Annotated in this window: 325 protein-coding genes, 4 tRNA genes and 2 pseudogenes; 189 read left to right on the forward strand and 142 right to left on the reverse strand. The window is 33.0% G+C overall.

All coding sequences use genetic code 11. The features are described 5' to 3' along the window. Positions 1-3,985 (reverse strand): hypothetical protein (locus tag ACHRVZ_RS17360; RefSeq protein ID WP_395424153.1); only part of this gene is annotated, 3,985 nt, incomplete at its 3' end. A gap of 604 nt (positions 3,986-4,589) precedes the next feature. Between ACHRVZ_RS17360 and ACHRVZ_RS17365 the strand changes: the two genes are divergently transcribed. The 3 genes from ACHRVZ_RS17365 (at position 4,590) to ACHRVZ_RS17375 (ending at position 5,814) form a co-directional block, all read left to right on the forward strand. Beyond that, positions 4,590-4,931: a hypothetical protein gene (locus ACHRVZ_RS17365; protein WP_395424154.1), complete on the forward strand. Its 342-nt coding sequence runs from the start codon at positions 4,590-4,592 to the stop codon at positions 4,929-4,931. A 284-nt stretch (positions 4,932-5,215) separates the two neighbouring features. Further along, positions 5,216-5,527 carry a DDE-type integrase/transposase/recombinase gene (locus ACHRVZ_RS17370; protein WP_395424155.1) on the forward strand — a complete coding sequence of 104 codons (312 nt, stop codon included), beginning with the start codon at positions 5,216-5,218 and terminating at the stop codon, positions 5,525-5,527. Between the two features lie 17 nt (positions 5,528-5,544). Next, positions 5,545-5,814 carry an integrase core domain-containing protein gene (locus ACHRVZ_RS17375; protein ID WP_395424457.1) on the forward strand — a complete coding sequence of 90 codons (270 nt, stop codon included), beginning with the start codon at positions 5,545-5,547 and terminating at the stop codon, positions 5,812-5,814. 287 nt (positions 5,815-6,101) lie between these two features. On the opposite strand, the gene ACHRVZ_RS17380 is transcribed toward ACHRVZ_RS17375, so the two are convergent. Further along, positions 6,102-6,449 (reverse strand): hypothetical protein, encoded by a 348-nt coding sequence (locus ACHRVZ_RS17380; RefSeq protein WP_395424156.1) that lies wholly within the window; start codon positions 6,447-6,449, stop codon positions 6,102-6,104. A 1,558-nt stretch (positions 6,450-8,007) separates the two neighbouring features. Between ACHRVZ_RS17380 and ACHRVZ_RS17385 the strand changes: the two genes are divergently transcribed. Together ACHRVZ_RS17385 and ACHRVZ_RS17390 are read left to right on the forward strand one after the other, a co-directional pair. Further along, complete coding sequence (locus tag ACHRVZ_RS17385; protein ID WP_395424157.1) at positions 8,008-10,242, forward strand: chitinase; 2,235 nt, start codon at positions 8,008-8,010, stop codon at positions 10,240-10,242. A gap of 1,088 nt (positions 10,243-11,330) precedes the next feature. Continuing rightward, positions 11,331-11,834, forward strand: a complete 504-nt coding sequence (locus tag ACHRVZ_RS17390; RefSeq protein WP_395424158.1) for a CAP domain-containing protein — start codon at positions 11,331-11,333, stop codon at positions 11,832-11,834. A gap of 711 nt (positions 11,835-12,545) precedes the next feature. Here ACHRVZ_RS17390 and ACHRVZ_RS17395 read toward each other — a convergent pair. Together ACHRVZ_RS17395 and ACHRVZ_RS17400 are read right to left on the reverse strand one after the other, a co-directional pair. Then, positions 12,546-12,956: a hypothetical protein gene (locus ACHRVZ_RS17395; RefSeq protein ID WP_395424159.1), complete on the reverse strand. Its 411-nt coding sequence runs from the start codon at positions 12,954-12,956 to the stop codon at positions 12,546-12,548. A gap of 327 nt (positions 12,957-13,283) precedes the next feature. Next, positions 13,284-13,922: a nucleotidyl transferase AbiEii/AbiGii toxin family protein gene (locus ACHRVZ_RS17400; RefSeq protein ID WP_395424160.1), complete on the reverse strand. Its 639-nt coding sequence runs from the start codon at positions 13,920-13,922 to the stop codon at positions 13,284-13,286. A gap of 942 nt (positions 13,923-14,864) precedes the next feature. Here ACHRVZ_RS17400 and ACHRVZ_RS17405 point away from each other — a divergent pair. The 5 genes from ACHRVZ_RS17405 (at position 14,865) to ACHRVZ_RS17425 (ending at position 18,439) form a co-directional block, all read left to right on the forward strand. Continuing rightward, positions 14,865-15,398, forward strand: a complete 534-nt coding sequence (locus tag ACHRVZ_RS17405) for a hypothetical protein (RefSeq protein WP_395424161.1) — start codon at positions 14,865-14,867, stop codon at positions 15,396-15,398. Positions 15,399-15,416: 18 nt separating this feature from the next. After that, on the forward strand, positions 15,417-15,791 hold the full coding sequence (locus ACHRVZ_RS17410) for a carboxypeptidase-like regulatory domain-containing protein (protein ID WP_395424162.1): 375 nt from the start codon (positions 15,417-15,419) through the stop codon (positions 15,789-15,791). Between the two features lie 1,111 nt (positions 15,792-16,902). Further along, positions 16,903-17,250, forward strand: coding sequence for a hypothetical protein (locus ACHRVZ_RS17415; protein WP_395424163.1), 348 nt, complete (start codon positions 16,903-16,905; stop codon positions 17,248-17,250). A 50-nt stretch (positions 17,251-17,300) separates the two neighbouring features. Next, positions 17,301-18,026, forward strand: coding sequence for an ATP-binding protein (locus ACHRVZ_RS17420; RefSeq protein ID WP_395424164.1), 726 nt, complete (start codon positions 17,301-17,303; stop codon positions 18,024-18,026). Next, a complete protein-coding gene (locus tag ACHRVZ_RS17425) occupies positions 18,023-18,439 on the forward strand; it encodes a response regulator (protein WP_395424165.1) in 417 nt (138 codons plus the stop codon). Before ACHRVZ_RS17420 ends, ACHRVZ_RS17425 begins: the two co-directional genes overlap by 4 nt. A gap of 1,209 nt (positions 18,440-19,648) precedes the next feature. Here the strand turns inward: ACHRVZ_RS17425 and ACHRVZ_RS17430 are convergent. Continuing rightward, positions 19,649-22,252, reverse strand: a complete 2,604-nt coding sequence (locus tag ACHRVZ_RS17430) for a T9SS type B sorting domain-containing protein (RefSeq protein ID WP_395424166.1) — start codon at positions 22,250-22,252, stop codon at positions 19,649-19,651. A gap of 1,351 nt (positions 22,253-23,603) precedes the next feature. Here ACHRVZ_RS17430 and ACHRVZ_RS17435 point away from each other — a divergent pair. The 4 genes and pseudogenes from ACHRVZ_RS17435 (at position 23,604) to ACHRVZ_RS17450 (ending at position 29,100) form a co-directional block, all read left to right on the forward strand. Next, a pseudogene (locus tag ACHRVZ_RS17435) lies at positions 23,604-24,104 on the forward strand (transposase). Positions 24,105-26,393: 2,289 nt separating this feature from the next. Continuing rightward, entirely contained in the window at positions 26,394-27,008 is a 615-nt protein-coding gene (locus ACHRVZ_RS17440) for a nucleotidyl transferase AbiEii/AbiGii toxin family protein (protein ID WP_395424167.1), read from the forward strand. 262 nt (positions 27,009-27,270) lie between these two features. Next, positions 27,271-28,056, forward strand: coding sequence for a DNA-binding response regulator (locus ACHRVZ_RS17445; RefSeq protein WP_395424168.1), 786 nt, complete (start codon positions 27,271-27,273; stop codon positions 28,054-28,056). Between the two features lie 765 nt (positions 28,057-28,821). Next, on the forward strand, positions 28,822-29,100 hold the full coding sequence (locus ACHRVZ_RS17450; protein ID WP_395424169.1) for a hypothetical protein: 279 nt from the start codon (positions 28,822-28,824) through the stop codon (positions 29,098-29,100). A gap of 273 nt (positions 29,101-29,373) precedes the next feature. On the opposite strand, the pseudogene ACHRVZ_RS17455 reads toward ACHRVZ_RS17450, so the two are convergent. Together ACHRVZ_RS17455 and ACHRVZ_RS17460 are read right to left on the reverse strand one after the other, a co-directional pair. Continuing rightward, positions 29,374-29,571 (reverse strand): annotated as a pseudogene (locus ACHRVZ_RS17455) (DDE-type integrase/transposase/recombinase); the annotation flags it as partial. 28 nt (positions 29,572-29,599) lie between these two features. Continuing rightward, entirely contained in the window at positions 29,600-29,686 is an 87-nt protein-coding gene (locus tag ACHRVZ_RS17460; protein WP_395424458.1) for a DDE-type integrase/transposase/recombinase, read from the reverse strand. Positions 29,687-30,689: 1,003 nt separating this feature from the next. Between ACHRVZ_RS17460 and ACHRVZ_RS17465 the strand changes: the two genes are divergently transcribed. The 4 genes from ACHRVZ_RS17465 to ACHRVZ_RS17480 all read left to right on the forward strand — a co-directional run bounded on the left by ACHRVZ_RS17465 (position 30,690) and on the right by ACHRVZ_RS17480 (position 33,085). Further along, complete coding sequence (locus ACHRVZ_RS17465; RefSeq protein ID WP_395424170.1) at positions 30,690-31,196, forward strand: hypothetical protein; 507 nt, start codon at positions 30,690-30,692, stop codon at positions 31,194-31,196. A gap of 86 nt (positions 31,197-31,282) precedes the next feature. Next, positions 31,283-31,654 (forward strand): hypothetical protein, encoded by a 372-nt coding sequence (locus tag ACHRVZ_RS17470; RefSeq protein WP_395424171.1) that lies wholly within the window; start codon positions 31,283-31,285, stop codon positions 31,652-31,654. Beyond that, entirely contained in the window at positions 31,651-31,962 is a 312-nt protein-coding gene (locus ACHRVZ_RS17475; RefSeq protein ID WP_395424172.1) for a hypothetical protein, read from the forward strand. Before ACHRVZ_RS17470 ends, ACHRVZ_RS17475 begins: the two co-directional genes overlap by 4 nt. 616 nt (positions 31,963-32,578) lie before the next feature. Further along, on the forward strand, positions 32,579-33,085 hold the full coding sequence (locus tag ACHRVZ_RS17480) for a GNAT family N-acetyltransferase (protein ID WP_395424173.1): 507 nt from the start codon (positions 32,579-32,581) through the stop codon (positions 33,083-33,085). Between the two features lie 271 nt (positions 33,086-33,356). Here ACHRVZ_RS17480 and ACHRVZ_RS17485 read toward each other — a convergent pair whose 3' ends face one another. The 15 genes from ACHRVZ_RS17485 to ACHRVZ_RS17555 form a co-directional block, all read right to left on the reverse strand. Then, positions 33,357-33,998 (reverse strand): porin family protein, encoded by a 642-nt coding sequence (locus tag ACHRVZ_RS17485; RefSeq protein WP_395424174.1) that lies wholly within the window; start codon positions 33,996-33,998, stop codon positions 33,357-33,359. A gap of 68 nt (positions 33,999-34,066) precedes the next feature. Then, positions 34,067-34,783: a T9SS type A sorting domain-containing protein gene (locus tag ACHRVZ_RS17490; RefSeq protein WP_395424175.1), complete on the reverse strand. Its 717-nt coding sequence runs from the start codon at positions 34,781-34,783 to the stop codon at positions 34,067-34,069. A gap of 8 nt (positions 34,784-34,791) precedes the next feature. After that, positions 34,792-40,209 (reverse strand): M4 family metallopeptidase, encoded by a 5,418-nt coding sequence (locus ACHRVZ_RS17495; RefSeq protein WP_395424176.1) that lies wholly within the window; start codon positions 40,207-40,209, stop codon positions 34,792-34,794. A gap of 405 nt (positions 40,210-40,614) precedes the next feature. Then, on the reverse strand, positions 40,615-42,228 hold the full coding sequence (locus ACHRVZ_RS17500) for a hypothetical protein (RefSeq protein WP_395424177.1): 1,614 nt from the start codon (positions 42,226-42,228) through the stop codon (positions 40,615-40,617). Between the two features lie 191 nt (positions 42,229-42,419). Beyond that, positions 42,420-43,523, reverse strand: a complete 1,104-nt coding sequence (locus ACHRVZ_RS17505) for an acyltransferase family protein (RefSeq protein ID WP_395424178.1) — start codon at positions 43,521-43,523, stop codon at positions 42,420-42,422. Between the two features lie 53 nt (positions 43,524-43,576). Next, on the reverse strand, positions 43,577-44,983 hold the full coding sequence (locus ACHRVZ_RS17510) for an MFS transporter (RefSeq protein ID WP_395424179.1): 1,407 nt from the start codon (positions 44,981-44,983) through the stop codon (positions 43,577-43,579). Positions 44,984-45,341: 358 nt separating this feature from the next. Then, positions 45,342-46,484: an exo-beta-N-acetylmuramidase NamZ domain-containing protein gene (locus tag ACHRVZ_RS17515; protein WP_395424180.1), complete on the reverse strand. Its 1,143-nt coding sequence runs from the start codon at positions 46,482-46,484 to the stop codon at positions 45,342-45,344. 285 nt (positions 46,485-46,769) lie between these two features. Beyond that, entirely contained in the window at positions 46,770-48,074 is a 1,305-nt protein-coding gene (locus ACHRVZ_RS17520) for a serine hydrolase domain-containing protein (protein ID WP_395424181.1), read from the reverse strand. A gap of 4 nt (positions 48,075-48,078) precedes the next feature. Beyond that, the gene (locus ACHRVZ_RS17525; protein WP_395424182.1) at positions 48,079-50,583 is read right to left on the reverse strand and encodes a beta-N-acetylhexosaminidase; all 2,505 of its coding nucleotides are present in this window, start codon (positions 50,581-50,583) and stop codon (positions 48,079-48,081) included. 5 nt (positions 50,584-50,588) lie between these two features. Continuing rightward, on the reverse strand, positions 50,589-52,070 hold the full coding sequence (locus ACHRVZ_RS17530) for a glycoside hydrolase family 10 protein (protein WP_395424183.1): 1,482 nt from the start codon (positions 52,068-52,070) through the stop codon (positions 50,589-50,591). Between the two features lie 182 nt (positions 52,071-52,252). Continuing rightward, positions 52,253-54,088: a PQQ-binding-like beta-propeller repeat protein gene (locus ACHRVZ_RS17535; protein WP_395424184.1), complete on the reverse strand. Its 1,836-nt coding sequence runs from the start codon at positions 54,086-54,088 to the stop codon at positions 52,253-52,255. Between the two features lie 309 nt (positions 54,089-54,397). Further along, positions 54,398-55,231, reverse strand: coding sequence for an alpha/beta hydrolase (locus tag ACHRVZ_RS17540; protein WP_395424185.1), 834 nt, complete (start codon positions 55,229-55,231; stop codon positions 54,398-54,400). 26 nt (positions 55,232-55,257) lie between these two features. Continuing rightward, positions 55,258-58,173 (reverse strand): FAD-binding and (Fe-S)-binding domain-containing protein, encoded by a 2,916-nt coding sequence (locus ACHRVZ_RS17545; protein ID WP_395424186.1) that lies wholly within the window; start codon positions 58,171-58,173, stop codon positions 55,258-55,260. 109 nt (positions 58,174-58,282) lie between these two features. Continuing rightward, complete coding sequence (gene nagB / locus ACHRVZ_RS17550) at positions 58,283-60,208, reverse strand: glucosamine-6-phosphate deaminase (protein WP_395424187.1); 1,926 nt, start codon at positions 60,206-60,208, stop codon at positions 58,283-58,285. 136 nt (positions 60,209-60,344) lie between these two features. Then, a complete protein-coding gene (locus ACHRVZ_RS17555) occupies positions 60,345-61,094 on the reverse strand; it encodes a DeoR/GlpR family DNA-binding transcription regulator (protein WP_395424188.1) in 750 nt (249 codons plus the stop codon). Between the two features lie 245 nt (positions 61,095-61,339). Between ACHRVZ_RS17555 and ACHRVZ_RS17560 the strand changes: the two genes are divergently transcribed. The 7 genes from ACHRVZ_RS17560 to ACHRVZ_RS17590 all read left to right on the forward strand — a co-directional run bounded on the left by ACHRVZ_RS17560 (position 61,340) and on the right by ACHRVZ_RS17590 (position 74,997). Beyond that, a complete protein-coding gene (locus ACHRVZ_RS17560; RefSeq protein ID WP_395424189.1) occupies positions 61,340-64,639 on the forward strand; it encodes a SusC/RagA family TonB-linked outer membrane protein in 3,300 nt (1,099 codons plus the stop codon). A 24-nt stretch (positions 64,640-64,663) separates the two neighbouring features. Beyond that, positions 64,664-66,397: a RagB/SusD family nutrient uptake outer membrane protein gene (locus ACHRVZ_RS17565; protein WP_395424190.1), complete on the forward strand. Its 1,734-nt coding sequence runs from the start codon at positions 64,664-64,666 to the stop codon at positions 66,395-66,397. 267 nt (positions 66,398-66,664) lie between these two features. Further along, positions 66,665-67,864, forward strand: coding sequence for an exo-beta-N-acetylmuramidase NamZ domain-containing protein (locus tag ACHRVZ_RS17570; protein WP_395424191.1), 1,200 nt, complete (start codon positions 66,665-66,667; stop codon positions 67,862-67,864). Positions 67,865-67,915: 51 nt separating this feature from the next. Further along, a complete protein-coding gene (murQ, locus tag ACHRVZ_RS17575; RefSeq protein WP_395424192.1) occupies positions 67,916-68,743 on the forward strand; it encodes an N-acetylmuramic acid 6-phosphate etherase in 828 nt (275 codons plus the stop codon). A gap of 183 nt (positions 68,744-68,926) precedes the next feature. Further along, positions 68,927-70,432, forward strand: coding sequence for a sodium:solute symporter (locus ACHRVZ_RS17580; protein WP_395424193.1), 1,506 nt, complete (start codon positions 68,927-68,929; stop codon positions 70,430-70,432). A gap of 274 nt (positions 70,433-70,706) precedes the next feature. Further along, positions 70,707-73,703: a glycoside hydrolase family 3 N-terminal domain-containing protein gene (locus ACHRVZ_RS17585; protein ID WP_395424194.1), complete on the forward strand. Its 2,997-nt coding sequence runs from the start codon at positions 70,707-70,709 to the stop codon at positions 73,701-73,703. 22 nt (positions 73,704-73,725) lie between these two features. Beyond that, a complete protein-coding gene (locus ACHRVZ_RS17590; protein WP_395424195.1) occupies positions 73,726-74,997 on the forward strand; it encodes an acyltransferase family protein in 1,272 nt (423 codons plus the stop codon). Positions 74,998-75,104: 107 nt separating this feature from the next. On the opposite strand, the gene arsB is transcribed toward ACHRVZ_RS17590, so the two are convergent. From arsB to ACHRVZ_RS17615, 5 genes are all read right to left on the reverse strand, one after another. Then, entirely contained in the window at positions 75,105-76,175 is a 1,071-nt protein-coding gene (gene arsB, locus ACHRVZ_RS17595) for an ACR3 family arsenite efflux transporter (protein WP_395424196.1), read from the reverse strand. Positions 76,176-76,177: 2 nt separating this feature from the next. Continuing rightward, positions 76,178-76,792, reverse strand: a complete 615-nt coding sequence (locus ACHRVZ_RS17600) for a low molecular weight phosphatase family protein (protein WP_395424197.1) — start codon at positions 76,790-76,792, stop codon at positions 76,178-76,180. 30 nt (positions 76,793-76,822) lie between these two features. Continuing rightward, the gene (locus ACHRVZ_RS17605; RefSeq protein ID WP_395424198.1) at positions 76,823-77,293 is read right to left on the reverse strand and encodes a DUF6428 family protein; all 471 of its coding nucleotides are present in this window, start codon (positions 77,291-77,293) and stop codon (positions 76,823-76,825) included. 18 nt (positions 77,294-77,311) lie between these two features. After that, positions 77,312-77,644 carry an ArsR/SmtB family transcription factor gene (locus tag ACHRVZ_RS17610; RefSeq protein ID WP_395424199.1) on the reverse strand — a complete coding sequence of 111 codons (333 nt, stop codon included), beginning with the start codon at positions 77,642-77,644 and terminating at the stop codon, positions 77,312-77,314. Positions 77,645-78,283: 639 nt separating this feature from the next. Continuing rightward, entirely contained in the window at positions 78,284-78,523 is a 240-nt protein-coding gene (locus ACHRVZ_RS17615) for a hypothetical protein (protein ID WP_395424200.1), read from the reverse strand. 233 nt (positions 78,524-78,756) lie between these two features. Here ACHRVZ_RS17615 and ACHRVZ_RS17620 point away from each other — a divergent pair, with 233 nt between their 5' ends. The 3 genes from ACHRVZ_RS17620 to ACHRVZ_RS17630 all read left to right on the forward strand — a co-directional run bounded on the left by ACHRVZ_RS17620 (position 78,757) and on the right by ACHRVZ_RS17630 (position 80,931). Beyond that, the gene (locus tag ACHRVZ_RS17620) at positions 78,757-79,635 is read left to right on the forward strand and encodes a helix-turn-helix domain-containing protein (RefSeq protein ID WP_395424201.1); all 879 of its coding nucleotides are present in this window, start codon (positions 78,757-78,759) and stop codon (positions 79,633-79,635) included. Between the two features lie 71 nt (positions 79,636-79,706). After that, positions 79,707-80,534, forward strand: a complete 828-nt coding sequence (locus tag ACHRVZ_RS17625) for an NmrA family transcriptional regulator (RefSeq protein ID WP_395424202.1) — start codon at positions 79,707-79,709, stop codon at positions 80,532-80,534. A 10-nt stretch (positions 80,535-80,544) separates the two neighbouring features. Further along, on the forward strand, positions 80,545-80,931 hold the full coding sequence (locus ACHRVZ_RS17630; protein WP_395424203.1) for a DUF5367 family protein: 387 nt from the start codon (positions 80,545-80,547) through the stop codon (positions 80,929-80,931). Positions 80,932-81,193: 262 nt separating this feature from the next. On the opposite strand, the gene ACHRVZ_RS17635 is transcribed toward ACHRVZ_RS17630, so the two are convergent. The 3 genes from ACHRVZ_RS17635 to ACHRVZ_RS17645 are packed head-to-tail and all read right to left on the reverse strand — an operon-like array spanning position 81,194 to position 83,303. Continuing rightward, on the reverse strand, positions 81,194-82,450 hold the full coding sequence (locus ACHRVZ_RS17635; protein WP_395424204.1) for an MFS transporter: 1,257 nt from the start codon (positions 82,448-82,450) through the stop codon (positions 81,194-81,196). A 22-nt stretch (positions 82,451-82,472) separates the two neighbouring features. Then, complete coding sequence (locus tag ACHRVZ_RS17640; RefSeq protein WP_395424205.1) at positions 82,473-82,700, reverse strand: hypothetical protein; 228 nt, start codon at positions 82,698-82,700, stop codon at positions 82,473-82,475. A gap of 6 nt (positions 82,701-82,706) precedes the next feature. Then, positions 82,707-83,303, reverse strand: coding sequence for a TetR/AcrR family transcriptional regulator (locus ACHRVZ_RS17645; protein WP_395424206.1), 597 nt, complete (start codon positions 83,301-83,303; stop codon positions 82,707-82,709). Positions 83,304-83,760: 457 nt separating this feature from the next. Between ACHRVZ_RS17645 and ACHRVZ_RS17650 the strand changes: the two genes are divergently transcribed. From ACHRVZ_RS17650 to ACHRVZ_RS17710, 13 genes are all read left to right on the forward strand, one after another. After that, positions 83,761-84,993 carry an ROK family protein gene (locus tag ACHRVZ_RS17650; RefSeq protein ID WP_395424207.1) on the forward strand — a complete coding sequence of 411 codons (1,233 nt, stop codon included), beginning with the start codon at positions 83,761-83,763 and terminating at the stop codon, positions 84,991-84,993. A 531-nt stretch (positions 84,994-85,524) separates the two neighbouring features. Next, a complete protein-coding gene (locus tag ACHRVZ_RS17655; RefSeq protein ID WP_395424208.1) occupies positions 85,525-88,959 on the forward strand; it encodes a SusC/RagA family TonB-linked outer membrane protein in 3,435 nt (1,144 codons plus the stop codon). 17 nt (positions 88,960-88,976) lie between these two features. Beyond that, complete coding sequence (locus ACHRVZ_RS17660) at positions 88,977-90,431, forward strand: RagB/SusD family nutrient uptake outer membrane protein (RefSeq protein WP_395424209.1); 1,455 nt, start codon at positions 88,977-88,979, stop codon at positions 90,429-90,431. Between the two features lie 97 nt (positions 90,432-90,528). Further along, positions 90,529-91,449 carry a dihydrodipicolinate synthase family protein gene (locus tag ACHRVZ_RS17665; protein WP_395424210.1) on the forward strand — a complete coding sequence of 307 codons (921 nt, stop codon included), beginning with the start codon at positions 90,529-90,531 and terminating at the stop codon, positions 91,447-91,449. 28 nt (positions 91,450-91,477) lie between these two features. Then, complete coding sequence (locus tag ACHRVZ_RS17670; protein WP_395424211.1) at positions 91,478-92,638, forward strand: galactose oxidase; 1,161 nt, start codon at positions 91,478-91,480, stop codon at positions 92,636-92,638. Between the two features lie 267 nt (positions 92,639-92,905). After that, positions 92,906-94,147, forward strand: a complete 1,242-nt coding sequence (locus ACHRVZ_RS17675) for an MFS transporter (protein WP_395424212.1) — start codon at positions 92,906-92,908, stop codon at positions 94,145-94,147. Positions 94,148-94,280: 133 nt separating this feature from the next. Further along, entirely contained in the window at positions 94,281-96,386 is a 2,106-nt protein-coding gene (locus ACHRVZ_RS17680) for a GDSL-type esterase/lipase family protein (RefSeq protein WP_395424213.1), read from the forward strand. Positions 96,387-96,608: 222 nt separating this feature from the next. Further along, complete coding sequence (locus ACHRVZ_RS17685) at positions 96,609-97,799, forward strand: AGE family epimerase/isomerase (RefSeq protein WP_395424214.1); 1,191 nt, start codon at positions 96,609-96,611, stop codon at positions 97,797-97,799. A 278-nt stretch (positions 97,800-98,077) separates the two neighbouring features. Beyond that, complete coding sequence (locus ACHRVZ_RS17690) at positions 98,078-101,281, forward strand: LamG-like jellyroll fold domain-containing protein (RefSeq protein WP_395424215.1); 3,204 nt, start codon at positions 98,078-98,080, stop codon at positions 101,279-101,281. A 9-nt stretch (positions 101,282-101,290) separates the two neighbouring features. Beyond that, positions 101,291-102,430 carry an N-acetylglucosamine-6-phosphate deacetylase gene (gene nagA, locus ACHRVZ_RS17695; protein ID WP_395424216.1) on the forward strand — a complete coding sequence of 380 codons (1,140 nt, stop codon included), beginning with the start codon at positions 101,291-101,293 and terminating at the stop codon, positions 102,428-102,430. A gap of 1 nt (position 102,431) precedes the next feature. Beyond that, a complete protein-coding gene (locus ACHRVZ_RS17700; RefSeq protein WP_395424217.1) occupies positions 102,432-103,349 on the forward strand; it encodes a DMT family transporter in 918 nt (305 codons plus the stop codon). A 241-nt stretch (positions 103,350-103,590) separates the two neighbouring features. Continuing rightward, positions 103,591-104,829 (forward strand): hypothetical protein, encoded by a 1,239-nt coding sequence (locus ACHRVZ_RS17705; RefSeq protein WP_395424218.1) that lies wholly within the window; start codon positions 103,591-103,593, stop codon positions 104,827-104,829. Further along, on the forward strand, positions 104,820-105,848 hold the full coding sequence (locus tag ACHRVZ_RS17710; protein WP_395424219.1) for a hypothetical protein: 1,029 nt from the start codon (positions 104,820-104,822) through the stop codon (positions 105,846-105,848). The genes ACHRVZ_RS17705 and ACHRVZ_RS17710 overlap by 10 nt, the downstream gene beginning before the upstream one ends. A 443-nt stretch (positions 105,849-106,291) precedes the next feature. On the opposite strand, the gene ACHRVZ_RS17715 is transcribed toward ACHRVZ_RS17710, so the two are convergent. After that, positions 106,292-107,746 (reverse strand): glycosyltransferase, encoded by a 1,455-nt coding sequence (locus ACHRVZ_RS17715; protein WP_395424220.1) that lies wholly within the window; start codon positions 107,744-107,746, stop codon positions 106,292-106,294. Positions 107,747-108,405: 659 nt separating this feature from the next. Between ACHRVZ_RS17715 and hsdR the strand changes: the two genes are divergently transcribed. The 7 genes from hsdR (at position 108,406) to ACHRVZ_RS17750 (ending at position 121,079) form a co-directional block, all read left to right on the forward strand. Further along, positions 108,406-111,624 (forward strand): type I restriction-modification system endonuclease, encoded by a 3,219-nt coding sequence (hsdR, locus tag ACHRVZ_RS17720; RefSeq protein WP_395424221.1) that lies wholly within the window; start codon positions 108,406-108,408, stop codon positions 111,622-111,624. Between the two features lie 85 nt (positions 111,625-111,709). Then, positions 111,710-113,170 carry an N-6 DNA methylase gene (locus tag ACHRVZ_RS17725; protein WP_395424222.1) on the forward strand — a complete coding sequence of 487 codons (1,461 nt, stop codon included), beginning with the start codon at positions 111,710-111,712 and terminating at the stop codon, positions 113,168-113,170. Beyond that, a complete protein-coding gene (locus ACHRVZ_RS17730) occupies positions 113,170-114,846 on the forward strand; it encodes a restriction endonuclease subunit S (RefSeq protein ID WP_395424223.1) in 1,677 nt (558 codons plus the stop codon). Before ACHRVZ_RS17725 ends, ACHRVZ_RS17730 begins: the two co-directional genes overlap by 1 nt. Next, positions 114,843-116,333 carry an AAA family ATPase gene (locus ACHRVZ_RS17735; RefSeq protein ID WP_395424224.1) on the forward strand — a complete coding sequence of 497 codons (1,491 nt, stop codon included), beginning with the start codon at positions 114,843-114,845 and terminating at the stop codon, positions 116,331-116,333. Before ACHRVZ_RS17730 ends, ACHRVZ_RS17735 begins: the two co-directional genes overlap by 4 nt. Before the next feature lie 3 nt (positions 116,334-116,336). Next, on the forward strand, positions 116,337-117,413 hold the full coding sequence (locus ACHRVZ_RS17740; protein ID WP_395424225.1) for a hypothetical protein: 1,077 nt from the start codon (positions 116,337-116,339) through the stop codon (positions 117,411-117,413). Between the two features lie 13 nt (positions 117,414-117,426). After that, positions 117,427-119,853, forward strand: a complete 2,427-nt coding sequence (locus tag ACHRVZ_RS17745; protein ID WP_395424226.1) for an McrB family protein — start codon at positions 117,427-117,429, stop codon at positions 119,851-119,853. A 2-nt stretch (positions 119,854-119,855) separates the two neighbouring features. Next, entirely contained in the window at positions 119,856-121,079 is a 1,224-nt protein-coding gene (locus ACHRVZ_RS17750) for an McrC family protein (protein ID WP_395424227.1), read from the forward strand. Positions 121,080-121,096: 17 nt separating this feature from the next. Here ACHRVZ_RS17750 and ACHRVZ_RS17755 read toward each other — a convergent pair whose 3' ends face one another. Next, positions 121,097-122,698 (reverse strand): Na+/H+ antiporter, encoded by a 1,602-nt coding sequence (locus ACHRVZ_RS17755; protein ID WP_395424228.1) that lies wholly within the window; start codon positions 122,696-122,698, stop codon positions 121,097-121,099. 331 nt (positions 122,699-123,029) lie between these two features. On the opposite strand from ACHRVZ_RS17755, the gene ACHRVZ_RS17760 reads away from it, so the two are divergent. Then, positions 123,030-125,378: a mechanosensitive ion channel family protein gene (locus ACHRVZ_RS17760; protein WP_395424229.1), complete on the forward strand. Its 2,349-nt coding sequence runs from the start codon at positions 123,030-123,032 to the stop codon at positions 125,376-125,378. A gap of 119 nt (positions 125,379-125,497) precedes the next feature. On the opposite strand, the gene ACHRVZ_RS17765 is transcribed toward ACHRVZ_RS17760, so the two are convergent. Beyond that, on the reverse strand, positions 125,498-125,914 hold the full coding sequence (locus tag ACHRVZ_RS17765; protein WP_395424230.1) for a lipocalin family protein: 417 nt from the start codon (positions 125,912-125,914) through the stop codon (positions 125,498-125,500). 163 nt (positions 125,915-126,077) lie between these two features. Further along, positions 126,078-127,085: a hypothetical protein gene (locus ACHRVZ_RS17770; protein ID WP_395424231.1), complete on the reverse strand. Its 1,008-nt coding sequence runs from the start codon at positions 127,083-127,085 to the stop codon at positions 126,078-126,080. A gap of 346 nt (positions 127,086-127,431) precedes the next feature. On the opposite strand from ACHRVZ_RS17770, the gene ACHRVZ_RS17775 reads away from it, so the two are divergent. The 14 genes from ACHRVZ_RS17775 to ACHRVZ_RS17840 all read left to right on the forward strand — a co-directional run bounded on the left by ACHRVZ_RS17775 (position 127,432) and on the right by ACHRVZ_RS17840 (position 140,618). Continuing rightward, the gene (locus tag ACHRVZ_RS17775; RefSeq protein ID WP_395424232.1) at positions 127,432-127,626 is read left to right on the forward strand and encodes a hypothetical protein; all 195 of its coding nucleotides are present in this window, start codon (positions 127,432-127,434) and stop codon (positions 127,624-127,626) included. 54 nt (positions 127,627-127,680) lie between these two features. Continuing rightward, positions 127,681-129,375 carry an ATP-binding protein gene (locus tag ACHRVZ_RS17780; protein ID WP_395424233.1) on the forward strand — a complete coding sequence of 565 codons (1,695 nt, stop codon included), beginning with the start codon at positions 127,681-127,683 and terminating at the stop codon, positions 129,373-129,375. 6 nt (positions 129,376-129,381) lie between these two features. Continuing rightward, positions 129,382-130,050, forward strand: a complete 669-nt coding sequence (locus ACHRVZ_RS17785; protein ID WP_395424234.1) for a response regulator — start codon at positions 129,382-129,384, stop codon at positions 130,048-130,050. A 610-nt stretch (positions 130,051-130,660) separates the two neighbouring features. After that, on the forward strand, positions 130,661-130,885 hold the full coding sequence (locus ACHRVZ_RS17790; protein ID WP_395424235.1) for a DUF4236 domain-containing protein: 225 nt from the start codon (positions 130,661-130,663) through the stop codon (positions 130,883-130,885). 8 nt (positions 130,886-130,893) lie between these two features. Continuing rightward, positions 130,894-131,145 (forward strand): excalibur calcium-binding domain-containing protein, encoded by a 252-nt coding sequence (locus ACHRVZ_RS17795; protein WP_395424236.1) that lies wholly within the window; start codon positions 130,894-130,896, stop codon positions 131,143-131,145. Positions 131,146-131,159: 14 nt separating this feature from the next. Beyond that, positions 131,160-131,555 carry a hypothetical protein gene (locus ACHRVZ_RS17800; protein ID WP_395424237.1) on the forward strand — a complete coding sequence of 132 codons (396 nt, stop codon included), beginning with the start codon at positions 131,160-131,162 and terminating at the stop codon, positions 131,553-131,555. Positions 131,556-131,558: 3 nt separating this feature from the next. Continuing rightward, on the forward strand, positions 131,559-132,827 hold the full coding sequence (locus ACHRVZ_RS17805) for an ABC transporter permease (RefSeq protein WP_395424238.1): 1,269 nt from the start codon (positions 131,559-131,561) through the stop codon (positions 132,825-132,827). 5 nt (positions 132,828-132,832) lie between these two features. Further along, positions 132,833-133,729, forward strand: a complete 897-nt coding sequence (locus ACHRVZ_RS17810; RefSeq protein ID WP_395424239.1) for a hypothetical protein — start codon at positions 132,833-132,835, stop codon at positions 133,727-133,729. A 158-nt stretch (positions 133,730-133,887) separates the two neighbouring features. After that, on the forward strand, positions 133,888-134,943 hold the full coding sequence (locus ACHRVZ_RS17815) for a type I restriction endonuclease (protein ID WP_395424240.1): 1,056 nt from the start codon (positions 133,888-133,890) through the stop codon (positions 134,941-134,943). A gap of 88 nt (positions 134,944-135,031) precedes the next feature. Beyond that, complete coding sequence (locus ACHRVZ_RS17820; RefSeq protein WP_395424241.1) at positions 135,032-135,442, forward strand: hypothetical protein; 411 nt, start codon at positions 135,032-135,034, stop codon at positions 135,440-135,442. A gap of 23 nt (positions 135,443-135,465) precedes the next feature. Beyond that, positions 135,466-135,681, forward strand: coding sequence for a hypothetical protein (locus ACHRVZ_RS17825; protein ID WP_395424242.1), 216 nt, complete (start codon positions 135,466-135,468; stop codon positions 135,679-135,681). A gap of 215 nt (positions 135,682-135,896) precedes the next feature. Next, a complete protein-coding gene (locus ACHRVZ_RS17830) occupies positions 135,897-137,249 on the forward strand; it encodes a GH1 family beta-glucosidase (protein WP_395424243.1) in 1,353 nt (450 codons plus the stop codon). 1,408 nt (positions 137,250-138,657) lie between these two features. Further along, complete coding sequence (locus ACHRVZ_RS17835; protein ID WP_395424244.1) at positions 138,658-138,855, forward strand: hypothetical protein; 198 nt, start codon at positions 138,658-138,660, stop codon at positions 138,853-138,855. Between the two features lie 53 nt (positions 138,856-138,908). Beyond that, positions 138,909-140,618: an ATP-binding protein gene (locus ACHRVZ_RS17840; protein WP_395424245.1), complete on the forward strand. Its 1,710-nt coding sequence runs from the start codon at positions 138,909-138,911 to the stop codon at positions 140,616-140,618. Positions 140,619-140,682: 64 nt separating this feature from the next. Here the strand turns inward: ACHRVZ_RS17840 and ACHRVZ_RS17845 are convergent, their stop codons facing one another. From ACHRVZ_RS17845 to ACHRVZ_RS17865, 5 genes are all read right to left on the reverse strand, one after another. Beyond that, entirely contained in the window at positions 140,683-142,131 is a 1,449-nt protein-coding gene (locus ACHRVZ_RS17845) for a TolC family protein (protein WP_395424459.1), read from the reverse strand. Further along, positions 142,124-145,291, reverse strand: a complete 3,168-nt coding sequence (locus ACHRVZ_RS17850; RefSeq protein ID WP_395424246.1) for an efflux RND transporter permease subunit — start codon at positions 145,289-145,291, stop codon at positions 142,124-142,126. The genes ACHRVZ_RS17845 and ACHRVZ_RS17850 overlap by 8 nt, the downstream gene beginning before the upstream one ends. Before the next feature lie 25 nt (positions 145,292-145,316). Then, on the reverse strand, positions 145,317-146,399 hold the full coding sequence (locus ACHRVZ_RS17855) for an efflux RND transporter periplasmic adaptor subunit (RefSeq protein WP_395424247.1): 1,083 nt from the start codon (positions 146,397-146,399) through the stop codon (positions 145,317-145,319). A 174-nt stretch (positions 146,400-146,573) separates the two neighbouring features. After that, positions 146,574-146,957 (reverse strand): hypothetical protein, encoded by a 384-nt coding sequence (locus ACHRVZ_RS17860; RefSeq protein ID WP_395424248.1) that lies wholly within the window; start codon positions 146,955-146,957, stop codon positions 146,574-146,576. Between the two features lie 256 nt (positions 146,958-147,213). Further along, positions 147,214-147,621: a GNAT family N-acetyltransferase gene (locus ACHRVZ_RS17865; RefSeq protein ID WP_395424249.1), complete on the reverse strand. Its 408-nt coding sequence runs from the start codon at positions 147,619-147,621 to the stop codon at positions 147,214-147,216. Between the two features lie 176 nt (positions 147,622-147,797). Between ACHRVZ_RS17865 and ACHRVZ_RS17870 the strand changes: the two genes are divergently transcribed. Further along, entirely contained in the window at positions 147,798-148,358 is a 561-nt protein-coding gene (locus ACHRVZ_RS17870) for a hypothetical protein (protein ID WP_395424250.1), read from the forward strand. Between the two features lie 64 nt (positions 148,359-148,422). Here ACHRVZ_RS17870 and ACHRVZ_RS17875 read toward each other — a convergent pair whose 3' ends face one another. The 5 genes from ACHRVZ_RS17875 to ACHRVZ_RS17895 all read right to left on the reverse strand — a co-directional run bounded on the left by ACHRVZ_RS17875 (position 148,423) and on the right by ACHRVZ_RS17895 (position 153,775). Next, positions 148,423-149,040: a hypothetical protein gene (locus tag ACHRVZ_RS17875; protein ID WP_395424251.1), complete on the reverse strand. Its 618-nt coding sequence runs from the start codon at positions 149,038-149,040 to the stop codon at positions 148,423-148,425. Between the two features lie 196 nt (positions 149,041-149,236). After that, positions 149,237-149,629, reverse strand: a complete 393-nt coding sequence (locus ACHRVZ_RS17880) for an ACT domain-containing protein (protein WP_395424252.1) — start codon at positions 149,627-149,629, stop codon at positions 149,237-149,239. 9 nt (positions 149,630-149,638) lie between these two features. Then, positions 149,639-151,507 (reverse strand): M1 family metallopeptidase, encoded by a 1,869-nt coding sequence (locus ACHRVZ_RS17885; RefSeq protein ID WP_395424253.1) that lies wholly within the window; start codon positions 151,505-151,507, stop codon positions 149,639-149,641. Positions 151,508-151,808: 301 nt separating this feature from the next. Beyond that, complete coding sequence (locus ACHRVZ_RS17890; RefSeq protein ID WP_395424254.1) at positions 151,809-153,389, reverse strand: NADP-dependent glyceraldehyde-3-phosphate dehydrogenase; 1,581 nt, start codon at positions 153,387-153,389, stop codon at positions 151,809-151,811. 74 nt (positions 153,390-153,463) lie between these two features. Then, positions 153,464-153,775 carry a rhodanese-like domain-containing protein gene (locus ACHRVZ_RS17895; protein ID WP_395424255.1) on the reverse strand — a complete coding sequence of 104 codons (312 nt, stop codon included), beginning with the start codon at positions 153,773-153,775 and terminating at the stop codon, positions 153,464-153,466. 700 nt (positions 153,776-154,475) lie between these two features. On the opposite strand from ACHRVZ_RS17895, the gene ACHRVZ_RS17900 reads away from it, so the two are divergent. Then, a complete protein-coding gene (locus ACHRVZ_RS17900) occupies positions 154,476-155,102 on the forward strand; it encodes a Crp/Fnr family transcriptional regulator (RefSeq protein ID WP_395424256.1) in 627 nt (208 codons plus the stop codon). Between the two features lie 270 nt (positions 155,103-155,372). Continuing rightward, on the forward strand, positions 155,373-156,158 hold the full coding sequence (locus tag ACHRVZ_RS17905) for a sulfite exporter TauE/SafE family protein (protein ID WP_395424257.1): 786 nt from the start codon (positions 155,373-155,375) through the stop codon (positions 156,156-156,158). Between the two features lie 83 nt (positions 156,159-156,241). On the opposite strand, the gene ACHRVZ_RS17910 is transcribed toward ACHRVZ_RS17905, so the two are convergent. Further along, on the reverse strand, positions 156,242-156,628 hold the full coding sequence (locus tag ACHRVZ_RS17910) for a hypothetical protein (protein ID WP_395424258.1): 387 nt from the start codon (positions 156,626-156,628) through the stop codon (positions 156,242-156,244). A 369-nt stretch (positions 156,629-156,997) separates the two neighbouring features. On the opposite strand from ACHRVZ_RS17910, the gene ACHRVZ_RS17915 reads away from it, so the two are divergent. Beyond that, the gene (locus ACHRVZ_RS17915; RefSeq protein WP_395424259.1) at positions 156,998-157,792 is read left to right on the forward strand and encodes a hypothetical protein; all 795 of its coding nucleotides are present in this window, start codon (positions 156,998-157,000) and stop codon (positions 157,790-157,792) included. 106 nt (positions 157,793-157,898) lie between these two features. Here the strand turns inward: ACHRVZ_RS17915 and ACHRVZ_RS17920 are convergent, their stop codons facing one another. From ACHRVZ_RS17920 to ACHRVZ_RS17935, 4 genes are all read right to left on the reverse strand, one after another. Continuing rightward, positions 157,899-158,603: a DUF1444 family protein gene (locus ACHRVZ_RS17920; protein WP_395424260.1), complete on the reverse strand. Its 705-nt coding sequence runs from the start codon at positions 158,601-158,603 to the stop codon at positions 157,899-157,901. Positions 158,604-158,922: 319 nt separating this feature from the next. Beyond that, a complete protein-coding gene (gene cydB, locus ACHRVZ_RS17925; protein WP_395424261.1) occupies positions 158,923-159,999 on the reverse strand; it encodes a cytochrome d ubiquinol oxidase subunit II in 1,077 nt (358 codons plus the stop codon). A 2-nt stretch (positions 160,000-160,001) separates the two neighbouring features. Next, positions 160,002-161,348: a cytochrome ubiquinol oxidase subunit I gene (locus ACHRVZ_RS17930; RefSeq protein WP_395424262.1), complete on the reverse strand. Its 1,347-nt coding sequence runs from the start codon at positions 161,346-161,348 to the stop codon at positions 160,002-160,004. 251 nt (positions 161,349-161,599) lie between these two features. Further along, entirely contained in the window at positions 161,600-162,193 is a 594-nt protein-coding gene (locus tag ACHRVZ_RS17935; RefSeq protein WP_395424263.1) for an HD family hydrolase, read from the reverse strand. Positions 162,194-162,396: 203 nt separating this feature from the next. Between ACHRVZ_RS17935 and ACHRVZ_RS17940 the strand changes: the two genes are divergently transcribed. The 28 genes from ACHRVZ_RS17940 (at position 162,397) to ACHRVZ_RS18075 (ending at position 188,953) form a co-directional block, all read left to right on the forward strand. Further along, positions 162,397-163,812, forward strand: coding sequence for a rhodanese-like domain-containing protein (locus ACHRVZ_RS17940; RefSeq protein WP_395424264.1), 1,416 nt, complete (start codon positions 162,397-162,399; stop codon positions 163,810-163,812). A 96-nt stretch (positions 163,813-163,908) separates the two neighbouring features. Next, positions 163,909-164,472: a YeeE/YedE family protein gene (locus ACHRVZ_RS17945; protein WP_395424265.1), complete on the forward strand. Its 564-nt coding sequence runs from the start codon at positions 163,909-163,911 to the stop codon at positions 164,470-164,472. Between the two features lie 10 nt (positions 164,473-164,482). After that, positions 164,483-164,962: a DUF6691 family protein gene (locus ACHRVZ_RS17950; RefSeq protein ID WP_395424266.1), complete on the forward strand. Its 480-nt coding sequence runs from the start codon at positions 164,483-164,485 to the stop codon at positions 164,960-164,962. Positions 164,963-165,044: 82 nt separating this feature from the next. Continuing rightward, positions 165,045-165,818, forward strand: coding sequence for an alpha/beta hydrolase family protein (locus ACHRVZ_RS17955; RefSeq protein WP_395424267.1), 774 nt, complete (start codon positions 165,045-165,047; stop codon positions 165,816-165,818). Positions 165,819-165,927: 109 nt separating this feature from the next. After that, positions 165,928-166,449, forward strand: coding sequence for a GNAT family N-acetyltransferase (locus ACHRVZ_RS17960; RefSeq protein WP_395424268.1), 522 nt, complete (start codon positions 165,928-165,930; stop codon positions 166,447-166,449). A 184-nt stretch (positions 166,450-166,633) separates the two neighbouring features. Beyond that, positions 166,634-168,211, forward strand: a complete 1,578-nt coding sequence (locus ACHRVZ_RS17965; RefSeq protein WP_395424269.1) for an FAD-dependent oxidoreductase — start codon at positions 166,634-166,636, stop codon at positions 168,209-168,211. 27 nt (positions 168,212-168,238) lie between these two features. Beyond that, a complete protein-coding gene (glpK, locus tag ACHRVZ_RS17970; RefSeq protein WP_395424270.1) occupies positions 168,239-169,735 on the forward strand; it encodes a glycerol kinase GlpK in 1,497 nt (498 codons plus the stop codon). Positions 169,736-169,757: 22 nt separating this feature from the next. Next, positions 169,758-170,489, forward strand: coding sequence for an MIP/aquaporin family protein (locus ACHRVZ_RS17975; RefSeq protein WP_395424271.1), 732 nt, complete (start codon positions 169,758-169,760; stop codon positions 170,487-170,489). A 311-nt stretch (positions 170,490-170,800) separates the two neighbouring features. After that, positions 170,801-171,262 carry a MarR family winged helix-turn-helix transcriptional regulator gene (locus ACHRVZ_RS17980; RefSeq protein ID WP_395424272.1) on the forward strand — a complete coding sequence of 154 codons (462 nt, stop codon included), beginning with the start codon at positions 170,801-170,803 and terminating at the stop codon, positions 171,260-171,262. Between the two features lie 4 nt (positions 171,263-171,266). After that, complete coding sequence (locus ACHRVZ_RS17985; protein ID WP_395424273.1) at positions 171,267-171,899, forward strand: NAD(P)H-dependent oxidoreductase; 633 nt, start codon at positions 171,267-171,269, stop codon at positions 171,897-171,899. A gap of 31 nt (positions 171,900-171,930) precedes the next feature. Beyond that, positions 171,931-172,497: a YceI family protein gene (locus tag ACHRVZ_RS17990; protein WP_395424274.1), complete on the forward strand. Its 567-nt coding sequence runs from the start codon at positions 171,931-171,933 to the stop codon at positions 172,495-172,497. A 211-nt stretch (positions 172,498-172,708) separates the two neighbouring features. After that, entirely contained in the window at positions 172,709-173,989 is a 1,281-nt protein-coding gene (locus tag ACHRVZ_RS17995; protein WP_395424275.1) for a hypothetical protein, read from the forward strand. 302 nt (positions 173,990-174,291) lie between these two features. Then, on the forward strand, positions 174,292-175,692 hold the full coding sequence (locus ACHRVZ_RS18000) for an anthranilate synthase component I family protein (RefSeq protein ID WP_395424276.1): 1,401 nt from the start codon (positions 174,292-174,294) through the stop codon (positions 175,690-175,692). Between the two features lie 91 nt (positions 175,693-175,783). Further along, positions 175,784-176,233: a hypothetical protein gene (locus ACHRVZ_RS18005; protein ID WP_395424277.1), complete on the forward strand. Its 450-nt coding sequence runs from the start codon at positions 175,784-175,786 to the stop codon at positions 176,231-176,233. A 65-nt stretch (positions 176,234-176,298) separates the two neighbouring features. Then, on the forward strand, positions 176,299-176,865 hold the full coding sequence (locus tag ACHRVZ_RS18010; RefSeq protein WP_395424278.1) for an anthranilate synthase component II: 567 nt from the start codon (positions 176,299-176,301) through the stop codon (positions 176,863-176,865). A 73-nt stretch (positions 176,866-176,938) separates the two neighbouring features. Beyond that, positions 176,939-177,343 carry a GNAT family N-acetyltransferase gene (locus ACHRVZ_RS18015; protein ID WP_395424279.1) on the forward strand — a complete coding sequence of 135 codons (405 nt, stop codon included), beginning with the start codon at positions 176,939-176,941 and terminating at the stop codon, positions 177,341-177,343. A gap of 75 nt (positions 177,344-177,418) precedes the next feature. Continuing rightward, positions 177,419-178,411 carry an anthranilate phosphoribosyltransferase gene (gene trpD / locus ACHRVZ_RS18020; protein WP_395424280.1) on the forward strand — a complete coding sequence of 331 codons (993 nt, stop codon included), beginning with the start codon at positions 177,419-177,421 and terminating at the stop codon, positions 178,409-178,411. Positions 178,412-178,503: 92 nt separating this feature from the next. Then, positions 178,504-179,283: an indole-3-glycerol phosphate synthase TrpC gene (gene trpC / locus ACHRVZ_RS18025; protein WP_395424281.1), complete on the forward strand. Its 780-nt coding sequence runs from the start codon at positions 178,504-178,506 to the stop codon at positions 179,281-179,283. A gap of 101 nt (positions 179,284-179,384) precedes the next feature. Further along, a complete protein-coding gene (locus ACHRVZ_RS18030) occupies positions 179,385-180,017 on the forward strand; it encodes a phosphoribosylanthranilate isomerase (RefSeq protein ID WP_395424282.1) in 633 nt (210 codons plus the stop codon). 12 nt (positions 180,018-180,029) lie between these two features. After that, positions 180,030-181,211 carry a tryptophan synthase subunit beta gene (trpB, locus tag ACHRVZ_RS18035; protein ID WP_395424283.1) on the forward strand — a complete coding sequence of 394 codons (1,182 nt, stop codon included), beginning with the start codon at positions 180,030-180,032 and terminating at the stop codon, positions 181,209-181,211. 14 nt (positions 181,212-181,225) lie between these two features. Further along, complete coding sequence (locus tag ACHRVZ_RS18040; protein WP_395424284.1) at positions 181,226-181,543, forward strand: gamma-glutamylcyclotransferase family protein; 318 nt, start codon at positions 181,226-181,228, stop codon at positions 181,541-181,543. A 65-nt stretch (positions 181,544-181,608) separates the two neighbouring features. Then, positions 181,609-182,244, forward strand: coding sequence for a LysE family translocator (locus ACHRVZ_RS18045; RefSeq protein ID WP_395424285.1), 636 nt, complete (start codon positions 181,609-181,611; stop codon positions 182,242-182,244). A 12-nt stretch (positions 182,245-182,256) separates the two neighbouring features. Continuing rightward, positions 182,257-182,994: a carbon-nitrogen hydrolase family protein gene (locus ACHRVZ_RS18050; protein ID WP_395424286.1), complete on the forward strand. Its 738-nt coding sequence runs from the start codon at positions 182,257-182,259 to the stop codon at positions 182,992-182,994. 250 nt (positions 182,995-183,244) lie between these two features. Beyond that, positions 183,245-184,006, forward strand: a complete 762-nt coding sequence (gene trpA / locus ACHRVZ_RS18055) for a tryptophan synthase subunit alpha (RefSeq protein ID WP_395424460.1) — start codon at positions 183,245-183,247, stop codon at positions 184,004-184,006. 322 nt (positions 184,007-184,328) lie between these two features. Continuing rightward, positions 184,329-184,958 carry a TetR/AcrR family transcriptional regulator gene (locus tag ACHRVZ_RS18060; RefSeq protein ID WP_395424287.1) on the forward strand — a complete coding sequence of 210 codons (630 nt, stop codon included), beginning with the start codon at positions 184,329-184,331 and terminating at the stop codon, positions 184,956-184,958. Further along, positions 184,948-186,267, forward strand: a complete 1,320-nt coding sequence (locus tag ACHRVZ_RS18065) for a TolC family protein (RefSeq protein WP_395424288.1) — start codon at positions 184,948-184,950, stop codon at positions 186,265-186,267. The genes ACHRVZ_RS18060 and ACHRVZ_RS18065 overlap by 11 nt, the downstream gene beginning before the upstream one ends. Before the next feature lie 12 nt (positions 186,268-186,279). Continuing rightward, the gene (locus ACHRVZ_RS18070) at positions 186,280-187,359 is read left to right on the forward strand and encodes an HlyD family secretion protein (RefSeq protein ID WP_041517171.1); all 1,080 of its coding nucleotides are present in this window, start codon (positions 186,280-186,282) and stop codon (positions 187,357-187,359) included. A 4-nt stretch (positions 187,360-187,363) separates the two neighbouring features. Next, positions 187,364-188,953, forward strand: a complete 1,590-nt coding sequence (locus tag ACHRVZ_RS18075; protein WP_395424289.1) for an MDR family MFS transporter — start codon at positions 187,364-187,366, stop codon at positions 188,951-188,953. 317 nt (positions 188,954-189,270) lie between these two features. On the opposite strand, the gene yaaA is transcribed toward ACHRVZ_RS18075, so the two are convergent. Beyond that, complete coding sequence (gene yaaA, locus ACHRVZ_RS18080; protein WP_395424290.1) at positions 189,271-190,029, reverse strand: peroxide stress protein YaaA; 759 nt, start codon at positions 190,027-190,029, stop codon at positions 189,271-189,273. A 411-nt stretch (positions 190,030-190,440) separates the two neighbouring features. Between yaaA and ACHRVZ_RS18085 the strand changes: the two genes are divergently transcribed. The 3 genes from ACHRVZ_RS18085 (at position 190,441) to ACHRVZ_RS18095 (ending at position 193,794) form a co-directional block, all read left to right on the forward strand. Continuing rightward, positions 190,441-191,871 (forward strand): CCA tRNA nucleotidyltransferase, encoded by a 1,431-nt coding sequence (locus ACHRVZ_RS18085; protein ID WP_395424291.1) that lies wholly within the window; start codon positions 190,441-190,443, stop codon positions 191,869-191,871. A 358-nt stretch (positions 191,872-192,229) separates the two neighbouring features. Further along, positions 192,230-193,255 carry a COX15/CtaA family protein gene (locus ACHRVZ_RS18090; RefSeq protein WP_395424292.1) on the forward strand — a complete coding sequence of 342 codons (1,026 nt, stop codon included), beginning with the start codon at positions 192,230-192,232 and terminating at the stop codon, positions 193,253-193,255. A 23-nt stretch (positions 193,256-193,278) separates the two neighbouring features. After that, positions 193,279-193,794, forward strand: coding sequence for a TonB-dependent receptor (locus ACHRVZ_RS18095; protein WP_395424293.1), 516 nt, complete (start codon positions 193,279-193,281; stop codon positions 193,792-193,794). Position 193,795: 1 nt separating this feature from the next. On the opposite strand, the gene ACHRVZ_RS18100 is transcribed toward ACHRVZ_RS18095, so the two are convergent. The 7 genes from ACHRVZ_RS18100 to ACHRVZ_RS18130 form a co-directional block, all read right to left on the reverse strand. Continuing rightward, on the reverse strand, positions 193,796-194,563 hold the full coding sequence (locus ACHRVZ_RS18100; protein WP_395424294.1) for a LytR/AlgR family response regulator transcription factor: 768 nt from the start codon (positions 194,561-194,563) through the stop codon (positions 193,796-193,798). Positions 194,564-194,600: 37 nt separating this feature from the next. Then, positions 194,601-194,969, reverse strand: coding sequence for a 2TM domain-containing protein (locus ACHRVZ_RS18105; RefSeq protein WP_395424295.1), 369 nt, complete (start codon positions 194,967-194,969; stop codon positions 194,601-194,603). 15 nt (positions 194,970-194,984) lie between these two features. Beyond that, entirely contained in the window at positions 194,985-195,290 is a 306-nt protein-coding gene (locus tag ACHRVZ_RS18110) for a 2TM domain-containing protein (protein WP_395424461.1), read from the reverse strand. 2 nt (positions 195,291-195,292) lie between these two features. Next, on the reverse strand, positions 195,293-195,595 hold the full coding sequence (locus ACHRVZ_RS18115; RefSeq protein WP_395424296.1) for a 2TM domain-containing protein: 303 nt from the start codon (positions 195,593-195,595) through the stop codon (positions 195,293-195,295). After that, positions 195,595-196,953 (reverse strand): 2TM domain-containing protein, encoded by a 1,359-nt coding sequence (locus ACHRVZ_RS18120; protein WP_395424297.1) that lies wholly within the window; start codon positions 196,951-196,953, stop codon positions 195,595-195,597. Before ACHRVZ_RS18120 ends, ACHRVZ_RS18115 begins: the two co-directional genes overlap by 1 nt. A gap of 21 nt (positions 196,954-196,974) precedes the next feature. After that, a complete protein-coding gene (locus ACHRVZ_RS18125) occupies positions 196,975-197,598 on the reverse strand; it encodes a hypothetical protein (protein WP_395424298.1) in 624 nt (207 codons plus the stop codon). 342 nt (positions 197,599-197,940) lie between these two features. Further along, positions 197,941-200,106: a TonB-dependent receptor domain-containing protein gene (locus ACHRVZ_RS18130; RefSeq protein WP_395424299.1), complete on the reverse strand. Its 2,166-nt coding sequence runs from the start codon at positions 200,104-200,106 to the stop codon at positions 197,941-197,943. Between the two features lie 155 nt (positions 200,107-200,261). Here ACHRVZ_RS18130 and ACHRVZ_RS18135 point away from each other — a divergent pair, with 155 nt between their 5' ends. The 9 genes from ACHRVZ_RS18135 (at position 200,262) to ACHRVZ_RS18175 (ending at position 206,754) form a co-directional block, all read left to right on the forward strand. Then, a complete protein-coding gene (locus tag ACHRVZ_RS18135; RefSeq protein WP_395424300.1) occupies positions 200,262-200,720 on the forward strand; it encodes a DinB family protein in 459 nt (152 codons plus the stop codon). An 18-nt stretch (positions 200,721-200,738) separates the two neighbouring features. Then, positions 200,739-201,197, forward strand: coding sequence for a YciI family protein (locus ACHRVZ_RS18140; RefSeq protein WP_395424301.1), 459 nt, complete (start codon positions 200,739-200,741; stop codon positions 201,195-201,197). Positions 201,198-201,206: 9 nt separating this feature from the next. After that, on the forward strand, positions 201,207-201,773 hold the full coding sequence (locus ACHRVZ_RS18145; RefSeq protein ID WP_395424302.1) for a sugar O-acetyltransferase: 567 nt from the start codon (positions 201,207-201,209) through the stop codon (positions 201,771-201,773). Positions 201,774-201,780: 7 nt separating this feature from the next. Beyond that, positions 201,781-202,170 carry a VOC family protein gene (locus ACHRVZ_RS18150; protein ID WP_395424303.1) on the forward strand — a complete coding sequence of 130 codons (390 nt, stop codon included), beginning with the start codon at positions 201,781-201,783 and terminating at the stop codon, positions 202,168-202,170. Between the two features lie 355 nt (positions 202,171-202,525). After that, positions 202,526-203,806 (forward strand): chloride channel protein, encoded by a 1,281-nt coding sequence (locus ACHRVZ_RS18155; RefSeq protein WP_395424304.1) that lies wholly within the window; start codon positions 202,526-202,528, stop codon positions 203,804-203,806. Between the two features lie 88 nt (positions 203,807-203,894). Beyond that, a complete protein-coding gene (locus tag ACHRVZ_RS18160; protein ID WP_395424305.1) occupies positions 203,895-204,494 on the forward strand; it encodes an HPP family protein in 600 nt (199 codons plus the stop codon). Between the two features lie 150 nt (positions 204,495-204,644). Then, complete coding sequence (locus tag ACHRVZ_RS18165; protein ID WP_395424306.1) at positions 204,645-205,184, forward strand: hypothetical protein; 540 nt, start codon at positions 204,645-204,647, stop codon at positions 205,182-205,184. A gap of 108 nt (positions 205,185-205,292) precedes the next feature. After that, on the forward strand, positions 205,293-205,652 hold the full coding sequence (locus ACHRVZ_RS18170) for a four helix bundle protein (RefSeq protein ID WP_395424307.1): 360 nt from the start codon (positions 205,293-205,295) through the stop codon (positions 205,650-205,652). A gap of 43 nt (positions 205,653-205,695) precedes the next feature. After that, a complete protein-coding gene (locus ACHRVZ_RS18175; protein WP_395424308.1) occupies positions 205,696-206,754 on the forward strand; it encodes a nucleoid-associated protein in 1,059 nt (352 codons plus the stop codon). 87 nt (positions 206,755-206,841) lie between these two features. Here the strand turns inward: ACHRVZ_RS18175 and ACHRVZ_RS18180 are convergent, their stop codons facing one another. Beyond that, positions 206,842-207,423, reverse strand: a complete 582-nt coding sequence (locus tag ACHRVZ_RS18180; RefSeq protein WP_395424309.1) for a TetR/AcrR family transcriptional regulator — start codon at positions 207,421-207,423, stop codon at positions 206,842-206,844. A 72-nt stretch (positions 207,424-207,495) separates the two neighbouring features. Then, on the reverse strand, positions 207,496-208,248 hold the full coding sequence (locus tag ACHRVZ_RS18185) for a glucose 1-dehydrogenase (protein WP_395424310.1): 753 nt from the start codon (positions 208,246-208,248) through the stop codon (positions 207,496-207,498). A gap of 227 nt (positions 208,249-208,475) precedes the next feature. Between ACHRVZ_RS18185 and ACHRVZ_RS18190 the strand changes: the two genes are divergently transcribed. Beyond that, the gene (locus ACHRVZ_RS18190) at positions 208,476-210,845 is read left to right on the forward strand and encodes a GAF domain-containing protein (RefSeq protein WP_395424311.1); all 2,370 of its coding nucleotides are present in this window, start codon (positions 208,476-208,478) and stop codon (positions 210,843-210,845) included. A 124-nt stretch (positions 210,846-210,969) separates the two neighbouring features. On the opposite strand, the gene ACHRVZ_RS18195 is transcribed toward ACHRVZ_RS18190, so the two are convergent. Next, complete coding sequence (locus ACHRVZ_RS18195) at positions 210,970-212,148, reverse strand: Pycsar system effector family protein (RefSeq protein WP_395424312.1); 1,179 nt, start codon at positions 212,146-212,148, stop codon at positions 210,970-210,972. Positions 212,149-212,174: 26 nt separating this feature from the next. Between ACHRVZ_RS18195 and ACHRVZ_RS18200 the strand changes: the two genes are divergently transcribed. Continuing rightward, a complete protein-coding gene (locus tag ACHRVZ_RS18200; RefSeq protein ID WP_395424313.1) occupies positions 212,175-215,909 on the forward strand; it encodes a metallophosphoesterase in 3,735 nt (1,244 codons plus the stop codon). Positions 215,910-216,087: 178 nt separating this feature from the next. Here ACHRVZ_RS18200 and ACHRVZ_RS18205 read toward each other — a convergent pair whose 3' ends face one another. Continuing rightward, positions 216,088-216,948 (reverse strand): hypothetical protein, encoded by an 861-nt coding sequence (locus tag ACHRVZ_RS18205; protein WP_395424314.1) that lies wholly within the window; start codon positions 216,946-216,948, stop codon positions 216,088-216,090. A 109-nt stretch (positions 216,949-217,057) separates the two neighbouring features. After that, the gene (locus ACHRVZ_RS18210) at positions 217,058-218,110 is read right to left on the reverse strand and encodes a hypothetical protein (protein ID WP_395424315.1); all 1,053 of its coding nucleotides are present in this window, start codon (positions 218,108-218,110) and stop codon (positions 217,058-217,060) included. A 109-nt stretch (positions 218,111-218,219) separates the two neighbouring features. Here ACHRVZ_RS18210 and ACHRVZ_RS18215 point away from each other — a divergent pair, with 109 nt between their 5' ends. From ACHRVZ_RS18215 to ACHRVZ_RS18230, 4 genes are all read left to right on the forward strand, one after another. Continuing rightward, the gene (locus tag ACHRVZ_RS18215) at positions 218,220-219,116 is read left to right on the forward strand and encodes an ABC transporter ATP-binding protein (protein WP_395424316.1); all 897 of its coding nucleotides are present in this window, start codon (positions 218,220-218,222) and stop codon (positions 219,114-219,116) included. Between the two features lie 3 nt (positions 219,117-219,119). Next, positions 219,120-219,956: an ABC transporter permease gene (locus tag ACHRVZ_RS18220; RefSeq protein WP_395424317.1), complete on the forward strand. Its 837-nt coding sequence runs from the start codon at positions 219,120-219,122 to the stop codon at positions 219,954-219,956. A gap of 15 nt (positions 219,957-219,971) precedes the next feature. Continuing rightward, positions 219,972-222,329, forward strand: a complete 2,358-nt coding sequence (locus ACHRVZ_RS18225) for a choice-of-anchor L domain-containing protein (protein ID WP_395424318.1) — start codon at positions 219,972-219,974, stop codon at positions 222,327-222,329. A gap of 160 nt (positions 222,330-222,489) precedes the next feature. Further along, positions 222,490-226,983, forward strand: coding sequence for a T9SS type B sorting domain-containing protein (locus ACHRVZ_RS18230; RefSeq protein WP_395424319.1), 4,494 nt, complete (start codon positions 222,490-222,492; stop codon positions 226,981-226,983). A gap of 111 nt (positions 226,984-227,094) precedes the next feature. Here the strand turns inward: ACHRVZ_RS18230 and typA are convergent, their stop codons facing one another. Beyond that, positions 227,095-228,891, reverse strand: a complete 1,797-nt coding sequence (gene typA, locus ACHRVZ_RS18235) for a translational GTPase TypA (RefSeq protein WP_395424320.1) — start codon at positions 228,889-228,891, stop codon at positions 227,095-227,097. A gap of 222 nt (positions 228,892-229,113) precedes the next feature. On the opposite strand from typA, the gene ACHRVZ_RS18240 reads away from it, so the two are divergent. Both ACHRVZ_RS18240 and ACHRVZ_RS18245 read left to right on the forward strand, forming a co-directional pair. Continuing rightward, positions 229,114-230,769: a PAS domain-containing protein gene (locus ACHRVZ_RS18240; protein ID WP_395424321.1), complete on the forward strand. Its 1,656-nt coding sequence runs from the start codon at positions 229,114-229,116 to the stop codon at positions 230,767-230,769. Positions 230,770-230,774: 5 nt separating this feature from the next. Further along, positions 230,775-231,188, forward strand: a complete 414-nt coding sequence (locus ACHRVZ_RS18245) for a response regulator (protein ID WP_395424322.1) — start codon at positions 230,775-230,777, stop codon at positions 231,186-231,188. A 285-nt stretch (positions 231,189-231,473) separates the two neighbouring features. Here ACHRVZ_RS18245 and rpsT read toward each other — a convergent pair whose 3' ends face one another. The 5 genes from rpsT to proS all read right to left on the reverse strand — a co-directional run bounded on the left by rpsT (position 231,474) and on the right by proS (position 233,743). Then, positions 231,474-231,725 carry a 30S ribosomal protein S20 gene (gene rpsT, locus ACHRVZ_RS18250; protein WP_055095632.1) on the reverse strand — a complete coding sequence of 84 codons (252 nt, stop codon included), beginning with the start codon at positions 231,723-231,725 and terminating at the stop codon, positions 231,474-231,476. A 154-nt stretch (positions 231,726-231,879) separates the two neighbouring features. Beyond that, positions 231,880-231,951: transfer RNA gene (locus tag ACHRVZ_RS18255), tRNA-Glu, on the reverse strand. 45 nt (positions 231,952-231,996) lie between these two features. Beyond that, positions 231,997-232,068, reverse strand: a tRNA-Glu gene (locus ACHRVZ_RS18260). A gap of 47 nt (positions 232,069-232,115) precedes the next feature. After that, a tRNA-Glu gene (locus ACHRVZ_RS18265) sits at positions 232,116-232,187 on the reverse strand. Between the two features lie 77 nt (positions 232,188-232,264). Next, positions 232,265-233,743, reverse strand: a complete 1,479-nt coding sequence (gene proS / locus ACHRVZ_RS18270) for a proline--tRNA ligase (RefSeq protein ID WP_395424323.1) — start codon at positions 233,741-233,743, stop codon at positions 232,265-232,267. A 101-nt stretch (positions 233,744-233,844) separates the two neighbouring features. Between proS and ACHRVZ_RS18275 the strand changes: the two genes are divergently transcribed. From ACHRVZ_RS18275 to ACHRVZ_RS18295, 5 genes are all read left to right on the forward strand, one after another. Beyond that, positions 233,845-234,825 carry a hypothetical protein gene (locus ACHRVZ_RS18275; RefSeq protein WP_395424324.1) on the forward strand — a complete coding sequence of 327 codons (981 nt, stop codon included), beginning with the start codon at positions 233,845-233,847 and terminating at the stop codon, positions 234,823-234,825. Positions 234,826-234,869: 44 nt separating this feature from the next. Further along, positions 234,870-236,375, forward strand: coding sequence for an OmpP1/FadL family transporter (locus ACHRVZ_RS18280; RefSeq protein WP_395424325.1), 1,506 nt, complete (start codon positions 234,870-234,872; stop codon positions 236,373-236,375). 223 nt (positions 236,376-236,598) lie between these two features. Further along, entirely contained in the window at positions 236,599-237,912 is a 1,314-nt protein-coding gene (gene rimO, locus ACHRVZ_RS18285; protein WP_395424326.1) for a 30S ribosomal protein S12 methylthiotransferase RimO, read from the forward strand. Between the two features lie 45 nt (positions 237,913-237,957). Next, positions 237,958-238,533, forward strand: a complete 576-nt coding sequence (locus ACHRVZ_RS18290) for a hypothetical protein (RefSeq protein ID WP_395424327.1) — start codon at positions 237,958-237,960, stop codon at positions 238,531-238,533. A 36-nt stretch (positions 238,534-238,569) separates the two neighbouring features. Continuing rightward, positions 238,570-239,475: an N-acetylmuramoyl-L-alanine amidase gene (locus tag ACHRVZ_RS18295; protein ID WP_395424328.1), complete on the forward strand. Its 906-nt coding sequence runs from the start codon at positions 238,570-238,572 to the stop codon at positions 239,473-239,475. Between the two features lie 405 nt (positions 239,476-239,880). On the opposite strand, the gene ACHRVZ_RS18300 is transcribed toward ACHRVZ_RS18295, so the two are convergent. From ACHRVZ_RS18300 to ACHRVZ_RS18335, 8 genes are all read right to left on the reverse strand, one after another. Further along, positions 239,881-240,954: an outer membrane beta-barrel protein gene (locus ACHRVZ_RS18300; RefSeq protein WP_395424329.1), complete on the reverse strand. Its 1,074-nt coding sequence runs from the start codon at positions 240,952-240,954 to the stop codon at positions 239,881-239,883. 593 nt (positions 240,955-241,547) lie between these two features. Further along, complete coding sequence (locus ACHRVZ_RS18305) at positions 241,548-242,510, reverse strand: glycoside hydrolase family 5 protein (RefSeq protein WP_395424330.1); 963 nt, start codon at positions 242,508-242,510, stop codon at positions 241,548-241,550. Between the two features lie 12 nt (positions 242,511-242,522). Next, positions 242,523-243,758 carry a glycoside hydrolase family 27 protein gene (locus ACHRVZ_RS18310; RefSeq protein ID WP_395424331.1) on the reverse strand — a complete coding sequence of 412 codons (1,236 nt, stop codon included), beginning with the start codon at positions 243,756-243,758 and terminating at the stop codon, positions 242,523-242,525. A gap of 95 nt (positions 243,759-243,853) precedes the next feature. Continuing rightward, a complete protein-coding gene (locus tag ACHRVZ_RS18315; RefSeq protein ID WP_395424332.1) occupies positions 243,854-245,113 on the reverse strand; it encodes a fasciclin domain-containing protein in 1,260 nt (419 codons plus the stop codon). An 82-nt stretch (positions 245,114-245,195) separates the two neighbouring features. Then, complete coding sequence (locus ACHRVZ_RS18320; protein WP_395424333.1) at positions 245,196-246,272, reverse strand: IPT/TIG domain-containing protein; 1,077 nt, start codon at positions 246,270-246,272, stop codon at positions 245,196-245,198. Between the two features lie 20 nt (positions 246,273-246,292). Further along, entirely contained in the window at positions 246,293-247,855 is a 1,563-nt protein-coding gene (locus tag ACHRVZ_RS18325) for a RagB/SusD family nutrient uptake outer membrane protein (RefSeq protein ID WP_395424334.1), read from the reverse strand. 11 nt (positions 247,856-247,866) lie between these two features. Beyond that, positions 247,867-251,034 carry a SusC/RagA family TonB-linked outer membrane protein gene (locus tag ACHRVZ_RS18330; RefSeq protein ID WP_395424335.1) on the reverse strand — a complete coding sequence of 1,056 codons (3,168 nt, stop codon included), beginning with the start codon at positions 251,032-251,034 and terminating at the stop codon, positions 247,867-247,869. Between the two features lie 314 nt (positions 251,035-251,348). Next, complete coding sequence (locus ACHRVZ_RS18335) at positions 251,349-252,227, reverse strand: helix-turn-helix domain-containing protein (protein WP_395424336.1); 879 nt, start codon at positions 252,225-252,227, stop codon at positions 251,349-251,351. A 305-nt stretch (positions 252,228-252,532) separates the two neighbouring features. Here ACHRVZ_RS18335 and ACHRVZ_RS18340 point away from each other — a divergent pair, with 305 nt between their 5' ends. The 7 genes from ACHRVZ_RS18340 to ACHRVZ_RS18370 all read left to right on the forward strand — a co-directional run bounded on the left by ACHRVZ_RS18340 (position 252,533) and on the right by ACHRVZ_RS18370 (position 261,855). Further along, a complete protein-coding gene (locus ACHRVZ_RS18340) occupies positions 252,533-253,669 on the forward strand; it encodes a glycoside hydrolase family 26 protein (protein WP_395424337.1) in 1,137 nt (378 codons plus the stop codon). 36 nt (positions 253,670-253,705) lie between these two features. Continuing rightward, positions 253,706-255,097, forward strand: a complete 1,392-nt coding sequence (locus ACHRVZ_RS18345; protein WP_395424338.1) for an MFS transporter — start codon at positions 253,706-253,708, stop codon at positions 255,095-255,097. Between the two features lie 28 nt (positions 255,098-255,125). Then, positions 255,126-256,316 (forward strand): glycosidase, encoded by a 1,191-nt coding sequence (locus tag ACHRVZ_RS18350; RefSeq protein ID WP_395424339.1) that lies wholly within the window; start codon positions 255,126-255,128, stop codon positions 256,314-256,316. Between the two features lie 6 nt (positions 256,317-256,322). Continuing rightward, positions 256,323-257,513, forward strand: a complete 1,191-nt coding sequence (locus tag ACHRVZ_RS18355; RefSeq protein ID WP_395424340.1) for an AGE family epimerase/isomerase — start codon at positions 256,323-256,325, stop codon at positions 257,511-257,513. Between the two features lie 48 nt (positions 257,514-257,561). Then, entirely contained in the window at positions 257,562-258,110 is a 549-nt protein-coding gene (locus ACHRVZ_RS18360; RefSeq protein ID WP_395424341.1) for a carbohydrate binding domain-containing protein, read from the forward strand. Positions 258,111-258,440: 330 nt separating this feature from the next. Next, positions 258,441-259,727, forward strand: a complete 1,287-nt coding sequence (locus ACHRVZ_RS18365) for a cellulase family glycosylhydrolase (RefSeq protein WP_395424342.1) — start codon at positions 258,441-258,443, stop codon at positions 259,725-259,727. A 148-nt stretch (positions 259,728-259,875) separates the two neighbouring features. Continuing rightward, on the forward strand, positions 259,876-261,855 hold the full coding sequence (locus ACHRVZ_RS18370) for a glycoside hydrolase family 97 protein (RefSeq protein WP_395424343.1): 1,980 nt from the start codon (positions 259,876-259,878) through the stop codon (positions 261,853-261,855). Positions 261,856-262,079: 224 nt separating this feature from the next. On the opposite strand, the gene ACHRVZ_RS18375 is transcribed toward ACHRVZ_RS18370, so the two are convergent. The 5 genes from ACHRVZ_RS18375 to ACHRVZ_RS18395 all read right to left on the reverse strand — a co-directional run bounded on the left by ACHRVZ_RS18375 (position 262,080) and on the right by ACHRVZ_RS18395 (position 269,008). Further along, positions 262,080-263,036, reverse strand: coding sequence for an aldo/keto reductase (locus tag ACHRVZ_RS18375; protein WP_395424344.1), 957 nt, complete (start codon positions 263,034-263,036; stop codon positions 262,080-262,082). Between the two features lie 172 nt (positions 263,037-263,208). Next, complete coding sequence (locus ACHRVZ_RS18380; RefSeq protein ID WP_395424345.1) at positions 263,209-263,775, reverse strand: HdeD family acid-resistance protein; 567 nt, start codon at positions 263,773-263,775, stop codon at positions 263,209-263,211. A 184-nt stretch (positions 263,776-263,959) separates the two neighbouring features. Next, a complete protein-coding gene (gene bglX / locus ACHRVZ_RS18385) occupies positions 263,960-266,254 on the reverse strand; it encodes a beta-glucosidase BglX (RefSeq protein WP_395424346.1) in 2,295 nt (764 codons plus the stop codon). 290 nt (positions 266,255-266,544) lie between these two features. Beyond that, a complete protein-coding gene (locus ACHRVZ_RS18390; RefSeq protein WP_395424347.1) occupies positions 266,545-267,924 on the reverse strand; it encodes a sialate O-acetylesterase in 1,380 nt (459 codons plus the stop codon). Beyond that, entirely contained in the window at positions 267,914-269,008 is a 1,095-nt protein-coding gene (locus ACHRVZ_RS18395; RefSeq protein ID WP_395424348.1) for a GDSL-type esterase/lipase family protein, read from the reverse strand. The genes ACHRVZ_RS18390 and ACHRVZ_RS18395 overlap by 11 nt, the downstream gene beginning before the upstream one ends. A 219-nt stretch (positions 269,009-269,227) precedes the next feature. Between ACHRVZ_RS18395 and ACHRVZ_RS18400 the strand changes: the two genes are divergently transcribed. Further along, positions 269,228-269,737 carry a C40 family peptidase gene (locus ACHRVZ_RS18400; protein WP_395424349.1) on the forward strand — a complete coding sequence of 170 codons (510 nt, stop codon included), beginning with the start codon at positions 269,228-269,230 and terminating at the stop codon, positions 269,735-269,737. 177 nt (positions 269,738-269,914) lie between these two features. On the opposite strand, the gene ACHRVZ_RS18405 is transcribed toward ACHRVZ_RS18400, so the two are convergent. Then, on the reverse strand, positions 269,915-271,495 hold the full coding sequence (locus ACHRVZ_RS18405) for a murein L,D-transpeptidase (RefSeq protein ID WP_395424350.1): 1,581 nt from the start codon (positions 271,493-271,495) through the stop codon (positions 269,915-269,917). A gap of 175 nt (positions 271,496-271,670) precedes the next feature. Next, on the reverse strand, positions 271,671-272,087 hold the full coding sequence (locus ACHRVZ_RS18410) for a DUF1573 domain-containing protein (RefSeq protein WP_395424351.1): 417 nt from the start codon (positions 272,085-272,087) through the stop codon (positions 271,671-271,673). A 164-nt stretch (positions 272,088-272,251) separates the two neighbouring features. Between ACHRVZ_RS18410 and ACHRVZ_RS18415 the strand changes: the two genes are divergently transcribed. From ACHRVZ_RS18415 to ACHRVZ_RS18425, 3 genes are read left to right on the forward strand one after another with little or no spacing between them, the layout of a single operon-like run. Beyond that, positions 272,252-273,514, forward strand: coding sequence for a sensor histidine kinase (locus ACHRVZ_RS18415; protein ID WP_395424352.1), 1,263 nt, complete (start codon positions 272,252-272,254; stop codon positions 273,512-273,514). Next, entirely contained in the window at positions 273,511-274,194 is a 684-nt protein-coding gene (locus ACHRVZ_RS18420; RefSeq protein ID WP_395424353.1) for a response regulator transcription factor, read from the forward strand. Before ACHRVZ_RS18415 ends, ACHRVZ_RS18420 begins: the two co-directional genes overlap by 4 nt. A 57-nt stretch (positions 274,195-274,251) precedes the next feature. Then, positions 274,252-275,016 carry an MBL fold metallo-hydrolase gene (locus tag ACHRVZ_RS18425; protein ID WP_395424354.1) on the forward strand — a complete coding sequence of 255 codons (765 nt, stop codon included), beginning with the start codon at positions 274,252-274,254 and terminating at the stop codon, positions 275,014-275,016. 1 nt (position 275,017) lies between these two features. Here ACHRVZ_RS18425 and ACHRVZ_RS18430 read toward each other — a convergent pair whose 3' ends face one another. Beyond that, a complete protein-coding gene (locus ACHRVZ_RS18430) occupies positions 275,018-277,234 on the reverse strand; it encodes a B12-binding domain-containing radical SAM protein (RefSeq protein WP_395424355.1) in 2,217 nt (738 codons plus the stop codon). Positions 277,235-277,356: 122 nt separating this feature from the next. Between ACHRVZ_RS18430 and ACHRVZ_RS18435 the strand changes: the two genes are divergently transcribed. Next, positions 277,357-283,923, forward strand: a complete 6,567-nt coding sequence (locus ACHRVZ_RS18435) for a T9SS type B sorting domain-containing protein (RefSeq protein WP_395424356.1) — start codon at positions 277,357-277,359, stop codon at positions 283,921-283,923. A gap of 79 nt (positions 283,924-284,002) precedes the next feature. Here the strand turns inward: ACHRVZ_RS18435 and ACHRVZ_RS18440 are convergent, their stop codons facing one another. From ACHRVZ_RS18440 to ACHRVZ_RS18455, 4 genes are all read right to left on the reverse strand, one after another. Continuing rightward, positions 284,003-285,379, reverse strand: a complete 1,377-nt coding sequence (locus ACHRVZ_RS18440) for an alpha/beta hydrolase family protein (RefSeq protein ID WP_395424357.1) — start codon at positions 285,377-285,379, stop codon at positions 284,003-284,005. 35 nt (positions 285,380-285,414) lie between these two features. Continuing rightward, a complete protein-coding gene (locus ACHRVZ_RS18445) occupies positions 285,415-286,083 on the reverse strand; it encodes an SdpI family protein (RefSeq protein ID WP_395424358.1) in 669 nt (222 codons plus the stop codon). A gap of 3 nt (positions 286,084-286,086) precedes the next feature. Next, a complete protein-coding gene (locus ACHRVZ_RS18450) occupies positions 286,087-286,341 on the reverse strand; it encodes an autorepressor SdpR family transcription factor (RefSeq protein ID WP_026984867.1) in 255 nt (84 codons plus the stop codon). Between the two features lie 113 nt (positions 286,342-286,454). After that, complete coding sequence (locus ACHRVZ_RS18455; RefSeq protein ID WP_395424359.1) at positions 286,455-287,732, reverse strand: MFS transporter; 1,278 nt, start codon at positions 287,730-287,732, stop codon at positions 286,455-286,457. Between the two features lie 270 nt (positions 287,733-288,002). Here ACHRVZ_RS18455 and bshC point away from each other — a divergent pair, with 270 nt between their 5' ends. The 3 genes from bshC to ACHRVZ_RS18470 all read left to right on the forward strand — a co-directional run bounded on the left by bshC (position 288,003) and on the right by ACHRVZ_RS18470 (position 291,704). Next, positions 288,003-289,592 carry a bacillithiol biosynthesis cysteine-adding enzyme BshC gene (gene bshC / locus ACHRVZ_RS18460; protein WP_395424360.1) on the forward strand — a complete coding sequence of 530 codons (1,590 nt, stop codon included), beginning with the start codon at positions 288,003-288,005 and terminating at the stop codon, positions 289,590-289,592. 184 nt (positions 289,593-289,776) lie between these two features. Beyond that, positions 289,777-291,048 (forward strand): acyltransferase family protein, encoded by a 1,272-nt coding sequence (locus ACHRVZ_RS18465; RefSeq protein WP_395424361.1) that lies wholly within the window; start codon positions 289,777-289,779, stop codon positions 291,046-291,048. 236 nt (positions 291,049-291,284) lie between these two features. After that, positions 291,285-291,704 (forward strand): nucleoside-diphosphate kinase, encoded by a 420-nt coding sequence (locus ACHRVZ_RS18470; protein WP_035625955.1) that lies wholly within the window; start codon positions 291,285-291,287, stop codon positions 291,702-291,704. A 90-nt stretch (positions 291,705-291,794) separates the two neighbouring features. Here ACHRVZ_RS18470 and ACHRVZ_RS18475 read toward each other — a convergent pair whose 3' ends face one another. The 14 genes from ACHRVZ_RS18475 to ACHRVZ_RS18540 form a co-directional block, all read right to left on the reverse strand. Continuing rightward, positions 291,795-292,268: a hypothetical protein gene (locus ACHRVZ_RS18475; protein WP_395424362.1), complete on the reverse strand. Its 474-nt coding sequence runs from the start codon at positions 292,266-292,268 to the stop codon at positions 291,795-291,797. 33 nt (positions 292,269-292,301) lie between these two features. Beyond that, the gene (locus ACHRVZ_RS18480; RefSeq protein ID WP_395424363.1) at positions 292,302-292,595 is read right to left on the reverse strand and encodes a DUF721 domain-containing protein; all 294 of its coding nucleotides are present in this window, start codon (positions 292,593-292,595) and stop codon (positions 292,302-292,304) included. After that, positions 292,576-293,016, reverse strand: a complete 441-nt coding sequence (locus tag ACHRVZ_RS18485; protein ID WP_395424364.1) for a hypothetical protein — start codon at positions 293,014-293,016, stop codon at positions 292,576-292,578. Before ACHRVZ_RS18485 ends, ACHRVZ_RS18480 begins: the two co-directional genes overlap by 20 nt. 503 nt (positions 293,017-293,519) lie before the next feature. After that, entirely contained in the window at positions 293,520-294,473 is a 954-nt protein-coding gene (ftsY, locus tag ACHRVZ_RS18490; RefSeq protein ID WP_395424365.1) for a signal recognition particle-docking protein FtsY, read from the reverse strand. Between the two features lie 168 nt (positions 294,474-294,641). Continuing rightward, on the reverse strand, positions 294,642-294,794 hold the full coding sequence (locus ACHRVZ_RS18495; RefSeq protein ID WP_072961632.1) for a DUF4295 domain-containing protein: 153 nt from the start codon (positions 294,792-294,794) through the stop codon (positions 294,642-294,644). A 73-nt stretch (positions 294,795-294,867) separates the two neighbouring features. After that, positions 294,868-295,050 (reverse strand): 50S ribosomal protein L33, encoded by a 183-nt coding sequence (gene rpmG / locus ACHRVZ_RS18500; RefSeq protein WP_047778459.1) that lies wholly within the window; start codon positions 295,048-295,050, stop codon positions 294,868-294,870. Positions 295,051-295,077: 27 nt separating this feature from the next. Then, a complete protein-coding gene (gene rpmB, locus ACHRVZ_RS18505; RefSeq protein WP_007805815.1) occupies positions 295,078-295,314 on the reverse strand; it encodes a 50S ribosomal protein L28 in 237 nt (78 codons plus the stop codon). A gap of 71 nt (positions 295,315-295,385) precedes the next feature. Beyond that, the gene (locus ACHRVZ_RS18510; protein WP_395424366.1) at positions 295,386-296,639 is read right to left on the reverse strand and encodes a CinA family nicotinamide mononucleotide deamidase-related protein; all 1,254 of its coding nucleotides are present in this window, start codon (positions 296,637-296,639) and stop codon (positions 295,386-295,388) included. Positions 296,640-296,857: 218 nt separating this feature from the next. Beyond that, positions 296,858-297,202, reverse strand: coding sequence for an Hpt domain-containing protein (locus tag ACHRVZ_RS18515; RefSeq protein WP_012026948.1), 345 nt, complete (start codon positions 297,200-297,202; stop codon positions 296,858-296,860). Continuing rightward, complete coding sequence (locus ACHRVZ_RS18520) at positions 297,202-297,813, reverse strand: fumarylacetoacetate hydrolase family protein (RefSeq protein ID WP_395424367.1); 612 nt, start codon at positions 297,811-297,813, stop codon at positions 297,202-297,204. The genes ACHRVZ_RS18515 and ACHRVZ_RS18520 overlap by 1 nt, the downstream gene beginning before the upstream one ends. Before the next feature lie 94 nt (positions 297,814-297,907). After that, entirely contained in the window at positions 297,908-298,678 is a 771-nt protein-coding gene (locus tag ACHRVZ_RS18525) for an exonuclease domain-containing protein (RefSeq protein ID WP_395424368.1), read from the reverse strand. Positions 298,679-298,893: 215 nt separating this feature from the next. Then, a complete protein-coding gene (locus ACHRVZ_RS18530; protein WP_395424369.1) occupies positions 298,894-300,204 on the reverse strand; it encodes a dihydrolipoamide acetyltransferase family protein in 1,311 nt (436 codons plus the stop codon). A gap of 84 nt (positions 300,205-300,288) precedes the next feature. Next, complete coding sequence (locus ACHRVZ_RS18535; RefSeq protein WP_395424370.1) at positions 300,289-301,452, reverse strand: glycosyltransferase family 2 protein; 1,164 nt, start codon at positions 301,450-301,452, stop codon at positions 300,289-300,291. Positions 301,453-301,482: 30 nt separating this feature from the next. After that, positions 301,483-302,658, reverse strand: a complete 1,176-nt coding sequence (locus ACHRVZ_RS18540) for a BamA/TamA family outer membrane protein (RefSeq protein ID WP_395424371.1) — start codon at positions 302,656-302,658, stop codon at positions 301,483-301,485. A gap of 149 nt (positions 302,659-302,807) precedes the next feature. Here ACHRVZ_RS18540 and ACHRVZ_RS18545 point away from each other — a divergent pair, with 149 nt between their 5' ends. After that, the gene (locus ACHRVZ_RS18545; RefSeq protein ID WP_395424372.1) at positions 302,808-303,404 is read left to right on the forward strand and encodes a hypothetical protein; all 597 of its coding nucleotides are present in this window, start codon (positions 302,808-302,810) and stop codon (positions 303,402-303,404) included. 5 nt (positions 303,405-303,409) lie between these two features. Then, positions 303,410-303,811 carry a hypothetical protein gene (locus ACHRVZ_RS18550; RefSeq protein WP_395424373.1) on the forward strand — a complete coding sequence of 134 codons (402 nt, stop codon included), beginning with the start codon at positions 303,410-303,412 and terminating at the stop codon, positions 303,809-303,811. Positions 303,812-303,860: 49 nt separating this feature from the next. Here ACHRVZ_RS18550 and ACHRVZ_RS18555 read toward each other — a convergent pair whose 3' ends face one another. After that, on the reverse strand, positions 303,861-305,054 hold the full coding sequence (locus ACHRVZ_RS18555) for a DUF5009 domain-containing protein (protein WP_395424374.1): 1,194 nt from the start codon (positions 305,052-305,054) through the stop codon (positions 303,861-303,863). A 115-nt stretch (positions 305,055-305,169) separates the two neighbouring features. On the opposite strand from ACHRVZ_RS18555, the gene ACHRVZ_RS18560 reads away from it, so the two are divergent. Next, a complete protein-coding gene (locus ACHRVZ_RS18560) occupies positions 305,170-305,907 on the forward strand; it encodes a tyrosine-protein phosphatase (RefSeq protein WP_395424375.1) in 738 nt (245 codons plus the stop codon). On the opposite strand, the gene ACHRVZ_RS18565 is transcribed toward ACHRVZ_RS18560, so the two are convergent. Further along, complete coding sequence (locus tag ACHRVZ_RS18565) at positions 305,904-307,322, reverse strand: undecaprenyl-phosphate glucose phosphotransferase (RefSeq protein ID WP_395424376.1); 1,419 nt, start codon at positions 307,320-307,322, stop codon at positions 305,904-305,906. The two genes, ACHRVZ_RS18560 and ACHRVZ_RS18565, sit on opposite strands and share 4 nt — an antisense overlap. Before the next feature lie 146 nt (positions 307,323-307,468). Here ACHRVZ_RS18565 and ACHRVZ_RS18570 point away from each other — a divergent pair, with 146 nt between their 5' ends. The 3 genes from ACHRVZ_RS18570 (at position 307,469) to ACHRVZ_RS18580 (ending at position 310,969) form a co-directional block, all read left to right on the forward strand. Then, complete coding sequence (locus tag ACHRVZ_RS18570; protein WP_395424377.1) at positions 307,469-308,434, forward strand: T9SS C-terminal target domain-containing protein; 966 nt, start codon at positions 307,469-307,471, stop codon at positions 308,432-308,434. A 91-nt stretch (positions 308,435-308,525) separates the two neighbouring features. Beyond that, positions 308,526-310,388, forward strand: a complete 1,863-nt coding sequence (locus ACHRVZ_RS18575; RefSeq protein WP_395424378.1) for an ABC-F family ATP-binding cassette domain-containing protein — start codon at positions 308,526-308,528, stop codon at positions 310,386-310,388. Between the two features lie 104 nt (positions 310,389-310,492). Beyond that, complete coding sequence (locus ACHRVZ_RS18580; RefSeq protein WP_395424379.1) at positions 310,493-310,969, forward strand: FKBP-type peptidyl-prolyl cis-trans isomerase; 477 nt, start codon at positions 310,493-310,495, stop codon at positions 310,967-310,969. 113 nt (positions 310,970-311,082) lie between these two features. On the opposite strand, the gene ACHRVZ_RS18585 is transcribed toward ACHRVZ_RS18580, so the two are convergent. Next, positions 311,083-312,633: an SDR family oxidoreductase gene (locus ACHRVZ_RS18585; RefSeq protein ID WP_395424462.1), complete on the reverse strand. Its 1,551-nt coding sequence runs from the start codon at positions 312,631-312,633 to the stop codon at positions 311,083-311,085. A gap of 157 nt (positions 312,634-312,790) precedes the next feature. Between ACHRVZ_RS18585 and ACHRVZ_RS18590 the strand changes: the two genes are divergently transcribed. After that, the gene (locus ACHRVZ_RS18590) at positions 312,791-313,570 is read left to right on the forward strand and encodes an O-methyltransferase (protein ID WP_395424380.1); all 780 of its coding nucleotides are present in this window, start codon (positions 312,791-312,793) and stop codon (positions 313,568-313,570) included. Between the two features lie 48 nt (positions 313,571-313,618). Further along, a complete protein-coding gene (locus ACHRVZ_RS18595) occupies positions 313,619-314,473 on the forward strand; it encodes an alpha/beta fold hydrolase (protein WP_395424381.1) in 855 nt (284 codons plus the stop codon). 61 nt (positions 314,474-314,534) lie between these two features. Here ACHRVZ_RS18595 and ACHRVZ_RS18600 read toward each other — a convergent pair whose 3' ends face one another. After that, positions 314,535-315,194, reverse strand: a complete 660-nt coding sequence (locus ACHRVZ_RS18600; protein WP_395424382.1) for a DUF6565 domain-containing protein — start codon at positions 315,192-315,194, stop codon at positions 314,535-314,537. Between the two features lie 304 nt (positions 315,195-315,498). Between ACHRVZ_RS18600 and ACHRVZ_RS18605 the strand changes: the two genes are divergently transcribed. The 12 genes from ACHRVZ_RS18605 (at position 315,499) to ACHRVZ_RS18660 (ending at position 329,519) form a co-directional block, all read left to right on the forward strand. Beyond that, a complete protein-coding gene (locus ACHRVZ_RS18605) occupies positions 315,499-316,185 on the forward strand; it encodes an ABC transporter ATP-binding protein (protein WP_395424383.1) in 687 nt (228 codons plus the stop codon). Between the two features lie 62 nt (positions 316,186-316,247). After that, entirely contained in the window at positions 316,248-316,817 is a 570-nt protein-coding gene (locus ACHRVZ_RS18610) for a hypothetical protein (protein ID WP_395424384.1), read from the forward strand. Positions 316,818-316,865: 48 nt separating this feature from the next. Next, complete coding sequence (locus ACHRVZ_RS18615; RefSeq protein ID WP_395424385.1) at positions 316,866-317,435, forward strand: cob(I)yrinic acid a,c-diamide adenosyltransferase; 570 nt, start codon at positions 316,866-316,868, stop codon at positions 317,433-317,435. 218 nt (positions 317,436-317,653) lie between these two features. Further along, positions 317,654-317,875, forward strand: a complete 222-nt coding sequence (locus ACHRVZ_RS18620; protein ID WP_007138072.1) for a DUF2795 domain-containing protein — start codon at positions 317,654-317,656, stop codon at positions 317,873-317,875. A gap of 87 nt (positions 317,876-317,962) precedes the next feature. Next, on the forward strand, positions 317,963-321,307 hold the full coding sequence (gene secA, locus ACHRVZ_RS18625; protein ID WP_395424386.1) for a preprotein translocase subunit SecA: 3,345 nt from the start codon (positions 317,963-317,965) through the stop codon (positions 321,305-321,307). A 397-nt stretch (positions 321,308-321,704) separates the two neighbouring features. After that, a complete protein-coding gene (locus ACHRVZ_RS18630) occupies positions 321,705-321,950 on the forward strand; it encodes a hypothetical protein (protein ID WP_395424387.1) in 246 nt (81 codons plus the stop codon). Positions 321,951-322,062: 112 nt separating this feature from the next. Then, entirely contained in the window at positions 322,063-322,866 is an 804-nt protein-coding gene (locus ACHRVZ_RS18635) for an MbnP family protein (RefSeq protein WP_395424388.1), read from the forward strand. A 133-nt stretch (positions 322,867-322,999) separates the two neighbouring features. After that, positions 323,000-324,040: a cytochrome-c peroxidase gene (locus ACHRVZ_RS18640; protein ID WP_395424389.1), complete on the forward strand. Its 1,041-nt coding sequence runs from the start codon at positions 323,000-323,002 to the stop codon at positions 324,038-324,040. Positions 324,041-324,171: 131 nt separating this feature from the next. Next, positions 324,172-325,131 carry a transporter gene (locus ACHRVZ_RS18645; protein WP_395424390.1) on the forward strand — a complete coding sequence of 320 codons (960 nt, stop codon included), beginning with the start codon at positions 324,172-324,174 and terminating at the stop codon, positions 325,129-325,131. A 35-nt stretch (positions 325,132-325,166) separates the two neighbouring features. Beyond that, entirely contained in the window at positions 325,167-325,544 is a 378-nt protein-coding gene (locus tag ACHRVZ_RS18650; RefSeq protein WP_395424391.1) for a hypothetical protein, read from the forward strand. Positions 325,545-325,640: 96 nt separating this feature from the next. Next, entirely contained in the window at positions 325,641-327,800 is a 2,160-nt protein-coding gene (locus tag ACHRVZ_RS18655; RefSeq protein ID WP_395424392.1) for a TonB-dependent receptor, read from the forward strand. A gap of 120 nt (positions 327,801-327,920) precedes the next feature. Next, complete coding sequence (locus ACHRVZ_RS18660; RefSeq protein WP_395424393.1) at positions 327,921-329,519, forward strand: PepSY domain-containing protein; 1,599 nt, start codon at positions 327,921-327,923, stop codon at positions 329,517-329,519. Positions 329,520-329,597: 78 nt separating this feature from the next. Here ACHRVZ_RS18660 and ACHRVZ_RS18665 read toward each other — a convergent pair whose 3' ends face one another. Further along, on the reverse strand, positions 329,598-330,260 hold the full coding sequence (locus tag ACHRVZ_RS18665) for a TrmH family RNA methyltransferase (RefSeq protein WP_395424394.1): 663 nt from the start codon (positions 330,258-330,260) through the stop codon (positions 329,598-329,600). After that, positions 330,253-330,888 (reverse strand): hypothetical protein, encoded by a 636-nt coding sequence (locus ACHRVZ_RS18670; RefSeq protein ID WP_395424395.1) that lies wholly within the window; start codon positions 330,886-330,888, stop codon positions 330,253-330,255. Before ACHRVZ_RS18670 ends, ACHRVZ_RS18665 begins: the two co-directional genes overlap by 8 nt. A gap of 94 nt (positions 330,889-330,982) precedes the next feature. On the opposite strand from ACHRVZ_RS18670, the gene ACHRVZ_RS18675 reads away from it, so the two are divergent. The 3 genes from ACHRVZ_RS18675 to ACHRVZ_RS18685 all read left to right on the forward strand — a co-directional run bounded on the left by ACHRVZ_RS18675 (position 330,983) and on the right by ACHRVZ_RS18685 (position 335,538). Next, a complete protein-coding gene (locus tag ACHRVZ_RS18675; protein ID WP_395424396.1) occupies positions 330,983-331,681 on the forward strand; it encodes an SIR2 family NAD-dependent protein deacylase in 699 nt (232 codons plus the stop codon). A 78-nt stretch (positions 331,682-331,759) separates the two neighbouring features. After that, positions 331,760-333,106 carry an adenylosuccinate lyase gene (purB, locus tag ACHRVZ_RS18680; RefSeq protein WP_395424397.1) on the forward strand — a complete coding sequence of 449 codons (1,347 nt, stop codon included), beginning with the start codon at positions 331,760-331,762 and terminating at the stop codon, positions 333,104-333,106. Between the two features lie 182 nt (positions 333,107-333,288). Continuing rightward, entirely contained in the window at positions 333,289-335,538 is a 2,250-nt protein-coding gene (locus ACHRVZ_RS18685; RefSeq protein ID WP_395424398.1) for a cation:proton antiporter, read from the forward strand. A 97-nt stretch (positions 335,539-335,635) separates the two neighbouring features. Here the strand turns inward: ACHRVZ_RS18685 and ACHRVZ_RS18690 are convergent, their stop codons facing one another. Continuing rightward, complete coding sequence (locus tag ACHRVZ_RS18690) at positions 335,636-336,274, reverse strand: peroxiredoxin (protein WP_395424399.1); 639 nt, start codon at positions 336,272-336,274, stop codon at positions 335,636-335,638. A 109-nt stretch (positions 336,275-336,383) separates the two neighbouring features. After that, positions 336,384-337,295, reverse strand: coding sequence for an AEC family transporter (locus ACHRVZ_RS18695; RefSeq protein WP_395424400.1), 912 nt, complete (start codon positions 337,293-337,295; stop codon positions 336,384-336,386). Between the two features lie 117 nt (positions 337,296-337,412). Between ACHRVZ_RS18695 and ACHRVZ_RS18700 the strand changes: the two genes are divergently transcribed. The 3 genes from ACHRVZ_RS18700 to meaB all read left to right on the forward strand — a co-directional run bounded on the left by ACHRVZ_RS18700 (position 337,413) and on the right by meaB (position 339,776). Next, positions 337,413-337,820, forward strand: coding sequence for an Rrf2 family transcriptional regulator (locus tag ACHRVZ_RS18700; RefSeq protein ID WP_395424401.1), 408 nt, complete (start codon positions 337,413-337,415; stop codon positions 337,818-337,820). 56 nt (positions 337,821-337,876) lie between these two features. After that, positions 337,877-338,518, forward strand: a complete 642-nt coding sequence (locus ACHRVZ_RS18705) for an NAD(P)-dependent oxidoreductase (RefSeq protein WP_395424402.1) — start codon at positions 337,877-337,879, stop codon at positions 338,516-338,518. A gap of 160 nt (positions 338,519-338,678) precedes the next feature. Next, positions 338,679-339,776 (forward strand): methylmalonyl Co-A mutase-associated GTPase MeaB, encoded by a 1,098-nt coding sequence (meaB, locus tag ACHRVZ_RS18710; RefSeq protein ID WP_395424463.1) that lies wholly within the window; start codon positions 338,679-338,681, stop codon positions 339,774-339,776. Between the two features lie 70 nt (positions 339,777-339,846). Here meaB and ACHRVZ_RS18715 read toward each other — a convergent pair whose 3' ends face one another. From ACHRVZ_RS18715 to ACHRVZ_RS18725, 3 genes are all read right to left on the reverse strand, one after another. After that, the gene (locus tag ACHRVZ_RS18715; RefSeq protein WP_395424403.1) at positions 339,847-341,781 is read right to left on the reverse strand and encodes an LTA synthase family protein; all 1,935 of its coding nucleotides are present in this window, start codon (positions 341,779-341,781) and stop codon (positions 339,847-339,849) included. Positions 341,782-341,831: 50 nt separating this feature from the next. Then, a complete protein-coding gene (locus ACHRVZ_RS18720) occupies positions 341,832-342,059 on the reverse strand; it encodes a hypothetical protein (RefSeq protein ID WP_055095484.1) in 228 nt (75 codons plus the stop codon). Positions 342,060-342,176: 117 nt separating this feature from the next. Next, on the reverse strand, positions 342,177-343,562 hold the full coding sequence (locus ACHRVZ_RS18725; RefSeq protein ID WP_395424404.1) for an MATE family efflux transporter: 1,386 nt from the start codon (positions 343,560-343,562) through the stop codon (positions 342,177-342,179). A 189-nt stretch (positions 343,563-343,751) separates the two neighbouring features. On the opposite strand from ACHRVZ_RS18725, the gene ACHRVZ_RS18730 reads away from it, so the two are divergent. After that, the gene (locus ACHRVZ_RS18730) at positions 343,752-344,267 is read left to right on the forward strand and encodes a hypothetical protein (protein ID WP_395424405.1); all 516 of its coding nucleotides are present in this window, start codon (positions 343,752-343,754) and stop codon (positions 344,265-344,267) included. Positions 344,268-344,436: 169 nt separating this feature from the next. Continuing rightward, entirely contained in the window at positions 344,437-345,372 is a 936-nt protein-coding gene (locus ACHRVZ_RS18735) for a DUF6268 family outer membrane beta-barrel protein (protein WP_395424406.1), read from the forward strand. Positions 345,373-345,374: 2 nt separating this feature from the next. Here the strand turns inward: ACHRVZ_RS18735 and ACHRVZ_RS18740 are convergent, their stop codons facing one another. The 6 genes from ACHRVZ_RS18740 to ACHRVZ_RS18765 all read right to left on the reverse strand — a co-directional run bounded on the left by ACHRVZ_RS18740 (position 345,375) and on the right by ACHRVZ_RS18765 (position 352,737). Next, positions 345,375-346,088 carry a LytR/AlgR family response regulator transcription factor gene (locus tag ACHRVZ_RS18740; RefSeq protein ID WP_395424407.1) on the reverse strand — a complete coding sequence of 238 codons (714 nt, stop codon included), beginning with the start codon at positions 346,086-346,088 and terminating at the stop codon, positions 345,375-345,377. A gap of 169 nt (positions 346,089-346,257) precedes the next feature. Next, the gene (locus ACHRVZ_RS18745; protein WP_395424408.1) at positions 346,258-347,307 is read right to left on the reverse strand and encodes a sensor histidine kinase; all 1,050 of its coding nucleotides are present in this window, start codon (positions 347,305-347,307) and stop codon (positions 346,258-346,260) included. Between the two features lie 128 nt (positions 347,308-347,435). Continuing rightward, on the reverse strand, positions 347,436-348,026 hold the full coding sequence (locus ACHRVZ_RS18750; protein ID WP_395424409.1) for a porin family protein: 591 nt from the start codon (positions 348,024-348,026) through the stop codon (positions 347,436-347,438). Positions 348,027-348,330: 304 nt separating this feature from the next. Further along, positions 348,331-350,112: a cytochrome-c peroxidase gene (locus ACHRVZ_RS18755; RefSeq protein ID WP_395424410.1), complete on the reverse strand. Its 1,782-nt coding sequence runs from the start codon at positions 350,110-350,112 to the stop codon at positions 348,331-348,333. Positions 350,113-350,207: 95 nt separating this feature from the next. After that, positions 350,208-351,659, reverse strand: a complete 1,452-nt coding sequence (locus tag ACHRVZ_RS18760) for a hypothetical protein (RefSeq protein ID WP_395424411.1) — start codon at positions 351,657-351,659, stop codon at positions 350,208-350,210. Positions 351,660-351,855: 196 nt separating this feature from the next. Continuing rightward, positions 351,856-352,737, reverse strand: a complete 882-nt coding sequence (locus tag ACHRVZ_RS18765; RefSeq protein WP_395424412.1) for a PPK2 family polyphosphate kinase — start codon at positions 352,735-352,737, stop codon at positions 351,856-351,858. A gap of 224 nt (positions 352,738-352,961) precedes the next feature. On the opposite strand from ACHRVZ_RS18765, the gene ACHRVZ_RS18770 reads away from it, so the two are divergent. The 8 genes from ACHRVZ_RS18770 (at position 352,962) to ACHRVZ_RS18805 (ending at position 358,958) form a co-directional block, all read left to right on the forward strand. Continuing rightward, positions 352,962-353,564, forward strand: a complete 603-nt coding sequence (locus ACHRVZ_RS18770) for a hypothetical protein (protein WP_395424413.1) — start codon at positions 352,962-352,964, stop codon at positions 353,562-353,564. Positions 353,565-353,571: 7 nt separating this feature from the next. Further along, on the forward strand, positions 353,572-354,408 hold the full coding sequence (locus ACHRVZ_RS18775; protein WP_395424414.1) for a DUF6929 family protein: 837 nt from the start codon (positions 353,572-353,574) through the stop codon (positions 354,406-354,408). A gap of 459 nt (positions 354,409-354,867) precedes the next feature. Further along, complete coding sequence (locus ACHRVZ_RS18780) at positions 354,868-355,368, forward strand: RNA polymerase sigma factor (RefSeq protein WP_395424415.1); 501 nt, start codon at positions 354,868-354,870, stop codon at positions 355,366-355,368. Between the two features lie 2 nt (positions 355,369-355,370). Then, positions 355,371-356,330, forward strand: a complete 960-nt coding sequence (locus ACHRVZ_RS18785; RefSeq protein ID WP_395424416.1) for a hypothetical protein — start codon at positions 355,371-355,373, stop codon at positions 356,328-356,330. Positions 356,331-356,419: 89 nt separating this feature from the next. Continuing rightward, positions 356,420-356,821 (forward strand): TonB-dependent receptor plug domain-containing protein, encoded by a 402-nt coding sequence (locus ACHRVZ_RS18790; RefSeq protein WP_395424417.1) that lies wholly within the window; start codon positions 356,420-356,422, stop codon positions 356,819-356,821. Positions 356,822-356,957: 136 nt separating this feature from the next. Next, entirely contained in the window at positions 356,958-357,545 is a 588-nt protein-coding gene (locus tag ACHRVZ_RS18795; protein WP_395424418.1) for an LURP-one-related/scramblase family protein, read from the forward strand. Positions 357,546-357,657: 112 nt separating this feature from the next. Next, positions 357,658-358,374, forward strand: coding sequence for a 3-ketoacyl-ACP reductase (locus ACHRVZ_RS18800; protein ID WP_395424419.1), 717 nt, complete (start codon positions 357,658-357,660; stop codon positions 358,372-358,374). Between the two features lie 74 nt (positions 358,375-358,448). Continuing rightward, positions 358,449-358,958, forward strand: coding sequence for a hypothetical protein (locus tag ACHRVZ_RS18805; protein ID WP_395424420.1), 510 nt, complete (start codon positions 358,449-358,451; stop codon positions 358,956-358,958). Positions 358,959-359,028: 70 nt separating this feature from the next. On the opposite strand, the gene mtaB is transcribed toward ACHRVZ_RS18805, so the two are convergent. Next, positions 359,029-360,363 carry a tRNA (N(6)-L-threonylcarbamoyladenosine(37)-C(2))-methylthiotransferase MtaB gene (mtaB, locus tag ACHRVZ_RS18810; protein ID WP_395424421.1) on the reverse strand — a complete coding sequence of 445 codons (1,335 nt, stop codon included), beginning with the start codon at positions 360,361-360,363 and terminating at the stop codon, positions 359,029-359,031. A gap of 504 nt (positions 360,364-360,867) precedes the next feature. Here mtaB and ACHRVZ_RS18815 point away from each other — a divergent pair. Continuing rightward, the gene (locus ACHRVZ_RS18815; protein WP_395424422.1) at positions 360,868-361,386 is read left to right on the forward strand and encodes a hypothetical protein; all 519 of its coding nucleotides are present in this window, start codon (positions 360,868-360,870) and stop codon (positions 361,384-361,386) included. Between the two features lie 102 nt (positions 361,387-361,488). Here ACHRVZ_RS18815 and ACHRVZ_RS18820 read toward each other — a convergent pair whose 3' ends face one another. From ACHRVZ_RS18820 to hisS, 12 genes are all read right to left on the reverse strand, one after another. Continuing rightward, positions 361,489-362,016, reverse strand: coding sequence for a GNAT family N-acetyltransferase (locus ACHRVZ_RS18820; RefSeq protein WP_395424423.1), 528 nt, complete (start codon positions 362,014-362,016; stop codon positions 361,489-361,491). 10 nt (positions 362,017-362,026) lie between these two features. Beyond that, entirely contained in the window at positions 362,027-362,830 is an 804-nt protein-coding gene (locus ACHRVZ_RS18825) for a Cof-type HAD-IIB family hydrolase (RefSeq protein ID WP_395424424.1), read from the reverse strand. Between the two features lie 76 nt (positions 362,831-362,906). Continuing rightward, on the reverse strand, positions 362,907-363,125 hold the full coding sequence (locus ACHRVZ_RS18830) for a putative signal transducing protein (RefSeq protein ID WP_395424425.1): 219 nt from the start codon (positions 363,123-363,125) through the stop codon (positions 362,907-362,909). Positions 363,126-363,144: 19 nt separating this feature from the next. Continuing rightward, on the reverse strand, positions 363,145-363,960 hold the full coding sequence (locus ACHRVZ_RS18835) for an alpha/beta hydrolase (RefSeq protein ID WP_395424426.1): 816 nt from the start codon (positions 363,958-363,960) through the stop codon (positions 363,145-363,147). A gap of 75 nt (positions 363,961-364,035) precedes the next feature. Then, positions 364,036-364,701 (reverse strand): DEAD/DEAH box helicase, encoded by a 666-nt coding sequence (locus ACHRVZ_RS18840; protein WP_395424427.1) that lies wholly within the window; start codon positions 364,699-364,701, stop codon positions 364,036-364,038. 103 nt (positions 364,702-364,804) lie between these two features. Next, complete coding sequence (locus ACHRVZ_RS18845) at positions 364,805-365,968, reverse strand: sigma-54-dependent transcriptional regulator (RefSeq protein WP_395424428.1); 1,164 nt, start codon at positions 365,966-365,968, stop codon at positions 364,805-364,807. A gap of 200 nt (positions 365,969-366,168) precedes the next feature. Beyond that, positions 366,169-367,485 (reverse strand): ABC transporter permease, encoded by a 1,317-nt coding sequence (locus ACHRVZ_RS18850; RefSeq protein ID WP_395424429.1) that lies wholly within the window; start codon positions 367,483-367,485, stop codon positions 366,169-366,171. Between the two features lie 99 nt (positions 367,486-367,584). Then, complete coding sequence (locus tag ACHRVZ_RS18855) at positions 367,585-368,505, reverse strand: ABC transporter ATP-binding protein (RefSeq protein WP_395424430.1); 921 nt, start codon at positions 368,503-368,505, stop codon at positions 367,585-367,587. Positions 368,506-368,670: 165 nt separating this feature from the next. Next, entirely contained in the window at positions 368,671-369,786 is a 1,116-nt protein-coding gene (dnaJ, locus tag ACHRVZ_RS18860; RefSeq protein ID WP_395424431.1) for a molecular chaperone DnaJ, read from the reverse strand. Positions 369,787-369,866: 80 nt separating this feature from the next. After that, a complete protein-coding gene (locus ACHRVZ_RS18865; protein ID WP_041517024.1) occupies positions 369,867-370,445 on the reverse strand; it encodes a nucleotide exchange factor GrpE in 579 nt (192 codons plus the stop codon). Between the two features lie 347 nt (positions 370,446-370,792). Then, positions 370,793-370,863: transfer RNA gene (locus ACHRVZ_RS18870), tRNA-Trp, on the reverse strand. 331 nt (positions 370,864-371,194) lie between these two features. Beyond that, positions 371,195-372,622 carry a histidine--tRNA ligase gene (gene hisS, locus ACHRVZ_RS18875; protein ID WP_395424432.1) on the reverse strand — a complete coding sequence of 476 codons (1,428 nt, stop codon included), beginning with the start codon at positions 372,620-372,622 and terminating at the stop codon, positions 371,195-371,197. Positions 372,623-372,850: 228 nt separating this feature from the next. Here hisS and ACHRVZ_RS18880 point away from each other — a divergent pair, with 228 nt between their 5' ends. Then, on the forward strand, positions 372,851-374,095 hold the full coding sequence (locus tag ACHRVZ_RS18880; protein ID WP_395424433.1) for an ABC transporter permease: 1,245 nt from the start codon (positions 372,851-372,853) through the stop codon (positions 374,093-374,095). Between the two features lie 61 nt (positions 374,096-374,156). Here the strand turns inward: ACHRVZ_RS18880 and prmC are convergent, their stop codons facing one another. Beyond that, positions 374,157-375,011 carry a peptide chain release factor N(5)-glutamine methyltransferase gene (prmC, locus tag ACHRVZ_RS18885; RefSeq protein WP_395424434.1) on the reverse strand — a complete coding sequence of 285 codons (855 nt, stop codon included), beginning with the start codon at positions 375,009-375,011 and terminating at the stop codon, positions 374,157-374,159. 85 nt (positions 375,012-375,096) lie between these two features. Then, a complete protein-coding gene (locus tag ACHRVZ_RS18890; protein WP_395424435.1) occupies positions 375,097-375,582 on the reverse strand; it encodes a GNAT family N-acetyltransferase in 486 nt (161 codons plus the stop codon). Between the two features lie 109 nt (positions 375,583-375,691). On the opposite strand from ACHRVZ_RS18890, the gene ribD reads away from it, so the two are divergent. From ribD to ACHRVZ_RS18905, 3 genes are all read left to right on the forward strand, one after another. Next, complete coding sequence (ribD, locus tag ACHRVZ_RS18895; protein ID WP_395424436.1) at positions 375,692-376,741, forward strand: bifunctional diaminohydroxyphosphoribosylaminopyrimidine deaminase/5-amino-6-(5-phosphoribosylamino)uracil reductase RibD; 1,050 nt, start codon at positions 375,692-375,694, stop codon at positions 376,739-376,741. Beyond that, positions 376,734-377,336: an HAD family hydrolase gene (locus tag ACHRVZ_RS18900; RefSeq protein ID WP_395424437.1), complete on the forward strand. Its 603-nt coding sequence runs from the start codon at positions 376,734-376,736 to the stop codon at positions 377,334-377,336. The genes ribD and ACHRVZ_RS18900 overlap by 8 nt, the downstream gene beginning before the upstream one ends. A gap of 146 nt (positions 377,337-377,482) precedes the next feature. Beyond that, a complete protein-coding gene (locus tag ACHRVZ_RS18905; RefSeq protein WP_395424438.1) occupies positions 377,483-378,115 on the forward strand; it encodes an IMPACT family protein in 633 nt (210 codons plus the stop codon). A gap of 31 nt (positions 378,116-378,146) precedes the next feature. On the opposite strand, the gene ACHRVZ_RS18910 is transcribed toward ACHRVZ_RS18905, so the two are convergent. Next, positions 378,147-378,551: an acyl-CoA thioesterase gene (locus ACHRVZ_RS18910; RefSeq protein ID WP_395424439.1), complete on the reverse strand. Its 405-nt coding sequence runs from the start codon at positions 378,549-378,551 to the stop codon at positions 378,147-378,149. 187 nt (positions 378,552-378,738) lie between these two features. On the opposite strand from ACHRVZ_RS18910, the gene dnaA reads away from it, so the two are divergent. From dnaA to scpA, 10 genes are all read left to right on the forward strand, one after another. Next, positions 378,739-380,166 carry a chromosomal replication initiator protein DnaA gene (dnaA, locus tag ACHRVZ_RS18915; RefSeq protein WP_041517015.1) on the forward strand — a complete coding sequence of 476 codons (1,428 nt, stop codon included), beginning with the start codon at positions 378,739-378,741 and terminating at the stop codon, positions 380,164-380,166. A 9-nt stretch (positions 380,167-380,175) separates the two neighbouring features. Beyond that, positions 380,176-380,643, forward strand: coding sequence for a low molecular weight protein-tyrosine-phosphatase (locus ACHRVZ_RS18920; RefSeq protein ID WP_395424440.1), 468 nt, complete (start codon positions 380,176-380,178; stop codon positions 380,641-380,643). A gap of 72 nt (positions 380,644-380,715) precedes the next feature. Next, positions 380,716-381,429: an SAM-dependent methyltransferase gene (locus ACHRVZ_RS18925; RefSeq protein WP_395424441.1), complete on the forward strand. Its 714-nt coding sequence runs from the start codon at positions 380,716-380,718 to the stop codon at positions 381,427-381,429. A 357-nt stretch (positions 381,430-381,786) separates the two neighbouring features. After that, positions 381,787-382,314 carry a hypothetical protein gene (locus ACHRVZ_RS18930; RefSeq protein ID WP_395424442.1) on the forward strand — a complete coding sequence of 176 codons (528 nt, stop codon included), beginning with the start codon at positions 381,787-381,789 and terminating at the stop codon, positions 382,312-382,314. A gap of 144 nt (positions 382,315-382,458) precedes the next feature. After that, positions 382,459-383,586: a methionine aminotransferase gene (locus ACHRVZ_RS18935; RefSeq protein ID WP_395424443.1), complete on the forward strand. Its 1,128-nt coding sequence runs from the start codon at positions 382,459-382,461 to the stop codon at positions 383,584-383,586. Between the two features lie 75 nt (positions 383,587-383,661). Next, on the forward strand, positions 383,662-384,543 hold the full coding sequence (locus ACHRVZ_RS18940) for an SDR family oxidoreductase (RefSeq protein ID WP_395424444.1): 882 nt from the start codon (positions 383,662-383,664) through the stop codon (positions 384,541-384,543). Positions 384,544-384,795: 252 nt separating this feature from the next. Continuing rightward, positions 384,796-385,404 (forward strand): uridine kinase, encoded by a 609-nt coding sequence (udk, locus tag ACHRVZ_RS18945; RefSeq protein WP_041517009.1) that lies wholly within the window; start codon positions 384,796-384,798, stop codon positions 385,402-385,404. Positions 385,405-385,560: 156 nt separating this feature from the next. Continuing rightward, positions 385,561-385,890, forward strand: a complete 330-nt coding sequence (locus ACHRVZ_RS18950) for a septum formation initiator family protein (protein WP_395424445.1) — start codon at positions 385,561-385,563, stop codon at positions 385,888-385,890. 15 nt (positions 385,891-385,905) lie between these two features. Next, positions 385,906-387,270, forward strand: coding sequence for a methylmalonyl-CoA mutase subunit beta (locus tag ACHRVZ_RS18955; protein WP_395424446.1), 1,365 nt, complete (start codon positions 385,906-385,908; stop codon positions 387,268-387,270). Positions 387,271-387,317: 47 nt separating this feature from the next. Continuing rightward, positions 387,318-389,453: a methylmalonyl-CoA mutase gene (scpA, locus tag ACHRVZ_RS18960; protein ID WP_395424447.1), complete on the forward strand. Its 2,136-nt coding sequence runs from the start codon at positions 387,318-387,320 to the stop codon at positions 389,451-389,453. 66 nt (positions 389,454-389,519) lie between these two features. Here scpA and ACHRVZ_RS18965 read toward each other — a convergent pair whose 3' ends face one another. The 5 genes from ACHRVZ_RS18965 to dapF form a co-directional block, all read right to left on the reverse strand. Further along, a complete protein-coding gene (locus tag ACHRVZ_RS18965; protein ID WP_395424448.1) occupies positions 389,520-390,170 on the reverse strand; it encodes a peptidoglycan-binding protein LysM in 651 nt (216 codons plus the stop codon). Between the two features lie 99 nt (positions 390,171-390,269). Then, a complete protein-coding gene (locus ACHRVZ_RS18970; protein WP_395424449.1) occupies positions 390,270-391,133 on the reverse strand; it encodes a DUF2279 domain-containing protein in 864 nt (287 codons plus the stop codon). A 59-nt stretch (positions 391,134-391,192) separates the two neighbouring features. After that, the gene (gene mltG / locus ACHRVZ_RS18975) at positions 391,193-392,233 is read right to left on the reverse strand and encodes an endolytic transglycosylase MltG (protein ID WP_395424450.1); all 1,041 of its coding nucleotides are present in this window, start codon (positions 392,231-392,233) and stop codon (positions 391,193-391,195) included. A gap of 10 nt (positions 392,234-392,243) precedes the next feature. After that, positions 392,244-392,777 (reverse strand): GNAT family N-acetyltransferase, encoded by a 534-nt coding sequence (locus ACHRVZ_RS18980; protein ID WP_395424451.1) that lies wholly within the window; start codon positions 392,775-392,777, stop codon positions 392,244-392,246. Positions 392,778-392,807: 30 nt separating this feature from the next. Further along, positions 392,808-393,590, reverse strand: a complete 783-nt coding sequence (gene dapF / locus ACHRVZ_RS18985) for a diaminopimelate epimerase (RefSeq protein ID WP_395424452.1) — start codon at positions 393,588-393,590, stop codon at positions 392,808-392,810. Between the two features lie 137 nt (positions 393,591-393,727). Between dapF and ACHRVZ_RS18990 the strand changes: the two genes are divergently transcribed. Both ACHRVZ_RS18990 and ACHRVZ_RS18995 read left to right on the forward strand, forming a co-directional pair. Continuing rightward, positions 393,728-395,128 carry a trypsin-like peptidase domain-containing protein gene (locus tag ACHRVZ_RS18990; protein WP_395424453.1) on the forward strand — a complete coding sequence of 467 codons (1,401 nt, stop codon included), beginning with the start codon at positions 393,728-393,730 and terminating at the stop codon, positions 395,126-395,128. Between the two features lie 207 nt (positions 395,129-395,335). Next, positions 395,336-396,784, forward strand: a complete 1,449-nt coding sequence (locus ACHRVZ_RS18995) for a glyceraldehyde-3-phosphate dehydrogenase (RefSeq protein WP_395424454.1) — start codon at positions 395,336-395,338, stop codon at positions 396,782-396,784. Between the two features lie 61 nt (positions 396,785-396,845). Here the strand turns inward: ACHRVZ_RS18995 and ACHRVZ_RS19000 are convergent, their stop codons facing one another. Then, entirely contained in the window at positions 396,846-397,304 is a 459-nt protein-coding gene (locus ACHRVZ_RS19000) for an Lrp/AsnC family transcriptional regulator (RefSeq protein WP_072961962.1), read from the reverse strand. 200 nt (positions 397,305-397,504) lie between these two features. On the opposite strand from ACHRVZ_RS19000, the gene ald reads away from it, so the two are divergent. Then, positions 397,505-398,623, forward strand: coding sequence for an alanine dehydrogenase (gene ald, locus ACHRVZ_RS19005; protein WP_395424455.1), 1,119 nt, complete (start codon positions 397,505-397,507; stop codon positions 398,621-398,623). 134 nt (positions 398,624-398,757) lie between these two features. Here ald and pafA read toward each other — a convergent pair whose 3' ends face one another. Next, positions 398,758-400,374, reverse strand: coding sequence for an alkaline phosphatase PafA (gene pafA / locus ACHRVZ_RS19010; RefSeq protein WP_395424456.1), 1,617 nt, complete (start codon positions 400,372-400,374; stop codon positions 398,758-398,760). Positions 400,375-400,672: the final 298 nt, after the last annotated feature.

The following is a 400,672-nucleotide window of genomic DNA, read 5'->3' on the forward strand; positions in this document are numbered from 1 at the left end:
CTTCAATAGTTTGAGTGTACAGCGCATTAGAATCATAACCCGGTAAAGTTTTCGTTATAAAACTCAATGCTTCTGGCTCTGTAATTGTAAAACTTTGAGTTGTTTGACAAGAATTAGCATCGGTAACCGTACAGGTCCAAGTACCAGCAGTAAGGCCTGTAACACTTACAGTGCCATCTCCTGAAGGATTTCCAGGGGACCAGTCATAAGTATAACCAGCGGTTCCCCCTGTTGCTGGATTAACTGAAGCAGCGCCATTACTGCCTGCATTGTTAGAGACATTAGTTTGTAAATTGGCTGTTAGCTGCACCGATTGAACAGTTACAGTATAGGTTAAAGTGCTCGTTGCACCATTATTATCGGTACTCTCTACTGTAATGTCAGCTGTACCGCTTTGATTCGCTTTTTGGGTAAGGGCAATAACTGCTGCCGAAGCTGTACCGGTATTAACCGCTGTTACCAAAGCAGTGTTACTGCTGGTAACTGTTGTGCTGACCACTGTACCATCATCAGAAACAGTAACAGGTATATCACTAAGGGGCGTATCGGAAGCTGCTAAACACAATGATAAATTAGAAAGCGCAACAGGACTGAACTCTGGTTTGGCATTACAAACGCTATATGAATCATCCATCACTATTGTAAGGATTTTATTACTATATGTATTTGCAACATATACATTGCCAGAAGCATCCACAGCAACGCCGGAAGGACCATTAATGCCGTCTGCAAAACCATCTGTACTTCCAGCAAGGGTAGTTACTTCGCCCGCCGAAGTTATTTTACGGATTTTATGATCACCCTGATCTGCAACATATACAGTACCCGAAGCATCTACAGCAACTCCAGTAGGATAATAAAATTTTGCTGCGGAGCCTGTGCCGTCTGCAAACCCCTGAGTACTTCCCGCAAGGGTAGTAACCACACCCGCGGGAGTTATTTTACGGATTTTTTTATTACTCTTATCCGCAACATATACATTGCCCGAAGCATCTACAGCAACTCCAGTAGGCCCACTAAATTGAGCTGCTGGGCCTGTCCCGTCTGCAAAACCACTTGTACTTCCTGCAAGGGTAGTTACTTCGCCCGCGGGAGTTATTTTACGGATTTTATGATTACTTATATCTGCAACATATACATTGCCAGAAGCATCTACAGTAATTCCTTGAGGGTTACTAAATTTTGCTGTGGTGCCTGTGCCGTCTGCAAAACCCTTAGTACTTCCTGCAAGGGTAGTGACTTCACCCCCTGGAGTTATTTTACGGATTTTATGATTACTCTGATCCGAAACATATACATTGCCAGAAGCATCTACAGCAACACCAATAGGACTATAAAATTGTGCTTGGGTGCCTGTCCCGTCTGCAAAACCCTTAGTACTTCCTGCAAGGGTAGTTACCACACCTGCAGGAGTTATTTTACGGATTTTATGATTATTTGTATCTGCAACATATACATTGCCCGAAGCATCTAGAGCAACACCAATAGGACTATAAAATTGTGCTTGGGCACCTGTGCCGTCTGCAAAACCCTCACTACTGCCCGCTAATGTACTAACTGCTGCAGGGTTTTTAGTACCCACTTCAAGTAAAAAGGATTGGGTTTCCGTGCCGCCTGCTCTAGTAGCGGTAATGGTAATAATTGCAGTTCCAGCTTGCCCTTTTATAGTGGCAATATCCATGGTGCGGTCGGCGCCTGTACCGCTAAAGGTAATACTTGGCGTAATACTGCCATTGCTGCTGGCTGCTGACAATATTGCATCAGTATCTCCGTAAAGCGTTAGCACTACATTGCTAATGGTCTGTCCATCGCAAGCAACAGCTTGGTTGGCGATAGCAGAAAGTGTAGGGTCTGTAATTGTAAAACTTTGAGTTGTTTGATTTGCATTGGCATCCGTAACAGTCACTTGATACGTACCTGCTGATAATCCTGAAGCTGTAGCAGCTGTTCCTCCACTTGGTGCCCAAGAATAAGTATATCCAGGAACTCCTCCAGAAACAGAAACAGTAGCCGAACCATCACTACCTCTAATGGAAGAGACATTGGTTTGTGAACCAATAGCTACTAAAGGAGCAGGTTCTGTAATTGTAAAACTTTGAGTTGTTTGACAAGAATTAGCATCGGTAACCGTACAGGTCCAAGTGCCGGCAGTAAGACCTGTAACACTTACAGTACCATCTCCTGTTGGATTTCCAGGGGACCAGTCATAAGTATAACCAGCCGTTCCTCCTGTTGCTGGATTAACTGAAGCCGCACCATTACTGCCTGCATTTTTAGAGACATTAGTTTGTAAATTGGCTGTCAGCTGTACCGCTTTAACAGTTACAGTATAGGTTATAGTGCTCTTGGCACCGTAATTATCGGTGCTTTCTATTGTGATGTCAGCCGTACCGCTTTGATTGGCTTTTTGTGTAAGGGCTATAACTGCTGCAGAAGCTGTGCCGGTATTGGCCGCTGTTACCAAAGCTGTATTACTACTGGTAACTGTTGTACTTTCCACTGTACCGTCATCTGAAACATTAACAGCTATAGCACTAAGGGCCGTATCTGCAGTTACTAAACACAATGATAAATTAGGAAGCGAAGCAGGACTAAATAAAGGTTTAGCATTACAGCTGCTAAAGGAAGCATCTACTATTTTACGGATTTTATTATTACTTGCATCCGCAACATATACATTACCTGAAGCATCTACAGCAACTCCTTGAGGATCTTTAAATTGTGCTTGGGTGTCTGTGCCGTCCGCAAAACCACTTGTACTTCCAGCGAGGGTAGTGACTTCTCCCGCCGAAGTTATTTTACGTATTTTATTATTACCATAATCTGCAACATATATATTGCCCGAAGCATCTACAGCAACCCCATAGGGATCTTTAAATTGTGCTGCGGTGCCTGCGCCGTCTGCATTACCAAATGTACCTCCAGCAAGGGTAGTTACTGCGCCCCCTGGAGTTATTTTACGGATTGCATAATTGACTACATCCGCTACATATACATTTCCCGAAGCATCTACAGCAACTCCATAAGGAGTATAAAATTGTGCTGTGGTGCCTGTGCCGTCTAAAAAACCACTTGTACTTCCTGCAAGGGTAGTTACCGCACCTGCGGGAGTTATTTTACGGATTTTATGATTATACGCATCCGCAACATATACATTGCCTGAAGCATCTACAGCAACGCTACAAGGCCCCTTAAATTGTGCTGCGGTACCAGCGCCGTCTGCAAAACCATATGTACTTCCTGCAAGAGTAGTTACTGAGCCCGCTGGACTTATTTTACGAATTTTATTATTACCAAAATCCGCAACATATACATTGCCCGAAGCATCTACAGCAACTCCAATAGGACTATCAAATTGTGCTGTTGCGCCAATGCCGTCTGCAAAACCATAGCTGCCATTTCCTGCAAGGGTAGTTACCACACCCTCGGGAGTTATTTTACGAATTCTATTATTAGACGGATCTGCAATATATACAGTACCCGAAGCATCTACAGCAACTCCTCTAGGATTATAAAATCGTGCAGCTGTGCCTGTGCCGTCTGCAAACCCCTGAGTACTCCCCGCTAATGTGCTAACTGTTACAGGGGTTTTATTGCCCACTTCAAGCAAAAAGGTCTGGCTTGCCGTACCATCTGTGCCTGTAGCGGTAATAGTAATGGTTGTAGTGCCGATCTGCATCTTTATGGTGGAAATGCTCATGGTGCGGTTAGCACCTGTGCCGCTAAAGGTAATACTTGGAGTAATACTGCCATTGCTGCTGGTTGCTGACAATGTCGCATTGGTATCTCCGCCAAGGGTTATGGCTATATTGTTAATGGTTTGCCCATCGCAAACAGCTTGGTTGGCAATGCTAGAGAGTGTAGGAGCAGTCACTGCGGGAGCATCAAGCACAGTAACACTAAAAGCATTATCATTAGTATTTGCTGCATATATGTTCGATAACATGGAACATATAAGCAAAATAAAAAAAGTAGTTTTTTTCATTTGTTTAAAATTTATATTTTCATTTTATAGAAAACAATTAGTACTCGCTTTGTATATTTGCCTTATTCCTTGAAAAGGCAAAAAATGGTGTTTGTGTTTCTAGGTCATAAATATTTCTTCACAAATTAACAGGAAATTTATTCTTTTAAAGATCTCTTTAGCTACATCTTTTGGTTCTATTTTAACGTTAAGTTGGAGATTTCGATATCAAAATTAGATGTGTTTTTTTTTGTAAGACAACCTTACTTTTACAAAAATTAACCTTATTCTTAAAAAAAAAGAAAACAGTTAAACAAGTGATGCGATTAATTACTTAAATGAGCGCAATTAATACCTTTTCGATTATAAAAAGCTAATGTAAATTTTAAAGATTATTCACTTCTCTAAAAAAGATATTTTATAAAATAAATTAGAGTGCAAAAATACCCTCCCTAATTTTTGTCTCCAATTTTTGTTAGCACATCCGCAGTGACCGTTTTTGGAAAAGATGCCAATTACTTTTTGTCTTGTCCTAGTATAGCTTGTCACTAAAGCACAACAAATGAAGACAAAGACAGTAAGAAAGACAGAATAAAAAGTTTCAATTAGCAGAAAACCTTCTGGAATGATTGATGAGAAGGGTAAATCGAAAATTGCTGAAGAAGTAAAATCGGGTATAATCAGCTGCCTTGGTGCTAGTCGAAAATACGGGGTTTCAAGAAATAGTATCAAAGCATGGGCAGGCAATATTAATTTGACTATCCTTCTGAGTGCTCATAAATTTTCACAACCTCTTGATATGACCCAAAACCAGGAATCTAAGTTGCTTGTAAAGAAAATACAAGAACTCACCAAAGCTTTAGAGCTATCCAGATTGAAGAATCTTACCCTTGAAACAATGATTGAGGTGGCAGAAAGTGACTTCCATATCAAGATAAGAAAAAAGCGTGGTACCAAACAGTCTTAAGAATGCGGTAAAAGCAACCAGAATATACCCTGGTAGAGTTATGTGCACTGTTTGGAGTAAGCCGACAAGCTTATTATTTAGCTCATCATAAAGCAGCAAGAACAAGTATAGCACATACTGTAGTTTTAAAATTAGTAAGCGAATTTCGTTCTTCGATTCCTATGCTTGGGACAAGAAAGCTGTTGTATTTACTGATTCCTGAAATGGAAAAGCATCAGATAAAGATGGGTAGAGATCAATTGTATGATCTTTTACGTTTCCATGGTTTGTTAATCAGAAGACGAATGGTAAAGACAATAAACTCTCACCATTGGTTAAAGAAGTATCCAAACCAAATAAAGAATTTATCACTTTACGCTCCGGAACAGCTCTGGGTAAGTGATATAACTTATATTAGAACTTTAGAGGGGTTTAGTTATCTGAGCTTAATAACTGATGCATATTCAAGGAAGATTGTTGGTCATGCTTTACATCCTAATCTTGAAGCGTCAGGTTGTATAGAAGCTCTGAAGATGGCCTTAGAGAACAGAAGACGAGTATATTCTTTTATATTAATACATCATTCTGACAGAGGAATACAGTACAAACACTTTTAAATGAGGATAAAATAGCAATAAGTATGACTCAGAGTGGCAGTCCATACGAGAATGCACTGGCTGAGAGGGTTAATGGGATTATCAAAAATGAGTTCTTCCCTAAAAAGATTTATCAGAACCATAAAGAAGCGAAGAAAAATATAATAATTAACATTAATCATTATAACTTAAGACGCCCTCATTCAAGTCTTGATTATCTAACGTCTAACCAAGCTCATCAAATCTCAGGTACAATTAAAAAACGCTGGAAAGAATATCCAAGGCAAAAAAAAAAGGAAAGGAGATAAATCAAGTCGAAGTTATTTAAGATGACATTCTAATGTTCCTAGTAGTTAAATAATAAAAAACAACTTGTAAATTAAAATCAGTACCTGATTTAATTTGATGTAAACTAAATCTAGGATTATAAATCAAAAACGACAAGTAAATTCAGGACAAGACACAATTTACTCCGGAATTAGGTGGTAAAATTGACCGGTTTTTCGACAATAATAGTAAGACAAGTTAAATCGTAACTTTATGATTATTTTAAACATATGGGTTGAGTGTTAAACTTTATCGTTTTTCACTTATTTCATAGAGATATATCGTACTTTTTTTCAATTAGTGACTTAATCGTTTTAGCTTTTATCTTCTTTATTTCTGTTGAGATTGATAAATTTTTAATATGCGAATAGAAAATAAAACTATTGTAATTAAAGTAAAATACTATTGTGTCGCTAAAAAAAGCCTCATCTTTCTTCTTTTGATAAAATTCGATTATTATTGTGTCCTTTATGATCATGTTTGTGAAATACTGAATTCTCGGGTATTCCCAACTATCCAATGGCATACAAATGTCTTCTAATATCGTAATATCAATTAGGTCTGTAATCGCAAGTTCTGCTATTTTTTTCTTTTCTTTTCTATTTGGACAATTCATATTTTACTTTTTTTTAATTCGCTACCATTGATATCAAATTTATTTTTTCTTAGTCTAATCTGATACTTAAAATAATTTATTGTTAGGTTTTAGGTAATAACTAGTATTTTATTTGGAAGTATTTGCTACTAAAAGCAATTAAGTAGATACGAAAAAAGAAATCACATAAATTGATTCAGATATTTTCCGTTACAATATGATGCATGGAATATAAACGAGATTAATACTGAGAGCTGAAAAGGAAATAACTGATTTATTTATTCTAAAGTTAAAAGTTTATGAAGTACTAAAGATTAGTCGATAAGTATAAATTATTCTAAAACACAAGAAATAAAAAAGATACTAGCTCGAGTTTATTCCTCAATAAATTCGAAAGAAACGTTGAAAATTCCTCTTTATTATTTTTTCACTTTTAGAACATAGCTTTAGTTATTCTTCGTGTTCTATCTCCCTACTATGTAAACAAAAAAACTAAAAATTAAGTCACAAAAAAACTTTGATCAGATTCTAAACTTTTGAAATCCAATCCATTTTATATTACCCGTTTAATAAATCGACGCTCCTACCAAACCATAATTATTAATATATTTGCATTATCCAATCTTTATCTTCGAAAACAACGTTTGTTGTAACCTTGTAGTATGCTGGTGTTAGAGCTACTTTTTCCTATTATTACTCCCATGATGTGCAATTATTGTTTATCGTCTTAATTAGAAATGACTAGACAATCATTATCTACCTTCTTACTGGTCACTAAAAAATCGTCAACATACCGGATTTAGAAACCACTCGATGTAAATAACACCAAACAGCATTGGTTTTTATATATGCTTCAGATACTCTCTATCTGGCTCTGACGCTACTCAAAACCTTTTTTATATGTAATTCAATCACTAGGATGTATTAAATACCCACCGTTAAATTGTAACAAGAGTAATTTCCATTCCAAGCATTTACATTATTCTCTCAACATCCATCTAACTCAATGTAAATCTCAATTTAAATAAACTACCTAAGTAATAAAAGCTTTCAAAGAATAATACCTCAGTTTATTTGCTTTTTTAAATCTACAAGATAGTAAATTACAAAAAGATCTATCAAAGTCCTACTAAAAGCATTCCGAAAATTATATTTTCACAATGCTTTTTTTAAATAAGAGAAAACTCTAACAAAATAAAACTTTTATCAATTCTCAAATATTAACCAAAAAGATACTATTATTACAAAAGCAATTCTAAAATAAAAAAAAAATACAATTTTTGAGGACTTTAAAATATCTTTCATAATTGAATTCAGGTTAGTGGGGGCTACTCTGAAAAAAAGCATCGCTTAATTAGCGGTGCTTTTTAATTTAATATTTAGGAGTAAAAATAACCATATGAGCTGAATACTTATTTAAACATTTGTTAAATCTACTTAAATATTAAAAGTAAACAAGAATTCTCTCACCGCATATTATAGGTCTTATCAACTTAAAGAATTTAATCATATGATCTACTAAAAAATCTTTAAAGAACAAATTAATCCAATTTAATGTAATATAAAACATTTCCGTCCCATGTACCAACAATTAAAAATAACTGCATTAATTCTCATGACAGCAGGAATCGCTCTAAATGCATCTAGTCAATCAATACTAAAGGTAGGAGATAATCCTTTTATAATTAATTCAAAAGCTGCGCTCGATGTAGAAAGTGTTACAAAAGGTTTTCTTCCTCCACGTATGACAAAATCACAACGAAATGCTATAATTTCTCCTCCTGCAGGGCTTCAAATATGGTGTACGGACTGCAATGCTTCAACTGAGCCTGTATCCGGGCAGCCCTGCATTTACCTAGGATCAAGATGGGCTCCTCTTAATATAAATTCAACAGCTGTTGTCACTACAGGTAAAAAATCAGATACCAATAAACCAATAAGAACAAACTCCACTACGGCGACAATAAAGGGAATTTTAGTAGAGCCCGCAGGGATTCCTCCTAAAGAAACCGGCATCATATATAAGCCCATAACAGGAGGTGATTTTGAAACACTTCCTTTACTTGACGGCTCAACAGGAGCTGCTACATCACCTGTGAATAAGGCGACAACTTCATCTCCAGTAATAGCTAAAGGAGGTTCTATATCGGTAAATATAGCAGGTCTGGGAGCAAATCCATACTATTTCAGAACGTATGCAAAAAGCGACCTCGGAATTAGCTACGGCAACCCCATAATTTTTAACTGTGCAACTCCTGTTCTCACTACTCCCACAGTTACTGGCAGCACTACATTGTATCCTAAATTTAGCGGAACACTTAATATAAATGCTGGCACTCAGCAGGGAACCATTACCGAATACGGATACTACAGCGGCACATCTGCATCTCCAACAACCAATAAGATAGTCCTATCGAATACACAGTCTCTTAACAATCTGGATACCGTGCTTAATTCAGAAATTTTTAAATCAAATCCTGTGATCAATTTTAATATAAATGACTATGTGATAACCACCTCAGAAACACAATACCTTAGGTTTTACGCAATTGCAAACGGAGCAATAATATACAGTCCCGATGTGTCGTTTGCTCCCAATGCGATTAATGCAATAACGGGTTCGGTGACAAATATCGGTGAAACTTCATTCTTTATAAATGGAAACACTGTCACAAATACTGGAGTTACTATTACAGAAAACGGATTCTGTTGGAGTGCAATATATTCGGAACCAACTATCACAAATTCCACAACAACTTTGGCACCAATTACTAAATCATTCTCCGCAACTATAAATAACCTTACTGCAAGTACTACTTATTACATCCGTGCATTTGCACAAAGCAACAATACTACTACATATGGTAAAACATTAATCGTGACTACTTCAAATAAAAACATCTCAGCAGTAGAACTATTAATGACAAACAATCAATTTAGTCAATTATTTCCTTACAGGGCAAACCTCACACTTAACCAAACTGGCACTGAATTTTATTCATATCAATCACTCATTGATGCCGTAAATGAATTAAAAAATATCAAAATAGAAATCATTAAAAGACAGAATACAGATTTAACATACATCAATTATACGTATAAAATTAAACGCACGGACTTAAAAAAAAATACTGTTGACCAGATTATTGTCGGCCAAGATTATAACGAAAGTTGGAATATATCCAAACCTGAAATCGTAACGTCAGTAATAAACTTTTCCAGTTTCTTGAACTCTGGTAATTCAACAAATGATAAAAAAGAATTATGTGCATTTTTAGCAAATATTTCTCATGAAACAACAGGAGGCGGAAATATTGAACCTACAAAAACTTACGGTCTATATTTCAAAGAAGAAAATGGATGTGAAAGTGGATGCAATAACTATACAGCTGTTAACCAAGATTTCCCAGCAGTTACTGGAAAATTTTATCATGGAAGAGGACCAATCCAACTTTCATGGAATTACAATTATGGCATCTCAAGCTTTTTAATATATGGAGACAAAAATGTATTATTAAGTGCTCCCGAAACTGTTTTAGCAAATGCTAAAAATGCCTTTATGACTGCAATTACCTTTTGGAATATGCCTGAGGGAATAAAACCAAGTCCTCATGATGTTATAAACACAACAAGAGGTTTTGCTAAAACAATTAATATAATTAATGGAGGCATAGAGTGTGGCGTTTCAAACAGTGCGAAAGACCCTCTAGTTGCGGACAGAATTGGGTTCTATAAAAAATATCTTACTGATTTTGGTGTAACGATAACAGAATCTGACACTGAACTCTCTTGCAGAGATTTAGCTACTTATTAAAATCTAGTTACATTTATTTATTTTAAAAAAAAACTTTAAACCTACAATTATTTAAAAAAAAGCACCACATATTACTTTTTAATAATAAGCATCAGTTGAAAACAAATACATTTGGACTATATTTATAATTTTCTTTTAAACAAGAAAAAAAAGTTCACTGGTGGGGACCAGTGAACTTAAAAAAGCATCACTTCTAAAGTGATGCTTTTATATTTGAAGTAGACACCTGTTACACTACAAAAAGCTAGGGCTAATTCTGTTTTAAAAAGCAAAAAAAAAATCGCTATTCGATAAAAAAACGGAGCATTAGCATTTATTAGTTTTATATTATACCACTATGTCTTGTCCTAAAATTACTTTTCGTTTTTGATTTGTAATCCTAAATTTAATTTACATCAAAACTAAATTAGTACTGATTATACTTTACCAGTTATTTTTATTTGACTATTAAAAACATTAGAATGTCATCTTAAACAACTTCGCCTTGATTTAGCTTTCTCATCAATCATTCCGGAAGGTTTTCTACTAATTGAAGAATTTGCTTTTCTCTTTTTTAATGTTTTTACCTCCATTTTTTCCACTTTAGTTACAAGATATACCAGTACAAAATAAGATATAGCACTAACACAATCAACTATTTGACTATTTATTTTGATAGCTATTTTTAAAAATATTCATTTATAGGTAAACTTCTCTTTTTTAAACTATTTAACCGATTCCAATACCTCTCTTTTGTCTATCGGATTATCACACTTATTACTTTCTATCAATCTAAAAAACAGGTTAATAGTAGATTTAAATTAAGTTTAAAAATAACGAATTAAACATCTTCTTTTCTCTAAAATCTCATTATCAGCTAAGCATAAATAATTATTGTTCCTCAAATTATCAACCTTAATAATTTAAATCAATTTAATTAAAGTAAGGATAAAAGATTTAAGAAAACTATAGAATGGTAATTCTATTTGAGGCAATAATTATTTCAGCCATTTTTATTTTCACTAGCGTTCGTAATAGAAAATACATGTTCAAAAAAAAAATTTAAGTATTACAATTTCAAAACCCAAAATTACTAAATCCACATTATTATGAAAATATCTATTCCTCATTTAATTGTTTTGATTGTTTTTTCAACTTTACTATTTTCTTGTTCTTCAGAAGACAATCATCCTGTAATCGAACCTATTCCCCTCAAAATGGAGTACACTTTTAATTCAGAAGAGCTAGAAACAATGGACTTAATAAATGCATACAGACAGAGTATTGGACTTAATCAGTTAGAACCAAACAAGCATATTTCCTATGTAGCCGAACAGCATAACCTTTATATGATAAATAATAATGCAGTCAATCATGCTGGCTTTACCGAACGCTATGATAACATTGTTAAAGTATTAACCGCAATAAAAGTGGGAGAAAATATTGCTTACAACTACAAAAAACCTAAAGAAGCTTTTGAGGCATGGCTCTTGAGTCCTGGTCATAAAACGATAATCGAAGGAGATTATACTCATTTCGGAATTTCTATAAGACAAAGTGATGCAAAAAGGAAGTATTACACTAATATTTTCGCAAAAATACTTAGTAAATAATATATCATAATTTACTTTAAACGTTTTTTAATTGATTGTTACTTTTGGTGATTTAACACTCTACAGTTATCATTCAAATTAGATCATATGTTACTTTAGACAATGCAAAAAAACATGTGTTTTATACTTTTAAACTGATTTTTTTTTAGAAAAAGGGAAATAATATATATTGTGGTGTTTTTTGTATTATTATGACAATCATTTAAAAATAAATCTAATGATTGTTACCTTTTTTCAACACATTAGTATTAATTTCAAATATTAAGCTTTGAAAAAACTGCAAAAAATATTAAGCATCCTCTTTCTCGCAACAGGAATGCTTTATGTTTATACTGATTTATATTCGAGTTTGTTCTTAGTAGCAAGCTGCGTTCTTTTGATCTTAATTTGCTTAATGGAAGTTATGGATTTTATAGAGCTTTCATTCTTTATCATATTGATCGGTATTTTATCTTTTATATATAAATAGTAATGTAAAATCATTAAAAAACGTGCATATTTATCTTATTGGCTTTAAAACACATTTCTGGATCGGCAATTAATTTACCTAAATGATAGTTAATTTCTTCTTTAAAACAAAAAAACAATTTATCTTTAGATAATTTCTCAACAATCTTACTTTTCGGATGTTTTTTGTTTTTTTTGTATAAATACAGAGAGTTCTTCTTTGATTTTTTTTATTATGAGCAAAATTATTCTTAGAAAAATCATTCAAAAGTTTTGATCTATTTGATACTGGCCCTCTCCTAAAGATATACTATCTTCACTTCTTATTAATAACTCATCTGGAATTCTTAACACCTTGATCTCATTATAATTTTCAACTTTATCGAACCAAAAAGATAGATCTTTCCAAAACTTAATAATCGCTACCAAAGCAACCAAGTAAAAGACCATTTTATTACCTCTATTAAATAAATTCTTATCCGAAAATGATATCCATAAAGGCAATGAAATATCTTCCTGAATTACACTTAACTCTTCCAATTCAGAAATAAAAATTGAAAAATATTCCCCTTCAGAATTAAAAAACTTAATTTTTTTTCCACACTTCAAATCAAAAATAATTCTCCCAAAGCCTTTTAAGTTTACTAAAAAATCAACTCGCTGAAACTTCTTCACATTAGTCTTATAAGACGAACATTCAATAGTAAATGGACCATTACCAACATATAAATAAGGTGTCTTATTGCATTCTAATAAATTTTGAAATGATAGTTCTCCATTGGAATTATTTAACTCAGAATTAAATAAAAAACAATTAAGATCTGTTTGGGTAAGTTTACCATTGAGAAAACAAACAGAGAATTCATTATCCGGATTTGTTACTATAACTTTATCCCCTTTTTTAAATTAGAATTAACTATACCTTCTAAGTTAGATTTATTTTTGAAGTTAAAACCCAAGTTTCTCATTTACTTACTACTATAAATATTACTGCTTATAACGCTATTTCAAAAAATCTTTCAATAAAAAAACACTTTCAGGATTAACGCAGGGTATCTTAACAGGAATACCAGGAAATATTTTATCAGGATAATGACTACTTACAAATGATGAGAAACTTTTCATTTTACATGTTTCCAAATGAGACTTAAAATCAATTTTTAATGTAATTTTAGATTTCGTTTTTGATTTGTACTTCACTATACTATCATAATTAATCTCTAGAATAAAGACATTTTCAGCGGAATCATTTTCTCTTAAGGTAATAACAACATTGAGTTCTTTATCTTTAAATTTTTGCTCTAATGAAGGATAAAACTGTTGACTTATATAGTTATATAACCTCTTTTGTATTGTAGCTAATTCTCTCGAAGTTATCGCTCCCTTAAAACCATAAAACGATATATCCAATGATAAATCTATGTCATTAGAAAATTTTTCAATTAAATTCCATGCTTTATTAAATGCTGGTCCTCCTTTTAAAATCAAATGCGTCGAAAGTCTGGTTTGAAAAATGAGATAAACAGCTTCAGTTATCCACCAGTCCTTCTCAACGGTATAAGTTGAAATTCCTTTCTCTGCTGCTATTTTGGAGAAAATTTCCAATTTCTCCCTTTTTGAGATTTGATTCCAATTTTTCATAATTTATTGTGGCACTAAAAATACAAACATCTATTGTAAACTTCTACTTTCAATCTTTAACCATATAAACATAGTAAAAGCTAAAAATAAAAAAATAATACGATTAAAACCTCTACTGATTAAGACTGATAGGCGATATTTAAAATAATAAAAACACATATCTTAATAAAATTATTTTAGAGTTAAATATAGTATCAATTATTAAGTCATTTATTGTTTGAATACATTTTAATTGCAATCATTTATTTCTATCATTTTACTTATTTATAACTATCAAACTGAACTGTATTCTTCAAGAAAAACTACTTTCACTTTGAGCACCAAATATATTTTTTTAGAAATAGGTTCTTTATTTTAAAGTAATAAGTGATAGTTTTTAACTCGTAAAAGGAATGATTTTCACTTCTTTTAAAAACACTTATTTCTTACAAATTAATCAATATCATCACACTAAACATAAAAAAATAAAAAAAACAGATGCTAAATCCAATCAAACTAATAGCTTCAAGTATACCCATTTAACTATAACATTTTAAGATTCGCGAAAAAATACCTACATAAATACCGAATTTTATTTCAAAATAATTAAAATACACTTTTAACATTGAATCATTAAAATTTTCAAAACTAAACCACATTCCATTGCGAAATTATTTTAAGATTTAAATAATACCGATTATCTCTACAAATGCATCACTTATTAACTCCCTTCTTTAATTTTATTAGTATGATCTAATTTTACCTTGCCTTTTTAGGTATTCAGAAATAAAAATCACAATCAAAAAAACTATAGTTTAAACACTCTTAAAATTCACATTTTAAATTAACTATCTCGATGAAAAATAACTGTAAAATGAAAAAAATATTCTTCCTTATTTTGTGCAGTATTCAATTTACTAATGGACAGCAGAGATTAAAACTTAATAAAATAGATTTTTTACCTTGAGTACGTCCGTTGATCCCACTAGTTCATTTAAAGAAAAAGGAATTGATTTTGTTGGAGAAATAGAATATGCAGGTTCTGTATATGTAAAGATAGGTATTGAAAATTTTTCAGCATTACAGGGAGGATATAAAGATCTCCATTGGGCTCTAGGATTAAACTTAACTTCAGGTTTGTCTGAAAAATCTCGGTTTTACGCAGGATTAAGAGCAGCGAGCATATGGAGAGGTGGAGAAGGTGCTTACCGTATTAATTACGGTCTTGAATCGGGTTTTGATTATACCTTATCTAAAAATATTTTTATGGGCTTGCGAGCCACTTTCGACAAAAGAAATGACCAGGAAATATTTAGATGGAAACCGGAAGCAAAATTCAGTGGATTTATAAGAATAGGCTACAAATGGTACTATAAAAAAAAATTTAACGATCAAATAGAGAGACTGTCAAATTATTCTTTTAAATATAACAAACAAAATTATGGCAATTTCCATAAACTGAATTGCACACAGAAAACACAACACATACAATATTAACAAAAAAAATATAATTTTATGACATGTAGCATTTTAAAAAAAAGCAAGATATTATCGTTAAAACTCGTACCTCTTTTTACTTTTTTCATTTTTTCATTTGGAAATAGCAAAGATCATATTGGAGAAGCAAATAATTCATCTCATAAAATTTCACAGATAGAAGATGTCATAATGTTAAAAGGTCTGGTCACCGATGAAAACGGAAATCCATTGCCTAATATCACGGTTTTATATAAAGAGAGAGCAAATTCAAGGAAAACAGATAGTAATGGGAATTTTATAATTGCAATGCATCTTAAAGAAAGTTTAGAGTTTTCATACGATGGTTTTAAAACTCAGACTATAAAAATAAGATCAAAGAAGTTATTGAATGTCAAACTTAAAAAACTCTAATCAATTTATAAATTTTCCCAACCAGCTCCGAGCAATTTAATTTTGAAAGAGATATTTTTGAGAAATTAAAACCTGAATTAACAATAAGAGTATTTTTATTTCGTAGGTTACATTTGTTTAGAATGTTACAAACATGTTTTTTTCTATAATTGAGACGACGCAACCTCAGAACATCATAAGTCATTTTACTTTTATTACTTAAAAAGCATCATATAACTCTTTTACTTTTATTTAAGAGAAAACTGTATATAAATTAGACCTTTCAATTTGGAAAATTAAAAAGAAAAAGGAAGGATAATATGCGTTCCACAGCAATGGTTTATTATCTGACAATCATTAAAAATTAACTTTAATGATTGTCCTCCTTTTTTACAAAAAAAAACTCCATACTTCTAAGCACTCTAAAATAGACAATACTTAGTTGATACCTATATTCATCCCCCCCCCCCCCGATAATTCAATCTTAAATATTTACAAAATGAATTTTATCTCTCAACGCATAAACCTTTCTTTTAATTCTAATTTATTTATTTTTAATTAAGCATAACAGATTAAGACCTAAAAAAGAAAGATAAACAGTAATCGATTTATTCTTACATATATTTCTTAATACTATACACTTATTCCTTGATGCGTTCTTTTTATTTTTTAAAATATGATTTTTGAATTAAAAATAAGCTGTAACCACCACCTTATTATACAATCTTTAAATCAACGATATTAAAACAATATAGTTTGAATCATCTAATTTATACAATGCTAGAAAAGGTAAATTTATTTTTATTTTATAAAAGAAAAATAATTTTGAAAATAATTTACAATTTGGTCAAGATTTTACTTAGCTGTTATCTATTATTTATATGATTTCACCTGAGCCAAGTTCGTTTTATATATTCAAACATCCAAAATGATATTCATTGAACATTACAAAAAAAAGCTCTACATTAAAACTCAACAATACAAATCACTTATTGTAGTTAATCCAAAAACTACACTTATTAAACAAACAACTTCAAATATTACTTTTGAAAAATGAGTTTCTTTCAAAATACATATAATTGTATTTAACGATAAGATTTTAAGAAAAAAAATAATTTAAAGCTAAAATATCATGGATTCAAATAAAGTGCTGGTGTTTGACAATTGCCATTATTTTTCGAGATTTTTAAAATATGAATTTAAAGATATCAAATTTACAACTGGTGGAAAGGAGTCGCTTTTGTATGGAAGTGGAATGAATAAAGACTTTTCATTAATCATTTATGTCTTTTATTCTGAGGAAGATTTAATCGATTTACTACGATTGTATACTTATGGTGTTAAGTTATTAGTTTGCAATCATAGTCCGAAATTTGTAAATAAATTCATAAATATTAAAAATATTGGAGTATTGGACTGTCTTGAAACAAAAAGTGGATTAAGAACAGACCTACGTTTGTATTTTAATCAGGCATTTTAATTACTAAAAAAACAATAGAAATATTTTTTCATATCAATTCAAAATAAAAAATGGGGGTGCACAATAGTAAAATTGAGGATACGATCGAAGAGTTAAATATATTAAATAAAAATCTTAATGATTTTGTATACAGAGTATCTCATGATTTACGATCGCCATTAAATTCAATAAAAGCTTTGGTATCCTTTATAGAGCAGGAAAGTACCGAAAAAAGTACTTTGGAATATCTTAAAATGATTAAAAACAGTATTTACAGATTAGATGAATCAATCAAAAATAATCTTAAGTATTCAAGAAATATTTTCTCAGAGTTGGAATTATGTGAGATTTCCTTAGAGAAATCATTTAAGGACGCTATTGATCTTTTTTACAGTAAAATTAAGATTGCCCGGATCAATATTCAAATTGACATTGATCAGCAGGGAGTTTTTTTTTCCGATAAACTCAGATTGAACAGTCTATTAGAAAATTTAATTGATAATGCAATAAAATATCAAAAGAAAGATGAAATTAATAAAACCATAATAATAAAAGGCATATGTGATGATCAGAAGTTTAGATTTGTTATAACCGATAATGGAATTGGTATTTCCCCCGTTTATCACGATAAAATATTTGAAATGTTTTTTAGACTACCTGGTTTAGTTGAAGGATCTGGTATTGGATTATATATCGTTAAGCAAACTGTTGAAACTTTACAAGGATATATTGAAGTTAAGTCCGAAGAAGAAAATGGGACCAGTGTTATTGTAGAACTAAAAAATTTTAAACAATGAGTATAACTTTACATTCAAGTTTTCACAGAATAATGATTATTGACGATAACCAAATTGATAAATTTATCATAAAACATGTTGTCAGCAAAAACAAATTCAGTGATATTATTTTAGAATATGATAGCGCAAATAAAGCCCTAGAATATCTGACTGAAAATCAAAGTAGTCTTTTTATGTTACCACAAATTATTTTTATTGACATCAACATGCCTGGAATGTCAGGTTTTGAATTTATGAAAGCATATGATAAGCTTTCCTATATTCTAAAAAATACATGTAAAGTATTTATTACTTCCTCAACAGGAGTTAGCGAGACTGAACTCTCAAAACTTGATGATAGAAATATAGTTTCTTTTTTGAACAAACCGGTAACGCAAAGTGACCTTGAAGTTATTCAAAATATTGTTTATTAAATCTTTGCATCTATCCAAGTGAATATTTAACCGACATATGAAAAAGGTTTTCTACAATTTAACAGATAATTATGTAAAATATTAAGCAAATATTAATACTAAACAAAAATAAAATACTTAAAGCTTTTCGACATCTTTAATATTGTAATGGAAAAGCATAAAAGCAGTTTAAAATCCTAACCTTTTTAGTGGATTGTTTTTGTTAATATTTCTTTAAAAAATGTAAAACACTTAAAGTAAACATTATGAAAAAAGATTTGCGAAAAATTCGTCATTTTATTAAAGAACAGACATTTACTTTTATTGGATTTTTCTTATGTGCTTTTTGCATTTTACTTTATGTCACTGTTGTTTTAAAGATATTTTTAGAATAAAATTCCATTTGTTTAAAATTCTAAAAAAAGAAATATTTTCAGAGCAAAAAATTCATATAGAATAAGTTGTTCAATTGTAGTCGATAAAATTTATCGCACCAAGCTTTATAGCAAATAGTAGCGTACTTATTTTCAACAAACGTAAATTTTAATTTTAGTTCAAATTAAACAATACAAATCGAATGTACAACTATCTTTAAATTTAATTTCATCAATACTCCTGTATTGAAATTACTTGTCGCCTTTAATTTTTAATTCTAGATTTAGTTTACATCAATATTAAATAGTACCGTTATTACTTTACAAGTTATTTTATCACTATTAAAAACATTAAAAAGTTGCATTAAGTAACTTCAACTGACCACCCTACCTCTTTTCCTTTTTTCTACTTTAGATATCCTCTTTTCTAATATTAAAAAAAAACTGAGATTTAATGAGTTTAGATAATCAAGACTTGAATGAGGTCATCTTAACTTAAAATGAATCAACTATAATTCATATATTTTTTCTTTACATTTTATATTCTGACAAATCATTTAAGAAAAAAAGCTCGTTTTTGATAATTCTTTAATCCTCTCAGCCGGAGCACTATTATATAGACTCTTAACCGATCATACTTACGTAATTTTATACTCACTTAAAACTGCTGTGTAATCCTGTGAGCAATACTATTCTTGATCAGAATAACATATTAATAAAAAAAAGAGATGATATCCAAAATGAAACGAATATTGTAAGCCTTTCTTAGAACATACAACTGCCGATGAATATTACACCAGCAACTATGATTTATCTCATAAAGAGACATAAGCTAAAATTAATAAAATTGTAAAATTTATCTTTTCAAACTAAAATGCCCCTTTACATTTCTACCGTCTGTAAAAATCAAAGTAAACCAATAATCATCAGAAGGAAGCTGCTGGCCATTATACGATCCATTCCAGCCGGCACTGTTTTTATTCATTTGTTTTATGAGTTTCCCATAACGATCAAAAATGTTTAAGGTATATTCTGGAAGTAAATTAGAATCTTCAATAAGCCATAAATCATTATAACCGTCTTCATTTGGAGTAAAAAATCTAGGATAATCTAAAACATAAATGAAGAATGAGTTTGATAATCCACATCCGTTTTTATCTCTTACAATTGTATTATACATTCCTGTTGCCACCCCGGTAAACAAAGGGCTATCTTGAAAAGTTAATCCATCTAATGAAAACTCGTAGTTTCCAACTCCCGTATAATTGATTAAAATGGAATTATCGCTTCCTGAAAAGTCTTTAACATCTGCATTTGTTATTATGGCAGGTTCAGATAATATTACTTTAAAAGTTTTAGTTTTTTCGCATCCATTTACATCTTTTACAGTTACTGAGTAATTGCCGGGAGCATGAACCAACAAACTATTAGATGTATTCGATGGTGCAGTATTCCATGAATAACTGCTAAAACCAGGATTTACCACCAATAATACATTACTATCCTTACATAAAAACTCAGAGCCGTTTTCAAAATTTGGCGGATCAAAAGTATTTACAACAAGAGCAACAGCTATGACATCATAACAATCTGGGCCATTTACAACTCTGGCATAAATGGTTTGATTATAAGCTTCTGCATTTTTAAAGATACTAGGCAACTGATTTGTTTCTGTTAAAGCATCATTGGCAGTTAAATAATAATTAACATTTAATCCGATCGGTAATCCAGCGGTAATTTTCGGGGTAATCTCTGCATTCAAATTAAATTGATAAAAACCATCTTGTACTTCGTCTCCATCGCAAGTATTTATTGGGGTAGGGTCTGCAATTGATGTAGCTGCTATTTGTAATGTTACCTCAGCAGTTACAAAACAGCCATATTCATTTTCCAAACGAGCATAAACAATTTGATTCTTTACTGTGTTTATATAATTATTTGGTGTTGCAATTTCATTTTTTTTAACATTGGCATCGGCTAATGTTAAGTAATATCCTTGATTTTTAATACTCGAAACATTATTTTTTACAATATTACTTGCCTTGGTTAAGTTGAAAATTGAGATCCCATCTGTATTATCATCACATTGCAGAAGAATTGTATTTGTCGAAAGAATCTCAGAAGTATAATCGATTTTTATTTCTCCTGATAATATACATGTCGTACCTATAGCTGTCGCTTCAACTCTATATGTTCCTGCATTTACAACTTTATAAGTAGAGTTTGTACTCAGAATAACAGCTGGATTCTCTTTTTTAAACCATTTAAAAGTATAAGCAGCGGGGTCAAGATTACTCTTAAGATCGATTTCTTCTCCAAAACAGGCAGGATTGTTTGCCGCAATTGTACGATCTTGACCCAAAAAAATTTTTGACGCAAAACTTCCTGCTTCAAGAAAAATAGCCGAATTTTGGTATGTAACTTCAGCATCTCCAATTACCAGCTTTACGTGATATTTTTTTCCTGCTGTTACTATATCCTGAGCAGTCATAACAATAGTTTGCCCAGCATAATTAATCGGACTGACATTTGTATTAAAACCGTTAAAGTAACTTTCGTTTAATGCAGGACAACCGGGATAAGGGATATTTCCCACGCTTATTCCCGGTTCAACTTTCGGGCGGATATTTACAGAAGAAACAGGGATATTTGCATTAGCTAACACTGCTAAATTTTTATAAGGACCAGTAGTCCCGACTTCTTTGATTAAAAAAGCAAAACCATCAGAATAGAGACATGTATAATTATATTGATATTCATTTGAAGTGAAAATATAATTGAATCTTAAAGAATTGGTATACGCAATAAAATCAAATTCTAAGACTGTTGTATTTATAGAATTGATTCCCAACGTCTGATCAAGATCACTGTCACCCCCCCATTTAGTACTATCATCAATTCCATCGTTAACATTACTAGCAAAAGGTCCGACCGCACTTTGAGCTGTTGATGTTGCCAAAACAATCCCTTCACTAAAAGGAAAATTACTTCCGTCGCTTTTGAAATAAGCAAAACTTTGTTTTCCAGATCTAAAAGTATCACCTGCGCCTGAATAATTAGAAGTAGCAGCACATGAGCTATTAACTAAAACATTCTCAATGAGTTGTTGTGGTGTTTTTGTATTATCAATGCTTATAAATTGCGCATTCATCTTTAAAGATGAAATACATAAAAAAAGAGTAATAAAAATAACTCCTATCTTATTATTTTCTAAAATATTTTTCAGGATTCTATCTATTACTAAACCATATGGTACCTCAATCTGCTCGAAAATATCATTACGAATGTCTCTTTCATCAATGATAATTTTTAATATAGGAATTTCTCCAGATCTGTCATTAATTTTTGAATAAAAAGTACTAAACGGAGAAAAAAAAACGGGCCCTTCTGGCAAATATTTTTGCGGATAAAATCCAATTTTATTTATATCTGTTGAAGTTCTTAATATGTAATATTTCATAATAAATCAATAATTTAGATCAAAATTCACCATTGTCATGTCCTAAAACTCCCTCTTTAGCATCAAAAACATTTTGACAATCAATTTTAAGGTATTTAATCTCCTAACTTTAAAAATAGCATTTAAGCATTACTTGTTTTTTTGAAATTTACAAATGTCTTTTATTACGATTGATTTATCTCTTCATAATCAATAAAAAAACAAAACGTTGAATAAATTTTTATTCCTTAGAATTGAATTTGCTTACTTGATTTTTTCTCCTCCTTACTTCACAAATTCTCTATTCGTCTAGTTTTCAAAACCCTTAGCCATATAATCACTTACGTAGAAAATCCTATTTCGAAATTAGCAGGATTTAAGGTTAAATTGATTGCAGAATCATATTTTACTTAGTTTATTGCACCTTCAAATTCTTCTAATACTACTCTACTTAAAATGTTTTGATTCTATAACTGAAATCTCAATTTGATTCTCCAATGTCCTTTACACGTTTTTTATCATTTAGTAAATTTTGAAAGGAAATATTTTTAGGCGTTTTTTTAGTTTACAAACATATTTTAGGTAGGGGACTGGAATTTAATGCTAATGTATTTTTAGTGAATAAATCAACAACAGTTCTTTCATTATTCTTATTACCAACCTCATGTATGTTTCCAATGAAATAGCTAAGGATAATTTCAGGTTTAAAAAACGGATAATATTCTTTTCTCCCGCTTTTGAAATAATGCCTTTTAAATTCAGTATTTTAAGTAAACAGATAAATTTTAAATAACTCTTTTTAACATGAAGTTTGAAGATGCTAGAGTAAAAAAAAAAACATACAAGTATTGTTAATCCGCTTACTTGCTTGAAAATTTTTCATTTGGTTCAACTCTACTTCATTAATTATTGAATTTTTAAGCAAAAATAGTTTCTATGAAATTACAAATTAATTAAACACTTATCAAATGGTCTGTTTTAAGTAATAAGTGAAGATTTACAACTTAATAAGACAGCTATAAATCTCAATTTATTAAAACTGTCTTATCCATAAATTACTTTTAAACTTAGAGTAAGCCTATATAACTTAGCTGAAAATTGTCCATTTCAAATCCTATTATCCACTCACTCCCATCATTATGATTGATATTTCCAAAGCTCACTCATCATTGGTGAGAGTGATTAAAAAACATTACCAAACCACATATACTTTTCAAGTGGGTGAGGAAACTTTCAGAAGTGATGCAGAATGGAAAAAACGTATAAAAATAATTAATGTATTTAATCCTCATGTATATGAATCATTCTATTTAAAATGGTGATTTTAGTTGAAATGGAACAGGAGATTAGAATAAAATATAGTTGGGAAGCAATGGATGCTGAGAATCAATTGATATTACAAGCGAAAAGAGAGAAAAAAAACTACATACCAGAGCTTTTACCAAATGGAGACTCTGTAAAACAGTTGTTAGCCAGAAGTAGATATGTTCTTTATAAATCCCGCAATAAATGGATCCAGAAACAAAACGAACGAGCCCAATTGTTATTTGGCTTATATCCAGATATTAAAAAAACCTACAGTTTAACCCAACAACTAAGAGGTATTTACAACAATCATAACAATAAACGCATTGCGATGACCAAACTGGCACATTGGTATAGGAATGTAGAGGAGTCAGGCTTTAAAAATTTTTAATATCCTTTAAATACTATAACGGTTAATTAACAGTCAATCTTAAACTATTTTGATAATAAAAGTGCTAATGCCCCTGCAGAATCTTTCAATGCTAAAGTAAAAGCGTTTAGAAGTCAATTTAGAGGAGTGCGTAAAGTAGATTTCTTCTTATTCAGATTATCTAATCTTTTTGGCTAATACCCAAGCTTTGCGCTTGATTCATTACTTCTTTATCAATCTGTATTCGCCTAAATAAAGTGTGAGTAAATTGAATCACCTAAAAAAAAAAAAAATACTTGATCTACAAGATTAATATCTATTTTAATACATTATCAAAATGTTCTATATAAAAAACATATGTAAAAAAGAGGGACAGCCATTAAGAAACCAACTAATCATTAATGACTGCCTTAAATAATTAAAAGAAAATAGTTTAAGCCCCATTTCTTCCTCTTGGTCCAAAATCAGAAACAAATATAATGCTAAGTAGAAGAGAAGTAAACTACCAACGTAATAACCAAATAAAACACAAAGTATTTGACCTTAAATCATCAAATAACTTAATACGATACAGACTTTAAATCTTAGTAAACAACGCAACGTTTCGATCTGATAAATTAACATCTTCTCGAAACATAAACAACCAAAATACAGAGTCGTAGAATTATTTCACCCTAACAACAACATTCAACATGCTGAATAATATCGTAATTCGTTATTGATAAGTATTAATCACCACTTATACTCCAGAGTCACCTCTTTATTTATAATTACTATATTTTTTTAAATCATCATGCTTACTTTTATAAAAATACCTAAAAATCAGTACTAATATTTATTACAATATCCTTTATGCAAATAAAAAAAAATGAAATCGAAGAAATCAAAAGAGACAATAGAGTAGCCAGAATGCTTTGGTTTGTACTTGGGTTTATATTTTCTTATTTTATAACTCATCTTTTTTAACAACAGAATACTCAATTTAAATTTAGAGTCTAGCTTTTCATTCAGAAAAACTTTTGATTAAAATCTTAAAATACATAAAAAATTAATTATTAGTTTTTTATTATTATTTTGCTAAAAAGAAAAATATTAAATAACACTTAACACTACCCTATCTTTAAGTTCGCATTACACATATATTACCCTAAGTTTAAAAACTTTTATTTAAAAAGGATAAACAAATTATATTCTTCTTTAAAGGGCAATCACATCATGTTTCTCAGTTATCCAAAAGTCCCAATAAAAGAGCATCAAAATCTTATATATTTGATTTTACGAAACAAATATTACCTTAAGGTGCATCTTTTCTAACATGAAGCTAAAACAAACACTTAATACAGTATTAATTAGTTCGTTTTCTAAAAAAAAGAATTAAACTTAACGATAAAAAAGATCCAGAAATTAGTAAAACATTTAATTATCAATTCTCATCACAATAAACCCTATAAAAAAGGCATTAATAAACATAAATAATAATTCTGCCAACCTTATAGAATCAGGATAAAAAAATATAACCAATAATCCACAATGATAACTACAACAAATACCGATTTCTCTAAAAAGGACGTCAAATATCTAATTATTTTTTAAAGCTACTAAATAAAGATTAAAGACAAGAATATTCTGACACATAAACAAAAGAATAGTAGTGATAAAAAATTACCTTGCATTAATCAATAATATTTCAGTTGAATTCATCAACCAAAATCCCGTATAGAAAAGAAAATCTTTTCTATACGGGGCGAGAAATAAAAATTTATTTAATGCATCATCTAAATTTAAACCTATATACTATTACATTACAGATGACGTAAAAAATAAAATTACTCCAATAAAACAACTGCAATACCATGAAGCATAATTAACACACATTATACCTAATAAAATTTAATCTCCTTTAATTAAACAAAAGAAGCATCTAGATCATCGAATTTATTCAATAATGACACTGGTTCCTAAAATACACTTAACTACCACCTAATAATTACCACTTAGTACTATCACTTTGAAGCATAAAATATCTTTTTTATTTTAAAGAAACTTTCGTTTATCTGTGAAATTACTTGCTAAAAAATCATCTGATCTCATTTAATAGACTTAATTAATAATTGCCAACTAATAAACCAAGTTATCATTCTTACAAAGCTAACATCAAAAAAACCTAGAAACCTTATAAACAACAAAACCTACCACTTATTACTTTAAAACTACAGAAGTATAAAGTAAAAATTACATTTGAAGTACTAAAAAAAAGTGTGAAAAATTCGCACATATACGATAACACTAATTTATTCATTTACTAAAAAATATAATCGATTTTACACTAGGCTGGAGAAAAAATTATTAAATCGCGTTTTTATACAACAACAACCTACATTATAGAAATTAACTGATGAATTATACAGAAGTAAATAAGTTTTATTTAGGCTATTTATATTAATTAATATAAATAGCCTAAATAAAAAACCTGCATAAAATCAAAACATGAAAAATTGGAATTTAACACCTAAAAAAAACAAAAGCGATATTTTTGCTAAAATCGCAATAAATAAAGAACTAACCTCATATGAAGTAGAAAAAAACTGGTGGATAAATGAAACTATCATAATTATCTTTCAAACAAGATTATCTTCTCACATGATTTTAAAAGGTGGACCAATGTTCCATAAAACCTCTAATCTGATAACAAATTACTCTACTGATATAAACTTATTTTTAGATATATCTTATTATGGATCACAGAAAACAGTAACCTCAAGCGAATTGCAAACTATAAAAAATAGGCTTAACAATTACATAAATGAACAATTCTCCCCTTTTCTCGAACAAAAATTTAAAGAAAAAGAGCTAAATACTCTAATAAAACTAAAAGAGAACAACTCCCTTGAAAACACTCTCTTTCTCGAAATTCAATACAAAAGTTTATTGAATAAAAAGAAACATAAATCCCAGATTTCATTAAAAATTGATTATGCATTTAATCCGGAGACAAATAAATTAAAAATATTTCCTTCCTTAATAGAAAACCATTATCAAGACACAACTTTAGCGAGTAAACCTCTTAAAATACCATGTATAAGTGCGGAACACGTTTTGTAATATATGCTTTATAATTAGTTAAAATAAATTTCTAAAAACAAGATAATGGATTGAATAAACTTTAACCATAAAAAACACCTCATTACTTACACCGATCATGGCATTGAATTTCATAAAGAATCCTTTAAAAAAATTAGGATTAGAAATAATAAATCAATTAACACTACAAATAAAAGCCAAATCAGAAGAAAAAAAACGATCATGTGGAGTTGTAATGTGAAATTTGATCTTAAAAAGACTTCAACAACTGATATTATTCCTAATGAAAAAAAAGCTTATCCTCATTATAGAAGGCGACTTATTAGTAGCCAACTACATTAAAGAAATAGTAGAAGCTGAAGGATTTACAGCTATTGCTAATATAACAGATTACGAAATGGCGATAGAGCTAATTCAAAATTTGAATCCAAACTTAGTTTTTGTAGATATTAACCTTTCCGGAACCAAAGAGGAAGGTATTAAAATAGCTAAATTTCTACATTACATAAATCAAATTCCTTTTATCATTATAACCTCCGCTTATGACAAATTAACCTTAGAAAAAATAAAAGCTACCAGACCTTATGGTTTTATAATAAAACCATTTAGAGACATTGACATAATTGCAAATTCAATATTAGCCATAAATAATTTTAACCACAGAAAAATTGATCCTCAAAGAATCGAAAATGAAATTCAGAATGAGGCGCTTTATAGGATTAGAAATGTTATCGATTATATTAACCAAAACATATATGAAAAAATATACATAGAAGACTTATCCAAAATAACCAAATGGAAAAAGCATCATTTCATTAGAGTTTTCTCAAATATCACAGGAACAACTCCTTATAAATACATACTGGAACGAAAAATGGAAATAGCAAGAACCTTAATAGAAACTACAAATCAACCCATTCAGGAGATCTCTTTTGATTTAAGTTTTCAAAATTATAGTAGTTTCTATTTAGCCTATAAAAAAGTTTTCAATGTTTCTCCGGAAGTATCTAGAAAAAAAGCAGCTAAATTTATATTCAATGACAATTCAAAATTAAAAAGTTTCAATTAGATTATTTTTTAAATATCAGTAAAAACAATAACACGGCAACATTAAAGATTATTCATGAGATTTGCCAATCTATATTTTGAGTCATATTTTTTATTAAATACAAATTTAAATCCTAATGAAGAAACATAATTATTTTGTTTTAAGTAAAATTTATTGTTTGATTTTGAGATTATGAACAACATCTAATACTTTTTCTAAGACAAATGGACAGCCAATGCTACAAGATGCATCAATTTATTATTATATATTTTCGCTTTTTATTGCGGGAGTTTTGTTAACAGGTTATAAATTTGCCAGTGAGAAAAATGCTATTAATAAGTAAAAAAGTTCTGTCACATCTATCAGAATTAAATATAAGATTTTAAGTAATTTAAAACTTAGCCGGCCAATTTACAGAATGATTTAAACATAGATATCTCTGGTTGAATTATCTGATTCTTTCTCAACATATGCACAACTTCAATTCCGATCAATGTTCGTCTTGCCGATTCAAAGCTTTAAAAGCCTAATCCATTTTGTATTCGCCATTTGATAAAGCGATAATTCTGTTCAATAATATTATTGATATATTTACACTGGCGGATCTTAATCTTTGAGAACGAACGATTGTTATAGACTTTGATAGCGGCAGTATTAGAAACACTTTTACCAATGTTTATTACTCTTGGTGTAAAACCAATATCAATTTTATTGTTAATTAAACTATAACTAATAAACTAAAAGAACTTAATGTTCATACATATTATTACTAAACCAAAATCAATTATGGAAAGATCAACCGTTTTTTATGATAAAATACTGAACAGACTTGCTGGTAGTTTCTGCACGTTAGAGGAGATGACAAAATATATGATTCAGGATTCACATCTATCTGTTAAATTCTTTGAACAAATCTCTACTCAAAGAATGAATCAAGCAAAAATATTGGAAGCCCTAATTCTCCTTGATTGCGAGGGATATATTTTTTTAGATCCAGATACTGACGCAATTTATATAACTATAAAAGGTCTTCTAAAAATAAATAGCAAAACACTTCTCAATTAGACTCTTATCTTGCTTAATGAGGAAATTAATTAAATTTATTTGTCAACTTAGGTTTTGTCACATCTGTCAGAATCAAATATAAGAATTTAAGTAATTTAAAAGTTAATCTGCCAATTTACAGAATGATTTAAACATAGTTATCTCTGGTTCAATCATCTGATTCTTTCTCAACATATCCACAACTTAAATTCCGATCAATGTTAGTCTTGCCAATTCAAAACTTTTAAAGCCTAATCCTTTTTAAATGCGCCATTTGATAAAACGATGATCCTGTTAAATAATATTGTTGAGATATTTACACTGTCGGATTTTAATCTTTGAGAACGCACGCTTGTTATATTCTTTGATAGCGACAGTATTAGAACCACTTTTATCAATGTTTATTAATCTTGCCTTGTAGTTATTACTAATTACTTTAATTAGAAATGACTGAGCACTCATTCTCTGTCTTTTTCTGGTCAAAAGAAAGTCTGCTGTATGGCCTTATATCTACTGCCAGCTATAAATAACACCATTGCCCTTTAACCTTAATATAAGTCTCGTCCATTCTCCAACTCGTCCCCTCTCTACTTTTTCTCTTCTTCATCTATAACTCATCTCCAACTCAAGCAAAGCTGTAAACTTATAAACCCACGACTGAATCGTGGCATGATCCACAATCACTCCCCTAATCTTCATTATTTCTTTAACATTTCGGTAACTTAATGTAAATCTTAATTTGAAATATATTGCCTAAAATATCATGTATTTTGGATAACAATGCCCTTTAGTATTCATTTTTTGATTGGTTTAAAATTCTAAAGATAAAAGTTATTTCCAGATATAACAGAACCGGACTTTGAACCATCAATTTAATCCCTTTCTGTTAAACAGATTTTGATGTTTATTTTCCGAAGACACTTGTTTTCTTTCATTAATAATTGTTCATCAGGTTCATTTTCTGTAAAAAACCAATCATTAACATTGTTAAAAAAAAATCCATAATCCTGAAATACAGGTATTTATTCTGACATTTCTTTGAACTAGTTTTATTACTTTTACAGATGTAAAGCAATATTTAGCTTTTGCAAATATATCTTCCTATACACTATTTTGTTCTACAACAATAATACAACCTAAGTTCGAGCACCTTACATCAAATTCTATTATTATCCTTGTTATTAGAATCCTACTATCAAGCTCCTAAAGACATTTTAATAGTAGTAATCCAGAGATAACCATCTTTAAATTACTTTGTTTAGCAGCATAATTTTCTGCTGTTGCATTTTACTATGTTATAACAAAATAGCTGCGAAAGAGTCCATAAAAAAACAACCTCCCTTATTAATAACCTGCTTTACAATAAATTAAAAACCTTAAACACTCTTTCATTTTTCCAAATCTCAAAATAGAAGTTTCTCATATTTCAAATAATTTATAAACAACTAAAAACCAAAAATTATGAAAAAGTCTATTACAACATCAAAGGATAGTATTATTTTAAAAAAATGGGGATTACTACTATGTAAATGGTTCTATTTACCTATTGCGACAAGGACAACCATGATTAAAGTGCGCCTCCACAGACAAAAGATGTAGCTGTTACACTGATGACGAATGTAACTGATCCCATGATAATGTCGATAAAGAACAATAAAGGTACGATGGAATATTATGGTGATCGAAGTGACACAGGTAAGCCTATTGCTATTAAACAAGTAAATTTCACAGATAAGGATGGATTACAAACCCAAGGTTTTTTTGATCCGAGCAAGAAACCAATTGCTTTTATTGCTCCAAATGGTGTTCATTTTTTCATAGAATGGACAAATAATACTGATTTTAATCTTTTGGCGATTTCAGCTGATGGCAATACACAAATCAATACATCCGGTACTACCAAATCTATAAGTAAAAGTTCGGTTGCAGCTAAGAATAAACATTCTATTAGGAGGATTTGTTCGTTAAAACTAAAGCCATTAACTGTAACTTCTTTTAAGAAACAAACTACGCTTCAATTACTGGTAATTATTTCACCATCAATAAATGTGGGCCATTTAATGCATCAACGAATGGGGCTTGGGTTAATCTTCGAGATGGAAATGGTAATTTTGTAAGAAGATTGGATTTAACTATTGTAGATACTGGTAAATTCATATTTAAGGCCCCATCTAATGCTATACCATCGGTTAATATAAAAGATATGATTGAGAATACTAAAAACGCAATTGATGGTTTTTGTGATGTAAGTTCGAATGTTCCAGGGAGTATTACAAATTTAGGTACAGATATGTCTGGCTCATTAACTCTTGCTTTAACATCAACTGTAATTGGTACTGCTGTTTCAGCTCCTTTTTTTGCAGCGTGTGAATCTTCTGTTTTATTACTGAACCACTATTGCACCTACAAAGACATACTTAACCTAACACCACCCGGGTTAATTGATGTGTTTGATGTAAAGGTATATGCAACCCCTAATGTTATTTTAAATGGTGTTGTGGCCGGAATACCGCAAGACAATAAAACAATTGATTATATAGCACCGGCACAAGGACCATTTCCAGATATAACATGAACCTTGATGATAAAATTTCTGTAAAAAGCTTCATATTATCGCCATCTACACCACTTGCGGGTAATGATTATAATGCCGTGGTCGATATTTCTTGCTTAAATGTAGGTACAGTAATTAAAATTTCCATTATTGGTTCAGATGGATATACGGATGAAATAGCCTATACGGTAACCTCAAGTAAAACTTCAGATTCATTTATATTGACTGTCCCTGGGGGTAATGTCGGAGTTAATGATGAGTGTACTCTCGAAGTGTCAACTTTGGGTAATATTGTGGCAACAAAAAAAGCTTATTTAGTATTTAAATAATTTAATTATTAAATACTATCTGAATTTGTTATTTGTCGGGGCTCTTGGGAATTATAAATAAAACTATAATTTTAAAATTCTCAACTTTCAATTGATCATGTCATTACGTTCTTCATGGCATTGACTTTAAAATTGATTCAACAAGAATTTGAATAACTCATTCTAATTACTGCTCTTCTTTTCATTTTCAATTTTTTTGATACAATTTGATATTTTCATATCAATTATATCTTCTTGTGTGTATTCTCTTAGCATAATTTAATTTTTGAGCGCAAAATTATTCCCAAGATTATTTCTGCACAACACCTAGTGCTAAAGCAAAGTCCGTAAGGTGTTCAACTATCGAACATCTTGAGCTGATCATTTTGTCCATTTATAAATAAAAAAGTAAGTGTTTTGAAAAAAAAAGATAAAACATAATTGAGACTTAAAAAAACATCAAAATAATAAAACCCCTTTTATATAAAGGCCTTCAAGGCTTTTTTTCAAGCTTATCAATGAACATTAATATAGGAATTAAGTCTCCGATTGTAATCCCATCAACTCCACAAAAAAGCCTGTAAACTTATTGTTTACAGGCTTTTTTCTTTACTTTTGATATATACAAACCAATAATATGTCACATCTTTATCGTAGTTCAAGAATAATTATACGCCAATTTTTACCACAGGAAAAACAGACATTTTTAAATCTTTTTAAAGATGATCTGGTCATTCAATATTTACCCGCAATTTCACCCGAGAGATATCAGGAAATGTTCTCAGAATTACTAGACAATTATGAGAAAGGCAAACTTAGCCGCTGGGCAATATTTGATGCCGAAAGCAACAACTTTATAGGAATATGTGTTGCTCGCATCTTCATGTACAATAATGACCAACTAGAAATTGGTTATGTTCTTAGCCAAGACTATTGGGGTAAAGGTATCGCTACTGAAGTATGCAAAGCAATCACTCAATATTGCTTTACAAATACTAATAAAGAAGAAGTAGTTGCCATAACTGACGTTAACAATGCCGGATCACAAAATGTATTACAAAAAGCAGGATTTGAACGACTACATAATTTACTAAGAGATAAAGAAGAAATAGCTTATTTTAGAATCAAAAGACCATTAGTTTAATCTGATAAATCCGCGAATTTATAACCTAAAATCTACAAGGATTCTGACCCATACATTAATTCCGATTTTCAATTAATGCATTATCAGCTAAAAAAATGAGATAATTAGCTTCTTCATTTTTAACTCCTCTACTCCACAAAAAAACCTGTAAACAATATGTTTACAGGTTTTTTTCATAAAGTATATTTCTACAACCTCTACAAGTCAAAGCCTACAAGAACTGCATTTTTCTAATAGCATCCTGTCGACTTAAGAAATATAAAAAAACTAATTATTTAAAAAAATAACCAATCGTTATTTGAAAAACTCTATTCTTCATATCATTATTAATAAAATAATTTGCATCGCCATCTTTGAAAACATTAGAATATGAAATGTTGTATCTAACGTCTGTATATAATTTATCTTTAAATTGATAACCCAATCCAAAATTTACAGAAGTATCAAGACCAGTTGAATAATCAGATAAATCAAAACGCTCATGATTTTCATAACCTAAAAAATTATCCTGATATTTATTGTTGGCTTTTAAGAGTATCCCTATCTGTGGCCCGGCTTGTATGCTAAATCCTTTCATTACATAGTATTTTAGCATTACAGGAATATTTAAATAGTTTAACTCAATGCTACCTTTATAATTCGAATTTGTTACATCTTGATCTGAAAAGGAAGTTTTTGTTCCCTGTTGGCTATACAATAGCTCCGGCTGAAGCGAAAAATTTTTCGCCAGAGGAATTTCAACCATAAACCCAGTCGTAAATCCGGTTTTGCTTGATGAGTGTAATTCACTTTCATCAAAAGTAAGGCTCGCAATATTTAACCCTGCTTTTACTCCAAATTTAATTTTTTGAGTTTGAGCCATAGCTGTCACACCTAAAAATAGTGTGCATAAAATTAGCATAGTTTTTTTCATAATACTTATTTGCTTTAAGAAGGACAACTCTCATTTCTGAGAGTTATCCAATTTCTATCTTTATTTTTTTACTTCTTAACAACCTTGGTTGTATACTTTTTGCCCTGAACACTACAGTCTAAAACATAAACTCCAGGAACTAATCCACTTAGATTTATACTTGATGGAATATTTGCATAAGTTTTACTCCACATCACTTTACCATCCATTGCATAAATATTGATTTGTGCCTCTCCTTCAATTTTATCTGTTAAGAATATATTCACATTATCAATCACGGGATTAGGGAATACTCTAAAAGCATTTGTTATTTTTCCGACAAGCATACCTTTTGAATCAAATGGCGCCGAAATACTATTACATCCATTATCATTAATTACCTGAAGGCTATAATTTCCTTCCCAAATTGTAATTATAGATTTTTCAGTTGCATTTGGTATAGGTCTTTCATTTAAAAACCATTGATATGAAGCTGCCTCTACTGAAGATGTTAACTTTTTATCACCTATAACCTGAATTTCCGGTACAATGTTGTTTTCAAGAATTGAAATGGTAGTATTAAAAATTTTCCCAATACCATTTTCATTATAAACAGTTACATAATAATTTCCACCTTCAGTTGTAGTATAAGTTGGTTCTGTTGAGCCATCAAACCACTCGTAAGATTTATAATTCCCTGGAGACAAAGTAACTTCAGGACCACAAACAGCTCCGCTTGGTAAATCAGATTCGAAAGTATCTAATGTGGCAGTTATCTTTTCAGTAAGTGTACATCCATTTTTCATCACTACTGTTACTGTATAGTCTCCCCTGCCTTATTTACTTCAATGCCATGTGAAACATCTCCTGTGCTCCATTTGTATGAAACAACTTCTAATTTAGCAACACTAAAATTAGTTTTAGCATCAATATATAAACTTCTTCCTGCGTATCCATGAATACTTGGGCTGTCAAATATTTTAAAGTCTGATGACACTCCGTGGTAGGTATAGTTTTTTATGTCATTGTTTTGCTGAATAGCATCATTTTCTAGTTTTGCACTAACATTAAACACATGAGAATCACCGCTTACATCAAGTTTAGGCTGTTTTTTGAAAACATATTCTATGCTACCTCCAACCGGAATCCCTGCTGCAACAAATTCCGAAATAGCTTCATTTGTGTTGTCATATACTAAATCTAGTTGAATAGAGTTTGCTGGAATTGCAACTTGTCCTTCGTTGCTCAGCTTAACTTTAAATTCAGATTCGCCACAGATGTCTTTTGGCGACAATATTTGTGTCGATACATCTAAAACAGGTTCACTGATTATTTTTAAATCATCTAATACCATATAAGAATATCCGCCTGCTTTAGCATGTCTAAATCGCAGCATTACAGATTTTCCTGCATATTTACTTAAATTTACGGCTCCTTTTTGCCATTCTTTATCTGAATAAGTTCCTTGTTTAGAGTCTCTCCATATTTCGGTCCATTCACCTCCTACAGTTTTAATATCAATAATAAAGGCATTGAGATAATTACACTGCATTCCATAATAAAATTCTAACGCAGTTGTATTTTCAGACAACTTATACATTGGAGAAACTAATTCTCCGTAAAGAGCATAATTTTCAAGCTGATTGTACAGCATCGTTCCAGAAGTATCCCCTGTATGATCTTTCTTAGGAAGAGTCAAGTTTGTATTATCCGGTTTAGCAACAGCTCTCCATGGATAATTATCATCACTTTGATTTGAAGCATATCCTTTTGATCCAAATATTGACCCCTGCGCTACACTAGAAAAAGTTTCAACATCTAAGTTTGATGTCTTAGCAATAACCTGAAACGATTTTGTAAGACTTGATGCCTCAGCTTTTGGCTGTCCGTTTGTAATTATTTTTACATTAATTTCATAATTGCCTGCTGCTAACTGCGGAATACCATCTATTGTATAAACAATGGTTTGGTATTGCAATATCTGGTCATTTCTTTGTAATACAATTGGTTCACCTACAGCTTTACCATTTTGGGTAATTTGATATTCGATCGTTGCTTTTTCAACTTTATTATAAAAGACATTTCTTGCCGCTATAAAAAATTGATGCGAAGGCGCATCTTCATAAACAGTTTCAGGTACACTTAAATTAGATAACTGTAAATATTCTGATTTATCTGTAATTTTAATATTATCTACTGCAAAACCACTGGCAAACAACCCATTGTCATTGTGCTGAAATGCTACAAGAACACAAGATTTTCCTGCATAAGGACTTAAATCTACATGATATTCTATCCAGTTATTGATATAAGGCATTTGAAATACCGTTTTCCATGTTTCACCGCCATCAATACTTACTTTTACATATCCGTCTGAGTCCCTCGCTCCATCTCCAAAACCATCAAATGTTAAGTGCGCTTGTTTATAATTGCTCAAATCGAATACAGGTGAGATTAACATATCATTTGAAGAGTCACAATTACATTTATCATCGTTACTCGCCATAAAATGAGTATGATCTTTTAAAGGCCATCCCGGAGATTCTAAATCAGTACTTATTCCATATTTCCAACCAGCAGCTCCTTTATTTTCAGATGTTCTCCATCCTTTATATTGGGATACATCTTCAAAATCAATTGTGTATGGAAGCACAGCTATTTTCATATCATCATTGTTCCAGTTATCGTAATTTAAAGTAAAGGAATTATTTCCCGGTTTAAGATCCTGAGTCATATCATCAGGAAAAACAGAAATCAAAATTGTATTATCCCCAATACTTTTTAAATCAATATTTGGAATAGAATACGTGATAGTATCTCTAAACTTAGTAAACGCTAATGCTGCTTTTTCTGTTTTTGAAAAAACTTCTTTTTTGGCGCTATCAAGAATTTTTACAGTAACATTAACCTGCTCAGCCTTTGTCGCAAAATTATTAATGATTCTAGTCGTTATTGTTGCATTACTATTGTCAATCTTACAGCTGCCAGCTTTTATATTTGCTGTTATAAGCTCTAAATCATAAGGTGCATTATCTACATGAATATTGTCTATAAAAGCTCCTAAGAGTCCATCATTATAATCATCAGTAACTACACGGAAGCGAATAGCGGCTTTTTTACCTGCAAGTTCGCTTAAAAGCATTCCAATTGGCTTTTTCTTGAAATCATTGTTGATTCCGGTAAACCATGGTCCCGATAAGACACCTTCGTCATCGTAATGTAAAGCCGAAGGATAATCGATACCCGTAACTTTTTTCCAGTTTTTGTTATCTTCAGAATACTCTACAACTAATCCGTCATATCCGTTATGAAACAAAGAAATAAGATCAAACTCAATATACGGGAAGGTAACATTGGTAAAATCAAATACTGGAGATTGTAATGTAAAATCAGCATTTAAAGCCATTCTTTCAGTAGTATTTGCAAGATTTTCAGTAGCCCATAAATATTTCGAATTTGTATCTCTAAATGTATATGAAGATGCCTGCCATATAAATTTTTGATTGGTTGCTAGTGATTCTGAATACCAGCCTCCAGGTGTTCTTTCAAAATCCTGATTATATGGAAATTGAGTTATAATACCACTGTAAACAGCATTGATACCACTGTTATTACCTGCTACCGGATCCTGGCTATAGGATACAAAAGCTTCGTACGTATGCAAGCCGGCTGCAGATAAATCGATATTACCATCAAAAGGAATTGTCATTTCTGAGTTTGCTTTAAAAACAGTACTTAATGTAACGTCTTTCCAAACCGTTTGATTTCCTGTAAGTGTATTTGCATATCCTACTTTTAATTGTGTCCCTGCAGCAATATCTTGGCAGCCCACATTATAAATCGTAACCGCCAATGCATGATTTGCAGACAACGCTGTTCCTGAATAGGCCGGAAGATTTAATCGTACTACTTTAAGATCGAAATCTTTTTGCGCAGGAGCAACCATAAAACTTGAAACAAAAGAAATTCCGTCTTTTGCACCGAACGCCGCAATAGGTTTAAAATCAAATTTAACTTCTACATAGTTTAATTTAGTATCACTGATCAGATAAGGAAGGTTTTCTTGAATTTTTACAGTAGTTTCTTCACCTACGGCCAAATCTTTGGCAAAACTAATAGTACTGTCGCTAGAATAAAGTGTATTCATTTTGCCCCCAAAACCAGGTACCATTAATCTCAATTTGTAATTCAAGCTCTCTTTTGCTGAAATTACAGTAGATCCTGTATTTTTAATTTTAATGTAAAAAGGTTCGTTTCCTTTTAATGAACCACAAGTGGCAGAAGGTTTTTCAACTGAAACGAGTGCTATTTGTTTATCAGCAAAAGCGCCTCCAACACCAATAGCATACCAGGCATTGCTAACTTGTTTGTACTCTTCAGAACCTAATCCATACAAATCTTCTACAGCCAATAAAGTAGCCTGACGCATATCGCTAAAATTTGAAGAAGGAGATAAATACTCGGTAAGCGTGACATAAGCAATTTTCTCTGCTTTCGCAATACCAATAGCTTTAACATCGTAGCTGTTATTTAGGTCATTGATACCCTGACCGCCTTCACTTAAAAGGTAAAACCAGTAATTTGTAATACCACTATTAATGTGTACACCTCCATTATCGTACTGAAGGTTCAATGGATTTGCCCAATTTTCTCCACCATAGGTATCAGGCTGACTTTGTGCCTTTGGGTTAGACATATTTCTCATACTTCCATGTTGGTACAATTCATTCCCCAGCATCCATATGTTTTCTTTTTTGTCTTTTCCAACATAGAATTCAACAGCAATACCAAAGATATCACTGAAAGATTCATTCATAGCGCCTGACTCTCCCTGATAGATTAATCCGGCTGTAAAACGTGTTACTCCATGAGTCAATTCATGTGCCGTAATGCCCAAACCAACATAAGGCATATTGATACCATCGCCAAATTGTGCCCATCCCCCAGTCCATGAAGCATTTTCAACATTAGTGCCTAAATGCGCCAAACCAATAATAGTCATTCCTTTGTCATCAATACTATTTCGATTAAATTTATCTCCATAATATTCTATGGTTTTCTGCATACCCCAATGGATATCCATGGCAACCTCATCATTATTTTTATTATGTAAATCATTCCATATATTATCCTCATCAATAAAATCAGTGATTACTTCATCTGAAGCATGATCGGCGTGATTCATATTCATAGTATACATAGGGACTTTGTATTTTCCTTGTAAACCCTCTAATCGGTAGCCATCAGCATATTGTTTTGTATTAAAAGTAACATCTCCTGAATATCGGGACTTACCTTTACCCAAATTTTGCTCTGTAAAGTTTACATCGCGATTTAAATCGATAGTAAGAATTATTTTTCCTGTATTCGCATCTACATAAATAGTATGGCTGGATTGCGGATTGGTCGCAAAAACATCATATTTCCATGCCAGGTAATACTCCTTTAATTCCGAAGAAAAGTTAGGCCCAACATACACCAATTCACCTTTTGGTTTTGCGCTTATATTTTTATTTAATAACGATCCTAATTTTTTACTTTCCCAAATATATTCCTTAGCATTTACAGTTTTAAGTGCATTTTCTAAAGCCGTGGCAGCACTTATTTTATAATTGCTGTTTTCAGACAATTTCTTAGCCGTAGAACCAAATGCATCAATCTTAGTTTTACTCTCTCTAACCTTATAAATTGCTCCTTCAATTGGAATTGCATTATGCAATTGCTGATACGTTACCAAAGTCCTGCCATGTTTGTCAGAAGTTGATTTTAATTGCATTTTATCAGACTTGGATAATTCAAAATCTCCCTTTTTAACTTCAAATATATTTTTCGCAGTCAAATTTGAAGTTTTAGCAAAAGATCGAACCTTACTAATCGAGTCCTGTACAGTTGTATTCTCAGTTGTATTCGTTAGCTTTTGCTCAAATAAATTTTGGCTTTGCTGTGCTTGTTTCATCACTGATTCGCTTTCTGCTGCAGAAAGTTCTTGCCCCTTTATTCCCTCTTCCTTTTGAGTAAAAAGATTGTTGTAGTCATTATTCTGACTCAAATTTAGATCAGCAGCTTTTTTATAAACTTGATCTTTTGACTGATTTGCAACCGACGATTCTATCGCGGTTTTTGCATTACCAGTTTGTTTGTTTGGAAAAGGTGACTGAGCCATTCCTACGGAACAGGCAAAGAGACTTAACAAAATAAACAAATACTTGGTTTTTAAGTAAATTTGGTTCATTTCTTTTAAATTTAAATTAATATTATGGTTTTCTTGGTTAATAATTCCCTCTCAATAGTTCATAGCAAAGCCATAAAAGATGTTTCTGAAAATCAATTCGGAGTTTGATTTTCAGGATTTTCCTTTGTTATTTTTTCCAGAATTTTTAAGAGGAATTTCTTTTTTGCTTTTGTTTCTTCTATAAGCTGTTCTAAACTTTTAGAAGGTTCTTTTTTTTTCTTCTCGGCCATTCTAATTTATTTACATCGATTTGGTAAATGTAGAACGGAGGCAGATGCTTTTGAAAAAAAGGACTATTGCAAAAACACTCTTAGCCAAAAAAGTGCCACAAAAAAAACACTCATAAAAACATAATCCAAACTGAATCAATCGATTAGTTTGGATTATATTTTACATTTTCTTAGACTAAAATGTATTGAGATGTGTAGAAAGATTTACTTTTTCATTAGTCAAATCAAATTTTTTACGAAGTCTTGTTCTGGCATTTTCGATCGCCTTAAAGGATTGACCTGTAATCTGAGAAATTTCTTTTGTAGTTAAATCAAGATATAATAGAGCGCATAATCTACGGTCTTTTGGAGTAAGTGAGGGATAATCATTTTTTAATTTATCAAAAAATGATTGATGAACCTGTTCAAAACTTATTTCGAATTCTTTCCAGATATCTGTATTCAAATTCTTTTCAAGACGCTTTAAAACTATATCAATAGCTTGCTGCATTTCTTTGCTAATAGTTTTGAGTTTAATTTGTTTAAGATCAGTCAGGATTTCATTAATACTATCCGTACGATGTATTTCTGACATTGCCTTTCCTATAAGAACCATGTTTTTAGCTTTCAGATTCTCTTTTAAATCCTGCATCTTTGTTTTTAATTTCTCTTGTTCGAGTTGGTTTTTAATATTCTTGTTTCGGTATTTTATCAGTAAAATAATTAAAATCAATATACCTACAACTAATATTAATCCAACGATAGAATACTTAAATAGTTTCTTTTGTTCAGTAAGTGTTTTTATTTGGGTACGAACTTTATAATCCTGTTCAAGCTTTATTCTTTCAAGATTTACAGCCTTTTCTTCGACATTGATACTGTCGTTGATCGCATTATATTGCTGAAAATAATAAACTGCATTTTTATAATCTTCTTTATTTATATAAACTTGATAGAGCATTTTATTCAGGTTTAAACCTGAAAAGCTATAGCTGTTTTCTTTGCATAATTCTAATGCTTTTTTTGCATTTACGATTACATCATCATACTTTTTTTCTTTCAATTTATATTCAGAAAAAGACTCATATACAAAAGCTTTTACTAAATTATCAGCAGGCTTATCTACTAACAAAAAAGCTTGATCATAATAATAATCTGTATTTTTTTTATCCTTTTTTAAAGCATAAGCTCGTGCCAAATTGGTGTTGACATAAATTTTTAAAGCATTGTCATTAATCGTTTTATTTATCAAATGAGCCTTTTTATAGTAATACAATGAAGAGTCTGTATTTTTACCTAAGTAGATGGTACCTATATTGTTTAAAATTTTTACGAGCTTAACGGGATCATTCTTAGTCTTTTGATAGCGATATACATTTAAGAAATATTTTAATGCTTTTTCTTTGTTTTTTCCGAGTGAATAAATAATAGCGAGATTGTTTTCTAGTTTAGCCAATTCCTCAATATTATTTTTCTTTTTGTAAATATCATGTGCTTTTAAATAATATTTTAAAGCAACATCAAAGACTTCCTTTGATGCGTACATCTTACCTGCCGCAACATAAACATGAGCCAAGGTGAGTTCTGAATTTTCTGTTTTTACCGCTTCAGCCTCAGCTAATTCAATGTATTTTATAGCTCTGTCCCAATCAGATTTTTGCAATCTTAACGCGATTTTACTGCAAAGTTCAACTTTTTTCTGATGATCGTTAATACTATTTAAACTATCAATTAGCTCTTTCGTTGAAGGCTGTGAATGAATAGTAATAGCCAGAATAAGAAAAAACAAGGAGAATAATCGTGTCATCATAATATAAAACGCTATTGAAGAATTTCAAATTTAAATAAAATAAACTAGGAATAATATGTCAAATTAAATAAAACGAAGAAATATAAGTTTGCTGTAATTTTGAATACACAGCTATTCTAAATGCTTATTTTTAATTTTAAATAACTGTAATTAAACGTTATGCAAATTTATTTTTATCTGATATTTTACATTTAATTCTTTTGTTTAGCAAGTCTTTCTTTCCATTTATCACTTAAATATTTCCTCACAGGAATATCATAAATTACCATTACCAGATACGCAACTCCAACAAGTAAAATTGTTGCTGTTACAACGATCAAAGTTAATTGCGCTGTATCCGGTTTATGACTGGTGTAGTAATTCCCGAACATCCATAATACTGCATAATGTGTCATATATAGCGGATACGAAATTTGTCCTGAAAATACGCAAACCTTTTTCAAACCGGGTTTTAAAACTGATCCTGCACCTAAAGCTACTAAAAACGGAAAGTAAAATAGTACTACTAAAGGTTCAGACAACCAGTTCCAACCTGAGAATGGCATTACAAAGGCCAATAACAACAGTACCGAAAGACCTGTAAATCCAAGTTTGTTTTTGATAATCCAGTTCGAACGGTAAATAAGTAATCCTGCTAAAAATGAATACGATATTCTGGCGCATCCGTCCCAAAAAGTTGGACCACTCCAGCCACCTAATAAATTACCTGAATTATAACCTACATAACAAATAGCTAAAGCCGAAAGTATTGTCAAGATTACTAAATAGCTTCGACCAATTCGATAAAGTACAAATGCATAAACAATATTGGCCATATATTCCCAAAACAATGACCATGCAGGCGCATTGAAACTGAATAGATTAAAACCACGATCGGATATTATTGGTAACGGAATAAGAAATATGGAACAGATAAAAGTTAAAATAATTTTTCCCGTGCTATACAATTCTAAATGCCCACCAAACGGATCGAACAAAAATGCAAAAAGACCGAATATTGATCCTGCAATAACCAACGGATGTAACCTGATAATCCTTGAAATAAAAAAATTTCGAAGTCCCATTTTTGCAATACGATCATCATAAGCATATCCTATTACAAATCCCGAAAGACAGAAAAAGAAATCGACAGCTAAAAAGCCATGTCCTATAAAATTTTTAGTGGGATCAGTGTAAACCCATTCCATGAAATGGAATATTACAACGGCCAGAGCGGCGACGCCTCTAAGTCCGTCAAGAATTTCGAAATGTTGTTTGGTTTGTAGAATTGAAACTGAGGCATGGTTAGTAGTCATTATAATGTAAATATGGTTTGAATAGGTTAAAATTTATTTATAGTTTTTAAGTTTTAATTGGCGGGCTTTAAATTGTCACCATCTTTAAAATGGAGTCTTCTAAAAATCAACCCGGACAGAATGGTTAAAAAACCAACAATCAAAAAAGTATATCTAAAAGCATTGTGAATTTCGTTATGAATAAGTTTTACATCGCCTTGAAAAACTTTAAGGACTAATAATCCGAAAGCGATACCAAAACCAATAGCCAATTGTTGGTTAACTGATATCAATGAATTTCCGCTGCTGGTATGATATTGTCTTAAATCGGCAATTGAAATTGAATTCATAGAAGTAAATTGTATCGAGTTAAAGAAACCCAATATAGCAATTATTGGAATATACCAGTAAATAGAAGTGTGAATTGATGGAATTGCCAAACAGCAAATTAAAATTCCAATAATAAAAGTATTCACCATTAAGGTTTTTCGGTAGCCAAAGGTGTTTAAAATACTAATTACTACAGATTTTCCAAACATTGCAGTTAGAGCCATAGGTGCAACAATCCATCCTGATACTACCGCCGATTGGCCGTAAGCGATCTGAATCATCATAGGCAGTAACAACGGAATAGAACTAATACCTAAGCGTGTAGCCAAATTACCAACAATGCCAACTCGAAACGTTCGTACCTGAAATAAATTTAAAGGAAAAATAGGATTATTGTCTCTTTCTGCATGACGATAATACCAATACAGCATTAAAAAACCAGACATTAACACCAATAAAACCGGTGACACTCTAACGGTATTTCCAAATAATTCCAGCGATATAGACAACAAAAGTGAGGCCGCCGCAAAAATGAAAAAGCCTTTTAAATCAAAATCGATTATTTTAGAGGTATAATTGGGCATATACTTTAAACTTAAAAGGATTCCGATAAGCCCGAACGGAATATTTATTAAAAAAATCCAATGCCAGGATAAATAATCCACCATATAACCTCCTACCAAAGGCCCCAATACTGGACCAATTAAGGCTGGAATAATGGCGAAATTCATTGCTTTAAGTAATTCTTTTTTAGGAAATGTTTTAATCAAAGCCAGCTTTCCTACCGGTGTCATTAAACTTCCACCGACACCCTGAACGATTCGGGCTAAAACTAAATGCGTTAAATTTTGAGAAAGCGAACAAAACAAAGATCCGAGACTGAATAAAAATAAAGCAAAAATAAAGACTTTCTTAGTACCAAATTTATCCGACAAAAAGCCACTAACAGGCATAAATAGCGCCAAGGTTAGTACATAACTAATAATCGCATTTTGCATGTCCAGAGGAGATTCATTCAGATCTTTAGCAATAGAAGGCAGCGAGGTATTCAATATCGTTGAATCAAGCATCTGCATAAAAATAGAAGTCGCTAAAATAATTGGTAATACCTTTTTTACTGCTTCGTTATTTTGCTCTGTAATTACCGTCATCATTTTTATTTTTAGGCTTGAAGTATATGTATTCCTTTTTCATTCAGGAAAAATTTGATTTACAAACTTTTATTATCTCCCATAAATAAAGGTACAAAAAACATTGCTGCCTAGCGATACTTACAATTTAACCAAATGAACCCAATAGACAAAATTAATTTTAACACATAGTCCCGAAGCTTCGTGATAGATTTTGTATTCTCAAAAAGGCGTTTCACTTATTCTAAATACACGTAGTTAACTATATGCGAGAAATATATTTCTCTTTTCCATTCTTTATTGCGCAAAAAAACTATGTTTCTATGTGTTAACAATTTTTTAAATTACAACTGAATATTTACTTTACAATGTCAAAATTCTAGCGATAAATTAAATACTGCGCTCTCATCTTTTTAAAGTTTTTCAAACCTTCTTGCCAGCTTTTTCTAATTTCCTCTTCAGATACTCCAGTTTCAATTTGCTGTTGCAATTTTTCATTTCCTGCTCTTATAGAAAACTTTCTTTTGTCGAAAAACTTTGATTTATCTGCTGTTGTTTGATAAGCTTTTATAAGCCATTTAATCTCCAGTTTGTTAATTCTCGGAATTGCTGACAAATCTTCTCCATTACATTCAACTCCATTATACAAAGGGTCTTTATCTCCAAAGTTGGGTTCGGGAGTAAATGCAAAATCACTTTTTGGTAAATAAGGAGAACCATAAATTTGAAATTGCTTTTCCGTTCCACGTCCCATACTTACATTTGTTCCTTCAAAAAGACATAAACTAACATATAAATTGACTGATTGGTCGTTAGGTAAATTTGGGGAAGGGCGAACAGGCAAACTATACGTCATTTTTCGATCATAATTCAAACAAGGAACAACTGTCAATTTACATTGAATACCATTTTTTAACCATTTTTCTCCATTAATCATCTTAGCTTCCTCACCCAAAGTCATTCCGTGAAGCAGTGGTGTTCTATGCATCCCGATGCCGCTTTGAAAAGCAATATCCAAAACCGGGCCGTCGACAATCGCAATATTAGGATTTGGACGGTCTAACACAATCAGGGGAATGTTATTCTCTGCGCAAGCTTCCATTATTCTATGCATGGTAGAAACGTAAGTATATAATCTTGTACCAACATCTTGCAGATCAAAAACCATAATGTCAATATTTTTCAATTGTTCCGGAGTTGGTTTATTGTTTTTTCCATAAAGAGAAGTAATCGACAAACCAGTCTTTGCATCAATTTCATCAGATACGTGTTCACCGGCGTCAGCAGTTCCTCTAAATCCATGTTCCGGAGCAAAAATGGTTTTTATCTTGATATTTTTCTGAACTAAAAAATCAACCAAATGAGTTTTCTCATCTATAATTCCTGTTTGGTTCGTTACAATTCCAATACTTTTACCTTTTAGTAAAGGTAAATATGCAGTATAATTCTCGGCTCCTGTTTTTATTTTTTGCGCAAAAGATACTGTTGAAATTAGTACACAAATCGCTAATAGTTTTTTCATAATGTTCATTTATTTTTTTGCCACGACCCGAGCGATAGCGAACAGACGAAGCAATTCACTAATTTTTGTTTCACGCAGATTTTGCAGATTCTGGCAGATTTAATTTAAATTTTATAAGCTGTGATGATCTACTTAAATCTGTAAAATCTGCATGAACAATTTAGCGCCAACAAAATAAAAATCTTTTTTAATCCTTTAGTCTTTGGCCATATTTTACTCTCGCGGATTCTGCAGATTTAGCAGATTTAATTTGTGGAAATTCCTGTAATTCGTGGCAACTCTTTCTTAATTATTAATTTGCCTCCAAATTTTTGGGCAAAAATCATCTTTATACATTAATCTGTTCGTTCTGGTTGGATTTACACGATTGGTTAAAATGATTAGAAATCTATTATTATCCGGATTCATAAAGAAAAAAGTTCCCGTAAAACCAGTATGTCCAAAATCATTTTCCTTATAAAACTCATCCGGTTTTCGTTTATCAAAACCAAGTCCGCGGTAAATTCCTTCTTTTACCAAAGGTGATTTTGTAAATGCTGCGACAACCTTTGCTTTCAATATTTGTTTTCCCTGATACTTTCCTTTATTAAGCAGCATTTGGCAAATAACCGAGATTGATTGTGCATTGGCAAATAATCCTGCGTTTCCGGAAACTCCTCCAAAAATCGCAGCCGCTTCGTCGTGAACATATCCTTTAATAGTATCTTTTCTAAAAAAACTATCAACTTCAGTTGGCATTACATTTTGTTCTGAAGTCCATTTTAAAGGATTGTATCCTATTTTAGAAATCCCTAATTCTGTATATATACCACGTGCTAACTCATCTAGTTTTTTTCCAGTTTTGGCTTCGATCATTTGCTGCACCAAAATTAAATTTAAGTCGCTGTACAAATATTTACCCCTCGGATTGATATTTGCTACCGAAATTTGCTCGTAAACCGTTTTATAAAATTCGGGATTTATCCACATATTTTTATAAATCTGAATATAATTTTCTTTAGGTACAAAAGAGAGATAATTAGAATCGTAAACGATGTTTTTGTTCACGTACATCGTATCGAACAAATCAGGATAAGTATCCGATTTTTGATTGCTTAACAAAGGTGATCCGTCTGGCGTTGAAAGCAGACTTTGATAAAATGTAATACTAGCCTTCAATCCTGACGTATGCGTTAACAATTCAAAAAGAGTTAAATCAGCAATTGGTGTGTTTTTATACACTGCAACCAGGTCACCGACTTTGTCTGTAAGATGTAGTTTATCCTCTCCAACCAAGCGCATTGTAACGATTGTTCCTCCCAAAACTTTAGACATCGAAGCAAGATCAAAAACATCATCAGACTTTACTTTCTGTTTTTTAGAGTAATCATGATAACCATAATTTTTGTCTATAAAAACAGCATCTTTACTTCCTACAATAATTTGCGCTCCAGGAAAAAATCCCTTTTCGAGCGCATTATTCATCATCGAATCGATATAAACTTCATTTAGTTTGACATCAAAAGATTGCTTAGATTTTTTTTGGGAATAACCGTTAATCCCTAAAAAAATCAAGAAAACAAGTACAATTCTAACAGTTATTTTTTTCATCTTTTTATGGATTAATTCTCAAATCTTGTCCTGCCATAAGCGGCTCGTTGTTTGTTCCTGTAATGACAATCTTCACTGCTTTTACAGGTTTCTTTGGATAAATAGAAGCATTTCCATAATCAAAAATATCTCCTTTTTCAAAGTCAACTCCATTATATGAATATTCTACATAACCGTCATTTACAATAAATCTTGGATGGTGCGGAATTCCTGTCAATACATCAATTTTAGAAGAGGTTACAGGATTTGTGAATGTGTACAAAATCCAGTCGCCGTTTGCACACGGAACATCTGTACGCAAGTAAGTTTCTACATTGTAATCTTCTAATTTTAAAATTGGAAATTTTGGATTCTCAGCCATCGATGAAGTAACTTTAACTTCTGGTTCTAAATATGGAGAACAGTTGAAATTTACTTTTGCCGAAGATTCTTTTGCTTCTTTATTATCTACAATAAAATCTAAGCGATATGTGTTTTTTTCATTGTAATTCTCAATTACAAATCTCAAACGAGGTTTTGCTTTTAGTGTTTTTTCTTCTGAAAAAGTTTGTAGCAGTTTATCATTTTCAAAAAGGGAAACTGCTCTAATAACACCATTGGCTTTTTCATCTGCTGTTGGATTAAAAGTCAAATACCAAATACCTTTTTTATCTATATGTTCTGAAATATTCTCTGAAATATTTAAAACTTCAACTTTAGAAGTATTCCAATTTGCAACCGGTAACTTCTCTACTTTTACTGCAGGACTTGCCACATCTTCATTAAAAAAAGTTCGGAACATGTAGTTCTCATAATCCTTTGTCTGAATTGGTTTTGTATATAAAGGCGATTGTCTTGTAGGTTCATTTCCTTGTGCATCATAACGTACAACAGCTCCTTCATAAGGCGGTGTTACAGTGATGCTTCCGTTTTTATAAATGGCTGTTGGAGGGAAATCCCTAAAAGCAATTCCCATGTTTGCCAAACGCTGTAAATGACTATGAGTCAATCTTCCGTAAAAATCATCCCAGTTTTTATCTTCTTTTTTAGACCATCCAATTTCTGACAAGGCACTTATTCTCGGATAACTCTGATATTCTACAAATCGTGTTGGACGATCAAGATATTCACTCCACAAAGCGCCCTGAACTCCTTTTATCTTTTTTTGCTGATCTGGTGTCAAATCATCATTAGGAATTGGCTCAAAAGAATACGCTCTTTTCGTGTCTGTAATAGCGGCCCAGCGATGACCTCGCTCATTTTCAGATTGTGCCATATCAAAATAGGTATATTGACCCGGCATCATTATCGTTTCATATCCTTTTTTTGCCGACTCAATTCCATAACTTATTCCCTGCCATGCGCTAATTAAAGTATTTGGATTTATTTCTCCTCCTTTTAAAATTTCATTCCAGCCTGCCGTTTTTCTATTGTATTTTTCGACAATTTTTTCTACACGTCTAAAGAAATAATTTTGAAGCTGAAAAGTATCTGTATATCCTTCTTTTTCCATCAAAGCTTTACACTTCGGGCAATGTTCCCAATTCGCTCTGTTCACTTCGTCTCCTGCAACATGAATGTATTCGAAAGGAAACATTTCTGAAAATTCTCTTATTATAGAATCTAAAATTTGATAATTTTCTTCGCGACCTACACACCAAACATTTTTTACTTCGCCCTGAACACTTTTGGTTTCCTCAGTAGTGACACATCCAATTTCCGGATAAGCTGCAGTTACGGCGCGAGAATGTCCCGGAATTTCAATTTCCGGCATGATAGCAATTCCACGAGCCGCGGCATAGGCCACAACTTCTTTCATATCTTCCTGCGTGTAAAATCCGCCATAACGTTTATTTCCTGAACCATATGATGGTAATAAAACTTCTCCGGGCCCTCTCCAGGCACCTTTTAGAGTTAAATCCGGCATTGATTTTATTTCGGCTCTCCAACCGTTATCATCTGTAAGATGCCAGTGAAAAACATTCATTTTGTGTGCCGCCAGCCAGTCAATATAATTTTTTACTGTTTGTTTATCAAAAAATTGCCTGGAACAATCCAGCATCATTCCGCGCCATTCAAAACGAGGATAATCCTCAATTTTCACGAATGGAATCGTTCCTTTTTTAACTTCTTTTGCAGAACAAATCTGTAACAAAGTTTGAAAACCGTTTAAAACTCCGTTAGCCGATTTTCCTTTTATAAGAATTCCTTTTTTATTTACAATCAATTTATAACCATCATTAGGAAGGTCCATTTTTTGATCTACCAAAAGTGCTATTGTATTTTTTTTATGTCTTTTCCCAATAGATATAATGGGAATAACACTTGCATTTCTTGCAAAATTACTTCCTATATAGTCTGCACTATTTTTTATCTTTTTGTCTATTACAACTTGTATTGATGAAGGAATTGTAAAGACACCTTCTTGTTGTTCTACTTTTACAGGCTTCGGAATTATATCCAATTTTTGGGCCTGCATTACATTTAACGAACTCAGTAAAATGACAATTAGCAGTATACTTTTTTTCATTTCTTTTATTTTTTTATAAATTCTATTGGAACACTTTCGGTTTGGGTTTGACTTAAAGCAGAAATCGCATAAATGTAATTTTCAAAATTAGTACTTGGCATTTCTAACTGCGTCGCTGTTGTTACGTAATAAATATTCTGAGGATTACCAAAATCAGTTATGTTATTTTTTGGAAATCTATAAATGACGTATTTCTTGTTGTTCAATCCTGCTTTCCAGGTCAACGCTAATTTACTTCCGTTTTTAACAATCAAAGCGTTTGTTGGTGATTGTGGTTTTATTCTCGTAATTCTATTTGCTTCGGGTGTTAACGCGATATATTTATATAATTTTTCAACAAGTGGTTTTCTTAATGTATCTCCTTTTTTCAGAAAATTAGATGCTGTAAAATGCATAGAACCATCAATTAACGGCATGGATCGAATCATTTCTAATTGCTTGACGATTTGATCAGGACTTCTCCATTCTGGGTCAGGCGATTTAGTCGAAAGCTTATACTCGCCATGTCCGATGTAAACATTTGCTCCGTATTTATGGGCTGCCCACCATTTTGCCAAAACTTCAAAATCAGCTCTCTTAAAACCAATATGCCAGTACAATTGCGGTGTTACATAATCGATCCAGTTTTCTTTTTGCCATTTTAAAATATTGGAATACAAATCATCGTAGTTGGATGCTCCGGCTAATGTGTTTGAACCTTCTGAATCTTTGGCTACATTTCGCCAAACGCCAAAGGGCGAAATTCCGAATTCAACTTCTGGTTTGTTGGCAATTATAGTATCTCTAATTTGTTTGATTATCAAATCGACATTATCTCTTCTCCAGTCGTCTTTGTCTTTAAATTGACGCGGCTCTTTTATAAAGGCTTTCTGATCGGGAAACTCCTTTCCTTCTATTCTATACGGATAAAAATAATCGTCCATGTGTATGGCCTGAATATCATAATTCCTCACTATTTCGCCTACTACAGACGAAACAAAATCTCTGGTTTCTTTTAGACCCGGATTAAAATATCTCGATCTTCCGTAGGTAACAAACAACTCAGGTTTCTTAAAATATAAATGTGTTTTAGCAAGAACTGATTTAGCAGTATCTTGTTGTACACGATAAGGATTTAGCCAAACATGTACGTTCATTCCTCTTTTTCCAGCCTCATCGATCATTAATTGTAACGGATCAAAACCGGGAGGAACGCCTTGAGTTCCGGTTATCCAATGTGATGCCGGTTCTTTTGTCGATTTGTAATAAGCATCGGCAGTTGGTCGAATTTGAAAAACGACGGTATTCATATTATAAGATCTCAAATTATCTAAAATGGTAATCATTTCAGATTTCATTTGCTTGTCTGATAATCCAGGTTTTGATGGCCAGTCGATGTTATCTACTGATGAAATCCAAACCGCCCGCATTTCTCTTTTTGGTGATTCCTGACTAAAAATTTTTGTCTGAAGCAGTAGTACTAGAATAAGAATTTTTAAGCTTTTCATAATTACTGTTTTTGGTTAGTTAATTGTAGTTGAAAAATTTAACCGCAAAGAGCGCAAAGGTTTACGCAATGTTCGCAAAGTTTTCTTTTAATCTATATAATCTTTATTTTTTTAAGCAGATTTAATTATTGAATTCGTGGCAAAAAAAATCTTCTTTAATCCCTTAATCTGTGGCAAAAAAGTTATTCCAGCAAATAAATTCCGCCTTCAATCAGCGATGTCCAAACTTTACCTTGATCATCAACTGAAAAACCATTTACACTTGAGCTTCCTAAATTGATTTGTTTTATAATTTCAAATTTTTCGGCATCAACAATAACAACTTCTCCTTTTCGGCTTCCGATATATATTTTTCCTTTATTTTCTACTATTGGCGCAGGATTATGTTCATAATCCAATTTAAGATCTAAAATTTTGCTTTGTGCAATCAGGTTTTCTTCCGTCAATTCGAGATCGTCATTAATAGGTAATCTTAAAAGTTCGCCATTCATTGTTTTGGCATAAAACCATTTTCCGTTCTGACTTTTCCCCATTGATTCACGAACTTTCCATTTCGAAGTTCTTAAAAGTGTTTTACCAGTTTCGATTTCTAAGATTGTCAAAAAGCGTTCTGGAGTAACAAAGTAAAGTCTGTTTTTTGATGAAACTATATTTACATTTCCTGCTGAATATAGAACTTGTTTCGTATTTCCGTTATTCCATTTCCAGATAAGATTTCCTGTATTTTTATTTAAGCAATAAATATTAGTATCCCATGTACCAAAAATAATTTTATCACTTTGTATTAAAGGCGTTCCCTGTGAATAAGACTGTGGTAACTTATTTTGCCAAATTAATTGGCCAGTAACTGCATCGACACAAATAAATGTTGTTGAACTCGCGGTGTAAATTTTATTATTCTCTGCAATTGGCGAACCAACCAAAACTCCACCAACGGGAATATTCCATTTTTGTTTACCGGATTGGGTATCAAATCCCAATAAATTCCCTTCAATTGTGCCTATAACCAGTATATTTTTTACAACTATTGGGGCGAAATAAATTGAATTACCTGTTTCCGTTTTCCAATTCAAACCTTTAGTTTTCAAGTTGACTGATTGTATTTGGCCGATAGAATTAGTAAAATAAAGATTCTTTTTATCAAATGCCGGAACGCTATAAATCGAAGCGACATCCTTTACAAAAGGCGATTTTACTACTGAATCATCTTTAGGAATTTCAATTTTTGAAGGTTTTGCTGGAACTGAAAATTTAAAAACTCCCGGTTTATCAATTTCTTTCTGATAGATACTGATACTGTCTTTACTGACAATTACTTCATTATAACTTTTTGTTTTTCCATCACGCGAAGTTATAGATGCTCCCATTACTCCACTTAAACCGGAGAAATTATATTTTTTTAAAGTATGGCCGTGACCGCAAAAACTGGCTACTGTTGGATATTTTTCTAATACTGAAAGTACTTCTTTATAATTACTAACACTATTATCTAATGGATAATGAGCAAAATTAAGCACTTTTTTGTTACTGTTTTTTAAGCTGTCTTTTAAGGTTTTATCTAGCCAAAGTACATCTTCGTGTTTTACAAAACCATCTCCCATTTTCATATAAGGTCCACACGGAAATCCGATAAAAATGTAGTCTCCTTTTGAAAAAACAAACCTATCTTGTCCAAATATTTTTTTATAAGTTAAACCTGCACTTTCACTCCAATTGGTTTCATGATTTCCGGAAATTACATAATATGGAATTTTTAACTGTGATAGGATCGAATGCACTTGTTCTAATTCGTCATCGGCACCACGATTGGTTAAATCTCCGGTTACAACCACAAATTCATTCTCTGAATTATTGATTTCTTTTATGATACTTTGCAATAAAAAATCATTCTCATTTCCCACAGAAACATGTAAGTCAGTAAGCTGTACAAACTTGAGATTTCCTGATTTATCTCCATTTTGAGAAAATCCGGATGTAATTATAAAAATTGATAGTATTATAGAATAGAAATATTTCATGGTATTTATTTAATCCGTTAAGTGTAATTAGTATTACGTATTTATAAATTACTCCGATATAAAATCATCATAATTCTTTTTTATAGCTATCGGAAGTGACTCAAAAACAGCCTTCTATGTTAAAACCTAACAGATTTTGAAAACCTGTTAGGATAACCAAACAAAATTTATGTACCGCTTTTTATTTTATAAAATCGCAACACATAATTACTTATTGAACTTATAATTTTAAACAAATTATATGGTAGTTACTTTGTGTTAGACGAACTGCTGTGCGTCTCTACGTAAAAATCTTTGTCCCTTAGCGCCTTAGAACCTTATTTCCCCGGAACCTTTTTCAAAATAATTATTAAAAAATAACAATTGAAATTTCAATGAATTTTCCCAATATTCAATATTATGCTGTCCGGGACGTTCGATGTAATCGTGATTAATTTTTGATACCAGCATCTTCTGATGAAGTTCACGGTTAACATCTATAAAAAAATCATCAACTCCGCAATCTATAATCAATTTTAAATTGTTGTCTTTTACCAATTCAAGCATATTGGTAACGGTGTTTTTATCCCAATTATCGGGATATTCAGTTATTGAACCTAAATGTTTTTTAATATCCCACTTTTCCGGAAACGGACGAAAATCTACACCTCCGCTCATACTCCCAGCTGCTCCAAAAATATCCTGATGTTTAAATGACAAATACAATGCGCCGTGCCCGCCCATACTAAGACCTGATATTGCACGACCTTCGCGATTCGCAATTGTTTTATAATTTTTATCTACAAAAGGAACTAATTCATTTACTACATAAGTTTCATACTTGAAAGCAGGATCTATTGGACTATCAAAATACCAACTTGAAAAATTTCCATCAACGCCTATTACTATAAATCCATATTTATCAACTTGCTGTCCAACTTGCTTAAAACTTTTTACCCAAGTGGCATAGTTGCCGCTATAGCCGTGAAGTAAATACACAACCGGAAATTTTTTCTTGCTTTTTTTATAATTATCTGGAACTATTACACAGGTCTTTATATTCTTATTCATCGAAGCGCTAAAAACCTGAATGGTATCAACTTTAGCTGCTTTCGCAGAAAAAAATACAAATGCCAAAAATAAAGTGAAGAATATTTTTTTCATGAAAATTAATCTTAGTTACTTAAAATTTATTTCAAACAATCTCTCAAAATTGTCGACGGATGCATTGCTTTTCTGTTTGTTCCGTCAAAAATCTGGTGACGGCAGCTTGTTCCTGCAGCAGCGATTGCTGTCGTAGCTTCGGTTGCGCGAATTTTTGGAAACAAAGTATCTTCACCCATTTTCATACTGATATCGTAATGCTCTTTTTCATAACCAAATGAACCCGCCATACCGCAACAACCTGAATTGTAAATGGTAACCACGCTATTTTTAGGTAAATTCAACATTGCAAAAGAAGCTTCAACTGTACTTAATGACTTTTGATGACAATGTCCATGAATTTTTATAGTCTTCTCTACATCCGAAAATTGCCCCGAATGAATGTTTCCTTTTGTTATTTCTCTTTTAAAGAATTCTTCAACTGTAAAGGTATTTTTTGATAATTTTTCGGCACTTTCTTTGTCTTTTGCCAATCGAATATATTCGTCTCTAAAAGTTAATATTGCCGATGGTTCAATTCCGATCAAAGGAATATTTTCAGAAATTAAAGATGCGAAAAGATTGACATTCTTATTAGCGATTTCTTGTGCTTCTTCCAGAAATCCTTTAGATATAAAGGCTCTTCCACTTTCTTCGTGATCCACCATTATTACTTCGTAACCCAATGCCGACAATAACTCGTAGGTATCAATTCCTACTGAAACATCATAATAATTAGTAAATTCATCACAAAAAAGATAGACTTTTCCGTTTCTAAAAGAATTAATTTCTGCAGCTTTCCTATTCTTTTCGTACCATTTTCTAAAGGTTGTAGGAGCCAATAGAGGAACTTGTCTTTTGGGTGCAATTCCCATACTTTTTTTAACAAAAGCCAAATTGGCAACAAAATTAGTCATCGATGGAGCAATGCTTCCCAGTTTGTTCAGTTTTGAATTGTACGCGAATATTTTATTTCGAACCGAAAATCCGTTGGCTTTTTGATATTGATATAAAAACTCTGCTTTTAAAGTCGCTACATCTACATTACTTGGGCATTCGCTTGCGCAGGCTTTACAACTTACGCACAACTCAAATACTTTATATAATTCTTCGTGGTCGAACTTATTGTCTTTTTCTGAATGTGTTAGGTATTCTCTCAACGCGTTAGCTCTGGCACGAGTAGTATCTTTTTCATTTCGCGTGGCACGATAACTCGGACACAAAGTACCTCCTGCCGATGGTAATTTTCGGCAATCACCTGAACCGTTGCATTTTTCGGCAGCACGTAAAATCCCCATACTATCAGAAAAATCCTGAATGGTTTTAATATTCGGTTCTTCCCTGCCCGCTTCAAAACGAAGATTTTCATCCATTTTAGAAGTATTTACAATTTTCCCAACGTTTAAAATCGTATTGGGATCAAATGCTTTTTTTATTCTTTTTAGTAGCTCATAATTTTTATCACCAATCATAAAAGGCAGAAACTCTCCTCTTAAAATTCCGTCGCCATGTTCACCGCTTAACGAACCTTTGTATTTTTTTACTAAATGAGCGACTTCGGTTGATATATTTCTAAACTGGTGTAATCCTTCTTTTGTTTTTAAATTTATCTTCGGACGTAAATGCAATTCTCCGGCTCCCGCATGTGCGTAATAAATCGCACTTTGACCATGTCTTTCCATCATGGCAGCAAAATCAGCAATATAATTGGGTAAATCGCTTAGTTCTACCGCTGTATCTTCAATAGAATCGGCTGCTTTATCATCTCCAACAATACTGCCCAAAAGTCCGAGACCTGCTTTTCTTAAATCGTTTATTTTATCAATATCAGCACCATAAATTTTAGGCAAAGCATAACCAAAATTATTCTCCTGAAGATCTTTTATCAAAGCATCGGCTTGCAATTCGGCATCTTCCATGCTAATGTGTGATCCCACTTCGAGCATAATAACAGCTTTTGGTTCGCCTACAATAAAAAACCTGTTTTTGGCTTGTTCCCTATTCGTTTTGGTACAATCCAGAATTGTATCATCCATCATTTCACAAGTGTACAAATGATGTTTCATTGCGGTAACTACAGCTTCTAAACTTTCCTGAATGGTATGAAAATGAGCTACAACCATAACATTATTAGTTGGCGGTAAATCATCTACTTTCAGCGTAATTTCTGTTGTAAATGCAAGAGTACCTTCGCTTCCGCAAAGTAGTTTTCCTAAATTTATTGTATTTTCTGAGCCCGAAAAAAGTTCTGATTTTAATAAAATATCAATTGCATAACCAGTATTTCTTCTGTGAATTTCGGGTTTTGGAAACTCTCTAACAATTTCTTCCTGATTTTCTTTATTTGAAAGTTCCTCGTAGATCGTTTTATAAATTTTATTTTCGAGTGAATCTCCTTTTGTCTTCTCAATAAATTCTTCTGAAGACATATCTTTAAAAACCACAATACTTCCGTCGCTTAAAACGGCTCTGATCTCGATTATTTTATCGCGCGTAACGCCATAACGTATTGATGTGGTTCCTGATGAATTATTACCAACCATTCCGCCAATCATACATCGATTTGTGGTCGAAGTATTTGGACCAAAAAACAAACCGTGTGGTTTTAGAAATATATTCAGTTCATCGCGAATCACTCCCGGCTGTACAGTTATGGTTTTCTTTACAGGATCAAAAGCAACAATTTTGGTAAAATGTTTCGAAACATCTACAATAATTCCGTTACCAACAGTTTGTCCGGCCAATGAAGTTCCGGCTGTTCTGGGCGTTATTGAAATTTTATTTTCTGATGCAAAGCGAATGATTTTGACAATATCTTCTTCAGTTTTTGGAACTGCGACCGCCTCAGGTATAATCCTGTAAGCAGATGCATCAGTGGCGTATAACTTTTTATGAAGTTCATCATAAAAAAGAGTTCCTTCTAATGAATCGGATAGTTGCTGTAATGGAAGAGAATTGGACATTATTTGGTAATTGGTGTTTTTTTTTGGTTAATCTGGAATAATCAGGTTTATTAAAGACCTAACAGGTTGTATCCCTAAAATTCGGGGCTGTTAGGTCTACTTTGAATTACTAATAATCAAAACGTTTAAAAGCTTCAATAGCTTCGTATTCTGCTAATCCTAATTCGTCATATAAAATGGCGGTGTTTTTATTACGGTCTTCGGCTCTGACCCAGAATTCTCTTGAATCATTTCCTTGAAACATTACTCTGTCTTTCTGAGATTGATGGTACAAAATCGCATGACGTTTCAATAATACTTCTGATGGTGAAAGCGGAACGGCCATATCAATTTCATGGATATCCCATTCGTGCCAAGCGCCTCTGTACAACCAAAGCCAGCAATCATCCATGTATTTTTCAGGTTTTAGTTCCTTCATTGCTGCAAAAATGGCATTTAAGCAAACTTCGTGTGTTCCGTGAGGATCAGCAAGATCTCCCGCTGCAAATACCTGATGTGGTTTTATTTTGGCAATAATATCTTTTACTATGGCAATATCTTCAAGTCCTAAAGGTTTTTTCTTCACCTGACCGGTTTCATAAAAAGGAAGATCTAGAAAATGTGTATTCTCATCTTTTAATCCAATATATCTGGTAGCTGCATAAGATTCGCGGCGTCTTATAAGTCCTTTAAGTTTTCTTACTTCCAGTGAATCTATTTGATTTTCTGTTTTATTATTTAAAAAATCAATCACTGACGAGAAATTAACGCCCTCAATATCTTTTCCGATAAAATCATTGCAAACTTCTGCAAATTTTAATGCTTCATCATCTGTAACGGCAATATTTCCTGAGGTTTGGTACACAACATGAACATCGTGACCTTGTTTTATTAATTTAGAAAAAGTGCCACCCATAGAAATCACATCATCATCCGGATGTGGGCTAAAAAGAATTACTCTTTTTTTAGCAGGGTTTGCTCTTTCGGGGCGGTGAGAATCCTCCGTATTTGGTTTTCCACCCGGCCAACCTGTAATGGTATGCTGTAAAACATTGAACATATTAATATTCAAATCGTAAGCTGAACCTTCCTGAGCTAACAGATCCGACATTCCGTTATTATTGTAATCTCTGTCTGTTAATTTTAATATAGATTGTTTGGTTTCTCTACAAAGCCAAACGATAGCTTTACTTTTTAATTCTTGTGTCCAAGTACAACCGCCAACTAACCATGGCGTTTCAAATCGTGTTAATTCTGATGCTGAAAATTGATCTAATACAAAGGTGGCATTAGAATGATTTTGTAAAAAAGTAGCAGGAACTTCAGAAGTTATTTCACCTTGAATTGTTCTTTTGATAATTGCGGCTTTATTTTGCCCCCACGCCATCAAAACAATTCGTTTAGATCTAAGAATCGTAGAGACTCCCATTGTGATTGCTCTTGTAGGAACATTATCAATACCATTAAAGTCTGAAGAAGCATCGACTCTGGTAATATGATCTAATGTTATAATTCTGGTTCCGGAATTAATGTGTGAACCCGGTTCATTGAAACCTACGTGTCCGGTACGACCAATTCCTAATAATTGAAAATCCAGTCCTCCGGCTTCTCTTATTTTTAATTCGTAATCAACGCAGTATTGGTTTAATTCTTCTAATGCAACTGTTCCATCCGGGATATTTACATTTTCAGGTTTTATGTCAATATGATTGAATAAATATTGATGCATAAAATAATGATAACTCTGACGATTCTCTTTGGTCATCGGATAATATTCATCCAGATTAAAAGAGACAACATTATGAAAGCTCAAACCATCTTCCTTATGCATTCGAACCAATTCTTCGTACACTTTTATTGGCGACGACCCTGTAGCCAGACCAAGTACACATGATTTATTCTTAGCTTGTTTTGATCGGATTAATTCGGCTATTTCCTGAGCAACTACTTTTGAAGCTTCAATTGAACTCTCAAAAATGACATTATGATTTTTTTCAAAGCGGGTTTCTTCAAATTTTCCAGGTATGTCGTAAGCCAAAGAAGTAGTGGTTTTCATAATATATTCTATTAGTTAAATTTTTGGTTTAACAAATATATACAAAAAACAAAACTATTTCATTATTTTGCGTTATTTAACAAAATAAAAATTTAAACACGCAAAATAACGCATAAAAGATTAAATAAATATCAAATTACAACACAGAAACGCCTGCTTTTCTATACTCTTCCAGCATTGAATCTTCCGGATCTAAATTTGTGACAATAGTGCTCAACTGATTAAGATCGCAAACTACATGAGGCATTTTTGTATCTAATTTATTTGAAGAAAACATCGAAACCACTCTGTCAGAAGCTTCTATCATCGCTTTTTTTACAATCGAAATTTCATACCCGATCTCTGTCAAACCTTGTTTTATATTAATACTGCTGGCTCCAATAAAACAAATATCAGCTTTAATCTTCGATACAACCTGAATCACATCCATACCGATTGTTACCATTGCGTTTTTCTGCATTTTTCCACCAATAAAGATTAAATCTACATTTGGATGTTGTGATAATTGCATCGCTATTGGCAAACTATAAGTATATATAGTAGCCTTTAAATCTGAAGGAATTAATTTTGCAAACACCAAATTAGTACTTCCTCCACTCATTATAATAACTTGTCCATCATGTAATAAAGACAATGCTTTTGTTGCGATTTGTTTCTTTTCATCTTCGCCGCTTATATCAATATTAAAAACATCGACAGATTTTTCTGTAATTTGAATCGCTCCGCCATAAACCTTCTCAAGTAGCTTCTTACTGTCTAATTCATTCAGATCCCGTCTTATTGTATCTTCTGACAAATCCAGATCTAAAGCCAAATCTGTCGTAACAACCTTTTGTTCCTCAATGAGTTTAGACATTATATATTTATGTCTTTCAGCTTTCAGCATTTTTTAGAAATTAAAAATTCAGGACAAATATATCAAATATTTTAATTGAAAAGGCGAGAATATATTGACAACTGCAATAGTTTGCATATTTTATTATAAACCCTACACCTATAATTGATTCATAAATAATATTTGCGTTATTTTGCGTTATTTTAGTTAATTTTTGAAAAAAAATACAAAATGTTGCATTTATATGCAATAAATAAATATATTTGCTCAACAACCATTAAAAAAACCAAATAATCATGAAAAAATTATTCCTTATTTCATTGTTGGTTTTGTTCATTCAAGTAACATTTGGGCAAACAAAAACAATTACCGGAACTGTAAAAAACAAGGCGGACGGGTTTCCTATTCCTGGAGTTAGTGTCCTTATTCAGGGAACTTCAAATGGCACCACAACCGACTTTGATGGAAACTACAGTATTTCAGCATCACCAGGGCAAAGCTTAGTTTTTAGCTACATGGGATCTGAGACACAAGTGGTAAAAATTGCAGGGCAACAAAAAATCAACATTTCTCTTGCCGAAGCTACTTCAAAATTAGACGAAGTTGTTATTGTGGGATTCTCTTCTCAGAAGAAAACGAATCTAACAGGAGCTGTAGCAAACATTGATGTTGCCAAAACAATAGGCAGCAGGCCTCTAACAGATGTTAGTAAGGCATTGCAAGGTACAACTCCGGGTGTAAACGTAAGTTTTAACTCTGGAAATATGAATCGTCCAGCCACTATTAATATTCGTGGAGCAGGTACTGTAAATACTTCAAACGGCGGTTCAGATGGTCCACTAATATTAGTTGATGGAGTTCCAACAGATTTATCTCTTATTAACCCAAATGATATCGCAACAATGTCTGTACTTAAAGATGCAGCTTCAGCTTCTATCTACGGTGCACGTGCTGCTTTTGGGGTAGTTCTAATCACTACTAAAGGAGGGAAAACAGGAGAAGGCAAAGTGAGATTCTCTTATAGTGCTAACACAGCTTTTACAAACCCTATTTCTACATTAAAATTCTTAGATCCAACTGTAGAAATTCCGGGATTAATTGCAGCAGGAACTCGTACTGATGGCTCTACACCAGAAATTTTTGGCCAAAATTACAACACTTTACTTGCAGGAATTAAAAACTGGAAAGAAAAATACGCTAACAACCGCACTAGTCGTGAAATGGTATATGGTGAAGACTGGGAAATTAAAAATGGTACTCCATATTTCTACAGAGTTTGGGACGCTAATAAAGAATTGTATGCAAGCAATGCGCTTCAAACTACTCACAATCTTTCGGCACAAGGAAACTTAGGAGATAAAAGTTCTTTCTTTGCTTCATTTGCACTTACTAATCAAGATGGTATGTTAAGAGTAAATCAAGAACAAAGACAAAGAACAAATGTTAATTTAGGTTTTACTACAAAATTAGCAGATTGGCTTACTGGAGATTTCAAAGTAATGACAATTAACAGTACTTATGATCAACCATTTAATTACTATGGCGGTACTGGTACTGATGATACTGATTATGGTGGTTATTTTGGATATGCACTTCGTTGGGGACAATATTTCCCAAATTTCGGAACTTACAGAGGATACAATTTCCGTACTGCAGGTGGATATTTATCTAATGCATCAAGAAATGAAAACATTAAACGTAATAATAGACTTAGTGCTAAATTTACAGCAGATATTACAAAAAATTTCAATATTATAGCCGAAGTAAGTAATGTAACTGAAACGTATAACAGAAAACAAAATGGTGGTAAATTCCTTGCTTGGGATAGCTGGTCTGCAATGCCATATGACGCTACAACTATTCAAACTGCTGTTCCTGCAACTCTGGAAGCCGGAAACGATTTTGTAAGTCAATCAAAATCTGAATCAACTACTAATGTTGTAAATATTTATGGTAACTATAAAAAACAGCTTGGTAAGCATAACTTCAAAGTATTAGGTGGTTTCAACTCTGAGTGGCAAAATTTCTCTCGTAATTATGCAAGAAGAAATACACTTTTAGACAAAACAAAACCAGAATTCAATCTTGCTGTTGGAGAACAATTTGTTTCCGGAGCAGCAAATACTAGTCTTAATCCAGCAGAAACAACATATTCGATTGCAGGTTTCTTTGCTCGTGTTAACTACGACTATAACGGAATTTATTTATTAGAAATTAATGGTCGTTACGACGGTTCTTCAAAATTCCCAACAAACGAACAATGGGGGTTCTTCCCTTCTGCTTCTGTGGGATACAAAATTGCTAACGAAAAATTCATGGAAGGTACACGCGGTTGGTTAAACGACCTTAAATTACGTGCTTCTATTGGATCAATCGGAAATCAAAATGTTGGTAACAATGCTTTCTTGTCGATCTTAAACCCTTCAAATCCTTCATGGATAAATAGTGGTTCTACCCTTCCTCCTTCTACTGGTTTACCAACTAACGTTGACCCATCATTAACTTGGGAAAAAGTATATACTAAAGATGTGGGTATTGATGTTAAAATATTTGATATGCTTGGTGCTTCTTTCGACTGGTACCAACGTGATACAAAAGGAATGTTAGCTCCGGGTATAACACTTCCGGGTTCATTTGGTCAAAGTTCTGCACAGACTAACTCAGGAAACATGAGAACAAGAGGTTGGGAATTGTCTTTGAACTTCAATAAACAATTAAGCGAAAATGCTTCTGTATATGTTGATGTAGCTTTATCAGATTATAAATCAGTAATCACAAAATGGAACAACAGCTCTAAATTACTGGCTATAGTTACAAGTACTACTAAACCTTACTATGATGGTTTTGAAATTGGTCAGATTTGGGGTTTAACCAGCGACAGACTTCTTCAGGCTGGTGATGTAATTACAAATAATGGTAAAACCGTAAATGGTGTTGATTACTCTAAAACAATGGGCGGTAACTTTAAATACGGAGCAGGAGATGTTCACTACGTTGATACAAATGGCGATGGTGCGATAACTCGTGGTGCAGGAACTGCAGACGATCATGGTGATTTAAGTAAAATTGGTAACTCTACACCACGTTATAAATACGGTATCACATTAGGTGGAAAGTTCCGCGGATTTGATGCTTCAGCATTCTTTCAAGGAGTTGCAAAACGTGATTACTGGGCTGCTTCTGATGCAGTTTTACCTTTCTATCGTGCACCTCAACAAATGTATGAAAACCAAGCAGATTACTGGACACCAGAAAATACAGGTGCATACTGGCCAAACCCGTATTATGGTAACGAAGCCAATGCTATTGGTTCAGGTACTACAGGTCAAAACAACTTTGTTACGTCAACAAGATATTTATTAAACATGGCTTATGTACGTTTGAAAAATGTTACTCTTGGATATTCTTTACCGGCAAATATTGTAAAAAAAGCAGGATTAGACAAAGTAAGATTATACGCTTCTGGTGAGAACTTATTAACTTGGGCAGATAGCCGTCTTCCTGTTGATCCAGAAATTGATGAAGCAGAAGTTTTCTGGGGAAGAGCTTATCCTTATACTAAAACCGTGTCTTTTGGTGTTGAGCTAGCTTTCTAATACTAACTATTCAAAACTTTTAAAATGAAAAAATCAAATATAAAATCTAGATTTCTGCTGATGTTTGCTGCAAGTATTGTAGCAATGAGCGCAGTTAGTTGTTCAGACTATCTAACAGATGATCCTGCCGATAAATTTACAAACGATAACTTTTGGCAGTCAGAAGACAATGTAAAAACATTTTCATGGCTTAACTACGATACTTTTTATGGTTACGGAAATGGTACCACAATCGGACTTTCTTTTTTCTACTATCATGGTAGTGATTTCAAAGTAGATGATAACTTATCGGCTTTTAGTTTTTATCAAATGCCAATCACAGCGAGTACTACTAATGTTTATTCATGGAATGAATATTACACACTTATTCGTCGTTGTAATTTGATGCTTGAAAAAATACCGACTGTGAGTATGTCACAAGAAAAAAAGAACCATTATATTGGTGTTGCTAAATTTTTTAGAGCTTATACTTATTTCCGTTTAGTACAAAAAATGGGAGATGTACCTTATACTGACAAATTTTTAGCACAGAGTGACCCTCTTGTTTATGCTCCGGCAATGCCAAGAGCGCAAGTTATGGATAAAGTTATTGCTGATTTGGAAGAAGCTGCAAGTTTAATGCTTCCTGTAGATGATAAAAATGCTACCGTAAATAAATATACTGCTTATGCAGCTTTGAGTAATGCTTGTATTTATGAAGGTACTTACAGAAAATACCATTTAAATCAAGATGGAAGTGCATTTTTAAACAAAGCAAAAACAGCTTCTTTAGCAGTAATGAATAACTCTGCTTATAAATTAAATGCTGATTGGAAATCACTTTACAATTCAGTTGAATTACTTGGTAATACTGAAGTGATCCTTACAAAACGTTATTTAACAAACGTATTGATGCACTCACTTCAAAACTATACCAACACTTCGACTATTCAATACGGTTTAACCAAATTTGCAGCTGATAGTTATGTAACTACAAACGGATTACCTATTCAACAAGCAGGAAATGCTCAATACACCGGTGATGACAACGTCACAAAAACTTTTGCGAACAGAGATCCTCGTTTTGGAAAAACTGTAAACAACAGTAATTACGGTTACAAAGGAAAACCTTTCAGTACTGCCGCATTGGTTTCAATGTCAGGATATGTATTTGAATTGTACAACAACCCTGCAACAACCGGTCCTGATGTTACAACCGGCGGACGTAATTATACTGATGCTCCTTTATTTACGTTAAGTGAAGTATATTTAAATTATGCCGAAGCTTGTGCTGAACTTGGTACTGCAAGTAATAACGATCTTAATATTTCTATCAATTTAGTACGTGCCCGCGCAGGTATTGCACCTTTGACTACTGACGGAGTTAATGCTTCTGCAAGCGGTGTACAAATTAATGACCCAAGAAGAACTTCTGCTTTAGAGCAAATTTCAGGAGTTGTAAATCCTTTAATCTGGGAAGTACGTCGTGAGCGCCGAATTGAATTTATGAGCTGGACAACTTTAAGACAAGCTGATATTTACCGTTGGAAAAAAGGTGATTACCTTGATACTAATAAAAATCCTGATGTAAATCTTGGTGCAAGAATTGGAACTCCTGTTGGATCACAAACTGTAGTAGATGCGAACGGATATGTAAAATTATACCCTACAAGCACAAGAACCTTTGAAGCAAAACACTATTTAATGAATATCCCAACAAACGATATTGATTTATACAAAGCTCAGGGTGTAACATTAAAACAAAACCCAGGTTGGTAATTTAAAGTTTTAAAAACTAAAAATACCAATACAATAATAAACTACCTCTGGACATTAATTATTCCAGAGGTAGTATTTAAAAATCACTTTTTCTAATCACAAAATGTGACAGACAAAACGACAGAATAAAATCTTAATCTGAAAAACTCAGATCTCCCTTTCTACATTACCACAACTACAACAATCAAAAAACATCAAATAGCAATCAAATAATAGTCTAATTTTATTTAGTCCATTTTTGTACTCTAACTATTAACTGTAATTAAGATGATAAAATTCATAACAAAAAGTATTCTTATTGTAACTACTTTATTTTTTACGTCCTCCTACTCCAATTCATTTCAATCAGTTACAAAAAGTAAAACAACGATCATAAGTTCTCCAATTAAAACCGGAGCCGATAATTATGAGAAGTATTTACCTTTATTGAAAGATAAAAAAGTAGGAATCGTTACGAATCCAACTGGAATCTTGTCTGATAAAACACATTTGGTAGATTTTTTATTAGAGAAAAAAATTGCGATACAAACCATCTTCGCTCCTGAACACGGATTTAGAGGAACTGCCGATGCAGGTGAACACATAGTTGACGGAAAAGATCCAAAAACAGGATTATCTATTATATCTCTATACGGAGACAATAAAAAACCAAAAGCAGCACAATTAGCAGGAATTGACGTTATGATTTTTGATTTGCAAGATGTTGGCGCACGTTTCTACACCTATATTTCTTCATTACATTATGTTATGGAAGCTTGTGCAGAAAACGGAGTTACGCTAATAGTTCTTGACAGACCAAATCCAAATGGCGGTATTGTTGACGGACCACTTTTAGAAAAAGAATTTACAAGTTTCGTGGGCATGCACCCTATTCCGTTACTTCACGGAATGACTATTGGCGAATATGCTCAAATGATCAATGGTGAGAAGTGGCTCAAAGATGGCGTTCAATGCAAACTTACAGTTATTCCTTGTCTTGATTATAATAGAAAAATGGAATACAGTTTACCTGTTAAACCCTCTCCAAATTTACCCAATGATCAATCTATAAATCTTTATGCAAGTTTGTGTTTGTTTGAAGGTACGAATGTAAGTATGGGACGCGGAACTGAAAAACAATTCCAAATTTATGGCTCTCCTTTTTTAACAAAAACTAATTTTAGTTTTACTCCTAAACCCAATTTTGGAGCCAAAGATCCATTATACAATGGTAAAGAATGTTTTGGCGAAGACCTGACAGCTTATCCAAAACTAAAGCAATTAGAGTTAAAATGGTTACTTAAAGCATACCAAAACACGAGCGATAAAACGAAATTCTTTAATGGCTTTTTTACAAAATTGGCCGGAACAAAAAAATTACAGCAACAAATTGAAAGCGGAACTTCTGAAGAAATAATTAGAAAGAGCTGGAAGAAGGATTTAGAAGCTTTCAAAAAAATGCGCGTAAAATATCTACTTTATAAATAACAGTTATCTGTCTCCAAAAAAAAAAATCAAAATATAAAAAATCAAATAGAAATGGCAAAAGTAAATCCAGACACAGAACGTGAATCTCTTTATTCTAATTTAGATAAAATGAGCACTAATGAATTACTTACAAGTATAAATAATGAAGATAAAAAAGTAGCCGATATAATTGAAAAACAAATTCCAAATATTGAAAAATTAGTAGATGTTATTGTTTCTAAAATGAAACTTGGCGGAAGATTATTTTACATTGGAGCCGGTACATCTGGACGAATTGGTATTCTAGATGCCTCAGAATGTCCTCCAACTTTTGGAGTTCCGGACAACTGGATTATCGGAATCATTGCAGGTGGCGACTCAGCGATTAGAAAAGCGGTAGAAAATGCCGAAGATGATATTAATCAAGCCTGGAGAGATTTATCTGCTTACGACATTTCGAGTTTAGATGTTGTAATTGGTATTGCAGCTTCCGGAAACACTCCATATGTTATTGGCGGATTAAAAAAAGCAAGAGAAAACAATATCGCAACCGGAAGTATTTCATGCAATAGCGCAAGTCTTATTTCAAAACAAGCCGATTATCCTATCGAATTAATTGTTGGCCCAGAGTTCTTAACAGGAAGTACCAGAATGAAAGCCGGAACATCTCAAAAATTGGCTTTAAACATGATCTCAACTTCTGTTATGATTAAGCTTGGCCGAATTTATGGCAACAAAATGATCGACATGCAATTGTCTAATAAAAAGCTGGTACAAAGAGGTGTTGAAATGATTGTTGAAGAACTTAAGATTGACGAAAAACTAGCATCTGAATTACTAAAAAAACACAAAAGTGTAAGAGCAGTTTTATTAGCCGAAAATAAAAACCTGGAAGTTTAGCTCCCAAACTATTTAAAATCTTTTATAAATTTATACGAATCAAGTTTTGCCTCTTTTAACTTCAAAAGGAAACCTAACAGTCCCGAAGCCTCGGGATAAAAACCTGTTAGGTTTGATAAAGAGAATAAAATCTATTTCAACTTGATTTGTATAATTCATTAACCAAACCAATAAAGCCATAAAATGACACCAAGTACAATTCTTATCCTAATCATCATTTATTTCGGAACTTTATTCTATATCTCACACAGAGTAAGCCGAAAAGATAGCGGAAATGACGCTTTCTTTACAGCCAATAAAAACTCAAAATGGTATTTAGTTGCTTTTGGGATGATCGGAACGGCTCTTTCAGGAGTAACTTTTATATCTGTTCCTGGAGAAGTAGGCGCTCCAAGTGGTGAACAATTCAAATATTTTCAATTTGTTTTGGGTAATGCACTTGGATTTCTAGTAATTACAAAATTACTATTGCCATTGTATTATAGAATGAACTTAACCTCTATTTATGGATATATAGAACAACGGATGGGGTTTTACAGTTACAAAACTGCAGCATCTATTTTCTTAATCAGCAGAACGGTAAGTTCTGCATTCAGACTTTATTTGGTCGTAATTGTATTACAGCGTTTTGTATTTGATTTTTATAATATTCCTTTTGCATTTACAGTATTAATTTCCTTGATCCTTATATTTTCTTATACGTATCGAGGCGGATTAAAAACCATTATTATCACAGATACCTTGCAGACATTTTTTCTGGTAACATCGGTTTTTCTTACGATCTATTTTATTTGCGACCGAATGGATTTGAGTGCAGTTGGCGCTTTTGAAGAAGTAAAAAACAGTAATTATTCAAAAATATTTTTCTTTGATGACTTTTTCGGAAGTAAATTTCATTTTGTAAAACAGATCTTAGGCGGGATGTTTGTAACTATTGCCATGACTGGTCTGGATCAGGATTTAATGCAAAAAAACCTAAGTTGTAAAAACATTGGCGAAGCACAAAAGAACATGTTTACCTTTACAGGAATCTTTGTGATCATTAACATCTTCTTTTTGAGTGTTGGTGCATTATTATACATTTATGCTAATAAAAACGGAATCGCTATTCCAACAGATTTAATTACAGGCAAACCAAGAACAGATTTACTTTTTCCTGAAATTGCTCTAAATCATTTAGCGACAATTCCGGCAATTGTATTTTTATTAGGAATTATTGCGGCCACTTTTGCCACAACAGATTCGGCATTGACCGCCTTAACGACTTCTTTTTGTGTTGACTTTTTAGGCATGGATAAAGCCGAAAACAGCAAGAAAAATACAGTTCGAACAAGACATATTGTACATATTAGCTTTTCGGCATTGATTTTCTTTGTAATCATTATTTTCAATACCATCAACGACAGTTCAGTTGTTGGAATGATATTTAAGGTTGCATCGTACACATACGGTCCGTTATTAGGATTATATGCTTTTGGATTGTTCCAAAAATCAAGAAATGTAAGTGATAAACTAGTACCGATAATTTGTTTGTTATCGCCTTTCTTCACGTATTTAATCAATGAAAACTCAAAAGTATTATTTGCAGGATATGTGTTCGATAACGAATTAATACTCCTAAACGGATTAATTACTTATTTAGGATTATTCCTTACCAGTTCACGAAGCAGCGAAAAAATATCTTTTTAAATACCTAAAAGTATTCCTAATTTGCTATAAATAAAAGTATAGTAAACCCGTTGAGGATAATTAACAAAAAAACAATTTAACACATAGAATCATAGCTTTTAAATGTGTAGAAGAACACAAAAAAGAAACTAGTTTCTCACACATAGAGCTATGTTCGTTAATACAAGTGAAACGCCTTTTATAAGTTTACAAAATCTATGATTCTATGTGTTAAAAATAATTACGCCCAAAAGGTAATAGTAAATTAAAATCTATATCGCCAAAAAAAAATACTATGAAAAATCACTTCATAAAAATTAGCCTATACGCCACACTTATACTTTTGATTACCAATTGCGCTACTAAAAAAAACAATACCGTAACTGATGTAAAAAAAGATCCTCTTTTAAATGACACCGTTATTTATGTTGCCAAAGATAAATCAGCGAAAAAAAACTTTTTTAAAGATTCTGACAGAGAAACGGCCTGGGTCGACAGCATTTATAATAAAATGACCGTTCGCGAAAAAATTGGACAATTGTTCATGATTTCAGCTTATTCTAATAAAGATTCTTTACATACAAAAGAAGTCAATACATTAATTCAGGATTATAAAGTGGGCGGATTAATCTTTTTTCAGGGCGGACCAGTTCGTCAGGCGAAATTAACCAACCTGTATCAATCAAAAGCAAAAGTGCCACTATTTATAGCAATTGATGCTGAATGGGGATTAGGTATGCGATTAGATTCGACTTATATCTATCCATGGAACATGACTTTAGGCGCTATTCAGGATTTAAGCTTAATTGAAAATGTTGGAAGAAACATGGCCAACGAAAACAAACGAATCGGAATCCATTTTAATTTTGCTCCAGTTCTGGATATCAACACCAATCCTAAAAATCCTATTATTGGCAACCGTTCTTTTGGTGAAGACAAAGTTAATGTAAGTAACAAAGCCATTGCCTTAATGAAGGGCGTTCAAAGTCAGGGCGTTTTTAGTACAGGAAAACATTTTCCCGGACATGGTGATACTGCTGTAGATTCGCATAAAGCATTGCCTTTAATCAATTTTTCTAAAGACCGTCTTGAACTGGTTGAATTGTATCCGTACAAACAAATATTTGATGAAGGTTTAGTATCAGTAATGGTAGCCCATCTCAATATTCCAAGTTTAGAACCGCAAACTAACATTCCTTCTTCTGCTTCTTATAACATTGTAACTAACCTGCTTCAAAAAGAATTAGGTTTCAATGGTTTGATTTTTACAGATGGTCTGGCAATGAAAGGTGCCGCCGATTTTAAAGGTCCCGGAGATTTAGAAATAGCCATGCTACTTGCCGGAAATGATATTTTTCTTGGGCCTGAAAATGTACCTGCTGCATTTCAAAAATTAGAAACTGCTTATACAGAAGGTGTAATTACCGAAGAACGTTTGTCACACTCCGTAAAAAAAATATTGCATTATAAATTCAAAGCCGGATTAAACAAGTATAAGCCAATTGATATGGCTAACATTTACAATGATCTTAATCCGTTAAAAAATGATGCTTTACACTATAAACTGTATGAAAATGCGATTACCGTTTTAAAGAATGAAAAGGAAATACTGCCAATCAAAAACTTAGATCAGAAAATCGCCTACGTAAAATTAGGAGATGATGTTAACAGTACTTTTGTAACGGCTTTAAAAAAATATACAGAAGTTACAGAAGTGTCCAACACCAACATTGACAGTTTAAACAATGAATTAAAAAAATACGATACTGTAATTATTGGTTTCCATAAATTGAATAAAACTTGGGAAAAACAAAACTTTACAGATACTGAATTACTTTGGCTACAAGAAATTGCAAAGCACAACAAAGTGATTTTAGATATTTTCACAAAACCCTATTCGTTATTGCCAATCACAAATTTTGATGATATTGAAGGTTTAGTCGTTTCTTACCAAAACTCTAGTATAAGTAATATCGTTTCGGCAGAATTGCTATTTGGAGCAATCGGAGCTAAAGGAAAATTGCCTGTATCTGTTAATACAAGCTTTAATGTAAATGATGGTTTATCTACTGAAAAATTAAATCGTCTGGCTTTTACAACTCCAGAAAATGTAGATATGAATTCGGCTATTTTATCTAAAATTGATGCTATAGCCCAAAAAGCAATTGATGGTAAAATGACTCCGGGAATGCAAGTTCTTGTAGCCAGAAAAGGAAGCGTGATTTTTCAGAAATCATACGGTTATCAAACTTATGACAATGCTAAAAAAGTTACAAATTCAGATTTGTATGATGTCGCTTCGATTTCAAAAATGATTTCGACTTTGCCAAATGTGATGCAATTGTACGATAAAAACAAAGTAACTCTGGATACACAACTAAAAGATATGGTGCCTTTTTTTGCAAAAACAAATAAGGAAAACATGACTTTTAAGGATTTACTAACGCATTATGCAGGACTTCAGGCTTGGATTCCGTTTTACAAAGCAACTTTGGACAATAACGGAAAACCTTCACCAAAATACTATCGTAAGATAGCCGAATCTAAATTTTCGACGAAAGTCGCTGATAGTTTATTTATTAGAAATGATTATCACGATACGATCATGAAAATCATTGCTAACAGTCCGTTATCACTTAAAAAAGAATACAAATACAGCGATTTTACTTTTATCATTTTAAAAGAATATCTGGAAAGAAAAACGCATACAAAATTAGAAGATTTGAGCCAGCAGAATTTTTACAGCTCTCTGGGGATGAATAATACACTTTACAATCCGCTGAACAAATTTGACAAAAATAACATTGCTCCTACTGAAATTGATACTTATTTTAGACATCAGCTTATTCAGGGCTACGTGCACGATATGGCAGCAGCAATGGAAGGCGGAGTTGCCGGTCACGCCGGAATTTTCTCCAACAGTATGGATGTTGCCAAAATGATGCAGTTGTATTTACAAAAGGGAAATTACGGTAATAAACAATATTTTTCTGAGCAAACATTTGATGCTTTTAACACTTGCTATTACAAAGACAAAGGCGTTCAAAGAGGTTTAGGTTTTGATAAGAGAATTGACAAAGACGGCCCAACTTGCGCTTGTGTTTCTGAATCAAGTTTTGGACACACCGGTTTTACAGGAAATATCGCATGGGTAGACCCTGAAACTGAAATTGTTTACGTGTTTTTATCAAACAGAACTTATCCTAACGTTGGCGAAGACGGAAACAAACTCGCTAAAGGAAAAATTCGAGAAGACATTCAGAAAATAATTCAGGAAGCCATCATAAAATAACGAACCCAAAACAACCCAACCTATGACAAAAGAACGTTTAACTTCACTAGATGTATTTAGAGGATTTACTATTTTATTAATGACAATAGTGAACAATCCTGGCAGTTGGTCATCGATTTATCCGCCGTTAGAACATGCCGAATGGCACGGCTGTACTCCTACTGACTTGGTTTTTCCATTCTTTGTTTTTATAATGGGAACTGCAATACCATTTGCAATGCCAACAAAACATTTTGATTGGGCAGTTTTTAATAAAATTATGGTTCGTTCACTTCGAATATTCTGTTTGGGATTCTTCCTGAGCTGTTTCAGCAGAATTCATTTATTTGATCTGGAAGGAATCCCTTTATTGGCAATTAGATTAATGATAACTTTTGCGGTAGCTTATGCGCTTTTAGGAAACTTTAGTTTAAAAGTAAAAACGTATCTCGCAGTTGGAATTTTTGTAATACTATTATCTTTAGCATACAGTAACATTGAATCTTTTCAAGATACCAGAATACCCGGAGTTTTACAACGAATTGGAATTGTGTACTTCTTCACTTCGATTTTATATTTAAAAACAAATTTAAAAACACAACTTCTGGTTGCCGCTTCATTATTAGTCGGTTATTGGCTTTTAATGGCTTTTGTTCCCGTTCCCGGATTTGGCGCTGCGAATTTTGAGAAAGGAACAAATCTTGCAGCATGGTTAGACAATTTACTTTTAGAAGGGCATTTATGGAGCTTTTCTAAAACTTGGGATCCGGAAGGAATTTTGAGCACTTTACCAGCTATAGGAACCGGTATTATCGGGATGTTTATCGGACAATTACTAAACTTACCAATTTCTAAAATTGAAATCGCTAAAAAAATTGCTATCGCCGGAATCGTATTGCTAATTTCAGGTTTACTTTGGAGTATTATATTTCCAATAAATAAATCACTTTGGACAAGTTCATATGTATTATACACCGCCGGTATCGCAACAATGTGCCTTACTTTATTGTATTATATAATAGATATTGCCAATTACAAAAAATGGACTAAATTGTTCTTAATCTGGGGTGTAAACCCAATGATTGTATTTTTCTTTTCGGGAATAATTCCAAGAGTTTTAAGTTCAATAAAAGTTCAAAGTCCGGAAATTGCAACAGAAGAAATCAATCTTCAAACATTAATTTACAAATTTGGGATTGCGCCTTGTTTCGAAAATCCATTAAATTCTTCAGTGGCTTATGCTATTTCGTACGCTATATTTTGGTCTGTTATATTATGGATTTTCTATAAAAAGAAGTTAATCTTTAAGGTGTAGTTATATTGTTTTTATTCGATTTAGAAATGCAGTAAAAATTAGATTTTCATAAAAAAAGAGACGAGTGATCGTCTCTTTTTTTATATGAAAATACTAGCCAAAAGACTCTATGTATTTACAGTATAATATTTCTTTCGAAACCAAAAAGAAACGTTTACTAATGCAATAAGAGCAGGAACCTCAACCAAAGGCCCAATGACTCCCGCAAATGCTTCACCGCTATTAATTCCAAAAACACCAATCGCAACTGCAATTGCCAATTCGAAATTATTTCCTGTTGCGGTAAAAGCTATAGCTGTTGCTTTTGAATAATCGGCGCCAAAGTATTTTCCAACAAAAAAACTTATCACAAACATGATGCAAAAATAAATTACCAACGGTATAGCAATACGAATTACATCCATCGGAATTCGAACGATTAACTCTCCTTTTAGACTAAACATAACGATGATCGTAAAGAGTAAAGATATAAGTGTTACTGGCGAAATAAAGGGAACGAATTTGGTTTCGAACCATTCAATTCCTTTCCATGCGATAAGAGCATAACGGCTAACAATTCCTAGTACAAAAGGAATACCTAAATAAATACCAACACTTTCTGCAATCTGACCAATACTAATATTAACCTCAAAACCATCATATCCAAAATATGGAGGAAGAATTGTAATAAATAGATAAGCATATACACTATAAAGCAAAACCTGAAAAATACTATTTAACGCTATAAGTCCAGCCGCATATTCTCTATTTCCATCCGCCAGATCATTCCAAACCACAACCATTGCTATACAACGAGCCATTCCAATAAGAATAACCCCAATCATGTATTCAGGATATCCATTTAAAAAAAGCAACGCCAATAAAAACATTAAAACAGGACCAACGATCCAGTTTAAAAATAGTGATGCTCCTAATATTTTAGTGTTTCTAAAAACCTGTCCCATTTGGTCATACTTCACTTTAGCCAATGGCGGATACATCATAAGTATTAATCCAATTGCTAAGGGAATATTAGTGGTTCCGCTTGAAAAAGAATGAATAAAATCATCGCTCGATGGTATAAAATAACCAATTATTACACCCAGTGCCATGGCCAGGAAAATCCAAAGAGTTAAAAATCGATCAAGGAAACTTAATTTCTTTCGTTCAACCGCGGGCGCACAATTATTTGCTGCCATTTTTATTGTTGGATTTGAGAGAAAACATAGAACATTTCAGTTCCAATTTGAAGACTGCGTTCCTGATAGATTTGCTTTTGCTGTGCTGTTCCATCAGAAACCTTTGGATCTTCAAACGTAATTGGAATACGTTTTTCTGCCCCGGCAATAAAAGGGCAACCTCCATCAGCTTGCGAGCAAGTCATTATAGCAGCAAATTCGCTTTCGGGATTAAAATCATCATCATATGTTTTAGAAAATCCAATAACAGGATGTTGATTTGCCGAAAACTTTATTGAATAAACAGGATTGTTTCCATTTGAAATCGCCTGTACTTTAAATCCTGTTTGTTTTAAGGTTTCAATAACCTCCGAATATAAAGCAGTTGCCTCAGTTCCGCCTGAATAACACACAACATTTTTTACATTATAAAATGCACTGGCGGTTTGCGCCCAAACCTGAGACAAATGACTTCTTCTTGAATTGTGTGTGCAAATTAAATTCAGCCGTATTTCCTGTTTGTTGCTCACTTTATCCTGAATATAATCTACTAAAGGCTGCAACACCTTTTTGCGGTCTTCAGAAATCTGATTGAAATCAAAACTGTCAATTGTATTTTTTATTTTGTTGTATAACATAGATTTTCAAATAACTGTTTTTAATTAAAATTAGCAACAGCTTCCGCCCGGCGTGCAAGAATTAGCTTCATCTGTATTACCCAAAATTTTAAATTTACTTTCCTCTGCCGGAATTCCGCATTGATCCTGTGCCAAACAAGCCGTTTGTTTGTTTAATAAAATGAAGTTTTTACCATTAAAATCCAAATCATATTTACCAATAGTTGTATCCTGATATTCTACCTCAATTTCATGATCTTCAATACCTAAAACCTTTTCTGAAAGTGCTATAATATGAATTAATTTTTGAGGCTTCAATCTGTGTTCATAATCATTGGCATCCCAAAGCTGAAAATTTACTTTTGTTTCATTTCTAACCACTCCACCGCAATCAATAAAGTTTTTACTAATCAAACCTACTTCGGTTACATGAAAATACTCCGGAACAAAAGTTCCATTTGGCAATTCAAAATTTACAGTTTCTACTGTATTTAATATTTTTTTTATTTCTGAAAGTTTCATTTTTTTCTGCTTTAAAAGTTAGCAGCAATCATTTCTCTTTTTCTTAAGATGATTGCTTATATGTTCAAAAAATCCTTTAATTTTTTCTAATCCGGGTTCATTTATACAGTAGCAAATAGAATTACCTTCGATGTTGCCTTTTATCAAACCTGCATTTTTTAATTCTTTAAGATGTTGTGAAACTGTTGGCTGCGAAAGTGGTAATTCATTCACTATATCACCGCAAATACAGGCATCAACTTTTAGAAGATATTCCATAATTGCAATCCGTGCCGGGTGTCCTAAAGCTTTTGCCAAAATCGCAAGTTCGTTTTGGTTTTCTGTAAAATGATCTGTCTTTGTAGCTCCCATTGTTTTATACCTATATTGCAATATTACGATAAACATTGAAGCGGAAAAAACTTTTTAACTTTTTTTTATTTACTGCAAATCGAGATATCACTTAATACTCCCACATAAATATAAGATTTACAAGCAACTACAATCGTTACATGGGAATTTTAAAAATTAATAAAAAAATTATGTAAATACTTCTAAAAACTAAATACCCAAATTGTACGTATGTACGGAAATATAGTAGTCTTGAATGTTTTAAACCAAAATCATAATCAGTTTTGGAGCATCTTGAGCTCGATACACCAACTATAGGATTATTTTTTGGTAAATTTTAAATTAGAATAAAGGATTGGAAAAATTAGACATTCAAAGATTAAAAAGTAGTTTACAGTATTTGAAAAGTAAGCAGAGAGAATTAAAAAAACATCCTGAAAATGATAATCGAAGTTTAGAATCGATCATAAAATATTTAAAAAAGGATATGATCGATCAGTTCAATCTAACAAAGTACGATCTATACATTAAGCAAGATCTTAAAAACACCGAAACATTTATCGACAGTGTGCGAAAAATTATAGAGACAAATTCTTAAAGTAATGCTTTAAAAGTTGGTCTCTATACGCTGTTTATATGATATAAATTTCAGCAAAATCTCTATCCTTTTCGAATCAAATAGATCAAAATTTCATCCTCTAATTCTTTTGATAAGTTTTCATATTCTAATTTATGTTTGAAATTTTTCTCGAATTTCTCCTTAAATTTTTCTGCCTTTAATTTACTCTTACAGTAATCATCGCAGATTAATTTAAAATTATCATCTACTAAATACAAAATCTTAAGCGACTCCATATACTCAATAAATTTGGTGCTATACAACTCTTTTGGGACAGCCATTTTTTGCGTTTTTTTTTAATAGAATTAAATTACAAATAAAAAAGAAGTCGTTGTTTAGAAACAGGTTTCATTTTATAAATTGCAACGACAACAACTTTTTTTGAAACAGCTCTCTGTTTTAAAACTAAGATAATTCAAAAAAAAAACTTGCGTTTGCAACCTCTTAGTTCATTATAAGATTAAAAATAAGTGGTAACTTTTCATGCTTTTTTGAGTCAAATAATTAGAAACCAATGACAACAGATATTATAGAATTGAATGATTTTATTGTTTTAATAGAACAATCCAACACTTCGAAACCATTTGTGCAGAAATGTGAAATTGACGGAGATGCTGTAGGATTTGCATTTTACGGTTCCGGAAATGTCGAATTGGAAATCAAACACAACAATCAAACTAAATATTTGACCAATACAACAGGTTTGGCGATTTGTTTTTTTGGAAATCAAAAAGTAGAATTCTCCCATAAAATAGAACCTGATAAACCGCTGCAATCGATTAGCATTTTTACTAAACTAAAAAACCTAAATGCATTACCGCAGGCAGAAAAAGAGATTTTTGAAAACCAACTTCCGGAGTTACTAAATCCGAAAGAGCATTTTGTAAAAGGGCCGTCATTTTATATGACTTTAGATATGCAGTTGGCGGTTCAAAAAGTCTTCAATACTACCTACACGGGCAACACAAGATTGTTATTTTTAAAAAGCCAGATCAATGAACTACTAGCCCATTTCTTTGCACTTTTAACTACAGACGCCAAAATTGATCTTTCAGAAATAGATAAAAACAAACTTTTTAAAGCAAAAGAGATTGTAACCAACAGCTATTCAAAACCTCCTTCGATCACACAATTATCGCAAATGGTGGGTTTAAATAGTAGTAAACTGAAAAAGAATTTCAAAGAATTATTTGGGATTCCGGTTTTCAAATATGTTCAGGAAGAAAGACTTCATAAAGCTTACGAATTACTTCGTGAAAGCGAAAAAACTGTTCAGGAAGCCGCTTGGGAAGTAGGTTACGACAGTTTAAGTTCGTTTTCAAATGCCTTTTATAAAAAATTCGGAATGCGTCCGAATGAAGTCAGACAACAATTCCTTTCAAACAAATCTTAATTCTTTTCAGACAAATGATTCTTTTTTAATCGCTACAACTTTGTATCAGTATTCATTTAAAAAATATTGATATGAGCAAAGAGAAAATTTTAGTCTTGGGTTCCAACGGGAAAACGGGACGCAGAGTAATTGAAAGATTAGAAAAAGTCCAGAACATTGAAATTCGTCGAGGTTCTCGAAATGAAAAGATACCTTTTGATTGGGAAAAACCAGCAACCTGGAACTCAGTCCTGCAAAATATTGATTCGGTTTATATTACTTTCCAGCCGGATTTAGCCATTCCAATTGCAGTAGATTCTATTCAGAAATTTACAAAGCTAGCTACAGAATTAGGCGTACAAAAAATGGTTTTACTTTCTGGAAGAGGCGAAAAAGAAGCTCAACTTTGCGAAGAAATAGTAAAACAGAATGCCCAAAACTGGACAATTGTTCGCGCAAGCTGGTTCAGTCAAAACTTTAGCGAAAGCTTTTTTCTTGAACCCATATTAGCAGGAATCGTGGCGCTGCCAAGAGCAAAAGCACTCGAACCTTTTACAGATGCAGATGATATTGCCGATGTTGTCACGGCCTCACTTTTAGAAAATAAACACAACGGGCAAACCTATGAATTGACTGGTCCAGGATTATTAACTTTTGAACAAGCCGTAAATGAAATTGCTAAAGCCAGTGGAAAAAACATCACTTTTCAGTCTTTAACACTAGAAGAATACATTCAAATGCTGAGAGAATATCAGGTTCCTGATGATCATATTTGGTTGGTTAATTATCTTTTCGAACAAGTTCTAGATGGCAGAAACGCTCACATTACATCAGATATCGAAAAAGTTTTGGGAAGAAAAGCCAAAGATTTTTCTGCTTACGCGAAAGAAACAGCAAAAACCGGAATTTGGAATCCATAAAATCAATTTTATGAAATACATCAGAGCACTATTTTCAGGATTCCTAGTTTGGCTGAGCATTAGTATTTCTTTTTTTATTTTAGGAAAAATTCCTATTCTAAAAGATTCTTTCTTAACACAAGCGGGAATTGTAATGCTGCTAACTATTTTTTATGCGATTGCAGTGGCCAAATTTTATTATAGAAAAAAGTCTAACATTAAAGGTTTGAAACTTGGAATATTAATGTCTGGAACTGCTTTATTATTAGATACTTTTATAACAGTTCCTTTTGTTGAAATTCCGAATGGGAGAAATTATCAAAGTTTTTTTTATAGTCCGGTTTTATGGTTATTGGTATTTATCAATATAATGTCCGTTTATCTTTATTGGAGAAATACTAAAAATGCATACAAATAAAAAAAGCTTGTCTGTGTGTCACAGACAAGCTTTTCTATTCTTAAAACTTACGTATAATCAAACTTTGGGTGTAATTAGCAAAAAAAATTAACACATAGAATCATAGCTTTTAGATGTGCAAAAGAATACAAAAAAGAAACTAGTTTCTCACACATAGTTCTATGTTTATTAATACAAGTGAAACGCCTTACAAAGGTTCATAAAATCTATCCCGAAGCTTCGGGACTATGTGTTAAAAATAATTACACCCAACGGATTATAATTAAATTTCGATTTCTTTTGCGGCATCCTCTCTCCTTTTCGCCAACTGATTTACTCTCCAAATTAAAAACACAGTAAAAAGCGTAATTACAGAAATTACATATCCTAGAATATCATAATTTTCAAGTGGAGAAGATTTCGTTTCCTGATGCACAATAAACCCTGCACTAACCGCTGCAATTCCCCCTGCAATTTGCTGCATCGAAGAGGTTATTGACATATATGCACCACGATCTTTCATTTCTGGAATAGCAGTATTTAATGTCGTTGCAGGAACCATACGACTCATGATTCCCATAAACATAATCATAGTAAGTACTACAACTTGCCATAATGGTATTGGGCCAAGATTTGTATAAATAATTATCATAATGACAGAAAGTATTGATCCTGCGGTAAACAGTTTGAACTTACTTACTTTATCACTTAATTTTCCAACAATTGGCATAATAAACAATACCGAAAGTCCGGTTAAGAAAAATACCATTGGTAAATCTTCCTGGCTAATATGAATGTTGTTTACTAAGAAGACGCTTCCAAAAGGCTGCATCATAAAACCACCAACCGAAAGTAATGCAATTGCCGCAAAACCAATTTGATAATTTTTATTACTCAACGTATGCCAAAGATGTAAAAACGGACTTTTGTCTGATTGCAATTCTAAGTGTTTAGTAATGGCTGGCATTTGTGTAATGATCGCCAGTAAAATTATTACTCCCAAAACCGCAATCATTAAAAATGAAGAATGCCATCCCCAATGATTAGCGCAATACAATCCAAGCGGCACTCCTAAAATCTGGCTGGCACCATACGCCATTTGAATAAAACCCATAACGCGTCCGCGCTGGTGAATTATAAACAAATCAGTTACAATTGCTAAAGAAACAGAACCAATTACACCGCCAAAAAGTCCGGTAAAGATTCTTGCCAAAAGCAACGTGGTGTAACTTGTAGAAAGTGCGCAGAAAACAGTTCCGATAATGAATCCTGTGTAGAAGAAAAGCAAAAGCTTTTTTCTGTCAAATTTATCTGCGAAACCTGCAGCTAGTAAACCTGAAATTCCCGCACTAAAAGCATATGCAGAAACAGTGAATCCAAAATTTGCTGTTGTCATATCCAGCTTTTTCATTAAAATATCTCCCAAAGGCGAAATAACGATAAAATCAAGTATAACAGTAAACTGTAAAAGTGCTAATATGGCGATTATTATTTTTTGATTGGATGTGAAAGGCGGACTTTCTACAGTATCTTTTTTCATTTATTTTATAAAGTGTATTTGTTTACTCTAACTCTTGACATTCGTGACCGGATTCTGTAATCATATCTATAATGGTTTCCGGCTGAAGCGTTTCTGAAACAACACGAAGAACGCAATCGACATCTTCACAGTCAATACTCCATTGTTGAATATCGGAGTGATTATTAAGTTTTTGACGAACAGGACAATTTGGATCCTGATCTCCAATATTTGTTTTAAAAATATGTATTGTATTTAAATTGGTTTCCATAATTTTTCATGGTTTTAGCGCTTTTATCGTTGCCTTAAAAGCTTCTTGCATCATTTCTTTGGTAAGTGTAAATGGTTTTCCTCCCATACTCTTACCTTCAGTATGCAGGTTTAACAATGTGTATAACGGTCCGTAAGCAACAGACCAAAACACCTCAAATGTTAACGGAATAAGTTCTTTATTGCGTAATCCGTTATCGATAAACTCCTTCATAATCTGTCTAAAGTCAGAGAATTCTTTTATGGAGTCTAATATGGCTTCTCCATGAGGCGAATGTTTGACGATTTCAAAAAAAGCAACTTCTTTAGGATATTTCATCGTGAAATCTGCGCGGTTTTCCCATTGTTTCCACAGCCCTTCCTCAAAAGTCATTTTGGGCGAAAAATTTTTAATGGTACCTGTAAAAAACTTCAGAGCTATGATTGCACCTATTTTTTGTATTAAATCATCTTTGTCTTTATAATAGATGTATAGAGTTCCAACAGAAATAGAGCAGGCTTTTGCCAGCTTATTCATACTGAATCCCTGAAAACCTTCTTCTACAATTTGATCTATTGCAGTTGCGATTACCAGTTTCTCTTTATCAACATCTCTTATTCTCATTTCAATATTTTTTTGCAAAGATAAAATAATAAATGAATGAACATTCTTTTATTTATTGTTTTTTGAGATTTTTAGAAAATGAGTATCATGTTTTGTTACTAAAATCTAAATCTTTGGGGCTAACTAAAAAAACAAACACATAGAATCATAGGTTTTAGATATGTGAAAGAATACCAAAAAGAAACTAGTTTCTCACACATAGAACTATGTTTGTTGCTATTAGTGAAACGCCTTTTATAGATTTACAAACTCTATGTTTCTATGTGTTAAAAATAATTGCACACAATATCTTAGAAACTAAAAAGAATCAGCTCGTAAAGTTTTAGATATATCTTTTTATAAAATTTTAAAATATCAATGCGAATAGAAAAAAAATTTAATATTGAAACTCAAACGCTGTCATTAATTTAAAAATTATGTTAAGTTTGTATGTACAATTTTTGTAATTTATAAAACCATGAGTTTAAAAGACTTATTAGACGTTAGTAAAGACAAAAGCCTCTCTGGGCAAAAATGGCATATGCTAAGACAATCTATTACAAAAAGATTGTTATCAGGCGGTAATGCTACAATTGCAGAATTAAGTACAGAATTACAATCGAGTGTTCCCACTGTAACCAAGGCAGTTAATGAGTTATTAATTGAAGGTTACGTCGTTGATATGGGAAAAATCACCAACAGCGGCGGAAGAAGACCTTCTCTTTACAGTATTAATCCAACTTGTGCTTACTTTTTGGGTGTTGAAGTCGGGATAAGCAGTATGTCTATCGGATTGCAAAATATCAAAAATGAATTGGTTAGTGTCGATTTAGGCACTTCATTCATTCTTGAAAACTCTCAAAAATCATTATTAAAATTTTGCGAACTTATCAACTCTTTTATCGAAGATAGTTCTGTAGAGAAAAAAATGATCGTAGGCGTTTGCATCAACTTTTCGGGCCGAATCAATTCGATGGAAGGTTTTAGCTATAATTACTTCTTTAGCGAAAACAGACCTTTAAACGAAATCATCTCAGAGCAATTAGATCTTCCTGTTCATTTAGAAAATGATACCAGAGCTATGGCTTTTGGAGAATATTGCGAAGGTGTTGTAGACGATGAGCAAAATATAATTTTTGTGAATTACAGCTGGGGAGTCGCTATTGGAATGATTACAGATGGCAAACTATATTACGGAAAATCAGGTTATTCTGGAGAATTTGGACATAGTACTATTTTTAATAATGAGATTATGTGCCAATGCGGAAAATTGGGTTGTTTAGAAACCGAAATTTCCGGCTGGTCATTGATCAATCAATTTAAAGATGCCATAAACGAAGGAAAACTGTCAAAAGTTACTCTTGATGAAAGTTCTTCTACACTACAACATAATGCTATTATTGCGGGTGCCGTAAATCTTGAAGACACACTTTGTGTTGATCTGGTTACACAGCAAAGCGAAAAAATGGGACGTTATTTATCTATTTTATTAAATATCTTCAACCCTGATCTACTGGTAATTGGCGGAGATTTCGCACAACTTGGCGACTATGCACTACTACCAATTCAGTCTGCATTAAAAAAATATTCACTTGGTTTAGTTAACCGTGATATGAAACTTAAAAAGTCTACTTTAGGCCGTCGTGCGGGCGTTATCGGCGCATGTTGCGTTATCAAAGAAAAGATGTTATTTCCGTTAATTAATAACTAATTTTTTTTATCTCTTCCTTATTATTAAAATATTTTAATAACTAAACTTGTTATATTAAAATATTTTATATCTTTACCTCGTAATAAAAAATTAATTTATTCATAAAGTTATCCTAACATTTGCCACGAATACAAAATTTGGCTGTTAAATGATAATCAAATTGATAAATAGATTTACAAAAAACCAACAAATCACAAAAAACATATTATTCAAGGATATAACTAAATATTTACTGAATACAGAATTTAGAAAAAAGTAAGATAATAAAGTCAATCAATAATTAGCGAAAAAAGAAGCTTAGAATTTAAAGCTGGAAAGAGGAAAGAATACAAATTTTATATAAGTAAGAAAAAAAATTAAAGATCACACGCCAATCACAATAAATACAATTGCATACACCATCTGTTTTTAAATCATAAAAAAGCCAGCTAATGCTGGAAACATTGCTGGCCGGTTCCGTTAAGGAACAATGATTGGAAAATAGATATAGACCTTTAACAAAGTTATTATTAACCAAACCATTACAAAAGTATGAAATTATTGCCTAAAAGTAAACCTAAAGATTGTAGGTCTACTCCTAACCACGTAAAAGTTATTAAATTAACCTCAACGTTACTTTTAGTTTTCACCATGCAGTTAACTGCTGCAAAGACAGAAAAAAGTATTGTTTTTACAGATAAAAATGTAAAAAAGAATGATCCGATTCAGAAGAAAGTAACTGGACAAGTTACAAATGAAAAAGGCGAAGCTTTGCCTGGTGTAAATATCGTTGCTAAAGGAACTAATTTTAGCGCTCAAACAGATTTTGATGGAAAATTTTCTATAGAAGTACCTGATAATGCCACTACACTAGTTGTTTCTTATATTGGTCTGCAAGAACAAGAAGTAGCAATTGGTACAGCGCCTCTTAATATTGTTCTTAAAGAAATTGGACAACAAATGAATGAGGTTATTGTGGTAGGATACGGTTCTCAAAACAGAAGAACATTAAGTACTGCAGTTTCTAAACTAGACAAAAAAGTTTTAGAAAACGTACCTTATACAAACGTAACCCAATCATTACAAGGAAGTGTTACTGGTTTGGTGGTTAAAACATCATCTGGACAACCGGGAAAAGCTTCTAACATCTTGGTTCGTGGTGGTACATCGATCGATAATCCGTCTGGAGCTACTCCTTTATATATTGTAGATGGTGTGCTTCGTTCTCAAATTGATGATATTAACTCTTTTGATATTGCTTCGCTTCAGGTTCTTAAAGATGCGGCTGCAACATCAATCTACGGAGCTCGTGCCTCAAATGGTGTAATTATTATTACAACAAATACAGGTAAAGCAGGAAAAATGAAAATTACCTATAATGTTTCAACTCAAAACAGCAGAATTGGTAAAAAATACGATTTCATGGATGGAGGAGATTATATCAAATTCCAACGTCAAGGTTTGTACAATGCTGCCGAACTTGCGGGACTTTCGACTACAACAGGTATCGCAAGATTAGGTCAGTTAACTGGTGCAACTCCAGCTGGTACAGGTAACAACCTGCAAAACAACACGCCATTTGCTACTTTATTAAAATCTAATTTATCAGCAACGACAATTGGTCAATTACAAGCAAAAGGCTGGCAGGAAATGGCTGATCCTTTAAATCCTAATAGTACAATTATGTACAAAAGTACAGATTGGAATGATATTTTATTTCAAAATGCTATTACACAAAATCATAACCTGGGTATTAGCGGTGGTAATGATACTGGCCTTTTTGATTTAAGTTTAGGTTATTTAAAAGGTGATGGTATTACAATCTTTACTGGTTACCAAAGATTTACGGGTAAATTAAATGCTTCTTTAAAAGTAGCAGACAACTTTACAGTTAACAGTCATGTATTATTTTCTAAATCAAGTAATAATCAAGTGGTTGCAAATAGTGTAGTTTTCAACAGATATTTAGGAAACTCACCAACTACAAAATTATACTTAGAAGATGGAACATTGGCTCCGGGTCAAAATAACATCAACGGAAATCCATTATACCAAATGGGAAAAGTTAAAGGAATCAACGAAAACAACAAACTACAAATGAGCGTTGATGGTGAATTAACACTTGCCAAAGATTTCACGTTCATTCCTTCGATGTCTCTTTATAGCGAAAATGAAAATGACAACACATTTCAACAAGCTTTTTTAAGTGGTAGTAGTGGTTTAGTAGATAATACTCGTACAGCAACAAGATTGAGTAATCAAATTTATCAGGTGCAATACGAAGGTGTTTTTGCTTATAAAAAAGGATGGGATAATATTGGAGATTTTGATGCTAAGTTAGGAGTTTCAAAATACGACAGAACTATAAAAGCTTTTAATGCTTCTGGAAAAGGAAGTCCGTCAGATTTAGCACAAACTTTAGACTCGTCTCCAATTCCGGTTTCAGTTTACAGCAACAATACAAAATTGGTTTTAAATAGTGTTTTTGGTCGTGTAAATTATGATTATAAAAACAGATATTTTGCAACAGCATCTTTCCGTTATGATGGATCTTCAAGTTTAGGACCGGATAATAAATACGGTTTCTTCCCTGGAATTTCTGCAGGATGGAACATGCAGGAAGAAAAATTCTGGGAAAAAGTAATGCCAAAATTCTTTTCATCACTTAAACTTCGTGGAAGTTATGGTGTGAATGGTAACTTAGGTACTTTAGGTGATTTCCAGGCTGGAGGATTATATTCTGGTTCAACAAATGGAGTTGCTAACAGTTATAATGGACAATCGGCTATTATAAACTCGCAAATTGCAAATCCAGGTTTAAAATGGGAACAATCTGAAACTGTAAATGCAGGTTTCGATTTAGGTTTCAACGGAGATAAAATCAGAGTTATTGGAGATTTCTACAACAAATTAACTTCTGACTTATTAACGAATCTGACTTTACCATCAAATAGTGGTTTCACTACAGTTTTAACGAATCTTGGAGGATTAAGAAGTAAAGGTTTTGAGTTAGAAGTACAAGCTAATCTTTACAATCAAAACGATTGGAAAATTAATGTTGGAGCAAACGTTTCTCACAATACAAACACAATTGAAAAACTTCCGTTTAACGGAAATAAAAACAATAGAATTGGTGGAACTGAAATTTGGGATGCAAAAAGCGGTACTTATCAATACGTAGGAGGTTTACAAGAAGGACAAAAAATTGGAGATTTCTACGCACACAAACAATTGTACATTCTTTCTACGCAAGCAGAAGCTGATGCTTACAACTTAAAAGTTCATGATACTTATGTAACTAAAACAGCTGCAAACGGAGGAAATCCAGAAGGTAAAAAATTCGCTGGAGACGCAGTTTTTGCAGATACTGATAATAATGGTGTTATCGACAGTAAAGACAGAACTTACATGGGGAATATGTTCCCAACGTTTGTAGGAGGTTTCAACTTTGATGCAGCATACAAAGGATTCTCTGTAACTGTAAGAACAGATTACTCTTTAGGAGCTACAATTTACAACGAAGCAAGAGCTCGTTTCTTAGGTCAATTTCAAGGTAACTACGGATTATTGGCTGAAAGTGCACAATCTTGGCAAAAAGAAGGAGACATTACAGATGTACCTCGTTACCGTTGGGCAGATCAAACCAATCAAAACAACTTGTTTAGATCTGAAGCTAGTGGAGCAGCATACAACACAAATATGTTTCAAGGTAATAGCCGTTATTATGAAAGTGGAGATTATTTATGTATAAGAGAAATTACATTCAGCTATAGCTTCCCAAAAACATGGGTTGAAAAAGCAAGGTTAACATCACTACGTATGTATGTAACCGGAAGCAATTTATACTACTTTACTAAATACAAAGGATTGAGCCCTGAAGTACAAGGTATTGACGGAGGATCTAGTTTAGGATTAACTGCAGCAGGATCTACTGGTACCTACCCTGTTCCTAGAAATATTATCCTTGGTTTAAATATCACTTTGTAAATTTTAATAATAAAATCATGAAAAAGAAATTCCTTTTATATACAATACTATTTGCTAGTCTTTCTCTATTGAACTCATGTCAGGACGATTTAGAACTAACATCTGATAGTGTAATTACATCTGATAGTTTTTGGAAAACTGAAGATGACGCCAAAGCTGGCGTAAACGGTATGTATGTTAACTTTAGAATCCAGACTCAACAAAACTATTATTTGTTGGGTGGTGCAAGAAGTGCCGAAATAACAGGTGGTGTTCAGTCTCCATTAACATTAGCAAATTACTACAACAACAATCTTACGCCACAAAACATGGATGTAGATTGGGGAGGTTTATATACTGTAATTCATCAGGCAAATTTAGTTTTAAAGTACGTTCCGCAAATTCCATTTAGCCCAACTACAGCAGCTGAGCAAAAAAGATATCTTGCACAAGCATATTCAATGCGTGCTTTATGTTACTTTATCATGGCTCGTTCATGGGGCGGAGTGCCAATTGTTACTGAACCAACAGAAAATACCAATCAGTCTCAATATATTATTCCGCGTAATAGTATCGAAGAAACATTTGCTTTCATCAAAAAAGATATTGATTTAGCAATTGCAAACTATCCTGATACAGCTAATAATAAAATACAATTATCACTTCCATCAATATACGCTTTAAAAGCTGATGTAAACTTATGGACAGCGAAACGATTAGGTGGAGGAACAACCGATTTAAATACGGCTTTAACAGCTATCAATACGATCCCGGGAACTCCAAGTTTATTACCAAGCTTTAAAGATGTTTTTGCATATGACAAAAAAGCAAATGCCGAAGTAGTTTTTGCAGTTCGTTATTCTGTTACTGATTTACCATCAAATTTATCAGACAACTGGAATCAGTTTATGTTTGTTGGACCGGCAGATTTTGCACCATTAACATCTGCAGCTGCAACTGCAACTTTTGGAACTCTGGGAACAGGTGCCGGTAATGCAGGTATTTCAAGAGTTCAACCGGATATTACAAGATTTAATTTTGCTGCCACAGATACAAGAAAAGCAGCAACTTACCTAACTTTATACAATGGCGCTGTTCCTGTAGTTACAGGTTTGGTAAAATACAACGGAACTGTTGACGGAACGATCAGACGTTTTGTAAGTGATATCATCATTTACCGTTGGGCAGATATCTTGTTAATGAAAGCGGAGATTAAAAATGCTTTAGGACAAGATCCAACTACAGAAATGAATTTGGTAATGCAAAGAGCAGACGCTTCTTCATCTTTCACAAACAGTACACCAACTGCTAATGATGATGCAATTTTAAAGGAGCGTTTGAAAGAATTGGCTTTTGAAGGAAAAGCCTGGTGGGATTTAGTTCGTTTCAATAGAACAAGTTGGGTACCATCAATGGCTGGAAAACAAATATTGTTTCCTATCTCTCAAAACACAATCAACTTTAATCCAAAAATTACGCAAAATCCAATCTAAAATCCGGATCTAAAAATTACAGTTTAAAATTAGACTGGAAATACAAAAGTTTCCAGTCTAATAAAACAAAAAAACATAAACAATTAAAATTAAACTCATGAAAATTCAACATTTACAAGGTCTGATTTCTGCTCCTTTTACTCCTTTTGACAGCAACGGAAAACTAGATGTAAGCCTTATTCCTTCTTATTACGCTTTCCTAAAAAGAAACGGAGTTACCGGAGCTTTTATTAACGGATCAACAGGCGAAGGAGTTTCAATTACATTAGCAGAAAAAAAAGCTGTTGCACAAGCTTGGGCAGATTGTTCTAATCACGATGCCGATTTTAAAGTAATGGTTTTCCTTGGTGGAACTTGTCTTGCTGACTGCATTGATTTGGCTAAACATGCTTACGAAATTGGTTTATACGCTGTTTCATTAACAGGTGCTTTTTACTTTAAACCTGCAAACGTTGATGTTTTAGCAGAAACTTGTATTAAAGTGGGAGAAAGCGTACCAAACATGCCATTGTATTACTATCATATTCCAGTTTTAACAGGAGTAAACGTTGCAATGTATGACTTGGTAAGAGCTCTAGATGGTAAACTTCCAAACTTTGCCGGAGTAAAATATACGCACGAAGACTTTATGGATTTCCAGAGTTGTATGAGTTACGAAAACGGAAAATTTGATATGCTTTGGGGACGTGACGAAAATATGTTATCAGCTTTAGTATTAGGTGCAAAAGGCGCTGTTGGAAGTACTTTCAATTATGCAGCTCCATTATACTATGATTTAATTGATGCTTTTAATAATAATGATTTGGTTAAGGCTCGCGCACTTCAACAAAAATCAATCGACATGATTCGTTTCCTGGGTAAATATGGCGGAATCTCTGTTGGAAAAGCCTATATGAAATTAGTTGGTCACGATTTAGGAGAATTCAGATTACCGGTTAAAAATATGAGTGCAGCACAATTTGAATTGTTCAAACAAGATGTTGCAGGTTTAAATTTCGATGCTTTTAAATCAAAATAAACAGTTCGTTTTTTTTAAAACAAACACTATGAATAAGTCAATTTCTACCATAATCCTTACTATTTCAATTATGTCAACAACGCTTGGTTTTTCGCAAAAAACAAATATCACAAATGTCGAATGGAAAAAAGCTGCACAATTGCAAAATGCAGATGGAAGTGTTTCATTGGGATTTGCGGGTCCAATTAACGGAGTAACCAATGACGTTTTGATTGTTGCAGGCGGAGCAAATTTTCAGGACAAAATGCCTTGGGAAGGTGGAAAAAAACATTATTCGAATGAAATTCATGTTTTACAAAAAGTTGGCGATCAATACAATTGGAACAAAAAAAACACAAGTACTTTACCGGAACCTATCGCCTATCCGGGAAATACAACTACAAAATTAGGAATTGTTTATGTAGGTGGAGAAAATGAAAACGGCCTTTCGAACAAAGCTTTTATCCTCAATTGGAATGCAGCTAAAAATGAAGTTGAAACAAAATCATTACCTGATTTTCCAATTGCAATTACCAATATCGCGCTAACACATAGTGAGAATGTAGTTTATGCGATTGGTGGAGATGAAGCAAAAAAATCATCAGATCTTCTTTTCAGTATTGATTTGAATGCTGAAAAACCTGAATGGAAATTGTTGACCAAATTGCCTTTTGCTTTAGCAAATTCGGTTTCAGTTATCCAAAATGGTAAAATTTATGTTGTTGGAGGAAGAACTAAAACGCCATCAGGAATAAGCGATTTGCATAACACCACTTTGGTTTTTGATCTAAAAAAGCAAGTTTGGGAAAGCAAAGCTGATATCTCTGATGGAAAAAATACCACCAACTTTTCGGCCGGTGCCGGAGTTGCTGTTGGAAAAGAGTCTATTTTAATAGTTGGTGGAGATAACGGCACTACTTTTCATAAAATCGAAACGTATTTATCTCAAATCGCACAAGCGACTTCTGAAGAAGAAAAATCAAGGCTTATCGCCGAAAAAAACATATTAAATACAACCCACAAAGGTTTTTACAACGACATTTTATTATACAACACACATACAAATAAATGGTCAAAAATTGGTGAACTGCCTTTTCTTGCTCATGTAACAACAACAGCAGTAATCTGGAATGATAAAATTGTTTTATCGAACGGAGAAATAAAACCGGGAATTCGTACGCCTGATGTTATGTTGGGAACTATTAAATAATTAATTCAACAGTTGTTATTTAGACTTGACAGGTTTAACAACAATGAAAATAAAATCTGTTCAATCTGCCTAATCTGCGAGAAAAAAATTAAACACATAGGAATATAGATTCAAATTGAAAAAAAGTTCATTAAAAAAAACACGTTTTCACACATAGTTCTATAAGTTTTATTTGAAGTGAAGCACCTTTTCACACAATACAAACTATGTCTCTATGTGTTAAAATAAAATGCAACCGATTAAATAAAATATAAAGCATATCAAAATATGAAAAACTCTAAATATTATCCTTGGTTAGTAGTCGCGTTACTCTGGATTGTAGCGTTGCTAAACTACATGGATAGGCAAATGCTGGCAACCATGAGACCTTCTATGGAAGCTGACATTCCTGAATTGGTATCAGGCGAGAATTTTGGACGTTTAATGGCAATATTTCTTTGGATCTATGCTTTAATGAGCCCTGTTTCAGGTATTATCGCCGACAAGTTAAACCGAAAATGGTTAATCATTGGTAGTTTGTTTGTGTGGTCAGCCGTTACATATGCGATGGGTTATGCCACAACATACAATCAGATTTATTGGTTAAGAGCCGTTATGGGCGTGAGTGAAGCTTTATACATTCCTGCCGGTTTATCCTTAATTGCCGATTATCACCAGCAAAAAACAAGATCGCTTGCTATTGGTATTCATATGACAGGCCTTTATGTTGGATCAGCTTTGGGAGGATTTGGAGCTACAATCGCAGCAAAATTTTCATGGCATACTACTTTTCATCATTTTGGTATTATTGGAATTGTTTATTCAATCGTTTTGGTTTTCTTTTTAAGTGAGAAAAAATTACTTACCAAAACTTTTGATCCTCAATTTAATAAAACACACGAAAAAGATTCCCTCTTTAAAGGATTGGCATTATTGTTTACCAACATTTCATTTTGGGTAATCTTATTTTATTTCGCGATTATCAGTTTACCGGGCTGGGCTACTAAAAACTGGCTGCCTACCCTATTCTCAGATAATTTAGGAATATCGATGGATCAGGCTGGTCCTATCGCAACAATTACAATCTCATTCTCATCATTAATCGGAGTAATCTTTGGAGGAATTTTATCTGATAAATGGGTACAAAAAAACATAAAGGGAAGAGTTTATACCAGTGCAATTGGACTGAGTTTAACTATTCCCGCATTAATGCTGATTGGTTTTGGGCATTCATTATTTCACGTAGTTGGAGCGGTTTTATGTTTTGGTATAGGATATGGAATGTTTGATGCAAATAATATGCCCATCATCTGTCAATTTGTTTCGTCTAAACACCGGGCAACGGCTTATGGTGTACTAAATATGACTGGAGTTGGTTGTGGCGCGTTGGTCACGTCGTTACTTGGTAAATCAGCTGACACCGGAACTCTAGGTTTTGGTTTTGCCTTAATGGCCGGTGTCGTGTTGATTGCGTTATTCGTTCAAGTTAGTTTTCTGCGTCCAAAAGTAAATGATTTTGCAGATGCCTAGAAACTAGTCGTTCACACCCCCTTTTAAATTTTAAAAATTGTTAGTTGGCTTTTTGTTTTTTATAAGCTAGGGCGGAGCCATGCGTTCTGCCCAGCTAATAAATGCCACATTTTTAATATTAGCTCTAAAAAAAATGAGAACAAAAAAACGGAATATTTTCATCGTCACACTTTTACTTTCAATGATGCTGCATCTTGAAATGACAGCGCAACAAACCCTTACAAAAATAGCTTGTATTGGAGATTCAGTAACTGCGGGTTATCTTTTAACTAATCCCTCGACTGAATCTTATCCTTCGCAGCTTCAAGTTTTAATGGGCAGTCAATATGAAGTCAAAAATTTTGGACACAGCGGAGCCACTCTTTTAAAGAAAGGAAGTACGCCTTATTTTAAAACTGAAAAATGTGCCGAAGCCATTGCATATCGTCCAGATGTTGCCATAATTCATTTGGGATTAAACGATACTGATCCTAGAAATTGGGCGAATTACAGAGAAGATTTTGATGCCGATTATTCCTGGTTAATTGATACTTTAAAGAAACAAAATCCGGCAGTAAAAATCTACATCTGCAGAATGACTCCGATATTCAATGAGCATTCGCGTTTTAAATCAGGAACCCGAGATTGGTTTTGGCAAATTCAGGAACATATTGCCACAATTGCAAAAGCCAATAAAGTTAACTTAATAGACCTTCACGAAAAATTATACAATCGTCCTGATCTTTTTCCGGACGCTTTACATCCGATAAAAGAAGGCGCAACGATTCTGGCTCAAACAGTTTACGGAAATATTACCAAAGATTTTGGAGGATTACAATTAGCGCCAATTTTCACTGATAATATGGTGCTTCAACGCAACCAGCCCATTTTAATTTATGGAAATGCAAATGGTGGCGAGAAAATCGAAATCGTATTTAACAATCAGAAAAAAATTATAACAGCAAACGAATACGGAAAATGGAAAGCTGTTTTTCCTGCAATGAAATCTGGCGGAACGCATCAAATTACGATTTCATCAAATAGAAAAAATATCGTTTTAAAAAACATTCTAATTGGAGATGTTTGGTTTTGTTCCGGACAATCGAATATGGCTTTTGAGTTACAAAAATCAGAAAACGGAATTGCCGAAGTAAAGAAAGCCTTAAATAATACCACACTTCGATTATTCAATTATAGAGCAATTGAAGAAACTGACGACAAGGCCTGGGATTCTATCACATTACAAAAAACAAATCAATTACAATATTTTTCCGGGAAATGGGCCATTAGTGATTCAATAAGTGCCAAAGACTTTTCGGCAATAGCCTATTACTTTGGACAAAATATCGCTCGGGAAGAAAATGTTCCGGTTGGTTTAATACAAGTTGCCGTTGGCGGTTCTCCCATAGAATCCTGGATTGATCGCTATACTTTCGAACACGATGACAAAGTTGTTGACGCATTAACCAACTGGCGAAAATCTGATTTCATCATGCCGTGGGTTAGATCTCGAGCCGATGTTAATTTGAAAGATGCCAAAAACCCAAAACAACGACATCCTTACGCGCCTTGTTACAATTTTGAAGCTGGCGTATCGCATTTTACCGAATTCCCCATAAAAGGAATTATTTGGTACCAAGGCGAAAGCAACGCTCATAATATTGAATTGTACGAACATTTAATGCCCATTTTAGTTGAGAGTTGGCGTAAAGCCTGGGGAACTTCCCTTCCTTTCTATTACGTTCAATTGTCAGGTATCGATCGTCCAACATGGCCTTTGTTTAGAGATGCCCAAAATAGAATACAAAAAGAAATCCCAAATAGCGGTATGGCAGTTAGTATGGATTATGGTGATTCTACTAATGTTCATCCTATCAGAAAAAAACAAGTTGCTGATCGTCTCGCACTTTTGGCATTAAAATACACTTACGGCAAAGCCATAACAGCAAATGGCCCACAAGCAGTAAAAGCAACACAAAAAGGAGATGCAATTCTAATTTCTTTTTCGAATGCAAAACAATTATCCACGGCAAATAAAAAAGAACTTATCGGTTTTGAGTTAGTAACCGAGAAAGGAATTAGGATAGAAAGTAGCGCCACAATTATCGGAAATGAAGTTAGGATTCATATTCCAAAAGACGAAAAAATAAAAACAGTCTTATATGCGTGGAAGCCTTACACAAGGGCAAACTTAACAAACGAAGCCAATTTGCCCTGTTCGACTTTTCAATTCGAAGTAAGCTCCGAAAGTAAAAAATAAAATCTGTGTAAAAAAAATTAAACACATAGAAACATAGATTTTAATACGCAAAAAGAGAATTAAAGAAAATACATTTTCCACACATAGCACTATGAGTTTTATTTGGAATGAAATGCCTTTTTACGCTCCAAAAAACTATGTTTCTATGTGTTTAAAAAATTAAAAAACTTACGAAATCAACACTTAGTAAATATAAAACACTAAGTCTAAAACATATATAAAATGAGTTATTCAAAAACTGATCTAATACACTTAAAAGACTTTTATCAGAACCAATTACTAAATAATACTGTACCATTTTGGTTTCCTCATTCGGTTGATCCCATTCACGGAGGTTATTTATTGATGCGTGATCAAAAAGGAAATTTAATCGATGACGATAAATCGGTTTGGTTTCAAGGACGAGTTTCTTGGTTATTGGCTACACTTTATAATACAGTTGAACCAAAACAACAATGGTTAGACGATGCAAAATCAGGAATCGATTTTATGAATCAGCATTGTTTTGATACGGATGGAAGAATGTTTTTTCACGTAACACGCGACGGAAGTCCAATTCGTAAACGCCGTTATTATTTTTCTGAAACATTTGCCGTTATTGCGATGAGCGCTTACGCAAAAGCCAGCGGAGATGAAAAAATTGCAGAACAGGCACGCTATTTATTTGGTGAATGTATCAAATATTCGACCACTCCGGGATTGTTGGAACCTAAATATACATCAGTTCGTCCGTCAAAAGGAATTGGTTCTCCAATGATTATGATCAATACGGCGCAACAACTCCGAGATACTATTGGTGACCCGCGTTGCGACGACTATATCACGAAATGCATTGCTGAAATCGAAAATGATTTTGTAAAAGACGATATAAAATGTGTTATGGAACAAGTGGCTCCAGATGGTTCTATAATCGATCATATCGACGGCCGTACCTTGAATCCGGGTCATGCTATTGAGGGCGCATGGTTTATATTGCACGAAGCAAAACACAGAAATAATGATCCGCATTTAATTGCATTAGGTTGTAAAATGCTCGATTATATGTGGGAACGTGGTTGGGATAAAGAACACGGCGGAATTTTATATTTCTGCGACGTATACGGTCAACCCGTTCAGGAATACTGGCAAGACATGAAGTTTTGGTGGCCTCATAATGAAGTCATCATTGCAACATTACTGGCTTACACTATGACCGGAGATGAAAAATATGCAAAATGGCATAAAATGATTCACGATTACTCGTACAGTAAATTCCATGATAAAGAAAATGGAGAATGGTTTGGCTATTTACATCGTGACGGAAGTGTAGCGCAAACAGCTAAAGGAAATCTTTTTAAAGGACCTTTTCATTTGCCTCGTCAGGAATGGTATTGTACACAAATACTAAACGAATATCTTGAAAAAAACAATTAATAATCTCTTGAATATAATTTCTAACACATAGAATCATAGTTTTTAGATAGGCAAAAGAAAAAAAGAAACTAGTTTCTCACACATAGTCCCGAAGCCTCGGAATTTGTTAATGCAAGTGAAACGCCTATTATAGATTTGCAAAATCTATGTCTCTATGTGTTAAATAAAATCACAAAGATTATATTCGAATCAGTATTATGATAGTTTAGCAATTACATCAAGTAGTTCATTATTAAATCTTACGCTTATTAACCAATTTTAACCAAATATTAAAAACTATGAAAAAATCATTACTCTTTTTATGTTCGTGTTTTATGTGTTTTTACTGTGCAAGTAGTAATGCACAAAGTGGTAAGGTTTTGAACCTCGATGGAATTTCTACTTTTATGACTGTTCCAGATCATACTGATTTGGACTTTGGCGCTGGCCAAAACAAAACTATTACTTGTTGGATTAAAACGACAACCAATACAGGTACTCCAAGAATTTTTGCAAAAAGAACCGGAGCTTCCGGAAACGGATATGAATTTTGGACTGGAAATGGTACGAATGCCGGAAAATTTGCCATGAATATGAGTGGTACGGGAACTCCAAATAACATTAGTACAGCAGGATATTCAGCAAATTCAATTGCTGACGGAACCTGGCATCATATTGCTTTGGTTATAGATGCTTCAAGTAATCGAACTATGTACGGTTATATTGATGGCGTTCTGGCTAATACAGGTAAAACATTTACCTCGGTTAGTTCAGATTTTTCTAATGCTGTCAATTTTGTAGTTGGAGCAACTTCTGATGCCGCCAATAGTTATAAATGGGCAGGTCAAATTGACAATGTCCGCGTTTGGAATAAAGCGATGACTGCACTTGAATTGCAAGCTGATATGACCGCGGTCGTAAATGCTCCAGCAACTAATCTTCTGGCTGCTTGGAATTTTGATAACATAAGTGGCACTTCAGTTCCTGATGTTTCCGGAAACAATCATCCCGGAACTTTGGTTGGATCACCAACAGTATCAAATGCTTTTCCGAACATTTTATCTTTAGATGGTGTCAATGATTATATGTCAGTGGCTAATCATAGTGATTTTAATATTGCAGCCGGTCAAAATCTAACGGTTACTCTTAAAATCAAAACGTCTGATACTGGAAAACGTATTTTGAGCAAACGCCCAAATGGTGCCGGAATTGGGTATGAATTTATCAATAACACTTCGTCTGGCGGAGGACAATTTGGAGTAAATTTAACGACAAGTATCGGTGCTGCCGGGCCTCCATATGGAACATCAAATATAGCCGATAATACTTGGCACCATTTAGCAATGGTAATTGATGTTGCTTCGACAAGCTGCAAAATTTATGTTGATGGTGTTTTGCAACAAACTAAAACGACATCAAACATTAGCGCAACCAGCACCGTTTCGAACACAGGAGATTTATTGTTTGGAACGCTTAGCAATTTTGCATCTTATATGAATGCACAATTAGACGATATTCGTTTTTGGAATAAAGCGATGTCGGCTGCCGAAATAGTGACCGATAAAACCGCCATTGTAACTGGAACCGAAACCAATTTAATTGCCGCTTGGGATTTTGAAAATATAACCGGTACAAATGTTCCTGACATTTCCGGACACAATCATCCCGGTACATTAAACAACGGAGCAGCTGTAATTGCGCAAACCAACGAAATGCAAATTAACTCAGTTTCATTAGTACAGACTGAATTACCAACTGGTATTGGAGATCTAAACCAACGCATTATTGCCGTGAAAGCTTCTGTAAGCGGAACATTAAATCCGTTAACGATGAGTGCTCTAAAATTTACAATGACTGGAACTACCAATGTTTCTGATGTTACCAATATCAAAGTTTATTCTAACGGAGCTACCGCAATTTTCAATCCTGCAACAGCAACTTTATTTGGAACTGTAACTCCCGCGAGTGGAAATCTTGTTGCAAATGGTTCAAAAGCATTATCAAACGGAGATAATTACTTTTTTATAACTTATGATGTTTCAGCATCTGCAACGGAAGGAAATTTATTAGATGCTACTTGTGAATCTATTGTAGCAAATAGCATTACATACAATACGACAACCAATACAGTTACGGGAAATCGTGTGATTTTATTAACCAATACCCTTTTGTTTACACCGGGAGATGCAGGATCATCAAACTATCGTATTCCTGCAATTATTACTGCTGCCGATGGATCTTTGGTAACTGTAACGGATAAAAGATGGAATGGTGCCGGAGATTTGGCAGCTAAAATTGATCCTGTAGTTCGTCGTAGTACTGACAATGGTAAAACTTGGTCTGCACCTTTAACGATTGCTAATTTTGGAGCTTCAACAGGAGCGGGAGACGCGGCTTTGGTTTTGGATAAAACTACTGGCGAATTAATTTGTTTGGTTTCTGCCGAGAAAGGTTTCTTTGCTTCTACAAATGCTGCACCTGCAAAAATTTTAGTTATTCACAGTACAGACAACGGTATCACTTGGGGAACGCCAGTTGATATTACAAGTCAAATTTATGGTCCAAATCCAAATTGGAAAGGGCTATTTGTAGCTTCAGGAAGAGCGCATCAATTGCGTGACGGAAAAATTGTGGCGGCTATTGCAGTACGCGAAAATGTATCTGGAGTTGAACACATCAATAATTATATGATTACAAGCGCTGATCACGGAATAACCTGGACAGCATCTACAGGAAGAGCAGAATTAGACGGTGACGAATCGAAAGTTGTTGAGTTGAATAATGGTAACATCATGATGAGTATTCGTAATACTGGAACACGCCGATTCAATGTTTCTACAGACAAAGGTGCAACTTGGGGAACCGCTTACAATCAAGCAAGTATAACTGACCCAAATTGTGATGGTGATTTTATTCGCTATACTTCTACCCTTGACGGTTATGATAAAAATCGCTTATTACATTCTATTCCGTTTTCAGGCAGTAGAAAAAATGTAAGCGTTCAAATGAGTACTGATGAAGGAACAACTTGGGGATCACCAAAAACTATTTTTCCGGGAGCATCAGCTTATTCAAGTTTAACGATTTTATCAGATGGAACTATTGGTATTTATTATGAAAATGGAGAAAGTTCAACTTATCAAATGTACTTTGTACGCTTTAGCTTAAACTGGTTGACAAATGGTGCTGATACGTTTGTGCCAGCAGATAGTAATACACTAAGCAAAAAATCGCTACAAAGTGACGCTACTGAAGATCAAACATTTGGTATTGGTATAAACCCAAATCCTACTGAAGATTTAATAAAACTTAGCATTAACAACGCCAAAGGAAAAGTGATCATAACAATATTTGATTTGTCCGGTAAAATGATCTGTACTGAAACCTTAAATTCAAATGAAAAAGAAACTTTCTTTTCATTGGGAAATCAGCCTAAAGGTATTTATATTGTAAATGCAAATGATACAAATACAACTATTAGCAGTAAAATAATAAAGAAATAAAATTAAAAAATGAAACAAGCGATTATCAATACGACCGTGCATACAGGTGATGAAATTATTACCAACGGAGTTATTATCATCGAAAACGGAAAAATCGTATCGGTTCAAAAGGAGATTCCAGATGATATTGAAACGATTGATTTAAAAGGAAAACATATTGCAGCAGGCTTTATCGATATCCAGATTAACGGAGGGGAAAAACTTTATTTTAGTCAGACTCCTACCGAAGAAACGATTCAGGATATTTATGATGCAAGTCTCAAATACGGAACCACTCACGTACTTCCGTGTTTAATATCGTCTTCTCACGAAACCATTCTCCAAGGAATTGAAGCTGTTCGCAATTATAGAAATAAGTATGATAATGGCGTGATCGGAATGCATTTGGAAGGTCCGTTTTTAAATCCGTTAAAACGTGGTGCGCATAGTATTGATCAGGTCCGAAAACCAACGAATGCAGAGCTTGAAGAAATTATCAGACTTGGAAAAGGTGTTATCAAAGTCATCACGATTGCACCGGAATGTTTTACAGACGAGCAACTGAATATGCTGTTAGAAAGTGACATTGTAATCTCAATTGGACATTCGACAGTTACACATAAAGAAGCTCAGGTTTACTTTTCAAAAGGAATCAAACTCGTAACACATTTATTCAATGCAATGACACAATTTGGTCATCGCGAGCCCGGTTTGGTTGGCGCCACTCTTGAAGACGAAAATGTCTTTGCTCCTGTTATTTTAGATGGCGCACATTGCGATTATGCAGCAGCAAAATTGGCGTACAAATTAAAACAGGACAAATTCTTTTTAATTAGTGACGCCACCTTTTTAGGTCGAAAAGTAGCATACTTTAAATGGGATAATTTCGATGCACATTTAGACAATGGCTTTTACAGAAATGATGATGGCAATTTGGCCGGAGCGACAATCTCTATGCTGGAAGCCGTACAAAATGCGTATAACCATTTAGATGTTTCGGCAGACGAAGCGATTAAAATGGCAACTTCGCGCGTTGCAAGTGCAATTGGTCTAGAAAATCAATTCGGAAAAATAAAAGCTGGATTTCCGGCAAGTTTTGTACAATTTAATGATGATTTATCTGAAATAGAAACTTTGAATTTTTCTAAAACCTCATCAACTATTTCATAAAATGATCAAAGAAAAAATGCTCCCGATTACCACTAAAATCAAAGAATTTAAAATCATTTTTGCCGGACTTTTATTTTCCTTTTTATGGGCTTCTGCATCTACTGCAACCAAAATCGGATTACATGCTGCGCAGCCTTTTGTGATTTCAATCTTTAGATTTATAATAGCCGGGAGCATTATGCTTTTCATTTCACATATCGTAATGACAAAACGCTTTCCGCAAAAAAAAGAGTGGATTCAAATCAGTATTTATGGTTTGTTCAATATCACTTTTTATTTGGGATTGTATGTTGTTGCCATGCAAAAAGTATCCGCTGGTTTGGGGAGTTTGGCTGTTGCGACTAATCCTGTTTTTATTGTTTTGATCTCGGCTATTTGGTTATCGCATAAAATCAAATTTAAAAACATTCTGAGTTTAGTTCTTTGTTTTATTGGCGTATTTCTAGCGGCATACCCATTATTACAAAGCAGTTTTGCTACCCCCGGCGGCATACTTATTTTAGTTACAAGCATGATTGCTTACTCATTAGGAACAATATATTATTCAAAACAAAACTGGAACGGATTACACATTCTGACCATAAATGGGTGGCAAACCATTATTGGAGCAGTATTTCTGCTACCAGTTTTATTTATAACCTATCAGGCTGACAAAAATATTTTTGACAGTGATTTTTGGTTTTCTACTTCATGGCTGGCCATTGCCGTTTCTATTGGAGCTGTTCAGTTTTGGTTGTACTTATTAAAAATCAACCCGATAAAAGCTTCCTATTGGCTTTTCCTTTGTCCAATATTCGGGTTTTTAATAGCTCATTTTATGGTCAAAGAACCACTTACCTTATATACCTTTTCCGGAGTTTTCTTCGTAATAATCGGATTGTACACGAGCCTTTCTTCAGACAAGAAAACAAAAGAATGAACCGGAATATATCCTGTACAAAACCAAAATAATTATGATCAAATTTAAAAGTTCTTATTCCTATTGATTTTTACCTTCGCTTTAATAAAAATTTGAAAATTAACAAGTAATTAAACAACATAAAAACCAAATCATACCACAAATTAAAATAGCAATTTTCTGTCAATATCCTTGTTTTATGTATGGATATTGGTAGTTTTGCGGTTTTAAATTTAACCCCCAATTTAACCTACAAATCCCAATGAGAAAACCCATTTCTTGGTTTTTGCCTTTTGTTATTTTCGCCAGCGTACTTATAGGATGCAGCGATGATGACTCAAAAGGAGAAAACTACAAAGCCAATTATTTACCTGGTATTGATGCAACAAATTTACCAATTGGTAATCGCCCAATGACTATGTTTGAAGATGATGAAAACACTTCAAAAATGTATGATAATAAAGACCGTTGGTTTCGCGTAAATCAGCCGCTTCAAATCATTCAAAAAGGAAAAGATTCCGTTCAGGTTTCTCTTTATTCTCCGGTTGGACTTACAGATGTAAAAATCTATGCAAAATTAGCCAACTACGACAAGCGATTTTTAATTTATGAGTTCACAAAAATCCCTGCCTTTCACCGTTCATTTCATCAGATTCCTTTAGTAAACGGAAAACATGATTATAAATTAGAAAATGGCAAAGCGGTTACTATTGATAAAATTGATGGATTTTCTTCTGGTGCCATTCAATTTTCTGTAGAATCCAGTGATCCTTTATTTGCCAAATTCAAAAAAATTAAATCAAATCGACTAGTACAATTCAGCACGCAGTACCACCTTAATAATCCTGCTGATGATCCTAATAAATTTTTACCGATGAATCCTGTTTTGGCCAAAGAAGCCATTACAATGATTATCAATTTCTCGTATGCCATAAGTCATCCTTTGTACTATGACACTTTCATGAATTTTGACCGTTATAAAAAAGAGCAGGCAGCAACGGCAGGAACTGCAATAAATGGTGCACTAAACTGGCACGGAAATGCTGAAGATGTTGATGGCGTTTACGATTATTTAACCAAAGCCCAAATTGAGCAAGCTTACAATACTTACATTGATAGCCGAACTTTGAATATGGCAATGGTAGGCGGTGGTTCGGCCTGGGGAGGCGGAGCTTTGGCTTCGCAATGGGAATCTGGTTATGTAACAGGGCACTGGAACGGCGAAATGTCGGTTTGGTCACACGAATATTCACATCATAGTGGTTATAGCCATAGTAGTAATTTAGCCAATAGTGGTCAAGGCGGTGGTCAGCAGGAAATGTTAACCGATTTTTATAAATACCTGATTTCTTTAAATGATTTGCCTTTTATAGATCCGGATATTTTAAAAGGATACTCTAAAACAGCGTATTTAAAAGGTAATTACAAAAAACCTGTATTTAAAATCAATCCTAAAAATCCATTTTTACTAAAATATAAAGGAGAAGGAAAATGGAACTAACCTACAAAACTATCATGAACAAAATACCGTTTTTACTTTTACTGCTTTGTTTGTTTACTAATTGCAGCAAAGACTCGGCAGATGGAAATCCAACAACATATAATTACTTTTATCCAACGGATGAAGCATCGATAACGGCTGCTCAAATTGGAAACGGAACTGGAACTCTTGATCCAAAAGGAATTACAATTGCTAACGAAAAATTATATGTAGCAAATGGTAATGTACTTGAAGTTTTCAATGCTGTAACACTTGCTCATATTAAAACAATTACCGAATTTAAAAAAGGAACAACTACAACTGCTTTGAGCGAAATTACTTCGGTTGCAGTTGATAATGGCCGAATTTACATTGGAAGCCGTGAGTCCAGACTTTTTGTAATTGACGAAGCTACAAATGCCGGAATCAGTATTATTGGAAACGGTCAATGGTGGCAAACTTTTGTTCACGTTTTTGGCGTTGTGGTAAGAGACGGATTAGTATTTGTGAAAGAAAAAGAAACCTCAATTAAGGTTTTTGAAACTTCTCAAATTACAGAGACGAGTGCTTGGAATTTAAAACCATTTGCTAAACTGAATACTTTAAACGGTTTTGACCAAATCTATTCGATGGATGTCGAAGCAGGAAATTTAGTTGTTGCAGGAAGAGATGCTAAAAGTTATTTGTATTACAACATTGCCGGAATTAAAGCGAATGCTGCCGCTTCTCTTACTGAGCCGTTAAAACCGGTTGTGTCAACTTTTGAAGCTAAACCAATTGCAATAAGTTTTACTAAAGATTGGGCAGTTACTTCAGAAAATGTTGGAAGCGTTAATTACTTACGACTTTATCCTAAATCAGACTTCATGAACCGAAACTATACTGCAAGCGTTAATGTTTCTGATGTTTTAGGACAAAATGCATTTGGAAGTATTGTGGGCGTAGCACAATTAGGTGATCGTTTGTTTTTATCTGATAATACCAATAAAAAAATTCGAGTTTTAAAATTGAATAAATCTACGATCGCAGAACAGAATTAGTTTTTTTTTGACTTAAAAATAATTATCCAAAAGCCTCTAAAGTTCAACTTTAGAGGCTTTTTTATATGCGCTCAGACTGAGTAAATACGATTGTCAAACTGCGGTTCCGAGGTTTCGGGAGAAGTGCTTAAATACCTTCTAGAACAAATCCAACAGGTTTTAATATGCGGTTTAATTTTATATAAGTTACAATACACTAGCAAAAAACTTAACACATAGAAACATAGATTTTATATAAAAAAGGACACTAAAAGAAACATGTTTCTCACACATAGAACTACTAGATGATTTTTAACTAAATGAAATGCCTCTTCCTGAAGTTTACAAACTCTATCCCGAAGCTTCGGGAATATTTGTTAAAACATTTTAGATCTAGTATTTCAAAAAAAAACTCCTATTCAAAACGAACAGAAGTTTTTCAAAAAAAAACAATATACCTATTTTTAAACTAAGCCACGTGTCAACCAACCTCTTTTGTTGGCTGTAACAATAGCATAAGGCGTAATCCAGAATAAACTGAAAGTGTAAAATACACTGTACGAGTACGCCCAAAGTGAATCTTCTAAATTATATCTTTTAGCATAAAACAAAACCGGAAAACTCGATACGATTAAGATTCCTAAAAGTGTTGAACTTAAAAACAATAACGGATGCATTGCGATAAAAACAAACATAAAAATCATAAACGGATATGCCATAACAATTTTTGTGGCTTGGTTTAACCATAAAAGTCGAGAACCAAATTTCGATTCTTTTCTAAAATCGGTGAAAACATATTTAGCCATTGCAATATTCTCACGCACATTACTTCTGCTCCATCTAATGAACATTTTGTATAATCCGGTGTATTCTTCAGGAACATTTGTCAATACATAAGCATTTCTTTGAAACAATACATGTTGACCTTGTTTTAAAATCATATTTGTCATTGCTCGGTCTTCACCAATGTCTGACGGCTGCCCCATAAAAGTTTGGTTGATCCATTCGTCAAGACAAGCAAAAACCGAAGTTTTTCTGTAAGCCGCAGCCGCTCCCGGAGTACAAAGTACAGAACCCAATTTGCTTTCGGCAGAGCGCATGAATTCAAAACTCATTACGAAACTTACATTAAGCATTTTTGGTAAGATTGCTTTTTTGCTGTTCAAAACATGAACATTTCCGGCAACTGCACCACATTTCTCGTCAACCACAAACGGACTTACTAAATTACGTAAAGTATCTTTTTTCACGATTGAATCGCTATCAACAGTTACAAAAATCTCTCCCATTCCCAATTCAAACCCGCGGTGCAATGCGTGACGTTTTCCTGCGTTTTCAGGTTGCTGGAAAATCGTTAAACGATCTCCTAATTTTATTTTGGCTTGTTGCATCCAGTACCAGGTATCATCTTTACTTCCGTCATCAACCGCTAATATTTCTAACTTATGCGCAGGGAAATCACTTTCGGCCAAACTCATCAAAGTATCCCAAACCAGTTTTCCTTCGTTGTACGCAGGAACGATTACGGTAACCGTTGGCAACATTTCATCCGAAACTGATTCGATTGGTTTATAGTTATAAAACAAGTATAAATTATACAGAAAAACTCCTGTTTGAAAGAAAAATAATATTCCGGCAACAATCAGGAACGGCAAACCCCATGAAGAGTTCATTCGGTCAATTTGAAACTGATCGAAATCAGGTTGTAAATGGTAAACTGAATATGATCCAACAAATAGTAAAATAAAGGTACTCACCAAAACGAATAACCCAAACTTACTTTTGGTACGTTCGCTTACTTTTTTTGATGCGACATTGTCATTACTAATACGAAAAATAGAACTTTTTAAGGTTTGTTTGGTATTAAGATCTGGATTTGAAGTATAAAACTGTTCTGATGTTAGGGTTTCACTTTTCATATGGCACTACTTTTTATTGCTTGCTATTGGGCTTTTATTTATTGTTTCCCCTCCGATGCTTTATTTTCAATTATCGAAAAGGATTTTACATTATCCCATTTTGCAAGGCTTGTGCCATTATCAGTTTTTACTGGTTTTAAGCAGTTTAGGTATTTTTAGTTTTTTTGATGTGTGTAATTATTATACGTTTTTAGGATACAGTATACAGTTTTTACTGGGTTTTTGAAGCGTTTTGTGTTGAGATTTTATGGTTTGCGAGTGTGACGAAGTTTAGTGATAACGTTCTTCTGGAGTTTATTATTGTCATCCTGAGCGAAGTCGAAGGTTTTTTTGAATTTGGAATTTCTTTTTTTGAGCTATTTCCAGCCATTCACTATATCTTTTCCTTGCTAAAGGAGCAAGAAAAAGGATGCCGTTTCTGTCTGGGCTAGGGCAATTAGTTGTACAAGAAAATTTTAACTTTCTTCATTTCAACAAACCCGTATAAGTACGCATTGCTTCTTTTTTATTTATTGTTACTATTGTTATAAATATTTTAGTAATACGATTTTCCGTACCTTAGTTTTAAAGCTTTTCAGTATGTTTGTATATTCCTAGCTTTTTATCTTTTAAATAATAAAATCAATACCTATCTGAATCCAAAAAGTATATAAACATAGATGACATCAAAATTTTCATTTTTACAAAGTAACTATCCTGAACTATTCACTATTAGTGAATTATCAGAAAAGTTATATTATGTTGATCCAAATTCGTCTTTAGCTAAATCGCGTTTGTTTTCAGAAAAAATGGCAATTCTAATTTGGCAATTTGAAGATTTACGTTTCTTTGATGGTAATCAAGTAGAACGAATAAACAAATTATTTTATAATAATTGTATACCAGAAGTCGTAAAAGATCTTTTTCATTCTATTCGAAAGTCTGGTAATAGAGCTACTCATGATGGGAATAGTTCAAATCAGGAAGCTTTATTTGTTTTAAAAAAATGCTATCAATTAGCAAGATGGTTTTATGAAACATATGAAAATACCATTTTAACAAAGGAAGATTATCTACTTCCTGAAAATGATCATGAAAAAACAATTGAAACACTTAATAATGAATTAAGTAAGCTTTCAAAAGAAGTTATCGATTATCAATCTAAAATTGAATCATTAAATGCTTCTACAAATATTATATCTAAGCGAAAAGAAAAATCAAATAAAAACGCCAATAATATAAATCTCGATGAAGCAGATACCAGATTATTATTAATTGATAAACAGCTAAGTAGTGCTGGCTGGGAATGCGATTCTATTACCATTAATTATAAAAATAATAAAACACTTCCTGAAAAGGGTAAAAATAAAGCTATTGCAGAATGGCCGTGTAATGGTAAATGGGCTGATTATGCTCTTTTTGTTGGAACAGAATTATATGGAATTGTCGAAGCTAAAAAATATTCAACTGATATTTCAACTGATTTGCATCAATCAAAAATATATGCTGAATGTTTAGATATATCTTCAAATTTCAAAACATTAGGAGAATGGAATTCTTTTAAAGTTCCGTTTTTATTTTCTACAAATGGAAGAACTTATATTGAGCAACTAAAAACTAGAAGTGGAATTTGGTTTTTAGATGTAAGAAAGGAACGTAATAGGGCCTATCCTTTAAGAGGATGGTTTTCACCAGAAGGAATTGTTGAACAATTTTCAAGGGATGTCAAAAAAGCAAACACTCGATTAGAAGAAAGTGATTATGATTATTTACAAAATCCTAACGGATTAGGATTACGCTATTATCAAATTGATGCAATAAAAGCCGTTGAAGATAAGATTATTAATAATCCTGACGATAAGCGCTCGTTGTTAGTAATGGCAACTGGAACTGGCAAAACGAGAACAACTATAGGCTTTGTTTACAGAATGATTAAATCAGATCGTTTTAAGCGAATTTTATTTTTAACTGATCGTAGATTATTAGCTCTTCAGGCTTCAGGCAACTTTAAAGACAATAAAGTCGAAGATATTAATACTTTCTCCAATATATATAAAATGGAGGAAATGAAAAATGTTATTCCTGAAGCTGATACACGTTTGCATTTTGCCACGGTACAAAGTATGGTAAAACGATTATTCTATTCAGAAAATGAGATTTTACCAATAGATACTTATGATTGTATTATTATTGATGAAGCTCACCGCGGTTATAATTTAGATAAGGAAATAAATGAAGAGGATTTGGTCTTTAAAGATGAAAATGATTATGTTGGACAGTATAAAAGAGTAATCGAATATTTTAACGCTTACATTGTTGGCTTAACAGCAACGCCTGCCCTACATACAACTGAAATTTTTGGAAAACCAGTTCATAACTACTCTTATCGTGAAGCGGTTATTGATGGATTTCTAACAGATCACGAACCTCCCTATATTATTAAAACAAAATTAAGTGAAGAAGGAATATTATGGGAAAAAGGAGAAAAACCTAAAATATTAAATTCTGAAACTAATCAAATAGAAGAATTAGCAGAGTTAGAGGATGAATTACACATAGAAATTGAGCAATTCAATAAATTAGTAATTACTGAATCTTTTAATCGTGCCGTAATTAAAGATTTAGTTCAAAGATTAGATCCTGAGGGCGATGAAAAAACATTAATTTTTGCTGTGCGAGATAGCCATGCCGATTTAATTGTGCAATTACTTTTTGAAGAATTTGAGACTATAGGAGTTGAAGTTCCACAAGATTCAATACAAAAGCTTACTGGCAAAGTATACGAAGTAGAAAACTTAACTAAACGTTTTAAAAATGAAAAGTTTCCAAACATTGTCGTTACTGTAGATCTATTAACTACTGGAATTGATGTGCCTCAAATAGTAAATTTAGTCTTTATTCGTAGAGTACGTTCCCGTATTCTTTTTGAACAAATGTTAGGCAGAGCAACAAGATTATGTCCTGAAATTGACAAACAATTCTTTAAAATTTATGATGCCGTTAGAGTATACGAAGCTTTAGAAGATTATACTCAGATGAAAACAGTTTCAAATCCTTCTATTTCCTTCCAAAAACTAATAGAAGAATTAGAATATATTGATACGCCTGAACGTGCTAAAAAACAATTGGAACAAATTGTAGCTAAGTTGCAACGCAAAAAGAAACAAATCAATCAAGGTCAACTCGAGCAGTTCATGTATTTAGCAAAAGGCGATTCACCTGAAGAATTTATTGAAAATTTACTAGAAATTGAAGATAATAATATCAAAAAGGTTTTAGCCAATTATGCCAGTCTTTGGGATTTTCTCGATAAGAAAATATATCAACCAAAAATGCAATTAGTTTCAGAGCATTTAGATGAAGTTACTGGAATAGAGAGAGGTTATGGAAAAGCTGAAAAGCCTGAAGATTACATACAAGGATTTAAAAATTTTATTGAGGAAAATCGAAATCAAATAGTAGCTTTAAAAACTATCTGTACAAAACCATCTGAACTTGATAGAAAATCACTAAAAGAATTAAAACTTTTATTAGATCAAAAAGGTTACAATGAAATTACATTGACCACAGCTTGGAAAACTGTAAAAAATGAAGATCTAGCCGCCGATATTATTTCTTTTATTAGAACTCTGGCATTAGACACGGATTTGGTAAGTCATGAAGACCGTATTAAAAATGCAGTCAATAAAGTAAAAAACAGTCGTTCGTGGAATGCTACGCAAATAAAATGGCTCGATCGTTTTGAAAAACAATTATTAGTAGAAACAGTACTTACAAAAGCAGATTTAGACACAAAACCTTTTAGCGATGAAGGAGGATTTATCCGCTTAAATAAGATATTTGAAAATGACTTAGAAAATATCTTAGTTGTTTTAAATGAAAATTTATATACTGCATAAAATTATTCTCTGTCTCAATGAAAACAAAAAACAATTAATAATACCATAATAAATAATTTGAGGATCTCCTCGCAATAAATAAACAATGAGCGCACAAGAAATAGCCAACAAACTCTGGAATCTTTGTAATGTATTACGTGATGACGGTGTTACCTATCACGAATACCTAAATGAGTTGACCTATATTCTTTTTCTAAAATTAAGTGAAATAAAGGATTTTCAAGATCAAATTCCACAAGAATTTCAATGGCAAAAATTTGTGAACGAACATGACAATAATGAAGCTTTTGCTCTTTATCGTAAATTCTTAGCAACGGTAAGTAATGAAACTAAGAGTCAAAGTATCAAAGAAATATACAGTAATGCTTCTACAAGCTTACGCAAACCAGTAAATTTCCGTTCTCTTGTCACAGCTATAGATAAACTAGATTGGTACGAAGAAAATGATCGTGACGTTATGGGTGATATTTACGAAAGTCTACTGGAAAAAAACGCAGGAGAAAAGAAAAGTGGAGCCGGACAATACTTTACTCCTCGCCCATTAATTAATATAATGGTCGATTTGATGGTGCCTAAGTTAGGTGAAAGATGGACAGATCCAGCTGCTGGAACTTTTGGTTTCATGATTTCTGCAGATCATTATTTAAGAAGTAAGACTGATAGTTATTTTCATTTATCTGAAAAAGATAGACATTTTCAAACAACTCAAGCTTTTTCTGGTGTCGAGTTAGTTCCTGATGCACATAGACTAGCTTTGATGAATGCTCGTTTACATGGGATGGAAAGCACTATATATTTAAATGATACATTAACTGAATTTGGTAAAAACTTGAAAGATTTTGACGGTGTATTAGCCAATCCTCCATTTGGAACGAAACAAGGAGGTGAACGCCCAACACGGGATGATTTTACTTTCCCGACGAGTAACAAACAACTCAACTTTTTACAACATATTTATCGTAGTTTAAAAAAGGACGGAAAAGCAAGAGCTGCGGTCGTTTTACCTGATAATGTTCTGTTTGAAGATGGTGATGGTCAAAAAATACGCCGTGACTTAATGGACAAATGTAATTTGCATACTATTTTGCGTTTGCCAACTGGAATTTTTTATGCTGCTGGTGTAAAAACCAACGTGTTGTTTTTTACCAGAGAAAAAACAGAAACCAACAATACACAAAACGTTTGGTTTTATGATATGCGTACTAATGCACCAAGCTATGGAAAACGCACCCCTTTTACAGAAAAAGCCTTTGAAGATTTTGTTCTGGCTTACACAGGTGGAATACCGTTTGACAAAGTAGAAAAAAACTATGATGGTTTAGTCTCTGACGAAAAAAGAAAAACCATTAAAGACGAAAGATGGCAAAGTATTTCTCGTGTTGAAATTGAAAAAAAGAATTACAGTTTAGATTTAGGCTTAATAACTGATAATTCTTTGGCCAATTCTAATAATTTAGGGGAACCCATTGATATTGCAAAAGAGGCATTCTTTGAATTGCAAATCATTACCGAGCAATTGAATGCTATGATAAAAGAATTGAAATAATGGAAAAGAAATTGCCTAAAAATTGGGTGGAGTGCATTTTAGGAGAATTAGCAATTATTCAAAGTGGAGGAACTCCTTCAAGAGCAGTTAATTATTATTGGAATGGAGATATACCTTGGGTAAAAATCTCTGACATCAAAGATATGTACGTTAATGAAACCGCAGAGTTTATAACAGAAGAAGGACTTAAAAACTCATCGACAAGAATTTTTCCCAAAGGAACAATTTTATTTACCATATTTGCAACATTAGGTAAAATAGGAATTCTAAATATTGATGCATCTACAAATCAGGCTATTGCTGGCATAATACCTTCAAAAGCTATCAATGCTAAATTTTTGACATATTCACTAATTGATTTATCAAATTCGATTTCAGAAAATGGTAAAGGTGTTGCGCAAAAAAACATTAACCAAGCAATTCTTAAAGCTACTTTAATTCCTCTCCCTCCACTTGCGGAACAAAACCGCATTGTAGCTAAATTAGATGCACTTTTTACTCAACTGGAAACTATAAAAACAAGTATGGAAAAGATTCCTGTATTGCTTAAGGATTTTAGACAGCAGGTTTTGACCCAAGCGGTTACTGGAAAGTTGACGGAAAGTTGGAGAAAAAATGTAAAAAGCAAAAGTCCTGATGAAAAAATCATTAGAGATACATTGAAAAAAGAAATTGAGATTTTAAATAAAATCCATTTACAAGAGGGAAGATCAAAAGTAAAGGCTAATCCCATTAGCTTTATTGGTAAAAACGAGATCAATTGGACAGTTTTTACAATTGAATCATTATGTATATCTATAGTTGATTGTTTACATGAAACAGCAAAATTCTCTAATGAAGGTTTTATTGTTTTGGATACAAATAATATAGAAGCTTTTAAAATAAAAAACAATAAATTGAGATATGTAGATCCACAAACTTATAAAAAATGGATTTCTAGATTAAAACCTAAGTATGGCGATATTGCTTTCACAAGAGAGGGATCAATTGGAAATGCTTTAATGATTCCTGAAAATGATAAATACTGTATAGGCCAAAGAACTATGATATTTAGATTTTCAGAGCTGATGAATCAAAAATATTGTGAATTATATATGAATTCAGATTTTTTTAAACAACAAGTCAATCCTCATATTAAGGGCGTAGCCTCCCAACATGTAAATATTAGAGATTTAAGATTATTAAGTTTTCCTATTCCTACAATGGAAGAACAACGAGAAATCGTTAATCGGGTTGAAAGTTTGTTTACAAAAGCTGATGTGATAGAACAGCAATATATATCATTAAAACAGAAAATAGAAACTTTGCCACACACTATTTTACATAAAGCATTTAAGGGAGAATTGAGTAAGCAACTGGATAATGATGGTGACGCAATGGATTTGTTGGAAGAGATTAAAAAATTAAATAATATATCAATAAAAACAAATACTAAAGAAAAAATTACAAAAAAAAAACAAAAAAGTGTCAATAAAACAAATCTAGTAGATGAAATAAAAAAAATACTCCAAGAAAAGACAAATGGTATATCATATAAAGAATTGATAACTTGTTTTTATAATAATTCACAAGAAAATTTGATTGATGATGTCATTCAGGATTTATTAATTAAAAATATTATTAGTCAAGAATTTAATATAGAACAAAAACAAATGTTAATTAAAATTAATCCATGAATCTATTAAGTGTTAATTTAGTAAGTGATAGTTTTAAATCTTTAAAGAAATTTGAAAAACCAATTTTCTTTGATGAGTCCCCTTTAAATACTTTTGACCCTATATGTTTAGTTGGTCTAAATGGAAGTGGTAAATCCCATTTTGTAGAATTAATAGCGGAATGTTTTATGCTGGCTGAATACTATGGGTTAAACAAAAAATTTCCTTCTTTTGAAAATGTCCCGTTGTTATTTGAAATTGAATATTCACTTAATGCAAGTGAGCGACCAATATATATTAAAATCTCTAGACCAAAAGCTAATTTAATAATTAAGTACCGAAAGGATAATATTGATGAAGAATACATCGAAGTTTCATACGATAATAATTTATTGCCAAAAAAAATAATAGGTTATTCTTCTGGATTGAATGAAACATTAAGTTCACCATTTTCACAGTTACTAGATGATTTTTCCTCTAAGATAAGTTCTGCAGCTAATAACGATAATCTTTATCATAATATTGTTGAGCCAATTAGAATGATATATTTAGAATCTAGTACTAATTTACTATTAGTAATTACTAATCTTATCTACTTTCAAAAAGAATCAATATTGACAAAATATACGAAGCTGAAAAGATTAAAAAGTTTCAAAATCGAAATTAATAAAAATATTAAAGTTAAGGTAAAAACAAATGCTCAATTAGATGGAATAATTGAGGATTTAGTTAACTGCTCATTTCTGCCAAAAATAAACACTGAAGAAACTCTTTACACATTAAACTATACCGTTAATGAAACACTTAATGTTGCGGTGAATAATATTTTTGGAAAACCTATGCTTTTTTTTGATAGTTTACTTATGCTAAATCATCTAAATTATCTAGGAATTACAAAAAAGTATAATAATTGGATTAAAAATAAAAGAAAGGAAGGTCATATAATTAGAACACCTACTATTCCGGATGATGATAGGTTTTTTAATATCACAGATATCATTTTCGAAAATATCGATGGAACAGAAATAAATTATGAAGGTCTTAGTGATGGTGAGCATCAATTAATACAGACTCTAGGAACTTTAAATTTAATTGATGAGCCTGATGCTCTTTTTTTATATGATGAACCCGATACTCACTACAATCCAGAATGGAGAAGTCATTTATTTTCTGAGTATAGCAATCTTTGCAAATCTCGTAATCAAGAAATAATGGTTACAACTCATTCTCCATTTATTGTTTCATCAGTAAGAAGCAACATGGTTTACCATTTTGAACGAGATCGAGTTCCATTAATTGACAAACCAACATTTGAAACTTTTGGATGTTCAATTAATGTTATATTAAAAAGACTTTTTAAAAACTCAATATTAATACCACAATTACCATTTGATGAAATGAAAGAACTTGCGCAAAAAGATTTAAGTTCAATTCTAGAATCTATAGATAATTATGGCGAATCTAGTATTAAAGCATTATTATATAAAAAAATTAATGAATTAGAATAATAGATGTTATTTCCAATTACACAAATTAATTCCAATCTTCGTCAGATAGAGGAAATCCCAAATACTTTTTTTCAAAAGATTCAAGCTAATGCCGTCTTTGGTTATGATTTATTTCCAGATTGGTTCCAAGAATTCTACGGAAACAGAACAGATGGTTTATACAATAAAGCTAATATATTATTTGACATTATTAAGAACTCTGGAAATGAGCCAAGGATTGTGGAAGGTTACATAAATTCAATTAATATAGAAAGTCATTGTCTGAATTTAAGTAGTTATTTGTTTTATTGCGAAACCATTAGCCAAGAATTATTTGAAGCCGCCAACGATTTCTTTAGTCATTTATTTGACTCATTTGATAAAAAATGGGTTACAGATAAAACCCAAACCAATGTTTTAAAATATATAAAAGAATTTAAAGAACAAAACAAAGTATTTGTATGCCCAATATGTGGTAATGAAAAAATAAAATCCTCTCAGCATGAAGCTCGTGCAGCACTAGATCATTGGCTTTGTAAAGCCAAATATCCTTTTAGCGCTGTTAACTGGAATAATCTATTTCCTTTAGGGGAAGGATGTAACAGACCACCCGTAAAAGGCCAAAATGAAGTTATTTGGATTGATAATAATCGCCTAGCGAGACATTCGTTTTTTTATCCATTCAATTGGTTGGGAGAAATTGAAATTTCATTGGAATGCATAGAAGAACCTTCAATTGATAGTCTTATAAAAGGCTCTTGGAAATTTAATTTTTTAGGAATCAATGATCTTCACCAAAATCTAATCGACAAGTGGGATATTTTTTTTGGCATAAACAATAGATGGATAGATGAAACTCTAAATGAATTCATAGATACCTGGACTTTTACTTTTGCAAATTATCTAACACAGGAAATTAACTTTGAAGATTTTGAGGTAAGATATGATGAAAAATTAATTTCTTTTCGTAATGCGCGAAATAGTTTTAATGTAAACCCACAAAACAGAGTAGAATGGTTCTTTTTGAATTACTTGATTAACGAGGCCTCTGCTAGCTTTTATAATGGCAGCAAGCAATCGGTGAGAGAACATTTAGAATAAATTAAAAATTATTATGGAAATATTTAAGAATGTAAATTTATATGACTGGTCTGATTTTTTTAAATCGCTCTCTGTTACTATTGACTTAATTGGTCAAAATAAAGAAACTAGAAATCAAAACTTAAAGGAAAAAGCAAAGGAAGTATTTGGTGAAACACATGCTATTTATACATACCCTGAAATAGATCCTTTTTCATTTATTTATACATTAGCTCAGAGAAATACGACTAATCAAAAAAATGTTTTTTTTCAATCATGTATTGATACTTTTGAACTAAAAACCAAACTACCAACTGATTGGTATTTTCCAACCCCTACTCCTCAAACAAAAAGTCTATTTTATAACAAAGGAAAATACGCGGATAGTAGTGGAAATACTTTTTCAGTTGACATACTTTGGGATTTATTTTCAGATGCTGTAAATGATAAAAATCTTGACGAAAACAATTTTAAAAATGTTTTGTCGATAGTAAATGTAGGAGTGGTAAAATTTACGCAAACACTTTTTCTTATAAATGCTAAAAAATTTCTACCAATTGACGAGAGAACTACAGCAATATTACCAAATTCAAGTAGTCCAACTAAGGAAATAAATAAATTAGGCCTCCCTAAATATCAAGAATTTCTCAAGTTCTATAATAAAACATTTCCGGAATGTTACCCATATGAGATTAATCTATTTTTAAGTCAATTTACAGGAAATGGGAAACAAATTCCTCTAAAAAAAAGCTTCTGTCAGGTAAGCACTATGGTAGATGGTCAAAATAAAAAAGATTATTACGATGGTTTTGTTCAAAATAATGCCGTTCGCGCAGGTAGTTCAGGAGAACATAAAACTAGAGGTGGTGAATATCCCTTAGAAAAAGTTTTTGATGGTGACGTAGTTTTAGTTAGAAGAGGAACTAAAAATATGGCTGGCATAGGTGTAATTATAGATAATGAATATTTAGTAGATGGATATGATGATAATAAAGCAATTAAAATTATTTGGATTAATAAGTCACAGAGAAAATTAAATAATGCTTTAGGTGATTGGACAGGATTTAATATTGCTACACCAAATACAATTCAGAAAGTTAAAGAAGTCTATAAAGATACTTTTGATTTAATAGATACTTTAACCAAATCAGATAGTAATACAATATCAAATAAAAATACTCAAGATAATATGGCTAATGATAATTTAAATCAAATTTTATATGGTCCACCAGGAACAGGAAAAACCCATAAACTTCAAAATGAGTTTTTCGAAAAATTCACTATTAAAGTATCATCATTATCCAGAGATCAATTTCTTGAAAATTTAGTTTCTGAATTGAGTTGGTGGCAAGTTATTAGTATTGCCTTATTTGATTTGGAGAATGCAAAAGTTAATGAAATCTATGATCATGAATTAATTAGAATTAAAGAAAAGTTATCTTCTTCAAATACAATAAGACCTACGATATGGGGGCAATTACAAAGACATACAATTTTAAGTTGCTCGTATGTTAATGTGAAAGAAAGATCAGAACCGCTATATTTTAGTAAAGACAAAGACTCAAACTGGACTATTGATATCGATTTATTAAATCAATATTATCCAGAAGCACTAGACATATTAGAATCTATTCAAAATTTTACAGGAAACGAAGGAATAGTCATTAAAAACTATGACTTCGTTACATTTCATCAATCATTTAGTTATGAAGACTTTATTGAAGGAATAAAACCTAAATTAGAGGACGGAGAAACTGAATTAGGTTTTGAAATTAAAGATGGCATTTTCAAAAAAATCTGTCTAAAAGCTGCGGCTGATCCTGATAATAATTACGCTATTTTTATTGATGAAATTAACAGAGGAAACGTTTCTGCAATTTTTGGAGAATTAATTACTCTAATTGAAGAAGATAAAAGACTGGGAGCAAAAAATGAACTTAGAATAAAATTACCTTATTCTAAAAGAGAATTTGGAGTACCGTCTAATCTTTACATAATAGGAACTATGAATACTGCCGACAGAAGTGTTGAAGCTTTAGATACAGCTTTAAGAAGACGTTTTTGCTTTATCGAAATGATGCCAGACACAAAAGTTGTAGCAGATAAGAATTTCAAGGATTACAATAGATTCCAAATTATGGGAAAAATAAATCAACGAATTGAATTATTATTAGATCGTAATTATACTTTGGGTCATTCTTATTTTATAAAAGATCATTTAAAGAATTCTTTTAAAAATGAAATAATTCCGCTATTACAGGAATATTTCTACAATGATTGCGGAAAAATTGGTTTAGTTTTAGGAAAAGGATTTGTAAGAGAAAAACAAATTTCGAATAAGAATAATTCCATATTTGCAGACTTTGATACGAAAAACGAAGTTGATATCATTAAATCATATGAATTAATTCCTTTTGACGAAATCGATTTTGAAACAGCTATAGAAACATTATTAGCTTAAAAATGTTGAAAGAAAATACCATCCAAGTTTTTGAACACAGCTTTCTTCCAATTCGAGGAAAGTTCGAGGAACGTCATTTTGTAGCTCTTTCAAAACTAAATGCATTACATGATTATCAATATTTTGATTTACGGCATAATGGTATAAAATTTAAACAATTTGTTGGGGTTATTCAAGTAGCAGGGTTAACAATAGAAATTTTGCCTAAAATAGATAATCACAATGGTGATGAAGCATTATGGCAAAAAGCTTTAATAGAAATGCTTCACGTTACCAAAAAATTGAAAGTACAAAAAGTAGATCAGGCAAATGTAAACAGCCAAAATATTCATTTGCTGGATCTTTATTTTGAGTGGTTTTTAAATGAAGTCCAATTATTAATTCATCATGGATTAATAAAACAGTATTATAAAGAAACTAATAATGTTAAAGCATTAAAAGGCAAACTTGAATTTGCAGGACATATCAGTAAAAATTTGGTACATAAAGAAAGATTTTACACCACCCACCAAGTTTATGAAAAAGATCATATTGTTCATCAAATTCTATTTAAAGCTTTAGATATTGTAGAAAAATGTACTAAAGGAAATTATTTATACTCAAAATGCAAAACAGTGCAATTAGATTTTCCTGAAGTAAAAAAGATTTCGGTAACGGAAGCTACATTTTCTAAAATTCCTAAAACTAGAAAAACTGCTCCTTATGAAACTGCTTTGGCAATTTCAAAGTTCATCATTTTAAATTTTGCACCAAACATTTCTAGTGGTTCAGAAAATATGTTGGCTTTACTGTTCGATATGAATTCTTTATGGGAACAATACATATTGGCTAGATTAAAACAATCTAATAGAGAGATAACTGTGTATGGTCAGCAATCAAATCAATTTTGGAATGGTATTTCAATACGGCCTGATATTGTTTTAGATAATGGATTAGATAAATTCATTATAGATACAAAATGGAAAAACATTTCCTACAACAATCCTTCAACACATGATTTGCGCCAAATGTATGTATATAATGATTATTGGGTTTCAACAAAAGCCATGCTTTTATATCCATCTAATGAAACAGAAGTACCTGAATTTAAACATTTTGAAAAAAATAGTTCAAGACAAAATCAACATCAATGTGCACTAGGAAAAATTTCTATTTTTGATAAAGATGAAACAACATTAAATAAAAATATCGGAGATTGTATAATAGATTGGTTTATTAAGTCATAATGAAGTTATCACCCCCCCTACTCCTCATACATCTCCATCCACAACCTAGTCTCTTCCAAATCCAGTTCCTTTTCAATCTTCCTGAAAATCTCTTCATTGACGGAACCAAATTTGTGCATTGATTCAAGTTTGTTACGTTCGACATTCAAAAGATCAATTTGAAGTTTAGTAAAATCGTTGAAAATCTCGCCACCTATTAAATTTCCTTTTCCGAAGAAGTTGGCAGGAAGTTCGGTTTTTTGGAGGCGGTTGAATTTTACTTCGTATTTACTTTTGATGTTGTGGAGCAAGTCGTCGTTGAGTAGTGAGAAGTTATCTTCGATATGCGTAATGGTTTGTGAAACGATGGTATTTCGTATTTCATATTCTTCGGCAAGAATGGAATAACGTTCAATTTTTAATTTCTTAATCAACCACGGCAAAGTCAATCCCTGAATAACTAACGTAGAAAGTATTACACAAAAAACCAGATAAATAATAAGGTTTCGCAAAGGGAATTTTTCCGTTTCGTTCATCATTAGCGGAAGCGCCAAAGCGGCCGCCATCGACACCACACCGCGCATTCCGGACCAGCCGAAAACAATCATGTTTCGGAAGTCGAATTCTTCCTGCAATCGGATTTTTTTACTGATGTATCTTGGCAATAAAGTCGCCGGAATCACCCATAAAAAACGCACTAAAATTACGACCAAACTCACCGAAGCACCCCAAATAAACAAAGACCAACCGGAGTAATCTCCAATTCCTTCAATGATTTGTCTCAACTGTAATCCGATTAAGATAAAGATCAATCCGTTTAGAATATTGGTTAAAACACTCCAAATAGTTCCTGTCATGATTCGGCTTTCATGTGTAAAAATCGTTCCTGATCTTGCCGAAAGAAAAAGTCCCGTTGCCACGACGGCCAAAACTCCCGAAGCTTCAAAATGTTCGGCAATTAAATAAGAAGCGAAAGGCGTCAGTAAAGTCAAAGTGGCTTCGATAACCTCATCGCAGACAAACTTTTTATGAATAAAACTCATGACATAACCAACTCCTAAACCAATCCCAATTCCTAAAGCCGACATCACTACAAAGTTCAATCCCGCTTGCCAGAGGACAAAATTTCCGGCAGTAATAGCCGTCAAAGCATATTTGTAAGCGACCAGACCACTGGCGTCATTCACCAGACTTTCTCCTTCGAGGATTGCAATCAGTCTCGGATGCAAGCCCAAACCTTTGGTTATAGAAGTTGCCGAAACCGCATCAGGCGGCGAAACAATCGCGCCCAGCAAAAAAGCCAACGGCCAGGAAATATCATCAATCAACATATGCGCAGCAAAGGCAACAGCAACTGTGGTAAATAAAACCAAACCTACAGCAGCAAGTGTAATTGGTCTTATGGTTTGCTTAAAATCTGACCAACTCGTGTACCAGGCGGCGTGATACAAAAGCGGTGGAAGAAAGACAATAAAAACAACTTCGGGACTTAGCGCTATTACAGGAAGCCCCGGAATAATACTAATAACAACACCGCAAAGTACCAACACAATTGGAATGGGAAAATTGTACTTTTTACTAACAAGACTCAGGAAAGCGACCCCAAATAGTAACATGATAATTACGGTAATATTCTCCATTTTCTAATTATTTTTGGTATTTGTGGTATGAGAGTACGAATATAATATTTTTAAAGTTTTAGATAAAATTATCTTTTTTTGCCACAGATTTAAAGGATTAAAAAGATTTTAGTCCGCGCATAAATCCTAGTAGCTTATATTTTTAAAACTTTGACAAATTTTCTAGACAATTCAAATTCAAATAAAAACGTACTTATTTTTTTTTAATCTTTTTAATCCTTTAAATCTGTGGCAAAAACCAAAATCTCTTTTAACCTAATTTTATTATTTACTCCGTCATATTTATCCTAAAAAAATCTACATTTGACCCTTCAATTTATTGCCATTAATTATGATCCAAAAAAGAAATTATATTTGTTTACTTGCCTTATTTGCAGTCTTTTTCTATACACCACTCACCTATTCTCAAACCGCTCCTGCAAAAGCGGAAACCAAATCTAAACTGTTTGAAGAAACGACTACAGACAGTGATTATTTAATGGCGATTGAAAAAGCCGGAGAGGTTCTGGAATCTGCACATAATGACACTGAATTTGACGGAAACAGCCATCATTTATTTGGAGAAATCAAAAGAACGCAAAGCAAACTTGATCTCATTTTGGAAAGTTTAAAAGGTTCGAATCCTAATGTTCGTAACCAACAAATGTATCGTATTGTCCTGAAAGAAATTGAACAGGAACTTGACGAACAAAATACAGCGATTAATTCCAGAAATCTGGCGCTTGAAAAAATCAAAGGCAGAGTAATCGATTTGCGTAAGGATAAAACCTTAATGGGACTTTTGAAAGATACGATTCGTCGCAAACAATTTAAAAAAGAATTCGCTAATTTAAAAAGCCGATACCTGAGCACTGACAGTTTAATGACCAAAAATCAGGGCATTTTAAATACGAATAAAAGACTAACTGTTGAACGAAAAATTGCTGTTTCGAATGCTTTAATAACTGTCGAAAGTAAACTCGAACAATCCGGAATTAGTATTCTTAAAAAAGAGTATCCTGCTGTATGGAGTACTAGTGATTCTACAGCAAAAAAAATAGTAGGCAAAAATATTAAGGCTAAAATAATCATCGAGCAAAATGTCGCTTCTTATTATTTAAGTTACAGAGCCGGCGGATTAATCTCTTTGGTTTTATTAATGGGGTTATTAGGCTGGTATATTGCACGCAATTTAAAATACCTAAAGAATAACGGACACGCAGAAAATCTTTCTCAATTTAATTTCAAATATTTAAACAAAGGTGTCATTATTCCGGTGGCCGTTATTGGTTTGAACATTGCTGTTGTAAGTAATTTGTACGCTCCGGCTATGTTTATTGAATTGATCCAACTCATTCTTTTAGGTCTTATTACTTTTCTTTTCAAAGAAAATTGGTCAAAAGTTTCCATGCGCAATTGGTTATTACTTTTGGTACTCTTTTTTGTACTTTGTTTCTTAGACTTGTTTATTGCAGTAGGTTTTATACAACGCTGTGCTTTTATTGTAATCAATATTTTAGGGATTCGTTACGGCCTTATGCAAATAAAAAGCATAAAAGATCAACTGTACATCAAAGGATTTTTTAAATGGGCAACCATAATTTTTATTGGTCTGAATGTTTTGGCGATTCTTAATAATGTTTTCGGAAGAGTTTCACTCGCCAATATGTTGAGTCTAACTGCTTTTATTTCGATTACTCAAATTGTGGCCTTAAGTGTACTTTTAAAAATAGTTCTGGAAATTATTCTTTTACAAATTTATACGACCCGAGTAAAACGTGGTATCGAAAAGATTTTTGATTTCGAAAGCTTGTCTGATACTCTCAAGAAACCTTTCATTATCCTTATTACCTATATGTGGATTGTGGTGATCGCAGCCAATTTGAATATTTGGGAATCGTTACGTACAGGACTTGCTTCTTTATTAAGTCACCCCAATACTATAGGAAGTATCACTTTTACTTTAGGAAACATTGTCTTGTTTTTTATCATTATTTGGGTCGCCCACTTACTACAGAATTATGTGGCTTACTTTTTTGGAGAAGTTGATGACGAAAACGAAGAAAACATCAACAAGAAACAACACTCTAAATTATTGATCACAAGACTTGTTGTTTTAATTTGCGGTTATCTTTTGGCCGTTGCAGCATCCGGAATGCCATTAGACAAACTAAGTATTTTACTAGGTGCTCTTGGTGTTGGTGTTGGACTTGGTCTGCAAAGTGTAGTTAATAATTTCGTTTCGGGTATTATTTTAATTTTTGATAAACCAATACAAATTGGAGATGTGATCAATATTAGTTCAGATTCTGGCCGTGTAAAATCGATGGGATTACGAACTACTAAAATCAACTCAGCAAACGGTGCAGAAATTATTATTCCGAATGGTAATTTATTATCACAAAACATTACCAACTGGACGTATACTGACAACTTTAAATTAGTGGAAATAGCGGCAGAGATCAGCGGCGATATTATGCCCGAAGAAATAAATGCGTTAATTTTAGAATCACTCCAAAGCATGGAATTGGTAAACAATACTAAACCACCACAAATTTATTATGCTGCCATTGCTGACGGAAAATTCAAACTACAAATAAAATTTTGGTGCAGCATTTACAGAACTGAAGAAACTGTTAGCAGCGCAAGACAAGTTCTTTTTAGTAATTTTAAAGCTAAAGGTTTAACTTTATCGACCTAAAATTCTAAATAGCTGATATAAAAAAATCCGTCAAATATTAATTTGACGGATTTTTGTTTTTTAAAACCTATAATAAATATTCATCAAAGAATAAATAAAATGAAGGTTTGTAGCTCAAACTATCTTGTATAAACAGTAATTATACCAGTAGTTTTGTCTTTCAATTTCAATTCTTTGTTAGTAAGATTCATAATATCACTTGTGGAGCTTACATTCCCAACACTAATAGTTAAATCATTGTGAGATCTTGCATAAGTCCCAGTAGTTTCAGTTAAAGCACAATTAGAACCATCGTAATCACCTATAACAGCTGCATTACTCAATCTTAGATCTAAATAATCTCTATTGCATCCAGCTGCGTTTTGTGGTGCATCAAAAAGTACTTCTTTGTCCCCAACAATTGATCCTGTTTGGCTAAGGTTGTATTTTCCCTGAATAGGAATGATTGTTTCCCCTTCATTATCATCACTACTACACGACGATGCAAATAAACCGATGCTCAATAATAATCCGAATAATATTCTTTTAGTTTTCATGTTTGATTTCTTTAAAATTATTTATGCTAAATTAATCTCATCATGAAATAAAGTCGTTATACAATATTTGGTTTTACTTACATAATAACCCTTTTAAACAATGTAATTTCTTACTTTAATAAATCTCGTTAAAATCAACGTCTTTAAAAGTTATTTACATCGTTTACTTTTTTACATATTTATCCAAAATATAGCGGGTAACTGGTCTCAAAGGGCTGTTATTCTCAGGATGTCTGCCATGACCGTTAAAAAAGTCAATTCCATTTGCTGTCTTCGCATACCAAATCATAGCTTGTCCGTTATTATCAAAACAAGTTGTGGTATCACAAACATTTACTTTCTTCAAATTTACAAGGCTCTTATCTAGAAGTTCAATACGAGGTGGTATACCAATACCTTCAATTTTCAAATCACAATCAACTATTTCATAATGATCATTTGACCATTGCATACATTGTTTTTCTGGCAATGCTAAAAATACTATTGCAACTAATAATATTAAAACAGCCGCAATTGCAAAATATCTAATTTTTTTCCCTTTCGGTTTATCAACTGACTCTCCAAAAGTTTGTATCGATATTGCTTCAGGTGTTTGCTCTAATTTTGGCTCTTTATTTTTCAAAGTTACTGGTTCTAAATATTGATTTTGTATTGGTGCTGAATCTGTCTCTGCAAAATCGACGTTAGAATCCGTAAAATTTTCTATTGTACTTTCTATTACTAATTCATGAGAAGAAACTTCTTTAGGAGGAACATTAGTATTTCTAAGTTCATCTATCAGTTTCATATCTTCTTCACCAATTTCTTTTTTAAACTTATTAAGAGGTCTTGGATGAAAGTCTACCAAAATTGCCGCTAATTCTACGGTACTAATATTGGCTGGATCTTTATCTCCCTTATAAAATCCTCCTACTTTTTTAAATTTATCTGTGTACTGTGTTGAAGTATTTTCTTCTGGAGTAAAATCGGTTCTAAAAAATTTACGATATGTACTTAAATCATCCGTTTTTGGCTCTGAACTAAAAATTTCCCAGCACAAATCTCTTAATTGTGCCTGTGAAGGATTGCTTAAATAATGCGAATGCTTCCCTTCGACTCTTTCAATTTTAAATTTATTTCTAATTGCTTCTTTGTAATTATTTTCAATCTCTTCTAAAGTAATTTTTCTCATAAGCCTTCAGGATTTTCAGGATTTTATATCGGATTTCTTGGGATTTTTCGGATTAGACAGGAAAGTTAAGACATCCCGGAAATCCGTATAAACATTGGCGAAAAACCGCCTTTACTTTGCCATAACAAAATCAGTTATCGTTTTAAATCGCGGTTAAAGCAAATGTACAAAACTGATTTAATTAAAAGTGCGGAAAACCGTAAAGCGGAGTTTATTCCGGGAAGTATAAATAAAGTTTTATAGTTCTACGCACTTCACTTCCCAAAGCAATTTGGTATTGCCATAACAGAGTTCAGAACCTTTTTGAACAGCAATGCCCTTTAACTAAATTTTAAATCATAAAAAAATGAAAACACTATTTACATTGGGAGCGTGCGCGCTATTGAGTCTTACAATTTTTTCTTGTTCTGCTGACGAATTAGAAACAACAGGTAATAAAACAGAGGTCAAAAAAGATAGTACAAAACCAGATGCAACGCAAGCAACTGGAGAAGATGGACCAGATGACGATCAAGTGAATGTTAAACCACCAAAAAAATAACAAATAAAAATTGTAATATTCAATTAATTACTAAATTCGGGGAAAGTAACACTTATGCTGCGTTCCCTGTTTTTTTTTATATTTATTTTTTTCTCTCTAATTTCCTGTACAGAGAAAACAACAGTGTCGATTAAATCTAATCACTCGAAAAAAGAAGCCAAAATACTGCAAGAAAAGGGATTAAATGAACTTCAAAAAAATAATTATGACAGTGCTTTCTATTGCTTTAATAAATCAAAAATAATATTTGAATCTTCAAAAGACAGTTCAAACATAGTCTTCAACTTATTTCAAATGGCAATCATACAGCAAATAAATGGTGATTATTATGGTAGTAAAGAAACGGCAACTGAAGCATTACCTTTTGTTAAAAATGACAATAATTACATTGTAGCTCTTAATAATCTTTTTGGTATTGCTGATAAAGAGCTTTCCATTTATGACGATGCTGTATCTTATTATAATCAAGCCGTAAAAGAGGCAAAAGACGAAGCATCAAAACAATCACCCTTAAATAATATTGCTGTAATCTATATTAAACAGCAAAAATATGATACAGCTATTACTATATTAGAATCTATTTTAAAGACAAAATCTATTGATGAATTTGTTAAAAGTAAATCGAGAGTAATAGACAATCTTGGTTTTGCCTATTTTAAAAAAGGATTAAATGCTAAAGGCTTTCAGCTTCTTAATGAAGGTTTAAAACTAAGAATAGAGTCCGATGATTCTTATGGAAGTATTGGAAGTTATCTTCATTTAGCCGAGTTTTTCTCTACAACCGATATTAAAAAATCGAATGAATATGCTAAAAAAGCGTATGAAATCGCAACAAAACTCGATAGCGTAGACGAACGCTTGAAAGCATTATCTTTTTTAATTTCTAATGATGCCGGAAGATCATATGGGGAACAATATATTTTTATAAATGACAGTATTATCAAAATTAGGAATAATTTTAAAAACAAATTTGCCAAAATAAAATACGATTCCAAAAAAGAAAAAGACGAAAACCAAAAACTTCGTTTAGAGAAAGTAGAAAATCAAGTTGCGCTGCAAAAATCTGAAATCGAAAAAATCTCATTTCTTTCCGGATTTATTATTCTGGGATTAGTTCTGTTTTTTGTTAATAAAAATCATAAAAACAAAGCCCAAATTATTAAATTGGAAACTGCTTACGATACCGAAACCCGAATCGCTAAAGACATACATGATGAACTAGCTAATGATGTTTTTTATGCCATTACTTTTGCACAAACACAATCTCTAACAAAAGAAGAGGTAAAAGAAACGTTACTACGAAAACTGAATCATATTTATACTCGCGTTCGCGGAATTTCAAGAGAAAACAATAGTATTGATACTGGAATAAATTACTCCATTCACTTAAAAGAAATGCTTTCGACCTATAATAGTAATGACACAAATGTTATCATTAATAGTATAGAGAAAGTAAATTGGGAAAGCATTGATGAAATTAAAAAAGTCACCATTCATAGAGTATTACAGGAATTAATGGTCAATATGAAAAAGCACAGCGATGCTCCGGTAGTTGTTTTAAAATTTGAAAGTACAGCAAATACAATTGTAATCAACTATACAGACAACGGGAAAGGCTGCGAAAAAGATCAAATTATAAAAAATGGTTTGCAAAATATGGAAAACCGTATTTTATCCATAAAAGGAACTATTACTTTTGACTCTGAACCGGAAAAAGGATTCAAAGTAAAAATAACACTGCCTAAATAAAAGCCTATGTTTAAAAAAGTAATAATAGCCGAAGATCTTGATACTATCAGTTTAGGAATTGAACAAGTTTTAAAAGATTTAAATATTGTCGATTTTCAACATTCAAAATATTGCGATGACGCCTTTTTGAAAATACGCGCAGCTATTAAAAAAAATGAACCATATGATTTATTAATTAGTGATCTTTCATTTAAAACGGATCATCGAGAAGTAAAAATTACTAATGGCGACGAACTGGTTCAAAAAGTTAGAGAATTACAGCCCGATATTAAAATTATAGCTTATTCTGTAGAAGATAAAAGTTTCCGAATTAAATCACTTTTTGAAAATGCAAAAATTGATGGCTTTGTTTTAAAAGGTTTGAATAGTATCGAAGAATTAAAAAAAGCAATCCATACAATTTCAACTTCTGAAGTGAAATATATTTCTCCTGAAGTTGCTTCTGCATTACAGGAAAAAACCAACTTTGAAATTGACGATGTCGACATTAAAATCCTTAAGCATTTATCAGCTGGTACTTCACAAGATGAAATAGTAGAAATTTTTAAAAACTCAGATGTTAAAGCCAATAGTAAAAGCGCGCTGGAAAAAAGACTATCAAGATTAAAAGATTTTTTTAAAGCAAATAATACCGTTCATCTGGTTTCTATTACAAAAGATATGGGGATTATTTAATCTCTATTAACGTAATATTATTTCAAGCTCCTTCGGGAGCTTTTTTTTTGCAAAAATATAAAATTTTAACACATTATGGATTTCCGTAAAATACTGGTTTCAAATAGGTTTAAGTTTGAATTATTAAATCAATTTAAAATTAAATTATGAAAAAATTAGTCGTTTTATTTAGTCTTTTTTTCCTCGTCCTAGGAGGTAACATAGAAGCTCAAAGTGGTCATTATAAAAATGGAAAAGGTAGTTCGCATAAAGGAGGAAAATATAAAAACTCAAAAACGAATAATCACTACAAAAAAAGAAAGTAAGGTTTCTAACTTCCTTTGACACGAAAAAAAGAAGAATCAAAAAGAACATTATTCTTTATAAAAAAAACAATTAACAATTAAACCAAAAATCATGAAAAATTACTACGTAAACAACACTGCACAATCAAATAGAGATCATGAAGTTCATAATGATGATTGTGTATATCTTAAAAGTATTGTAAGTAAAAAATACTTAGGCCTCTTTTCTAACTGCAAAGATGCAGTAAATGAGGCAAAAAAGACATATTCAAAATCGAATGGCTGTAAAACTTGTTGTAACGCCTGTCATACATCCTAGACTATAAATGGGCTTTCGATTTCAAAAAAGAATCAGACTTGGTGGGGGATTTGGCTTAAACATAAGTAAATCTGGTATCTCTCCAAGTTTAAGAACAAAAATGGGAACATTTGGCAAAAGCGGCTATTCTGTAAAAACTGGCATATCAGGAGTACGATATCAAAATAGCGGATGCCTGGTGCTATTTATTTTTACAGGATTTGTCACTTTTTTAATTTATCACTTAAAATAATAGAATCAATGAAACATAAAAAAATTACAATAATTTCTATTTCCGCATTAATGCTAGCAGGCATTATAATTTCTTGTTCAGATTCAGGAGATTCATCAGAAATAACCTCCGGTTCTAATTTAGGATCAAACTGTCCAACCAAAACTTGTGGTGATTTTGCAACTAGAGCGCAGGCGCAAGCCGCATATAATAGTAACAAAAGCTGTTACAAAAATTTAGATGCGGATGGAGATGGAATTGCTTGTGAATCTTTAAAATAATAACTAACCAAACAATGATAACACTAGAACTTAAAAGCCATTTTTTGAGATTATATCAAATGGCGTTAGCCGACGATCAATTTGACGTATTAGAGCTTCAAATGCTGTATCATTTTGCAGATGAAAGAGGGATTCCTAAAGAAGAACTTGACAAACTTTTTCTTAACCCAGTTAATACAGAATTTATTATTCCCGAAGCTCTGAATACGAAAATCGAGTATCTGTATGATTTTACGCGAATTATCTGGGCCGATGGAAAAGTTACCGATGATGAGTTAAACATGCTAAGAAAGTATTGCCGAAAATTTGATTTTATGGATGAAAATATTAATGATTTATCAGATTATCTTATTGACTGCGTCCAGAAAAACATTGGAAAAGAAGAAATTATTAGTCAACTAAACTCTTAAATTATGAAATCACTTACACAATTATTTAGTTTAAAAAAGTCTGAGGATATTTCTTCCAAATCTTTAGAAGAAAATGAAGAGGACAGAGAACAAATTAGAATTACATATTACCAAAGTGGCTTTGCCGCATCGATAAAAGCCACTGGAAAACCAATTGTTTTAAAAGCATGTCTACAGAATTTATATATGAGTTTTGAAGATCAGTGCAGAAAACAAAAAATGGAACAAGACAAGTTAAAACAACCCTATCGCGAAGAACAGGAAAAAAACAGAACGGAACTTAAAAAATCTGAGACCGCAATTGGCATTTATGAGAAGAAAGAACAGGATATTAATGAAAACATTGATTTAATAAAAAGTGAGATTATCGAAGTAAAACGCAATCCTGATAAATACGGAATTGAAGATGGTAAAGGCCTAAAAGCACAATTTTACATTGGTTTATTCCTATTGATTCCTATTACACTTTACGTTTTAGTATTCTACATATCAGCTTCTTATTCTGCTTTTTTCAAGGAATTTTCAAATGATAGTTTAACAGCTGCGATTTTTGATGCCGACGCCTTGACAAATTCTTTTAAGGCAAGCTGGCTTGAAGGAGTCTTAGTTATAACAATTCCTTTTGTATTTATGGGATTAGGCTATGTGATTCATATGGTTCAAAAAGGAAAAGGTATTAAAAACATTTTAAGAATGATCGCTCTATTTGTTACTACCTTTTTATTTGATGCTTTATTGGCTTATCAAATCGAAAAAAAGATTTATGAATTTAACAAAACAACCGATTCGGCTCCATATAATTTAGATATTGCATTAGGCGAAGCAGAGTTTTGGATGATCATATTTGCTGGATTTGTGGTATATATTATTTGGGGTCTTGTTTTTGATTTTGTCATGAAAGAATTCGAAAACATTGATAAAATCAGGGCTTTTATACGAGGTAAGAAAGAAAATATGATTGATTTAGAAAAGCTAAAAACAGAATACCTCAATAAGATCAATGATTTCAAACAGCAAATTGTTACCATAACAGGTAAGATTTCTGAACTTCAATCTAAAATTGACGGATTTGTATTTCCTGTAAAAGAATATCTGCATTATCATCATCAATACAAAGAAGGATGGTATCAAGCCATTGGTACAGAAATAGCACTGCCTTACAAAGAGAAAGAAGAACTTTTGCAAAGCTGTGAACTTTTCTCTGAAGAACATTTGAGCAAATTAAACTTAATTGATCCTGATTTTCAGCATTTAGTGTATTCTAAAAATTAATAAAAATGAAAAAAACTTTACTTAAATTCTTAGCTCCACTACTGCTTACTTTGTTTTTCTCATGCAAAGACGATGACAAAAAAGAACAAAAAGAAGCAGTTGTTAAAAGTGTTGTTTCAGAAAATTATAATATCAGTATTCTTGTTGACTTATCAGACCGAATAAGCATTAAAAAAAATCCAAATCCAACGATGGAATATTATCAAAGAGATTTAGGGTATATAAAATCAGTTTCGGAAGCTTTCACACAACATTTAAAGTCAAAAAGAATACGGCAGATTAATGATAAAATGCAATTATTTTTTAACCCAGAACCTTTAGATCCAACTATCAATTCGATTTCACAAAAATTAAAAATAGTTATTGATAAAAATAATGCTTCAAAAGATTTATTGAATTCTATAAACTCTAATTATTCCTCACAAACCTTAAAAATATATGAGTCCGCTATCAAAGATGATAATTATATAGGTTCTGATATATGGCGTTTTTTTGATGCTAAAGTAAAAGATCAATGTATAGAAGATAAGAAACGAAATATTCTTGTTATTTTGACAGACGGTTATATGTTTTACGAAAGCACTATAATGAAAGATGGAAATCGAACATCGTATATTACGCCAGAATTGATTCGGAAAAATGGTTTAAACAACAAAGATTGGGAGAAAAAATTTAAAGATCAGGATTTTGGTTTTATCGAAATTAATGCTGATTTATCAAATCTCGAGGTTCTGATCCTAGGAATTAATCCAAACAAAAACAATCCTTACGAAGAGAAAGTAATTAAGGCATACTGGACCAAATGGCTGACCGAAATGAAAATCGAACATTTTGAAATCAAAAATGCAGATCTGCCCTCGAATATGGATAAAATTATTAAAGATTTTATATCCAAAAATTAGCACTGATCAATAAAATCAAAAAACATTAAAGAGGAGTTTCTACGTCCTCTTTTTTCTATTTAAAATCACTTCCTAAAAAATAACGGCATTACGGATTTCCATAAAATAATGATTTTGATTGCCTTTACATTTGAATAATTAATTAAAACTAAAAACCTATGGAAATTAATATTCAACTTAAATCATTAGCTGAAAAAATAAATCAGCTGAAAAGCAAAATTGAAACTGAAGAATCTACGAAACATGCTTTTGTACTGCCCTTTATAAACATTCTTGGCTATGATGCTTTTAATCCGCTTGAAGTAGTTCCGGAGTTTACAGCTGATATAGGCTTAAAAAAAGGTGAAAAAGTAGATTATGCCATTTTTCAGAACGGAGAACCAATTATGATTGTAGAATGCAAAAGCTGGAAAGAGAAACTTACCGTTCATAATTCGCAGTTATTTCGCTATTTCCATGTTACAAAAACTCGATTTGCTCTTTTAACAAATGGTATTAATTATCAGTTTTTTACTGATCTGGATGATCAGAATAAAATGGATGAAAAACCTTTCTTAGAATTTGACATTACTAATCTAAAAGAAAATACCATTAATGAGATTGCAAAATTTCATAAGGCTAATTTTGACGTCAATAATATCGTTAGCAATGCAAGTTCTTTAAAATACATCAAAGAAATAAAAAAACAAATAAATGCGGAGTTGGAAAACCCTTCTAATGATTTTACAAAACTTTTTGCCAATAAAGTATACGCAGGCAGACTTACTGAAAAAGTTGTTGATGAATTTAAAGACTTAGTTCAAAAATCAGTAAATCAATTTATTAATGATAAAATTAATGATCGACTAAATGCTGCTCTAACCAAAGAAACAATCAAACAGCAGGACGAAGAGATTATAACTGCGGAAGATGAAAATAAAGTTAATACTACTGAAGAAGAATTAGACGCTTATCGTATTGTAGTAGCCATTTTGAGGCGAAAATTACCAACGAATCGAATTGTTCATCGTGATACACAATCTTATTTTGGAATTTTATTGGATGATAATAATCGTAAACCGTTATGCAGACTTCATTTAAATGGAGGAAAAAAATACATAAGCTTATTCAATGAAAATAAAAGTGAAACCAAATTACCTATTTCTACAATTGATGATATCTATCAATTTGAAAAGGAATTATTAGAAACTATAACTCTTTACGACACTGAATAAAATCAAGCATTAATACGCATTTTAAATAACCTAATTCTATTTAGATTTACAACAACTACTCAAACCAAAAACCTTAACCAAAATGCCTATGAAAAAAAAATACTTAATCCTATTTGTAGTATTCCTGACAATTTCCTGTAAAAAAGCTTCTTCTCCCCCTCCAACACAAATAAACTCTTTTTACAAAGAGGTAATTACTGCAGACGATCGAAAAACCATTACGCCTGAAGAAGCTAAAACGTATCACGTAAATGATACCTATCAATATGAGTATCGAACTGGAAATCCAGGACATTATGAGTATAATTATGATGTAAAAGGTGTAAATATTAAAGGAGATTCTGTTTTTGGGAATATTAATATTGAAGGTAAATATGGTGCCGGAATATTAATATCTGACAGTATTCAAGATCTCGAAATTAAAGCTGAATGGGTCGATTATGGAAAATTAAAAGCTACTGATCTAAAAGGAAACGAATATAATTTGATTGCAAAATAGTAAAACGCCCCAAACTTATCTATATGAAATACATTTCAATTTTAATTCTAATCTTCGTTTTCTCAACTTCTTTTAATGCTCCAGAACCCACGGTTTTTATTTGTGGCCCAACTGGAGCAAAAAAATATCATTACAAAGAAAACTGCCGAGGCTTAACTGCTTGTAGACATGAAATAGTAAAAAAAACAATTTCGCAAGCTCAAGGTTTTGGGCTTACACTTTGTGGCTGGGAAGATTGATTGACTTCATCTTAAACATCACATTTAATCATTTGATAACATACACTTTACAGCCAATTCATATTAGTTTTATTAATTTGATTAAAACTAAATATCATGAAATTCTTCAATCTAAATTTTCTGGTTTCATTCAAAGAATGGCTTTTTTTAAGAGCAATGCAATCGTCTTTCCTTCATTAATCAATTAGACTTAAAATAAAGGAAAACTCATTTGAATGAATAAAGCTGAGAACTCATTTTTAAACAAAGACCAATTTGGAGATGATTTCTTGTGGGGTGTTTCAACCGCCGCTTTCCAAATTGAAGGGGCTCATGATGCCGATGGAAAAGGTTCGTCTATTTGGGATGTTTTTACATCGCAAAAAGGAAAAATAAAAAACGGACATCATGCCGCAACTGCCTGCGATTTTTATAATTCTTATCAAACCGATATTGACTTAATTCGCGAATTAAACATTCCTAATTTTAGATTTTCTATTAGTTGGACTCGAATTATGCCTACGGGAATTCATCCTGTAAATCAAGCTGGAATAGATTATTACAACAAAATTATCGATTCATTACTCGCATCAGGAATTGAACCCTGGATTACGCTTTATCACTGGGATTTACCTCATGATTTAGAAGTAAAAGGCGGATGGACGAACCGGGAATCTGTTTCGTGGTTTTCAGAATATGTTGAAGTTTGTGTAGAATATTTTGGTGATCGTGTAAAAAATTGGATGGTCATCAATGAACCTTCGGTTTTTACAGGTGCAGGATATTTTTTGGGAATTCACGCTCCGGGCAAAAAAGGCATTACCAATTATCTCAAAGCCATGCATCATGTAACGCTGGCTACTGCTGCGGGTGCAAAAATAATCCGAAATAAAATTCCAGAAGCTAATATCGGAACTACTTTTTCATGCACACATATTGAACCGGCGACTGAAAGTCAAAAAGATGTCGAAGCAGCAAAACGTGTCGACACTTTACTTAACAGAACTTTTATCGAGCCTATTTTAGGACTGGGATATCCGCAAGCGGATTTGTCTGTACTAAAAAAACTCAACAATTATATTTTAGAAGATGACTTAAATAATTTATCTTTTGATTTTGATTTTATCGGCTTACAATGTTACACGCGTGAAGTTGTAAAATCGTCTATGTTAATCCCCTATATTGGTGCCGAATTGATCAGTGCCGAAAAAAGAAATGTCATTGCAACTGATATGGGATGGGAAGTTTACCCTCCTGCGCTTTATCATGTCCTGAAAAAATTCAACAATTATAAAGGAATTAAAAAGATTATAATCACCGAAAATGGTGCTGCTTTTCCGGACACTCTTAAAAACGGAAAAGTGTATGACATCAAACGCACCCATTATATTCAGGATCATTTAGAACAAATTCTTAAAGCCAAAGAAGACGGTCTAAATGTGGACGGCTATTTTGTCTGGACACTTACTGATAACTTTGAATGGGCAGAAGGTTACAACGCCCGATTTGGGTTAATTCATGTTGATTTCGAAACGCAGCAAAGAACAATCAAACATTCTGGATTATGGTTTAGAGATTTTTTATCTTAAAACTGTTTTTTTACCGCAAAGAGCGCAAAGTTTTTTATATTTAAACTGTTTTATAAAAACGCGAAGTTCGCAAAGCTGTGTATTGAATACTAGCTTTGCGAACTTTGCGTAAATATCATTGCGTGCTTTGCGGTTTAAACCTAAAGTAATTCAAGGTTTTTTCTAAAACTTCAACAGCTTCTTTCCATTTATTTACTCTTAAATGATGTGTCTGATTTATATTAGGAGATTCCTGTGTAATAATTATTTAATTAGACCACCAATTAAAATGATTTTTATTTCACGCAGATTTTACAGATTTAAGCAAATTAAATATAAATAAATCTGCGAGTATCTGCTTAAATTATTTTAAATCTGCGCGAAAAATATACTTTGGAAAAATAATTTTACTACAACCCACTTAACAGAAAAAAGTAAATTTTACGGCTTTCTAAATTAGTAAAAACAGCCGAAAAAACTATGAAAATTTATTCGAAAAAAAAGCAAAAAAAACCACAATTTCTCGTGTATTTACTAGGTTTTTTAATAAGTTTTTCTTATCTTTATAGTGTAAATAACAGTAAATATATGCCGAAAAACAGACTTTTTAAACTCCTTAATTACTTCTCAAAAAATTATTCTTTTTACTCCTTTAAGCATTTAATTTTTCTAAACGCTTCACAATTTCATTTAGAAATTATTCTTTCTAATCACTTTTCTTTACCAAGTATAAACATGCTGAAGACACCAGAGCAATCGCTCCAATTTCAATCATAATTATTTTTCCCTGATATACTTTCTAAGCATTTTTTTTTAGAAAATATATCTCTCAAATTAAAGAAAAGATTTCCCTTCTAGGATCTTCTTTCGACCCTTCATGTTTATTATTCACCAAAATCTATATCTATATGCCATTATTCCAACTTTCAACAATCATCGCAACTTTATTAGCACTTTCAATCTACATCACTTTTTCAATTCTACATTTTTAACTTTTTTTCAATAATCCAATACAACCTTTTTAGGGCTTTTTGCCTCTATTAAATAAAGGTCAAGTTTGGTTTTAAATTCACATAACACGTTCTAACGAGCCTAAATCTGGCGTGCATTATATTTTGTTTTAAGGAATTTTTAGGAATCTCGGGGAAACGCGGGAATTCTGGGAATCTCCTATAAACAATGGGCTGAAAGCGCCTTTTCTTTGCCTCAGAAATTAGTTCAAGTTTTGTCTGCAGACTAAAACGAAAATAAAAAACTAGTTCTAATAACAGTGTAAAAAACCGTAAGACCGGATTTATTCGGGAAGTATAAAAAACGTCTTACTGTTCTACACCGTCTACTTCCCAAAACCAATTTGGTATCGCCACCAAAATTCTCTGGATAAACTCCGGACGGCCATACCTATGTCTAATTTCTAAATTAAATCAAAATGAAAAAACTAATACTATTTGTCGCTTTTGCGTCATTATTCACTATATTTTCTTGTACTCCTGATGAGTATGAAACACAACCAAAAAAGGAAACTGAAAAAGTTATTAATCATCAAAAACCAACTTTTGCTGATGGTCCTGGTGATAGCACTCCTCCTGGGAAACCACCAATTAAAACACCTGGTGGTGATGAATAAATAAATATTTTTAGTGTCTAATTAATTACTATTTTCGGGGAAAGTAAATTTATATGTTACGGTCCCCGTTTTTTTATTTTATTATACTACTTTTTCTCCTTGCATGTAAAGACAAAAAGATCAATCATACTAAAACAGATCCTATACGTGATGAAGCATTTCGTATACGAGATAAAGCAATTGAAGATCACAGCAAACAAAACTTCAATATCGCATTTGACGAATATAATAAATCAAAACTACTTTTCGAAAAATTAAAAGACAGTGCTAATATTGGATACATACTCATCCAAATGGCAACAATTCAGCAAGTCAACGGAGACTACTATGGCAGTAAGGAAACAGTTACCGAAGCATTACTCTATGTAACGAAAAGGAATGAGGATAAAGCAGCTATAAAAAACATATTAGGCATTGCTGACAAAGAACTTTCTCTTTATGATGATGCTATCCACTATTATAAAGAAGCAGCCAATGAATTTAAAGATCCTCTTATTAAGCAATTCCCTTTAAGTAATATTGCAGCTGTTTATATCCAACAAAAAAAATATGACAACGCAATCAATCTTTTAGAATCTCTTTTAAGCAAAAAATTATTAAAAGAGAAAGGTCAGGAAGTTAATGAGTCCAGACTTCGGGACAACTTGGGTTATGCCTATTTTAAGAAAGGAATGGATGAAAAAGGATTCGGCTTAATGAGGGACGCGCTCCAGACTAGAACTGAATTTAAGGATACTTACGGAAGTATTGAAAGTCATCTACATCTTGCCGATTATTACGCTAAAAAAGACATTCAAACATCAGATAAAAATGCTCTCGCAGCGTACAATACAGCCACAAAACTAAATAGCGTTGACGAAAGATTAGAAGCACTGCAAATTTTAATATCTAATAACAACAGTAACCAAACCGGCAAATATGTACAACGATATTTTACCTTAAACGACAGCCTTATTAAAGTTAGAAATAACTTTAAAAACAAGTTTGCTAAAATTAAATACGATGCTAAAAAAGAAAAAGACGAAAATGCAAAACTTCGTTTAGAAAAAGCCGAAAACGAATTATCACTTCAAAAAGCCACTTATCTACGAATTGGGTTTGTTATTGTTTTTATCTTTTTGGTCATTCTAATAGCGATTTTAATACGTTATTATAAAAACAAAAACAAAGCTATAGAATTTAAGACTTCGTACAATACAGAAGCTAGAATTGCTAAAAAAATTCACGATGAGTTGGCAAACGATGTCTATCATGTGATTGCTTTTGCCGAATCTCAAACATTATCTCAGGAAAACACTAAAGAGAATCTGCTTCAAAAATTAGATGATATTTACGGACGTGTACGAGGATTCTCAAAAGAAAACAATAAAATTGATACGGGTATAAATTTTACCTCCAGCATCAAAGAAATGCTTTCGACTTACAACGCCAACGAAAGAAATATCATGGTTACGAACCTGGAAGATGTGAACTGGGAAACTATCGATGACGTAAAAAAGATCACTATTAGTCGAGTTTTACAGGAATTAATGGTGAATATGAAGAAACACAGTAAGGCAACTCTGGTTGTTATAAAATTTGAAAATGATAAAAAATCAATATTAATAAATTATACAGATAACGGTAAAGGTTGCGACAAAACGACGATGGTAAAAAATGGTCTCAAAAACATGGAAAGCCGAATTCAGGCCGTTAAAGGTACTATTAACTTTGAAACAGAACCTGACAAAGGGTTTAAAGCCAAAATATCTATACCTAAATAAACAAAAAAGCCTTTCAAGTATTTAACTCTTGAAAGGCTTTTTTTCTACAAATTAACAGGCAATATTATTTCCAACCACCGCCTAAGTCTCTATAAACATGGACTGCAGCATTCAGTTGTTCTTTTTTAGTATCTACTAATTCTAATTTCGCTTCTAATGCATCACGCTGTGTCATTAAAACTTCAAAATAATCCACTCTAGCCGATTTAAATAAATCGTTAGAAACATCAATTGATGTGTTTAAGGCATCAACTTGTTGCGATTTAAGATCGTAACCTTTTTGTAAGTTTTCAATTTTAGAAAGTTGATTTGATACTTCTAAATAAGCGTTCAAAACCGTACGATCATAATTGTATAACGCCTGAAGTTGTCTTGCATTTGCACTTGCAAATTCGGCTTTAATAGCATTTCTGTTAATAAGAGGTGCAGCCAAATCTCCAGCTAATGAATACAAAAGAGATTCTGGCATTGTGAACAAGTATGAAGGTTTGAAAGCATTTACTCCCACCGCAGCAGAAATATCCAATGAAGGATAAAACTCCGCACGCGCAACTTTCACATCTAATTTTGCTGCTACTAACTCTAATTCTGCTTGTTTCACATCAGGACGATTCGCCAATAATTGAGACGGAATTCCTGAACTTACAGCTGCTGGCAATAAACTCAAGAAATTGTTACTATTCGTTCTCTTAATTTCCTGCGGATATCTACCCAATAAAAAGTTGATTTTATTCTCCGTTTCTTTTATTTGCTGCAGAATATCAAACTCCATACTTTTTGAAGTTAAAACCTCAGCTTCAAATTTCTTCACTCCCAATTCTGTAGCTCTTGCAGCTTGCTTTTGAATTTTTACAATTTCTAACGCGTTTGTCTGCAACTTTATAGTCTGCTTCACAATATCCAATTGGGTATCTAAAGCCAATAATTCATAATAAGAATCAGCAACTTCAGCAATAAGATTTGTAATTACAAAGTTTTTACCTTCAACGGTAGCCAAGTATCTGTTTAATGCTGCTTTTTTAGAATTGCGCAGTTTTTTCCAAATATCAACTTCCCAGTTTGCATAAGCCGAAATCGTAAAATCTCCCAGCGGATCTGGCATTTCTTTACCCGGTTTAATTTCTGTAGAAGCATCACCTGCACCTTGGCTGGTATATCTACCTACTTTTTCAACTCCAGCTCCGGCACGAACACCAACTGTAGGCAACAAAAGTCCTTTTTTTACACGAATATCATTCTTTGCAATTTCAATTTCCTGCAAAGTAATGTTTAATTCCTGATTGTTTTTTAAGGCAACATCAACTAAATCTACCAGGTTTTGATCTTTAAAATAATCTTTCCATGCTAATGTTGATGTATTATTATTTGAATCTCCATTCTGCGTCGCACCAAACGACTCAGGAACAGGAGCACTCGGAGTAATTGCGGCCTCTGGCGCAGGGGCTTTACACCCTGCGACAGCTAAACAAAGCCCTAATGCAATACTATATTGATATGATTTGAATTTATACATGATTGTCATCAATTTCTTCAGTTAATGGATTTTCTTCTTCATTTTTCACCAGTTTGTGTTTCTCTGAAATTTTTCCGAAGATGTAATACAATCCCGGAATTACAAATACACCACAAATAGTTCCGATAAGCATACCTCCCGCGGCTGCAGTACCAATTGTTCTGTTACCAATTTTACCCGGACCTGTAGCAAAAGCCAGAGGCAGTAATCCTGCAATAAAAGCAAATGAAGTCATCAAAATTGGACGGAACCTCGCTTTCGCTCCTTCCATTGCGGCTTCAAGAACTGTTCTTCCTGCTGCATGTCGCTGTATCGCAAACTCTACAATCAGTACGGCATTTTTACCCAATAAACCAATAAGCATTACCATTGCAACCTGAGCATAAATGTTGTTTTCTAATCCTGTTAATTTCAACAGAAGGAAAGCTCCAAAAATACCCGCAGGTAGAGAAAGAATTACTGACAATGGCAAAATAAAACTCTCATATTGAGCTGCCAATACCAAGTAAACAAATCCTAAACAAATCAGAAATACCCAAATTGCCTGATTACCTTGTGCAACCTCATCTGCAGAAATACCTGCCCAATCAATATCATAACCTCTAGGCAATTTTTTTGCAGCAACTTCCTGAATTACTTTAATTGCTGTACCAGAACTATATCCCGGCGCAGCTCCACCACTAATCTCTGTAGAATTGTACATATTATGTCTCGTGATTTCTGAAAGACCGTATACTTTTTCTAATTTCATAAATGCTGAAAAAGGAACCATTTCATCACGATTGTTTTTCACATACAGTTTTAAGATATCATCCGGTTGCGCACGATATTCCGGTGAAGCCTGAACGATTACTTTATAGTTAATTCCGTATTTAATGAAACTAATCTCGTAGTTACTTCCCACAAGAGTTGACAAAGTATTCATCGCATTTTCGATAGAAACTCCTTTTTGCTGTGCCAAATCATTGTCGACTTTCATCATATATTGAGGGAAACTCGCACTGAAGAAACTAAATACGTTCGATAATTCCTGACGTTTGTTCAATTCTTCAACAAAGTCTTTATTGACAGCTTCCATTTTTTTGAAATCTCCTGAACCTGTTTTATCCAACAAACGAAGCTCAAATCCTCCAGCTGCTCCATATCCCGGAACTGCGGGCGGTTGGAAAAATTCAATATTAGCACCCGGAATATCTTTCGATTTTTCCTCTAATTCAGTCATAATTTCCTGAACAGATTCTTTACGATCATTCCAGTCTTTTAAGTTGATCAAACAAGTTCCCGCATTAGATCCCGTACCCTCAGTCAAAATTTCATAACCTGCCAATGACGAAACTGATTTTACTCCGTCTACTGTCTCCGCAATTTTTTGCAATTTCTCAGCAATATTATTTGTTCTTTCTAATGATGAACCTGGAGGTGTTTGTATAATGGCATAAAACATTCCCTGATCCTCATTTGGGATAAACCCGGAAGGAACTGTACTACTAATCAACCAAGTACCGGCACAAAAACCAAGAAGTGCAATAATTGTAACAGCTCTTCTATTTACAATTTTAGCCAGTACATTTTGATATTTACCTTGCGCAAGGTTAAACTTGTTGTTAAAACCATCAATAAAGATGTTTACAGGAGTTTTCTTTTTAGGTGTACTATGATTATTTTTTAACATCATCGCACAAAGCGCTGGTGTTAAAGTCAATGCCACAATACCTGAAAGTATAATTGCTGTTGCCATCGTAATCGAGAACTGTCGGTAGAATACCCCAACTGGTCCTGACATAAACGCAACCGGAATAAATACGGCAGCCATCAAGAATGTAATCGCGACAATCGCTCCAGCAATTTCATGCATCGCTTTTTTAGTCGCTTTAAGTGGCGAAAGATGCTCCTCCTCCATCTTGGCGTGAACGGCTTCAATTACTACAATCGCATCATCGACGACGACTCCAATTGCCAAAACCAAAGCAAATAATGTAATTAAGTTCAACGATATATCGAAGAATTGCATAAATACAAATGTTCCAATCAATGATACAGGTACCGCAATTGCCGGAATAACGGTTGAACGCCAGTCACCTAAGAAAAGAAATACAACTAAACCAACCAAAATAAAGGCTTCGATCAAGGTGTGAATTACTTTTTCGATAGAAGCATCTAAGAATTTAGAAACGTCATATGAGATTTCATAATCCATTCCTTTTGGAAATTTTTGCTTGATTTTTTCCAATTTGGCTTTTACATCTTCAATAACCTGATTGGCATTACTACCAAAAGATTGTTTCAATACAATTGCTGCAGATGGTTTACCATTCAAATTAGAATAAATATCATACATCGAGCTGCCAAACTCAACTTTAGCAACATCTTTTAAACGTAAAAGTTCCCCGTTAGCGTTTGATTTTACTATAATATTCTCGTATTGCTCTTTAGTTGTAAAACGTCCTGAATATTTCAATACATATTCAAATGCCTGAGAACGTTTACCAGAACTTTCTCCTGTTTTACCAGGCGAAGCTTCCAAACTCTGACTTGATAATGCTTCCATTATCTCATCTGCAGATATTTTGTAAGCCAACATACGGTCAGGTTTTAACCAAATACGCATGGCATATTCACGTGTTCCCAAAATATCTCCTGAACCAATACCATTTACCCTTTTTAACTCTGATAATACGTTGATATCAGCATAGTTGTATAAGAATTTCATGTCGGTATTTTTGTCCGTACTATAAAGATTCACATACATCAACATACTCGGAACTTCACGAGTAATTTTCACACCTTCTCTTACTACTAATGGAGGTAATTTATTGGTAACTGAAGCTACACGGTTTTGAACGTTAATTGCAGCCTGATTCGGATCTGTACCTAAGTTAAATACAACCTGAATACTTGCTTCTCCATCATTTCCTGCATCAGAAGTCATGTATTTCATTCCGGGAACTCCATTTAAAGCTCTCTCTAAAGGAATAACTACAGACTTGATCATCAATTCTCCATTCGATCCAGGGTAATCTGCCGTAACGTTTACCATCGGCGGAGAGATGGAAGGAAACTGGGTGATCGGTAAATTCAACACCGACAATACTCCTAAAAAGACAATTATAAGCGATATTACAATCGACAGTACAGGTCTTTGAATAAATTTATTAAACATTTTTATATTTTTTTAATGATTAAACCTATTCTGCTTTTACGCGTAAATGATTAATTACCGTTTGAGGAGATTGGAATTCATATTTAATTTTGTCATTCTCTTTTACTTTCTGAACTCCTTCAAGTAAAATTTTATCATTTTCAGTAAGACCTGTCTTTATCACGTACAAATCAGGAATTTCACCGGTAATAGTGATTTCTCTTGAACTTACCTTATTGTTTTTATCAATTGTAAAAACGTATTTTTTATCCTGAATTTCGTAAGTCGCTTTCTGCGGAATTACAATTGCATTTTTAAGCGGAACAATCATCTGAACTTGTCCAGTTTCACCGTTTCTTAGTAATTTACCTGAATTTGGGAATCTTGCTCTAAAAGCGATATTTCCTGTTTCGTTGTTAAATTCACTTTCGATAACTTCTACATTCCCTTTTTCTTTAAAAATTTCACCATTTGCCAAAACCAAACTAACTTTATTGTCAGCACGATCTTTTACATCTGTTTGATATTGTAGATATTCAGGTTCAGACACGTTGAAGTAAGCAAACATTTGACTGTTGTCAGAAAGACTTGTCAATAATTCGCCTTCGTCAATAAGACTTCCTAATTTTAATGGAATACGGTCGATGGTTCCGTCAAACGGAGCTCTGATCTCGGTAAATGATAAATGAAGTTTTGCCAATGCAACTTCTGCTTTTGCCGATTGTAATTTTGCCTGAGCTACACTTAATTCGTTTTTAGAAACGATATTTTTATCTGCAAGCATTTTAGAATTTTGTAATTCAATTTCAACTGATTTCTGTTCAGCCTGAGCTTTCAATAATTCTGCCTGATACATGTTTGGCATAATTTTGAACAACAGTTGGCCTTTTTTTACAAACTGCCCTTCGTCGACATAAATGTTTTGTAGAAATCCTTTTTCCTGAGCTCGGATCTCAATGTTTCGTACAGATTTAATCTGCGAAACGTATTCTTTGGTAAATGAAGTATCAATTTTTACCGGATTTGTAGCAGTAAATTTTTCTGCTTCTTCTTTCTCTTCTTTTTTAGCTGTACAGCTAGTAAGGCACACTAGGGCAATTAAGCCTGTGAACAAGATAATTCTTTTCATGATTTTGTTTGAAAATTAAGCGATTGGATGCTTGGAATACAGAGATTCCTTTAGATGAAAAAATGCATCAGGTAGCCTTAGTCAGAGCTTAACTTTCATATAAGAAGAAGTACAAAAAATTACATCAACAAGATATGCAGATCACAACTTAGGTAACCGATGTATACTGTTGAATCAAATTCTTAAAACCTGTTGGGTAATGTAGATAGGATTTGAATTGCCACAAAATGGCACGAAGAATTTAAAACGATTATAATCATTTACAATAGTTTGACTCGAAAAGGAAAGATACCAATTGTCAAGTAAACTGTAGTTTGCTGCAAAAAATTTATTCGTAAGTCCATCTTTAAGATCATCGCTTCCAAGATATTCCTCTTCAAGATCAACATCGGCGTCTTCAATGATTGAACTGCCTTGGTCTTGATTGGTAAATTTTACGCGGTGTTTTTTCTCAAGATTATGAAGATGAGGATTTTTAGGTGTACCTGCATTGAGATATTGCCCTCCGCCTAGCAGAAGGAAATTCATGAATACTAAAAATACTACTAACTTTCTCATTTGGGTGCGAAAGTAAGGAAAGTATCGAAAGAAAAAAAGATTTTTTTATAAGCTTTAACATTTAAAAAAGACGAAAACGTTTTCATTATTTTTTTATTTGCAAATTCTGATAAAATATTATGCTATTTTGCCGAAAAATCACAAAAAAATAATTTCGAATCAGAATAAGATTAATAACACTATTGTGAAAGAGATAAAACAACAAAATTCGCAATTATTTGGCATTGTATATTTTATATAATAATTTCAGCTCGATTTACTCCCACAAAACTTCCATTATAGTAAATTCCTGTCCTGCCTTTATGAAATTTTTGTCAGTATCTTTCATTCCAAATTTTTCATAAAATGCTTTTTTTTCGGTTCGTGCATTACACCAGATTTTTTTCAAACCTTTCTCTTTTGCAAGGTTAAAAACATATTTTAACAGTTCAGAAGCAATTCCTTTTCCTTGATATTCATTTAAAGTTGCCAATTTTCTAAACTGCAATTCATCTCCAACAATAAAGCACGAAACTATTGAAATTAATTTTTCCTCTACAAAACAACCAAAATGTAACCCCTCTTTATCTTCTTCGAGTTTCACAAACTCAAAAGGCTGATCTGGCCACATTACTTCATGCCTGATTTGCCAGGTTTCTGAAGCTTCAATTTCTTTGATTTTCATGTTATTATCATTTTCCTCTTCGCCAAATTTACAAGAATTCACAATGACATCTTCTCAACACTCAAAGCAAAAAACAATTCACTTATTATCAAACAAATAACAGTAAATAAATAAGATAAATCTTTCGATTCTAATTAATAATATTTATTTTTATAGCATCTAAAAAAAATCCAGGTATGAAAAAATTCCTTTTAGCAACATTATTATGTATTAGTGTAAATGGTTTTGCACAATTAATACAATTTGGACCTCAATTTTCTTATAATATCACTTCTCCTCTCACAGACGATTTCAGTTCAAAAAGTTCTGGAACAGGCATGGGAGTTGCAGGATTCGCGCGCGTAAACTTATTGCTTTTTTATGGACAGGGTGAATTTGGATATGCAAAATCAAAATTCAGTGTTTCTCAAACCGGAATTGGAGAAACTGAATATGAATTATCAGGAACTGACGCTACATTACTTGTGGGTTTTAAAATAGTTCCACTGGGAAAACTGGGAAATGTTCGCATTTTTGCCGGATATAACTGGAAAAACTACTCCGATATAAAAGCAAACAATAGTTTAAATTATATTGCACTTGAAAAAAACAATAGCAGTATTCTTGGCGGAGTTGGTGTAGATTTATGGAAACTAACTTTAGATTACAGATATCTAGCAGGGGTTTCAGACCTTGATCCATCGAATAGAAGTCTTAAAACTGCCGCTTCTAATATCTCTTTAGGATTTAAATTTTAGTAAAAAGAAATTGACTCTTATCCTATAAAAAAAGGGAATCTAAATATTTAGATTCCCTTTTTTATTATTTTACTTTAACAAAGTAGCGCTCGGCGTTGTTACTTTCAATTTTCGTAACACCATTCTCGTCTTTATTACCAACGTTAATCACACGTAATTCATCCGATTTTTCATTAATCGAACAGTTCCATATTGTACCATCTGACAAAATTATATCTGAAAACAAAGAATCAGATTCGTCTGTATTGTAATACACTAAATTCTCCGATTTGATTAATTTCTTCTCTCGAGTTTTTTTATTTCTCTCATAAAATAAAATCTCATTTTCAGTAATTTCAACAAGTTCATCAAACTCTTTTTCTGCATAATTCTCTGTTTGGCTAACAGCCCAAATTGGCTTGTCTCCAGCCATTTTCCAAATTCCTAATGCATGATTTAAAACAGATTTTCTTAAGATCGTTTTTATTGTATCAATCTTTTTAATCGATTCCTGAGCAATTTCGGCATCAGGTTTCATTTTATATGCAACATGAAATAACTCAAGAGCATTTTTAAAATCTGCTTTTTCGTAGCAGGAAACGGCTAATTCATATCTGCTTTTTTGAAATGCAGTTTTCGAAGCATTCTGGGCAATTGTCCTAGAAACAATCACTAAAAAAATAAAAAGTAGGGCTTTTTTCATTTATATAGTAGGTTTTCAAATTTTTGCAAACCTAGTTTTTTTATTCCATAGTTTTTTCAATTTTCCAAATTTTAACTATTTTACAGATTTTACTTACAAAGTAGTGATTTGACAACCATAAAAAAGGGAATCTAAAAAATATCTAGATTCCCTTTTTTTATCCCTTTATAATAAACCGATCTTTAAAATGCAAACGTTAATTCGAAAATGAATTCAAAATTTGCATTGCTTTTTGTGCCTCATTTTTATTCACAAAAATATGATCGTGATAAAAAGCGGCAACAACATTACAACTAATTTGTTGCTCTGAAAGTGCCTTAGAAAATGCCGTTGTCAAACCCACCGCTTCTAAGGACGAATGTACTGTAAGTGTTATCCAAGACATTACAATTGAATATTCTAATTGCAAAAGGTCTGCAATTTCTCTTTTTAAAATTAAGGTAATTGCCTCTTTCTCTTTAAAAAACATTTCAATCTCATTTAGATTTATGCTTTCTAACTTCTCTACTTTACAAAAAACATAATCACCAGAAACAAGTTCCGGTTTCATACTTTTAAGCAATACTTGTAAATCTTTTTCTCCTGACATTATAAGTTACTACAATTCTAATTTATTATCACTTGGTGTTGCATCCATAAAAATACCTCCGTCAATTATAACTTGCTTGATTTGTTTTTTGCTTTTTAAAGCAATTCTGGTGTGTTTTTGATTTGCTTCCCAAACTGTTGGTGTTTGATGCAAAGTTTCAGTTGTATTATCTGAATAAGTAACAATCACATCAAATGGAATAGCAAAACCTCCAACATTCTGTACAAAAATTATATTCTTCGAAATATTTTTAACTGCAAGATCAATATAATTATTAGTAAAAAACCAGTTGTTAAAAAACCAATTTAGATTTTTCCCTGAAGCGGTGTTTATAGAATTAAAATAATCCCACGGAATTGGATGTTTTCCATTCCAATTGTCCATATAAGCATGTAATGATTTTTTGAACAAATCATCGCCTAATAAAACTTTTAGTGCCAGATATGAAAGTGATGCTTTACCGTATGAATTATTCCCATATCCCGCAGCCGAAACCTGAGTAGACATCGAAATTATGGGCTGATCCTCTTCTGTAGATGTGTCGCTGATGTATTTTTTAACTCTAAACTCTTTATAGAATTTATCTGCTGCTTCTTTTCCGTGTTCTGCAATTCCAATTAAATATTCAAAAGTGGTTGCCCAGCCTTCATCCATAAAAGCATAACGCGTTTCGTTGATTCCCATATAAAAAGGAAAATAAGTATGTGCTACTTCATGATCCTGAACCAATTGAGCAAAAATAGGATCTCCCATCTGTGAGTCGTTGCACATCATAGGGTATTCCATGTCTGCAAAACCCTGAAAAGCGGTCATTTTAGAAAACGGATATGGAACTCCGGGCCAATTGTTCGAGAAGAAATCCAGAGCATATTGATTGTTTTTTACCGAATGTACAAAATCGGTTCCTTTTATATCATAAGCGGCCTGCACACTCGCACGACGATTTGTTTTTTTATCGACCAAAACACTGCTCGCATCCCATAAATAGTGATCGCTTAAACCAAAACATACATCTGAAATATTGTTGGCTTCAAATTTCCAAACATTCCAATCATTTTGTTTCGTTACCAAACCACTTTTCAATTCCTGCTCGTTCGCAACATGCAAAATTTCATCAGTTACGTACGACTTTTTCAAACGAGCCGAAAATTCCGGTTGCAAAACCTCATCAGGATTCAACAAATCTCCCGTTGCGTAAACCACATAATTTTTAGGCGCTTTTACAGAATACGAATAATCATTAAAATCATTATAAAATTCCTGACGATCTGTATGCGGCAATCTGTCCCATTCATTATAATCATCATAAACACTTACACGCGGATAACTATAGGCAACAAAAAAAGTAGTTTCATTAATTTGTCCTTCTCGTCCACTCTCTTTAGACAAAGGATAATTCCAATCAATAGCAATTGTAACTTTAGAATGTGGAAGAATGGGTTTGTTCATTTTTACATTTCCTACTGTCCCCCAGCTTTTAGCATCTTCTTTATAAAAATCTTCACCAATTTTTAAAGAAGTAATCGTTAAACCGTCACTCAAAAAATCTGAACTAACATTCCCACTTCTTGGTGCCGAAGGCTTATGTAAATTATTCACAAATCTAATTACTAAATTTTTTAAGGTATCGTTACTATTATTTTCGTAAACAATAGTTTCTGTTCCCGTTACAAATTTTGTTTTTGGATCTACTGCAATTTCCATTGTATATTTTCCATGGTTCTGCCAATAATTTTTGCCAGGCTTTCCGTCCATTGAACGAGTGCCTTTAGCATAAGCTTCTTTAATATTTCTTGGCATATAAAGCTCTTGGGCAAAGCCGGTTTGAGCTAAAAATATAAAAGCAATAATTACAAATTGGAATGTCTTTTTTTGCATAAAGTGATTCTGTTTTTTGATGATTCAATTTAGATTATAATATTAGTGGATTTTTTTAACTTAAAGTTACATTTCTATTCGAAAAATAATCTGGAAATATAAAGTTTTAGTAGTTTTCTATGAATCTAGACAAAGTAAAAATCTTTAATATCCTCTAATTGTCGAGTTACTTATTGAGATCCCTCGTTCCTCGGGATGACAAAAAAGAAGACTATGAAAAACCTTATCAGCTTTAAAAAGAAAAACCGCCTAATTCTAAAAGAAAAAGACGGTATCTACAATTAATATATAACCTTGATAACTACAAAATATAATCGGTATTAATAAAATTTGATTCTTTGCTGTTTAGCAATTCCTGCAGAATTTCATTGTTATAATCGATATCTTTTGAGGCTACGAACGTACGAATTGAAAATGAACGTAAAGCATCAGGAATACTCAAAGTACCCACAGCAGAATCTTTACGACCTGTAAACGGAAACGCATCAGGACCTCTCTGACAAGAACTGTTTAAGTTTACTCTACAAACTAAATTTACCAAGGCATCAATAAGCGGTGCCAAAGTTTTAATGTCTTTACCAAATAAACTCACTTGTTGCCCGTAGTTTGACTCGGCCATATCGTTTAATGGTTCTTTAATATCTTTAAAAGCAATTACCGGAACGACTGGTCCAAATTGCTCTTCATGATACACACGCATTTCTTTATTTACCGGATATAAAACTGCCGGAAAAATATAGTTATCGCTATGTTTTCCACCTTTTTCATTCAATATTTTTGCGCCCTTATGTTTCGCATCATCAATTAATCCCTGAATATAATGCGGTTTATCGGTTTCAGGAAGCGGCGTTAACGAAACTCCTTTTTCCCACGGATTTCCAAATACTAAAGCATCTACTTTTTCAGAAAAACGTTTATTAAATTCTTCTACAATAGATTCATGTACATACAATACTTTCAAAGCCGTACAACGTTGCCCGTTGAACGATAAAGTTCCTGCAATACATTCCTGAATTGTCAAATCTAAGTCGGCATCTGGTAAAATAATCGCAGGATTCTTCGCTTCTAAACCTAAAATCAAACGCAATCTGTTTTTATTTGGATGTTGATCCTGCAAAGCAATCGCCGATTTACTGTTACCGATTAATGCCAAAACATCAATTTTTCCAGATTTCATAATTGGAGAAGCCACTTCGCGACCACGTCCGTATACGATATTGATAACTCCTTTTGGAAAACTGCTTCTAAATGCTTCTAACAATGGCGAAATACATAAAACACCATGTTTAGCAGGTTTGAAGATTACGGCGTTCCCCATAATTAAAGCCGGAATCAATAACGAAAATGTTTCGTTTAGAGGATAATTGTAAGGTCCAAGGCATAAAACAACACCTAAAGGTCCACGACGAATCATAGCATTTACACCCTGTACTTTTTCAAAATGAGAACTACGCCCGTTTAATTCTTTATAACTGGCAATAGTGTCGTAAATATATTCAACAGTTCTATCAAATTCTTTTTGTGAATCTCCAAGGTTTTTTCCAATTTCCCACATCAAAAGTTTAACCACTTCTTCGCGGGTTTCTTTCATTTGCTTCACGAAATTCTCCATGCATTTAATACGGTCAGCTACTTTCATAGTTGGCCATAAACCTTGTCCCATATCATAGGCAGCACAAGCAGCATCAACAACTTCGTGTGCTTCTTTTTCTCCCATAAACGGAATCGATCCTAATAATGTTGGTGTATATTTTTCTGTAGATGAAATGGTCGAAAACACGGGTGTAGTTTGTCCTGACCAATGTTTTAATTCTCCATTTACAAGATAAGTCTCTTGATTTATAAGGGTTTTAATCTGATACTCTTCGGGTATTAAACTCATAATCTGGTTATTTTTATTTGGTTATTTAATAGCATATTAAAGAAAAAAGAGGCTTTTATGCCTCTTTTTATCTTTTATGGATTTACAGTTTCGCCTTCCCAATCCAGGATACCGCCAAGTAAATTATAGGCATTTTCGATGCCTAATTCATTCATAATCTGGCATGCTTTCGCACTTCTGGCTCCAGAACGGCAATACACGTAATAATTTTTATTTTTATCCAGTTCTTCGATTTCATAAATAAAACCCTGACCTTTATTAATGTCAATATTTACGGCATTTTCAATATAACCGTCATTAAATTCGTCTTCAGTTCTTACGTCAAGTATAACTGCATTCTCGTCAGCAGCTAGTTGAGCAATCCAATCTTCTTGTGATAAATTCATAATAAATGTGTTTTTGTAAAATTACGACGTTTCTATTAATTAAAAACGTGCCAAATGCGATTTCGATTATTATTCTCAGAAAACGTTTTAGAGAAAGTATTATAATCAGTGAAATACAAATTTACTTACTATTTTCAAAAATATAGTCTATAAACTCGATAGAAAATAGGATTTTTTCATTTACATAAAATGCATCTTAAATATAGTTTTCTGACAATTTATACCACATCAATCTGCTATCTTTGTAAAAATTTATAAGTTTTAATCTTATTTTGATAAATTATTCACCACGAATATTTTGTCAAAATAAGATTAAAATGATTAGAGTAATTAAAATTGTTCGCCACGAATTGCACTAATTTCTACAAATTAAATAATGTTGATTTGTGAAAATTGTGGCGAAAAAAAATAAAATTTAAACACATAGAAACATAGATTTATTTTCTAAGTTTAGAGTACAATAAAATAACACATTATTTACACATAGCTATGTGATTTAAGATAAAGTGAAACGTCTTTTTTTGAGCAACAAAAAGCTATGTCACTATGTGTTAAAAAAGAATTATTTATCACAAATTAATTCGTGTTGATTCGTGAAATTGCTTCGCCTGTTCGCTATCGCTCGGGTCGTGGCAAAAAAACCTGTGTGAACCTGTTCAAACCATAAAATCCGTGGGCTATTAATTCCTACCTATTAGCAATGCAAAATTCATTAAAAAATATATTCCCTAATTTCTCGAACGAACTTATTTCGACTATCGAAGAAAACGGAAGCCTGCAAGATTTTGAAGCCGGAACCATTTTAATGCGAACCGGACAATACATAAAAAACACTGTTTTAATTACCAAAGGAAAAATCAAAATCTATCGCGAAGGCGAGGATGGCGGCGAGTTTTTAATGTATTATTTACAACCCGGACAAGCCTGCGCCATCTCGATGATTTGTACCGCCAAAAGCGAAAAAAGTCAAATCATGGCAAAAGTGGTCGAAGATGTGACCGTTATGATGATTCCGTTACAAATGATGGATAAATGGATGATGGAACACAGAACATGGTACGAATTTGTAATCGATACATATCGAAGCCGATTTGAAGAAGTTCTCGAAGTTGTAGATAATATTGCCTTCCGATCAATGGACGAGCGTTTGGAGTTTTACTTAAAAAGACATTCGGACGCTTGCGGATGCAATGAAGTAAATTTATCTCACCAGGAAATTGCATCAGAATTAAACACGTCCAGAGAAGTTGTTTCAAGATTACTCAAAAAAATGGAACAAAGAGGTTTGGTGAAACTAAACCGAAATCAAATCGAACTTTTGAAATAAAAAAATTAAACACATAGCAACATAGTTTTAAAAATTAAATAAAGACGTTTCACTTTCATTAATACATCCCGAAGCTTCGGGACTATGTGTAATAATGTATTATTTATTTCAACCTTCTATTGAGAAAAAAATCTATGTTGCTATGTGTTTAAATTTTTATGCAGCACTAAAATTCTTTTAATCTTTTTAATCAGTAACAAAAAAACCTTCTGTGATAAATGTTACTGTGAATCTCTTTTTAACGGAGCACCTTTGCGTAAAACAAATACAATGGAATACGCAGGTTATTTTGCTTCAATCATTATCGGAATCTCACTTGGCTTAATTGGCGGTGGCGGTTCGATATTGACCATTCCTATTTTAGTGTATTTATTTAAGGTGAATCCTGAGCAAGCTACTTCGTATTCTTTATTTATTGTTGGATTAACTGCCATGTTTGGGAGTTATAGCCATTACAAAATGGGAAATCTAAAATTAAAATCGGCCTTGTATTTTGCGATTCCATCTGTGATTTCTATTCTGATAATTCGCGAAGTTATTTTTCCTCAAATTGCTTCGACATTATTTTCAATTGCTTCATATACCGTTTCTAAGGATTTCTTAATTATGTTCATCTTTTCTATATTGATGATTACGGCGGCAATCTCGATGATTCGAAAAAATAAACCCGAGGTAAAAGCAACTGAAACCAATTACACGCAACTGAGTATAATAGGATTCATAGTCGGAATTATAACCGGATTTCTTGGCGCTGGAGGCGGATTCTTGATTATTCCTGCCTTGTTATTTTTTGCCAATTTACCCATGAAACAAGCCGTTGGAACTTCATTATTGATTATTACAATCAATTCTTCAATAGGTTTTGGAGGCGATTTATATATAGGAACTCCCATAAATTACCCCTTTTTATTAGGCGTTTCCGGAATGGCACTTTTAGGAATGTTAATTGGAAGCCAGCTTTCTAAAAAAATAGACGGAGCAAAACTAAAACCTCTTTTTGGCTGGTTTGTACTCGTAATGGGGTTTTACATTATTACAAAAGAAGTTTTATTTTAATTTGAATTTAGTTTAACTAGTAGAGTAGTCTTTGTCAAGGTGTAAAACTTTGACAAAGATGAAAACGAAAATATATCGCAGATTTATTTTTCCCAAGAATCAAGTATTTCTTTATTATCTAATATAATTTTTTCAGTATTTCTATATACTGTTATAATTGTTTGTCCTTTTTTCTTGACAATTGAATCTCCAATTTTAATTTTCGGCCAGAATTGACCAAAAGGAGAAAATTTAGTTTTATTACTTAAGTATATCATTGCAGCATTATGATTAAATTTTTCAAATCCTTTATCAACTACAATTCCTTGAAAACTTTGTTCTTGAATATTTTTCAGTGCTTTCTTATATCTACTCCTACTTGTATCCATGATAAATGACTTCATAAAAAAAAAAACGGCGAAAATAATTATTCCAATATTTAGAATTATTTTCCATTTTTTATTTGACACATTAAAACTTTCATTTTTCATTTGGAACTATATATTTGGGTAACGGTGATTTTTTAACTCACAGAATATGTAATATAATTTCTTGGCTAAAGCCAAATATACATAACAATTTAGCTAAAGTCACATTGCTTAAAACAAAATAATTGTTGGTTAAAACCAACAGTTATTGATATAATTAATTTGTATAGCTACAATATCTGGATTATCTTTTCTTTGTTTAAGATGCAAGTAAAAGAATACCATTTCAAACAAAGATTACTGAACTCCGGTAAAGTAAAAAAAGTGATCTCTAACATATAATCGAGCAAAAAAAAGAAATCTCCAAAATTGAAACTTTTTTATCGTCGAGATAAACTACTTTTGGTATTACAAAGAATAATCTTATAAAGAATGAAAAAACAAATAATAATACTTTTATTATTCACCTTCTCCGTTTTCGCACAAGAAACAGATAGCTTGAAAACCGAAAAAATTGAAATTGAAAGCGGAGCAATCAATAAAAAATATAACAGTGATGGTAAACTCGAAAATTTTTCGGTTGAAATTTCAGCTGCTTATTATGGTAATTTAATATTTTTTAATAAAGAAAAAGACACAATCGTTATTAAGAATACTATAGAAAATGACGCCGTAATAAAGATATATGTTAAGAATCAAAAAAAGGTTAGTGATTTTTTTTACAAAGGTGTTCTTATTTCCTCTGTAGAACTTTTCGATTTTAAAATGGGTAATTTACCCTCAAATAGCTTCATTTACAGCAAAATATTAGACAACGAAAATTACAGCTATTCATCTAAAAATTATTCACTCAAGCTCCCCGAAGGCGATTATGAAAAAAGCTATAAATTATATCTTTTCCTAAAAACTTCAGAAAACAACGTCACTATTGATTTGCTCTTTAATGAAATCGCAGATTTTTTCTCGCAGGAAGATGCGCTTCTAAGAATTTATTTAAGCAAGTATAGAGATAAAATACAATCTGAATCGGAAGAAAAGATAACTGCCTATTTAACAACTGACGAATTGGGCAAAATTAAAAGTGGCATTTTATGGACCAAAAAATCTCCCAGCAGTGGTCAATATCAAATATACAGCGATGGAAAAATAATCAAATCTGAAAACATCGAATTAACTGCTTTTCAAAAAGCCTTTACTTCTTATATTAATGGAAAAACTAATTTTTAATAAATTAAAGTTTTTATATAATTGACATTTTGGCTAAAGCCGATGTTCTCTAAATTAAAAAACCGTTAGTTAAAACCAACGGCTAGTTATTTTAAATCTATTTTGATTATTTCAAAACCTCAAAAGTTCCATTTATAAACTCGAAAATTTTATTTGAAACGATGTGATCTCCTGTTTCATTTATATCTTGTACCGAATCATAAATACGATGCAAATTCAAAGAATCTTTACTTCCTGTTATTAAGAGTACGTCTCTTGAAGGAATTCCAATAACAATATTACCATCTACCATAAAATTCTCATGATTCCATATATTTAGTAAAATTAAACTTGATTCATAATTTCCTCCGGCTGTCAACATAAAATATCCATTTTCGCCATGACGTTTCATTTCGAAATTATTTGAAAGATTTTCAAGCGCTTTCTCTCTTAAATTTTCAATTGAAAAATTTATTTCTTTTAAATCATCTTTGGCAATATAATGAATTGAATTTTCTCTGTCTTCAACATAAAAAACAACCAATTCCTCATTATAAAATTCATAAATATGATTTTCTCCAAAGTCAGCATTTAACTCTTGTAAACTCTCAATAAATCTTCTGTCCTTAATTACAGGTAAAATTCTTTCTACATCTAAAAGTTCTTTCGGTAAAAACATTGCAGATGCACCGTTCACATATTTTTCAATAATCTCTTTAATAAATTTTGGATCATTTATATATTCAGAATAAGCATTATTTAAAAAGTGCTGATGTTTACCTTCATTAAATTCACTTTTAACCTCAAGCTCATTTATTGAAATAATTTTCAAACCTTTGACTTTTTTAATTAATTGCTTAGCAAATTTTCCAGAAAACTCAGTTTCGGAAATTGGTTTCTTTTTAAAAAACATAAATCTTCAATAGATTAAATTCTTTCTTTTTTCTTGAACGACTGCTTATTTTAACCAAGAAAATTATAGAAATTTTTATCTTGGTTTTTTTTCAAATATATATAACATTTTGATTAAAGTACTATTTCTTAAAACAAAAAAACCGTTGGTTGAAACCAACGGCTAGTTATATAATAATTCGTGAAAATTTGTGAATTGCTTCGCCTGTTCGCTATCGCTCGGGTCGTGGCAAAAAACCTTAATGTTCACCATATCCAACCTCATCCATTTTACCACTAAAAACGCGGTACTGAACAATTAAATAAATAATTACCAGAAACAAAGCGATAAAAAACCAACTCATTCCGGCATTTAAACCATATTCTCCTGCGGCAGTATTATAAATCGTTAAAGACGGATTTACATTATTAGTCGAAGGTAAAACATTCGGGAAAATTGAAACCGCTGTTGAGGCAAATCCGCCAACTAAAAATAAGGTCGAAAATACAAATCCATGCCCGTCTTTTTTAAAAGATCGCACTTTAAACAATCCAGCAATTCCAACGAAAGCCATTAATGGAAAAAACCAAAGTATCGGATTTTCTATAAAATTATGAAACGGTTGAGGTTCAATAAAATGCCAAATTTGAAGCGATATAAAAACCAAAACCAGTAAAACAATATTTAGTTTAAAAACTACATTTTTAAGTTGCGTATTCAAGGACGAATTGGTTTTAAAAATAATCCAATTTGCACCGTGAATCGTTAAGGCAACAACACTTACAATTCCTAAAAAGAGCGTAAACCAATCTATAATTCCCAATTCATTTGCTTGCGGGCTAAAAGTTGGATTCCATAAAGGCAAAAAGAAATAATGTGCTTCTTGGGTCGAAACGCCATTGGTTACCATTCCGAGATTGACACCGCGAACGATATTACCCAAAGCAATCCCAAAGAAAAGAGCCAAAAGTAAACTCGCGATTCCAAAAGCTTTGTCCCAAATGGCTTCCCACATTGGGTGATGCACTTGTCCGCGCATTTCTAAACCAATTGCACGGAAAATTAAAAGCCATAAAATCATAATCAAAGGCAAATAAAATCCGCTGAAAGAAGAAGCATATAAAGTTGGGAAAGCAAAAAATAAAACACCACCGGCAGCAATTATCCAAACTTCGTTAGCATCCCAAAACGGGCCAATTGCGCTTGTAATTGCTTTTTTATCTTTCTCGTTTTTAGCAAAAAATAAATGAATAATTCCTGCGCCAAAATCGTAACCGTCTAATACAATATAAACGGCCAGAATTCCCATTAAAACAACGTACCAAAAAAATTCCATAATTATATTTTTTCTGAGTTCAGTTCAACATGATGAGGTCCTTTATTGATGATTTTTCCAACTAAAAGCAAAAACAACATTCCTAGTAAAAGATACAATCCTATAAATCCTAGCAAGGTAAACAGCGTATTTCCAGATGAAACTGTTGGTGAAGCTCCTGCCGAAGTTCTCATTAAATTATAAACCAGCCAAGGTTGTCTACCTAATTCTGCCGTGTACCAGCCTGTTGTATTGGCGATGTACGGAAATGGCATCATGAACATTAACGACCATAAAATCCATTTGGTTTCGAACAATTTCTTTCTAAAAAGCTGAAAAACGGCAAAACCCATTAAACCTATAAAAAGTGTTCCGAGCCCTACCATAATATGATATGCATAATACAAACCTGAAATATTTGTTGGATGAAGATCTTCTTCAAATTGATCTAAACCTTTAATTTCCTGGTGCCAGCTTCCGTAAGTTAAGAAACTCAGGATATTTGGTACAGCAATTTTATTGTCCAGTTTTTTGTCTTTTACATCGGGCTGACCAATTAAAACAATTTCAGAACCTTTTTTCTCGGTGTGAAAAATTCCTTCCATTGCTGCAAAAGTCACGGGTTGGTATTTCACTACATTTTTTGCCAATAAATCACCCGTAGGAACTGCGACAATTACACAAGAAATCAATCCGAAGATTACGCCTGTTTTAACGAACAATCTCCCAAAAGAAACATTCTTTTTACTTAAAATATAAAAAGCACCAATTCCGGCCACAACAAATGAACTCGTCACTAAAGATGCTGCCTGATTGTGCAAATAAGAAGGCCATAACCACGGATTCAGGAATAAAGCTTTAAAATTCGTGAGCACAAATTTTCCGTTTTCAAGAATTTCGTAACCCACAGGATTTTGCATCCACGAATGTGTGGCGATAATTAAATATCCGCTGGCCCAGGAACCAATACAAATCAATAGTCCGGTTACAAAATGCCATTTATGTCCGAGGATTTTTTCTCCAAACAAAAATATTCCCAAAAAGGAGGATTCTAAGAAAAAGGAAAACATTCCTTCCATTGCTAAAGTCTGACCTATGATTCCGCCAGTTAACTCAGAGAATTTCGCCCAATTGGTTCCAAACTGAAATTCCATCGGAATTCCGGTTACAACGCCCATCGCAAAATTCAATGCGAAGATTTTCATCCAGAAATGCGTTGCGTGATTGTATTGTTCGTTTTTAGTTCGTAGATATTTCCATTTAAAATAAACAATGATCAAAGAAAGACCCATTGTAAGTTGCGGAAAAAGATAATGAAAAGTAATTGTGAAGGCGAATTGCATTCGGTCATAAAAAAGCATTTCTTCCATAGACGTAGTATTTGTTTTATGAAGTCCAACAAATTTACCCATTAAAACCCGAAAACACTGCCTTTAAAAAAAGTTTATCGCCTGATATTTGTTAAACTTTTCAACAATTAGGTAAAAACATTAAACACATAGAAACATAGAGTTTTGTTATTTTAAAAAAGAAACTAGTTTCCACACATAGCTATGTGAATTGATACAAGTGAAACGCCTTTTAAACGCAAACTAAACTATGTCTATATGTGTTTAAAACTTTATTCTTTCTTCAATATTCCTTTTTCGACACTTTCATTTATTAATCCTTCTGCATAATTCCATAAAGTTGTCGAACCTTCTTTTATGACGCTCTTTTTTTCATAGACCTTTTTATAGTCCACGCCAAATTCTTTCCAGGTTCCTCCGTCGTTAGACGTGTTTTGCAATAAAGGCTCTAATCTGTCCATTGATTTTGCAAACTTAGCTTCATTGGTTTCACCAGCTTCGAATTCTTCCCAAATTGAAATTAGTTCATCTGCTTGTTTTTTTGGCAGTAATCCAAAAATGCGACTCGCGGCCAACCTCTCTTCATCAGTATTATCATGATTTTTCTGCGTATCATAAATAAAAACATCTCCAGCGTCAATTTCAACAATATCATGAATTAAAACCATTTTTATGACTTTTAAAACATCAATTGACTCATTTGAATGTTCTGCCAAAACGATTACCATTAAGGCCAAATGCCAACTGTGTTCAGCATCATTTTCATTTCGGTCACTATTAAACAATTTTGTTTTTCGCTGAATATATTTGACCTTATCAATTTCTTTTATAAATGCAATCTGATTCAATAAATCCTCTGTATTCATTTCTATAGCAGTTTAAATGTTTATTAAAATGACATTCGTCATATGCAAAATTATAAGTAAAAGCTTAATTGCTCCACTTTAAATCAAACCAAATGTCAAAAACTATATTTTTTTACACAAAAACCTAATTTCTGTAACATTAGTCACCTATTTTAAAAGAAAACAAAGTTATCTTTGTAACCCATCATTTTTCAATTTATATCATGAAAATAGAACAAATTTACACCGGCTGCCTTGCGCAAGGTGCATACTATATAACTTCAAACGGCGAAGCCGCTATTATTGATCCGCTTAGAGAAATTCAACCCTATTTAGATCGTTTAGAACGCGATCACGTTAAATTGAAATATATTTTTGAAACGCATTTTCACGCTGATTTTGTTTCGGGCCATATTGATTTAAGTAAAGAAACTGGAGCTCCAATTGTTTACGGACCAAATGCAGCTTGCGAATTTGATTGTATTTCTGCCAAAGACGGACAGGAATTCAAAGTTGGAAATATCACGATTAAAGCATTGCATACTCCGGGTCACACCATGGAAAGTACCACTTATTTATTGATCGATGAAAACGGAAAAGATCACGCTATTTTTTCTGGAGACACTTTATTTATTGGCGATGTTGGCCGTCCGGATTTAGCTCAAAAAGCAGCCGGAATGACACAAGATCAATTGGCAGGGATTTTATTCCATTCGCTTAGAGATAAGATCATGACTTTAGCCGATGATGTAATTGTTTATCCTGCTCACGGTGCAGGAAGCGCTTGCGGAAAAAACATGAGTAAAGAAACGGTTTCGACTATCGGAAATCAAAAAGCGACAAATTATGCTTTGCGCGCTAACATGACCGAAGCTGAATTTATCACTGAAGTAACGGACGGATTATTGCCTCCTCCAGCTTATTTTAGTATGAATGTGGCGATGAACAAAGGCGGTTACGAAAGCTTTGAATCGGTTTTGCATAACGGAATGAAGGCAATTAAAGCAGAAGATTTTGAGGCTGTAGCCGAAGAAACCGGAGCTTTGATTTTAGATACCAGAAAAAATGTTGATTTTTATAAAGGATTTATTCCGCAGTCTATAAATATAGGTATCAACGGAGATTTCGCACCGTGGGTTGGAACTTTAATTGCCGACGTAAAACAACCTATTATATTAGTTACAGAAACTGGTCTTGAAGAAGAAACGGTAACTCGTTTAAGCCGCGTAGGTTTTGATTCGATTATCGGACATCTTGAAGGCGGTTTTGAAGCTTGGAAAAATTCAGGTTTTGAAATCGATACGGTAAACCGAATTTCGGCTGAACAGTTTGCGAATCAACTTAATATTAAAGAGGACAAAGTAATCGATATTCGTAAAGAAACAGAATACAGTGCCGAACATATTGAGGAAGCTTACAATAAACCGTTGGCTTTTATTAATGACTGGGTAAAAGATATCGACCCGAACGAGCATTTTTATTTGCATTGCGCAGCCGGATACAGAAGTATGATCGCGTCTTCGATTTTGCAAGCTCGTGGTTTTAGAAACTTCACCGAAATTGAAGGTGGTTTTGGAGCGATTTCAAAAACTAATATTCCAAAATCAGATTTTGTTTGTCAAAGTAAAGTATTAAAATAATAAAGATGCTGAGTTACTAAGATTCTAAGGTTCTAAGATTTTTTTTGACCTTTTCACTTAGCAACTTAGAATCTTAGTAACTTAGAACCTTAAAAAATGTTAGAAATCATAAAAGAACCTTGGCCTTGGTACGTTGCCGGTCCATTAATTGGATTAACCGTTCCTATTTTATTAATTATCGGAAATAAATCCTTTGGGATTAGTTCTTCACTTCGTCATATTTGTGCGGCGTGTATTCCGGCAAATATTTCATTCTTTAAATACGATTGGAAAAAAGAAAGCTGGAATTTATTTTTCGTTTTCGGAATTTTCCTTGGCGGAGTTATCTCAGCTTATTTCTTAGCCAATCCAAATCCGGTTGAAATTGCCCCAGAACTTTCTGCACAATTAGCCACTTACGGAATCACTGATCATTCTGGATTAGTTCCTGCACAACTTTTTTCTTGGGAAAGTTTATTAACGCTTCGTGGATTTATCATGATTGTGGTTGGTGGATTTTTAGTTGGTTTTGGTACGCGTTACGCTGGCGGATGTACAAGTGGTCATGCGATTATGGGAATTTCAAATTTACAATGGCCTTCGTTAGTCGCTACAATCTGTTTTATGATTGGCGGTTTTGTAATGTCGCTTTTGATTTTACCTTATATTCTTTCACTTTAAAATTTCAAAAATGAGTAATTTAGAAAATAAAAATACGGATACTGAAGGAATCAACGGAAGTCAATTGAAAGATTCCGGTTTCTCCAACTTAAAATATCTTGTTGTTGGAATCTTTTTTGGAATCGTATTCGTAAAAGCCGAAATCATTAGCTGGTTTCGTATTCAGGAAATGTTTCACCTGCAATCTTTCTTTATGTATGGCGTAATTGGAAGTGCAGTTGTAGTTGGACTTATATCTGTTCAACTGATTAAAAAATTCAACATTAAAACGCTTCAAGGCGAAAAAATAGAAATTCAGCCAAAAACTTTCAACAAAGGACAAATCTATGGCGGATTAATGTTTGGTTTTGGATGGGCAATTACCGGAGCTTGTCCTGGTCCTCTTTTCGCTCAAATTGGAACTGGGGTTACTGTAATTGTAGTGACTTTAGTAAGTGCCATTTTTGGGACTTGGGTTTATGGTTTGATTAAAGATAAACTGCCTCATTAATATTCTTAATGTTATCATACACATCAAACCCGACAGGTTTTTAAAACCTGTCGGGTTTCATAATTCTACAAAATAAACCAAAATGGCCAAAATATTATCTCAATTTTTAATTTGTTTACTATTAATAAGTTGTTCGAATAGCAAAAAAACAAATTCTCAAATAGCAAATAATACGTATCCCGTTAAGCTTGATACCTTAGAATTATTTGACAAATCGAGAAATCGTAAAATTCCGATTGCCATTTTTTGCCCAAAAACAGATTCAAAAATTAATAATCAGCAGATCATCATTTTTAGTCATGGATACGGAGAGAATAAAGGCGGAGACAATATGATTTATTCTTATTTAACAGAAAACTTAGCTTCAAAAGGATATTTTGTCATTAGTATTCAGCACGAATTACCTACTGACGATCTTTTGGCAATGGAAGGAGATTTTAAAGTTACAAGAAAACCAAATTGGGAAAGAGGCACTGATAACATTCTTTATGTTTTAAATGAGTTTAAAATTATAAAACCTGAATTAGATTTTAAACATTTAATATTAATTGGTCATTCAAATGGAGGCGATATGACTGCTTTATTTGCTACTAAATATCCTAAATTGGTTTACAAAATAATAACGATGGACAATCGCAGAATGCCTCTTCCAAGAGTTAACCAACCAAAAGTATATACGTTACGCTCTAAAAACTATTCTGCAGACGAAGGTGTATTACCAACTGAACAAGAACAAAAAAAATACGGAATGACAGTTCAATTCACTCCTATCAACCACAGTGACATGGATAATGATGCAACAATTGACGAACGAAAAATAATAAATACGTCCATTGAAAAGTATTTAAGCGAATAATAACTTTCGTAAATTAGAAATTTAACCTGACAGTTTTACTGCATCTTAATTTATAGTTTCTTTAAAAACAAATTCATTAATTTTCCTTTAATAGTTTAATACTAAAAAAATGAGCAACATAACAGAAAATTTAATTTTAAGAAAAGCTGATATTTCCGAAGTTCCTCAAATTTGGAGCATCTTACAAGATGCCATCGAACAAAGACGTCTGGACGGTAGTACACAATGGCAAGACGGATATCCGAACGAACTTACAGTAAAAAATGATGTGAAAAATGGTCATGCTTATGTACTTATAGAAAACGAATCTATTTTGTCTTATGCGGCTATTATGTTCGAAAAAGAACCCGCTTACGAAAACATAGAAGGCAAATGGCTTACTAATGATGATTATACTGTTGTACATCGCGTAGCGGTTTCCAAATTAGCAAAAGGCAAAGGTATTGCCACAAAACTTTTTAAAAGTATAGAAGATTTGGCTCTTGCAAATAACATTCACAGTATTAAAGTTGACACGAACTTTGACAATGTTCCAATGCTGAAAATTTTGGATAGGTTAAATTATACCTATTGTGGTGAAGTATTTTTTAGAGGCGCAGCCAGAAAAGCGTATGAAAAAAAGTTAGCTTAAAAATATAAACGTCAAAATTACTATATCAAACCCTATAGTCCCGAAGCCTCGGAACTGTAGGGTTTACTTTTACTCTTCAAATATTACTACTAAATAATCGATTCACTTTGCTTCCAATTCGTTTAGTTTCATTAAGTTTATAATGCAAGATCTAATCTTACAAAAATAAACAAACTGATACCATATGAAACGCTCAGAGCAATTGTCGAAATTAAAAAACACTGAAAAGTGGGATGTAATTATAATTGGTGGTGGCGCAAGCGGTCTTGGAACTGCACTTGATGCCGCAAGCAGAGGTTACAAAACGATCTTGCTTGAAGCTGTAGATTTTGCAAAAGGAACGTCGAGCAGAAGTACCAAGTTAGTTCACGGTGGAGTTCGCTATTTGGAGCAAGGTGATATTCATTTAGTCAGAGAGGCCCTAAAAGAGAGAGGCTTAATGGCAAAAAACGCAGGCCATCTAGTTAAAAATCAATCTTTTGTAATCCCAAATTACAATTGGTGGGGCGGTTACTTTTATACTATCGGATTAAAGATCTATGATTTATTATCGGGACGTTTAAGCTTAGGAGCTTCAAAATATATTTCAAAGAAAAAAACAATTGAAATGCTTCCCACCGTCGAAGAAAAAGGTTTGGTAAGTGGCGTAATTTATCACGACGGACAATTTGACGACTCCCGTATGGCAATAAATATTGCTCAAACAGCGGCAGAAAAAGGAGCTTGCCTTTTAAATTATTCTAAAGTTGTAAACTTATTAAAAGACAATAAAAATCAAATTATTGGTGTTGAAGCAATAGACCATGAAACTGGTCACAAGTATGACATAAAAGGCTCCGCAATTATTAATGCGACCGGAGTTTTTACAAATGCCATTATGAAACTAAATGATATGGTTTACAAGAAATATATTGTTCCGAGTCAGGGAATTCATCTTGTATTTGATAAATCATTTTTACCAAGCGACCAAGCGCTGATGATTCCTAAAACAAGTGATGGACGGGTTTTATTTGCAGTGCCTTGGCACAATAGAATTGTAGTAGGAACAACTGATACCTTAATTAGAAAACACAGTCTGGAACCTATTGCACTCGAAAGTGAAATCGAATTTGTTCTGGAAACTGCTCAACGCTTTTTAGCTAAAAAACCTACGAGAGCCGACGTTCTGTCTGTTTTTGCTGGTTTACGTCCGTTGGCAGCTCCTGAAGAAGAAGGAAAAAGTACCAAAGAAGTTTCGAGAAGTCATAAAATTATAGTTTCGGAAACTGGCTTAATAACGATTACCGGAGGAAAATGGACCACTTACAGAAAAATTGCCGAAGATATTATCGATAAAGCTATCAAAGTAGGCAAATTACCTAAAAAAGTCTGTAACACAGAACATCTTCCCATTCATGGAAACCAAGTCACTACAGCTTTAGACAGAATGAATCATTTGTATATCTATGGTTCAGATATTCCTAAAATACTCGAATTACAACAAAACGAACCTGAGTTAAAAGAAAAACTGCATCCGGATCACGAATTTATCATGGCCGAAGTAGCTTGGGCTATTCGATATGAAATGGCTAGAACTGTTGACGACGTTTTAGCAAGACGTGTTCGGTTACTATTCTTAGATGCCAGAGCTGCAATTCAGTCGTCTGAAAAAGTAGCACGATTACTAGCGAAGGAACTAGGACATGACGAAACCTGGATACATAGAGAGGTTACAAACTTCCACGGAATTGCAAGAGGTTTTCTTTTAAAAGAATTTCAATAGAATTTATTAACTTAACTATAGTAAGTCATGCAAGATAAATTAATTTTAGCACTGGATCAAGGAACGACTTCTTCGAGAGCTATAGTCTTTAATCATGGAGGAGAAATTGTAAGCATCTCGCAAAAAACTTTTAAGCAAATTTTTCCAAAACCGGGATGGGTCGAACATAACCCAAATGAAATCTGGTCTTCTCAAATTAGTGTCGCCGCAGAAGCAATTGCAAAAGTGGGAATCTCTGGTCGTGAAATAGCTGCAATGGGAATAACCAATCAACGAGAAACTACTATTGTCTGGGATCGCGAAACAAGCGAACCTATTTACAATGCTATTGTTTGGCAAGATCGCAGAACAGCAAAATATTGTGACAAACTAAAAGCACAAGGACATGCCGAAATGATTCAGACAAAAACTGGATTAATTCTGGATGCCTATTTTTCCGGAACCAAAGTAAAATGGATTTTAGATAACGTTCCCGGAGCACGAAAAAAAGCGGAACAAGGAAAACTTTGTTTTGGAACTGTAGACACTTGGCTCATTTGGAAACTAACAAGAGGTAAATTATTCATGACCGACGTTTCTAATGCCAGCAGAACTTTATTATTTAATATCAATACCTTAGAGTGGGATGATGAATTATTAGAATTGTTTGATATTCCAAGAGCCATGCTTCCTGAAGTAAAAGAAAGCAGTACCATTTATGGAGAAAGCTCCACTACTCTATTTTCAACAAAAATTCCTATTGCCGGTGTTGCAGGAGATCAACAGGCAGCGCTGTTTGGTCAGTTATGTACAACTCCGGGAATGATAAAGAATACTTACGGAACAGGCTGTTTTGTGCTAATGAATACGGGAGAAAAACCAATTCGTTCAACGAACAATTTATTGACTACCGTAGCCTGGAAAATTAACGGTAAAACGACCTATGCTTTAGAAGGCAGTGTTTTTGTTGGAGGCGCGGCTGTACAATGGTTAAGAGATGGAGCAAAAATGATTAACGCATCCGAGGAAATTGAGACTTTGGCAGCAAGTGTTCCTGATAACGGTGGTGTTTATTTTGTTCCGGCATTAACAGGTTTAGGAGCTCCGCATTGGGATCAATATGCCAGAGGTGCTATTTTTGGAATTACTAGAGGAACTACCAGTGCACATATTGCACGAGCAACTTTAGAAGGAATTGCTTATCAGGTTAATGATTTGCTAAAAGCTATGGAAGCAGATTTTGGCGGAAAAGGAAAAGAATTAAGAGTCGATGGCGGTGCTGCAACCAATAATTTACTGATGCAATTTCAGTCAGACATTTATGGAAAAACAGTTACACGACCAAAAACACTCGAAACAACAGCTTTGGGTGCCGCATATTTGGCAGGACTTGCCGTAGGATACTGGTCAAGCTTAGACGATTTGAAAGAACAATGGTCTATAGATCGTGTATTTTCTCCAAATATGCCAAAACCAGAAGTAAATAAACTGGTTAAAAATTGGAATAAGGCCGTTGGACGCGCATCAGACTGGATCGAAGAATAAACCATTTAAAATACATCAAGACATGACTCCATTTACAGCAGAAATTTTAGGCACCATGGTAATGATTTTATTAGGTAATGGCGTCGTTGCAAACGTTGTACTTAAAAATACAAAAGGAAACAATTCGGGTTGGATGGTTATCACTACAGCTTGGGCATTTGCCGTTTTTGCTGGTGTAACCATTGCGGGACCAGTTAGCGGAGCACATCTAAACCCAACTGTTACACTTGCTTTGGCTCTAATCGGAAAATTCAATTGGAACTTAGTTCCGACCTATATACTGGCTCAAATGATTGGAGCTATGTTAGGTGCTTTTTTTGTATGGTTATCTCACAAAGACCATTTCGCTGCAACTGATGATGAAAATGCCAAGTTCGCTTGTTTCTCAACATCTCCGGCTATCAAAAATAATTTATCAAACATTATCAGTGAGATAATTGCAACTTTTGTCTTGATCTTTTCCATTTTTTATATTGCCGGACCCAGCCTAAAAATAGCCACAGATGCAAATGCAACAATAGGATTAGGAACTATTGGCGCACTTCCTGTGGCGATAGTCGTATGGGCAATTGGTTTATCATTGGGAGGCACGACAGGTTACGCCATTAATCCCGCCAGAGATCTTGGACCAAGAATCATGCATGCAATTCTTCCTATAAAAGGGAGCAGCAATTGGGATTATGCCTGGATTCCGATCGTAGGTCCAATAATTGGAGCTGGCTTAGCGGCATTTTTATACCTGACACTTAATTAACATTTTTATTTTCTAAAATCTAAAATTATATCCGTCCGATAGAAAAAACCCGACAGGTTTTATCCCGAGGCTTCGGGACTGTCAGATTTAATACTTATGTGAACCACAGAGGATTTCATCTTTAAAAAATCATTAAACTTTAGAATATCCATTTTTAAAATAAAAATTACACTATTTTTACATTAATTCTATAGAGTTTATATAACTGTAAAAGGCGTATTATTTCATTTAACGAAAAATTAACACAACGTTTGTATATACAAATATAAAAAGTACATACATTTGTATATACAAATTATACACTTACGACTATGACAATTGAAGAGGTTATAAAAAGTACAGTTAAGATGGATAATGCGAAAAAAGTTATTCTGAATATCATGTACACACAAAATGTGATTCAGGATCATTTCAACGAGTTGATAAAACCGTATGATTTATCCGGAGAACAATACAATGTACTACGTATATTAAGAGGGCAAAAAGGAAATCCTGCTAATATGTGTGTGATACAAGAACGTATGCTTGCTAAAACAAGTAACACAACCCGATTAGTAGATAAATTATTATTGAAGGATTTTGTCACACGAAATGTTTGTCCTGACAATAGACGAAAAATAGAGGTTCTAATTACTCAAAAAGGATTAGACGTACTAAAAGAATTAGATCCTAAAGTAGATGAGCACGAGCGCACATTTGCAGAGAATATAAGTTCTGAGGAATTAGAATTATTAAATCAATTATTAGAAAAATACCGAACTCAACAAAATTAATATTATGAGCACATTATTAGACAATTTAAATTGGAGATATGCAACTAAAAAATTTGATGCAACTAAAAAAATCTCTACTGAAGATTTAAATACATTAAAAGAAGCTGTTAGACTAAGCGCTTCTTCATACGGATTACAACCTTTTAAGGTTATTCTTGTAGAAAATCCAGAAATTAGAGAGCAATTAAAAGCAGCTGCTTGGGGACAAACTCAAATTACTGATGCTTCTCACCTATTTGTTTTTGCAAACGACTTAAATGCCGGAGCAGAATCTGTAGATGCTTATATTAAAAACATTAGCGAAACAAGAGGTGTTCCTACTGAAGCTTTAGCTGGATTCAGTGATATGATGAAAGGTACAATTGCAAATTTATCACAAGAAGCAAAAGACATCTGGACAGCAAAACAAACTTATATTGCTTTAGGAACTTTACTTAGTGCTGCTGCCGAATTAAAAATCGATGCAACTCCAATGGAAGGTTTTAGCCCTGCAAGTTTCAATGAAATCTTAGGTTTAGACAAATTAGGTTTAAACGCAGCTGTTATAGCAACTGTAGGTTACAGACATGATGAGGACGACGCTCAACATTACAAAAAAGTTAGAAAATCTCAAGAAGAATTATTTATCACTATATAATTATTATTAATCTAAAATCAATTTTAACAACATGAAAAATTTAAAAACAATTGCAATAGCATTATTCGTAGCAGTAGCTAGTATCTCAGTTAACGCACAATCTAAAAAAATCGACGTAAAAGCATCTACTATCAAATGGGTAGGTAAAAAAGTAACTGGAGAACACTCTGGAACTGTAAACTTTAAAGATGGAGCTGTAGTTTTCAAAGGAAAAAAACTAGTTGGTGGTTCTTTTACTGTTGATATGACTTCATTAACTGCAACTGATTTAACTGGAGAATACCAAGGGAAATTGAATGGTCACTTAAAAGCTGACGATTTCTTTGGAACTGACAAATTCCCAACTGCAAAATTAGTATTCAAAAAAATCGGTGCTAAAGCAACTGACGTTTATACTGTAACTGCTGATTTAACTATCAAAGGAATTACTAAACCAGTAACTTTTGATATTACTGTAGCTGGAAACACTGCTACAACAGCATTCAAAGTTGACAGAACTAAATACGATATCAAATACAACTCTGGTAACTTCTTCGAAAACTTAGGAGACAAAACTATCAATGATGATTTCGAATTAACTGTAGCTTTAAAATTCTAATATTTTAAAGACTTACTAATTCTTTGATTATAAGAAAAACCCCAATAGTTTAAAACTATTGGGGTTTCTTTTTTTTATTTATTTTCAAAAAGATAACATTCTTAATACTAAAGTAACGCTTTCATAATGACTTTCAACGTTTTGATTAACATTGAGCTTCTAATTTTGGCCTAATTAAAAAAAGCAAAAACTAGAAATCAAAATCATAGTTATGAAAACAAAATTACCTATTGCACTTCTTTGTCTTCTTAGTACCTTTTTGTCACATGCACAACAACTGCCAAAAGGAATTACCGGTAACACAAACTGGATGAATAATTGGACTAATTTTAATCCGGCTAAAACAGAATATAATGAAGCAACAAATATAATTGCAGGAACTATTGATAAAGACACCAAACTTTTTAAACGCAATACGTATCAATTGGTTGGAGTTGTTTATGTAACTAACAATGCCACACTAACAATAGAACCCGGAACAGTAATTCGTGGTGACGATAAAACTTGTGGAACTCTTGTGATTACAAACGGAGCAAAAATCAACGCCGAAGGTTTAGAAACTGATCCTATCGTTTTTACTTCAAACAAAGAAGTTACAGAAAGAAGACCTGGAGACTGGGGCGGAATAATTATTTTAGGAAAAGCGCCAATAAATACTATTGGAGGTATTCATATTTTGCCTTTTGATTTAGAACCTATGTTAAATCATTACGGAGGCCAGGATGCCGAAGATAATTCAGGGATTTTAAAGTATGTTCGAATTGAATACTCTGGCAGAAAATTAAGCGCTGCCAAAGAACTTAACGGACTTTCATTAGCTGGTGTTGGGAGAAAAACGGTTTTAAGTAATATTCAAATCAGTTATTCTAATGATGATTCTTTTGAAAGTTATGGTGGAGATCTGATCATGAACAACTTAATTTCATATCGAACTACAGACGATGATTTCGATTTTACACAAGGTGTTCAATGCAATATAAGCAACAGTATAGCAATTCGTAATCCTTTTTCATCTGACATTTCAGGATCTAGATGTTTTGAAGTTGACTCATATGATAAAATTGCAAATACTGATATGAGCAAAAAACTAACTAAAATAAATGCCAACAATATTACTTTAGTTAATACCGAAGAAAATAATCAAGGATTAGTTCGCGAATCTATTTATGTGAGGGAAAATACTTTTTTCAATTTGACAAATAGTATTGTTTCAGGATTTGCTCCTTTTGTTTTACTAGAAGGAAATATTGGAAATGGAGATGCCAACCTTGCTAAAATTACATTCAAAAACCTGATCGTTAACAATTGTAATGGTGCAATAACGAGCGAAGCCGGAGCTGCAAATACCGCAATTCAACAATATTATAGTAACCCAGCTTTCGATATTAACTTTACCACTATCAAAAACAGTGAATTGTTTACAATGCCTAATATCAAAGGAAATCCGGACTTTAGAATGAACGTAAACAACACAATAGCCATTGGAAATTAAACTCTTAAAGCACTTTTATTTCAACAAAATTTAACAAATTTACAGATTAAGAAAAGTTTTTTTTGAAATTTTATGTCTTTTAATCCAAATTACATTTATATCTTTGCCATATCAAAATAAGATTATGAAAACAATAATGAACAATACTTGGTGGTGGAAGAATTTACGTCAAACGTCGTGAACGAAGCTTCCTATGGTATTTTCAAAACTATAAATATAAAAGGCTTGTCATCACGACAAGCCTTTTTTTTTGGTCATAACTCAAACAGAAAAAATAAATAAAAATTAAAAAACAACATACTTTGAAACCTTTTATACTCAACACACACTACAAACAAATTCTGGCAGACACAATTACGCCGGTAAGTATTTATTTTAAAATAAGAGATAAATTTCCAAATAGCTTATTATTGGAAAGTAGCGATTACCACGGAAATGACAATAGTTTCTCTTACGTTTGCTGTAATCCGATTGCAACAATCAAAATTGAAAACGAAACTATCTCTAAAACATTTCCTGACGGAACAACTGAGCAAATTAATATTGATGCTTCAACTAATATTCCAGAAGTAATTCAAGAATTTTCAAGTCAGTTTAAATCAGAGAAAAACGATTTTAAATTCATCAATAACGGATTATTCGGATACATTTCTTACGATGCTGTTCGTTATTTCGAGAAAGTTTCTATCGCTAAAAAAGACAATGCAACTTCAATTCCGGATGTTTTTTACGCAGTTTATCAAAACATTATTGCGATCAATCACTTTAAAAATGAAGCGTATATTTTTTGCCATAGCGTAGATGGAAGAAACAACATCTCAGAAATTGAACAATTATTACAATCAAGAAATATTGCCTCTTATAAATTTACTAAAGAAGGCGAAGGTTTTTCGAATTTAACTGATGATGAATTCAAACACAATGTAGCTTTGGCTAAGAAGCATTGTTTTAGGGGAGACGTTTTTCAATTGGTTTTATCACGTCGTTTTACACAAGGTTTTAAAGGTGACGAATTCAATGTTTATAGAGCTTTAAGAAGTATTAATCCATCACCTTATTTGTTCTTTTTTGATTATGGCGATTTCAAAATATTTGGATCTTCGCCCGAAGCACAAATTATCGTAAAAAACAGAAAAGCAGAAATTCACCCAATTGCAGGAACTTTCAAAAGAACCGGAAATGACGAACGCGACGCTCTTTTAGCCAAAGAACTTTCTGAAGATAAAAAAGAAAATAGCGAACACGTAATGTTAGTCGATTTGGCAAGAAATGATTTAAGTCGAAACGGTCACGATGTAAACGTAGAAAAATACAGAGAAGTTCAGTTTTTCTCTCACGTAATTCACTTGGTTTCTAAAGTTACTGGTCATTTACATGAAAAAGCCACAACAATGCAGGTCGTTGCTGACACTTTTCCAGCAGGAACTTTAAGCGGTGCACCAAAACACAGAGCAATGCAATTGATTGAAGATTATGAAAAAACAAATCGTAATTTTTACGGAGGCGCAATTGGTTTCATGGATTTTGAAGGGAATTTTAATCACGCGATTATGATTCGAACTTTCCTGAGCAAAAATCATCAATTACACTGTCAGGCCGGAGCTGGAATCGTAGCAAGTTCTGATGAAGAAAGCGAAATGCAGGAAGTTTATAATAAGTTAAGAGCTTTGAATACAGCACTGGAAATGGCGGAAAAAATATAATTTCAAGTTTTTTTAGTTTCAGGTTTCAAGTTGTTGGAATGTGAAACAGAAAACTTGAAACAAAGAAAACTTGAAACAAAAAATATAACCTATGAAAAATTTAATTCCTTTTATTATCGCTTTCGTTCTTTTAGTATCATGTGAATCAAAGAAAGAATCGACAAGTATACCACTAACAGGAACCTGGCGTCTGATATCAGCAGAAACGACAGAAAAAGATTCAACTTTCTCGACTTTCAATCCAAAAACAAAAATGATTAAAATTATAAATGATACTCATTTTGCTTTTTTCAATCACGATTTGAATAATGGGAAAGATTCAACAAATGCAGTATTCTTTGGCGGAGGCGGAAAATATACTTTAAAGGATAGTACATACACAGAGAATTTAGAGTTTTTCAATAACAGACAATGGGAAAACAACAAATTTGAGTTTACCGTAAAAATTAAAAACGATACCTTAATTCAGAAAGGAATCGAAAAAGTAGAAAAATTAGGTATCAATCGTATTATCACTGAAAAATACGTTCGAGAAAAATAAAAATCAGTTTTCAGTCACAGAACTTGAAACTTGAAACAAAGAAAACCTGAAACAAAACAAAAGACATGAAAAAAATATTAGTTATAGACAATTACGATAGTTTCACTTACAATTTAGTGCACTATTTAGAAGATTTAAACTGCGAAGTAACCGTTTATAGAAACGACGAATTTGATATTGACGAAATCGCTTCTTTCGATAAAATATTACTTTCTCCTGGACCAGGAATTCCTGATGAAGCTGGTTTATTAAAAGCAGTAATTCAGAAATATGCTCCAACAAAAAGCATTCTAGGTGTTTGTTTAGGACAACAAGCAATTGGAGAAGTTTTTGGCGGAACACTTTCAAACCTTGATAAAGTATATCACGGCGTTGCAACAAATGTAAAAACAGTAGTTTCAGACGAAATTTTATTTGAAGGTTTAGGCAATGAATTTGAAGTAGGAAGATACCACTCTTGGGTTGTCGACAGTAATTTGCCAGATGTTCTTGAAGCAACTTCAATAGACGAAAACGGACAAATTATGTCGTTAAGACACAAAACTTTTGATGTAAGAGGTGTTCAGTTTCATCCGGAAAGTGTGCTTACACCAAATGGAAAAAGGATTTTAGAGAATTGGATAAAGAGCTAGTATTCAGTCTCAGTCACCGTTTACAAAAAAAACTTAGAACCTTAGAATCTTAGCAACTTAGAGCCTAAAAAAAATGATAACTATTTTAGAAACCGGAGAAATCAATATTGAAGACGTTTTGATTTTATATAAAGCAAATGAATGGAGTTCTGCCAGTAAACCAAACGAATTATATAACGGACTTTTAAATTCGGAAACCTTAATTACAGCTTGGGAAGGAAAAAAATTAATCGGGCTTGGGAATGCAATTTCTGATGGATTTTTAACCGTTTATTATCCACATTTATTGGTGCTTCCTGATTATCAAGGAAAAGGAATTGGAAAATTGATCATGGACAAAATGCAGGAGAAATACAGTCACTTTCATATGCAAATGCTTACAGCAGACGGGCGATCTGTTGACTTTTACAAAAAGAACGGATTTGAACGTGCAGGCAAAACAGAACCTATGTGGATTTATCAGGGAAATGAACATTAGAAAAAGTTTTCAGTATCAGTCGCAGTTTACAGTCTTAGCAACTTAGAGTCTCAGCGACTCAGAACCTTAAAAAAAATGAAAAATATATTAAATAAATTAATCAATCACGAAGTGCTTACAAAAGAAGAAGCCAAAAACGTATTGATTAATATTTCAAGTGGAAGTTACAATCCAAGTCAGATTTCGGCATTTTTGACCGTATTTATGATGCGAAGTATTACGATTGATGAACTTTCGGGATTTCGTGAAGCTTTGTTAGAATTGTGCGTTCGCGTCGATTTATCAGCTTATAATACCATCGATTTATGCGGAACCGGTGGTGACGGAAAAGATACTTTCAACATCTCAACTCTTGCCTCTTTTATTTCGGCCGGAGCCGGAATTAAAGTCGCAAAACATGGCAATTATGGCGTTTCATCCATTTCAGGATCAAGCAACGTGATGGAAAAAATGGGAGTCAAATTTAGCAATGATCTTTCATTTTTAGAAAAATGTATAGACAAAGCCGGAATTTGTGTTTTGCACGCTCCTCTTTTTCATCCAGCGATGAAAAATGTTGGACCAATTCGTAAAGAATTAGCCGTAAAAACATTCTTCAATATGTTGGGACCAATGGTAAATCCGTCGTTTCCACAGAACCAATTGGTTGGTGTTTTCAATTTAGAATTGGCGAGAATGTATGCTTATTTATATCAAAATACGGATATCAATTTCACGATTTTACATTCGCTTGACGGATATGATGAAATCTCCTTAACAGGTCCGACCAAAACAATCACATCGCACATGGAAGGCATGTTGAAACCGGAAGATTTTGGTGTTCGTCTTTTATCACAAAGTGAAATCGAAGGTGGAAAAACTATCGAAGAATCGGCCGATATGTTTATCAATATCATTTCAGGAAAAGGAACTGAAGCACAAAATAATGTGGTTTGCGCAAACGCTGCAATGGCAATCGCAACAGTAACAAAATGTTCTCCACTAGAAGGATTTGAATTAGCAAAAGAAAGCTTGTTTTCTGGAAAAGGGCATCAGGCTCTTAAAAATTTACAAGAACTTAGTAAGTAAAAAAAATAGTTTCAAGTTTTCTTTGTTTCAGGTTTCAAGTTTTTGGAACGAGCCTGAAACCTGAAACCTGAAACCTGAAACAAATAAAAACAATGAACATACTAGATAAAATAATATTTGATAAACAACGAGAAGTAGTTCTAAAAAAATCAATCATTCCTGTTTCGCAATTGGAAAGTTCCGTATTTTTTGGAAGAGAAACGATTTCTTTAAGTCAAAAACTCAGACAAAGTTCAACAGGAATTATTGCTGAACACAAACGTCGTTCTCCTTCAAAATCAGTCATCAATCACAGTTTTACAGTTGAAGAAGTCGTTAAAGGTTATGAAAATGCAGGCGCTTGCGGAATCTCGGTTTTAACCGACGGAAAATATTTTGGAGGTTCTCTAGACGATTTGCTTTTGGCAAGAGCGAGTGTAAATATTCCGTTATTACGAAAAGAATTTATTGTCGATGAATACCAAATTTTAGAAGCAAAAGCTTTTGGTGCCGATTTAATTTTACTAATCGCTGCGGTTTTAACTCGTGAAGAAATCAAATCATTATCAGAATTTGCAAAGAAATTAGGTTTAGAAGTTTTGCTTGAAGTTCACAATCAGGAAGAATTAGAGAAATCGATTATGCCAAGTTTAGATATGATTGGTGTGAACAACCGAAACTTAAAAACGTTTGAAGTGAGTTTAGATTTCAGTAAACAATTGGCTTCTCAAATTCCGAATGATTTTGTAAAAGTATCTGAAAGCGGAATTTCGTCAATCGAAGCCATTTCAGAATTAAGACCTTACGGTTACAGCGGATTTTTAATTGGAGAAAACTTCATGAAAACCGACAACGCCGGAAAAGCAGCAACTGAATTTATTAGTCAGCTGTAAGCAATAAGCTTTAGGCTGTAAGCTTAAAAAAAAAATCAACATTGTGCTAAAAACTTAAAGCCTATTGCTTAAAGCTTTTAGCCAAAAAAAGCATTAAAAAAATGAAACTCAAAATATGCGGCATGAAATATCCCGAAAACATTCTCCAGGTAGGTGCACTCCTACCCGATTATATGGGGTTTATTTTCTGGGAAAAATCCGCTCGATATTTTAACGGAACAATTCCTGAACTTATAGAAACAATTAAAAAAGTAGGTGTTTTTGTAAATCAGAGTCAGGAAGAAATTCTGGAAAAAGTAACAAAATACAATTTACAAGCCGTTCAACTTCACGGAAATGAATCTGTTGAATTTTTATCAGAATTAAAACAACATTTGCCTAAAAAAACCGAAATTATAAAAGTTTTTTCTGCAGATGAAAATTTTGATTTTGAAGTTATAAAACCTTTCGAATCAGTTTGTGATTACTTTCTGTTTGATACAAAAGGAAAATTACCTGGCGGAAACGGAACCACTTTCGACTGGACTATATTAAAAAAATACAATTCAGACAAACCCTTCTTTTTGAGTGGTGGAATCGGAATCAATGAATTAAAAGCTATCGAAGAAATTTCAAAAACCAATCTTCCTATTTATGCAGTCGATATAAATAGTAAATTTGAAATCGAACCGGGGCTAAAAAACAAAAATCTATTTAGCAATTTCAAACGAAAATTTGATGTTGCCAACTTTTAAAATTGGAATAAAATGAATTTTAACGTCAACGAAAAAGGATATTACGGGGAATTTGGAGGAGCTTACATTCCTGAAATGTTGTATCCAAATGTAGAAGAATTACGCCAAAACTATTTAAAAATAACAAGCGAGCCAGATTTTAAAGCAGAGTTTGATCAATTGCTAAAAGATTACGTTGGACGCCCAAGTCCACTATATTTTGCAAAACGTTTATCTGAAAAATACAACACCAAGATTTATTTAAAAAGAGAAGATTTAAATCATACCGGAGCGCATAAAGTCAATAACACAATTGGTCAAATATTAGTTGCAAAACGCTTGGGTAAAAAACGAATTATTGCCGAAACCGGCGCTGGTCAACACGGTGTAGCAACTGCTACGGTTTGCGCACTTATGGGATTGCAATGTATCGTTTACATGGGCGAAATTGACATTGCACGCCAGGCTCCAAACGTAGCGCGTATGAAAATGTTAGGTGCTGAAGTTCGTCCGGCACTTTCGGGTTCAAGAACCTTAAAAGATGCTACAAACGAAGCGATTCGCGATTGGATTAACAATCCTGTAGACACACATTATATTATTGGATCTGCGATTGGACCACATCCTTATCCGGATATGGTAACGCGTTTTCAAAGTGTAATTTCCGAAGAAATAAAATGGCAGTTGAAAGAAAAAGAAGGACGCGAAAATCCTGATTATGTTGTCGCTTGTATTGGCGGCGGAAGCAATGCTGCAGGAACTTATTATCACTTTTTGCACGAGCCAGAAGTTGGAATCATAGCCGTTGAAGCAGCAGGAAAAGGTGTCGATAGTGGTCATAGTGCAGCAACAAGCAAATTAGGTAAAGTAGGCGTTATTCACGGTTGTAAAACCCTTTTAATGCAAACTCCTGACGGACAAATTACGGAACCGTATTCGATTTCGGCAGGTTTAGATTATCCTGGAGTTGGTCCAATGCACGCACATTTGGCGCAAACAGGTCGTGGCGAATTTTTCTCTGTTACTGATGACGATGCTATGAACGCAGGTTTACAGCTTACAAAATTAGAAGGAATTATTCCGGCGATTGAAAGTGCTCATGCTTTTGCAGTTTTAGATCAAAAGAAATTCAAGCCAACTGATATTGTAGTTATAAGCCTTTCTGGTCGCGGCGATAAAGATTTAGACAATTATATTGAGTATTTTAAATTATAATAAAATAACAATTTATGGAACAATTATTCTCCTACGGAACATTAAGATCTAAAGAAATTCAAAGGCAGATTTTTAATAAAGTATTAACCGGAACTCCAGATCAACTTTTGGGTCACAAACTAAAAAGTTTGCAAATCGAAGAAGAATTTGGAATGGCAGATTATGTCGTGGTAGTTCCTAGTCAAGATCCTACAGATATTATACACGGTGTCGTTTTTAACATATCGCCTGCAGATTTAGCTAAAGTAGATTTATTCGAATCCAATGCTTACAAAAGAGTTCAGGTAATATTGAATTCCGGAAATGTTGCTTGGATTTATATGGAAAACTAATTATTATATTACTTAAAAGCAAATGTGTGTAAGGTTTTGAAATCTTGTAAATAAAAAATAAAAAAATGACTGGGATAATTAATTATGAAACGTTTCTTTTAACAGGCCTTTTGCTGAATATCACGCCTGGTAATGATACCATTTTTATATTAAGCAGAAGTATGGCACAAGGAAAAAGAGCTGGAATCATGTCTGTATTGGGTATTGCAACCGGTTCTTTAATTCATACAATACTGGCTGCTTTTGGTCTTTCTATTATTATTGCTAAATCTATATTGGCTTTCAATATTATAAAATATGCGGGTGCAGCTTATTTATTGTATGTTGGATATAAAATGTTGACAGACAAAACCAAACTTAATACGGATACATCTATTTCTGAAAATTTAATTAATTTAAAGAAAATATACCGTGATGGTGTTCTTACAAACGTTCTAAATCCAAAAGTTGCCTTATTTTTTATTTCTTTTCTTCCTCAATTTATTGATCCTCATACAACAAATACAATTGTTCCATTTATTAAACTGGGTGTAACATTTACAATTACGGGAACAATATGGTGTTTAATTTTGGCAAATTGTGCTTCGGTTATTTTCTCAAAATTAAAGCACAATAAAAAACTCTCAAATTATGTCAACAAAACCTGTGGAGGAGTTTTAATTGCGTTAGGAATAAAAATAGCATTGACTACTAAAAAGTAAAAGTAAAACAAAATGATTCTAGCAGCTGCCCAAACAAAACCAACGCGAGGAGATATCGATGCTAATTTATTAGATCATTATCAACTTATAGAATTGGCTGTACAAAATAAAGCTCAATTAATAGCATTTCCTGAAATGTCTATTACAGGTTATGAAAGAGAAAATGCTCAGCAACTGGCTTTCAAAAAAGACGATGCTCGTTTAGATAAGCTGAAAAAACTAGCGGTCGAAAATAACATTGTAATTATTGCCGGTGCGCCTATTCAAATAGAATCAGAATTGTTTATTGGAGAATTTATCATTTCTCCTGATAATTCGGTTGCTGTTTATACGAAACAATTTTTGCATGAAGGCGAAGATGAATTTTTTCAATCTTCGTTTGATTATAATCCGATGTTAACAATAGAGAATAAAAAGATTTCGTTTGCTATTTGTGCCGATATTGATAATCCGTTGCATCCTGAAAATGCATGTAAGTTGGCAACTGATATTTACATAGCAAGTATTTTCTTTACTCCAAACGGGATTCCGAATGCGTATCGAGATTTACAAACTTATGCAGCGAAACATAAAATGAATATTTTGATGTCCAATTTCAGTGGCGAATCCTGGGGATATCCATCAGCTGGACAAAGCGCTTTTTGGAATAACAAAGGAGAATTGGTTGGGCAATTGAATGATTCAGATTCAGGATTACTTTTAGTCGAAAATCAAAATGATAATTGGTCAAGTAAGATTATAAAAAAATAAAAAATAATGCCACAGATTAAAAAGATTCTCTCAGATTTTTTGTTTCACGCAGATTCAGCAGATTAATGCAGATTTAATTTAAAAGCAATTATAATAAATCTGCACAAATCAGCTTAAATCAATTTAAATCTGCGTGAAATAAATTTATAGCTAATCAGTGAAAATCATTTAATCAGTGGCAAAACTTAATAACATACCTAACAGGTTTTGCCCCGAAGCCTCGGGACTGTTAGGATAAAAAATAAAAATGATGAACAGAATAACTCAAAAATTACAAGAAGATAAAAAGATACTTTCTATTTATTTTTCGGCTGGATATCCTAATTTAAATGATACTGTACAAATCATTCAGGACTTAGAAAAAAACGGTGTTGATTTAATCGAAATCGGGCTTCCGTTTAGCGATCCTTTGGCGGATGGACCAACAATTCAGGCAAGTTCTACGCAAGCACTTCATAACGGAATGACGACTCAAATTCTTTTTGATCAGTTGAAAAACATCCGCGAAAGCGTAAAAATTCCGTTGATTATAATGGGATATTTCAACCCTATGTTGCAATATGGTGTTGAAGCTTTTTGTGAAAAATGTGCTGAAATTGGTATCGACGGATTAATTATTCCGGATTTACCGGTTGATGTTTATGCTGATGAATACAAAGCAATTTTCGAAAAATACGGATTAATCAATGTGTTTCTAATTACTCCACAAACTTCAGACGAACGTATTCGTTTTATCGATAGCGTTTCGAACGGATTTATTTATATGGTAAGTTCTGCAAGTGTTACAGGCTCTCAATCTGGTTTTGGAAATGTTCAGGAAGATTATTTCGAAAGAATTTCGAGCATGAATTTAAAAAACCCACAAATTATTGGTTTCGGAATTTCGAATAAAGAAACTTTTAATCAAGCCACTAAATATGCAAAAGGCGCAATTATTGGAAGTGCTTTTATCAAACATTTAAGTGAAAAAGGTTCTGGGAAAATTGCAGAATTTGTTGGAGAGATTCGATAAATATCTTCAATAAAAAATCTAGTTTGTCATTTCGAGGAACGAGAAATCACACTAGAAACTCCACATAGAAAATCACTAATCTTTATCGAATTACGAGTGTGATTTCTCGTTCCTCGAAATGACAAAACAAAGAAAGCAAAAAAGCTATAATAATATTACTCATAATATTATTATAGCTTTTTTGCTTATAAACATTGACTTTAAAGCATAATTTAACATAAAACAACTATACCGTTTTATGTTAATATTATGTTAAAACAAAATTAAACAACTGTTTAATTTAAACACTTGTTTAATTTTGTACCCGATTAGAAAACACACCATGTCAAACATCGAATTAAACGATAAAAAAATTCAGATTCTTGAGGTTGCTGAAAAGCTATTTTCTGAAAAAGGATTTGAAGGAACATCGATACGGGATATCTCAAAACATGCCAAGATTAACATTGCCATGGTTTCGTATTATTTTGGTTCAAAAGAAAGACTACTTGAATCTTTAATTATTTACAAAACTTCTGATTTAAAATTAAAACTCGAAAATTTATTACAGGAAAATCTCGAACCTATTGAAAAAGTCAATAAATTAATCGAAATTTACATTCATAGAATCAGCTGTAACAAAGGGATTTTCAGGGTTTTGCATTTTGAAATTAACGCAAAAAAAAGAGAAAAAAGCTTTATTGCTTTTACCGAACTAAAAAAAGGAAATCTAAAATCTGTTGAGAGTATTATTACTCAAGGTCAGGAAAAAGGTGTCTTTAGAAAAGATGTAATCATTCCCCTTATCACACCAACTATAATAGGAACTTATTTTCACTTTCATATGAATAAACCTTTTTTCGAAGAATTATTAAATTTAAAAACAGAAGAAATGTACGATGAGTACATAAAAACCAGTCTTACAAAGCACATTCAACAAACTATAAAAGCTCTACTTGTTTATGAAAATTAATCAATTAATGCTCTTTGGTATTTTCTTTATTGGAATTTCATCAATTGAAGCACAAGAAAAAACAAGTTTAACCTTAGGCGAAGCCGTTAAAATGGCTTGGGAAAAAAGTAACGAAGTTACACTTGCCAATACTAAGGTAAACACAAAAAAATACGAGTTAAAAACCGTAAAAGACAATCAGTATCCAGATATTAAAGTGTCTGGTCAATATCAGCGTCTTACGAAAGCATCGATTAGCATGCCAAATCAAGGCGAAAATGCTTCTTTAGCATCTCCGGACAGAGCAATGCTTGGAATGGCAAATTTAAGCCTGCCCCTATTTGCAGGATTTAAAATCCAGAATAGTATTGATGCTTACGATAATTTGTACGAAGCGGAAAATGCTAATGCTGCAAAAACAAAAGAAGATGTTGCTTTAAGAGTAATTACTTATTACACTGCTTTGTATAAGGCTCAAAAAACATTGGATGTTTTAAATGAGAACCAGAAAAGCGCGAAACAACGTGTTACTGATTTTACAGAATTAGAGAAAAACGGAATTATTCCTAGAAATGATTTATTAAAATCTCAATTATTAGTTTCAAAAACACAATTATCTATTGATGAAGCTACTAACAATCTTAATAATATCAACTTCTATCTAACTACTTTACTAAAGTTAGATCCTAATACTAAACTTCAGGTTAACGAAGATGATTTCTTTAACTTAAAAACTAGCAACGCGCCAACTTCTGACATTTTGGCTCTTGAAAACAGAAAAGATTTGGAAGCAATTCGTTTGCAGCAAAAAGCTTCTGAATCAAATATCAAAGTAGCAAAAGCAGCTTATTATCCTACATTAGCTTTACTTGGTGGTTATACTGCTCTAGATCTTAAAGACATTATAACGGTAAAATATGCAATGAACTTTGGATTAGGTTTAAGTTATGACTTGTCTGGAATTTACAAAAATAGCGCTCACGTAAAAGTTGCCGAAAGTAAAGCTCTTGAAGTTAAAAATACTGAGGCTGTAATGACGGATCGTATTAAAGTTGAAGTTCAAAAATCTATTGAAGATTATGACTTGGCTATTAATCAAAGTGTCGTTTATGATGAAGCTCTTCAACAAGCAAGCGAAAATTACAGACTTGTAAAAGATAAGTTTGACAATGGTTTATCAGATACTAATGATTTGGTTGAGGCTGATGTTGAACAATTAAGCGCAAAAATCAATACAGCTGTATCTAAAGCTACAATAATTCAAAAATATTACGAATTACTTTCAGTATCAGGACAATTATCACAATCATTCAATCTTTCTAAAATATAATCGATACCTCTCATGGAAAAGAAAAAAACAAATACTAAATTCATCATCATACTAACCGTTTTGGTTTTAGTGGGCGGAACATACGGAATCTCAAAATACTTACACTCACAAGCTCACGAAGAAACGGATGATGCTCAAATCGAGAAAAAAATGAATCCAATTATTCCTAGGGTATCTGGATATATTAGTAAAGTATATGTAAAAGATAACGACTTTGTAAAAAAAGGAGATACTTTATTTACAATTGACAAAAGAGATTACCAATTAAAAATCGACGAAGCAAATGCTGCATTATTAGGTGCGGAAGGTCAATACGAAGCTGCAAAAGCTGATATTGGAAGTGCAAGTGCAAGTATTTCGGTTTCTGATGCTCAAATGAGATCTGCAACTGGTTCTATCGAAAGTGCGAAAATCAGATTAAGACAAATTACAAACGATTACAACCGTTACAATAATTTGTACAAAACACATACAATTACAAAACAACAATACGAGCAGGCTTTATCTGCAAAAGAAGAAGCTGAAAACCAAGTACGTGTTTTACAAGATCAACAAAGAGCAAGTTCTTACCAAAAATCAGTAATTCAATCGAAATCTAAAGTTTCTGATAAGCAAACTGAAGTAGCTTCTGCAAATATTAAAAAAGCAAAAACAATGCTGGATGTAGCACATTTAAATCTTAGCTATACTGTTGTAACTGCGGCAATTGACGGTCAGGTTTCTAAAGTAGATATTCAGCCAGGACAATTGGTACAGCCAGGACAATCTTTGTTTTACATCATTAATAATAATGAAGCTTGGGTTGTTGCTAACTTTAAAGAAACTCAATTAAACAAAATGATTATTGGACAAAAAGTTAGCTTAAAAGTTGATGCTTATCCAAACTACGAATTCAAAGGAACTGTAACTTCATTTTCGCCAGCAACAGGATCTCGTTTCTCATTATTACCTCCTGATAACGCAACAGGTAACTTCGTAAAAACAATTCAGAGATTACCGGTAAAAATTAGTTTAGACGAATCTAACGATCCAGAAAAAGTAAAATTACTAAGACCAGGAATGAATGTTGACGTAGACGTACATTTAAAATAAAAGAATGGCAACAGCAGTACAAGCAGACGACGATTTAGTAGAATACGGTTATAGACGTGTGATCATTACGATTACTGCAGTACTTTGTGCACTGTTAGAAATTGTAGATACCACAATCGTAAACGTAGCTCTAACAGACATGCGAGGTAGCCTTGGTGCTACTTTAACTGATGTGGCTTGGGTAATTACAGCATACGCTATTGCGAATGTAATTGTAATTCCGATGACGAGTTGGCTATCGCAACAATTTGGAAGACGTAATTATTTTGTGGCCTCTATCATTCTATTTACAGTCTGCTCCTTTTTGTGTGGGAACGCCAGTAATATATGGGAACTAGTTGCTTTTAGGTTTGTACAAGGTATGGGTGGAGGAGCTTTATTGGTTACTGCCCAAACTATTATTACCGAAAGTTATCCTGTAGCAAAACGTGGTATGGCGCAAGCTATTTACGGAATGGGTGTAATTGTTGGTCCAACTTTAGGACCGCCTTTGGGAGGATATTTAGTAGACAACTACTCTTGGCCTTATATTTTCTATATCAATATTCCGTTAGGAATTATCGCTACTCTTTTGGCAATTACTTTTGTAAGAAGCCCTAAATACGGAGAAAAATTAAAAGCAAATCAGGTCGATTGGTGGGGAATTATATTATTAGCCGCTTTTATTGGATCATTACAATTTGTTTTAGAACACGGACAACAAGACGATTGGTTTAACGATTCGACAATTGTAACGCTAAGTGTTGTGACTGTTCTTGGATTGGTACTTTTCATTTGGAGAGAGCTAACCTATAAACACCCAATTGTAAACTTGAGCGTTTTAAAAGATGGAAATCTTAGAATTGGAACTATAATGTGTTTCATACTTGGTTTCGGTTTATACGGGTCAACATTAATTATTCCAATTTATACGCAATCTATTTTAGGATGGACAGCAACTGATGCCGGATTATTATTGATTCCGGGTTCGATTACAACTGCGATCATGATGCCATTTGTGGGTAATATGATCCAGAAAGGAGTTCCGCAAGGCTATATGGTTGGAGTTGGATTTTTTGTCTTCTTCTTATTTACCTTTATGATGTACAGTCGTATGACGCCTGATACTGGAGTAGAACATATGTATTGGCCTTTAATTTTAAGAGGAATTGGTTTAGGATTACTTTTTGTACCTATTACAACACTTTCGCTTTCGACTTTAAAAGGGAAACATATTGGTGAAGGAGCTGCTTTTACAGGAATGATGAGACAATTAGGTGGTTCATTTGGTATTGCGATTATTACCACTTTCATCACTCGTTTCAGTCAGGAACACAGAGTTGACTTATTGACCAATTTAGATCCGGCAAAATACGATATTCAACAACGTATTGCAGGAATGCAACATGCATTTATGGCTAAAGGATATAGTGCTGATGTTGCACTGAAAAAAGCATATCAAGCTTTAGAATATTCAGTAATGAAACAAAGCACAGTAATGGCATATATGGATATTTTTATGTATTTAGGAATTATGTTCCTATTATGTATCCCGATTATCCTTTTCATTAAAAAAGGAAAGAACAAAATTAATCCTGCTGATGCAATGCATTAATAATAATTGATTTATAATACGAAAAAAGCCGAGTTCATTCCTGTAACTCGGCTTTTTTATTTGATGTTATTTATATCCTAAATTTTCAGGGATTAATCCCGAAGCCTCGGGACCTGTCTACAATATGTCCCGAGCCTTCGGCTCTCTAACAAGAAAAATCTCAGAATCTTAGTGCCTTAACAACTCAGAACCTTAAAAAAATCTCTGCACCTTAGAAACTTTGAGCCTATGTTCCTTTGAGCCTATGTTCCTTTGAACCTTTGTTCCTTTGAACCTTAGTACCTCAGCACCTTTGAACCTTTGAACCTCAAAAAAACCTATCTCGTAAAAACCAAATGATTTCCTTTAGAAAGATTAGCATCAAACTGATAACCTTCGTAATTAAATCCTTTTAAGTCATCAATCGTTTCGGCATTGGTATCGATGATATAACGCACCATCATACCTCTCGCTTTTTTAGCAAAGAAGCTGATCATTTTTAGCTTTCCATCTTTATAATCTTTAAAATCAGGTGTGATTACAGGAACTTTTAATGCTTTTACATCTACTGCCGAAAAATATTCATTACTGGCCAAATTCACAAACAACTCCCCTTTTGTCAGTTCTTTATTCAAAGCTTTGGTAACAGTTGGTTTCCAGAATTCGTGCAGGTTTTTATATTCTCCAACGGGCATTTTAGTTCCCATTTCTAATCTGTAAGCCTGCATTAAATCAAGTGGTTTTAAAACTCCGTAAAGTCCGGATAGAATTCTTAGCTTACTTTGCAAAACTTCTAATTTTTCAAGCGGAATTGTATAGGCATCTAAACCAGTATAAACATCTCCATCAAAAGTATAAATTGCCGGACGTGCATTTTCTGGTGTAAAAGGCGTTTTCCATTTTTGATTGCGTTCCCAATTTAAATCGGCTAATTTCTCTGAAATTGACATTAACTCTGATAATTCAGATGGCTTTTTTTCTTTTAAAACTTTATGAACCTGACGCGCTTCTTTTAAAAAAGCTGGTTCAGTATATTGAGTAGTTGGTAATTCTTTTTCAAAATTTAAAGACTTCGCTGGCGATATAACAATTTTCATGTGTACGTTTTTGTATGATTCAAAAATACAAATTGAATTTCTAAAAAGATATTATTGCAATTGATTTGTTTTATATCGCTATAAATCTTTTTTTGCCACAGATTAAAATATTAAAAAGATTCTTTTTATCCTTTAAAACTTGACCATATTTTTCGCCACGAATTGCACGAATTAGCACAAATTAAAATCCTTAATAATCTCTTAATCTGTGGCAGAAAAAAATAAATTCGTGGAAATTCGTGAAATTCGTGGCAACACATTCTCAATTCTAAAAAAATTGATGTCTCAAACTGTGAATTTATTCAAAAAAGTGAGCGATAGATTATAAAAGGCATTTTCTATGTTGTAAATTTGCGCACGTTTCTTTTACTTCAAGAAAAGAAATACATTATTTAATAAATTAAGGAATTCGTGGCGATACAAACAAACTATAAAACAGCTTTAGAACATAAAATCTTCGGAGTTATTTCGAAAGCATCTCAGGAACTTAATGTTGACAGTTATGTTATTGGTGGTTTTGTTCGGGATTTACTTTTAAACCGAGGTTCTAAAAAAGATATCGATGTTGTTGCCGTTGGCAGTGGTATCGAATTGGCCTTGAAAGTTTCTGAGCTACTTCCTAAAAAACCTAAAGTACAGGTTTTTAAAACATACGGAACAGCAATGTTACGTTTTGAAGATACTGATATTGAATTTGTTGGTGCCCGAAAAGAATCTTATAATTTTGACAGCAGAAACCCTATTGTTGAAAATGGAACTCTTGAAGACGATCAAAACCGCCGAGATTTTACCATCAATGCTTTGGCTTTATCACTAAACGAAAAAACATTTGGTGATCTTTCTGATCCATTTAATGGTTTAGCAGATTTAGAGAATAAAACAATAAAAACGCCTTTAGATCCAGATATTACCTATTCTGATGATCCTTTGAGAATGTTGCGTGCAATTCGTTTTGCTAATCAATTGAATTTTGAGATTGAAGAAAATTCATTGAATGCAATCACAAAAAATGCGGAGAGAATCAAAATCATTTCCGGAGAACGAATTGTTGATGAATTAAACAAAATTCTTTCGACTAATAAACCTTCAACCGGATTTTTACTTTTATACAAAACTGGTCTTTTAGATATTATATTGCCTGAATTAACTGCTTTGAATCAGGTTGAAGAAATTGAAGGTCATACGCATAAAAACAACTTTTATCACACTCTGGAAGTTGTCGATAATATTTGTCCTAATACAGATGATGTTTGGTTGCGCTGGTCGGCTTTGTTGCATGATATTGGTAAAGCGCCAACAAAACGTTTCACTAAAAAACAAGGCTGGACGTTTCATGGACATGAATTTCTAGGCGGAAAAATGGCGAAGAAAATATTCGAACGCCTTCATATGCCATTAAATCACAAAATGAAATTTGTACAAAAAATGGTTATTATGAGTTCGCGTCCAATTGTTTTGGCTGAAGACATTGTAACTGATAGTGCTGTTCGTCGTTTAGTTTTTGATGCAGGCGAAGATGTAGAGAATTTAATGACTTTATGCGAAGCAGATATTACAACCAAAAATCCGTCGAAATTCAAAAAATATCATAAGAACTTTGAAATCGTTCGCAAGAAAATTGTTGAAGTTGAAGAACGCGATCATGTTCGTAATTTTCAGCCGCCAATTTCAGGCGAAGAAATTATGGAGATGTTCGATTTGAAACCTTCACGTGAAATTGGCGTTTTAAAAGAAGCGGTAAAAGAAGCCATTTTAGAAGGTGATATTCCAAACGAATATCAGGCAGCGTATGAATTTGTAATTAAAAGAGCTAAAAAATTAAATCTAACGCTGAAAAAGTAATGGATGTTTTAAAAATAATTTTTAGAGTTTTACTAATAGTAATAATAGTAGCTCCTAACGTTATTTTTTTTAGAGGATTAAAGAAAATTAGAAAATATCATTTCAAACACATATTATTTTATTTTATAATGTCACTTATTCTTCCTTCATCTATAATCTTTCTGATTGCACTTATAGTATCAAGTCCTGTCTTCATTGAATTTTCAAATCTAAATATTTACGCTTCAAGTTATATTTTCAGAATTATTATTGGATTTATTATATTTCCTTCAAGTATTGTAATAAATATGTATTTCGCGAAGTTCTATTTAAAAAGAATTTCCAAAACAAAAAATGAAATCGAATTAATTGGAAAAGAATGAAAAAAGAGAATAAATCAGTAATCATTTGGTTACTATCAGGTTGTGTTTTATTATTTTTAATGGTTGTTGTAGGCGGAATTACCCGCTTAACCAATTCAGGTTTATCAATGACCGATTGGCATTTAGTAACCGATACCTTCCCTCCATTGACAGATGCAAAATGGAATGAAGCTTTCGAGCAATACAAGAAATTTCCTGAGTATCAAAAAATCAATATTCACAACGATTTTCAATTAGCCGATTATAAATTTATTTATTTCTGGGAATGGTTTCACCGATTCATTGGTCGTATCATTGGGCTAGTTTTCTTTGTTCCTTTTGTTTATTTCTTAATCAGAAAAAAACTAGATAAATCTACCATCAAAAAATGTGTTGTTCTTTTGGCAATGGGAGGTTTTCAAGGTTTCCTTGGTTGGTTTATGGTTCGCAGCGGATTAATTGACAATCCGGATGTAAGTCATTTTAGACTTTCATTACACCTTACTTTTGCCTTTATCACTTTTGCTTATACTTTGTGGGTTGCATTAGATTTAATTTATCCTGAACGCAGCATCACTAAAGTTATTCCGCTTCGCAACATCGCCAGATTTTCGTTGGTAGCTTTGTTAATTCAGATTATTTATGGTGGTTTTGTAGCGGGTTTAAATGCCGGATTAATTCATAATCACTGGCCATTAATGAGCGACGGACAATTTATACACGATTCTGTATTTATCGAACAATCGACTTTGGTTAAAAATTTAATCGAAGGAAAAAGCGGTGTTCAGTTCGTGCACAGAACTTTTGCTTATGTTGTTGTAGCGCTTATTCTTTTTCTATACTACAGAAGCACTAAATTTTCGCTTACCAGAAATCAATCGCACGGAATAAAAACATTAGTAGTTTTTGTTTTTATTCAATTTGCCTTGGGTGTTTTTACACTTTTATATAGCGTTCCGTTGGCGTTAGGATTAATTCACCAAATTATGGCTTTCTTCCTTTTGAGCGCAATGACGTATACATTGCATAGGTTGAGTAAATAAACTAACTTTCGTAAAAAATATTTATGAAAAAAGTTTATTTTTTAGTCGCAGTTCTTTTTACATGCCTTATTTCTGGGCAAAATAAAGAAAATCCGTTGGTTATATTGGATTCAAAAAATATTGGTTTTATGAATGAGGCACAACCTATTCTAGAACCAATAAATCCAAATGATATTTCGACAATGTCCGTTTACAAAGGTGATGCCTCGAAAAAATATGGTTCAGAGAATGGTGTAATTATAATTACTACTAAAAAATATATTTTAGATACTTTTTACAAAAATAATATTGAAAACTCTTCTCTAAAAAAAGAGATTCCAACAACCGAAATTTTAGCTAAAATTGGAGTTTTTGGAAGTAAGGCAGATAGTAAAAACCTGCCTTATGATGAACTTATAAAGTATGTTGATACCAATACAGTTAATGATACTGTACTTAAAATCGCATCAATTACTTTTATAAAACCTTTAGATGCTCAAAAAATAAATCCGGATTGGAAATTTGGAGCGTTAGAAATTAAGCCTTCAGTAACAGAGTAATTTATCCCAACCAAGCTTTAAAATCTTGTACTTTTTCCCGGCTTACAATTACCTCATCTTCTTTGTAAGTTGGTAAAATTACTTTCAGTCGAGAATTGGTATATACCTGAATTTCTTTTATAGCCGTAAGCGGAACAATAAATTTTCTGCTTACGCGAAAGAAATCTTTCATATCCAGTTCTTGCTCCAAGATTTCTAAAGTCGAATCGATTAAATAATTTCGATTATCGAACGTATGAATATAAGTTCCTTTGTTTTCGCTAAAGAAACACTCAATTTCATCTGTTGTAATGACTTTTAAGTGTTGCCCAATTTTTACTGTAAAACGTTTTTTGTAACTCTTTTCGAATGGGTTTGATAACATTTGACGTATTTGCTCAAAATCAAGTTGCAGGTTTGAAGTTTCTGTACTTGCTTTTGGTAATCTTGTTTTAAATTTTGCTACAGCAACTTCAAGGTCATCTTCGTCGATTGGTTTTAAAAGATAATCGATACTGTTTAATTTAAACGCTTTTAAAGCGTATTCATCGTAAGCCGTTGTAAAAATAATGGCGCTTTGAATGTTTATTTTTTCGAAAATTTCAAACGACAAACCATCAGATAATTGAATATCCAGAAATATAAGATCCGGATGATCATTATTTGTAAACCAATGAATCGATTCTTCTACAGAATGTAACATGGTTTCGACAGCAATATCTAACTTCTCTAGTTTTCGCTGCAATAATCTTGCAGCTGGTTTTTCGTCTTCTATTATTAATGTGGTCATTTAAATACGATGCAAAAATTGAAAATTTAATATAAAATTACTCCCATTTATTTTTATTTTGGGCATCTCTATCCATGAATTTTTGGATTTTCTTTTGTTCCCAATCTTTCCCGAAAAAAATATCGGGTCCAAATACTGTAAAAGCATGAATTACTAATGCAATTCCCCAATAAAATGCAGTCGAATAAGTTTCCCAATCTTGAAAACCTCTTAACTCAAAGTGATTTCCAATATAATGTCTATTCAAATTTGATATAATGATAATTACATTAACAATGATATAAACTTTTAAATGCGAATAAAATCCTTTTATTCTTTTTACCTTTTTATATGCCAAATTAAAACTTTCGTCATTACTAAATTCATGTCCGTACTCTTCGTACATCTGTCTTCTATATCGTCCCATCTTCCTTTTCTTTAGTTATTGCCATTTATTTCGGCTTTCTTTCTCTTTGTCCATAAACTCTCTAATCTTTTTTTCTTCCCAGTCTTTTCCCAGAACCGGAAATACTTCAAAAACTTTTAATCCATGAAAAACAACTCCAACGCCCCACCATATTAATGGCCAAAAAAACCATAAATACTCTGGCGATGTATAAAGATTAATAAAAATCAGAATCGCATTTACACCTATATATGAGATTAAATTTCCATAAAACCCCTTAATACTCTCGACTTTCTTTTTTGCCAAATAGTATTTATCCTCTTCATTCAAATTTACTTCCATGATCATTGCCAAGTTGGTTTATTTTTATCTTTCTCTAAAAACTCTTTAATTTTTCGCTCTTCCCATTCTTTATTAAAAAAGGGAGAAATTGCGAAAACCTTCAATCCGTGAAAAACCAATCCTACACCCCAACCCATTATACACCATAAAAACCATAAATATTCTGGTGATGTCATAAGGTTTATTACAATTAAAATTATGGTAACAAGAATAAAAACTATTAAATGCTCATAAAATCCTCTAATTTCTTTTACTCTTTTCTGAGCCTGATAATAGCGTTCTGTTTCGGTAAAATTAGGTTCCATTATTTCCAGGTTTTTTGCTTGTTTTCTTTCTCTAAAATCTCTCTGATTTTTCGTTCTTCCCAATCAGAACTGTAACCAAACACTTTAAACGCATGCATTACAACTCCAAATCCCCATCCTAAAGCCGAAAACCAAAACCATTGAAATCCTGGCGAATACCTTAAGTTAATAAAAATTAAAAACGGTATTACACAACAATATGAAATTACGTTTCCGTAAAATCCTTTTAGTTCTTCTACTCTTTTTTTAGCTCTGAAATAAGCTTTATTTTCGTCACTGTAATCTGCATTTGTTTCCATAACTGAAATTTGTTTGGTCAAAATTGGAATTTTAACGGTAAAATTTTCTTCGTTTTGTTCAATCAATACTTTTCTGTTCGTAATAATTGAGTATCGGTTAACAATATTTTGTAATCCTACTCCTTGCCTGTCCTGCAAAACTTCTTTTTTCTGAAAATCATTTTGTACTGCCAAATAATCCCCATCTACAAAAATCCTGATATGAAGCGGTTTTTGCTCACTTACAACGTTATGTTTTACAGTATTCTCGAGTAAAAGCTGCAGTGATAAAGGAACTACTTTTGCATCTGGATTTACTCCTGTGGTTGGTAATTCGTAAAACAAACTGTTTTCGAATCGCATTTTTAGTAAATTCATATACGTTTTTGCAAACGATAATTCATCTTCAACCGAAACCAGTTCTTTATCCTTTTGTTCTAAAACATATCTGTAAATTTTAGACAATGAAGTGGTAAATCTTTGTGCATTATCGGGATTTTCTTCGATTAAAGAACTAAGAACATTTAAACTATTAAAAAGAAAATGCGGATCGATCTGATTTTTTAAACTTTCAAATTTTGCATTTGCAGTACCGGCAATTATTTTTTGTTGCGTTATTTCAAATTTTGAAGCCTGTTTCCATTTTACCATAAAACTTCTGGCTTGCATAAAAGTCGAAACTCCTAATGAAAGAATAATATAAAAAATATGTATCCAAATCATTTTTGGACCAAAAAAAACGTCTAAAGTAACACCTTGCAGGATCACAAAAATAAAGTAATTTATACCTAGAACTACCGGAATGGTATATAAAACAGTCAGTATGATTCCAAAATAAACCCTAAGATTTGTTTGCTCCAGCCAATCCCATTTTTTATCCAGATAAACACTTATATATCCGTTACCAAAACCCAATCCAAAAGAATAAAGGCAACTTACACCAAATGTAACCAGAACGCTTTTTACACTTAAATCATCTCCCAGAAGCGCTATAAATATTACTGCAAAGACCATAGATATCTTGAAACAGGTAATTGTTCCACTTTTTAAATCCCCAAAAGAGCTTCTATAGTCTTTCATTCTATTCAGTATATATTAAATTTATTTTTTACAGTTCTTTTGAACCTCCAAAGCTCTTTCTAATCCCCATTTTGGAGAAAAAGGAGTTTCCGGTTTAAAAGTAGCAAAAAGTTCGACAGCTTTGTCAACTTGTGCACATAGTGGTTTTGTGTCTACGCCTGACCATTTTGCTCCTCCAATTTGATAATCAGCTTCGCCAAAAACAATTCTTGGATTATTTGGGTCGATTGCTTTTCCTTTTGCATAAGCTTCCATCACTTTAGCCGAATATTTCATTCCGTTTGTCATCGGGTCAGCTACAACCCAAGCCGTATAGATCAAAGCCTGCATTGCATATAATTCAGCATTATTTTGATCTTTAATCAATTCTATATCAAGAGCATCTTGAGCTTTTGTCAACAACAAATCGATTTTAGTTTTATCTTTTTCTGAAAATGCCGATGTAGTATTGATTAAAGCTACATAATAATTTGGCAAATAACTAGTTTTTTCTGCTGCTGCAATTCTTTCGAATAATGCCGATGCTTCAGTATTTTTTCCTTCTTTCCAAAGCCCAAAAGCTTTTCCCATTCCTTGTTCAAACTGTGTTTGTGCAGATAATAAACTGCAAATAAATAATGTGATAATTGTAATAATCTTGGTCATGATTTCTTGTTTTTAAATTGATTAGTTACTAAGGTTTTGATTTTATAATTTTTGATTGATGATTAAAACTTCTTTTTTCAAGGTTCAAAGGTTCAGAGTTGCGAAGGTTTATTTTTTTTAATATTACTACTTATAAAACTCTGAACCTTTGTCGCTTTGCTGCTTTGTCCCTTTTAATTTATACTTCAAAAGTATGTCGCTTTTTATAGTTTAAAAATTAAATAATACTGAGTTGTTGAATTTGGTTACTGAATTGTTTTTTTTTCAAGCTCCTGAGGTTCTGAGTTGCTAAGGCTCTAAGTTTTTTTTTCTTAGTACCTCAAATCCTTAGCAACTTAGAAACTATAAGTTCTTCAATTGATTCTCATTCTTATTCTGACTGATCGTCCAGAAGAAGCCTACAAAGAAAAATCGATCTGCAGTTGGTACAACGGCTTGTCTTTGATAAACTCCGCTTGGATCTGGCAATTTGGCGTAATCGTATCCGTAAACATTCTGAGTTCCTAAAACATTTGAAACGGAGAAGTATAAGATTTTTTGAGTGGTTAATAAATAAGCCCAGTTAAAACTCAAACTATTATACGATTTTGTTTTTCCGTTCATGAATTGTGTTTGATTTGGATCATTATACGGACGTCCTGAACTATAACTATTGGTAAAACCAATTTGCGATTTCCAATCCGTAATAAAATACTTGGTAACAATTGACAAACTGTGAGTGGCAATAAAATTTGGAGTTGCCATAGTTGGAAAATTCTTGTAAAGTCTTTCTGAATCGATATAAGAATAAGAAATCCAGTATTCTAAATTTTTATACAAATTACTATCTCTCCAATACAATTCTAAACCTTTTGCATAACCTGAACCGTTATTATTGAATACTGAATTGTATTGAATATCTCTTGTGTTGTACTGAACCAAATTACTATAATCTTTATAATACAAATCTGCTCTAAAAATTTGGCCTGGTTTTGTAAACTGATAGTTCAATATATAATGTTGTGCTTTTTCACTTTCAAACTGATGATATTTTGAAAATTTAATATAATCAACCACCGGAGTTTGACTAAAATCTCCATAAGCAAATGAAACTTGACTGGTTTTTGAAAACTTATACGCAATTGAGGCTCTTGGCGCGATTTTCGTTTCGTCTAGTAAACTATTGTTCGAAAGTCTAAGTCCCACTTTTGCAGCAAGATTCTTTGAGAACAAAATATCACCTTCTGTATAAAAAGCGGCAATATTAGAATCGTAACCATTTGCAGTTTTTATCGAAATATTATTATCGAAATTCTCATTAAATTTTGTGATAAAATAATCGGCTCCAAAAGACAATTTAAAGTAGTTTGAGATGCTTTTTCTTAACTTCAATTTTAACTGAGCTGCGTTTTCATTACTATCAATATCGTTAATATCATATTTGACTTTATTTTTGCTGTAACCATAACTTATTCCTGATGTAAGCTGCCAGCCTGTTCCAAAATCTCCTTTGTAAGAAGCGTTCAAATAAAAATTATTATTATCTAAATCCGTTCTGATTGGATCATTAAAATTGACATTTTTTTGATTTAAATCGAATTTCTCTGCATCAAAAGCAGCATAAAACTTAAAAATTCCTCTTTCAAAGTTATAACGATAAACTGCTTCTCCTCCCAAAGATTGATACGGATTGTTCCATTCGACATTTTGAGGAATTACAGCCTGATAAGGCGCCAAATTAATATAACTGGTATTGATGCTAAACGAACTTTTCTTCCATTTTTGCGTGTTTCCTACTCCCAAACCAACGGTCATAAAAGAGATATCTGTTTTATTCTGATCTGCTTCATCTTTTGTATTCAAAAGTAAAACACTAGATAAAGCTTCACCGTATTCGGCAGAATAACCTCCTGTAGAAAAAGACATTCCACTAAATAACATAGGCGAAAATCTGCTGCGTGTTGGCAAATTATTGGTTGTCGCTCCGTAAGGTTGCGCTACACGAATTCCATCTACAAAAGTTTGCGTTTCGCTCGCTTCTCCTCCACGAACAAACAAACGCCCGTCTTCACCAACAGTTTGTGTTCCAGGTAATGTTTGCAAAGCAGCAATTATATTTCCGGCAGAACCGGCAGTTGTTAAAACATCTAAAGGTTTTAGTACCGAAACTCTTGCTTTGTCTCCGGAATCTAATGTTCCGGCTGTGATTACAACGGCGTCAAGCGCGTTAACATTTTCTCTAAGTTTTACTGTTTGATCTTTATAATTTGCAACATCAATTTCCTTTTTGAAAGTTTCAAACAATAAAAAACTAATTACCAAAGTTTGGTTTCCTTTTGTTGTAGTTTCAAACGAAAATTCTCCAGTGTCAGAACTTGTCGCTCCATCATAAGTTCCATCTAAATAAATATTGGCACCCGGCACTGGTTTTCCTTTTTGATCAAGTACTTTTCCCGAAATAGTATTTTGAGCAAAAATAAAAGCTGTTACAAATAAAAAGGTAATTGTAAAAAATAACTTGGTTTTCATGGTATTGTTTTTTGGTGGTCTTTGGTTTTGATGAAGCAAATGTATTTTAACATTTTTAGTTAAAAAATATTTAATAACTCAATTGTAGAATTTCGGGGATGAGTTGTAAAATACTTATTTGTATATTAGCTATCAGGTTTTAAAAACTATCCATCATGTCAGAAAACAAAAGAATTTCGAATCTATACCAGTCCATTTACGATGGCGAACCTTGGCTGGAGGTGACTTTAGCAAAGACATTAAAAGATGTAAATGCAGAACAGGCTTACAGGAAAATAAATCCTAAACTAAACACGATTTGGGAAATTGTCAACCATCTAATACAGTGGAGAAGAAATATTTTAAAACGTGTTCAGGGAGAAACAGTCACAACTCCTGACCATAATTATTTTGTACCAGTTTTAGATTCATCTGAAGCTGCATGGGAACAATCACTTCAAAGTCTTGAAAAATCTCAGGAATTATGGAATACATTTTTAATTGATTTTGAAGATGACGGTTTTGAAAAAATATATCCGCATAACAATCATACCTATTACGAACATATTCACGGAATCATTCAGCACGATGTTTATCATTTAGGTCAAATTGTTATTTTGAAGAAGTTACTTTAAGATTCTAAAAACATTCTTATGAAAAAATCAATATTGTTACTAGCATTTTTACTTCTAAATGTTATTGGATTTTCGCAAGAAAAGGAAGTTAAATTTGATGAAAGTCTTGCAAAATCTCTCAATGCTGATGAATACGGAATGAAGAAATATGTATTTTGTCTTTTAAAATCAGGAACAAATACAACCGCATCTAAAGAAGAAACTAAAAAATTGTTTGAAGGCCATATGGCAAATATTGGCAAGTTAGCCAAAGAAGGGAAACTGGTTGTAGCCGGGCCGTTCATGAAAAACGATCGAAATTATAGAGGAATTTACATTTTTAATGTAGAAACAGTTGAAGAGGCACAAAAACTTGTTGCGACTGATCCGGCCATTCAGGCAAAATTACTCGAAGCCGAATTAACGCCTTGGTACGCAACAGCAGCTTTGCAGGAAACATTAAAAATTCACGAAAAAATTGCTAAGAAAAAGATATAAGAATACTGTATGAAAACAGAAAAAGAAAAAATGATTGAGGGAGAATATTACCTTGCTGGTGATCCCACTTTAGTAAAAGACCGCCGAAAAGCAAAGAACTTATTACACCGCTTGAACGTAACTGAATATCGTTTAACTAAAAAAGCAAAAGAAATTTTAAAAGAATTAATTCCCGATGCAGGAAAGAGTTTTTACATAGAACCACCTTTTCATTGTGATTATGGTTACAATATTTCGTGTGGAGACAATGTTTATTTTAATGTAAATTGTGTTGTTTTAGACTGCGCGCCTGTCACTATAGGTTCGAATGTGTTTTTTGCACCAAATGTTCAAATTTATACGGCAACTCATCCGCTTGACGCTGAATTGCGAAAAACGCTCGAAAATGCTTTACCAATTTCTATTGGAGACGATTGCTGGATTGGCGGAAATTCTGTAATTTGCCCAGGTGTCACTATCGGAAAAGGCTGTGTTATTGGCGCCGGATCTGTTGTAACAAAAGATATTCCTGACAACTCGCTAGCCGTTGGAAATCCCGCAAGAATAATTAGAAAGTTAAATCAAGAACCACAATAAAAAAACAATGCTTACCTTAAATAAAGTTCATCATATTGCCATTTTATGCTCCGATTATCAAAAATCTAAAACCTTTTATACGGAAGTTTTAGGTTTGACAATTATTAGAGAAATTTATCGAGAAGAACGTCAATCTTACAAACTCGATTTGGCGTTAAATGGTATTTATGTTGTCGAATTATTCTCATTTCCAAATCCGCCAAAACGTCCTTCAAGACCGGAAGCTGTTGGTTTGCGTCATCTGGCATTTGAAGTAATCAATTTAGAAGAAACAATCGCTTTTTTAGACACAAAAAAAATTGAATCGGAACCAATAAGAATTGACGAAACTACCGAAAAAAGATTCACTTTTATAGCTGATCCGGATGAATTACCAATTGAGTTTTATGAAAGATAAAACTTTACTAAAAAAGTAATAAGACACAAATTTTTTCTCCTTTTATGTCCTTTCATCGAAGGAGAAATCTCCGTAAGCAATTCCGTACGAGGTATCAAATCTTTATAGAACTTCTCGTAGAGATTTCTCCTTCGTCGAAATGACAAATAGCAGCTTTTATCAGGAATTTTAAATTAAACTTTGCGGCTTTCGGACTGATTTATGCACGTTATGTTCGTAAAAACATACTGAAAGAAAATTCCTAATTTAAAAGTTTTAACATAATATACTGAAGCTTTTTCATTAAAAACCCAATCTGATTCTTTAATTTTGTGAAATCGCAAATAAAATCACGCGATCTACAAATTTACTTCTGATGAACAAAACGGCGAAAATCAAAAAAAATCATCAATTCATTGTCCTTCAAAAATTAGTTATAGTTTCTATTTTAATTGGATTTTTATCTGCTTTCTTAGGAATTTCACTTAAAAAAATTACTGAATATTACGAAGAAATCTTCTTTCACCAAGTTACGGTAAACCCTTTATTATACATCTTGTTTCCGGTTTTCGGATTGTCTGTAATTTATTTTTTAAGACATTATCTTTTTAAGAAAAAGGAAAACAAAGGCATTAAAGAAGTTTTTGAAAGCACAAAATCGAATTCAAAAAACTTGCCTTCATATAAGATTCCATCTCACTTTATCAACGGATTATTAACAGTAATTTTTGGAGGTTCTACGGGAATCGAAGTTTCTACTGTTGTCGCTACAGCCACAATTGGATCAGTTGCTCAACAAAAAGAAAACGTATTTCGTAAATACAAAACAGAGCTTATTTGTGCGGGAGTTGCAGCTGGAGTTACGGCTTTATTCAGCAGCCCAATTGCCGGAATTTTATTTGCTCTCGAAGTTATTTCACGAAAAGTAACCCGCGCTTTTATTATTTCAAATGTCATTGCTGTTTCGGTAGCTTTTGGATTGCTCTCTATTTTAAAAGAAGAACCATTGTTTGCGGTTTCCATCACAACCTGGCATTTAAAAGCGATTCCGTATTTTATTCTTTTAGGAATTTTAGCCGGAATGAACTCGGTTTATTTAACGCGTTGTGTTTTATTTTTTAAATCTCAATTTGGAAAAATCGATACACATTATTATAAAATATTAATTGGTTCGGTAGTTTTGAGTGTCTCTTTATTTATTTTCCCTCAATTGTACGGAGAAGGATATCACGCTATAAAAGGAATTTTTGGATCTTCGACCGAAATTCCTTTAACAGTAACTCTGGCACTAACTTTTATCGGAATTTTGATTCTAAAACCTATCGTTACGTCTGTAACCCTTGCTTCTGGTGGTGATGGCGGAGTTTTTGCTCCGAGTCTGTTTATTGGGGCATTTTTAGGGTTATTATTGGCTTCAGTCTTAAATACTTTCTTTCATGTAAATGTAATTCCGGTTAACTTTATGATTATCGGAATGGCTGCTGTATTAAGCGCCAGTATTCATGCGCCTTTTACAGCAATATTTTTAGTTTGCGGTTTAACAAATGACTATACTTTATTCTTACCCATTTTAGTAGTTTGTTTGATCTCTAAATACACTGCCAAAATGATTTATCCCTATACTGTATATACTTATTCTCCCAGTTTAATAAAATAAAAGAAGTCAATGATTTTCAATTTTTAAATCATTAAATCTGAAGTAAAAAGACAAGTTAACACCTCTGTCTCATAAAATAAAACACCACATGCCTGTTCAAAAAATAAAAAGAGGATATCGTAAAACACGTTATATTCTTTACAAAGAAACTCTAGTCGATTACAAAGAACACTTTTGGTCCTTTTTAGGATCGTTTGTCGGAATCGGGATTTTGGCGTATTTGGAATCTATACACTTTTCAGGAAGTGATATGGTGTATTTAATTGGATCTTTTGGGGCATCAAGTGTTTTAATTTATGGTATCATTCAAAGTCCGTTTTCACAGCCTCGAAATTTAATTGGTGGCCATTTAATATCTGCATTCATTGGTGTAACCGTAAATAAATTGGTTCCGGATATTGTTTGGATTGCTGCTCCGTTAGCAGTTTCTCTTTCAATCATATTCATGCAAATTACTAAAACGCTGCATCCACCCGGAGGCGCAACAGCGCTTATTGCCGTTACTGCATCAAGTCAAATAAAAGATTTGGGATACATGTATGTTATATCGCCAGTTTTAGTTGGCGTTTTAATTTTATTTCTAACGGCACTAGTTTTTAATAATATGACTTCGAGCAGAACTTATCCGAGTCATAGTACTTACCACAAACATTATCATAAAATCAGGAAGAGATTGTCTCGGAAATAATTTTTTTTTTTTTTTTGTCATTTCGAGGAACGAGAAATCACAAACTGATCGTGAATTTATCTTTGCAAAATCTTTTCAACAAATCGTAATTCCTAATTCGTATTTCATTTTTTATATTTTACCTTTGACCTTTCAATAAAAACAAAGATTATGGTTTATAAATTTAGAGTAATTCTAGACGCCGAAGAAGATATTTTTAGAGACATTGCAATTCTTGAAGATGATACTCTTGAGGATTTACACAATGCAATCTTCAACGCATTTGGTTTTGACGGAATGGAAGTAGCTTCGTTTTATACTTGCGATGAAACTTGGAATCAAGAAGATGAAATTCCGCTTTTTGACACAGGTGATGTTCCGGGTGAGCAACGAACTATGGGCGATTATAAATTATCCGATCTCTTAGATGAACAAAATACTAAAATCATCTACGTATATGACTTCATTAATATGTGGACTTTCTTAGTTGAATTGGCTGCTATTGAAGATCAAATCGCAGGGGCTCCTTATCCTGAAACTTTATTCTCGCATGGAGAGATGCCTGACGATTCTGGCGAAAAAAGCTTTGAAGCAGATATGCACGACGATATCTACGGCGAATTTGAAGATGACTTAGACGAAGAAGACCTAGACATGTTCGAAGGCGATGACAGTTTTGAAGATTTTGGCTTTGAGGAAAACTGGAATTAATTTTTTGAGGTTCTAAGGTTCTGAGTTGCTAAGGTTCTGAGTTTTTATTTTTGAAGGTTTTTTCTTATTATTTTAATTAATTTTATCAAATTAATCAAAAATTTAAAAATGAGTGATTTTCGAAAACTTCTAATCTGGCAAAAGTCAATGGCTTTGATTACCAAAATCTATTTTTCAACAAACAATTTCCCAAAAGAAGAAATCTTTGGATTAACTTCTCAAATAAGACGCAGTTCAATTTCTATACCAAGCAATATTGCTGAAGGTTATGGACGTGAAAGTGATAAAGATTTTTTACGCTTTTTAAATATTTCAATAGGTTCTTTATTTGAAATGCAAACTCAACTTGAGATTGCTAAAAATATAACCTATCTTAACGAACAAGAATTTAATAATTTATATGAGGACAGTCGCGAAGTAGAGAGAATGTTAGTTTCGTTTATTAAAAAAATAAAAAACAGAAACTAAAACCTCAGAACCTTAGCAACTCAGAACCTCAGCACCTTTAAATATGATCAATCTTTTCAACACCCACATCGAGACGCTTGCGATACACCGCGTAGGAAACAAAAGCAGAAACGAAGCAATTTTTTTATCGGAACAACCTTTTAACTTAAATGATGAAATTGTTCCTTTGATAAAAGAATACTTTTTTAAACCTTTTAGAGAGAAAGAAGAAAACTATTATCAGTTTGCGCACGAAGTCGATTTGGATTACAACGACATGTTTAAATATGCTACAGAGATTTTTGACAATCCAAGCAATCTGCAAGAGATTTCAAAAAGAATCACAACGCATTTATTCGAGCAGTCTAATCATCCGCACATTAAAAACGGAGAGGTTTATATTACGTATTTAACAAATTTAAGTATCGACAATAATGTTGTTGACGCTATCGGAATTTTTAAAAGCGAATTACAAGCCGACTTTTTACAATTTGAAGAGAAAGAAAGTAATCTTGAAATGGTCTTGCAACAAGGTATAAACTTGAGCAAATTAGATAAAGGCTGTTTGATTTTTAACTATAAAAAAGACGAAGGATATAAAATTCTAACTGTTGATAGCAACCGTTACGACGCGCGTTATTGGTTAGAGCACTTTTTATCAGTTGATGCTTTTGAAGATGAAAACTTCATCACTAAAAAATACTTAAAATTCTGTCAGAACTTCGCAAAAGATGTTGTTTTACCTGCAGAAGATAAAAAAGAAGAAGTTATGTTTATGAACCGTTCTGTGAATTATTTTGCGAAGAACGATCAGTTTGAAGAACAAAATTTCTTAAATGAAGTATTAGACAATCCAGACTTAATTCCTGAATTCAAAAACTACAAAGTTGATAAAGGAGAAAAATACAGCATCGAAGATGTAACCTCATTCCCTATTGCTAATGCAGCAGTTTCTGACGCCAGAAAATCGATTAAAAATGTTATCAATCTAGATACTCACATTCAGATTAAAATGGATTTTATCAATCCTGAAAGTGCAGAAAAATTTGTTGAAAAAGGCTGGGATGAAGAAAAACAAATGTATTACTACCTAGTTTACTTCAATAAAGAAGAAAAAAGCTAGAAGTCATTCATTTTCTATTACTTACTTAAAACAAAAAACGGCAACTACATTAGTAATTGCCGTTTTTTATTCTAACTATTCTTTAAATTATAATACAGAAAATAACGCTTTTATAATATCATCATAAACTTGTTTATCCCTTTCGCCAGTACGCGCCAAAACTCGAATTCCAGAGTAATTATTAAAAATGAACCGGGCTAAAACTCTCGCTTCATTACTTTCAGAAATCTGACCTAAATCCTGACCTTTTTGTACTGCATTTGTAAAAACTTCTTCCATTTTCTGGCTGTTGTTTTTTACAATTTTGGCAATTTCTTCATCGTGCATCGCCAATTCTACAGAAGAGTTTACCATAAAACATCCTTTTGTAATTCGGTCTTCAAGACTTTCTATAACGGCTTGTTTAAAAATATCACGTAAAGTCTCTTTTATATTTTCAGATTTTTCAAAAAGCTCAATAATTTGATCTTGCGCGTTTTTTTGATAACGCTGCAAAGATTGAGCAAAAAGTTTTTGTTTGTCTCCAAAAGTATCATACAAACTAGAGCGGCTTAAACCCAGATGCGTCACTAAATCCTGCGCAGAAGTACCGTTGTACCCTTTGTGCCAAAAAATTTCTATTGCTTTATCTAAAGCTTTATCTTCGTTAAACTCTTTTGTTCTAGCCATAACTTCATTCTTAAATTACTTTACAAAGATACAAAATACGGAACAATCGTTCCTGAATTTATGTAAAAAAAATTAAACTACAGCGTTAACAGTAAGTCCGCCATCAACAACAATTTCGGTTCCAGTTATAAATGATGCATCGTCAGAGGCAAGGAATCTAACTGTTTTTGCAATTTCAGAAGCTTGTCCAAAACGTTTCAACAGAATTTTTTCTCCTAACACTGATCCAAAACCTTCTACTTCTTCTTTCTCTAAACCTAATTTTCCATAAAGTGGAGTTTCTATGGGACCAGGAGAAACGGCATTAACTCTAATTTTTCTTGGCGCTAACTCTGTTGCAAATACTCTATTTAATGACAATACAGCTGCTTTGCTTGCGGCATAAACACTTGAATTTGGCATACCAACATGAGCATTTATTGAAGTATTAAAAATAATTGACCCACCGTCATTTAAGATTGGCAGTACTTTTTGAACAGTAAAATAAACCCCTTTTACGTTTACATTCATAATGCTGTCATAGTGCTCTTCTGAAGCTGATTCTACCGGTGCAAAAGAAGCTGTACCTGCGTTCAAAAATAAGATATCGACTTTTCCAAATTGAGCGCTTACCTGCTCCACCAAACTATCAATAGATTTTAAATCAGATTGGTCTGCTACAATTCCTGTCACGTTTAATTCTGTTTCAGCTTTCACTAAAGCTTCTTTGTTTCTGCCAGTTACAATTACTTTTGCTCCGTTTGCAACTAATTCTGCTGCCGCTGCGTACCCAATTCCACTATTTCCACCAGTTACAATTGCTACTTTGTTTTCTAAATTTTTCATTTTATTATTTTTTAAGTTATTGATTATTCAATTATTATAGCACAAAGATATAATAACGGAACGATCGTTCCGTTATTAAAAACGTTAATTTTTAGTTAAAATAAAAAGCTGCCCTGAAAAAGTCCCATTTATAAAGGCTTACGTCTATATTATCATAAGCGAAAGAAATTGGAAAATGCCAAACATTCTTAATTTATGCTTAATTTTGTAATCTAAATCAAATTCAGATGGATATTCATTTGTACAACGAAAGTCCCTTTAAAACCATAATTTCATTTCATAAACTAATTGAATCTTTTGAAGAAATTGCTTTATCAGATGTTGATTATAGAGCGAACTACGCCAAAGCCATACTAAAACAAGTAGAGCCAATTCCGGAATTAAGAACTGGAATTAAAAATTTTTCTACTATTCAAAATAATGAAGCCTTGATTAAAAATCTTTTGGCTGATTTATTCCCAACTGCTCTAACTAATAATGAAATAAAAGCGGTTACAATTCCTTTTCAAAATTTATCCTTTAATTATACAGAACGTTTCAAGAAGATTCTAAGCAATGCCGGAGCTGAATTTGACATGGAAATTCGTGATTTTGATGATCACCAATTTTACATCAATAATTGCTGTTTAATTTTAAGTGCCTATTACAAACAACATATCGATTTTAATAAACCTTTTTTCTATGATATTCCAGACGAAGAGGGAGTAGAAAAACATTATCGAATTTTGTACAATGCTGATTTCATGGAAATTATTCCGACTGAAAATTCTGTGCATTTGAATCAGGATGATATTGATTTGCTGCTTGACAATTATAACGATATTGAACTTTGGAAATCAAAATTCCCAAAAGGAAGCTGGACTTTAAAAGGTTTCGGAATTATTTCACTATTTGATGCCACTACAGAAAGTGCTATTTCTAATCTAAAAAGTAATTTACTAAAACCTGATTCGAAAACTGCTGCAACGGACGAAATTATAGCTAATATTTTTAAATCAATATTTAAAATTCCAGATTTAAGAGTTGGTTTTATTGTTTATAATCCTGAGGAAGAAAAGTTTATCAGACCTATGAAATTCGAAACTCAATTGCAAAGTTTCTTACTTTCAAAGGATCAGGAAGTCGATTGTAAAAATGCTCTTTTTGGATGTTCTTTCGAAAAATTATTAGACAATAAAGAACCTTTGGTAATTTCGAATGTAAAAAAATTCATTGAAGAATCAGAAAATAAAAAGTTAGGTGACCATTTATTAAAACAAGGAATTCAGAGTTGTGTTTTTGCACCAATTATAAAAGACGGGCATTTATTGGGCGTTGTCGAATTGGTTTCTTCAAATCCAAGAGATTTAAATAGTGTAAATGCAACTAAACTCGAATTGGTTTTACCATATTTAACAGATACTATTGATCGCTACAATACAGATATGCAACATCAAATTGAAGCGATTATCCAGCGTGAATATACTACTATTCACCCAAGTGTGTATTGGAAGTTTAAAAGAGAATCCCAAAATTATTTTCAGAATACCAATCATACTAAAGATTATATTTTTAAGGAAATTGTTTTTAAAAATGTATATCCGCTGTATGGTCAAATTGATATTAAGGGCTCATCTGAACATCGAAATGAGACGGTAAAAAAAGATCTAAAAAACCAACTGACAGCTTTATTGAGCATATTCGAATCTCAGGATCCTAATACTAATTTAGTATTATTGGAACAAAGAAAATTTGAATTAGAATCGTTTCTGGATGAATTAGATTCTCCTTTAAAAGCAGATACAGAGCAGCATATTCAACGTTATATCGAAGAAGAAATTCATCCTCTTTTAAAGAATACGAAAGAAACTGAAAAAAGCGAAAAACTGGAACGTTTGTATTTTGAAAGTCTGGACGAAAAAAGTGGATTGTTTTATCAGGAACGCAAGAAATTTGATAATGCAATGTCTATTATCAATAAAAAACTGGCTTCTGTTCTGGACAGAAAACAAATCGAAGCACAACAGATCTATCCGCATTATTACGAACGTTTTAAAACAGATGGTGTAGAGCATAATCTATATATTGGAGCTTCTATTGCTCCTACGAAACCTTTTGATATTATGTATTTGCACAATTTACGTTTGTGGCAATTGCAAACGTTATGCGAAATGGAATTGGAACATCATCAACTAAAAGCATCTTTGCCTTATGAATTGGATGTAACTTCGTTGATTTTAGTTTTTAGCGCTCCGCTTTCGATTCGTTTTAGAATGGATGAAAAACGTTTTGATGTCGACGGAACTTACAATGCCAGATATGAAGTTGTAAAAAAACGCATTGACAAATCGAACATTAAAGGAAGTAAAGACCGAATTACGGAGAAAGAAAAAATTACGATTGTATATTCTCAAAACAGCGAAGAAGCTGAATATTTAAAATACATTAAATACTTACAGCACAAAAAAATCCTGGAACCATCAATCGAACAATTTGAGGTTGAAGATCTTCAGGGTGTTTCTGGTTTAAGAGCAATTCGAGTGAAAGTAATAAACAATAACGCCAATCCTGTGGCGCAAAAAATAACCTATCAGGATTTATTAGATGAGCTTAATTAATCGTTAAATGCGTAGTCATTATATACAATCTTGTCATTCCTCGTTCCTCGGGATGACAAGATTATAGTCAAATCTATGCAAAGATTTTTTACTTTGACAAGGCTTTATTTACCCTACTAAAAGCTTAGATCGATTTGAAAGCGATTACAAAAGCAATTACTGTAATAATGATTCCTATCATGAAAAAGTTATAGGCAACTCTTAGCAATTTGTATTTACGCTGCAAAACTAGTCCCAGATAATATAAATCTTTGATCATGGTTGAATACAAATAATCACGATCTTTCATCATTTCGTTCATTGCCCAATCATACTCCTCAAGTGGCATTTTATAGAAATTTCCAAAAAACAATAAGTTTATTTTCTTTGCCTCAATGTCTTCGCGCGTAAAAACTCCGGTTGTTACTTTTGGTCGTGTCGAAAGAATGGCGAAAATTATAGTAATAACACTAGACATCAACATTATAAAGGTAGGAATCACTAAGTGTGCATTCTTTGGGCTGTCCAATTTTGGGATAATAGAAGAAAGTGCGATCGAAATAATAATGGCATTTACAGATAGTAAAATATTAGCTTTACTATCGGCAATTCCGCTTAAGCGTGTGTGATTTCCTAAAGTAACACGAAACAAAGTATCGACACCACGATCCGGCTTTTCGATTTTGTTATTCTTTTTGTTTTCGGCTTCAACGGCATCTGCGGCTTTTTTTGCTTGTTTCTTGATTTTCTTTTGTACGAGAAGCAGGTTTTTCTCTTTTAATGGTTGCCACTTTCTCTGTGCATAATCAGTGTAAAAGCGGTGTTTATTCATTAAAAAATTCAAATTCTCTTTTGCCCATTCTTCATTAGAAAAATTCAAATTCCAAGTGTTTTTCAACTCGATGCGCAATAATTCACAAGTCGTTGCATATTCAGTTCCCATTAAATGAGCAAAATCTGCATCTTTAATTATTTTTTCTAAATGCGTTTTCGGGATATATTCTTTAACAGTTGCCATAATCAAACTTGAAACTTTGGCAATAAATTCATCAGATTGTTCTTTCTCTTTCAAAAAAGCGGAAGCAATTTTAACACTTTCTTTTTCGTGATTTTCATAACCTGTTATATATCCTGTATCATGAAACCAAGCGGCAATCAAAAGTATTTCTTTTTCATCTGCGCTAACTTCCTCTTTTTTGCAAAGCTCTTTAACCGCATTTACAACTGTTAAAGTATGGTTGAAATTATGGTAAGAATATAGATTAGAAAGTTTATCTTTGAGTAAATTACTGACGAAATCCTCGGATTGTTCTATTAGATTCATAAAGAATATTTTTATACCACTAAATTATGAAATTGTTTTTGGATAATCATTTTATTGCGAAAATTAAAACCTTTTCTTTAACAATAGCATTACTACTGCTCTTTTATTCCTGCGCAACGCACAAGGCACAATACGGAAAAGATGTTAGTGCGATTGATACTGAAAACGCAACTGATACAATAAAAATTGCTCACACTTTTTATTTAGTAGGTGATGCTGGAAATGCAGACGAAAAACAGGCTCAACAAACCTTAGAGTTACTGCACCAAAAACTCAAAAAAGCCAGTAAAAAATCTACTTTATTATTCTTAGGAGATAACATCTATCCTAAAGGTTTCCCTAGTAATGATAATGCAGCCGAGAAATCTTTAGCAGAAACAAAACTTACGAATCAGTTAAAACTAACAAAAGGTTTTAAAGGAAAAACAATCGTTATTCCTGGAAATCACGACTGGTACAATGGTATTAAGGGTTTGGAACTTCAGGCTGATTTCGTGAATAAATATCTTAATGATAAAAAAGCTTTTTTACCTCGAAAAAGCTGTGCAATTGAAGATGTAAAAATTGACAGTACTGCAACGTTGGTCACTATTGATAGTGAATGGTTTTTGGAAGACTGGAACAACCATCCAACAATAAATGATAATTGTGATATTAAAACCAGAGAAGATTTTTTTGATGAACTGGAAAGCATCTTAAATAAAAATCAGGAGAAAACAGTAATTCTGGCTATTCATCATCCTTTAATGAGTAACGGATCTCATGGTGGGCAATATTCATTAGAAAAACAATTATTTCCGTTAGAGCAAAAAATACCACTTCCGATAATTGGTTCTCTAATTAATTTATTGCGAAAAACATCTGGTGCAAGTCCGCAAGACATTCAAAATAAGCAATACACGATTTATGCCAAGCGTATTAAAACACTTTTACAAAAACAGAAAAATGTAATTGTAGTTTCTGGACACGATCATAATTTGCAATATGTCAATAAAGAAAATATCAAACAGATTATTAGCGGTGCAGGATCAAAATCTGAAGCAGCGAGAGCCATAAATTCAACTGAATTCTCTTATGGTGGAAATGGTTATGCAACATTAACTTTGTTTAAAAGCGGAGATGCAAAAGTGACTTTCTTTGGAAATGAAAATAATCACGAAAAGAAGCTTTATGAGCAAGAAATTATTAAAGCTAAAGAAATTAACTGGGCTTCTGATATTCCGAATAATTTCCCTCCAAAAATTACGACTTCTATTTATTCTACAAAAATGACTCAAAAGAGTTTTATTCATAAATTCTTATTCGGGAATCATTACAGAAAATATTATAGTTTGCCAATTGAAGCCAAAATAGCGACTTTAGATACTTTAATGGGCGGTTTAAAACCTATTCGCGAAGGCGGCGGGCATCAATCAATATCATTACGACTATCAGATTCTAAGGGAAGAGAATATGTAATGCGCGCGATGAAAAAAAGTGCTACTCAATTTTTACAATCCGTGGCATTTAAAGATCAGTACATTGTAAACGATTTTGAAGATACTTATGCCGAAAACTTTTTATTAGACTTTTATACTACCAGTCATCCTTATACTCCATTTGCGGTAGGAAATATGGCTGATCAACTAGGGCTTGCGCATACAAATCCCATTTTATACTATATTCCGAAACAAAATGCGTTAAAAGAATTCAATTCGAATTTTGGTGACGGATTGTATATGGTTGAAGAAAGGCCTGCTGATAATCATTTGGATGCTAAAAACTTTGGAAGTCCAAGTGATATTATTAGTACTTCGGACATGATGAAAAATCTTCATAAAGACGAAAAATATACTGTTGACGAAAATGTATATATAAAAGCTCGTTTGTTTGATATGCTTATTGGCGATTGGGACAGACATGATGATCAATGGCGTTGGGGTGAATATAAACAAGGAAATAAAGTTGTTTACAAACCAATTCCCCGCGATCGCGATCAGGCTTTTTCTAAATATGACGGAACGCTGCTTTCGCTATTAATGAACATTCCGGCACTACGCCATATGCGTACTTTTAAGGCTAAAATTGACAATGTAAAATGGCTGAACAGAGAACCTTATCCGCTTGATTTGGCGTTCTTGAAAACATCTGACAAAAAAGACTGGATTGCGCAAGCTAAGTATATTCAGGAGAATTTATCAGATAGTGATATTGATAATGCTTTTAAAAGTTTACCTAAAGAGGTTCAGGACGAAACGATTGAAGACATCAAACAAAAATTAAGAAGCCGAAAAGGTGAACTTCAAAAATACGCATCGGAATATTTTGATGTTTTGAGTCATACTGTAATGATTGCCGGAACGGATAAAAAAGACAAATTCGTTATCAATCATAACGCCAAAAACAGTATCGAAATTCAGGTGTACCGAGTTAAAAAAGAGGGTGATGAATTGGTTTACACAAAAAATATAAACGACGCAAAAACTAAAAACCTTTGGATTTACGGTTTAGACGATAATGATGTTTTTCAGGTTACGGGAGATCATAAATCGAAAACAAAAATTCGTTTGATTGGTGGTCAAAATAATGATACTTATAATATTGAAAACGGAAAAAGAGTAATTGTTTACGATTTTAAATCAAAAGAGAATACTTATAATTTGGACTCAAAAGCGCAAAAACAGCTTACAGATGATTATGATGTAAATTTATACAATTACGAAAAACCAAAATATAATGTTATATCCGGGCTTCCAAATATTGGGTACAATCCTGATGATGGTGTAAAATTTGGTTTTAACTTAAATTATACGGTTAACAATTTCAAACAGAATCCGTATACTCAAAAACACGTTTTGAACGGTTTCTATTACTTTGCAACTGGAGGTTTAGAATTTAATTATGCTGCACATTTTCCGGGATTATTAGGGAAATGGGTTATTGATGTTGAATCACAATATACTACGCCAAGTTTTACTATGAACTATTTTGGTTACGGAAATGAAACTGTAAACAATACCGATACTTTTGGGATGGACTATAATCGTGTTCGTATTCAGAAATTTAATGTTTCCGGAGCAATTCGCCATGTTGGCAGATACGGAAGTGAATTTAGCATTCAGCCTATGTTACAACAATTGAGGGTTGAAGAAACGGACAATAGATTTATAGATACTCCAAATATTATAAATCCGAACGTTTTTGAAAGTCAACTATATGGAGGTGCAAAAATCAAATATCATTTTAAAAATTCCGATTTCGTTGCGAAACCAACTTTAGGAATTGCTTTTATGGCTTCAGCGGCATGGATGACTAATTTAGATGATACCAAACAAAACTTTCCAACAATCGAAAGCTTTTTAGGAATTACACATAAAATTGATCACAACGGAAAATTAGTTTTAGCGACTCTCTTAAAAGGGAAAGCTATTTTGAATAATAATTATGAATTCTACCAAGGTGCTTCTTTGGGTGGAGATACTGATTTACGTGGTTACAGAAATGATCGTTTTTTAGGAAGCTCTTATTTCTCGCAAAGTACTGATTTACGTTTCTCTATCGGAAAAATTCAACGTACAATTGTTCCTTTTACATACGGAATTTTAGGTGGCTTTGACTACGGAAGAATTTGGCTTGACGGTGAGAGTTCGCACAAATGGCATCAGGATTATGGCGGCGGACTTTGGATGAATGCTGTTAATGTTATTACTGCAAGAATCTCTTATTTTAAATCTCCTGACGAAACTGGAAGGGTTATTTTTGGAGCGGCTTATAGCTTCTAGGAGACGTACTGAGTTGCTAAGGTTCTAAGTTTTTTTTGTTACGAATCTCCACTAATTATAATTAAAAAATTAATGGAGATTCGTGTAATTTGTAGCGAACTTATTGTTTTAAATTAACCTTCTAACGTATTAAGCAAGCATCTTAGTGCCTTAGAAACTTAGCGACTCAGAACCTTAGTTACTTCAATATAAACTCGTAAACATTTCCTCCTACTTTGTTTGATTTTTCATCAGCGATAAGCAGCGTGTTATTGTCTTTGAAAACTATGGCTTCTTTTTGTGAAAAATCGTTTAATTTTATTTCGGTTTGAGAACCTGTATGAAATAAATCACCTTTGTAACCTTTAAACAAAACAATTTTATCATGACTCAAAAGCACTACTTTTTTCCCATCAGGGCTAATTGTTGCACTTGTTAAAACACAATGATTGTAATTATTGCAGGTTTTAAATTCGCCAATTTTAGTTGCTTTTTGGGTTCCAACTGCATTTTTTATTTTGTAGATAAAAGCCGTTCCATCAAAGTTTTTACTGCGGTTTTTTGTAAAAAGGTAAAAATAACCTTCGTGCTCAAAAAATCCTTCAACATCAAAAAACATCTCTTTTTTCTTGGGAGGAAACTCTGTTTGCTCCGGATAAGAAAATGAAACTTTATATTCGGCTACAGCCAAATCCTTATCCAGCTGATTTTTATTGACTTTATAAATGCATAAATCTTTTCGCTCATTATCATTATTTCCAAAATCTCCAATGTAAATATTACCGCTTTTATCTTTCGTAATATCTTCCCAATCTACGTTTATCGCATTAGTAATTGTAATGTTTTTGGCCACTTTTCCTTCTGAATTTAAGGCATAAATTGCATTTTTATTTCCACTATCCTCTAGCGTATAAATTAAATTTGTCTCAGGAAAATAAGTAATTCCAGAAACTTCTTTTAGTTTTTTCGGAAGCGAATAAAGCTTTTTTAAATTCGTATTTGATTGTTCTTGACAAGCTAATAAAGCAATTGAAATTCCAAGTAAAAAAAACTTTTTCATAAGATACTTTTTTATTTTTTTAGCTGCAGATTAAATGATTAAAAATGATATTATCAAAGTTAAATTCTAAAAAGAAATCCATTTTATCTGTACAATTTGTAGCTAAAAACTAGATTAAATTCGTGTTTTTAAAATTACGTGTTATAAACTCAAAAGCGGCAAACATAATATGCCCCATCGATTTGGCATTTTTAAATTTCATATCATTGGTATAACGATACAATTCCATTTTTAGTTGATTCAAATGCTCTTCTGTCGAAATGGTATCATGGCACATTATATTCAATAATTTTTTAATTCTATTTTCGGCAGAGTGAATACGTTTTGCCAAAATAGCTCTTTCTTCGTCTTTATACTGAATAATAGATCTGTCTTCTAACTTTTCTTTAATCAATTTAATCATCGGATAGTTTTCTTTAAAAAACTGTGGACGATAAACTTTAAAATTCCCTTCGTAACATTGTTGGTCAAAATCGATTGGGCGAATTTTATAAACTACCTGATCAAAATCATGAATAGGAACAATTACATAATTGTAGGCACGCATATCGCCTAGAAGTCTAATCATGCAGCGTTCATTAAACTTAACAAACTCTTTTGCAATCTGCGATTTTTCCATTTCGGTACAACTATCCAATAATGTATCCATAAAAACATCTCCGGGAATCCCGATAATATGCTCTTCGATCAAAGTATCTTTATAAACCAGAAAGTTAATTTTATCCGGTGAAAGAATGTCTTCAAGTTCTAATCCGTAAATTCTCGAAGCATCTGCTTTTTTTATATAAAAATGAACGTAATTATCGTTCAAAATATTTCGCACTTTTATTCGGAAAGGTTTCGAATTCCCGAAAGTACAATAGTCAATAGCATCGATATTTAAGAACTGGATAATCTCACTATTTCCATCAGAATGTAATAGTGAATAGATTTTTTTTAGATTTAGATCGATTTCATTTCGCTCAAATTCGCTGTAGTAAACCCGAATCCACAAAGTATCGGTATCGTTTTTATCGTACACATTTATCGAACCTGAAAAACGCAATAAATCATCATAGAACACTGATACTTTCGAAATGCGTTCGTATCGTTCTAAATAACTTAAAAGTGACGGCGTTAAAGGATAAGATGGTTTTTTTAAAACCATTAAAGGTTCACTCATTTTTGAATATCTTTAGTACAAATTTACATCAATAGCATTGATATAAATAAATTTAGCGTAACAATATACAAGTTGAATCGTCATACATAAAACTAAAACCGAAATAAATTTGGAAACCATACTTACTATTGAGAATCTTCATAAAAGATACGGGCGCATTCAGGCCTTAAAAAATGTATCTTTTGAAATACAAAAAGGACGTGTTTACGGCATCTTAGGCCCAAACGGAAGTGGAAAATCGACTACTTTAGGAATTGTATTGAATGTTGTAAACAAAACATCGGGCAATTACAGTTGGTTTGGAGGAAAAATACAAACACATGAGGCCTTAAAAAAAGTTGGTGCTATTATAGAAAGGCCAAATTTTTACCCGTATATGACGGCCGAAGAAAATCTGAAATTGGTTTGTAAAATTAAAAGCATCGATTATTCTAAAATTAATGAAAAACTGGATTTAGTAGGTTTGTCTGAAAGAAAAAGCAGCAAATTCAGTACTTTTTCATTAGGAATGAAACAGCGTTTAGCAATTGCTTCTGCCTTATTAAACGATCCGGAAATTTTGATTTTAGACGAACCAACGAATGGTTTAGATCCGCAGGGAATTCATCAAATCAGAGATATTATTAAAAAAATTGCGTCGCAAGGAACTACAATTTTACTGGCTTCTCACCTATTAGATGAAGTCGAAAAAGTATGTTCGCACGTTATTGTTTTAAGAAAAGGCGAAATTCTATATTCGGGTTCTGTTGATGCTATGGCTGCAAACGAAGGATTTTTTGAACTGATGGCCAATGACAACATGGTTTTAAAATCAGTTTTAAAAGATCACCCAAACATTGACAGAATTACTGAGGAAGACGGAAAAATTTTGGTTTACTTAAAATCAGATTTATCAGCCTCTGAACTAAATCTATTTTTATTTTCTAAAAACATTGCTTTGAGTCATTTAGTAAAACGAAAAAATAGTTTAGAAGCACAATTTTTAGAATTAACCAAAAACAACTAACCCATGAACAGACTTCTCTCTATAGAATTACAAAAAATCTGGAAAAACAAAGCCAGTCGTATTCTTACCTTAACTTATTTTGTTTTACTATCATTTATCGCGTTAATTGCTTCGATAAAATTTGACATTGGTCCTTTTAAATTTCAGGCTGCGGAAATGGGCGTTTTTAATTTCCCTTATATTTGGCACTTTAATACTTATGTTGCTGTATGGTTTAAGCTTTTCTTAGCTATTGTCATTGTTTCTATGATGGCGAACGAATATACTTATGGTACTTTAAAACAAAACTTAATTGACGGTTTAAGCAAGAAAGAATTTATCATATCCAAATTCTTAACAGTTATCCTTTTTGCGCTTTGTTCCACTATTTTTGTTTTTATAATGACTTTAATTTTGGGCTTAAGTTTTTCATCTTACACTGAATTTGATATTGTTTTTAGTGATTTAGAATATTTACTTGCCTTTTTTGTAAATCTTTTAGGTTTTTTCTCTTTTTGTTTGTTTATAGGTACCTTAGTTAAGCGCTCTGCTTTTGCATTGGGTTTTCTCTTAGTTTGGTTTTTTATTGAACAAATCATAAAAGGTCTGTTGGCTTTTCAAATTTTCCCTGACAGTAATAAAGATAGATATTTCACTCAATTTCTTCCTTTAGAATCTATATCTAACTTACTTATAGAGCCAGGTTCAAGATTATCTCTAATAAAAAGCATTGGAAATCAAATAGGAGTTCAAAGTGCAAAAGATTATAGTGTACACTATTCTACAATTTTGATCGTTTTAGTCTGGACATTTTTATTCATTTACTTTTCTTACAAACTATTAAAAAATAGAGATTTGTAGTATATTTGTTTTACTATGAATTATACTAAGATTTGTTTGTTTGTTTTGTTTACGTGCTTATTAACTGTAAAGGTGAAAGCGCAAAATGTAACCGTAGATATCTCGAAAACTCCTGAAGAACTAGTAAAAAACATTTTAATAAATAGCTCCTGTATTACGATAGGAACTGTTGATGCATCTGGAAATCCTGTAACAAGCGCTCCAAGCTATGCTTATTTTAATTCAGCAAATGGCAGTTTCCCATTTACCGGAGGAATAGTTTTAAGCACTTCTCAAAGTAAAAATGCAGAAGGTCCTTACATTCAAGCCACTTCTTCAGGACAAAGTAATACAAACTGGAAAGGCGATGCTGATCTCGATAAAGCATTAAATAAAACCAAAAGTACTCAGGCAACAGTTTTAGAATTTGATTTTGTTGCCTTAACCAATTCTATTAGCTTTAATTATATTTTTGCTTCTAACGAATATCAAACGTACTTTCCTTGTGAATTCTCTGATGCATTTGCTTTTTTAATCAAAGAAGCAAATAGCACAGATGAATATAAAAACTTAGCCATTTTACCCAATACATCAACGCCAGTTGCATCTACAACGGTACATCCAAAAATTAATCCTGTTATTATTCAAGGAGAAGTTGTTCCTGGATGTGAAGCTATAAATGAGGAATTTTTTAATGGTTATAACAACGCGAATAGTCCAATTAACTATGCAGGCCAGACTGTTGTAATGAATGCACATACTGATGTGATTCCTAACAAAACATATCATCTAAAATTAGTAATAGCCGATGATGAAACAGGACAATACAATTCGGCAGTTTTTATAGAAGCAGGCAGTTTTGTCTCTAGAGTAAATTTAGGCGAAGACCGAACAACAGCTAATAACAACCCCGTATGCTTTGGTGAAAATTTAATTTTAGACACCAAACTAGACAATACTATTTATAGTTTTAAATGGTATAAACAAGATGCTTCCGGTAACTATATAGAAATTACCTCGGCACAAAATAATAGTACTTATAATGTTACATCGGCAGGAAACTATAAAATAGAAGCCACTGCGATTGGTACAACTTGTACTTCGACAGGAGAAATTAAAATTGAATATACCCCGGAAATATTATCTACAAATACATCATTATTTCAATGTGATGATGACAGCGATGGAATTACTTTTTTTAATTTAAAGAAAGTAGATAATATTGTAAAGAATAACGTTACTGCAATTATTAATAGTGGTTATTACGAAACTTTACCAGATGCTCAGGCAAAAACGAATGTAATTCTAACTCCTGAAAAATACACCAATAAAACCACTAATCAAGTTGTTTTTGCCAGACTTGAAAACCAATATGGGTGTTTTAAAATTGCCGAAGTGACATTGCAAGTTTCAACTACAACTATTACGAATCAAAATCCAATTGCAACTTGTGACGGAGACAATACCCAAGACGGTCTTTATCAATTTGATCTTAATTTAGAAGTTACACCACAAGTTACTTTAGGTTTACCAGCCGGAATTACCATTAATTATTACCTGAATAATAATGATGCAGTGACAGAAACTAATGTATTACCAAATATCTTTAAAAACTCGACACCTTTTACTCAAACTATTTATGCTCGCGCAGTAAATGGAGCCGACTGTTATGACATTACTCCTGTTACTCTTGTTGTAAATACCTTTGATCCTGCAAATTTTGAAGATGAGTCATTGTTTTTATGCAAAGATGATCAAATAACCTTGAGTGTTGCAACAGGCTTTGCAAGCTACTTATGGAGTACAGGAAGTACGGATAACGCTATAATAGTATCGGTCGCCGGCGACTATTCAGTAACGGCAAAAGATGTAAATGGCTGCGAAAAAACTAAAAAATTCAAAGTAACCTTATCTGAAAATGCTTTAATAACTAATGCAATTATAAAAGATTTTTCAGGAAATGACAATTCTGTTTTAATAGAATATACTGGAATTGGCAATTATGAATTTTCATTAGAAGGGGAAGTTTTTCAAGACAACCCATTATTTACTGGAGTAAATCCTGGTATTTATCATGTCGTAGCGAGAGACAAAAACGGTTGCGGATTATCAAATTCTTTTTTACTGTACGTATTAGACTATCCAAGGTTTTTTACTCCAAATGGCGATGGTTATAATGATTTATGGACAATCAATAATCTGGATCAGCTTTCTTCAGACTATAAAATTTTTATTTTTGATCGATATGGTAAATTATTAAAACAAATAAACCCAAACAATCTTGGTTGGAATGGGCAATTTAATGGACAACAATTACCATCAGACGATTATTGGTTTAATTTACTTTTTGATAATGGAAAAACGGTTAAAGGTCATTTTAGTTTAAAAAGATAATTTCTACTCAAAATTATAATTCCACTATCTTTTTGGTAAAATTCAATAAATCCTGATTTTTAAACATTTAATAGAGAAAAAATCATTCTGTTTTTCACAGAGACTAAAATAAATCTTACTTTTGATTTGGCCGACTCTATTCATTACACTAACCAAGCCAATGAAAAAAAAATTACTATTCATGCTGTTTCTGTTCTGCACAATAAATTGTTTTTCACAATTTAGCAAAACACATTATATACCGCCATTGACTTGTTCTACCGTATTACCTGCCGAAGATCAGTATTTATACATCTCAACTCCGAGTCTTGCCAACGTCAATTTTAAAATCATTGCCAATGGAGGAAGCGTCATTAGCGGAACTGTAAATAGTAATAGTCCCTATCGTTATTACATTGGAACAGGCGCTAACACCCAATTATTTACAAACAGCACTGGTATTGTATCTAACCGCGGATATATTATTGAGGCCGAAGACTTAATTTACGTAAGTGCCAGAGTTAATGCCGGACTAAACAAAGATGGCGGCTACAATCACGCCGGAGGAATAGTTTCGAAAGGGAATAGTGCTTTGGGTACTACTTTTAGATTAGGCGCCATGTTAAACCCGCTTTATGATGAAACGTTATTGAACTTTACTTCTATAATGGCTACTGAAAACGGAACCAAAATTACCATTTCAAATATTCAAAATGGCACCCAGCTTCTAAACGGCACAATTATTTCCGGACCAATAAATGTTACGTTAAATAAAAATGAAAGTTATATACTCGCATTAAAAAATTACAATGATTGGGGTTCTATATCTAACAGCTCTAAAATAATTGGGGCATTGGTTACGTCTGATAAACCCGTTGCAGTCAATTCAGGTTCATTTGGAGGAAGTAACAGTACACAAGTATTAGCAATTCCAAATGGTACTCTTACTCCTACAGGAAGAGATGTAGGTTTTGACCAAATTGTTTCGTTAGAAAAAACAGGAACAGAATATATTTTTATTAAAGGTCTGGGAACAGATGAATTGGAACGCGTTTTATTAGTAGCACATTATGATAATACGAAAATATTTCTGAATGGTTCACTAATTCCATATATAACACTTAATAGCGGAGAGCACGTTGCGATTGATGGAAGCCAATTTAGCACTGGAAGTTTATATGTAAAAACCTCTGCAAATGTATTTGCATATCAAAGTATTGGAGGAACGATAAGTCCTGCAAATCAAAACTTATTCTTTGTCCCTCCTATAAATTGTGCTACGCCAAATTCAGTTGACTACATTCCTCAAATTCAATATATTGGAAACAATACTTTTAATGGATTTCTAAACATTGTAACCGAGGCAGGTGCTACAGTTTTACTAAACAACAATCCTATCACTGCTCTTCCTGTTGCAATCGAAGGAACATCAGAATTTGTGCGCTATAACGTGGCTGATTTATCTGGAAATATAGCTGTCAAATCAACTAAGCAAGTATATGTTTCTTATTTTGGAACTAATGGCGCGGCTACCTATGGAGGCTACTATTCAGGTTTTGATTTGAAACCGGAGATTGTAAGTGCTAAAATTGTATCAACCAGTTCATCGTGCATCCCAAATGTATCATTGAAAATTAATTCTTTGTCATCTTATGACACTTTTCAGTGGTATAAAAATGACATCGTTATTCCTGGTGAAACTAAAAGCAATTTCAGTCCCACTCAACCTGGTTTTTATCAAGTAAGAGGAAGTATTTCCGGTTGTGTTAGCAATGTTTTCTCAGATAAAATTCCAGTTAGCGAATGCCCGATTAATCTTGACGGTGATTTAGCCAATGACAATATTGATATCGATTATGACAATGACGGACTAACAAACTGTACGGAATCTTATGGAGATTTGGCACTAGATATCTCAAATTCAAATTCAGGTTTAATTAAAACAGGAACTTACTCCAATTCATTTTTGGGCGCAATTACCAGTACAACACCAGCGGCTACAGTTCCATTTACAGGAAATTCCGATGGTAGCTTTGTTACCGAAGTCATGCCCGGAAAAGGTCTCGCTGTAACCTACGATTTGAATTTTGCAAAACCTGTAAATCTTAGATTAGAATATAGTACCACTGCAAATACATCCGATTTACTAAATTCTGACTCCGAATACATTATCAATTCAGACATTGACAAAACTATCACAGTACTGAATCCAACCAATCAATTATTAATTGACACAAATTATGACGGAATCTACGAAAGCGGTGTTACGCAATTTTCTTCATTCGAAATTCGTTTCAGATTAAACGGAAATACTCCTTTACAGCCAGGAACTGGTACTTTCAAATTCCAGTCTTATCAAACTCAATCACTAAAAATCACACATAAAAACCTGGTGGATACTGCCGGAAACAAATCAACATTCAGACTTGTCGCTACTTGTGTTCCAAAAGATACTGACGGAGATGGAATTCCAGACCAACTAGATTTAGATTCAGATAATGACGGAATTCCAGATGCAATCGAATCACAAGCAAAACCAATAGCTTTGTCTAACACTGATACTAATCTAGACGGATTGGACGAAATTTTTGATATCAATGCCACACCACTTGATACCGATAATGACGGCATTCTAAATTATCTTGATTTAGATAGCGACAATGACGGTATATACGATTTGGTTGAGTCAGGTAGCACTACCCCGGATCTCAATAAAGACGGAATTGTTGATACAATCTCTTTTGGAACAAATGGATTATCCGATTCATTAGAAACAAATCCTGATAATGGTATTCTAAATTATACTGTTTTAGATTCTGATGGGGATGGTATAAAAAATTATACAGAAATTGATAGTGACAACGATGGCTGTAATGATGTAACAGAGGCCGGATTTACAGATCCAGATTTTGACGGTCAATTAGGAAATTTACCTGTTACAGTAAACTCAAACGGAATTGTTTCCAGTAGAATTGATGGCTACACGGCTCCAAATGGCAATTACATTATCGCTACCCCACTTTTAATTACCAAACAACCCGAAAACCAAACAGTTTGTGAATTGCAAAAAGCAACTTTTAGTGTCGAGTCCAATGCAGATACTTTCCAATGGCAAGTTTCCACAGATAGTGGAAATACATGGAATGCATTGAATGACAATACAATTTATTCCGGAACTAAAACTACCTCTGTAACAATACAAAAAGCTAGTTTGACAATGAATAGCTACCAGTATCGCGTTCTATTAAACCGAAATAATAATGCCTGCGGATTGACCTCTGCCAATTCTGTAAAACTAAATCTTTTTGCTTTACCTATTCTAAACTCCCCAATTACTATTGTTCAATGTGACGATGATACTGACGGAATTTCGAACTTTAATATAACAGAGAAAAATAGTTTTATTTCAGCAAATTACGCTAACGAAACATTCACTTATTACTCTACCTTGGATGGGGCAAAGTTAAAAGACACTAGTTTACTAATTTCAAATCCTCTTACATTTTCGAGCAGCAATAAGAGCATTTGGACAAGAGTGGAGAACTCGAACGGATGTTTTTCAACTGCACAATTAAATTTGATGGTTTCGACAACACAAATTAGTTCAGACTTTAAAAGATCCTTTAAAGTTTGTGATGATTTTATCGATGTGACCAATAATGATAAAGACGGAATTACAACATTTGATTTTAGCAGCGTAACAAATGACATTCAGGCTATGCTCCCGTCTGCAAGTAATAATTATTCTATAAAATATTATGCTAATGAAGCTGATGCTTTCGCAGAAATCAATGCAATTACAAATCCTTCAAACTATAGAAACACAACACCAAATCAACAAGACATTTGGGTACGTGTCGATAGTAATCTGGATAATGCCTGTTTTGGATTAGGGGCATACGTTACACTTAGAGTAAATTCAAAACCAGATATTGACACCAACAGTAATCAAAGTGCTGACAAATTAGTATGTTCTAATTTACCAACCTTTTACGTCAAGCTCGATGCCGGAATTTTAGGCAGTACTATTGCCAGTACTTATACATACGTGTGGTCAAAAGACGGAAGTATAATTCCGGGAGAAACAAATGAAACTTTAGATGTAAATGAAGAAGGGAAATATTCTGTCGAAGTTTTTACTAAAGAAGAAAATAGCTGCAGTCGAACCCGCACAATTCTCGTAACAGCCTCTGATATTGCACATCTTGATTCTGTTTCCATTTCAGATTTATCTGACTACAACACTGTTGAAGCAATTGTGTCAGGAACTGGAAATTATGAGTATAGTATTGATGATCCCAAAGGTCCTTTTCAAGAATCAAATTTCTTTGAAAATGTACGTGCGGGAATACATGATCTCTACATTTATGATAAAAATGGCTGCGGAACAATTTCCAAAACCATAGCTGTACTTGGAATTCCAAAATTTTTCACTCCAAATAATGATGGTTATAATGACTACTGGAACATAAAAGGAGCAAGTGACACTTTTAATTCAACTGCAAAAATTCTTATCTTCGATAGATATGGCAAACTGATCCAGCAAATTATTTCATCAACCAACGGTTGGGACGGAACCTATGCAGGTAATCCAATGCCTGCAGATGACTATTGGTATACTATAAAGCTTGATGATGGTCGAGAAGCAAAAGGACATTTTAGCTTGAAAAGGTAAATTAAAAGACAGTTTAAAATTCAAACATTTCAAACTGATACTTTTATAAAAGTAAAAACCCAAATTCCTTTAATTGGAATTTGGGTTTTTTATATTGAAATTTAAATCTAATTAGATTTTAAATCTTTTTCTATCAGTTTCTGTCAAATAGATCTTTCTCAAACGAATAGATTTTGGAGTTACCTCTACATATTCATCTTTTTGAATGTACTCTAAAGCTTCTTCTAATGAGAAAATAATTGGTGGAATAATTCTAGCTTTTTCATCATTTCCAGAAGAACGAACGTTAGATTGTTTTTTCTCTTTAGTTACGTTTACACACATATCATCAGCACGAGAGTTTTCTCCAATTACCTGACCTTCGTAAATTTCGGTATTTGGTTCAACAAAAAACTTACCACGATCTTGCAATTTATCGATAGAATAAGGAATAGCTTTTCCTTTTTCCATAGAAATCAACGAACCTTTGTTACGTCCTGCAATTTCTCCTTTGTAAGGCTCATATCCAATAAAACGGTGTGCCATAATAGCTTCACCAGCTGTTGCAGTAAGCAATTGGTTACGTAATCCAATAATTCCACGAGATGGAATATTAAATTTCACAATCATACGCTCCCCTTTAGTTTCCATGCTTAGCATTTCACCTTTACGCAAAGTAACGAACTCTACTGCTCTACCTGAAAGTGATTCTGGTAAATCGATTGTCAACTCCTCAATTGGCTCACATTTTTTACCATCAATTTCTTTGATGATAACTTGTGGCTGTCCAATTTGTAATTCATAACCTTCTCTTCTCATTGTTTCAATAAGAACAGATAAGTGAAGTACTCCACGACCAAAAACCATGAATTTATCCGCAGAATCAGTTTCACCTAACTTCATCGCTAAGTTTTTCTCTAATTCTTTTGTTAATCTTTCTCTAATATGACGAGAAGTTACAAATTTACCCTCTTTACCAAAGAAAGGAGAGTCATTAATTGTAAACAACATACTCATTGTAGGTTCATCGATATCAATCGTTTTTAGACCTTCAGGATTTTCAAAATCAGCAATAGTATCACCAATTTCAAAACCTTCAACTCCAATGATTGCACAAATATCTCCAGCAATAACCTCTTGTACTTTTTTACGACCAAGTCCTTCAAAAGTATGAAGTTCTTTGATACGAGATTTAGATACAGTACCATCTCTTTTTACTAATGAGATTGGCATACCTTCTTTAAGAACTCCTCTTTCAAGACGACCAATAGCGATACGACCTGTAAATGCAGAGAAATCTAAAGATGTGATCAACATTTGTGGTGTTCCTTCAGAAACTTTAGGAGCTGGTACATTTTCAACAACCATATCCAATAATGCCTCAACATTATCAGTTACGTTTTCCCAATGATCAGACATCCAGTTATTTTTAGCAGAACCATAAACAGTAGGGAAATCCAACTGCCATTCTTCAGCACCTAATTCAAACATTAAGTCAAAAACTTTTTCGTGCACTTCTTCAGGAGTACAGTTTTCTTTATCAACTTTATTGATAACTACACATGGCTTAAGACCTAAGTCAATAGCTTTTTGTAATACAAAACGAGTTTGTGGCATTGGACCTTCAAAAGCATCCACTAGTAAACATACACCATCGGCCATGTTCAATACACGTTCTACTTCACCTCCAAAATCCGCGTGGCCAGGAGTATCGATAATGTTGATTTTTGTTCCTTTATATTGAACAGAAACGTTCTTAGAAGTAATAGTAATACCTCTCTCACGCTCTAAATCGTTATTATCAAGAATTAAATCACCTGTGTTTTCGTTGTCACGAAATAACTGACAGTGATACATAATTTTATCAACCAAAGTGGTTTTACCGTGATCGACGTGGGCAATAATTGCAATATTTCTAATAGATTCCATCTGAGATTTTTAATGGGTGCAAAGGTACACTTTATTTTGATATAAAAAACGTTTCTGCGATAGTTTGCGTCTAGACAAGTAATTAGTTCATTAAAAACAACGTAAATTTAAGTGTAAATTGAACTTTTCTTATTGTTTAATTATACTTAATTTAACTATATTTGAGTAATGAAAAGTAAAACTCTCCAAATTACTCTAGTTTATATTATCATATCGTTATTTATGGCAATAGTCTGTCATAAATTACTTACTACTTACTTTTCTAAGACTGAATACTTTTTAGTTTTTTTCCTAAAGGATATCTTTTTTATTTTAACTACTGCTCTATTTTTCAATTACATACTATCAAAAAATGAGAGAAAAAATATAGCTATTTTCAAAAAACTAAAAGAAACAAACGAAGAAATTAAAGAATCGAACGAAAAATATGACATTGTTGCAAAAGCTACAAGCGACACGATTTGGGACTGGAAAATTCAGGAGGACAGCATAAATTGGAATAAGGGAATCGAAGGAGTTTTTGGCTACAATCCTCTAGAAGTTGGAAAAACATCAAAATGGTGGTTTGACAAAATTCATCCTGAAGACAGCATCAGAATGTCAATAAAATTATACTCATTTATTGAACAAAAAACCGAAAAATGGCAAGATCAATATCGTTTTAGATGCGCAGACGGAAGTTATAAATATGTTTTAGACAGAGGTTTTCTGCTAAAAGATGAAAACGGAAGAGCAATAAGAATGATCGGAGCCATTCAGGATATTACAAAACAAAAAGAAGAAGAGCAACGTCTAAAACTTCTAGAAACCGTAATTACACAATCTAAAGATTCTATCTTAATTACAGAAGCCAACTCGATAGATCGTAAGATTCCTAGAATAGTTTATGTAAATCCGGCGTTTTCGCAAATGTCAGGATATCTTTCCACTGAAATAATCGGAAAATCACCTAATATTTTCCGTGGTCCAAAATCCGATTCAGAAGAATTAAAAAAACTATTAAGAGCCATAAAAAACGAAGAAGAATGCCTCATAGAAACCATTAACTACACCAAGCAAAAAGAAGAATATTGGGTTCGTTTTTCTATGATACCAATTTTCAACAATGAAGGAGTAATTTCGCACTGGATTTCAATACAAAGAAACATTACCGACGAAAAGAAATTAGAAACAGAAAAAGAACATCTAATTAGAGAACTAACTCAAAACAATAAAGATTTAAAGCAATTTTCATACATCACTTCACACAATCTTAGAGCGCCGCTATCAAACTTAATAGGGCTTTTGAACCTTATTGATGACATTCCTGTTGAAAATCTGGAACTAGAAGAAATCTTAGCCGGTTTTACGAAATCTACTCATTTATTAAATGAAACAATAAATGACTTAGTAAAAGTTATTATTATCAAAGACAATCCTTCAATGCAAAAAGAAGAAGTTTCTCTACAAGAGATATTCGAGAATGTATTTAGTCAATTGTCTTTTCAAATCGAATTACACAAACCTATTATTAAGCTCAAATTCGACAAAGTTCCATTGTTAAACACAAACAAAGCTTACATCGAAAGCATCTTACTCAACTTACTTACCAACTCAATAAAATACAAATCAGAAAATAGAAAATTAAAAATATCTATTACCGCAGAACAAATAGATCACAAAGCAATTCTAACCTTTAAGGATAACGGAATAGGAATTGATCTGGAAAGAAATCGCGATAAGGTATTTGGACTATATCAAAGATTTCACAATTATCCTGACAGCAAAGGACTTGGATTATACCTTGTAAAATCACAAGTAGAAACAATGGGAGGAACTATCAGCATCGATAGCGAAGTTAACAAAGGCACCACATTTACAATAACATTTAAAAACTAACAACTATGCTCGAGCAAATTCTTTGCATTGACGATGACCCAATCACGTTAATGTTATGCAAAAAAGTAATTTCAAAATCCGAGTTTTCGAACGAAATTATCACAGCTCAAAACGGAGAAGAAGCACTTCATCACTTCAACACCTTAAAATACACTAACAACAAAAACAAAGTAAACAAAAAACCGGAATTAATTTTTCTAGATCTAAACATGCCTGTCATGGGCGGCTGGGAATTTCTAGACCATTTTACTTCTCCGGATTACGACGAATTCAACAAAGCAAATGTTATCGTACTATCTTCTACTATTGATCCTGAAGACTTAGCTAAAGCAAAAAAATATCCCATTATAATTGATTTCCTTTCAAAACCTATCACCCAACCTATGCTGGAATACCTTAAAAAGAAAATCGACTTTTAAATACAATATCCTAAAAACATACTTTACTCATAATTAATCAAGATTATTCCCAGGAAAAGATTTACCGATATTTACCAGAACCATATTCACTCTTTACCACTCCTAATCTTCATTATCAACTACAGGAAAACAACTTAAAAAAAATCCCAAACTCTACTGCTTACGATATTACTATCACACAGAAACAATAGAGTTTGAGATTTAAAATATAAAATTTTCGTTATTTTTTAAAACAAAAAAAGTCCTCAAAAGAGGACTTTTATATCTTTAGGAAATTGTAATTAATTACAATTTAGCAACATGCTTAGTTAATTTAGACTTCAAGTTAGAAGCTTTATTATCATGAATGATGTTCTTTTTAGCCAATTTATCAATCATAGAAATTACAGTTGATAATTTTGAAGTAGCATCAGCTTTATCAGTAGCTATTCTTAATGCTTTAATAGCATTACGAGTAGTTTTATGCTGATATCTGTTAAGAACTCTTCTTTTTTCGTTACTTCTGATTCTTTTTAATGCTGACTTATGATTTGCCATTTTTTTTAATTTTAGATGTAATAATTATTATAGATACTAGTTAAAAAAGAAAAACCTCCCACAATTGCAAAACAATCACTTTGGTTTTAACTAATAAAACAAAAATCGAGACACCAATCTTTATTTTATAAAACTTATTCACAACTAATTTTAGTAGTCCGTAAGGGAATCGAACCCCTGTTACCAGGACGAAAGCCTGGAGTCCTAACCCCTAGACGAACGGACCATTATCGTTCTAAGTTTTTCTATATCAAATATAGAGGTATTATTGTAGCCCGTAGCGGAATCGAACCGCTCTTACATGGATGAAAACCATGCGTCCTAACCGATAGACGAACGGGCCATTTTAATTCTCAGTATTTTAAGAACAATTTTGCAATAAAAAAGTAGTAGCCCGTAGCGGAATCGAACCGCTCTTACATGGATGAAAACCATGCGTCCTAACCGATAGACGAACGGGCCTGCTTCTCTAATGCGGATGCAAAAATACAACTATTTTTAAGATGTACAATACCTGATGCAAAAAAAATTAAAAAAAATTAATATGCCTTTGCAAACAACACTCTTTTTGAAGAAGGATTCCCCGTAAACACACAGGTTCCCGCCTCTTCTTTACCATCTAAAGGAATACAACGAATTGTCGCTTTTGTCAAGTCTTTTATTTTCTCTTCGGTAGCAGCAGTGCCATCCCAATGAGCCGATACAAATCCTGCTTTACCCTCTAAAACTTCTTTAAATTCCTCAAAACTATTTACTTCCGTAATATGAGTATTACGATAGTCCAACGCCTTATTAAATAGATCAGCCTGAATCTGCTCTAGCAAGTCATTTACATAATTTACGATTCCTTCACTCGAAACAACCTCTTTTGTCAATGTATCACGTCTTGCAACCTCAAAAGTTCCATTTTCAAGATCTTTTGGACCAACAGCAATTCTAACCGGAACTCCTTTCAATTCCCATTCCGCAAACTTGAATCCTGGTTTTTGAGTTGTTCTGTCATCATACTTAACTGAAATTTTTAATTTTTTCAATTTTACCGTTAAGTCATTAACCGCAGCAGTAATTTCAGCCAATTGCTCATCTGTTTTATAAATCGGAACAATAACAACTTGTATAGGCGCTAAATTTGGAGGCAACACTAATCCCTGATCGTCAGAGTGTGTCATAACTAATGCTCCCATTAAACGTGTAGAAACTCCCCATGAAGTTCCCCAAACATGTTCTTGCTTTCCTTCGGCATTTGCAAATTTTACATCAAATGCTTTTGCAAAGTTTTGCCCTAAAAAGTGAGATGTTCCTGCTTGCAATGCTTTCCCATCTTGCATCAAAGCTTCGATACAATAAGTCTCATCAGCACCAGCAAAACGTTCTGTCTCTGTCTTAATACCTTTAACAACAGGAATCGCCATGAAGTTTTCAGCAAAATCAGCATACACGTTCATCATTTTCTCAGATTCCTCCAAAGCTTCAGCTTTCGTTGCGTGTGCTGTATGCCCTTCCTGCCATAAAAACTCAGCAGTTCTTAAAAACAAACGAGTACGCATTTCCCAACGTACAACATTAGCCCATTGATTAATCAATAAAGGCAAATCTCTATAAGACTGCACCCATCCTTTATAAGTAGACCAAATAATCGCCTCACTTGTAGGACGAACAATAAGCTCTTCCTCTAATTTGGCATTTGGATCAACCATTAGTTTTCCGGGTTTATCCGGGTCATTTTTTAATCTATAATGTGTTACAATTGCACATTCTTTTGCAAATCCTTCGGCATTTTTCTCTTCCGCTTCAAACATGCTCTTAGGCACAAATAAAGGGAAATACGCATTCTGATGTCCCGTTTCCTTAAACATTCGATCTAACTCTGCCTGCATTTTTTCCCAAATCGCATATCCGTACGGCTTAATAACCATACATCCTCTAACTCCTGAATTTTCGGCTAGATCTGCTTTTACAACCAGTTCGTTATACCATTTCGAATAATCTTCTGATCTTGTAGTGAGGTTCTTACTCATATTGAATAGTTTGGCACAAATTTTGTTTTATTAATTTTAACTAAATAGTTTGACAAAACTAACTATTTTTGTAATGTGCAACAATAAAAAACACCACAGATATGAAAACTTCTATTTCTCTTCGCCAAAACTCAAGTCATTTTTACGCAATTGGATTATTGAGTTTTCTACTGGCATCGTGTGGTTCTTACCAAAACACTTCGTATCACGATAATGACGGAGTATATGGTGGTTCACCTAGAACGTATGCTCAAACAAATACCACAAACACTAATAATCAATATAAAGATTACTTTAAATCATTACAAGACGACAGTCAACCAACTGAAATTTTTACAGACGTTGACAGTTATGGTAATTATTCAGAGAACGACAGCACTCAAATCGCCAGCACAGCTTATCCAGCCTGGGGAAGCGCAACAACTGACGTTTCGGTAAACGTATATTCTGACCCTTCATGGTCATTAGGCTTTGGACTTGGGTTTGGATACCCATACTACGGTTGGGGTTACGGAGGCTATTGGGGCTACCCTGGCTATTGGGGACCAGGATGGGGATATCCGGGTTGGGGATACCCAGGATACTGGGGACCAGGTTACGGATACAATAATTACTCTTATAATTATGGAAGAAGAGGATCAGCTGCTTATTACGGCGGAAGAAACTATGCTTCTAACAGAAACTACACCTCAAACAGAAACTTTAGTACAAGCAGAAATTACAACAGTAATAGAAACTATACTACAAATAGAGGAAACTATAACACTAATAGACAAAACGGATACACTGATTTTAGAAGAAGCTCTACTGCAAACGGAAGAAACTACAATTCATCTAGCCCTAATTTCACCAACAGAAGAAGCACAACTCAAGGTCAAAACGGCAGTTATGATTATTCAAACAGAAGATCAAGCACTACTACAACCAGAAGTTACGATAACAGCAATTCGTCAAGAAACTACTCTCCTAGCCCAACACGTTCATACAATAGTGGTGGAGGCGGAAGTATGAGATCATCTGGCAGCAGCGGAGGCGGTGGAGGCGGAAGATCTTACGGAGGTGGCGGAGGTGGAAGAAGATAATCTCTTCTTTCACTAATCAACAAATCTTTTTAAAAACTATCCAAATGAAAAAAATATTATTCCTACTTATTACAGGACTAACTGTTAGCGTCTCACATTCGCAAGAAGTATCAGATGCTGTTCGTTATGCGCAAGACAATTTAACAGGAACTGCCAGATTTAGAGCCATGAGCGGTGCCTTTGGAGCCGTGGGCGGAGACTTATCCTCTATGAGTGTAAATCCAGCTGGGTCGGCAATTTTTTCAAACAATCAGACCGGAATAACTTTTAGCAATCAAAGTATTAAAAACAATTCTAATTATTTTGGAACCCAAACCAGCGAAAAAGACAACTCTTTTATATTAAATCAAGCCGGGGCTGTGTTTGTTTTTCATGACCACAATCCGAATAACAATTGGAAAAAAATTGCCATTGGAGCAACTTATGAAAACACAAACAATTTCAACAATAGTGTTGTATCAGTAGGAACTAATCCAACAAATTCTATTGATAAATACTTTCTAACATTTGCAAATGGAATTCCTCTAAATATTATAGACGGTCTTGATTACAGAGATTTATTTTACGACGAACAACAAGCATATATGGGATATTGGGGACACATTATTGATCCTGTCAATGCAAATGATCCAAACAACACCCAGTACATCAGCAATGTTCCTGCAGGCGGTAACTATTATCAAGAAAACGAAGTTTATACCAGCGGATATAATAGTAAATTAAGTTTCAATATTGCTACATCTTACAAAGACAGAATTTATCTTGGAGCCAACTTAAATGTACACATCACAGACTATAGAAGATCCAGCACTTTTTACGAAGACAACAACAATCCGCTTGAAGCCAGAGAAACTATTTCAAGCTTACGTTTCAACAACAACCTATATACTTATGGTAACGGATTCTCTTTTCAACTTGGAGCCATTGCAAAAGTTACAGAATCTTTCAGACTTGGTCTAGCTTACGAATCTAACACTTGGTACGATCTATACGACGAGACTTCACAAAGTCTTTACTCAACAAGAAAAGCTGATGGCGGACCAGACATCAATGCTACCGTTAACCCAAACATTGTGAATGTTTACGATTCATACACCTTACAAACTCCCGGAAAAACCACTTTTAGTGCCGCTTATGTATTTGGTAAATCAGGTTTAATTAGCGTTGATTACGCAATTAAAGACTACGGAAACACAAAATACAAACCAACAAATGACGCTGGCTTTAGAGGAGTAAATAATGACATTAGCAATCAACTAACTAATACAGGAGAACTAAGAGTTGGTGCTGAATACAAAATAAAACAATTAAGTTTACGTGGAGGATACCGTTTTGAAGGAAGTCCGTACAAAAACGGAACTACAATAGGAGATTTAAATAGCTATTCAGGCGGTTTAGGATATAATTTTGGGTCTACTAAAATAGATTTAGCCTACTCTTATCTGGAAAGAAAATCTAATCCAGGATTTTTCGCAACCGGATTTACTGACGGAGCAAACATTTCATCGAAACTAAATAATATTTCTTTGACTTTATTATTTGAATTGTAATTAAGAATAAATAGATGAATGAAGATTTCCGTTAGGTGTTACTTAACGGATTTTTTTTTAGCCCGATAGAAACAACATCCTTTTGTGACGGGCCCGAAGCCTCCGGACATCACAAAAGATATAGCTGAGAGCGAGATTAGCTTCATAAAAAACACCTAAATGAAACGGAAACAGGCGGTGTTTGAATAAAAAAGTGTAATTTTGCACTCCAATTTATAAAAGTATGAGAACCAAGTCTTTAAAAAAGAACAAAATTAACGTAATCACTCTTGGGTGTTCGAAGAATGTATATGATAGTGAAGTGTTGATGGGACAACTTCGTGCAAACGGAAAAGAAGTAACACACGAAGCGCCTGCAGCTGAAGAAGGAAACATTATCGTAATTAACACTTGTGGTTTTATTGACAATGCTAAAGCGGAGTCTGTAAACATGATTTTGGAATATGCTGATAAAAAAGACAGAGGCTTAGTTGATAAAGTTTTCGTTACCGGATGTTTATCTGAAAGATACAGACCTGATTTAGAAAAAGAAATTCCTAATGTTGATCAATATTTTGGTACAACTGAATTACCACAACTATTAAAAGCTTTAGGAGCTGACTACAAACATGAATTATTAGGAGAACGTTTGACTACAACTCCAAAAAACTACGCTTATTTAAAAATTGCCGAAGGTTGCGACAGACCTTGTAGTTTTTGTGCAATCCCTTTAATGAGAGGCTCTCACGTTTCACAACCAATTGAAAAATTAGTTAAAGAAGCGCAAGGTTTAGCTAAAAATGGCGTTAAAGAATTGATCTTAATCGCTCAGGACTTAACTTATTATGGTCTTGACATTTATAAAAAGAGAAATCTTGCTGAACTTTTAGAAGAATTAGCAAAAGTTGAAGGAATTGAATGGATTCGTTTACATTATGCCTATCCTACCGGTTTTCCAATGGATGTTTTGGAATTAATGAAACGCGAGCCTAAGATTTGTAATTATATTGATATTCCGTTGCAACATATTTCAGATTCTATTTTGAAATCAATGCGCCGTGGTACAACTCAGGCAAAAACAACTCAATTATTAAAAGATTTCCGCGCTGCTGTTCCCGGAATGGCTATTAGAACTACTTTGATTGTTGGATATCCTGGTGAAACTAAGGAAGATTTTGAAATTTTGAAAGATTTTGTTCAGGAAATGAAATTTGACAGAATGGGATGTTTTGCTTATTCTCACGAAGAAAATACTCACGCTTATTTACTAGAAGACGATGTTCCGGATGATGTAAAACAAGCCAGAGCAAACGAAATAATGGAATTACAATCTCAAATTTCATGGGATTTAAACCAGGAAAAAGTGGGTCAGGTTTTCAAATGTATTATTGACAGAAAAGAAGGTGCTCATTTTGTAGGGAGAACTGAGTTTGATAGCCCGGATGTTGATAATGAAGTTTTGATTGATGCATCTAAACATTACGTAAAAACAGGAGAATTTGTTAATATAAGAATAATAGAAGCGACAGAATTTGATTTATACGGAGAACCTGCTTAAATTTACGCTAATCAATTATCAATTTTAGATAAAAACTTTTTTTTTATGAAACCTATACAATCTTTATTTCTTTTGGTTTTTACCTTATGTTGCTTTAACTCTGTTTCAGCACAATACGGAAATGGTTATAATAATGGTTACGGTGGCGGTTATGGTAATGGCTATGGTGGTGGCGGCTATGGAGGAAGAGGTAGCGGAATGGGTATGGACAGAAGTATGATGGGCGGACCACAAGGTAACACTAGCAAACCTAAAGAAACTCCTCCGGAAGAAATTTCTGCCAGAATTATTGAACAAATGAAACCTGTAGTAAATCTTGATGAACTTCAAGCAATTGCAATCGGAAATGTTTTTACTGAAAGCATGAAAGAACAAGGTATTTTGCTAAAAAATGAAAGCAGTAGTCAAGATGAAAAAATGGAACAAATAAAGGCATTAAGAGAAAGCACTACTAAAAAAATAACTGCTTTTTTAAATCCTGATCAAGTTGCTAAATACACTACTTTCATGGAGACTTTTAAGGATGTAAAAAAACCTTCTAAATCAAAAAAGAAAAAAGATTCAGATAAAGATTCAAAAGAAATTAAAGCAGATTCTGAAGCTCCAAAAGTTCAGGAATAATTGTCTCAACAACATCTTAAAAAAATGTAAGTAACCATGGCAAAAAAACATTTTTGTTATCTGATTTTAGCAATTATCATCACTTCTTGCTCTACAAATCCTTATAAAACAACCGAAAAAGTTTACGATCAACAGCTCAAAACTTTAGAAAATCAAATTACAAGCAAAGAGCCTCAAGCAATTCCGCCTGTTAGCCCAGTTATCATCGACACAACTTATGCTCAACAACTTGGGATTGTAAAAGACACTTTATCAAAAACAGGATCTACTTATTTATTAAATGGTATAAATACAGAATGGATTGGAACCGTAAACTTTAATTTAAGAAAACCAAGTTTCATTATTATTCACCATACCGCTCAAGATTCTATACAGCAAACGATAAAAACTTTTACAAAAACCAAAACACAAGTAAGCGCACATTATGTAATCTCTGAAAACGGAAAAGTAGTTCAAATGTTGAACGACTATTTAAGAGCTTGGCATGCCGGAGCTGCAACATGGGGGAAAAATACTGACTTAAATTCTTCTTCTATCGGAATAGAACTTGATAATAATGGTTTCAAACCTTTTACCGAAGCTCAGATTAGCAGCTTAGTTGCTCTTTTAACAAAACTGAAGAAAGATTACAACATTCCGACTCAAAACATATTAGGCCACGCAGATATTGCTCCAGGTAGAAAACAAGATCCAAGTGCTTTGTTTCCATGGAAAACATTAGCAGAAAAAGGTTTTGGAATTTGGCCGGATGAAGTTTTAGAAGAAGCTCCTTTTGACTTTAAAATTGAACCAGCTCTGAGAATCATTGGTTACAATACCAAGAACCTTTCAGCAGCGATTCAAGCTTTCAAATTACATTATATCCAAACTGATGCGACATCGGTTTTAGATAGAAAAACAATAGACACGATTTACTCTATTTACAAAAAACAACTACAGTAAAATCTCTAATAAATACATAAAAGCACATCTCTGGTTGATTCAGAAATGTGCTTTTTTTTTGTTTAAAAGTTTAGCCACAGATTGAAAGGATTAAAATGATTTTTCCTGTTTTTGATCTATATTACGGATCAATGCAAAAACCTGTGGAGTGAGTTTTTTTTTACCGCAAAGGGCGCTAAGTTTTTTTTATTCTTAGCTTTTATAAAAATACAAAGTTCGCAAAGCTTTGTGTTGATTTAGCTTTGTGAACTTTGCACTTATAGAATCATTCTTAAATTAAGATCTTTGTGTTCTCTCTGGCAAAAAATATCAAGCAAGGCAAAATAGTATTTAAATAAAAAACTGCCGAAACATTAGTATGTTTCGACAGCTCCAAAAAAAAAAAAAAAATATCAATCTTAATCTCTAGAAAGAGTATGTTGTAGCAATTAATCCGTAGAAAGATCCTCCTGTTGGCGCTGCATCTTTATCCAAAAATATATCTTCTGAGGCAGCATCGTATCTTAACTCAGGAATTATTGTAAGTTTTCCAACTTTGTAATTTAAAGAAACTGTATTTGCAAAAACACTAGATCCTGTTAATGTTCCTAAACTTGGCGCTGCATCTTTAGCATCAAAATATTCCATTCTGTAAGCCAATAGCAAAGACGGTTTAAATGAATAGTTTGCATATCCTACTAATGAAAACCATTCTCCATCATCTATACTTGAAACATCATTTTTTGTTTTAGCATAAGTTGCATTGAACCCAAGTGCAAAACTATCACTAATTGTTTTTGAAGCAACTAAATCAAATTGTGTCTTATTTTCTAATGAAGATGGATTACTACTTCCTGACGTAAAGTTAAGATAAGCACTTCCTGTTTCCCCTATATACCCAAGTTGTCCAATATATGTTTTTTGTGACGAACCAGCATCCATTGCCGATTTAAAATCAGTAGGATTTGTTATACCAAACATTGCGGTAAATTTACCTGATGTATATTGCGCTTTTACTCCAGTATTAAAGAATGGTCCATAAGAAAACGCATATGACATACTATAGTTCTTGTTTCCTATTGCGTCTAATACTTCATACCCTATGTGTGTCCCAAAACTACCTGCAACTACTTTAAATTTCTCTGTAAGTTGATAGGTAAAGAACAATTGTTTAATTAGAAACTTTGCATTTATATCTTTATCTGTTGTTTCATTATATGAAAACTCTCCTGCTCTTTTTCCGAAACCTAAGTCTACAAATACAGAACCTTTACCGAATGTGTGACCTGCCTGAATTGAGGCCATTCCTAATTCGAATGAATCCTGAGAGTTGGTAAAGCTCGTTAATCCATTCATTTGTTTTGAAAAATCATATTTATAATACGCATCGGCTGACCCTCCCCAAGTGGTTGCTGGCGAAGTTGCAGTTTCAGTATCATCTTGAGCAAAAGCAAAAGAGCTCGTTAACATCGCGGCAAAAATGTGTAATACTTTTTTCATGTTTTAATTGGTTTTTGGTTATTAATTGATTCTGGTTAGTTAATCTTTTATATATGTATGAAATACTATAAGCCACTTTTAAAACCTCTTATTCTTCCCTTAAACATCTTCATTTTCATTAGCGAATTTATTAACTTTTGTATGAGTAGAAGAATCGAAATCTATTTTTTTGATGTTTTGAAGCGAGAATTATGGATTACAAAAATTAACTTACCAATAATCGTGATTTGATATTTATACTTATTTATTTTTGAAAATTCAACAACGGTTTTTTGTACAAAAAATCCATTTTAACAAACAAAAACAAATTAATACCCGTAAAAATAAACACTAAAACTACAAAATCATAACTTTTATAAATTCACACCCCTTAAAAAATAGGGGTCACTAAACTAACTAAACAAAACAAGCCCTAGAAAACAAAATAAAACAACAGCTCTTACACAATAAATCGAGAAACTCTAAATTCTTACAAAAACAAATCAAGAAATCTAAAAGTATCTTCAAAAAACCGACCTCTACTTTTTAAGTTTTACGCAAAAAAAAGCCTGTTCAAAACTGAACAGGCTTACCTCTAATAGCGGCAACTAACTTTAATCTTTTGCATTGTATTTTCTTAAAAACTCACGAACTTTAATTCCGGATTCCTTAAGATCTTCATCTTTCCATTTTCCTTCAGATTTTGCAGATTTTTTCAAAATGGAACAAGTTTCATCTTTATCGGAAACGGACCATGTTATCCAACTCAGTTTTCGAGATTCCATCCAGTCTATATATTCCTGCCAGGCTTTTATATTTACTGGCCCATCACCAGAAGCTTCCATACCTGCCGATTCTGAGATAAAAATAGGCAAACCACTCTTTATTGCATCATCCGTTTTATCTCTTAAATCTTTACCATGTGTTGCGGCATAAAAATGCATGGTGTACATTATATTATCAAATCCTCTTATTGGGTCTGCCGCCGCAAGATCGACGTCCTGATCCCAATGTGGCGAACCAACCAGAATAATATTATTGGGATCATTTTTTCTTATTACCGAAATTACTTCTTCGGAGTACCCTTTAACTTCTGGCCACGATTCATAATCAGGCTCATTGAATATCTCATATATAACATTAGGATACTTTGAGTATTTTTTTGAAACCTCAGCAAAAAACGCTGTAGCTTCTTTTAAATTGATATTATGACTGTGCCAATCAATGATTACATAGATATCAGATTTTATTGCTCCATTTACAACTGCATCAATTTTATCTTTTGAAAATTGTGGATCTTTTATATAAGACTTCTCTCCCAGCTCAATACCCATTGCAGCGCGAACAACATTACATTTAAAATCTTTTTTCAACCAGCTCACTGCTTTTTCATTGTAAAATCTTGGCCACATACTATGCCAACCAAAACTCATTCCGCGCAAAACAACCGGATTATTATTTTTATCCACTAACTGAGTTCCAAGAACTCGTAGTTGCCCATGTTCTTTTACAAATTGTGCGTTAGACACAGAGAATACCAATAATAATATCGTGACAATATTTACTTTTATTTTCATAAACAATTAGAATTAAGGAATTAACCTAAGTGTGATTACATCATGCGAAGCAAGATCAGCAACAAAATTCTTTTTTGTGTTTCCAATTTCTTTGTTTTTCCAAAGATCTTTTAATTTATAGATGGTTTTATTAAAACTGACTTCATAACCAAAATCAGCATCTTTAATGCCATGTTTTTTCCAATCAAAATTGATTTTTTTAGCGACTTCACTTCTATTTAAAAAAGTTACTGCCCAATTTCCATCCGATAAAGGCTTTACCCACACTTCTAAACCGTCTTCGGCAGAATATTTAAAACCTTGAATTCCCAATTTATCCTGATTAACAGCAATCAATTCTTTGTTGGTTAAAATCGCCAATGTTTCTTTTGACATTTTTCTAAAATCATTTCCTGCAATAAGAGACGACGCCATCATTGACCACATCGTAAAATGAGTTTTATCCTCAATATCTGTCATTCCGTCACCAACCTCCATCATGTCAAAATCATTCCAATGATCCGGACCCGAATATTTGCGGATATCTTTACGCATTTCAATTATCTTCATGAAACCCCAAGATGACCAGTTTCCTTCTTCATGTTTGAATTCGCAATCAAAACAAGGATAAATATCTCCAGAGATTCGCCAAAGATTCCCAACTGGTTTTCCCCATTCCCAAGGCTGATTATCACCCCATTCGCAAAGGCTAAAAACAATAGGTCTTCCAGCAGTTTTAAGTGCATTACTCATTGTTGTATACGCTTCTTTTGCAGTAATTCCTTGTGTATTACACCAATCATATTTTAAAAAATCGATTCCGAGTTTAGCATAAAAACGAGCATCCTGATATTCATAACCGCGAGTACCGGGATAACCGGCACAAGTTTGCGTACCTGCACAATTGTACAATCCAAATTTTAAACCTTTACTATGCACATAATCAATTACAGCTTTCATACCGTTTGGAAATTTAACAGGGTCAGGAACCAAATCTCCGTTTGCATCACGTTCTCTTGTCATCCAGCCATCATCGAGCACAATATAATTATATCCTGCAGCTGCCATTCCAGACGAAACCATGATATCAGCCGTTTCTTTTACTAATTTTTCATCGATATTAGTTTCAAAAGTATTCCAGGAATTCCAACCCATTGGAGGTGTCATCGCCAGACCTTCAAACTTTCCTGCGACCTGTTTATGTGTATTTCCCTGACTAAAACCTAAAGCCGTGGCGACTAAAGCAAATGCTAAAATGATTTTTTTCATTATTTAAAAATTAATTTTAGTAAAAAAAATATTCCCTAATTGAGTAGATTAGGGAATACTTTAAACAAAACTCAAAATATAAAAACCAATTTATTTTATAAAAAACCTATATCATCCAGATAAAGGACACTAGCCGGAGTAATGGTTTTTCCAGAAAATTCCTGAATAAAGACACTATCAAATTTTCCTCCACTAATAAGTTCAGGATGTAAATCTGAGATAGGGATTGAAATATTATTCCATTGTCCTGCCACTAAAGTAACTGTCGTACCTTTAGCTGAATCTGCTGTATCACTATTTATAGTAACCATAATTTTAGTACTTTCAGTAGGAAATATGGACATTTTAACAAATTGATAATCTGAAGTATTTAAGGGCAAATCAGAGTGCATAAAAAGTCCGCTCCAAGCTTCTGCAGCTTTTTTAATTGAATGTGTTCCTCTGCTGACTTTTTCGGTGCTTTCCCATACAATATCACCTCCCCAGCCATAGCCCCAGCCTTTCAATGAGTCTTCATATAATAAATATTTCAGACCTATACTACTTGGCGCAGACACTCCAAAGTTACTTTCTACAACAATAAGAGCATACGAATTAAAATCAGCTGGCACAGTTACTTTTATCTCTGTTTTAGACACTGTAGTAAATGTAGCTGCAGTAGATCCGAATTTTACGCTCTTAACTTTTACAAAGTTTTGCCCCTTAATTGTAATAACATCTCCCGGAGAAGCTAATACCTGCGACAGTCTTGTAATTACAGGAGCAGGAGGAGTCAACTCTATTACATTACTTAAAACGTTTATAAAACCATTTGTTCCGTAATAATCTAACCCAACTGCTGCTTTGTCAGATCCGTTTACCTTTAAAACGCCATTGGTTACATTTATACTCAATAAGTACAAATCAGGATTTACCGCATTTGCCATTGTCGCATAATCTCCTGTTTCTAAATAATCAGCTTCGACACCTGAGAGTTTAGCAACTCTTTTTTTAACACCTTTAATGACATGACTTAAAACAAGTTGTTTTAAATTTTCTACCGGAACCAAAGTAATATCTGGATATCCCAAATTATTTACATATCCATTTGCAACCAAATAGGCATCGAAAGTAGCGTTACTTGGAACGAAATAGGTAAAATTATCAGATGTATTTAATGTCACCTCCAGGCCTGCCAATTCTATTGCTTTTGTAAACGTAGACAAATCGCTATTTGCTTTAAGCATCCCGTATACAGTGTTGTAATTTTGTTCCGCTCCTCCAATATCCTTAATATCATTATCACACGAAGAAACTGCAACAACCAAAAAGACACATACAGCAATATGTTTTACTTTATTATATATATTTTTCATAAATTATCTTTTAGTTTTTAATTATGGATTCTAGTGAATAAACTCAAACCTTACATCGAAATTTATTCTGAATCCTTCACAATTATTTTAATACCAATCCAATATCATCGAGTAAGATTGTGTTTCCACCAAAACCTCCAAATTCCTGCCATCCTACTTTACTTAATACATCTGGATTACCTACATCGGTAAAAGGAATTTCTATATAAGTCCACGAATCAGATTTGAATTCTACTACTTTGAAATTACTATCAGCATTTCCATTAGCAAAAAACTTTACTTTTCCAGCTTTAGCTCCTTTAATCGAAAATCTTACGGCTTTGAATTTATTTGTATCCGTAAAATTCCAAAAAGCAAGAGCAATATTATAACCATCCCACTCCCCTGCTTTCCACTCAATACTTTTAGAACCTTGGCTAGAATCTTTAGTATAAGCAGAATCAAAACCATTGGTAGCATCCCAAAATTCATTCCAACCCCAAATATTTGTGAAAGCATCATCATAAAGAGCACTACCTAATGCTTGATTAGCAACAGTTGTTCCTGAAACATTCTTTATTGATAGGTATTTATATTTAAAATCATCTGGAACTTTTACTTTTATTTCGGTCAACGATGACGAAATAGGCTCAACAGTTGTCGATCCAAAATTCACTACAGGTCGTAAAAAATATTCTCCCGTAATAGTGATTATATCTCCAGCGTTAGGGTTAATTGGAAATCCTTTAATACTAGGACTTGGTGGTCTAATAGCCACTTTATAGCTCAATGTACCTATATTAGTAACGATTTTCATTTCGTCCATTTCGTTGTAATATGGAGTTTTTTCATCCACTAGCACGACGATCGCATTGTCTGTTACGAATGTTGGATTAAAATAGGATTCTAATCCATTAAATGAAATAGATTTTAATGTAGCAAAACCAGATCCGCGAATGATGTAGTAGTTTCCTGCGTTAATAATATCTGTAGGAACATCAACCTTTCTATCCCCGTCAATCAAAGGATCATCAACAACAGATTTACTAATTCCAGTTACTTCAAGCTTTCCGGAAGAAGAATCTGTCGAATCGTTTGAACAAGAAGTATTGAACAGCAAAATCGAGATCGAAGCCACAAAACACAACTTCAATAACATTCTATTTTTTATATTTTTCATAGTGATTTACTTTTAAAAAATTATTTAAAATTGTACGGAACCGGTGCCTCTTTCAATTTTGGATTTTTTCTAACTTCGATATCTGGTTTTGGATACGTAAAATCAGCTGGTGTAGGTGTATAATGTGTTACTCCTTGAGAATCAAAACCTCTATCTTGTTTAGAGATTATAGTAATTGCTTCCTGACGTGGAAGTCTTCCTAAATCGAACCAAAATTCGCCTTCAAAAGCAAATTCAACTCTACGCTCATGAAATAAAGCTGTTTTTGTTAAAGGCACAGTATTTCCTAAAACACTAAGACCAGCTCTACGTCTTACTTTATTATAAGATTCTTTTGCAGCAGGATTTGTTGTTTCATCAGTTCCAGCCATAATTGCCTCAGCATGAATCAACAAAAGATCAGCATAACGCATAATATAATTGCAATTATTCATACCTCCCCATGAATCAGCCGGTCCAGTTTCACTAGTGGCCTGACCCACAACATATTTCTTAACCGCTGCACCAGTATTAGATAACACATCGCCATATTTATCTTTATCCATTACAAAGCCCACTTCTCCTTTAGCTTTAAGATTAGGGTAAGAATCTCCATAAACCATAAAAGATTCTTTTCTTCTTAAATCTCCAATTTCAAAGGCATCCTGAACATCATTACTTGGCACATAAGTAGCACCATAAGAAGCATTGTCATTCAAAATATCCAAACCATATTGAATATTTGAAAAATTACCTCCTCCGTAAGTATTTATAGCACCAGACCATTGCCACGAATAAATAGACTCCTCGTTATTATTTTTACTTGTCAAAAATAAATCTGCAAAATTTGGCAACAAACCAAACTCACCAGAATTAATTACTTTTTCAGCCATTAATTTAGAATCACCGTATTTTTTTTCATACAGATATACTTTGGCTAGAAATGCCTCTGCAGAACCTTGAGTTACAAAAACATTTTCGCCTCCAGGAGTTCTGGATCTAATTTTTGTTTTTAGATTTGCTGCTGCAAATTTTAAATCATTTTCAATAAACTTATAAATATCTTCGATTCTATTTGTATTCACTAACGGGTCTTTTGCTAAGGCTAAATTATCTTCAACAATAGGCACCGTTCCATACAAACGAACCAAATAAAAGTAAGCTATAGCTCTAAAAAAGTGTGCTTCGGCAACCGTATTTTTAATTACAGTCTTGCTTACATTTGCAGTAGCATCTTTCTCAATATAATTAATTAAATTATTTGACTGTGCTACAATTGCAAAGCAGGCTCTCCATGGATCTAACAAAATTGAACTATCAGAAGTTAATTTAAACTGAATTAACTCTGGTCCATCTGCATACGCTAAACAATTTCCTGATGACAACTCAGCCAATGCGTAGAAGTTTTTAGTATAATATGGAGCCCACATTGCACCGTACATACCATAGGTAGTTCTTGCTACTTGCTCATCAGTATTATAAAACTCGGTACTGCTGTAACTATCTTCAGATGGGCGATCCAAGAAATCTTCACTGCAAGAAACAGTTGTCAAACCTAGTGTTACGAATAAAACTAAGGTCTTTATATTGATATATTTTTTCATAAGAGTAGTAATTAAAATTCTAAATTCAATCCAAAAGTAAAACTGCGATTGGTTGGGTAACGCCCTGAATCAATTCCAACTAATAATGGATCTTGATTATAAGCACCTATCTCTGGATCATAACCTGTATATTTGGTAAATGTGTAAAGATTTTGAATACCTAGATAAAATCTTAATTTACTAATACTCGCTTTCGAAATAACATCTAAAGGCATGCTATACCCTAAAGTTACTTGTTGAATTCTTAAATACGACCCATCTTCTACATAACGATCAGAGATTGCCATATTTGGATGTCCGTCTCCACCATCAGGTCTTGGATATTTTGCATCAACATTTTCTGGTGTCCAAAAATCTGCGGCTTCAGCCAATTGATTTTCATACAAACGTTGATTTTTAGTACCGGCACGTCTTGTTAAATTCATAACTTTATTACCATAAGATCCTTGCAAAAAGATTCCTAAATCAACATTTTTGTATTTGAAAGTATTATTAAAGCCGTAAGTAAATTTAGGCTGTGGATTACCGATATAAGTCAAATCCTTATCATCAATCAAACCATCTTTATTTTGATCTACATACTCAACATCTCCTAATTGACTTTTCACAGCTTTATTCCCTGTATAAGGAATAGGTGCATTTGCTAATTGATCATTGGTTCTTATAATACCAACTGCCTGGTATCCGTAAAATTGACCAACTGGCTTACCAACCACTGTTTTGGTTACCGCTTTATTAGTATAATCATTAAGCATTACATCTTTTGTCAAATCAAAATTATCTTGTAAGCTTAGTAACTTATTTTTATTTGTAGAGAAAATTACTTTTGAATTCCACGAAAAATCTTTCCCAAACTTATTACTATAATCTAAAGTCATCTCAAAACCTTGGTTTCTTAAGCTTCCTAAATTTACATTTGGCGCTCCTAAACCTCCTTGATAAGTATCAGTTCCTGTAACATAATAAGGCAACGGTAAAACAAACAAAAATCCTTCTGACTCTTTTCTGTACACATCGAATGTAGCTTGAAGTTTTGAATTAAAAAGTGTAAAATCCAAACCAAAGTTTGTTTGTGTAGAAGTTTCCCATGTTAAACCAGGATTTGCAATATTATTAACCGTAAAGAAATTACCCAACGCTGATTTTATTGCACGAATTGTACTCATATAACCTGCTCCGCCAATATTTTGATTTCCAGTTTCACCATAACCAGCCCTAAATTTGATGTTATCAATATATTCTTTGGTTCCTTCCATAAATTTTTCGTTCGAAAGTTTCCAATAACCTGAAACGGAAGGAAAGTAACCCCATTTTTCACCTGGTCCAAAATTAGAACTTCCATCTGCTCTAAATGTTGCTTGCAAACCATATCGATTATCAAAATCGTAATTAAAAGACCCAAAGAAAGAGTACAAACCAGAGCTTCCTTTATATTCTGAAGCTGTAAGTGTATCAGGATCTCCCAAGCTAATAGAATGAATATCATTGCTTACCAGACCAGAAACTGATTGCGAATTTCCGAACCAATGACTATCATTAGCCTCTTGCCCCGCTAAGACATTAAAATGGTGCTTGCCTGCATCAATTTTATAAGTTAAAACATTTTTAATGTTAATACCATACCAGTTATTAGATCGCTCTGTTAACTGATTCGTTTCTTTAACAGCAGCACCCCAAGTATAAGTTGGCTCAAAGCTTTCAAAATTGTCAACATTTGTAGATCCTCCAAAATCAAATCGATATTCAAGTCCTTTTGCTATTCTAAAATTAGCATAGAAATTTCCTAAGAAATTCCTTTTGACTAATTTATTAGTATTCATTAAGGCTGAAGCCACAGGATTTATCCAAACCCCTATTGAACCATCTGCTGGCGGGCCGGCATAATTTCCATTAGTATCTTTTACTGCAACATCTGGTGTAGACAAAATAGAAGTACTAATAATACCGTTGCTTGCACCATTAATTGTGATATCCTCATTTGTTATTCCTGCTCCAAGAGAAACTCCAACAGTCAGCCAGTCTTTGATTTTGCTATCTACGTTTGTTTTAAAATTATATCTTTTAAAACCGGAACCTATAACAATACCTTCCTGATTTACATAACCTCCTGAAATATAGTAAGAAGTACCATCTTTTGCACCTGAAAACGAAACCTGATGATTGCTCATCACTGCGGTTTTATAAATCTCATCTTGCCAATTCGTTCCTTTACCCAGAACAGACGGAACAGCAAATTCATCTCTGGGCGCTACACCGTAAACCGCCGCCAAAGCATTTTGTTGTGTTGCATATTGACTCAATGTCATAGTGTCCAATAAGCGAGTTACATTTTGAACGGAGAAATATGAATCATAAGTGATTTTTCCTGCACCTTTTTTACCTCTTTTTGTAGTAATAATTACAACTCCATTCGACGCTCTGGAACCATAAATAGCGGTCGCAGAAGCATCTTTCAAAATATCCAGTGTTTCGATATCATTAGGATTTAAAAAAGCAATAGGGCTCGAAGTTACATTTCCTGTGTTCGCTCCTAAATAACCAGTAACAATTGAACCACCTGTAGCAGTACTGGTTGCATCTCCTGAAATCGGAATACCGTCTACAATATACAATGGTTCATTAGTTCCGGAAATAGAAGTTGTTCCACGAATTTTTACCGACACACTACCTCCCGGCTGCCCAGAATTATTAGTAACTGAAACCCCTGCAGCACGTCCTTGCAATAATTGATCTACTGATACTTGCGGAGAATCTGCAATATCCTTGGAAGTAACTGTAGAAATAGCTCCGGTTAAGTCCTTTTTTTTGACACTGCGATATCCAACATTTACCAACACTTCACGTAAATCTTCTGAACTAAGTTTCAAAATTACATTGATGGTTCCTCCGTTTTTTACATTAATTACCTGCGTAATATATCCAATAAATGAAACAGAAAGCGTAGAATTTGCAGCCACTTCAATAGAATATTTTCCATCAAAATCAGTTGAAGTAGTTTTCTTTGTACCCGAAACCAATATATTAGCACCAGGAATACCTAATCCCTTCTCATCAGATACTGTACCGGAAACCTTTACCTGAGCCGTAATAAAATTACTGGTCAGTAACAAAAATAATATCAAAGGAGCAGCTCTGTGGTTAGCCTTCCAATGAATAAAGTTAGTCATTAGTTTTTTCATAATAAATGTTTGGTTAGTTTAAATTTGTTGTACATAATTCAAGTCATAAAAAAGAGTGGTATTTAGTTCCTCAAATTATTTAACAAATCTATAACACAAGAAAACATTAAATCGATAGTATTATATCATTTAATGATAATATTTTTACTATACGGCTTTAAAAAAACATATTTAAAAATAAAAGAAATAAAAAATTACATTATTCTCAAACCACATCCCTAAACAAGCAGGAACTATAAATAAAAATTAGCGAAATAGGCAAAAAGCAAACGATTTCGTTAAAAATAATATTTGTTTATGCAAAAAAAGTATCATTATAAAATGCGTTTCAATCCAGAAAAATCTTCTCTATATTGACTAGGCGTACAGTTTTTAATCGCTTTAAAACTGCGATTGAAATTCGCAATATTATTAAATCCTGATTTGAAAGCCACTTCAGAAACACTCATATCTTTTTCTACAAGCCAACGTGCCGCATACCCAATTCGAATATCATTAATATAATTGACAAACGTTTTACCCGTGCGTTTTTTAATGAATCGGTTAAATGAAATTATAGACATACTGGCAATATTTGCAACATCTTCTAAAGTAATTTTTTCTGCAAAATGTTTCTGCACATATTCATACACCAACTTCATTTTATCATAATCATCAAACGTATCATAATCTACCGTATAAGTCGAAAGCAAACGCTGATTTCTCGAATTAGCCAAATCATACAACAGAGAAGTTATTTCTAAAAAATAATCCATACCATCTAATTTAGAGAGCCTTACTAATCTTGGAGTTAACTCTTCGGCAACTTTCTTAGAAAACAAAATCCCGTGAATCGAGCGATTGAACATATCCCGAATTGGATTCATAATACGTCTTGACAACAAAGATTCATGAAATAAATCATTATGAAACTGAATCGTAATTTCATGAATTTTTTTACTGGTGCACTTACTCAATTCCCAACCGTGATATAAATTTGGTCCAATCAAAACCAATTCAACATTATCAATTTCTTCTATATTATCGCCCACAACGCGCTTCACTCCTTTTCCGTTTAATATAAAATTGATCTCAAATTCCGGATGATAATGCACCGGAAAATCAAAACTATCTTTTACTCTATCGAAAACCAAAAAACTATCGCCTGCTGATAACGGAGCGATTTCTCTATAAAAATTTTTAGCACTACTCATCTTTGAATTCTATTTTTAGAAGTAATATTCGTTTTTTTATTTGCAATAATATGATATATAATTGATAAAATAATATTAATTACACGATAAACATCCGATTATCTTTGAAAAATAGAATTATCATTTTTACAAAAACAACATTGATAATAAACATTAATCCTTTTTAATGCAATATCTTTTTATAGTTTTGATAATTTTAATCAAAAAACAATATCAAATTACAAACAACAAAAACAAATATTTCACAGCAACATTACCAATTGTTATTTTTACACTTATTGCCCTGAAAAACAACTATATTTCAAATGAAAAACATCATTTTAACAATAACTATAGCGCTCCTCGCAGGAACTTCATGTTCTGCAATAAATATTGATGCTAATACTAATTTGTCATTATCAGATAAAAAAGCAACACCAGAAACAGTTTCTCTTTATAAAAAACTAAATCTATTGGCCCAAAAAGGGTACTTGTTTGGTCATCAGGATGATCTTGCATATGGTGTAAAATGGAAATATGAGAACGGACGAAGCGACATAAAAGATGTGGTTGGCGATTATCCTGCTGTTTATGGTTGGGACATTGCAGGCTTAGAAAGAAATGACGCGAATAATATCGATGGCATTCCTTTTACCAAAATGAAACAATATATAGAAGAAGCCAATCAAAGAGGCGGAATTTCGACAATAAGCATGCATTTTGATAATCCTGCAACCGGAAAAAGTGCTTGGGACAATTCGCCAAACTCATTAAAAACAATATTACCCGGAGCCGAAAATCATCAAAAATTCACCACGTGGCTAGACAAAGCTGCTGATTTCTTTTTATCGTTAAAAGATAAAAAAGGAAAAAATATTCCAATTCTATTTAGACCTTATCATGAACTTACAGGAGGTTGGTTTTGGTGGGGAAAAGGAAATGGTACTCCCGAAGAATTTAAAACGTTATGGAAATTTACTTTTGACTATTTACAAAAAAAAGGAGTTCATAATTTAATCTACATCTACAATACTGGCGGTTTTAGCTCAAAAGAAGATTTTTTAGCCAAATATCCCGGAGATGATTATGCTGATATTTTAAGTTTTGATTCTTATCAGAATAACGATGACAAAGAAGGCAAAAAATTCATCGAAGAAGTTCAAAGTCAACTTAAGATTATAGATGAAATTGCAAAAAATCAACACAAACTAATCGCTATAGCCGAAGCAGGTTACGAAGCAATTCCGGATCCAAAATGGTGGACAGGAACTTTAACAAAAGCCATTGGAGATTATAAAATCTCATATGTTTTGTTATGGAGAAATCATGGCTGGCAGGAAAAAGAACAAAAAATGCACTATTACGCACCATATCCTGATCAGGTAAGTGCCAAAGATTTTGTTGACTTTTATAAACTCGACAAAACCTTATTCGAAAAAGATATCAAAAAAGCACTAAAATAATTAACCCAATAAATTACAATCTTTAAAAAAAGCCTAATGCACGACAAAATTAGTTTAAAAGAAAAAATAGGTTACGGTCTTGGAGACGCAGCATCATCAATGTTCTGGAAAATTTTCAGTATGTATCTTCTATTTTTCTACACCGACGTTTTCGGATTGGCTCCTGCCGTAGTTGGAACAATGTTTTTAATTACCCGAATCTGGGATTCTTGTTTTGATCCAATCGTTGGAATTATTGCCGACAGAACAAAAAGTAAATGGGGAAAATTCAGACCATATTTACTTTGGGTTGCTATACCATTTGCCGTGATTGGAGTTTTAACTTTTTACACACCTGATTTTGACGAAAAAGGAAAAATAATTTATGCTTATGTGACTTATTCAGCCATGATGATGATTTATTCTCTAATCAATGTGCCGTATGCTTCTCTTTTGGGCGTAATGTCTTCTGACAGAAAAGAAAGAAACACATTATCTTCCTATCGAATGGTTTTTGCCTTTGGAGGAAGTTTGTTAGCACTTTGGTTAATTGAACCATTAGTCAATTATTTCGGCGGAAGCCTAAACTCTAAAACAGGTTGGCTGGCAACAATTTCAGTATTTGGAATTATTACAACTGCTTTTTTCTGGGGCTGTTTCTTCTTTACAAAAGAGAGAGTAAAACCAATTTCGGGTGAACAAACCAATCTAAAAGAAGATTTAAAAGATTTACTAAAAAATAAACCTTGGTGGATTTTACTTGGCGCAGGAATTGGTGCTTTAGTATTCAATTCAATCCGTGACGGAGCCGCAGTTTACTATTTCAAATATTATGTAAGCAGCAGTGTAAACTTTGATTTCACTCTTTTTGGAACCGATTTTCATATGACACCAACTTCTATTTACTTGGTTTTAGGACAAGCTGCAAATATCATCGGAGTTATTATCGCAACGCCAATTGCGAATAGAATTGGGAAAAAGAAAACCTTTTTCGGCGCTATGGCTTTAGCCGCAATCCTGAGTTTAATTTTCTATTTCTTCGGAAAAGAAGATGTTTCCTTAATCATGAGTTTTCAGGTTTTAATCAGTATTTGCGCAGGATGTATTTTCCCTTTAATCTGGTCAATGTATGCAGATAGTGCCGATTATTCTGAATGGAAACAAGGACGTCGAGCAACAGGATTAGTTTTCTCAGCCTCATCAATGTCACAAAAATTTGGCTGGACAATTGGTGGTGCCGGAACCGGATGGCTTTTAGGTTACTACGGTTTTCAAGCCAATGTTGAACAAACTGCCGTGACTCAAAACGGAATTCAATTAATGTTAAGCATACTTCCTGCAATTGCAGCTATAATATCAGTCGCTTTTATTTTATTCTATCCTTTATCCGAAGAAAAACTTCAGATAATCGAACAGGATTTAAACGAAAAACGAGACCAGATCAATTAAAATTATTCAGATATAGAAATTTACTTATATGACAACAATAGCATCTTCGACTACCTTTCAAGACAGAAAAGTAGCATTAGAAAAAGAACATAAAATACTGATCGAACAAAAAAATGCTCCTCAGGATATTGCTGGAAACGGCATATACGAACGCTATAAGAATCCGGTTGTTACGGCTGCTCACGTGCCATTGAACTGGCGTTTTGACCTTAACGAAAAAACAAATCCTTTTTTGCAGGAAAGAATCGGAATGAATGCGGCTTTTAATGCTGGCGCAATGAAATGGAACGGAAAATATTTACTTGCCGTTCGCGTAGAAGGAATTGACAGAAAATCTTTTTTTGCTATTGCGGAAAGTCCAAATGGCATAGATAATTTCAAATTTTGGGAGAAACCATGCGTGATTCCTCAAACTGCAGAACCAGACACTAATGTTTATGACATGCGTTTGATTCATCATGAAGACGGTTGGGTTTACGGTATTTTTTGTACCGAAAGAAAAGATCCAAAAGCTCCAAAAGGCGATACAAGTTCGGCTGTAGCCAATGCGGGAATCGTACGATCAAAAAATTTAATTAACTGGGAAAGACTTCCGGATTTAATTTCAAACACAGGCCAACAACGCAATGTAGTTTTACACCCGGAATTTGTCAACGGAAAATATGCTTTATACACACGTCCACAAGATGGTTTTATTGATGTTGGAGCCGGTGGCGGAATTGGTTTAGGATATATTGAAGACATGACAAATCCTGTTGTAAAAGAGGAAAAAATTATTTTCGGAAAACAATATCATACGATTTATGAACTGAAAAACGGCCTTGGTCCCGCTCCTATTAAAACAGAAAAGGGCTGGCTACACTTGGCACACGGGGTTCGTAATACTGCTGCAGGTTTACGTTACACTCTTTATATGTTCATGACAGATTTAAATGATATTTCGAAAGTTACACACGTTCCTGCCGGTCATTTTATGGGCCCTGAAGGAATTGAAAGAGTTGGCGATGTATCGAATGTATTATTCTCAAACGGCTGGATCGAAGATAATGACGGAACTGTTTATGTATATTATGCTTCGTCTGATACCAGAATGCATGTTGCCGTGTCGTCTGTAGAAAAATTAGTCGATTATGTTACCAATGCGCCGGCTGACACATTTATTTCGGCAGGTTCAGTTAAAACGATCATCAATCAAATCGAAAAAAACAAAACAATTTAATTCATCGTGTCAATAAAACTAAAGCAACTAAAATCTGAGTTATCAGCTGAACTAGATTCCATTTTAAAGTATTGGTCAAAACATACCATCGACAATCAAAATGGCGGTTTTATTGGGCAAATTGATTTTAATGATCACATTATTGCTAATGCTGAAAAAGGGGCTGTTTTAAACGCCAGAATTTTATGGTCATTTTCGTCGAGTTATAAAGTAACTAAAAACGAAAATCATAGAAAGATAGCCAAACGCGCCTTTGAATTTCTTTCAGATCATTTTTATGATACAGAATTTGGAGGATTATTTTGGAGCATCAACGCTGATAAGACTCCAAAAGACACTAAAAATCAAATTTATGCTTTAGCTTTTGCCATTTATGGACTATCTGAATATTATGCTATTTCTAAAGATGATAAGGCTCTCGAAATAGCTATAAATTTATATCTAAAGATACAGGAACACAGTTACGATTCTAAAAACAAAGGCTATTTTGAAGCTTTTACCCGCGATTGGCAACCTATTGAAGACTTGCGCCTGAGTGATAAAGATGCCAATGAAAAAAAAACCATGAACACCCACTTGCATATTATAGAAGCGTATGCTAATTTGTTCAAGGTTTGGAAAGATAAAATACTTCAAAGTGATATTGTCGAATTATTACAAACGATAGAAAACCACTTCATTAATACTGAAACTGGGCATTTACGCTTGTTTTTTAATGAAAACTGGATCGAAAAAAAAGATGTCATCTCTTATGGACATGACATTGAAGCAGCTTGGCTTTTATTGCAATGTGCCGAAATTTCAGAAGATGAAACTCTTATTGCCAATTATAAAAAACACGCCATTCAGATAGCAGAAGTTACACAAGAAGGTTTAGATTCTGATGGCGGTTTATGGTATGAATTTGATCCGGAAAAGAACGAATTAGTTGCCGAAAAACATTGGTGGGTTCAGGCCGAAGCTTTAATCGGATTTTACAACGCATATCAATTAACAAACGACGAGAAATTTTTAAACATCGTTTATAAAAATTGGAAGTTTGTAAAAAAATACATTTTAGACAAACACAACGGCGAATGGTTTTGGGGAATCAACCGGGATTATTCCTTAATAGAAAAAGACAAAGCTGGTTTCTGGAAATGTCCTTATCATAATAGTCGTGCTTGTTTGGAACTTATTCATAGAATAAAACACTAAACACTTCTCTTTTAAAAAGTTAACTTAGTGCATTAAAAAATAATGATTATGAAACAATTCCTTTTTTTTAGTTTACTATTTCTAAATACGATAACAAACGCCCAAATTAACCTGATTAAAAATGGTGGATTTGAACGAGAAGCGGCAAACTGGCGCGGTGGCGAGGACATATCTACGATTAGTCCTTATGATAAAAAATCGGGTAAAAGCAGCGCATTAATCAACCAATATGTTGGGACAGACTGGAAAGGAATTGATCAAATTTTTCTTGTTGCTAAAGGTACTTATGCTATAGAATTTAGTGTATGGATTAAAACAGAAAGCATAGAAGAACAAAAAGAAGCCTACAAAGCAGGCGTCATGATTGCAGACTTTCTAGATGAAGCCGAAAAGTCTATTGCCTCTGAAGCAATAGCACAAATTAGAGGAACCACTCCCTGGACATTTTATAAAAAAGCATTCAAAACTCCGCCAGGAACAAAAAAAGTACGAATTATGTTAGCGCTGGCTCAAACTAGTGGTTCGATTTATTTTGATGATGTCTCAGCAATCGTAATTTCTGAAGCAGATTATCTTAAACTAAATCCTGAAAAGTAAAAATGAAAAAATCTATACAATTGCTATTTGCAACTTTTTTATTTTGACAAACTGAGCAACCGCGATAATAAAGAGCTACTTTATATTCTCATGTTTGTCATTTCGAGGAACGAGAAATCACAGACGCTGAGCGATATACTGCATTTAAGTTTCTAGTGCGATTTCTCGTTCGTCGAAATGACAAGATTTTGGAAAACTAAAAAAACATCTTATAAAACCAAAAGTCCTAGCCCTGATAGAAGTGAAAATCCTTTTGTGCCGGTCCCGAGGCTTCGGGAGGCACAAAAGATTGAAACGGATAGCAGGATTAGCTCCTAAAAAAAGTAAATAATGAAAAATAGATTTCTTAAAACTCTCGGATTAGCTTTGTTTTTTTCTACAGTCGCGTGTCAGGCACAGGAAAGAATTACATTGAAAGGAACTCAATTTTATAAAGGCGACCAACCATACTCATATATTGGTACGAATTATTGGTACGGAAGTCTATTGGCTTCAAAAAAAGTCGGCGACCGAAAAAGGTTACTTCGCGAACTTGATTTAATGCAGAAAAACGGAATCGACAATCTAAGAATCCTGGTTGGTGGCGATGGCGGAAAATACGATTTTACTGTTCGCCCGGCTTTGCAATACGAACAAGGAAAATACGATCAGGATTTACTGGACGGATTGGATTTTTTGATTAACGAAATGAGCAAACGTAAGATGTATGCCGTTTTATATTTAACCAATAATTGGGAATGGTCTGGCGGAATGTCGCAATATTTGGAGTGGAATGGCAAAGGCGCAATTCCGGTTCCGAATATTGCTCCAAATACCTGGCCGCAATTTATGGCCTACACAGAACAATTTCATAGCTGCGAACCTTGCATGAAAGGTTTAGAGAATCATGTGAAATTTATTATGGGAAGAACGAATGCTTATTCGCATAAAAAATATACTGAAGATAATACCATTATGTCCTGGCAAGTAGGAAATGAACCCCGAACTTTTACTCCTGAAAACGAAGCAAAATTTACCGTTTGGCTCAACAACATTGTAAACTTGATGGATAGTTTAGATAAAAATCATTTGATTTCTACCGGTTCTGAAGGAAAAAACAGCTCGAATGACAGCATGGAAATTTTCGAGAGAACACATCAAAATCCGAACATCGATTATTTGACCATGCACATTTGGCCCAAAAACTGGAATTGGTTCAAGGCAAATGATGCCGAAAAAACTCTGCCTACAACACTTGAAAATGCCGGTAAATATATCGACGATCATATTAAAGTGGCTAACAATCTAAAACGCCCAATTATTATTGAAGAATTTGGTTTAGGAAGAGAAAACGAAAGTTTACTTGCCACCTCATCTGTAAAGAACAGAGATATTTTTTATAGTTATATTTTTAGCAGGGTTGCCGAAAGTCATAAAAATAATGGTCCGCTCCAAGCCGCCAATTTCTGGGGTTTTGGCGGCGAAGGAAAAGCGGTTAATGAAACCGGAAAATGGAATCCCGGTGATCCGTTAACAACTGATCCTCCACAAGAACCACAAGGATTGAATTCGGTTTTTTCTTCCGATAAATCAACTTTAGATATTGTGAAAGATTACAATTTAAAATTGAAAAAATAAGAATAGAATTCATTTCAATTTTCCGTAGAGACGCACTGCAGTACGGTCTTATACGCAAAGAATATCCCGAACGTAAATTGGAGATGTAGACGCACTGCTGTGCATCTCTACAGAATAACAAAATTGAAATTTGATAAAAAAATACAGCATGAAAAAAACACTTATTCTTTTTTGTTTGTTACTCATTAATGTTTCTTTTTCTCAGAAGAAACAGGATTTTATTTTGAAATCTCCTAACGGAAAAATTGAAGTAAAAATTATCGTCGGTGATAACATTTCATGGACTATTTCGCACGAAAAAGATTTGATTTTAGCGCCTTCTGAAATGTCTTTAACTTTAGTTGAAAACATTATTTTAGGGAAAAAACCAATTCTTATCAATTCTAAAAGAGAAAGTATTGATGCTTCATTTGAAACTCCGTTTTACAAGAAGAAATCAGTGCAAAACAAATACAATCAACTTATTTTAAACTTTAAGAATGATTTTAGTGTTGAATATCGCGTTTTTGATGATGGTGCTGCATATCGATTTATTACTAACCAAAAGAAAGATATTACTGTAAAATCAGAAGAAGTTCGCTTGAATTTTGATCAGGATTACAAAACTTTAATGCCTTATGTTCGCGATTTAAGAAATCCGAAAGATCCTTATATTTCTTCATTTGAAGCGCAATACGAAAACAAAAAAATTAGCGAATTCACAAAAGATACTATCGCATTTTTACCGTTTTTAATTGATTTCAAAAACCATAAAAAAGCAGTTTTCTTAGAAGCTAATCTTGAAGATTATCCCGGATTATTTGTAACCAATAATAGTTCTAAATCGGGGTTTGAATCTCGTTTTTCTAAATATCCTTTACAGGAAAAAAATGGCGGTTTTAATAACATCAATCGCCTAATTACCGAAAGAGCTGATTATTTAGTAAAAACAAAAGGAACGCGAAATTTTCCGTGGAGGATTATTGTTATTTCTGAAAATGATGCTGATTTAGCCAATAATGATATGGTTCAGAAATTATCTGAGCCAACAAAAATAAAAGACCTTTCATGGATAAAACCCGGAAAAGTAGCTTGGGATTGGTGGAACGATTGGAATATTTACAACATCGATTTTAAAGCGGGAATCAATACTCAAACGTATAAATACTACATTGATTTTGCCTCAAAAAATAAAGTCGAATATGTGGTTTTAGACGAAGGCTGGAGTCTGGAAGAAGATATTATGAAACACAATCCGAATGTTGATCTCGAGGCTTTAATCGCTTACGGAAAAGAGCGTAATGTTGGTATTATTTTATGGAGTTCATGGATGGCTTTAACCAAAAACACTTCGGGGATTTTAAAAAATTATGCTGATTTAGGTATCAAAGGTTTTAAAGTAGATTTCTTGGATCGCGATGATGCGAAAATGGTAAATTCAGTTTATGATATTGCGCAAAAAGCTGCGGATAATAAGTTGCTTTTAGATTTTCATGGTATGTATAAACCAACCGGAATTCAGCGTACTTTTCCTAATATCCTAAATTTTGAAGGCGTGAAAGGTTTAGAAAATAATAAATGGACGCCAAATGATGATGTTCCTCTTTATGATTGTTCGATTCCGTTTATCAGAATGATGGCTGGCCCAATGGATTACACCCCAGGCGCGATGCGAAATGCCACAAAAAGCGAATTCAAACCGAGTCATTCGAACCCGATGAGTCAAGGAACAAGATGTCATCAATTGGCGCTTTACACTATTTTTGAAGCGCCCTTGCAAATGATGGCCGACAGCCCAACTGCTTACATGAAAGAACAAGAAAGCACTGATTTTATCTCCAAAACTCCAACTACTTTTGATGAAACTGTGGCTTTAGATGGCGAAGTAGGTAAATTTGTTGCAATAGCACGTAAAAAAGAAAATACCTGGTATTTAGGCGCGATTACCAATTGGGATTCTAGAGAAATAACTATTGATTTTTCTTTTCTTGAAAAGGGCAAAAAATTCGAAGCCGAAATTTTCTCCGACGGATTAAATGCTGATAAAGCTGCGGTGGATTATAAACGAGAAAAAATCACTGTCGATTCAACAACTAAATTAAAATATAGATTAGCAGGCGGTGGCGGATTGGCAATGATTATACAATAAAAAAAGGGAACAAATAACGTTCCCTTATCTCGCGTTACAAACCCGACTGGTTTTATCCCGAGGTTTCAGGACTGTCGGGTTTACGATTTTTTAATCCCGCAAAAAAAATGGACTAAAGTCCAGCTCTATAATATGGATCGAGCCAAAGGCTCTTTTACAATTCCAATGGAACAAATTATATTGTAGAACTGGACTTCAGTCCAGTTTAGATTATGTAATGCAAATTAAGATAATATCTTCTCGATCGCATTCAACTCATCTTGTGTAAATTCTAAACTTTGTAAACAATCAATATTATTATTTAACTGCTTCACAGAACTTGCCCCAATTAAAACTGAAGTAATTCGTTTGTCTTTTTGCAACCAAGCCAAAGCCATTTGTGCTAAAGATTGATTTCTATTTTGTGCAATATCATTCAGCTGAATTAATTTCTCAATACGTTCCTGCGTAACCTCATCTTCTTTTAAATGCCCGTTTGGATTATGCGCTCTCGAATTTTCAGGAATTCCTTTTAGATATTTGTCTGTCAAAAGTCCTTGTGCCAAAGGCGAAAATGCGATACACCCTACTCCTTTTTCTTCTAAAACATCTAATAAACCATTTTCTACCCAACGTTCTAACATCGAATATTTTGCTTGGTGAATCAAACAAGGCGTTCCTAATTGCTTCAATACATCAACCGCAACTCTGGTTTGTTCTGCTGAATAATTACTTATTCCAACATATAACGCTTTTCCGCTTCTAACAGCATAATCTAAAGCCATCATCGTTTCTTCAATTGGAGTTTCAGGATCGGGACGATGCGAATAAAAAATATCGACATAATCGACTTTCATTCTCTTTAAACTCTGATCTAAACTTGACAATAAATATTTTCTGGAACCCCAATCTCCATAAGGTCCGTCCCACATCGTGTAACCGGCTTTTGTGGAAATAATGATTTCATCGCGTAAATTCCCCTGAAAATTATGCCATAGGATTTTACCAAAATTCGTCTCAGCAGAACCCGGAACCGGTCCATAATTATTGGCTAAATCAAAATGAGTAATTCCTTTATCAAAAGCCTCTACAGCAATACATTCGGCATTTTCAAAATTATCTACTGACCCAAAGTTATGCCATAACCCTAAAGAAATCTGCGGTAATAACAAACCGCTTTTTCCGCATCTGTTGTATTTCATTATTTAAAATTGAGATTAAATAGTTCGTTGAGTAAACCTAACAGGTTTGACAATCGAAAGATACTTATTTTTTGTTTTGACTCAAAAAAATAAACCCGACAGTCCCGAAGCCTCGGGATAAAACCTGTCGGGTTTGATATCAATATCACTTTACTTTTTTAAGTACTGATTTTTAATGTATATCGTGTATTCTTTTAAGTTTGAAAGAAAAATAAATATAAAAAATTCCAATTGCAATAAAAGCAAAAGCTGTCCAGTATACTAACGAAAGTCCTGCAAAAACAGGATTCCATAATAATAGGAATGAAAAAATTGTTCCCAATATTCCTAAAAACAAAAGATTTTTCCAATCAGGCACTGAATAACTTTTTAAATTAAAAGCGATAATTATTGCCATTACAGAGCGGAATAAAATAACAAATCCTACGTAAAGCGGAAGCAATGTAATCGAGATTAATGGATTTGAAATTAACAAAATCCCCACTACCAAACCAACAATTCCTGAGGCTAATGTCCATCCCCAATGATCAATTTTTTTTCTGTTTGACACTGCAAAAATAATATCAAAAATTCCACTAGCCAGAAATGAAATACTAAAAAGAAATGCGAGCGTTAAATAAGCTGCTAAAGGCGTTACAAAAGACCAAATCCCGATTCCAACAAAAAGTATTCCCACTAATAATGGAATGTACCAATAATCGATTGCAATTTTTACTTTTTTAAATAAAGAATTCTCCATAAGTGTATTTTAAAATCATGCTTACTCTATAAAGTTTTCAGCTTACCTTAAACAGTTCATCTTTATAAAACAACCTTTTTAATTTGATTATTTTAATCCGAGGTCTATCAAAGATAACAATTTAAAACTTTTTTCGTAAAAAATAACTTATAAATAAACACCAATTTCTTTTCTCAATAATTCATTACTTCAATTCGAAACCACCTTCCAAACCTTTGTCAGAACTCCCTCCAACCATAATTTTAAACGTTCCGGGCTCTACTAAGTAATTTCCATCATTATCGTAAAAACCAAGTTCCTTATCAGTCAAAGTGAACGTTACTGTTTTAGTTTCTCCCTTTTTCAAATTCACCAATTCAAAACCTTTCAATTCTTTTATTGGCCGAATAATACTGGCAAATTGATCGTGAATATACAATTGAACGACTTCTTTTCCGTCGTAATTCCCTGAGTTTGTAACCTCAACACTAATTTGTACATTTTCTCCTTTTGCGAAAGCCGTTTTATTTAATTTCAGATTATTATAATCGAACTTCGTATAACTCAAACCAAAACCAAACGGAAATTGAGGCGTTTTCTCGACATCTGTATAATGTGACCAGAAAACATTTTTATCGCTATCAACAGGTCTACCCGTACTGTATTTGTTATAATAAATAGGAACCTGACCTACATTTCTAGGAAAAGACATTGGTAATTTTCCACTCGGGTTATAATCACCGTATAAAACCTGAGCAACAGCATTTCCGTTTTGAGTTCCTAAATGCCAAGCTTCAACAATTGCCGGAATATGTTCTGCAGCCCAAGGAATACTCAACGGACGACCATTATTTAAAACCAAAACTACATTCGGATTCACTTTATAAATTTCTTCTAACAATTCTTGTTGTAAACCGGGCAAATTAAGATCAGTTCTACTTCTGCCCTCGCCGCTTTGAAAACCGTGTTCTCCTAAAACCATTACTACAACATCAGCATTTTTGGCAGCCGTTTTAGCAGCTTGAAATCCGCTTTTATCTGTTGTATTAAAAACGACTTCATTTAAGAAACTTGTTTTACCAACAATCAAATCTGTTCCTTTTTCAAATGTCAATTGATTCTCTTTGTATTGCTGCATTCCTTCTAAAACCGAAACCGCAGTATTATCATCAGAAGCAATTCTCCAGCTTCCTAACGGGCTATTTTTATCGTTTGCCAGAGCTCCAATCAAAGCGATTTTTTGTCCGTATTTCTTTAGCGGAAGTAGATTCTTTTCATTCTTCAATAATACGATCGATTTTTTGGCCATATCCAAGACACCATCATTATTCGCTTTATTTCCAACGGTAGCTTTTTCTCGTTTCTCATCGCAATTTTTGTACGGATCGTCAAATAATCCCAATTCAAATTTTACACGTAGAATTCTACGAACTGCATCATCAACCAAAGCTTCTTTTACTTTTCCTTCTTTCACCAAAGCAACTAATTTTGCAACGTACAAATACGATTCCATATCCATGTCTGAACCAGCGATTACTGCTTTTGCTGTTGCATCGGCTTCGTCTTTTGCATAGCCATGCGCAATCATTTCGCGAATCGAAGCATAATCTGAAATTACAAAACCATCAAACTTCCATTTTCCTTTTAAGATATCTCTTTGCAAGAAAACATTTCCAGTCGCAGGAACTCCATTCAACGTATTAAACGAATTCATAAACGTACGAACTCCTGCGTCGACAGTTGCCTTAAAAGGAGGCAAAACCGAGTTGTATAATTTAGAATTACTAATATCTACAACATTATATTCTAAACCAGCTTCGACATAACCATAAGCGGCAAAGTGTTTTGCACAAGCAGCAATTTTATTTACCTTTTGCAAATCTGCAATAGTTTCTCCCTGAAAACCGTGAACTCTTGCAATCGCAATTTTGCTTCCTAAATACGGATCTTCACCTGCGCCTTCCATCACACGACCCCAACGCGCATCGTTTGCCACATCTACATTTGGGCCAAAAGTCCAGTTAATTCCTGATGCCGAAGCTTCGTCTGCCGCAATTGCTGCCGATTTTTCAATAGCTTCTAAATCCCAACTCGCCGCTTCTGCAAGCGGAATTGGACTTAACGTTTTATAACCATGGATAACGTCAAAACCAATAATTAACGGAATTCCTAAGCGGGTTTCTTCAACTGCAATTTTCTGCACCGCGCGAACTTCCTTCACTCCACGAACCGTAAGCATTGATCCCACCCAGCCTTTTCGCAAATGTTCGTATTTCAGTTCGGCAGTTCCGCCTTTTGGAGCCGGCCCGGTTACGTCCCAAAAACCGTTATATTGATTCATTTGCCCTACTTTTTCTTCTAAGGTCATCAACGGTAAAAGCAACTCAATTCTTTCCTCAATGGTTTTCTTTTTATCCAAATAAGGCTTTTTCTGTGCATTCATATTTCCAATAGTAAACAGGGCAAAAACCCCAAAAGTTATTATTTTTTTATTTTTCATTGGTTTAGTTCGTTTTTTTAAAGGTGCTATCCCGAGACTTCGGGACTGAGATGCTAAGGTGCTAAGTTTTTAAACTTTTTGAGATTCTCATAATCTTGTCATTTCGGAGAACGAGAAATCACATAAGAAACTCCGCAATTAAAAACGCCAATCTTTGTCGAATTACGAGTGTGATTTCTCCTTCCCCGAAATGACATAAAATGCGTTAACCCATATAATCCGTAAAATCTGTGGCAAAAAATCTAAAGTCTAAAATCTTTCTTATTGACTCTTTAAAATTCTAAAATTCCCTACTCCGTAATAAAGCAAGAAGCCGGCAAATTTGCTTTATTAAACAAATCTGACTGAATTGTATTTCCCCACGCAAATCTAACTTTTGAAGGATTTGTGACTTTTTTACTTTCCAAAATCACTTCGTTATTTTTGATCGAAGTTTCTGCCGGATAGAATATTCCATCGGCTGCGGCTACTTCAAATTGATTCGATTTTTTGTTTTTAAAATATAATCCGTCAGCATAATCGAACGAAACGATTACTTTGTTTTTTTCGATTTTTACGTCTTTGAAAAGCGGACCATTTACCAAATTAGAGTTGGTTTTATAAATATTTGCCAAAGCCAAATTGGCTAAACGAATTCCAGCCGATTTTTTGTTTTTTGGATGAATATCGATCGTATCTGAAATATCCGAAGTTAGAACCATTCCGGTTTTAGGAATTTCATTTAAAATTTTTCTTTGAGAGTTTCTAACAGTAACATTTGAGAAGTTATTACTGCCTGTTTTATAAGGTGCAATTTGAACGAAATAAAAAGGGAACTCATCTTGCCAGGCCTTTCTCCATGACGTTATTAAAGCCGATAAAGTTTTGTCGTAAACTAACGAACCTACATTCGATTCGCCCTGATACCAAAGTGTACCGGCAATTTTAAAACCTACAAAAGGATAAATCATAGCATTGTAAGCACGTCCGGGTTGACGTGGCCCATATTCTTGCTCATTGAGTTTTTTGGCATTTTCTAACAGAACAGGATCGTTCTGAACGACTTCTTCCGGCATCCATATTTCAGCGGGAGTTCCGCCCCAATTCGAAGAAATTAATCCGATTGGAACATTTTTTAAATCTTCTCTCAAACGCTTGGCAAAAAAGTAACCAATTGCGCTAAAGTACTTCATCGTTTCCGGAGTCGATTCCGTCCAATTTCCTAGTAAATTATTTTGTGGAGTTGTGGCAGTTAATTTCGGAACGGTAAAAAATCGAATGTTAGAATTCGTGGCATTTTTCATTTCCTCCTCGCCATTTTCGATTCCCCAGCTTACAGACATTTCCATGTTCGATTGTCCAGCGCAAACCCAAACTTCACCAATCAAAATATTTTTAAGAATGACTTCGTTGTATCCTTTTATTGAGATTGTAAAAGGGCCACCCGCTTCTGGAGTTTTTATATGCAATTCCCATTGTGCCTGATTGTTCGCAACCACTTTATATTCGTGATTGTTCCAGCTTGAAATCAATTTGATTTCTTCTTTCGGATTTGCCCAACCCCAAATTTTCACTTCAGAATTGCGTTGCAAAACCATATTATCGCCAAAAATATTCGGAAGGGAAACGTTTGCCATCATAGTACTGGAAATCATCAGAATGAAAACAAACTTAAATATATTATTTTTCATTTAGTAACTTTTTTAAAAACGGAGCATATTCATCTGCCAACACTTTATGATCTGTAACATCCGGATGTCCTGAGCAACCTTTTGGCGTCATGGGTTTAAACTTGAAAATTTGAATTTCTTTATGCGTTTTATCAGATGCAAAAGCTGCTTTAACTTTATTCAAACAATCTTCAAAAACAACTGCATTTTGACCATTAATCATCGGACTGTTTGTAATTACAATTTGTACGTTCGGATTGTGTTTGTACAACATTTTAATGAAGTTGATGTAATTTGTAACATACTTTTCGGCATTAAAAGGCAAACGTTCTTTTTTGCCATCTCCGCCCGAAAAATCATTGGTTCCTAATGCAATGCTTATAATATTGGGCTGAAAAGCAAAATCATATTTAGGTTTCGAATTGTCTTTTGTTAAGTACAAATTCTCATAAACATCAGGCATAATGGCTTCGTCTTTGTTCTCATCATTCCAGTTGCGATACATCCCGATTCCCGAAACGGAACTCATCAAATAATCTACACCAATTGCTCTGGAAAGAACTGGTCCGTATGCATAATATCCGTTATGATGATCAAAATATTCTCCTTTATCACAAGGAACATCTGATGGATCGCTTGCCGCTCCACATGTAATAGAATCTCCAATAAATTCAATTTTCTTCCTTTTTTTAGAAGTAATTGAAGTTAGTTTTGCGGTTGTTCCTCCAAATAAGATTCCTCCGCTATGTGCTTCTGTAGTTTTGTAAATTTCAAGAGTATGAATCTTTTTGTTCGAAGTAACTATTATAGGAAATGATTGCGTCACACCTTTTTCAATTCTAAGTTTACCAATGTATTTCCCGTCTAAAACTAAAGAAACGTAATTATGATGCTCCCATGAATCGACACTTTGAAGCGAAATGGCACATTTATTTCCTGTAAAATTAAAAGTTACAGAAGAAGCTGTTCCGATTAAAACAACATTATCATTTGAAAGTTTTTCGACTCGTCCTTGACAAAGAAAAGTAGTGCTCTTACTTTGTGAAGTCGAAACAACTGAAATCAGCAAAAACGAAATTAAAAACGCTATTTTTTTGAGAAACATAATTTATTTGTTAAAACATAAATACAATTCACAAATATATCTGAAACGAAGTATAGAAAAAGATACTAAAACATCAAAAAGCAATAAAAAAACACCAAAATGAGTTATCCTTTTAATATGATTTATTTCTTATTTGTATAACTTATTGCCAAACATTCTTTTGATATTCAAAATCAAGAGTCTATTTTTACGAATTAATCCTACAATTTATTCTTTTTAATGAAATCAACTCTTTATATAACATTTGCTTCAATTATTTTATTTTCATCTTTTACCCCGAAAGAAGAGAGCAAAACAATAATAAATTCAATACATAAAACACAAAAAATAATAGATCGGGATTCTATCATTATATATTCGAAACAATTTTTAGGAACTCCTTATTTATATGCGGGAAATAGTCCAAAAAAAGGATTTGACTGTTCTGGTTTTGTCAATTATGTTTTTCAGCATTTTGACATCAGCGTACCCAGAAGCTCCAGAGAATATAAAAATTTGGGCACGGCGAAATCATCTGAAGATTTTAAAGTTGGTGATGTTTTAGTTTTTTATGGTTACAAAAATAAAACCGTCGTTGGACATGTCGGAATCATTTGTGAAGCCAACGGAATGCAGTCCAAATTTATTCATGCTTCTTCAGGAAAAGCAGGAAGTGTGACGATTAGCGATCTGAACTCAGAACATTACAGCAAACGTTTTTATAAATGCGTTGATGTATTGACTCAATAAAAGTTTTCTTTGCCACGAATTACACTAATTTTATCGATTTCTTTCACGCAGATTTAAAAAGATTTTAGCAGATATACGCAGATCTGTTTAGTGTGATAACTTCAAAAAAATCTAATTTAATCTGCTGTAATCAGCCAAATCTGCGTGAAAATCACTGTCTTTAATGGCAAAACTTTTTTATTCCTCAGTCAATAATTTTATCAAACTTTCGTCTCTTTTGTAAACGTCTTTATAAAAATTCAAATTCCCATCTCGATCTACCCAAGCGGTAAAATATCCAATATAAACGGGGATTTTCTTTTTTAAACTAACCCAGTTCTCTTTTCCGGCATGCATGGCTTTGTCAATTCGAGCCGGTGTCCATGTTGGGTCTTGTTTTAATAGTTCAATAGCCAATTCCCGAGGTTTTCCTACTCGTACACAACCGTGACTAAAAGCTCTGTTCTCTCTTTCGAACAAACTTTTTGCAGGCGTATCGTGCAAGTAAATGTTATTTGAATTTGGAAATAAAAACTTCACTAAACCAAGTGAATTGTTTTTTCCCGGCAACTGACGAACAGCACCATTATTCCATTCCAGATTTTTTTGTGCTAAGTAGTTCTTGTTTTTTGCCATTCCGGGTTTTATCTCTTTATTGATAATACTTGTGGGAACATTCCAATACGGACTAAAAACAATATTATTCATCATTCCGCTAAAAATAACGGTTTGTGTCATCATTTTACCAACCACAACTGGCGATACAAAAGCAATTTTACCATCGCGAATTAAATACAATCTAAACTCCGGAATATTAACTTCAATGTATTCTTTTCCTTTTTCGAGTTCAGGATCAATCCATCGGCAGCGTTCCATATTGGCAATAAGCGTTTTTATTCTGTCAGAGACTGGAATATTCATTTCTGCAATATGTTCGGGTAAGATTGTATTTTTTGGAGTCAATCCGTGATGAGACTCAAATTTTTTAACGGATACGATCAAAGTAGAATCGCAAATATTACTTTTATTATTTTCTTTTAGATCTCCAGTTATATAAAGTCTTTCTCTTATTTGCCCGACTGTCGCAACTGAATCTCCAATTTTTAAACTTTTAAAATCTTCGTTAACTTCAATTGTTTTCCAGCCTCCTTTTTTTTCTATTTCTCTATATTGATGTAAGGCATCGCGAAGCTTATAATATTGACTGAACATTTTGCTTTTCTTGTCATCATTTATTGTTGCTTTTTTATAAATAGAGTCTGAGAAAACCTGATAGTTTACTTTTTTTCGAGGTAAAAGCCATTCTAATGATCGGGTTGTTTTTTCATCTACTCCGGAAACTTTCTGAACGTAATAAAAATATAAGTTTGTAATCATCAAATCGGTATCGACCTGTGATAGTTTATTTTCAGAAGTGTGTTCAAAAATTGGGCTGATCTTTTCATTATAAGGAAAATTTGCTTTCAATCCTTCCTGATCTAAACCTTTGTATTTATCAAACAATGTGTTTCCAAACTCTACTACTCCTTTATTATCCAGCCATAATTGAGTAGAATTCTTTTGTTTGTATAAAGCGAGTACTTCATTTTGAAATTTCTCTAATTTTGGATATGCTTGATAAAAAGCCGCAATTGAAGAACTGTCAATTTTAATTTTAAGTTCCGGCACCACTTTTTCTGAAGTTTTTTTTATTTCTTCCTCTTTCTTTTCAGCCTTTTTATTACATGAAATAACGGCAAAAAGAATGACAACAGCAACAAGCGGATACAAGATTTTCATAATAATATTTTTAATAAAATTAGAAAAGTTTTACTAAAAACAAAGTCATTATCTAAAAATTAATTGATGCTTTAGAAACCCTCAATTAAATCTAAAATCAGCTCTTTTAAAGGCATAAAAAAACTCCGGACAAATGGCTTATCCGGAGCTTCTACTTTATAACCAACCTTTATTTTTAAATCACTGTACCTTTTAAAGTAAGAACTTTTGGAGTCGTTTCTGCACTTGTAGTTACGGTAACTGTTTTTGTAAAACCACCTTTATTGGCAGCGTTGTATGTTGCTGTTACTTTAGCCGATTTACCAGGTAAAATGGGCTCTTTTGTATAATCTGTTGCTGTACAACCACAAGATCCTTGAACGTTTGTAATTACAACAGCAGTTTTTCCTGTGTTTTTAAATTCGTAAACAATTGCTTTTGGTGTTCCTTGTGGAATTTGACCAACGTCTATCGTCTCTGCTTTCCATACAATTGTTGATGCAGCTTCTGCCTCAACTTTAGTTTCAGAAGTGATTGATTTTATAGGTGCAATTGCTGAAAAAGACATTAGACTTAAAGCTAAAGCTAACATCGAAATTTTAATTACTTTCATAGTTATATATATTAATGGTTTATAGTTCAAATTTTATAATCCAAAAGTAATTCAGACAAAATCAAATCGCTGTTAACCGCTTTCAAATCTTTGTTAACGACTTGTTAATGGGGATTTTTAAGTATAAATTTGATTAATATTACACCTTAAAAACATCATTTTTCTTGAAAATAAATAAACTCAATAGTATTATCCTTCTAGGACTTGTGGCCATTATTAGCATTTTGGTGGCACAATTGCTTTGGACTAAAGAGGCTTTTACGTTAGAACAAAAAAAACTGAGTCAGAAAGCAAACGTTGCTTTACTCGAAGTTGCCAGAAAATTATATGAAGGAAAGGATCACGAATCATCGTGTCAGAATCCTGTTCAAAAAGTTTCAAACGACTATTATATTGTAAATATTCAAAATGCGTTTGAACCGGATATCTTAGAGTTTTATCTGAGATCTGAGTTTAAAAAAATGAACATTTTAACTGATTTTGAATATGCGGTTTACAATTGCCAAAGTGATGAAATGGTTTACGGAAAGTACATCTCGTTTTCGGAAAAAGAAAAAGAGAAACAAAAGGTTTCTTTTCCTAAACATAAAAATTTGGTTTATTATTTTGCCATACGCTTTCCAAATGAAACCACTTATTTGTTCAGTTCAATGCGATTTTGGTTTATTCTTTCGATTGCATTAATTCTTATTTTGTTGATTTATGTGTATTCGATTTTTACGCTTTTACAGCAAAAAAAATACTCTGAATTACAGCGCGATTTCATTAATAATATGACGCACGAATTCAAAACACCTTTGTCTTCTATTTTAATTGCTTCGAAATATTTAAGTGAACAAAACCCGATTAAAGAAGATAAAAAGCTGCATACTTATACCAATATTATCATCAATCAAAGCAATAAACTCAATGGTCATATTGAGAAAATTTTGAACATTGCAAAATCGGATTATGCGCCTTTGGAATTAAAAAAAGAAGCCGTTTTACTTGTTCCAATTATCGAAGAAACGATAGAAAATATTCAATTAAAATATCCTGAAGCTGTAATTAAAATCGAAACATTGTCGAAGGACTATAAAATAGAAACTGACGTTTTTCATTTCTCTAATTTAGTTTATAATTTACTGGATAATGCTGTAAAATATTGTTTGGAAAAACCAGAAATCACCATTGGAATTTCTGTTGAAAATTCGACTTTAAAACTGGCTTTTACAGATAATGGAATTGGAATTTCTCCTAAAAATATTTCTTTTATATTTGATAAATTTTACCGTGCTCAAAACGAAAAAAGCAACGAAGTAAATGGTTTTGGTCTTGGTCTATATTATGTTAAAGAGATTTGCAACTTGCATAATTGGAAAATAAAAGCCGAAAATAATTCTAAAAACGGTATTACTCTAACTTTGTCAATTCCTTATAAAAAATGAAAAAATTCAAGATACTTTATACCGAAGACGATGAAACATTAGCATTTTTAACCAAAGATAATTTGGAACAAAGCAATTATGAAGTTACTCATTGTTGTGATGGAAAACTGGGTTTAGAAACTTTTAAAACGGATAGTTTTGACATTTGCATTCTGGACATTATGATGCCAAAAATGGATGGTTTTGAATTGGCTACTGAAATTAGGAAAACGAATATCGATATTCCGATTATTTTTCTTTCGGCCAAAACATTAAAAGAAGATCGCATTAAAGGATTGCGTTTAGGCGCAGATGATTATCTGGTGAAACCTTTTAGTATTGAAGAATTACTTTTAAAAATCGAGATTTTCTTAAAGCGTTCTCAAAAGAATATTCTAACAGAAAAATCATTTTATGAAATTGGAAAATATCAGTTTGATCTGGACAATTTTATTCTTTTTAATGAAAATGAAAAAATTAGTCTTACACAACGCGAGGCCGAACTTTTGAAATTATTTCTTGATAATAAAAATTCAGTTTTAAAAAGAGAACAAATTTTAACTTCGCTTTGGGGAACTGATGATTATTTTATGGGCAGAAGTTTAGATGTTTTTATTTCACGCCTGCGCAAAATTTTGATTAATGAAAAAGGTATTTCGATAGAAAATTTACACGGAATTGGTTTTAGATTTACGATGTAATTTATTGTCTCTAATCACAAAAAAACTTTGTATTTTTAATATCTAATTTTGCCCGATATGAAATTACATCATCTACGCAACGCCACTTTAGTTATTGAAACTGAAACTGATGTTATATTGGTTGATCCAATGTTAGGAAAGAGAAAAACGATTCCACCCTTTACTATTTTCCGTTACAAGCCCAAAAGAAACCCGCTTGTGGCTTTACCTAAAAACAGTAGAGATATTTTAAGTAAAGTCACGATATGTTTGATTACCCATTTACATCCTGATCATATTGATAAAGCGGGTGAAGTTTTTTTAAGACGAAAAAGCATTCCTGTAATTTGTAATATTAAAGATGAAAATGCTTTAACTAAAAGAGGTCTAAATATTATTCAAAGTTTAAATTATTGGGAACCACAAGATTTTTTGGGTGGTAAAATCACTGGTATTCCAGCTATTCACGGTTATGGATTTATAGCCAAATTAATGGGAAACGTAATGGGTTTCCATATCGAATTACCGCAACAAAAGTCGGTTTATGTAAGCTCTGATACCGTTTTTACAGAACATGTTCAAAAAGTTTTAATCGAATTAAAACCCGATATTGCTGTAGTAGCTTGCGGAACTGCAAGATTAGATTTTGGTCAGCCTTTATTAATGCGAATGAATGATATTTTGAAATTTACGGCACTTGCGCCTGAAAAAGTTTTCGCTAATCATTTAGAAGCTTTAAATCACTGTCCGACGACCCGTGAAGAATTAAAAAATGCATTGGCAGATAACAATCTTTTGTCTAAAACTGCGATTCCTAATGATGGAACTTATGTAGAATATTGATTTATAAAACCAATAACCCAAATTCGCGTAATGTATTAATTGGTTTTGAATACCAAAACAATTCAAAGTCGTCTAAATTCGTTTCAAAATCTGTTTTTACTTCTTGAAATGTGTAATTTTTAGCATTCGAAATGGCTATTTTAGTTAAAATCTCAACTAACCATTTTCCTTCGTTTTTATTAGTCTGAATATTGAAACTTTCCTTTTTATCATGAAAAGTAAAAGTCATCATTTCCCAAGTTTGGCCTTTTTTAGATTTTGTAAAATGTTCTACAGATGGTTTCCCTCCTAACCAAACAACTTTGGCATTTGGTTTTGTATTAAAATCATTTCCTTCTTCAAGGGCATTAAAAATAAAATCGGGATCAATTTTTGTCTTCGGAATTTTAAAATCGAACCAATCTTGCAGTTCGTAATCAAAACAAATTCCATGCATGAAATTAAACAGTGATTTCTTTAATCCGAAACTGAATTTATCGTGATTGATTCCTGTAGAATCTGTATAATCAATATCATTATTGGCGAAAGTTCCAATGGTTTCTGTAGTTTTTGTAACGCCAAATTTCTCCGGATACAATCCAACCGGACTGTGCGCTGTCATGGCAAATTGATGCCAAAAACCAGATTGCAGAACTCCCGCTTCAAACAATTGACGTACCATTTCAAGGCTATCAACAGTTTCCTGAATAGTTTGTGTTGGATATCCGTACATTAAATACGCATGAACCATTATTCCGGCTTCGGTAAAATTTCGGGTTACTTTCGCCACTTGTTCCACTGTAACTCCTTTATCAATTAATTTTAATAATCGGTCTGAAGCTACTTCTAAACCACCTGAAACGGCAATACAACCGGAAGCTTTTAGTAATAAACATAAATCTTTAGAGAAGCTTTTTTCGAATCGAATATTTGTCCACCAGGTTACAGCTAATTTTCTTCGTAAAATCTCCAAAGCCAAAGCGCGCATTAAAGCTGGCGGAGCTGCTTCATCAACAAAATGAAAACCATTCTGACCAGTTTGCAGCATCATATCTTCCATTCGATCGCAAAGCAAATTAGCCGCAACGGGTTCGTAAACTTTTATATAATCTAATGAAATATCACAAAAAGTACATTTTCCCCAATAACAACCGTGCGCCATTGTGAGCTTATTCCAACGTCCGTCGCTCCACATTCTGTGCATCGGATTCACAATTTCGATAACCGAAATATATTTATCTAAAGGCAGATCAGAATAATCAGGCGTTCCTACGTATGCTTGTTTGTAATCGTGTTTTAGGGAATTATTTTTATAGATCACTTCTCCATTTTCTAATAAAAATGTTCTTTTATATCGCTTCTCGTCTCCCAACTCCGCTCGAGATGACAAACTTTCGATAAGTTCTTCTATTGGAACTTCTCCATCGTCTAATGTAATAAAATCGAAAAACTCAAAAACACGTGCATCAGAAAGTGAACGTAATTCGGTATTTGGGAATCCTCCACCCATCGAAATTTTAATTTCTGGATGATGTTGCTTGACCCATTGCGCACATCGAAATGCGCTATATAAATTCCCTGGAAAAGGAACTGAAATTAAAAATAAAGTTGGGTTTACTGCTTCGATTTTAGCTTTTAAAAGTGAAATCAAAATCGCATCGATGTATGTTGGCTTTTGTTGTAATGCTTCATACAATTCATCAAACGAATTGGCGCTTCGGCCTAAACGTTCAGCATATCGGCTAAAGCCAAAATTCTCATCTACGCATTCTACAATATAATCTGAAATATCCTCAAGATATAAAGTCGCTAAATGTTTGGCTTTATCCTGAGTTCCCATTGTACCAAAAGCCCAATCGAGTTCTTCTAATTGCGCAAAACGAGAAGCTTCAGGCAGAAAATCTTCCTGACAAATTTGTAATGCCAATGTTGGATTTTTTCCTTGTAAAAACTGAATTACGGCATCAATAGTTTTAATGTATTCGTCTTGTAAAGCAAAAATACGTTTAGAATTATCTGATATCTCAGAACCTGAAACTTCAAACTTGACACTTGAAATTTGGAACAAATCAATCAATCCCTTTTTCGAAAACAATTCTAATATCACATCGATACCCAAATCTGCCTGAACAGATTCAATATTTTTTGTATTTAGAAAACCCTTTATATACGCTGTCGCTGGATATGGTGTATTCAGTTGCGTAAAAGGGGGCGTTATGACGAAGAGTTTAGTTTTCAACAGGAATTATTTTTTGCAAAAATACGGCATATTTAATGACTTTTCAGGAAAAGATTCAAGTTGTGATTTTACTTTTCTTTTGTAGATAATTAATTACATTTGTTGCTATCCAAAACATCCAAATGAAGCAAACTTTACTCTTGTTTTTTTTACTAATTGTCACTACTTTATCTGCACAAGACAGAGCGCAAATAGAAAAAGAAAATCTTATATCTCAATATACTTCAGACCAAACTATTTTAATTGAAGATCGACAAGGACACCTCATTACTGATCCTTCTGCCAGAAGATTGTTTTTTACAAAAAGGCAAGAGGAAATTGATCTGCATAGTAATTTAAACAATAGCAGCAAAAAAATGGCTCAAACTTCAGATGCGGTACAAATTTGTGCTAATGGAGGTTTTGAAGAATTTGAAACTAAATCTACTTTAAATGTTTTAAAAAATTTTAAATCTGCTGTTGGTTTTCCTCAAAACCCAACACAATGTAAATCTGTTTCTTTAAGTGCTGTGGATAATATTAAACAATATGATCCTAATGACTATAATTTTATGGTTTCTACTATTCCATCAAATTTTTTAGATCCATATATTGGTAATATTAACGCATTTGATCAATATGCCTTAAAATTAAACTTCAAAGAATCTAGTTCCACATTAGCAATAGTTCAGGCAAAAAGGTTTAAAACCAATAATGAAACTCAGGTCAAATTTAATTATAAAACTGTATTACAAAGCATTACAAACTCTGACCACGTAAATGAGCAACCTTACTTTAAGGCTCGTATTTTGGACAAAAACAATAAGGTTATCAGTGAATTTTGTGTAATTGGTGATCCTGAAAACTGTATGTTCACGCAGGCTAATGATTTGGAGGGTGGTAGTATTATTTTGTATACTAAAAATTGGCAAAATGGTACTTTAGATATTTCTTCAATTCCTAATAATGAAGAATTTACTGCTGAATTTATGACGGCCAGATGTGGACTATCAGGACATTTTGGTTATACTTATATTGATGACATTTGCTTTTTACATTCGACTGAAAATTCTCAGGGAAGCATCGAATTGGATCCATTATACAAAATATGCCCAACTTTCCCCACAGCGGTTTGCGGAAGTTATACGATTCCAAATTCAGGCGGAGTCTCTGCAAATGTTAAAGCTATTACTTTGAATGTTTATGATGGAGATGGTAAGATTGTTTATACAACACCTACAACTTCGTCTCTGGATTTAGTTAAAAAACAATTTTGTTTTGAATTAACCGAAGCTAATTTTCCTAACACAACAAATGGCAATTACAATATTGGGGTCACGATTGATTATGGCGTAGATAAGACCAATTGTAATGGCGCGTCTTTTAATTCTGCGAGTGATAAGGACGCAAATCCGGGATGGGATATTTCGTTTATGAATTGTACTTCCGAATGTAATTTTACCATTCAAACCGGTAGTATTGAGCAATGTGACATTAAAAATGATGGAACTGAAATTTTTGATTTAAGTGATTCCTTAAATCAGGTAATTGGCAATCAGACGGGATTGACTGTTAAGTATTTCAAAAACATTACAGATGCAACAAGTGATACGAATGAAATTAAAGACTATACTAAATACGATTCAGGCAGCACATCTATTTTTCTAAGAGTCACTAAAAGTGCTGACTGCTTTAAGATAATAGCAGTAAATTTAGTTTTGCAGAATCCAACGGCCAATATCTCGGGTTCTCTAAATATATGTGGAGGCAACACTACTCTAACTGCCACACAAGGACAAAGTTATCTTTGGTCTAATGGAGAAAAAACACAAAATATTACCGCAAGCGCAACAGGAGTTTATTCTGTTGAAGTAACAGATGCATCCGGATGTGTTAGTAAAGCATCTATAACAATACCAACTAATCAGGTTGCTCCACAACCAACTATTGAAGTGAAGCAACCTGATTGTTTTGTAAATACCGGAACAATTACGATTACTTCTGCTGCATCAGAATACAGTTTTGACGGAGGAACTACATGGACTACTAATTCGTCAAAGTCAAATTTAGCTGTAGGTCAGTATTTAATACAAACTAAAACTTCTCTAGGCTGTATTTCCTATAATACGAAGATTACAATTAATCCTTTCTATTTAACTTTTCCAAGCTATAAATCCGTAAATCCGTTGAGCTGTGATTCTTTTGGAAGCATAACAATAACAACAATTGCTTTTGAATATAGTTTTGATGATGGTAAAACATGGACTAAAGACAATACTGCTTCAAATCTTCCTTCCGGAACTTATAATATCCGAACGAAAAATCAATTTGGATGTATTTCAACATATAATACGGTTACGCTAAACAGCCAATTTCTTCAGGCGCCTTATTACACTACTGTCCAGCCAAAATGCGGTGTTAACGGATCTATAAAAATAACCACTGTGGCTGCTTTTTATAGTTTCGATAACGGACTAACATGGTCAACAAATCCAACAGCTACAGATCTTGCTCCTGGAACTTATAATATTATGATTAAAAATGATTTGGGTTGTATCTCATATTCTCAATATGTTAATCTGGAGACTTACTACTTAAACTATCCAACTTACACCACTATTCAGCCTAAATGCGGAAAAGGAGGAACGATAAACATCAAAACAAAGGCAGAAGAGTATAGTTTTGATAATGGAAAAACGTGGACTACCAATCCGGTGGCTACAGATCTTATTCCGGGAACTTATTATATTTTAATTAAAAATGATTTGGGCTGTAAATCTAGATCTCAATATGTTTCTATTGATTATTACTACTTAGAGTATCCTACTCTTACAATAACACAGCCTACTTGTGGCACGGGTGGTACAATAAGTATTGATACAAATGCCTCAGAATATAGTTTTGATAATGGTAAAACATGGACTACCAATCCGGTGGCTTCAAATCTTCTGCCCGGATATTATTCTGTTCAATATAAAAATGATTTAGGCTGTGTCTCTTATTCGCAAAGTGCTTATTTGAACACGTATTATTTACCATATCCAACTTTTACTTCTGTTCAGCCAACGTGCGAAGCTGGAGGATCTATTACTATAACAACATCTGCCAGTAAATATAGTTTCGATGGCGGAAAAACCTGGACCACAAATCCAACAGCTACAGATCTTGCTCCGGGATATTACTATCTTTTGTATAAAAATGATTTAGATTGTGTGTCCACTTACCAATCAGTCTATATTAATAATTTCTTTCTTCCTAACCCTGTTTATGAAGCCGTAAATCCTTCTTGTGGTAATATCGGAAGCATAAAAATTATCACTCCTGCAGATTATTACAGTTTTGATTATGGAAAAACATGGACTACCAACCCTATTGCCACAAACTTATCTTCAGGATATTACAACATCAAGATAAAAAACAACCTTGGATGTGAATCACAGATACTTGGAATTTACCTTGACTCAAATCGTCTTGCCAATCCAAACTATGAAGCAATTCAACCAGCTTGTGGTCAAAAAGGAAGTATTACTATTACAACAAAAGCCGATTTTTACAGTTTTGATAACGGAAATACTTGGACAACAAATTCAACTTTATCAAACATAGAACCAAATACTTATTGTTATTTTTTAATTAAAAATAATGCAGGTTGTACCTCTAATTATCAATATGTTTATTTTAAACCATTTTATTTAGATAATCCTGATTACACAGTAGTGAAGCCATCATGTGGCAATAACGGCAGCATTACAATAACGACAAAGGCAGATTATTATAGTTTTGATAATGGAAGCACATGGACAACAAATAATATATTTTCAATTCCAACTACAAATACTAATTATTATATCTTAATTAAAAATAATTTAGGCTGTACTTCTAATTATCAATATGTTTATATTCCGCCTTTTTACTTAGACAATCCTAAATACACTGTATCTCAGCCATCATGTGGAGTGGATGGAAATATAACAATAACCACAAAAGCAGATTTTTACAGTTTTAATAATGGAGCTACCTGGACAAATAACCCCGTATTTACGAACCCGTCTCCAAATAATTATTATTATATATTAATTAAAAATAATTTAGGCTGTACGTCTAGTCCTTTATATGTTTACATTAAACCTTTTTATTTAGACAATCCGGACTTCGTGTATGAACCTGCTATTTGTGGCAAAGGAGCAACTATTTCTATTACTACAATTTCAGATCAATATAGTTTTGACAATGGAACTACTTGGACATCAAATCCAATTGCATCAAATTTGTCTACAGGATATTATAATATATTGATTAAAAACAAACTTGGATGCAAATCAAATTATCAAAGCATCTATGTACCACCTTTCTATTTAGACGCTCCAACTTTTGACTTAGTGAATCCTACCTGCTCTGGTAAAGGATCAATTACTATAACTTCGGTTGCTGATCAATATAGTTTTGACAATGGAAATACATGGACTAGCAATCCTATACTTAATAATTTAACATCAAGTTATTATTTGATAAAGATTAAAAATAATCAGGGCTGTCAATCTAACTATCAATATGTTTATTTACAATCTATACCTAGTTTTTCTTCCAAACCAACAGTTACTACAGTAATGCCAAGTAATTGTGGAGTTAAGGACGGTAGTATTAAAGTAACAAGTGGCGCAACACAATATAGTTTTGACAATGGACTTACCTGGGGGATAAACTCTTCATCAGGTGCTTTGGAAGCAGGTTCCTATCAGGTAAGAGTAAAAGAATACAATTGGTCTTGTCCTTCCGAGCCAACAATAGCGATTTTAAATTCAGGTACAATTTTACCTGGCCCTACTTTTACAACTGTTCAACCAACGTGTACAATCAAAACCGGAAGCATAACTATTACAACCTCAGCTTTACAATACAGTTTTGACAACGGAATAACTTGGCAAACTGATAATTTTAAAAATGACATTTTACCTGGAGATTACTCTATTAAAATAAAAAATGACAAAGGTTGCATTTCTGATCCTACGATAGTAAAAATCACCACTTACTTATCTTTTAAAATTCAGTCATATGGAGCAGTACAGCCTTTATGCGCAGGAGGATCACCAACCGGTATTGTTATTACAATAGACACTCCTGCCTCAGAATATAGTTTTGATAATGGTTTAACCTGGTCAAAAAATGCTACAGCAACAAACTTAAAAGAAAATACAGAATATTGTTTACGAATAAAAAATGCTGAAGGATGTGTCTCAGAACCAAGTTGCATGACAACAATTAAGCAAGTTCCTATTCCAAAAGCTCCTCCAATAACGATAAAACAGCCTACTGGTTGCGATCTAAATGGATCTATAACAATAAATACCGTCAAAGGACAATATAGTTTTGATGATGGAAACACGTGGGTTAAAAATCAAACTATGACAGCCTTAGCTCCCGGAACTTATTTTGTGCGAACTAAAGAGTCTGGAAGCGAATGTATATCTGAAGCATCAAAAGCTATTATCAACGCTCCGCCTGAAGCCCCAAAAACACCTGAAACTATAACTGTTCAGCCAACAACCTGCGTCAATCCTTATGGATCTATTCAGATTACTTCAGCAGCAACGGAGTATAGTTTTGATGGAGGAAAAACCTGGACAACTGATCCTGTCGCAAAAAAATTAGCTGTGGGAACTTATTCTTTAAAAGCCAAAAATGCACTAGGATGTGAATCTAGTTCTGTAAGTATAAAAATTGAAGCGCCATTAGATTATCCTAATCCGCCAAAAATAAATATTACGCAACCGGATTGTTCTAATTTAAAAGGACAAATAACCATAACATCAACAGCTTCAGAATATAGTTTTGATAATGGTATGACATGGACAACATCAAAAATTTCCAGTTATCTAAATCCAGGTGATTACGATGTTAAAGTAAAAAGCTCAGATGGATGTCCTTCTGAACCAACTAGAGCATTAATAATTCCGTTCACAAATTTCCCGGCATCACCAGCTGGTTCAAAGATTCAATCTTTTTGTATCGACGAAATTGCAACGTTAGAAAATATAACTTTAACAGGAACAGCAATTAAATGGTATGATGCAGTAACAGATGGAAATATATTACCCGAAACAACTTTATTACAAAATAGTATTTATTACGCATCGCAAACACTAAACAATTGCGAAAGCCAGCGAGTTGCCATTACAATAAAAATACAAGATACTCAGATTCCAATTGCTGATTCACCACAAGCATTTTGTATCCAAAAAAATCCAGTCATAAATGATATTGATATTATTGGCCAAAAAATAAAATGGTTCGAAAGTGCTTCTTCTACTATTGTTCTATCAGAATCAACTCCTCTCGAAAGTGGAAATACATATTATGCTTCGCAAACTATAAATAGCTGTGAAAGTGATAGAATTCCTGTTATAATAAGTATTCTTGAAGCTACCGATAAAGAATGTATTAATCTAGTTAATGAAATTCCATTTCCTAAATTTTTCACTCCAAATGGCGATAGTTATAATGATACCTGGACCATCAACTTTGATTATCTGGCACCAAATAGCAATATTAGAATATATGATCGTTATGGGAAATTCGTTAAAGAACTTAATAAAAACACTTCTTGGGATGGAAGCTATGCAGGTCAGGATTTGCCATCTTCAGATTATTGGTTTACGGTTACTCGAGTAAATGGATCTGAATTCAGAGGTCATTTTAGCCTAAAACGATAAATGATTAAACCTCAAAGCTCGCAAAGTTTTTAATTTCCTTGCGAGCTTTGAGGTTAAAATTTTATTCTGAAATTTTATATTATTTCGTTTGCCCTAAAACCCATTTTGAGATTTCGTCTAACGCAATTGGAGAAAATGTTTGTTCAATTTTCTGATATTCATCAGGTGCACCTGTTTTACATTCCTGAAACAAATGATTCATATCCGGCAAAATTTTAGTTGTCACTTTTTTATTCCCCGCCTTTACTAAATTACTTTTTATCGCTTCCAAATTTACTGCGGCCGGAACCTGTAAATCTTTACTCCCGTTCAGTGCCAAAACAGGACATTTGACTTTTTCTAAAACTGATGCAGGATCAATCTTTATAAAATTATAGAGCCAAATATTATTAATTAAAGAAGTATAATATTTTACCTTACCGTCATTTTCCGAGCCTGCATATTTTGATTTGAAGTAACTATTAATCGTACTTTTAAAAGTATCATCAAACTTAGAAGAAGCTAAAACAATATCATAAGCACCTCTAAAGATTCCTTGCTCCTTTTGGACTTCCCCTTCGGGTATTCCGCTTTGTCGTTCTATTAATTCTTTTTGTAATAACAATAATTTATCGCCTGAAAGTCCGGGACTGGCCAATAAAACAACAAAATCAATATCTTTAGAATTTCCAGCGACAATGTTGGCAATAAGCCCTCCTTCACTATGTCCTATTAAACCAATTTTCTTTTTATTGATTTCTTTTCGCGTTTTTAGATACTCAACTCCTGCCTGAACATCTTTTGCAAAGTCAAAAGTTGTTGCTTTTGCAAAATCTCCCGTAGATTCAGCAACTCCACGATCATCAAAACGCAATACAGCAATTCCTTTCTTAGTCAAATAATCCGACAATACCAGAAATGGCTTATGCCCAAGTCCTTCCTCGTCTCTATTTTGCGCACTACTTCCAGTAATTAAAATTACAACGGGAAAATTCCCTTCTTTTTTAGGCAGAGATAATGTTCCTGCCAAAGTTACATTAGCTTCTTTATTTTCGAATTTTACGTCTTCAGTATAATAGGGATATGGCTTTTTAGGTTCTTGTGGTCTGACAAAAGCTTGTTTCTCACTAATTTCTTTTGACAAATTAATGTCAAATGATTGTCCGTTTTGCGTAAGCTTTCCCTCAATAATATTATCGCTGTTTAATATTCCTTCATAAGAACCTTTGATCGCTCCGATTTCTAATTTAAAAACAACATTTTCAAAAGAAGTTTTCGTAACTGGAATTCCCTTTGCGCCCTGATCCGGGCTGTCCATTGTAGAAGTATATCCCGTTTCTGTTTTATTGACATGAAATACAACGCGAAGTTGAGCACCTTGAACTTTTAAAACTCCGTTCCATTGTCCCGTAATTTCTTGTGCATTCATTATAAAAGAAGTTAAAGCTGCTATTAGTATAAGTATTGTTTTTATCATTTTTAATGCAATATGAAAGATTATTTTATTGATGATTAAGAATTATGATTTCCCTTGTTTTTCTCTAATTGTTTGAATTTAATAAAGGAATATCCTATTGGCACAAATGCCAGAGTAATTCCTATAACCATAAAGGCTTTTGCGAAAATAAAACCTGAAAAAATTAATCCTCCTAAAATGATGATAATCCCGCCCAAAAACCAAAGTTTACCTGCAAATGCATGGGTAGCTTTCCAAACTTCCTGACTTTCAAGCGTCCATGGCGTTCTGATTCCGATGAAATAATTGGGCTGAATCACTTTAAAATAATTCCCCAAAACCATGATTAAAATTCCCGCCAAAACGTAAATAAAATTTGGATTTGAGACTACATGGTTTTTTGATACATATAAAAGAAATAAAGCCAGCAAAGACATAAACAATACCATGAAAAACTTTAATTGGTAAAACTTTTTTCCCATTAAAGAAATTCTGTTTTTAGGATCCAATTTTGAAGCAGCAAACATTATGGCATACATTAAAACCGGCAGCATAAACACCAACGCAATCAGGAAAGACTTGCTTCCCCATCTGTCAATTTCGCCATTTATGTTCCAGTGGACTGGGACTTTTTCAGGAAGAGTGTTCCAGATAAATGCTAAATACGCGAACGGAATCAATACAATTCCAATAATTGGAAGCTCTTTTTTAAATTCTAAATTCATTTTTTATTTTTTAAAAGTTAATATCCATTGCAAAACATCTTCCATTATGGTGGTATTGATGGAGTAGATGATAAATTGCCCATTCTTTTCAGAAGTAATTAAATCTGCACGTTTCAAAATATCCAAATGATGTGAAATACTAGGCTTTGAGATATTAAAAGCATCTGCAATTTCTCCTGCTGATAAATCTTTCTCTTTCAAAAGTTCCAGAATTTCTCTTCGGGTCGCGTCGTTTAATGCTTTAAAAATATCATTCATCAATCGTCATTTATATATTTAGACAAATATCTAAATACTTTTTTAATTACCAAAAAAAAGAGGCTATAATTTTTAATTACAGCCTCTTTAGAGAATTTATATTGTATCGAATTTTAAAACTGATGCACTTTTTTAGAAATCACTAAAAATGAAATTAAAGAGATCAAGGCTGCTGCGGTTAGATAAAAGCCTACATAATTTAAACCGTAGGTAGTTGCCAGCTTAATTGCAATCATAGGTGCAAAAGCTGCTCCTAAAATACCTGCCATATTGAATGTTAAGGAAGCACCGGAATAACGAACGGTCGTCGGAAACAACTCTGATAAAAAAGTTCCTAATGGTCCGTATGTAAAGCCCATCAAAGACATACCGATACAAACAAAAGCTGTTACCATAAAAGAACTTCCTGAATTAAGAAAGTACGAAAAGAAAAATCCGAATATCGCAATCGCCAGAGTAGTAAAAATTAATATTCTACGACGACCCACTTTATCTGCAACCAAAGCCGAAATTGGTATAAAAGCAGCAAAAAACAATACTGAAACCAATTGTATCAATAACGCATTTCTTTTTGTAAAACCTAAATCTGAAGTAGCCCAACTTAGCGTAAAAACTGTCATTAAGTAAAAAACTAAAAAGGTTGTAATAGCGCAAAAAGTCCCGAAAATCAATTGATTTTTATACGATTTCAGTAAAGTAAAAAACGGAATTTTAACTTCTTTTTGTTCTTCTTTAGAATTTTCGAATGCCGGAGTTTCGCTAATTTTTAAACGAATATAAAATCCAACAATTACTAAAAGTGAACTGGCAATAAACGGAATTCTCCAACCATAATCCATAAAAGCTTCACTGCTCATAGAATCGGTTAAAATTAAAAAAGTTCCACCGGAAAGCAACAATCCAATTGGAGCTCCCAGTTGGGGAAACATTCCGTACCATGCACGTTTATTAGGCGGAGCATTTTCAATCGCCAGTAAAACAGCTCCTCCCCATTCTCCTCCTAAACCAACTCCCTGACCAAATCGACATAACATTAATAAAATTGGTGCAGCAATACCGATACTTGCATAACCCGGTAAAAAACCAATTGCAATTGTCGATAATCCCATTGTTAGTAGCGCAACGACCAAAGTAACTTTTCGGCCAATTTTATCTCCGTAATGTCCAAAAACAGCTGAACCCAAAGGTCTGGATAAAAAAGCAATCGAAAAAGTAGCCAAAGATTCAAGAGTAGAATTAGTACTATCAGCCCCTGGAAAAAATAATTGCGGAAAAACCAATACGGCCGCATTGGCATAAATATAAAAGTCAAAAAATTCGATTGTCGTTCCAATTAAGGAACCAAAGAGAACGTGTTTTAAAGAATTCTCCTGATTAGATTTAGTCTTCATGTAAAATGGATATAACTTTTTTTCTTGCAAAAATAGAGTTTCATTATTAATAATTTAGTTTTCGAATAATTAGTTTTCGAACAGTCCTGTTTTTTTAACAAATTCAATGCATTATTAATTCCGTAACCAACATTAAAACTAAAGAATCAAAAACCTGAATCTAAAGCTTTTAAAACAAAAAATAAAAATCAAATCATAAGCAATCGTTAAAACCATTTTTAACTACATATTTTCATTAAATTTACAGCTATCAAAAATAAATTTACAATTATGCCAACCGACTGTATCAGCTATCAAACCTCAGGATATTTTTCTAAGTTAATACAAGATTATTTAGATCAAAAATCAGAATTAAAACCGCTATACAATCATTTTCCAACTCTGGAAAACTTTGAAAAACAGATTAACGAAAAAAAGGTCAACTTTGATAATTCAAACCGTATTCCGTTAGTTGAAACTTTAAAAAAGCAGTACCAGAATATCGAGCTCTCAGATTCAACAAAGCAGAATATTGAGCTTCTGGCACTTCCAAATACATTTACAATTACAACAGGACATCAATTAAATTTGTTTAGTGGTCCTCTGTATTTTTTATATAAAATTATTTCAACGATCAATCTGACTAAGGAATTAAAGTTAAAATACCCAGCCAACAATTTTGTTCCCATTTATTGGATGGCAACTGAAGATCATGACTTTGAAGAGATTAATTATTTCAATTTTAAAGGCAAAAAATTCAGATGGAATAAAGAAAGTACAGGTCCGGTTGGAAGACTTTCGACTGAAGGCCTGGACGAATTCTTTGAAATATATTCATTAGAATTAGGATCAAGCACCAATGCGAATGTTCTTAAAAATTTGTTCAAAGAAGCATATTTAAAACATGAAAATCTCGCTGATGCAACTCGTTTCTTAGCCAATAGCTTATTTGCTAATTATGGATTGGTTATTTTAGATGCTGATGATTCCAATTTAAAACGTGCTTTTGTTCCTTATATAAAAGAAGAATTAGAACAACAAACTTCTTTCAAAACTGTTCAAAAAACTATTGAACAACTAAAAGATTATACGATTCAGGTCAATCCACGCGAAATTAATTTATTCTATATTGAAGATGATTTGCGTGAACGTATTATTTTCGAAAATGATAAATACTTTGTTAACAATACCAAAATCTCATTTTCTAAAGACGAAATGCTAAAATTGTTAGAAAGCAATCCTGAGAAATTTAGCCCAAACGTGATTATGCGTCCACTGTATCAAGAAATTATACTTCCTAATTTATGTTACATTGGCGGAGGCGGAGAAATTGCATATTGGCTAGAATTAAAGTCTTTTTTTGATGCAGTAAACATCACTTTCCCAATACTTTTGGTTCGTAATTCTGTACTTTTAAACACTGAAAAACAAGCAAAAAAAGCTGATAATTTAGGTTTAAAATGGAAAGACTTATTCACTAAACCAGCCAATTTGATAAACGATGTCACACGTAAGTTATCTTCTTTTCCAATTGATTTAACACCTCAAAAAGAAACATTAGAAAAGCAATTTGAATATCTTTACGAATTAGCAGCACAAACTGATAAATCATTTACAGGAGCTGTAAAAGCACAAGAAGTCAAACAGAAGAAAGGTTTAGATAATCTTGAAAAAAGATTACTTAAAGCACAGAAAAGAAAACTAGATAATGAATTACAACGCGTCGTAGATTTACAAAGCGAATTATTTCCAAATCAAAGTTTACAGGAACGCCAAACTAATTTTTCAGAATTTTATTTAGAAAAAGGCGAACAATTGATTCCGCTTTTAATCCAAAATTTAAAACCATTAGAAACGAATTTTAATATAATAACCATATAAACAAAATAGTTTGCCACAAACTTAACTAGTGTAAATTAGCTAAATTCGTGGCAAAAAAATCCTTTATCGGATCAAAATAAAGTAATAGTCGTCAGAAATAAATAACCACCTCCTTCTGAAATTATTACCTCTCTAAACCAAATAGTGAGTTTTAAAAACAAAAATTAACCTATTTACCAAAATTATGATTAGAGAGCGCTTGATATCTTTAGATGTCTTTAGAGGATTAACGATTTTATTAATGACTATTGTAAACAATCCGGGAGATTGGGGGCACGTTTACTCCCCTTTATTACATTCAGATTGGCATGGTTGTACACCAACCGACTTAGTTTTTCCGTTTTTTATTTTTATTATGGGAGTTGCCGTTCCTCTGGCAATGCCAACTAAAACTTGGGAAAGCACAACCTTTAATAAAATTTTAGTACGCTCGTTACGAATGTTTTGTCTAGGAATATTCTTTAACTATTTTGCAAAAATACAGCTTTTTGGACTTGAGGGAATTCCTCTTCTTATTGGCAGATTAATCATTACAGTTGCCATTGGTTATGCTTTAATGGGAAACTTCAGTTCAAAAGTCAAAAATATTCTTGCCTTTTCAATTCTGTTTATTTACCTGTTTTTAGCTTACAGTGGTATCGAAGCGTATCATGATGTTCGTCTTCCAGGTGTTTTACAACGTATTGCGATTGTCTATTTTGTCGTTTCTCTTCTCTATTTAAAAACCACAAAGAAAACCCAAATCATTACCGGAGCAGTTTTATTACTGGGTTACTGGGCGATAATGACCTTAATTCCGGTTCCGGGATTTGGAGCTGCAAATTTAGAAAAAGGAACCAACCTTGCTTCGTGGGTAGATAGCATATTACTAAAAGGACATATGTACCACGAAACTAAAACGTGGGATCCTGAAGGAATTTTAAGTACCATTCCATCAATTGTAAACGGAATCATCGGCTTATTAATTGGACAAATATTGCAACGTGAAATCACCAAAACTCAAAAAGCAACAAAAATAGCGATTGCCGGAGTTGCACTAATCGTTGTAGGTCTACTTTGGGACATCGTTTTTCCAATAAACAAATCCCTTTGGACAAGCAGCTACGTAATATACACGACAGGATTGGCAGCAACTTGTCTTGCTTTATTGTGTTATATAATTGACATTGCCGATTACAAAAAAGGATTCAAACTTTTTTTAATCTGGGGAGTAAATCCAATGATTGTATTTTTCTTCTCTCAGATTATTCCACAAGCCTTAGTTATGGTTCAGGTTAAAAACCCTGAAAATCCCGAAACGCAAATCAATCTGTTAAACTACTTGTACCATTTCGGAATTACACCTTTCTTCAGCAATCCAATGACTGCTTCATTAGCTGGAGCATTAACCTATGTTGGCATTTGGACTTTTATTTTATGGATTTTCTACAAAAACAAGCTCATTTTCAAAGTTTAATTTTTCAATCCACATGAGATTAAGCTATAATAAATAAAGACACATAAAAGCAGATAAGACGCACCTCTGTGCGTCTTTTTTTTGGAAAAGAATTAACCTAGATGAGCTTATATCAGTTATATGGTTAAAAAAAATCTTAGCAAAACATCATTTCATAGTGTTTTAATTATGAATTTATTAAAATCAATTCATAAAAAAAGTATACTTTTGCACAAAATTAAAAATAAGCAATAAAAATGGCAACAAATAGAACTTTTACAATGATTAAGCCAGATGCAGTTCAAAACGGACACATCGGAAATATCTTAGCAATGATTACTAATGGAGGTTTCAAAATCGTTTCATTAAAATTAACTCAATTAACTGTAGCAGATGCTCAAGCATTTTATGCAGTGCACGCTGCAAGACCATTCTACGGAGAATTAGTTGAATTCATGTCTCGTGGACCAATTGTTGCTGCAATTTTAGAAAAAGACAACGCTGTAGAAGATTTCAGAACTTTAATTGGAGCTACAAATCCTGCTGAAGCTGCTGAAGGAACTATTCGTAAAGCATACGCAACTTCTATTGGAGAAAATGCAGTACACGGTTCTGATAGCGACGAAAATGCTGCTATCGAAGGTGCATTCCACTTTGCTGGAAGAGAGCAATTCTAATATCAGTTTTCAGTCTCAGTGGCAGTTTTCAGTCACAGAAACACATAAAAAAACCTGTTTCAAATCTGAAACAGGTTTTTTTTATATCCTTTACTTAAACAGTTCAATACTTTCTTTTATAAAAGCAGGTTCCCTCTCTCCCATATCCGTCAGTTTTTCTTTCAAAACCGACTTTAGTTCCTCAAAATTACTGTGATAAAAATCAGAAATACTACCAATTCTCTTGCCGTCTTTAAGAATAAAAAGAGATTCATAAACTCCTCCTCTTGCCGATTCAATCAATGTTATAAAACCATCTAACGTTTTAAAATCATAACTTACAGATTTTCCAACTCCAAAATAACGTTTTATAATTATCGCATCATTCTCAATTTCAACCTTAAACGCCCTGGTTCTAAAAACTGTGAGCCAAAAAAACGCTATAAATAATACAAATAAAACAGGCAAAAACATACCTGCCGCTATCGACTTAGCCGAAAAATAAACCGCCACTAATGGCAATATTGTAAAATAAGAAATCAAAAGAATCGGCCAAAATTTAAACTTAGATTTTATACTCATCATAACAAAAACTTCATTATTAACTCACTAATCAATCTATCGCAAAACAACGTCTTTCACCACCTCACGCCCTAATTCTTCATTAATCATTTTTACGATTTTAGATTTTCCATGACTTAACTCTTCTCTTAAAACAGCCGAACCAAGCTCTACATACAAAGTACTTCCTTTCAAAACCACATTTTTCGTATACGTATTTACACCATTCCCCATCAACTGTCTCCAGGCCTCTTTCACATCAATCTGATCCATTCCGGCACCCAATTTATTCACTTGGATAATCTGTTGCAAAACTGCTCCGATTGTCTGATTATTTAGTCTTTTTGCCATCTTCTAATAAGTTTATTGCTGCTGCTTTTTTATAATGATACTCTTTTTTTTCCTGATTCTTCACCACCAATTTCTCATCTGAAATCGAAATCAATTCCTCACTCCATTTTGCATAATCCGTTTTATAATCCAGAAAAACCTGCTCGCCTTTGAATCGAACCGAAACATTCTCAAAAGAATCACTTGTCAAAAAGGTTCCGTCAAACTGAGGCATCACTTTCTTTCGAATTCCTTTGTTGTTTTTTATATCAAAATAATCAAAACTCTCGTTCATTCCGTAATCTTTCTCTTCCCCTTTTTCAAAAACTACTTTTTCAATTTCCCAATAGCCATTTAATTTCGTAATATCAGCGGTTTTAATTTCTTGCTTGCAACTCACAAACAAGAGCGATAAAACCAAAATCATAAAAGTGTTTTTCATAGTCTATTTATTAAAATTCAAATATTATCAATCTGGTCGAAGTCCAAGAGCAAGAAGCAATTCCTTCTATCCGTTAAATCATTTATGGCCATAAAACGTTGAAGCCGCCATAAAAAAAATGCCGTTCCCATCAGGACACAAGCTTTGGTTTTCAAAAGATTTTTTTATGACGCAAAGTTAACCTTATAAAATTCAAAAGAAAAAAAAGTTTCCCAAAACAAAAATAAGATTAGCAACAAATTATAAACAGTCCAAAACAATGGAAACTGCAACTTTGCTGAAATCTTATTAATAGGAAATTAATGCTTTGTATTAGCAACAATTATTTTGTACGCAATCTTTTTAGAATTCCCATAAAAAAAAGAATCAGTCCTAAAACTAATAAAACATAGTAAGAAGATAAACTTTTATCTCTTATTACATTTGCCAACACAAAACAAATAACGCTGCCAAAATAAAAAGTTAGAGGCGTAATATTTTTTAAAGAAGAAAAATTCATGCTATTATTTAAAAAAACTATCAACAAATTCATACTTATTAAAGACCTGTAAATCTTCAATTCCTTCACCAACCCCAATGTACTTTACAGGAATCTGAAATTGGTCAGAAATACCAATTACAACACCACCTTTTGCTGTTCCGTCAAGTTTGGTTACAGCAAGAGACGTTACTTCAGTTGCGGCCGTAAATTGTTTCGCTTGTTCAAAAGCATTTTGGCCAGTAGAACCGTCCAAAACCAAAAGTACATCATGAGGCGCATCAGCAACAACTTTCTGCATAACTCGTTTTACTTTTGTAAGTTCGTTCATTAAATTGATCTTATTATGCAAACGTCCTGCTGTATCGATAATAACAATATCGGCATTTTGAGCTACAGCCGATTGTAAGGTATCAAAAGCAACAGAAGCAGGATCGCTACCCATATTTTGTCTCACGATTGGCACATCAACACGATCTGCCCAAACTTGCAACTGATCAATAGCAGCAGCACGAAAAGTATCTGCAGCTCCTAAGACCACTTTATAACCCGCCTTTTTAAACTGATAAGCAAGTTTACCTATTGTTGTTGTTTTACCAACTCCGTTAACACCAACCACCATTAAAACATATGGTTTTTTATCCTTCGGTATTTCAAATTCAGTCGCTTCGCCAGTATTAGTTTCAGATAATAAGGCACCTATTTCTTCACGAAGAATCTGATTTAACTCATCTGTACCTAAATATTTATCTTCAGCGACACGTTTTTCTATTCTTGAAATTACTTTTAGTGTAGTATTTACTCCAACGTCTGAAGCCACCAGAATTTCTTCCAGATTATCCAGAACATCGTCATCAACTTTCGATTTTCCGGCAACGGCTTTACTTAACTTTGAAAAAAAAGTAGTTTTTGATTTTTCAAGACCTTTGTCTAAAGTCTCTTTTTTATCAGTAGAAAATAATTTTTTAAAAAAACTCATTTTTTATAGGTTGTTAGTTTTTTAGATTATACAATTTTACAATCTAAATAATCCTTAATATTTAAAGAAACCTAAAATTAACAATGTTTCTTTAAATTTTAGACAAATATAAAAAATAAAAAAGCTACTTCCGAATGAAAGTAGCTTTTCTATATAATGTGATTGTTATTATTTCTTTTTCAAGAAAGTATCAACTTCTTCAGGAGCCATAATAGATTCTACGAATGTATATGCACCAGTTTTAGGAGATTTCACCATTTTGATGGCTTTTGATAATCTCTTTGAAGCTGTTTGTAACGATGCTACGGTTTTCTTTGCCATGATTCAAATGTTATTTGAAGCTTTTATAAAACTCGAATGGCAAAACCATTGAGACCTATAAAATCTCGAATTATTACTTAATTTCTTTGTGAACAGTTACGCGTTTCAAGATTGGATTAAATTTTTTAATCTCTAATCTATCCGGAGTATTTTTTTTGTTCTTAGTTGTAATGTATCTTGAAGTACCTGAAACACCAGAAGTCTTGTGCTCAGTACATTCTAAAATTACCTGGATTCTATTACCTTTCTTTGCCATCTTGCTATATATTTATTTAGGAAAAGATTATTTGATAAATCCTTCTGACTGCGCTTTTTTCAAAACAGCAGAAATTCCATTTTTATTAATTGTTTTTATCGTAGATGCTGCTACTCTAAGAGTAATCCATCTATCTTCTTCTGGAAGATAAAAACGCTTTTTAACTAAGTTTACAGAAAACTTTCTCTTAGTTTTGTTCATAGCGTGAGAAACGTTATTTCCTACCATCGCTCTTTTACCTGTAAGGTCACAAACTCTTGACATTATACTTATCTTTTATCGTTATTCAAAATCAGGGTGCAAAGAAAAGAAAAATAAACGATTGAAACAAAAAATTACAACACATTTTTTAAAATTTCTTTCTGTAAAATTTCTAAACTCTTAATTGTCGCTCTATCTATCACTTTTTCACGTGGTTGGCCAAAGTTAAATTCTTCAACAATTATACCATCCGGAGTAGCCAAAGCGATAAAAACAGCACCAATTTCAGCATCTGAATCTCCTTTTGACGGTCCGGCGTTACCAGTTGTCGCAATTGCATAGTCTGTTTTTAGTATCTCTTTCACATTCAAAGCCATAGCCGAAGCAACCTCAGCGCTAACTACAGAAAATTCATCTACCAAATCTTGCGAGACACCGAGAACACTAACCTTAACCTCGGTTGCATACGAAACTACACTGCCTTTAAAGTAGTTAGAAGCTCCTGGAACCGCTGACAAAATTGAAGCAACTTTTCCTCCCGTAAAACTCTCAGCAGTCGAAATTGTTTTATTTTGTTTTGTTAAAATTTTTCCAACCACAGACTCTATGGTCTCATTTTCTTCATAACCTACTATGATATCATGAATTATAACATCTAAAGATTTTACATTTTCTTCGATCGCCCTTTCCAATTCTTCTTTATTTGTTCCTCTTGCTGTTAAACGCAAACGAACTCTTCCCGGGTTTGGTAAATAAGCCAATTTGATAAAATCAGGCAAATTATTCTCCCAATCTTCAATACGCTCTGCAACTAAACTCTCTCCTTGACCATACGTTAAAATGGTTTTATGAATAATATACGGGCGCTTGTATTCTCGAACTATCTTCGGAATTATCTCTTCTTCAACCAGATATTTCATCTCATACGGAACCCCTGGAAGCGAAATAAACACAGTATTCTCTTTCTTCATCCACATTCCCGGCGCAGTACCAACCTGATTATGTAACACCGTACAAGTAGACGGAACAAGGGCCTGATCTTTATTTAATTGTGAAATTGGCCTTTTATAAAACCCTTCTATCATCTCAGTAACATGAGCCAGCACTTCCGGATTCACAACTAACTCATCATCAAAATATTCACAGAATGTTTTTTTAGTCACATCGTCTTTCGTCGGACCTAAACCGCCTGTTACAATTACAACATCTACTTTATTTTGTAATTGCGCAAAAGTATCTAATATGTGTTTTTTATCATCACTTATCGAAATCATTTCATGAACTTCGACCCCAATTCGGTCAAGTGATTTTGCAATAAATCCTGAATTTGTATCTACAATTTGGCCAATTAAAATTTCATCTCCAATTGTAATAATAGTTGCTTTCATAGTAATAAAATTTTTCGCTTACCATTATTGTAAGTCATTATTAGAAAGTAGGTTGTTATTGCTCTGATTTTCGTTAGAAGTAGAAAAAGCGTCTTTCAAAACAAAAAAGTACGCTACACAAAATTTTCAGAAGCAAAAGATATGGTATCCTGAATTATCAGGAATACACAACTCTTACCCCTTTTTTTTTAAGGCAAGAGTTGGGTATTATTGAGATTTTACAAATCAAAATCTTTTTTAATTTCTTTGATTGCATCTTTTACCTGCACTTTTATACTTTTAAAAGTTTCGATAATATCTTTTTTCTTGCCTTCTGCTTTTGTCCAAGCTTCGACTTGCAGAATTTCTTCAAAAGCCACATTTAAACCCATTAAATCTAACGTAGGCTTTATTTTGTGCGCATATGAATAGGCATATTTATGATCCTTTTTTTTAATTCCTTCTTTGATTTGCTTTAAATCTTCTGGAACTTCGGTAACAAATAATTTTAGAATTTCGTTTACAAATTCAGGATCGTTATCTGAAAGCGCATACACTTTCGAAAGGTTGTACTTTAAAGCCATTATTTTACTTGTATTCTGAATAATTTTTTATCTTCTAAAAAGCCCTCTAAAATATCATTTGGCTTAACTGAGGCAACCCCCGCAGGTGTTCCTGTAAAAATAATATCTCCAATCTTTAATGTAAAGAATTGCGATACATATGAAATAAGTTCATCAATTTTCCAAAGCATTAAACTCGTATTTCCTTTTTGAACTGTTTGAGAATTATTTGTCAACTCAAATGTAAGATTTTCCATCGAAATAAAATCGCTTTTAGGCAAAAAGTCTCCAATAACTGCAGAACCATCAAATGCCTTCGCTTTTTCCCACGGCAATCCTTTCGCTTTTAATTTATCTTGTAAATCTCTTGCCGTAAAATCAATACCTACACTTATTTCCTCGTAATATTTATGAGCAAATTTCGGTTCAATATACTTTCCTACTTTATTGATCTTAACAATTATCTCAATTTCGTGATGAATTTCTTCAGAGAATTCCGGAATTACAAACGGATGCTGCTTCAACAAAACTGCCGAGTCGGGTTTCATAAAAACCACAGGCTCTGTTGGTCGTTCGTTTTTTAATTCCTCAATATGATTGGTATAATTTCTACCGATGCAAATTATCTTCATTCTTTTTATGAGTTGCTAAGTCACCAAGCTACTGAGGTTCTAAGAAACTATGCATAAAAAACTCAGCATCTTAGAACCTTAGTAACTCAGAACCTTATTTTGTGTTTAACTTTCTTAATTTAATCGCCGTTAAAACCTTTTTAGTGTACAAAGGAAAATCAGCATTTTGAATCCAGCTGAAATATCCAGGTTCTGTTTCAAGAATTTTATCCACTTTAGCACCTTTATGTTTTCCGAAGGTAAAGATCTCTTCGTTATCTTTATCAAAAGCAATCATCCCGGCAAAGTCAGCGATTTTTTTTCTTGTGGTAAATTCAGACAATGATTTCATATCATTTTCCAATTCAGGATAACGATCTAACTGCGCTTTTAGAATTTCATAGGTCGCCATTGTATCCGCTTCTGCAGAGTGTGCATTTTCAAGATTTTTTCCACAATAAAATTTCAAAGCAGCACTTAGAGTACGCTCTTCCATTTTATGAAAAATAGTTTGCACATCTACTGAAACTTTATTTTTCATATCAAAATCAACTCCTGCACGAAGCAATTCTTCAGCCAATAAAGGAATATCAAAACGATCTGAATTAAACCCACCCAAATCACTGTCTTTGATCATACTATAGACCTGAGGTGCCAATTCTACAAAAGTAGGTTCATTGGCTACTTTTTCATCTGTAATACCATGCACAGCGGTTGTTTGTGGAGGAATTGGAATTGTTGGATTCACTAACCAGGTTTTACTTTCTTTATTTCCGTTTGGAAAAACTTTGAATATCGAAATTTCTACAATTCGATCTTTACCGATATCAATTCCGGTAGTTTCAAGATCAAAAAAGCAAATTGGTTTGTTGAGTTTGAGTTCCATTTTTTAATTTTATAAGATTACAAATGTAATTTTTAAAGCCGAATTTCCTCTTTTATTCTTGATTTTTTTAAACAAAAAATGGGTCAATTTTGCGATTTTAACTTTTACAATCGCTCTAAAAGAGAGTCAAGGTTCTTTTCTTAACCTTTTCCTACAAAACAAAAAACCCGAAAAATCATTACAATTTTTCGGGTTTGAATTTATTTTTAAATGTTTTAGAAATCTCTATCAACATCAAAAGCTTCTAAATACTCGGCCACTCTTTTTACAAAGCTTCCTCCTAATGCACCATCGACAACTCTGTGATCGTAAGAATGCGAAAGAAACATTTTTTGACGAATTCCGATAAAATCACCTTCTGGTGTCTCGATAACTGCCGGTACTTTACGAATTGCTCCAAGAGCTAAAATACCAACCTGAGGCTGATTAATAATTGGAGTTCCAAAAACACTTCCAAAAGTTCCCACATTCGTAACTGTGTAAGTTCCGCCTTGTGTATCGTCTGGTTTTAATTTTCCAGCTTTTGCACGGTTTCCTAAATCATTAACCGCTTTAGCCATTCCAACTAAATTTAACTGATCTGCATTTTTAATTACAGGTACAATTAAGTTTCCGTTTGGTAAAGCCGCAGCCATTCCTAAATTTATATTTTTCTTTTTAATGATATAATCACCATCAACAGAGATATTCATTCCCGGGAAATCTTTTAATGCTTTTGCAACTGCTTCCATCATAATTGGCGTGAAAGTCAACTTCTCACCTTCTCTCTTTTCGAAAGCAGTTTTAACTTTTTCTCTCCATTTTACAATATTCGTCACATCAACCTCAATAAACGATTGTACGTGAGCTGAAGTTTGTACTGAAGCCGTCATGTATCCTGAAATCAGTTTACGCATTCTGTCCATTTCGATGATTTCATCACCTCCATTTACAGAAACCGGAACTGCTTGTTGACTTTTTTGAACCACTGGTTCTGCCACTTTTGGAGCAGCAGCAACAGCTTTTGGAGTCACAACACCAGCTTTACGGTCTTCAATATATTTTAAAATATCTTCTTTTGTTACGCGGCCATCTTTTCCAGAACCTTGAATATTTTCAAGCTCTGCAACAGAAATCCCTTCTTCTTTTGCAATATTTTTTACTAATGGAGAAAAGAATTTATCCGATCCTGAGAAATCTTGCGGAGCTGAAACCTCTACTTTTACAGCTTCAATTGTTTTTTCAATTTCTGCAGCTTCTGCTGGAACAGCACTTTCTACTGTCACTTTTTCAGCAGGCGCATCACCTTCCGTTTCAATTATCGCAATGGTTTGCCCTACCTGAACTAAATCATCTTTACCAAATAACTGTTCAACTAAAATTCCTGAAACTTCGCTTGGTACTTCACTATCAACCTTATCAGTCGCAATTTCAAGTACAGCTTCATCAGCTTCAATTTTGTCTCCTACTTCTTTCAACCAGTTGGTAATAGTTGCTTCAGCGACACTTTCTCCCATTTTAGGAAGCTTTAATTCAAATCTTGCCATATTGTTAATCTAAAGGATGATTTTGATTTTCTGATTGCGAAATTACTGAATATTTTAAATATAAATTACACTTAATATAATTTTTTACTCAATTTTTATAATTTGCCCCCTATCATTTCTTGAATTACTTCCAATAATAAAATTTGTGTTTTTGGGGAAAATTTTAAAAGTAATGTTCTTATCTTTAAGAGTTTCTATGATTTTGATACATTTTTTAAACGAAACATACTGATTATCTAAAATAATCTCAACTCTTTTACCCTTAAAAACCTGGGACGAATTTACCATTTTTTCTTTTTTGAATTCTAAAAACTCTACTTTATTTTTTAATATAAGGGGTAATTTTTCAGACAAAATTTTATTTGAAGAGTAAAAAACAACACTTTCTGGTCTTGGTTTTGATTTCGTTTTTCCCTGAAACATTTTCACAAAAGAAAAAAACCAAATTCCGATTTGGATAAAAAATGTAAAAAACCATGATTTTTTAAAATGCTTTTGATAGAAAAAATTCATGGCTTCCTGAAAGCGTTTCATGTATTTTTCATCTTTAAGAGTACTTTCTCCTTTATAATGTAAAACTGTTGTTTCGTGGAAATAATAGTTTGATTTCTTTTTTTGTAATACTCGATACGACAAATCGATATCATCAGCATACATGAAACACTTTTCATCAAACCCTTCTAATTCTAAATACAAATCGCGTTTCAGTAACATAAAAGCGCCTACTAAAATCTCAACTTTACCCGTTTCTTCCTGTCCTAAATGCTGTGCATAATATTGGTTAAAAAGGTTACAGTTTGGAAAAACTTTATACAAACCAAAAACTTTTGTAAAAGCAACCCAAGGCGTTGGTATTCCGCGTTTACTTTCCGGCAAAAAACTTCCTGTTCCATCAATCAATTTACAACCAATAATACCTAAATTGGTTTGCCTTTCGGCGAAAGCCAAAATTTTGATAAAAGTATCTTCAGCAACAACGGTGTCAGGATTTAAAATACAAATGTAATCTCCGCTAGCTTGCTCTACTCCTATATTATTTCCTTTTGGAAAACCAAAATTGCTTTTATTTTCTATTAATTTTACGTTTGGAAACTTATTTTTCATCATCAAACAACTCTCGTCAGACGAATCATTGTCGACTACAATAATTTCTGCATCAAGTGTCGTAAGTGCTTCCTGAACACTTAAAACACACTGTTCCAGAAAGTAACGTACGTTATAATTAAGAATAATTACCGATAATTGCATGAAAAATATAGGAATTGTTTTTTTGGAAAGTTAGAAATTTTCGGCCAAACCTAATCGCAATGACCAATCGTTTTTACTAACTCCAAAATCGAGCACCAAATTACTGTTGTTTTGCTTGTTCCATTTAATACGCAAACCGGTTCCTACAGCAGGATTCCACTTTTTAAAATCGTAGGTGTCCAACTTTGATACTGACGAAATATTGGTGAAAAATACGGCTCCTAAAAATCCGTTTTTAGTGATATCTGTTCTGTATTCAGTTTCGAAATAAATCAATGCATTGCTTCTAAATCTATTTCGGGTAAAACCTCGACCTGTTTTACCGTCGCGATCCCAACCAATACTTGGTAAATCGAGATAATGGGGTTTTCCTCCAAAAGTAGACCAATAAAAAGCCCGATAAGCCAAAACTCTGTGTTTGTATTTATTAAAAGAATGGTATTTTCGAGCATCAAAATAAATTGATTTCCATTTGTCGCCATTTACGCCACTCGTATTAATTCTATAATCGGCTTCGACGTACAAACCTTGTTCAGGATTGACGTTGTTTTCTCTGGAATCGTACAAACCTTGTATGGCAACTCCAAAAGAATTTTCGTCAGAGAAGTCTCCATTCATATATTTCGAATAATCAGTTTGATCTTCTATATAAGATTCTTCAGAAATATTCTGATAATTGTCCAACAACAAGCCCAAACCCAAACGAAAATCACCAATTATTTTGCGAGTTGCAAATTGATAAAAACGCCATTGTTGATAATCTAATGTTGACATTTTTTTATCTGTATTATGTCCGCCTAATCCGTAAGTAGGCTGCGGATAAATCATGTAGCGATAATCTCCTATAAAATTCCAATTATTATCTTTTGTATAAATATAAGACTGAATGGGAAAAACGTATTGTTTTGTAAAACTAAAATAAGGCGAAAATGAAACCTGAGACATTTTTGTCGTTTTGCTGTCTCCGAGATAAAATGTCGTTAAAAACGAAACCACTAATCCTGCACTTTTATTTGCATCTATTGGCACAGGAAGCAAAGAGAATGCCACCTTTTTATCCTGATTTATTCTTAATGAATCATTTTTATGGAAAAGCTTGTACAATACATCTAAAATGTCCTTTTTATCCTCATTAGAAATAGTATCATTTTGCGAGTAACAAAATGGAGTCAGAAAAAAGAGAAACAAAACGATTAGGTATTTCATACTTTCATTTCATAAGGTTTTCAGAGACAACTTCTTACAAATTTAAAATTTAATTTAAAACAAAGCTCATTTTAAAAATAATAAATAGAGAAAACACTTACGCAATTCTAAAAAGCTATATTTTTGATTTTGAATACAACTTGATTTTTATGAAAAAGAAAACATTGCTTCATATTAACTCTTTGCTTTTAATGTTTGTTGCTGGATTTTCCATCCTTAGTTTTACTACTATTCAAAAAAAATCAGATTCTGATAAAGACTTAGTAAAAACCTCAACTTGGTATATTGCCGGTCCGGCCAATGAAAATCAGGAAATGATTAACAATGTGCGCGAAAAAAAAGGAATAATAAAAATCACTTCGAAGGATAAACCCATTGGCGAAATTGAGCTGAATGTTTTAATTACGCCCTCAGATTCAAATGATGGCGCTCCTACTAATTTATCTGATCACTCAAAATTTGTGTGTATTACTTATAAATCCTCGCATCTAATAAAACTACAAGCCCGAGAAGGAAATGAAGAAGGAACTGGTTGTGTACACGGAGGTTCGCACCCGAGAGTAGACATTTTACCTTCACCGAAAAAATTCACAACGATTAAAATTCCGTGGTCGGCTTTTAAACAAGATGGTTTGGTTAACGGAAAACTTTTAAATATTCATAATCTCTGTAAATTCAATTTCGTAAATTACAATCCTGTTTCTGGAGCCTTTTTAGAAATAAAATCTGTTATCGTTCAAAAATAAAAAACATGAAAACAAGACTTTTTCTTTTACTTTTAGTTGTCGCACTATTTTCAAATTTCGGCTATAGCCAAAAAAAATCAGTATCTCAAAAAATTGACATTAATGGTGTTTGGGAAGATATTAATCCTGATGTTAAGAATGCAGTTGTTATTATCTCAGAACAAAACGGAAAAGTTATTTTCTCACATTACTTAGAATGGAAAGGGCAAAAGTTTGTAGAAAGCGGTATAGGAAAACGAATAGGAAACACAATTGGCTATACTGTAGATGTCACTTTACCTATCAAAGGCTGGGCAACTGCAGGCACTCACACTTTAACATTATCGGAAGATGGCAACACGCTGGAAGGAACTTTTGTAGACAACAAAAAAAGAACCGGACCGATTGCGTTTAAGAAGATAAGATAGAAATAGTTTCAAGTTGCAAGTTATGACTGAACCTGAAACTTGAAACTATTTATAAGTGCAATTGAATTTTATATTTGTTACATATTTTCATCACGTACAGCATTATTATTGAAAAAACTAGCGCCCATATAATTCCCGGAACTCCTTCTCGAAAATATCCTGGAATAATATGAATTCCTGATACTTTACACAAATAATAAATCACTCCAGGTAAAATGTAAATCAACAATGGATTAGCAGCTGCCGGCATGAAAAAATTACTCCATTTTGTCTTCTTTTTAATTTCCATTAACCAATAAAGAAAATAAAATAAAACAGTACAAATTGTAGCCGAAAACATTGTCCAGGACGGAGTTCCCTTTATTTTTGAAATTCCAAAATAAGGCCTTAACAAATATCCTGTTGCAAAAAACAGAACTGCAAAACCAATTACTGCCCAATTAATTTTTGCTGGCACTTTTCGATCGAAAAATAATAATGAAATTACTACTCCGGCTGTAACTACTGAAGCGTGTGTTAAGTGTCCGGCGATAAAACTAAACCAAGGTATATCTTTCAATGCTGCTCCTTCAGTAAGGTTTACAACATTTGCAGCAACAGCAATTACTAAAAAAGCAATCATTGCCCATAATCTTCCGCCAGCAATCCAATAATACATTACTGTAACAAGATATGCCCAACCAATTAAACCAAGAATTCCCCACCATTTTGGTGTCATTCCGATTTCGCCAGTATCTTCCTGAACATATAAAAAATAAAGCGCTACTAAAACTAACATTCCGCCATACTGCAATATATTCTTTATCCAAATCGGAAAATCTTTGGCGTATTTATTCCAAATCGGAATTGGCATTGCGTAAGCTAAAAGTCCCCATAGAGCAGGCGTTATAAACATTTTTGAAGCATCATAACCTTCAGCAGCATTGACCATAAAAACACCAATAATTATTAAAGCCAAAGCCCTTTTTAAAGTATGCGTCCAAATCGTTCTGGCGCTATCACCTTTAAGTAATCGTGCATTAAAAGCAAACGGAACCGACATTCCGACAATGAATAAAAAAGCTGGAAAAACAACATCAACAAAAGTCATCGCATCAGCATAGGCAGGCATATGTTTCATCCATTGCGGGACATTTACTATACTTGCCAATTCATTTACAAAAATCATAACAAAAATTGTGATTCCACGTAAAGCATCTATCGAAATAATCCTTTGGTTGTATAAATTTTCTTTTATTTTCATAAATCGCTATTTTTTTGCAATCCAAATATAGCATAATTATGAAATGACTGGTTACATTTGTTACATTAAATTTAATATCCGTAAACTACATCTGTTTTTTTTTACTTTTGCCAATATGTTATCATTCTTAGCCTCTAAGCCACCTTTAAAAGATTTAATTTCAGAAAATTATATTGACATTCACTCGCATTTATTGCCAGGAATTGATGACGGCGCAAAAACAATAATTGATACTAAAAAACTTATTACAGCGCTTCACGATTTTGGAATATCTCAATTTATTACGACTCCACATATAAGCCATTATGTTTGGAATAATTCTGCAGAAACTATTTCTAATAAATACGAGGAAACTAAGCTTTTATTACAAGAAAATAACACCATTATTCCAATTCGTGCCGCATCAGAATATTTTATTGATGATTGGTTTGAAAGTCATTTGAAAACCGAAAAACTCCTAACAATAAAAGACAATTATGTTTTGGTAGAAATATCATATCAAAGTGTACCAATTCATTTGTACAAAACTCTTTTTGAACTTCAAGTTGCCGGATATATCCCGATATTAGCACATCCGGAACGCTATTTGTATTTTCATAAGAATTTTAATGAATACGAAAAATTAAAAAAAGCCGGCTGCTTATTTCAATTAAATTTACTGGCTACTGTGGGGTATTATGGCGAAAGAATTCGTAAAGCTGCTGATGAACTTCTAAAAAAAGGGATGTATGATTTTACGGGGACTGATGTACATCATATGAATCACATTAATGCTTTTGATCAAAAATTAAAAATTAAAAACATTGCTAACCTGAAAGAAGTTATTACAAACAACCAATTTTTTAAATTCTAATAAGCGTTCTCTTCGCCTTTGAATATATTAATGATTGTTTTTATAACGATTTTTACATCGAGTAATAAACTCCAATTTTCAATATACCAAATATCGTACTCCACTCTATTTTCCATGTCAATCAATTCTTTTGTTTCGCCTCGAAAACCATTTACCTGTGCCCAGCCGGTAATTCCTGGTTTGGCATATTGACGTACTAAGTAATTACTAATCAAATCACTATATTCTTTCGCAAGATTAATCATATGTGGTCTTGGTCCGACAACTGACATATCTCCTAAAAAAACATTAAAAAATTGCGGCAATTCATCAATACTGGTTTTGCGGATAAAAGCTCCAAATTTAGTCACACGGCTATCCCCTTTTTCAGCTTGCTTTTTATGAGCCAATCCGTTGATGTACATACTTCTGAATTTAAAACACATAAAAGATCTGTTATCACGGCCTGATCTTTCTTGTTTAAAAAAGATTGGCCCAGGCGATTCAATTTTTATTATTAACATGATAATAGGAAACAACCAAGGAAATATTAATACTATAACAGCAGCTGAAAAACCAATATCAAATATTTTTTTTGCCAGTCTGTTTACAGGAAATTCCAACGGTTCTGTACGAAACATTAGCACTGGTGTGTTTTCATAAAAAACAACCTCAACTTTACTCGATTTTGTGTAAAGCTGAAAATCCGGAATAAACTTAATGCGTACCATATTTTGTTCGCAAATTACTATCAATTCGTTGATTACATCAATATTATCAATATGCAAGGCTACATACATTTCGTCGACCTTTTTATCGATAACAAATTTTTTAATCGTATCAAATTTCCCTCTAACAAAGGCTGGATCTACAGTGGTTCGATCGACTTTTTCATCAAAAAAACCTAAAAATCGATACCCGTATGTCAGATCTTTTGCCAGTATTTTTCGGATTCTTTCACCCGATTCGTTTGCTCCGACTATGATAAAAGTTTTAAAATTATAACCTTTTGATCTGATATACTTTAAAAGTTTCATGGAAACAAATCTGGAAATCATCAATAATCCAAAGAAAATCAGATAAAAAGAAAACAATCTAAGTCTTGAAATATCGTAGTATTTTAAGTAAACAACAAAAATTGAAATTAAAGCTGCGTGAATTAATAATTTTCTGATTGTTCTGACCAAAATGGATTCAATAGGTTCTACTCTAATACTTCTGTTGGAATCATTTTGAAGTAATAATGCTACCCAAATTATAATAGCCAACAACGAAACTGTTCTTTCTTCTTTAGATAAAAGTTTGTCTAAATTTCCAAATCTGGCCAAAGCAGATAAAATTATTGCCAAATTCAACAATACCACATCAACTAGAACAAACAAAAGTTTAAAATAGCGCGAAAAACGGTAATGAGACAGTTTTTGTAAAATTTTCATATTGGGTTTTATCCTTAATCCTAAAACAAAAGTCTAATTAAAAATTAGCACCGCAAAATAGTATTTTAATTATATTTTTTGATACTATTTACAATCTATTCTTTAAAAGTTTACTTTTATGTCATGCAAATTTAATATTGCAGACCATGATTAAATCAATTTTATTCTTTTGCCTCATTATATCTTCTGCGAATGCACAAATTTCGGGCTGCACGGATCCCATTTCTACAAATTACAACCCCAACGCAACTGTAAATGACGGAAGTTGTGTTTATAAAAACATCAAATTAAAACCTGAATATTCTAAAAACCTAAGTGATTCTATTAGAGAAACATCCGGATTAATAGTATTCGACAATTTGTTATGGACACATAATGACGATCATGACACCACTATCTATGGACTGGATTCTTTGGGAACAATTCGAAAAAAAATAATTTTAGACAAAACCGCCAATCAAGACTGGGAAGAAATCTCGCAGGATAGCACACATCTTTATTTAGGTGATTTTGGCAATAATGCTTCAGGAAACCGTGCGGATTTAAACATTTTAAAAATAGAAAAAAAATCATTTTTAGAAGGAAACCCTACTATTGAAACGATTTCATTTCGCTACTCTGATCAAACTGATTTTTCGGTAAAGAAACCCAATACAACCAATTTTGACTGTGAAGCTCTTATCGTTTCAAAAGACAGTATTTATTTGTTTACCAAACAATGGAAATCGTCTAAAACCAATATTTATAAATTACCTAATCTACCCGGAAATCACGTTGCACAACTAACACATACTATTAACACAAAAGGTTTAGTAACTGGCGCTACTTATTTAGAGTCCAAAAAATTAATTATTCTTTGCGGATATTCTAAATTAGGAAACCCTTTTCTTTATCTGTTATACAACTATAAAAACACCGATTTTTTATCCGGAAATAAACGCCGAATTGATTTAAAACTCCCATTTCATCAAATCGAAGGAATTGCAACTAAAGACGGTCTACATTATTATTTGACTAATGAAGCTTTAGTTCGAAAACCAATTTTGAATGTCCCGCAACAAATTCATTATTTTGATTTGAGTTCAATACTAAGTTCCTATCTCCATAATTAATTCGCAAATAGCAATATAATAGCTTACTTTTGCAAAAAAGTTCTGTTTTGTAAAACATTCAAAACTTATAATTTATAACACCTAGTTTATAGTGAATTACTTATCTGTAGAAAATATATCGAAGTCGTTTGGAGAAAGAACTCTTTTTGACAACATCTCATTCGGAATTAATAAAGACCAAAAAATTGCTTTTATCGCTAAAAATGGTTCAGGAAAAACAACCATAATGAGTATTATCAATGGTTTGGATGAACCAGATACTGGTCAGGTTGTTTTGAGAAAAGGAATCAGAATGGCATTTCTTTCACAAGACAATAATTTACAAGATGAGTTAACTATTGAAGAAAGTATTTTTGCTTCTGACAATGAAACGCTTAAAATTATCGAGGCTTATGAAAAAGCACTCGAAAATCCTAATGACGAAGAAGCATATCAAAAAGCTTTTGACGGAATGGACCAGCACAATGCGTGGGATTTTGAGACACAATACAAACAAATCTTATTCAAATTAAAACTGGAAGATTTTAAACTAAAAGTTAAAAATCTATCGGGTGGTCAAAAAAAGCGTCTTTCTTTAGCTATCATATTAATCAATCGCCCTGATTTATTAATTCTTGATGAACCAACCAATCATTTAGATCTTGAAATGATCGAATGGCTGGAAAGTTATTTTGCTAAAGAAAACATTACGTTGTTTATGGTAACGCACGACCGTTTCTTTTTGGAACGTGTTTGTAACGAAATTATCGAACTTGACAACGGAAAATTATACCAATACAAAGGAAATTACTCTTATTATTTAGAGAAAAAAGAAGAGCGAATCACTTCTGAAAATGCAAGCGTTGACAAAGCTAAAAATCTATTCACAAAAGAATTAGAGTGGATGCGTCGTCAGCCAAAAGCTAGAACTACAAAATCGAAATCGCGTCAGGATGACTTTTATGTAATTAAAGAAAAAGCACAAAGTCGCCGTAAAGAAAATAAAGTCGAACTTGAAATTAATATGGAAAGAATGGGAAGCAAAATTATTGAGCTTCACAAACTTTCTAAAAAATTCAAAGACAAAGTTATTCTTGATAATTTTAGTTTTGATTTTCAGCGTGGTGAAAGAATCGGAATTATTGGGAAAAACGGAACTGGAAAATCTACTTTCTTGAATTTACTTACCGGAACAATTCCACCTGACACTGGCCGCGTTGTAAAAGGAGATACGATTAAAATTGGTTATTACACACAATCCGGAATCAACCCGAAACCTAATCAACGTGTAATTGATATTATTAAAGAATACGGAGAATTTATTCCGCTGTCAAAAGGCAGAATGATTTCGGCATCACAATTATTAGAGCGTTTTCTTTTTGACGCCAAGAAACAATATGATTTTGTTGAAAAACTGAGCGGAGGAGAATTGAAACGTTTGTATTTATGTACGGTTTTAATTCAGAACCCTAACTTCTTGATTCTTGATGAGCCAACAAACGATTTGGATATTGTAACATTAAACGTACTTGAAAGTTTCCTTTTAGATTATCCAGGCTGTTTATTAGTCGTTTCTCACGACCGTTATTTCATGGATAAAATTGTTGATCATTTATTTGTTTTTAGAGGACAAGGTGAAATAGAAAGTTTTCCAGGAAATTATTCCGATTTCAGAGCGTATGAAGATAGCGCTGATGTTGCACAAAAAGAAGAAAACAAAGCTGAAAAGAAAGATTGGAAACAAAATAATCCGACAGGAAATTTAACTTTCAACGAGCAAAAAGAATATCAAAAACTTGAGAGAGAAATTAAAGATTTAGAAATTGACAAAACTAAAATCGAACAATTATTTTCTGATGGAAAGGTTGCAGATACTGACATTGAGAAAAAAGCAAACGAACTACAAAACATCATTAAAAAAATAGATCAGAAAGAAGAACGTTGGTTTGAACTTTCGGCTAAAATGGAGGGATAGTTTTTTTTTAGTATTCAGTCTTTTCCTTTAGTCGCAGTGGCCGTGGCTAAAAAAACTATTTTTTATTATATTGCCCCTTAATAATAACCCATATTAAAAAAAACATGAAATACTTATTATCTTCTCTATTAACCTTAACGCTTTTTATTTCTTGTAATAATAGCGAAAAAGAAACAATCAAAGAGCCTCAAAAAACAGATTACACAGCTGAAAACGAAAAAGAGATCACAGATTATATTACTAAAAACAACTTAACCGCACAAAAAACAGCTTCTGGATTGTATTATATTATCACTGAACCTGGAACTGGTGCTAAACCTGCATCAACTTCAAATGTTACAGTAGCTTACAAAGGTTATTTTACGGATGGTAAAGTATTTGATCAAAGTGATGCTGCCGGAATTTCTTTTCCATTAAATAGAGTTATTCCAGGTTGGACAGAAGGTATTCCCTTTTTTAAAGAAGGTGGAAGCGGAATTCTATTAATTCCTTCGCACTTAGGTTATGGAAGTGAAAGCAACCCTAGAATCCCTGGAGGATCAGTATTACTTTTTGACGTTAAATTACTTAAAGTTAATTAAGGTTAAATCTATATCAACTAAATAAAAAAGCCACAACAAAACTATATTTGCTGTGGCTTTTTTATTTTATCCAAAATGAGACTGAGACTAAAAACTGAGACTGAGAACTAATTTTACCAAGGAATCGGATTATAATCTTTCAGGAATTTTCCACACCAATGTTTTCCAGTGTTAATTCCGTCAAATAAAGGATCCATAACTCTTGCAGCTCCATCTACTATATCCAATGGCGGTTGAAAATCTTCTAACTCTTGTTTCTTTTTGGCCAATTCAGCAGGATCTTCATCGGTTACCCAGCCTGTATCAACAGCATTCATAAAAATACCGTGCTTTGCCAAAGTTCCAGAAGAAGTATGTGTTAACATATTCAAAGCTGCTTTTGCCATATTAGTATGCGGATGACGATCTTCTTTAAAAAAGCGATGAAACTTTCCTTCCATTGCTGAAACATTTATAATATGTTTTTGCCCTGTATTATCTTTCTTCATTACTTCTGAAAGTCGATTACATAGTACAAATGGAGCAACAGAGTTTACCAATTGTACTTCAATCATTTCTGTAGTCTCGATTTGACCCAATCGCAAACGCCAGCTATTTGTTTTTCGTAAATCTACTTGTTGCAAATCGGCATCGAGTTCTCCTTCCGGAAAAACCTCATTTGCTACTAATGCATTATCAAAAGAATATGGAATTTGAGACAATTTAGCCGAAGCTCGCAAACCAATTCCAGGTTCTGGCCCGTGCCACGTTACCGGCATATTTTCATTAGAAGAAGCTCCGCTTGTCAGAATCTTTAGTTCATCTAAGCAATTAACATGATCCAACAATAATTCCTGCGCCTGTTTTGGTAATGAAGATAAGGACAGTTCTTCATTCTCCATTAAATGCGTATAAAATCCAGCAGGGCGACGAACTGTTTGTGCTGCATTATTAATCAGAATATCCAGTCGTTCGTATTTTTGTTCTATAAAATTACAGAATATCTCTACACTTGGAATGTGTCTTAAATCTAAACCGTGAATTTTCAAACGATGTCCCCATTCCATAAAATCAGATTCCTTTGAGAAGCGCAATGCAGAGTCTACAGGAAAACGTGTTGTTGCAATAACAGTTGCTCCTCCACGTAAAAGCATTAACGTTATATGATAACCAATTTTTAAACGAGAACCGGTAATGACCGCCACTTGTCCTTTTACATCAGCAGTCTGAAAACGTTTGGCATAATTAAAATCACCGCAATCTGTACACATTGTATCATAAAAATGATGCATTTTTGTGAACTCCGTTTTACATACATAACAATTTCTTGGCGTTTCAAGTTCGAATTGTTCTTTATGAGCCAAATCAGTAAAGGCCAACAATTTAGGCGCCACAAATATACTTGCTTCACGAGCATGACGAATTCCGGTTTCTTTACGTGCCGTTTTGTCTTTCTTTTCTTTTTTACGTTTGGCTGCTTGCACTCCATCTTTGATTCTTCTCGAAAACTCATCTCGATCAGGACGTGAAAACATTCCTGCTTCCTTAATTAAAGCAATTCTTTGTTCTTTCGGGATATCAAAGATTTGATCTGTATTGGTATTCAATTGTGCCAAAATAGCAATGCATCGATTAATCTCTTCCGAGGTTATCACACTCTTGCTTTCCACTTCTTCATTCAACATTATAAAACGTATTACTATTAGCTTAATGCGCAAATATAGTCTTTTTGGCGTCTTAAAATCTGAAAGGCAAAAACGACAAACTCTTATGTTTTGAATTTTGAACTTTTGACTTTCGACTATTATCTTACTATCTTCGCGCCTATAAGTAATTTTCTCTATGCTATTTCAAATTACATCTTATCTAAAATTCCTTTGGAATTCAAAAAACGAACACGGAGTCCATTCGCCTTTTGTGTTTAATTTATTGACAAAATGTTTTTATGTTAAGAAATCAAAACCCGAATATTTGATTCTGAAGAATTATCGAAAATCTCTTTTAAAAAATAAAAGTTTCATAGAAGTAACAGATTTTGGTGCCGGATCAAAAGTTTTCAAATCAAACAGAAGACAAATTTCGAAAATCGCAAAGACTGCAGGAATTTCTCCAAAACGAGCAGAATTACTATTTAGAGTTACCAATTATTTTCAGCCAAAAAACATTCTCGAAATAGGAACTTCATTAGGTTTAGCTACTTCTGCCCTTGCTTTAGGAAATAACAATGCAAAAATAATCACTCTAGAAGGTTGTCCACAAACGGCAACTGTTGCCAAGAATCATTTAGAACATTTTGATTGCAAAAATGTTGATACCATTATAACTGAATTTGAAGACTTTTTAGTTCGTACAAACCTTCAATCTACAGATTATGATCTAATTTATTTTGACGGTAATCATTCTAGAAAAGCGACTTTAGCTTATTTTGATCTCCTATTAACCACTATAACAAACGATTCTGTTTGGATTTTCGATGACATTCATTGGTCTACAGAAATGGAAGAAGCTTGGGAAGAAATTAAAAACCATCCAAAAGTTACAGTAACAATAGATACTTTTCAATGGGGATTTGTTTTTTTTAGATATGAACAGGAAAAAGAGCATTTTGTGATTCGCGTTTGATAAATCACTTTAAAACAATACTTTTATTACGTTCAATAGTATAAAATTATGAATGCAATAAAAATCAATACTCCATTACAATATCCAATAGCCGTAACTGAATTTATTTCTGATATGCCAAATGGTAATTGTGTAATCATAGCATCTGCAACAGGTGTTAAGCAAAATTACTATAACAACTTTGCCTCTTTTCTTGCAGACAATCATTATTCTGTTTACACTTTTGATTATGGCGGAATTGGGGATTCAAAATCTGGTCCGCTTTCTAAATTTTCAACTACAGCTACAGACTGGGCAAAAAATGATTTTGAGACAGTCGTAAAACATGTCAAAAGCAAAAACCCAAATAGTAAATTATTTATTGTAACTCATAGCATTGGCGGACAGCTTATTGGATTAGTCCCTTCCAATAATTTATTTGACGGCATAATTATGGTCGCTTCACAATCAGGAAGCTGGACACACTGGAAAGGAGTTGACAGATTAAAAATGCAATTTTTATGGTATGCACTTATACCTTCTTTTTCTAAAATTTTCAATTATTTGCCTTCCAGTCATTTGACCCGAATGGAAGATTTACCAAAAGGAATGGCACTGGAATGGGCTAAATGGTGCAAGAAACCAAACTATCATTTTGACTGCATTGACAATGTAAAAGAAGACTATGATAAAATAAAATGCAAAATCAAATCTTACAGCATCGACAATGATTTTTATGCAACTGTATCAGCAATTGATTGGATTGCTTCACAATTTAAAAAATCAGAAGTAACCAGAATACACCTGAAAGCAGAAGAATTTGGTGTAAAAGATATAGGGCATTTTGGCTTTTTCAGAAGCCAGTTTAAAGACAATATTTGGCAGATTTTTTTAGAAGATTTAAAAAAATTTCAACATTCATAGATTTGCAAATAAAAAATGACAATCATTTCTGATTGTCATTTTAATACTTATTTAGTTGATTTTATTTTTTAGCTTCTGCAGTCTCTTTAGACTTAGCTCCCATTCTATTTAAGGTATACATTGGGGCAAATTTCAATTTCAAACCAGCAATTTTTCTGTTATCTGATGAAGTAAGACCTTCTTTCTCAACTGTATTTTTTCTACTGTCAAGTGCTTCATACATTAATTTAATTTCATCCCAGTCTTCTCGAGAATAGCTATCTTTATTATTCTCAACCGTATGAACAAATTGTTGGTAAACACTATGAATATTTTTTGCATTTACCCAAGCAAAACTCATATCGTCTCCAATTTTTCCTTCACCAAATAAAGCATTTCGCAATTGTTGTTTTGGACTTGGAGCTGGAGGAGCAAGAACAGTAACCATTTCATTTCTAAATTCTTCGTATTTCACTTTACTTGTATTGATCTTCTCAATCGCCGTTTTATTGTCTTTAATATCTGCAAGCGCCACTTGAGCATTTGCTGCTCGTCTGTCATATTCTGCTTCTACATCTTTCCAATCGGCTTTTAAATCGTCAGCTTTAACATTTTTAACCGAATCGACATAAGCCACATATGAATCGATTGTTTTCTGAGCCTGTTCTTGTTTTTCATCTTTACATGATGTAAAACCTAATGCAATTAATACAATTCCTGATAATAATGATATGCTTTTCATAATTCTGATTATTTAAGATTAGATAACAAATATAAGTTGCAAATCAGTATTTAATTTTACATAATTATCACCTTTTAAATATTTAAAACAACATAATTCAATAAAAACACAAAAACATGGCGATTATGTAAAAATAATTCAAAATTACACAACGCTATTTTCAATTAAGATTTTACTATTATAAAAACACAGCAAAACTTCGATCAATATAAAAAACTTCAAATTGTAACATAATTCAATTTAAAACTACTTATCGTTTATTGAAAAGTGTTTTGTACTTTTAAATCCAAAATTGTAAATCAAAATGGCAGATCCATTAATTAAAATAACCAACATCAAACGAGATTTTGTTTTAGGAAATGAAATTGTTTATGTTTTAAAAGGTATCGATTTAGAAATCAACAAAGGTGAATATGTAGCTTTAATGGGACCTTCAGGATCCGGAAAATCGACTTTAATGAATCTTTTGGGTTGTTTGGATACGCCAACTTCAGGACGTTATATTTTGAATGGAAAAGATGTCAGTCAAATGAAAGACGATGAATTAGCGGGAATTCGAAATAAAGAAATCGGTTTTGTATTTCAAACCTTTAATTTATTGCCCAGAACAACTGCCTTAGATAATGTGGCATTACCTATGATTTATGCCGGATATTCAAAAGCCGAACGTAATGCAAGAGCCGTAGAAGTTCTGGAACAAGTAAATCTTGCAGACAGAATGGACCACCAACCAAATCAGCTTTCCGGAGGACAGCGCCAGCGTGTTGCTATTGCCCGAGCTTTAGTCAACAAACCCTCAATTATCTTAGCCGATGAACCAACAGGAAACTTAGACAGTAAAACTTCTGTAGAAATTATGAAGCTTTTTGGAGATATTCATGCACAAGGAAACACTGTAATTCTGGTAACTCACGAAGAAGATATCGCAGCTTATGCACATCGTGTGATTCGTTTGCGAGATGGTTTGATTGAAAGTGACACCAGGAAATAATTTTAGATTTCAAATAGTTTAACTGTTTATTTGACTAATTGTTTAATCGGAAAAGAAAAAAAATGACCAATTTTATTAAATCTATTTTATTAGCTTTTTTGTTTTTAACATCTTGTAAAAATACCTCAGTAAAAGATAATGAAAATTTTAAATTGTTACCTCCGAAAATTACGAACTTAAAAATACGTTGGGTTACTGCAAATGAATTTTTAGTCAATATTGATACTCTTTTATCTTACGAGAAAAAATTTGAATATGATTCGGTTATTGGGGTTAATTACATAGGTTTTGATGGATATGGACATTCATTTTATCCAATAAATAAAGACGGAAGATCCATTAACACCATAAAAAACAGGCAAAAACTTGATCGCAATCAAACTTTAAAATTAAATGCAATTCTTGGCGACAAAAAAACATTTGAAAATCCAAATATGGCGGCTTGTTACAATCCAAGACTTGGATTTATTTATTTTAAGGATAATAAAGTAATTTGTCAAACACAGATTTGTTTAGAATGTTCTCAACTTCAGTCAACCGCAAAAACTGCGAGAATAAATAGCGGGGCCTTTAATGACAAAGCCGGCAAAGAATTAACAAAACTGACTAATGAACTCGGTTTAAACAACTAATAGAAAAAAAACTTAGAATCTCAGATCCTTAGTATCTTAAAAGAAAAAATGAAAGTATATACAAAAACAGGAGATAAAGGAACAACGGCTCTTTTTGGAGGCACGCGTGTTCCTAAAGATCATATCAGGATTGACAGTTATGGAACTGTTGATGAACTGAACTCTTATATAGGTCTTATTCGCGATCAGGAAATGGATGCGCAATACAAAACAATTTTAATCGAAATTCAGGATCGTTTATTTACTGTGGGTGCTATTTTGGCCACTCCTGCAGAAAAAGAAGTTTTGAAAAATGGAGAGCTTCGTTTAAAAAACCTTGGAATAATAGATTCTGATATTGAATTATTAGAAAATGAAATTGATAAAATGGAAGAAAGCCTTCCGCAAATGACTCATTTTGTTCTACCTGGAGGACATCCGACTGTGTCACATTGTCATATTGCACGTTGCATTTGTCGCCGTGCCGAACGTTTGGCAGTCCATTTAAGCCATAATGAGCATGTTCCTGAAATAGCAATCAAATACTTAAACCGACTTTCTGACTACCTTTTTGTCTTGGCACGAAAGTTGTCCTCAGACTTAAAAGCGGATGAAGTGAAATGGATTCCGAGGAAGTAAACAGTCGAAGTTTTTAGTTTTCAAACTGCAAACCAATAACAAAAACTGAATACTAAAAAATACAGCAATCAGTAACAAATATCAGTTTTCAGACTGTAAACTGTCACCGAAAACTGAATACTAAATAGAGACGTTCTTAAATTTTCTTAAAATAAATCAAAATTTACTTGTCTTTTTCAGTAAAAAATTTATTTTTGCACAAACTAAACAGATAACAGATGTATTGGACATTAGAATTAGCATCTTATTTAAGTGATGCGCCATGGCCTGCTAACAAAGACGAACTTATTGACTACGCTATTAGAGCTGGTGCTCCATTAGAAGTGGTAGAAAACCTTCAGTCAATCGAAGATGAAGGAGAGATATATGAATCAATGGAAGAAATTTGGCCAGATTATCCAACAGACGAAGATTATCTTTGGAATGAGGATGAATATTAAAAAATAAACCAAAGAAAAAAGTCTCATCATAGAGGCTTTTTTTTTGGTTCAAATACACATTTACATAAAATAGAAATACAATAAATCATGAGTTTCATAAACAGTATTATTAAAGTCTTTGTAGGTGATAAATCACAGAAAGATGTCAAAGCTTTACAGCCCTATTTAAATAAAATTAAAACATTCGAAACCAGCTTAATGGCTTTGTCTCACGACGACCTAAGAGCTAGAACCGTATATTTTAAGGAAAAAATAAAAGAAGCCAGAGCTGATAAAGATGCTAAAATCGCTTCGCTTAAAGCGGAAGTAGAAAACATTGAAGACATCGACAAAAGAGAAGATCTTTATGATGCTATTGACTCTCTTGAGAAAGAAGCATACGAAATATCAGAGAAAACTTTATTAGAAATTCTTCCTGAAGCATTTTCTGTAGTTAAAGAAACTGCTCGTCGTTTTAAAGACAATTCATTTATTGAAGTTACAGCATCTGCAAAAGACAGAGAATTCTCTGCTTCAAAAACTTATGTTACTATTGAAGGTGACAAAGCTACTTGGGCTAACAAATGGAATGCTGCTGGTAAAGAAATTACCTGGGACATGATTCATTATGATGTTCAGTTAATTGGTGGTATGGTGCTTCACGAAGGTAAAGTTGCCGAAATGCAAACAGGTGAAGGTAAAACTTTAGTAGCTACACTTCCACTTTACTTAAACGCTTTAACCGGAAACGGAGTTCACTTAGTAACTGTGAATGATTACTTAGCAAAACGTGATAGTACATGGAAAGCACCTTTATTCGAATTTCACGGTTTAACTGTTGATTGTATCGATAATCACCAACCAAGTACTGAACAAAGAAAAAAAGCTTACGACGCTGATATCACTTACGGAACCAATAACGAATTTGGTTTTGACTACTTAAGAGATAACATGGCACACTCGCCAAGCGATTTAGTCCAAAGAAAACACAACTATGCAATTGTCGATGAGGTCGATTCTGTATTAATTGATGATGCAAGAACACCACTTATTATTTCGGGACCGGTTCCTCAAGGAGATCGTCATGAATTTAATGAGTTGAAACCAAAAATTGAAAACTTAGTTGCACAACAACGTCAGTTGGCAAACGGTTTCTTATCTGAAGCTAAAAGATTAATTAAAGAAGGAAACACTAAAGAAGGTGGTTTCTTATTATTAAGAGCTTACAGAAGTTTACCTAAAAATAAAGCATTAATTAAATTTTTAAGTGAAGAAGGAATCAAACAATTACTTCAAAAAACTGAAAATCAATACATGCAGGATAACAATCGCGAAATGCATAAAGTTGATGAAGCTTTGTATTTTGTAATTGAAGAAAAAAACAATCAAGTTGAATTGACTGATAATGGTATCCAATACCTTTCAGGAGATACTGATGCGGACTTTTTCGTACTTCCGGATATCGGAACTGAAATTGCAGCTATCGAAAAACAAAAACTGGATAAAGACGCTGAAGCTGAAGCTAAAGAAAGATTATTTCAGGATTTCGGAGTAAAAAGCGAGCGTATCCACACTCTTACACAACTTTTAAAAGCGTATGCTCTTTTTGAGAAAGATGTAGAATACGTGATCATGGACAACAAAATTATGATTGTCGATGAGCAAACTGGTCGTATCATGGACGGACGTCGTTATTCTGACGGTTTACACCAAGCGATCGAAGCTAAAGAAAATGTAAAAATTGAAGCTGCTACACAAACTTTTGCAACAGTTACATTACAGAATTATTTCAGAATGTACAGCAAATTGGGTGGTATGACTGGTACAGCGGTTACTGAAGCTGGAGAGTTATGGCAGATTTATAAATTAGACGTTGTTGAAATTCCAACTAACCGTCCAATTTCAAGAGTAGACAAAGAAGATTTCATCTACAAAACGACTAGAGAAAAATTCAATGCTGTAATTGAAGATGTTACTGAATTATCAAATGCAGGAAGACCAGTTTTAATTGGAACAACTTCTGTAGAGATTTCAGAATTATTAAGCCGTATGTTGAAAATGAGAGGCGTTACACATAACGTTTTGAATGCAAAAATGCACAAACAAGAGGCTCAAATTGTAGAAGAAGCAGGTAAAGCCGGAGTTGTAACTATTGCAACAAACATGGCTGGTCGTGGTACCGATATTAAATTATCTCCAGAAGTAAAAGCTGCCGGAGGTTTAGCAATCGTTGGTACAGAACGTCATGATTCTCGTCGTGTTGACAGACAGTTACGTGGTCGTGCAGGACGTCAGGGAGATCCGGGAAGTTCTCAATTCTATGTTTCTCTTGAAGATAACTTAATGCGTTTATTTGGTTCTGAAAGAGTGGCTAAAGTTATGGACAGAATGGGACTTCAGGAAGGCGAAGTAATTCAGCATTCTATGATGACTAAATCTATCGAGCGTGCTCAGAAAAAAGTAGAAGAAAACAACTTTGGTGTTCGTAAACGTTTATTAGAATATGATGACGTTATGAACTCTCAACGTGAGGTGGTTTACAAACGTCGTCGCCATGCTTTATTTGGTGAGCGTTTGAAACTGGATATCGCAAACATGTTATATGATACTTGCGAATTAATCGTTAGTCAAACTAAGCCAACAAATGATTTCAAAAATTTCGAATTTGATTTGATTCGTTATTTCTCAATCACTTCTCCAATTTCTGAAGCTGATTTCTTGAAATTATCTGATAATGAAATCACAGGAAAAATATACAAAGAAACTTTAGCTTTCTACACTGAGAAAACTGAACGTAGCGCAAGAGAAGCTTTCCCAATTATTAAAGGAGTTTACGAAGAGCCTAACAATCATTTTGAGCGCATCGTAGTTCCATTTACTGACGGAATCAAAACTTTAAATGTAGTTACAGACTTGAAAAAAGCTTACGAAAGCCAAGGTGCTCAGTTAATTGCTGATTTTGAGAAAAACATTACTTTATCTATTGTTGATGAAGCTTGGAAAAAACATTTACGTAAAATGGACGAATTGAAACAATCTGTTCAATTAGCCGTTCACGAACAAAAAGATCCATTGCTTATTTACAAATTAGAAGCATTTAATTTGTTTAGAGGAATGTTAGAAAACGTTAACAAAGAAGTTATTTCATTCTTATTTAAAGGTGATTTACCAGCTCAAAATGTTACTTCTGAAATTCACGAAGCAAAAGAAGTTCGTCAAAAAGAAAATTTCAAATTAAGTAAAGACGAAATTGTAAACAGCGAAGACATTAACCGTGAGGCTGGAGAAACTCAGCAACGTCAGGTTACTGAAACGATTGTAAGAGACATGCCAAAAATCAACCGTAATGACACTGTAACAGTTCAGGAAGTTGCAACTGGTAAAACAGAAACAATGAAATTTAAAAAAGCAGAAACTCTAATAGCTTCAGGAGCTTGGGTTATTGTTAAATAATATTTTTTTAGTTTTCAGTAACAGTTTACAGTATTCAGTCGCAGTGACAGTTTATATTAATGCTGAAATACTTAATATTACATATCAAACCCGACAGGTCTTAAAGATCTGTCGGGTTTCTTTTTTTAAATAGTTTGCAGACTGAATACTGAGACTGCGACTGAATACTGTAAACTGCGACTAAAAAACTTTTATGTTAAATGACAAAAATCATAATATTTAAAAAGAATAAAATGTATTTTTGTTCCCGAAAACAACGAAACAACTTTTGAAAAAGTTAATTATCATATTTCTTTCTTCTATGCTTCTAGTGCCATCATTTGGCAGTTTCTTTGTTTTTACCTCTTTCAAATTAAATCAACAAGAAATTTCAAAAACCATCTGTGTACAACGAAAAATGGTTTTCAACAGTTGTAATGGTCGATGTGAACTTCAAAAAAGTTTAAAAAAATACGCTGATAACGAAAAGAAAATGCAAAACAATCTGAAAGAAAAAGCAGAGATTGTTTACATTCAAAATACTTTTACAACAGAATTAAAATTAGTAGCTCCTACCTCTAAAGCAAATCTTTTTGCCTCATTCGATGCAAAACCTATTGCAGTTTCTACAGCTACTTTTCACCCTCCATCCTATTTTATATAATTTTTTAAATCAGATTTCATTTTCATAATTGAAATCCATCTTTCATTGTTTCAAAATCAATGAAAATGCGTTTACGCACCTCTTAAATTTAAAATTATATAAAATTCAAAAAATGAAAAACATTATATACAGAGCTTTAGCTATTGTAACACTATCTATATCTTTAGTTTCTTGTTCAAGCGACGACGACAACAATACTGTATCAGGAAACGGAAAACTTATTTTAGAGTTCGACAATGCTTATGGCGCAAACGACCTTATTTTAAACACTCAGGGAAATACAACATCTAATAATGAGGTTCTAAAAATTAGTTTGGTTAAATATATTATCAGCAATGTAGTTTTAACCAAAGCTGACGGAACTACTTTTACCTATCCAAAAAGCAAAAGCTATTTTATTGCTGATGAAGCAACGGCTGCCGGACGCGAATTTGAACTTACCGACGTTCCTGCAGGAGATTACGTAAAGGTAAAATTCGGAATTGGAGTTGATGAAGATCAGTGGAAATTAGGCGCTTCAGGACAGGGAGATTTTTTAGCTAAAGCTGATGCTGCAGATATGATGTGGTCTTGGGCTGCAGGATACAAATTCCTTGCTTTCGAAGGTACTTTTACTTCACCAACCGTTACAACTGCAACTCCTTTTATGATTCATACCGGAAAAACCGGAACAGATTACAATTATACAGAAGTAACTGTTGATATGCCAACAAAAGCTTTGGTACGTACTACAATCACTCCAGAAGTTCATTTGATTACAGACCTTTCTAAAATCATTGACGGTAAAAACAAAATTAAACTCTCAGACAACAACATGGGCGGAATGGGTGCTATGATTATGGGCGGTGCAAATTTACCTTTAATTACCCAAAACATCAGCGCTATGTTTAGAGTAGACCACGTACACAACGACTAAATTTATTTTTAGGAGTACAAAAGCCCGGATTTCAAAGACGTTATGTCCCGTTATCCACTATATCTTTTGCGGCATCCCGATAACTTCGGGAGGGCTAAACTAGACCTTTTGTACTTTTTAAACCAAAAAAAACATGTTGAAAATAAAACACCTCCTTTGGTTAATGATTCCGTTGTTGTGGAGTTGTTCTGATCAGGACGACGAATATGTAAATATTCCTTTAGAATTTACTGTTCCGTCAAACTTTCCTGCTTTAGCGTATAACATGGCACAGAATCCGCCAACAGAAAAAGGATTTGAACTAGGAAAAAAACTATTTTACGATGGACGTTTAGCGTCTGACGGAGTAGTTTCCTGTGGTTTTTGCCACATTCAGGCCAATGCGTTTACACATCACGGACATACGGTAAGTCATGGCGTAGACAATGCACAAGGAACAAGAAATACACCATCAATTCAAAATCTGGCTTACCAGAACGTATTTATGTACGATGGAGCGGCAGATCATTTAGACTTGCAACCTATAATTCCGCTCACAAGTATCATAGAAATGAACGGAGATCTGAATGCCATTTTAAAAATGATGAAAGCTGACAAAGAGTACAAAAAATTATTTGGACAAGCCTTTGACGATGGCGCGATTACCACCGAAAATATGCTGAAAGCACTTTCGCAATTTATGGTTATGGTTACTTCATCTAACTCCAGATTCGATAAATACAGACGAAATGAAACTGGCGGAAGCTTAACCTCTGATGAACTGGCAGGGTATGATTTATTTAAATCTAAATGCGCGTCTTGCCACGCGACAGACTTACAGACTGATAATTCATTCCGCAATAATGGCTTAGCTGTAAACCCAATGGTAAATGATGTTGGAAGGTATAAAGTAACTGAACTGGCAAGTGATTATTACAAATTCAAAGTACCAAGTTTACGAAATGTGGAGGTTTCAGGACCTTACATGCACGATGGCAGATTTGGAACTCTTGAAGGCGTTTTAGATCATTATGCGAGCGGAATCGAAAATTCAGCAACTCTGGATCCAATATTAAAACAAAACGGAAAATTCGGAATTCCGCTTTCTGATACCGATAAAAAACAAATTGTAGCTTTTTTGAAAACGTTGACTGACAATCAATATTTAAAAGACAAACGTTTCTCAGAATTCTAAATAAATAATAAAAACTGAATCCCTAGCCTCGATAGAGACGGTATCCTTTTTTGAGGCGTCCCGAAGCTTCGGGATCTTCGCCTTAAAAAAGATATAGCCGAAAGCGGGATTAGCTTCTAAAAATAATTAAAATGAAAAAAATAATAGTAATGTTCGCTCTTTTGGTTGGATACTCGGCCTTAAGTTATACAGTAAAAGATAGTATTTCAACATTTACGTTTCAGCGTTTGGCATTGATGGAAGATTTTGACTGTGATGCCTGCGGTTGTTCAGCAAGTGGCGGGAGTATGGGCTTTAGCTCGATGCTGAACAACAATTTTGTTGGTTTAAGATATTTCAAACAAAGTTATACAAGCCGTGACGGGATTTTTGCCAATTCGCCATGGATAGATGAGAACTTCAATACGATTCAGGCCTGGGCACGTATTCCGGTTACAGAGAAAATACAAATTTCAGCCTTGGTTCCTTATCATTTTCATGAAAGAGCATTAACTGCCGGAACTGAAAGTATTTCTGGCTTAGGAGATATTACGGTTATGGCTCTATACACGGTTTATGAAACTAAGAAAGACAGTACCTTTTTTACGCATAAAATAAATTTGGGTGGAGGAATAAAAATTCCAACCGGGAAATTTACTGAAGCCAACAATCTGGGAAGTGTTAACCAGAGTTTTCAACTAGGAACGGGAAGCTGGGATATTCCATTGGTATCTGAATATGTGATCAAACATAAAAATTTAGGTTTAAACACGACTTTAAACTACATCTTTAAAACAGAAAACAGTAAAAATTATCAATACGGCGATCAGTTTAATTACGCCGGAACATTCTTTTATTTATTCGATCTAAAATCAATTCAGATTGCTCCGCAAGCCGGTTTGGCAGGAGAAATTTATCAAACCAACAAACAACACAATCTTGATTTACCGAATACGGCAGGCGATATTTTGTTTGGAAAATTTGGTATTGAAGCCGGAAAAGATAAATTTTCTATTGGCTTAAATGCCATGTTGCCAATCAATCAAAATTTATCAAATGGCAATATGGAAGCGAATTACAGATGGAGTGTAAACTTGAATTATACACTGTAATTTTCAAAACAAAATAAAAAACAACGAAACAAGCTTTGAGAAAAATCATCATTATATTTCTTTCCTGTATGCTTTTAGTGCCATCATTTGGCAGTTTCTGCGTTTATACCTCATTCAAACTAAATCAGGAAGAAATTTCTAAGACGATTTGTGTACAACGCAAAATGGTTTTTAACACCTGTAACGGTCGTTGCGAACTTCAAAAAAGTTTAAAAAAATACGCTGACAACGAAAAAAGAATGCAGGATAATCTGAAAGAAAAAGCAGATGTTGTTTACATTCTAAATACAATTTCAACCGATTTTAAAACACCCGAATCAAGAGAATTGAGAGCAAAAATTTTCGCTTCTTCTGATAAAAAACCCATTTCAGTTACCAATACTACTTTTCACCCTCCATCCTATTTTATATAAATTCCAGTTACACTATTCAATTCAAAAATTGAAGAGATCTTTCTTGGCTTAAAGCCAAAGAATTTTGGTTACTTTTTAAAATTTATATAATTTAAAATGAAAAAAATATACTTTACTCTACTAATCATAGGGCAATGTGTCTTGGCGCAAAATAAAATTCAACAAGACACAACCAAAACTCAAGAACTTGAAAACGTTTTTATAACCGCCAATCGTACTGCAACTTTACGCAAGGAAACTCCGGTGGCAATTAGCAAATTAACCGCTAAAACAATCAACGAAACCAAAGCTGCAGCGGTTTACGAAATCATCAATAAAACTCCAGGCGTTTTAATGGTCAACTTAGGAAATGAACAACACATGATGTCGATTCGCCAACCTATGACAACAAACGCATATTATTTATATTTAGAAGATGGTTTACCGATTCGCCCAATGGGAATCTTTAATCACAATGCTTTATTAGAAATTAATCAGTTTAACTTACAAAGTATTGAAGTCGTAAAAGGTCCAGTTTCATCTTTATACGGACCTGAAGCTGTTGGCGGAACTATTAATTTAATTTCACTAAAACCGCCTGTTGATCCCGAATTTAAATTTGGAGTTCAGGCAGACAATTACGGTTACAGAAGATTTCAGGCGGCTGGCGGAGCAACTATTGGAAAAGTTGGTTTTCATATCGCAGGAATATCAAGTTTGCAGGAAAACGGCTGGATGACGTATTCTGATTATAATAAAGATAATCTGAACGCAAGAATCGATTACAACATCTCGTCCTCTACCCGATTGATTAGTAATACGATGTACGGAAAATATTATTCGGACATGAGCGGAACGGTTAACGAAGCTTCATTTAACAGCAGAACTTACAAAAGCACTTCCGATTTTACTTATAGAAAATCTGAGGCTTTACGAACTCGATTGACATTAGAACACGACTGGAACAGCAATTCAAGCAGTTACATTACAGGATATTTAAGAGATAATAAATTAGGACAAAATCCTTCTTACGGAATTAAATGGAGTCCAACTGTAAACCCCACAACCGCAAAAGGAGAAGTCAATTCGAATAATTTCAAAAGTTATGGCGCCATCGGACAGCATACTCAAAAATTCGATTTTCTAAATACTAAACTTGTTGCCGGAGCTTTATACGATTATTCTCCTGTAACCTACTGGTCATATGTGATAGATTTAAAAGCCAATTTAAATCCGGGAGCTCCCGGAAAGCAAACTGTAGATTCTTATGAGATTATTGCAGAACATCCAGATTCAAAACTAGCCGATTATTCTGCAGACATTTTCAACTCTGCCGGATATGCGCAATTAAGTTTTAATCCGATAGAAAAACTAATTGTTACCGTTGGCGGGCGTTACGATAATATGAAAGTGAACTACAGTAACGCGTTAGATAATTCTACAGGAAGTAAAGTTTATGACAAAATGACTTTTAAAGCAGGAGCTAATTACAATCCGGTTGATTTTGCAGGTTTTTATGGTAATTATTCACAAGGTTTTGCACCTCCCGGAATTACTTCAATTTTTAGAACAAAACCCGGAACTGGCGGAACAACAGGAGTTCCTGCAGATTTCTATTACAACTTAGAACCTGCTACTTTCAACAATTATGAAGTTGGAGGCTGGCTCTCTTTCCTTCAAAATAAATTAAATTTTGACTACGCTTTCTATTATATGGAAGGAAAAAATGAACTCTTAAACATCAAACTAGCTGATAATTCAACAGATTATCGCTCGGCCGGAGAAACACGTCATAAAGGAATTGAGTTTGGAGCTTCATACCGACCTTCAAAACAATTCAACATGCGTCTTGGCGGAACTTATGCACAGCACACTTATATCGATTTTAAACTTTCAGATAAACCATCAGATCCTATTCAAAATCTAGACGGAAAAGAAATGCCTGCCGCACCAAAATGGTCTGGAAACTCAGAGATAAGTTATTACCCAAACTGGCTTCCAAATCTAAGAACTTCAGTCGAATGGCAGCTTGTTGGAAGTTATTACCAAGATCAAATTAATACTGTGAAATATGATGGCTACAACATTTTTAACGCAAGAGTTGGCTATCAATGGAAAAGCATTGAAGTTTATGGAAACGTGCTAAATCTAACCGATAAATTATACGCTTATAATGTTTCGAGAGCCAATACCACAAATGCCCAACCAACCTATACAGCAGCGGCACCAAGAACTTTTGTGTTTGGAATACAATATAATTTTTCATTAAAAAAATAAGTTTTTACTATTTTTTTTCGCCACAGATTACAGGATTAGAATGTTTTTTTTTTAAATAATCTCTGTTAATCTTTTTAATATGTGGCAAAAAAAACAGCAATAAATACTAAGAATATAACTATGAGCAAAGAAATAAATAGAGAAAAAAAGTCCAAGAAGAAAGATTCGAAGTTGGTCAAGAAAATCAAACAACATATGTACAAATGGCATCGTACAATTGGTTTGATCACGATTATTCCAGTAATTTTCTGGACTTTATCAGGATTGATGCACCCGTTTATGGCGCATTTTTTTAAACCTGAAATTGCCCACGAAAAATTAGAAACACCGATAATTGACAAAACTCAATTGCACTTTTCGATTCAGGAAGTTTTACAGAAGAACAACATTAACGAATTCAAGAATTTTAGAATCGTTTCTTTTGACAATGCTACTTTCTATCAGATAAAGACAATCAAAGGCGATTTATTGTATTTTGATACTTTAACTGCAAAAAAACTGGAAAATGGAGATCGAAAATATGCCGAATGGCTTTCACGTTATTTTGTAGAGGATCAAAAAAGCGAAATCAAAAAAAGCGAAATCGTAACCGAATTCACTTCGCAATACAAATATGTAAATCGCTATTTACCGGTTTACAAACTAACTTTTGATCGTCCGGATGCGATGCAGGTTTATGTAGAAACATCATCAAGTAAATTAGCAACTTATAATCCAACATCACGACAAGCTTTTATTTGGTTCTTTGATACTTTTCATAATTGGTCGTTTATTGATGCGATAACAAACAATAGTATACGAATTATCACGATGATTTTCCTGCTATCTATTATTGGATTTTCGGCCTTAAGCGGAATCTTAATTTATGGTTTACTGTGGAAACAATTCAAAAAAACAGACAATCTACAACCCAAAAAAGGGCTTAGAAAATACCATCGCCAAATTGGGATTTGGGTTTCCCTTTTTACATTGACTTTTGCTTTTAGTGGTGCCTATCACGCCACAACAAAATGGAATCCCTACACTTTATCACAAATGGTTTACGAGCCAACATTTAAAACCACAGAAATTCCAACAGCCAATAACAATCTTGATTTAGACTGGAGTCGCTTTCAGAATGCAAGCATTATTACGCTGAACAACACAACTTATTTCCGTTGTCAATTGCTTGAAAAAGAAAAATTCAAAACACCAAAATCAGATTCTAATTCAAAATGGAATAAAAAGGATGAGCCGAAATCTGAAGTTGTTTATATTAATGCTGCAACCAATAAAATTACTCCAAATATTGATCTTCGATATGCAGAATTTTTAGCTTATTATTTTACAGATGGAGCTCCAAAAGCAGCTTGTTGCGAAATGGCCGAAAGTTCAGATGAATCACAAACTTCTTTAGGAAACGCAAAATTATTAGAATATCAAGTTTTAACTGATTTTAGCAGCAGAGAATATGGTTTTGTCAATAAAAGATTGCCTGTTGTAAAACTGGCTTATGACACGCCCGAAAAAACAACTTACTTTATTGAAACTTCGACTTCGAGATTAGCAGCCGTGGTTAAAAACTCAGATAGGATTGAAGGTTATTCGTTTGCCATTCTCCACAAATTTTTATTTATGGATTGGGCAGGAAAAAACATTCGGGATCTTACAATGGTTTTAGCTGCTTTAACTATTTTAATTGTGAGTGTTTTGGGCTTTATTTTGTTTTTGAAAAAATAATTAAAGCAACTGAGATTCTAAGTTACTAAGGTTCTAAGTTTTTTTCTTAGCAACTTAGTAACTTAGCTTCTTTGAAACTTATCTAGGATTTTCCTCAAAATAACGCGCTTCAATTCGCTTAATATCTTTAATCGAATTTTTAGCCCAAGCCAAACGTTTTTCCAGAATTTCTTCTTCAGACAAATGCCAATCAATATCTGAATTACGCAATCTGTTTGTTAGGTTTTGAATAATGATGGCTGCCGAAACAGAAATATTTAAACTCTCTGTAAAACCGACCATTGGTATTTTTAGAAAACCGTCGGCTTTTTCCAGAATTTCTTCAGACAATCCGTCTCTTTCTGTTCCGAAGAATAAAGCACTTGGTTTCGTGATATCAAAATCTTCCAGCAAACAATCATTTTCATGAGGTGTTGTAGCAATAATTTGATAGCCTTGATTTTTTAAAGTCGAAATACAATTGGTAACTGAATCAAATTGATTGATATCTACCCATTTTTGGGCGCCCATTGCAATTTCTTTATCAATTTTTTTTCCATATCGCTGTTCAATTACATTTAGTTCCTGAATCCCAAAAACTTCACAGCTACGCATAACCGCGCTTGTATTGTGCATCTGAAAAACATCCTCAACCGCAATTGTAAAATGTTTAGTTCGGTTTCCGAGTACATTTAAAAATCTTTCTTTTCGATTATCAGTTAGTATGTTTTCAAGAAAAGCGAGGTAATCTAAATCAATCATTATTTATTTTTTTGTTGCTAAGTATTTTTTTTATTATATCATATAATACAAAAGTATTCCAATCTTCTTTATATGAATAACCTCTGTTAATCTCATTTGGATTTTCTTTAGAATAAATAGAAAAATACGATTTGAACATCCTGAATCTCAAATTCTCCCAAGAAATCAGTATTTTTTCTTGTTTCATCAATTTTGAAACTGATATTATAACACCTTCAGGATTAACAACTACATCTCCAATATAAAAACATTCTCCTGCTTCAAATTCTTGTAGAAAATCATTAACTTGTTTGGTAAAATACAAATCCCAAAGCGCATTTATGATACTTACATAAAGATTATGTTTTTCTTTTTTCTTAATTCCGAAATAAGAATTGAACTTAATTTTTAAAACTTCATCATTGAAATTTCTAATATAGAATTGGTATTCTCTTCCAAAAACAAAATAGTACTTAAACCAATTGACACCACAGCGAAAATCCTTGATTTCAGAAGCTTTAAAAGATGTAAAACTATCATTTACTAAATCTTTATCTTCAAAATGAATGAACTCAGGATGAAGATGCAAAGGTCTGTAATAATTATCTAAAAAGCTTCTTTTAATTTTTACTTTAAGTTCCGTAGCCAATTGTGAGGTGATTTAATATTGGCTAAAGTAAGTATTTAGTTTGAAAAATTTATCATTTGATTATCTTTGAATGCATTCAATAAAACATGTAATTGTGATAAATAATAAAAAGAAATTAGTTGTTTTAACCGGAGCGGGAATTAGTGCCGAAAGCGGGATTAAAACCTTTCGCGACAGCGACGGTTTATGGGAAGGTCACGATGTGATGGAAGTTGCAACTCCTGAAGGCTGGCATAAAAATCAAGAATTGGTTTTGGATTTTTACAATAAACGCAGGGCACAACTTAAAGATGTTGAACCGAATTTGGGTCATCAAATTTTAGCTGAGTTAGAACAAGATTTCGATGTACACATTATTACACAAAATGTTGACGATTTACACGAACGTGCGGGAAGTACAAAGGTTTTACATTTACATGGAGAATTACTTAAAGTACGAAGTACAAAAAATCGTGATTTGATTCTGGATTGGTCCGACGATTTATACACCGGGGACCTTGATGAAAACGGACATCAATTGCGTCCTCACATTGTTTGGTTTGGCGAAGATGTTCCTGCGCTTGAAGAAGCTATTTCGATTGTTGAAGAAGCGGATTATTTTGCTGTAATAGGAACTTCATTACAAGTGTATCCAGCGGCAGGATTGATTTCATACACTTACAGTATTACACCGGTTTTCTATATTGATCCAAAGCCAATTGCGATTCCGAATATTCAAAATAAAGTGGAAGTTATTGCAAAAATTGCCTCAGAAGGAGTTTCAGATTTAAGAGAACGATTAAAATCAATTTAAAACTACGAATTGACTATTTGATGACCTCTAATCGCTAAATTCTGTTTATATTTGCACCTTTCGAAAAACAACATAACAATGACTACTTTAAACGAATTGAATGCTATATCTCCAATTGACGGTAGATATAGAAGTAAAACTCTTTCTTTGGCACCATTTTTCTCTGAAGAAGCGTTAATAAAATACCGCGTATTAGTTGAAATTGAATACTTTATTGCCTTGTGCGAAGTACCTTTGCCACAACTTCAAGGTGTAAATTCAAATTTATTTGACAGTTTACGAAACATATATAAAAATTTCTCTACCGAAGATGCTCTTTGGATCAAGGAAACTGAAAAAGTTACGAACCACGACGTAAAAGCTGTTGAATACTTCATTAAAGATGCTTTTGAAAAATTGGGTTTATCTCAATATAAAGAGTTCATTCACTTCGGATTAACATCACAGGACATTAATAATACGGCAATTCCGCTTTCTACAAAAGATGCTTTTGAGCAAGTTTATATGCCATCATTAATTACTTTAATTTCTAAATTAAAAGAATTAAGCGTAGAATGGAAGGACATTCCGATGTTGGCACGTACACACGGACAACCAGCTTCTCCTACTCGTTTAGGAAAAGAAATTTTGGTTTTTGTAGAGCGTCTTGAAGAGCAGATGCGTTTGTTGTTCAATATTCCGTTTGCTGCTAAATTTGGTGGAGCAACAGGAAATTACAATGCACATCATGTAGCGTATCCGCAAATCGACTGGAAACAATTTGGTACTAAATTCGTAGAAACTGATCTTGGTTTGCACCACTCTTTTCCAACAACTCAAATTGAACATTACGATCACTTTGCTGCATTTTTTGATGCTTTAAAAAGAATCAACACAATTATCATCGATTTAGATCGTGACATCTGGACGTATGTTTCAATGGATTATTTTAAACAAAAAATCAAAGCAGGAGAAATTGGATCGTCTGCAATGCCACATAAAGTTAATCCTATTGATTTTGAAAACTCAGAAGGAAATTTAGGAATTGCAAATGCTATTTTCGAACATCTTTCGGCTAAATTGCCAACTTCAAGATTACAACGTGATTTGACTGACAGTACTGTTTTAAGAAACATTGGAGTACCAATTGGTCACACAATTATTGCTTTTGAAGCATCATTAAAAGGATTGAATAAATTACTTTTAAACGAAGCTAAATTTGCCGAAGATTTAGAAAAAAACTGGGCTGTTGTTGCTGAAGCAATTCAAACGATTTTACGTCGCGAGGCATATCCAAATCCATACGAAGCATTAAAAGGTTTGACAAGAACAAATGAAGCTATTGATAAAAAAGCTATTCATAATTTTATTGCAACTTTAGAAGTTTCTGATGCTGTTAGAGCCGAATTAATGGCTATAACTCCTAGTAATTACGTAGGAATTTAAATAAAACCTAAAATATTTTCTCAAAAAAAGCTATCTTTATCGATAGCTTTTTTTATTTACAAATCTTGTTAGGAAATTAGCCAAAATAACAATAAAAGCCTGTTATTAAAAAAATCTATTTTTTTTGAGAAAAGCTTGAAACAGAAAACTGGATTAGCTACTGAACAAACAAATACCATTTTATGATTGCCTTAAACGCCGCTGCAGAAACTACACACCATTTACAACCACTTATTAGCGACTTAGGATTAATCCTGATGACCGCAGGGATTGCTGTTTTAATATTTAAAAAATTAAAACAACCCCTTGTTTTAGGATATTTGATTGCGGGTTTTTTGGCAGGAAATCATTTTGACTTTTTCCCTTCGATAACAGACATGAAAAGTGTTGAAGTTTGGGCTGAAATTGGAGTTATCTTTTTATTGTTTAGTTTGGGACTCGAATTTAGTTTTAAGAAATTGATGAAAGTTGGAGGAACATCCTCCATAACCGCCATAACTCAAATTTTATTCATGACGCTCATCGGTTATTGTGTCGGACAATGGATGGGCTGGGCGAAAATGGATAGTATATTTCTTGGAGCGACGCTCTCGATTTCCTCAACCACAATTATTATTCGTGCCTTTGATGAATTGGGTGTTAAAGGAAAAAAATTCGCCGGAATTGTTTTTGGTGCCTTAATTGTCGAAGACATTGTGGCTATTTTGATGTTGGTTTTATTGTCAACGATTGCGGTTAGCGATCAGGTTTCGGGCGGTGAGTTATTACAATCCGTTTTAAAATTAATTTTCTTTTTGATCATATGGTTCTTGGGCGGAATTTTTATTATTCCGACAATCCTTAAGAAAGCAAAACATCTATTAACAGATGAAATGCTGTTGATTATTTCGTTAGCACTTTGTTTAATGATGGTAATGTTTGCGGCAAATGTAGGCTTCTCGCCCGCTCTTGGCGCTTTTATTATGGGATCTATTATTGCAGAAACTACTCAGGCAGAAAAAATCGAACACTTGATTCAACCTGTAAAAGATTTGTTTGGCGCCGTTTTCTTTGTATCAGTTGGTATGTTAATCAATCCGGATACTTTGATCACTTATATGCTGCCTGTTGCACTTATAACACTTATTACTATTTTCGGGAAAGCATTTAGTTCATCAATTGGAGCTTTGCTTTCAGGACAACCACTTAAACAATCTGTTCAAACTGGTATGAGTTTGGCGCAAATTGGTGAGTTCTCATTTATTATTGCAACTCTTGGAATGACGCTTAAAGTAACCAGCGGTTTTTTATATCCAATAATAGTTGCTGTGTCAGCGATTACCACTTTTACAACTCCATTTTTAATTAAATATTCTGATCCATTTTCTGGATATTTAGAACGAAAACTGCCTAAAAAATGGATTAAAAATATCAACCGTTATAGTGTGAATGCCCAAGCTATAAAATCTGTAAGCACCTGGCAAATTGTACTTCGCGCTTCTATAACGCAAATCATATTACACACGATAATTATTACAGCTATTATTCTATTATCATCAAAATTTGTGGCCCCTTTAGTGGCAGAGACTCGTTTTGGAAATACTTTGGCTGCATTAATTACTTTGGTTGTAATTGCACCGTTTTTATGGGCTCTTTCTTTGCGACGTGTAAAGGTTAATGAAGTGGAAACATTATGGGAAGAACGAAAATATCGTGGCGCACTTTTGATGCTGATTTTAATCAGGATGAGCCTTGGTTTGTTTTTTGTTGGTTTTTTATTGAACATCTTCTTCTCTCCTTTAGTTGCTTTTGTGGCTTTGATTATTGCGATTGGAGCTTATCAATTGTTTCCAAAAAAGTTAAACGAACAATATCATAAAATTGAAAATCACTTTTTAAAGAATCTAAACGATCGTGAAAACAAAAAAATAGACAGAAGATACGCTAATTTAATGCCTTGGGATGGTCACATGTCTATTTTTGACATTGGTAAAGAATCTAATCTTGCCGGTAAAACTTTAGAAGAGTTACGTATTAGGGAAAATCTCGGAATCAATATCGCTTTTATCAGGCGTGGTGAAGTAACAATTCCTATTCCGACAAAAAACGAACGTTTATTTCCTGGTGACGAAATATGTGTAATTGGTACCGATGAGCAAATTACACAGTTTACTAATTACTTAGAACATGAGGTTGAAGCCACTAAAAATGAAGAAGAATCTGAAATTGTATTGCGCCAGTTAGAAATTTCCGGTGAAGATTTTATACACAAAAGTATTGGTCAATTTAGATCAAAAACAGGCGGTCTTGTCGTAGGACTTGAAAGAAATGGTAATCGAATTTTAAATCCGGAATCGCATTTAATATTAGAAAACAATGATATTATCTGGGTTGTTGGTGATAAAAAACGAATGAACGAATTGACCAAAAAGAGTGTTAATATACCTTTGTAAAGGCACTAAAGCGCTAAGTTTCTAAGACACTAAGAGTTTTATCTCTTTTTAGTCTTAAAAAACTTAGCGCCTTAGCAATTTAGAAGCTTAAAAAAACTTATTTATTAGGTTGCGGTGTCATACGCAAATAAGGTTTTATAGGCGTGTGTCCTTTTGGGAATTTCGCCGGAATATCACTGTCTGGAATAGCAGGCGCAATGACCACATCTTCTCCATCTTTCCAGTTGGCCGGAGTTGCCACACTATAATTTGCAGTAAGTTGTAAACTGTCGATAACACGAAGCAACTCATCAAAATTTCTTCCTGTTGAAGCTGGATACGTTAACGTTAGTTTTATCTTTTTATCAGCACCAATTACGAAAACGGAACGCACTGTAAATTTATCACTTGCATTTGGGTGCAGCATATCGTATAAATTAGCTACTTTTTTATCTTCGTCAGCTATTATCGGAAAATTAACTGTTGTATTTTGTGTTTCGTTAATGTCTTTGATCCATTCTTTATGAGACTCTAAACTATCAACACTTAATGCAATTACTTTTGTATTTCTTTTTTTAAATTCCGGAACATAGTTCGCTACTGTCCCTAGTTCAGTAGTACAAACAGGAGTAAAATCTGCGGGATGCGAAAATAAAACTCCCCAAGAATCGCCTAACCATTCATGAAATTTAATTGTTCCTTCAGTGGTTTCTGCTTGAAAATCCGGAGCTATATCGCCTAATCTCAATGTTGACATAATTATATTTTTTAGTTCATCTAAAATTAGTCAAAAAAAGGACAAAGAAAACATGGATTTTCTAAAAAAAAGTTAAAATTCTATTTTATCTATCGAACTACTATTTCAACTAAATAAAACTCTCGATAAGATACCAAATGGCAAGGGTTACAAACGAAATTGGTATTCCAAAACCAATCATCATACTGCTTAATTTTGGTTTTAAACCATAAGTCGAAGCTAAAATTGCGCCTGTTATCATAGGCGCCATAGCTACTTCCATAATGGTAATTTTTATCGCCTCTGAATGTTGTTTAAAGACAAAAACATACAAAACCAAAATTATAAACGGAGTCACTATAAGCCTGAAGAAAAGTCCTAGTCGTAAAAATCTCCAATGCTGGCTTCTTCGATCAAAAGTAAGTTGTAATCCGACCGATAATAAAGCTAGTGGAGTAACCAAACTTCCAACTTTCAATAAAAATGCCTGAAGATTTACCTCTAAATCATATTGAAAAACATTCAATAAACACGCAACAACAAACGTAATAAAAGGCGGGAAAAAGATTATTTTTTTGAAAATACTAAAGGCATCCGGACTTCCTTTTGAATAAAAAGCGGCCACAAAAACACCCAAAGTGGAGACCACAACAAAGGTTCCGGGTTGATCAACAAGAATCGCAGTTTCTAAACCTTTTTTACCAAATAAAGCTTCAATTATAGGATATCCAAGAAATGAAGAATTACTTAATCCGGCTGTGAGAATTAGACATCCAATTAATTTATTAGACCACCCTAATCTTCTGCCTAAAAAGTGGAAAAATACACAAGCTAATAAAAAAGCAATCCACCCAGCTGCAATTGGAAACAACAATTCATTGCTCCATTTTATTTTCGGAATATGATATAAAGTAATCGCCGGTAAACACAAATAAATTACAATCTTATTTAATTGCTTATAAATATGTGTTGGAAAACGCTTTACTCTTTGTAAAACTAATCCAAGCGCAAGGAAGAAAAATATTAAAATAAAATTACTCATATAGATGGTTCCGGACAAAAATAAACATTTATGGAATGCGTTAAAAAATTAAATTTTAGTTAAAAACTTTTTTATTCCCATAAACCTAACTACATTTGTAATATATTTTATTACAGTATGATTTCAGGTAAATTTGCAATAACGACTCACATTCTTACTTTGCTCACTAAATTTCCAAATGATTATTTATCATCGGAGTTTATTGCAGGAAGTATTAATCTGAACCCTGTTTTGGTTCGAAAAGAAATTGCCAATTTAAAAGCACATCATATTGTAGAAAGTAAAGAAGGTAAGAATGGCGGGACAAAACTGTCCATTGATGCTTCGAAAATTACATTAAAAGAAATTTTTGAAATGACTTTTGAAAACATTAATTTAGGTTATGCAAAAAATCAGCCTAATCCGGACTGCCCTGTGGGGAAAAAAATCAATCAAAACTTAAGTTCTTTATATGCTGAAATGAATCAAAAAGTTAGTTTACAACTAGAAGGAATTACATTAGAAGATTTTTCTAATCAGTTCTAAAACTATTTTTTTACACCAAACTGTAACATTTTTTATTACTAATAAATCTATATATTATGAAAATCGCAATTATTGGAGCAACAGGATTTGTAGGCTCAGCAATTTTAAACGAATTAGCAAACAGAAACCATGACATTACTGCCATTGCAAGAAATCCAAAAGACATAACAAATGCAACTTGGAAAAAAGCGGACATTTTTAACGTTGATGCTTTAACAGAAATTCTAAAAGGAAATGACGTTGTAATTAACGCTTACAATTCAGGGTGGACAAACCCAAATATTTACGATGATTTTATTACAGGATCAAAAGCAATTCAGGAAGCTGTAAAAAAATCTGGCGTGAAACGTTTTATCACAATTGGTGGAGCAGGAAGTTTGTTTGTAGCTCCAGGTTTACAAGCAGTTGACACACCTGATTTCCCAAAAGAATATCATGCCGGCGCAACTGCAGCAAGAGATTATTTGAATATTATTAAAGACGAAAAAGAACTGGATTGGGCATTTTTTAGTCCAGCTTTCGAAATGCACCAAGGTATTACAACAGGAAGAACCGGAAAGTACCGTTTAGGATTGGATAATCCGGTTTTTAATGACGAACAAAGAAGTATTCTTTCTGTAGAGGATTTAGCTGTTGTTATTGCTGATGAAGCCGAAAATGCTAAACATCATCAAGTTCGATTTACTGCGGCATATTAATTTTTTTTTTTAAGAAACCAAGGTTCTGAGATGCTAAGAATCTAAGTTTTTTTCTTCTACTTATAAATACATTTTTTAACAAAAAACAGTTTCTAAGATACTATTCTATTTTTGAAACTGTTTTTGTTTTAAGTACTTTTACATGATCAAAAAGTACATTTTGTCAAGTTCAAAAAAACAAACAAGCAGTTTACAAGAGAAAGCTGGAATTTCGCCTCCTGAAATCACCAATGTTTCTGCTATCAATCAAATTAAAAAAAACAGAAGACAACAACCGTCTTCTACTGAATTAATTGATGGGATTTTAAACGGAAACAGAACAGCGCTAAGTCGTTCTATTACTTTGGTCGAAAGCACAAATCCTGAACATGCCGAAAAAGCAAATGAAGTCATTAACGGCTGTTTGCCTTATGCTAATAAATCTATTCGAATTGGAATTACGGGAGTTCCCGGCGTCGGAAAAAGTACTTTCATCGAAGCTTTTGGAAGTTTCCTGACACAATTGGGTAAAAAAGTAGCTGTTTTAGCGGTTGACCCAAGTAGTTCGCTTTCACACGGAAGTATTTTAGGAGACAAAACCCGTATGGAAGAATTGGTAAAAGATGAAAATGCTTTTATCAGACCAAGTGCCTCTGGTGAAACTCTTGGCGGTGTAGCACGTAAAACCCGCGAATCTATTATTTTATGTGAAGCAGCTGGCTTTGACACAATTATTATTGAAACCGTTGGTGTTGGACAAAGTGAAACTGCTGTTCACAGCATGGTTGACTTTTTCTTATTATTAAAAATTTCCGGTGCCGGCGATGAACTTCAAGGCATTAAACGTGGCATTATGGAAATGGCCGATGCAATTGTGATCAATAAAGCTGACGGCGACAATATTAAAAAAGCGAATCAGGCGAAACTGGAATTCAATAGAGCTTTGCATTTATTTCCTCCTAAAAAATCGAACTGGCAGCCCAAAGTGACTACTTGCAGTGCCATTACAAAAGATGGAATTCTAGCAATTTGGGATACTATTTCCCAATATTTTGAACTTACTAATGAAACTGGTTTCTTCCAGGAAAAAAGAAAAGAACAGAATCATTTTTGGATGATGGAAACCATTAATGAACAATTGAAATCAAACTTTTATAATCAGCCAAATATCATTTCGCAACTAGAACAAAACAAAAAAGCAGTGCAAAATGATGAAATATCACCTTTTGCAGCTGCTCAAGAGTTATTGAAATTGTATTTTAATAAAGGTTCAAAGTAGCAAAGGTTCAAAGCGACAAAGTTTTTTACACTCTGTTTCTTTGAACCTTTGCCACTTTGTCTCTCTGAACCTATTTTTTTCTCAACTTATACTTATTCTCTTTATATAAATTCCCTGCTGTAATTACATGTGCCAAAGCATCTTTTGCTAATTCTTCATTTAATTTAACCGGAATTAAAGTCGTATCATTTTTGATTTCAAATTGTAAAGGTTTCAAATTTGGCTGCATAATTACAACTTGATTTTCAACTCTAAATGCATTGATGTCATTAAACTGCATGATGGATCTTCCTTGAACTTTTGGATCTAATTTATTTAAATTTCTTCCTACCATTGGCGTTTCAAAAGGCATGCCTAAGTAGCCCAATAATGTTGGCGGAATATCAATCTGGCTTGCTAATTTATTATAAACTGCTCCTTTTTGAACTCCTGGTCCCATTATTAAAGCAGGAATATGAAACTTATTAATTGGTACTAAATTCTTTCCGTACGTTCTTGTATTATGATCTGCGATTACGATGAAAATTGTATTCTTGAAATAAGGTTCTTTTTTAGCCATTTCGAAGAATTTCCCGATAGAAAAATCGGCATATTTCATTGCATTATTTACCGTTGCAGGTTTTTTATCATAAGGCTTGATTCTTCCTTCCGGATATTCAAATGGTTCATGATTTGAGGTCGAAAACATTAATGAGAAGAATGGTTTATTGCCTTTTGCTTTAAAATAATTATTAGCCTTAGTAACCAAGTCTTCATCAGAATAACCCCAGGTTCCTTTAAAAGCATATTTGTTTCCATCCGACTCAAAATCTTCCTGATCTACAATATCCTGAAAACCATTTCCATTGAAAAACGAAGCCATGTTGTCAAAATTTGCCATTCCGCCATAAATGAAACTGGTATCATAACCTTTTTGTTTCAAAGCATCAGCCAACGTAAAAAATCCTTGTTGTGAGTTTCCTAATTTTACCACACTTTCAGATGGCGATGGCAAAAATCCGGTTACAACCGCTTCAATTCCACGAACACTTCTTGTTCCTGTGCAATACAAATTGGTAAACAGCAATCCTTCTTTCGACAATTTATCGAACTCTGGTGTTAATGGTTTTCCGCCTAAAATCCCAACATATTCAGCTCCTAAACTTTCTTGTAGAAAAATCACCAAATTGTATGGCTTTTGTAAAACAGTATCAGGTTGCTGCACGTGCAGAAACGGAATTTCAGCATCTGTAAAGTCATTTGGTCCTGCAATCATGTATTTTTTTACACGAGCTATTGCTTCGGCTTCATCCATTTTACCGTACATCTTGGTGTTTCCTTCATTTTTAATCGAATAAGCAGCAAAAGCTACCGTATAAAATGAATTCAGTCCTAAAGTATTCGTTAATTGATCTGTTGAAAACACTGCGTTACTAGCATTAATTGGTCGTTTTGAAACCAAACTAGAACGTGCTCCAAAAAACAATAAAAAAGCAACTAATGGAAAAAGCATTAGTTTAAACTTATATTCTGTACTAGTTGTATAAAAATACTTCTTCCCTTTTTTGAAGGCAAAATATAAGACAACGCCCAAGATTAAAAAAGTCACAATGATAGAAGTCAAATAACTTTTTAAAAGCATTCCAACTACTTCTTTTGGATAAATTAGATAATCTAAAAATATCTTGTTTGGACGTGTATCGTATTGTTTTACGAAATCTGGTGTCGCCAATTCTACAAAAAGAATTAGAAACAAAAACAAAAAGCTATAAATTACAAGGAATTTATTGGTAAACTTCAGCCATTTATTTGGCAAAAAAGTAATTAAAACTGCCGGTAGAAATGACAAATAACAAAGTAAAATTAAATCCATTCGAAGACCGATTGGAAAAATATACCAGAAATTTGGAGTTTCTACTACTCTTTCTTTAAAAAGAAAAAATAAAAATATTCGGCTTAAAGTAGTAATTAGCAATCCGATTGCTATAAAATTAAAAATAGGTTTTAAATAACTTAATTTCTTCATTAGATATTTTTTGTTTGAGAGAGATCGTAAAAATGCACTATTGTGCGTCTCTATTCTTCGTAACGTTTTATTTCTCTATCGTAAAATTCATTTGCTAAAACAATTAAGCCTTCCATTTCAGCATTTAATTCAGCTTCATCAAGATCTTCAGCTTCTTCCATAAACTCCACCTCATCATCTTTTAAGTTAATGATGAATCTTGGGTAATCAAGATGAATGATGAAAATATCATCTGGAAAATCAGTATTGTCTCCGAGTAAAAATTTAGGTAATTCCATATTATTTATTTTTTTGTTTTGATTCTTTTCTTGCCACTGATTAAAATGATTTCTTAAATAATCTTTAAATCCCGATAACTATCAGTAGTGGCTAATTTTATTTTAGAAGTTTCAAATTTAAGTATTTGAAACTGAATTATTGATTAATTTTTTAGTCAGGTAATGAAAGCGAATGTATAGAAATATTGCTGCTGATGTTAATCCTGCTAAAAGTCCAATCCAAACTCCTTCTGCTTTCCAAGGCGTATATTCTGCCAAATAATATGAAATTGGAAAACCAATAATCCAATAGGCAACAAAGGTGATATACATAGGGATTTTTACATCTTGCAATCCGCGTAATGCTCCTAGAACGACAACCTGAATTCCATCAGAAATTTGAAAAACTGCTGCTATTAAAAGCAATTTTGAGGCAATACTTATTACTTCGGTATTGTCTAAAACCTGTCCTCCGTTTTCCATATTCAAAAATATGTGTGGTAAAAAATCGTGGAAAGCTACAAACAAAATTGCAAAAACGGTTTCTATTACAATAGCCAGTAAAAAGATAGAACGGGCCACAACAACTAAGTTTTTAAAATCCTGTAATCCTCTTTGATTACTAACTCTAATCATCGAAGTTACGCTTAATCCCATGGCAAACATAAATGTCATTGAGGCTAAACTTAATGCAATTTGATTGGCCGCCTGACTGGTTTTACCAATATTACCGCAAAGCCAAATTGATGCTGTAAACAAAACTACCTCAAAGAGCATTTGCATTGCTGATGGAAATCCGATACTTATTATTTTTTTTAATGTCTCTTTTTTAATTTCTGCAAAACTGAAATTTTTGAAAAAACGCTTTAAATCATCTCTTCTTGAAAGCATTATATGCATGAACATTACAAGAAATATTCTTGAAATTACTGTTCCAAGTGCTGCACCAACAATTCCCATTTTTGGAAAAATCCAAATACCGTAAATTAAGACATAATTCATTCCGACATGCAGCACATTTGCCATAATCATAGCATACATGGAATATTTTGTCAACGAAAGTCCGTCAGCAAATTGTTTGTATCCTTGATATACAATTAAAGGAATCAATGAAAAAGCTACCCAATCCAAATAAGGTTTTGCAAGTGCAATAACATCAGCCGGTTGTTCCAGTAATTCCATTATTGGCTTTGCTAAAACAATTACGCCAAAAAGTATTAGTCCTAAAATGATACACAAAAACAATCCATGATGAAACGCTGAACGAATTTTACTGTCATTTTTCTCAGCATCACCTTCAGCAACAATTGGTGTAATCGCTGTAGAGAAACCAATTCCTAACGACATTGCGATAAAAATCATACTGTTTCCTAATGAAACGGCTGCCAGTTCTGTACTTCCTAATTTCCCAACCATTATGTTATCGACAATACCAATTAAAGTATGGCCTACCATTCCTAAAATAATAGGGTATGCTAATCTTAAATTATATGAAAATTCTTTTGTGTACTGCTTTAAATTCACTTTTACTCTTTTTAGTCGGCAAAGATAATCAGAAGCTTTGGATTCTTTGATATTATTAAAAACATAAGCAAATATTAAGTCGTTTTTTCACGAACCCTAATATTATATAACAATTATTAAAAATTATATAACACCTCCCTCAGACCTTGAAACTATTTTTACAATATTAAAAATTCAAAAAAAATTGTCATGAGAAACTTAAAAATGTTATGCCTTGCAGCTTTCGCTTTACTATACGCCAATACTACTTTCGCTCAGGACAGTGAAGTTCAAAAATATGATCAGGGCTTTAGATTAGGATTTGGTTTGAATGGCGGAATACCAACTGACAATGATTACAGATGGTCACTTGGTGGAGATGTTCGTTTGCAATATGATTTGACAAAGAAAACATCGTTGACATTAACTACAGGTTTTACAAACTTGTTTATGAAAGATCAAGATGGAATTGAAGTAAAAGATCTTGGATTTATTCCGGCAAAAGCAGGTTTTAAAGCTTTTGTATGGGAAGATCAATTTTATGTTTTAGGAGAAGTTGGTGCTGGTTTTGCTGTTACAAACGGTTATGATCAAACTACTTTTTTGTGGGCACCAGGAATTGGGTATGCCAACAAATACATTGACATTAGTGTCCGTTACGAGGACTATAATAAATTTAATACCAATCAGGTTGCTTTACGCTTAGCCTATGGTTTTAAATTATAAAGAAAAAGGTTTAATTTATTGTTTTGTTTTTGGTAAAAAACCCGATAGATCGCATAGTCTATCGGGTTTTGTTATTTTATACCATTGGTCAAAAGAGAACTGCCATTAGTCAAATGATTTTTTAAGATTGATTTAGAACGCGGTAATTCGCAAAAAAATTAATCAAATCATGAACAAAACAATTATTTATCTTTCGCAGCTTTTTCTTTTTTTATTACTAACCATTTCGGCAAGATCACAATCGGGGATATCGGGTGAATTTAAAGTCGATTACGTTCCTTTTTCTAAGTATGTCAGACCATTGGATAGTACTAAAACAAACTCTGAAAGTAATTTTAAACGAGCTCAGATAGCTTTTGAAGTACCGATTTCTTTTAAAATCGATGAATACAATAATCCGAAACTATGGACTATCTTTTTTCAGGGAGCTTATGCCCGAATGGAAAACAAGAATTATGAAATTCAATCTCTTCCGCTGGAATTTCAAGGAGGATTTCCTAACGAATTATTGAATTCGCAAATTGGTGTAAAGCATTTACGCTCGATTTCTCCTTCCTGGTCTTTATTAATTATGGCATCGGTTGGAGTTTATACCGATATGGTTGAAATCAATAAAGACGATGTTCTCATTCAAGGCGGTGTTCTTTTTATTAAAAAATTTAATCCTAATCTCTCTTTTGGTATGGGACCGGTACTAACCAATAGTTTTGGTGTTCCAATGGTTCTTCCAGGAATTTATTTCAACTGGGAATCAAAAGGCGCTTTGCATTTTAAAGTTGCTTTTCCCGAAGGTTTAGAGTTAGGTTATCGAATGTCGGATAATTTTGATTTAAAAGCAGTTGCAGAAATAAGTGGAATGACTGCAGAAACCCGAATTCGAAATAAATCTTCTTTAATGGGATACCAGCAGATTATTGCAGGTTTAAGACCTCAACTTAAGCTTGGTGAACATTGGACATTAGAACCCACCGCAGGAACTACTTTGGTGCGTAATTTCTCGACGACTAACCGAAAAATCAAAGACATTTTTAGAGAGAAAGATATAGCAGATCCAAAGTTTACTACAACCTTTTATGGAGCGATAGCCCTAAAATGGAAATTCTAGAACTATCGGCTCAATAAGTTTTTATAGACTACCTCTTTCAATAATGCCTCGCGGCGTGTTCTTGAAATAGGTAGTTCTTGTCCTTTAACAAATAATCGCCCACCGGAAACAGAATCTATATGAGTAATATTCACCAAAAAAGATTTATGAATTCTAAAGAAAATCTCTTTTGGAAGTGTTTCTTCTAACGAAATCATAGTCTGATGAATCACGATCACTTTATCTTTAAAATGAAGTTTAGCGTAATTTTGCATTCCCTCAATATATAAAATATCAACCCAGGAAATCTTTTGAAATCCTTCTTCTTGCCTCACATATAAGAACGGATCTAATTGATTTTGTTTTGGCGAACTAACCATTTGATGCCATTGTTGAGCCTTTAAAGAAGCCTGATAAAAGCGCTGAAACGTAATAGGTTTCAATAAATAATCAACTACCTGCAAACGATATCCGTCTAAAGCATGTTCTGAATACGCCGTAGTAAAAATCACCAAAGGTGGATTATCTAAAGATTCCAGAAACTCTAATCCAGATAAATAAGGCATATTAATATCCAGAAATAACAAATCGACCTGTTTTTCTTGAAGGTATGAAGTTACTTCTAATGCCGAAGCACAAGTTCCTATTACTTCCAGAAAATCGATTTTAGAAACAAAATCTACAATTCCGTTTCTTGCAATAGGTTCGTCGTCAATAACGAGACATTTCATATTCATATTTTTTTTGTTTCAGTTTTTCTTTGTTTCAGGTTTGATGCTTGAGGTTAAAAAAGATTTCTCGCAGATTTTGAATACTAAGCAGATTTATTCTTCCCTCTTTCTTCTATCGTCTTTCTTCTATCTTCTTTTTCTATCTTCTTTTTCTATCTTCTTTTACAAAAACTTCTTATTTCAAATCCAGAACAACTTTCACCGTAAAATCTGAATCTGTCTTTTCTATATTTAATTGATATTTTTCGGGATATTGAATCGACAATCTCTTTTTGACGTTTTCAAGTCCTAATCCTTGATTTTTAGAAGGAATTTTGTATTGTTCCGTATAAGAGTTTTCTATTTTAAAAATCAGTTGTTTATTTATTTGTTCACAAGACAAATGCACATATCCTTTTTGGCTTGGAAGTCTTGATACATGTTTAAAAGCATTTTCTATCAATGGCAGCAAAAGCAACGGAACAATCTGCAGTTGCCCGTCTTCGATATTCCATTTACTTTTTACTTCTAATTCATTTCCCCAACGGGTTTCTTCGACGGCAATTAAATCTTTAAGATATTTAATTTCAAGATGCAATGGTACATATTCCTTATTACATTCATACAATTGATAACGTAAAATATCTGAAAACTGAACCAACAAAACGGAGGCTAATTGAACATTACTCTGCATTAGAATATGAATATGATTCAGGATATTAAACATCAAATGCGGATTAATCTGATCCTGCAAAATCTTAATTTGAGCTTCAAGATGTACTTGCTGTAATTGTGCATGATTTCTTTCGATGACACTATGTTCTTGATAAAATCGAAGTCCGCAAGCAGTACCGCAAATTAAAATCGCTGATGGAATATTGCCGTAAAATCGCAGCCACAAAAAATGAAGAGAATCCAAATCAGCTTCTTCAGGATAAACTCTGCTTCTCAAAACCGAATCAGAAAAAACAATATAAATCAATGACAGACAAAATGCCAAAAGAATTACAACAATAACGCTCTGTACCGCAAACCAGTTCATTTTATTTTGTTTTAGTGCTTTGGGCAGTATAACATCACTTAAAATATGAGCTAAAATGGCAGAACAAAACAAAACTAAAACAGCCTGAATCGTAGCCGTTAAAAAATCGTAATCTTCGATCATCTGAGCCCAGATTGTCATACCTAATAAGCTCCAAAAAAAGACTAAAAATATCCAATGTCTGTTTTTATTTTTTGTAATCATCTAAAAAAAATAAATATATAATTATGAGAAAATTTATGTTCAAAAGTAGCCCTATATTTTTCTAAAGCAACAGCAAAGAACCAAAAAGATTCTTTGCTGTGCATAGGGTTAGACGATAAATTATGAAGTTATAAGAAAAAATATCCAACACTTACATTAAAAGAATTTGGCCTGGAACTAAAATTTTTATTCACATTATTTAATCCGCCTTGGTAAATAAAATCAACAGTAAATTTCCACATTTCAACACCTGCCCCCACCTGATATCCTATGTTAGATCTATCAAATTTGCTATACGCGTTCTTTAACTGATTCAGTGACGAAAAATTTTCGTCAAGTACATACGAGTAAACGCCTCCTCCAAAAACTCTGACATTTATAGTAGTAAGATCAATTACTTTGTAACCAATAATCAACGGCATTTCAAGGCTTTTCCATTTTGCATTTTTAGATCCTGCCACAGCGGTTTTTTCGATTTTTGAAGACTTCTCGCTGTACAAAATTTCATTTTGAATATAGAATCTTTTAAAATCAAAGCGAGCCATAGCACCACCAAAATAACCCATAGCATATTTTGAATTTAAACCGTCTGATACAGGCAATTCAGAATAATTGGATCCACCTTTTATTCCAATATGAATTGGAAGTGATGATTGTGCATTAATTTTAGAAGAAACTAATCCTAATAAGAAAGTTGTAAGCAATAATAATTTGTTCATGTTCACGATAATAGTTTTTATTAATTTGATGCAAAGGAGGACAAACCAAAAAACCTATTAAAATAAGTTTGATGAACTACATTACTGTTTTGACCAATGGAACTATTTTATGCTAATATGTAAATAGAAAATTTAACCGCAAATAACGCTAAGAATGCGCAAAGTCCGCAAAGCTTTGTATAGAACTAGCTTTGCGAACTTTGTGTTATTATAAAATCTTAAAAATAAAAATCTTTGCGTGCTTTACGGTAAAATTAAATCGTAAAACACACAAGTTAAATTTCTTTATTCTTTCCTCTATATTCTATTTTCTACTCTCCAAATACTTTTTATCCGTCAACGTTCTCATAAAAGCAATTAATTGCTTTTTTTCTAAATCGGACAAATTCAGTTTGTCTTCTGGTAGAGTTTGGTTTGGAACATCAAATCCTAAACCTACGCCTCCACCTTCATTATAAAAATCGATAACTTCCTCTAATGTTTTATAAACCCCATTGTGCATGTATGGCGCTGTAAGTTCTATGTTTCGAATAGTAGGTGTTTTAAACGAATTTTTATGAATTGCAGCTTGCGTAATAACAAACTTCCCCTGATCTCCGTCGAGTTTTTTATTTTTATTTGGAGTACCCAAAATTTCACTTTCAGATCTGTCAAAATTTGGTGGAACCGTTCCGTTTGTGAGCGGAATAAAATGACACGTTGCACATTTGGCTTTTCCGGCAAATAAATTAAAACCTGCTTTTTCATCTGCAGTAAATGTTTCTTTATTTTGCATATATCTATCGAATTTAGAATCATAATGACTTAACGAACGAATATAAGATGCTAAAGCATTTTTGATTGCAAATTCATTTATTTCTCCTTTCGGAAAAGCTTTCTTAAACTCCTTTACATAGTCAGCATTTTTCTGAATTGCCAGTGCCGATTTCTCCAGAGAACCGTGCATTTCGTTTTCGTTTTTAATAACCGCAACCGCCTGATCTTCGAGATAACTTACTCTTGAATCTGCAAAAAATGCACGTTGAAAAGCAATATTATTTAATGTTGGTGTATTGCGCTGAATCATTGATTTTCCGTCTAACGAAACGGCTCTTTCAAGACCATCTGTAAATGCTTTGTCTTCATGATGGCACGAAGCGCAGGAACGTGTATTGTTTCCTGATAATATAGGATCATTGAACAACTTTTTGCCCAAAGCAATTTTTTCCGGTGTTGTTTTATAATCCGGGAAACCCGAAAATGCTTCTGCATCAAAAGCATCTTTGTCAAATAAAGTCTGAGCCGTAACTTTCAAACCTCTTTGCTCTTTCATGAAAGGAATTCCTAATTCAGATTGCGTTTTAAAAAGTCCTTTACTCAATGGATTTGCAATTTCTCTGATAAAATAAGCGCGGTCAAAAGCATTAAAATTGGTATTTGTTTTCAAATACTTCTTCCCTTTTTCTAAAATCTGAAGTACTTCTTTTGAATTCGAAACTGATTTGTTTTCAATATAAACACGATAATATTTTTCGATAGTTTCTAAAGATACCAATGTTTCGGGAAGTGAATTGAGTACAACAGGTGAATCAAACCCTGTAATTCCTAAAGTGATTATTCTATAGACTTCTAATCTCATGGCATCAAAAACATGTGCGTCTGTTAGTTCATTTGAATTTGAAACTTTTTCTAAACGATTTAAATTGGCAGATAAAACACCCAATTCCTGAATTAGTTCTTTTTTACTTTCTTTATTGTATTTCGGAAAAACCAATTCTTCAATAACCTGAAATCCTTCAGGCGGAACGGTCACTTTATCATTTTCTTCAAACTCTGGTATTGCAGGTCCGTTAATTGCTTTAGAGACTGTAGGCGAATAATACTCACTAATCATTTCGACCTTTTTATAACTCTGATGCGCTTCCAGAAATTGTCTCTGAATTTGAGCCTCGGTTGAATCTTCTTGTACTGAATATTTAAGTTTGGCAACTTTTTCAATCAATAAATTAATATCCGATTGAAACATTTTATTGACTTCCTGATGTTTGTTTTTTTTCTGACAAGCAACAAGTGCTAACAAGAAGAACAAACAATATATTTTTTTCATGATCTATTAACGATTAAAAGAGGAATATTTAGAAAAACAGAAACCACTATCTCAAATAGAAATAGTGGATGACTGTTTTGTAATGCTTTAAAAATTTATCTCGCTAAACCTTTTATAACTACGATTTGACTTGCTTGATTCTCTTTAGGACGATTTGTTCCTCCGTCAGGACTTACGTATTTTTCTCCAGTCCAGGTATGTGGCTGTACACTCAACATAAAAGTATCAGCAATACCAACTTGCTCAGATACATCGATCAAAGCACCGTATTCCCAATCTCCAAATTTAGAAGTTCCGCCTACATTATATTTTGCAGCATCTGCAGCGGTACGACGGTGATCTAATTCTACTACAACTTTCAAAGTTTTAGCAGCAATGTTGTATTGATAGATATAAGCATCGTGAGTTTCGTCTCCGTATCCGTTAGCATCTTCCTGAACGTAAACGTAGTTTTTAGTTACACAAATATTATCTGGATTCTGAAATTTACCAGCAATTCCAGAGCGGTTATCTCCGTCAAGAATAACCTCAAGAGATCCTTTTAATGGGTCAGCGGCATCAAGATTTAATTTGTAAACTCTACCGTATTTCGTTCTTGAACCATCTGCATTTGTTCCCGTTGTATTTTGTCCCGTTACATTAAAGTACAATTCACGATCTGCAGTACCGCCGCCTTTACGGTAATCTAAATCCTCAACACGACCAAATTTAATTGCTTTCAAAGTATTTACCGAAGCATTGATTTGAGCACCTGTTAACGTTGTATGATTGTCGATTTTTACAAAAGAAACCGGATAAGTTTTGCTAACTTCCATATCTTTTTCTCTTTGATTGTCATCATTTCTTTTTAACATGTATAAAGAACCTCCGGTTAAATCACCAACAGAATTCGATACATACATGAAAACCTGACCTCCGTAAGTTCCAGAATCGTCATCACCAATTACAACAACCGTTTTACCTTTGTAAGCAGAAGAGCGTAATGGCAAAGCATTCTCAGCACTCAAACGTCCAAAACCAGCTAATTCTTTAGATACAGATGCAGAACCTGCACTTCCGTAAGGATCCAAAGCATGTGTACGAGATTCTTCTCCAGATTCTCCACAAGTTAAATAAACCGGTCCAAAACCGTGCTCTGCAGGTGTTGCCATTGTAGCGCCACACAATCTCCATGTTCCTCCGCTAGAGTTCAACAAATATTCTCCTTTTGTAGGTTTGAATGTTTTGTCTAATGTAATTCTCGAAACTGCAAAATTGTCTTCGTTGTTTACCAAAAAAGTAAAAGTACCGTCAGTATTTTTCAATAAACCTGAACCGTCAGCAGAACCACCAAATATAAATTTTGGACTGTCTGCAAAAACATCATCTGAACTAAAAAGAGAATAGATTTGTAAACTTTCAAATCCTGCTTTTGCCTTCAATAAACTTGGCGTTACAGATTGGTCTTTCAATACAACACTAGTTGCTTCCGTTTCATCTTTAGAATCGTTATTACATGATGTAAGCAACGAACCTAGAATAATTAGTGGTAAAATAATTCTTTTCATTTTGTTAAAAATTGGTTTTTATTTTTTTTACAAAGTAAATCCTCACTCTTTAACTAAAAATGACTTTCATATTATCAAAAAAACAAGAGTCGTACTAAATAAACACGAAAACCCTTAAAAAAATTAACATTAAATTAGTACTACAAAACACTCATAAACTTGTAGTAACATCAAAGCAAAAAAAAGAGCCTTATTTCTAAGACTCGTTTTCTAATTGCTCTTTATATATTTTAATATTGGCCTTTATACTCTCAGGTAATTCAGGTTCTTTAATGTCTGTATGCTGTTGCATTTCTTCCCAAATCGTTTTGGCCACGATATAACGTGCCATTTCCTTATCATCGGCCGGAATTACATACCACGGAGCTGCTTTTGTCGACGTTTTGTTTATAGCCTCTTCATAATATTCCTGATATTCGTCCCAATGTGCACGTTCTTTCAAATCTCCGACAGAAAATTTCCAGTTGTGCTTCTCCTCTTCCAATCGGCGTAATAATCGCTTACGTTGCTCCTCTTTACTTAGATGCAGATAAAACTTCAAAACAATAATTCCGTTTTGCGTAATATGCTTTTCAAAATTATTAATTTGTTCAATTCTATCTTTCCAAAAATCCTTCGGAATATCTTCTACCTTTTCAATTCCAGGTAAATTTTCGTTTAATATATATTCAGGATGCACACGAGTCACCAAAATATTCTCATAATGTGTACGATTAAAAATAGCATATTTCCCTTTTTCAGGTAAAGCTAAATAATGTCTCCATAAATAATCGTGCTCCAACTCAGTCGAATTGGGTGTTTTAAAACTATGCACCACAACCCCACGCGGATTAAATTCTTTAAAAACTTCCCGAATCAAACTATCTTTTCCGGAAGTATCCATTCCTTGTAAACAAATCAGAACGCCGTATCTATTATGAGCATACATTGCATCTTGCTGTTTACTTAATTTGGCTTGCACTTTATCGAGTTTAGCTTCTTTTTCTTCACTATCTACATCAAGATCGAGCAAGGTCGGAATCTTTGATAATTTTATTTTCTCTGTAACTTTAAAATCCTTCGGGTCTATTGATTTCATATTTATGAGTTTTTTCGTAATAGTAAATATACTACTTTTACGAAGCAAATTCCTGCTATTCATTACAATACTTTTTCGATAAATTGTATTTTTCTAAAACACAACAAGAGCTTCCTCCGGTCGCTTTGTTCTGTTAAGAAAAAATTACAATTTCTTCTCAAAGCATTTTCATTACTATCAGGGCTGGGCATTGGTTTTTAAAATAAATTTCCTTTAATCAAAAAATGCAACGATTCAACATTTACAAAAAATCAAAAAAGTTTCATTGGAGTAATACTTTAATAATATTTACATTAATACTTTCTTTATATATAATATCACTTATAAAACAGAATTTTTTCAATCCCGAAAAAGGATTATTTGAAGATGTAATTATGAAATTAATGCTTGGACTTTTCATCCTAGTATTTATTTTAAAAACAATTGGATTAACAAAACCTAAGGCTATAAATGGAGAATTTAGTGGCTTTCTCGAATTCTATGAAGATTATATTATTATAGATCAGGAGAAATTTAAAATTAATGAAATCAAATCCATCGAAATTTCAAATGATGATTATTACGGAAAACCAGATGCCATAACAGGTTTTGAACCTTCATTATCGAACGGAACCAATAATCAAATATTATTAAGATTTAAGTCAGGAATAACAAAATCTTATAACTTTGAATTGTACAACGAATACGACATGGAAAAAGTCGAAGAAGAACTCTTTTATTATTACTCTAAAGGAAAAATTGATTTCTTTGAACTGGCCAAAATATTAAGAATAAAAAGTAAAACAGAAATAGAAGAATTTAGAAACAAAATAAGTCTTCTTAAATAAAGCATTCATGGAAAAATTCACATTAGAAATATTATTTCAAATCATCGGAATCGGTTCAGCATCGGGATTATTTTTAAACAACGATTCATTATATATCATTGGCGACAATAGCGGATATTTATACGAATACAATATGCAGAATCAGCAATTAAATCAACACGCTTTAATTGACAATGCGACGCAAAACATTCCAAAAAATCTAAAACCTGATTTTGAATCTTTAACACATCATAACGACACACTTTATGTTTTTGGTTCCGGTTCAACCGAAAACCGAAATAAAATGATTGCGTTCGATCTTAAAAGCAAAACCATTTTACAAAAAAATAATTTAGTCGATTTATATGCAGTAATGCAAAATTTCGGATCTATAAAACCTGAAGATTTTAATCTCGAAGGCGCCATTTTCGATGGCGAAAACTGGTATTTATTCAATCGCGGAAATGGGATTTCAAACAAAAACACTATTTTCACGATTCATGCTAAAAATCTGGGAGAAGAATTTGCATTGGTAGCAACCAATTATAAATTACCAAAAATAAAAGGCATTCGTTCCAGTTTTACCGATGCTATTTTGGTCGATGACAAAATCTATTTCCTTTCAACTGTCGAAGACACCAAATCAACTTACGACGACGGCGAAATTCTGGGAAGTTTCATTGGCCGAATCGATCTTAAAACCATGAAAATAGATTTTACTCAAAAAATTACCTCAACCAATAAATTTGAAGGCTTGGCTTTCTATAAAAAAGAAAACAACAAAATTGAGTTCTTGCTTTGCGAGGATAATGATACGGAATTGTTGGAAACTAAGATTTTTAAGTTGAGTTTGCCTGTTAAGTAATTCTGTGTTATAGTTTACCACAGAGATTCGCAAAGGTTTCACAAAGAGTCACAAAGATTAAACGTATTTTATGTCATTCCGAGGAACGAGGAATCACACTCGTAACTCAACTAAGATTGGCAATTTTCTGGACGGATTTACTTGTGCGATTCCTCGTTCCTCGGAATGACAAGATTGTGGTAAAACTATGATTGAAAACATTTTGAATTTCAGATTCTGATTACGTAGAGGCGCACAGCAGTGCGTCTCCCACAACGAATATCCGCCATAAAACATACCGAATGAAAGACGCACTGCTGTGCGCCTCTACGATAAAACCTCTGTAACTTTGAACCTTTGCAACTTTGAACCTTAAAAAAAAAATTTAATCACCGTCCCAACCTTTTTATCTTTTTAACTCTCTTTAGTACAAAGACAACAATTGTGATAAACGAAACGCTAATTTCTAACTGCAAAAAAATGAACCGAGATGCTCAGCGTCAGGTTTATGAGCATATGGCTCCAAAATTGTATCGCCTTTGCAAACGATACCTTAAAAAGGAAGAAGAAATTGAAGAAGCTTTGGCCGACGCTTTCTATACCATTTTTACAAAACTGGAACAACTTAAAGAAGTTCTGGCTTTTGAAGCTTGGGCGCGAAAAATAACCGTTAACCATTGTTTGGCGACTATCAAGAAGAAAACCAATTTTAATATGTATCTCGATGATGTCAAATTACTTTCTCAGCCTTTTACAGAAGAAATTAATTCGTTAGAAGAAGAAGATTTACTCAATTTACTAAACCACATTCCAGACGGCTGTAAAACTGTTTTTAACCTTTTTGTTATTGAAGGTTTTGGACATAAAGAAATAGCCGCGATGCTTAATATTTCTGAAGGCACATCCAAATCACAATTGAACGCCGCCAAAACCAAGCTAAAGGATTTAGTAAATAAATTGTATTACCAAAAAGCAAAGTAGTCATGGACAATCAAGATAAAATATTCGATAAATTTAAAGACGCCGCGCAAAACTCGGAGCAAAAAGATTTCCCCGGAATGGATAAAGTCTGGGCGCGTGTAGAAGACAAACTCGATAAGAAAGAAGATAAAAAAGCAATTTCGTTATGGAAAAAAATTGCCATTGCAGCTTCACTCTTACTATTAATTTCGATAGGATCTCAGTTTTTAAAATCAGATAAAACAACTGCTATTCCAGCGTCAAAAGTTGTTGTAAATGAAAAAGATAGTGACGATAAATCTATTTTAGAAAAAAATGATGCAGTTGTTTCTTCAGAGTCTCCGATAATTTCAAAAAATGAAGCGGTCAAAATTTTAGACAAACAAATTAAACAGCAACAAGAAGTAGCGATGAATTATGACAGTATCACAGTTTACGAACCTGTAGGAGCTGGAACTGCTGCTGCGATGAACGCTCCTGTTGAAGTCGCAGCTGCCGCGCCAATACAGCCAACTTATGCTGAAGAAGACAATCTTATTGCAAAGGAGAAAGTGAATCAAGATTCCGGATACTTGAAAACAATGGAACGAAAATCGGCAAAACTTGCTTTTGCTGACAAACAAATACAAACAGCTAAAAAAAGTGCTCCGTTAATTGTTTTGAATGGAAGTGCTTTGTCTCATAGCGATGACAAAAAAAGAGATCAAATGATGCAGGACGAAATGCCTAATTTTCAACCAGAAAATCTAGATTCTCTCGTGGTATTAGATGCTCCTTTATATATCATTGACGGGAATTATTATTCTGAAAATGATTTATTCGGCAAGAGTCCAACAAGTCCGTATGCTCCTTTAAACAAACAGGAAATAAAAACGATTACGGTTCTTCAGGATTTAGAAGCAACATCAAAATATGGCGAAAAAGGAAAAAAAGGTGTTGTAATTATTACCACTAAATACGGAAAACCTACTCCTAAAAACTAGCAAGGAAGTCTAAAATCAATCTTAAAATCTTTGTCAAAGTTTTAGACTTTGACAAAGATAAAACCTAACGCTCATTTAAAATTTATTTCATGAAAAAAGTAAAACTTATTTCATTTGGCTTTTCTATGCTTATATCTTTCGCAGCCAATGCACAAGAAAAAGCTGTATCAAAAGAACATTCAGGAAAAAAAGCTTTAGAAACATCCATCAAAACTAAAGATACTATCCTTGAAACAAAAGTTACTATGAACATCATTAAACCGGCCGCGTCATCTACTAGAATTATAATATGCGCACCATCAAAAAGCTCACTTATAAATGAGCCTTTGTATGTTTTGGACGGAGTACTTATAAACTCAAAGCAATTTTCTAAAGTCAACCCAAATGATATTGAAAGCATTAAAATTTTAAAAGGAATTGAAGCAACCTCGCTGTACGGAAGTCAAGGCGTAAATGGAGTTGTAATTATTACCACAAAAGACAAAGATTAATATTTCAATTTGTTATTTCATTCTAACTTAGTATTTATCATTAACAAAGTTTTTATTACATTTGTGCTCCTTTTAACCTTTTTTTAAAAGGTATTAAAGTAAAAAATAGTTACAAATCAATATCAAATAAAATTCAATGAATCCTATTTTAAATCAGAATTTATTTCTTGTAAAAGAACATGTTGGAATGTTTAAAGCAGCTAACAACTACGATATATACCACCCGGAAAGCAATCAAATTACAATGAATTGCCGCGAAAACAATCTGGGATTTTTCACTAAAATGCTTCGCTTTACAGATTATAAAAGAATGACACCTTTTGACATTGAAATCACAGCTGCATCTGGCGAAAAAATCATTACAGTAAAACGCGGTATTGCATGGCTTCGTTCAACAGTTGAAGTTTTTGATGAAAAAGATAAATTGGTTGGAACGTTTAAACAAAAGTTCTTTTCTTTTGGAGGGAAATTTGAAATTTTAGATAAAAATGAAAAACCACTGGCTACTCTTCAGGGAAAATGGACTGGCTGGGATTTTAAATTTAGCCATGAAAACAAACAATTGGCTCAGGTAAGTAAAAAATGGGCCGGAATGGGTAAAGAATTTTTTACGAGTGCAGATAATTATGTACTTCAAATCGAAGACACTGTTGCACAAGACAGTCCGCAAAGACAATTAATTCTTGCAGCCGTAATGTGTATCGATATGGTCTTAAAAGAGTAAAAAGGTTGTTAAACTTAGATTAAGAAAACAACTCAAAGCATCATTTTAGCAAGCAAAAGCATTATTTTTGTGTTACTAAAATGATGCTTTTTGCATTTCTAAAAAATAAATCATGACAGACTTAAAAAATAAAAATGCCCTAATTACAGGTGCAGGAAAAGGAATAGGAAAAGCAATTGCTATTGCACTTGCCAAAGAAGGTGTAAACGTAATTTTAGTTTCAAGAACACAGGCTGATGTTGATCAATTGGCAGACCAAACCAACAACTTAGGCGTAAAATCTTTGGCCTTATCTGCCGATGTTTCAGATATGAACTCAATTAATGCAGCGGTAGAAAAAGCGTTAGCCGAGTTTAAATCGATTGATATTTTAATTAATAGTGCGGGAATTGCTGCTTTTGGGAAGTTTTTAGAATTAGAACCAAACGCTTGGGAGAAAATCATTCAGGTAAACTTAATGGGAACTTATTATACTACTCGCGCCGTTATACCAAATATGATCGAAAGACAAATTGGTGATATTATCAATATTTCATCGACAGCAGGATTAAACGGAAATGCATTGACAAGCGCATACAGTGCATCAAAATTTGCAGTTCTTGGCTTAACTGATTCTCTAATGCAGGAAATGAGAAAACATAATATTCGTGTTACTGCATTAACGCCAAGTACAGTTGCTACTGATATGGCAAAAGATTTAAACCTTACTGATGGTAATCCTGAAAAAGTGATGCAATCTGAAGATATTGCCGAATTAATCATTGCACAGCTTAAACTAAATCGCAGAGTTTTTATAAAAAACAGCAGTATTTGGTCTACAAATCCATAATACAGATATTAAATAACTTTGACAAAGTTTAAAACTTTGACAAAGATTTTAAACGCCTTAATTTAAAACCACAAATGGAACAATACTTAAGACAATTAATTGCAATAGAATTTACTGATAAAAAAGAGATTTTTACCGGTTTTCTAATTGATTACTCTGACGATTGGATTTTACTTAGAAACAATCCTGAAGATTTCATATTAGATGGTTTTGTGATTCTGAAAAACAAGAATATAGAAGAAATTCATCGCGATCAGGATTTGGCCTTCACGGAAAAAGTAATTCGATTAAAAGGTTTAAAAACCAATGCCGAAGATATTATTCCGATTAGAGATTTGAGTTCAATACTTAATTTCATCAATAATAAATACGGTATTTTTCAGATCTCAAAAAAATCGGCTAAATCGGCTTATTTGGGAAAACTGCTTGAATTAAATGATGAAGAACTTACAATTGATTTTTTAGACATAAAAGGTCAGTTTGGCGGTGAATTGAGTTTTAATCCGGAAAAAATCAGGGTTATCGAATTTGACACGGATTATATCAATTCTTTGAAATTGGTGATCCCTGAAAATCAGAAGTAGTTTTAAAAAAAATAAAAAAGCCCTTTTAAAAAAGGGCTTTTCTGTTTTTTTCAAACTATATATTTAATTTCTAAGCTTCAGCTAATTTATTGACAAACTCTAAACGAACACTTCCATCTTCGTCGATTTTCGTCAAACTAATTTCTTGCAATGTATTTACTAATTCAGGATTCCAAGGTGTTTTTACTTTTACGTAATTCTCTGTAAATCCGTGAATGTATCCTTCTTTATTTTCACTTTCGAACAAAACTGTTCTATTCGATCCTAATTGACCTTCATAAAAAGCACGACGTTTTTTAACTGATAGTCCGCGCAGCATTTTACTACGTTTTGCTCTTACGTTTGCCGGAACAATTCCTGGCATATTTGCGGCTTCGGTATTATCTCTTTCAGAATACGTGAATACGTGCAAATACGAAATATCCATCTCGTTTAAGAAATGATAGGTTTCTAAAAAGTGCTCATCAGTCTCTCCCGGAAAACCAACAATAACGTCAACACCAATACAAGCGTGTGGCATTACTTCACGAATTTTATTTACACGTTCCGTATAAACTTCACGTAAATAACGGCGTTTCATCAATTTCAAAATATCATTGCTTCCTGATTGCAACGGAATATGAAAATGAGGCACAAAGGTTCTGCTTTTAGACACGAAATCAATTGTTTCGTTTCTCAATAAATTAGGTTCGATTGATGAAATTCGCAAACGCTCAATTCCTTCTACTTTATCTAAAGCCTGAACTAGATCAAGAAATGTATGTTCGTGTTTTTTATTTCCGAATTCTCCTTTTCCGTAATCTCCAATATTTACTCCGGTTAAAACAATTTCTCTAATATTTTGCGCAGAGATTTCTTTTGCGTTCTGCAAGACATTTTCAAGAGCATCGCTTCTCGAAATTCCTCTCGCCAACGGAATTGTACAATAGGTACATTTGTAATCGCAACCGTCCTGAACTTTCAAGAATGCGCGTGTACGATCACCTATTGAATAACTTCCAACATAAAAATCGGCTTCGGCAATTTCGCATGAGTGTACTTCACCCATGTCATTTTTGCTTAAGTCATTAATATAGTCAGTAATTTTAAATTTTTCCGTAGCTCCCAAAACCAAATCAACACCATCAACAGCTGCTAATTCTTCAGGTTTTAATTGTGCATAACAACCCACCGCGGCAACAAAAGCCTTATCATTAAGTTTCATTGCTTTTTTTACAACCTGCTTAAACTGTTTATCAGCATTCTCCGTAACTGAGCAAGTATTAATCACATAAATATCGGCGATTTCTTCAAAATCAACACGATCAAAACCTTCATCATTAAAGTTTCTGGCGATCGTAGAAGTTTCTGAAAAATTCAGTTTGCAACCAAGCGTATAAAAGGCAACTTTTTTTCTATTTTCCATAGGAATGAACTACGTTTTAAGTAGTAGGATATAATATTTACATCTCTTTTAAAGAGTTTGCAAATTTACGTACAATATTCTATAAAATAAAATCAATAACACACTATATATCAATATTTTGTACCAAGCCTACATTTTAATACACCATAAAAAACTATATACCAAGCCAAATAATCTGTCGATAAATTTTATCTATTAAAAAATCTGATTCTATTTCAATAAGAATAAAATGACAAATTAATCGATTAAAGGCAAATATCATCGATTAAATACATTTTTTTAAGGTTTAAATTCAAAATTTCTTACATTTAACTTTGTTAACATTGTTTTTCCGAAGTAATTTCAATCTTCTAAAAATGCGTTATCTAAAATTGTATTATTTAAACAATAATTCACCCATAACAATTTTGATTTTCCCTCGTTATGTTGTTGTTTTGTTGTTGTAAAAAATGGGCAGGCCGAAAACCAGAAAGAGTAGGCAAAAATTATAAATTAAAACTCCATATGAAGGCATTTTTACCCACAATCTGCTTGATGTTCTTAACTCTCTTTAGTGCGCAAGCGCAAACTAATACTGCGGCTGCTAATCCGTTTCCTACTATTAGTACGTTGACAACTTGGGCAAGCTTAAACTCTCAGTCTCAATTTGATATTGCAATTCGTGCGGTTGGATTTAAATTTGAAGTAAAAGAACCAAGTGAGGGCTCTACTGCTTATACTTATATTCGTAAAGTAACAGTAAATGAAGTAAATTATACTGATAGAATTGTTTACAGAATTACTAACAATAATTCAGCAAGTATCATTTCATTAGTAACGGCTTCTACTGATTTAGTAAGCTTGTACACGCCTCAATTGGCAACTTTCAAAAATAATAACTGTAAAACTGAAATGTCTAAAGACAAAAACACAACTTGCAGCTGTTACGAAAGTGCTAATTTCGCTATCGATCTTTGCGATGAACGTGTAAAATTGACAATGGGTGACGGAAATAAATATTTTATTTCTGTAGCTAAAAAATAATATCTAATATTTTATTAGAACCTTCGAGTTGTTTTCCAAATCTTTGCAAGTCTTAAACGAGATAAGTTTACAAAGATTTGGAACGCATTTCTTAGAATTTACTTATAAGTTTGAATTTCTTAATTCGAACCAAACCTGCAAATCTCCTTCGTATTCAAAAGAATTTACCAATTGCATACCAAGCTTTTCTAAAATTTTTCTTGAATTTTCATTTCCAGCATCTGCATAAGCATACAGTGCTTCTACTTTCATTACATTAAAAGCGTAATCTATAAAAGCTTTTCCGGCTTCTGTTGCATATCCTTTTCCCCAATGTTTTTCGATGAAACGATATCCAATTTCATAAAAATCTTTATGGTTATTGATTTCATTGGTGATGAATTTTATTCCTGACCAACCTAAAAATTCATTGGTATCTTTTAAAATGACAGCCCAGCGACCAGTTCCAAAATCTTTATATTGCTGATGAATGAATTCAATATAAGCTCGCCCCTGATCAATATTCGTGATTGGCTTTTTCCCAACATATGTGTGTACATTGGGATTAGATTCCAATTCAAACAATCCCACGTCATCTGTTGGAATAAATTCTCTTAGTAATAAACGTTCTGTTTCAATTGGTTCCTTCATCTTAGATAAATTAATTCAAAATATAGCGTTGTACAACTTCTGCAACACCATCATTATTATTAGACGCAACAATTACATCGGCTCTGTCACGTAATTCCGGCGTCACATTATCAACCCAAACTCCAAGTCCGGCATATTCAATCATTGTCAAATCATTTCCTGCGTTTCCTACGGCAATAATTTCACTTTGGTGAATGTTTAGTTTTTCAGCCAAAAGTTTCAAACTTGCGGCTTTATCAATTCCGTTTTGCGCCGCCTCCAGAAAAAAAGGTTTTGACATTGCAATACTCAAATCCGGCATTGTTTGTTTCAAATCTTCTTCCAGACTTTTCAAATAAGACGGTTCTGCCAATAAAATACATTTTACTGCAGGTCTATTCACTACTGCTTTAAAATCCGGAACTTTATTGTGTGGCAATCCGGTGATTTCTTTTTCAATTTCGATATACTCTGAATCGGTTTCACTTATAATTTCACCATCAAGATACGTAATAATATGCGTTTTCATTTTTACGCTATAATCGTATAAATCGTGAATTTGCTGAACCGTTAATTGTTGCTCAAATAAAATAGTATCATCTTTTACACTACTGATTATAGCTCCATTAAAGGAAAGCATATAAGAATTATTCAAATCTAATTCTAACTCTTTTGCATAAGCTGTCATTGCTGATGTTGGACGGCCTGAAGCCAAAACTACATAAACACCTTTTGCCTGAGCTTCAAGAAGTACTTTTTTATTTAAATCTGAAATTTTATGATCGTCGGTCAACAAGGTATCATCCATGTCGAGCACCAGCATTTTATATTGCATGTTTTTTAGTTTTCAGTTTACAGTTGCAGTTTACAGTTCTCTACCGAGACTAAAGACTGAGACTATTTACTATACTTTAAAGACTCATTCTAAATTCTTCAATTACTGGATTTGCTTTTGCAAAATCTGTTTCCTGAATAAATACCTCAACAGCTAAATCAGAACCGCCATAACCCGCCATACGAGCCGATTGAATATTATCTTTTTTATTTGTTTCTATTCCTGCTTCTTCTAATCTTTCTTGTAAAGCAATGGCTAAAACTTCACTTCCTGAAAACACCTTCATTAATCCCATAACATTTTATTTTTTATAGTTATTCTAATATTTTTTTTAATTGATTTTGAAAATCATTGTTTTCATTCATAAAGCTATGCTCCTGATTTTTTAAGGGATAAAAATGACCTTTATCTGTCAAAAGTCGTTTTAATCGTACTGAGTTTTCATAAGGAATCAATTGATCCTCCATTCCGTGAAAAATAAAAACCGGTGCTTTGACTTTAGGCAGATATTCATAAGTTTCTAAACTAAATTTCTTCATGAAATCCGGAAAAAATGGCACTCTACTACTCGACAATTCAGTAAAACTATAATAAGGAGATTGCAGAATCAGAGCTTTTGGATTATTTTCAGAAGCTAAAATAGTAGCAAGTCCTGAACCAATTGAATAACCTGCAATAATAATCTTATTTTCAGGATATCGCTTAATCAATGTTTTATAAGCTATGGAAATATCTTTGTTTAATTGTTCTTCATTTTCAATTTCACCCTCACTTTTACCAAAACTTCTGTAATCTAAAATAAAAATATCATATCCTAAATTAGTATATACTTTTGCAATTTTACCCCAAGTTTCTAATGTTCCTGCATTTCCATGAAGATAAAAAACTAACCCTTTTGGATTTTCTGCTTTAAACAAAAGGCCATTTAAATTTATACCGTCAAAGGATTTTATGTTTAATTCTTCAAACTTTTGCTGATAATCAAACCTATAATCTTTAGAAAGCCTGGAACTTAAAAAAACCATTCCAACCTGATTAAAATAAACATAAGAGACAACAACCACATAAATCACAACAAAAAATGCCAAAAGCACAATCGAAAGAAATTTAACGGTTTTCAATATCTCCATAAATCAAATTTTAATTTAGTTTCTAATCTTACTTTCAATATCACTGTAAACGGAGACAGAAAACAGGTACTTTATTTATTCTTCCTCTTCAATTTGATCATCCTCTTCGTCAAGTTCTTCTTCCCCTTCTTCATCCATATCAAACAAATAAGGTTCTAACATCATTTTATCTGCTAAAATCTCGATACGTTCTGTCAGGTTTTCAGCAAAAATAATACGTTGAGTCTTTGGGATACTGTTTGAAATACGCATGATTTTAGTTTCGTGACGTAATTTCAACATTGGATCTGCATCGTCGATAATAAACATCTTTAAACGGTTTACATTATAACCGGCAGTTGTAAACATATCACTCAATTTGTTAGGTGTACCAATTAGAACATCTATTCCTGTTGAAATATAATTTTTATCATAATCTGTGTCTCCTTTGTCATGAACACCATAAACCTCAAGATTAGTATATTTTCCGTACTTCTCAAAAAGTGCTTCCATTTCTAATACTTTAGCTTTGTCTTCAACAAAAATCAAAGCGCGCGGCGATTCTTCTGTCTGTCCTGCTAATTGCTGAATCACATTCAATACAATTGTTGTCGACTTTCCGCTTTTTGCCGGAGAAAGAATGATACAGTCTGCACCACTTTTTATAGTCGAAAAGGTTTCTTGCTGCAAAACATTTGCTTCTGTTAAACCATTTTCAATTAAAGCGTCTTGTAACTTCTCGTTTATTTTTTTTAGTTTCATCTGTTTTTATTCTTTAAGCTTTAAGCGATACGCTTTAGGCAAAAATTAATTCTATTATTTAACAGCTTAAAGCCTAAAGCTTAAAGCCTGCTGCACGAAGTATCTATTTACTTGCAAACATTTTTACGTCGGTTTCAGAAATCTCATTTCCTCCTAAGATAATTAATCTTTCCACTACATTTCGCAGTTCACGGATATTTCCTGTCCAATCGTATTCCTGCAATAATTTTATGGCTGGTGCCGAAAATACTTTTACGGCATTTCCTTGTTCCGAAGCGATTTTCTCTGTAAAGTGCATAATCAAAGCCGGAATATCATCGCGTCTTTCATTTAATGGCGGAACTTTAATCAAAATAACAGCTAAACGATGGTACAAATCTTCACGAAAACGACCTTCGGCAATTTCTGTTTTCAAATCTTTATTGGTTGCAGCCACAACACGAACATCAACTTTTATATCTTTCTCTGCTCCAACTCTGGTAATCATGCTTTCCTGCAACGCACGTAATACTTTGGCTTGCGCGGAAAGACTCATATCACCAATTTCATCTAAGAAAATAGTTCCTTTGTCAGCCGCTTCGAACTTTCCTGCACGATCTTTAACTGCTGATGTAAAAGCACCTTTTACGTGTCCAAACAATTCACTTTCGATCAATTCACTTGGAATAGCAGCGCAGTTTACTTCAATTAAAGGAAAATTAGCACGTTCGCTTTTTTCATGCAATTGATGTGCAACTAATTCTTTTCCGGTTCCGTTTGGTCCCGTAATTAAAACTCTGGCTTCAGTTTGTGCTACTTTATCAATCATCACTTTTATATGATTAATTGCTTCACTCTCCCCTACCATTTCGTAGTTTTTGCTGACTTTTTTCTTTAGAATTTTATTTTCAACGACAAGCTGTTTTTTATCTAAAGCATTACGAACTGTATTCAATAAACGATTTAAATCAGGTGGTTTTGAAATATAGTCAAAAGCGCCCAAACGCATTGTATGAATTGCCGTTTCCATGTCTCCGTGACCGGAAATCATGACCATTGGAATTTCTGGTTTGATTTTTTTTGCTGCTTCTAAAACCTCAACACCATCCATTTTTGGCATTTTGATATCACACAAAACCAAATCGTAATCGTTGTTTTTTATTTTTTCAAGACCTGCAACACCATCTTCAGCTTCATCAACCTGATACGCATCATTTTCTTCTGATAAAATTTTTACCAAAACTCTTCTGATCGATGCTTCGTCTTCTATAATTAGTATTTTACTCATTTCTTTTCTTAAGGTTCAAAGTCGCAAAGGTTCAGAGGTACAAAGTTTAAAATCTTTGTGGCTATTGTTACCTTTTAACCTGTTATTAGTAATATCTTTTTTATGCTTAGTATAATTCTTAAAGTTATTTATTCTAAAGTTACTAAAAATTCAAAAGCTTTGAACCTTTGTCACTCTGAACCTTTGTACCTCTTTGAAGACTAATACTTCAGCCATCTATACAATTCTTTCCAGGTTGGCTTTTTGCCATACATTAAAATACCAACTCGGTAAATTTTTGCAGCGAACCAAACCACAAGAAAAAAGGTAGCAAACAATAATGATACCGAAATCGCAATTTGCCACCACGGCACTCCAAACGGAAGTCTCATTAACATTACGATTGGCGATGTAAGCGGAATCATCGAAAATACAACTGCAACAGTTCCGTGTGGATCATTTACAACGGTAAAAAAACCAATGTAAACACTTAAAATAAGTGGCATTATAATAGGCAAAAGAAATTGCTGAGAATCTGTTTGATTGTCAACTGCTGCTCCAATTGCTGCATAAAATGAACTGTATAAAAAGTAACCTCCTATAAAATAAATTACAAATCCAATTAAGATACTTGCAATAGGTAAATTCCATAATTCGCTAATATACATTTGTGCTGATCCTGAAAACTCTTGTTGCGCGCTGTGCATTAATTCTGGCGGAATTTTTGCCGTTGGCCCAACATTTACACCAAAAAACGCCGAAGCTGCAAACATTAATCCCATACCAATTATCGCCCAAATCATAAATTGTAACAATCCTGCAAGTGAAGTTCCGACAATTTTACCAATCATTAACTGAAATGGTTTTACTGACGAAATAATGATTTCAATAATTCGATTTGTTTTTTCTTCAATAACACTTCGCATTACCATATTTCCGTAAATGATAATAAACATCATAATTAAGTAGCCAAATGCACCACCAATTCCGATTTTTATCTCGTTTAATCCTTTTAAACTTTCTTCTCCAGACGCTTTCGACAAGTGGATATTAACATCGGCCTGAGCTTTTTTAATTGCCAATGTATCCAGCTTCGCCTTTTCTAAATTAAGTTTTGTAATTTTTTCGCCAATAATATTCTGTGTCTTCTCGATAAAAACGATACTCGGACTATTATTAGAAATAAACTCAATTTTACTTTCTAAATCTTTTAGATTATTTGTTTTTGGAATAACAATCAATCCATTAAAACTTTCTTTGGTTATACTGTCCTTTAAAGCTTTTACATCAATTTCTGATAAGTTAAGATATTTAAACTCCCCATCTTTCTTATTCTGTTTTACAAAATCATCAGCAAACAAACCCGTTTCGTCATGAATGGCAATTTGTTTTGTTTCGGCTTTCATTGAACTCAAATAACCGATAAATCCTGCAATTGCAACAAACAATAACGGACTCAAAAAAGTCATAACAACAAAAGATTTATTGCGGACTTTTGCAATAAACTCTCTTTTTATAATTAATGAAATTATACTCATTTTTTAGATTAGTTAGATTTTTAGACTTCTTAGATTGTTAGCTTTTTTTTAATTCCCAGAGCTAGTCTAAAAATCTAAGAAGTCTAACGATCTAAAGATCTATTCCGTTACTGTTTGAATAAAAATATCGTTTACACTTGGAATTTTTTCTACAAAATGCGTCACTTGTCCGCGTTGTGTTAAAAGATGCAGTAATTCATTTGGTGCTGCATTTCCAATCTGAATATCTAGTTTTAAATCATCATTTAATGATTTAAAACTAGCTGGAGAAACGGTAAACTTCTGCGTAATGTCATACATTAATCCTTCTACATTATCTGTCAAAATACCCACTTCAAAACTATTTGTTTTAAATTGGCGTTTTACATCAACCAGTTTTCCTTCTATTAATTTATTCGATTTATGAATTAAAGCAATATGATCGCAAAGCTCTTCTACACTTTCCATTCTATGCGTCGAAAAAATAATTGTTGCGCCTTGTTCTTTCAATGCCAGAATTTCATCTTTAATGACATTTGCATTTACGGGATCAAAACCTGAAAAAGGCTCATCAAAAATCAATAATTTAGGTTTATGAAGTACACAAACCACAAATTGAATTTTCTGTGCCATCCCTTTCGAAAGCTCCTGAATCTTTTTATTCCACCAACCTTGAATTCCTAAACGATCAAACCAATATTCTAATTGCAATTTTGCTTCGGCTTTAGAAAGTCCTTTCATTTGCGCCAAATACAAACATTGCTCACCTACTTTCATCGAAGTATACAAACCTCTTTCTTCAGGAAGATAGCCAATATTCTGGACATGTTTTGGCTGTAGTTTCTCTCCATCTAAAATTACTTCACCACTATCCGGCAATGTAATTTGATTGATGATTCGTATAAGAGAGGTTTTTCCGGCTCCATTCGGGCCTAATAGCCCATAAATACTGCCTTTTGGCACATTTAATGAAACTTCGTTAAGCGCTACATAATCACCGTATTGTTTTACGACTTTATGTACTTCGAGTAAGTTGCTCATGCTATTTTTAAGATTTTCTGCGTCAGTTTGACCTTTATGGTATTGCGTGTGTAAAAGTAAATAATTCGTAGCGAAACTTTATACTATTAATACAAAAAACCCATTCTAATTTGCACTAGAATGGGTTTTTAAATTTATTATTTAAACATTTTAGAAAAGTTCAGCTTATGAAAACATATCTTTTACTTTTTCGAAAAATGATTTTTCAGTTTTTTCAGGACTTGGAACGAAATGTTCGTCGTTTAGAGCATTTTCAAAAAATTGTTTTTGCTCTTTATTCAACGTTTTTGGAGTCCAAACATTTACGTGAACCAATAAATCTCCACTTCCGTAACCATTGATACTTGGAATTCCTTTTCCTTTTAATCTTAAGATTTTTCCGGATTGAATTCCTTCTTCCAACTTAATACGAACTTTTCCGTTAATAGCTTCGATATCTTTCGAAACTCCTAAAACAGCTTCTGGAAAACTAATGTATAAATCGTAGTGAATATTTTCACCTTCACGTTTCAAAAATTCGTGTTCAAGTTCTTCTATCGCTACAATTAAATCACCAGGAATACTATTTCCGGGAGCATCGTTTCCTTTGTTCGAAACTTTCAATTGCATACCATCAACAACACCAGCAGGAATTTTGATCGATACTGTCTCGTCTTCCAAAACCATTCCTTGAGCATCAGCTTCAGAAGGTCTTTTATCTAAAATCTGACCTGAACCTCCACATGTAGGACAAGTTGACGCAGACTGCATTCTTCCTAAAATAGTATTAGTTACACGCATTACCTGACCTTGACCATTACAAGTCGAACAAGTTTTGTATGTTACTCCTTTAGCCTGAACTTTACGTTTAACTTTTACTTTTTTCTCAACACCATTAGCAATTTCTTCTAAAGTCAATTTAACTTTAATTCGAAGATTGCTTCCTTTAGCGCGACGAGGGCCTCCGCCACCGCCACCACCGAAGCCACCAAATCCACCGCCAAAAATGTCACCAAACTGGCTGAAAATGTCATCCATATTCATACCACCATGGCCACCACCGCCAAATCCGCCAGAACCATCAAATGCTTGATGTCCGTATTGATCGTATTTCGCTTTTTTTTGCGGATCGCTTAATACTTCGTAAGCTTCTGCTGCTAATTTAAAGTTTTCTTCTGCCTCTTTGTCGCCTGGATTTTTATCCGGGTGATATTTTAGCGCACTTTTACGGTACGCTTTTTTTATTTCGACAGCATCAGCACTTTTTGAAATGCTTAGTATTTCGTAAAAATCTTTTTTCATAATTGAATAAATTCCAAATCTTAAAATTTCAAATTTCAGTTATTAAACTCCTGAACTTCAAAACATTTTATTTGCATTTTTTAGTTTCCGGTAACAACTTTAGGGAAACGAATAATCTTGTCTCCTAATTTGTATCCTTTTTCAATAACATCAACAATTTTCCCTTTTAATTTCTCAGACGGAGCTGGAATTTGGGTAATTGCCTCAGCAAAATCAGCATTAAAAGCATCTCCTGCTCTTACTTCAATTTGCTCTAATCCTTTAGAAACCAAAGTATTTTTCAACTTTTCGTGAATCAACTCAACTCCTTTTTTCAGATTTTCATCATCAGATTTGTTGATTTCTACAATTGCTCTATCGAAATCATCTAAAACAGGAAGCATCGCTAACAAAACGTCTTGATTTGCTGTTTTAAATAAATCGATACGTTCTTTTGAAGTTCTTTTTTTGTAATTTTCAAATTCAGCAAATAGTCTCAAAAACTTATCTTTTTCTTTTGCCAAGTCTTGAGCCAATTGCTCTTCAACACTTAATTCTTCAACAATTAATTGTTCACCGTTGGCGTTGTTCTCTAACGTTACATCATCTAATTCCTGATCGAACTCTGTATTTTCCGTAGTCATATTACTTTTATTTTTAAAAATATTCTTAAACTTCATTTTTTATTCTTTCTGTTGGATTGCAAAAGTACTGCCAAACCTTTCAAAATGTCAAATTGTCACTTTATTAAAACTGAGCCACTTAAAAAAACAAATCAGGCTTTTAAAATTTAGTATAATTTTAAGACTATTACGTTTTAGTTTAAAGTATATTTGAGTCTAAATTATTACCTACCAAAATTGAATTTAAGGGTTTAGCCTCGGCTTTATAAATAATTATTAATTCAAGTTTACCTTATATTAAAAAAAGCTTCGCCTATTTTAGACGAAGCTTTTTTTTATGCTCTTAATTTTTAAATCCTCGAAGGCCTTTGACAAATAATTAATAACAATTGTTATTTTTTTTGCACGGGCGGAGGGATTCGAACCCCCATCAACGGTTTTGGAGACCGCTATTCTACCCTTGAACTACGCCCGTAACTTAAGGCCGCAAATTAAAGGCTTTTTTTTCTTTTCCACCAACTATTTCAAGCAAATTTCAAAAAGATTTAAGCTAATAAATACCCACAAACTACTAACACAATCACATCCAGAGCTTTGTGAATTTTGCATTCTCTAATCAAAACAAAAACTTTGCGAAATAACCGCTAAGGCCGCTAAGACTTTTAAAAGTATGGTTTTATAAAAACAAATCCCGAAGTCTCGGGACGCAAAGCTTTATGTTGATCTGGCCTTGTGTCCCGAGACTTCGGGATGTATTATCTATGAGTGAAGTAAAATCAAATCTTATCACACTTTGCGTTAAACTCTTATGACAACAAAGCAGCTTTTAAACCTTCAAAATCAACAGAAATTTGTTCTCCTGAAACTAAATTTTTAAGCGAGTACGTATTTGATGCCATTTCCTGTTCTCCTGCAATTACTGCAAACGGAATTAAGCGCTTATCTGCATATTGAAATTGTTTCCCCACTTTTACATTATCAGGATACAATTCTACTTTTATATTTTCTTTTCTCAACTTCTGAATGGCTTGTGAAGCATACAAAGCTTCTGCATCTCCGTAATTGATAAATAATGCTTTTGATGTTGCCGCTACAGTATCCGGAAACAATTGTAACTCTTCTAAGACTAAATAAATACGATCCAATCCAAAAGAGATTCCAACGCCACTCATATTTTTTAAGCCAAAAATACCAGTCAAATCGTCATATCTTCCACCGCCTCCAATAGAACCCATCGAAACGGTTTTTGGTGCTGCAACTTCAAAAATTGCCCCAGTGTAATAATTTAAACCACGAGCTAGAGTAACATCAAGATCTAAAGTTGCTGTTGACAATCCTAAAGTTGCCACATTGTCACAAATAAATTTCAATTCCTCTACACCTTTCATTCCTTCTTCTGATTCTGCTAATAAATCTGAAAGTTGTTTAATCTTATCTACAAAAGTTCCAGTAAAACTAAAAAGTGGCTGAACTTTAACTAATGCTGTTTCAGAAATTCCTTTTTCAATCATTTCTTTCTTTACACCATCTTCACCAATTTTATCAAGCTTATCAAGAGCAACTGTAAAATCAATCAGTTTATCCGATGCTCCAATAACTTCAGCAATTCCAGATAATATTTTTCTGTTATTAATTTTAATAGTTACACCTTCTAAACCCAGAGACGTAAAAACTGTATCATACAATTGAACCAATTCTACTTCCTGCCACAACGATTTCGAACCTACAACATCGGCATCACATTGATAGAATTCTCTATAACGTCCTCTTTGTGGTCTGTCAGCTCTCCAAACAGGCTGAATTTGATATCTTTTAAAAGGAAATTCAATTTCGTTTTGATGCTGAACTACGTATCTTGCAAATGGAACTGTTAAATCGTAACGCAATGCTTTTTCTGAAATTTTTCCGGTAAATTTATTCAACTCAATTCTTTGGCTCAAATCAATTGTTTCAGCAGAATTAACTTGTAGAGATTCTATAGATTCCGGTAATTCAATCTTATTTTTATTAAAGAAAAAATTACCTGAGTTTAGTATTTTAAAAATCAAACGATCGCCTTCTTCTCCATATTTCCCCATTAAGGTATCTGAATTTTCAAACGAAGGAGTTTCGATTGGCTGAAAACCAAATTTCTCAAAATTACCTTTTATAGTCTGTATAATATATTGACGTTTTGACACCTCTGCAGGCGAAAAATCTCTTGTTCCTTGTGGTATACTTGGTTTTGAAGCCATTTCTTTTAAATTATTAGATTTTGGGATTTTTAGATTATCCGATTTATTTTTTAAATCTTATAATTTAAAAATCTACTTATAGATTAATTGTCCCGACAGCTATCGGGATTAGAATATTCGATTTCTCTTAAATTCTAATCGAATGCAAATATCTTATTTTTTAAAATAAATATTGGCAGTTCGAAAACAAACTTGTAACAAAAAACGTATTTTCGTGACAAATTGGTCATGATGCTAAAATTATTTAAAGAAAATATCCGAATTGCTTTTGGTTCTATCAAAACACAATTATTGCGTACTATTCTTACCGTATTAATTATTGCAATTGGAATTACTGCCTTGGTTGGAATTTTGACTATTGTAACAGCTCTTGAAAATACTGTTTCGACTAATTTTGCTTCGATGGGGGCTAATACTTTCAACATCAATCAATACGAAAACAATCTTAAAAATCGTGGTGGAAATGAACGCGAAATTATAAATCCGATTATTTCTTATCCTGAAGCAGTAGCTTTCAAAAACAAATATAAATACCCTTTTACAGAAACTTCTCTTTCATTTACAGCTACATCAAGTGCTGAAGTAAAATACTTAGATCAAAAAACTGATCCAGAAATCACTATTCTTGGTGTCGATGAACATTATATCTCAAATTCAGGTTTAGAGACCACTTCCGGACGTTCGTTCAATCAGTTTGATATCGAAAACAATACATACTCTTGCATTGTAGGTTCTGATTTCGAAAAAGGATTACTAAAAGATGTGAACCCAATTGACAAAATTATTTCAATTCGTGGCGCCCGCTTTAAAGTTATTGGAGTTTTAAAAGAAAAAGGTTCCACTTTTGGACACAGTCAGGATTTACGAGTTTTGATTCCAATTCAGGTGGCACGTTCTTTATTTACTGCTCCAAACATTAACTATACAATAAGTGTGATGGTTTCTAAAAAAGAACTTTTAGACGAAGCCATAGATAATGCAACAAGCACCATGCGACGTGTACGCAAATTAAGTCCTGTTCGTGATAACAATTTCGGAATTGGACGAAGTGATGATTTGATCAACAGAATTCTAGGAATTACCAAATATTTGGGTTGGGCTTCCTGGATCATTAGTATAATTACCATTTTAGGTTCATCGATTGCTTTAATGAATATTATGATTGTTTCAGTTACAGAGCGTACGAGAGAAATTGGTGTTCGTAAAGCGCTTGGTGCAACTAAAATTACTATTTCAGTACAGTTTTTTATAGAAACTTTACTAATTGGACAAATTGGAGGTTTAGTTGGTATTGTACTCGGAATCCTGATAGGTTTTGCGTTTGCAACTGCAATGAGTTTTGCGTTTGTGATTCCGTGGATGGCAATTTTTGCCGCTTTTGCAACCAGCTTTACAGTTGCGATTGTTTCAGGATTGTATCCCGCAATAAAAGCCTCAAAACTTGATCCTATTGAAGCATTACGTTACGAGTAGTTTTTCAGTTTTCAGTTTTCAGTCTCAATTTACAGTGAAAACTGAGACTAAAAACTGTAAACTAGACAATCCCCTTCGTCATTCGATCATTATCGTAGATATCTTTTCTAAGCTCTATCTTTTTAAAATTCAATTGCTCAAGTAAATCAATCATTTCTTTTCCTAAGTATTGATTGATTTCAAAGTACAGCTGCCCGTTTTCTAAAAGATTTTTTTTAGCCAATTCGGCAATTTTTCTATAAAAAATCAAGGCATCGTTATCTTCAACAAAAAGCGCTAAATGCGGTTCATAATCCAGTACATTCTTTTTAATTTCTTCTTTTTCTAAATTGCGAACATAGGGCGGATTTGAAACTATAATATCAAAATTACATTTCAATTCTTCCGTATTTAAAATATCCTGAAGCATAAAAGTAACATCTACTTTATTTCTAATTGCATTGCGTTTAGCCGTTTCAATCGCTTTTTTAGAAACATCAATACCATAAACCTCTGCATTGGGAATATTTTTTGCCAATGAAATTGCAATACACCCGCTTCCGGTTCCGATGTCTAGAATTTTTATCTTTTTAGGTTTTTGAGTTTTTGCGTTTTCATTAACAATCCACTCCACCAATTCTTCCGTTTCCGGTCTCGGAATCAATACATTCTCATTTACTTCGAATTCTAAACCGTAAAAATGAGTTTTCCCTAGTAAATACTGAATCGGAATCTCTTTTTTTAATTGATTTAAAAGTGAATCCCAAACAACAAAATCCGTTTCTGCAAAACTCAATTCATGATTTAAAGCCAAATCAATCTGACGAAGTTTATGTTTGTCTTCTAAAATTAAATAGAAAAAACTCTCCGCTTCGTACGCATCGTAAAAAGGTGATAATTCTTTAATAAATTCTGTACGATATTGTTTGATTTTCATTTTGGGTATTTGTGCATTATTATTTAGCTAAAGCCAATAGTATTCAACATAAGTATAGTAAAACAAAAAATGTTACATATTTACATTACAAAACTTTCAACATCCAAACCGGACAAGAACTATGCCCAGTATTTCCAATTGGAGCATCTAAATATTCAAAACCTGATTTTTTATATAATTTTTGAGCAGCATGCATAAATGGCATAGTTTCTATATAACATTTCTCAAAACCAAAATCTCTTGCCTGTTGCAAACATTTCTCCATCATTGTAGATCCAATTCCTAAACCACGAGTTTCTGGTAAAAAATACATCTTCTGTAATTCGCAAATCTCCGGAGCACCATTCTCCAAAGGAGCAATTCCGCAACAGCCAATAATTTCACCTTCCTTTTCAACAACAAAATAAACTGACTTTGGCTTATTATATTCTTCAAACATCAAATCTAAATATGCATCTTCATATGCAGTTCCCACTTTTGGGATTTCCATTTCATCAAAAACCGATCGTATTAACTGAGCAACTGCCTGATTGTCTTTTTTCTCAATCGCTCTGATCATCCAATTTTCCATATTTCTTTATTCGTATAACTTAATTACAAAAGTAAAAATAGTTTTCTGATAGTTCCTTAACTACACCAAAACTATCGGGATTAAACTCAAAAATAACTACTTTTGTACTGTGAATATACATGAAAAATACATAAAACGCTGTATCGAACTTGCGCAAAATGGGTTCGGAACTACATATCCTAATCCGATGGTTGGGAGTGTAATTGTTTACGAAAACCAAATTATTGGTGAAGGCTGGCATAAAAAAGCCGGTGAACCACATGCCGAAGTCAATGCTATTCGATCTGTAAAAGACAAATCATTATTAAAAAAAGCTACTATTTATGTTAGCTTGGAGCCTTGTAGTCATTTTGGTAAAACCCCACCTTGCTGTGATTTAATTATTGCAAATGAAATTCCGAATGTCGTTGTCGGAACAGTTGATCCCAACGAAAAAGTAGCAGGTAACGGTATTAAAAAACTAATTGCGGCCGGAGCCAATGTCATTGTGGGCGTTTTAGAAAATGAATGCAACGAACTCAACAAACGTTTTTTTACTTTTCATCAAAAAAAGAGACCTTATATAATATTGAAATGGGCAGAAAGTCAAGATGGCTTTTTGGCACCTGAAAAAAAAACTGATCAGGAACGAAAACCTGTTTGGATTACAGACACATATTCCAGACAATTGGTTCATAAATGGAGAAGTGAAGAACAAGCTATTTTTGTAGGCACACAAACCGTTGTTGATGATAATCCGAAATTAAATACCAGAGATTGGTCCGGAAACAATCCTGCAAGAGTTGTTCTTGATCAAAACAATCGCATTTCTAAAGAAAGTTTTATTTTTGATAACAGTGTCAAAACCATAGTTTTCACAAAATCAGGAAACAACCTTTCAACAGAAAACACTACCTTTGAAGTAATTGATTTTAATCAAAATATAATTCCTCAAATTTTAGCTGTTTTGTATCAAAATCAAATTCAGTCAATAATTATAGAAGGCGGTTTACAAACTTTACAATCTTTTATCGATCAAAACATTTGGGATGAAGCCCGAATATTTATTGGAAAAACTACTTTTAATAAAGGAACAAAAGCTCCAGTTCTACAAAAGAAAACGACGACCAAAACTTATATTCAAAACGACGAATTAATTAACGTTAGAAATCATGATTGATACTATAATTTTTGACTTTGGAGATATTTTTATCAATTTAGACAAACAAGCCACCATTTCAGGATTGCAAAAATTAGGCATGACAGAATGGAATTCAGAATTTGATCGTTTGAATCTTCTATTCGAAACAGGAGATATTTCACATGAGGATTTTTTGTCCGGTTTTCAAAAAGAACTCCCAAATGCTTCTGTCGAAGAAATTCTGGAAGCGTGGAACGCTATTCTAGCCGATTTTCCGTTATACAGGTTAGAGTTTCTACAAATGCTTTCTAAAAAATACCGTCTATTTCTATTAAGCAATACTGATTCTATTCATATTGAAACTTTTGAATCCAAAAGCGGCATTTCGTTTTACAGCGATTTTTATCAATGTTTTGAAAAAGTATACTTTTCTTTTGAAATTGGAATGCGAAAACCAAATCCTGATGTTTTTCAATACGTAATTAAAAAACACGAATTATCTCCAAAACGCACTTTGTTTGTTGATGATAAAAAAGAAAACACAGATGCAGCCGCAGCTTTGGGACTTCATGTTTGGAACTTACAAGTAGGCCGGGAAGATGTTGTCGATTTATTTGACAAAAAAATCATATAGTCTTTAAATATCTTTTACCTCAAAGAGCGCAAAGGTTTTATCTGTAAAAGAATACAATGTTCGCAGGGCTTTGTGATAAAAAATAATTCGTGTAGATTCGTGAAATTCGTGACAAAAATCATTAAACATAATTTAGAAATTTACTTTTGGAATATAACGACACTTACAAAACCATTGCTTTCGAATCTGAAGAAATATTATTTAAAGAAAAAGGCAGCAAGTTCTTTGGCTACGCTTTTCCTATAGAAAGTGAAGATGAAGTAAAACCAATTATAGAAGGTTTAAAAAAACAGCATCCGCATGCGGTACACTATTGCTACGCATATCAATTAGGCACAGCACCAAAAATATCATATCGCGCCAATGACGATGGAGAACCAAGCAATACTGCAGGAGCTCCAATTTACGGCCAAATACAATCTTTTGGCTTAACAAACGTTCTTGTAGTTGTAGTTCGTATTTTTGGCGGTGTAAAATTAGGTGTCGGCGGATTAATTGCTGCTTATAAAACAACAGCACAAATGACGCTGGAAGTTTGCGAGATTATCGAAAAAACGATCGATGTTCACTTTTTAATCTCTTTTGATTATAAAAACATGAACAAAGTAATGCGTGTTATAAAGGAAAAAAAACTGGAAATTACGTCGCAGAAAATGGAAATTGACGAAGTTTCCGGGCTACCAATTGGCAAAATTATCACAAAAACGCGCAAAAAAAATGCCGAATCAGTATTCGACATTTTTGATTTAATGTTTGAAATCGATATTAAAATTATATAAATTATTAGAAAAACACCCCTCGTTTTAACAATTATACAAGTGTTTTAAATAATTCTAAAATATAATCTGGAGGAGCAGTTGGACGACCTGATTTTAACGAAATAAATACTAAAATAAACACTGCAGTTGTTAATAACTCATTTGCCTCATTATAGATTGCGCAGTCGAATTCAATCTTAACATTAGATTGACTTTTGAAAGTAGTATGAATTATTAGAAGCTCATCATAACGCGCCGATTTTTTATAGTTTATTTGCATTGAAACAATCGGCAATCCGATACCACTTTCTTCCATACTTTTATATGAAATCCCTTTGTTTCTAAGCCATTCCACGCGCCCAATCTCGAAATATGGGACGTAATTTCCGTGATAAACAACTCCCATTTGATCAGTTTCTGAGTAACGAACACGCACTTGCGTTTGATGATTTTTCATTATTTATAGATTAAAAAAATTAAACTTCCTAAAGTTCACGTACAACATTTTTTTATAAAATTAGACCCCAAAATATTTTTTTTTACAGAAATTTGTTCACATATTTGTTATCCCGAAATACGGAATAAAATTGCTCCCTTTTTATTAGGAGAATCTTTATTAATAATAAACAAACTTATTTGAATCTATGACTAAAACTGCTCAATCGGTATGGGAAAACTGTTTGTCTTTTATAAAGGACAATATTCAAGATCAAGCATACAAAACTTGGTTCGAACCAATCAAATCAGTTGAGCTAACCGACAACGCGTTATATATTCAAGTACCAAGTAAATTTTTCTACGAGTGGTTAGAAGAACATTACGTAAAATTATTAAAAGTTGCGCTTACCAAAGAACTAGGAAAAAACGCAAAGTTACTCTATAAAATTAAAATGGAGAACACTTATGGTAATAAACAACCGTTTACCGAACAGTTGCCAAGTGCCAATAGAGTGCCAATGAAACCGCAAGAGGTTGATGCTCCGTTTAAAAACTTAAATCCTGAACTTAAAAATCCGTTTGTAATTCCTGGAATTAGAAATCTAAAAATTGAGTCGCAATTAAATGCGAACTACAGTTTTGACAATTTCTTAGAAGGAGATTCAAACCGTTTAGCTCGTTCTGCAGGTATGGCTGTTGCCAATAAACCTGGAGGAACATCATTTAATCCGTTATTGATTTTTGGTGGAGTTGGTTTAGGAAAAACACACTTGGCTCATGCTATAGGTGTAGAAGTAAAAGATAAATATCCTGAAAAAACGGTTTTATATATTTCTGCCGAAATTTTCACACAACAATATATTGATTCGGTTAAAAAGAATAATCGTAATGATTTCATTCACTTTTACCAATTGATCGACGTTTTGATTATTGATGACGTTCAGTTTTTATCTGGAAAATCAGGAACTCAAGATGTATTTTTTCACATTTTCAACTATTTACACCAAAATGGTAAACAGGTAATTTTGACTTCGGACAAAGCTCCTGTTGATATGCAAGATATCGAACAACGTTTGTTATCTCGTTTTAAATGGGGATTATCTGCAGAGTTACATCAGCCAGATTATGAAACTCGTATTTCTATCTTGAAAAACATTTTATATCGTGATGGTGTTGAAATGCCGGAAGATATTATTGAATACGTTGCACGTAATATTAAATCTAATGTTAGAGAATTAGAAGGTGCAATTATTTCATTGATCGCTCAATCTTCTTTCAATAAAAAAGAAGTTACAATTGAGTTGGCAAAAAGCGTTGTAGAGAAATTTGTAAAAAATGTAAAGAGAGAAATCTCTATCGATTATATTCAAAAAATTGTATCAGACTATTTTCAGTTGGACATTGAAACGCTTCAATCTAAAACTCGAAAGAGGCACGTTGTTCAGGCGAGGCAATTGGCCATGTTTTTTGCAAAGAAATTCACTAAAGCTTCTTTGGCAAATATTGGTTCACAAATTGGAGATCGAGATCACGCTACCGTATTACATGCTTGTAAAACAGTTGACAATTTAGTTTCTACAGACAAACAATTCAAAAAATTTGTCGAAGATATCAACAAAAAATTAACGCTATAAACGCGAATCATGCCAGTAAAAGTTTTAATGGTTTGTTTGGGAAACATTTGTAGATCACCTTTAGCAGAAGGTATTTTAGCATCAAAATTACCCAAAAATAATTTCATCGTTGATTCGGCTGGAACAGGATCTTGGCACGTAGGTCATGCCCCTGATAAAAGATCAATTGCTGTTGCCAAAAAAAATGGTTTAAATATTGAAAATCAAAAAGGAAGACAGTTTAAAATTACTGACTTTAATGATTTCGATTATATCTACGTAATGGATTCTTCTAATTATAATGACGTCATAGAACTCGCCAAAACAGAAGAACACAAAAACAAAGTCCATCTTATTTTAAACGAATTATTTCCAAACGAAAATGTAGATGTTCCCGATCCTTACTTTGGTGCAACTAACGGATTTGATAATGTTTATCAAATGCTAAACGAAGTAACGGAGATAATCGCAAAAAAACTCATCGAAAAGCATTCATAATTTAATTTGTATTTCAATTGTTATTATATAATTGAAGTACTTTTTTTGTTTTTAACTATAAAATACCTCAAAATGAAACTTCTAGGAAAACTATACTTAATTCCAACTACAATGGGCGAAAGCGATCCGATGGATGTTTTGCCACAAACCGTAAAAAGAAGTATCGATTTTATAGATCATTATATAGTAGAGAATGAAAAAACGGCGAGAAAATCAATAAAAGCGGTCTCTCCAGAGAAAAAGCAATCAGAACTTATTCTTTTCACACTTAATAAACGTACTGAACCAAGCGAACATTTAGATTTCATCAAACCTCTGTTAGAAGGAAAAAATGTTGGTTTAATGAGTGAAGCAGGTTGTCCTGGTGTTGCTGACCCAGGTGCTGTGATTGTAAAACTGGCACATGAAAAAGGAATTCAGGTTGTACCTTTAGTTGGCCCATCTTCTATATTATTAGCAATGATGGCTTCTGGAATGAACGGTCAAAGTTTTACTTTCAACGGATATTTACCAATCGATAAAGACGAAAAAAAATCAGCTTTAAAGCATTTTGAAAAATTATCTCAAGATAAAAATCAATCTCAAATCTTTATTGAAACACCTTATCGAAATAATAAGTCAGTCGAAGATATTTTGCAAATTGTAAATCCGTCAACGCATCTTTGTATCGCAACAGATATTACACTTCCAACAGAATTCATTAAAACAATGCGTGTTGCCGATTGGAAAAAATTAAAAGTTGACCTTCATAACAGACCAACTATTTTTATTATTCATAAAATGTAATTGTTTCTTTTATTGAACCACGGCCATTATTTGAGCCGATTTCTTTCTCCAAGTACTATAATTAAACTACTTTTTTTATTCGTAAAAAAATTAGACGAATAAACTTGATGTCTTTTTCCTCTTAAAAAATGATTCACAAAAGTCTTTAAATTAACAATCCATAAAGATATATTTAACTCTTATACATTAGGAAAAGAATTATTTTTATCGAACTCAAAAAAAATTGTTCAAAGCCTTGAACTTTAATGATTTAGCTTTTAAAAAACATCATCAAAAAGGGGAAGAAAAAAGAAACCTTCATATATTTTTAAATCATTAAGATTAACCTAAAAAATTAATATTTTAAAAATAAATATCATGAAAGCATTTCTTATTATTTTATTTTTTTTTAGTTTAACAACGAACTCTTTTTCTCAAGGCGAATATGTTAGCTCAAAAGAGAAAGAAACTAAAATGAACGATTTACCTGCCGTAGTAATCAAAAGTGCAGGAAAAGATTTTTCTATTTATTTACCTGACAGAAATCCTGATGAAAATGTCAGAGCCCTTCAGGAAAAGTTTATTTCCTATAATTTAGGAAAAGACTATGAAGGCTACGACACTTATTTGGTAGTCTTAGAATCCCCACAAGGTTCATTATCTGCAACCTACAATCACAATGGTAAATTAACCAGCGTGGTCGAAAATTATCAAAACGTGCAGCTTCCTGCTAAAGTCATTTACTCTATTTATAAAGATTATCCGGGATGGACAATCGTAAAAGACAAATTTCTTTATACTCAAAAAGAAGGCGATATCAAGAAAAAAGAATACAATTTGAAAATCGTAAAAGATAATGACGTCCGCAAAATTGTAGTCAAACCAACTGGCGAGATTATACAATAAAGTAATTCAAAAGAAGGCATTAAAAGACAACTATTGATAAATAGCTTTTTTTTAGTGCCTTTTTATATTGCTAAAAAACAAAAAAGATCAGATTTATAGTAAAAACGAGTACTTTTATAATTACAATATCTGCAACTATAATTTATGAGCAAACTCCCAAATGTAAGTACTAGTATTTTTACAGTGATGTCTAAAATGGCATCTGAATATAATGCCATTAATCTCTCACAAGGATTTCCAAATTTTCCGGTTGACGAAAGATTAACTGACATCGTAGCAAGATTGGCTAAAGAAAATGTACATCAATACACACCTATGGCTGGCTATCCGCCTTTGATGAATCAGATTGCAAAATTAATTCAGAGTTCTTACAATAGAACCATTGTTCCCGAAACAGAAATTCTTGTTACCGCCGGCGCAACTCAAGGAATTTTCACCACAATTTTAGCTTTAGTAAAAACGGGCGACGAAGTTATTATTCTGGATCCGAGTTACGATTCGTATGAATCTCCTGTTTTGTTGTGCAATGCAAACCCTGTTCGAGTAGCTTTAAATGATGATTATACGCCAAATTGGGAAACGATTGAAAAATCGTGTTCTCCAAAAACAAAAATGATTATCATAAATAATCCTCATAATCCAACTGGGAAAATTTTAACTGAGGACGATTTTCTTCAACTGGAAAAATTACTTTCAAAATATCCTGATCTTCTTGTTTTATCAGACGAGGTTTATGAATATATTACTTTTGAAGAGAAACATATTTCGGCTCATACAAAAAGCTTTCTTTTAGACCGTTGTATCATGGTTTCTTCTTTCGGAAAATCATTCCATATTACAGGCTGGAAAATTGGCTACACCGTAGCACCAGAATATTTGATGAAAGAGATTAAAAAAGTACATCAGTTTTTAGTTTTTAGCGTCAATAGTATTTCGCAAGCCGCGATCAGTCAATATTTAGATATTGTTGATGTGAATCTTTTAGGGAAATTCTATCAGGAAAAACGAGATTATTTTCAAAAACTACTGCAAAATAGTCGGTTTGAGTTAAAACCCTGCGAAGGAACTTATTTTCAAGTTGCATCTTACGCCACTATTTCAAATGATGACGATGTTACTTTTTGCAAAAAACTAATCATCGATCATGGTGTTGCAGCTATTCCAATTTCAACTTTTTACTCAGATCATAAAGATCAAAAATTAATACGTTTTTGCTTTGCCAAAGACAACTACACATTAGAATCGGCAGCAAAAAAATTGTGCGAAATATAAATTTTATTAAAATTTTATAACATTATTATGCGTGCATCCTATTTATTTAATTAATATTGTAATAAAAATAAAAATATGAGCTATACAGATAAAATGTTAAGAGATGACGCTTTAAAAGGTAAAGTCATTGTAGTTACAGGCGGCGGAAGTGGTTTAGGAAAAGCAATGACTAAATATTTCTTAGAATTAGGAGCTCAGGTAGCCATTACTTCTAGAGATTTAGAAAAGCTTAAGAATACTGCAACCGAACTTGAAACTGAAACTGGAGGAAAATGTTTACCGCTTCAATGTGACGTTCGTCATTATGAAGAAGTAGAAAATATGCTTCAAGAAGTTTTGAAAGCTTTTGGAAAAGTTGATGTTCTTTTGAACAATGCAGCCGGAAATTTTATTTCTCCAACTGAACGTTTATCTGCAAATGCATTTGACACTGTTATAGATATCGTATTAAAAGGGTCAAAAAACTGTACGCTTGCTTTTGGTAAACACTGGATTGACACCAAACAAACATCGGCAACTATTTTAAATATTGTTACCACTTATGCCTGGACAGGATCTGCATATGTTGTACCTAGCGCAACTGCAAAGGCAGGAGTTCTGGCTATGACAAGAAGCCTTGCTGTAGAGTGGGCCAAATACGGAATTCGTTCTAATGCCATTGCTCCGGGACCATTCCCGACAAAAGGAGCTTGGGACAGATTATTACCTGGCGATCTTGCTGAAAAGTTTGATATGGCGAAAAAAGTTCCATTAAAACGTGTAGGTGATCATCAGGAATTAGCCAATTTGGCCGCTTACTTAGTTTCTGATTTTTCGGCTTACGTTAATGGAGATGTTATCACGATTGATGGTGGCGAATGGTTAAAAGGTGCCGGACAATTCAATTTATTGGAAGCAATTCCTGAAGAACTTTGGGATCAGCTTGAAATGATGATAAAAGCAAAAAAGAATAAATAATTACAAGTGCTTACTAAATTCAGAATATTTTATTAAAACTATACTGATTGCACGAAATCCCGAAGGTTTTACTTTCGGGATTTTTTTATGTTTTTACCATATAAGTAATATTAGTTCAACGAAGTAATAAATTGTTTAAATATATGTTTGCTTAATTTTACTTCTATCACTTATATGGTTTAATTCGTTAATATTTTTAAACAATTGAGTTAAATTATTATTTTTGCCAAACAAATATATAATATCAAATTTATGCTCATTATTGGAATTGCAGGAGGAACAGGAAGTGGAAAAACTACAGTAGTACACCAAATCATGAACGAATTACCAGACACTGAAGTTGGTGTAATTTCGCAAGATTCATACTATAAAGAAACTACCAATTTGTCGTTTGACGAAAGAGCATTAATCAACTTTGATCATCCTCGTGCTATCGATTTCGAATTACTGGTAAAACATCTTAAAGCCTTAAAAGCTGGCGAAACCATTGATCAACCGGTATACTCTTTTATACAACATAACAGAACTGACGATACCGTTTCAACGCATCCGAGAAAAGTTATGATTGTTGAAGGGATTTTAATTTTGACAAATCCGGAGTTACGTGATCTTTTTGACGTAAAAGTATATGTTCACGCTGATTCTGACGAAAGATTAATTCGTCGTTTGAAAAGAGATATTTCAGAACGCGGACGTGATATTGACGAGGTTTTAACCCGTTACCAAAATACTTTAAAGCCTATGCACGAGCAATTTATTGAGCCATCGAAAGCTTTTGCAGACATCATTATACCAAATGACAAATACAATACCGTAGCAATTGATGTGGTACGTGCTGTAATTAATCAACGAATTTCATAATTTTTATCGTAAATTTATTGCATAGAAATTAGGAGCTGTTTCCCGCTATTCGTTTCAACCTTTTGTGCCAAACACTGGTACAAAAGGGTTTTCACTACTATCGGGGCTAGAATACCAATCGAAATTAAAAGAAGTAATCGGTTAAATTGAACTAAAATGAAAAATCCATATAAAGGTAAACGATGGTTTAAACTCCTAGGCAACAAATATGTTTGGGTGTTACTATTTTTTGTTGTCTGGATGCTGTTTTTAGACAATTACTCTTATTTTGATCATCGCTTTTTAGACGGACAGATTAACGAATTACAAGACAATAAAAAATATTATCAGGACGAAATAAAAAAGGATCAGGAACAGATCAAACAACTTAAAAATCCTGAACAAATAGAAAAATATGCTCGAGAAAAGTACTTTATGAAAAAAGACAGCGAAGATATTTACATCATCCAATTTGAAGGAGATACTATTCAAGATACTAAAGAATAACCAGAAAAACACCCAATGGCAACTACCCTATTCGACGATTTTAATCCGATTTCATCCAAACAATGGAAACAAAAAATTCAGTTTGAATTAGATGGAGCCGATTATAATGAAACTGTTATTTGGCATTCTCCAGAAGATATTCAAGTAAAGCCGTTTTACCATAGAGACGAATTCTCAAAAGCTGCCGTTGTAAAAACCGAAGCTTCAAATTTCAAAATCTGTCAGAATATTTTTGTTCATGATATCGATAAATCAATTCAGAGAGCACTTAATACTATTGAAAGAGGTGCTGAAAGTTTGCGTTTTACTATTCAAAACGAAAAAATTGATATTCAAAAATTATTAGAAAATCTTCCTTTAGAAAACAGAACCGTTTACTTCAATTGGAGCTTTATTTCAATCGATTTCGTAAAAATATTGGACACTATTTCGATTCAGAAAAAAGCCATTTTTTATTGCAATATTGATCCTATTGGTCATTTTGCAAGAGAAGGGAATTGGTTTACAACATCAGATAAAAATAATTTTGAAACGCTTGAAAACATTTCAAAAGCAACTACAAATCTTTCTTTATTAAGCATAGATTTGGGTTTGTATCAAAATGCAGGCGCCAATATCACTCAGCAAATCGCATATAGTTTAGCACATGCAAACGAATATTTCAATCGTTTATCAACTATTACGAAACCTATTGTTTTTCAGATTTCAGTTGGAACTAATTATTTCTTTGAAATTGCAAAACTTCGCGCTTTAAGAATGCTTTTTAAACTAATTGCTTCAGAATACAATTCTGATTTAGAATGTCATTTTTTGGTAACGCCTACCAAACGTAATAAAACAATTTACGATTACAACGTAAATATGCTTCGTACAACAACCGAATGTATGTCGGCAATTTTAGGCGGTGCCGATGCTGTAGCCAATTTACCATACGACTCTTTGTATCATAAAGACAATGAATTTGGTGACCGAATTGCCAGAAATCAATTATTAGTTTTAAAACACGAAAGTTATTTTGACAAAGTTGATAATCCTGCCGATGGAAGTTATTACATAGAAAGTCTAACCATGCAATTGGCCGAAAAAAGTCTGACTTTATTTAAAGACATTGAAGCTAATGGAGGATTCCTGAAACTTTTGAACGATGGAACCATCAAAAAGAAAATTCAGGAAAGTGCTGCAAAAGAGCAGGAATTATTTGACTCCAAAAAAGAAATTTTATTAGGCACAAATAAATACCCAAACAAAGACGACAAGATGAAACACGATTTAGAATTGTTTCCCTTCGTAAAAATAAAACCAAGAAAAACATTAATTACACCAATTATAGAAAAAAGATTAGCCGAAAAACTGGAACAAGAGCGACTAGAACTTGAATAATCCTTTTTTTTTTAGTAATTAATAAAACCACACAAAGAAGTGTCTCCATGATAAGAAAAGACCTTAAACATATTACTCTCGAAAGTCTAAAATCTAAAGCCCAAAGTCCAAATCCGGAAGTTTTGGGCGATAGCTTTTTTACTGCTGAAGGGATTGAGCTCAAAAAAAATTATTCTCAAAAGGATATTGAAGACTTAGAATTTCTTGATTTTGGAGCTGGCTTTGCACCTAATTTACGCGGACCATACGCTACAATGTATGTAAGGCGTCCGTGGACAATTCGCCAATATGCAGGATTTTCTACTGCAGAAGAAAGCAATGCTTTTTACCGAAGAAATTTAGCAGCAGGACAAAAAGGATTATCTATTGCTTTTGATTTACCAACGCATCGCGGTTATGACTCTGATCACGAAAGAGTTGTTGGCGATGTTGGGAAAGCAGGCGTAGCTATAGATTCTATTGAAGACATGAAAGTGCTTTTTGACCAGATTCCACTTGATGAAATGTCGGTTTCTATGACAATGAATGGAGCTGTTTTACCTATTATGGCTTTTTATATAGTTGCAGCTGAAGAACAAGGTGTTTCAATTGACAAATTATCAGGAACAATCCAGAATGATATTCTAAAAGAATTTATGGTGCGTAATACTTATATATACCCACCAACACCTTCAATGAAAATCATTGCTGATATTTTTGAATTTACCAGCAAAAAAATGCCGAAATTCAATTCTATATCTATTTCGGGATATCATATGCAGGAAGCCGGAGCAACTGCTGATATTGAATTAGCATATACTTTGGCCGATGGTTTAGAATATATTAGAACCGGATTATCAACAGGAATGACCATTGATGAGTTTGCTCCTCGCCTATCTTTCTTTTGGGCAATTGGTATGAATCATTTTATGGAAATTGCAAAAATGAGAGCTGGCAGGATGATTTGGGCAAAATTAATTCAGCAATTTAATCCAAAAAGTGACAAATCTTTGGCACTTAGAACGCACTGCCAAACAAGTGGCTGGAGTTTAACAGAACAAGATCCTTTTAACAATGTCGCCAGAACTTGTATAGAAGCAACTGCCGCAGCTTTTGGCGGAACACAGTCTTTACATACTAACGCTCTTGATGAAGCAATTGCTTTACCAACTGACTTTTCGGCTAGAATTGCGCGTAATACACAGATATTTCTACAGGAAGAAACTAAAATCACCAAAACAGTCGATCCTTGGGCTGGCAGCTATTATGTTGAAAGTCTAACCAATGAAATTCTGGAAAGTACCTGGAAACTTATTGATGAAGTAGAAGAATTGGGCGGAATGACAAAAGCTATTGAAGCCGGAATTCCGAAACTACGAATTGAAGAAGCTGCCGCAAGAAAACAAGCCCGAATTGATAGTGGACAGGATATTATTGTTGGTGTAAATAAATTTAGATTAGAAAAAGAGGATCCGTTACATATTTTGGATGTTGACAACCAAATGGTTCGTAAGCAACAAATTGAACGCCTTTCAGAAATAAAAGAAAAAAGAAATACTGAAAAAGTAAATCAATCACTAGAAAAATTAATTCATTGTGCTAAAACTGGTCAAGGAAACTTACTTGAAATTGCTACTGAAGCTGCACGAGAAAGAGCTACTTTGGGCGAAATTAGTGATGCTCTTGAAAGTGTTTTTGGCAGATACAAAGCACAAATTAAATCCTTTAGCGGTGTGTATAGTGCAGCAATAAAAAATGACGAGAATTTTGAAAAAGCAAAACAGTTAGCTGATGCTTTTGCAAAACAAGAAGGAAGGCGCCCAAGAATTATGATTGCCAAAATGGGGCAAGACGGACACGACCGTGGTGCAAAAGTTGTGGCAACAGGATATGCTGATGTTGGTTTTGATGTAGATATTGGCCCACTTTTTCAAACTCCGGCAGAAGCAGCAAAACAAGCAGTTGAAAATGATGTACACATTTTAGGCGTTTCATCATTGGCGGCAGGTCACAAAACATTAGTTCCGCAAGTCATTGAAGAACTTAAAAAACATGGACGAGAAGATATTATGGTGATTGTTGGCGGTGTGATTCCGGCACAAGATTATCAATTCTTATTCGATGCGGGTGCAGTTGCTGTTTTTGGTCCAGGAACAAAAATCAGCGAAGCGGCAATCAAAATTTTAGAAATTTTAATCGATTAAGCAATCATACAAAACAAAAAAAACCAACATTTATCATGTTGGTTTTTTTATAAAGTTGAATCCTCATTAAATATTATGTATTGTAGCATTACTATCTGCTTCAATATGAGAAAGATCATAACCTCCAAAAGCTTTCAAGTAACTCCTTAATGAAGTACCGTAAGCATCTTTAAAATATCTATTCCCTTTGTTTTTGAAGAAATTTTTTACAGATCCTGCACCTCCAAGATGTGCAGCTGCTAAAATTCCTGATTCAGTAATTTCAACTCCACCAATTACTTTTCCTTCATACCTTTCGATTTCATTACGTAAAATCCATTTATTTTTGGATAACAACGCAATAAAAGCTTTTTCTTGTAATGCAGGATCTTTTAAAAAGGCTTTGCTATTTTTGATACCAACAGATTTTAAAGCTTGAATACCAAACTGGTATTTTCCCATATAACCAAGTGAATTTACCAATCGGTATTTTCCTTGAGATTCTTTAAAAGCTACTGCTTCTTTAAAACTTATAAGGCGCTTTTTTGTAAATAGGACATTTACTTGTTTTACTTCAGGATAATCATCCTCTTCTAGCGATGGAAATAAGTATTCTGATCCATCTGTTTTTTCTATTGAAAACCAAGGTTTGGTTTCTCGACTAAAGGGTTTAAAACCCACACTTAAAAATGTAATAATAACGATCAAACTCGCATAAAAGTACCACTTCTTTATCATAAATTGTTTTTCTTCAAAACGCTGTCACCTTTTTGAAATTTCTACGGTGCAAAGATAATAAAAACAAAATAATACTGATAATCAATACTTTACAAGGTTTTAAAAATATAAGGCATATGCTTTAAGCCCTTTATTAGCTGAGTATTCGAGCGTTGGCGCCGGAATTTTTATAGTGTTAAAAATGGAGAAAACCGTCTTCAAAAAATGTGATTTTGTGTCAATTTTAGCTAAATTAACATCAAAACTAAGATAAATCTGACGAAATCTTTCAGGGTTTTGGATAGAATTAACATTATCATTTTGTAAATTTCCTGTTAACATTCCATCAGCTCCATATCCAAAAGCAATATTTAACCACTTCGGAATTTTTGTTTCTTTTGCAAAAGAATGAAGATTTACGGAGAGCCAATATGTTTGTCCATTATAATCTTTTAAGAGCTGTTCATTTAATGAACTTCCTAAGGATTCAGGTCTTAAATTTGCATATTGCGTGGTATGAAAAGAGAATTTTGGAGTAATTCGCTGCTCTCTCCAAAGTAATTCCTGAGAAACATATAGTGCTGTTCCTGTTGCATTGGCAATTATGTCTCCTGAAGAAGCTCCCCATTCTGACGAAAAACCATCTAAAACTTCAACAGCTGTCAAGAATGCAAATCCTAAAGTGGCTCCATAAACGAGCTGCTCCTTTTGATTGGCTCCACTCCAATTCATCATTTCGGCTCCAAATCTGCCTAAATGATAAGCAGAATACATATGTCCAACTTTATCCATCTGAAGCCATTCGCTATTGTCATTTATAAAATGAAAATTAGAACGCGGATAATCTGCATACCAGAGCTGGTTTAAACCTAATAAAGTAACCGAAGCTAAAGCAGCCTCAGTTACTATTACTGTATTTTGTCTTTTTTTATTTAAAGTGTCGGAAGGGGCCAAAAAGCTTTCAAATTTGCTTTGTGCCTTCATAGAGAAAAAACTCGATAAAAATAAAACCGATAAGAGAACTAAATTTCTAAAATTCAAAACTATCTTGTTACGCCTTGACTAGCAATCCAGTCTGAATATTTTTTTGCATTTACATTGTGCTCCGCTAAAGTTGCAGCAAATTCGTGGTATCCAAAACGCTCTACACTAGCGCAAAAGTAAATATAATCGTTTTTTTCAGGGTTTAAAACTGCTTCAAGAGCAGTGATATCAGGCATTGCAATTGGTCCCGGAGGTAGTCCAATATTCACATAAGTATTATATGGCGATTTCATTAGCAAATCATTATAGAATACTCTTTTAATGACTTGATCAAAATTATTGTCTCTTAATTTTAAAGCATAAATAACAGTTGGATCTGCTTGTAAAGGCATTTCTAAACGTAAACGATTCAAATAAACACCTGCAATACGAGGTCTTTCATCTTTTTTTACTGATTCTTTATGAACAATAGATGCCAAAATTGTCGCTTGAACTGGTGTTAAACCTTGTTTCTTAGCTTTCTCAATTCTTTCAGGAGTCCAAAAATTATGATATTCCTTGATCATTTTATCACGGAACTTTTCTGCCGAAGTATTCCAATAGATTTCATATGTATTTGGAATAAACATTGCAAAAACATTATCTTCATTAAAACCATTTGTAGCTAAAAAAGTAGAATCTTTAAACGCTTTCATCAATGACAAACTATCTGCTTCTATTTCTGCACCTACTCTGCCAGCAAAGTTTTCTAAACGCTCTTGATTATTGAAAGCCAGTTTTACAGGAACATTAGAACGCATAGCTCTAACCAAATCCATGTTGTTCATGTCTTTTTTAAGCAAAAATCGACCTGATTTTACATTTTCAGGGTAGCTGCGTTTGTTGGCAACCATTTCAAAATTTTCGAAATTTTTAATATATGGCTGTAATATTTTTTTAACATCGCTATAATTTGCACCCGTAGGAACATAAACATAAAGTTCTTTCTCCTCAAATTTAGTGTTGGCACTAAAAATTTTACTGATTAAAATGAATCCGTAAATCATTAAAACTGAAATTACGGCTACAGCAGTTATCGTGATAATTTTTTTTAAGCTCAAAGTTTAGATTTTAAATTTGTTTGTTAATTAACTGAAACATTGCTTCGTCTTGATAGTGGTTATTTAGCAAAATCCAGTCTTTTTTAATTCCTATTTTCTCGAATCCAAATTTAGTAAAAAGAGCTATACTCGCTACATTTTCTACACTAATATTTGCATAAAGCTGATGTAAATTTAAATTATGAAAGGCATATTTAATTAAAAGCTCTAATGCCTCAGAACCAACATTCTGTCTTTTGTTTTCGTCTTTTTGAATAACGATTCCAACGCCAGCTTTATTATTCTTGGGGTCAAATTCAAACAAATCAATTAATCCAATGGCTGGAAAATCTTCGTCTTGGCAAATAGCCAAACGCAATTGTTTTGCTTCATAAATATCCTGCTGCGCATTTTCGAGGTATTGGCGTACCAAAAATCGGCTGTATGGAGTATATGTATTACTAACTTCCCAAATGCTTTGATCATTTTCCATAGCATACACAAACTCTAAATCGTTAGGTTCTAATGCACGGAGATAAATATTTTCGCCTTTAAGAGTTATCATTCTAATTATAGATTTTTTAGATTGTTGATTTTAGATTACTATAGTTCCTTTAAAAACAAATTTTGCTGGACCAGTCAAAAAAACATTGCTATAATGATCTCCTTTTTTATTGAAAGAAACAACTAATTTTCCCCCTTCAACGTTCAAATTAATCGAAGTTTTATCGGTTTGACCAATAGCATTCATTGCAATTGCAACTGCTGTTGCTCCAGTTCCGCAAGCTAAAGTTTCATCTTCAACACCTCTTTCATAAGTACGTAGCGAAAAAGTACTATCATTAACTTTTTTCACGAAATTAATATTGCTACCTTTTTCTCCGTACAACTCACCATAACGAATTGCAGCGCCATTTTCTTTTACATTATAATGTTCTAAATCATCTACAATTTGAACATGATGCGGAGAACCAGTATTTAAAAAAGTATAATCATCCTTTATCTGTACTTCGTCGACATCAATCATTTGCAACGAAATAATAGCATCGTCTCCAACTGAAGCATGATGTAAACCATCTGTTGCAATGAATGTAGTTTGGCTATTAATTACACCAAGTTGATTTGCAAAAGCTACTAAACAACGTCCGCCATTTCCGCACATTGAACTCTGATTTCCATCTGAATTATAATACACCATTCTGAAGTCTGTTTCGGCATCATTTTCTAACAAAATAAGTCCATCCGCTCCAATACCAAAACGTCTGTCGCATAGACGCTCAATCAATTTAATGTCCTCTTTTGGAAAAAAGTTTGTACGGTTATCAATCATTACAAAATCGTTACCGGTACCTTGATATTTATAAAATTCTATTTGCATTTTTTTTACATTAGTAACACAAAAGTACGAACAAATAATTAATGAAATGTTAATCATTGTTAAAGAGCGTTAAACCACTTTACTTCGGCTTTTTTTTGAATTATTTTTACAGTAGATAACTTAAAAACTAATCAACTATGAAACGATTTTCAACCTTATTTTTAGTGTCTCTTTTAAGTGGTGCTACAACCCTTGGTGCTTACAAGTTATTATTTGACAGCAACAATTCTATTTTTGGAAAAGGAAATTCTGTTGTAACAGTAGCTCCTGATTCCTTTGGAAGAAATGTAGCGCTATCTGCTGAAACGGTTGATTTTACTGCCGCTGCAGATAAAACAATACACACTGTTGTTCACGTAAAAAATGTTTCGCGAAGAACAGTTACTAATCCTATGTTGGAATATTTTTATGGTTACGGTGGTCAACAGCAACAAGAACAAGTTGGAACCGGATCTGGTGTTATTATTTCTGAAGATGGATATATTGTTACCAACAATCACGTTATTAAAGATGCGACCGAAATCGAAATTACATTAAACAATAAAAAATCATACAAAGCAAAGCTAATTGGTACGGATTCTAAAATGGATATCGCATTGCTAAAAATCGATGCCAATGAAAAGTTACCCTATACTGCATTTGCAAATTCTGATTCTGTAAAAATTGGTGAATGGGTTTTGGCAGTTGGAAATCCTTATAATTTAACTTCAACTGTAACTGCAGGAATTGTTTCGGCGAAAGCCAGAAATTTAGACACAAACGGAATTCAGTCGTTTATACAAACTGACGCTGCAGTAAACCCAGGTAACAGTGGTGGTGCATTGGTTAATACAAGAGGAGAATTAATTGGTATTAATACTATGATCTCTTCTACTACAGGTTCTTATGTTGGATATTCATTTGCGGTTCCGTCTAATATTGCTCGAAAAATTATCGAAGATATCATGGAGTTTGGAAATGTTCAAAGAGGAATTTTGGGTGTTGAAGGTGGCGAATTAAATAGTTCTGCCTCAAAAGAATTAGGCATTAGTGAAACACAGGGTTTTTATATCAGTAAAGTTTCTAAAAACTCAGGAGCTGAAAAAGCGGGTCTTGGTAAAGGAGATATTATTGTAAAACTTGATGATCAAAATATTTCAACTTACGCAGATCTTTCTGGTTATATCAATACAAAAAGACCAAACGATATTGTTAAAGTAACTTACATTAAAGACGGAAAAACAAAAACAGTTCCGGTAACTTTAAGTAAAAATGAATTTTTCAGTACCGAATTTAAAGGAATTCAATTGGAAAACATTGATGCTTCTGACAAAAAAAGATTCAAAATTGATTATGGAGTAAAGATCAAAAGTATCAATAATGAAAACTTGATGCAATATCAAAATGAATTACAAGGCAATATTATTTTAAGTATTGACAATGTAAAAGCAACAAATATTGAAACGGTTTCTAAACTTCTAAACAAAAAAGATGAAGGTCAAAGTATACGTCTTGAAATGATAAATAAGGGCGGAGAAATTCTTAGAATTATTATTTAATCACGGTTTACGGTCGCAGTATTCAGTTGCAAAAAACTGATAACTGAGACTGAGACCGAAAACTCAAAAAAGCCATCTTAGAAAATAAGGTGGCTTTTTTTATTTTCAAAAATAAATCACAAAATAGTTTACGAAATCGATTGAAATGGATACTTTTGCGCAAAATTTAAAAATAGTCACGTATTTATTTTTTCAATTTAATCAATTATGAGTAACAAATCTTTATACCAAAAAGAGGTATCATTACAAGTCGACCGAAGAAGAGCCGGTGTCGAATTAATTAAAATCATAAGCGATTTATGGTATGACAAATCCATTGAAATGGTTTTATTTAAAAATCAATTATTGGATAAAAATGTCAGCGATATTATCAATTTGCATCAATATGCAGGTGAATTTGTAGGTAAGCCTATCACCATATTTGATTCGGTTGAAATCGCCAAAGTTATTTTATCCTTAGATCTTCCACCTGCAAAATTAGATCTTGGAAAATTAACTTATGAATATCGTTTAGAAGATGAAAAATATCCTGATGCAAGATATTTTGTAATCGACAAATTGAAAAAAGCAAAATCTTCAGAAGAAATTCAGCCAAAAGATGTTGTTTTGTATGGATTTGGAAGAATTGGCCGTTTATTAGCGAGAGAATTAATGTCTAAAACCGGGAAAGGAAATCAATTGCGTTTGAGAGCGATTGTTACTCGTGATAAAAATGATGCGTCTACATTAGAGAAACGAGCTTCTCTTTTAAGATACGATTCAATTCACGGAGATTTTCAAGGATCTGTAATAGCTGATCCAAAAAACAACGCATTAATTATCAATGGGACCACTGTTCATATTATAACTGCAAACTCTCCCGAAGAAATTGACTATACTTTATACGGCATTAACGATTCATTGGTAATTGACAATACAGGAGCATTTACTACTGAGGAAGCTTTAAAAAGGCATTTAACTTCTAATGGCGCGAGTAAAGTTTTATTGACAGCACCTGGAAAGGGAGTTCCGAATATTGTACATGGAGTAAATCACAACGAATATAATCCTGATGAAATTGACATTTTCTCAGCAGCTTCTTGCACTACAAATGCAATTACACCGGTTTTAAAAGCGATTGAAGATACTTTAGGAGTTGTAAAAGGTCATTTAGAAACAATTCATGCATACACAAATGATCAAAATTTGGTTGATAATATGCATAAAAAATACCGTCGAGGAAGAGCTGCCGCCCTAAACATGGTAATTACTGAAACTGGTGCTGGAAGCGCCGTTGCAAAAGCCTTACCCTCTTTAGAAGGAAAATTAACTTCAAATGCTATTAGAGTTCCTGTTCCAAATGGTTCTTTAGTTGTGTTGAACTTAGAAGTTAAAAAAGCAACTTCAATTCCGGCTATTAATAAAATCATGAAAAAATATGCTCTTGAAGGAGAATTGGTAGAGCAAATCAAATATTCCTTAAATAATGAATTAGTATCATCTGACATTGTTGGAACATCTGCTCCTTCAATTTACGACAGTAACGCCACAATTGTTTCCAAAGACGGAAAAAACATAGTGCTTTATATTTGGTACGATAACGAATATGGCTATAGTCATCAGGTAATTCGTTTAGCAAAATATATTGCTAAAGTAAGACGTTTTACTTATTATTAAATAAATACAACCAAAACCAATTTTCTAAAAACCATCAAGTCGATACTTGGTGGTTTTTTTATTAAATAGGAAGAACCGTAGTACTTTTTACTTCGGAGATTACAAAAACAGTATTAATAAGAGATACTTCTGGAAGAATTGATAACTTTTTTTGGTGAAATTGATGATAACTTTCCATGTCCGGAATAATAATCTTTAGCATATAATCAAAATTTCCGGAAACATAATTACATTCCACTACTTCAGGTAAATTCAAAATCGACTGATTAAATCCTTCAGATGTATCATAAGTTTGTTTTGTGAGTGTAACTTGACAATAAACTGTTAGATTATTCCCCAACTTTTTTTTGTTCAAAATTGAAACATACTTCTCAATAACTCCTTCTTTTTCAAGACGTTTCACACGATCATGAACAGGTGTCAAAGACAAATTTATTTTGTTTGCAATATCCTTTAAAGTATAATGCGCATTTTCCTGCAAAAGTCGTAAGATTTTTTTGTCAATTTCATCTAAAGCCATAACGAAAACGTTTTCATTGATTAATAAAATTTAGTCATTTTTTCTTTTTGAAGGCTTTTTTATTTCCTTAAACAGTATATTTTTCTGTAAAAGTATTAAATAAAATAATATTTTCTTATTTATTACTCATTAATCAATAATATATTCTCTATCTGTAGTTTTGTAAAACAATTTCAATAAAAACAAAAAAATATAACAAAATGATAATAGGTGTTCCAAAAGAAATAAAAAACAACGAAAACCGTGTTGCACTAACTCCAGCAGGTGTTTCAGAAATGAAAAAACATGGACATGTTGTTTATGTACAAGCTTCTGCAGGTTTAGGTAGTGGTTTTAATGATGATGAATATGCAAATGCAGGTGCAGTAGTTTTAGGAACTATTGAAGAAGTATATGCTATTGCTGAAATGATTATTAAAGTAAAAGAGCCAATTGCTTCTGAGTATCCATTAATCAAAAAAGATCAACTATTATTTACTTACTTTCACTTTGCTTCATCTGAGCCATTGACTCACGCTATGCTAGAAAAAGGTGCAGTATGTTTAGCTTACGAAACAGTTGAAAAAACAGATCGTAGTTTACCATTGTTAGTACCAATGTCTGAGGTTGCAGGTCGCATGGCTATTCAACAAGGAGCAAAATACCTTGAAAAACCTTTAAAAGGAAGAGGAATCCTTTTAGGTGGTGTTCCAGGTGTTCCACCAGCAAAAGTATTAGTATTAGGAGGAGGAATTGTAGGTACTCAAGCTGCTAAAATGGCTGCAGGTTTAGGTGCGCAAGTTACTATTATGGACTTAAGTTTACCACGTTTACGCCACTTAGATGACATTATGCCAGCTAATGTAAATACAGAAATGTCTAATCACTATAATATCACAAAAGCAATTAAAGATGCTGATTTAATTGTTGGAGCAGTTTTGATTCCAGGAGCAAAAGCACCTCACTTGATCACGCGTGATATGCTAAAATTAATGCGTCCGGGAACTGTTGTTGTAGACGTTGCGGTTGACCAAGGTGGATGTATTGAAACATGCACACCAACAACGCACGAAAATCCTACTTTTATTATTGATGATATTGTTCACTATTGTGTTGCAAATATGCCGGGAGCTGTTCCATATACATCAACTCTTGCTTTAACTAATGCAACTTTACCTTATGCAGTTCAATTAGCAAACAAAGGATGGGAAAAAGCATGTAATGAAAATGAAGAGTTGAAAAAAGGATTAAATATTGCTAACGGAAAAATCCTTTACAAAGGAGTTGCTGAAGCTTGGAATCTACCATTTAACGAAGAAATAGTGCTAGCAAACGCATAGTGTTAACATTAAAATAAGTGCTTACTAAAAAACATTATTTAAAAGACTTTTCTTAATTGAAAAGTCTTTTTTTTGGACAAAAAAAAACCTGTCACATTTAATGACAGGTTTTATTTTATATAAAATATTATAAACTATTTTTCGTCTAAAACTTCTTGTAAAACTTTTGCTTCTGTTCCATTTGGAAAAGTAACTTTGATTTTCTGCGCTATTGTTGGAGCAATCTCTGTAATAGCTTTTTTATCATAAGACTCTCCTTTTTTAATATGCCATCCATAAAAAATAGCTGGTACATGAGTATCATAAGCATAAGGTGTTCCGTGCGAAGTACCAGTAGTCGAATATTCAATATCTCCAGGCTTATCGATAATTACTAAATCTCCATTTTGAGTTACATCATAACCTTTTGCAACAAAATTCAAATAGTAGTCATTCCCTGAATTAGCCAAAACTTCTTCTTCTGTATATACCTTTTTAACTTGCGGTTGTGAAATTAAAAAATCTTTAAAAGCTTGTTTTACTTTTGCCAATTCAAAACCTTTGTCTTTGATAATTTGCTTATTAAAGAACACATTAAAGTTTGAATAATTTAAAATCAGATCAACTCCAAATGTCTTTGTTGAGAAATCCTGCAAGCTCTTTCTAACCTCTTTCGATGGATAATTATCAACATTATATTTATGATCTTTTAAGTAAATTACATTTTCAGCTCCAGCGTGATCTGCCGTTAAGAAAAGTAAATAATTATCTTTACCAACAGTTTTATCTAAATAAATCAAAAAGTCAGCAATCGTTTGATCCAATCTTAAATAAGTATCCTGAAGTTCCATTGATCGAGGCCCAAGTAAGTGTCCAACATAATCAGTAGAAGAAAAACTAACAGTTAGGAAATCTGTGATATTATCTTTTCCTAGTTCCTCTTTTTCGATAGCTTTCATTGCAAACTCAGCCAGCAAATCATTTCCATAAGGAGTTGCTCTTAAAATTCCAGCATCATTCTTCTCATACATTTTTTTCAAATCGTAAGGAAAAACAGGAGCAGCACTGCCATACAACTTCCCTTCATATGGATTATTATCTACCAAACTTTCATTATATGTTGAAGCTGGTTTGTATAAATCCCAACCTTTATTAATGTATGGCATATAATGTTTCTCACTATTAAATTGAGAAACCCATTCTGGCAATTTATCGCCATAAAAAGTACTAGAAATAAAAGCCCCTGTTTTACTGTACCAAAAGGCCCAATTTGCGAAATGACCAGCTGGTAAAATAGCACCACGATCTTTAAGACTCACACCGATAACTTTTCCAGCAAAATTAGTAGCCATACGTACTTCATCAGTAATTGTAGTACTTTGTAAGTTTTTAGGAGACATAGCACCTTCTTCTGCAGTACCATCTCCCACTGTTTTTACACCAGCATCATCTGTACAATACATCTCCTTCCCTAGAGTTCTACTAAACCATTCATTACCAACAATTCCATGTGTTGCAGGTGTAGTACCTGTATAAATTGAAGCGTGACCTGGAGCAGTATAGGTTGGCATATAGTTGTAATGCATATTCTGAAAAGTATATCCATTATTCATTAATCTCTTAAATCCATTTGGCGAAAAATCATCTGAAAATCGATATAAATACTCCATTTTCATTTGATCCACGACAATACCAACTACTAACTTAGGGCGCTGTTGAGCACTTAAATTTGAGATAACAAACAATGTCAACAATACAATACTTTTTTTCATATGTAAATTATAATATTTAAAACAAAAATACAGATTCACATTTATATAGGCTAACTCATCATCCTATAAAACCTAAAATTGATCATAATTTAACAGAAATTAATAACTAAATATTTCGAGTAAAAAATTTAATTTTTCTTTTAGAATAGAGAAAACGTAGATTCTTTTTACAAAAACATATATAACGCAAAAAACCCTATCCGAATTGGATAGGGTTTTTAAAAGAAAGGCGACGACATACTCTCCCACATAACTGCAGTACCATCTGCGCAGGCGGGCTTAACTACTCTGTTCGGGA

The sequence above is a fragment of the Flavobacterium sp. FlaQc-57 genome, assembly GCF_044007395.1.
Lineage (GTDB): Bacteria > Bacteroidota > Bacteroidia > Flavobacteriales > Flavobacteriaceae > Flavobacterium.

Coding starts and splice junctions, on each gene's coding strand:
- ACHRVZ_RS17365 (WP_395424154.1), top strand. CDS start 4,590: ATGATTGATGAGAAGGGTAAATCGAAAATTGCTGAAGAAGTAAAATCG.
- ACHRVZ_RS17370 (WP_395424155.1), top strand. CDS start 5,216: ATGGTAAAGACAATAAACTCTCACCATTGGTTAAAGAAGTATCCAAAC.
- ACHRVZ_RS17380 (WP_395424156.1), bottom strand. CDS start 6,449: ATGAATTGTCCAAATAGAAAAGAAAAGAAAAAAATAGCAGAACTTGCG.
- ACHRVZ_RS17385 (WP_395424157.1), top strand. CDS start 8,008: ATGTACCAACAATTAAAAATAACTGCATTAATTCTCATGACAGCAGGA.
- ACHRVZ_RS17390 (WP_395424158.1), top strand. CDS start 11,331: ATGAAAATATCTATTCCTCATTTAATTGTTTTGATTGTTTTTTCAACT.
- ACHRVZ_RS17400 (WP_395424160.1), bottom strand. CDS start 13,922: ATGAAAAATTGGAATCAAATCTCAAAAAGGGAGAAATTGGAAATTTTC.
- ACHRVZ_RS17410 (WP_395424162.1), top strand. CDS start 15,417: ATGACATGTAGCATTTTAAAAAAAAGCAAGATATTATCGTTAAAACTC.
- ACHRVZ_RS17415 (WP_395424163.1), top strand. CDS start 16,903: ATGGATTCAAATAAAGTGCTGGTGTTTGACAATTGCCATTATTTTTCG.
- ACHRVZ_RS17420 (WP_395424164.1), top strand. CDS start 17,301: ATGGGGGTGCACAATAGTAAAATTGAGGATACGATCGAAGAGTTAAAT.
- ACHRVZ_RS17425 (WP_395424165.1), top strand. CDS start 18,023: ATGAGTATAACTTTACATTCAAGTTTTCACAGAATAATGATTATTGAC.
- ACHRVZ_RS17430 (WP_395424166.1), bottom strand. CDS start 22,252: ATGAAATATTACATATTAAGAACTTCAACAGATATAAATAAAATTGGA.
- ACHRVZ_RS17440 (WP_395424167.1), top strand. CDS start 26,394: ATGAAAAATTGGAATTTAACACCTAAAAAAAACAAAAGCGATATTTTT.
- ACHRVZ_RS17445 (WP_395424168.1), top strand. CDS start 27,271: ATGAAAAAAAAGCTTATCCTCATTATAGAAGGCGACTTATTAGTAGCC.
- ACHRVZ_RS17450 (WP_395424169.1), top strand. CDS start 28,822: ATGGAAAGATCAACCGTTTTTTATGATAAAATACTGAACAGACTTGCT.
- ACHRVZ_RS17460 (WP_395424458.1), bottom strand. CDS start 29,686: ATGAAGAAGAGAAAAAGTAGAGAGGGGACGAGTTGGAGAATGGACGAG.
- ACHRVZ_RS17465 (WP_395424170.1), top strand. CDS start 30,690: ATGACGAATGTAACTGATCCCATGATAATGTCGATAAAGAACAATAAA.
- ACHRVZ_RS17470 (WP_395424171.1), top strand. CDS start 31,283: ATGATTGAGAATACTAAAAACGCAATTGATGGTTTTTGTGATGTAAGT.
- ACHRVZ_RS17475 (WP_395424172.1), top strand. CDS start 31,651: ATGAACCTTGATGATAAAATTTCTGTAAAAAGCTTCATATTATCGCCA.
- ACHRVZ_RS17480 (WP_395424173.1), top strand. CDS start 32,579: ATGTCACATCTTTATCGTAGTTCAAGAATAATTATACGCCAATTTTTA.
- ACHRVZ_RS17485 (WP_395424174.1), bottom strand. CDS start 33,998: ATGAAAAAAACTATGCTAATTTTATGCACACTATTTTTAGGTGTGACA.
- ACHRVZ_RS17490 (WP_395424175.1), bottom strand. CDS start 34,783: ATGAAAAATGGATGTACACTTACTGAAAAGATAACTGCCACATTAGAT.
- ACHRVZ_RS17495 (WP_395424176.1), bottom strand. CDS start 40,209: ATGAACCAAATTTACTTAAAAACCAAGTATTTGTTTATTTTGTTAAGT.
- ACHRVZ_RS17500 (WP_395424177.1), bottom strand. CDS start 42,228: ATGATGACACGATTATTCTCCTTGTTTTTTCTTATTCTGGCTATTACT.
- ACHRVZ_RS17505 (WP_395424178.1), bottom strand. CDS start 43,523: ATGACTACTAACCATGCCTCAGTTTCAATTCTACAAACCAAACAACAT.
- ACHRVZ_RS17510 (WP_395424179.1), bottom strand. CDS start 44,983: ATGACGGTAATTACAGAGCAAAATAACGAAGCAGTAAAAAAGGTATTA.
- ACHRVZ_RS17515 (WP_395424180.1), bottom strand. CDS start 46,484: ATGAAAAAACTATTAGCGATTTGTGTACTAATTTCAACAGTATCTTTT.
- ACHRVZ_RS17520 (WP_395424181.1), bottom strand. CDS start 48,074: ATGAAAAAAATAACTGTTAGAATTGTACTTGTTTTCTTGATTTTTTTA.
- ACHRVZ_RS17525 (WP_395424182.1), bottom strand. CDS start 50,583: ATGAAAAAAAGTATACTGCTAATTGTCATTTTACTGAGTTCGTTAAAT.
- ACHRVZ_RS17530 (WP_395424183.1), bottom strand. CDS start 52,070: ATGAAAAGCTTAAAAATTCTTATTCTAGTACTACTGCTTCAGACAAAA.
- ACHRVZ_RS17535 (WP_395424184.1), bottom strand. CDS start 54,088: ATGAAATATTTCTATTCTATAATACTATCAATTTTTATAATTACATCC.
- ACHRVZ_RS17540 (WP_395424185.1), bottom strand. CDS start 55,231: ATGAAAAAAATATTCTTCACTTTATTTTTGGCATTTGTATTTTTTTCT.
- ACHRVZ_RS17545 (WP_395424186.1), bottom strand. CDS start 58,173: ATGTCCAATTCTCTTCCATTACAGCAACTATCCGATTCATTAGAAGGA.
- nagB (WP_395424187.1), bottom strand. CDS start 60,208: ATGAAAACCACTACTTCTTTGGCTTACGACATACCTGGAAAATTTGAA.
- ACHRVZ_RS17555 (WP_395424188.1), bottom strand. CDS start 61,094: ATGCTGAAAGCTGAAAGACATAAATATATAATGTCTAAACTCATTGAG.
- ACHRVZ_RS17560 (WP_395424189.1), top strand. CDS start 61,340: ATGAAAAAATTATTCCTTATTTCATTGTTGGTTTTGTTCATTCAAGTA.
- ACHRVZ_RS17565 (WP_395424190.1), top strand. CDS start 64,664: ATGAAAAAATCAAATATAAAATCTAGATTTCTGCTGATGTTTGCTGCA.
- ACHRVZ_RS17570 (WP_395424191.1), top strand. CDS start 66,665: ATGATAAAATTCATAACAAAAAGTATTCTTATTGTAACTACTTTATTT.
- murQ (WP_395424192.1), top strand. CDS start 67,916: ATGGCAAAAGTAAATCCAGACACAGAACGTGAATCTCTTTATTCTAAT.
- ACHRVZ_RS17580 (WP_395424193.1), top strand. CDS start 68,927: ATGACACCAAGTACAATTCTTATCCTAATCATCATTTATTTCGGAACT.
- ACHRVZ_RS17585 (WP_395424194.1), top strand. CDS start 70,707: ATGAAAAATCACTTCATAAAAATTAGCCTATACGCCACACTTATACTT.
- ACHRVZ_RS17590 (WP_395424195.1), top strand. CDS start 73,726: ATGACAAAAGAACGTTTAACTTCACTAGATGTATTTAGAGGATTTACT.
- arsB (WP_395424196.1), bottom strand. CDS start 76,175: ATGGCAGCAAATAATTGTGCGCCCGCGGTTGAACGAAAGAAATTAAGT.
- ACHRVZ_RS17600 (WP_395424197.1), bottom strand. CDS start 76,792: ATGTTATACAACAAAATAAAAAATACAATTGACAGTTTTGATTTCAAT.
- ACHRVZ_RS17605 (WP_395424198.1), bottom strand. CDS start 77,293: ATGAAACTTTCAGAAATAAAAAAAATATTAAATACAGTAGAAACTGTA.
- ACHRVZ_RS17610 (WP_395424199.1), bottom strand. CDS start 77,644: ATGGGAGCTACAAAGACAGATCATTTTACAGAAAACCAAAACGAACTT.
- ACHRVZ_RS17615 (WP_395424200.1), bottom strand. CDS start 78,523: ATGGCTGTCCCAAAAGAGTTGTATAGCACCAAATTTATTGAGTATATG.
- ACHRVZ_RS17620 (WP_395424201.1), top strand. CDS start 78,757: ATGACAACAGATATTATAGAATTGAATGATTTTATTGTTTTAATAGAA.
- ACHRVZ_RS17625 (WP_395424202.1), top strand. CDS start 79,707: ATGAGCAAAGAGAAAATTTTAGTCTTGGGTTCCAACGGGAAAACGGGA.
- ACHRVZ_RS17630 (WP_395424203.1), top strand. CDS start 80,545: ATGAAATACATCAGAGCACTATTTTCAGGATTCCTAGTTTGGCTGAGC.
- ACHRVZ_RS17635 (WP_395424204.1), bottom strand. CDS start 82,450: ATGAAAAAAGATACTGTAGAAAGTCCGCCTTTCACATCCAATCAAAAA.
- ACHRVZ_RS17640 (WP_395424205.1), bottom strand. CDS start 82,700: ATGGAAACCAATTTAAATACAATACATATTTTTAAAACAAATATTGGA.
- ACHRVZ_RS17645 (WP_395424206.1), bottom strand. CDS start 83,303: ATGAGAATAAGAGATGTTGATAAAGAGAAACTGGTAATCGCAACTGCA.
- ACHRVZ_RS17650 (WP_395424207.1), top strand. CDS start 83,761: ATGAGTTTAAAAGACTTATTAGACGTTAGTAAAGACAAAAGCCTCTCT.
- ACHRVZ_RS17655 (WP_395424208.1), top strand. CDS start 85,525: ATGAAATTATTGCCTAAAAGTAAACCTAAAGATTGTAGGTCTACTCCT.
- ACHRVZ_RS17660 (WP_395424209.1), top strand. CDS start 88,977: ATGAAAAAGAAATTCCTTTTATATACAATACTATTTGCTAGTCTTTCT.
- ACHRVZ_RS17665 (WP_395424210.1), top strand. CDS start 90,529: ATGAAAATTCAACATTTACAAGGTCTGATTTCTGCTCCTTTTACTCCT.
- ACHRVZ_RS17670 (WP_395424211.1), top strand. CDS start 91,478: ATGAATAAGTCAATTTCTACCATAATCCTTACTATTTCAATTATGTCA.
- ACHRVZ_RS17675 (WP_395424212.1), top strand. CDS start 92,906: ATGAAAAACTCTAAATATTATCCTTGGTTAGTAGTCGCGTTACTCTGG.
- ACHRVZ_RS17680 (WP_395424213.1), top strand. CDS start 94,281: ATGAGAACAAAAAAACGGAATATTTTCATCGTCACACTTTTACTTTCA.
- ACHRVZ_RS17685 (WP_395424214.1), top strand. CDS start 96,609: ATGAGTTATTCAAAAACTGATCTAATACACTTAAAAGACTTTTATCAG.
- ACHRVZ_RS17690 (WP_395424215.1), top strand. CDS start 98,078: ATGAAAAAATCATTACTCTTTTTATGTTCGTGTTTTATGTGTTTTTAC.
- nagA (WP_395424216.1), top strand. CDS start 101,291: ATGAAACAAGCGATTATCAATACGACCGTGCATACAGGTGATGAAATT.
- ACHRVZ_RS17700 (WP_395424217.1), top strand. CDS start 102,432: ATGATCAAAGAAAAAATGCTCCCGATTACCACTAAAATCAAAGAATTT.
- ACHRVZ_RS17705 (WP_395424218.1), top strand. CDS start 103,591: ATGAGAAAACCCATTTCTTGGTTTTTGCCTTTTGTTATTTTCGCCAGC.
- ACHRVZ_RS17710 (WP_395424219.1), top strand. CDS start 104,820: ATGGAACTAACCTACAAAACTATCATGAACAAAATACCGTTTTTACTT.
- ACHRVZ_RS17715 (WP_395424220.1), bottom strand. CDS start 107,746: ATGAAAAGTGAAACCCTAACATCAGAACAGTTTTATACTTCAAATCCA.
- hsdR (WP_395424221.1), top strand. CDS start 108,406: ATGACATCAAAATTTTCATTTTTACAAAGTAACTATCCTGAACTATTC.
- ACHRVZ_RS17725 (WP_395424222.1), top strand. CDS start 111,710: ATGAGCGCACAAGAAATAGCCAACAAACTCTGGAATCTTTGTAATGTA.
- ACHRVZ_RS17730 (WP_395424223.1), top strand. CDS start 113,170: ATGGAAAAGAAATTGCCTAAAAATTGGGTGGAGTGCATTTTAGGAGAA.
- ACHRVZ_RS17735 (WP_395424224.1), top strand. CDS start 114,843: ATGAATCTATTAAGTGTTAATTTAGTAAGTGATAGTTTTAAATCTTTA.
- ACHRVZ_RS17740 (WP_395424225.1), top strand. CDS start 116,337: ATGTTATTTCCAATTACACAAATTAATTCCAATCTTCGTCAGATAGAG.
- ACHRVZ_RS17745 (WP_395424226.1), top strand. CDS start 117,427: ATGGAAATATTTAAGAATGTAAATTTATATGACTGGTCTGATTTTTTT.
- ACHRVZ_RS17750 (WP_395424227.1), top strand. CDS start 119,856: ATGTTGAAAGAAAATACCATCCAAGTTTTTGAACACAGCTTTCTTCCA.
- ACHRVZ_RS17755 (WP_395424228.1), bottom strand. CDS start 122,698: ATGGAGAATATTACCGTAATTATCATGTTACTATTTGGGGTCGCTTTC.
- ACHRVZ_RS17760 (WP_395424229.1), top strand. CDS start 123,030: ATGATCCAAAAAAGAAATTATATTTGTTTACTTGCCTTATTTGCAGTC.
- ACHRVZ_RS17765 (WP_395424230.1), bottom strand. CDS start 125,914: ATGAAAACTAAAAGAATATTATTCGGATTATTATTGAGCATCGGTTTA.
- ACHRVZ_RS17770 (WP_395424231.1), bottom strand. CDS start 127,085: ATGAGAAAAATTACTTTAGAAGAGATTGAAAATAATTACAAAGAAGCA.
- ACHRVZ_RS17775 (WP_395424232.1), top strand. CDS start 127,432: ATGAAAACACTATTTACATTGGGAGCGTGCGCGCTATTGAGTCTTACA.
- ACHRVZ_RS17780 (WP_395424233.1), top strand. CDS start 127,681: ATGCTGCGTTCCCTGTTTTTTTTTATATTTATTTTTTTCTCTCTAATT.
- ACHRVZ_RS17785 (WP_395424234.1), top strand. CDS start 129,382: ATGTTTAAAAAAGTAATAATAGCCGAAGATCTTGATACTATCAGTTTA.
- ACHRVZ_RS17790 (WP_395424235.1), top strand. CDS start 130,661: ATGGGCTTTCGATTTCAAAAAAGAATCAGACTTGGTGGGGGATTTGGC.
- ACHRVZ_RS17795 (WP_395424236.1), top strand. CDS start 130,894: ATGAAACATAAAAAAATTACAATAATTTCTATTTCCGCATTAATGCTA.
- ACHRVZ_RS17800 (WP_395424237.1), top strand. CDS start 131,160: ATGATAACACTAGAACTTAAAAGCCATTTTTTGAGATTATATCAAATG.
- ACHRVZ_RS17805 (WP_395424238.1), top strand. CDS start 131,559: ATGAAATCACTTACACAATTATTTAGTTTAAAAAAGTCTGAGGATATT.
- ACHRVZ_RS17810 (WP_395424239.1), top strand. CDS start 132,833: ATGAAAAAAACTTTACTTAAATTCTTAGCTCCACTACTGCTTACTTTG.
- ACHRVZ_RS17815 (WP_395424240.1), top strand. CDS start 133,888: ATGGAAATTAATATTCAACTTAAATCATTAGCTGAAAAAATAAATCAG.
- ACHRVZ_RS17820 (WP_395424241.1), top strand. CDS start 135,032: ATGAAAAAAAAATACTTAATCCTATTTGTAGTATTCCTGACAATTTCC.
- ACHRVZ_RS17825 (WP_395424242.1), top strand. CDS start 135,466: ATGAAATACATTTCAATTTTAATTCTAATCTTCGTTTTCTCAACTTCT.
- ACHRVZ_RS17830 (WP_395424243.1), top strand. CDS start 135,897: ATGAATAAAGCTGAGAACTCATTTTTAAACAAAGACCAATTTGGAGAT.
- ACHRVZ_RS17835 (WP_395424244.1), top strand. CDS start 138,658: ATGAAAAAACTAATACTATTTGTCGCTTTTGCGTCATTATTCACTATA.
- ACHRVZ_RS17840 (WP_395424245.1), top strand. CDS start 138,909: ATGTTACGGTCCCCGTTTTTTTATTTTATTATACTACTTTTTCTCCTT.
- ACHRVZ_RS17845 (WP_395424459.1), bottom strand. CDS start 142,131: ATGTATAAATTCAAATCATATCAATATAGTATTGCATTAGGGCTTTGT.
- ACHRVZ_RS17850 (WP_395424246.1), bottom strand. CDS start 145,291: ATGTTTAATAAATTTATTCAAAGACCTGTACTGTCGATTGTAATATCG.
- ACHRVZ_RS17855 (WP_395424247.1), bottom strand. CDS start 146,399: ATGAAAAGAATTATCTTGTTCACAGGCTTAATTGCCCTAGTGTGCCTT.
- ACHRVZ_RS17860 (WP_395424248.1), bottom strand. CDS start 146,957: ATGAGAAAGTTAGTAGTATTTTTAGTATTCATGAATTTCCTTCTGCTA.
- ACHRVZ_RS17865 (WP_395424249.1), bottom strand. CDS start 147,621: ATGAAAATCAAAGAAATTGAAGCTTCAGAAACCTGGCAAATCAGGCAT.
- ACHRVZ_RS17870 (WP_395424250.1), top strand. CDS start 147,798: ATGAAAAAATTCCTTTTAGCAACATTATTATGTATTAGTGTAAATGGT.
- ACHRVZ_RS17875 (WP_395424251.1), bottom strand. CDS start 149,040: ATGAAAAAAGCCCTACTTTTTATTTTTTTAGTGATTGTTTCTAGGACA.
- ACHRVZ_RS17880 (WP_395424252.1), bottom strand. CDS start 149,629: ATGTCAGGAGAAAAAGATTTACAAGTATTGCTTAAAAGTATGAAACCG.
- ACHRVZ_RS17885 (WP_395424253.1), bottom strand. CDS start 151,507: ATGCAAAAAAAGACATTCCAATTTGTAATTATTGCTTTTATATTTTTA.
- ACHRVZ_RS17890 (WP_395424254.1), bottom strand. CDS start 153,389: ATGAGTTTAATACCCGAAGAGTATCAGATTAAAACCCTTATAAATCAA.
- ACHRVZ_RS17895 (WP_395424255.1), bottom strand. CDS start 153,775: ATGAATTTATCACAAGAAGATTGGATTGCTCAACTAGCTGCTGACGAG.
- ACHRVZ_RS17900 (WP_395424256.1), top strand. CDS start 154,476: ATGCAAAATTCATTAAAAAATATATTCCCTAATTTCTCGAACGAACTT.
- ACHRVZ_RS17905 (WP_395424257.1), top strand. CDS start 155,373: ATGGAATACGCAGGTTATTTTGCTTCAATCATTATCGGAATCTCACTT.
- ACHRVZ_RS17910 (WP_395424258.1), bottom strand. CDS start 156,628: ATGAAAAATGAAAGTTTTAATGTGTCAAATAAAAAATGGAAAATAATT.
- ACHRVZ_RS17915 (WP_395424259.1), top strand. CDS start 156,998: ATGAAAAAACAAATAATAATACTTTTATTATTCACCTTCTCCGTTTTC.
- cydB (WP_395424261.1), bottom strand. CDS start 159,999: ATGGAATTTTTTTGGTACGTTGTTTTAATGGGAATTCTGGCCGTTTAT.
- ACHRVZ_RS17930 (WP_395424262.1), bottom strand. CDS start 161,348: ATGGAAGAAATGCTTTTTTATGACCGAATGCAATTCGCCTTCACAATT.
- ACHRVZ_RS17935 (WP_395424263.1), bottom strand. CDS start 162,193: ATGAATACAGAGGATTTATTGAATCAGATTGCATTTATAAAAGAAATT.
- ACHRVZ_RS17940 (WP_395424264.1), top strand. CDS start 162,397: ATGAAAATAGAACAAATTTACACCGGCTGCCTTGCGCAAGGTGCATAC.
- ACHRVZ_RS17945 (WP_395424265.1), top strand. CDS start 163,909: ATGTTAGAAATCATAAAAGAACCTTGGCCTTGGTACGTTGCCGGTCCA.
- ACHRVZ_RS17950 (WP_395424266.1), top strand. CDS start 164,483: ATGAGTAATTTAGAAAATAAAAATACGGATACTGAAGGAATCAACGGA.
- ACHRVZ_RS17955 (WP_395424267.1), top strand. CDS start 165,045: ATGGCCAAAATATTATCTCAATTTTTAATTTGTTTACTATTAATAAGT.
- ACHRVZ_RS17960 (WP_395424268.1), top strand. CDS start 165,928: ATGAGCAACATAACAGAAAATTTAATTTTAAGAAAAGCTGATATTTCC.
- ACHRVZ_RS17965 (WP_395424269.1), top strand. CDS start 166,634: ATGAAACGCTCAGAGCAATTGTCGAAATTAAAAAACACTGAAAAGTGG.
- glpK (WP_395424270.1), top strand. CDS start 168,239: ATGCAAGATAAATTAATTTTAGCACTGGATCAAGGAACGACTTCTTCG.
- ACHRVZ_RS17975 (WP_395424271.1), top strand. CDS start 169,758: ATGACTCCATTTACAGCAGAAATTTTAGGCACCATGGTAATGATTTTA.
- ACHRVZ_RS17980 (WP_395424272.1), top strand. CDS start 170,801: ATGACAATTGAAGAGGTTATAAAAAGTACAGTTAAGATGGATAATGCG.
- ACHRVZ_RS17985 (WP_395424273.1), top strand. CDS start 171,267: ATGAGCACATTATTAGACAATTTAAATTGGAGATATGCAACTAAAAAA.
- ACHRVZ_RS17990 (WP_395424274.1), top strand. CDS start 171,931: ATGAAAAATTTAAAAACAATTGCAATAGCATTATTCGTAGCAGTAGCT.
- ACHRVZ_RS17995 (WP_395424275.1), top strand. CDS start 172,709: ATGAAAACAAAATTACCTATTGCACTTCTTTGTCTTCTTAGTACCTTT.
- ACHRVZ_RS18005 (WP_395424277.1), top strand. CDS start 175,784: ATGAAAAATTTAATTCCTTTTATTATCGCTTTCGTTCTTTTAGTATCA.
- ACHRVZ_RS18010 (WP_395424278.1), top strand. CDS start 176,299: ATGAAAAAAATATTAGTTATAGACAATTACGATAGTTTCACTTACAAT.
- ACHRVZ_RS18015 (WP_395424279.1), top strand. CDS start 176,939: ATGATAACTATTTTAGAAACCGGAGAAATCAATATTGAAGACGTTTTG.
- trpD (WP_395424280.1), top strand. CDS start 177,419: ATGAAAAATATATTAAATAAATTAATCAATCACGAAGTGCTTACAAAA.
- trpC (WP_395424281.1), top strand. CDS start 178,504: ATGAACATACTAGATAAAATAATATTTGATAAACAACGAGAAGTAGTT.
- ACHRVZ_RS18030 (WP_395424282.1), top strand. CDS start 179,385: ATGAAACTCAAAATATGCGGCATGAAATATCCCGAAAACATTCTCCAG.
- trpB (WP_395424283.1), top strand. CDS start 180,030: ATGAATTTTAACGTCAACGAAAAAGGATATTACGGGGAATTTGGAGGA.
- ACHRVZ_RS18040 (WP_395424284.1), top strand. CDS start 181,226: ATGGAACAATTATTCTCCTACGGAACATTAAGATCTAAAGAAATTCAA.
- ACHRVZ_RS18045 (WP_395424285.1), top strand. CDS start 181,609: ATGACTGGGATAATTAATTATGAAACGTTTCTTTTAACAGGCCTTTTG.
- ACHRVZ_RS18050 (WP_395424286.1), top strand. CDS start 182,257: ATGATTCTAGCAGCTGCCCAAACAAAACCAACGCGAGGAGATATCGAT.
- trpA (WP_395424460.1), top strand. CDS start 183,245: ATGAACAGAATAACTCAAAAATTACAAGAAGATAAAAAGATACTTTCT.
- ACHRVZ_RS18060 (WP_395424287.1), top strand. CDS start 184,329: ATGTCAAACATCGAATTAAACGATAAAAAAATTCAGATTCTTGAGGTT.
- ACHRVZ_RS18065 (WP_395424288.1), top strand. CDS start 184,948: ATGAAAATTAATCAATTAATGCTCTTTGGTATTTTCTTTATTGGAATT.
- ACHRVZ_RS18070 (WP_041517171.1), top strand. CDS start 186,280: ATGGAAAAGAAAAAAACAAATACTAAATTCATCATCATACTAACCGTT.
- ACHRVZ_RS18075 (WP_395424289.1), top strand. CDS start 187,364: ATGGCAACAGCAGTACAAGCAGACGACGATTTAGTAGAATACGGTTAT.
- yaaA (WP_395424290.1), bottom strand. CDS start 190,029: ATGAAAATTGTTATATCGCCAGCGAAGTCTTTAAATTTTGAAAAAGAA.
- ACHRVZ_RS18090 (WP_395424292.1), top strand. CDS start 192,230: ATGAAAAAAGAGAATAAATCAGTAATCATTTGGTTACTATCAGGTTGT.
- ACHRVZ_RS18095 (WP_395424293.1), top strand. CDS start 193,279: ATGAAAAAAGTTTATTTTTTAGTCGCAGTTCTTTTTACATGCCTTATT.
- ACHRVZ_RS18100 (WP_395424294.1), bottom strand. CDS start 194,563: ATGACCACATTAATAATAGAAGACGAAAAACCAGCTGCAAGATTATTG.
- ACHRVZ_RS18105 (WP_395424295.1), bottom strand. CDS start 194,969: ATGGGACGATATAGAAGACAGATGTACGAAGAGTACGGACATGAATTT.
- ACHRVZ_RS18110 (WP_395424461.1), bottom strand. CDS start 195,290: ATGGAAGTAAATTTGAATGAAGAGGATAAATACTATTTGGCAAAAAAG.
- ACHRVZ_RS18115 (WP_395424296.1), bottom strand. CDS start 195,595: ATGGAACCTAATTTTACCGAAACAGAACGCTATTATCAGGCTCAGAAA.
- ACHRVZ_RS18120 (WP_395424297.1), bottom strand. CDS start 196,953: ATGAAAGACTATAGAAGCTCTTTTGGGGATTTAAAAAGTGGAACAATT.
- ACHRVZ_RS18125 (WP_395424298.1), bottom strand. CDS start 197,598: ATGACCAAGATTATTACAATTATCACATTATTTATTTGCAGTTTATTA.
- ACHRVZ_RS18130 (WP_395424299.1), bottom strand. CDS start 200,106: ATGAAAACCAAGTTATTTTTTACAATTACCTTTTTATTTGTAACAGCT.
- ACHRVZ_RS18135 (WP_395424300.1), top strand. CDS start 200,262: ATGTCAGAAAACAAAAGAATTTCGAATCTATACCAGTCCATTTACGAT.
- ACHRVZ_RS18140 (WP_395424301.1), top strand. CDS start 200,739: ATGAAAAAATCAATATTGTTACTAGCATTTTTACTTCTAAATGTTATT.
- ACHRVZ_RS18145 (WP_395424302.1), top strand. CDS start 201,207: ATGAAAACAGAAAAAGAAAAAATGATTGAGGGAGAATATTACCTTGCT.
- ACHRVZ_RS18150 (WP_395424303.1), top strand. CDS start 201,781: ATGCTTACCTTAAATAAAGTTCATCATATTGCCATTTTATGCTCCGAT.
- ACHRVZ_RS18155 (WP_395424304.1), top strand. CDS start 202,526: ATGAACAAAACGGCGAAAATCAAAAAAAATCATCAATTCATTGTCCTT.
- ACHRVZ_RS18160 (WP_395424305.1), top strand. CDS start 203,895: ATGCCTGTTCAAAAAATAAAAAGAGGATATCGTAAAACACGTTATATT.
- ACHRVZ_RS18165 (WP_395424306.1), top strand. CDS start 204,645: ATGGTTTATAAATTTAGAGTAATTCTAGACGCCGAAGAAGATATTTTT.
- ACHRVZ_RS18170 (WP_395424307.1), top strand. CDS start 205,293: ATGAGTGATTTTCGAAAACTTCTAATCTGGCAAAAGTCAATGGCTTTG.
- ACHRVZ_RS18175 (WP_395424308.1), top strand. CDS start 205,696: ATGATCAATCTTTTCAACACCCACATCGAGACGCTTGCGATACACCGC.
- ACHRVZ_RS18180 (WP_395424309.1), bottom strand. CDS start 207,423: ATGGCTAGAACAAAAGAGTTTAACGAAGATAAAGCTTTAGATAAAGCA.
- ACHRVZ_RS18185 (WP_395424310.1), bottom strand. CDS start 208,248: ATGAAAAATTTAGAAAACAAAGTAGCAATTGTAACTGGTGGAAATAGT.
- ACHRVZ_RS18190 (WP_395424311.1), top strand. CDS start 208,476: ATGGATATTCATTTGTACAACGAAAGTCCCTTTAAAACCATAATTTCA.
- ACHRVZ_RS18195 (WP_395424312.1), bottom strand. CDS start 212,148: ATGAATCTAATAGAACAATCCGAGGATTTCGTCAGTAATTTACTCAAA.
- ACHRVZ_RS18200 (WP_395424313.1), top strand. CDS start 212,175: ATGAAATTGTTTTTGGATAATCATTTTATTGCGAAAATTAAAACCTTT.
- ACHRVZ_RS18205 (WP_395424314.1), bottom strand. CDS start 216,948: ATGAAAAAGTTTTTTTTACTTGGAATTTCAATTGCTTTATTAGCTTGT.
- ACHRVZ_RS18210 (WP_395424315.1), bottom strand. CDS start 218,110: ATGAGTGAACCTTTAATGGTTTTAAAAAAACCATCTTATCCTTTAACG.
- ACHRVZ_RS18220 (WP_395424317.1), top strand. CDS start 219,120: ATGAACAGACTTCTCTCTATAGAATTACAAAAAATCTGGAAAAACAAA.
- ACHRVZ_RS18225 (WP_395424318.1), top strand. CDS start 219,972: ATGAATTATACTAAGATTTGTTTGTTTGTTTTGTTTACGTGCTTATTA.
- ACHRVZ_RS18230 (WP_395424319.1), top strand. CDS start 222,490: ATGAAAAAAAAATTACTATTCATGCTGTTTCTGTTCTGCACAATAAAT.
- typA (WP_395424320.1), bottom strand. CDS start 228,891: ATGGAATCTATTAGAAATATTGCAATTATTGCCCACGTCGATCACGGT.
- ACHRVZ_RS18240 (WP_395424321.1), top strand. CDS start 229,114: ATGGCAATAGTCTGTCATAAATTACTTACTACTTACTTTTCTAAGACT.
- ACHRVZ_RS18245 (WP_395424322.1), top strand. CDS start 230,775: ATGCTCGAGCAAATTCTTTGCATTGACGATGACCCAATCACGTTAATG.
- rpsT (WP_055095632.1), bottom strand. CDS start 231,725: ATGGCAAATCATAAGTCAGCATTAAAAAGAATCAGAAGTAACGAAAAA.
- proS (WP_395424323.1), bottom strand. CDS start 233,743: ATGAGTAAGAACCTCACTACAAGATCAGAAGATTATTCGAAATGGTAT.
- ACHRVZ_RS18275 (WP_395424324.1), top strand. CDS start 233,845: ATGAAAACTTCTATTTCTCTTCGCCAAAACTCAAGTCATTTTTACGCA.
- ACHRVZ_RS18280 (WP_395424325.1), top strand. CDS start 234,870: ATGAAAAAAATATTATTCCTACTTATTACAGGACTAACTGTTAGCGTC.
- rimO (WP_395424326.1), top strand. CDS start 236,599: ATGAGAACCAAGTCTTTAAAAAAGAACAAAATTAACGTAATCACTCTT.
- ACHRVZ_RS18290 (WP_395424327.1), top strand. CDS start 237,958: ATGAAACCTATACAATCTTTATTTCTTTTGGTTTTTACCTTATGTTGC.
- ACHRVZ_RS18295 (WP_395424328.1), top strand. CDS start 238,570: ATGGCAAAAAAACATTTTTGTTATCTGATTTTAGCAATTATCATCACT.
- ACHRVZ_RS18300 (WP_395424329.1), bottom strand. CDS start 240,954: ATGAAAAAAGTATTACACATTTTTGCCGCGATGTTAACGAGCTCTTTT.
- ACHRVZ_RS18305 (WP_395424330.1), bottom strand. CDS start 242,510: ATGAAAATAAAAGTAAATATTGTCACGATATTATTATTGGTATTCTCT.
- ACHRVZ_RS18310 (WP_395424331.1), bottom strand. CDS start 243,758: ATGAAAAAAATCATTTTAGCATTTGCTTTAGTCGCCACGGCTTTAGGT.
- ACHRVZ_RS18315 (WP_395424332.1), bottom strand. CDS start 245,113: ATGAAAAATATATATAATAAAGTAAAACATATTGCTGTATGTGTCTTT.
- ACHRVZ_RS18320 (WP_395424333.1), bottom strand. CDS start 246,272: ATGAAAAATATAAAAAATAGAATGTTATTGAAGTTGTGTTTTGTGGCT.
- ACHRVZ_RS18325 (WP_395424334.1), bottom strand. CDS start 247,855: ATGAAAAAATATATCAATATAAAGACCTTAGTTTTATTCGTAACACTA.
- ACHRVZ_RS18330 (WP_395424335.1), bottom strand. CDS start 251,034: ATGAAAAAACTAATGACTAACTTTATTCATTGGAAGGCTAACCACAGA.
- ACHRVZ_RS18335 (WP_395424336.1), bottom strand. CDS start 252,227: ATGAGTAGTGCTAAAAATTTTTATAGAGAAATCGCTCCGTTATCAGCA.
- ACHRVZ_RS18340 (WP_395424337.1), top strand. CDS start 252,533: ATGAAAAACATCATTTTAACAATAACTATAGCGCTCCTCGCAGGAACT.
- ACHRVZ_RS18345 (WP_395424338.1), top strand. CDS start 253,706: ATGCACGACAAAATTAGTTTAAAAGAAAAAATAGGTTACGGTCTTGGA.
- ACHRVZ_RS18350 (WP_395424339.1), top strand. CDS start 255,126: ATGACAACAATAGCATCTTCGACTACCTTTCAAGACAGAAAAGTAGCA.
- ACHRVZ_RS18360 (WP_395424341.1), top strand. CDS start 257,562: ATGAAACAATTCCTTTTTTTTAGTTTACTATTTCTAAATACGATAACA.
- ACHRVZ_RS18365 (WP_395424342.1), top strand. CDS start 258,441: ATGAAAAATAGATTTCTTAAAACTCTCGGATTAGCTTTGTTTTTTTCT.
- ACHRVZ_RS18370 (WP_395424343.1), top strand. CDS start 259,876: ATGAAAAAAACACTTATTCTTTTTTGTTTGTTACTCATTAATGTTTCT.
- ACHRVZ_RS18375 (WP_395424344.1), bottom strand. CDS start 263,036: ATGAAATACAACAGATGCGGAAAAAGCGGTTTGTTATTACCGCAGATT.
- ACHRVZ_RS18380 (WP_395424345.1), bottom strand. CDS start 263,775: ATGGAGAATTCTTTATTTAAAAAAGTAAAAATTGCAATCGATTATTGG.
- bglX (WP_395424346.1), bottom strand. CDS start 266,254: ATGAAAAATAAAAAAATAATAACTTTTGGGGTTTTTGCCCTGTTTACT.
- ACHRVZ_RS18390 (WP_395424347.1), bottom strand. CDS start 267,924: ATGAAAAATAATATATTTAAGTTTGTTTTCATTCTGATGATTTCCAGT.
- ACHRVZ_RS18395 (WP_395424348.1), bottom strand. CDS start 269,008: ATGTTTCTCAAAAAAATAGCGTTTTTAATTTCGTTTTTGCTGATTTCA.
- ACHRVZ_RS18400 (WP_395424349.1), top strand. CDS start 269,228: ATGAAATCAACTCTTTATATAACATTTGCTTCAATTATTTTATTTTCA.
- ACHRVZ_RS18405 (WP_395424350.1), bottom strand. CDS start 271,495: ATGAAAATCTTGTATCCGCTTGTTGCTGTTGTCATTCTTTTTGCCGTT.
- ACHRVZ_RS18410 (WP_395424351.1), bottom strand. CDS start 272,087: ATGAAAGTAATTAAAATTTCGATGTTAGCTTTAGCTTTAAGTCTAATG.
- ACHRVZ_RS18420 (WP_395424353.1), top strand. CDS start 273,511: ATGAAAAAATTCAAGATACTTTATACCGAAGACGATGAAACATTAGCA.
- ACHRVZ_RS18425 (WP_395424354.1), top strand. CDS start 274,252: ATGAAATTACATCATCTACGCAACGCCACTTTAGTTATTGAAACTGAA.
- ACHRVZ_RS18435 (WP_395424356.1), top strand. CDS start 277,357: ATGAAGCAAACTTTACTCTTGTTTTTTTTACTAATTGTCACTACTTTA.
- ACHRVZ_RS18440 (WP_395424357.1), bottom strand. CDS start 285,379: ATGATAAAAACAATACTTATACTAATAGCAGCTTTAACTTCTTTTATA.
- ACHRVZ_RS18445 (WP_395424358.1), bottom strand. CDS start 286,083: ATGAATTTAGAATTTAAAAAAGAGCTTCCAATTATTGGAATTGTATTG.
- ACHRVZ_RS18450 (WP_026984867.1), bottom strand. CDS start 286,341: ATGAATGATATTTTTAAAGCATTAAACGACGCGACCCGAAGAGAAATT.
- ACHRVZ_RS18455 (WP_395424359.1), bottom strand. CDS start 287,732: ATGAAGACTAAATCTAATCAGGAGAATTCTTTAAAACACGTTCTCTTT.
- bshC (WP_395424360.1), top strand. CDS start 288,003: ATGCCAACCGACTGTATCAGCTATCAAACCTCAGGATATTTTTCTAAG.
- ACHRVZ_RS18465 (WP_395424361.1), top strand. CDS start 289,777: ATGATTAGAGAGCGCTTGATATCTTTAGATGTCTTTAGAGGATTAACG.
- ACHRVZ_RS18470 (WP_035625955.1), top strand. CDS start 291,285: ATGGCAACAAATAGAACTTTTACAATGATTAAGCCAGATGCAGTTCAA.
- ACHRVZ_RS18475 (WP_395424362.1), bottom strand. CDS start 292,268: ATGATGAGTATAAAATCTAAGTTTAAATTTTGGCCGATTCTTTTGATT.
- ACHRVZ_RS18480 (WP_395424363.1), bottom strand. CDS start 292,595: ATGGCAAAAAGACTAAATAATCAGACAATCGGAGCAGTTTTGCAACAG.
- ACHRVZ_RS18485 (WP_395424364.1), bottom strand. CDS start 293,016: ATGAAAAACACTTTTATGATTTTGGTTTTATCGCTCTTGTTTGTGAGT.
- ftsY (WP_395424365.1), bottom strand. CDS start 294,473: ATGAGTTTTTTTAAAAAATTATTTTCTACTGATAAAAAAGAGACTTTA.
- ACHRVZ_RS18495 (WP_072961632.1), bottom strand. CDS start 294,794: ATGGCAAAGAAAACCGTAGCATCGTTACAAACAGCTTCAAAGAGATTA.
- rpmG (WP_047778459.1), bottom strand. CDS start 295,050: ATGGCAAAGAAAGGTAATAGAATCCAGGTAATTTTAGAATGTACTGAG.
- rpmB (WP_007805815.1), bottom strand. CDS start 295,314: ATGTCAAGAGTTTGTGACCTTACAGGTAAAAGAGCGATGGTAGGAAAT.
- ACHRVZ_RS18510 (WP_395424366.1), bottom strand. CDS start 296,639: ATGAAAGCAACTATTATTACAATTGGAGATGAAATTTTAATTGGCCAA.
- ACHRVZ_RS18515 (WP_012026948.1), bottom strand. CDS start 297,202: ATGGCTTTAAAGTACAACCTTTCGAAAGTGTATGCGCTTTCAGATAAC.
- ACHRVZ_RS18520 (WP_395424367.1), bottom strand. CDS start 297,813: ATGAAGATAATTTGCATCGGTAGAAATTATACCAATCATATTGAGGAA.
- ACHRVZ_RS18525 (WP_395424368.1), bottom strand. CDS start 298,678: ATGGAACTCAAACTCAACAAACCAATTTGCTTTTTTGATCTTGAAACT.
- ACHRVZ_RS18530 (WP_395424369.1), bottom strand. CDS start 300,204: ATGGCAAGATTTGAATTAAAGCTTCCTAAAATGGGAGAAAGTGTCGCT.
- ACHRVZ_RS18535 (WP_395424370.1), bottom strand. CDS start 301,452: ATGCAATTATCGGTAATTATTCTTAATTATAACGTACGTTACTTTCTG.
- ACHRVZ_RS18540 (WP_395424371.1), bottom strand. CDS start 302,658: ATGAAATACCTAATCGTTTTGTTTCTCTTTTTTCTGACTCCATTTTGT.
- ACHRVZ_RS18545 (WP_395424372.1), top strand. CDS start 302,808: ATGAAAAAGAAAACATTGCTTCATATTAACTCTTTGCTTTTAATGTTT.
- ACHRVZ_RS18550 (WP_395424373.1), top strand. CDS start 303,410: ATGAAAACAAGACTTTTTCTTTTACTTTTAGTTGTCGCACTATTTTCA.
- ACHRVZ_RS18555 (WP_395424374.1), bottom strand. CDS start 305,054: ATGAAAATAAAAGAAAATTTATACAACCAAAGGATTATTTCGATAGAT.
- ACHRVZ_RS18560 (WP_395424375.1), top strand. CDS start 305,170: ATGTTATCATTCTTAGCCTCTAAGCCACCTTTAAAAGATTTAATTTCA.
- ACHRVZ_RS18565 (WP_395424376.1), bottom strand. CDS start 307,322: ATGAAAATTTTACAAAAACTGTCTCATTACCGTTTTTCGCGCTATTTT.
- ACHRVZ_RS18570 (WP_395424377.1), top strand. CDS start 307,469: ATGATTAAATCAATTTTATTCTTTTGCCTCATTATATCTTCTGCGAAT.
- ACHRVZ_RS18580 (WP_395424379.1), top strand. CDS start 310,493: ATGAAATACTTATTATCTTCTCTATTAACCTTAACGCTTTTTATTTCT.
- ACHRVZ_RS18585 (WP_395424462.1), bottom strand. CDS start 312,633: ATGTTGAATGAAGAAGTGGAAAGCAAGAGTGTGATAACCTCGGAAGAG.
- ACHRVZ_RS18590 (WP_395424380.1), top strand. CDS start 312,791: ATGCTATTTCAAATTACATCTTATCTAAAATTCCTTTGGAATTCAAAA.
- ACHRVZ_RS18595 (WP_395424381.1), top strand. CDS start 313,619: ATGAATGCAATAAAAATCAATACTCCATTACAATATCCAATAGCCGTA.
- ACHRVZ_RS18600 (WP_395424382.1), bottom strand. CDS start 315,194: ATGAAAAGCATATCATTATTATCAGGAATTGTATTAATTGCATTAGGT.
- ACHRVZ_RS18605 (WP_395424383.1), top strand. CDS start 315,499: ATGGCAGATCCATTAATTAAAATAACCAACATCAAACGAGATTTTGTT.
- ACHRVZ_RS18610 (WP_395424384.1), top strand. CDS start 316,248: ATGACCAATTTTATTAAATCTATTTTATTAGCTTTTTTGTTTTTAACA.
- ACHRVZ_RS18615 (WP_395424385.1), top strand. CDS start 316,866: ATGAAAGTATATACAAAAACAGGAGATAAAGGAACAACGGCTCTTTTT.
- ACHRVZ_RS18620 (WP_007138072.1), top strand. CDS start 317,654: ATGTATTGGACATTAGAATTAGCATCTTATTTAAGTGATGCGCCATGG.
- secA (WP_395424386.1), top strand. CDS start 317,963: ATGAGTTTCATAAACAGTATTATTAAAGTCTTTGTAGGTGATAAATCA.
- ACHRVZ_RS18630 (WP_395424387.1), top strand. CDS start 321,705: ATGGTTTTCAACAGTTGTAATGGTCGATGTGAACTTCAAAAAAGTTTA.
- ACHRVZ_RS18635 (WP_395424388.1), top strand. CDS start 322,063: ATGAAAAACATTATATACAGAGCTTTAGCTATTGTAACACTATCTATA.
- ACHRVZ_RS18640 (WP_395424389.1), top strand. CDS start 323,000: ATGTTGAAAATAAAACACCTCCTTTGGTTAATGATTCCGTTGTTGTGG.
- ACHRVZ_RS18645 (WP_395424390.1), top strand. CDS start 324,172: ATGAAAAAAATAATAGTAATGTTCGCTCTTTTGGTTGGATACTCGGCC.
- ACHRVZ_RS18655 (WP_395424392.1), top strand. CDS start 325,641: ATGAAAAAAATATACTTTACTCTACTAATCATAGGGCAATGTGTCTTG.
- ACHRVZ_RS18660 (WP_395424393.1), top strand. CDS start 327,921: ATGAGCAAAGAAATAAATAGAGAAAAAAAGTCCAAGAAGAAAGATTCG.
- ACHRVZ_RS18665 (WP_395424394.1), bottom strand. CDS start 330,260: ATGATTGATTTAGATTACCTCGCTTTTCTTGAAAACATACTAACTGAT.
- purB (WP_395424397.1), top strand. CDS start 331,760: ATGACTACTTTAAACGAATTGAATGCTATATCTCCAATTGACGGTAGA.
- ACHRVZ_RS18685 (WP_395424398.1), top strand. CDS start 333,289: ATGATTGCCTTAAACGCCGCTGCAGAAACTACACACCATTTACAACCA.
- ACHRVZ_RS18690 (WP_395424399.1), bottom strand. CDS start 336,274: ATGTCAACATTGAGATTAGGCGATATAGCTCCGGATTTTCAAGCAGAA.
- ACHRVZ_RS18695 (WP_395424400.1), bottom strand. CDS start 337,295: ATGAGTAATTTTATTTTAATATTTTTCTTCCTTGCGCTTGGATTAGTT.
- ACHRVZ_RS18700 (WP_395424401.1), top strand. CDS start 337,413: ATGATTTCAGGTAAATTTGCAATAACGACTCACATTCTTACTTTGCTC.
- ACHRVZ_RS18705 (WP_395424402.1), top strand. CDS start 337,877: ATGAAAATCGCAATTATTGGAGCAACAGGATTTGTAGGCTCAGCAATT.
- ACHRVZ_RS18715 (WP_395424403.1), bottom strand. CDS start 341,781: ATGAAGAAATTAAGTTATTTAAAACCTATTTTTAATTTTATAGCAATC.
- ACHRVZ_RS18720 (WP_055095484.1), bottom strand. CDS start 342,059: ATGGAATTACCTAAATTTTTACTCGGAGACAATACTGATTTTCCAGAT.
- ACHRVZ_RS18730 (WP_395424405.1), top strand. CDS start 343,752: ATGAGAAACTTAAAAATGTTATGCCTTGCAGCTTTCGCTTTACTATAC.
- ACHRVZ_RS18735 (WP_395424406.1), top strand. CDS start 344,437: ATGAACAAAACAATTATTTATCTTTCGCAGCTTTTTCTTTTTTTATTA.
- ACHRVZ_RS18740 (WP_395424407.1), bottom strand. CDS start 346,088: ATGAATATGAAATGTCTCGTTATTGACGACGAACCTATTGCAAGAAAC.
- ACHRVZ_RS18745 (WP_395424408.1), bottom strand. CDS start 347,307: ATGATTACAAAAAATAAAAACAGACATTGGATATTTTTAGTCTTTTTT.
- ACHRVZ_RS18750 (WP_395424409.1), bottom strand. CDS start 348,026: ATGAACAAATTATTATTGCTTACAACTTTCTTATTAGGATTAGTTTCT.
- ACHRVZ_RS18755 (WP_395424410.1), bottom strand. CDS start 350,112: ATGAAAAAAATATATTGTTTGTTCTTCTTGTTAGCACTTGTTGCTTGT.
- ACHRVZ_RS18760 (WP_395424411.1), bottom strand. CDS start 351,659: ATGAAAAGAATTATTTTACCACTAATTATTCTAGGTTCGTTGCTTACA.
- ACHRVZ_RS18765 (WP_395424412.1), bottom strand. CDS start 352,737: ATGAAATCAATAGACCCGAAGGATTTTAAAGTTACAGAGAAAATAAAA.
- ACHRVZ_RS18770 (WP_395424413.1), top strand. CDS start 352,962: ATGCAACGATTCAACATTTACAAAAAATCAAAAAAGTTTCATTGGAGT.
- ACHRVZ_RS18775 (WP_395424414.1), top strand. CDS start 353,572: ATGGAAAAATTCACATTAGAAATATTATTTCAAATCATCGGAATCGGT.
- ACHRVZ_RS18780 (WP_395424415.1), top strand. CDS start 354,868: ATGAACCGAGATGCTCAGCGTCAGGTTTATGAGCATATGGCTCCAAAA.
- ACHRVZ_RS18785 (WP_395424416.1), top strand. CDS start 355,371: ATGGACAATCAAGATAAAATATTCGATAAATTTAAAGACGCCGCGCAA.
- ACHRVZ_RS18790 (WP_395424417.1), top strand. CDS start 356,420: ATGAAAAAAGTAAAACTTATTTCATTTGGCTTTTCTATGCTTATATCT.
- ACHRVZ_RS18795 (WP_395424418.1), top strand. CDS start 356,958: ATGAATCCTATTTTAAATCAGAATTTATTTCTTGTAAAAGAACATGTT.
- ACHRVZ_RS18800 (WP_395424419.1), top strand. CDS start 357,658: ATGACAGACTTAAAAAATAAAAATGCCCTAATTACAGGTGCAGGAAAA.
- ACHRVZ_RS18805 (WP_395424420.1), top strand. CDS start 358,449: ATGGAACAATACTTAAGACAATTAATTGCAATAGAATTTACTGATAAA.
- mtaB (WP_395424421.1), bottom strand. CDS start 360,363: ATGGAAAATAGAAAAAAAGTTGCCTTTTATACGCTTGGTTGCAAACTG.
- ACHRVZ_RS18815 (WP_395424422.1), top strand. CDS start 360,868: ATGAAGGCATTTTTACCCACAATCTGCTTGATGTTCTTAACTCTCTTT.
- ACHRVZ_RS18820 (WP_395424423.1), bottom strand. CDS start 362,016: ATGAAGGAACCAATTGAAACAGAACGTTTATTACTAAGAGAATTTATT.
- ACHRVZ_RS18825 (WP_395424424.1), bottom strand. CDS start 362,830: ATGCAATATAAAATGCTGGTGCTCGACATGGATGATACCTTGTTGACC.
- ACHRVZ_RS18830 (WP_395424425.1), bottom strand. CDS start 363,125: ATGGGATTAATGAAGGTGTTTTCAGGAAGTGAAGTTTTAGCCATTGCT.
- ACHRVZ_RS18835 (WP_395424426.1), bottom strand. CDS start 363,960: ATGGAGATATTGAAAACCGTTAAATTTCTTTCGATTGTGCTTTTGGCA.
- ACHRVZ_RS18840 (WP_395424427.1), bottom strand. CDS start 364,701: ATGAAACTAAAAAAAATAAACGAGAAGTTACAAGACGCTTTAATTGAA.
- ACHRVZ_RS18845 (WP_395424428.1), bottom strand. CDS start 365,968: ATGAGTAAAATACTAATTATAGAAGACGAAGCATCGATCAGAAGAGTT.
- ACHRVZ_RS18850 (WP_395424429.1), bottom strand. CDS start 367,485: ATGAGTATAATTTCATTAATTATAAAAAGAGAGTTTATTGCAAAAGTC.
- ACHRVZ_RS18855 (WP_395424430.1), bottom strand. CDS start 368,505: ATGAGCAACTTACTCGAAGTACATAAAGTCGTAAAACAATACGGTGAT.
- dnaJ (WP_395424431.1), bottom strand. CDS start 369,786: ATGAAAAAAGATTTTTACGAAATACTAAGCATTTCAAAAAGTGCTGAT.
- ACHRVZ_RS18865 (WP_041517024.1), bottom strand. CDS start 370,445: ATGAAGTTTAAGAATATTTTTAAAAATAAAAGTAATATGACTACGGAA.
- hisS (WP_395424432.1), bottom strand. CDS start 372,622: ATGGCTTCAAAACCAAGTATACCACAAGGAACAAGAGATTTTTCGCCT.
- ACHRVZ_RS18880 (WP_395424433.1), top strand. CDS start 372,851: ATGATGCTAAAATTATTTAAAGAAAATATCCGAATTGCTTTTGGTTCT.
- prmC (WP_395424434.1), bottom strand. CDS start 375,011: ATGAAAATCAAACAATATCGTACAGAATTTATTAAAGAATTATCACCT.
- ACHRVZ_RS18890 (WP_395424435.1), bottom strand. CDS start 375,582: ATGGAAAATTGGATGATCAGAGCGATTGAGAAAAAAGACAATCAGGCA.
- ACHRVZ_RS18900 (WP_395424437.1), top strand. CDS start 376,734: ATGATTGATACTATAATTTTTGACTTTGGAGATATTTTTATCAATTTA.
- ACHRVZ_RS18910 (WP_395424439.1), bottom strand. CDS start 378,551: ATGAAAAATCATCAAACGCAAGTGCGTGTTCGTTACTCAGAAACTGAT.
- dnaA (WP_041517015.1), top strand. CDS start 378,739: ATGACTAAAACTGCTCAATCGGTATGGGAAAACTGTTTGTCTTTTATA.
- ACHRVZ_RS18920 (WP_395424440.1), top strand. CDS start 380,176: ATGCCAGTAAAAGTTTTAATGGTTTGTTTGGGAAACATTTGTAGATCA.
- ACHRVZ_RS18925 (WP_395424441.1), top strand. CDS start 380,716: ATGAAACTTCTAGGAAAACTATACTTAATTCCAACTACAATGGGCGAA.
- ACHRVZ_RS18930 (WP_395424442.1), top strand. CDS start 381,787: ATGAAAGCATTTCTTATTATTTTATTTTTTTTTAGTTTAACAACGAAC.
- ACHRVZ_RS18935 (WP_395424443.1), top strand. CDS start 382,459: ATGAGCAAACTCCCAAATGTAAGTACTAGTATTTTTACAGTGATGTCT.
- ACHRVZ_RS18940 (WP_395424444.1), top strand. CDS start 383,662: ATGAGCTATACAGATAAAATGTTAAGAGATGACGCTTTAAAAGGTAAA.
- udk (WP_041517009.1), top strand. CDS start 384,796: ATGCTCATTATTGGAATTGCAGGAGGAACAGGAAGTGGAAAAACTACA.
- ACHRVZ_RS18950 (WP_395424445.1), top strand. CDS start 385,561: ATGAAAAATCCATATAAAGGTAAACGATGGTTTAAACTCCTAGGCAAC.
- ACHRVZ_RS18955 (WP_395424446.1), top strand. CDS start 385,906: ATGGCAACTACCCTATTCGACGATTTTAATCCGATTTCATCCAAACAA.
- scpA (WP_395424447.1), top strand. CDS start 387,318: ATGATAAGAAAAGACCTTAAACATATTACTCTCGAAAGTCTAAAATCT.
- ACHRVZ_RS18965 (WP_395424448.1), bottom strand. CDS start 390,170: ATGATAAAGAAGTGGTACTTTTATGCGAGTTTGATCGTTATTATTACA.
- ACHRVZ_RS18970 (WP_395424449.1), bottom strand. CDS start 391,133: ATGAAGGCACAAAGCAAATTTGAAAGCTTTTTGGCCCCTTCCGACACT.
- ACHRVZ_RS18980 (WP_395424451.1), bottom strand. CDS start 392,777: ATGATAACTCTTAAAGGCGAAAATATTTATCTCCGTGCATTAGAACCT.
- dapF (WP_395424452.1), bottom strand. CDS start 393,590: ATGCAAATAGAATTTTATAAATATCAAGGTACCGGTAACGATTTTGTA.
- ACHRVZ_RS18990 (WP_395424453.1), top strand. CDS start 393,728: ATGAAACGATTTTCAACCTTATTTTTAGTGTCTCTTTTAAGTGGTGCT.
- ACHRVZ_RS18995 (WP_395424454.1), top strand. CDS start 395,336: ATGAGTAACAAATCTTTATACCAAAAAGAGGTATCATTACAAGTCGAC.
- ACHRVZ_RS19000 (WP_072961962.1), bottom strand. CDS start 397,304: ATGGCTTTAGATGAAATTGACAAAAAAATCTTACGACTTTTGCAGGAA.
- ald (WP_395424455.1), top strand. CDS start 397,505: ATGATAATAGGTGTTCCAAAAGAAATAAAAAACAACGAAAACCGTGTT.
- pafA (WP_395424456.1), bottom strand. CDS start 400,374: ATGAAAAAAAGTATTGTATTGTTGACATTGTTTGTTATCTCAAATTTA.